Annotated in this window: 451 protein-coding genes, 5 tRNA genes, 11 pseudogenes, 4 riboswitches and 1 other annotated feature (2 of these 472 cut by a window edge); of the genes and pseudogenes, 261 read left to right on the top strand and 206 right to left on the bottom strand. The window is 50.4% G+C overall.

Going from position 1 to position 461373, the window contains the following annotated elements:
* Positions 1–1274, top strand: partial view of a multidrug resistance outer membrane protein MdtQ gene (mdtQ, locus tag E6P06_RS18865; RefSeq protein ID WP_139935568.1) — the 3' portion only. The gene continues 166 nt to the left of window position 1, outside the view; the window shows 1274 of its 1440 coding nt (coding positions 167–1440); the start codon falls outside the window, past its left edge; the stop codon is at positions 1272–1274.
* A 37-nt stretch (positions 1275–1311) separates the two neighbouring features.
* On the opposite strand, the gene E6P06_RS18860 is transcribed toward mdtQ, so the two are convergent.
* Positions 1312–1881, bottom strand: a complete 570-nt coding sequence (locus E6P06_RS18860) for a DedA family protein (RefSeq protein ID WP_003027365.1) — start codon at positions 1879–1881, stop codon at positions 1312–1314.
* Between the two features lie 242 nt (positions 1882–2123).
* Between E6P06_RS18860 and E6P06_RS18855 the strand changes: the two genes are divergently transcribed.
* Positions 2124–2711: a Yip1 family protein gene (locus tag E6P06_RS18855; protein WP_003840142.1), complete on the top strand. Its 588-nt coding sequence runs from the start codon at positions 2124–2126 to the stop codon at positions 2709–2711.
* Between the two features lie 180 nt (positions 2712–2891).
* Positions 2892–3839, top strand: coding sequence for a D-alanyl-D-alanine endopeptidase (pbpG, locus tag E6P06_RS18850; RefSeq protein WP_003027363.1), 948 nt, complete (start codon positions 2892–2894; stop codon positions 3837–3839).
* A gap of 64 nt (positions 3840–3903) precedes the next feature.
* Here pbpG and dld read toward each other — a convergent pair whose 3' ends face one another.
* Positions 3904–5613, bottom strand: coding sequence for a D-lactate dehydrogenase (gene dld / locus E6P06_RS18845; protein ID WP_139935567.1), 1710 nt, complete (start codon positions 5611–5613; stop codon positions 3904–3906).
* A gap of 232 nt (positions 5614–5845) precedes the next feature.
* Here dld and bglX point away from each other — a divergent pair, with 232 nt between their 5' ends.
* The 5 genes from bglX (at position 5846) to E6P06_RS18820 (ending at position 12093) form a co-directional block, all read left to right on the top strand.
* Positions 5846–8143 (top strand): beta-glucosidase BglX, encoded by a 2298-nt coding sequence (gene bglX, locus E6P06_RS18840; protein WP_003844389.1) that lies wholly within the window; start codon positions 5846–5848, stop codon positions 8141–8143.
* Between the two features lie 195 nt (positions 8144–8338).
* Positions 8339–9256: an ABC transporter substrate-binding protein gene (locus E6P06_RS18835; protein WP_087878900.1), complete on the top strand. Its 918-nt coding sequence runs from the start codon at positions 8339–8341 to the stop codon at positions 9254–9256.
* A gap of 15 nt (positions 9257–9271) precedes the next feature.
* A complete protein-coding gene (locus E6P06_RS18830; RefSeq protein ID WP_275944391.1) occupies positions 9272–10438 on the top strand; it encodes an ABC transporter permease in 1167 nt (388 codons plus the stop codon).
* Positions 10431–11378, top strand: a complete 948-nt coding sequence (locus E6P06_RS18825; protein WP_032949638.1) for an ABC transporter ATP-binding protein — start codon at positions 10431–10433, stop codon at positions 11376–11378. Before E6P06_RS18830 ends, E6P06_RS18825 begins: the two co-directional genes overlap by 8 nt.
* Positions 11362–12093, top strand: a complete 732-nt coding sequence (locus E6P06_RS18820) for an ABC transporter permease (RefSeq protein WP_086539162.1) — start codon at positions 11362–11364, stop codon at positions 12091–12093. The genes E6P06_RS18825 and E6P06_RS18820 overlap by 17 nt, the downstream gene beginning before the upstream one ends.
* Here E6P06_RS18820 and E6P06_RS18815 read toward each other — a convergent pair.
* Both E6P06_RS18815 and mlrA read right to left on the bottom strand, forming a co-directional pair.
* Positions 12074–12181, bottom strand: a complete 108-nt coding sequence (locus E6P06_RS18815) for a protein YohO (protein WP_003027354.1) — start codon at positions 12179–12181, stop codon at positions 12074–12076. The genes E6P06_RS18820 and E6P06_RS18815 overlap by 20 nt on opposite strands.
* A 51-nt stretch (positions 12182–12232) precedes the next feature.
* The gene (mlrA, locus tag E6P06_RS18810) at positions 12233–12964 is read right to left on the bottom strand and encodes an HTH-type transcriptional regulator MlrA (protein ID WP_049002964.1); all 732 of its coding nucleotides are present in this window, start codon (positions 12962–12964) and stop codon (positions 12233–12235) included.
* Between the two features lie 225 nt (positions 12965–13189).
* Between mlrA and E6P06_RS18805 the strand changes: the two genes are divergently transcribed.
* The 3 genes from E6P06_RS18805 to E6P06_RS18795 are packed head-to-tail and all read left to right on the top strand — an operon-like array spanning position 13190 to position 16108.
* Positions 13190–14875 (top strand): sensor histidine kinase, encoded by a 1686-nt coding sequence (locus tag E6P06_RS18805; protein ID WP_003027348.1) that lies wholly within the window; start codon positions 13190–13192, stop codon positions 14873–14875.
* Positions 14872–15591: a two-component system response regulator BtsR gene (gene btsR, locus E6P06_RS18800; RefSeq protein WP_003840155.1), complete on the top strand. Its 720-nt coding sequence runs from the start codon at positions 14872–14874 to the stop codon at positions 15589–15591. The genes E6P06_RS18805 and btsR overlap by 4 nt, the downstream gene beginning before the upstream one ends.
* A gap of 46 nt (positions 15592–15637) precedes the next feature.
* Positions 15638–16108: a DUF1456 family protein gene (locus E6P06_RS18795; RefSeq protein WP_003027346.1), complete on the top strand. Its 471-nt coding sequence runs from the start codon at positions 15638–15640 to the stop codon at positions 16106–16108.
* A gap of 42 nt (positions 16109–16150) precedes the next feature.
* Here E6P06_RS18795 and E6P06_RS18790 read toward each other — a convergent pair whose 3' ends face one another.
* Together E6P06_RS18790 and metG are read right to left on the bottom strand one after the other, a co-directional pair.
* A complete protein-coding gene (locus E6P06_RS18790; RefSeq protein ID WP_003840158.1) occupies positions 16151–16609 on the bottom strand; it encodes a YehR family lipoprotein in 459 nt (152 codons plus the stop codon).
* A gap of 205 nt (positions 16610–16814) precedes the next feature.
* The gene (gene metG / locus E6P06_RS18785) at positions 16815–18848 is read right to left on the bottom strand and encodes a methionine--tRNA ligase (RefSeq protein ID WP_003027344.1); all 2034 of its coding nucleotides are present in this window, start codon (positions 18846–18848) and stop codon (positions 16815–16817) included.
* A 164-nt stretch (positions 18849–19012) separates the two neighbouring features.
* Between metG and apbC the strand changes: the two genes are divergently transcribed.
* The 6 genes from apbC to E6P06_RS18755 all read left to right on the top strand — a co-directional run bounded on the left by apbC (position 19013) and on the right by E6P06_RS18755 (position 25756).
* Entirely contained in the window at positions 19013–20122 is a 1110-nt protein-coding gene (gene apbC / locus E6P06_RS18780; protein WP_003027343.1) for an iron-sulfur cluster carrier protein ApbC, read from the top strand.
* 264 nt (positions 20123–20386) lie between these two features.
* On the top strand, positions 20387–20668 hold the full coding sequence (locus E6P06_RS18775) for a DUF2574 family protein (protein ID WP_071698166.1): 282 nt from the start codon (positions 20387–20389) through the stop codon (positions 20666–20668).
* Positions 20669–20946: 278 nt separating this feature from the next.
* Complete coding sequence (gene yehD, locus E6P06_RS18770) at positions 20947–21477, top strand: fimbrial protein YehD (protein WP_003844375.1); 531 nt, start codon at positions 20947–20949, stop codon at positions 21475–21477.
* A 63-nt stretch (positions 21478–21540) separates the two neighbouring features.
* Positions 21541–22221: a fimbrial assembly chaperone gene (locus E6P06_RS18765; protein WP_016150640.1), complete on the top strand. Its 681-nt coding sequence runs from the start codon at positions 21541–21543 to the stop codon at positions 22219–22221.
* A gap of 14 nt (positions 22222–22235) precedes the next feature.
* Positions 22236–24722: a fimbrial biogenesis outer membrane usher protein gene (locus E6P06_RS18760; RefSeq protein WP_121540237.1), complete on the top strand. Its 2487-nt coding sequence runs from the start codon at positions 22236–22238 to the stop codon at positions 24720–24722.
* A gap of 11 nt (positions 24723–24733) precedes the next feature.
* Positions 24734–25756: a fimbrial protein gene (locus E6P06_RS18755; RefSeq protein ID WP_044711382.1), complete on the top strand. Its 1023-nt coding sequence runs from the start codon at positions 24734–24736 to the stop codon at positions 25754–25756.
* A 55-nt stretch (positions 25757–25811) separates the two neighbouring features.
* Here the strand turns inward: E6P06_RS18755 and E6P06_RS18750 are convergent, their stop codons facing one another.
* Positions 25812–26144, bottom strand: coding sequence for an RcnB family protein (locus E6P06_RS18750; RefSeq protein ID WP_016150637.1), 333 nt, complete (start codon positions 26142–26144; stop codon positions 25812–25814).
* 234 nt (positions 26145–26378) lie between these two features.
* A riboswitch (TPP riboswitch) is annotated at positions 26379–26474 on the top strand.
* Positions 26475–26541: 67 nt separating this feature from the next.
* Between E6P06_RS18750 and E6P06_RS18745 the strand changes: the two genes are divergently transcribed.
* From E6P06_RS18745 to E6P06_RS18735, 3 genes are all read left to right on the top strand, one after another.
* The gene (locus E6P06_RS18745) at positions 26542–27843 is read left to right on the top strand and encodes a tyrosine-type recombinase/integrase (RefSeq protein ID WP_139935565.1); all 1302 of its coding nucleotides are present in this window, start codon (positions 26542–26544) and stop codon (positions 27841–27843) included.
* Between the two features lie 87 nt (positions 27844–27930).
* Complete coding sequence (locus tag E6P06_RS18740) at positions 27931–28755, top strand: DUF4238 domain-containing protein (RefSeq protein ID WP_114680519.1); 825 nt, start codon at positions 27931–27933, stop codon at positions 28753–28755.
* A gap of 203 nt (positions 28756–28958) precedes the next feature.
* The gene (locus E6P06_RS18735) at positions 28959–29504 is read left to right on the top strand and encodes a hypothetical protein (RefSeq protein ID WP_114680518.1); all 546 of its coding nucleotides are present in this window, start codon (positions 28959–28961) and stop codon (positions 29502–29504) included.
* Between the two features lie 513 nt (positions 29505–30017).
* Here E6P06_RS18735 and E6P06_RS18730 read toward each other — a convergent pair.
* The 7 genes and pseudogenes from E6P06_RS18730 to E6P06_RS18700 all read right to left on the bottom strand — a co-directional run bounded on the left by E6P06_RS18730 (position 30018) and on the right by E6P06_RS18700 (position 37018).
* A pseudogene (locus E6P06_RS18730) lies at positions 30018–30592 on the bottom strand (recombinase family protein).
* Positions 30593–31062: 470 nt separating this feature from the next.
* Positions 31063–31854, bottom strand: a complete 792-nt coding sequence (locus E6P06_RS18725) for a hypothetical protein (protein ID WP_053069295.1) — start codon at positions 31852–31854, stop codon at positions 31063–31065.
* Between the two features lie 2 nt (positions 31855–31856).
* Positions 31857–32582, bottom strand: a complete 726-nt coding sequence (locus E6P06_RS18720) for an HNH endonuclease (RefSeq protein WP_032181891.1) — start codon at positions 32580–32582, stop codon at positions 31857–31859.
* Between the two features lie 134 nt (positions 32583–32716).
* Entirely contained in the window at positions 32717–33073 is a 357-nt protein-coding gene (locus tag E6P06_RS18715; RefSeq protein ID WP_114680515.1) for a hypothetical protein, read from the bottom strand.
* 43 nt (positions 33074–33116) lie between these two features.
* The gene (locus E6P06_RS18710) at positions 33117–34157 is read right to left on the bottom strand and encodes a hypothetical protein (protein ID WP_139935564.1); all 1041 of its coding nucleotides are present in this window, start codon (positions 34155–34157) and stop codon (positions 33117–33119) included.
* 981 nt (positions 34158–35138) lie between these two features.
* Complete coding sequence (locus E6P06_RS18705) at positions 35139–36575, bottom strand: DEAD/DEAH box helicase family protein (protein WP_139935914.1); 1437 nt, start codon at positions 36573–36575, stop codon at positions 35139–35141.
* Positions 36576–36793: 218 nt separating this feature from the next.
* Complete coding sequence (locus tag E6P06_RS18700) at positions 36794–37018, bottom strand: hypothetical protein (protein WP_114680514.1); 225 nt, start codon at positions 37016–37018, stop codon at positions 36794–36796.
* A 421-nt stretch (positions 37019–37439) separates the two neighbouring features.
* Positions 37440–37536: riboswitch (TPP riboswitch) on the top strand.
* A 31-nt stretch (positions 37537–37567) separates the two neighbouring features.
* Here E6P06_RS18700 and thiM point away from each other — a divergent pair.
* The 3 genes from thiM to E6P06_RS18685 are packed head-to-tail and all read left to right on the top strand — an operon-like array spanning position 37568 to position 39942.
* Positions 37568–38350, top strand: coding sequence for a hydroxyethylthiazole kinase (gene thiM / locus E6P06_RS18695; protein WP_046670053.1), 783 nt, complete (start codon positions 37568–37570; stop codon positions 38348–38350).
* Between the two features lie 2 nt (positions 38351–38352).
* Positions 38353–39153, top strand: a complete 801-nt coding sequence (gene thiD / locus E6P06_RS18690) for a bifunctional hydroxymethylpyrimidine kinase/phosphomethylpyrimidine kinase (protein WP_003027328.1) — start codon at positions 38353–38355, stop codon at positions 39151–39153.
* A 42-nt stretch (positions 39154–39195) separates the two neighbouring features.
* Entirely contained in the window at positions 39196–39942 is a 747-nt protein-coding gene (locus tag E6P06_RS18685; protein ID WP_003027325.1) for a GntR family transcriptional regulator, read from the top strand.
* Here the strand turns inward: E6P06_RS18685 and E6P06_RS18680 are convergent.
* The 3 genes from E6P06_RS18680 to E6P06_RS18670 are packed head-to-tail and all read right to left on the bottom strand — an operon-like array spanning position 39916 to position 43156.
* Entirely contained in the window at positions 39916–40881 is a 966-nt protein-coding gene (locus E6P06_RS18680; protein ID WP_139935563.1) for a PfkB family carbohydrate kinase, read from the bottom strand. The genes E6P06_RS18685 and E6P06_RS18680 overlap by 27 nt on opposite strands.
* On the bottom strand, positions 40878–41882 hold the full coding sequence (locus E6P06_RS18675; protein WP_139935562.1) for an ADP-ribosylglycohydrolase family protein: 1005 nt from the start codon (positions 41880–41882) through the stop codon (positions 40878–40880). Before E6P06_RS18675 ends, E6P06_RS18680 begins: the two co-directional genes overlap by 4 nt.
* A complete protein-coding gene (locus E6P06_RS18670) occupies positions 41879–43156 on the bottom strand; it encodes a nucleoside permease (protein WP_003027315.1) in 1278 nt (425 codons plus the stop codon). The genes E6P06_RS18675 and E6P06_RS18670 overlap by 4 nt, the downstream gene beginning before the upstream one ends.
* Positions 43157–43408: 252 nt before the next feature.
* On the opposite strand from E6P06_RS18670, the gene fbaB reads away from it, so the two are divergent.
* On the top strand, positions 43409–44461 hold the full coding sequence (gene fbaB, locus E6P06_RS18660) for a class I fructose-bisphosphate aldolase (protein WP_003027312.1): 1053 nt from the start codon (positions 43409–43411) through the stop codon (positions 44459–44461).
* Positions 44462–44483: 22 nt separating this feature from the next.
* Here the strand turns inward: fbaB and yegS are convergent, their stop codons facing one another.
* From yegS to E6P06_RS18625, 7 genes are all read right to left on the bottom strand, one after another.
* Entirely contained in the window at positions 44484–45383 is a 900-nt protein-coding gene (gene yegS / locus E6P06_RS18655) for a lipid kinase YegS (RefSeq protein WP_032949625.1), read from the bottom strand.
* Between the two features lie 131 nt (positions 45384–45514).
* Positions 45515–46246 (bottom strand): arginine ABC transporter substrate-binding protein ArtJ, encoded by a 732-nt coding sequence (gene artJ, locus E6P06_RS18650; protein ID WP_054528575.1) that lies wholly within the window; start codon positions 46244–46246, stop codon positions 45515–45517.
* A 262-nt stretch (positions 46247–46508) separates the two neighbouring features.
* Positions 46509–47177, bottom strand: a complete 669-nt coding sequence (gene artM, locus E6P06_RS18645) for an arginine ABC transporter permease ArtM (protein WP_003840185.1) — start codon at positions 47175–47177, stop codon at positions 46509–46511.
* The gene (gene artQ, locus E6P06_RS18640) at positions 47177–47893 is read right to left on the bottom strand and encodes an arginine ABC transporter permease ArtQ (RefSeq protein ID WP_003027301.1); all 717 of its coding nucleotides are present in this window, start codon (positions 47891–47893) and stop codon (positions 47177–47179) included. Before artQ ends, artM begins: the two co-directional genes overlap by 1 nt.
* A 6-nt stretch (positions 47894–47899) precedes the next feature.
* A complete protein-coding gene (gene artI, locus E6P06_RS18635) occupies positions 47900–48631 on the bottom strand; it encodes an arginine ABC transporter substrate-binding protein ArtI (protein ID WP_003027298.1) in 732 nt (243 codons plus the stop codon).
* 16 nt (positions 48632–48647) lie between these two features.
* A complete protein-coding gene (artP, locus tag E6P06_RS18630) occupies positions 48648–49376 on the bottom strand; it encodes an arginine ABC transporter ATP-binding protein ArtP (RefSeq protein ID WP_003027295.1) in 729 nt (242 codons plus the stop codon).
* Positions 49377–49601: 225 nt separating this feature from the next.
* The gene (locus E6P06_RS18625) at positions 49602–50117 is read right to left on the bottom strand and encodes a lipoprotein (RefSeq protein ID WP_016150628.1); all 516 of its coding nucleotides are present in this window, start codon (positions 50115–50117) and stop codon (positions 49602–49604) included.
* 126 nt (positions 50118–50243) lie between these two features.
* On the opposite strand from E6P06_RS18625, the gene E6P06_RS18620 reads away from it, so the two are divergent.
* Positions 50244–50567 (top strand): heavy metal-binding domain-containing protein, encoded by a 324-nt coding sequence (locus E6P06_RS18620; protein ID WP_001160725.1) that lies wholly within the window; start codon positions 50244–50246, stop codon positions 50565–50567.
* Positions 50564–51394, top strand: coding sequence for an N-acetylmuramoyl-L-alanine amidase (locus E6P06_RS18615; RefSeq protein WP_054528573.1), 831 nt, complete (start codon positions 50564–50566; stop codon positions 51392–51394). Before E6P06_RS18620 ends, E6P06_RS18615 begins: the two co-directional genes overlap by 4 nt.
* A 106-nt stretch (positions 51395–51500) precedes the next feature.
* On the opposite strand, the gene E6P06_RS18610 is transcribed toward E6P06_RS18615, so the two are convergent.
* The 4 genes from E6P06_RS18610 to poxB form a co-directional block, all read right to left on the bottom strand.
* Positions 51501–52514: an NAD(P)-dependent oxidoreductase gene (locus E6P06_RS18610; RefSeq protein WP_071667351.1), complete on the bottom strand. Its 1014-nt coding sequence runs from the start codon at positions 52512–52514 to the stop codon at positions 51501–51503.
* A gap of 97 nt (positions 52515–52611) precedes the next feature.
* Positions 52612–54042, bottom strand: coding sequence for an SDR family oxidoreductase (locus E6P06_RS18605; RefSeq protein WP_119174723.1), 1431 nt, complete (start codon positions 54040–54042; stop codon positions 52612–52614).
* Between the two features lie 10 nt (positions 54043–54052).
* Positions 54053–55054: a low-specificity L-threonine aldolase gene (gene ltaE, locus E6P06_RS18600; protein WP_139935560.1), complete on the bottom strand. Its 1002-nt coding sequence runs from the start codon at positions 55052–55054 to the stop codon at positions 54053–54055.
* Between the two features lie 155 nt (positions 55055–55209).
* A complete protein-coding gene (poxB, locus tag E6P06_RS18595) occupies positions 55210–56928 on the bottom strand; it encodes a ubiquinone-dependent pyruvate dehydrogenase (RefSeq protein WP_003027264.1) in 1719 nt (572 codons plus the stop codon).
* Positions 56929–57081: 153 nt separating this feature from the next.
* Between poxB and E6P06_RS18590 the strand changes: the two genes are divergently transcribed.
* Entirely contained in the window at positions 57082–57516 is a 435-nt protein-coding gene (locus E6P06_RS18590; RefSeq protein WP_003840198.1) for a DoxX family protein, read from the top strand.
* 76 nt (positions 57517–57592) lie between these two features.
* Here the strand turns inward: E6P06_RS18590 and E6P06_RS18585 are convergent, their stop codons facing one another.
* From E6P06_RS18585 to aqpZ, 5 genes are all read right to left on the bottom strand, one after another.
* A complete protein-coding gene (locus E6P06_RS18585; protein WP_139935559.1) occupies positions 57593–59206 on the bottom strand; it encodes an FAD-NAD(P)-binding protein in 1614 nt (537 codons plus the stop codon).
* A gap of 199 nt (positions 59207–59405) precedes the next feature.
* Positions 59406–60374: an NADH oxidoreductase gene (gene hcr, locus E6P06_RS18580; RefSeq protein WP_003027256.1), complete on the bottom strand. Its 969-nt coding sequence runs from the start codon at positions 60372–60374 to the stop codon at positions 59406–59408.
* Between the two features lie 10 nt (positions 60375–60384).
* Positions 60385–62037: a hydroxylamine reductase gene (hcp, locus tag E6P06_RS18575; RefSeq protein WP_044701892.1), complete on the bottom strand. Its 1653-nt coding sequence runs from the start codon at positions 62035–62037 to the stop codon at positions 60385–60387.
* 155 nt (positions 62038–62192) lie between these two features.
* A complete protein-coding gene (locus tag E6P06_RS18570; protein ID WP_058842341.1) occupies positions 62193–63092 on the bottom strand; it encodes a lysine exporter LysO family protein in 900 nt (299 codons plus the stop codon).
* 143 nt (positions 63093–63235) lie between these two features.
* A complete protein-coding gene (gene aqpZ, locus E6P06_RS18565) occupies positions 63236–63931 on the bottom strand; it encodes an aquaporin Z (protein WP_003840208.1) in 696 nt (231 codons plus the stop codon).
* Between the two features lie 371 nt (positions 63932–64302).
* On the opposite strand from aqpZ, the gene E6P06_RS18560 reads away from it, so the two are divergent.
* Positions 64303–65961 carry an ATP-dependent endonuclease gene (locus E6P06_RS18560; protein ID WP_003036822.1) on the top strand — a complete coding sequence of 553 codons (1659 nt, stop codon included), beginning with the start codon at positions 64303–64305 and terminating at the stop codon, positions 65959–65961.
* On the opposite strand, the gene E6P06_RS18555 is transcribed toward E6P06_RS18560, so the two are convergent.
* Positions 65958–66905 carry a VirK/YbjX family protein gene (locus E6P06_RS18555; protein WP_058842342.1) on the bottom strand — a complete coding sequence of 316 codons (948 nt, stop codon included), beginning with the start codon at positions 66903–66905 and terminating at the stop codon, positions 65958–65960. The two genes, E6P06_RS18560 and E6P06_RS18555, sit on opposite strands and share 4 nt — an antisense overlap.
* Before the next feature lie 159 nt (positions 66906–67064).
* On the opposite strand from E6P06_RS18555, the gene macA reads away from it, so the two are divergent.
* The gene (gene macA / locus E6P06_RS18550) at positions 67065–68180 is read left to right on the top strand and encodes a macrolide transporter subunit MacA (protein ID WP_139935558.1); all 1116 of its coding nucleotides are present in this window, start codon (positions 67065–67067) and stop codon (positions 68178–68180) included.
* Positions 68177–70123: a macrolide ABC transporter ATP-binding protein/permease MacB gene (gene macB / locus E6P06_RS18545; protein ID WP_003840216.1), complete on the top strand. Its 1947-nt coding sequence runs from the start codon at positions 68177–68179 to the stop codon at positions 70121–70123. Before macA ends, macB begins: the two co-directional genes overlap by 4 nt.
* A 74-nt stretch (positions 70124–70197) precedes the next feature.
* Here the strand turns inward: macB and cspD are convergent, their stop codons facing one another.
* Positions 70198–70422 (bottom strand): cold shock-like protein CspD, encoded by a 225-nt coding sequence (gene cspD / locus E6P06_RS18540; protein ID WP_003036813.1) that lies wholly within the window; start codon positions 70420–70422, stop codon positions 70198–70200.
* A 323-nt stretch (positions 70423–70745) separates the two neighbouring features.
* Between cspD and clpS the strand changes: the two genes are divergently transcribed.
* Both clpS and clpA read left to right on the top strand, forming a co-directional pair.
* Complete coding sequence (gene clpS / locus E6P06_RS18535) at positions 70746–71066, top strand: ATP-dependent Clp protease adapter ClpS (RefSeq protein ID WP_003036810.1); 321 nt, start codon at positions 70746–70748, stop codon at positions 71064–71066.
* Between the two features lie 30 nt (positions 71067–71096).
* The gene (gene clpA / locus E6P06_RS18530; protein WP_003036804.1) at positions 71097–73373 is read left to right on the top strand and encodes an ATP-dependent Clp protease ATP-binding subunit ClpA; all 2277 of its coding nucleotides are present in this window, start codon (positions 71097–71099) and stop codon (positions 73371–73373) included.
* 269 nt (positions 73374–73642) lie between these two features.
* On the opposite strand, the gene yegQ is transcribed toward clpA, so the two are convergent.
* From yegQ to E6P06_RS18490, 8 genes are all read right to left on the bottom strand, one after another.
* On the bottom strand, positions 73643–75004 hold the full coding sequence (gene yegQ, locus E6P06_RS18525) for a tRNA 5-hydroxyuridine modification protein YegQ (RefSeq protein ID WP_003844346.1): 1362 nt from the start codon (positions 75002–75004) through the stop codon (positions 73643–73645).
* Between the two features lie 159 nt (positions 75005–75163).
* Positions 75164–75496, bottom strand: coding sequence for a YegP family protein (locus tag E6P06_RS18520; RefSeq protein ID WP_003841759.1), 333 nt, complete (start codon positions 75494–75496; stop codon positions 75164–75166).
* Positions 75497–75631: 135 nt separating this feature from the next.
* The gene (baeR, locus tag E6P06_RS18515) at positions 75632–76354 is read right to left on the bottom strand and encodes a two-component system response regulator BaeR (protein WP_003036797.1); all 723 of its coding nucleotides are present in this window, start codon (positions 76352–76354) and stop codon (positions 75632–75634) included.
* Positions 76351–77754: a two-component system sensor histidine kinase BaeS gene (gene baeS, locus E6P06_RS18510; protein WP_003844344.1), complete on the bottom strand. Its 1404-nt coding sequence runs from the start codon at positions 77752–77754 to the stop codon at positions 76351–76353. Before baeS ends, baeR begins: the two co-directional genes overlap by 4 nt.
* The gene (locus tag E6P06_RS18505) at positions 77754–79166 is read right to left on the bottom strand and encodes an MFS transporter (protein WP_044711356.1); all 1413 of its coding nucleotides are present in this window, start codon (positions 79164–79166) and stop codon (positions 77754–77756) included. The genes baeS and E6P06_RS18505 overlap by 1 nt, the downstream gene beginning before the upstream one ends.
* The gene (gene mdtC, locus E6P06_RS18500) at positions 79163–82243 is read right to left on the bottom strand and encodes a multidrug efflux RND transporter permease subunit MdtC (protein ID WP_139935557.1); all 3081 of its coding nucleotides are present in this window, start codon (positions 82241–82243) and stop codon (positions 79163–79165) included. Before mdtC ends, E6P06_RS18505 begins: the two co-directional genes overlap by 4 nt.
* The gene (locus E6P06_RS18495) at positions 82244–85366 is read right to left on the bottom strand and encodes an MdtB/MuxB family multidrug efflux RND transporter permease subunit (protein ID WP_139935556.1); all 3123 of its coding nucleotides are present in this window, start codon (positions 85364–85366) and stop codon (positions 82244–82246) included.
* Positions 85366–86613: an MdtA/MuxA family multidrug efflux RND transporter periplasmic adaptor subunit gene (locus E6P06_RS18490; protein ID WP_139935555.1), complete on the bottom strand. Its 1248-nt coding sequence runs from the start codon at positions 86611–86613 to the stop codon at positions 85366–85368. Before E6P06_RS18490 ends, E6P06_RS18495 begins: the two co-directional genes overlap by 1 nt.
* A gap of 278 nt (positions 86614–86891) precedes the next feature.
* On the opposite strand from E6P06_RS18490, the gene E6P06_RS18485 reads away from it, so the two are divergent.
* Complete coding sequence (locus tag E6P06_RS18485) at positions 86892–86951, top strand: type I toxin-antitoxin system Ibs family toxin (RefSeq protein ID WP_106672390.1); 60 nt, start codon at positions 86892–86894, stop codon at positions 86949–86951.
* 99 nt (positions 86952–87050) lie between these two features.
* Here E6P06_RS18485 and yegD read toward each other — a convergent pair whose 3' ends face one another.
* Positions 87051–88403 carry a molecular chaperone gene (yegD, locus tag E6P06_RS18480; protein ID WP_003841770.1) on the bottom strand — a complete coding sequence of 451 codons (1353 nt, stop codon included), beginning with the start codon at positions 88401–88403 and terminating at the stop codon, positions 87051–87053.
* Positions 88404–88539: 136 nt separating this feature from the next.
* Between yegD and alkA the strand changes: the two genes are divergently transcribed.
* Complete coding sequence (alkA, locus tag E6P06_RS18475) at positions 88540–89409, top strand: DNA-3-methyladenine glycosylase 2 (RefSeq protein ID WP_139935554.1); 870 nt, start codon at positions 88540–88542, stop codon at positions 89407–89409.
* On the opposite strand, the gene E6P06_RS18470 is transcribed toward alkA, so the two are convergent.
* Entirely contained in the window at positions 89377–92706 is a 3330-nt protein-coding gene (locus tag E6P06_RS18470; RefSeq protein ID WP_139935553.1) for a diguanylate cyclase, read from the bottom strand. The two genes, alkA and E6P06_RS18470, sit on opposite strands and share 33 nt — an antisense overlap.
* Positions 92707–93021: 315 nt before the next feature.
* Here E6P06_RS18470 and udk point away from each other — a divergent pair, with 315 nt between their 5' ends.
* From udk to asmA, 3 genes are all read left to right on the top strand, one after another.
* On the top strand, positions 93022–93663 hold the full coding sequence (udk, locus tag E6P06_RS18465) for a uridine kinase (RefSeq protein ID WP_003841777.1): 642 nt from the start codon (positions 93022–93024) through the stop codon (positions 93661–93663).
* Positions 93664–93754: 91 nt separating this feature from the next.
* Positions 93755–94336 carry a dCTP deaminase gene (gene dcd / locus E6P06_RS18460; RefSeq protein ID WP_003036774.1) on the top strand — a complete coding sequence of 194 codons (582 nt, stop codon included), beginning with the start codon at positions 93755–93757 and terminating at the stop codon, positions 94334–94336.
* Positions 94337–94362: 26 nt separating this feature from the next.
* Positions 94363–96216, top strand: a complete 1854-nt coding sequence (gene asmA / locus E6P06_RS18455) for an outer membrane assembly protein AsmA (RefSeq protein WP_139935552.1) — start codon at positions 94363–94365, stop codon at positions 96214–96216.
* A gap of 44 nt (positions 96217–96260) precedes the next feature.
* Here asmA and E6P06_RS18450 read toward each other — a convergent pair whose 3' ends face one another.
* The gene (locus E6P06_RS18450; RefSeq protein WP_003841782.1) at positions 96261–97844 is read right to left on the bottom strand and encodes a TerC family protein; all 1584 of its coding nucleotides are present in this window, start codon (positions 97842–97844) and stop codon (positions 96261–96263) included.
* Positions 97845–98500: 656 nt separating this feature from the next.
* Between E6P06_RS18450 and E6P06_RS18445 the strand changes: the two genes are divergently transcribed.
* The 35 genes from E6P06_RS18445 (at position 98501) to ugd (ending at position 136850) form a co-directional block, all read left to right on the top strand.
* Positions 98501–99640 (top strand): polysaccharide export protein, encoded by a 1140-nt coding sequence (locus E6P06_RS18445; RefSeq protein WP_003036765.1) that lies wholly within the window; start codon positions 98501–98503, stop codon positions 99638–99640.
* A 5-nt stretch (positions 99641–99645) separates the two neighbouring features.
* Complete coding sequence (gene wzb, locus E6P06_RS18440; protein WP_139935551.1) at positions 99646–100095, top strand: low molecular weight protein-tyrosine-phosphatase Wzb; 450 nt, start codon at positions 99646–99648, stop codon at positions 100093–100095.
* Positions 100092–102254 carry a tyrosine-protein kinase Wzc gene (wzc, locus tag E6P06_RS18435; RefSeq protein ID WP_139935550.1) on the top strand — a complete coding sequence of 721 codons (2163 nt, stop codon included), beginning with the start codon at positions 100092–100094 and terminating at the stop codon, positions 102252–102254. The genes wzb and wzc overlap by 4 nt, the downstream gene beginning before the upstream one ends.
* A 72-nt stretch (positions 102255–102326) precedes the next feature.
* Entirely contained in the window at positions 102327–103169 is an 843-nt protein-coding gene (gene wcaA / locus E6P06_RS18430) for a colanic acid biosynthesis glycosyltransferase WcaA (protein WP_049014348.1), read from the top strand.
* A 2-nt stretch (positions 103170–103171) separates the two neighbouring features.
* A complete protein-coding gene (wcaB, locus tag E6P06_RS18425) occupies positions 103172–103660 on the top strand; it encodes a colanic acid biosynthesis acetyltransferase WcaB (RefSeq protein WP_003841792.1) in 489 nt (162 codons plus the stop codon).
* Positions 103657–104874: a colanic acid biosynthesis glycosyltransferase WcaC gene (wcaC, locus tag E6P06_RS18420; protein ID WP_003036756.1), complete on the top strand. Its 1218-nt coding sequence runs from the start codon at positions 103657–103659 to the stop codon at positions 104872–104874. Before wcaB ends, wcaC begins: the two co-directional genes overlap by 4 nt.
* A complete protein-coding gene (wcaD, locus tag E6P06_RS18415) occupies positions 104849–106066 on the top strand; it encodes a colanic acid polymerase WcaD (protein WP_139935549.1) in 1218 nt (405 codons plus the stop codon). Before wcaC ends, wcaD begins: the two co-directional genes overlap by 26 nt.
* A gap of 5 nt (positions 106067–106071) precedes the next feature.
* Entirely contained in the window at positions 106072–106818 is a 747-nt protein-coding gene (gene wcaE / locus E6P06_RS18410) for a colanic acid biosynthesis glycosyltransferase WcaE (protein ID WP_139935548.1), read from the top strand.
* 9 nt (positions 106819–106827) lie between these two features.
* Positions 106828–107382, top strand: coding sequence for a colanic acid biosynthesis acetyltransferase WcaF (wcaF, locus tag E6P06_RS18405; RefSeq protein ID WP_003841800.1), 555 nt, complete (start codon positions 106828–106830; stop codon positions 107380–107382).
* A 24-nt stretch (positions 107383–107406) separates the two neighbouring features.
* On the top strand, positions 107407–108528 hold the full coding sequence (gmd, locus tag E6P06_RS18400; RefSeq protein ID WP_003036748.1) for a GDP-mannose 4,6-dehydratase: 1122 nt from the start codon (positions 107407–107409) through the stop codon (positions 108526–108528).
* 2 nt (positions 108529–108530) lie between these two features.
* Positions 108531–109496: a GDP-L-fucose synthase gene (locus E6P06_RS18395; protein WP_003841801.1), complete on the top strand. Its 966-nt coding sequence runs from the start codon at positions 108531–108533 to the stop codon at positions 109494–109496.
* A 2-nt stretch (positions 109497–109498) separates the two neighbouring features.
* Positions 109499–109978, top strand: coding sequence for a GDP-mannose mannosyl hydrolase (locus E6P06_RS18390; protein WP_139935547.1), 480 nt, complete (start codon positions 109499–109501; stop codon positions 109976–109978).
* Positions 109975–111198 (top strand): colanic acid biosynthesis fucosyltransferase WcaI, encoded by a 1224-nt coding sequence (wcaI, locus tag E6P06_RS18385; RefSeq protein WP_139935546.1) that lies wholly within the window; start codon positions 109975–109977, stop codon positions 111196–111198. Before E6P06_RS18390 ends, wcaI begins: the two co-directional genes overlap by 4 nt.
* 2 nt (positions 111199–111200) lie before the next feature.
* On the top strand, positions 111201–112637 hold the full coding sequence (gene cpsB, locus E6P06_RS18380) for a mannose-1-phosphate guanyltransferase (RefSeq protein ID WP_139935913.1): 1437 nt from the start codon (positions 111201–111203) through the stop codon (positions 112635–112637).
* A 135-nt stretch (positions 112638–112772) separates the two neighbouring features.
* The gene (gene cpsG, locus E6P06_RS18375) at positions 112773–114143 is read left to right on the top strand and encodes a colanic acid biosynthesis phosphomannomutase CpsG (RefSeq protein ID WP_139935545.1); all 1371 of its coding nucleotides are present in this window, start codon (positions 112773–112775) and stop codon (positions 114141–114143) included.
* Positions 114144–114197: 54 nt separating this feature from the next.
* Positions 114198–115592, top strand: coding sequence for an undecaprenyl-phosphate glucose phosphotransferase (gene wcaJ, locus E6P06_RS18370; RefSeq protein ID WP_061549040.1), 1395 nt, complete (start codon positions 114198–114200; stop codon positions 115590–115592).
* A 1-nt stretch (position 115593) separates the two neighbouring features.
* Complete coding sequence (wzxC, locus tag E6P06_RS18365; protein WP_139935544.1) at positions 115594–117072, top strand: colanic acid undecaprenyl disphosphate flippase WzxC; 1479 nt, start codon at positions 115594–115596, stop codon at positions 117070–117072.
* A 23-nt stretch (positions 117073–117095) separates the two neighbouring features.
* The gene (gene wcaK, locus E6P06_RS18360) at positions 117096–118376 is read left to right on the top strand and encodes a colanic acid biosynthesis pyruvyl transferase WcaK (RefSeq protein WP_003841813.1); all 1281 of its coding nucleotides are present in this window, start codon (positions 117096–117098) and stop codon (positions 118374–118376) included.
* Complete coding sequence (gene wcaL, locus E6P06_RS18355; protein ID WP_139935543.1) at positions 118373–119593, top strand: colanic acid biosynthesis glycosyltransferase WcaL; 1221 nt, start codon at positions 118373–118375, stop codon at positions 119591–119593. The genes wcaK and wcaL overlap by 4 nt, the downstream gene beginning before the upstream one ends.
* A gap of 11 nt (positions 119594–119604) precedes the next feature.
* A complete protein-coding gene (wcaM, locus tag E6P06_RS18350) occupies positions 119605–120999 on the top strand; it encodes a colanic acid biosynthesis protein WcaM (RefSeq protein WP_139935542.1) in 1395 nt (464 codons plus the stop codon).
* A gap of 147 nt (positions 121000–121146) precedes the next feature.
* On the top strand, positions 121147–122142 hold the full coding sequence (locus tag E6P06_RS18345) for an SDR family oxidoreductase (protein ID WP_139935541.1): 996 nt from the start codon (positions 121147–121149) through the stop codon (positions 122140–122142).
* A 237-nt stretch (positions 122143–122379) separates the two neighbouring features.
* Positions 122380–123273, top strand: coding sequence for a GalU regulator GalF (gene galF / locus E6P06_RS18340; RefSeq protein ID WP_139935540.1), 894 nt, complete (start codon positions 122380–122382; stop codon positions 123271–123273).
* Between the two features lie 361 nt (positions 123274–123634).
* On the top strand, positions 123635–124654 hold the full coding sequence (locus E6P06_RS18335) for a glycosyltransferase (protein ID WP_139935539.1): 1020 nt from the start codon (positions 123635–123637) through the stop codon (positions 124652–124654).
* A gap of 22 nt (positions 124655–124676) precedes the next feature.
* Positions 124677–125750 carry a dTDP-glucose 4,6-dehydratase gene (gene rfbB / locus E6P06_RS18330; RefSeq protein ID WP_139935538.1) on the top strand — a complete coding sequence of 358 codons (1074 nt, stop codon included), beginning with the start codon at positions 124677–124679 and terminating at the stop codon, positions 125748–125750.
* 1 nt (position 125751) lies between these two features.
* Complete coding sequence (rfbA, locus tag E6P06_RS18325; protein WP_139935537.1) at positions 125752–126624, top strand: glucose-1-phosphate thymidylyltransferase RfbA; 873 nt, start codon at positions 125752–125754, stop codon at positions 126622–126624.
* Entirely contained in the window at positions 126617–127024 is a 408-nt protein-coding gene (locus E6P06_RS18320; RefSeq protein WP_139935536.1) for an FdtA/QdtA family cupin domain-containing protein, read from the top strand. The genes rfbA and E6P06_RS18320 overlap by 8 nt, the downstream gene beginning before the upstream one ends.
* A complete protein-coding gene (locus E6P06_RS18315; protein ID WP_139935535.1) occupies positions 127017–127550 on the top strand; it encodes a GNAT family N-acetyltransferase in 534 nt (177 codons plus the stop codon). Before E6P06_RS18320 ends, E6P06_RS18315 begins: the two co-directional genes overlap by 8 nt.
* Before the next feature lie 11 nt (positions 127551–127561).
* The gene (locus E6P06_RS18310) at positions 127562–128665 is read left to right on the top strand and encodes a DegT/DnrJ/EryC1/StrS aminotransferase family protein (protein ID WP_139935534.1); all 1104 of its coding nucleotides are present in this window, start codon (positions 127562–127564) and stop codon (positions 128663–128665) included.
* A gap of 49 nt (positions 128666–128714) precedes the next feature.
* A complete protein-coding gene (locus tag E6P06_RS18305; protein ID WP_246862911.1) occupies positions 128715–129941 on the top strand; it encodes an O-antigen translocase in 1227 nt (408 codons plus the stop codon).
* Positions 129919–131040: a glycosyltransferase gene (locus E6P06_RS18300; RefSeq protein ID WP_139935533.1), complete on the top strand. Its 1122-nt coding sequence runs from the start codon at positions 129919–129921 to the stop codon at positions 131038–131040. Before E6P06_RS18305 ends, E6P06_RS18300 begins: the two co-directional genes overlap by 23 nt.
* Positions 131025–131987, top strand: a complete 963-nt coding sequence (locus E6P06_RS18295; protein WP_139935532.1) for an EpsG family protein — start codon at positions 131025–131027, stop codon at positions 131985–131987. Before E6P06_RS18300 ends, E6P06_RS18295 begins: the two co-directional genes overlap by 16 nt.
* Position 131988: 1 nt before the next feature.
* A complete protein-coding gene (locus tag E6P06_RS18290) occupies positions 131989–132756 on the top strand; it encodes a glycosyltransferase family 25 protein (RefSeq protein WP_139935531.1) in 768 nt (255 codons plus the stop codon).
* Positions 132757–132815: 59 nt separating this feature from the next.
* Entirely contained in the window at positions 132816–133832 is a 1017-nt protein-coding gene (locus E6P06_RS18285) for a glycosyltransferase (protein WP_371419191.1), read from the top strand.
* Between the two features lie 246 nt (positions 133833–134078).
* Positions 134079–135485 carry an NADP-dependent phosphogluconate dehydrogenase gene (gene gndA / locus E6P06_RS18280; protein ID WP_049014392.1) on the top strand — a complete coding sequence of 469 codons (1407 nt, stop codon included), beginning with the start codon at positions 134079–134081 and terminating at the stop codon, positions 135483–135485.
* A gap of 198 nt (positions 135486–135683) precedes the next feature.
* On the top strand, positions 135684–136850 hold the full coding sequence (gene ugd / locus E6P06_RS18275; RefSeq protein WP_139935529.1) for a UDP-glucose 6-dehydrogenase: 1167 nt from the start codon (positions 135684–135686) through the stop codon (positions 136848–136850).
* 57 nt (positions 136851–136907) lie between these two features.
* Here the strand turns inward: ugd and E6P06_RS18270 are convergent, their stop codons facing one another.
* Entirely contained in the window at positions 136908–137912 is a 1005-nt protein-coding gene (locus E6P06_RS18270) for an NAD-dependent epimerase (RefSeq protein ID WP_048217350.1), read from the bottom strand.
* Positions 137913–138311: 399 nt separating this feature from the next.
* Between E6P06_RS18270 and wzzB the strand changes: the two genes are divergently transcribed.
* Complete coding sequence (gene wzzB / locus E6P06_RS18260) at positions 138312–139295, top strand: LPS O-antigen chain length determinant protein WzzB (RefSeq protein ID WP_139935528.1); 984 nt, start codon at positions 138312–138314, stop codon at positions 139293–139295.
* A 60-nt stretch (positions 139296–139355) separates the two neighbouring features.
* On the opposite strand, the gene hisIE is transcribed toward wzzB, so the two are convergent.
* From hisIE to hisL, 9 genes are all read right to left on the bottom strand, one after another.
* Positions 139356–139967, bottom strand: coding sequence for a bifunctional phosphoribosyl-AMP cyclohydrolase/phosphoribosyl-ATP diphosphatase HisIE (hisIE, locus tag E6P06_RS18255; protein WP_044701940.1), 612 nt, complete (start codon positions 139965–139967; stop codon positions 139356–139358).
* Positions 139961–140737, bottom strand: coding sequence for an imidazole glycerol phosphate synthase subunit HisF (gene hisF, locus E6P06_RS18250; RefSeq protein ID WP_114680409.1), 777 nt, complete (start codon positions 140735–140737; stop codon positions 139961–139963). The genes hisIE and hisF overlap by 7 nt, the downstream gene beginning before the upstream one ends.
* Positions 140719–141456 carry a 1-(5-phosphoribosyl)-5-[(5-phosphoribosylamino)methylideneamino]imidazole-4-carboxamide isomerase gene (gene hisA, locus E6P06_RS18245; protein WP_139935527.1) on the bottom strand — a complete coding sequence of 246 codons (738 nt, stop codon included), beginning with the start codon at positions 141454–141456 and terminating at the stop codon, positions 140719–140721. The genes hisF and hisA overlap by 19 nt, the downstream gene beginning before the upstream one ends.
* The gene (hisH, locus tag E6P06_RS18240; RefSeq protein ID WP_003844282.1) at positions 141456–142046 is read right to left on the bottom strand and encodes an imidazole glycerol phosphate synthase subunit HisH; all 591 of its coding nucleotides are present in this window, start codon (positions 142044–142046) and stop codon (positions 141456–141458) included. Before hisH ends, hisA begins: the two co-directional genes overlap by 1 nt.
* Positions 142046–143113: a bifunctional histidinol-phosphatase/imidazoleglycerol-phosphate dehydratase HisB gene (hisB, locus tag E6P06_RS18235; RefSeq protein ID WP_139935526.1), complete on the bottom strand. Its 1068-nt coding sequence runs from the start codon at positions 143111–143113 to the stop codon at positions 142046–142048. Before hisB ends, hisH begins: the two co-directional genes overlap by 1 nt.
* Positions 143110–144189, bottom strand: a complete 1080-nt coding sequence (gene hisC / locus E6P06_RS18230) for a histidinol-phosphate transaminase (protein ID WP_016150588.1) — start codon at positions 144187–144189, stop codon at positions 143110–143112. Before hisC ends, hisB begins: the two co-directional genes overlap by 4 nt.
* Positions 144186–145490 (bottom strand): histidinol dehydrogenase, encoded by a 1305-nt coding sequence (gene hisD / locus E6P06_RS18225; RefSeq protein ID WP_139935525.1) that lies wholly within the window; start codon positions 145488–145490, stop codon positions 144186–144188. The genes hisC and hisD overlap by 4 nt, the downstream gene beginning before the upstream one ends.
* Positions 145491–145495: 5 nt before the next feature.
* Positions 145496–146395, bottom strand: a complete 900-nt coding sequence (gene hisG, locus E6P06_RS18220; RefSeq protein WP_139935524.1) for an ATP phosphoribosyltransferase — start codon at positions 146393–146395, stop codon at positions 145496–145498.
* A 45-nt stretch (positions 146396–146440) separates the two neighbouring features.
* Positions 146441–146563 (bottom strand) — a sequence feature (His leader region).
* Positions 146539–146586 carry a his operon leader peptide gene (gene hisL / locus E6P06_RS18215; RefSeq protein ID WP_100250077.1) on the bottom strand — a complete coding sequence of 16 codons (48 nt, stop codon included), beginning with the start codon at positions 146584–146586 and terminating at the stop codon, positions 146539–146541. It overlaps the preceding feature by 25 nt.
* Before the next feature lie 174 nt (positions 146587–146760).
* On the opposite strand from hisL, the gene E6P06_RS18210 reads away from it, so the two are divergent.
* The 4 genes and pseudogenes from E6P06_RS18210 (at position 146761) to plaP (ending at position 150187) form a co-directional block, all read left to right on the top strand.
* Entirely contained in the window at positions 146761–147585 is an 825-nt protein-coding gene (locus E6P06_RS18210; RefSeq protein WP_003030163.1) for an SDR family oxidoreductase, read from the top strand.
* 41 nt (positions 147586–147626) lie between these two features.
* A pseudogene (locus E6P06_RS18205) lies at positions 147627–148611 on the top strand (LysR family transcriptional regulator).
* A gap of 162 nt (positions 148612–148773) precedes the next feature.
* Positions 148774–148836, top strand: coding sequence for a membrane protein YoeI (gene yoeI / locus E6P06_RS28265; RefSeq protein ID WP_099045591.1), 63 nt, complete (start codon positions 148774–148776; stop codon positions 148834–148836).
* Positions 148826–150187 (top strand): putrescine/proton symporter PlaP, encoded by a 1362-nt coding sequence (gene plaP / locus E6P06_RS18195; protein ID WP_003030167.1) that lies wholly within the window; start codon positions 148826–148828, stop codon positions 150185–150187. The genes yoeI and plaP overlap by 11 nt, the downstream gene beginning before the upstream one ends.
* A 58-nt stretch (positions 150188–150245) precedes the next feature.
* On the opposite strand, the gene sbcB is transcribed toward plaP, so the two are convergent.
* Entirely contained in the window at positions 150246–151670 is a 1425-nt protein-coding gene (gene sbcB, locus E6P06_RS18190; protein ID WP_139935523.1) for an exodeoxyribonuclease I, read from the bottom strand.
* Between the two features lie 400 nt (positions 151671–152070).
* On the opposite strand from sbcB, the pseudogene phsA reads away from it, so the two are divergent.
* From phsA to E6P06_RS18155, 7 genes and pseudogenes are all read left to right on the top strand, one after another.
* Positions 152071–154342: pseudogene (phsA, locus tag E6P06_RS18185) on the top strand (thiosulfate reductase PhsA).
* Between the two features lie 14 nt (positions 154343–154356).
* On the top strand, positions 154357–154935 hold the full coding sequence (gene phsB / locus E6P06_RS18180) for a thiosulfate reductase electron transport protein PhsB (RefSeq protein WP_003838976.1): 579 nt from the start codon (positions 154357–154359) through the stop codon (positions 154933–154935).
* Complete coding sequence (gene phsC, locus E6P06_RS18175; RefSeq protein WP_139935522.1) at positions 154932–155699, top strand: thiosulfate reductase cytochrome B subunit; 768 nt, start codon at positions 154932–154934, stop codon at positions 155697–155699. Before phsB ends, phsC begins: the two co-directional genes overlap by 4 nt.
* A 139-nt stretch (positions 155700–155838) precedes the next feature.
* Positions 155839–157011 (top strand): serine-type D-Ala-D-Ala carboxypeptidase DacD, encoded by a 1173-nt coding sequence (gene dacD / locus E6P06_RS18170; protein ID WP_139935521.1) that lies wholly within the window; start codon positions 155839–155841, stop codon positions 157009–157011.
* Between the two features lie 123 nt (positions 157012–157134).
* On the top strand, positions 157135–157602 hold the full coding sequence (gene sbmC, locus E6P06_RS18165) for a DNA gyrase inhibitor SbmC (protein ID WP_003838984.1): 468 nt from the start codon (positions 157135–157137) through the stop codon (positions 157600–157602).
* Between the two features lie 107 nt (positions 157603–157709).
* Positions 157710–158768, top strand: coding sequence for an FUSC family protein (locus E6P06_RS18160; RefSeq protein WP_003844262.1), 1059 nt, complete (start codon positions 157710–157712; stop codon positions 158766–158768).
* Between the two features lie 238 nt (positions 158769–159006).
* Entirely contained in the window at positions 159007–159342 is a 336-nt protein-coding gene (locus tag E6P06_RS18155) for a DUF496 family protein (protein WP_003030187.1), read from the top strand.
* 40 nt (positions 159343–159382) lie between these two features.
* On the opposite strand, the gene E6P06_RS18150 is transcribed toward E6P06_RS18155, so the two are convergent.
* The 21 genes from E6P06_RS18150 to pduA all read right to left on the bottom strand — a co-directional run bounded on the left by E6P06_RS18150 (position 159383) and on the right by pduA (position 176143).
* A complete protein-coding gene (locus tag E6P06_RS18150; RefSeq protein ID WP_049002263.1) occupies positions 159383–160249 on the bottom strand; it encodes an L-threonine kinase in 867 nt (288 codons plus the stop codon).
* A 92-nt stretch (positions 160250–160341) separates the two neighbouring features.
* A complete protein-coding gene (locus tag E6P06_RS18145; protein ID WP_139935520.1) occupies positions 160342–161556 on the bottom strand; it encodes an acetate/propionate family kinase in 1215 nt (404 codons plus the stop codon).
* Positions 161541–161993: a propanediol utilization protein PduV gene (gene pduV, locus E6P06_RS18140; RefSeq protein ID WP_003030195.1), complete on the bottom strand. Its 453-nt coding sequence runs from the start codon at positions 161991–161993 to the stop codon at positions 161541–161543. Before pduV ends, E6P06_RS18145 begins: the two co-directional genes overlap by 16 nt.
* A gap of 4 nt (positions 161994–161997) precedes the next feature.
* The gene (gene pduU / locus E6P06_RS18135; RefSeq protein ID WP_003030198.1) at positions 161998–162348 is read right to left on the bottom strand and encodes a propanediol utilization microcompartment protein PduU; all 351 of its coding nucleotides are present in this window, start codon (positions 162346–162348) and stop codon (positions 161998–162000) included.
* Positions 162348–162902, bottom strand: coding sequence for a propanediol utilization microcompartment protein PduT (gene pduT, locus E6P06_RS18130; protein WP_003030201.1), 555 nt, complete (start codon positions 162900–162902; stop codon positions 162348–162350). The genes pduU and pduT overlap by 1 nt, the downstream gene beginning before the upstream one ends.
* Before the next feature lie 2 nt (positions 162903–162904).
* Positions 162905–164260, bottom strand: a complete 1356-nt coding sequence (pduS, locus tag E6P06_RS18125) for a cobalamin reductase PduS (RefSeq protein WP_139935519.1) — start codon at positions 164258–164260, stop codon at positions 162905–162907.
* Positions 164257–165369: a 1-propanol dehydrogenase PduQ gene (locus E6P06_RS18120; RefSeq protein ID WP_119174363.1), complete on the bottom strand. Its 1113-nt coding sequence runs from the start codon at positions 165367–165369 to the stop codon at positions 164257–164259. Before E6P06_RS18120 ends, pduS begins: the two co-directional genes overlap by 4 nt.
* A 10-nt stretch (positions 165370–165379) precedes the next feature.
* Positions 165380–166765, bottom strand: a complete 1386-nt coding sequence (gene pduP / locus E6P06_RS18115) for a CoA-acylating propionaldehyde dehydrogenase PduP (protein WP_139935518.1) — start codon at positions 166763–166765, stop codon at positions 165380–165382.
* On the bottom strand, positions 166762–167769 hold the full coding sequence (pduO, locus tag E6P06_RS18110; protein WP_103848414.1) for a two-domain cob(I)yrinic acid a,c-diamide adenosyltransferase PduO: 1008 nt from the start codon (positions 167767–167769) through the stop codon (positions 166762–166764). The genes pduP and pduO overlap by 4 nt, the downstream gene beginning before the upstream one ends.
* Positions 167770–167777: 8 nt before the next feature.
* The gene (locus E6P06_RS18105) at positions 167778–168053 is read right to left on the bottom strand and encodes a EutN/CcmL family microcompartment protein (RefSeq protein WP_003030211.1); all 276 of its coding nucleotides are present in this window, start codon (positions 168051–168053) and stop codon (positions 167778–167780) included.
* A 3-nt stretch (positions 168054–168056) separates the two neighbouring features.
* Positions 168057–168548: a microcompartment protein PduM gene (gene pduM / locus E6P06_RS18100; protein WP_139935517.1), complete on the bottom strand. Its 492-nt coding sequence runs from the start codon at positions 168546–168548 to the stop codon at positions 168057–168059.
* Positions 168545–169177 carry a phosphate propanoyltransferase gene (locus E6P06_RS18095; RefSeq protein ID WP_003839005.1) on the bottom strand — a complete coding sequence of 211 codons (633 nt, stop codon included), beginning with the start codon at positions 169175–169177 and terminating at the stop codon, positions 168545–168547. The genes pduM and E6P06_RS18095 overlap by 4 nt, the downstream gene beginning before the upstream one ends.
* Entirely contained in the window at positions 169177–169641 is a 465-nt protein-coding gene (locus tag E6P06_RS18090) for a BMC domain-containing protein (RefSeq protein ID WP_016150574.1), read from the bottom strand. The genes E6P06_RS18095 and E6P06_RS18090 overlap by 1 nt, the downstream gene beginning before the upstream one ends.
* Before the next feature lie 24 nt (positions 169642–169665).
* Positions 169666–169941, bottom strand: coding sequence for a propanediol utilization microcompartment protein PduJ (gene pduJ / locus E6P06_RS18085; protein ID WP_001057752.1), 276 nt, complete (start codon positions 169939–169941; stop codon positions 169666–169668).
* Between the two features lie 19 nt (positions 169942–169960).
* The gene (locus E6P06_RS18080; RefSeq protein WP_003844243.1) at positions 169961–170311 is read right to left on the bottom strand and encodes a glycerol dehydratase reactivase beta/small subunit family protein; all 351 of its coding nucleotides are present in this window, start codon (positions 170309–170311) and stop codon (positions 169961–169963) included.
* Positions 170301–172133, bottom strand: coding sequence for a diol dehydratase reactivase subunit alpha (locus E6P06_RS18075; RefSeq protein WP_139935516.1), 1833 nt, complete (start codon positions 172131–172133; stop codon positions 170301–170303). The genes E6P06_RS18080 and E6P06_RS18075 overlap by 11 nt, the downstream gene beginning before the upstream one ends.
* A 15-nt stretch (positions 172134–172148) precedes the next feature.
* A complete protein-coding gene (gene pduE / locus E6P06_RS18070; protein WP_003030243.1) occupies positions 172149–172667 on the bottom strand; it encodes a propanediol dehydratase small subunit PduE in 519 nt (172 codons plus the stop codon).
* Between the two features lie 14 nt (positions 172668–172681).
* The gene (gene pduD, locus E6P06_RS18065; RefSeq protein WP_032936764.1) at positions 172682–173356 is read right to left on the bottom strand and encodes a propanediol dehydratase medium subunit PduD; all 675 of its coding nucleotides are present in this window, start codon (positions 173354–173356) and stop codon (positions 172682–172684) included.
* Between the two features lie 10 nt (positions 173357–173366).
* Positions 173367–175031: a propanediol dehydratase large subunit PduC gene (gene pduC, locus E6P06_RS18060; protein WP_003030249.1), complete on the bottom strand. Its 1665-nt coding sequence runs from the start codon at positions 175029–175031 to the stop codon at positions 173367–173369.
* Between the two features lie 18 nt (positions 175032–175049).
* Positions 175050–175862 carry a propanediol utilization microcompartment protein PduB gene (gene pduB, locus E6P06_RS18055; protein ID WP_003030252.1) on the bottom strand — a complete coding sequence of 271 codons (813 nt, stop codon included), beginning with the start codon at positions 175860–175862 and terminating at the stop codon, positions 175050–175052.
* The gene (pduA, locus tag E6P06_RS18050) at positions 175862–176143 is read right to left on the bottom strand and encodes a propanediol utilization microcompartment protein PduA (protein WP_003030255.1); all 282 of its coding nucleotides are present in this window, start codon (positions 176141–176143) and stop codon (positions 175862–175864) included. The genes pduB and pduA overlap by 1 nt, the downstream gene beginning before the upstream one ends.
* A gap of 525 nt (positions 176144–176668) precedes the next feature.
* Between pduA and pduF the strand changes: the two genes are divergently transcribed.
* From pduF to ldtA, 23 genes are all read left to right on the top strand, one after another.
* Entirely contained in the window at positions 176669–177478 is an 810-nt protein-coding gene (pduF, locus tag E6P06_RS18045; protein ID WP_003839018.1) for a propanediol diffusion facilitator PduF, read from the top strand.
* A 203-nt stretch (positions 177479–177681) separates the two neighbouring features.
* Positions 177682–178593 (top strand): regulatory protein PocR, encoded by a 912-nt coding sequence (pocR, locus tag E6P06_RS18040; protein ID WP_003030260.1) that lies wholly within the window; start codon positions 177682–177684, stop codon positions 178591–178593.
* Between the two features lie 332 nt (positions 178594–178925).
* A riboswitch (cobalamin riboswitch) is annotated at positions 178926–179101 on the top strand.
* 87 nt (positions 179102–179188) lie between these two features.
* Positions 179189–180568, top strand: coding sequence for a cobyrinate a,c-diamide synthase (locus E6P06_RS18035; RefSeq protein ID WP_003844238.1), 1380 nt, complete (start codon positions 179189–179191; stop codon positions 180566–180568).
* The gene (gene cbiB, locus E6P06_RS18030; protein WP_003839024.1) at positions 180565–181524 is read left to right on the top strand and encodes an adenosylcobinamide-phosphate synthase CbiB; all 960 of its coding nucleotides are present in this window, start codon (positions 180565–180567) and stop codon (positions 181522–181524) included. The genes E6P06_RS18035 and cbiB overlap by 4 nt, the downstream gene beginning before the upstream one ends.
* Positions 181525–181534: 10 nt before the next feature.
* The gene (locus E6P06_RS18025; protein WP_003030267.1) at positions 181535–182167 is read left to right on the top strand and encodes a cobalt-precorrin-8 methylmutase; all 633 of its coding nucleotides are present in this window, start codon (positions 181535–181537) and stop codon (positions 182165–182167) included.
* Positions 182164–183300 (top strand): cobalt-precorrin-5B (C(1))-methyltransferase CbiD, encoded by a 1137-nt coding sequence (cbiD, locus tag E6P06_RS18020; RefSeq protein ID WP_003030269.1) that lies wholly within the window; start codon positions 182164–182166, stop codon positions 183298–183300. Before E6P06_RS18025 ends, cbiD begins: the two co-directional genes overlap by 4 nt.
* Entirely contained in the window at positions 183294–183899 is a 606-nt protein-coding gene (locus tag E6P06_RS18015; RefSeq protein ID WP_003844235.1) for a cobalt-precorrin-7 (C(5))-methyltransferase, read from the top strand. Before cbiD ends, E6P06_RS18015 begins: the two co-directional genes overlap by 7 nt.
* On the top strand, positions 183889–184458 hold the full coding sequence (locus E6P06_RS18010; RefSeq protein ID WP_003030273.1) for a decarboxylating cobalt-precorrin-6B (C(15))-methyltransferase: 570 nt from the start codon (positions 183889–183891) through the stop codon (positions 184456–184458). Before E6P06_RS18015 ends, E6P06_RS18010 begins: the two co-directional genes overlap by 11 nt.
* On the top strand, positions 184451–185224 hold the full coding sequence (locus tag E6P06_RS18005) for a cobalt-precorrin-4 methyltransferase (protein ID WP_003030275.1): 774 nt from the start codon (positions 184451–184453) through the stop codon (positions 185222–185224). Before E6P06_RS18010 ends, E6P06_RS18005 begins: the two co-directional genes overlap by 8 nt.
* A complete protein-coding gene (cbiG, locus tag E6P06_RS18000) occupies positions 185205–186260 on the top strand; it encodes a cobalt-precorrin 5A hydrolase (RefSeq protein WP_003030276.1) in 1056 nt (351 codons plus the stop codon). Before E6P06_RS18005 ends, cbiG begins: the two co-directional genes overlap by 20 nt.
* On the top strand, positions 186260–186985 hold the full coding sequence (locus E6P06_RS17995) for a precorrin-3B C(17)-methyltransferase (RefSeq protein ID WP_003030278.1): 726 nt from the start codon (positions 186260–186262) through the stop codon (positions 186983–186985). The genes cbiG and E6P06_RS17995 overlap by 1 nt, the downstream gene beginning before the upstream one ends.
* On the top strand, positions 186982–187767 hold the full coding sequence (locus E6P06_RS17990) for a cobalt-precorrin-6A reductase (RefSeq protein ID WP_046670006.1): 786 nt from the start codon (positions 186982–186984) through the stop codon (positions 187765–187767). The genes E6P06_RS17995 and E6P06_RS17990 overlap by 4 nt, the downstream gene beginning before the upstream one ends.
* Positions 187768–187777: 10 nt before the next feature.
* Complete coding sequence (locus E6P06_RS17985) at positions 187778–188572, top strand: sirohydrochlorin cobaltochelatase (RefSeq protein ID WP_139935515.1); 795 nt, start codon at positions 187778–187780, stop codon at positions 188570–188572.
* Complete coding sequence (locus E6P06_RS17980; RefSeq protein WP_044711250.1) at positions 188569–189282, top strand: cobalt-factor II C(20)-methyltransferase; 714 nt, start codon at positions 188569–188571, stop codon at positions 189280–189282. Before E6P06_RS17985 ends, E6P06_RS17980 begins: the two co-directional genes overlap by 4 nt.
* Positions 189279–190016 (top strand): cobalt ECF transporter S component CbiM, encoded by a 738-nt coding sequence (cbiM, locus tag E6P06_RS17975; protein WP_003834098.1) that lies wholly within the window; start codon positions 189279–189281, stop codon positions 190014–190016. The genes E6P06_RS17980 and cbiM overlap by 4 nt, the downstream gene beginning before the upstream one ends.
* A 2-nt stretch (positions 190017–190018) precedes the next feature.
* A complete protein-coding gene (locus E6P06_RS17970) occupies positions 190019–190300 on the top strand; it encodes an energy-coupling factor ABC transporter substrate-binding protein (RefSeq protein WP_003030289.1) in 282 nt (93 codons plus the stop codon).
* On the top strand, positions 190287–190964 hold the full coding sequence (locus E6P06_RS17965) for an energy-coupling factor ABC transporter transmembrane protein (protein ID WP_003030290.1): 678 nt from the start codon (positions 190287–190289) through the stop codon (positions 190962–190964). The genes E6P06_RS17970 and E6P06_RS17965 overlap by 14 nt, the downstream gene beginning before the upstream one ends.
* An 8-nt stretch (positions 190965–190972) precedes the next feature.
* Entirely contained in the window at positions 190973–191788 is an 816-nt protein-coding gene (locus E6P06_RS17960; RefSeq protein ID WP_003839037.1) for an energy-coupling factor ABC transporter ATP-binding protein, read from the top strand.
* Positions 191785–193305, top strand: a complete 1521-nt coding sequence (locus E6P06_RS17955; protein WP_121571843.1) for a cobyric acid synthase — start codon at positions 191785–191787, stop codon at positions 193303–193305. Before E6P06_RS17960 ends, E6P06_RS17955 begins: the two co-directional genes overlap by 4 nt.
* The gene (gene cobU / locus E6P06_RS17950; RefSeq protein WP_139935514.1) at positions 193302–193847 is read left to right on the top strand and encodes a bifunctional adenosylcobinamide kinase/adenosylcobinamide-phosphate guanylyltransferase; all 546 of its coding nucleotides are present in this window, start codon (positions 193302–193304) and stop codon (positions 193845–193847) included. Before E6P06_RS17955 ends, cobU begins: the two co-directional genes overlap by 4 nt.
* Complete coding sequence (cobS, locus tag E6P06_RS17945) at positions 193844–194587, top strand: adenosylcobinamide-GDP ribazoletransferase (protein WP_139935513.1); 744 nt, start codon at positions 193844–193846, stop codon at positions 194585–194587. The genes cobU and cobS overlap by 4 nt, the downstream gene beginning before the upstream one ends.
* A gap of 24 nt (positions 194588–194611) precedes the next feature.
* The gene (gene cobT, locus E6P06_RS17940) at positions 194612–195676 is read left to right on the top strand and encodes a nicotinate-nucleotide--dimethylbenzimidazole phosphoribosyltransferase (RefSeq protein WP_139935512.1); all 1065 of its coding nucleotides are present in this window, start codon (positions 194612–194614) and stop codon (positions 195674–195676) included.
* 127 nt (positions 195677–195803) lie between these two features.
* Positions 195804–196733 (top strand): L,D-transpeptidase, encoded by a 930-nt coding sequence (gene ldtA, locus E6P06_RS17935; RefSeq protein ID WP_003839047.1) that lies wholly within the window; start codon positions 195804–195806, stop codon positions 196731–196733.
* 24 nt (positions 196734–196757) lie between these two features.
* Here ldtA and E6P06_RS17930 read toward each other — a convergent pair whose 3' ends face one another.
* From E6P06_RS17930 to mtfA, 5 genes are all read right to left on the bottom strand, one after another.
* Positions 196758–197441, bottom strand: a complete 684-nt coding sequence (locus E6P06_RS17930) for an ABC transporter ATP-binding protein (RefSeq protein WP_139935511.1) — start codon at positions 197439–197441, stop codon at positions 196758–196760.
* Between the two features lie 10 nt (positions 197442–197451).
* A complete protein-coding gene (locus E6P06_RS17925; RefSeq protein ID WP_003844223.1) occupies positions 197452–199140 on the bottom strand; it encodes an iron ABC transporter permease in 1689 nt (562 codons plus the stop codon).
* Positions 199124–200161, bottom strand: a complete 1038-nt coding sequence (locus tag E6P06_RS17920) for an extracellular solute-binding protein (protein ID WP_139935510.1) — start codon at positions 200159–200161, stop codon at positions 199124–199126. Before E6P06_RS17920 ends, E6P06_RS17925 begins: the two co-directional genes overlap by 17 nt.
* Before the next feature lie 259 nt (positions 200162–200420).
* Positions 200421–200496 (bottom strand) — tRNA-Asn (locus E6P06_RS17915).
* 132 nt (positions 200497–200628) lie between these two features.
* Positions 200629–201393 (bottom strand): DgsA anti-repressor MtfA, encoded by a 765-nt coding sequence (gene mtfA, locus E6P06_RS17910; RefSeq protein WP_061548023.1) that lies wholly within the window; start codon positions 201391–201393, stop codon positions 200629–200631.
* Positions 201394–201486: 93 nt separating this feature from the next.
* On the opposite strand from mtfA, the gene E6P06_RS17905 reads away from it, so the two are divergent.
* Positions 201487–201576, top strand: a tRNA-Ser gene (locus tag E6P06_RS17905).
* Positions 201577–201603: 27 nt separating this feature from the next.
* Here the strand turns inward: E6P06_RS17905 and E6P06_RS28020 are convergent.
* Positions 201604–201783: pseudogene (locus E6P06_RS28020) on the bottom strand (hypothetical protein); the annotation flags it as partial.
* A gap of 296 nt (positions 201784–202079) precedes the next feature.
* On the opposite strand from E6P06_RS28020, the gene E6P06_RS17895 reads away from it, so the two are divergent.
* The gene (locus E6P06_RS17895; RefSeq protein WP_003839058.1) at positions 202080–202412 is read left to right on the top strand and encodes an EmrE family multidrug efflux SMR transporter; all 333 of its coding nucleotides are present in this window, start codon (positions 202080–202082) and stop codon (positions 202410–202412) included.
* A 102-nt stretch (positions 202413–202514) separates the two neighbouring features.
* Here the strand turns inward: E6P06_RS17895 and E6P06_RS17890 are convergent, their stop codons facing one another.
* Positions 202515–203681 carry a porin gene (locus E6P06_RS17890; protein ID WP_032936822.1) on the bottom strand — a complete coding sequence of 389 codons (1167 nt, stop codon included), beginning with the start codon at positions 203679–203681 and terminating at the stop codon, positions 202515–202517.
* A 441-nt stretch (positions 203682–204122) separates the two neighbouring features.
* On the opposite strand from E6P06_RS17890, the gene E6P06_RS17885 reads away from it, so the two are divergent.
* The 3 genes from E6P06_RS17885 to E6P06_RS17875 all read left to right on the top strand — a co-directional run bounded on the left by E6P06_RS17885 (position 204123) and on the right by E6P06_RS17875 (position 206770).
* Entirely contained in the window at positions 204123–204815 is a 693-nt protein-coding gene (locus E6P06_RS17885; RefSeq protein WP_048217367.1) for a phosphohydrolase, read from the top strand.
* Positions 204816–204891: 76 nt separating this feature from the next.
* Positions 204892–206322, top strand: a complete 1431-nt coding sequence (locus tag E6P06_RS17880; RefSeq protein ID WP_139935509.1) for a DNA cytosine methyltransferase — start codon at positions 204892–204894, stop codon at positions 206320–206322.
* A complete protein-coding gene (locus E6P06_RS17875; protein WP_003030411.1) occupies positions 206303–206770 on the top strand; it encodes a very short patch repair endonuclease in 468 nt (155 codons plus the stop codon). Before E6P06_RS17880 ends, E6P06_RS17875 begins: the two co-directional genes overlap by 20 nt.
* On the opposite strand, the gene yedA is transcribed toward E6P06_RS17875, so the two are convergent.
* Positions 206762–207682, bottom strand: a complete 921-nt coding sequence (gene yedA, locus E6P06_RS17870) for a drug/metabolite exporter YedA (protein WP_121540189.1) — start codon at positions 207680–207682, stop codon at positions 206762–206764. The genes E6P06_RS17875 and yedA overlap by 9 nt on opposite strands.
* A 175-nt stretch (positions 207683–207857) precedes the next feature.
* Between yedA and E6P06_RS17865 the strand changes: the two genes are divergently transcribed.
* Both E6P06_RS17865 and E6P06_RS17860 read left to right on the top strand, forming a co-directional pair.
* A complete protein-coding gene (locus tag E6P06_RS17865; protein ID WP_182317048.1) occupies positions 207858–208772 on the top strand; it encodes a DUF808 domain-containing protein in 915 nt (304 codons plus the stop codon).
* A gap of 77 nt (positions 208773–208849) precedes the next feature.
* Positions 208850–209035, top strand: a complete 186-nt coding sequence (locus tag E6P06_RS17860; RefSeq protein WP_003030415.1) for a YodC family protein — start codon at positions 208850–208852, stop codon at positions 209033–209035.
* 206 nt (positions 209036–209241) lie between these two features.
* Here E6P06_RS17860 and yodD read toward each other — a convergent pair whose 3' ends face one another.
* Entirely contained in the window at positions 209242–209469 is a 228-nt protein-coding gene (gene yodD / locus E6P06_RS17855; RefSeq protein ID WP_003030417.1) for a YodD family peroxide/acid resistance protein, read from the bottom strand.
* A gap of 163 nt (positions 209470–209632) precedes the next feature.
* Between yodD and dsrB the strand changes: the two genes are divergently transcribed.
* Positions 209633–209821, top strand: a complete 189-nt coding sequence (gene dsrB / locus E6P06_RS17850; RefSeq protein WP_003030419.1) for a protein DsrB — start codon at positions 209633–209635, stop codon at positions 209819–209821.
* 54 nt (positions 209822–209875) lie between these two features.
* Here the strand turns inward: dsrB and rcsA are convergent, their stop codons facing one another.
* The 14 genes and pseudogenes from rcsA to fliF form a co-directional block, all read right to left on the bottom strand.
* Positions 209876–210499 carry a transcriptional regulator RcsA gene (rcsA, locus tag E6P06_RS17845; RefSeq protein ID WP_003030421.1) on the bottom strand — a complete coding sequence of 208 codons (624 nt, stop codon included), beginning with the start codon at positions 210497–210499 and terminating at the stop codon, positions 209876–209878.
* Positions 210500–210777: 278 nt separating this feature from the next.
* Positions 210778–211573: pseudogene (gene fliR, locus E6P06_RS17840) on the bottom strand (flagellar biosynthetic protein FliR).
* Between the two features lie 8 nt (positions 211574–211581).
* Positions 211582–211851: a flagellar biosynthesis protein FliQ gene (gene fliQ, locus E6P06_RS17835; protein WP_003030425.1), complete on the bottom strand. Its 270-nt coding sequence runs from the start codon at positions 211849–211851 to the stop codon at positions 211582–211584.
* A 9-nt stretch (positions 211852–211860) separates the two neighbouring features.
* Positions 211861–212598, bottom strand: coding sequence for a flagellar type III secretion system pore protein FliP (gene fliP / locus E6P06_RS17830; protein ID WP_139935507.1), 738 nt, complete (start codon positions 212596–212598; stop codon positions 211861–211863).
* Complete coding sequence (gene fliO, locus E6P06_RS17825) at positions 212598–212975, bottom strand: flagellar biosynthetic protein FliO (protein WP_085951576.1); 378 nt, start codon at positions 212973–212975, stop codon at positions 212598–212600. Before fliO ends, fliP begins: the two co-directional genes overlap by 1 nt.
* Entirely contained in the window at positions 212975–213388 is a 414-nt protein-coding gene (gene fliN, locus E6P06_RS17820; protein ID WP_003030433.1) for a flagellar motor switch protein FliN, read from the bottom strand. Before fliN ends, fliO begins: the two co-directional genes overlap by 1 nt.
* The gene (gene fliM, locus E6P06_RS17815; RefSeq protein ID WP_003030434.1) at positions 213385–214389 is read right to left on the bottom strand and encodes a flagellar motor switch protein FliM; all 1005 of its coding nucleotides are present in this window, start codon (positions 214387–214389) and stop codon (positions 213385–213387) included. The genes fliN and fliM overlap by 4 nt, the downstream gene beginning before the upstream one ends.
* Before the next feature lie 4 nt (positions 214390–214393).
* A complete protein-coding gene (fliL, locus tag E6P06_RS17810; protein ID WP_003030435.1) occupies positions 214394–214861 on the bottom strand; it encodes a flagellar basal body-associated protein FliL in 468 nt (155 codons plus the stop codon).
* 104 nt (positions 214862–214965) lie between these two features.
* Positions 214966–216180 (bottom strand): flagellar hook length control protein FliK, encoded by a 1215-nt coding sequence (fliK, locus tag E6P06_RS17805; RefSeq protein WP_102190417.1) that lies wholly within the window; start codon positions 216178–216180, stop codon positions 214966–214968.
* On the bottom strand, positions 216177–216620 hold the full coding sequence (gene fliJ / locus E6P06_RS17800) for a flagellar export protein FliJ (protein WP_003030438.1): 444 nt from the start codon (positions 216618–216620) through the stop codon (positions 216177–216179). The genes fliK and fliJ overlap by 4 nt, the downstream gene beginning before the upstream one ends.
* Positions 216621–216641: 21 nt before the next feature.
* A complete protein-coding gene (gene fliI, locus E6P06_RS17795; RefSeq protein WP_003030440.1) occupies positions 216642–218012 on the bottom strand; it encodes a flagellar protein export ATPase FliI in 1371 nt (456 codons plus the stop codon).
* The gene (gene fliH, locus E6P06_RS17790; protein WP_003030441.1) at positions 218012–218719 is read right to left on the bottom strand and encodes a flagellar assembly protein FliH; all 708 of its coding nucleotides are present in this window, start codon (positions 218717–218719) and stop codon (positions 218012–218014) included. Before fliH ends, fliI begins: the two co-directional genes overlap by 1 nt.
* A complete protein-coding gene (gene fliG, locus E6P06_RS17785) occupies positions 218712–219710 on the bottom strand; it encodes a flagellar motor switch protein FliG (RefSeq protein WP_003030443.1) in 999 nt (332 codons plus the stop codon). Before fliG ends, fliH begins: the two co-directional genes overlap by 8 nt.
* On the bottom strand, positions 219703–221376 hold the full coding sequence (fliF, locus tag E6P06_RS17780; RefSeq protein WP_003839087.1) for a flagellar basal-body MS-ring/collar protein FliF: 1674 nt from the start codon (positions 221374–221376) through the stop codon (positions 219703–219705). Before fliF ends, fliG begins: the two co-directional genes overlap by 8 nt.
* A 216-nt stretch (positions 221377–221592) precedes the next feature.
* On the opposite strand from fliF, the gene fliE reads away from it, so the two are divergent.
* Positions 221593–221907 (top strand): flagellar hook-basal body complex protein FliE, encoded by a 315-nt coding sequence (gene fliE / locus E6P06_RS17775; protein ID WP_003030448.1) that lies wholly within the window; start codon positions 221593–221595, stop codon positions 221905–221907.
* Between the two features lie 55 nt (positions 221908–221962).
* Here fliE and yedF read toward each other — a convergent pair whose 3' ends face one another.
* Together yedF and yedE are read right to left on the bottom strand one after the other, a co-directional pair.
* A complete protein-coding gene (gene yedF, locus E6P06_RS17770; protein WP_000790504.1) occupies positions 221963–222196 on the bottom strand; it encodes a sulfurtransferase-like selenium metabolism protein YedF in 234 nt (77 codons plus the stop codon).
* Positions 222193–223398: a selenium metabolism membrane protein YedE/FdhT gene (gene yedE / locus E6P06_RS17765; protein WP_003839093.1), complete on the bottom strand. Its 1206-nt coding sequence runs from the start codon at positions 223396–223398 to the stop codon at positions 222193–222195. The genes yedF and yedE overlap by 4 nt, the downstream gene beginning before the upstream one ends.
* Positions 223399–223583: 185 nt before the next feature.
* Here yedE and yedD point away from each other — a divergent pair, with 185 nt between their 5' ends.
* A complete protein-coding gene (gene yedD / locus E6P06_RS17760; RefSeq protein WP_139935912.1) occupies positions 223584–223997 on the top strand; it encodes a lipoprotein YedD in 414 nt (137 codons plus the stop codon).
* Positions 223998–224037: 40 nt separating this feature from the next.
* On the opposite strand, the gene amyA is transcribed toward yedD, so the two are convergent.
* The 4 genes from amyA to fliD all read right to left on the bottom strand — a co-directional run bounded on the left by amyA (position 224038) and on the right by fliD (position 227791).
* Positions 224038–225525, bottom strand: a complete 1488-nt coding sequence (gene amyA / locus E6P06_RS17755; protein WP_138828668.1) for an alpha-amylase — start codon at positions 225523–225525, stop codon at positions 224038–224040.
* Positions 225526–225593: 68 nt separating this feature from the next.
* Positions 225594–225965 (bottom strand): flagella biosynthesis regulatory protein FliT, encoded by a 372-nt coding sequence (gene fliT, locus E6P06_RS17750; RefSeq protein WP_003030458.1) that lies wholly within the window; start codon positions 225963–225965, stop codon positions 225594–225596.
* A complete protein-coding gene (fliS, locus tag E6P06_RS17745) occupies positions 225965–226372 on the bottom strand; it encodes a flagellar export chaperone FliS (protein ID WP_003834041.1) in 408 nt (135 codons plus the stop codon). The genes fliT and fliS overlap by 1 nt, the downstream gene beginning before the upstream one ends.
* Before the next feature lie 15 nt (positions 226373–226387).
* Positions 226388–227791 (bottom strand): flagellar filament capping protein FliD, encoded by a 1404-nt coding sequence (fliD, locus tag E6P06_RS17740; protein WP_139935506.1) that lies wholly within the window; start codon positions 227789–227791, stop codon positions 226388–226390.
* A gap of 254 nt (positions 227792–228045) precedes the next feature.
* On the opposite strand from fliD, the gene E6P06_RS17735 reads away from it, so the two are divergent.
* The 8 genes from E6P06_RS17735 to sdiA all read left to right on the top strand — a co-directional run bounded on the left by E6P06_RS17735 (position 228046) and on the right by sdiA (position 235427).
* On the top strand, positions 228046–229548 hold the full coding sequence (locus tag E6P06_RS17735) for a FliC/FljB family flagellin (RefSeq protein ID WP_139935505.1): 1503 nt from the start codon (positions 228046–228048) through the stop codon (positions 229546–229548).
* Positions 229549–229710: 162 nt separating this feature from the next.
* Positions 229711–230430: an RNA polymerase sigma factor FliA gene (locus E6P06_RS17730; RefSeq protein ID WP_003030465.1), complete on the top strand. Its 720-nt coding sequence runs from the start codon at positions 229711–229713 to the stop codon at positions 230428–230430.
* 57 nt (positions 230431–230487) lie between these two features.
* A complete protein-coding gene (fliZ, locus tag E6P06_RS17725) occupies positions 230488–231039 on the top strand; it encodes a flagella biosynthesis regulatory protein FliZ (protein WP_016150547.1) in 552 nt (183 codons plus the stop codon).
* Positions 231040–231139: 100 nt separating this feature from the next.
* Positions 231140–231940 (top strand): cystine ABC transporter substrate-binding protein, encoded by an 801-nt coding sequence (gene tcyJ / locus E6P06_RS17720; protein ID WP_003030469.1) that lies wholly within the window; start codon positions 231140–231142, stop codon positions 231938–231940.
* 108 nt (positions 231941–232048) lie between these two features.
* Positions 232049–233035: a D-cysteine desulfhydrase gene (dcyD, locus tag E6P06_RS17715; protein WP_139935504.1), complete on the top strand. Its 987-nt coding sequence runs from the start codon at positions 232049–232051 to the stop codon at positions 233033–233035.
* Positions 233036–233056: 21 nt separating this feature from the next.
* Positions 233057–233725, top strand: coding sequence for a cystine ABC transporter permease (tcyL, locus tag E6P06_RS17710; protein ID WP_003030474.1), 669 nt, complete (start codon positions 233057–233059; stop codon positions 233723–233725).
* Positions 233722–234474 (top strand): L-cystine ABC transporter ATP-binding protein TcyN, encoded by a 753-nt coding sequence (gene tcyN / locus E6P06_RS17705; protein ID WP_003030477.1) that lies wholly within the window; start codon positions 233722–233724, stop codon positions 234472–234474. Before tcyL ends, tcyN begins: the two co-directional genes overlap by 4 nt.
* Positions 234475–234704: 230 nt before the next feature.
* Complete coding sequence (gene sdiA / locus E6P06_RS17700) at positions 234705–235427, top strand: transcriptional regulator SdiA (protein WP_003030480.1); 723 nt, start codon at positions 234705–234707, stop codon at positions 235425–235427.
* A gap of 66 nt (positions 235428–235493) precedes the next feature.
* On the opposite strand, the gene E6P06_RS17695 is transcribed toward sdiA, so the two are convergent.
* Complete coding sequence (locus E6P06_RS17695; RefSeq protein ID WP_003030482.1) at positions 235494–235718, bottom strand: DUF2594 family protein; 225 nt, start codon at positions 235716–235718, stop codon at positions 235494–235496.
* A gap of 459 nt (positions 235719–236177) precedes the next feature.
* Between E6P06_RS17695 and uvrY the strand changes: the two genes are divergently transcribed.
* The 6 genes from uvrY to E6P06_RS17665 all read left to right on the top strand — a co-directional run bounded on the left by uvrY (position 236178) and on the right by E6P06_RS17665 (position 239718).
* Complete coding sequence (gene uvrY, locus E6P06_RS17690) at positions 236178–236834, top strand: UvrY/SirA/GacA family response regulator transcription factor (protein ID WP_003030486.1); 657 nt, start codon at positions 236178–236180, stop codon at positions 236832–236834.
* Positions 236831–238663: an excinuclease ABC subunit UvrC gene (gene uvrC / locus E6P06_RS17685; protein WP_003030488.1), complete on the top strand. Its 1833-nt coding sequence runs from the start codon at positions 236831–236833 to the stop codon at positions 238661–238663. Before uvrY ends, uvrC begins: the two co-directional genes overlap by 4 nt.
* Positions 238664–238718: 55 nt before the next feature.
* Positions 238719–239267, top strand: coding sequence for a CDP-diacylglycerol--glycerol-3-phosphate 3-phosphatidyltransferase (gene pgsA, locus E6P06_RS17680; protein ID WP_003030490.1), 549 nt, complete (start codon positions 238719–238721; stop codon positions 239265–239267).
* A gap of 151 nt (positions 239268–239418) precedes the next feature.
* Positions 239419–239494 (top strand) — tRNA-Gly (locus E6P06_RS17675).
* Positions 239495–239545: 51 nt separating this feature from the next.
* A tRNA-Cys gene (locus E6P06_RS17670) sits at positions 239546–239619 on the top strand.
* A gap of 12 nt (positions 239620–239631) precedes the next feature.
* A tRNA-Leu gene (locus tag E6P06_RS17665) sits at positions 239632–239718 on the top strand.
* A 109-nt stretch (positions 239719–239827) separates the two neighbouring features.
* Here E6P06_RS17665 and E6P06_RS17660 read toward each other — a convergent pair.
* Positions 239828–240172, bottom strand: a complete 345-nt coding sequence (locus E6P06_RS17660; RefSeq protein ID WP_139935503.1) for a hypothetical protein — start codon at positions 240170–240172, stop codon at positions 239828–239830.
* A 204-nt stretch (positions 240173–240376) separates the two neighbouring features.
* Between E6P06_RS17660 and E6P06_RS17655 the strand changes: the two genes are divergently transcribed.
* Positions 240377–241066, top strand: coding sequence for a hypothetical protein (locus E6P06_RS17655; RefSeq protein WP_061548592.1), 690 nt, complete (start codon positions 240377–240379; stop codon positions 241064–241066).
* A 13-nt stretch (positions 241067–241079) separates the two neighbouring features.
* Positions 241080–241550 (top strand): SRPBCC family protein, encoded by a 471-nt coding sequence (locus E6P06_RS17650; RefSeq protein ID WP_139935502.1) that lies wholly within the window; start codon positions 241080–241082, stop codon positions 241548–241550.
* Positions 241551–241569: 19 nt separating this feature from the next.
* Here the strand turns inward: E6P06_RS17650 and E6P06_RS17645 are convergent, their stop codons facing one another.
* Positions 241570–242595: a patatin-like phospholipase family protein gene (locus tag E6P06_RS17645; protein ID WP_139935501.1), complete on the bottom strand. Its 1026-nt coding sequence runs from the start codon at positions 242593–242595 to the stop codon at positions 241570–241572.
* 331 nt (positions 242596–242926) lie between these two features.
* Here E6P06_RS17645 and E6P06_RS17640 point away from each other — a divergent pair, with 331 nt between their 5' ends.
* The 4 genes from E6P06_RS17640 to E6P06_RS17625 all read left to right on the top strand — a co-directional run bounded on the left by E6P06_RS17640 (position 242927) and on the right by E6P06_RS17625 (position 245556).
* Positions 242927–244069: a transglutaminase-like domain-containing protein gene (locus E6P06_RS17640; protein ID WP_139935500.1), complete on the top strand. Its 1143-nt coding sequence runs from the start codon at positions 242927–242929 to the stop codon at positions 244067–244069.
* The gene (locus tag E6P06_RS17635; protein ID WP_048217381.1) at positions 244047–244403 is read left to right on the top strand and encodes a mercuric transporter MerT family protein; all 357 of its coding nucleotides are present in this window, start codon (positions 244047–244049) and stop codon (positions 244401–244403) included. Before E6P06_RS17640 ends, E6P06_RS17635 begins: the two co-directional genes overlap by 23 nt.
* Positions 244400–244681: a heavy-metal-associated domain-containing protein gene (locus E6P06_RS17630; RefSeq protein ID WP_032936843.1), complete on the top strand. Its 282-nt coding sequence runs from the start codon at positions 244400–244402 to the stop codon at positions 244679–244681. Before E6P06_RS17635 ends, E6P06_RS17630 begins: the two co-directional genes overlap by 4 nt.
* 209 nt (positions 244682–244890) lie before the next feature.
* Positions 244891–245556: a YecA family protein gene (locus tag E6P06_RS17625; protein ID WP_003034581.1), complete on the top strand. Its 666-nt coding sequence runs from the start codon at positions 244891–244893 to the stop codon at positions 245554–245556.
* A gap of 26 nt (positions 245557–245582) precedes the next feature.
* Here the strand turns inward: E6P06_RS17625 and tyrP are convergent, their stop codons facing one another.
* A complete protein-coding gene (gene tyrP, locus E6P06_RS17620) occupies positions 245583–246794 on the bottom strand; it encodes a tyrosine transporter TyrP (RefSeq protein ID WP_139935499.1) in 1212 nt (403 codons plus the stop codon).
* Between the two features lie 226 nt (positions 246795–247020).
* Between tyrP and E6P06_RS17615 the strand changes: the two genes are divergently transcribed.
* A complete protein-coding gene (locus E6P06_RS17615) occupies positions 247021–247260 on the top strand; it encodes a YecH family metal-binding protein (RefSeq protein WP_044711100.1) in 240 nt (79 codons plus the stop codon).
* A gap of 45 nt (positions 247261–247305) precedes the next feature.
* Here E6P06_RS17615 and ftnA read toward each other — a convergent pair whose 3' ends face one another.
* Together ftnA and yecR are read right to left on the bottom strand one after the other, a co-directional pair.
* The gene (gene ftnA / locus E6P06_RS17610; RefSeq protein WP_003034588.1) at positions 247306–247803 is read right to left on the bottom strand and encodes a non-heme ferritin; all 498 of its coding nucleotides are present in this window, start codon (positions 247801–247803) and stop codon (positions 247306–247308) included.
* 194 nt (positions 247804–247997) lie between these two features.
* Complete coding sequence (gene yecR, locus E6P06_RS17605) at positions 247998–248333, bottom strand: YecR family lipoprotein (protein ID WP_003034590.1); 336 nt, start codon at positions 248331–248333, stop codon at positions 247998–248000.
* A 267-nt stretch (positions 248334–248600) separates the two neighbouring features.
* On the opposite strand from yecR, the gene E6P06_RS17600 reads away from it, so the two are divergent.
* Positions 248601–249239, top strand: a complete 639-nt coding sequence (locus E6P06_RS17600; RefSeq protein WP_003034591.1) for an RpiB/LacA/LacB family sugar-phosphate isomerase — start codon at positions 248601–248603, stop codon at positions 249237–249239.
* A 33-nt stretch (positions 249240–249272) separates the two neighbouring features.
* Here the strand turns inward: E6P06_RS17600 and E6P06_RS17595 are convergent, their stop codons facing one another.
* Complete coding sequence (locus E6P06_RS17595; protein WP_139935498.1) at positions 249273–250694, bottom strand: MFS transporter; 1422 nt, start codon at positions 250692–250694, stop codon at positions 249273–249275.
* Positions 250695–250824: 130 nt separating this feature from the next.
* Between E6P06_RS17595 and E6P06_RS17590 the strand changes: the two genes are divergently transcribed.
* Entirely contained in the window at positions 250825–251076 is a 252-nt protein-coding gene (locus E6P06_RS17590) for a DUF2766 family protein (protein ID WP_003034595.1), read from the top strand.
* Between the two features lie 139 nt (positions 251077–251215).
* Here E6P06_RS17590 and E6P06_RS17585 read toward each other — a convergent pair whose 3' ends face one another.
* A complete protein-coding gene (locus E6P06_RS17585) occupies positions 251216–251719 on the bottom strand; it encodes a non-heme ferritin-like protein (protein WP_003839130.1) in 504 nt (167 codons plus the stop codon).
* 552 nt (positions 251720–252271) lie between these two features.
* Between E6P06_RS17585 and E6P06_RS17580 the strand changes: the two genes are divergently transcribed.
* From E6P06_RS17580 to otsA, 6 genes are all read left to right on the top strand, one after another.
* Positions 252272–252829, top strand: coding sequence for a DJ-1/PfpI family protein (locus E6P06_RS17580; RefSeq protein ID WP_003844182.1), 558 nt, complete (start codon positions 252272–252274; stop codon positions 252827–252829).
* A gap of 315 nt (positions 252830–253144) precedes the next feature.
* A complete protein-coding gene (locus E6P06_RS17575) occupies positions 253145–254134 on the top strand; it encodes an arabinose ABC transporter substrate-binding protein (RefSeq protein ID WP_003034602.1) in 990 nt (329 codons plus the stop codon).
* Between the two features lie 115 nt (positions 254135–254249).
* Complete coding sequence (gene araG, locus E6P06_RS17570; RefSeq protein WP_003839135.1) at positions 254250–255764, top strand: arabinose ABC transporter ATP-binding protein AraG; 1515 nt, start codon at positions 254250–254252, stop codon at positions 255762–255764.
* A gap of 14 nt (positions 255765–255778) precedes the next feature.
* Positions 255779–256765, top strand: a complete 987-nt coding sequence (gene araH / locus E6P06_RS17565) for an L-arabinose ABC transporter permease AraH (RefSeq protein WP_003034609.1) — start codon at positions 255779–255781, stop codon at positions 256763–256765.
* 175 nt (positions 256766–256940) lie between these two features.
* A complete protein-coding gene (gene otsB / locus E6P06_RS17560; RefSeq protein WP_139935497.1) occupies positions 256941–257744 on the top strand; it encodes a trehalose-phosphatase in 804 nt (267 codons plus the stop codon).
* Positions 257719–259140, top strand: coding sequence for an alpha,alpha-trehalose-phosphate synthase (otsA, locus tag E6P06_RS17555; RefSeq protein ID WP_115454691.1), 1422 nt, complete (start codon positions 257719–257721; stop codon positions 259138–259140). Before otsB ends, otsA begins: the two co-directional genes overlap by 26 nt.
* 17 nt (positions 259141–259157) lie before the next feature.
* Here the strand turns inward: otsA and uspC are convergent, their stop codons facing one another.
* The gene (gene uspC / locus E6P06_RS17550) at positions 259158–259586 is read right to left on the bottom strand and encodes a universal stress protein UspC (RefSeq protein WP_003034619.1); all 429 of its coding nucleotides are present in this window, start codon (positions 259584–259586) and stop codon (positions 259158–259160) included.
* Between the two features lie 793 nt (positions 259587–260379).
* On the opposite strand from uspC, the gene flhD reads away from it, so the two are divergent.
* The 7 genes from flhD to E6P06_RS17510 all read left to right on the top strand — a co-directional run bounded on the left by flhD (position 260380) and on the right by E6P06_RS17510 (position 269718).
* On the top strand, positions 260380–260721 hold the full coding sequence (gene flhD, locus E6P06_RS17540; protein WP_003034622.1) for a flagellar transcriptional regulator FlhD: 342 nt from the start codon (positions 260380–260382) through the stop codon (positions 260719–260721).
* Complete coding sequence (gene flhC, locus E6P06_RS17535; RefSeq protein WP_008785071.1) at positions 260718–261302, top strand: flagellar transcriptional regulator FlhC; 585 nt, start codon at positions 260718–260720, stop codon at positions 261300–261302. The genes flhD and flhC overlap by 4 nt, the downstream gene beginning before the upstream one ends.
* A 124-nt stretch (positions 261303–261426) precedes the next feature.
* Positions 261427–262314, top strand: a complete 888-nt coding sequence (motA, locus tag E6P06_RS17530; protein ID WP_003034628.1) for a flagellar motor stator protein MotA — start codon at positions 261427–261429, stop codon at positions 262312–262314.
* A complete protein-coding gene (gene motB, locus E6P06_RS17525) occupies positions 262311–263240 on the top strand; it encodes a flagellar motor protein MotB (RefSeq protein WP_003034631.1) in 930 nt (309 codons plus the stop codon). Before motA ends, motB begins: the two co-directional genes overlap by 4 nt.
* A gap of 4 nt (positions 263241–263244) precedes the next feature.
* A complete protein-coding gene (cheA, locus tag E6P06_RS17520) occupies positions 263245–265281 on the top strand; it encodes a chemotaxis protein CheA (protein WP_003034635.1) in 2037 nt (678 codons plus the stop codon).
* Positions 265282–265301: 20 nt separating this feature from the next.
* The gene (gene cheW, locus E6P06_RS17515; RefSeq protein WP_003839146.1) at positions 265302–265805 is read left to right on the top strand and encodes a chemotaxis protein CheW; all 504 of its coding nucleotides are present in this window, start codon (positions 265302–265304) and stop codon (positions 265803–265805) included.
* A 352-nt stretch (positions 265806–266157) separates the two neighbouring features.
* Positions 266158–269718 (top strand): autotransporter outer membrane beta-barrel domain-containing protein, encoded by a 3561-nt coding sequence (locus E6P06_RS17510; protein WP_139935496.1) that lies wholly within the window; start codon positions 266158–266160, stop codon positions 269716–269718.
* Positions 269719–269828: 110 nt separating this feature from the next.
* Here E6P06_RS17510 and E6P06_RS17505 read toward each other — a convergent pair whose 3' ends face one another.
* Positions 269829–271100: a dicarboxylate/amino acid:cation symporter gene (locus tag E6P06_RS17505; protein ID WP_003839151.1), complete on the bottom strand. Its 1272-nt coding sequence runs from the start codon at positions 271098–271100 to the stop codon at positions 269829–269831.
* Positions 271101–271506: 406 nt separating this feature from the next.
* Here E6P06_RS17505 and tar point away from each other — a divergent pair, with 406 nt between their 5' ends.
* From tar to E6P06_RS17455, 10 genes are all read left to right on the top strand, one after another.
* Entirely contained in the window at positions 271507–273162 is a 1656-nt protein-coding gene (gene tar / locus E6P06_RS17500; RefSeq protein WP_032936849.1) for a methyl-accepting chemotaxis protein II, read from the top strand.
* A gap of 43 nt (positions 273163–273205) precedes the next feature.
* Complete coding sequence (gene tap, locus E6P06_RS17495) at positions 273206–274807, top strand: methyl-accepting chemotaxis protein IV (RefSeq protein WP_139935495.1); 1602 nt, start codon at positions 273206–273208, stop codon at positions 274805–274807.
* Between the two features lie 19 nt (positions 274808–274826).
* A complete protein-coding gene (gene cheR / locus E6P06_RS17490) occupies positions 274827–275699 on the top strand; it encodes a protein-glutamate O-methyltransferase CheR (protein WP_003034649.1) in 873 nt (290 codons plus the stop codon).
* A complete protein-coding gene (locus E6P06_RS17485; RefSeq protein ID WP_003034651.1) occupies positions 275696–276745 on the top strand; it encodes a chemotaxis response regulator protein-glutamate methylesterase in 1050 nt (349 codons plus the stop codon). Before cheR ends, E6P06_RS17485 begins: the two co-directional genes overlap by 4 nt.
* 17 nt (positions 276746–276762) lie before the next feature.
* Positions 276763–277152, top strand: coding sequence for a chemotaxis response regulator CheY (cheY, locus tag E6P06_RS17480; RefSeq protein ID WP_003034656.1), 390 nt, complete (start codon positions 276763–276765; stop codon positions 277150–277152).
* 10 nt (positions 277153–277162) lie between these two features.
* Positions 277163–277807 carry a protein phosphatase CheZ gene (gene cheZ, locus E6P06_RS17475; protein ID WP_003034659.1) on the top strand — a complete coding sequence of 215 codons (645 nt, stop codon included), beginning with the start codon at positions 277163–277165 and terminating at the stop codon, positions 277805–277807.
* 158 nt (positions 277808–277965) lie between these two features.
* Complete coding sequence (flhB, locus tag E6P06_RS17470; protein WP_003034664.1) at positions 277966–279117, top strand: flagellar biosynthesis protein FlhB; 1152 nt, start codon at positions 277966–277968, stop codon at positions 279115–279117.
* On the top strand, positions 279110–281188 hold the full coding sequence (gene flhA / locus E6P06_RS17465) for a flagellar biosynthesis protein FlhA (protein ID WP_003034666.1): 2079 nt from the start codon (positions 279110–279112) through the stop codon (positions 281186–281188). Before flhB ends, flhA begins: the two co-directional genes overlap by 8 nt.
* On the top strand, positions 281188–281580 hold the full coding sequence (flhe, locus tag E6P06_RS17460; protein WP_003034667.1) for a flagellar protein FlhE: 393 nt from the start codon (positions 281188–281190) through the stop codon (positions 281578–281580). Before flhA ends, flhe begins: the two co-directional genes overlap by 1 nt.
* Before the next feature lie 308 nt (positions 281581–281888).
* Positions 281889–283028 (top strand): glycoside hydrolase family 105 protein, encoded by a 1140-nt coding sequence (locus tag E6P06_RS17455; protein ID WP_003034669.1) that lies wholly within the window; start codon positions 281889–281891, stop codon positions 283026–283028.
* Here the strand turns inward: E6P06_RS17455 and mrdA are convergent.
* The gene (gene mrdA, locus E6P06_RS17450; RefSeq protein WP_139935494.1) at positions 283000–284937 is read right to left on the bottom strand and encodes a penicillin-binding protein 2; all 1938 of its coding nucleotides are present in this window, start codon (positions 284935–284937) and stop codon (positions 283000–283002) included. The two genes, E6P06_RS17455 and mrdA, sit on opposite strands and share 29 nt — an antisense overlap.
* A gap of 227 nt (positions 284938–285164) precedes the next feature.
* Complete coding sequence (gene argS, locus E6P06_RS17445) at positions 285165–286898, bottom strand: arginine--tRNA ligase (RefSeq protein ID WP_003034673.1); 1734 nt, start codon at positions 286896–286898, stop codon at positions 285165–285167.
* A 238-nt stretch (positions 286899–287136) separates the two neighbouring features.
* Here argS and E6P06_RS17440 point away from each other — a divergent pair, with 238 nt between their 5' ends.
* Complete coding sequence (locus E6P06_RS17440; protein WP_071684724.1) at positions 287137–287703, top strand: VOC family protein; 567 nt, start codon at positions 287137–287139, stop codon at positions 287701–287703.
* Between the two features lie 2 nt (positions 287704–287705).
* The gene (gene cutC / locus E6P06_RS17435; RefSeq protein ID WP_016150525.1) at positions 287706–288452 is read left to right on the top strand and encodes a copper homeostasis protein CutC; all 747 of its coding nucleotides are present in this window, start codon (positions 287706–287708) and stop codon (positions 288450–288452) included.
* 243 nt (positions 288453–288695) lie between these two features.
* Here cutC and cmoB read toward each other — a convergent pair whose 3' ends face one another.
* The 14 genes and pseudogenes from cmoB to rdgC all read right to left on the bottom strand — a co-directional run bounded on the left by cmoB (position 288696) and on the right by rdgC (position 297464).
* On the bottom strand, positions 288696–289664 hold the full coding sequence (gene cmoB, locus E6P06_RS17430; protein ID WP_003839177.1) for a tRNA 5-methoxyuridine(34)/uridine 5-oxyacetic acid(34) synthase CmoB: 969 nt from the start codon (positions 289662–289664) through the stop codon (positions 288696–288698).
* Positions 289661–290404 (bottom strand): carboxy-S-adenosyl-L-methionine synthase CmoA, encoded by a 744-nt coding sequence (gene cmoA / locus E6P06_RS17425; RefSeq protein ID WP_003034686.1) that lies wholly within the window; start codon positions 290402–290404, stop codon positions 289661–289663. The genes cmoB and cmoA overlap by 4 nt, the downstream gene beginning before the upstream one ends.
* 40 nt (positions 290405–290444) lie before the next feature.
* Positions 290445–290840, bottom strand: a complete 396-nt coding sequence (locus E6P06_RS17420) for an MAPEG family protein (protein WP_003034689.1) — start codon at positions 290838–290840, stop codon at positions 290445–290447.
* 52 nt (positions 290841–290892) lie between these two features.
* On the bottom strand, positions 290893–291666 hold the full coding sequence (locus E6P06_RS17415) for a DUF72 domain-containing protein (protein ID WP_168199061.1): 774 nt from the start codon (positions 291664–291666) through the stop codon (positions 290893–290895).
* Positions 291645–292958, bottom strand: a complete 1314-nt coding sequence (locus tag E6P06_RS17410; RefSeq protein WP_139935493.1) for a site-specific integrase — start codon at positions 292956–292958, stop codon at positions 291645–291647. The genes E6P06_RS17415 and E6P06_RS17410 overlap by 22 nt, the downstream gene beginning before the upstream one ends.
* Before the next feature lie 58 nt (positions 292959–293016).
* Positions 293017–293253: an excisionase family protein gene (locus tag E6P06_RS17405; protein WP_003839185.1), complete on the bottom strand. Its 237-nt coding sequence runs from the start codon at positions 293251–293253 to the stop codon at positions 293017–293019.
* A gap of 40 nt (positions 293254–293293) precedes the next feature.
* Positions 293294–293863, bottom strand: coding sequence for a 3'-5' exonuclease (locus E6P06_RS17400; RefSeq protein ID WP_139935492.1), 570 nt, complete (start codon positions 293861–293863; stop codon positions 293294–293296).
* 1 nt (position 293864) lies between these two features.
* The gene (locus tag E6P06_RS17395; RefSeq protein WP_139935491.1) at positions 293865–294473 is read right to left on the bottom strand and encodes a hypothetical protein; all 609 of its coding nucleotides are present in this window, start codon (positions 294471–294473) and stop codon (positions 293865–293867) included.
* Positions 294470–294763 carry a hypothetical protein gene (locus tag E6P06_RS17390; RefSeq protein WP_139935490.1) on the bottom strand — a complete coding sequence of 98 codons (294 nt, stop codon included), beginning with the start codon at positions 294761–294763 and terminating at the stop codon, positions 294470–294472. The genes E6P06_RS17395 and E6P06_RS17390 overlap by 4 nt, the downstream gene beginning before the upstream one ends.
* Before the next feature lie 227 nt (positions 294764–294990).
* Positions 294991–295204: pseudogene (locus E6P06_RS17385) on the bottom strand (ead/Ea22-like family protein); the annotation flags it as partial.
* A 2-nt stretch (positions 295205–295206) separates the two neighbouring features.
* Positions 295207–295461 carry a hypothetical protein gene (locus E6P06_RS17380; RefSeq protein WP_139935489.1) on the bottom strand — a complete coding sequence of 85 codons (255 nt, stop codon included), beginning with the start codon at positions 295459–295461 and terminating at the stop codon, positions 295207–295209.
* Complete coding sequence (locus E6P06_RS27665; protein WP_001253787.1) at positions 295458–295634, bottom strand: hypothetical protein; 177 nt, start codon at positions 295632–295634, stop codon at positions 295458–295460. Before E6P06_RS27665 ends, E6P06_RS17380 begins: the two co-directional genes overlap by 4 nt.
* On the bottom strand, positions 295622–296161 hold the full coding sequence (locus tag E6P06_RS17375; protein ID WP_046669975.1) for a hypothetical protein: 540 nt from the start codon (positions 296159–296161) through the stop codon (positions 295622–295624). The genes E6P06_RS27665 and E6P06_RS17375 overlap by 13 nt, the downstream gene beginning before the upstream one ends.
* Positions 296162–296546: 385 nt before the next feature.
* Positions 296547–297464: a recombination-associated protein RdgC gene (rdgC, locus tag E6P06_RS17365; RefSeq protein ID WP_085049599.1), complete on the bottom strand. Its 918-nt coding sequence runs from the start codon at positions 297462–297464 to the stop codon at positions 296547–296549.
* A 312-nt stretch (positions 297465–297776) separates the two neighbouring features.
* Between rdgC and E6P06_RS17360 the strand changes: the two genes are divergently transcribed.
* Positions 297777–297968 carry a hypothetical protein gene (locus E6P06_RS17360; RefSeq protein ID WP_096757391.1) on the top strand — a complete coding sequence of 64 codons (192 nt, stop codon included), beginning with the start codon at positions 297777–297779 and terminating at the stop codon, positions 297966–297968.
* Positions 297969–298302: 334 nt separating this feature from the next.
* Here the strand turns inward: E6P06_RS17360 and E6P06_RS17355 are convergent, their stop codons facing one another.
* Positions 298303–298959, bottom strand: coding sequence for a LexA family transcriptional regulator (locus tag E6P06_RS17355; protein WP_115602402.1), 657 nt, complete (start codon positions 298957–298959; stop codon positions 298303–298305).
* Between the two features lie 99 nt (positions 298960–299058).
* Between E6P06_RS17355 and E6P06_RS17350 the strand changes: the two genes are divergently transcribed.
* The 17 genes and pseudogenes from E6P06_RS17350 to E6P06_RS17265 all read left to right on the top strand — a co-directional run.
* Positions 299059–299256, top strand: coding sequence for a Cro/CI family transcriptional regulator (locus tag E6P06_RS17350; RefSeq protein ID WP_115601843.1), 198 nt, complete (start codon positions 299059–299061; stop codon positions 299254–299256).
* Positions 299257–299284: 28 nt separating this feature from the next.
* Entirely contained in the window at positions 299285–299836 is a 552-nt protein-coding gene (locus E6P06_RS17345; RefSeq protein ID WP_053390030.1) for a YmfL family putative regulatory protein, read from the top strand.
* Positions 299837–300008: 172 nt separating this feature from the next.
* A complete protein-coding gene (locus tag E6P06_RS17340) occupies positions 300009–300188 on the top strand; it encodes a DUF4222 domain-containing protein (RefSeq protein WP_003034732.1) in 180 nt (59 codons plus the stop codon).
* Positions 300178–301044 (top strand): conserved phage C-terminal domain-containing protein, encoded by an 867-nt coding sequence (locus E6P06_RS17335; RefSeq protein ID WP_048221270.1) that lies wholly within the window; start codon positions 300178–300180, stop codon positions 301042–301044. Before E6P06_RS17340 ends, E6P06_RS17335 begins: the two co-directional genes overlap by 11 nt.
* A pseudogene (locus E6P06_RS17330) lies at positions 301041–301866 on the top strand (DNA N-6-adenine-methyltransferase). The gene E6P06_RS17335 and the pseudogene E6P06_RS17330 overlap by 4 nt, the downstream one beginning before the upstream one ends.
* Entirely contained in the window at positions 301863–303272 is a 1410-nt protein-coding gene (locus E6P06_RS17325; RefSeq protein ID WP_168199050.1) for a phage portal protein, read from the top strand. The pseudogene E6P06_RS17330 and the gene E6P06_RS17325 overlap by 4 nt, the downstream one beginning before the upstream one ends.
* Positions 303265–303864, top strand: coding sequence for an HK97 family phage prohead protease (locus tag E6P06_RS17320; protein ID WP_045888755.1), 600 nt, complete (start codon positions 303265–303267; stop codon positions 303862–303864). The genes E6P06_RS17325 and E6P06_RS17320 overlap by 8 nt, the downstream gene beginning before the upstream one ends.
* Before the next feature lie 9 nt (positions 303865–303873).
* Positions 303874–305091, top strand: a complete 1218-nt coding sequence (locus E6P06_RS17315) for a phage major capsid protein (protein WP_139935488.1) — start codon at positions 303874–303876, stop codon at positions 305089–305091.
* Positions 305092–305164: 73 nt separating this feature from the next.
* On the top strand, positions 305165–305488 hold the full coding sequence (locus E6P06_RS17310; protein WP_139935487.1) for a head-tail connector protein: 324 nt from the start codon (positions 305165–305167) through the stop codon (positions 305486–305488).
* Positions 305485–305898, top strand: a complete 414-nt coding sequence (locus E6P06_RS17305; protein ID WP_139935486.1) for a phage head closure protein — start codon at positions 305485–305487, stop codon at positions 305896–305898. The genes E6P06_RS17310 and E6P06_RS17305 overlap by 4 nt, the downstream gene beginning before the upstream one ends.
* On the top strand, positions 305873–306376 hold the full coding sequence (locus E6P06_RS17300; RefSeq protein WP_109862846.1) for a hypothetical protein: 504 nt from the start codon (positions 305873–305875) through the stop codon (positions 306374–306376). Before E6P06_RS17305 ends, E6P06_RS17300 begins: the two co-directional genes overlap by 26 nt.
* Positions 306376–306936 carry a hypothetical protein gene (locus E6P06_RS17295; RefSeq protein ID WP_139935485.1) on the top strand — a complete coding sequence of 187 codons (561 nt, stop codon included), beginning with the start codon at positions 306376–306378 and terminating at the stop codon, positions 306934–306936. Before E6P06_RS17300 ends, E6P06_RS17295 begins: the two co-directional genes overlap by 1 nt.
* A gap of 7 nt (positions 306937–306943) precedes the next feature.
* Positions 306944–307126, top strand: coding sequence for a DUF2635 domain-containing protein (locus E6P06_RS17290; protein WP_046671236.1), 183 nt, complete (start codon positions 306944–306946; stop codon positions 307124–307126).
* Complete coding sequence (locus E6P06_RS17285; RefSeq protein WP_139935484.1) at positions 307123–308616, top strand: phage tail sheath subtilisin-like domain-containing protein; 1494 nt, start codon at positions 307123–307125, stop codon at positions 308614–308616. Before E6P06_RS17290 ends, E6P06_RS17285 begins: the two co-directional genes overlap by 4 nt.
* Positions 308616–308972, top strand: a complete 357-nt coding sequence (locus E6P06_RS17280) for a phage tail tube protein (protein ID WP_049015471.1) — start codon at positions 308616–308618, stop codon at positions 308970–308972. The genes E6P06_RS17285 and E6P06_RS17280 overlap by 1 nt, the downstream gene beginning before the upstream one ends.
* Positions 308972–309241 (top strand): phage tail assembly protein, encoded by a 270-nt coding sequence (locus E6P06_RS17275; RefSeq protein ID WP_000661045.1) that lies wholly within the window; start codon positions 308972–308974, stop codon positions 309239–309241. The genes E6P06_RS17280 and E6P06_RS17275 overlap by 1 nt, the downstream gene beginning before the upstream one ends.
* 141 nt (positions 309242–309382) lie before the next feature.
* A pseudogene (locus E6P06_RS17265) lies at positions 309383–310660 on the top strand (phage tail tape measure protein); the annotation flags it as partial.
* On the opposite strand, the pseudogene E6P06_RS17260 reads toward E6P06_RS17265, so the two are convergent.
* Positions 310660–310752: pseudogene (locus tag E6P06_RS17260) on the bottom strand (DinI family protein); the annotation flags it as partial. The pseudogenes E6P06_RS17265 and E6P06_RS17260 sit on opposite strands and share 1 nt — an antisense overlap.
* A gap of 78 nt (positions 310753–310830) precedes the next feature.
* Between E6P06_RS17260 and E6P06_RS17255 the strand changes: the two are divergent.
* Positions 310831–311163 carry a hypothetical protein gene (locus E6P06_RS17255; protein WP_000506745.1) on the top strand — a complete coding sequence of 111 codons (333 nt, stop codon included), beginning with the start codon at positions 310831–310833 and terminating at the stop codon, positions 311161–311163.
* Positions 311164–311354: 191 nt separating this feature from the next.
* The gene (locus E6P06_RS17250) at positions 311355–311765 is read left to right on the top strand and encodes a hemerythrin domain-containing protein (protein WP_139935483.1); all 411 of its coding nucleotides are present in this window, start codon (positions 311355–311357) and stop codon (positions 311763–311765) included.
* A gap of 85 nt (positions 311766–311850) precedes the next feature.
* Here the strand turns inward: E6P06_RS17250 and E6P06_RS17245 are convergent, their stop codons facing one another.
* The 3 genes and pseudogenes from E6P06_RS17245 to E6P06_RS17235 all read right to left on the bottom strand — a co-directional run bounded on the left by E6P06_RS17245 (position 311851) and on the right by E6P06_RS17235 (position 313010).
* Positions 311851–312090, bottom strand: a complete 240-nt coding sequence (locus E6P06_RS17245; RefSeq protein WP_139935482.1) for a DinI family protein — start codon at positions 312088–312090, stop codon at positions 311851–311853.
* 261 nt (positions 312091–312351) lie between these two features.
* Positions 312352–312447: pseudogene (locus E6P06_RS28015) on the bottom strand (hypothetical protein); the annotation flags it as partial.
* Positions 312444–313010, bottom strand: coding sequence for a hydrolase (locus tag E6P06_RS17235; RefSeq protein WP_003841685.1), 567 nt, complete (start codon positions 313008–313010; stop codon positions 312444–312446). The gene E6P06_RS17235 and the pseudogene E6P06_RS28015, both read right to left, overlap by 4 nt.
* A 266-nt stretch (positions 313011–313276) precedes the next feature.
* Between E6P06_RS17235 and aspS the strand changes: the two genes are divergently transcribed.
* The 6 genes from aspS to ruvB all read left to right on the top strand — a co-directional run bounded on the left by aspS (position 313277) and on the right by ruvB (position 318533).
* Positions 313277–315049 (top strand): aspartate--tRNA ligase, encoded by a 1773-nt coding sequence (gene aspS / locus E6P06_RS17225; RefSeq protein ID WP_049002340.1) that lies wholly within the window; start codon positions 313277–313279, stop codon positions 315047–315049.
* A gap of 1 nt (position 315050) precedes the next feature.
* On the top strand, positions 315051–315494 hold the full coding sequence (nudB, locus tag E6P06_RS17220; RefSeq protein ID WP_003844155.1) for a dihydroneopterin triphosphate diphosphatase: 444 nt from the start codon (positions 315051–315053) through the stop codon (positions 315492–315494).
* A gap of 28 nt (positions 315495–315522) precedes the next feature.
* Positions 315523–316266: a YebC/PmpR family DNA-binding transcriptional regulator gene (locus tag E6P06_RS17215; RefSeq protein WP_003034865.1), complete on the top strand. Its 744-nt coding sequence runs from the start codon at positions 315523–315525 to the stop codon at positions 316264–316266.
* A gap of 34 nt (positions 316267–316300) precedes the next feature.
* On the top strand, positions 316301–316822 hold the full coding sequence (ruvC, locus tag E6P06_RS17210) for a crossover junction endodeoxyribonuclease RuvC (protein WP_003034867.1): 522 nt from the start codon (positions 316301–316303) through the stop codon (positions 316820–316822).
* An 80-nt stretch (positions 316823–316902) separates the two neighbouring features.
* The gene (gene ruvA, locus E6P06_RS17205; RefSeq protein ID WP_003034869.1) at positions 316903–317514 is read left to right on the top strand and encodes a Holliday junction branch migration protein RuvA; all 612 of its coding nucleotides are present in this window, start codon (positions 316903–316905) and stop codon (positions 317512–317514) included.
* A gap of 8 nt (positions 317515–317522) precedes the next feature.
* Entirely contained in the window at positions 317523–318533 is a 1011-nt protein-coding gene (ruvB, locus tag E6P06_RS17200) for a Holliday junction branch migration DNA helicase RuvB (protein ID WP_003034872.1), read from the top strand.
* Between the two features lie 78 nt (positions 318534–318611).
* Here ruvB and znuB read toward each other — a convergent pair whose 3' ends face one another.
* Both znuB and znuC read right to left on the bottom strand, forming a co-directional pair.
* Positions 318612–319397, bottom strand: coding sequence for a zinc ABC transporter permease subunit ZnuB (gene znuB / locus E6P06_RS17195; protein WP_003034874.1), 786 nt, complete (start codon positions 319395–319397; stop codon positions 318612–318614).
* Complete coding sequence (gene znuC, locus E6P06_RS17190; RefSeq protein WP_003034877.1) at positions 319394–320149, bottom strand: zinc ABC transporter ATP-binding protein ZnuC; 756 nt, start codon at positions 320147–320149, stop codon at positions 319394–319396. Before znuC ends, znuB begins: the two co-directional genes overlap by 4 nt.
* A 78-nt stretch (positions 320150–320227) precedes the next feature.
* Here znuC and znuA point away from each other — a divergent pair, with 78 nt between their 5' ends.
* The 3 genes from znuA to lpxM all read left to right on the top strand — a co-directional run bounded on the left by znuA (position 320228) and on the right by lpxM (position 323598).
* On the top strand, positions 320228–321172 hold the full coding sequence (gene znuA / locus E6P06_RS17185; RefSeq protein ID WP_049002353.1) for a zinc ABC transporter substrate-binding protein ZnuA: 945 nt from the start codon (positions 320228–320230) through the stop codon (positions 321170–321172).
* A gap of 15 nt (positions 321173–321187) precedes the next feature.
* Positions 321188–322507 carry a murein DD-endopeptidase MepM gene (gene mepM / locus E6P06_RS17180; RefSeq protein ID WP_003034883.1) on the top strand — a complete coding sequence of 440 codons (1320 nt, stop codon included), beginning with the start codon at positions 321188–321190 and terminating at the stop codon, positions 322505–322507.
* 119 nt (positions 322508–322626) lie between these two features.
* Complete coding sequence (gene lpxM, locus E6P06_RS17175; protein ID WP_003841672.1) at positions 322627–323598, top strand: lauroyl-Kdo(2)-lipid IV(A) myristoyltransferase; 972 nt, start codon at positions 322627–322629, stop codon at positions 323596–323598.
* A 44-nt stretch (positions 323599–323642) separates the two neighbouring features.
* On the opposite strand, the gene pyk is transcribed toward lpxM, so the two are convergent.
* Entirely contained in the window at positions 323643–325085 is a 1443-nt protein-coding gene (gene pyk, locus E6P06_RS17170; protein WP_003034890.1) for a pyruvate kinase, read from the bottom strand.
* A gap of 118 nt (positions 325086–325203) precedes the next feature.
* Positions 325204–326073 (bottom strand): MurR/RpiR family transcriptional regulator, encoded by an 870-nt coding sequence (locus E6P06_RS17165; protein WP_003034893.1) that lies wholly within the window; start codon positions 326071–326073, stop codon positions 325204–325206.
* Between the two features lie 367 nt (positions 326074–326440).
* Here E6P06_RS17165 and zwf point away from each other — a divergent pair, with 367 nt between their 5' ends.
* From zwf to kdgA, 3 genes are all read left to right on the top strand, one after another.
* The gene (gene zwf, locus E6P06_RS17160; protein ID WP_003034896.1) at positions 326441–327916 is read left to right on the top strand and encodes a glucose-6-phosphate dehydrogenase; all 1476 of its coding nucleotides are present in this window, start codon (positions 326441–326443) and stop codon (positions 327914–327916) included.
* 233 nt (positions 327917–328149) lie between these two features.
* A complete protein-coding gene (gene edd, locus E6P06_RS17155; RefSeq protein ID WP_003841668.1) occupies positions 328150–329961 on the top strand; it encodes a phosphogluconate dehydratase in 1812 nt (603 codons plus the stop codon).
* A gap of 34 nt (positions 329962–329995) precedes the next feature.
* Positions 329996–330637 carry a bifunctional 4-hydroxy-2-oxoglutarate aldolase/2-dehydro-3-deoxy-phosphogluconate aldolase gene (gene kdgA, locus E6P06_RS17150; RefSeq protein ID WP_003034901.1) on the top strand — a complete coding sequence of 214 codons (642 nt, stop codon included), beginning with the start codon at positions 329996–329998 and terminating at the stop codon, positions 330635–330637.
* 67 nt (positions 330638–330704) lie between these two features.
* Here kdgA and purT read toward each other — a convergent pair whose 3' ends face one another.
* Positions 330705–331883, bottom strand: a complete 1179-nt coding sequence (gene purT / locus E6P06_RS17145; RefSeq protein ID WP_003844149.1) for a formate-dependent phosphoribosylglycinamide formyltransferase — start codon at positions 331881–331883, stop codon at positions 330705–330707.
* Between the two features lie 131 nt (positions 331884–332014).
* Here purT and yebG point away from each other — a divergent pair, with 131 nt between their 5' ends.
* The 4 genes from yebG (at position 332015) to ptrB (ending at position 335675) form a co-directional block, all read left to right on the top strand.
* The gene (yebG, locus tag E6P06_RS17140; protein WP_003034906.1) at positions 332015–332305 is read left to right on the top strand and encodes a DNA damage-inducible protein YebG; all 291 of its coding nucleotides are present in this window, start codon (positions 332015–332017) and stop codon (positions 332303–332305) included.
* 121 nt (positions 332306–332426) lie between these two features.
* A complete protein-coding gene (gene yebF / locus E6P06_RS17135; RefSeq protein WP_003034909.1) occupies positions 332427–332780 on the top strand; it encodes a protein YebF in 354 nt (117 codons plus the stop codon).
* Between the two features lie 94 nt (positions 332781–332874).
* Complete coding sequence (locus tag E6P06_RS17130; protein WP_003844146.1) at positions 332875–333534, top strand: tellurite resistance TerB family protein; 660 nt, start codon at positions 332875–332877, stop codon at positions 333532–333534.
* Between the two features lie 86 nt (positions 333535–333620).
* Positions 333621–335675, top strand: coding sequence for an oligopeptidase B (ptrB, locus tag E6P06_RS17125; protein WP_003844145.1), 2055 nt, complete (start codon positions 333621–333623; stop codon positions 335673–335675).
* A 2-nt stretch (positions 335676–335677) separates the two neighbouring features.
* Here ptrB and exoX read toward each other — a convergent pair whose 3' ends face one another.
* The 3 genes from exoX to E6P06_RS17110 all read right to left on the bottom strand — a co-directional run bounded on the left by exoX (position 335678) and on the right by E6P06_RS17110 (position 337357).
* The gene (gene exoX / locus E6P06_RS17120; RefSeq protein WP_003844144.1) at positions 335678–336340 is read right to left on the bottom strand and encodes an exodeoxyribonuclease X; all 663 of its coding nucleotides are present in this window, start codon (positions 336338–336340) and stop codon (positions 335678–335680) included.
* 23 nt (positions 336341–336363) lie between these two features.
* Entirely contained in the window at positions 336364–337020 is a 657-nt protein-coding gene (locus E6P06_RS17115; protein ID WP_003841657.1) for a carbon-nitrogen hydrolase family protein, read from the bottom strand.
* Between the two features lie 106 nt (positions 337021–337126).
* Entirely contained in the window at positions 337127–337357 is a 231-nt protein-coding gene (locus E6P06_RS17110; protein ID WP_003034925.1) for a DNA polymerase III subunit theta, read from the bottom strand.
* 148 nt (positions 337358–337505) lie between these two features.
* On the opposite strand from E6P06_RS17110, the gene E6P06_RS17105 reads away from it, so the two are divergent.
* Positions 337506–339257, top strand: a complete 1752-nt coding sequence (locus E6P06_RS17105; RefSeq protein WP_019076528.1) for a recombinase family protein — start codon at positions 337506–337508, stop codon at positions 339255–339257.
* Between the two features lie 444 nt (positions 339258–339701).
* Positions 339702–340394, top strand: a complete 693-nt coding sequence (locus E6P06_RS17100; RefSeq protein ID WP_071684717.1) for an inovirus-type Gp2 protein — start codon at positions 339702–339704, stop codon at positions 340392–340394.
* A gap of 313 nt (positions 340395–340707) precedes the next feature.
* Here the strand turns inward: E6P06_RS17100 and E6P06_RS17095 are convergent, their stop codons facing one another.
* The 4 genes from E6P06_RS17095 to E6P06_RS17075 all read right to left on the bottom strand — a co-directional run bounded on the left by E6P06_RS17095 (position 340708) and on the right by E6P06_RS17075 (position 344136).
* Positions 340708–341286, bottom strand: coding sequence for a recombinase family protein (locus E6P06_RS17095; RefSeq protein ID WP_071684716.1), 579 nt, complete (start codon positions 341284–341286; stop codon positions 340708–340710).
* 353 nt (positions 341287–341639) lie between these two features.
* On the bottom strand, positions 341640–342542 hold the full coding sequence (locus tag E6P06_RS17090) for a diguanylate cyclase (RefSeq protein ID WP_003844140.1): 903 nt from the start codon (positions 342540–342542) through the stop codon (positions 341640–341642).
* Between the two features lie 319 nt (positions 342543–342861).
* A complete protein-coding gene (locus tag E6P06_RS17080; protein ID WP_008322661.1) occupies positions 342862–343053 on the bottom strand; it encodes a hypothetical protein in 192 nt (63 codons plus the stop codon).
* Positions 343054–343545: 492 nt separating this feature from the next.
* On the bottom strand, positions 343546–344136 hold the full coding sequence (locus E6P06_RS17075; RefSeq protein WP_019076532.1) for a hypothetical protein: 591 nt from the start codon (positions 344134–344136) through the stop codon (positions 343546–343548).
* A gap of 154 nt (positions 344137–344290) precedes the next feature.
* On the opposite strand from E6P06_RS17075, the gene E6P06_RS28010 reads away from it, so the two are divergent.
* From E6P06_RS28010 to pphA, 5 genes are all read left to right on the top strand, one after another.
* Entirely contained in the window at positions 344291–344500 is a 210-nt protein-coding gene (locus E6P06_RS28010; protein ID WP_003844137.1) for a hypothetical protein, read from the top strand.
* A 258-nt stretch (positions 344501–344758) separates the two neighbouring features.
* Positions 344759–345133 carry a CopC domain-containing protein YobA gene (gene yobA / locus E6P06_RS17065; RefSeq protein WP_003844136.1) on the top strand — a complete coding sequence of 125 codons (375 nt, stop codon included), beginning with the start codon at positions 344759–344761 and terminating at the stop codon, positions 345131–345133.
* Positions 345134–345136: 3 nt separating this feature from the next.
* Positions 345137–346009, top strand: a complete 873-nt coding sequence (gene copD / locus E6P06_RS17060) for a copper homeostasis membrane protein CopD (protein ID WP_003844135.1) — start codon at positions 345137–345139, stop codon at positions 346007–346009.
* 20 nt (positions 346010–346029) lie between these two features.
* Positions 346030–346368, top strand: a complete 339-nt coding sequence (locus E6P06_RS17055) for a YebY family protein (RefSeq protein WP_003034934.1) — start codon at positions 346030–346032, stop codon at positions 346366–346368.
* Between the two features lie 412 nt (positions 346369–346780).
* Positions 346781–347422 carry a protein-serine/threonine phosphatase gene (pphA, locus tag E6P06_RS17050; protein WP_003034937.1) on the top strand — a complete coding sequence of 214 codons (642 nt, stop codon included), beginning with the start codon at positions 346781–346783 and terminating at the stop codon, positions 347420–347422.
* Here pphA and E6P06_RS17045 read toward each other — a convergent pair whose 3' ends face one another.
* From E6P06_RS17045 to yebS, 5 genes are all read right to left on the bottom strand, one after another.
* On the bottom strand, positions 347423–347614 hold the full coding sequence (locus E6P06_RS17045) for a YebW family protein (protein WP_003034941.1): 192 nt from the start codon (positions 347612–347614) through the stop codon (positions 347423–347425).
* Between the two features lie 102 nt (positions 347615–347716).
* Positions 347717–347953, bottom strand: a complete 237-nt coding sequence (locus tag E6P06_RS17040; protein ID WP_029139506.1) for a YebV family protein — start codon at positions 347951–347953, stop codon at positions 347717–347719.
* 100 nt (positions 347954–348053) lie between these two features.
* A complete protein-coding gene (gene rsmF / locus E6P06_RS17035; protein ID WP_199996021.1) occupies positions 348054–349442 on the bottom strand; it encodes a 16S rRNA (cytosine(1407)-C(5))-methyltransferase RsmF in 1389 nt (462 codons plus the stop codon).
* A 112-nt stretch (positions 349443–349554) separates the two neighbouring features.
* Positions 349555–352188 carry a PqiB family protein gene (locus tag E6P06_RS17030; RefSeq protein WP_016150396.1) on the bottom strand — a complete coding sequence of 878 codons (2634 nt, stop codon included), beginning with the start codon at positions 352186–352188 and terminating at the stop codon, positions 349555–349557.
* Positions 352157–353440, bottom strand: coding sequence for a membrane integrity lipid transport subunit YebS (gene yebS / locus E6P06_RS17025; RefSeq protein ID WP_139935480.1), 1284 nt, complete (start codon positions 353438–353440; stop codon positions 352157–352159). Before yebS ends, E6P06_RS17030 begins: the two co-directional genes overlap by 32 nt.
* Positions 353441–353568: 128 nt before the next feature.
* Between yebS and E6P06_RS17020 the strand changes: the two genes are divergently transcribed.
* From E6P06_RS17020 to htpX, 4 genes are all read left to right on the top strand, one after another.
* Positions 353569–354066, top strand: a complete 498-nt coding sequence (locus tag E6P06_RS17020) for a GAF domain-containing protein (protein WP_003034953.1) — start codon at positions 353569–353571, stop codon at positions 354064–354066.
* Between the two features lie 96 nt (positions 354067–354162).
* Positions 354163–354849, top strand: a complete 687-nt coding sequence (gene proQ / locus E6P06_RS17015) for an RNA chaperone ProQ (RefSeq protein WP_003034957.1) — start codon at positions 354163–354165, stop codon at positions 354847–354849.
* 19 nt (positions 354850–354868) lie between these two features.
* Complete coding sequence (gene prc, locus E6P06_RS17010; RefSeq protein WP_049002329.1) at positions 354869–356917, top strand: carboxy terminal-processing peptidase; 2049 nt, start codon at positions 354869–354871, stop codon at positions 356915–356917.
* 192 nt (positions 356918–357109) lie between these two features.
* On the top strand, positions 357110–357991 hold the full coding sequence (gene htpX / locus E6P06_RS17005; RefSeq protein WP_003034964.1) for a protease HtpX: 882 nt from the start codon (positions 357110–357112) through the stop codon (positions 357989–357991).
* A gap of 57 nt (positions 357992–358048) precedes the next feature.
* Here htpX and tnpA read toward each other — a convergent pair whose 3' ends face one another.
* The 3 genes from tnpA to E6P06_RS16990 form a co-directional block, all read right to left on the bottom strand.
* Positions 358049–358483 carry an IS200/IS605 family transposase gene (tnpA, locus tag E6P06_RS17000; RefSeq protein WP_041162689.1) on the bottom strand — a complete coding sequence of 145 codons (435 nt, stop codon included), beginning with the start codon at positions 358481–358483 and terminating at the stop codon, positions 358049–358051.
* 205 nt (positions 358484–358688) lie between these two features.
* A complete protein-coding gene (locus E6P06_RS16995) occupies positions 358689–359726 on the bottom strand; it encodes a hypothetical protein (RefSeq protein WP_003844127.1) in 1038 nt (345 codons plus the stop codon).
* A gap of 70 nt (positions 359727–359796) precedes the next feature.
* Positions 359797–361004 (bottom strand): IS3 family transposase gene (locus E6P06_RS16990; RefSeq protein WP_089617520.1). Its coding sequence is split into 2 segments (ribosomal slippage): positions 359797–360683 and positions 360683–361004, totalling 1209 coding nucleotides; the frame shifts between segments, so codons are not numbered across the junction.
* A gap of 116 nt (positions 361005–361120) precedes the next feature.
* Here E6P06_RS16990 and E6P06_RS16985 point away from each other — a divergent pair.
* The 14 genes from E6P06_RS16985 to E6P06_RS16920 all read left to right on the top strand — a co-directional run bounded on the left by E6P06_RS16985 (position 361121) and on the right by E6P06_RS16920 (position 373339).
* A complete protein-coding gene (locus E6P06_RS16985) occupies positions 361121–362560 on the top strand; it encodes an FHIPEP family type III secretion protein (protein ID WP_168199049.1) in 1440 nt (479 codons plus the stop codon).
* A 4-nt stretch (positions 362561–362564) separates the two neighbouring features.
* On the top strand, positions 362565–362969 hold the full coding sequence (locus tag E6P06_RS16980; RefSeq protein WP_003844095.1) for a type III secretion system chaperone SpaK: 405 nt from the start codon (positions 362565–362567) through the stop codon (positions 362967–362969).
* Complete coding sequence (sctN, locus tag E6P06_RS16975) at positions 362969–364270, top strand: type III secretion system ATPase SctN (RefSeq protein WP_032939141.1); 1302 nt, start codon at positions 362969–362971, stop codon at positions 364268–364270. Before E6P06_RS16980 ends, sctN begins: the two co-directional genes overlap by 1 nt.
* Complete coding sequence (locus tag E6P06_RS16970) at positions 364260–364709, top strand: hypothetical protein (RefSeq protein WP_139935479.1); 450 nt, start codon at positions 364260–364262, stop codon at positions 364707–364709. The genes sctN and E6P06_RS16970 overlap by 11 nt, the downstream gene beginning before the upstream one ends.
* Entirely contained in the window at positions 364697–365620 is a 924-nt protein-coding gene (locus E6P06_RS16965) for a hypothetical protein (protein ID WP_003844090.1), read from the top strand. Before E6P06_RS16970 ends, E6P06_RS16965 begins: the two co-directional genes overlap by 13 nt.
* Positions 365617–366537, top strand: coding sequence for a FliM/FliN family flagellar motor switch protein (locus E6P06_RS16960; protein WP_139935478.1), 921 nt, complete (start codon positions 365617–365619; stop codon positions 366535–366537). The genes E6P06_RS16965 and E6P06_RS16960 overlap by 4 nt, the downstream gene beginning before the upstream one ends.
* A 9-nt stretch (positions 366538–366546) precedes the next feature.
* Positions 366547–367236, top strand: a complete 690-nt coding sequence (locus E6P06_RS16955; protein ID WP_003844087.1) for an EscR/YscR/HrcR family type III secretion system export apparatus protein — start codon at positions 366547–366549, stop codon at positions 367234–367236.
* Positions 367237–367239: 3 nt separating this feature from the next.
* Entirely contained in the window at positions 367240–367500 is a 261-nt protein-coding gene (gene sctS, locus E6P06_RS16950; protein WP_139935477.1) for a type III secretion system export apparatus subunit SctS, read from the top strand.
* Positions 367501–367510: 10 nt separating this feature from the next.
* On the top strand, positions 367511–368272 hold the full coding sequence (gene sctT, locus E6P06_RS16945; protein ID WP_139935476.1) for a type III secretion system export apparatus subunit SctT: 762 nt from the start codon (positions 367511–367513) through the stop codon (positions 368270–368272).
* Positions 368273–368277: 5 nt separating this feature from the next.
* A complete protein-coding gene (locus E6P06_RS16940) occupies positions 368278–369414 on the top strand; it encodes an EscU/YscU/HrcU family type III secretion system export apparatus switch protein (RefSeq protein ID WP_139935475.1) in 1137 nt (378 codons plus the stop codon).
* On the top strand, positions 369404–370054 hold the full coding sequence (locus tag E6P06_RS16935) for a lytic transglycosylase domain-containing protein (protein ID WP_003844081.1): 651 nt from the start codon (positions 369404–369406) through the stop codon (positions 370052–370054). Before E6P06_RS16940 ends, E6P06_RS16935 begins: the two co-directional genes overlap by 11 nt.
* 138 nt (positions 370055–370192) lie before the next feature.
* The gene (locus E6P06_RS16930) at positions 370193–370873 is read left to right on the top strand and encodes a response regulator transcription factor (RefSeq protein WP_003844080.1); all 681 of its coding nucleotides are present in this window, start codon (positions 370193–370195) and stop codon (positions 370871–370873) included.
* A gap of 30 nt (positions 370874–370903) precedes the next feature.
* Positions 370904–373123: an IpaD/SipD/SspD family type III secretion system needle tip protein gene (locus E6P06_RS16925; protein WP_233622616.1), complete on the top strand. Its 2220-nt coding sequence runs from the start codon at positions 370904–370906 to the stop codon at positions 373121–373123.
* Positions 373124–373132: 9 nt separating this feature from the next.
* A complete protein-coding gene (locus tag E6P06_RS16920; protein ID WP_003844076.1) occupies positions 373133–373339 on the top strand; it encodes a hypothetical protein in 207 nt (68 codons plus the stop codon).
* A gap of 65 nt (positions 373340–373404) precedes the next feature.
* Here the strand turns inward: E6P06_RS16920 and E6P06_RS16915 are convergent, their stop codons facing one another.
* On the bottom strand, positions 373405–374772 hold the full coding sequence (locus E6P06_RS16915; protein ID WP_139935474.1) for an MFS transporter: 1368 nt from the start codon (positions 374770–374772) through the stop codon (positions 373405–373407).
* 174 nt (positions 374773–374946) lie between these two features.
* Here E6P06_RS16915 and kdgR point away from each other — a divergent pair, with 174 nt between their 5' ends.
* The gene (kdgR, locus tag E6P06_RS16910) at positions 374947–375738 is read left to right on the top strand and encodes a DNA-binding transcriptional regulator KdgR (RefSeq protein WP_003833778.1); all 792 of its coding nucleotides are present in this window, start codon (positions 374947–374949) and stop codon (positions 375736–375738) included.
* Positions 375739–375852: 114 nt separating this feature from the next.
* Here kdgR and E6P06_RS16905 read toward each other — a convergent pair whose 3' ends face one another.
* The gene (locus E6P06_RS16905) at positions 375853–376092 is read right to left on the bottom strand and encodes a YobH family protein (protein WP_003034975.1); all 240 of its coding nucleotides are present in this window, start codon (positions 376090–376092) and stop codon (positions 375853–375855) included.
* Positions 376093–376256: 164 nt separating this feature from the next.
* Between E6P06_RS16905 and mgrB the strand changes: the two genes are divergently transcribed.
* The 6 genes from mgrB to rlmA all read left to right on the top strand — a co-directional run bounded on the left by mgrB (position 376257) and on the right by rlmA (position 380599).
* A complete protein-coding gene (mgrB, locus tag E6P06_RS16900) occupies positions 376257–376400 on the top strand; it encodes a PhoP/PhoQ regulator MgrB (protein ID WP_003034977.1) in 144 nt (47 codons plus the stop codon).
* A 74-nt stretch (positions 376401–376474) separates the two neighbouring features.
* Complete coding sequence (locus tag E6P06_RS16895) at positions 376475–376759, top strand: YebO family protein (RefSeq protein ID WP_003841991.1); 285 nt, start codon at positions 376475–376477, stop codon at positions 376757–376759.
* 636 nt (positions 376760–377395) lie between these two features.
* Entirely contained in the window at positions 377396–377539 is a 144-nt protein-coding gene (locus E6P06_RS16890; protein ID WP_003034983.1) for a DUF2627 domain-containing protein, read from the top strand.
* 12 nt (positions 377540–377551) lie between these two features.
* Positions 377552–377761 carry a transcription antiterminator/RNA stability regulator CspE gene (gene cspE / locus E6P06_RS16885; protein WP_001062678.1) on the top strand — a complete coding sequence of 70 codons (210 nt, stop codon included), beginning with the start codon at positions 377552–377554 and terminating at the stop codon, positions 377759–377761.
* 219 nt (positions 377762–377980) lie between these two features.
* Positions 377981–379726, top strand: a complete 1746-nt coding sequence (ftsI, locus tag E6P06_RS16880; RefSeq protein WP_003841630.1) for a peptidoglycan glycosyltransferase FtsI — start codon at positions 377981–377983, stop codon at positions 379724–379726.
* Positions 379727–379789: 63 nt separating this feature from the next.
* Entirely contained in the window at positions 379790–380599 is an 810-nt protein-coding gene (gene rlmA, locus E6P06_RS16875; RefSeq protein WP_003841628.1) for a 23S rRNA (guanine(745)-N(1))-methyltransferase, read from the top strand.
* Here rlmA and mntP read toward each other — a convergent pair.
* The 5 genes from mntP to manX form a co-directional block, all read right to left on the bottom strand.
* Positions 380596–381162 (bottom strand): manganese efflux pump MntP, encoded by a 567-nt coding sequence (gene mntP / locus E6P06_RS16870; protein WP_003021013.1) that lies wholly within the window; start codon positions 381160–381162, stop codon positions 380596–380598. The genes rlmA and mntP overlap by 4 nt on opposite strands.
* 130 nt (positions 381163–381292) lie before the next feature.
* Positions 381293–381397, bottom strand: a riboswitch (yybP-ykoY riboswitch).
* 197 nt (positions 381398–381594) lie between these two features.
* A complete protein-coding gene (locus E6P06_RS16865) occupies positions 381595–382053 on the bottom strand; it encodes a DUF986 family protein (RefSeq protein WP_003021010.1) in 459 nt (152 codons plus the stop codon).
* A gap of 60 nt (positions 382054–382113) precedes the next feature.
* Positions 382114–382965, bottom strand: a complete 852-nt coding sequence (locus E6P06_RS16860) for a PTS mannose transporter subunit IID (RefSeq protein WP_008322630.1) — start codon at positions 382963–382965, stop codon at positions 382114–382116.
* A gap of 12 nt (positions 382966–382977) precedes the next feature.
* Complete coding sequence (locus E6P06_RS16855; protein WP_003021004.1) at positions 382978–383778, bottom strand: PTS mannose/fructose/sorbose transporter subunit IIC; 801 nt, start codon at positions 383776–383778, stop codon at positions 382978–382980.
* A gap of 58 nt (positions 383779–383836) precedes the next feature.
* Positions 383837–384799, bottom strand: coding sequence for a PTS mannose transporter subunit IIAB (manX, locus tag E6P06_RS16850; protein ID WP_003841624.1), 963 nt, complete (start codon positions 384797–384799; stop codon positions 383837–383839).
* A gap of 262 nt (positions 384800–385061) precedes the next feature.
* Between manX and E6P06_RS28260 the strand changes: the two genes are divergently transcribed.
* Complete coding sequence (locus E6P06_RS28260) at positions 385062–385271, top strand: hypothetical protein (RefSeq protein WP_008785027.1); 210 nt, start codon at positions 385062–385064, stop codon at positions 385269–385271.
* On the top strand, positions 385259–386818 hold the full coding sequence (gene yoaE / locus E6P06_RS16845) for a CNNM family cation transport protein YoaE (RefSeq protein WP_003844070.1): 1560 nt from the start codon (positions 385259–385261) through the stop codon (positions 386816–386818). Before E6P06_RS28260 ends, yoaE begins: the two co-directional genes overlap by 13 nt.
* A gap of 6 nt (positions 386819–386824) precedes the next feature.
* Here the strand turns inward: yoaE and E6P06_RS16840 are convergent, their stop codons facing one another.
* From E6P06_RS16840 to pabB, 4 genes are all read right to left on the bottom strand, one after another.
* Positions 386825–388426, bottom strand: coding sequence for an EAL domain-containing protein (locus E6P06_RS16840; RefSeq protein WP_003841621.1), 1602 nt, complete (start codon positions 388424–388426; stop codon positions 386825–386827).
* A 130-nt stretch (positions 388427–388556) separates the two neighbouring features.
* Complete coding sequence (gene sdaA / locus E6P06_RS16835; protein WP_003020994.1) at positions 388557–389921, bottom strand: L-serine ammonia-lyase; 1365 nt, start codon at positions 389919–389921, stop codon at positions 388557–388559.
* A gap of 183 nt (positions 389922–390104) precedes the next feature.
* On the bottom strand, positions 390105–390683 hold the full coding sequence (locus E6P06_RS16830; RefSeq protein WP_003020991.1) for a CoA pyrophosphatase: 579 nt from the start codon (positions 390681–390683) through the stop codon (positions 390105–390107).
* Between the two features lie 3 nt (positions 390684–390686).
* Entirely contained in the window at positions 390687–392048 is a 1362-nt protein-coding gene (gene pabB, locus E6P06_RS16825) for an aminodeoxychorismate synthase component 1 (RefSeq protein ID WP_168199048.1), read from the bottom strand.
* A gap of 83 nt (positions 392049–392131) precedes the next feature.
* On the opposite strand from pabB, the gene E6P06_RS16820 reads away from it, so the two are divergent.
* The gene (locus tag E6P06_RS16820) at positions 392132–392311 is read left to right on the top strand and encodes a YoaH family protein (RefSeq protein WP_003020986.1); all 180 of its coding nucleotides are present in this window, start codon (positions 392132–392134) and stop codon (positions 392309–392311) included.
* Positions 392312–392317: 6 nt separating this feature from the next.
* On the opposite strand, the gene E6P06_RS16815 is transcribed toward E6P06_RS16820, so the two are convergent.
* Positions 392318–392662, bottom strand: coding sequence for a RidA family protein (locus E6P06_RS16815; RefSeq protein ID WP_003020984.1), 345 nt, complete (start codon positions 392660–392662; stop codon positions 392318–392320).
* A 140-nt stretch (positions 392663–392802) separates the two neighbouring features.
* On the opposite strand from E6P06_RS16815, the gene E6P06_RS16810 reads away from it, so the two are divergent.
* From E6P06_RS16810 to rnd, 5 genes are all read left to right on the top strand, one after another.
* The gene (locus tag E6P06_RS16810) at positions 392803–394713 is read left to right on the top strand and encodes an ATP-dependent DNA helicase (RefSeq protein WP_003020980.1); all 1911 of its coding nucleotides are present in this window, start codon (positions 392803–392805) and stop codon (positions 394711–394713) included.
* Between the two features lie 58 nt (positions 394714–394771).
* Positions 394772–395467, top strand: coding sequence for a tRNA (adenosine(37)-N6)-threonylcarbamoyltransferase complex dimerization subunit type 1 TsaB (gene tsaB / locus E6P06_RS16805; protein ID WP_139935472.1), 696 nt, complete (start codon positions 394772–394774; stop codon positions 395465–395467).
* A 94-nt stretch (positions 395468–395561) separates the two neighbouring features.
* Positions 395562–396146: a Slp family lipoprotein gene (locus E6P06_RS16800; protein WP_003020975.1), complete on the top strand. Its 585-nt coding sequence runs from the start codon at positions 395562–395564 to the stop codon at positions 396144–396146.
* Positions 396147–396350: 204 nt separating this feature from the next.
* A complete protein-coding gene (gene fadD / locus E6P06_RS16795) occupies positions 396351–398036 on the top strand; it encodes a long-chain-fatty-acid--CoA ligase FadD (RefSeq protein ID WP_139935471.1) in 1686 nt (561 codons plus the stop codon).
* Between the two features lie 84 nt (positions 398037–398120).
* Positions 398121–399236 carry a ribonuclease D gene (gene rnd, locus E6P06_RS16790; protein WP_139935908.1) on the top strand — a complete coding sequence of 372 codons (1116 nt, stop codon included), beginning with the start codon at positions 398121–398123 and terminating at the stop codon, positions 399234–399236.
* Positions 399237–399286: 50 nt separating this feature from the next.
* Here rnd and E6P06_RS16785 read toward each other — a convergent pair whose 3' ends face one another.
* A complete protein-coding gene (locus E6P06_RS16785; RefSeq protein WP_044711053.1) occupies positions 399287–400372 on the bottom strand; it encodes a tartrate dehydrogenase in 1086 nt (361 codons plus the stop codon).
* Positions 400373–400475: 103 nt separating this feature from the next.
* On the opposite strand from E6P06_RS16785, the gene E6P06_RS16780 reads away from it, so the two are divergent.
* Positions 400476–401393 carry a LysR family transcriptional regulator gene (locus E6P06_RS16780; protein WP_043016057.1) on the top strand — a complete coding sequence of 306 codons (918 nt, stop codon included), beginning with the start codon at positions 400476–400478 and terminating at the stop codon, positions 401391–401393.
* Positions 401394–401479: 86 nt separating this feature from the next.
* On the opposite strand, the gene minE is transcribed toward E6P06_RS16780, so the two are convergent.
* The 3 genes from minE to minC are packed head-to-tail and all read right to left on the bottom strand — an operon-like array spanning position 401480 to position 403293.
* The gene (minE, locus tag E6P06_RS16775; RefSeq protein ID WP_001185666.1) at positions 401480–401746 is read right to left on the bottom strand and encodes a cell division topological specificity factor MinE; all 267 of its coding nucleotides are present in this window, start codon (positions 401744–401746) and stop codon (positions 401480–401482) included.
* Positions 401747–401749: 3 nt separating this feature from the next.
* Entirely contained in the window at positions 401750–402562 is an 813-nt protein-coding gene (minD, locus tag E6P06_RS16770) for a septum site-determining protein MinD (protein WP_003020956.1), read from the bottom strand.
* Between the two features lie 23 nt (positions 402563–402585).
* Positions 402586–403293, bottom strand: a complete 708-nt coding sequence (minC, locus tag E6P06_RS16765; RefSeq protein WP_003844062.1) for a septum site-determining protein MinC — start codon at positions 403291–403293, stop codon at positions 402586–402588.
* Positions 403294–403419: 126 nt separating this feature from the next.
* Here minC and E6P06_RS16760 point away from each other — a divergent pair, with 126 nt between their 5' ends.
* From E6P06_RS16760 to E6P06_RS16750, 3 genes are all read left to right on the top strand, one after another.
* On the top strand, positions 403420–403713 hold the full coding sequence (locus tag E6P06_RS16760) for a YcgL domain-containing protein (RefSeq protein WP_003020949.1): 294 nt from the start codon (positions 403420–403422) through the stop codon (positions 403711–403713).
* A 69-nt stretch (positions 403714–403782) separates the two neighbouring features.
* Positions 403783–404442, top strand: a complete 660-nt coding sequence (locus E6P06_RS16755) for a fumarylacetoacetate hydrolase family protein (protein WP_003020947.1) — start codon at positions 403783–403785, stop codon at positions 404440–404442.
* A 92-nt stretch (positions 404443–404534) separates the two neighbouring features.
* A complete protein-coding gene (locus E6P06_RS16750) occupies positions 404535–404981 on the top strand; it encodes a YcgN family cysteine cluster protein (RefSeq protein ID WP_003020944.1) in 447 nt (148 codons plus the stop codon).
* A 29-nt stretch (positions 404982–405010) separates the two neighbouring features.
* On the opposite strand, the gene E6P06_RS16745 is transcribed toward E6P06_RS16750, so the two are convergent.
* From E6P06_RS16745 to nhaB, 3 genes are all read right to left on the bottom strand, one after another.
* The gene (locus tag E6P06_RS16745) at positions 405011–405352 is read right to left on the bottom strand and encodes a DUF1971 domain-containing protein (protein ID WP_003020940.1); all 342 of its coding nucleotides are present in this window, start codon (positions 405350–405352) and stop codon (positions 405011–405013) included.
* A 110-nt stretch (positions 405353–405462) separates the two neighbouring features.
* A complete protein-coding gene (gene dsbB / locus E6P06_RS16740) occupies positions 405463–405993 on the bottom strand; it encodes a disulfide bond formation protein DsbB (protein ID WP_044711050.1) in 531 nt (176 codons plus the stop codon).
* Positions 405994–406134: 141 nt separating this feature from the next.
* Positions 406135–407679, bottom strand: coding sequence for a Na(+)/H(+) antiporter NhaB (gene nhaB / locus E6P06_RS16735; RefSeq protein WP_003020934.1), 1545 nt, complete (start codon positions 407677–407679; stop codon positions 406135–406137).
* Positions 407680–407915: 236 nt separating this feature from the next.
* On the opposite strand from nhaB, the gene fadR reads away from it, so the two are divergent.
* Entirely contained in the window at positions 407916–408635 is a 720-nt protein-coding gene (gene fadR, locus E6P06_RS16730) for a fatty acid metabolism transcriptional regulator FadR (protein WP_003020931.1), read from the top strand.
* Between the two features lie 102 nt (positions 408636–408737).
* Here the strand turns inward: fadR and E6P06_RS16725 are convergent, their stop codons facing one another.
* The gene (locus E6P06_RS16725; RefSeq protein ID WP_044711046.1) at positions 408738–410270 is read right to left on the bottom strand and encodes a SpoVR family protein; all 1533 of its coding nucleotides are present in this window, start codon (positions 410268–410270) and stop codon (positions 408738–408740) included.
* A gap of 322 nt (positions 410271–410592) precedes the next feature.
* Here E6P06_RS16725 and E6P06_RS16720 point away from each other — a divergent pair, with 322 nt between their 5' ends.
* Both E6P06_RS16720 and dadX read left to right on the top strand, forming a co-directional pair.
* Positions 410593–411891: a D-amino acid dehydrogenase gene (locus tag E6P06_RS16720; RefSeq protein WP_003841565.1), complete on the top strand. Its 1299-nt coding sequence runs from the start codon at positions 410593–410595 to the stop codon at positions 411889–411891.
* Positions 411892–411903: 12 nt separating this feature from the next.
* A complete protein-coding gene (dadX, locus tag E6P06_RS16715; RefSeq protein ID WP_003020922.1) occupies positions 411904–412974 on the top strand; it encodes a catabolic alanine racemase DadX in 1071 nt (356 codons plus the stop codon).
* A 51-nt stretch (positions 412975–413025) separates the two neighbouring features.
* Here dadX and E6P06_RS16710 read toward each other — a convergent pair whose 3' ends face one another.
* Together E6P06_RS16710 and ldcA are read right to left on the bottom strand one after the other, a co-directional pair.
* Positions 413026–414759, bottom strand: coding sequence for a potassium/proton antiporter (locus E6P06_RS16710; RefSeq protein WP_003844057.1), 1734 nt, complete (start codon positions 414757–414759; stop codon positions 413026–413028).
* 97 nt (positions 414760–414856) lie between these two features.
* On the bottom strand, positions 414857–415771 hold the full coding sequence (gene ldcA, locus E6P06_RS16705; RefSeq protein WP_003020916.1) for a muramoyltetrapeptide carboxypeptidase: 915 nt from the start codon (positions 415769–415771) through the stop codon (positions 414857–414859).
* Positions 415772–415869: 98 nt separating this feature from the next.
* On the opposite strand from ldcA, the gene emtA reads away from it, so the two are divergent.
* The gene (emtA, locus tag E6P06_RS16700) at positions 415870–416481 is read left to right on the top strand and encodes a membrane-bound lytic murein transglycosylase EmtA (RefSeq protein WP_003020914.1); all 612 of its coding nucleotides are present in this window, start codon (positions 415870–415872) and stop codon (positions 416479–416481) included.
* 11 nt (positions 416482–416492) lie between these two features.
* Here the strand turns inward: emtA and E6P06_RS16695 are convergent, their stop codons facing one another.
* A complete protein-coding gene (locus E6P06_RS16695) occupies positions 416493–417227 on the bottom strand; it encodes a flagellar brake protein (protein ID WP_003020911.1) in 735 nt (244 codons plus the stop codon).
* A gap of 201 nt (positions 417228–417428) precedes the next feature.
* Here E6P06_RS16695 and E6P06_RS16690 point away from each other — a divergent pair.
* Positions 417429–417681, top strand: a pseudogene (locus E6P06_RS16690) (GlsB/YeaQ/YmgE family stress response membrane protein).
* Positions 417682–417722: 41 nt separating this feature from the next.
* Here E6P06_RS16690 and E6P06_RS16685 read toward each other — a convergent pair.
* From E6P06_RS16685 to E6P06_RS16605, 17 genes are all read right to left on the bottom strand, one after another.
* On the bottom strand, positions 417723–419693 hold the full coding sequence (locus tag E6P06_RS16685) for a TonB-dependent siderophore receptor (protein ID WP_139935470.1): 1971 nt from the start codon (positions 419691–419693) through the stop codon (positions 417723–417725).
* A gap of 23 nt (positions 419694–419716) precedes the next feature.
* Entirely contained in the window at positions 419717–420574 is an 858-nt protein-coding gene (gene modD, locus E6P06_RS16680) for a ModD protein (protein WP_058842367.1), read from the bottom strand.
* On the bottom strand, positions 420571–421383 hold the full coding sequence (locus E6P06_RS16675) for a class I SAM-dependent methyltransferase (protein ID WP_139935469.1): 813 nt from the start codon (positions 421381–421383) through the stop codon (positions 420571–420573). Before E6P06_RS16675 ends, modD begins: the two co-directional genes overlap by 4 nt.
* A 9-nt stretch (positions 421384–421392) precedes the next feature.
* Positions 421393–422154, bottom strand: a complete 762-nt coding sequence (locus tag E6P06_RS16670) for an ABC transporter ATP-binding protein (RefSeq protein ID WP_139935468.1) — start codon at positions 422152–422154, stop codon at positions 421393–421395.
* Positions 422151–423110, bottom strand: a complete 960-nt coding sequence (locus tag E6P06_RS16665) for a FecCD family ABC transporter permease (protein WP_369726993.1) — start codon at positions 423108–423110, stop codon at positions 422151–422153. Before E6P06_RS16665 ends, E6P06_RS16670 begins: the two co-directional genes overlap by 4 nt.
* 26 nt (positions 423111–423136) lie before the next feature.
* Positions 423137–424159 carry an ABC transporter substrate-binding protein gene (locus tag E6P06_RS16660; protein WP_139935467.1) on the bottom strand — a complete coding sequence of 341 codons (1023 nt, stop codon included), beginning with the start codon at positions 424157–424159 and terminating at the stop codon, positions 423137–423139.
* Between the two features lie 207 nt (positions 424160–424366).
* Entirely contained in the window at positions 424367–426079 is a 1713-nt protein-coding gene (locus E6P06_RS16655) for an alpha,alpha-trehalase (protein ID WP_088902195.1), read from the bottom strand.
* A 170-nt stretch (positions 426080–426249) separates the two neighbouring features.
* Positions 426250–427680, bottom strand: coding sequence for a dihydroxyacetone kinase phosphoryl donor subunit DhaM (gene dhaM, locus E6P06_RS16650; protein ID WP_048217891.1), 1431 nt, complete (start codon positions 427678–427680; stop codon positions 426250–426252).
* Positions 427681–427690: 10 nt separating this feature from the next.
* On the bottom strand, positions 427691–428323 hold the full coding sequence (gene dhaL / locus E6P06_RS16645; protein WP_003020881.1) for a dihydroxyacetone kinase subunit DhaL: 633 nt from the start codon (positions 428321–428323) through the stop codon (positions 427691–427693).
* A gap of 11 nt (positions 428324–428334) precedes the next feature.
* A complete protein-coding gene (gene dhaK, locus E6P06_RS16640) occupies positions 428335–429405 on the bottom strand; it encodes a dihydroxyacetone kinase subunit DhaK (protein ID WP_139935466.1) in 1071 nt (356 codons plus the stop codon).
* A gap of 325 nt (positions 429406–429730) precedes the next feature.
* Positions 429731–431005, bottom strand: coding sequence for a Glu/Leu/Phe/Val dehydrogenase (locus tag E6P06_RS16635; RefSeq protein ID WP_003841543.1), 1275 nt, complete (start codon positions 431003–431005; stop codon positions 429731–429733).
* A gap of 320 nt (positions 431006–431325) precedes the next feature.
* The gene (locus tag E6P06_RS16630) at positions 431326–432294 is read right to left on the bottom strand and encodes a spore coat protein U domain-containing protein (RefSeq protein WP_008322599.1); all 969 of its coding nucleotides are present in this window, start codon (positions 432292–432294) and stop codon (positions 431326–431328) included.
* A gap of 13 nt (positions 432295–432307) precedes the next feature.
* Positions 432308–434593, bottom strand: a complete 2286-nt coding sequence (locus E6P06_RS16625) for a fimbria/pilus outer membrane usher protein (RefSeq protein WP_139935465.1) — start codon at positions 434591–434593, stop codon at positions 432308–432310.
* A 55-nt stretch (positions 434594–434648) separates the two neighbouring features.
* A complete protein-coding gene (locus tag E6P06_RS16620) occupies positions 434649–435371 on the bottom strand; it encodes a molecular chaperone (protein ID WP_046671107.1) in 723 nt (240 codons plus the stop codon).
* 14 nt (positions 435372–435385) lie between these two features.
* Complete coding sequence (locus tag E6P06_RS16615; RefSeq protein ID WP_003020867.1) at positions 435386–435916, bottom strand: spore coat protein U domain-containing protein; 531 nt, start codon at positions 435914–435916, stop codon at positions 435386–435388.
* Positions 435917–436225: 309 nt separating this feature from the next.
* Positions 436226–436957, bottom strand: coding sequence for a MerR family transcriptional regulator (locus E6P06_RS16610; RefSeq protein ID WP_048232160.1), 732 nt, complete (start codon positions 436955–436957; stop codon positions 436226–436228).
* Positions 436958–437160: 203 nt separating this feature from the next.
* On the bottom strand, positions 437161–438390 hold the full coding sequence (locus E6P06_RS16605; protein ID WP_139935464.1) for a diguanylate phosphodiesterase: 1230 nt from the start codon (positions 438388–438390) through the stop codon (positions 437161–437163).
* A 317-nt stretch (positions 438391–438707) separates the two neighbouring features.
* Between E6P06_RS16605 and ycgZ the strand changes: the two genes are divergently transcribed.
* The 4 genes from ycgZ to E6P06_RS16585 all read left to right on the top strand — a co-directional run bounded on the left by ycgZ (position 438708) and on the right by E6P06_RS16585 (position 440243).
* The gene (gene ycgZ / locus E6P06_RS16600; protein ID WP_003020856.1) at positions 438708–438944 is read left to right on the top strand and encodes a regulatory protein YcgZ; all 237 of its coding nucleotides are present in this window, start codon (positions 438708–438710) and stop codon (positions 438942–438944) included.
* A 41-nt stretch (positions 438945–438985) separates the two neighbouring features.
* Positions 438986–439258: a hypothetical protein gene (locus E6P06_RS16595; RefSeq protein ID WP_016150365.1), complete on the top strand. Its 273-nt coding sequence runs from the start codon at positions 438986–438988 to the stop codon at positions 439256–439258.
* Between the two features lie 34 nt (positions 439259–439292).
* Positions 439293–439559 carry a biofilm development regulator YmgB/AriR family protein gene (locus tag E6P06_RS16590; RefSeq protein WP_003020849.1) on the top strand — a complete coding sequence of 89 codons (267 nt, stop codon included), beginning with the start codon at positions 439293–439295 and terminating at the stop codon, positions 439557–439559.
* Between the two features lie 132 nt (positions 439560–439691).
* Entirely contained in the window at positions 439692–440243 is a 552-nt protein-coding gene (locus E6P06_RS16585; protein WP_003841344.1) for a LuxR C-terminal-related transcriptional regulator, read from the top strand.
* A gap of 77 nt (positions 440244–440320) precedes the next feature.
* Here the strand turns inward: E6P06_RS16585 and E6P06_RS16580 are convergent, their stop codons facing one another.
* The 3 genes from E6P06_RS16580 to E6P06_RS16570 form a co-directional block, all read right to left on the bottom strand.
* Positions 440321–441580, bottom strand: coding sequence for an MFS transporter (locus tag E6P06_RS16580; RefSeq protein WP_139935463.1), 1260 nt, complete (start codon positions 441578–441580; stop codon positions 440321–440323).
* Between the two features lie 65 nt (positions 441581–441645).
* Positions 441646–442593 carry an aminoimidazole riboside kinase gene (locus E6P06_RS16575; protein ID WP_139935462.1) on the bottom strand — a complete coding sequence of 316 codons (948 nt, stop codon included), beginning with the start codon at positions 442591–442593 and terminating at the stop codon, positions 441646–441648.
* 30 nt (positions 442594–442623) lie between these two features.
* On the bottom strand, positions 442624–444060 hold the full coding sequence (locus tag E6P06_RS16570; protein ID WP_139935461.1) for a glycoside hydrolase family 32 protein: 1437 nt from the start codon (positions 444058–444060) through the stop codon (positions 442624–442626).
* A gap of 173 nt (positions 444061–444233) precedes the next feature.
* Here E6P06_RS16570 and E6P06_RS16565 point away from each other — a divergent pair, with 173 nt between their 5' ends.
* The 4 genes from E6P06_RS16565 to rdrD all read left to right on the top strand — a co-directional run bounded on the left by E6P06_RS16565 (position 444234) and on the right by rdrD (position 451969).
* On the top strand, positions 444234–445229 hold the full coding sequence (locus E6P06_RS16565) for a LacI family DNA-binding transcriptional regulator (protein WP_003020837.1): 996 nt from the start codon (positions 444234–444236) through the stop codon (positions 445227–445229).
* Between the two features lie 574 nt (positions 445230–445803).
* Positions 445804–448518 (top strand): antiviral RADAR system adenosine triphosphatase RdrA, encoded by a 2715-nt coding sequence (gene rdrA, locus E6P06_RS16560; RefSeq protein WP_139935460.1) that lies wholly within the window; start codon positions 445804–445806, stop codon positions 448516–448518.
* The gene (gene rdrB, locus E6P06_RS16555; protein ID WP_139935459.1) at positions 448518–451220 is read left to right on the top strand and encodes an antiviral RADAR system adenosine deaminase RdrB; all 2703 of its coding nucleotides are present in this window, start codon (positions 448518–448520) and stop codon (positions 451218–451220) included. The genes rdrA and rdrB overlap by 1 nt, the downstream gene beginning before the upstream one ends.
* A gap of 11 nt (positions 451221–451231) precedes the next feature.
* Complete coding sequence (gene rdrD, locus E6P06_RS16550) at positions 451232–451969, top strand: antiviral RADAR system accessory protein RdrD (protein ID WP_102190351.1); 738 nt, start codon at positions 451232–451234, stop codon at positions 451967–451969.
* A gap of 109 nt (positions 451970–452078) precedes the next feature.
* On the opposite strand, the gene ychF is transcribed toward rdrD, so the two are convergent.
* Positions 452079–453173, bottom strand: coding sequence for a redox-regulated ATPase YchF (gene ychF, locus E6P06_RS16545; RefSeq protein WP_003020818.1), 1095 nt, complete (start codon positions 453171–453173; stop codon positions 452079–452081).
* A gap of 115 nt (positions 453174–453288) precedes the next feature.
* Positions 453289–453873 (bottom strand): aminoacyl-tRNA hydrolase, encoded by a 585-nt coding sequence (gene pth / locus E6P06_RS16540; RefSeq protein ID WP_003020814.1) that lies wholly within the window; start codon positions 453871–453873, stop codon positions 453289–453291.
* Positions 453874–454147: 274 nt separating this feature from the next.
* On the opposite strand from pth, the gene ychH reads away from it, so the two are divergent.
* Entirely contained in the window at positions 454148–454429 is a 282-nt protein-coding gene (gene ychH, locus E6P06_RS16535) for a stress-induced protein YchH (protein ID WP_003020810.1), read from the top strand.
* Positions 454430–454543: 114 nt separating this feature from the next.
* On the opposite strand, the gene lysC is transcribed toward ychH, so the two are convergent.
* The gene (gene lysC, locus E6P06_RS16530) at positions 454544–455905 is read right to left on the bottom strand and encodes a lysine-sensitive aspartokinase 3 (protein ID WP_139935458.1); all 1362 of its coding nucleotides are present in this window, start codon (positions 455903–455905) and stop codon (positions 454544–454546) included.
* A gap of 609 nt (positions 455906–456514) precedes the next feature.
* Between lysC and E6P06_RS16525 the strand changes: the two genes are divergently transcribed.
* Together E6P06_RS16525 and E6P06_RS16520 are read left to right on the top strand one after the other, a co-directional pair.
* Entirely contained in the window at positions 456515–457900 is a 1386-nt protein-coding gene (locus E6P06_RS16525; protein WP_032935444.1) for a diaminobutyrate--2-oxoglutarate transaminase, read from the top strand.
* Positions 457901–457915: 15 nt separating this feature from the next.
* Positions 457916–459379: an aspartate aminotransferase family protein gene (locus tag E6P06_RS16520; RefSeq protein WP_048240933.1), complete on the top strand. Its 1464-nt coding sequence runs from the start codon at positions 457916–457918 to the stop codon at positions 459377–459379.
* 120 nt (positions 459380–459499) lie between these two features.
* On the opposite strand, the gene dauA is transcribed toward E6P06_RS16520, so the two are convergent.
* Together dauA and prs are read right to left on the bottom strand one after the other, a co-directional pair.
* Complete coding sequence (dauA, locus tag E6P06_RS16515) at positions 459500–461155, bottom strand: C4-dicarboxylic acid transporter DauA (RefSeq protein ID WP_008322586.1); 1656 nt, start codon at positions 461153–461155, stop codon at positions 459500–459502.
* Between the two features lie 151 nt (positions 461156–461306).
* On the bottom strand, positions 461307–461373 hold the final stretch of the coding sequence (gene prs, locus E6P06_RS16510; protein WP_001518537.1) for a ribose-phosphate diphosphokinase. The gene runs 881 nt beyond the window's last position; 67 of the gene's 948 nt are visible here — the last part of the coding sequence; the start codon falls outside the window, past its right edge; its stop codon occupies positions 461307–461309.

The raw sequence follows: 461373 nt of genomic DNA, 5'->3' as shown, positions 1-461373 counted from the left end.
GCCAGTGGTGGAAGGCATATCACGACCCACAACTTAATGCGTTGATTGACAGCACGTTGCGAAATTCTCCTGATATGCAGGTAGCGGAACAGCGCATTCAACTGGCGGAGGCGCAGGCTAAGGCTGTGGAAGCACAGGATGGCCCGGAGATCGACTTCTCCGCAGACGTTGAGCGTCAGAGAATGTCAGCTGAGGGGCTGATGGGACCGTTTGCCATTACCGATCCGGCCGCCGGAACAACAGGACCGTGGTACACCAATGGAACCTTTGGTTTAACCGCTGGCTGGAATCTGGATCTGTGGGGTAAAAATCGGGCTGAAGTGACGGCGCGTATTGGGGCCGTTAAGGCACGTGAGGCTGAGCGCGAGCAAACCCGGCAGCTGCTGGCGAGCGGTGTCTCCCGCCTTTACTGGGAATGGCAGACGCAGGCGGCGCTGAAAACCGTACTGACGCAAATCGAAAGCGAGCAGCAAAATGTGATAAGCGTCGATCGTCAACTGTATCAAAACGGTCTAACTTCTTCAGTGGAAGGCGTTGAAACTGATATTGACTCCAGCAAAACAGAGCAGCAGTTGAATGATGTCAGCGGCAAAATGAAGGTGATTGAAGCACGGCTGAGCGCGCTGACCAATGCCCAGTCCACTGCCCTGAAGCTCCATTCGACCCCACTGCCCGCGGTCGAAAGCCAGCTCCCGTCACAATTGGGTTACTCGCTACTGGCCCGCCGCCCGGATTTACAGGCGGCGCACTGGTACATTGAGTCATCGCTGAGCAGCATTGATGCGGCGAAAGCGGCGTTTTATCCCGATGTGAATCTGATGGCATTTTTACAACAGGATGCGTTACATCTGAGTGACCTGTTCCGCCATTCCGCGCAGCAAATGGGCGTAACCGCCGGGCTGACACTGCCTATCTTTGACAGCGGCAGGCTGAACGCGAATCTCGATATTACGAAAGCGCAAAGCAATCTGACGGTGGCGAATTACAACAAAGCGGTGGTGGATGCGGTGAATGACGTGGCACGTGCTGCATCGCAGGTAGAAACATTAGCGCAGAAAAATCAGCATCAGCAGCAGATTGAACATGACGCTCAGCGCGTAGTGGGGCTGGCTCAGGCACGCTTTAATGCGGGTATTATTGCGGGCTCCAGGGTCAGCGAGGCAAAGATCCCGGCATTACGTGAGCAGTGCAACGGTCTGCTTTTGCAAGGCCAATGGCTGGATGCCTCAATTCAGTTGACCAGTGCGCTGGGCGGCGGTTATCACGCGTCCTGATTAATCGGCCCGACGGTGTTCCGCTGTCGGGCCATCTTCATTGCGCTTTACGCGTGCTTCGCCGTTTCATCCACCAGCGGACGCCCGCGACAATCCCGATAACCAGCACCAGCCAGATGCCATGCTTGATATGCTGGTCAAGGCTGTGCAGCCACGGCGCTATCACTTCACCACCGATGTAGCCCAGAGTCGTAAATAACGATGCCCAGACAAACGCGCCAAGAATATTTAGCGGTAAAAAGATCTTCGGCGGCAGGTGACTGGCGCCAATCAGTAAGGGACCAATAACGCGAAAGCCGTACATAAAGCGCGTACCGACCACAAACAGGTAAGGACGTCGCTGGATTATCTTCTGTGCGTAATCAATTTTCGCCTGGTGGCGCGAGAAACGCTGCAAAATTTTGCCGCCAAAACGACGTCCGAGTAAATAAAGCAACTGATCGCCAATCATCCCGCCCAGCGCGACCGAGAGTACCACCAGGGGAAATTTCAGGACGCCCTGATGCGCCGCAACGCCGCCTAACAGGGTAATGGTTTCGCCTTCCGCCAGACTGCCGATGATTAACGCAGCATAGCCGTATTGCGCAACATAATGATTTATATCCATACGATTGTATGACCTCCACTGCTAATAGCATACACCCTATGATTGTTTGATGCCGGAAAAGCCGCGTAGTAGCGCTTAAGGTCGCTCAGCTCTCCAATGCCTGATGGCGCTTCGCTTATCATGCCTACGCCTGAACAAACTTTTTACCCGGCGCTTCGGTATTTTTTCTGTGTACATAAAATAATCAAAAGCTGAATTATACTTGAAGTGTTGAGGTCCGGAGCTGACAACAAGGGGGCGGTATGAACCATGTCTGGGGGCTGTTTTCCCATCCCGATCGTGAAATGCACGTGATCAACAGCGAAAACGAAAGCGTTTCGCATCACTATACCCACCATGTACTGCTGATGGCGGCAATCCCGGTGGTTTGCGCATTTATCGGCACCACGCAAATCGGCTGGAATTTTGGCGATGGCAATATCCTGAAGCTGTCTCTGTTGACCGGATTTGCGATGGCAATTCTGTTTTACGGGGTGATGCTGGCGGGCGTCGCCGTCATGGGACGGGTTATCTGGTGGATGGCGCGTAATTACCCGCAGCGCCCATCGCTGGCGCATTGTATGGTTTTTGCAGGATATGTCGCGACGCCGCTGTTTTTAAGCGGACTGGTCGCACTTTATCCGCTGGTCTGGCTGTGCGCATTGGTGGGGACCATCGCGTTGTTTTACACCGGCTATTTACTTTATCTCGGTATACCTACGTTCCTGAATATCACACGCGAGGAAGGGTTAAGTTTTTCCAGTTCGACGCTGGCGATCGGTGTGCTGGTACTGGAAGTTCTGCTGGCTATTACGGTAATCCTGTGGGGTTACGGCTACCGATTATTCTGACGGATAAACCTGTCTGCGCTGCGTTGTTGACGTAAAAGTCAGCAACGCAGCATTTCGAGACGATTCTCCTGTGGCGGCAAACCTGCCGGATCGCTATGATGCCTGAGCTAGCTTGAGATAATACTTAGTCTCTGGCGGTGTGCGTTGTGACGTGCGTGAACCATTATCAGAAATCTCATCATGCTGAAATTCCGAGTTTCATTATTAAGCCTTGCCCTGGTGCTGGCCGTTCCTTTTGCACCCCAAGCCGTGGCGAAAACGGCAACTACCGCAGCGGCTTCTCAACCTGAGATAGCGTCCGGTAGCGCGATGATTGTTGATCTGAATACCAACAAAGTTATCTATTCGAACCACCCGGACCTTGTGCGTCCGATTGCGTCGATTACCAAGTTAATGACCGCGATGGTGGTGCTTGATGCACGACTGCCGTTGGATGAGAAACTGAAAGTTGATATCAGTCAGACACCGGAAATGAAAGGCATCTACTCTCGTGTGCGACTGAACAGTGAAATTAGCCGTAAAGACATGCTGCTGCTGGCGCTGATGTCGTCAGAAAACCGTGCGGCAGCCAGTCTGGCGCATCATTACCCTGGAGGTTATAACGCGTTTATTAAAGCCATGAATGCCAAAGCGAAAGCGCTCGGCATGACTCAGACACGCTTTGTGGAACCAACCGGCTTATCGATTCATAACGTCTCGACAGCTCGTGATTTAACCAAGCTGCTGATCGCCAGCAAGCAGTATCCGCTGATTGGCCAGTTAAGCACTACGCGTGAAGATATGGCGACCTTTGCCAACCCGGCTTATACGCTGCCATTCCGTAACACCAACCATCTGGTATACCGCGATAACTGGAATATTCAGTTAACCAAAACCGGATTTACCAATGCGGCAGGCCACTGTCTGGTGATGCGCACCGTGATCAATAACAAACCGGTGGCGCTGGTGGTGATGGATGCGTTCGGTAAATATACCCACTTTGCCGATGCCAGCCGTTTACGCACCTGGATTGAAACCGGCAAGGTGATGCCGGTTCCGGCGGCAGCGCTGAGCTACAAAAAGCAAAAAGCGGCGCAGATGGCGGCGGCAGGTTCAGCTACGGGTGAGCAAACCGCGCAAAACGATTAAACCGTAGGCTGGCCAAGCGAAGCGCCCCCGGCAACGTGCCCGATGGCGCTTACGCTTATCGGGCCTACGATTCTTTCCAGAACTTTTGCTTACTCGTTTTACCAATACCCGGATTCATACTGTTGGTGGGGTCATTCTCGCGGTAAAAACGGGTTAATGTTTCCGGTGCTTTATACAGATGTCCGACGTTATGCTCTGCCGGATACTGTGCTCCGCGCTCGTGCAGAAGCTCCAGCATCTGCTCTTTTAGCGCATGTGCATCCACGCCTTTTTTCACGATGTAATCCTGATGGAATACATAGCACATAAAGTGACCGTAATAGAGCTTATGCACCAGTTGACTGTCGATTTCTGGCGGCAGATGCTCATACCATTCGGTGTCGTTACGACGCAGCGCGATATCCAGCGCCAGAATATCTTCTACTTCATCAGCATGTACGGCCTGATAACGAATCGCCGCGCCAGCCGCCGCAAAGCGATGCAAAAACGCCTTGTTGCCTTCTTCTGGGGTACAGGCAAAGAAGTCGCCTTCAGCGGTTTTGAAATATTCGCTGAGCCAGTTTTGTGCTTCAGCCACGCCGCCACCGGCCATTTTTAACAGCAGGTGATGCTCGTACTTATCGCGCCAGCTTTTCATGCGTGCCGGTAAGTGGCTGGGGAACAAATGACCAAATTTCTGCATTGCCCGGTCGGTGAAATGCGGACGGAAAATTTTCACTTTTTCCAGCATCGCATCGGTGCGACCTTTCAGGGTGAAAAAGAACGGCATTTTGTCGGTGCCGAGCTTGTCGATCATCAGAAACGTATCTTTGCCATATTGCTCGGCGATGTCGTAAATATCGCGGTGCATATATTCACCGGCGACCGGCAGGTGCTCAAATTTTGCCAGAATATGACGGCGGATTTCCGTCAGCACTTCAGGCTGATTGGTACCGATGTAAAAGACCTGCTGATTTTTTTCGGCTTCGAAGGTGTCCAGACGCACGGCGAAAACCGCGAGCTTACCTGCACAACCGGATGATTCAAACAAGCGATCCGGATCGGCGTTATAGCGGGCGGGCGTGTCCGCCTCAATATCTCTGACGCGGGTGACATAGTCGTGATCGTGCGCGTGTCGCCCGTCGTGGCGGACATCGTCATCTTTAATCCGCTCGTCATCAAGTTTGCTCAGGATCTGTTCCGGGGTCTGGCCCAGCTCGATACCCAGATGGTTGACCAGCTGCAATTTACCTTGTTCGTCAATACGCGCAAACAGCGACATCTCGGTATATGCCGGGCCGCGCTGTACCAGCGAGCCGCCGGAGTTGTTGCAAATGCCGCCAATTACCGAAGCGCCAATACAGGATGACCCGATCACAGAATGTGGCTCACGGCCAAACGGTTTGAGCGCCTTTTCCAGCGAATACAATGTTGTACCGGGATAAGCCAGCACTTGTTCGCCTTTGCCGATGACGTGCAGTTTATCCAGGCGCAGGGTGCTGATAATGACAATTTCGCGGTCGTAATCATTTCCGCTCGGCGTAGAGCCTTCGGTCAGGCCGGTATTGGCGGCCTGCATCAGGATAATTTTATCAGCGGCGACGCAAGCATTGAGAACGCGCCACAGCTCTAAAAGCGAGCCGGGGAACACAACGGCGAGCGCTTCGCCCTGGCCGGAGCGGAATCCCTTGCGATAGCGGGCCGTTTTAGCAGGTTCAGTGAGCAGGTGAGAATGACCAACCAGACGGGTCAGTTCATTCAGGAAAGCTTTATTATCTGTTGTAATGGAAGACATTCTCCACTCCTTGTGGTGGGACTCAATATCAGGAACAAGCATAGCGCTTTGTATGACAATACGCTTTCTCATTCATATTGTCTCTGGTTCGTCTTCTAATGATTTGCGCTGGTTTTGAAAATTAGGAGAATAACCTTAGCTTTCTTTATCGCTCCCGTTTAGTCTTACGGCAAACTGCGGTTTTTGTTATATTTTCGCTGCCTCGTCGGGAAAAAATAAAGAGAGAATCAACATGAAATGGCTATGTTCTGTAGGTGTCGCGGTGAGTCTGGCGTTGCAACCAGCGCAGGCGGACACGCTGTTTGGTAACCATCCTCTGACGCCAGAAGCGCGGGATGCATTCGTTACCGATTTACTTAAACAGATGACCGTGGATGAGAAAATTGGGCAACTACGCTTGATAAGCGTCGGGCCTGATAACCCGAAAGAAGCCATCCGCGAGATGATCAAAGACGGGCAGGTTGGGGCAATTTTTAACACCGTCACGCGCCAGGATATCCGCAAAATGCAGGATCAAGTGATGGAACTCAGCCGCCTGAAAATTCCTCTCTTTTTTGCCTACGACGTATTGCACGGCCAACGTACCGTGTTCCCGATAAGTCTCGGCCTGGCGTCCTCTTTTAATCTCGATGCGGTCAGAACCGTTGGCCGTATTTCCGCGTATGAAGCCGCCGATGATGGTCTGAATATGACCTGGGCGCCAATGGTCGATGTCTCTCGCGATCCGCGTTGGGGCCGTGCTTCAGAAGGTTTTGGTGAAGACACGTATTTAACGGCTACGATGGGTAAAACCATGGTTGAAGCGATGCAGGGTAAAAGCCCGGCGGATCGCTATTCGGTGATGACCAGCGTCAAGCACTTCGCTGCTTATGGCGCGGTTGAAGGTGGCAAGGAATATAACACCGTCGATATGAGCCCACAGCGTCTGTTCAACGACTATATGCCGCCGTATAAAGCCGGGCTGGACGCTGGTAGCGGTGCGGTAATGGTAGGACTTAATTCGCTAAACGGTACGCCTGCAACCTCAGATGCATGGCTGCTCAAAGACGTGCTGCGTGATGAATGGGGCTTTAAGGGTATTACCGTTTCCGATCACGGCGCGATTAAGGAACTGATTAAGCACGGTACTGCCTCCGATCCTGAAGATGCGGTGCGTGTGGCGATCAAGTCCGGCATCAATATGAGTATGAGCGATGAGTATTACAGCAAATATCTTCCGGGCTTGATTAAATCCGGCAAAGTGACGATGGCGGAGCTGGATGACGCCGCGCGCCACGTGCTGAACGTGAAATATGATATGGGGCTGTTTAACGACCCGTACAGTCATCTGGGGGCCAAAGAATCTGACCCACAGGACACCAACGCGGAAAGCCGTTTGCACCGCAAAGAGGCGCGTGAAGTAGCGCGAGAAAGCCTGGTGCTGCTGAAAAACCGTCTGGAAACGTTGCCGCTGAAAAAATCCGCCACCGTGGCAGTCGTCGGTCCGCTGGCTGACAGCAAGCGTGATGTGATGGGCAGTTGGTCCGCCGCCGGTGTTGCCGATCAGTCGGTAACGGTACTGACGGGAATTAAAAATGCCGTCGGCGATCAGGGCAAAGTGCTGTACGCCAAAGGGGCGAATATCACCAACGACAAAGGCATTGTCGATTTCCTCAATCTATATGAAGAGGCGGTGAAGGTTGACCCGCGCTCGCCTCAGGCGATGATCGATGAAGCCGTGAACGCAGCGAAGCAGTCTGACGTGGTGGTTGCGGTAGTCGGCGAAGCGCAGGGTATGGCGCATGAAGCTTCCAGCCGCACCGATATCACTATTCCACAGAGTCAGCGTGACCTGATTGCCGCGCTGAAAGCCACCGGTAAACCTCTGGTTCTGGTACTGATGAACGGACGTCCGCTGGCGTTGGTTAAAGAAGATCAACAGGCCGATGCGATCCTCGAAACCTGGTTTGCCGGGACGGAAGGTGGTAACGCCATCGCCGATGTGCTGTTTGGTGATTACAACCCTTCAGGCAAGCTGCCGATGTCTTTCCCGCGCTCTGTCGGACAGATCCCGGTCTATTACAGCCATCTCAATACCGGTCGCCCGTATAACGCAGATAAGCCGAACAAGTACACGTCGCGCTACTTTGATGAAGCGAATGGTCCGTTGTATCCCTTTGGTTATGGCCTGAGCTACACCACGTTCACGGTTTCTGATGTGAAGCTCTCTTCTCCAACGATGAAGCGTGACGGGACCGTGACGGCCAGCGTGCAGGTGACCAACACCGGCAAGCGCGAAGGTGCGACGGTGATTCAGATGTATTTGCAGGACGTGACCGCTTCCATGAGTCGTCCGGTAAAACAGCTGAAAGGTTTTGAGAAAGTGAATCTTAAGCCGGGTGAAACCCAGACCGTCAGCTTCCCGATTGACATTGAGGCGCTGAAGTTCTGGAATCAGCGTATGCAATACGATGCAGAACCGGGCAAGTTTAACGTTTTCATCGGCGTGGATTCCGCCAGAGTGAAGCAGGGCGAATTTGAGCTGCTGTGATTGATTAGCGAGTAAAGGCCGGGTTTCCGGCCTTTATCTTTAGACGTACGCGCCGCGTCTGCTTCTTATTTCTCATCACGTTATTGCTAACGAATCCCTCTCTTACTCCCCAATTGCCAGGTTAAGCCCTGATTTTTCGACTATGCTTTTTCCTCAAGTCTCTGAAAAGGGCCGCAAAAGGATGAGGAGTACAGCATGATAATCTCAAAAGTATCGGTGGGTTCGCTGGCGCTGTTAGCTGCGATAAGCCTACCCTTACAGGCCGCGTCACCCGTCACGGTCGGTTCAAAAATAGATACCGAAGGGGCGCTGCTCGGCAACATTATTTTGCAGGTGCTCGAAAGCCATGGCGTGAAAACCGTCAATAAAATACAGCTTGGTACCACCCCAGTGGTGCGTGGGGCAATCACCTCCGGTGAGCTGGATATTTATCCGGAATATACCGGTAATGGCGCATTCTTTTTTAAAGATGAAAATGATCCCGCGTGGAAAAATGCGCAGGCTGGATTCGACAAAGTGAAAAAGCTGGATGCGGAGCAAAATAAGCTGGTCTGGCTAACCCCTGCACCCGCCAACAACACCTGGACTATTGCAATACGCCAGGATGTCGCGCAAAAGAACAAACTTGAGTCCCTTGCTGATTTAGGCCGTTACCTGAAGGACGGAGGAACGTTCAAACTTGCCGCCTCTGCGGAATTCATCGAACGGGCTGACGCGCTGCCAGCGTTTGAAAAAGCCTATGATTTCAAACTGAATCAAAATCAGCTGTTGTCGCTGGCTGGGGGGGATACCGCGGTAACGATTAAAGCGGCGGCGCAGCAGACTTCTGGAGTCAATGCGGCGATGGCTTATGGCACCGATGGCCCGGTTGCGGCGCTCGGTCTGCAAACTTTAAGCGACCCAAAAGGTGTCCAGCCCATTTATGCGCCAGCACCCGTCGTACGTGAATCGGTGCTGAAAGACTATCCGCAAATGGGAGAGTGGCTACAGCCGGTTTTTGCCAGTCTGGATGAAAAAACGTTGCAGCAGCTGAATGCCAGTATTGCCGTGGAGGGGCTGGATGCAAAAAAAGTCGCAGCAGATTACCTGAAGCAAAAAGGATGGGTGAAGTAACGGCGTTTGCAGCGGGTGGGTGTTTTGTCGAATATTTCAGTCAATCGGGTGCTGTTGTTGCTGGTGCTTCTTACTTTCGCGGCGGCAGCGCTGCCTTTCATTAGCTATGCCCCTAATCGTCTGGTGTCCGGCGAAGGTCGTCAACTCTGGGATATCAGCTCCGACACGGCATGGGGATTGGCGGTGGCCTGTTTGCTGCTGTGTCTTCTGAGCGTTGTACCGGGAAGGTCCGGTAATATATTGGCGCTTATCGTTTGCCAACTGTTGGTGATCGCCGCGCTGGTAACCGCAGGTACAACGGCAACGTATCTGGCGAAGACAGGGAGTCCGCTGGCCAGAACTAGTCTGGGCAGTGGATTCTGGTTGGGCGTGGGGCTGATGCTGTTGGCCGCCAGTGACGCTATTCGTCGCATCACCGCTCAGGCACTGTGGCGTTGGGCGCTGCATGCTCAAATATTCATTGTGCCGCTGGTGCTTTTGTTCTCCGGCACGTTTAACGATCTTTCTCTGCTTAAAGAATATGCCAACCGCCAGGATGTCTTCAACGACGCGCTGGCGCAACATTTGACGATTCTGTTTGCTACCGTGGTGCCCGCGCTGCTTATTGGTGTGCCACTGGGCATCTGGTGTGCTTTCTCTGTCGCCCGTCAGGGGCCGGTTTTTGCACTACTGAATATCATCCAAACCATTCCTTCAGTCGCGCTGTTTGGCCTGTTAATTGCGCCGCTTGCCGGGTTGGTGAAGCACTTTCCTTTATTGGGCAAGTTCGGCGTCGCGGGAACCGGTATGACGCCTGCGCTTATTGCGTTGGTGCTGTATGCGTTGTTACCGCTTGTACGTGGCGTTGTGGCTGGGTTGAATCAGGTACCGCGGGATGTACTGGAAAGCGCTCGAGCGATGGGAATGAACACTTTCCAGCGATTTGTCTCGGTGCAGTTCCCGCTGGCATTGCCGGTCTTCTTACGCAGTTTACGGGTAGTGATGGTGCAAACCATGGGAATGGCGGTGATTGCCGCTCTGATTGGCGCAGGGGGATTTGGCGCGCTGGTCTTTCAGGGATTGCTCAGTAGCGCCGTCGATTTAGTGCTGTTGGGCGTGATCCCAGTCGTTGTGCTGGCAGTGTTGATTGATGCGCTGTTTGATTTAGGTCTCGCGCTGCTAAAGGTATCGAATAATGATTGAATTTCGCCACGTCAGTAAAACCTATGGTCAGCAAAAAGCCGTTGATGACCTTAACCTGCATTTAGGGGAGGGCAGCTTTTCGGTGTTAATCGGCACGTCAGGTTCGGGGAAGTCCACCACGCTAAAGATGATCAATCGGCTGGTTGAACACGACAGCGGGCAGATCCGCTTTGCCGGAGAAGAAATTCGTAGCCTGCCGGTGCTGGAGCTACGACGGCGCATGGGGTACGCGATTCAGTCTATTGGCTTGTTTCCCCACTGGACCGTCGCGCAGAACATCGCCACCGTACCGCAACTGCAAAAGTGGTCGCGCTCACGTATTGATGACCGAACAGATGAACTGATGGCTCTGCTGGGTCTTGAGGCGAGTTTGCGCCACCGTTATCCGCATCAGCTTTCCGGCGGACAGCAGCAGCGGGTCGGGGTTGCGCGTGCGTTGGCGGCGGATCCGCAGGTGCTATTGATGGATGAGCCTTTTGGCGCGCTGGACCCGGTCACCCGCGGTGCGCTGCAGCAGGAGATGACGCGTATTCACCGTCTGCTCGGGCGTACCATTGTGCTGGTGACGCATGATATCGACGAGGCGCTAAGACTGGCGGAGCATCTGGTGCTGATGGATGCAGGAAAGGTCGTGCAGCAAGGCACGCCGCTGTCGATGCTCACCGCGCCAGCGAATGATTTCGTACAAACCTTTTTTGGCCGCAGTGAACTGGGCGTTCGGCTGTTGTCGCTGCGTACGGTAGGCGATTTTATTCGTCGCGGAGAACACTCAGACGGCGAGCCGCTGGTGGATGAGATGACGCTTCGTGATGCGTTATCGGTGTTCGTGGCGCGCGGTTGCGACGTATTACCTGTCGTGACGCTGCAGGGGGTACCCTGCGGAACGCTCCATTTTCGCGATTTGCTTTCGGAGATGCCGACCCGTGAAACGTCTTGCTGATCCACTGCTGTGGCTTGTTACGTTGTTTCTGATCCTGTTGGTTGGATTGCCTCACAGTCAGACCCTGTTTAGTTCGCTGTTTCCTGAGCTGCCACGTCCCGTGTATCAGCAGGAAAGTTTTACAGCGTTGGCGCTGGCCCATTTTACACTGGTGGGGATCTCAAGCCTTATCGCCGTATTGATTGGCGTTGGGGCGGGAATTGCGGTAACCCGACCCTGGGGCGCAGAATTCAGGCCGATAGTGGAAACGATTGCCGCCGTGGGGCAGACATTTCCGCCAGTTGCGGTGTTGGCGATAGCTGTACCGGTGATGGGATTTGGTCCTGAACCGGCAATTATTGCGCTGATCCTGTATGGGGTATTACCGATCTTGCAGGCAACCCTGGCGGGACTTGGCGGCATTTCTTCCAGCGTGATGGATATCGCCAGTGGAATGGGCATGAGTCAGGGGCAGCGGCTGCGTAAAGTAGAGTTACCGCTGGCGGCCCCGGTTATTCTGGCCGGGATTCGCACGTCGGTGATTATTAATATAGGCACTGCAACCATCGCCTCAACCGTTGGAGCGAACACGCTGGGTACGCCGATTATTATCGGGCTGAGTGGGTTCAATACCGCCTATGTGATTCAGGGGGCGCTGTTGGTCGCGCTGGCAGCGGTAATTGTTGACCGCGGTTTTGAGAAATTAGCGAGACATCTTACCCGGCACGTAAAATAAAGGTATAACCTGCCAGCATGACACCGCCGATACCGCCGATGGCCATCAGCAGGAAGAGGGTAATGACACCGATTTTAGCTGCGCTCATTATGCACTCCTTATGTGAATCCAAGGATTGTACACGTTTGTTAATAGAATATTAAATACCGAGTGGATAAATATCGTGACCCAACGCGCGCCATTCATTCAGCTGTTGTTGCTGAGCGGGCGTTTGGTTATCGCCGCACCAGACAAGCAAGGTACGACCTTCAAACAGCTCCGGTCGCAGTTGGTTCAGCGAATGAGCAAGGACGTCAATGCGCCACCCCTGCTGGCTGGCGACCCAACCTTCCAGCCATAAGCGGGTCGTATCCTGAATGTTCCAGCCAACCACCAGAGCATCTTTGCCCTGTTTCTTGCGTGCTGAGGCAAGACAAATCGCGATGTAGTTGATTAGTACGCCGTCGAGGATCCCCAGTAACGCCTGGAGGATCGGCTGCTGACATTGCAGACGTCGGCGTAACGGAATGAATAAATGGGTGTTGAGCGTTTGTGCGGGATAATCCTGACCACGCTCTTTTATCCACAGTCTGAGACTATGCAGATTATTACTTTGCAAATAGTTCAACAGCGTCTCTTGTTGTTCACGCCAACCGTTATGCACATCAATGCTCTCATTGCTGAGCAACATTTTAACCTTGCTGACCTGGACACCGTTGTTGATCCAGCGTTTTATCTCACGGATCCGATCGATATCCGCGTCGTTAAACAGGCGATGTCCGCCGTCTGTCCGTTGCGGTTTCAGTAATCCGTAACGCCTCTGCCACGCGCGTAAAGTGACAGGGTTGATATCACAAAGCAAAGCCACTTCACCAATTGTGTAAAGCGCCATCGTCGTCTCACTTATGCTTGCGAGGTCCCAGTTTTACTTTAGACGCTCTTTTGCGAACCAGGTAGTTTTGCCTGTTTTTTGATCAATAAATGGGTGGGTTTGTAGTCATGATCGCGCTTTCGAGTGATCGTTCTCACAAATTCCTTTTTTTTTGCAACACTTCAAAGAAAGTTACGCGCAGCCCATGTATGTTACGCGCTTTTAAGAGATGTGTGGTTGGCGGGTATGTACGAGTTTAATCTGGTGTTGCTGCTGCTTCAGCAGATGTGCGTGTTTCTCGTTATCGCGTGGCTCATGAGCAAAACGCGTTTGTTTATTCCGCTGATGCAGGTGACTATCCGGCTGCCGCACAAACTGCTTTGCTACGTTACCTTTTCCATTTTCTGCATTTTGGGCACCTATTTCGGGCTGCACATTGATGACTCCATTGCGAATACTCGCGCTATTGGTGCGGTAATGGGCGGGCTGCTTGGCGGCCCTGTGGTTGGCGGCTTAGTCGGTCTGACCGGTGGTTTACATCGTTATTCAATGGGCGGAATGACGGCGCTTAGCTGCATGATCTCGACCATTGTGGAAGGGTTGCTCGGCGGACTGGTGCACAGCGTGCTCACCCGTCGTGGTCGTACCGATAAAGTATTCAGCCCGCTGACGGCGGGCGCCATTACCTTTGTTGCTGAACTGGTGCAGATGTTGATCATCTTATTGATCGCCAGGCCGTTTGATGATGCCTACCGACTGGTCAGCAATATTGCCGCGCCTATGATGGTGACCAATACCGTCGGCGCCGCCTTATTTATGCGTATTTTGCTCGATAAACGGGCGATGTTTGAAAAATATACCTCCGCTTTTTCCGCCACCGCGCTCAAAGTTGCCGCTTCAACGGAAGGGATTTTGCGCCAGGGGTTCAACGAGGTTAACAGCATGAAGGTTGCTCAGGTGCTGTATGAAGAGCTGGATATCGGTGCGGTGGCGATTACCGATCGTGAGAAACTGCTGGCATTTACCGGTATTGGTGATGACCATCATCTGCCGGGCAAACCTATCTCTTCCTCGTACACTCAGCGGGCGATTGAAACCGGAGAGGTGGTTTATGCCGACGGTAATGAAGTCCCTTATCGCTGCTCTTTGCATCCGCAATGTAAATTAGGTTCGACGCTGGTGATCCCTCTGCGGGGTGAAAACCAGCGGGTGATGGGGACCATCAAACTGTATGAAGCCAAAAACCGTCTCTTTAGCTCAATCAACCGCACGCTGGGGGAAGGGATCGCCCAACTGCTTTCGGCTCAGATTTTGGCCGGGCAGTATGAGCGGCAAAAAGCGATGCTCACGCAGTCGGAAATAAAACTCCTGCACGCCCAGGTCAATCCCCATTTTCTGTTTAATGCGCTCAACACCATCAAAGCTGTGATCCGACGTGATAGCGAGCAGGCCAGCCAACTGGTGCAGTATCTGTCGACGTTCTTTCGTAAAAATTTAAAACGCCCGTCGGAAATTGTGACGCTGGCCGATGAAATTGAACACGTTAATGCTTATCTGCAAATTGAAAAGGCACGGTTCCAATCGCGTCTTCAGGTGACCTTGACGGTGCCAGAAGAACTTTCGCATCAGCAATTACCCGCTTTTACTCTGCAACCCATCGTGGAGAATGCTATCAAACACGGTACTTCTCAGTTGCTGGATACCGGTGAAGTATCGATTACCGCCCGTCGAGAAGGGCAATATCTGATGCTGGATATCGAAGATAATGCCGGGCTGTATCAGCCAACATCAGAAGCCAGTGGACTGGGTATGAATCTGGTCGATAAACGACTGCGCGAGCGGTTTGGCGATGATTTTGGCATTAGCGTAGCGTGTGAACCTGACCGCTTTACCCGAATCACTTTACGACTTCCCCTGGAGGAACTGGCATGATCAAAGTGCTAATTGTCGATGACGAACCGTTAGCCCGGGAGAATCTGCGGATCCTGTTGCAGGAGCAAAGCGACATCGAGATTGTCGGCGAATGTTCGAATGCGGTGGAAGCCATTGGCGCGGTACATAAATTGCGTCCGGATGTTCTGTTCCTTGATATTCAGATGCCGCGAATCAGCGGCCTGGAAATGGTTGGCATGCTTGATCCCGAGCATCGTCCGTACATTGTTTTTCTGACCGCCTTTGATGAGTATGCGGTGAAAGCCTTTGAAGAACATGCGTTTGATTATCTGCTCAAGCCGATCGAAGAAGCTCGGCTGGAAAAAACGCTGATCCGTTTGCGTCAGGAGCGCACGAAGCAGGATGTATCACTCCTGCCAGAAAATCAGCAGGCGCTGAAGTTTATTCCGTGCAGCGGTCACAGCCGAATTTATTTGTTGCAAATGGATGATGTGGCGTTTATCAGCAGCCGTATGAGTGGCGTATATGTGACCAGCAGTGATGGTAAAGAAGGCTTCACTGAGCTGACGCTCAGGACGCTGGAGAGCCGTACTCCTCTGCTGCGTTGTCATAGACAATATCTGGTAAATATGGCGCAATTGCAGGAGATCCGTCTGGAAGACAACGGCCAGGCGGAACTGATTTTGCGTAACGGGCTGACTGTTCCGGTGAGTCGTCGTTATCTTAAAAGTCTAAAAGAGGCGATTGGACTGTAAAACTGATACACTGCGCGCCATTGCATCACCGACAGTTGAAGGCTCTATGCTAAGTAACGATATTCTTCGTAGCCTGCGCTACACCCTGAAAGCGAACAATAACGACATGGTGCGTATTCTTGCGCTTGCTGACATGGAATCCATCTCCGCAAATTTCGATACCTGGACGACAAAAGAAGATGAAGACGGGTTTGTTCGCTGCCCGGATATCATTCTCTCCGGTTTTTTAAACGGTCTGATTTATCATCTGCGTGGTAAAGATGATTCTGCACCGGAACTGGCACTTGAGCGTCGTGTTAACAATAATACGGTGCTGAAAAAACTGCGTATCGCTTTTTCACTGAAAACCGATGATATTCTGGCAATTATGACCGAGCAGAAATTCCGTGTGTCGATGCCGGAAATTACCGCCATGATGCGCGCGCCGGACCATAAGAATTATCGCGAATGCGGCGATCAGTTCCTGCGTTATTTTCTGCGTGGTTTAACGTCGCGAGAGCATAAAAAGAAAGCGTAAAGCAGCGCTGGCGACCACGATCAAAATCGGGTCGCCGTTGCTTTACTTCACTTCTTTAAAACCCGCCGATTCCATTACCGTTTGCATTTGCTTCATGCTGATGTTTTTATCGGCGTTTTCAGATAGTTTCATCCCTGAAATGGCCTGCAACGCTTTTATATCAACTTTTTCCATATCGATAGTGACATTTTCTTGCGCGTAGGTATCTGAATAGGTGAGTTTTTCTTCTATACCAGTAATGTTTTGATATTTGGCGCTTAATGCGTCGAATACTTTTGCTGCTTCTTCTTTATTGCTGGCACCGACTGACGCATAGCTGATTTTACTTTCAGAGATTTGCTTCAGGACCTTATCACCTTTATAGGTGTAAGAGACAGTGATATCCGAACCGTTGAGGTTGGCATTAAATGTTTTTGTCTCTACTTTATCACCGCATCCTGCCAGGGAAAAAAACACAACCGATACCACGGCGAGAGTGAAAAATTTATGTAACGCTTTCATGTAAAACTCCATTTCATGAATATCGGATGTTAAACAATAACCTCCACGAATCTGGTAAGCCCGGACTATCTTGATCCCAGTGCAGTATAGAATAAATCTAATATTAACAACTGAGCAGTCCGAAAATGGATTAAGGGTTAAGATTAGAGGAAGCACTCACGTAGCAAAAAAAAGCGCTGCGGTTGCAGCGCTTGAGATACTTGACTTACTTCACCTGTTGGCCTGGTTTTGCACCTTCATCCGGGCTTAACAGGAAGATATCTTTCCCGCCAGGACCTGCGGCCATTACCATCCCTTCAGAAATGCCGAAGCGCATCTTACGAGGAGCCAGGTTAGCAACCATAATGGTCTGGCGGCCAATCAGGGTTTGTGGATCCGGATACGCAGAACGAATACCAGAGAAGACGTTTCGTTTCTCACCACCGAGATCCAGCGTCAGACGCAGCAGTTTGTCGGAACCTTCCACGAATTCGGCGTTTTCAATCAACGCTACGCGCAGGTCAACTTTGGCGAAATCGTCAAAGGTGATGGTTTCCTGAATCGGGTCATCCGCCAGCGGACCGGTTACTGGTGCGGCAGCGGCTTTCACTTCTTCTTTCGACGCTTCCACCAGCGCTTCAACTTGTTTCATGTCGATGCGATTGTACAGCGCTTTAAAGGTGTTGACCTTGTGACCGAGCAGTGGCTGCTCAATGGCATCCCAGCTCAGTTCGCAGTTAAGGAACGCTTCCACACGTTCAGCAAGCGTTGGCAGAACCGGCTTCAGGTAGGTCATCAGCACACGGAACAGGTTAATGCCCATGGAGCAAATTGCCTGCAGGTCGGCATCGCGGCCTTCCTGTTTAGCCACAACCCACGGTGCTTGTTCGTCAACGTAGCGGTTTGCCACGTCGGCCAGCGCCATGATTTCACGAATAGCTTTACCAAATTCACGGCTTTCCCATGCTTCGCCGATCGCTGCTGCGGCGTCGGTGAAGGTTTTATACAGCGCCGGGTCGGCCAGCTCAGTCGCCAGAATGCCGTCAAAACGCTTAGCAATAAAGCCTGCATTACGGGATGCCAGGTTGACTACTTTGTTGACGATATCGGCATTAACGCGCTGGACAAAGTCCTCCAGGTTCAGGTCGATGTCATCAATACGTGAAGATAGTTTCGCCGTGTAGTAATAGCGCAGACTGTCGGCATCGAAGTGCTTCAGCCAGGTGCTTGCCTTAATGAAGGTGCCACGAGATTTAGACATCTTCGCGCCGTTCACCGTCACATAACCGTGGACGAACAGGTTGGTCGGCTTACGGAAGTTACTGCCTTCCAGCATGGCAGGCCAGAACAGGCTGTGGAAGTAAACGATATCCTTACCGATGAAGTGATACAGCTCGGCGTCGGAATCTTTCTTCCAGTATTCATCAAAGCTGGTGGTGTCACCGCGCTTATCGCACAGGTTTTTGAATGAACCCATATAGCCAATTGGCGCGTCCAGCCAGACGTAGAAGTATTTGCCAGGCGCATTCGGGATTTCAAAACCGAAGTACGGGGAATCGCGGGAAATATCCCACTGTTGCAGGCCGGATTCGAACCATTCCTGCATTTTGTTGGCGACCTGCTCCTGTAACGCGCCGCTGCGCGTCCACGCCTGCAGCATTTCGCTGAATGACGGCAGATCAAAGAAGAAGTGTTCGGAGTCACGCATCACCGGCGTCGCGCCAGACACAACGGATTTCGGCTCGATAAGTTCGGTCGGGCTGTAGGTTGCGCCGCAGACTTCACAGTTATCGCCGTACTGATCCGGAGACTTACATTTCGGGCAGGTGCCTTTAACAAAACGATCCGGCAGGAACATGCCTTTTTCCGGATCGTAAAGCTGGGAGATTGTACGGTTCTTAATAAAACCGTTTTCCTTCAGGCGCGTGTAAATCAGCTCAGACAGCTCACGGTTCTCTTCGCTGTGCGTCGAGTGGTAGTTGTCATAGCTGATGTCAAAACCTGCAAAATCAGTCTGATGCTCCTGACTCATTTCACCGATCATCTGCTCTGGCGTGATCCCAAGCTGCTGTGCTTTCAGCATGATTGGCGTACCGTGTGCGTCGTCCGCGCAGATGAAGTTAACCTGGTGGCCGCGCATTCGCTGGTAACGGACCCAGACATCAGCCTGGATGTGCTCCAGCATATGGCCGAGGTGGATTGAGCCGTTGGCGTACGGCAGCGCGCACGTTACCAGAATTTTCTTCGCGACTTGAGTCATAGTGGGCAATTACTTCTTTTGTAGTGAAAAGGGCTTTGATAGTACCAAAATGGTAATTACTGCGCCAAGCGATAAGGGCATTTATCCGTAAATGAATAATTGTTGCGGTTGGAGTAAACTACCTGGTGACTATTGTATATTCAGAACAACAAAAAGGAGTCGGGATGAACGCACAATCCCAGGCCAAATCACCAGAGACCCTGCGCGCCATGGTTGCCGGGACGCTGGCGAATTTTCAGCATTCAACCCTGAAGCATAATCTGACGACGCTTAAAGCGTTGCACCACGTCGCCTGGATGGATGACACGTTGCACGTTGAGCTGGTCATGCCGTTCGTTTGGCATAGCGCGTTTGAGGACTTAAAAGAGCAATGTAGCGCCGATCTGCTGCGTATTACCGGCGCGAAAGCGATCGACTGGAAACTGTCGCATAACATCGCGACGCTGAAACGCGTGAAAAATCAGCCAGGTATTAATGGTGTGAAAAACATCATCGCCGTCAGTTCAGGTAAAGGTGGCGTGGGTAAATCTTCTACCGCCGTGAACCTGGCGCTGGCACTGGCTGCAGAAGGGGCGAAAGTGGGGATTCTGGACGCCGATATTTATGGTCCGTCTATCCCGACAATGCTTGGCGCGGAAAACCAGCGTCCAACCTCGCCAGATGGTACCCACATGGCGCCGATCATGTCTCATGGTCTGGCAACGAACTCCATTGGTTATCTGGTCACTGACGATAACGCGATGGTGTGGCGCGGCCCGATGGCCAGTAAAGCGCTGTTGCAGATGTTGCAGGAAACCTTATGGCCGGATCTTGATTATCTGGTACTGGATATGCCGCCGGGCACTGGTGACATCCAGCTGACGCTGGCGCAGAACATTCCGGTAACGGGCGCGGTTGTTGTCACTACGCCGCAGGACATCGCGCTGATCGATGCGAAAAAAGGCATTGTGATGTTCGAAAAAGTCGAAGTGCCGGTATTGGGTATTGTTGAGAATATGAGTATGCATATTTGCAGCAACTGTGGTCACCATGAGCCAATCTTTGGCACCGGTGGCGCGCAGAAACTGGCCGAGCAGTACCACACCCAACTGCTGGGACAAATGCCGCTGCATATTTCTCTGCGTGAAGACCTCGATCGCGGTACGCCGACGGTTATCAGCCGTCCAGACAGCGAATTTACCGCCATTTACCGCGACCTTGCAGGGCGTGTGGCGGCACAGCTGTATTGGCAGGGAGAAGTTATTCCGGGCGAGATTGCTTTCCGCGCGGTGTAATTTATAGCGTTACAGATATTCACCGCATTAATGTATTATTGATGCGGTGAATATATTAAATTTAAAAATATTACGATATTGTTCATTCTGCGTTTATAATTCATACCTTTTTCCGAATAAATCATCTCAATGCATCATTGTAATTGATCAAATCTATCGCATTAATCTACAATTTCAATTGGATTGAACAGCGCGTTTTGCCCGTATTACGCTGACAGGCCATCTGCATGTTATTTGATGTTAACCACAGAGGTGACGATAAAAATGAAAATTAGCTCGCTGATGGGAACTATCATTCTGACTTATGGAATAAGTGCATCTGCGTTTGCTTCCGATACCGCGACCTTAACAATCAGTGGACGAGTAACCAAACCAACCTGTAGTACCGATGTTGTGAATAATGACGTGCAACAGCGGTGTGGCAAGACACTTCATTTTTCAACTGTTAACGATGTTGCTTCTTCACCTGCGCGCGGAGTGGTGACGGAAGTGGTTACAGTCCCTGGCGATACCACGCGACAGATCGTACTCAATCGCTACGATTAAAAAGAACGCCTTTATTAACCACATATCATTTTAATGAATGATGTGTGGTTTTTTTATGCATAGAATAAATCCTTCCTGGCAGTTAATTGCATAGATTTATTAATTCTGAAAATAATACAAATCCTGATTTATTTGTTGCATGTATATTGCGATTTGTAACTTGTTTTAAATCAATAAAACAACGTGTTTACATTGCGGCAACGTTTCAGCTGTGAGAATTTCTTTTCAAGAGATAACTGCTCTTAACAAATCGAAATTAATTCATTAGGGAAGATATTATGAAACGTTCAATTATTTCTGCTGCTGTTCTGTCTGTTGTATTTATGAGCGCTGGGGCTTTTGCTGCTGATACCGATCAGGGTGAATTAATTATTACGGGTAAGGTGGTTGGAACTACCTGTAAATTTACTGGTGATTCCACCGCGACTATTGGTATGAACCAAATTGGTGCTGACAGATTAAATGCTTTGAGTGCTGGTGGTGTTTATGATGGTTACACAAATAAAACTACTGTACCACTGACAGTAGAGTGTACGGGGACTGAAGCACCGAAAATTACTTTTTCCAGTTCTCAATTCGATAGCACGAATAAATACATTACACGAAATACTGCCTCGAATAACGGTGCTGGTTTTGCAGTCTATTATGGTAATGAACAGGTTAATCCTGAGTCTGGTATTCAGTTAACCAAAACAGCCGACAATAAATATGTTCTGGACTTTAGTGCGCGTTATGCGAAAGTTGGAACTGGTATTGTCGAGAGTGGTGATGTTGCCTCTTCGCTTACGATGACCGTAGTTACTGATTAAGATTACTATCCTGTTTGTCGGCGGCTGCGGCCGCCGATTATTTCTGTAGTAAGGATAATTATAATGAAAAAGATATTAGCATTATTTTTGGCTGGCACAGTATTGCCTGCGTGGGGTGGGATTTATATTTACGGTACGCGTATCATTTATCCGGCGCAGAAAAAAGAGATTACCGTGCAGTTAATGAATGAAGGCAATCGCAGTGCACTCGTCCAGTCGTGGATTGATGATGGTGACACCGACCTGCCGCCGGAGAAAATTCAGGTACCGTTTGTGATGACACCGCCGGTGGCAAAGGTGAGCGGTGGTTCTGGCCAACAGCTGAAAATTAAGCTGTTGCCAAATACGTTGCCGAAAGATCGCGAAAGTTTATTCTTCCTTAACGTGCTGGATATCCCACCGAACTCTGCGGATTCCGAAGGTAAGAACATCATTAAATTTGCGATGCAAAACCGTATTAAATTTATTTATCGCCCACAGGGAATTGCCGGCGTTGATAAAAATAGCTTTACCCAACTGAACATCAGGAATAGTGGTAGCGGTATTACAATCAAGAATAATTCGGCTAACTGGATAACTATCCCTGAGCTTAGCGGTAAAGCGAAACTTAATAAAGAAACTATGCTGTTGGCACCGTGGTCAGAAAAAATGCTGAGCACTGCTGCTATTGTGAGTCATTACAATGTTACGCTTATTGATGATCACGGCAATTATTTGAGTGAAAAAATCAAAACTGAAAAATAGCTCAAGGACTGGCTATGTCAAAGATTAATTCGATTACACTGGCCATTTTGTCGGTGCTGGCGACTTCATCATCTGTATGGGCTGAAGAAGAAACGTTTGACACCCACTTTATGATTGGTGGTTTAAATGGTGAAAAAATATCACGCTATCTAATTGATGGTGATAAGCCCATGCCAGGCATGTACGAGATGGACGTTTATCTGAATAATCAGTGGCGTGGTCAGTATGATATTAATATTAAAACCGATCCCGATGAAACATGTTTATCCTGGGCACAATTGCAGCAGATAGGCATTCGTACCGACGGTATTAAAGCGGATAAAAGCGTGGATTGTGTTTCGCTACGTTCAGCAGTCCAGGGCGGCAGCATAGGGTATGATATTGGGCAGTTTGCATTAAATCTGAGCGTACCTCAGGCATTTGTGAACGAATATGAACCGGGTTATATGCCTCCAGAAACTTGGGATCGTGGAATAAATGCGTTTTATACGGCTTATTATGTCAGCCAGTATTACAGTGATTATAAACACGGCGGTAATGATAAAAGTAGCTATGTTAATCTGAACAGCGGATTGAATTTGCTTGGCTGGCAGTTGCATTCGAATGCCAACTATACCAAAGGCAACGAAGGTAGCGGTGAGTGGAAAAGTAATACGTTATATGTGGAACGTGGTATTCCGTCAATTCTCGGTACATTGCGCGCCGGGGACATGTATACCGGGGCAGATATTTTTGACGCGGTACGCTTTCGCGGGGTGCGTATCTGGCGTGATATGCAAATGTTACCGAACTCAAAACAGAATTTTACCCCTGTAGTACGTGGTATTGCCCAGAGCAACGCGCTGGTAACCATCGAACAAAACGGTTTTGTGATTTATCAAAAAGAGGTCTCTCCAGGCCCATTTGCTATTGATGATTTGCAGCTTGCCGGCGGTGGTGCAGATCTGGATGTGAGTGTTAAAGAGGCAGATGGTTCGATAAGACATTACCTGGTACCTTATTCATCGGTACCGAATATGTTGCAGACGGGTGTGGCGAAATATGATTTAGCTGCCGGACGTAGCGATATTGCAGGTGCGAGTAATCAGTCTGATTTTATGCAGGGTAGTTATTTTTATGGCTTGAACAATCTGCTTACAGTTTATGGCGGCTCAATGTTATCGGATAACTATTATTCATTTGCGCTTGGCACAGGATGGAATACGCCAATTGGTGCGGTTTCGGTAGACGCCACACGATCGCACAGTGAGCAGGATAACGGCGTTTTTGACGGACAGAGTTATCAGGTAGCATGGAATAAATATGTCGCACAGACCGGAACTCAGTTTGCGCTGGCGGCCTTTCGCTACTCTTCGCGGGATTATCGTACCTTTAACGATCACGTTTGGGCGAATAACAAAAATAGCTACAACCGCGATGAAAATGATGTTTATGACATTGCTGATTATTATCAGAATGACTTTGGCCGTAAGAACAGTTTTTCCCTGAACATCAATCAGGCATTGCCTGGCGACTTGGGATTTCTGGCCGTAAGCGGTTTGTGGCGTGATTACTGGCAACGCAGCGGAACGGGTAAAGATTATCAAATAAGTTATTCGAACTCCTGGCAACGTATCAGCTATACCTTTGCCGTTAGCCAAACGTACGATGAGGATAATCACGAGGATAAGCGTTTTAACCTGTATATCTCCATCCCATTCTCGTGGGGGGACGGGATATCTACCCCTCGCCGCGATCTGTTTGTCTCTAACTCAACGACATTCGATGATGACGGTTATCAGTCGAATAACACCAGCTTAAGCGGGGTGGCGGGTAATCGCGATCAGTTTAGCTACGGCGCCAACCTCAGCCATCAGCGGCAGGGGAATGAAACAACTGCGGGCGGTAATATGGCTTGGCGCGCGCAAATAGCGACCATAGGCGGCAGCTACAGCCAGTCGAATAAGTATCAACAGGCCAGCGGTAATATTCAGGGCGGTGTTGTGGTGTGGTCTGACGGCGTGGCGCTGACGTCCCGGCTTTCCGATACTTTCGCCATTGTTAAAGCGCCGGGTTTACAGGGGGCGGCGGTGCAGGGACACCGTTACTTAACAACGGACAGCAAAGGTTACGCTGTGTATGACAGCCTGACGCCGTATCGTGAAAATATGCTGATGCTGGATTTGTCCGACAGTAAAAGCGATGTGGCGCTGCTGGGTAATCGTAAAGCTAATGTCCCTTATCGCGGCGCGGTCGTGATGACGGAGTTTGAAACCGATCGGCGTAAACTATGGTATTTCCTCGCCCAACGACCAGACGGCTCTCCGTTATCATTCGGCTATGAGGTTGAAGATAGCGCAGGTAATAACGTCGGTCTGATCGGCCAGGGCAGTCGGTTATTTATTCGCACCAACGACATTCCCGCATCGGTACGCGTCGTGGTTAATAAAAAGCAGGGACAATTCTGCACGATTACCTTCGATAAGATGATTGATGAGAATAAAGTCTATATTTGCCGATAAGGGATTCGTTTATGAAAAAATATTGGGTTTTAATTTTATGGTTGCTTCCTTTCTTGGGGCAGGCTAAATGTACCTTAGGTTCGAATACATCAGCACAACAAACGATAGAGCTGGACATGACGACAGTAAAGGTGGGTTCTCCTGTTCGTCTTTTAATAAACACAAACCTAAACGATACTTTTTCATGTAATGAAAATACAGATTTTATGGATTATACGACGCCATTTCAAAACTATGTCATAGAATTGAAGGAGCCCGGTGCGAATAAATCTATTTTTCTAAAATTTAACATGCTCGAAAATACTGAATTTCCTGTTGCGACGGGTAATGGGGGAGGGGTAATTGCCTCAAAATCATATACAACACAAGAGGCGTTTAACTCAAAACCATTTATTCTTGAAGTTTCATATATAACACCTGGCAGTGCTGATTTAACGATATCTAGTGGTAATACGATAAATTTGGGGCGTCCGGCAATCAATATTTTAGCTGATAATTCATGTCGGAAGAGTCTTGGGGCGTGGCTATGGTGTTGGTTGACAGGTAAACTGAGTGGTAAAAATACTTACGCACAAAATATTACATTTACCGTCAAGCACAAACCAACAACCTGTCGTTTCTCCCAGTCGACATACGAAATTAAGATGCCGAATACGACGCTAAAAGAAATGTTAAGCGCAAACAATACTAAATCTGGTTCCACAGAACTGGAACTGAAATGCGAAAGCATCAATAACGTCACTACCAATCCAGTGAGTTTTAAAGTGGTACGCGGCGACTGGGATAGTAGTGGAACGATACTGAAAAATACCGTAATGAATGGCGCAAAGGGAGTGGGTTTCCAGATTTTTAACGGCAGTGCGACATCGCCGTTGAAATTGGGGGATACGCTGATGAACAAAATAGCTAAACTGACTGAAATCAAAAGTAGTTACACTTTTCCCATCACTGCGAAATATGTTCGCGTAACAGGAGAATCACTACAGCCTGGTGACGTACAAAGTAAAGTGACCTTTGCGGTATCTTACGACTAATTGATTGGTGGTTATCTCACGTACTTTCTTGCTGAAAGTACGTGTTTTTATTCGATTAGCGGTGATAAAAAATCTCGCCATCGTAGGCTTTAATGATCTTAGCATCGGCATCATTGACCAGCACATACGCGCCGCCCATGTAGGTCCAGTGGGTGCCTGCCGTCGGCGCGGGCAGATTGCGTAGATTCCACTGTTTAATGGTGTATTCTTCGGTGAGATACAGTGGTGGGACCTTGTCACCGGGTTTGAAATGGGTGAAGTCAGCAATAAAGCTGCTCAGTTCATATTTATCGATACCGGTGGGGGCAGCTGTTGCGGTTGGCGCGGCCCAGACGACGCTGCTTGCAAGCAGAAGTGCACCCAGCAACATTTTATTCTTCATACCCATCCTCTCTACCTCTTCGGGTCATCAAAATCAGTCATGTATCATTCCTGGCATACCGGATGTCTGACAAGCACTATTTTGTGATCACTCCAGTCATTTCGTAAAAAGTGTAAATGAAAGTACAGAATTGCAGCAATCTTGACCAGTAGTTTCACTTTGGGGGCGGGTAGTACGCCAATTTACATCGCTAAGCACAGGCAGTATCCTGTTACTGAAACCAGCATATTACGTTTGTGTTTCAACGACTCGGGGTGCCCTTCCTGGTGAAGGCTGAGAAATACCCGTACCACCTGATCTGGATAATGCCAGCGTAGGTTGCCAAAATTCTGTTTAGTATTCATATGGTTACATTTCTTTTTGTCCGTGTGTAATGCACCTAAGGTACAAAAAGAGCATAATTATGAGGTACAAAACCCTACCATACACGTTTCAACGAAACGGTAACTACTATCTACAGATCCGGCTTTCAAATGGCAGGATGTTTAAAAAATCTCTTCTTACCGATAGTTATCGCGAAGCCTCTGCTTTGATGGTTCGCATCACTCCACATGTTCCTTTTATTAAATCATTAGCAACTCCGATCTCGATGCTTGATGAGTTTGTGTCAAACCTGATTTTGTCAGAACGTAGGGTTGTGAAAGTTCCATTGTTACCCAGCCTACCGATTGTTCTTCCCGTTGAAATCGAGGGACCATCGGCACAAGCCGAGCCGGAAAACGTGTTAACTCTCTCTGATGCTTGGGTTATGTACAAAGCCGAAAAGGGGCGTAATTGGACTAAATCGATCTCAATGGCAAATGAACGTTACATTGAAGTATTGTTTGTAGTGTTGGGGCAAAATACGGATGTAACAGCGATCACTAAACAGGACATTAGACAGGTGATGGAAGTTGTTGAGAATTTACCTAAGCGTGTTGTCCAACCATATCGCTCGATGAATGTTCAGCAGTTGATAGATTGTGATGACGTGCCACCTGATGAGCTTGTTGGTGTTGAGGCTATCCATAAGCATCTTAAAGTCTACAAATCGCTGTTCAAGACCTTTCTCACAGAAAACAAAGAAATTTTGATGAAGTCACCAACTGATGGTGTAGTGGCTGCACCATCTAAAGCAAGATTTGGTGCATACAATTCGGCGGAGATGAAGAAGTTTGTAGAATGGGCACACAAGCAGCCAGATGGCTGGCTGAAGTGGATTACATTGTTGTTGGCATACACCGGAGCCAGAAGAGGCGAAATCGCAAAACTGGAAAAATCACAGATTAAATTTGATGAGGATAGCCAGCGATATTACTTCCTTCTTGCAGAAGGAGGGCAGGGGAAAACAGAAAATGCCACCCGGCAAGTAGTAATCCACACCAAGCTGATCGAATGGGGTTTCATGGAATACGTTGATCGCCAGTGGAAAGAACGGATTTTTTCAGAAGTGGCAGGTACTAATATGACTAAGATCGGTAAAGAATTTGCTGATGTGCGTGATCAGCTTGGCATTTCGTACTTAGACGATTTTGGACAGCGGAGGCTTTTGCATAGTATTCGCCATTCTGTTTGTTCTGCTGCGATGTCTGGATGGGTAACTAACATCTTGCATTTGCAACAAACGGTAGGTCATGAAAAAAGCGGAGGGATCACAAAACGCTATTTGCATACCTTCCCTCTATCGTCAATTTGTTATGTAATTGATGGGATTAGATGGATTTAAGCTATGTAGCATGAATAAGCTGCATTTTATCGTGTTTTAAAATAAATCTAACTTTCGGTAAAAATATTATACAAGGAGTTCAGTTGTATGAGTCAATCTAAGAAACACCATTATGTACCAGCGTGTTATTTGAAAGGATTTACCAATGAGGGGAAAAGAACATCTTTATTTTGGGCGTTTCCAAAAAATAAGCCTGGGTTCAAACATGGTACAAATCCTAATGATGCCTGTGTAAGCAATAATTATTATAAATTAGAAGAGAATACGCGACCATTATTTATTGAAGAATGGTATGGTAATACGGTCGAACCACGTATTGGTGAGTTTTTAGAGACTATAGATATGGTCAAAGAAATTAACTCCAAAGATGAAGGTTTAATCTGGTTGTTATCATCTTTATTTTTGAGAACCCCACAGCATAGAAATAATATCGAAACACCTTTAAAACAAGAACAAAAAATAATAGAGTCAATGAAAAAAGACCTTACGCAAAGAGGAGTTAAATTAGATGTCTCTGTAGCGAACTACAATATAGATGACATCATAGAGTACGAACTTAAACAAACTGAAATTGCCGCAGGCTATTTCCCTATGTTTAATTATTCTCTTATTAAGTCACCAGATGGAATTAATACTATCACCAGTGATGCCCCACTTTTTTTAACGCATAATACACGTGAAGTATTTGGGTTAGCTACTAAAGGAACAATGATATTGGCACCTTTGAATAAGAATACATTTTTATTTGGAAGTAAAGAAATGAAATTAATGCCAGTCCATAATGCTACGCAAAAAGAAATTGCCGATTTAAATACAATGATTATGAATTCTTCAAATGAGAGATGTTTTTCTAATAACGAACACTTTTTTCTTCTTGATGAGAATGAAAATGTTGTAAAGTATCCATTTTAGTAATTGGATTAATCTTTTTCAGGCATGATGCGTTCAAAGTGAATAGGTTATGTGAATTCCATAAAAATAACTAAGTAGGCATGACTTCAATTAATTATAATATTAAGTGTGCGTTCTAAAATGATAATTCAAATGATTTTTGTTGAATGTTAATAAAGTTAAAATTATAATGACATTATATTATAGTTAAAGAGAGAGTTGTAATGGCAAAGAAAAATAAGAGATTACTTTATTCCTCTGTGATATGGACTAATACAATAACACTTGTAATTTTTATTTCTGGTATTTTTTATCAGAACTATCATGAATATAAAACGCAAATAGAACAGAATAATAGGTTGCTATATTTAATAGGTGCAGAAGCCCAAAGGAATATGATTTCAATGCTTCCTATGAGCGATGAGTACATCAAGTTTAGAGATTATCAGAGATGTTTTAAACTTGATGAAATCAATGAGGATGAAGCCGAATTTATAATTACATCTGCATATTCTATTAAGACTGATGTTTATACGACATTATTGGATAAATTTATGTTTCTTTCATCTGAAGATCTTAAGTTTGTAATGATGTACTATAGTAATGTATTGAATTTCAAAGACTTCTCTCATTCAATTGATGAAGCTATCAAAGCTAAAGGCTTTGATGTGGTCAGTTTAGACAATAGAAGGAGATTGCTACGTCAATATTGTGTTCAGTCGCAGACCATACAGGAAACTATGAGTAGGTTTCTTTCACGTTCACAGTAATTAAATTGGAATATATCCATTTTTTTTTGAACGATAAAGGTCATATATCTAAAATTGCTAAAGTAAATTTATAAGTTATTTCCTCTATGGAAATACCAAAAAGTAGTTACTGGAAACAAAAGACATTATCATAAATGGGGTGGGTTTATAATCAACTATATCTATCTTTGGAATTTCGACTCTTCATAATAGAGTTAATTATATATTCTCTCCCGCAACAATGCATAGCGAGTAAATTAGCTAATACAGAGATCTTTTTTGAGGGAAATTCACCGAGAAAATCAGTGCGAAAAATTATTTATATAGCGATAGGTATGCTAAAAAATGGAGTATGACGATCCAGTAAGGGCGGATGGTGATGTCTCATTTTATATCAAGTCCGATGCTCGGCTGAGCAATCACCTTTAAGAAAGTGCCAGTTATGTCACATTATTAACAGCCTCACCAAGGATATCGGGAGGATTCGAACATTACAAAATGGTAAGCTTTTATTCTTTACCTCCATCCACTATATCAGCGTTCAATGACGCTAATACCAGCGAGCATTTCTTTTTTTACGCGAAATACTGTAGCCCTGCCGCAATCGCATAGTTTCGCGATTTCATCAGGTGTATCTTCCCTGCCTGCAACATATCAATAATTTTCTTATGTAGTTCTTGGTTCTTTTGCTTGCCCTTGTACTTCCGGGCTTCTTTGGCAAGGGCGATCCCCTCGTTGCGGCGTGAAGCGATCATTCCTCGCTCAAACTCTGCAACGGCTCCCATCATGGTTAGGATAAGGCGTGATTGTGGCGAGTTATCAAAGCTCATTGAGTTAGCAAGGAACTGAACAGTGATCCCACGAGCAACCAGGTTATCAATCATTTCCAGCAAATCGCGAGTATTGCGTGCCAGGCGGTCAATGCTGTGGGCGACGAGAGTGTCACCTTCGCGGAGGTGTGAAAGCAGATTCAACAATTCAGGTCTATCGCTGGTGGACTTGCCAGATTCTTTCTCTGTCACTATTTTATTGCAAACAGGTTCCAGTACTGCCAATTGGCGATCAAGATTCTGGCTCCGGTCGGAAACACGAGCATAACCAAAAATCATTTCCTTGCCCTCGCTCTCTGAAAGTATCATTTGAATTAACTGAAGGATACAGTATCATTTAAGTGCAATAAACATCTAAATGATACTTGGCGATGCAGGAAAACGGAGTATCGTTGGGGAGTACCCAAAAGAGATTTTCGATCGTTCGTTTTTTAGTCAATGTAGGGTTAGTGAAAAGTTCAGTACTGAGTACTGAGTTCTGAGTACACAGCATTTGGTCGGCGGGGTTGAACCTGATCAGACGAGCGAGATTTTAAATCGTGCAGAAAAATTCTAACTGTACTTTTATCTGAGTAAACGATCCCTTTAGATTTTTTGCCAAAAATCGGGAGGTCTGGCTTTTAATTATTTTGCGACCTAAAGGCCAGTACTTTTAGCGAGGACGAAAAAGCGATTGACGTGCGGCACGAATCCGTCATGGAAATCCAGTTTTATTCACTTGTTATGTCAAAATATAAGTCAAACTTTGTTCATTTACTCCAAAGTGTACTCAGTTTACTCTTAATCTCATCAGTAATTGCTGAGTGATTTGACTCATAGATGATTTTAAGTGCTTCAATGTTACTATCATTTTTAAATACTCGTCGCATTGAAGATGCCTTTGTTCTTGCAGTACTTTCCTTCCATTCTGGATGTTCAGTCACCATTTTCTTAACAAGATTGGTTGCATCCATTCCACTTTCAACACATTGATAGTATTCAATAAAAGTCTGCATTCCTATTGTTTGTACATCACGGATAATGTTTGAATCTGGTTTTACCGTGTTCTCTTTACTTGAACGTGCTGTGTCTGGTTCAAAAAACTCAATGAGGTCTGTTACGCGTGGGTCTTTTAGTAATAAATTGCTTATTCTTAAAGTATAGCCATTTTGATGTTTATTATAAAATCCATATTCCTTCACTAATTCATGTGGTATGGAAATAGCGTAACGAATTGAGAAATCATGATTGTATATTACGGCGATGAGTTCATTGAACTGATTAAGTTCATAATTCCTGATAATTCCAAGTACTAATGATTTATTCCTGAGGTTATTTTTCCTGGATTTAATCTGTATTTTTCGACCTTCTGAAGTTGTTGCATCGTACCCTTTAGTGCTCGGAGGAGCTAACTCCATCTGCATTTTCTCAGCAACCAGCCATTCGGTGTACTCACAGACAGGATTGTTACGAGTTCTGATCACATCTCTTCGTTCCAGCTCGTCAAGTGTCAGTTGATTTAGTTGCATCAACTCAACGCAACTCAATTGCGATAAATCCATTACTAACTCCAGAATCTCATTTTCTTTTTCAGTTCTTCAACTTTCAGTGTTTCACTACCACGATGAACCATTGCGTGGCAGTTTGGGCAAAGGGGAATCATGTCAGTCACTGGATCGACAACGTAATTTTCACCAATCGTATGCAAGGGCTTTATGTGGTGCACATGAATGAATCCTCGACCATGTTCACCATAGACCTTCTCAAAGTCAAACCCGCAACATTTACAGGTTGTGCCGTGATGCTGGATGCAAGCATGGCGAGCTTTGGGATCACGCTCGTAGTAGTTGACTGTTACCTGCGTTTTCGCACCTTCAACAAAACACTCTCCTGAAGGGATTTCATCAGGGAATGGATTAGGCATAAAATCTGCGTACCATATTTCCCCTTCTTTTCGTAGATAACGCTTGTTCAATTTTCGCTCAAAATCTTTGATTACTGCGACTTCAGGGTTATCTGGATGTTCAGAGAAAACCATGTTGAAGGTGAACAATTCATAGCCTTCATGAGCTAAGCGGATGTGCTCCAATGCCTGTGTATAGCCCGGTTGCCTTTTGTTATTTGAGTTGTACTCCCAACGCTCCCGGAGAATAACAGACCTCTCTTGATCACTCTCAACATCCCATGACCCAAAAATGACCATTTTCTTTTCATGATTAACAAACGACCAACTCCAAGTCCAGTTATTGCAAGTAGCCCCGAGTGACTGGATGAATTGCTTCCGGTTCATATCTAATCCTTCGTGCATATCGCGATATAAAAATATCTTATGTTATTGGAGAAGTATGAGTCTTTTTCTGTAATACTGCGAGCATTTCTTGTGCTGAAAGGCCGCTTTCACGGCCTTGTTTAACACCGTATTCACTAAGAACGATCAAGTACCATATACGCTGGCTGGCACATACTTCCCCGCTCCTGTAGCCAGTAGTAATCAAGATCGGCGACCCTGTCATTCAACCCCGAATCCACACGGTTGATCTGTAACCGTAGCCCTACAGTATCCTTGTACGATAAACCAGATTTAACATTGAATTTGTACTTAACACCGTTTTCCTGTTCAAACTGTTTAAGGAAAGGCGTCATTTGTTTCTGAATTTCTTTCAAACAAATAACCTCATTATCAATAGCAAAGGGGGTTACTGTTTTTCCATCAGGTACAGCAGCCTGTAAATGAAAGGAAGTACTCAACAATAACAGCATTGCAACAGAAGTCTTTTTCACTTTAATTCCTTATTAAAGAACAGTACATTATATTTAAATGGGCTTAATAACACGATTTTATATTTCCTTCGGGTTTTCTCATGCATTTAATACCTTCAGGAATATAATCAGTTACGGGAGCTGGTCTGGCATCAGGTCTTGAAAGACGATTGGGTATAGAAGACAACAGACTGAAAACACACTCATTAAATGATTTTTGATATTTAATTTTTTCATAAAAGTACTGCATGGTGATTTTATCTCTTTCGTATTGCAATTCTTTGCCAAGCTGAATCTTATCCATATCAACTCCATTTCTCATAGCATTAAATCTTTCGTTCAATAAATTAAATTGAGATTTGTTCCATTCATTTAAAGGAAATAAAGAATTGTTAAGCCTTTGCCTACAATTAGATTGCTCGATAGCTGACATGTATTCTTTCATACTAACGCCAATATCTAAGTATGTGCGTTGTCCTACTGTTCTATCAACTGAGTTATTGGGGTAGGATTTAATTTCAGTAAGTATTGACTCTGTTAATACTGAATTTTCTTCTAAATCTCTGCTAATCGTTTTTTTAGCTTGTTCTCTTTTATCCTCATCAAATATTGAAATGTATTTCTTTACTATATCCTGATTAGCTTTCTCAGCTGCTACTAACGCATCTTGAACCTTCTTTTCCGCCGCTTTAACTCGTTGTTCTTCTACAAATTTCGCGTAGTCATCAGTATTTGTAATGTGATTTTCACGAGCGATAGAAAACTCTTTACTATCTTTAAAACCAAGTTTTTGTGCTCTGGCTTCATCGCTTGAGGATCGGGCAGAACTTGCCACGAATGCAAGCACAATGATCACTACAGGAACCGTATAATTATTAACGAGTTTATAGGGTAAGAACTTCGCTTTAAGCGTACCATAACCCAAAACAGCCCAGCCTATCGCGGCAGTACTTGCCAGTAGCTGGCACAATCCAGCGACGGAAAGCATGATTACCGACCAGAAGCCTGTACCGACTGCGAAAAGATCACCAAATTTCTCCATTGACGCAAGGAATAAAAACACTCCCCAAATGCCATAAATTCCTATTTTTAAATATTTACTCACCGCAATTATCCTTTAATAATTTTCCAAATCGATGGTTCGTTCTATTTGTATTATCGACAATAATTCGTTTGCCTTTAGGTAGATCCCTTAAAAAGGAATCCCCCAAAATTTATAGATTAGCAGTTGTACCACTCTCACTGTTTTGTCACTCCCATTATCTTCTCTCAGGTCAAAAGTACGGACTTAAAGCCGTCCGTGTTCAGGTGCTCAAGAGTAGCACGCATATCAATAATTGATCGATAAAAACGATCGATTAATAACTTATTGATCGCTATAATCTATCAATAGCTATTAATTCAATACAAATCAATAGGTAAAATCGATCAAGAGGATTCGTCATCCATGAAAGGGGTTATGTATCTGATTTCAATACAGGGAGTATTAGCGATACCATCACGCAAACGCTCTTAAAGCGTAGCTACGGCGTTTTGTAGGGTTTTGGTCATTCATGTGTGTCAGTAATGAACATCGCATTCAGGGGCTTCCTGTGCGTTTTGTCCGAAACACCATCATGAAGGGGGACAGATCGGATCGGGGTCGCTTCGCTCTGGTCAGTACTGATAGTGCTTTTCCAGTAACTGAAACCGCAGATCCCCCACTAAGTACACAAAGGAATCAGTAGTATAATAAGTAATTAAATAGCAATCAGTTATGTACTGAATGACAGAACAGAAAAACGCGATTGGTTCGCTCTGCCAGTGACTGAAAGGAACGAAGCAGTAGAACCTAATCCAGCGAACAGTACACGCAAAGCGGGTACTGTTTAATTGTTTTATCTATGTAAACAATGGGATAGCTATCAAGTACTCACTGCGTGAGCACTCTCACTAACTACCCGAAACAGTTCGCTTGCTTCGCCGCTCCTACTTTCAGGTAGTTAATTCGCTTTCGCTCGTTGTTATGTCCGAAATTTATTACCTATAATATTTTAAGGTATTATTTTTCGGACATTTATGTATTTTTATGATGGTGTTATGGACATCATCTTTTGCTTTTTTGTACTTCCTTTTCGTATTTGTTCCACATAGCTTTTTGCTCTTCGGGAGTGAGAGGTGTATCACCACTGTCAAGAAACACCTTGAACGCTTCTAACTCAAGCCCTGGGTTGTGGCCTTTCCAGCGGCGAAAACGCTTAGCGTGCTTATCATTAAGGGTGAAACGCTTTTGCTTATTCTTTGAACCTTGTGGCCTGCCTCTCTGCCTCTGCTCATCATCATCAATACCGATATCTATATACTCAATATTATCTGTAAGAGATCTGGCTTGCCATTCATCAAAAACATAAACACTCTGTGTTTCAGTACTGTCAAAATCCCTTGAAATTCCTCGTAGTACGAACTGGTGTAAACTTTCGTACTCCCTCGCAACATGTATCGCCTCGCCGTCAATCTCAAAGAACAATTCGCACTGTTTAGCCTCTGTTTCAGAGGGACGCATACAAGCGAGCCAGACGCACGTGAGCAAGTGTTGGTACTGGTTAAATCCTCTGGCATCCGGGCTTATCTCTGTGCCGTTCTTAAGGCTCTGAGAATCGCTTTTGTTCTTCGTCCAGTAGAAATCCTGCCCCTCAAGTTTCTCATCAATAAATGAGTATATTTTTTGTACTTTATCAGGGTTATTAGTCTTCCATGTCTTCGATAGTTTTTGATTTTTTGAGAAGTAATAAACCTTTAATCTGTCTTTGAGAGCTGTTTTTCGTGTCAGTAATCCTCCAAGTTCAGTACTTTCAAAGAGTTCTTTATTGCCTTTATAGATCAATGAATTTTCGAAATTAGCTCCGAGAAAGGTGATTGATACGTCTTTGTACTTACTGAGATCTTTCCATGCGGTAATATTAAGCTGTTCCTTTTTCGCATCGGTAAAGTACTCATTATTCATGATGAACATATCATTTTCGTTAATTGCTGGTAGCTGGTTCAAAATATTCTTCAGTACTTCCCCTTGTATTTCTGGTTTTCTTTCTGCCGCAATATACATATTTTTATCATCTAATGTCAGTACATTGTGTATTAATGAATTAAGAATTGCATTTTTTATATTAGTATCACCCTCATTAATATTCTGAAAAGAGTGAAAATTAGTAACGTCGTCAATATAAATATTACAGTCAGATAACAATTCAGGAGGAATTTTGAAAAACGTTTTATCTGTTATGAGTAATGTTTTATTACTACCAGATGAAAAAAAGTTAATAACTGAACTAATAACACTTTCATCTTTTGGTACTGTATCTGTAATTATATACTCGCAATTATTGATTTGCTTTGCTGTCTGCTTAATAAGTTCTTGAGTGTTCTGTACTAAAATATATTTTTCAGTACTGTTATTGATTATATTGCATATAGCAGTAGTTTTACCTGAACCACAAGGGGCGGAGACATACTTAAATTTATTATAAATAGGTGTGGGATTAATCATTTGTACACGCTCCATATTGATTAATGTAGAAAGGTCAGCCATTCCAGTGTCTGGCCTTTCGTTGTTTTAGTTATTAGTATTTTTGAGTTGCGACAACTGCAAGAGAATGTGTATAAACAAGTGAAATAAGCCGTTTTACCGCCTCAAAAGCTACAGTCAGTTTCGTAATTATTTTCGAAAGCATCGTAAATTTCACTTCGCTATCTTCTATGCAAAAATTAGCAGGCTGAGGTATTTAATGATTGAGATGTGGCCTGTTGATAAGAGGGTTTGTATTGCTTGTTCTGCTCTTTGTTAATTTGTGACTTATTCCTTTCACAATGATCGGCTATGTTTGATAACTCTGTTAGGAAATCACCTATGGCTACCATATAATCATGTTCATCTTCTAATTCTTTAAATTTTAATAGAGAAATCTCTTCATAATATTCTTTCATTTTCATATAAACCACCTTTTATTTTTTTGTTGTTAACACAGGTTTTTTTCTGCACTACACATTGTAGCACATAGAATTAATTCGTTTCATTTTCTGTCAATGAAATAGAGTAAAGATAAATGCTTTTATAAAACACTTATCACATCCGTTGCCTTGCTATATATAAAAAGTTCTCCAAACTATACTGGTGTATATTTTCCCCATCAGATACAGTTGTTTTTAAACATTACAATGTTGGATTCTTGGTTCCAAATAAATCGAGCAACTATTGGTGTTTCAAAATGAAGTTGGGAGCTATTCCTTAATTAGTATGAGGTACAAAATGGGGTACTCGGTGGGGTACAGCGTGTATAAGTGACGTCACCACGGGTAAACTTGCATCGGCGAGCAACTTAACCTAAGCTGACAAAAATTAAGAGAAATGTAACCAAACGACTCGGGGTGCCCTTCCTGGTGAAGGCTGAGAAATACCCGTACCACCTGATCTGGATAATGCCAGCGTAGGGAAGTCTGACACTGCCCGTGTCCCTTCTTCGCGCGGGCAGGAGCTGAACCATGCAGCCTGACCTGCACAGCCGCGCGCTCGCGGCTCACACTTTGCACCAATTTAGAACCCTATCCCCGCTCACACACTGTATGACCAATGAGGTCGTGCAAAGCTTTACTGCCAATACATTACTGGCACTGGGCGCATCGCCAGCGATGGTGATCGAACCTGAAGAAGCCAGCCAATTCGCCGCTATTGCCAGTGCATTGCTGGTTAATGTCGGCACCTTAACTCAGGAGCGGGCCACGGCGATGCGCGCCGCCGTTGAGCGGGCTTATCATGCTAAAACCCCGTGGACGCTCGATCCCGTTGCCGTAGGCGCGCTTGAGTTTCGCCGCCGCTTTTGTCTGGATTTACTGTCGCTACAGCCTGCTGCTATTCGTGGCAACGCTTCGGAAATACTTGCTCTCGCCGGCATGAACGGTGGGGGACGCGGCGTGGATACAACCGATACAGCTGTCGCTGCGCTTCCGGCAGCGCAGGCGCTGGCTCGTCAGATTGGGACCATTGTCGTGGTTACCGGCGAAGTGGATTACGTCACCGATGGTCAGCGTACCGTTGGCGTGGACGGCGGCGACCCGTTAATGACTTGCGTGGTGGGCACCGGATGCGCGCTATCAGCGGTTGTTGCAGCCAGTTGTGCCTTGCGTGGTGACCGACTTGATAACGTCGCCTCCGCCTGTAGCTGGATGAAACAGGCCGGGCAAATCGCCACCGAGCAATCAAACGGACCGGGCAGCTTTGTCCCGGCATTTCTCGACGCCCTCTATAACCTGAACGCCCAGGAGTAAGCATGAAACGGATTAACGCATTAACGATCGCCGGAACCGATCCAAGCGGTGGCGCGGGTATTCAGGCCGATTTAAAAACCTTCTCGGCGCTGGGCGCATACGGCTGTTCCGTTATTACGGCGTTGGTGGCGCAAAATACGCGCGGGGTGCAGTCGGTGTATCGTATTGAACCTGACTTTGTCGCTGCGCAGCTGGACTCTGTGTTGAGTGATGTGCGTATCGACACCACAAAAATTGGTATGTTGGCGGAGACGGATATTGTTGAAGCGGTCGCCGAACGTTTGCGTCGCCATCGGGTACAAAATGTGGTGCTGGACACGGTGATGTTGGCAAAAAGCGGCGATCCGTTGCTGTCACCCTCGGCGGTAGAAACGCTGCGTACCCGTTTGCTGCCACAGGTTTCGATTATCACCCCTAATTTACCCGAAGCTGCTGCACTGCTCGGGGCATCGCATGCGCAGACTGAGCAGGAGATGTTAGAGCAGGGAAGAGCGCTACGGGCGCTGGGTTGCGAGGCGGTGTTGATGAAGGGCGGTCATCTGGATGACGCGCAAAGCCCCGACTGGCTCTTTACTCGCGAAGGCGAGCAGCGTTTTACCGCGCCGAGGGTGATGACCAAAAATACCCATGGCACCGGCTGTACGCTATCGGCGGCGTTGGCAGCCCTGCGTCCGCGCCATAACAACTGGGCCGATACCGTACAGGAAGCCAAACTGTGGCTTTCAGCGGCGCTGGCACAGGCAGACACGCTGGAAGTTGGCGAGGGAATTGGTCCGGTGCATCATTTTCACGCGTGGTGGTAATGGGTATACTGGCTGCAGAAACGGCGGCCAGGGAAAAGATAAATGGAACAAGCGCATACCCAGCTTATCGCACAACTGAATGAACGTATTTCAGCGGCGGATAACACGCCGCTGTATATGAAATTTGCGCAGACGGTGAAGAATGCTGTGCGCAGTGGGATCCTGGAGCACGGCAATATCCTACCCGGCGAGCGCGACCTCAGCCAGTTGACCGGCGTTTCTCGGATTACGGTACGCAAGGCGATGCAGGCCCTGGAAGAAGAGGGTGTAGTAACACGTGCCCGCGGTTACGGAACGCAAATCAACAATATCTTCGAGTATTCGCTCAAAGAAGCGCGCGGTTTTTCTCAGCAGGTGGTGTTGCGCGGTAAAAAACCGGATACGTTGTGGGTTAACAAAAGAATTGTACCTTGCCCGGAAGAGGTGGCACAGCAGTTGGCAGTTGTCACAGGAAGTGATGTCTTTCTGCTCAAACGCATTCGTTACGTTGACGAAGACGCAGTATCTATTGAAGAGTCTTGGGTACCCGCACATCTAATTCATGATGTGGATGCCATTGGTGTTTCTCTGTATGACTATTTTCGTAGCCAGCATATTTTCCCACAGCGTACGCGCTCACGCGTTAGCGCCAGAATGCCGGATGCAGAGTTCCAGGCGCACATTCAAATGGATAGTAAAGTGCCGGTACTGGTGATCAAGCAGGTAGCGCTTGACCAGCAGCAACGGCCTATTGAATACAGCATCAGTTACTGTCGTAGCGATCTATACGTTTTTGTGTGCGAGGAGTAGCGCCTCGCGTGATGGGGCGCAATCGCCGCCACGATGCCCAACTACCCAGGACGCCACCGCGTTACCTAACAGCACTGAGTCGGCCAGGGTCCAGCCAGACGCTAGTCCGGCCAGCATGCCGCCGGCATGGCTGTCTCCTGCGCCGATAGTATCAATGACCGCCGTTGCAAATGCCGGTACGCAGCCGTATGTCTGTGCGCTGAAATACCATGCGCCGTCTTTATCGTGACGCACGACCACCGGTGCGGTGAAACGCTGCACCCATTCTGCGCCAAAACCTTCCACATCCTGACTCAATGCAAATCGCTCGGCAGCAATTTCCGCCTCCTGACGATTAAGTGACACCAGCGGACGGCAGGCCATAATTCGTACCAGTAAGGGCTCGGGAATGTCGCCGATGCGCGGACCAAAATCGATAAACGGTGTCACCTCTTCCAGACCTTCCAGCCACTGCACCAGCAATTCACCGCACGGGGACGCTAGCTGATAACCCGAGAGATACACCAGGCTATGACGCGGGATATCCAGCTGTGCCAGCCAGGCGGCATTCCACTGATTCTCAACGCCGCTAAAGGACATAAAGGTACGTTCGCCATCCGGTTCCACCAGCGCCAGGCACCAGCCGTTATCGCCTTCAGCGTTGTCGATCAGGCTGTACAGCCCCTCTTTTGCCATCCGATTGCGGATAATGTCGGCCCACACCCCCTGACCCAGCGGTAACGCATTACTGGCGTCGATACCTAAACGCTTGAGCGCTACGGCAATATTGAGCGCGCAGCCGCCAACGTTCACGCCTTGCTGTTTGAGTTCGATGTCACAGCCTCGCCAGGGAAGGGCATACGCATCGGCAATGACATCAATCACCGCTGCACCCACCACCGTTACTGGCCGCTGTGTACGTAACTGCGAGAGAAGTTGTTGCAGATGCGTATTGCTCATAGCGCCTCCCGCTGCTCACGCAGTCGTATTAACCCGTTGGCGTAGCGGGTAAAGTCCAGCTGATTAACCGCATCCAACTCCTGCTTCAATGCCGGGTCAATCGCGCCGACGCCGTGCAGCGCGCCACAAATGGCGGTAGCCATCGCTCCGATGGTATCGGTATCGCCGCCGAGGTTCGCGCACAGAATGGCGCAGCGGTTGGGATCGGTCTGCGCCAGTTCGACCATCGCGATGGCGCAAGGCACGGACTCAATCGTACTGGTTCCGGCTCCCACCACCTGATACAGCTGTTCGCTGGCAGACTCAATGCCGTCGGCATTACGGACGATTTTCAGCGCCATCTCAAGGCGTGCAGAGAGAGAGGCGCTAAAGGTGGTGATTCGTTTTTGCTGCGCATGCAGGGCAATGGCAGGCAGCGCATCAACAATCTCTGACCATGTTCCTCCGTCGATGGCGCGCGATACCGCCCACGCGACGACAACGGCTCCCGCGATAGCCAGATCCGATTTATGCGTCGGGCTGGAGGCCAGTGCCACATCATCGATAAAGGCATCAAGATTGCGAGCGGGTAGCAGGCATCCCAGTGGCGAAACGCGCATTGCCGCACCGTTGGTCACGCCATTATTCTCCAGTTCGGCGACAGGTTTGCCGTCGCGAATGGCTTTGAGCGCAATTTTTGAGGTCGGGCCGAGCACGTTTTTATTAAAGGCATCAAAACGCTCTGCCCAGGCCAGAATATTGCGACCAATAACGTCGGGTACAATCTCTCCGTCGCACTCAAGCAGGGCATCTGCCAGACACAGCGCCATAGACGTGTCATCAGTAAACTCTGCCTGGTTAAAGTAGCAGGCAGCATTATTTTCCGCCGGACCAGGCAAAAAACTGTCGATCCAACCGAAATGGGCTTTAACCCGGGTTCTTGGCCACAGTTCCGACGGCATGCCCATCGCATCCCCTAACGCCTGCCCATAAAAAGCACCGAGAATACGTTCTGCTTTCATTTTACTTCCCCTTGTTTCAACGCTACATCGCGATCGTCCACCTTAATGGCGGTGATTTCTTTGTCAGATTCGCGAAAGAAAATCATAAACATCACGGCAATGACGGCAATCATGACCGCGCCAAATCCCCACATGCCAGCCCAGTTAAAGGTGAGACCATTAACCGGTTCCTGGTAAGCAAACATTTTTTCCATCATCACGCCGCCCAGACGGTAACCGAGCAGGCTGCCGAATCCCTGACAGCAGAGGGTGATAAGCCCTTGCGCTGCGGTGCGCATGTGAACCGGCGCTTTTTTATCGACATAGATGTAGGCCGTGACGTAATAGAAGTCGTAACTGACACCGTGCAGCAGAATGCCGAGAAACAGCAGGGCGTAAGTGAAATATTCTTCCGCACCACCGTAAACGAAAAATCCGTAGCGGATCGCCGCAGTAATAAGACCAAGCAATAATACCTTTTTAATGCCAAAGCGTTTGGTGAAAAACGGTAGTGCCAGCATAAAGAAGATTTCAGAGAACTGGCCCAGCGTCATCCAACCGGTGGCGTTTTTCATTCCGACTTCTGTCAGGTAGCCGTTGGCGAAGATGTAATAGAACGCCAGTGGCATCGCAAACAGGAAAGAACAAAAGAAAAAGACGAGGAAATTTTTATCGCGCAGCAGGATCAGCGCATCCAGACCCAGCATGACTTTGAAATCCATTTTACCGGTACTTTTTGGTGGCGTATCCGGTAAGAAGAACGCAAAGACGCCCAACAGTGCAGAGCTTCCGGCAGTGATCAGCAGGGGAATATTGGTGGGTGAAATGTCGCTATAGCCAAGCATTTGCGGTAAGAAACCACAGGCCAAACCAGAGGCAATCCAGCCGATGGTTCCCATCACTCGGATGCGCGGGAAATCACGCTCAACGTCCGGTACGTTGGCAAAAGCAATACTGTTAGTCAGCGCAATCGTCGGCATATAGGTCAACGAATAGGCCAGTAACAGCGGGAAGAATCCGCTGAAGGTTGTTTGCTGGGCGGCGAAGTACATCAGAATAGCGCCGACGAACATCAACACCGCCAGCACTTTTTGCGCGGAGAAAAAGCGGTCAGTGATTGAACCGACCAGAATGGGCGACAGGATCGCGGCAATCGCGGTACAAGCGTAGGACCAGCCGATCTCCCCGGCGCTAAAGCCGCTTTTACTCAGCCACAGCCACAGCGGTACAAACCAGGCGCCCCAGATAAACCACTCTACAAACATCATGAACGACAGCTTAACTGTAGTTTTCATCTTTAAATCCTTCATGACAGGTAAGGTACGCATTGATAGTACTATTAGGTAATACCTTTAAAATACCTTTGTGGTCTAAATTTGACCGCCTTAACATTATTTCTTCCTGAATCGAGCCAGCAGAAGTTGCTGAAAAGTGCGCTAAAGATGGAAAAAATACGCAGTCGGTACCAGGCTTAATGCTGCCCGCAAAAAGGCGGGTCAGGACAATCCACATTCCGGTTTCAAATCGGAAATTACGGGAGCATAGCTATGACTGATATTGCGCAGTTGCTTGGCAAAGACGCCGACAACCTTTTACAGCATCGTTGTATGACCATTCCTTCTGATCAACTTTACCTGCCTGGACATGATTACGTCGACCGTGTGATGGTGGATAACAATCGGCCGCCTGCCGTGCTGCGTAACATGCAGACGCTGTATAACACGGGTCGACTGGCCGGGACAGGGTATCTGTCGATTCTACCGGTGGACCAGGGGGTAGAGCACTCCGCTGGCGCATCGTTTGCGGCTAACCCGCTGTACTTTGATCCGAAGAATATTGTGGAGCTGGCTATCGAAGCAGGGTGTAACTGCGTGGCATCGACCTATGGCGTGCTGGCTTCTGTCTCCCGTCGCTATGCGCACCGCATTCCGTTCCTCGTTAAAATTAACCACAACGAAACGCTGAGCTATCCGAATACGTTCGACCAGACGCTGTATGCCAGCGTAGAGCAGGCGTTCAATATGGGCGCGGTTGCGGTAGGGGCAACCATCTATTTCGGTTCAGAAGAGTCCCGTCGCCAGATTGAGGAGATTTCGGCCGCGTTTGAGCGCGCCCATGAGCTGGGTATGGTTACCGTGTTGTGGGCGTATCTGCGTAACTCCGCGTTTAAAAAAGATGGCGTGGATTACCATGTTTCTGCCGATCTTACCGGACAGGCTAACCATTTGGCGGCTACTATCGGGGCGGATATCGTTAAGCAGAAAATGGCGGAAAATAACGGTGGGTATAAAGCGGTTAATTTTGGCTACACCGACGATCGCGTCTACACCAAGTTGACCAGCGAGAATCCAATTGACCTGGTGCGTTATCAACTGGCGAACTGTTATATGGGGCGCGCCGGGTTAATTAACTCCGGCGGCGCGGCTGGCGGCGAAACCGATCTCAGTGATGCGGTCCGTACGGCGGTGATTAACAAACGAGCAGGCGGCATGGGGCTGATTCTTGGACGCAAAGCATTCAAGAAAACCATGGCCGACGGCGTTAAGCTGATTAACGCCGTGCAGGATGTTTATCTGGACAGCAAAGTTACCATCGCCTGATTACAGCCGGGGTGTCGTTGTGTTAGCGCAACAGTGGACAACCCGGCGGCAGTCTGCAACGTAACGCCTCAGGCAGGATTTCAATATGAAACTCCTGTCCGCTGAGCGGTTCGCCGTCAAGATTAAAGGTAATTTCGTGTGGGGCGCGGATATCAAACCACGATGATGCGCCCTCGATGATGTTAGGGTTGTTTTCGGATTGCGTTAACGCCGAAAGCAGCCCTGGCAACAGTTCTTCGCCGGTAAAAATGCGCAGTTGCAACAGACCATCGTTGATCAGCGCCGTTGGGCAAAGCTGTTGCCCGCCACCAGCCTGACGACCATTACCGATACCAATCACCAGCGCCTTACCCTGCCAGTGAAAATCTTCCCCACGAATATCGCAGACGTCGGGTTTGAGCGTATCCATGCGCATTAATCCGTGGATAAAGTATGATACGCCACCCAACGCAGCTTTGAGTTTTTCCGGCGTTTCGGTAGTGATACGTGTGCCGAAGCCGCCGGTCGCCATGTTGATAAAACAGGTTTTATCATTGACCTGCACCATATCGATCGCTGTCGCATTTGCGGCGATAGCCAGCTTTAACGCCTTATCAAGGTCGTCGGGTATCCCCACGCTGGTGGCAAAATCATTTGCCGTTCCCAACGGTAAAATACCCAGCGCCGGAATATTGTCGCCCTGCGACTGGATCAGCGCCGTCGAAACTTCGTTGATGGTGCCGTCGCCGCCGCCGGCAATCACCGTTTCAACGCCTAGCTGACGAGCTTCATCAACGTAGCGTTGGGCATCGCCTTTTTCCCAGGTCACGCGAACATGGATTTCCACGCCTTCATCGCGAAGCTTCGCAATGGCATCACGCAGGGGGAGATTATCAGCACTTTTTCCATTGAGGATCAGTAAACTGGCAGGGAACGCTATCATCCGTTTGCCTCACTTTTTTTCGTTTTAACAAGTGTATGCCAGGAAAGTGTTTATGGCGTAAGAACTGACTGAAAGCGCAGGCGAAGAGATAAAAAAAGCCGCAGAGCGCGGCTTTTCAGATTGGGCAGACGTTACTGCGGGAACCACTGATCGCTGATTTTCTGGTACGTGCCGTCAGCTTTGATTGCCGCCAGCGCGCTGTTCAGTTTTTCCAGCAGGGCTTTGTTATCCGGGCGAACCGCGATGCCAAGGCCAGTACCGAAGTATTGCGGGTCGGTTACTTTGTCAGTGGCTACGCCTAACTGCGGGTTGGTTTTCAGCCACTCGTTAACCACAGCAGTATCGCCAAATACGCCATCAATACGGCCATTTTTCAGGTCGATAATCGCATTCTGATAGCTATCGTAGGCCACGGTTTTCACCTCAGGATGTTTATCCTGCAGGTATTTCTGATGGGTGGTGCCGTTTTCCATACCGATGCGCTTACCTTTCAGGTCGGCAAAGGTTTTATAGGTGTCTTTTTTCGCAATCACCAGCGCGGAGTTGGCATAGTAAGGCTGAGTAAATGCAACCTGCTTGCTACGCTCAGGTGTGATATCCATTCCGGAAATAACCGCATCATATTTCTTGAATTTCAGCGCGGGGATCAGGCTATCGAAAGCGTGATTGGTGAAAGTACATTCTGCCTGCATTTGTTTGCACAGCGCCGTTGCCAGGTCGATGTCAAAACCGACAATTTTATTGCTAGCGTCCAGTGATTCAAATGGCGGATACGTGGCTGATACACCGAAACTAATTTTATCAGCAGCTGAGGCGCCAGCGGCGAAAGTAGCAAGTAATGCGACCAGTACTAACTTTTTCATGGTGGAACTCCCGTCTGTCAATCTTATGATTATTTACCGTGTCTGCGGCGTGGATTAACAATGCCATTTAATGAATTTATATGCAATAAAAATGATTAAATATTTTTAATGGCATAAAAAAAGACGGACAATTTAGGTTGTTGTCCGTCTTTATTATTTTAATTTATGCATATTTGCCGGATGGTGGTGCTAGCACCTTATCCGGCCTACAAAAGGTGCATGAACCGTAGGCCTGATAAGCGTAGCGCCATCAGGCATATGCTTAATTCCGGTGTTCAAACGCCAGCGCTTTACGTTCGATTAAGCGCATCATCAGTGTCAGCAAGCCGTTGACGATCAGGTAAATCACACCCGCAGCACCGAATACCATAACGTCATAAGTACGACCGTACAGCAGCTGGCTATAACCCATGACTTCCATCAGGGTGATGGTGTAAGCCAGTGAGGTACTTTTAAATACCAGCACCACTTCGTTGGAATATGAGGAGAGGGCGCGTTTAAAGGCGTACGGCAACAGAATCGCCAGCGTATCCTTTTTGCTCATCCCCAATGCACCGCAGGACTGCCACTGGCCTTCCGGAATTGCACGGATAGCGCCGTAGAACAGTTGCGTAGTGTAGGCCGCACTGTTTAACGACAGCGCAATTAAGGCGCATAACCAGGGTTCAGAGAGCAGATGCCACAGTACCGGATATTCTTGCAATGCCGGAAACTGTCCTGGTCCGTAGTAGATCAGGAAGATTTGCACCAGCAGCGGTGTACCGGTAAACAGCGTGATATAAGCGCGAACCAGCCACACCAGTACCGGCGTTTTCAGCGTCAGGATGACGGTGAAGATCAGCGCCAGTACCAGAGCAACCACGATGGAGGCGACCGTCAGCGTCAGGCTTGTATGCAGCCCTTTCAACAATTCAGGTAAATACTCAAGCATCAGCCTGGTCTCCGCTCAAAACGTGTCGCGCGCAGGTCAATGCGTTTGAGAATGTACTGACTCACCAGCGTAATCACCAGGTAAATAGCGGCTGCCACAATGTACCAGGTAAACGGCTCCTGGGTACGGGTGGCAATACTCTTCGTTTGCAGCATCAGATCGTTCACGCTGATAAGGCTGACCAGCGCGGTATCTTTCAGCAATACCAGCCACTGGTTACCCAGTCCCGGTAAGGCATGACGCCACATCTGCGGCATCACCAGACGAAAGAAGATCGCTGCTTTAGACAAACCTAACGCCTGACCTGACTCCCATTGCCCGAGTGGCACGGCCTTCAGCGCGCCACGCAGCGTTTGCGACGCGTAAGCGGCATACAGCAATGACAGTGCAATGACACCGCACAGGAACGGGCTGACGTCGAAGTTTTCGATCTGCATCTGAACCGGGATTTGTACAAACCCGAGATTGATCGTAAAGCCATCGGCCAGCGTCAGCAGCAGTTGTGAGGAGCCGAAATAGATAAACAGAACCACCAGAATTTCTGGCAGACCGCGCAGGATGGTGACCAGGGCCGAGCCAGCCCATGCCACCGGGCGCCATTTTACTGACTCCCAGACGGCAAAAAACATGGCGAGTGCAAGGCCAATAATCAGCGCACAAACGGCAAGGCCGACGGTCATCCCGGCGGCGCTTGCTAAAGGAAAAAATTCATTCATCAAATATTACTTCTGGAACCATTTGTTGTAGATGGTCTCGTAAGTCCCATCTTTCTTCACTTTTTCCAGCGCAGCGTTAAATTTCTGCTGCAGCTCGGTATTGCCCTGGCGCACAGCGATGCCCAGACCAGTACCGAAGTAATCTTTATCCGTGACTTTGTCGCCAACCGCGGCCAGTTTTGGATTGTCTTTCAGCCACTCTGTTACTACTGCGGTATCACCAAAGACGCCGTCAATACGACCGTTTTGCAGATCGAGTTTGGCATTCTGATAGCTGTCATACGGCACGGTAGTCACTTCCGGATGTTTATCCATGATGAATTTCTGGTGCGTCGTCCCGTTTTGAACGCCGACTTTTTTGCCTTTCAACTGATCAATGCTGGTGTATTTACCCTGTTGGCCAACAAACAGCGCAGAGTTGTCGTAGTAAGGGGTGGTGAACAGAACCTGTTTTTCACGCTCAGGCGTGATGTCCATACCGGCCATCACCGCGTCAAAACGACGGAATTTCAGGCTCGGGATCAGGCTGTCGAAGGCCTGATTGGTGAAGGTACATGTAGCGTCAATCTCTTTACACAGCGCATTCGCCAGATCAACGTCAAACCCTACGATCTTGTTGTTAGCATCGATCGATTCAAACGGAGGATAAGACGCTTCGGTGGCGAAACGAATGGTTTGGGCTGCGGTAGCGGAAAGGCTAAAACCTGCGATTAGCGCGGCAATCAGAACTTTTTTCATTGTATTGTCCCGAATCTTAGTGAGAAAGATAGTTTTTAAACGCTTCGGTTTGCGGGTTGGCAAAGCAGCTCGCATCCCCAAACTCGACGATATGACCGTTTTCCATGTACACCACGCGACTGGCCGTTTTACGAGCAACTTCCACTTCGTGGGTGACGATCACCTGAGTAATATTGGTTTCCGCCAGCTCACGAATGATGCTGACGATTTGGGCGGTGATTTCCGGGTCAAGCGCTGCGGTAGGCTCATCAAACAGCAGCACCTGTGGTTCCATCATCAACGCGCGGGCAATGGCCACACGCTGCTGCTGGCCGCCGGACAGATGCAGTGGATAGCGATCGCTGTACGGCTTCAGACGCAGTCGTTCCAGCAGTTTCTCGGCACGCGCCATCGCTTGCTCTTTTGTCAGACCCAGTACGCGGCAGGGCGCTTCAATCAGGTTCTGCACCACCGTGAGATGCGGCCAAAGATTATATTGCTGGAAGACCATGCCGACGTTTTGACGCAGATCCCGAATGGCTTTATCTGACGGAGTTTTCGTGAAGTCGAAACGGTTACCCGCAATAGAGAGCGTGCCCGAGCGCGGCATCTCAAGCAGGTTGAGTACGCGCAGTAGCGAGCTTTTCCCGGCTCCACTTGGGCCAAGTAACACCAGTGTTTCACCCTGAGGGCAATCCAGCGTGATATCGAACAGCGCCTGATGTGCGCCGTAGAAGCAGTTAATGCCGTTTAATTGAATACTCATTGACACTCGATACTGGCAGTCTGATAGCTATTGAAGCCGCAGATACTACCTTTGACAGAATAGTTATGCAATATTTATGCGTTAAAAGTTAAATGCAAACCGCATTCTTCTCTAAACATAGCACAAAATAGCGGGGCCACCAGTGGGCAAGAATAATTGTCGGCATTCTATGCAGAATGCCAGACAATTAATGGGGGTTATGATTTGGGCGAGTAAATGGCGCGATTAACGGTTTTCGACAGACTGGCGCAACGTCCCGGCTGGCGCGTGTACGCTGCCGCCCAGATAGCGGACATCATCAACGACCCAGCACTGGCCTTCGCGGATCATCAGCACTTCATCACGCCAGCTCTGGTCACCCTGTTTCAGCTCTACGCGTAGCGGAATGTTGCGTGCATCACTATTCGGAATAGTCGATGCGCTGGCGACGCTGGCACTGTCCGGTAACGTAGCCCGACTGGAGAACGGATCGCTGTTAAACAGGTCGCGGTGTGCATTATCGCGGCTGGCGTCGGTCAGCAGTTTAGCCAGGTTGTCGCTAAGGTATGGACGAAGTGGGGTAAGATCATTGTTTCGATGCTGAATACGGTAATCATAGAATTGTTGAGCCACGCTGTCTGGCCCGCCTTCTACGCATGAACCGCTACGCGTGCCGTTATCTTTATAGACCGGCGTCACGGTCGTACAGGCGCTGAGAAGGAGTGCACAGGGAACCAGCAGAGAGAGTTTCGAGTAGCGCATAATGATTTCCTTATTAGCTTTCTACTATTAGTGTTCTACGTTGATAGAATATATCCTTTCAATGATAGTGGATCGGTTCGATAATGCTTTTGAGATCGTGCTCTTAGCGCAAAAAGGAGATTAACCATGCAGTTTTCGACTACCCCTACGCTGGAAGGGCAGAGCATCGTGGAATACTGCGGTGTTGTGACTGGCGAAGCCATTTTAGGCGCGAATATTTTCCGCGATTTTTTCGCCGGCATTCGCGATATTGTCGGCGGTCGCTCCGGCGCGTATGAAAAAGAGCTGCGTAAAGCGCGTGAAATTGCTTTCCAGGAGCTGGGCGAACAGGCCAAAGCGCTGGGTGCTGATGCGGTGGTCGGTATTGATATTGATTACGAAACCGTGGGCAAAGACGGCAGTATGCTGATGGTGAGCGTCAGCGGTACCGCGGTGAAAACTCGCCGATGAAGCGTCTGTTGTGTCTGCTGGCATTTACGCTGTTGCTGGTGGGATGTGCTGGCGAAAAAGGGATTGTCGACAAAGACGGGTATCAGTTAGATACCCGCCGTCAGGCACAGGCTGCTTATCCACGCATTAAAGTGCTGGTTATCCATTACACGGCCGATGATTTTGACTCTTCTCTGGCTACGCTGACCGATAAAAACGTCAGCTCGCATTATTTGATCCCGGCTGTGCCGCCGCTCTACCACGGCAAACCGCGTATCTGGCAACTGGTGCCGGAAAAAGATCTGGCCTGGCATGCGGGGATTAGCTTCTGGCGTGGCGCTACGCGTATTAACGATACCTCAATTGGCATTGAGCTGGAAAACCGCGGCTGGCAAAAATCGGCAGGGATAAAATATTTTGCGCCGTTTGAACCCGCGCAGATTCAGGCGCTGATCCCATTGGCGAAAGATATTATCGCCCGCTACGACATAAAACCGCAGAACGTGGTAGCCCATGCGGACATCGCGCCGCAACGTAAGGACGATCCTGGACCGCTTTTCCCATGGAAAGTGCTGGCCGAACAGGGAATTGGCGCGTGGCCGGACACTCAGCGCGTAGCATTTTATCTTGCCGGGCGAGCGCCTCATACGCCGGTAGCAACCGAATCTTTACTCGATCTGCTGTCGCGTTACGGCTATGAGATAAAATCTGATATGACGCCGCGCGAACAGCAGCGGGTGATTATGGCCTTCCAAATGCACTTCCGCCCGACGCTGTGGAACGGCGCGGCGGATGCAGAAACTCAGGCGATTGCCGAAGCGTTACTGGAAAAATACGGGCAGGGTTAACGCAGAACACCAATGCCTGATGGCGCTTCGCTTATCAGGCCTACGACTAATTTGGGCTGGTTTTTTGTAGGCCGGATAAAGCGCTTGCGCCGCCATCCGGCAATGGTTAACGCGGCAGCTTACCATGGTCGCGCAGCCAGGCCGCGGTACGTTCAATCCCAGCATCCAGCGTCACAATGGGCTTATAACCCAACTCTTCCTGAGCGCGGGTAGTATCCAGCGTAAAATCAAAATTTAGCTTCGAGACGCCGTAATGCGTCAGCTTTGGCTCTTTTGCCGATTTATTGCCTAAACGCTCCATGCTGCGGGCAATCATGTCCAGCATCGGGTAGGGAACGGAGCGGATCCGACAATCAATATTCAGCTCGTCGATGAGCTTCTGCACAATGCTGCGCAGAGTGCGATGCTCGCCGTTGGTAATGTTGTACGCGCGACCTGACGGCAGCTTATCGCAGGCTTGCTGACTTGCCAGCCACATCGCGTGCACTGCATTTTCGTAGTAGGTCATATCTACCAGCGCACTTCCGCCGTGCGGCAACAGGATGCTGCCATAGTGGTACATCATATGGGCCAGGCGCGGGATAAAGACCTTATCGTGTGGTCCGAACAGGCTTTGCGGACGCAATACCGTAAAACGCGTCTGCGGGTTGGCCTGCGCCAGCAACGCGATCACGTCTTCGCCAGCTGCTTTGCTGCGGGCAAATTCATTGGCGAAGCGGTGCGGACGAAAGTCCTCTTTGATATCGCGATGGTGGTGATAATCAAAATAGAGCGACGGCGAGGAGATATGAATGAAGTTGCGAACGCCCCAGGCCACGGCCCACTCGCCCAGACGGCGAGTTGCGCGAACGTTGGCCAGATCGAAGGCTTCCTGAGTTCCCCACGGTGAGGTAAAACTGGAGCAGTGCCACAGCGTGTCGATGCCGGCAAGCATCACTTTTGCTTGCGAAGAAACCAGCTCGGTCAAATCCGCATGCACAAATTCTGCGCCCATTTTCTCCAGCAGCTTGCCCATCGCTTCGTTGCGACCGGTGGCTCTGACGCTGACGCCTTTGCTGCATAAAAACTCAACCGCGTTTCGGCCCAAGCCGCTGGTGGCTCCGGTAACCAGTACCTTCATATCAATCCACTGTGTTTAAAAAACGTCGTGCGCATTCTTCCGTGAAATACGCCTGTATGCAATGGGAAACATGAAAGAATACAGGCTCTTTTTATCATTAGTCTGTGATTTGTTCTGCAAGTTTGGCTATACGCTTCGCCATCCCCCTGAAAATGAACAGGTGCGCGGGGATCATCAACAGCCAGTAGAAGAGGCCAGGCATACCGTGCGGATGCCACCAGGCGCGTACATCAATGCGCCGATGATCGCCTTTATCTTCCAGTGTGAAGCTCAGGCGACCCAATCCCGGCGCTTTCATCCCAAACAGCAGCGTCAGCTGTTTCTCCGGCTCAACGATGATGACTTTCCAGCTATCAACGGTGTCGCCAACTTGCAATAGTGGGTGTTCGGGACGACCTTTTGCCAGCTTATGGCCGACCAGCAGGTCCAAGGCCGCGCGCGTCTTCCATAGAATATTGCCAAAGAAATAGCCTTCTTTGCCGCCGAGTCGATTCACTACCTGCCACAGTGCTTTTTTGCTGGCGGCGGTTTCAACGCTAAAGCCAGCTTGTTTGGCGAAATAGCCATATTCTGGACGCCAGCGGGCAAACGCCTGCGCGTCGTAACCCCAGTCGCTGGAGTTGACCAGCTTTTCTTCTTCCTTCAACGTACTGCGCACCGCGTCATCAAAGGCAATCAGCTTTTGCGGGATCAGCGCACGTAGTTCGGTGTCATCGGCCAGCAGGTCGTGTTTTAAGCCCTGGATCAGCGCCTTGGCCGTGGTTGGCGGCACTGACGTAATGACGTTTAAAAACCAGACCGAAATCCAGCGGGTAGGGAAGGGGATGGGGATGAGCAGGCGATGTTTACCGCTGACCGCCATAAAATGCTCGAACTGTTCCTGATAGCTCAACACCTGCGGGCCGGCTGCTTCGAGTACGCGGTGATGTTGCGTGGGATGATCCAACAACGCCACCAGGTAGTACATCAAATTCACCAGCGCGATAGGTGTGGTGCGCGAACGTACCCAGCGCGGAGGGGTGAGTACCGGCAGGTTGTAGACCATGTCGCGCATCACTTCAAAGGCAGCGGAACCTGCCCCCACGATAATGCCCGCACGCAATTCCGTCATTGGCACGCCTGATTCACGCAGAGTATCTGCGGTTATCTGTCGCGCACGCAGATGATCGGATTGTTCATGCCGGGGAGCCTGTAATGAGCTCAGGAAAATAAGCTGTTTGATTGGTGTATTACGCAGTGCATCGCGGACGTTCATCGCCACCTGACGTTCGTGGGCGATAAAATCACCGCCTTCACCCATACCATGGACCAGGTAATAAACCGTATCAACACCCGCCAGCAGCGGGGGGAGGTTATCTGGCCAATTCAAATCGACCTTATGGCAACTGACGTTGGCCAGTTGCTGCTTTTCCAGTCGTTCAATGCGACGTGCCGCAGCCAACACCTGATGCCCTTGCTGACTGAGCGCCTGTACCAAATGTTGACCAATGTAGCCACTGGCGCCAAGAACCAAAATCCGTTGCGGCACGCCCATCTCCTTATTGGGTTAAAAAAGCGCGCCAGTGGGCGACGACTTCAGCAAGTTGTTCACGTGATACGTCCAGATGCATCACCAGGCGCACAATCGGGGAGGCGTTAATCAGCACACCCTGCGCTTTCATATATTCACCCAGCGCGGCCGCGTGCTGTTCGCCAACGCGAACAAACAGCATGTTGGTGTCGTGGCGCATGACGTCCGCCCCTGCTTCGCGCAGTTGCTCCGCCATCCAGGCGGCGTTGTCATGGTCTTCCTGCAAACGCGCCACGTTATTTTTCAGCGCATACAGTCCGGCCGCCGCCAAAATACCCGCCTGGCGCATGCCGCCGCCGGTCATTTTGCGCCAGCGAATGGCACGCTTGATGTACTCGTGGCTGCCGACCAGCAGCGAGCCTACCGGCGTTCCCAGACCTTTGGAAAGACAAATGGTGAACGAGTCGCAGTATTGCGTGACATCTTTAAGCTCACAGCCATAGGCGACGATGGCGTTAAAAATACGCGCGCCGTCGACGTGCAGGGCAAGATTGCGCTCCCGGGCGAATTCCCAGGCCTCTTTCAGATACTCGCGCGGCAGCACTTTGCCGTTATGCGTGTTTTCCAGACTGAGCAGACGGGTGCGGGCAAAATGGATATCGTCTGCTTTGATTTTTGCTGCCACTTTGTCCAGCGGCAGGGAGCCATCCGGCGCGGCATCGATGGGTTGCGGTTGAATGCTGCCGAGCACCGCTGCGCCACCCGCTTCGTAGAGATAGTTATGCGCGCCCTGACCGGCGATATACTCTTCGCCGCGCTGACAATGGCTGAGCAGTGCAACCAGGTTCGCCTGAGTGCCGGTAGGTAAGAAAATGGCGGCTTCTTTGCCAGAAAGCTCGGCCGCGTATTGCTGGAGGGCATTAACGGTAGGATCATCACCGTAAACGTCGTCCCCGACCGGGGCGGCCATCATCTCTTCGAGCATGGCGCGACTGGGTCGGGTGACGGTATCACTGCGTAAATCAATCATGGTATCTCCTTATTACACTTCATCCTTCAAGCTGCCTCGGCGTTGGCCGCACCCTCAAACCCCAGTCACATAGTATTCCTATGCTCCTGGGGATTTTCGGGCTTGCCGCCTTGATGCATCATGAATGATTTTGTGTGTGGTTTAATAAGGATGTTTTACCTGAGCCAGTTCGTTTTCGCTAGTTCGATCACTTCATCACCGCGTCCGCTGATGATTGCGCGCAGCATATACAGGCTAAAACCTTTGGCTTGTTCGAGCTTGATCTGCGGCGGGATCGCCAGCTCTTCTTTCGCCACCACCACATCGACCAGCACCGGACCGTCAATTGACATCGCCCTTTGCAGCGCCTCATCAACCTCTGAAGATTTCTCCACGCGAATGCCCGTGATGCCACAGGCCTCGGCAATCCGCGCGAAATTCGTGTCGTGCAGTTCGGTGCCGTCAGTCAGATAACCACCAGCTTTCATCTCCATCGCCACAAATCCCAGCACGCTGTTGTTGAAGACAATAATCTTCACCGGTAACTTCATTTGTACCACCGACAGAAAATCGCCCATCAGCATGCTAAAGCCACCGTCACCGCACATTGCCACAACCTGACGTCCTGGTTCGGTCGCTTGTGCGCCGAGTGCCTGCGGCATGGCATTAGCCATCGACCCGTGGTTAAACGATCCGAGCAGGCGACGTTTGCCGTTCATTTTCAGATAGCGTGCTGCCCACACCGTTGGCGTGCCAACGTCGCAGGTAAAGATGGCATCGTCAGCGGCAAAGTGGCTGATCTGTTGCGCCAGATATTGCGGGTGAATAGCTTTATCGCTGGGCTTGGCTAAATCATCCAGCCCTTTGCGCGCCTCGCGGTAGTGCTCCAGTGCTTTGTCCAGGAACTGCCGCTCGGTTTTCTCTTCCACCAGAGGTAGTAGGGCACGTAACGTGGATTTAATATCGCCTACCAGCGCCATATCAACTTTACTGTGCGCGCCAATACTCGCCGGATTGATATCAATCTGAATAATTTTGGCGTCGGTGGGGTAGAACGGGCGATAGGGGAACTGGGTACCGAGCAGGATCAGCGTGTCGGCATTCATCATGGTATGGAAGCCGGATGAAAAGCCAATCAGCCCGGTCATACCCACGTCATAGGGGTTATCGTACTCAACATGCTCTTTCCCGCGCAGAGCGTGCACGATCGGGGCTTTGATTTTAGCCGCAAACTCAACCAGCTCTTTATGCGCACCGGCGCAGCCGCTGCCGCACATCAGGGCGATGTTGCTGGAGTAGCGCAGCAGTTGCGCCAGTTTTCTCAGCTCTTCCTCTTCCGGGGTGACTACCGGGAGTGGCGCATGATACCAGTGCGTGGTGGCGCTTTCAGGGGCGGGCTTCAGCGCCACGTCGCCGGGTAATACCACCACGGAGACGCCACGGTTGAGCACCGCTTTACGCATAGCTATAGCCAGCACCTGGGGGATCTGCTCAGGGCTGGAGACCAGCTCGCAATAATGGCTACATTCACGGAACAACTCTTGCGGGTGGGTCTCCTGAAAATAACCGCTGCCTATTTCACTGGATGGAATATGCGCGGCGATTGCCAGTACCGGAACGTGGTTGCGGTGGCAATCAAACAGGCCGTTAATCAGGTGCAGGTTGCCTGGCCCACACGAACCTGCGCAGACGGCCAGTTCGCCCGTCAACTGCGCTTCAGCGCCCGCGGCGAAGGCCGCAACCTCTTCATGACGGGTTGGCATCCAGTCAATTGTTCCCATACGATTCAGACTATCACTCAGACCATTTAGCGAGTCACCCGTTACACCCCAAATGCGTTTTACGCCAGCCTGTTCGAGTGTTTTAGCAATAAAAGCGGCAACCGTTTGTTTCATGGTTTTCCTTCTCCTCTAATGTGATACCGGTTACAAGTTTAGATGAAGATAATCGTTATGCTTCTCATTTCCCCCTTATTTCCGGCAGGTTTCATTTAACCTGTATTAAGCGTAGTTTGTTATTGGATATGGTGAAACAAGGAATAAATTCAAATGGTTATAAAACTATTAAATTCAGTTAACCGGGTACTGACTCACGAAGATTTTGGCAAGTTTTTGTTACGCCTTGCCGTCGGTGGGCTGATGCTGTTTCATGGGCTGCATAAACTGTTTGCTGGTATTGATGGCATCAGCGGCATGTTGATAGCGAAAGGTTTCCCGGGCTTTATTGCGTACGGCGTTCTGCTGGGAGAGGTTGTAGCGCCGTGTCTGATTATTCTAGGCATCCTGACGCGTCCTGCGGCGTTGGGGCTGGCGTTTACGATGGTTGTGGCATGGCTGATGGTCGGGATGGGCGAAACCTGGACACTGGATAAAACCGGTGCATGGGCGATTGAAAGTCTGGTGTATTTCTTCATCGGCGCGCTGGCCGTGGCGTTTTTGGGGGCGGGGCGTTACTCCGTTGCAGGAAATTCTGCCTGGCGATAGTTACCATTTGAGAGTCAATACCGAGGCGGGGGTGCGCTGACGGTTTGCCCGCCTCGTCGTTCAATCTGTCGCTAATCTATATGTCATCACTGTTCCATAGTTTGTGCCGACGTCTCAGCGCTCGCTGCGTCAATGCCCTTGCCATCGCGGCGCCTATTTCAGCGCTGACAACCAGTCCCTGAATAAACGGACGATCGTGCATCAACCACGGCAGCCCGCCAAAAGCGATGCGATTGCGGGCGTTTTCCGGCGCTTGCAGCGTGTAATCTTCGCCGATATCCGGGATCTCATCGCCACAGGCCAGCAGTTGATCGCGTAGCGTTGGGAAAGGGATATCTTTGCTCTGCAATGCCCGTTGCCCTCGGGCGTCAATAAACACATCGAATTCGCTGCGTCGACCGTGGTGGTAAATTACCGTCATTTCCTGCTCATTCGTACGCTCATAATCCGCACCAAGTGTGAGGATCTCAATCAGCCCGGCGTCGTGCAGCGCCAGCAGTCGGCGGACTGATTCAGACGGGATTGCCGCATAATTGTCGATAAACACGCGCGCCAGTCCTCGCTTAAAGCGCTTTTCATCAGACGGATCAAGATGTGGGACGATCTCTTCGATTACCTCGTGTAGCCGCAGCAGTGTATAGCGCCACGCGACGGTACGCTGTTCCTGTTTGTTGCGTTCAACTTCAATCAGGTTGCGCTTCGCCCATTCAAAAGGATCGTGCTCAAGCCTGTCGGCAAAGTAGGCCTCGGGGAATGTATCGGCGTTGAGCGTCTCAAGTGCTATCTCTTGGCTCCATTGCGGGGCTGCATCTTGCAGTTGTTGTACAATAATCCGGAAAATGCGGTCCAGTAATCCTTTTTGCCCATGGACAATGACGTCTTCAATTGCTTCAGGCGTTGCGATGTTCAACGATTCATAGGGCAGAGGGCAGTAAAAATCCGCTTCAGGCAGCACACCGCTGCGCGACATTAGGGTCAGCTTCAGGCTTTGGCTGTCGGATTTACAGATAAACTGGAGTGCGTTATCAGCCCCGGTGGTGAAGGCACCGTGTTGGCAGGCCACGGCCATCGCTGCGTCAATCGCGCTGAGCGAGGTGCCGAGAATTCCTACCCGGCAAGCGCTAATCTGGACGTCCATCAGACCGGTCCACGGGCTGGGGAAAAACTTCCGTGTCTGTACATCCGTTTCAGGCCACAGATGGCCGGTGGCGATAGCGGCGAAGTCCACCTCGACAGGCTGTGAAGCATGATTGATCCACAGAGAGACCCCATTCGGGTTTGCGCGCAGGTCGGTGACTTCGCTTGATTCGTTTATGCTAATCGCCAAGCCTGAGCCTCGCGCTTTCTCGACGATAGCGAATAAACGATCGCGATAATAGTCACCGAGGATCACGCGGGGCAAAAATTGCCGTTCATGCAAAGAATTACGTTCAATCCGAAACTGCGCCAGATAGTCATCACTTTGATTCTGTAGCCACGTCAGATAACTGATATAAATCGGTGGGATCTCTATGCTGGCTATATTTGCCAGCATGAAGTCTGCGTTGTTGTCGCTGTTATAAGGCATGCCAACGCCCGCCTGTTCAGCTTGCTCATAAAGCTCTATTTCCAGCGGTTCACCGCGCTCAACCAGGGCATGAAACGTATAAATGCCGGTGGGACCGACGCCGACAATGGCCACTTTTTTCATGGGGATCCTTGTAGAAAGTTCGACGTGGTAGTCCTGGATTATGCTTAATCTGCGAAGTGTAAGTGTGGTCGATAATTTACGGGGGAAGGAGGTATTTTGCCGGGGAGAGTGAAAATATCAGAATTTTGCAGCGTCTGAGAGCATAAAAAAGGCCACCCGGTACAGCCAGGCAGCCTTTTGCACATCAGATACCGGCCAATTACGCCAGCACTAAATCACCCTGCGGATGGCAGGAACAGGCCAGCACATAACCTTCAGCGATTTCTGCGTCGGTCAGCGTCATGGTGCTGCTGACCGTGTAGTTACCGTCAACCACTTTGGTTTTGCAGCAGCCGCAAACGCCTGCACGGCATGCGGCGACAACCGGAACCTTGTTGCTTTCCAGCGCTTCCAGCAGCGTACTGCCCACCGGCGCATAGAACTCTTTCGCCGGCTGTAGCTTAGTAAACTTCAGACCACTGGTGGCGGCTTCGGCAACAGGTGTGAAGAACTGCTCTTTAAAGAAGCGCGTCACACCCAGTGCTTTGACTTCTTTCTCGACCAGATCCATATACGGTGCCGGGCCACAGGTCATCACGGTACGCGAGGTCAGATCCGGTACGCTTTTCAGCAGTTCGGTAGTCAGTCGGCCGGAAACAAAACCTTCGGTGGCATTGTTTTCAGCAACTAATGTCACCGGATATTCACGCCACTCGTCGGCAAAAATGACATCTTGCGGCGAGCGAACGTTAAAGATTACCTGTACATCCGCTTGCGGGCGGTACTTTGCCAACCAGCGACGCATTGACATGATTGGCGTAACACCACAGCCTGCGGCCAGCATCAGGAACTTGTCTTCCGCTTTATCTTCACAGGTGAACTCACCCATGGCATCGGACAGCCAGATATAGTCGCCGCGCTTCACGTCGCGGGTTAGCCACTGTGAACCTGCACCATCGTCAATCCGGCGGATGGTCAACGTAATGTACTCGCTAACGCCCGGCGTTGAGGAAATGGTGTAAGCACGCAGCGTATCCGCTGAATTACGTACGCTGACCAGTGCATACTGCCCGGCGCGGTAAGGATAATAATCGTGGCACAGCAACGAAATTGTCCATACATCCGGCGTTTCCTGATGGATGTGGTGAACCTGCATCCGCCATGGGCACTGATGAGTTGGCATTGTCATTCTTTACTCCTTACGCGCTCAGCAGTTGCTTCATGTCTTCTTCAACGGTGGTCACGGAACGCAGACCAAATTTCTCGTTGAGAACTGCCAGCAGATCCGGTGTGAAGAAACCAGGCGCAGTCGGGCCAGTTACGATGTTTTTCACGCCCAGAGACAGCAGGGTCAGCAGAATAACAATCGCTTTCTGTTCGAACCAGGAGAGTACCAGAGACAGCGGCAGATCGTTCACGCCACAGCCCAGTTTCTCAGCCAGGGTTACCGCCAGGATAATGGCAGAGTAGGCATCGTTACACTGACCGGCATCGACCAGACGCGGCAGACCTTCGATATCGCCGAATTCCAGTTTGTTGAAACGGTATTTACCGCAAGCAAGGGTCAGAATCAGGCAGTCGTCTGGTACGCTGGTGGCGAAGTCGGTGAAGTAGTTACGTTCACCACGTGCGCCGTCACAACCGCCAACCAGGAAGATGTGACGCAGTTTTTCGCGGCTCACCAGGTCGATCAGGGTATCAGCAGCGCCCAGCAGGGTCTGACGACCGAAACCTACGGTGATCAGGTGCGGAATTTCACTGTACGGGAAGCCAGCCATCTGCTGCGCCTGTGCGATAACCGGACCGAAATCGTCACCTTCAAGGTGGCTCACGCCCGGCCAGCCGACGATGCTACGGGTCCAGATACGGTCGTCGTAGGCGCCAACGGTTGGGTCGATGATGCAGTTAGAAGTCATCACGATTGGGCCAGGGAAGCGGGCGAATTCAACCTGCTGGTTCTGCCAGCCGCTGCCGTAGTTACCGATTAGGTGTTTGAACTTACGCAGTTCCGGATAGCCGTGTGCTGGCAGCATTTCGCCGTGGGTATAAACGTTAACACCGGTGCCTTCAGTCTGCTCAAGCAGGTTGTAGAGATCTTTCAGGTCGTGACCGGAGATCAGGATGCACTTACCTTCGGTTGCTTTTACGTTGACCTGAGTCGGGGTCGGGTGACCGTATTTAGTGGTTTCACCGGCGTCCAGAATGCTCATCACTTTGAAGTTCATCTGGCCGATTTCCATTGAACACTCCAGCAGAGCGTTCATATCGGAAGGCCAGGTACCCAGCCACGCCATGATTTTGTGGTACTGAGCATAGATATCGTTGTCGTACTGACCAAGAACGTGGGCGTGCTCCATGTAAGCTGCCGCACCTTTCAGGCCGTACAGACACAGCAGACGCAGGCCGAGGATATTATCGCCGATGGTCGCTTTGTCTTTATTCGGGGTGAATTCAGCGGCCTGACGTTGCAGGTCGCCCAGATCGTCGCTGACCAGTTGCAGATCGGCCATCGGGTTATCGACGGTGGCGTTAGCGTCTTTAGCCAGGCATTGTGCTTTCAGGGCGTCGCGCATGGCGATAGCTTCACGGGCATAGCCAACAATACGCGGGGAATCGAAGTTTACGTTAGTCAGCGTGGAGAAGAACGCACGCGGCGCAAAGTTATCAACCTCATGGTCGATGATGCCGTATTCACGTGCTTTAACAGCCCATGCAGACAGACCTTGTAGGGAAGCAATCAGCAGATCCTGCAAATCGGAGGTTTCAGCCGTTTTACCGCACATACCCTGCGCGTAAGAGCAGCCGTTTCCTGCCGGAGTACGGATGGTTTGTTCACATTGCACACAAAACATGGTCACACCTTTTAAAGTTATATTTAATATACATGTTTAAGATTATGCCTGTGCGCGTAGGGATAAAAGGGATTTCTGCTACTACTTGCAGGGAGATTGATTTAGCGCAATTTTGGCGGTAGCTGACTACCGCCAGAGAGGTATTTGCCCTGGCGTCAGGCGGAGAAAAACGCCATCAGCAGAGGCACTAACAGACTCAAAATAAAGCCGTGGACGATGGCTGCCGGGACCATTTCCAGGCCGCCGCTGCGTTGTAAAACGGGCAGGGTGAAATCCATTGATGTCGCGCCGCATAATCCCAGCGCGGTAGAGCGGCTGCGGCCCACCATTCCTGGAATCAACATAATGGCGATCAGTTCACGGGCCAGGTCGTTAAAGAAGGCGGAACTACCAATTACGGGTCCGAACGATTCGGTCAACAGAATACCGGACAGGGAATACCAGCCAAAACCTGATGCCATCGCCAGCGCGGTTTTCAGCGGCAGACCGAGGATCAATGCATTGATAACCCCCGCCAGCATCGAACTGGCGACGACGACGACGGCTACGATCATCCCCCGACGGTTCAGCACAATTTGCTTTAAGGTCATACCGCTGTTGCGCAGTTGGATCCCCACCAGGAACAGTAAAAAGATTAACGTATATTCGCTGGCTTCGGTGGCATGCTGCAGAATGGGAAGCCCAGTGAGGCCGAGCAGGAAACCGATGACAACGACGCCGCAAAGCTGGAGCGACTCAAGCGCCATTGCAATTCGCGAGGGGAGTTTTTCTTGCTTGTGGTTGTGTCTCCAGGGCAGCGAACGCTCCAGCCAGAACAGCGCCGCAATATTACACAGTATAATGACCGTCACGCTGACCGCAGAATAATGAAGAATAGCTAACAGGTTGCTGGCGAGATTATCCAGAAACGCCAGGCTAATACCCATAAAAAAGAGAATAAGGTAGACGATCCAGCTCAACAGGCGATTGATAAGTTGTAATGCAGTCCTGTGCCGGAGCGGAATAAGGTAGCCCACAATAAGGGGAACCAGAATGATTAACAGCCCTGAAAACATGAAAACCAGATCCTTGCTGAGAAGTAAGACGAAATGCGCTAGCACACACTACTCAAAGCAAAGAGGGGAGTAAAGTTGCAAATAAAAGGAAATATAGAGAGGATAAAAAGACCTGACTTGCGCCAGGCCTTTTTTGTTAGCGATTAATCGCGTTTTTCCAGCAGAGTGCGGTAAATAAGGCCGCCGAGTACCCCACCGATAATCGGCATAACCCAGAAGAACCACAATTGTTGCAATGCCCAGCCGCCCTGGAAAATGGCTACTGCGGTACTACGTGCCGGGTTTACGGAGGTGTTGGTGACTGGAATACTGATCAAGTGGATCAGAGTTAACGCCAGACCAATTGCGATAGGTGCAAAACCTGCCGGAGCATGTTTATCGGTCGCGCCGTGGATCACTAATAAGAAGCCTGCGGTCAGAATAATTTCAATGACGACGGCAGAAAGCATGGAATAACCGCCTGGTGAATGTTCACCAAAGCCGTTTGAAGCAAAACCACTGGCCGTTGCATCAAAACCTGCTTTACCGCTGGCAATAAGATACAGCGCCGCTGCTGCAACAATACCGCCTACAACCTGAGCAATAACGTAACCAATAACATCTTTTGCCGGGAAACGACCGCCAGCCCATAAACCGAAGGTTACCGCCGGGTTAAAATGCCCACCTGAAATATGACCCACGGCGAATGCCATGGTTAATACGGTCAGGCCGAATGCCAGCGCGACACCGGCAAATCCAATTCCCAATTCCGGGAATGCGGCTGCCAGCACTGCACTACCGCACCCACCAAAAACGAGCCAAAACGTACCGAAGAATTCAGCTGCTAATTTCCTGAACATAACCACCTCAATTAAAAGTTCCGGGTTCGTATTCCTTGCCCGGTAATTCATCGCTAAAAGGGACGATGATGAAAGAGCGGGTATTTTAGAAAAAAATATCATCCCTTCGCCAGTTAAATTGATGAAAAAATTTGATTTAAGGCAATATGTTGCGATTCCTTTTTGAATCTTGGGTGAATGAAGCATAGTCCAATTAGCGAAAGGACGATGATTAAGTTCTGAAATTATATTCAGGAGAAAACATAAGAAGAATATTCTTATTTTTTTTGCTTTTGCGATTCACGCCAGATTGATATCGGGTGTCCTGAGCCCCCGCTTGCCGTTATACTCCTGATAACTTGAAGGAAAAAGTTAGCATTTCCGGAGGCTATATGATTCTCGAACGCGTTGAGATTGTTGGATTTCGTGGTATTAACCGTCTGTCGTTGATGCTGGAGCAGAGCAACGTGCTGATTGGGGAGAACGCGTGGGGTAAATCCAGTCTGCTGGATGCCTTAACCCTGCTGCTGTCGCCGGAGCCAGACTTGTATCATTTTGTCCGCGAGGATTTCTGGTTCCCGCCGGGCGACATACAGGGCCGGGAACACCACCTGCACATTATCCTGACGTTTCGTGAATCCCAGCCGGGGCGTCACCGGGTACGTCGCTATCGCCCTCTGGAAGCCAGCTGGACGCCGTGCCAGGATGGCTATCACCGCATTTTTTATCGTCTGGAAGGCGAGTGTGCGGATGACGGTAGCGTTCTGACCTTGCGCAGTTTTCTTGACGGCGACGGCCATCCATTACCTCTCGATGACATTAACGATCAGGCGCGGCATCTTGTGCGCCTGATGCCGGTACTGCGTCTGCGCGACGCGCGATTTATGCGCCGGATCCGCAACGGTACCGTGCCGGATTCGGCGGACGTCGAAGTCACCGCCCGCCAACTGGATTTTCTGGCGCGTGAGCTGGCTACCCGACCGCAAAACCTGACCGACGGACAGATCCGCCAGGGGTTATCGGCCATGGTGCAGTTGTTGGAGCACTATTTTTCCGAGCAGGGGGCTGGCCAGTCCCGTTACCGTCTGATGCGCCGTCGCTCGAATAACGAACAACGGAGCTGGCGCTATCTGGACATTATTAATCGCATGATTGATAAACCCGGCGGACGTACGCATCGGGTTATTCTGTTGGGCCTGTTTTCGACCCTGTTGCAGGCCAAAGGCACGCTGAGGCTGGATAAAGACGCCCGACCTTTATTGCTGGTGGAAGATCCGGAAACGCGTTTACATCCCATCATGCTGTCGGTGGCCTGGCACTTGTTGAATTTACTGCCTCTGCAGCGAGTGGCGACAACCAACTCCGGTGAACTGTTGTCCCTTACGCCCGTGGAACATGTTGTTCGTCTGGTACGTGAATCATCCCGCGTTGCCGCCTGGCGGCTGGGGCCGGGTGGGATCAGTGCAGAAGATGGTCGGCGAATCGCATTTCATATTCGTTTTAATCGTGCGTCATCGTTGTTTGCCCGCTGCTGGTTGCTGGTAGAAGGCGAAACGGAAACCTGGGTTATTAACGAACTGGCCCGTCAGTGCGGACATCACTTTGATGCAGAAGGGATTAAAGTTATTGAATTCGCCCAGTCCGGCCTTAAGCCGCTGGTTAAATTCGCCCGCCGGATGGGTATCGAGTGGCATGTGCTGGTCGATGGTGATGAAGCCGGGAAAAAGTATGCGGCCACGGTACGTAGCTTATTGAATGACGACAGAGAGGAAGAGCGTGAGCATTTGACCATGCTCCCCGCGCTGGATATGGAACACTTTATGTATCGCCAGGGGTTTGCTGACGTCTTTCACCGGGTGGCGCAAATCCCGGAGAACGTGCCCATGAATATGCGCAAAATTATCTCCAAGGCGATACATCGTTCGTCAAAACCGGATTTAGCCATTGAGGTAGCGATGGAAGCCGGGCGGCGCGGCGTTGACGCAGTGCCAACGCTGCTGCGAAAAATGTTTTCCCGCGTGCTGTGGCTGGCACGCGGTAGAGCGGATTAGTGGTGAAACATCGACGACAGCTGCGAATGGATGCTGTCCAGTAGCTGATAGCGGCGGCGGTATTCTGCGCGTTTTTTGCTGGCAATATCCGCCTCGTTTTTTCGCGCCAGCGTGCGCGGAATATGATAGTACCCGTGTCTGTCGCACTCGCCGCCAACCGATTCCCAAAATGCGTTGTAGTCGGAATGAATTACCTTATTTTTATCGTGGTAGCGTTGGCTGCGAAAGATATGCTGTTCATTGCTGACTGCCATAACATTATCGATATTCAATCGCTCTGCTAACCGGCAAATGGCTTCCATTACAATACGTTTTGGGAATATCCCGTGACAGGACTTGGTCGCTTTTTGGATTGCTTCGTGAGGAAGTTGTGCATTGCCCTGCACACCGCCAATAAATAATGTACTTTTGCCATTATATTCGCAGAACGTAAACGTCATTTTAGTCAGCACGTCGCCGTCGCCATTTTGCACCTGAATAGTGCTCTCTCCCTCTTTATCCAGCACCGGGAACATCATCATGGTTACGGTAAATATATCGCCATCTTTGCCTTCAATTTGCGCCAGCTGTAAGCCGTCATTGCTTAATAAGGCGTTAAATTCTGCGGGTAAAAATGCATGGCGGATAACATTATAATGAAAACGCACCGCGTCTAAACGCATTTTACGGGTGAAGTTTGCGGCAAGGTAAGGACGATGCAAACGCACCGGCAGTCGGGGTTGGTGGGATAGCAGGTTTTCAAGATCCGGCCATTGGGACAGTTCTGTCATCCATTCCTGGGTGAGGCGAGGTATCAAGAGTGAGCGCCAGATAAACTTACGACGAAAGCTCCGCTTATCCCAGCAATGTGCGGGACGTAAATGGCCGCTGCTCAGGCTGTAAAAAAGACCAAAGCTGGTGACGGGTTTGGTGGAAAGAAAAGTGCTTTCAGTTAGTTGACTCATAATATAAATCCGATTGATACCCTGGTACTAATTTCAGCACAGCGGATCTTAACCATTCATCAATAACTCTGTTATTCTTGCGCTTTTCAACGGCGATTTATTTAACGTTGATGTTTAGCACTCCACTCTGGTGGACGTATTGGGGGAATTGGGGCATTTATGAAGCTCAAGGGAAAAATCAAAAAACGCTATTTTCTGTTCGCCATCATCCTTATTGTGGCGGTAATTGCACTTTGGCGAACGCTTAATGCGCCTTTACCTCAGTATCAAACATTAATTGTTCGTCCGGGCGATCTGCAGCAAAGCGTGCTGGCTACCGGTAAACTGGATGCGCTGCGTAAAGTTGACGTCGGGGCGCAGGTCAGCGGGCAGTTAAAAACGCTGTCGGTCGCGATTGGCGATAAAGTCAAAAAAGATCAGTTGCTCGGCGTAATCGATCCTGAACAGGCGCAAAACCAAATCAAAGAGGTTGAAGCGACGCTAATGGAATTGCGCGCCCAGCGTTTACAGGCAGAAGCTGAGTGGAAACTGGCGCGGGTGACGCTTTCCCGTCAGCAACAGCTGGCAAAAACCCAGGCCGTTTCACAGCAGGATCTCGACACGGCGGCCACCGAAATGGCGGTCAAACAGGCGCAAATTGGCGCAATTGACGCGCAAATTAAACGTAATCAGGCTTCTCTCGATACGGCAAAAACCAACCTTGATTACACCCGCATTGTCGCGCCAATGGCAGGCGAAGTAACGCAAATTACTACCCTACAAGGGCAAACCGTTATTGCCGCTCAGCAGGCACCTAATATTCTGACGCTGGCGGATATGAGCACCATGCTGGTAAAAGCGCAGGTTTCTGAGGCTGATGTAATTCACCTGCAACCTGGGCAAAAAGCCTGGTTTACCGTACTGGGCGATCCGCAGACGCGCTACGAAGGCACGCTGAAAGATGTTCTTCCGACGCCAGAGAAAGTGAATGATGCGATTTTCTACTATGCCCGCTTCGAAGTTCCCAATCCGAAAGGGATCCTGCGTCTGGATATGACCGCGCAGGTCCATATCCAGCTCACTGATGTCAAAAATGTTCTGACGATCCCGCTGTCGGCACTGGGCGATCCTATTGGTAACAACCGCTATAGCGTCAAGCTACTGCGTAACGGCGAAACCCGCGAACGTGAAGTGGTTATCGGCGCGCGGAATGACACCGATGTGGAGATCGTGAAAGGGCTGGAAGAGGGTGATGAAGTCATTACCGGCGAGGGCAACGCTGGAGCTGCAAAATGACAGCATTGCTTGAACTGAGCCATATCCGCCGCAGCTATCCCTCAGGTGAAGGCCAGGTTGAGGTGTTGAAGGACGTATCCTTGAGCATTCAGGCCGGGGAAATGGTGGCGATTGTCGGGGCGTCGGGTTCGGGTAAATCGACGCTGATGAACATTCTCGGCTGTCTGGACAAACCTACCAGCGGTACGTATCGGGTTGCCGGACGGGATGTCTCCACGCTGGATAGCGATGCGCTGGCACAGCTGCGCCGTGAGCATTTCGGCTTTATCTTCCAGCGCTATCATTTGCTGTCACATTTAACCGCGGCGCAAAATGTCGAGGTGCCTGCGGTCTACGCTGGCACCGAGCGTAAGCAGCGCCTGGCGCGTGCGCAGGAATTACTCCAACGGCTGGGTCTGGGCGACAGGGTTGATTATCAACCTTCTCAACTTTCCGGTGGTCAGCAGCAGCGGGTCAGTATCGCACGTGCACTGATGAACGGGGGGCAGGTGATCCTTGCCGACGAACCCACCGGTGCACTGGATAGCCATTCCGGCGAAGAGGTGATGGCGATTTTGCATCAGCTGCGCGATCGCGGGCACACGGTAATTATCGTCACGCATGACCCGCAGGTTGCTGCACAGGCCGAGCGGGTCATTGAAATTCGTGACGGCGAGATTGTGCGCAATCCGCCGCCACAGAAACCCTCTGGCGGACGCGATATCGCGGAGCCAACGGTGAAAACGGCATCCGGCTGGAGCCAGTTTGTCAGCGGTTTTCGTGAAGCGCTTACCATGGCCTGGCTGGCAATGGCCGCGAATAAGATGCGAACGCTACTCACCATGCTTGGGATCATCATCGGTATTGCTTCTGTGGTGTCGATCGTGGTGGTAGGCGATGCGGCTAAACAACTGGTACTGGCAGATATTCGCGCTATTGGTACTAACACCATTGATATCTATCCTGGCAAAGATTTCGGCGACGACGATCCGCAATATCAACAGGCATTGAAGTATGACGATTTGACGGCGCTACAGAAGCAACCCTGGGTCAGTTCGGTAACACCTGCAGTGTCGAAGAACCTGCGGTTACGCTATGGCAATATCGACGTTGCTGCCAGTGCTAACGGCGTTAGCGGCGACTATTTCAACGTCTATGGCATGACATTTAGCGAAGGGACCACCTTTAACGCCGAGCAACTGGCGGGGCGCGCTCAGGTGGTGGTGCTCGACAGTAATACCCGGCGCCAGTTGTTCCCCAATAAGGCGAAAGTTGTCGGCGAAGTCGTGCTGGTGGGAAATATGCCGGCCACGGTAATTGGCGTTGCAGAAGAGAAACAGTCGATGTTCGGCAGTAGCAAGATCCTGCGGGTCTGGCTGCCCTACAGCACCATGTCCGGACGAATTATGGGGCAGTCGTGGCTGAACTCGATCACCGTGCGAGTAAAGGATGGTTTTGACAGTGCCCAGGCCGAACAGCAACTGACCCGACTGTTGACGTTGCGCCACGGTAAGAAGGATTTCTTCACCTGGAATATGGACGGTGTCTTGAAAACCGCTGAAAAGACCACACGTACATTACAACTCTTCCTGACGCTGGTGGCGGTGATTTCGCTGGTGGTTGGTGGGATTGGCGTGATGAATATTATGCTGGTTTCGGTAACCGAACGAACGCGTGAGATTGGCATTCGTATGGCGGTAGGCGCGCGTGCCAGTGATGTGCTGCAACAGTTCTTAATTGAAGCGGTGTTAGTGTGTCTGGTTGGCGGCGCGTTGGGCATTAGCCTGTCGATGCTGATCGCCTTTACACTTCAGCTATTCCTGCCGGGCTGGGAAATTGGATTCTCACCCGTCGCGCTGTTGACGGCGTTCCTGTGTTCGACTGCAACCGGGGTGTTGTTTGGCTGGCTACCGGCGCGGAATGCGGCACGTCTGGATCCAGTAGATGCTCTGGCGCGGGAATAATGCCACAGAGATAAAAATGCCAGCCGCAAAGGCTGGCATTTTGACTGCAGGATGTACACAATGAGACAGAAGAGCTATGCGACAGCTTCTGCTTCAATGACAGGCACGATGACACTGGCATGATTGCCTTTTGGCCCTTGGTGGACATCAAACTGGACAGACTGTCCGGCTTTTAGCGTTCTGTAACCATCCATCTGAATGGTGGAATAATGGGCGAAAATATCTTCGCCGCCGCCTTCGGGGCAAATGAAACCAAACCCTTTGGCGTTGTTGAACCACTTAACAGTACCCGTTTCCATACTTCGACATCCTTCGTAAATCTTATATAAGTAAGATGGAATGAACCGGTGGCGGAGTGGGGGCTGTTCAAAACCTCGCCAACTCTCGAAACTACAATTTAGAGAAATCAGGCGGGGCGTCAAGCGCCAGGCAGACAGAATAGGGTAAAAATGCATCAAAATTTGAAGCAGTTAACGCTATTGTCGGTTATGTGACAGATGTCGCGGATGGCACTAATAGATGATAGTTATCTAATACTTGAGGTAGATTGATTGTGCGCATAGGCTGCTTGTCAGCGGCAAGATTTTCTGCCGGAAACCGTAACTGAAGATGACGACTGACAATGGGTAAGACGAACGACTGGCTGGATTTCGATCTGCTGGCGGAAGACAAATTGCGCGACGCGCTAAAACCGCCATCTATGTATAAAGTGATATTAGTCAATGATGATTACACTCCGATGGAGTTTGTTATTGACGTGTTACAAAAATTCTTTTCTTATGATGTAGAACGTGCAACGCAACTGATGCTTGCAGTTCACTATCAAGGCAAAGCGATTTGCGGCGTGTTTACTGCCGAAGTGGCTGAAACCAAAGTAGCGATGGTGAACAAATATGCGAGGGAGAACGAGCATCCGTTGCTGTGTACGCTGGAAAAAGCCTGAATGCAGGCATAAACATTGGGGGAGGTGCCTATGCTCAATCAAGAACTGGAACTCAGTTTAAACATGGCTTTCGCCAGAGCGCGCGAGCACCGACATGAGTTTATGACCGTCGAGCACTTGTTACTGGCGTTGCTCAGTAACCCGTCGGCCCGCGAAGCGCTGGAAGCGTGTTCTGTGGATCTGGTGGCGCTCCGTCAGGAACTCGAAGCCTTCATTGAACAGACCACACCTGTATTGCCTGCCAGTGAGGAAGAGCGCGACACGCAGCCGACGTTGAGTTTTCAGCGTGTACTGCAACGTGCGGTCTTTCATGTTCAGTCCTCCGGACGCAATGAAGTTACCGGCGCAAATGTGCTGGTTGCTATCTTCAGCGAGCAGGAATCTCAGGCGGCTTATCTGCTGCGTAAGCATGAAGTAAGTCGTCTTGATGTGGTGAATTTTATCTCTCATGGCACGCGTAAAGATGAACCCAGCCAGTCTTCTGACTCTGGGAATCAGCCAAATAACGAAGAGCAAGCTGGCGGGGAGGACCGTATGGAGAACTTCACGACTAACCTTAACCAGCTTGCCCGAGTGGGCGGAATTGATCCGCTCATTGGCCGGGACAAAGAGCTGGAGCGCGCCATTCAGGTACTGTGCCGTCGCAGAAAAAACAACCCGCTGCTGGTGGGAGAGTCTGGTGTCGGTAAAACCGCCATTGCCGAAGGCCTCGCCTGGCGTATCGTCCAGGGTGATGTGCCTGAAATCATGGCTGATTGCACCCTTTACTCCCTGGATATCGGCTCGCTGCTGGCAGGCACTAAATATCGCGGTGATTTTGAGAAACGCTTTAAGGCGCTGCTGAAACAGCTGGAACAGGATACTAACAGCATTCTGTTTATCGATGAGATCCACACCATTATCGGTGCGGGTGCGGCATCGGGCGGCCAGGTGGATGCGGCTAACCTGATCAAGCCGCTGCTCTCCAGCGGTAAGATCCGTGTTATAGGCTCCACAACCTATCAGGAATTCAGCAATATCTTTGAAAAGGACCGTGCGTTAGCGCGCCGTTTCCAGAAAATCGATGTCACTGAACCATCGGTAGAAGAGACCGTGCAGATAATCAATGGTCTGAAGCCGAAATACGAAGCGCACCATGACGTCCGCTATACCGCCAAAGCGGTGCGTGCAGCGGTCGAACTGGCGGTGAAATACATTAACGATCGTCATCTGCCGGATAAAGCGATTGACGTGATTGATGAGGCGGGCGCGCGTGCGCGTCTGATGCCGGTCAGTAAGCGCAAGAAAACCGTCAACGTGGCGGATATTGAGTCCGTGGTGGCCCGCATTGCGAGGATCCCGGAGAAGAGCGTATCGCAGAGCGATCGCGACACGCTGAAAAACTTGGGCAACCGTCTGAAAATGCTGGTATTCGGACAGGATAAAGCCATTGAGGCGCTGACTGAAGCGATCAAAATGAGCCGTGCCGGGCTGGGACACGAGCATAAGCCGGTCGGTTCGTTCCTGTTTGCCGGACCAACTGGCGTCGGTAAGACCGAAGTCACGGTGCAGCTCTCCAAAGCCCTCGGCATTGAACTGCTGCGTTTTGATATGTCCGAGTATATGGAACGCCACACGGTCAGCCGTCTGATTGGTGCGCCTCCAGGATATGTCGGTTTTGACCAGGGCGGTTTGCTGACTGATGCTGTTATTAAGCATCCGCATGCGGTACTGCTGCTGGATGAAATCGAAAAAGCGCACCCGGATGTCTTTAACCTGTTGCTGCAGGTGATGGATAACGGCACGCTGACCGACAATAACGGGCGTAAAGCGGATTTCCGCAACGTGGTGCTGGTCATGACCACCAACGCTGGTGTACGTGAAACTGAGCGTAAATCGATTGGGTTGATTCATCAGGACAACAGTACTGATGCGATGGGCGAAATCAAAAAAGTGTTTACGCCGGAATTCCGTAACCGTCTCGACAACATTATCTGGTTCGATCATCTCTCTACCGAGGTGATTCATCAGGTTGTTGATAAGTTTATCGTCGAGCTTCAGGTTCAGCTGGATCAGAAAGGTGTCTCTCTTGAAGTGAGTCAGGAAGCACGTGACTGGCTGGCAGAGAAAGGCTATGACCGCGCAATGGGCGCACGTCCAATGACGCGTGTTGTCCAGGATAACCTGAAAAAACCATTGGCTAACGAACTGCTGTTCGGTTCGCTGGTAGATGGCGGTCAGGTGACCGTTGCGCTGGATAAAGAGAAAAATGAGCTGACCTATGGTTTCCAGAGTGCACAAAAGCACAAGCCAGAAGCAGCACATTAATCTTTAATCACCTAATGAGCCGGGCGTAATGCCCGGTTTTTTTTCGCCTGAAAGTAAAGATTTGAATTGGGGAGATTCGGAGAGTTTAAATGGCAGGCAAAAAATAAGCCTGCGTAAGGGAGATTACGCAGGCTAAGGAGGTGGTTCCTGGTACAGCTAGCATTTATGGGTTATGTTTTTCAGCGGAGGGGATAATACCCTTAATGAACGAAACGGTATGTGATCGATTTCTAAGAATCTTCCGAACGCTGAAAAATAACCGTAATTAACTACTTAGCATGCGGGTTTCGTGTGGACTCGCTGGCAAAATTACGCATCAACAATGCATAATTCAGATCGATATCCTCTGGTACAGGCATCCACACGGTGTAACCATCGCCCGGCGCAACTGGCATGGCTTCGCCTTTCGCGTTTTCCATCTGCTCGAGAGTAAAGTTGATGTTGCCCTGTGGGGTCATCAGCTCCAGGCTGTCGCCGACGGTGAATTTGTTTTTTACCAGCACGGCCGCCAGTTCACCTTTACGTTCGCCGGTGAATTCGCCGACAAACTGCTGACGCTCGGAAACAGAGAAGCCGTATTCGTAGTTTTGATAGTCGTCATGTGTATGGCGGCGCAGGAACCCTTCGGTGTAACCACGATGCGCCAGGCCTTCCAGCGTTTCCAGCAGTTGCGGGTCGAACGGTTTACCGGCTGCGGCATCATCAATGGCTTTACGATAGACCTGCGCGGTACGTGCACAGTAATAGTACGACTTGGTGCGGCCTTCGATCTTCAGGGAATGCACGCCCATCTGCGTCAGGCGCTCAACGTGGGCAATGGCACGCAAATCCTTCGAGTTCATGATGTAAGTGCCGTGTTCGTCTTCGAATGCGGTCATGTACTCACCCGGGCGCTGGGCTTCCTCAATCATAAAGACTTTGTCTGTTGGTGCGCCAATACCCAGCGTGGGTTCGACGTTTTGTACCGGGATAGGCTCGTACTTATGCACGATATTGCCCACTACATCTTCTTTCCCTTCCTGCACGTTGTATTCCCAGCGGCAGGCATTGGTACAGGTACCCTGGTTTGGGTCACGCTTGTTGATGTAGCCAGAGAGCAGGCAACGGCCGGAGTAGGCCATGCACAGCGCGCCGTGAACGAAGATCTCAAGCTCCATATCCGGCACCTGGGTGCGGATCTCTTCAATCTCTTCCAGCGACAGCTCACGGGAGAGGATCACGCGGGTCAGCCCCATCTGCTTCCAGAACTTCACCGTCGCCCAGTTTACGGCGTTAGCCTGTACCGAAAGGTGAATGTCCATGTCAGGGAAGTTTTCGCGCACCAGCATAATCAGACCAGGGTCTGACATGATCAGTGCATCCGGCCCCATTTCCACCACCGGTTTCAGATCACGAATGAAGGTCTTCAGCTTGGCATTATGTGGGGCAATGTTAACCACCACATAGAATTTTTTACCCAATTCATGGGCTTCATTAATACCGAGCTGCAGGTTTTCGTGGTTGAATTCGTTGTTGCGTACGCGCAGTGAGTAACGCGGTTGGCCCGCATACACAGCGTCTGCGCCATAGGCGAAAGCGTAACGCATGTTTTTCAGCGTTCCCGCCGGGGAAAGGAGTTCCGGTTTAAACATAATTTTCTCGTTCTGATGACAGGTCAGACTCGCCTCACTCAATGAGGCGGTTAGGGGAGTGCCCCCATATTAAGGGCGGGCATTGTAGCGCTGCAGGGAAGGCAGGTAAAGAAAAACGCCGGGCGACAGCGTTGCGTTACCCGGCTGAGCGAGTAATTATCAGGTCTTATCTTTTATCGTCTGACTGACACCATTGGTCTTAACCGAAGTAATACCGGTCTCGCGTGACTGTTCATTCGCATACAGTTGACTGCTACCAATAATCTGGTGGTTTGCAGCTTTCAGGTTGAAATGTAATTTTCCATTAGCCGCTGTTTTTTTCTCATAACGCTCATCCAGAGGGCTGTTAGCCTGGACAGATGCGATCCCTTTTTCCGCAGCGCCTTTGGTAGTGTAAAGCTCGCTGGTAAGGATTATTTCCCCGTTCCCAGCTTTAAGAACAAAGCGGTACTGATCATCGCTACTTTTACTTAATTCAAACCAACCAGCCATATGAACTCCTTGATTAAAAGTTTTAGATCAAACAGTTATTGACGACAGTGTTGTCAGAAAGAGTATGAGCGATATTTGGAGAGTTGCTAGTCACCAGGGCCCCATGGAGCAGCGGGCCCTGAAGGGCAGGAGTGTTTAAGCAATTCGGCAGGCGTCGGCTTCCCAGCGATACCCCACGCCATAGACCGCGCGGATAAACGACTGCTCAGCATCCAGTGACTCCAGCTTGCGTCGCAGGTTCTTAATATGGCTGTCGATGGTGCGGTCGGTAACGACGCGATAATCGTCATAGAGATGGTTAAGTAATTGTTCTCGGGAGAATACTTTTCCCGGCTCATGTGACAACGTTTTAAGTAAGCGGAATTCGGCGGGCGTTAAATCGAGCATCTTCCCACGCCAGGAGGCCTGAAAACGGCCTTCATCGACGATAAGCGGGCTTTCTGCATCCATTTGTTGTAGTTCGCGCTGCGGTTTGCATCGGCGCAGGATCGTTTTAACGCGCGCGACGACTTCGCGCGGGCTGTACGGTTTACAAATATAATCATCTGCACCGATCTCCAGCCCCAGCAGGCGATCAATCTCTTCGATTTTAGCGGTTACCATCATGATGGGGACTTCTGAGAAGCGGCGGATTTCCCGACACAGGGTCAGACCATCGGTACCGGGCAGCATCAGATCCAACAAGATCAGATCGGGCGGTGTTTGGCGCACGTAAGGCAGAACCAGGTCGCCGTGGCTGATGAGCGTAGGAGCGTAGCTCGCTGCCCGCAGGTAGTCGATGAGCAGTTGCCCCAGCTTGGGTTCGTCTTCCACGATCAGAATACGCGGCGTGTTTTCATCAATGGGTAACTCAGTCATACATCTCTCTGTAAATCGCGTTCCAGCGGTAACTCTACTGTAATGCTAACCCCACCAAAAGGCGAATGGGCGGCGCGGATCAGACCATTATGCGCTTGTACGATATTGACGCAAATCGCCAGCCCCAGTCCGGAACCTCCGCTGGCGCGGTTACGCGAGCCTTCGGTGCGATAAAATCGTTCAAACAGCTTCTGTAACTGCTCGTCACTTACGCCGGGAGCGGAATCTGCGAAGGTTAATAACACCATGCGTTCGCGTTGTTCGGCGCTGATGTGCAGCCCGCCACCGCTGTCGGTATAACGCAGACTGTTTTCCAGCAGATTGTTGAACAACTGCATCAGACGATCCCTGTCGCCAAATACCGTCATGCTGTCCGGGAGCGAGAGTTGAATCGTCAGTCCACGGCTGGCAAAGCGTTCACGAAATGCGCCGCTTGCCACCTCAAGCAGCGGGATAAGATCCAGCGATGATTTCTGATAGGCCAGCGCACCTTCATCTGACATGGAGAGCTGATGAAGGTCGTCAACCAGTTTGGTGAGCGTACCCACTTCAGCCTGCAAAGAGGCAACGGAGTCGGGCGTGAACTGGCGGACACCATCCTGAATGGCCTCCAGTTCACCGCGCAACACCGCCAACGGCGTGCGCAGTTCGTGAGAAATGTCGGCCATAAAGTCACGACGCATCTGCTGGTTTTTTTCCAACGTACTGGCGAGCTGGTTGAAGTCCTGCGCCAGCTTGCCTAGCTCATCCGTACTGGTTGGCGTAACGCGAGTGGTGAAATCGCCCGCCGCCAGTTTGTGCGTGCCTTCCACCAACCGTTTAACCGGGGCCAGCAGGCTGCGCGCCAGCGTAAACGTTGCCAGCGCAGCCAGAATCGTGGAGAGCGCGACGATAAGCCAGCTGGAACGTCTTTGCTGCATGTCGAAATTGATATCGGTATTACGCGTTAAACGCTCCACCGGAGAGGCAATCACAGCACCCACTTCGCTACCGTTGACGCGGATGGGATGGCGCATACCGTCGCGGGGGACAGGAGCCCGCGGGCCGACCAGTACGTGGGCATTTTGATCGACAACCCAAAACTGTGTACGCCAGCCGTGTGGCGGCATGCCTGGACCCGGTTTATCATCGTCGTTGTCGTGTTCAAAAGAGCGCAGGATCTGGAAAACGAAACGATCGTTATTGCGTAAGAATCGCCAGTTGCCGTGCTGCGCGTACTGCTCGCTTAACGCGTCGCTGAGCATTTGCAGCCGCTGTTCGTTACCGTGCTTAATATAGTCGATAAAACCGCGTTCGAAGCTTATGCGTACGGCCCAGTGCATGCTGATCAGCAACACAATGCAGGTGGCGAAAATCGCCAGAAACAGTTTGCCGGTGATACCGGGCCGCCAGAACTTCATCAGGTGCTCCTTTTGCGTCGTGAAATCACCGCATTGGTTTGCGTGTCGTTCGGCACGCGGGCAAAAATAATGGCGGGCAGCGCAATAATGAATGCAATGCACAACCAGGTATACATAAAGACGCTATGCGTACTACCGCTGTCGATGGCGATATGTTGCTGGCCAAACATGCCTAACAGCAGACCCGCGATGGTCACCCCGATACTCATCGACAACTGCATGATCATCGACAGCAAGCTGTTGCCGCTGCTGGCGAGATCGTCAGGCAGATCTTTTAACGTCAGGGTATTCATGGATGAAAAGCGCGTTGAGTTGACCATTCCCTGTAAAAACAGCACGAAGGGCAGGGCGTAATACCAGCCCAGCAGTGCCGTGGTCATTAGCAACAGACTGACCAGCGACAGGCCAAGCGTGGTGGTAATCAGTACGCGACGGTAACCAAAGCGGTTAACGACCTGCACCACAATGCGCTTCATGCCCATACTGCCCAGCACCATCGGGATCATCATCAGTCCGGCATGAAACGGTGAAAAACCGAGGCCAATCTGTAAAAACACCGGCGTCATAAACGGCAGCATACCGCTGCCGATGCGGCCGGCAAAACTGCCGAACAGACCTAGCGAGAAGGTCGATGTGCGAAACAGATTCAGGCTAAACAGCGCGCGGGGATTTCGATGGGCGTGTTTCAGATACAGCGCAATAGCCAGCACCCCGCAGATAACCAACGCCGCCAGCGTGATACTGGAGAGACCTGTTCCTTTGCTGCCATCGAGCGCCAGCGTCAGAACCGCCATACCGACCGCCAGCATCGCGAATCCGGAGAGGTCGAAGCGTCGGGTTTGCATGGTGTAGTTGGGCATCAGCATTAACGTCGCTATCGCGCCGACAATGCCTACCGGAATGTTAATCAAAAAGATCCAGTGCCAGGAGGCGTATTCAACCAGAATTCCGCCTAACGCTGGGCCCAGCAGCGGGCCGATTTGACCGGGTAAAGTGACAAACGTCATCGCCGCCATATATTGCTCACGCGGGACGATTTTCATCACCGTCAGCCTACCGACTGGCACCATCATCGCACCGCCAACGCCTTGTAAGACGCGCGCCATCACCAGCTCGTTGAGCGTGCTGGACCAGGCGCAAAACAGCGAACCAAGCGTAAACAGGATGATGGCGGTGAAGAAGATATTACGCACGCCAACTTTGTCCGCCAGCCATCCGCTGGCGGGCAGCATCACGGCAACGGTTAAAACATATGACACAATGACCATATGCATGTGTAACGGGCTTTCCCCGAGGCTTGCCGCCATCGAGGGAAGCGCGGTATTAACGATGGTGGTATCCAGCGACTGCATAAAAAAACCAAATGCCACAATCCAAAGTTGCCAGCGGGTGCTGTCGGGAAGTTCTGTCATAACTCTGCTACCGGTTTGCTGTTTTTACGCGAAAAACGCAGACGCAGACGGTCGAAAAAGAGATAGACCACAGGCGTGGTGTACAGCGTCAGGAGCTGGCTCACGACCAGCCCACCGACAATGGTTATCCCCAACGGCTGGCGCAGCTCAGAGCCATCCCCTGCGGATAACACTAACGGCAGTGCGCCAAATAACGCCGCCAGCGTGGTCATCATGATTGGGCGAAAGCGCAACAGGCAGGCCTGGAAAATAGCTTCTTCCGGCTGCAGCTTACCGTTTCTCTGCGCTTCCAGCGCAAAATCGACCATCATGATGGCGTTTTTCTTCACAATTCCAATTAATAGCATGATCCCTATCAGGGCGATTAGGCTGAATGGGGCATTGAACAGCTCCAGCGCCAGCAAAGCCCCGACCCCTGCCGAAGGTAGCGTGGAGAGAATGGTCAGCGGATGTACATAGCTTTCATACAGCATACCCAGCACGATATAGACGGTGGCGATGGCGGCGATAATCAGGATCACCTGCGAGTTCATCGTGTCCTGAAATACCTGGGCGGTACCGGCAAAGCTGCCACGAACCGTGGAGGGGACGCCTAGCTGGGTCATGGTTCTGTTGATGGCCTCTGTCGCTTCTGACAGTGAAGAACCTGTCGGCAGGTTAAACGACACGGTTGAGGCGGCAGATAATCCCTGATGGTTTACAGACAGTGGGGCATTCGCTGGCTGCCATTTGGCAAAGTACGATAACGGGATCGCCTTACCTTCATTGTTGATGACGAACATTTTGTCCAGCGCGCTGATGTCCTGGGTGTAACGTCGATCGACCTCCATCACCACTTTGTACTGGTTCATCGGCTGATAGATGGTTGAAATTTGTCTCTGACCAAAGGCGTTATTCAGCAGGCTGTTGGCGGCCGCCACGTCGATCCCAAGACGAGACATGGTGTCGCGATCGTAAATCAGATTCATCTCCGCGCCATTGTCCTGCTGATCGGAGTTGACGTCCGCCAGTTGGGGCAGGGCGGCAAGCGCCTTACGGATCTTCGGTTCCCACTCACGCAGCGCCGCCAGATCGTCGGACAGTAATGTGTATTGATAGCTGGCGTTGGCCTGCCGTCCGCCAACGCGGATGTCCTGCACCGCCATCAGAAACAGATTCGCACCTGGTTCTTTTGAAAGCGCAACGCGTAGGCGGTCGATCACCTGCTGAGCGGTTTCACGGCGCTCATCGCGTGGCTTGAGGGTAATAAACATCATCCCGCTGTTAACCCGTGACCCACCGGTAAAGCCGGTGACATTGTTCACCGCGGGATCGTCGCGGATGATCTTCATAAAATCCTGCAGTTTACCGCGCATCGCCTGGAAAGAGATGCTCTGGTCAGCCTGGATCCCTCCCATCAATACGCCCGTATCCTGCTCCGGGAAGAAGGTTTTGGGGATGGAAATATAAAGCCAGATATTCAGCGCAATGGTGCCGAGTAATACCACGCCCACCAGTCGCGTGTGGCGCAGTACCCATTTAAGTGAAGTGCCGTAGCTTTGCTGCAGCGCTACCAGCATGCGACCAAATCCCCGTTTACGCGACTGTTCACGCGGGGCGCTGGATTTAAGCATCCAGCCGCACATCATTGGCGTTAATGTCAGCGACACCAGCAGCGAGATACCGATGGCAACCGACAGCGTGACGGCAAATTCGCGCAGCAGGCGTCCAGGCAATCCGCCCATTAACAGCAGCGGCAGGAATACCGCCACCAGCGACAGGCTCATGGAAAGCACAGTGAATCCCACTTCGCGCGTACCCTGTAACGCCGCCTGGAGTGGCTTCATTCCCGCTTCCAGGTGGCGGGCAATATTTTCCAGCACCACGATGGCGTCATCTACGACAAATCCCGTGGCAATGGTTAACGCCATCAACGACAGGTTGTTCAGGCTGAATCCGCACAGATACATGGCGGCAAAGGTACCGATCAGCGAGACCGGAACCGCTACCGCGGGGATCAGAGTCGCACGCCCGGATCGCAGGAAAACAAAGACCACCAGGATAACCAGCGCCACGGAGATAATCAGCGTCTGTTCGACTTCCTCTAGTGAAGCGCGAATGGTCGGTGAACGGTCCTGGGCGATTTGCAGATCGATGGCGGCCGGGACCAGCGTTTGTAACTCCGGTAATTTGGCGCGAATGCTATCTACCGTCTGAATAATATTGGCTTCCGGTAGCTTGCGGATCATCAGCAGAATGGCCGGTTTGGCGTTGGTCATCCCCGCGTTACGAACGTCCTGTACAGAGTCGGTTATAGACGCAACATCACCCAGTCGCACCGCTGCGCCGTTGTTATAGTGGATGATAATAGGTTGATATTCGGCGGCGGTTTTCAGCTCATCGTTAGTTTGTACCTGCCAGCGATGGGTATCATTCTCGATAGCCCCCTGCGGCTTACGCACGTTGGCATTGTCGATCGCGCTACGCACGTCGTCCAGCGACACGCCCTGGTTAAACAGCGCCTGCGGGTTGAGTCCTACCCGCACGGCAGGCAGAGAACTGCCTCCAACGTCCACGTCGCCCACACCGTCGATTTGCGCGATGGTCTGCGCCAGTTGTGTTGATGCGAAATCGTACAGTTCACCCTGCGAGTAAGTGTCCGACGTCAGCGTCAGGATCATGATTGGCGCATCGGAAGGGTTAGCTTTGCGATACGTTGGTCGGCTCGGCATCCCGCTGGGCAGCAGGCTTTGCGCGGCGTTAATCGCGGCCTGAACGTCCCGCGCCGCGCCATTGATGTCACGGTCGAATTTGAATTCGAGAATAATACGCGTACTGCCAAGCGAACTACTCGAAGTCATTTCGTTTACGCCCGCGATGCGGCCCAGCGAGCGCTCCAGCGGAGTTGCGACCGAAGACGCCATCGTTTCAGGGGAGGCACCGGGTAATGATGCGCTGACCATAATCACCGGAAAATCCACCTGCGGCAGCGGAGCGACCGGCAGCAGACGAAAGCCCAGAATACCGCATAGGGTGATAGCCACAGAAATGAGAATGGTCGCCACCGGCCGATGAATGAAAAGCGCGAAAAATTTCATTTACGCTTCCTCTTCCTGACGCGGGAAACGGCTTTTCACATACAGCGACAGACGGTCAAACAGCAGATAAATTACCGGAGTGGTAAACAGGGTTAATACCTGACTCACAAGCAGTCCACCGACCATGCCAATGCCTAACGGACGGCGTAACTCTGCGCCCACACCGGTACTTAACATCAGCGGCAACGCGCCGAGCAGTGCCGCCAGCGTAGTCATCAGAATTGGGCGGAAACGCAGCAGACAGGCCTGGAAAATAGCATCGCGCGGCGCCATGCCTTGTTCGCGCTCCGCGGCAAGGGCAAAGTCGATCATCATGATGGCGTTTTTCTTGACGATACCGATGAGCAAAATAATGCCAATAATCGCGATGACGTCCAGTTCGCTGCCGGCAATCATTAACGCCAGCAGTGCCCCGACGCCCGCCGTCGGCAGCGTGGAGAGAATAGTAATTGGGTGAATAAAGCTCTCATACAGCACGCCGAGGACGATATACATCGCGACAACCGCAGCCACAATCAACCAGATGGTATTTCCCAGCGCGGCCTGGAAGGCGAGCGTGCTACCCTGGAACTGGGTAGTAATATTTGCGGGCAGGTTAAGCGTTTTTTCGGCATCCAGAATCGCCTGTACCGCATCACCCAGCGAATGTTCGTCTGGCACGTTGAACGAGATGGTGGTGACCGGGAACTGATCGAGGTGGTTAATCGACAGCGGGGCAAAACGCTGTTCAATACTGGCGATCGCGCTGAGCGATACTATGCCACCGTCGCTACTGGTCAGACGTATTGTATCCAGTGCCGCAAGCCCCGGCGTATTGTTGGTGTTATGTTCTAACACCACGCGATATTGATTTGCCTGGGTGTAAATAGTCGAAATCAAACGCTGGCCGAAGGCGTTGTACAGGGCGTTGTCGACATCTGACATGCTGATGCCCAAACGGCTTGCGCTGTCGCGATTGACGTTCACATACGCTACCAGCCCTTTGTCCTGCCAGTCGCTGCTGACGTCGGACAGTTGCCGTAGCTGATTTAGTTTTGCTATCAGCTGTGGAACCCAGGTGCTGAGGGCATCAAGGGATGTCGCTTGCAGCGTGAATTGATATTGCGTCCGGCTCACCTGAGTATCAATCGTCAGATCCTGAGTTGGCTGAAGATAAAGGTCAACTCCGGGAACCCTGTCAACCGCGTCCTGTAAGCGCGCAATCACTTTCTGCACCCGATCGTCACGTTCATCCAGTGGTTTAAGGTTGATTTGCAAACGCGCACTGTTCAATGCCGGATTAGTACCATCCACACCGACAAAAGCGGTCAGGCTCTCTACCGCCGGATCTTTAAGGATGACATCTGAAACCTGACGCTGGCGCTCGGCCATGCTGGCGAATGAGCTGGACTGCGGCGCCTGTAGCGTACCCTGGATAATGCCGTTGTCCTGGATTGGGAAGAAACCTTTGGGGATGAAAACCCATAGCATGACGCTCAATGCCAGCGTGCCGAGCGCTACGCTCAGCGTCAGCCACGGGTGGTTAAGTACTTTTGCCAGCCAATGACCGTACCCGGCTATGACGCGATCAAACACTCGCTCTGAGGCGCGGGAGAAGCGATTCTGCTTACGCAATGAGGCCTGATTCAGCATACGCGCGCACATCATCGGCGTAAGAGTGAGCGAGACAACGGCGGAAATCAGAATCGCCACCGCCAGCGTAACGGCGAATTCACGGAACAAACGCCCGACGATATCGCCCATGAATAGCAGTGGGATCAATACCGCAATCAATGAAAACGTCAGAGAGATGATGGTAAAACCAATCTCGCCTGCGCCCTTCAAGGCAGCAGTCAGAGGTTTTTCGCCTTTTTCGATATAGCGTGAAATATTCTCGATAACCACGATAGCGTCATCCACAACAAAGCCTGTCGCGATGGTTAGCGCCATTAAGGTCAGGTTGTTGATGGAGAAATCAAGAAATACCATCACCGCGAAGGTGCCGATTAACGACAACGGTACGGCGACTGCAGGAATAATCGTCGCCGGAACATTGCGCAGAAACAGGTAGATAATCATCACCACCAGCGCTATCGCCAGCATCAACTCGAACTGGGTGTCTGCAACAGAGGCACGAATATTGGTGGTGCGATCGGAAAGTACGCTGACCTTAACCGATTTGGGCAGGCTTTCGGTGAGCTGTGGCAGCATCTGGCGGATACTGTCTGCCGTGGCGATGATGTTCGCCCCAGGTTGGCGCTGCACATTCATCACTATAGCTTGTTGCTTATTTGCCCATGCACCCAGCCAGCTGTTTTCTGCTCCTTGTTCGACGGTAGCGACATCGCCCAAGCGAACCGGTGCACCGTTTTTATAGGCAATAATGAGCTGACGATATTCATCTGCGGACTGCATCTGGTCGTTAGCTGAAAGGGTAACGGCGCGCGTTGGGCCATCAAGACTCCCTTTTGCTGAATTGACGTTGGCACTGGTAATGGCCGTACGGATGGTTTCGCTGGTCAGACCGAGTGCGGCAATGGCCTGAGCGTTAAGTTTCACGCGGACCGCCGGACGTTGCCCACCGGAAAGTGTTACCAGACCCACGCCGGATACCTGAGAGATTTTCTGCGCGACGCGGGTTTCGACCATATCTTCCACCTGCGTCATCGGCATGGCGCTGGAAGTGACCGCCAGCGTCATGATCGGCGGATCTGCCGGGTTTACCTTGCTGTAGACCGGAGGGTTAGGTAGATCGCTAGGTAATAAATTGGTGGCGGCGTTAATCGCGGCCTGAACTTCTTGCTCGGCAACATCCAGCGGGAGCGTCAGTTGAAACTGTAACGTAACGACCGATGCGCCACCGGAGCTTTGTGATGACATCTGTTTTAAGCCAGACATCTGGCCAAACTGACGTTCAAGCGGCGCGGTTACCGCCGAGGTCATAACGTCCGGGTTGGCGCCAGGGTAGAGCGTCACGACCTGAATCGTGGGGTAATCCACTTCAGGTAAGGCGGCGATTGGCAGAAAGCGATAACCGATAATACCGGCAAGCAAAATCGCGACCATCAGCAGCGTAGTGGCGACGGGGCGCAGAATGAACAGGCGCGATGGTCCGCCTGTGTTGTCCGGAGGTAACACCTGCATCAGGAGTTGGCTCCTTTTTTGCCGTATCCGCGTGGCGCTGTTTTCTCATCGGAAACAGAGGCGTCGTGCGCCTCAACGACTTCGACTTTTGCGCCTTCCGTCAGACGGTCAATACCGTCAGTCACGACCCGATCGCCTGCGGACAACCCAGCGGCGATCACCACTTTTTGGCTGTCCTGAATACCCGGTTTAACCAGATGCTTACTCACTTTGTTGTCGCTATTCAGTACCCAGACAAAGTGCCCTTCGTTGCCCATCTGCAGGGCTGCTGTTGGGATCACAACGGCATTTTGCTGTGTGTCGACCAGCATGCGGGCGTTGACGAACTGGTTAGGGAATAACGCATCATCCTGATTGTTAAAACGGGCTTTAACTTTGATGGTTCCTGTAGTGGCATCAATCTGATTGTCGAGACTGAGCAGGACGCCTTCACTCAGTTTTTGTGAATTGGTTCGGTCCCAGGCTTCGACCTTCAGCTGGATCCCCGATTTTTGTGCCTGCAACACGGTAGCAATGTCGTTTTCAGGCAAAGTAAATATCAGGTCGATGGGATGAGTTTGCGTAATGACGACGATCCCGGTGGTATCGCCGCTGGAAATTTGGTTACCGACATCGACCTGCTTCAGGCCGACACGACCATCGACAGGTGCGGTTATCCGACTCCAGTCGAGCTGCAACTGAGCGCTGGCGACACTGGCTTCATCCGCTTTGATTGTGCCTAACGTCTCATTGACCAGCGCCTGCTGGGCATCCAGCTCCTGGCGGGAGACCAGATTGGTTTTAACCAACTGTTGATAGCGGGCAAGATCGCGACGGGCATTCGCCAGCGTGGCTTTATCTTTTGCCAGTTGTCCCTGCGCCTGAGCCAGAGCGACTTTGAACTGGCTGGGATCTATCTCTGCCAGCAGGTCGCCGGCTTTTACCTGTTGTCCTTCCTCAAAGTGTAAGGCAATGAGCTGACCGTCCACCCGGCTACGTACCGTGGCGGTATTGGCGGCAGTAATGGTACCCAGCCCTGTCAGATAACGTGGAACGGCTTCCTCGATGGCGGTGGCAGCCTGCACGGGAGCCAACGGTCCGGAGCGCATTCCACGGCGTGCCGACCCAGGCGTGTGCTGCGCTGGTTTGGTAGCGCCCGGTGTGGTTTCCTGGGAAGCGCTGCGGCTTTGCCAGAACCAGATGGCGGCGACGGCGGCCACGACGATCACGATTGCTATCACCCAGCGGGATTTATTACTGCCTTTCATTGTTATGAGTTTCTCATCCTGAAACGATTCGCGGAATGATACTAGTTTAGCCAGCGAACAAGGGAGAAAAATGGAGGAATTATGAAACACTGTCGGGATTCGTCTGAATGCTGACGCGGCTTTGCGAGGCGTTACGCAACAATTTGCGGCGAAAATAGCGAATGCGTCATTGTGCGTTAGAGTGCGGTCAAGGCAAAAGGAGGTAAGCCAGAGATTTCAGCGGGACGCTGGAACGGGAAAGCCCCTCCCGAGGAAGGGGCCAAAATAAGGAAAGGGTTATGATGAAGTACGTCATCATACTGGTGATACTCTTAGTCATTAGCTTACCGGCTTACTAAGACACCAGGGGGAGGGGAAACCTTCCCTAACCCTCACTCCTGAAAATAAGCCACAGCAACGGTGATGTCAATACGCACACCTTTCAGCTTGCGAGCGGCTTAGCGGAAAACAACGTCAGCCCAGCGGGCCAGACCGGCGGTGACAGAACCGAAGTCATCGCCACCCGCGATAGGGATCCCAGGAAGCTGCTGGGCGAGGGCTTTTTTAATCAGCGGTGAACGTGCGCTGCCGCCGGTCAGATAAATCACGTCCGGTTTTTCCTGCGCGTTGTCCAGCGCCAGTTGGACCTGCTCCAGAATGCGCGCCAGGGGCTGATTGAGCGCGGCCTCCAATCCATGTTGACTAATATCGGTTGCCAGCGTGTCGCTGATAAACGGTATCGCCGCCGTTACAATGGTCTGGTCGGAAAGCGCGATCTTGCTCTCTTCTGCGCTGCGCACCAGGCGATAGCTCAGACGCTCGCGCCAGACTTTAAGCAGCAAGGCTACTTTATCGGCTTCTTTCGCGTCGCGGACAAGATCGTTCAGTAAACGACCGTTGGCGCTGCTGTAGAAATCACTTTGCGCGGGAACATCGTTGATCGCAACCGCGTTCCACCAGGGGAGAATCGGTAAGGCGATCCCTTTTTCAGTCTCACCGCCCATACCTAGCAGCGGCATCAGGTGTTTAAACGCCAGCGCGATATCCAGATCGTTCCCGCCTACACGGCAGCCACTGTGTCCCAGCAGGCTGTTTTCGCGATCGGCGCGCTGATGCCATTGCGGCCCCATCAGCAGCAGTGAACAGTCGGTCGTACCCCCGCCAATATCTACCACCAGCACGCGTTTCTCATCCTGCAGTGTGGCTTCGTAATCCAGCCCCGCTGCTACCGGCTCGTACTGGAAGACGACATCCTGAAAACCGGCACGTTTGGCCGCACGTTCAAGAATCCCCTGCGCCTGGATGTTGGCGTCATCGCCACCTAATCCCTGGAAGTTGATGGGGCGACCAATTACGGCCTGAGTGATAGCTTCCGGCAATTGGCTTTGCGCCTGGTTGCGAATGTGCAGCATCATTGCACAGACCAGATCTTCAAAAAGCGCAACTTGCTGCGGCTTCAGGCCGCTGGCACCCAAAAATGATTTTGGCGATTTAACGAAGTACACCTCTTCCGGGTCTTCAATATACTGACCCAGCGATGTCAGACCGAACTGCACGCTGTTGGCGTTAACGTCGATGTCCTCTTCGCGATTGTAGCGCATCGCACGGCGAAGCAGCGCCTGTGTTTCATCGTCCGTGGTTGGAACGTCGTGATGGCGATACAGCCACTCGCTAACCGCTTCGCGCGTTGGTGCGCACAGCATTGAGGGTAGCAGCGTGCTGTTATTTTCCATTTTGAGCAGGTGGGGCTGCCCATCACGCATAACGGCCACTGAACAGTTTGCCGTACCGTAGTCAAAACCAATAAACACCGTAAAAATCCCCATGCCAGTGAAGAAGGGGCGTGACTTTAACGAATAGTTGACGCCCCGACAACTGGAATATGAAAGCAAGGCGTACTGATTGAATACCGTTTATGCTGTAAGTTTGCTTTAAAAGGAAAACCGAATGTTCACGCTGAGCTGGCAACCGCCTTATGACTGGCCCTGGATGCTGGGATTTCTTGCCGCCCGTGCGGTTGAAGGTGTCGAAACCGTAGAAGAACTGAGTTATGTCCGAAGTCTGTCCGTAGGGGAGCATCGTGGTCTGGTAAGCGTTGTCCCGGATCTGCACGCCAACGTGCTACACGTGACGTTGAGCTCAGGGTTACAGCCTGTAGCCTCTGAGTGCCTGGCAAAAATAACGCGCTTGTTCGATCTTTCCTGTTGCCCGCAGCAAATTGTCGGCGCGCCGGGTAACCTCGGCGCGGCGCGTCCGGGATTGCGCCTGCCGGGATGTGTCGATGCTTTTGAGCAAGGGGTACGGGCGATTTTAGGGCAGTTAGTCAGCGTGGCGATGGCCGCAAAACTGACAGCGAAAGTAGCGCACGCTTATGGCAATACGCTGGAGGATGCGCCCGAGTATGTGTGTTTTCCCTCTCCAGAAGAGCTTGCCAACGCCGATCCGCTGCACCTGAAAACGTTAGGAATGCCGCTCAAACGCGCTGAAGCGTTGATTCACCTTGCTCATGCAACCCTTGAAGGAACGCTCGCGACAACAGCCCCTGCCGATATCGAACAAGGCGTTAAGCAGCTACAAACATTTCCCGGGATAGGGCGCTGGACCGCCAACTACTTTGCGCTGCGCGGCTGGCAGGCGAAGGACGTTTTTCTGCCGGATGATTATCTGATTAAGCAGCGTTTTCCCGGCATGACACCAGCCCAGATCCGGCGGTATGCAGAGCGCTGGAAACCCTGGCGCTCCTATGCGCTGTTGCATATCTGGTATACGGATGGTTGGCAACCGTCAGTTGATGGCGAAATTGCTGGTATTCAGTAGCAGATCCAGCGGTTGGGCGTCGGCAATAATATCGCCATAAATCATATCAATACCGATGCCTGAAAGCGTATCCATGATGAGCGGCAGTTGCACCGGACCGGCGATGGTTTTTATGTCCAGGCGCTGAGCATGACCCTGGATAATGGACACCCACATTTCGTCGATCAGGTTGCCGGGAGCGCTGGCACTTAGCTCGCTGTCGAGCAACAGGTAATCGACAATGTGATATTTCAGGTTGTCAAAAAGCTCTAAGTCGCGACCAACCTGACTTAACACAATTCGACAACCGTACTGGCGCAGTCGATGCAGTGCGGATACCGCCTGCGTTGGGTTTGTTTTGATGACGCTTGATGGAACGGTCAGATGCAGCAATCGTGGCGGTAGCGGGCTGCGTTGCAAGTGCTCCAGCAGCTCATCTACCAGCTCTGTGTTGAGCAGGCCGGCGGCGGAAAGGGGCAGGGCAATACTGAGGCCCTTGTTGGCGACAGCCGGGGCAGCACTCTGGAAGAACTCGCCGAATACCCGACGATCGAGCGCTTGACTCAACGTGGGATCGACCAACCCGGCATGGAAGGCTTGATCTTCAATGACTTCACCCTCAGCGGTGCCTAAGCGAAGCGAGATAATCCAGAAGCTAAAAGTCTCCGGTATACGCGGAGAAGCAACGCCTCTGGCGATCATCAGCATAGGGTTGTGTGTAATAGTGTGTCTTTGTTCATCCAATGACAGTTGGCTACGCGCGGCATGGGCCTGGCTTTGCTGAGGTTCATAGACACAGACTCGCCCACGGCCGCTGTTTTTCGCCGCGTAGCAGGCGATATCGGCCTGAGACATAACGTCAGTCGCGACATGGTTTTTCTCATCAATCAGCGTAATTCCCGCACTGGCGCCAATACGGTGCAAACGGCCTTCCCACATAAATTGGTAATTGTTAATAGCACTGATGATGCGTCCTGAGATAAAGCGGGCGCTTTCGATATTACAATCCGGCAGCAACAGACCAAACTCGTCGCCGCCAAGGCGCGCCAGCATATCGCTGGATCGCAACATGCTGAGCATAAGCGCAGAGAGTTCACGCAGCAGGGCATCGCCGGCGGCATGACCCGCGCTGTCGTTCACCGCTTTAAAACGATCCAAATCGATAAAAACCAGTACATGGCACTGGCGAGTGTCGTGTACTGAATGCAGCAATTGTTTTAGATGGTTTTCGAAGCTGACCCGGTTTGCCAACTGCGTCAGGTCATCATGTGAGGCACTGTAGCTAAGCTGGCGGAGCATCTTCCGTGACTCTGTGACGTCCTGAATGACTAACACCGAACCAATGCTGCCGCCGTCAAGGGTGCTGAGGGGCGTGATGCTGTACTGAATGTCATAACTGTTGCCGTTACGACAATGCAGGACCACTTCCTGCTCGATTGCCGTACGCGACATGTCAGCACTGTAGATATTTTCCATCAGCGGACCGTTCTCGCCAAAAGTAATATGTAGTACCGTCAATAGCGGAATGCCGATGGCACTGTCCTGCTGCCAGCCGCTCATTTTCTCAGCGACCGGATTCATAAAGGTCACGTTCATATAGACATCAATACAAATTACCGCTTCGCCGATTGAGTCCAGCGTAATGTGCAGGCGCTCTTTTTCCTGATACAGCGCTTCGTTAAGCTGCTTCACTTCGGTCATATCCATATTGATACCAAGTAAGCGTTCAACTTCACCGTCTTTATTCAGCACCCGGTTGGCCAACGAGCGGATATGGCGTATGCCATCTTTTACTGCGATACGAAACTCAAGCTTAAACGGAACCCGCGCGGCCAGCGAATCACGAATCACATTTTCGGCGTACTCGCGATCTTCGGGTACAACGCACTCATACCAGACTTGCCAGCTGGGCTTTATATGCGCAGGAACTTCATACAGATCGAACATCCGTTTATCCCAACTGATCACGTCAGGCTGCAGTTCCCATTCCCAAATCCCAATGCCCCCGGCTTCATTGGCGAGGGTAATGCGTTCCATCAACCGTTTGTTAATCCACTCGGTATGCTTCAGGTCGTTAATGTCCTCAACCTGCGCGATAAAGTAGAGTGGAGTGTTGTCGCTATGACGCACCAGCGAAACGGCCAGCAACGCCCAGACGACGTCGCCCGCGCGGGTGTAATAGCGTTTTTCCATGGAATAGCTATTAATCTCTCCGCGTGCCAGCATGTTGAGTTGTTCAAGGTCGTTGTTCAGATCTTCCGGCCAGGTTAACTGCTGGAAGGTCAGCGAACGTAGCTCCTCCTGGCTATAGCCCAGAAACTGGCACAAGGCTTTATTGGCCTGTAGCCATTGCCCCTCGGTGCCAACCAGTGCCATGCCAATCGCGGAATATTCCATGGCGTTGCGAAAGCGTGACTCGCTTTCTGAAATGTTCTTGCGTTCGGCTCGAAACGCGTACATCACCATGGTCATCATGTTGGCGGGCAACAGGATCATCAAAAACGGCAACCAGGGGATGTCCGTCATCATGTTCTGTTTCGGGGTGTAAAGCAGTGAAGGGTCGGCGGCCAGCATCAGCGAAACCATCATCACGGTGCTGAGGAATATTAAAAACGCCTCCATACGCGGCAGACGGACAGCGCTCCACATCAGCAGGACAATAACGCAGGTAAATGGCCATGGAATGTACATCATGGATAGCCAACTGAACGTTAAGGTCACCAGAAGCGTAATCAGGGTCTCAAGCAATAATCGCGGGTCGCGATGGCGCAGCAGGTAATGTGGTTTAAACAGCAAACCTAACGGCACCAACGCCAGTGCGCCAATGGATTCTGACAGTACCCAAATGAGAAAGGTATTTAACGTAGTTTCCTTCGGCAACAACATCCACATCAATACGCCGCCCAGCAGTGGCGGAACAACCGCGCTGCCAAATGCCAGACGCGCCCAGTCGTTAAGATTTTGTAAGGGATTGTACCAGGGCAGCAGTTTACGCAATAACATTGCGCCAACAACAGCCTCAATAATGTTAATGACCGTATAGGAGAAATTAAGCGACTGTCCGGGGAAGAAGAGTAAAGAGGCGCCGATGCTACCGAATGAGCAAGCCAGCGCGATCCCAGGCCACATCTTTCCAGCGTGACGGTAAAAAGCCACCATCATGATAGAGGTTGGAAACCACAGCGGTGCAAGCTGTGCGCCGTAACGTGACAGTTCCAGCGAAAACAACGTAAAGATGAAAGCCACCAGACCTAAACTGGCCAGGCGCAGTAGAGGATGGGGTAAGGTAACTAAAACATGTTGGGATTGTTTACTCATTACCACTCTACCCAAATAGCCGTTGTCGCCCAGCAGAGATGCCGGACGCATCACATTTAATCTGGGATTATGCTAGTACAAACAATTTACAATTTATACGCCAGCTGCTCATAAATTAACACTCCCAAGCTATTAATTCCTAAGGCAGGTGAATAAATATAGCGGCTGTTCTAAATCTGACCATTTTAATTTGCGACAGGGACAGCATTGGTGCAGCCTGGGGTGGCATCGCGCCGCTGAAATCCCTATAATTGCCGCGTTTGGCGTTTCGGCGCCGCCCTTCCTTACATCCAGGTTAATCAGGTCGCTAAATTTATGACTGATCAGTCCCATCAGTGCGTCATTATCGGCATTGCCGGCGCATCGGCTTCCGGCAAGAGCCTTATTGCCAGTACTCTTTATCGCGAATTGCGTGAACAAGTCGGTGACGAACATATTGGCGTTATTCCCGAAGACAGCTATTACAAAGATCAAAGCCATCTGTCGATGGAAGAACGTGTAAAAACCAACTACGACCATCCGAACGCGATGGACCACAGCCTGCTGTTTCAACATCTGCAAGCGCTGAAACGCGGCTCCGCCATTGAGCTGCCGGTATATAGCTATGTTGAGCACACGCGTACGCAAGACACTATTCATATCGAACCCAAGAAAGTCATCATACTGGAAGGCATTTTGCTGCTGACGGATGCGCGTTTGCGTGACGAGATGAACTTCTCTATTTTTGTTGATACGCCGTTAGATATTTGCCTGATGCGCCGTATCAAGCGGGATGTGAACGAACGTGGTCGTTCAATGGATTCGGTGATGGCGCAATACCAGAAAACCGTCCGCCCAATGTTCCTGCAATTTATTGAGCCTTCAAAACAATACGCCGACATCATTGTGCCGCGCGGGGGTAAAAACCGCATCGCCATCGATATTCTGAAGGCTAAAATCAGTCAGTTCTTTGAATAAGTTCAGCGAATTGTGTACCGTTCAGTGATAACCTGGTTCACCCTTAACGCACCTGGCATTAAGGGTTTGAAGCACGAAAGGAGAAAGTGCCATGCGTTTATGTGACCGAGATATTGAAGCCTGGTTGGATGAAGGTCGCCTGTCGATCAATCCACGCCCTCCTGTCGAGCGAATCAATGGCGCCACGGTAGATGTGCGCCTTGGCAATAAATTCCGTACGTTCCGCGGTCATACGGCGGCGTATATCGATTTAAGCGGACCGAAAGATGAAGTCAGCGCCGCGCTGGATCGCGTGATGAGTGATGAAATCGTCCTTAAGGACGGCGAAGCCTTTTTCCTGCATCCGGGGGAACTTGCACTGGCGGTAACATTCGAATCCGTGACGCTGCCTTCCGATCTCGTCGGTTGGTTAGATGGTCGTTCTTCGCTGGCTCGTCTGGGACTGATGGTACACGTCACCGCACACCGTATCGATCCGGGCTGGTCTGGCTGTATCGTACTGGAGTTTTACAACTCCGGAAAATTACCGCTGGCTCTGCGTCCGGGGATGCCGATTGGCGCGTTAAGTTTCGAACCGCTTTCCGGTCCGGCAGCGCGACCCTACAACCGTCGTCAGGATGCGAAATATCGCGACCAGCAGGGCGCCGTTGCCAGCCGGATCGATAAAGACTGAGTGTTTATCAGTCCATTGGGGATAGCATGAGACGATTTCTGACGACGCTGATGATTCTTCTGGTCGTGCTGGTGGCCGGCTTTTCTGCGTTAGTACTGTTGGTGAATCCGAATGATTTCCGAGCGTATATGGTCAAGCAGGTTGCCGTACGTAGCGGGTATCAGCTGCAGTTGGATGGCCCCCTGCGTTGGCACGTATGGCCGCAACTGAGTATCCTCTCAGGGCGAGTGATGTTAACGGCTGAAGGCGCCAGCGAACCCCTGGTTCGTGCTGATAATATGCGTCTCGACGTTGCATTGTGGCCGCTGTTGAGTCACCAGCTCAGCGTGAAGCAAGTGATGCTCAAAGGCGCAGTGATTCAATTGACCCCGCAAACTGAGGCGGTACGCGGCAAAGATGCACCCGTTGCCCCAAAAGACAATATGTTGCCCGATCTGGCGGAAGACAAAGGATGGTCGTTTGATATCGCCCGTCTGCGCGTTGCCGACAGTGTTCTGGTGTTCCAACATGAAGACGATGAACAGGTTACCGTTCGCGATATTCGTCTGGAGATGGAACAAGATAGCCAGCACCGCGGTACGTTTGATTTCTCCGGGCGTGTGAACCGCGATCAGCGCGATCTCGCGTTATCCTTTAACGGTACGGTCGATGCCTCCGATTATCCGCACAACTTATCTGCGAATATTGAACAGTTAAGCTGGCAACTGCAGGGGGCCGATCTGCCGCCGCAGGGGATCAACGGTCAGGGACATCTTCAGGCGCAATGGCTGGAAGAGAAAAAACAGCTTTCATTTAGCCAGATAAATTTGACCGCTAATGACTCTTCTTTCTCCGGGCAAGCGCATGTGGCCTTGTTGGAAAAACCGGAATGGGCCGTTGACCTAAAATTTGGTCAGCTCAATCTGGATAACCTGCTCGTACAACATGACGCAGCGGTGACAGCAAAAGGTGAAGTTCAGCAAGGTCAGAGTCAGTCAACGCTGGCGCGCCCCGTCATTGCTTCCCAGGTTGATGCCGTTTCGTATCAGGGACTCAAGGGTTTTTCGGCAGACATCGCTTTGCAGGCTGACAAAGTGCTGTGGCGGAAAATGGCGTTTGAGAATGTCTCGGCAAAAATAGACAACCGGTTAGGCTTACTGAACATTGCACAGTTGCAAGGAAAAAGTGATGGCGGGCTGATCTCATTGCCCGGCACGCTGGATGCCAGAAAGGGAGAACCGCGAGCGGTCTTTCATCCGCGCCTGGAAGGTGTGGAAATTGGCACTATTCTGAAGGCCTTTGATTACCCCATCGCACTCACCGGCAAGCTGTCGTTGGCAGGAGATTTTTCCGGCTCGGATATTGACGCCCAGGCGTTTCGTCACAGCTGGCAAGGGCAGGCCCATGTCGAAATGAACGATACGCGAATGGAAGGGATGAACTTCCAGCAGATGATACAGCAGGCCGTCGAGCGTAGCGGTGGAGATGCTAAAGCCCAGCAAAATATGGAGAACGTGACCCGTCTGGATCATTTTGTAACCGATATGACGCTGGATAACGGTGAGGTGACGCTGGATAACATGGTAGGGGAGTCCGCTATGTTGGCACTGACCGGCAAAGGAACGTTAGATCTGGTGAAGCAGAATTGCGACACGCTGTTTAACATTCGCGTTCTGGGCGGTTGGGATGGCGAAAGTAAGTTGATTAATTTCCTGAAGGCCACCCCGGTTCCTCTCAGAGTCTATGGTCAATGGCAATCACTGAACTACAGTCTGCAAGTTGATCAGCTTTTGCGTAAACATCTGCAGGATGAAGCAAAACGTCGCCTGAATGACTGGGCCGATCGCAATAAAGATTCCCGCAACGGCAAAGATGTTAAAAAGTTGCTGGATAAGCTCTGATTCATATTGCCGGATGGTGGCTAATGCCCCATCCGGCTCGTGACTTACACCTCGTAATCCATCTCTTCTTCACTGTGTAGCGGTATCAGCTGGACTTTTTGCACGCGATGATTTTCCACCTGCAGGGTTTTTAGCCGATAGTCGCCAACCTGGACTTCCTCCCCGGTTTTTGGGATGCGCTGCAAATATTCCATTAAAAGCCCGGCAATGGTGTGATACTCACGTTTTTCATCTAATGGGATAGGGACGTACTGCACAAGGTCTTCCAGCGGCATATGCCCGTTAGCGGTCCATGAACCATCGGCGTTTTTCTGAATATCATGGCGGGCGTCGATTTCCTCTACCTCGTTTGGCAGATTGCCGGCGATGGTTTCCATCACATCACTCAGCGTCACAATCCCTTCGACGGAACCAAATTCATCGGCTACAAACGCGAAGTGCGTCCGGGCGTTTCGGAACTGCTCAAGCGCCGGAAGTAGCGGCAGAGTTTCCGGGAACACCAGCGGCTGGCGAATCAGGACGCGCAGGTCGAGCGGCTCGCCGCGCAGAGACTGTTGCAGCAAATCGATGACATGCACCACGCCAAGCAGTTCTTCCTGCCCGTCTTCGCCAGTGACCACCAGACGCGTATGCTGGTTTTTTTCCAGTAAGGCGCGGATTTCTGCTTCGGGAGCATTGAGGTCGATGTGTTCAATATCGTGACGCGAGGTCATGATACTGCTGACGGTACGCTGATTAAGGTTCAGCACACGTTCAATCATCCTCCGCTCCTGAGGCGCGAAAATCTGACCTTCATGATGGTCCGCCAGCATTGCCGCGGTTTCGGCATCCAGTTCGGCATCTTCTTTTTGCCCGCTCAGCAGCCGCATTACCGCTTCGGCGGTGCGCTGGCGCAGAGTATGGTTGGCTGAGAGGAAGCGACGACGGTTAAAAATAGCCAACTGGTTCAATGCTTCGATCATCACCGAGAAGCCGATGGCCGCGTACAGGTAACCTTTCGGGATATGGAAACCAAACCCTTCGGCCACCAGGCTAAAACCAATCATCAGCAAGAAGCTCAGGCACAGAATAACGATAGTTGGATGACTGTTGACAAAGCGCGTCAGCGACTTGCTCGCCAGCACCATCAGGCTGATGGCAATAATCACCGCAGCCATCATCACGGCCAGGTGATCGACCATCCCAACAGCGGTAATGACGGAATCGAGAGAGAATATGGCGTCCAGCACCACGATCTGCGCGACCACACCCCAGAACTTAGCGCCTTTACGCTGGGTGGGATTGTCGCTGTCTTTTCCTTCCAGCCGTTCGTTGAGCTCCATAGTGGCTTTAAACAGCAGGAAGAAACCGCCGAACAGCATGATCAGATCGCGGGCGCTGAAGCTGAGATCGCGAATGCTGAACAGCGGCGTGGTCAGTGTTACCAGCCAGGATATTGATGCCAGCAGCAGCAGGCGCATAACCATCGCCAGCAGTAGCCCGGTAATACGCGCCTTATCCCGCTGGGCTGGAGGTAGTTTCTCCGCGAGGATGGCAATAAAAACAAGATTATCAATGCCAAGAACAAGTTCGATCACGATTAACGTGACCAGTCCGGCCCAGATTGACGGATCGGCAATCCATTCCATAGTAAATGCTATACCCATAGTTGTATGACAATTGTCACAATTCGATCATGGGTAAAACTGGCGAAAAATGCAATGGCGAGAGGGGATTTCTCTGTCGGTTATATCAGAACAGATGCAGGATAATAGCCTTAATGTCACTACAGGAAATTATTTTACTAATCTAAATATATTTAGGAAATATCGCAGGTGGGATGTTTTTATATCAATATTGTCAACATCAATAAAATCCTAAAAATATACAAACCCAACGCTTAATATTAATCTTAAAAGCTTGGTATCGGTGGCTTGTTATCTTGCCTGATATTCGCTTAGCTGCAACAATTCTTGCGGTAATAATCAAAAGATAAATATTTCCTCATTAACCAGTGGCGCGCATTCCCGATGCGTTGCCGCTGTAAATGTGATGAAAATAAAGGAGAAGATAAAAATTTAAATTAATCAGTGCATTGGTAGCTAGTGAAGCCAGGGGCGGTAGCGTGTCTGGTCGCCTGAAACAAGCCTAAATTATTCTGTCAAGAGACCGCAGATGAATTCATTTTTTTTAGGACTGATGCCAGTTAAATTCCATTTCAATTAACGGCAAGGTAAATACGTACAGGCGAAGTCGCTATTTAGATTGCATGTGATAATTACTCTGCCAAAGTGATAAATAATCAATGATGAAATCCAAACTTAAATTGATACCAGTATTGGTATCGGTAATCTTGATAAACGGTTGTACCGTGCTTCCGGGCAGCAATATGTCTACGATGGGCAAAGATGTGATTAAACAGCAGGACGCTGATTTTGATATCGATCGCATGGTGAATGTTTATCCACTCACCCCACGACTGGTAGAACAATTACGTCCTCGACCAAATGTTGCACAACCTAATATGTCGCTGGACCAGGAGATTGCCGGGTATCAGTACCGAGTCGGTCCGGGGGATGTCCTGAATGTGACCGTCTGGGACCATCCTGAACTCACCACGCCAGCCGGGCAGTACCGTAGCTCAAGCGATACCGGCAACTGGGTACAACCTGATGGCACGATGTTTTACCCCTACATCGGCAAAGTCAGCGTGGTAGGGAAAACGTTGGCAGAGATTCGTAGTGATATTACCGGGCGCTTAGCGAAGTACATTGCTGACCCGCAGGTGGACGTTAATATCGCCGCTTTCCGCTCGCAGAAGGCCTATGTCTCCGGACAGGTGAACAAATCTGGTCAGCAGGCCATCACCAACGTGCCACTTACCGTTCTCGATGCCATTAACGCCGCAGGCGGTCTCACCGAAGCGGCAGACTGGCGCAACGTTGTGCTGACTCATAAAGGGCAGGAGCAACGCATTTCACTGCAAGCACTGATGCAAAATGGCGACCTGAGCCAGAACCGACTGCTCTATCCTGGCGACATTCTGTTTGTCCCGCGTAATGACGATCTGAAAGTCTTTGTAATGGGGGAAGTGAAAAAACAGAGCACCCTCAAAATGGACTTCAGTGGCATGACGCTTACCGAAGCGCTGGGCAATGCCGAAGGTATTGACCTGACCACCTCCAATGCCAGCGGTATTTTCGTTATTCGACCATTGAAAGGCGAGGGCGGGAACAACGGCAAGATCGCCAATATCTATCAGCTTGATATGTCCGATGCGACGTCGCTGGTGATGGCAACATCATTCCGACTCCAGCCATACGATGTGGTGTACGTCACTACTGCGCCGGTTGCTCGCTGGAACCGTTTGATCAATCAGTTGCTGCCGACTATTAGCGGTGTTCGCTATATGACGGACACGGCCAGCGACCTTCACAACTGGTAATCGTCATGTTTAACAAAATCTTAGTTGTCTGTGTGGGGAACATTTGCCGTTCTCCGACGGCAGAGCGCTTGTTAAGGCAATTTCACCCGGCGTTGACGGTCTCTTCTGCCGGTCTTGGGGCGCTGGTGGGGAAAGGCGCGGATCCGTGCGCCATTAGCGTGGCGCAGGAGCACAACCTGTCACTGGATAATCATTGTGCCCGGCAGATTTCGGGACGAATGTGCCGGGAGTATGACCTGATCCTGGCCATGGAAAAGCGCCATATCTCTGCCCTGTGTGAAATGGTGCCGGAGATGCGCGGCAAAGTGATGCTTTTTGGTCACTGGGACAGCGAGCGCGAAATTCCCGATCCATATCGTAAAAGCCGTGATGCGTTTGACGCGGTGTACACATTACTTGAACGGTCTGCCCGCCAATGGGCTCAGGCACTGAACGCAGAGCAGGGAAAAAGATGACAGAAAAAGTAAAACAGTCTGCTGCGCCGGTAACGGGCAATGATGAAATCGATATTGGTCGTCTGGTCGCAACGGTGGTGGAAGCCCGCTGGTGGGTACTTGGCATTACCGCGGCTTTTGCATTGTGTGCCGCGGTCTACACACTGTTCGCCACCCCCATCTATAGTGCGGACGCGCTGGTGCAAATTGAGCAAAATACTGGAAATTCATTGGTGCAGGATATTGGCTCGGCGTTGTCGAACAAACCCCCGGCCTCGGAAGCGGAAATTCAGCTCATTCAGTCACGACTGGTATTAGGGAAAACGGTAGACGATCTCAACCTCGATATCGGCGTTACCAAAGATACGTTCCCTATTTTTGGCGCGGGCTGGGACCGGCTGAGGGGCCGTCAGAACGAAACGGTTAATGTGACTACCTTCACGCTGCCAAAGGCAATGAATGAACAGACCTTCACGCTCAATGTGCTGAATGACAAAAGTTATCAACTGGTGAGTGACGGGGGTTTTAGCGTTCGGGGGCAAGTCGGCAAGGTGTTGGAACACGATGGCGTGACGATGCTGGTTGAGGCGATTCATGCCAGCCCGGAGAGCCAATTTACCGTCCGTAAATTCTCCACGCTGGGCATGATAAACACCCTGCAAAATAATCTGATGGTGGCGGAAACAGGCAAAGATACCGGTGTATTGAGCCTGACTTTTACCGGTGAAGACCGCGAGCAAATCCGCCAGATCCTCGACAGTATTACCCGTAACTATCTGCAACAAAACGTGGAACGTAAATCCGAAGAGGCCGCCAAAAGTCTGGCGTTTCTGGCCAGACAGTTGCCTGAAGTGCGTAACCACCTGGATGTTGCTGAAAACAAGCTGAACGCCTTTCGTCAGGATAAAGACTCCGTGGATTTGCCGCTGGAAGCCAAAGCGGTGCTGGATTCGATGGTGAATATCGATGCGCAACTGAATGAACTGACCTTCAAAGAAGCGGAGATTTCCAAGCTGTTCACCAAAGCGCATCCGGCGTACCGCACGCTGCTGGAAAAACGCCAGGCGCTGGAAGATGAGAAAAGTAAGCTGAACGGGCGCGTAACGGCGATGCCGAAAACGCAGCAGGAAATTGTTCGCCTGACGCGTGATGTGGAGTCCGGTCAGCAGGTCTATATGCAGTTGCTGAACAAGCAACAGGAACTGAAGATTACCGAGGCCAGTACGGTCGGCGATGTGCGCATTGTCGATCCCGCGATTGCCCAGCCTGGCGTGCTGAAGCCGAAAACGGCGCTGATTATTCTCGGCAGTATCATTCTCGGTTTAATGCTTTCCGTGGTGGGCGTACTGCTGCGTTCTCTGTTTAATCGCGGTATTGAAAGCCCGCAGGCGCTGGAAGAGCATGGTATCAGCGTGTATGCCAGTATTCCGCTGTCTGAATGGCAAAAAGCGCGTGATAACGTTCAGACCATTAAAGGTGTGAAACGCTACAAGCAAAGCCAACTGCTGGCCGTGGGGAATCCGACGGATCTCGCCATCGAAGCGGTCCGCAGCCTGCGCACCAGCCTGCACTTTGCCATGATGCAGGCGCGTAACAACGTATTGATGCTGACCGGCGTCAGCCCGTCGATTGGGAAAACGTTTGTCTGCGCTAACCTGGCGGCAGTTATTAGTCAGACTAACAAACGTGTGCTATTGATCGACTGCGACATGCGCAAAGGCTATACCCACGAACTGCTGGGGACCAATAATGTCAACGGCCTGTCTGAGATCCTCATTGGCAAAGGGGATATCTCATCCAGCGCTAAACCGACATCGATTCCGCATTTTGATCTGATCCCTCGCGGTCAAATTCCTCCCAATCCTTCCGAACTGTTGATGAGCGAGCGCTTCGGTGAACTGATTGCCTGGGCCAGCTCGCACTATGACCTGGTGTTGATTGACACCCCACCAATTCTGGCGGTGACCGATGCGGCTATCGTAGGGCGCCACGTCGGCACCACGCTGATGGTAGCGCGTTATGCGGTCAACACGCTGAAAGAGGTGGAAACCAGCCTGGGCCGCTTCGAGCAAAATGGCATTCAGGTGAAAGGGGTGATCCTCAACTCGATCTTCCGCCGCGCCAGCGGGTATCAGGATTACGGCTACTACGAATACGAATACACGTCGGATTCGAAATAACTAACAGCAACGCATATCGAATGTAGGCCTGATAAGCGTAGTGCCATCAGGCAACTTTTTTTGGAAACGAAAATGACCACAGAAAACCCGCTAATTTCAATTTACATGCCAACCTGGAACCGCCAGCAGCTGGCCATTCGGGCGATTAAATCGGTGTTGCGCCAGGACTATCCTTACTGGGAGATGATCATTGTGGATGATTGCTCTTCCTCATATGAGCAGTTGCAGCAGTTTGTTGAGGAACTCAACGATCCGCGCGTGTCGTATACGCATAATTCCACCAACTCCGGGGCCTGCGCGGTGCGTAATCAGGCCATTATGCAGGCCAACGGGCAATACATTACGGGGATTGATGATGATGATGAATGGACGCCGAACCGACTGAGTGTATTTCTCAACTATCGCCATCATTTGGTCACGCGGGCGTTTCTGTATGCCAATGACTATGTCTGTGAGGGCGAAGTGTATTCGCAGCCGACCAGTCTGCCGCTCTATCCGAAGTCCGTTTATTCACGCCGCAGGTTTTATAAGCGCAACATCATTGGTAATCAGGTATTTACCTGGGCATGGCGGTTTAAAGCATGTCTGTTCGATACCACGCTGAAAGCGGCGCAGGATTACGACATCTTCCTGCGCATGGTGGTGGCGTATGGCAAACCGTGGAAGGTCAAGGAGGCAACGCAGATCCTGCATGTGAATCACGGTGAGATGCGCATTACCTCATCGCCAAATAAATTCTCCGGCTACTTTCAGTTTTACCGCAAGCACAAAGGCAAATTTGACCGGGCCAGCAAGAAATATCAGCTGTTTACCCTCTATCAGATCCGCAACAAACGGATGAACTGGCGCACGCTGCTGACGCTGCTTTCTGTTCGCAACAGTAAGCGTCTGGCCGACGGACTGCGAGGACGCTAATTATGCTGGAAGATTTACGCGTGAACGGCTGGAGTCTGCGCCCCTGCTGCATGGTGGTGGCCTATCGGATTGCCCATTTTTGCTCCGTCTGGCGTAAAAAAAATATCATAAACAACCTGTGGGCCGCCCCGGTACTGGTGATGTACCGCCTTATCACCGAATGCCTGTTTGGCTATGAGATTCAGGCTGCTGCATCAATCGGTCGTCGTTTCACCATCCATCATGGCTATGGGGTGGTTATCAATAAACACGTGGTTGTGGGGGATGATTTTACCCTACGCCACGGCGTCACCATCGGCAATCTTGGCACCAACGATTTGTCCTGCCCGGTAATCGGTAACAGCGTTGAGCTGGGGGCCAATGTCACTCTGCTTGGCGACGTTGCTATTGGCGATAACGTGACGATTGGTGCCGGGAGCGTCGTGGTGGATAGCGTTCCGGACAATGCGCTGGTCGTGGGCGAGAAGGCACGGGTGAAGGTAATAAAATGAAGATATTACAATTTAATGTGCGACTCGCAGAAGGTGGGGCGGCAGGCGTGGCGTTAGATTTGCATCTGAGGTCGCTGGAAAAAGGGCTGTCGTCGCGTTTTGTCTATGGCTATGGCAAAGGCGGTAAAAAAAGCGCCAGCCATGCGAAATACCCGCAGGTTATCAAATATACGCCGCGCCTGACGTCGGCGGCGAACATTGCGCTGTTTCGTTTCGCGAACCGCGACATGTTCGGCAATCTCGACAAGCTATATCGTACGGTTACCCGCACTAACGGCCCGCTGGTACTGCATTTTCATGTGTTGCACAGCTACTGGTTGAACCTGGAAGAGGTAGTCTCCTTTTGCCAAAAAGTGAAAGCGCATAAACCGGATATCACCTTCGTCTGGACGCTGCACGATCACTGGAGTGTGACCGGGCGCTGTGCCTTTACCGATGGCTGCGAAGGCTGGAAAACGGGCTGTCTGCAATGCCCAACGCTGAGCAACTATCCGCCGGTAAAAATCGATAAAGCCCATCAACAGTTGCCCGTTAAGCGGCAGATGTTTCGTGCGATGCTGGCGCTGGGTTGCCAGTTTATCTCGCCCAGTCAGCATGTGGCCGACGCCTTCAACAGCCTGTATGGCGCGGGACGCTGCCGCATTATCAATAATGGCATTGATGTGGCAACTGAAACCATTCTTGCCGAACTACCCGCGATGCCTGAGGAGAGCGGTCGGCCGAAAATTGCCGTGGTGGCTCATGACCTGCGCTATGACGGCAAAACCAGTCAGCAACTGGTGCGAGCTATTACCGCGCTCGGAGACAAAATTGAGTTGCATACCTTCGGCAAATTTTCGCCATTTGCGGGAGATAACGTCATCAATCACGGTTTTGAGAGCGATAAGCGCACGTTGATGAGTGCGCTTAATCAGATGGATGGACTGGTGTTCAGCTCCCGTGTCGATAACTACCCGCTGATTCTGTGCGAAGCGCTGTCCATCGGCGTACCGGTAATAGCCACGCACAGCGATGCCGCGCAGGAAGTGCTGGCTAAATCAGGTGGAAAAACGTTCAGCGAAGCTGAAGTGTTGCAACTGGTGCAGCTGAAAAAATCAGACATTGCGCAGGCGGTATTTGACACGTCGCTTGCCGCATTTAGCCAGCGCAGCCAGTTGGCATACAGTGGACAACAGATGCTGGAGGAATATGTCTCGTTCTATCAGAATCTGTAGCTATCTGGTGCTACCGCTGCTTTATCTGCTAGTAAACGTCAAACTCGCCCAGCTTGGCGAGAGCTTCCCGATAACTATCGTCACCTTTTTACCCGTTCTGCTGTTGCTGTTTATCGAGCGCATCAATATCAAAAAATTAATGATCGCGCTGGGCGTAGGGGGCGGACTGACGGCATTTAACTATCTGTTCGGTCAGTCACTGGATGCCAGCAAGTACGTGACGTCCGCCATGTTGTTTATCTATACCGTGGTGATTATTGGCATGGTATGGAGTATTCGCTTCAAAACCATTTCACCGCATAACTACATTAAAATCTTGCGCTTTTTCTGGCTGGTTGTGGGACTGGTGGTGGGGTTAGCTGCAGCTGAAATGGCACAGATAATTCTCAGCGGCGGCAGCAGTTTAATGGAAGTTATTTCGAAATATCTTATTTACAGTAACAGCTATGTTCTGAACTTTATTAAGTTTGGTGGGAAACGAACCACCGCGCTCTATTTCGAACCGGCATTCTTCGCTCTGGCGTTAATCTCAATTTGGCTCAGTATCAAACAGTTTGGTATCAAAACACCTAAGTCCGATGCTATGATTCTGGTAGGGGTAATATTATCGGGATCGTTTTCAGGAGTAATGACGTTTATTTTGTTTTACCTCCTGGAATGGGCGTTTCAGTACCTAAATAAGGATGCGATAAAAAAGAAGCTACCTCTGGCGATAATCTCATTGAGCGTGTTTTTAGTTGGTGTGATATTTGCTTTTCCGTACATCGCAATGCGGCTTGGTGATTTAGGAACTGAAGGTTCGTCATCGTATTATCGTATCGTAGGACCATTAGTGATGGTCGGTTATTCGTTACTGAACGTTGATGGCGTAGTGAGATTTGGCTCACTTTATGAATACGTCGCGTCATTCGGAATTTTTAACGGTGCAGATGTCGGTAAAACAATAGACAATGGCTTGTATCTGCTGATTATTTATTTTTCATGGTTCGCGGTGATATTAGCCCTATGGTACATGGGGAAAGTCATGAAAATGATGATCAATGCGTTTGGCGATAATCAGAATTATCGGGTGCAGCTTTATCTTTTTACACCATTGTCACTGTTTTTTACAGGTTCAGTATTTAGTCCGGAATACGCATTTTTAATTGTGTGTCCGTTTATTTTGCGCAAGGCGCTGAATATCGCGAGGTAACTCACATGCTGCTCAGTATCATTACCGTCGCCTTTCGCAATCTGGAAGGGATCGTCAAAACTCACGCGTCGCTGGCACATCTGGCGCAAGCGGGTGATATCAGTTTTGAGTGGATTGTTGTTGATGGCGGCTCCTCGGATGGTACGTCGGCGTTTCTTGAAGGACTCAGTGGAGAACACCGGTTACGGTTTGTCAGCGAGCCGGATAACGGCATCTATGATGCGATGAACAAAGGCATCGCCATGGCGCGCGGGCGGTTTGCATTGTTCCTCAACTCCGGGGATATTCTGCATGTGAATGCGGCTTGTTTTATCCGCCAGCTAAAAATGCAGAGTGACCAAACTATGGTCATTGGCGATGCGTTGCTGGATTTCGGCAATGGCAACAAAATTAAGCGTCGGGCAAAACCGGGTTGGTATATTTATCACAGCCTGCCCGCCAGCCATCAGGCAATATTCTTTCCTCTCTCAGGACTGAATGTCTGGCATTATGATTTGCAATATAAAATATCGTCAGATTACGCGTTGGCAGCCAAATTATACAAATCCGGTTACGCTTTTAAAAAGCTGCGCGGGTTGGTGTCGGAATTTTCTATGGGCGGAGTTTCAACGACGAATAATCTGGAATTGTGCCGGGATGCCAAAAAAGTACAGCGCCAGATATTACATATGCCTGGTTTTTGGACCGGTTTGTCAGAATATTTACGTCTGCGCACAACCGATAAAGCAAAAACCTTATATGGAAAAACGTAAGAGCACAATATGCAAGACTTAAGCGGATTTAAAGTGCCTGGAGGTTTTCGCGGCGGCGGCGCTATTAAAGTGCAATTATGGTGGGCGGTGCAATCAACATTATTTCGCTGGTCTCCACAGGTCATGTATCGCTGGCGTGCATTTTTATTACGGATGTTTGGCGCAAAAATAGGAAAAAACGTAGTCATTCGGCCTTCAGTAAAAATTACTTATCCGTGGAAACTAACTCTGGGAGATTATGCCTGGGTGGGTGATGACGCGGTTTTATATACGTTAGGTGATATTACGATTGGGGCCCACGCAGTTATTTCGCAAAAAAGTTATTTATGCACCGGGAGTCATGATTATGCCAGCCAACATTTTGATATTAACGCCACACCGATAGTGGTTGGCGATAAATGCTGGCTGGCGACAGATGTCTTTGTCGCGCCTGGCGTAACGATTGGCGATGGCACCGTCGTCGGAGCACGAAGCAGCGTATTTAAATCGCTGCCAGCAAATGTCATTTGTCGGGGAAATCCCGCAGTAGTCACGCGCGAACGCGTCGAGAAAGTTACTCCCTGAGGGGATCACTGAAGAGGTTATAACATGTCAAAAGTCGCTCTCATTACTGGCGTAACCGGGCAGGATGGTTCTTACCTGGCAGAACTCCTGCTGGAAAAAGGGTACGAAGTACACGGTATTAAGCGTCGCGCTTCATCATTCAACACCGAACGTGTGGACCACATCTACCAGGATCCGCATTCAGGCAATCCCAAATTTCATCTGCACTATGGCGATTTGACGGACTCCTCCAATCTGACCCGTATTTTACAGGAAGTCCAACCGGATGAAGTCTATAACCTGGGTGCCATGAGCCACGTTGCGGTGTCGTTTGATTCACCGGAATACACCGCAGACGTTGATGCGATCGGCACCTTGCGCTTGCTGGAGGCGATCCGCTTCCTGGGTCTGGAAAAAAAGACCCGTTTTTATCAGGCGTCCACCTCTGAGCTGTATGGTCTGGTTCAGGAAATCCCGCAGAAAGAGAGCACGCCGTTCTATCCGCGTTCACCGTATGCCGTTGCTAAGCTGTATGCCTACTGGATAACCGTCAACTACCGTGAGTCTTACGGGATGTATGCCTGTAACGGCATTCTGTTTAACCACGAGTCTCCGCGCCGCGGCGAAACCTTTGTCACTCGCAAAATTACCCGGGCGATCGCCAACATCGCTCAGGGGCTGGAGTCTTGCCTGTACCTGGGCAACATGGATTCACTGCGCGACTGGGGGCATGCCAAAGATTACGTCAGGATGCAGTGGATGATGCTGCAGCAGGATAAGCCGGAAGATTTCGTGATTGCCACCGGCGTGCAGTATTCCGTGCGCCAGTTTGTAGAAATGGCGGCAGCACAACTGGGGATTAAATTGCGCTTTGAAGGTGAGGGCGTGAATGAAAAAGGCATCGTGGTTTCCGTGACCGGACATGATGCGCCGGGCGTGAAGCCAGGCGATGTCATGATTGCCGTTGACCCGCGCTACTTCCGTCCGGCTGAGGTGGAAACGCTGCTGGGCGATCCGGCCAAAGCACATGAAAAACTGGGCTGGAAACCGGAAATCACGCTGCGCCAGATGATCTCGGAAATGGTTGCTAACGATCTTGATGCGGCGAAGAAACATTCCCTGCTCAAGTCGCACGGTTACGAGGTTGCCATCGCGCTGGAGTACTGAGGATGAAGACACAACGTATTTTTGTGGCGGGCCATCGCGGGATGGTGGGGTCCGCCATCGTCAGACAATTGTCGCAGCGAAATAATGTGGAGCTGGTGCTGCGTACCCGCGACCAGCTTAATCTGCTGGACGCCAGTGCGGTGCAGGCGTTTTTTGCCGCTGAACGTATTGACCAGGTTTATCTGGCGGCGGCAAAAGTAGGAGGGATTGTGGCAAACAATACTTATCCTGCTGATTTTATTTATGAAAACATGATGATTGAGAGCAACATTATTCATGCTGCACATCTGCATAACGTGAATAAACTGTTGTTTCTCGGGTCATCCTGTATTTATCCCAAGCAAGCTACCCAGCCAATCGCCGAGAGTGAACTGTTGCAGGGGACACTTGAACCGACCAATGAGCCGTATGCGATTGCCAAAATTGCCGGTATCAAGCTGTGTGAATCGTATAACCGACAGTATGGCCGTGATTATCGCTCGGTGATGCCGACCAATCTGTATGGGCCGCATGACAACTTTCATCCGAGTAATTCGCATGTGATCCCGGCGCTGCTGCGCCGCTTTCATGAAGCTCGCGGGCAAAATGCGCCGGATGTGGTGGTATGGGGCAGCGGGACGCCAATGCGTGAATTTCTGCATGTCGACGATATGGCGGCGGCCAGTATCCACGTGATGGAGTTGGCTCAGGAAGTGTTGCAGGAATATACCCAGCCTATGCTGTCGCATATCAACGTGGGTACCGGCGTGGACTGCACCATCCGTGAACTGGCGCAGACTATTGCGGAGGTCGTGGGTTACAAGGGGCGCGTGGTGTTTGACGCCAGCAAACCGGACGGCACGCCGCGCAAATTGCTTGACGTTACGCGTCTGCATCAGTTGGGCTGGTATCACGAGATATCTCTGCAAGCGGGACTTGCCAGTACATATCAGTGGTTTCTTGAAAACCAGCAGCGTTACCGGGGGTAAGCATGTTTTTACGTCATGAGGATTTTTCCACCGTTGTACGTTCAACTCCGCTGATTTCCATCGATTTGATCGTGGAAAACGCCCACGGTGAATTTCTGCTTGGCAAGCGCCTCAATCGTCCTGCGCAGGGGTACTGGTTTGTGCCCGGCGGTCGGGTGCAAAAAGATGAACCGTTGCACGCGGCCTTTGAGCGGCTTACTGAAGCTGAGCTGGGGTTACGTTTACCGCTGTCCGCTGCGCAGTTTTACGGTGTCTGGCAGCACTTCTATGACGACAACTTTTCCGGGGAAGATTTCTCAACGCATTACATCGTGCTGGGATTTCGTCTGCGGGTGTCGGAAAACGACCTGCAACTGCCTGACGTTCAACATGACGCGTACCGCTGGCTGGCAATTGAAGAGATTCTGGCCAGTGACCACGTGCACGACAACAGCCGGGCTTACTTCTGTGAGAAGAGTCAGGCCGGAGCACCCGGGCTATGAAGATCCTTGTGTATGGCATCAACTATTCGCCGGAGTTGACCGGTATCGGTAAATACACCGGTGAAATGGTGGAATGGATGGCGCAACAGGGGCATGACGTACGGGTGATCACTGCGCCGCCTTATTATCCGCAGTGGAAAGTCAACGGTCGCTATTCATCCTGGCGCTACCATCGTGAAGAGGGCGATGCCATCGTCTGGCGTTGCCCGCTGTATGTGCCTGAGCAGCCCTCCACGCTCAAGCGTCTACTGCATTTAGGCAGTTTCGCCCTGAGCAGTTTCTTCCCGCTGCTGGCGCAGCGCCGCTGGAAGCCGGATCGCATCATTGGGGTAGTACCGACGCTGTTTTGTACGCCGGGAATGCGCCTGCTGGCGAAGCTGTCCGGGGCGCGCACGCTGCTGCATATTCAGGACTACGAGGTTGATGCCATGTTGGGACTTGGCATGGCGGGCAAAGGCAAGCGCGGTCTGGTGGCAAAACTGGCCAGCGCCTTTGAGCGCAGTGGGCTGTTGAATATGGATCATATTTCGACCATTTCTCGCTCAATGATGAATAAAGCACAGGAAAAGGGCGTTGATGCACAGAAGGTTATTTTCTTTCCGAACTGGTCAGAAGTAGCGCGTTTTCGCGATGTGGACGCCGCCGATGCTCTGGCGTTGCGCCAGCAGCTGGGCTTACCTGATGGAAAAAAAATCATTCTCTACTCTGGCAATATTGGTGAAAAGCAAGGACTGGAGAGTGTGATCGACGCAGCGGCCCTGTTGAGCGAACGGCCCTGGCTGTTTGTGATTGTCGGGCAGGGCGGGGGTAAAGCGCGGCTGGAGAGTATGGCCAGCGAACGCGGCCTGAACAATGTGATGTTCTTTCCGCTGCAATCTTATGACGCGCTGCCTGCACTGCTCAAAATGGCGGACTGTCATCTGGTGGTACAAAAGCGCGGTGCGGCGGATGCCGTACTGCCCTCCAAACTGACCAATATCCTCGCCGTTGGTGGTAACGCTGTGATTACCGCCGAGCCGGAAACCGAGCTGGGGCAGCTCTGTAACATTGTTCCAGGCATCGCTGTATGCGTGGAGCCGGAATCGGTAAATGCGCTGGTTTGCGGTATCCAACAAGCGTTGAGGATGCCAAAAGTCAATACGGTGGCACGTGACTATGCCGAACGCACGCTGGATAAAGATAACGTGCTTAGCCAATTTATTGCTGATATTCGGGGTTAATGATGAGTCAAAGCAAACTCTTTCCGGTAGTGATGGCCGGTGGCTCGGGTAGCCGTTTATGGCCTCTGTCCCGCGTATTGTATCCAAAGCAGTTCCTGTGCCTGAAAGGTGATCTCACTATGCTGCAGACAACGATCTGTCGTCTGAATGGCGTGGAGTGTGAAAGCCCGGTGGTTATCTGTAATGAACAACACCGTTTCATCGTCGCGGAACAGCTACGGCAACTGCACAAGCTGACTGAGAACATTATTCTCGAACCCGCCGGACGTAACACGGCACCGGCGATAGCGCTGGCCGCACTGGCGGCAAAACGTCAAAGCCCGGAGGAAGATCCGCTGCTGCTGGTATTGGCGGCCGATCACATGATTGCCGACGAAGAGGCATTTCGCGAGGCGGTTCGCAATGCTATGCCCTATGCCAGTGCGGGTAAGCTGGTGACGTTTGGTATCGTGCCGGACCAGCCGGAAACGGGCTATGGCTATATCCGCCGTGGCGTGGTTTCGCCAACGAATACCGACGCCGTGGCGTTCGAAGTGGCGCAGTTTGTTGAAAAACCCAATCTGGAAACCGCGCAGGCTTATGTGGCGAACGGCGATTACTACTGGAACAGCGGCATGTTCTTGTTCCGCGCCGGACGTTACCTGGAAGAACTGGAAAAGTACCGCCCCGACATTCTTGAGGCTTGTGCGAATGCCATGAGTACGGTCGACCCCGATCTCGATTTTATCCGCGTTGATGAACAGGCGTTTCTCGCCTGTCCGGAAGAGTCTGTGGACTATGCGGTAATGGAACGTACGGCCGATGCGGTGGTGATGCCCATGAACGCAGGCTGGAGCGATGTTGGCTCCTGGTCATCGCTGTGGGAAATCAGCGCCCATACTGCCGAAGGCAATGTGCATCATGGCGACGTCATTAGCCACAAAACGGAAAACAGCTACGTGTATGCCGAATCTGGCCTGGTGACGACCGTCGGGGTGAAGGATCTGGTGGTGGTGCAGACCAAAGATGCGGTGCTGATCGCCGATCGCAACGCGGTGCAGGACGTCAAAAAAGTGGTGGAGCAAATTAAAGCTGACGGACGACATGAACACCATATTCACCGTGAAGTTTACCGTCCGTGGGGCAAGTATGACTCCATTGATGCCGGAGACCGTTACCAGGTGAAGCGAATTACCGTTAAACCCGGTGAAGGATTGTCCGTGCAGATGCATCATCACCGGGCTGAACACTGGGTAGTGGTGGCCGGTACCGCGAAAGTGACGATCAATGATGACATCAAACTGCTCGCTGAAAACGAGTCTGTCTATATTCCGCTTGGGGCGACCCATTGTCTGGAGAATCCCGGGAAAATCCCGCTCGATCTGATTGAAGTGCGCTCCGGATCTTACCTCGATGAGGATGATGTGGTGCGGTTTGCGGACAGATACGGGCGTACCTGATGCCGGATGTGCTTCGCTTATCCAGCCTACAACACCGTAGGCCCGGTAAGCGAAGCGCGCCGGGAAATGCATTTAACACTCATTAAAAGGCTCATTAAGAGTCAGGGCCTCCTGTTGCCTGAAGAAGGGTAAATCATGACGAAATTAACCTGTTTCAAAGCCTACGATATTCGCGGCAGGCTGGGCGAAGAGCTGAATGAAGATATCGCGTGGCGTATTGGCCGCGCTTACGGTGAGTTCCTGAAGCCAAAAACGATTGTCCTCGGCGGCGATGTGCGCCTGACCAGTGAGACGCTGAAGCTGGCGCTGGCGAAAGGACTACAGGATGCGGGGGTGGATGTGCTGGATATTGGCATGTCGGGTACCGAAGAGATTTATTTTGCCACATTCCACCTGGGTATTGACGGCGGTATTGAAGTGACCGCCAGCCATAATCCGATGGATTACAACGGCATGAAGCTGGTGCGGGAAGGGGCACGGCCCATCAGCGGTGATACCGGTCTGCGCGACGTACAGCGCCTGGCGGAAGCCAACGACTTCCCGGCGGTTGATGAGACAAAACGTGGCCGCTACCAGCGTATTACTACCCGTGATGCCTACATTGACCACCTGCTGGGTTACATCAATCCCGCCAATCTGAAACCGATGAAGCTGGTGCTCAATTCCGGCAACGGCGCGGCAGGCCCTGTAGTGGACGCCATTGAAGCCCGTTTTAAAACATTGGGCGTGCCGGTCGAGTTTATCAAAATCCACAATACGCCGGATGGCAACTTCCCCAACGGTATTCCCAATCCTCTGCTGCCGGAATGTCGGGCTGACACGCGCAACGCGGTTATTGAACACGGCGCGGATATGGGGATTGCCTTCGACGGTGATTTTGACCGCTGCTTCCTGTTCGATGAAAAAGGTCAGTTCATTGAGGGCTACTACATTGTCGGCCTGCTGGCGGAAGCGTTTCTGGAGAAGAATCCGGGGGCGAAAATTATCCACGACCCACGTCTGTCCTGGAACACCGTGGATGTGGTGACGGCGGCAGGCGGTAAACCGGTGATGTCAAAAACCGGACACGCGTTTATCAAAGAGCGGATGCGCCACGAAGATGCCGTCTACGGCGGTGAGATGAGTGCGCATCACTATTTCCGTGACTTTGCCTACTGTGACAGCGGCATGATCCCGTGGCTGCTGGTGGCGGAATTGTTGTCTCTGAAAGGACAGTCGCTGGGCGAACTGGTCCGCGACCGGATGGTGGCCTACCCGGCGAGTGGTGAAATAAACAGCACGCTGGCAGAGCCGGCGGCAGCGATTGCGCGCGTGGAGCAGCATTTTTCCCGTGAGGCGCTGACGGTTGACAGAACGGACGGTATCAGCATGTCGTTTGTCGACTGGCGCTTCAATTTACGCTCTTCCAATACCGAACCGGTGGTGCGCCTGAACGTGGAATCGCGCGGAGATATTCCGTTGATGGAAGCGCGAACGCGCACTCTTCTGGCGTTACTGAATCAGTAATGCTGGTGCTTCCTTTGCCCGATTCTGGGCAAAGGGTGACTAACAGGAACCACGATGACACATCTAAAGAAGCGCGAGCGCGCCAAAACCAATGCGTCGTTAATTTCGATGGTGCAACGCTTTTCAGATATCACCATCATGTTTGGCGGGTTGTGGGTAATCTGCGAATTAAGCGGTTTGCCTTTCCTGTACATGCACCTGCTGGTGGCGCTGATCACGCTGGTCGTTTTTCAGATGCTCGGTGGCATAACGGATTTTTATCGCTCCTGGCGTGGTGTCAAAATGACCACTGAGCTGGTGCTGTTGCTGCAAAACTGGACGCTGAGCCTGATTTTTTGCGCAGGTCTGATCGCCTTTAATAACGATTTTGATAACCGTCTCGCCGTCTGGCTGGCGTGGTATCTGCTGTCCAGTGTTGGCCTGGTGTTGAGTCGTTCGTTTATTCGCTACGGTGCGGGATGGCTGCGTAATCGCGGGTACAACACTCGTCGGGTGGCGGTGGCAGGGGACCTGCCAGCTGGACAAATGCTGCTGGACAGTTTTCGCCATGAACCGTGGCTGGGGTTTGAAGTAGCGGGGGTCTATCACGACCCTATCCCTGGAAAAAACTCCCGCGACTGGGCCGGTAATCTGCAACAACTGGTGGATGACGCCAAAGCCTCACGCATTCATAACGTTTATATCGCCATGTCGATGAGCGATGGTGCCAGCGTCAAAAAATTGGTGCGCGAGCTGGCCGATACCACCTGTTCAGTGATCCTTATTCCTGATGTCTTTACCTTCAACATTCTGCATTCCCGGATTGAAGAGATGAACGGCATTCCGGTGGTGCCACTGTATGACACGCCACTCTCGGGGATTAATCGTCTGTTAAAACGCGCGGAAGATATCGTGCTGGCTTCACTGATCCTGCTACTTATTTCCCCGGTGCTGTGTGGCATAGCACTACTGGTAAAACTGACCTCCAAAGGACCGGTGATTTTCCGCCAGACTCGCTATGGCATGGATGGGAAGCCGATCAAAGTCTGGAAGTTTCGCTCAATGAAAGTGATGGAAAACGATGCGGTGGTGACGCAGGCCACGCAAAACGATCCGCGCGTTACCCCTGTGGGAAATTTCCTGCGTCGGACGTCGCTTGATGAACTGCCGCAGTTTATTAACGTGCTCACCGGGGGGATGTCTATCGTCGGACCACGTCCGCATGCGGTGGCGCATAACGAACAGTACCGCCAACTGATTGAGGGATACATGTTACGCCATAAGGTGAAACCGGGTATTACCGGCTGGGCGCAAATCAACGGCTGGCGCGGTGAAACCGATACGCTGGAAAAAATGGAGAAACGTGTGGAGTTTGACCTCGAATACATTCGCGAGTGGAGCGTGTGGTTCGATATCAAAATTGTTTTTCTGACGATATTCAAAGGCTTTGTTAACAAAGCGGCGTATTAACATGAGCTTACGAGAAAAAACGCTTAATGGCGCAAAGTGGTCGGCGATTGCCACGGTGATCATTATTGGGCTCGGACTTATTCAGATGACCGTCCTGGCGCGAATTATTGATAACCACCAGTTCGGGTTGTTAACCGTGTCGCTGGTGATCATAGCGCTGGCCGATACGCTGTCGGATTTCGGTATCGCCAACTCAATTATTCAACGCAAAGAGATTGGTTATCTGGAGCTGACGACGCTGTACTGGCTAAATGTTGGGCTGGGTATCATGGTATGCGTGGCGATGTTTTTGCTGAGCGAGACGATTGCCCATGTGCTCAATAACCCAGAACTGGCACCGCTCATCAAAACCTTATCACTGGCGTTTGTGGTGATACCGCACGGGCAGCAGTTTCGCGCGCTGATGCAAAAAGAGCTGGCCTTCAACAAAATTGGCATGATTGAAACCAGTTCGGTGCTGGCTGGATTTACCTTTACCGTGGTCAGCGCCCATTTCTGGCCGCTCGCGCTGACGGCCATTCTTGGGTATCTGGTGAATAGTACGCTACGTACGCTGCTGTTCGGCTATTTTGGCCGCCGGATTTACCGACCCGGGCTGCATTTTTCGCTGGCATCCGTTTCGTCGAACCTGCGTTTTGGCGCATGGCTGACGGCAGACAGCATCATCAATTACATCAATACCAACCTTTCCACGCTGGTTTTAGCTCGCACGTTGGGAGCTGGCGTGGCGGGCGGATTCAATCTCGCCTGGAACGTGGCGGTTGTCCCGCCGATCAAACTGAACCCGATTATCACCCGCGTGCTGTTTCCGGCGTTTGCCAAAATCCAGGACGACAGCGAAAAACTACGAGTGAATTTTTACAAGTTGCTGTCAGTGGTTGGGATTATCAACTTCCCAGCGCTACTGGGACTGATGGTGGTGTCGAATAACGTGGTGCCGCTGGTATTCGGCGATAAGTGGAACGGCATTATTCCGGTCCTGCAACTATTGTGCATTGTGGGTTTGCTGCGATCCGTGGGGAATCCAATAGGATCGCTTTTGATGGCGAAAGCCCGGGTCGATATCAGCTTCAAATTCAATGTGTTCAAAACCTTTTTGTTTATTCCTGCCATTTTCATTGGCGGTCATCTGGCGGGGGCGATTGGCGTGACGCTGGGCTTTCTGTTGGTCCAGGTGATTAACACGATCCTCAGCTACTTCGTGATGATCAAACCTGTTCTTGGCTCCAGCTACCGTCAGTACATGCTCAGCCTGTGGCTGCCGTTGTATCTCTCCTTACCAACCCTTGTGGTGAGCTATGCGTTGGGCTTAACCCTGCGTAACCTGGTGCCATTAAGCGCGCTGCTGGGGATCCAGATAGCGGCAGGAGCACTGGTGTTTGCGCTAATGATTGTGCTGTCGCGCCATCCGCTGGTGGTGGAAATAAAACGCCAACTCTGTCGCAGTGAAAAAATGAAAACCTTGCTCCGTGCGGGATAAGAACAACGTTTTAAGAGGTCATAATGAAATTACTAATTTTAGGCAACCATACCTGCGGGAACCGAGGGGATAGCGCGATCCTGCGCGGTTTGCTGGATGCCATTAACGCGTTGCGTCCCGAGACCGAAGTGGATGTGATGAGCCGTTACCCGGTGAGCTCTTCGTGGTTGTTAAACCGCCCGGTGATGGGCGACCCGCTGTATTTGCAGATGAAGCAACACAACAACGCAGCGGGTGTTATGGGGCGCGTGAAGAAAGTGCTGCGTCGTCGCTATCAGCATCAGGTACTGCTCTCGCGTGTTACCGATTCCGGTAATCTGCGCAATATCGCTATCGCCCAGGGCTTTACCGATTTTGTCCGTCTGCTGTCGCGCTATGACGCCATCATCCAGGTCGGCGGATCGTTCTTTGTCGATCTGTATGGCGTGCCGCAGTTTGAACATGCCCTGTGTTCGTTTATGGCGAAAAAACCGCTGTACATGATTGGTCACAGCGTGGGGCCATTCCAGGATGAGCAGTTTAATCAACTGGCGAACTACGTGTTTGGTCACTGTAATGCGTTGATTTTACGTGAATCCGTCAGTCTGGATCTGATGAAGCGCAGCGCAATTACCACGGATAAAGTCGAAACTGGCGTGGATACGGCCTGGCTGGTTGACAACCATCATGAGGATTTTGAGCCAGGTTATGCGGTACAGCACTGGTTAGACATGGCGGCTAAACAGAAGACCGTTGCCATTACATTGCGTGAGCTGGCTCCTTTTGATAAGCGTCTGGGGACAACTCAGCAGGCCTATGAGCAAGCCTTTTCCGGGGTGGTGAACCGCATCCTCGACGAAGGTTACCAGGTGATAGCGCTGTCAACTTGCACCGGTATTGATAGTTACAACAAAGATGACCGCATGGTGGCGTTAAACCTGCGCCAGTATGTTAACGATCCGGCCCGATATCACGTGGTGATGGATGAACTTAACGATCTGGAGATGGGGAAGATTCTGGGCGCCTGCGATCTGACGGTGGGGACTCGCTTGCATTCTGCCATCATCTCGATGAATTTTATGACGCCTGCCATCGCCATTAACTACGAGCACAAATCGGCCGGGATCATGCAACAACTGGGGTTACCGGAGATGGCTGTTGATATTCGTCATCTTCTCGATGGCGGTCTCGAAGGGAAGGTTGCCGATACTCTCGGACAGTTACCTGAGCTGCGCATACGTCTCGGCGACGCGGTTATGCGCGAACGCGAACGTGGGGTACGCATGGTGCAGTCGGTTTTAACGCGTATTGAGGGGGATAAATGAAGATTGGTTTTTTCCTGCTTAAATTTCCGCTCTCCTCCGAGACATTTGTACTCAATCAGATAACCGCATTTATCGATATGGGCTACGACGTGGAGATTGTCGCTTTGCAGAAGGGCGATCTTGAAAATACTCATGCCTCCTTTAATACCTACCGTCTGGGTGAAAAAACTCGCTGGTTGCTGAATGAACCGGAAAGCAAACTGGCGAAACTGAAATATAGGGCAGCGGCGGCTCTGCACGGTATTACCCGCGCAGCGACTTGGAAAGCGCTCAATGTTGCACGCTATGGCGATGAGGCGCGCAATCTGATTTTGGCAGCTATTTGCGGCGGGAATCCGCAAGCGTTTGAGGCGGATGTCTTTATTGCTCATTTTGGGCCCGCAGGCGTAACGGCCGCCAAGCTGCGTGAGCTTGGGATGATCCGCGGAAAAATCGCCACGGTATTTCATGGGGTTGATGTTTCGCACCGGGGCGTTTTGGCCCGCTATACCCCTGAGTATCAGCAGCTGTTTCAACGCGGTGATTTAATGTTGCCCATCAGCAATCTCTGGGCCGGACGTTTAAAAAACATGGGATGCCCGCCGCAAAAAATTGCCGTCTCGCGTATGGGAATCGATATGACACGCTTTACGCCACGCCAGTTGAAATCGCCAACTACACCGCTGGAGATTATCTCTGTTGCCCGGTTAACCGAGAAAAAAGGACTGCACCTCGCCATCGAAGCTTGTCGTCAGTTAAAAGAGCAGGGCGTTTCATTTCGTTATCGAATTCTGGGTATCGGCCCTTGGGAGCGTCGTTTACGTACGCTGATCGAGCAATATCAACTCGATGACGTTATTGAGATGCCCGGCTTTAAGCCCAGTCATCAGGTAAAGGAGATGCTTGAACAGGCGGATGTATTTTTGCTGCCTTCGATCACCGGAAGAGACGGCGATATGGAAGGGATCCCGGTGGCACTGATGGAGGCAATGGCGGTGGGTATTCCGGTGATTTCCACCGTTCACAGCGGGATCCCGGAGCTGGTCGAGTCGGGTAAATCAGGCTGGCTGGCACCGGAAAACGACGCGCAGGCACTGGCAGAGCGTTTAGCGGCATTTAGCCTGCTCGACAGTGAGCAGGTACAGTCGATTGTTCAGTGTGCGCGTGAAAAAATTGAAAATGAATTTAATCAGTTAGCTATCAATAAACAGTTAGCCAGTCTGCTGCAAACGATGTAAATCGAGGTTGTATGTCAGAGAACAAACTCTCACGCCGAACTTTTCTGACGGCGGGCTCTGCGCTTGTCATGCTGCATTCTCCCGTTGTTCGCGCGCTTGAATCATCGGGCAGCGTCAACATTCAGGATTACAACCCACAGGATTGGGTGGCCTCTTTCAGGCAGGCGTTCAAAGAAGGGCAAATGGTCGTCGTACCAAAAGGCCTGGAATGTAAGGATCTCAATACTGCTATTGTTATTCCGCCAGGCAAAACGCTCTTCATACAAGGGCGAATAAGTGGCAATGGTCGTGGGCGCTTTATTCTGCAGGATGGATGCAAAGTGGTGGGCGAGCAGGGCGGGAGCCTGAAGAACGTTACCCTGGATGTGCGTGGTTCGGACTGTGTAATAAAAAGGATTGCCATGAGCGGTTTCGGTCCGGTGACGCAAATCTATATCGGCGGTAAAACTTCAAGGCTGATGCGTAATCTGATTATCGATGATATTACTGTCACACGCGCTAACTATGGGATTTTGCGTCAGGGTTTTCATAACCGAATGGATGGCGTAAAGATTACAAACTGCCGATTTAGCGATCTCCAGGGAGATGCCATTGAGTGGAATGTGGCTATCAACGACAGCAACATCCTCATTTCTGACCACGTCATTGAACGTATTAACTGTACCAATGGCAATGTGAACTGGGGCATCGGTATCGGGCTGGCGGGCAGTACCTATGACAATAGCTATCCCGATGAACTGGCGGTAAAAAACTTCGTGGTGGCGAACATCACCGGTACCGACTGTCGGCAGTTAGTTCATGTGGAGAACGGCAAGCATTTTATCATTCGTAATATTACCGCGCGAAATATCACACCGGATTTCAGTAAGAAAGCGGGCATTGATAATGCGACGGTTGCTATTTATGGATGTGATAACTTCGTGATCGATAATATCAATATGGAGAACAGCGCAGGTATGCTCATTGGTTATGGCGTTATCAAAGGTCGATATTTATCCATTCCACAAAACTTTAAGCTAAATAATATCCATCTCGATAACACCAAACGTGAATACAAATTACGCGGAATTCAGATCTCCTCTGGTAATGCAACGTCATTCGTGGCCATCACCAACGTGGAGATGAAGCATGCCACGCTTGAGTTGCACAACCAACCGCAGCACCTTTTTTTACGTAACATCAGGGTGATGCAGCAATCGGCTACGGGTCCCGCACTTAAGATGCACTTCGATCTGCGCCAGGACGTACGCGGTAAGTTTATGGCTAAACAGGACACGCTACTCTCGCTGGCCAGTGTTCATGCAGTAAACGAAGTCGGGCAAAGTTCAGTTGACATCGACCGCATAAACCATCAGGTAGTGAATGTAGAAGCGGTGAATTTTCGACTACCGGGGCAGGGGAGGTAACCCCACTATATTCTTACTGGATATCATTGGCTAAAAGATTATAATCACCCAATTACTGTTAAAGCTGGGGCTGGGCAGCATCGACTACTCAGGGAAGACGCTCATCTTTATCATATTTTTTTGTGTTACGAACAGACAAAGTGATTTATGAACGATAAAGTTTTGCTCATCGGTGCCTCCGGATTCGTGGGGACCAGACTCCTGGAGACGGCTGTTGCGGATTTTGATATCAAGAATCTGGATAAACAGCAGAGTCATTTCTATCCGCAAATCACGCAAATTGGCGATGTTCGCGACCAACAAGTTTTGGATCAGGCGCTTTCAGGCTATGATACGGTTGTTTTGCTAGCGGCTGAACATCGTGATGATGTCAGTCCTACTTCACTCTACTATGATGTGAATGTTCAGGGGACGCGCAATGTATTGGCCGCTATGGAGAAAAATGATGTTAAGAACATCATTTTCACTAGCTCTGTCGCCGTTTATGGTCTGAACAAAACTAATCCTGATGAAAATCATCCTCACGATCCCTTCAACCACTACGGTAAAAGCAAGTGGCAAGCGGAAGAGGTCCTGCGTGAATGGCATGCCAAAGCTCCAGATGAACGCTCACTGACCATTATCCGCCCAACGGTTATCTTTGGCGAACGCAATCGCGGCAACGTTTATAATCTGCTGAAGCAGATCGCTAGCGGTAAGTTTATGATGGTTGGGGCGGGTACGAATTATAAATCAATGGCTTATGTGGGTAATATTGTTGAGTTTATCAAGTATAAACTGAAGAATGTGACTGCTGGTTATGAGGTTTATAATTACGTTGATAAACCTGATCTCAATATGAATCAACTTGTTACCGAAGTTGAACAGAGCTTAAGTAAAAAAATCCCCTCAGCACACTTACCTTACGCTTTAGGCATGTTAGGTGGCTATTGCTTTGATATTTTGGGTAAAGTGACCGGCAAAAAATATGCCGTCAGCTCTGTGCGCGTGAAGAAGTTCTGTGCCACCACACAGTTTGATGCAACGAAAGTCCACTCATCCGGTTTTGTTGCTCCTTACACATTATCTCAGGGACTGGATCGCACTTTAAAATACGAATTTTTGCACGATAAGAAAGATGACATTACGTTTGTCTCTGAGTGATTGTTGTTTGTAGAGTGTCTGGGGCTTAGTTAACTTCGATTTTTCGGGAATGCTATAAAACTGACGAGATGAGTTTGTTTCCGAGGAATCCGAGTTCACCTCGGCGCTGGTGAAGTGTAGAGTTTGCATTCGGTTTACCTCAACCTGGTTATATCGTGTTGAGGATGGAGCCAGCAATACTGGCTAACGTACGGCTAAAGTCTATACTTTATCAGCCGTTTGGAGGTAGGAGAGAGAATGACTAATTTGAAAGCAGTTATCCCGGTAGCGGGCCTGGGGATGCACATGTTGCCAGCCACGAAGGCAATCCCTAAAGAGATGCTGCCGATCGTTGACAAGCCGATGATTCAATACATTGTCGACGAAATTGTAGCTGCAGGTATCAAAGAAATCGTTCTGGTAACTCATGCGTCTAAGAACGCGGTTGAGAACCACTTCGACACCTCTTACGAACTCGAATCGTTGCTTGAGCAACGTGTTAAGCGCCAGTTATTAGCTGAGGTGCAGTCTATCTGTCCTCCGGGCGTGACTATCATGAACGTCCGTCAGGCTCAGTTACTGGGTCTGGGTCACTCTATTCTTTGTGCTCGCCCTATCATTGGTGATAACCCGTTTGTCGTGGTATTACCTGACGTTATTCTGGATACCGCAAGTGCGGATCCGCTGCGCTACAATCTCGCTGCTATGGTTGCTCGTTTTAATGAAACCGGGCGCAGCCAGGTGCTGGCTAAGCGTATGGAGGGCGATCTGTCTGAATACTCTGTTATTCAAACCAAAGAGGCTTTGGACAACGAAGGTAAAGTCAGCCGTATCGTTGAGTTCATCGAAAAACCGGATCAGCCGCAAACGCTGGATTCCGATCTGATGGCCGTAGGACGCTATGTGCTTTCTGCTGATATCTGGGCAGAGCTGGAAAAAACTGTTCCAGGTGCCTGGGGACGTATTCAGCTGACTGATGCCATTGCAGAGTTGGCTAAAAAACAGTCTGTTGATGCCATGCTGATGACGGGTGACAGCTACGACTGCGGTAAAAAGATGGGTTATATGCAGGCGTTTGTTAAGTATGGGCTGCGGAATCTGAAAGAAGGGCCGAAGTTCAGGAAAAGTATTGAGAAGTTGCTGAATAACTAAGATGTAACTTCGGTCAAATGTATATTAACGAAATAAACATGGCAGTGACCGCTTTAAAATGTAGCAGTGGCTATAATTTGAGATGTCATTGCTTTTTTTATATAAAACAAGGCGTTAAGTTGATTAAGAGAATCTTGATACCTTTGTTTTTTTTCTTGTTTCTACCTTCGATTGGTAAGACAATTAGTCGTTAGATTTCAAGCGTCTAAATGGTCCAGTACAGATATGGGGCGAGTGTAGTGCACTGGTAGCTTTTGAGCCAGGGGCGGTAGCGTTCTCTTGGTTGGGAAATAACATAATTTGAGACGTTGCAAATTCGCGCGTTGCTGTAACCCTTCAAAAACTTAAATTTGAATAACTTATGAATAATATTGCTTTTATTGTGACCAAATCTGAGATCGGTGGGGCTCAGACATGGACAAATGAAATGATGAAATTAGTGAGGAACGATAGCTCTGTTCACTTGATAACATCGGAAGAAGGATGGTTAACTGAACAGGGTAATTTCGATAATATCCTGATATTGCCTCAGTTAAAAAAGCATTTTAGTCTTACAGGTTATTTCGCTCTTCTGAAATACATTAAAAATGAAAAGATTAGAGTAATGATAGCCAGTTCTGCAAATGCTGGTATTTATTCCAGAATGGCAAAATTATTTACTAGATTTAGGTGTGTATATGTTTCGCACGGATGGTCATGCATATATAATGGTGGCACGTTAAAGTTATTGTTTATCAAAATTGAAAAATATCTTTCTCATCTTACTGATGTAATTTGGTGTGTTTCAAAAAGCGATGAGGAAAAAGCTCGGAATATTATTGGGATTAGACAAAATAAGATAATAACATTGACTAATTCTATACCAAAAATGAAATGTAAAGAAAATCATGAAAATAATAGAAAGATAGTTTTTGTTGGTAGGTTAACTCATCCTAAAAGACCAGAGCTTTTGGCTGATGTTGTAAGAAAACATCCTGATATCCAATTGGATGTTGTTGGCGGTGGCGATTATTTAGAAAAATTAAGAGATAAATTTAAAGATTGTGCCAATATTAATTTTCTTGGTGAAATTAAGAGCTTTAATAATTATTCAGATTATGATGTTTTTGCTCTAATATCGGATAGCGAAGGATTACCAATGTCCGGATTAGAAGCTCATACTGCGGGTATTCCTCTTTTGATTAGCGATGTTGGTGGATGTAAAGAATTAATCGATAAAAATGGAATAATTGTTTCAAATATTCCGAAAGAAATTGAACAAGGCTTATTAGATATCTTTGATAAATATGATATTTACTTGGCCGCAGCGCAACTAGAGAAGAAAAAATTTGATTTCAATAGTTATTCTAGTGCTTATAAAAGATTAATCTTAGGATTATAATTCATTAACGGAAAACAATAAAATGAGAATATTAGTAACAGGTGGGGCTGGTTTTATTGGGTCTGCTGTTATCCGGCATATTATTAAAAATACTCAGGATGTCGTTATTAATGTAGATAAACTAACTTATGCTGGTAACCTTGAGTCCCTTAATGAAGTTAAGGATAGCGACCGTTATTATTTTGAGCATGTGGATATCTGCAATAAAGTGGTAATGGATCGAATTTTTGCGATCCATAAACCGGATGCAGTGATGCATCTTGCAGCAGAAAGCCATGTGGATCGCTCAATTACTGGACCTGCCGCTTTTATCGAGACCAATATTGTAGGAACCTATGTTCTGCTGGAAGCAGCGCGTGCTTATTGGTCTACTCTAGATGAGAGTACCAAAAAAGAATTTCGCTTTCACCATATTTCGACAGATGAGGTCTATGGTGATTTGCCGCATCCTGATGAAGTTAAAAATGGAGAGGTGCTGCCGCTGTTCACTGAAAAAACGGCATACGCCCCCAGTAGTCCTTATTCTGCCTCTAAAGCGTCCAGCGATCATCTAGTTCGTGCGTGGTTACGTACTTACGGTTTACCGACGGTTGTCACGAACTGCTCCAATAACTATGGCCCGTATCACTACCCGGAAAAGTTGATTCCGTTGGTGATCCTTAATGCGCTGGAAGGTAAACCTTTACCTATCTATGGTAAGGGGGACCAGATTCGCGACTGGCTGTATGTTGAGGATCATGCCCGCGCGCTATATACGGTTGTCACTCGTGGAAAGCCTGGCGAGACATACAATATAGGTGGTCATAACGAGAAGAAAAATATTGATGTAGTACATACTATTTGTGACCTACTTGATGAGATTGTACCTACGGAAGGCTCTTACCGCGATCAAATTATCTACGTGACTGACCGGCCTGGACACGATCGCCGATATGCGATTGATGCGGACAAAATTAGCCGTGAGTTGGGTTGGAAACCGTTGGAAACGTTTGAGAGTGGTATTCGTAAGACTATTAATTGGTATTTAAAGAATGCTGAATGGTGCCGCCGGGTGCAGGATGGTAGCTACCAACGTGAACGATTAGGATTAGAATAACATGAAAGGTATTATTTTAGCCGGTGGTTCAGGAACTCGATTATACCCAATTACAATGGGAATATCCAAACAGTTGCTTCCTGTATACGATAAACCAATGATTTACTATCCTTTATCAGTTTTAATGCTAGCGGGGATACAAGATATATTAATAATAACAACGCCTGAAGATCAGCAAGGTTTTGTCCGACTTTTGGGGGATGGACGCCAGTTTGGCATCAGCCTTTCCTATGCTATACAGCCCAGTCCTGATGGCCTAGCGCAGGCATTTATCATTGGCGAGAAGTTTATTGGACAGGATTCTGTTTGTCTTGTCTTGGGTGATAATATATTTTTTGGGCAGGGGTTTACACCAAAGCTACTCGCTGCAGCTGAAAGAAAATCAGGAGCTACAGTTTTTGGATATCAGGTTATGGATCCTGAAAGATTTGGAGTGGTGGAATTCGATGATAGATTTAAAGCTATAAGTATCGAAGAGAAACCAGTTAATCCGAAATCAAATTGGGCCGTAACTGGTCTCTATTTTTATGATAATAATGTAATAAATATTGCGAAATCAATAACCCCTTCATCAAGGGGTGAGCTTGAGATTACAACAGTTAATGAAGTTTATCTGAAAAATCAATCCCTGACTGTAGAACTCTTGGGGAGAGGTTTTGCCTGGCTTGATACTGGTACGCACGATAGCCTAATTGAAGCAGGCAGCTTCGTTGAAACAGTGCAAAAAAGACAGGGAATGATGGTTGCTTGCCCTGAAGAGATTGCATGGCGAAATAGCTGGTTAACGGATAGTGATTTAGTTTCAAGAGGGGAGTATTTGAAAAAAAATCATTATGGGCAATATTTGCTTAGGTTAGTAAAAGGTCATGACTAATAAAATAAAATTAATCCAATTAAATAAAAAAGGTGATCATAGAGGCGCTCTGGTTGTAGTAGAGCAATTTAATGATGTTCCTATTGAAATTAAAAGAGTGTACTACATGTTTGACACTGAAGAAGGTGTTAGACGTGGTTTTCATGCGCATAAAAATTTAACCCAAATAGCTATCCCTTTAAAAGGTTCATGTAAATTTTTGCTTGATGATGGAAAAACGATTGAACATATTGAACTAGACTCTCCTTCTGTTGGATTGGTTATTGAACCTATGGTTTGGCATGAAATGTATGATTATTCATCAGACTGCGTGTTAATGGTATTAGCTGATGACTACTACGATGAAAATGATTACATTCGTGATTATAATAAATTTCTGCAGGAGGTGAACAATGCTTGATTCTGTATTTGTTTCTAAAAATACAATACTTGAATTAGTTGAGATAAGTGATGCCGAATTCATATATTCTCTAAGAATGAATGAAAACCTAAACAGACATATTTCATCAGTTTTGGCGGGGGTTGACAATCAGATTCAGTGGATAAAAGAATATAAAAAAAGAGAGCGTTTGTCGGAAGAGTATTATTTCATCATAAAAAGAAAAGATACCAATATTCCTATTGGAACCATTAGGCTTTATAATATTACAGAAGATAATCGTTTTTGCTGGGGGAGTTGGGTGTTAAATGAAAGCAAAATGAAAAGCTCAGCAATAGAGAGTGCATACCTGCTTTATAAATTTGGTTTTTTATATAAAGGCTTTATATCTTCATACTTTCAGGTAGAAAAAGAAAATAAAGATGTTTTAGCGTTTCATATTAAATCTGGTGCGAGGGTTGTTCGAGAGGATAATGTTAATTTACATTTTGAATTTAGCTTTGAAGATTTTATTAAACTAGAAAAAAAATACCACAAATATTTTTAAGGAGATTGCAAATGATAGATTTTTTGAATTTAAAAGAAATCAATGGTCGTCATAAAGATGAATTAAAAGAGGCGTGTTCAAGGGTTATTGATTCAGGGTGGTATATTATGGGGAAAGAATTAGCTTCTTTTGAAAAAGAATTTTCCCAATGGTGTGGAGTTAAATATTCTATAGGTGTAGCAAATGGTTTAGATGCTTTGATTTTGGTTTTGAATGCTTGGAAGAAAATGGGGAAAATTAAAGCTGGTGACGAAGTGATAGTCCCGGCAAATACGTATATAGCATCAGTGCTTGCAATTACATTAAATGATTTAATACCTGTATTTGTAGAACCAGACACAAACACGTTCAATATTGATGTATGTAATATTGAAAAAGCAATTACTAAGAAAACAAAGGTTATTTTACCAGTTCACCTATATGGTCAAATTTGTCCGATGGAAAATATTATGACCCTAGCCAAAAAACATGGTTTGCTTGTTTTGGAGGATTGTGCACAAGCACATGGAGCGACATTAAATGGTATAAAGGCTGGTAATTGGGGAGATGCGGCTGCATTTAGCTTCTATCCTGGAAAGAACCTTGGAGCTTTAGGCGATTCAGGTATGATAACAACAAATGATTCTGAATTATTGGATATCCTTACTGCGCTACGAAACTATGGGTCCCATATAAAATACGAAAATTTATATCAAGGTGTTAATAGCCGTCTTGACGAAATTCAAGCAGCTATTTTAAGAGTTAAAATCAAGCATTTGGATTCCGATAATGAGATCCGAAGGGCTATTGCTTCCAAATATGCAAAAGAAATTAAAAATCCTTTAGTTGAATTACCTGATAATCCATTTGACAAAAGTCATGTATGGCATTTATATGTAATCAGGTGCGATTATAGAGAACAGCTACAAAAGTATTTATCTGAAAATGATATACAGACAATGATTCACTATCCAATTCCTCCACACAAGCAAAAAGCTTTAATCGAATATAAGGGATACAATCTCCCTATTACAGAGAATATCCATCAAACAGTCCTCTCACTTCCTATTAGCCCAGTAATGAAATTGTCTGACGTTGAAAAAGTTATTAATTGCATAAATACTTTTAGTATATGAAAAAAATAATATCTGTTACTTTTTTTCTGGGTTACTGACATTGACAAGAATGATGTCAGGTTTCATTATTGCAAAATTTATTGCTTTATATACAGGACCTAGCGGGTTAGCTCTTTTATCACAATTGCAGAATATAAGTAACATACTTAACGGATTTGCCACATCATCTGTGGGACAAGGTATAGTAAAATACACAGCAGAAAAAAAAAATGGTGGGCTAGAAACTTGCTCTAGCTGGTGGAAGGCTGGACTTATGATTAGCTTCATTTCTCTATTAATAAGTTCGCCATTGATACTTTTGTTTTCAAGGCAAATAAGTGAGTTTCTATTAGGGGATGAAGATTACTACTTATTTATATTGTTGATTATAGCATCCACACCACTAGCCATAATAGGGACATTATTACTATCTATACTGAATGGATTAGAGGAATATAAAAAATATATTGTTGCAAGCATTATATCTGTAATTTTTTCATGTTTATTAATGATAATATTAGTATATTCATATGGCGTAATAGGAGCATTGATATCAGCGTCAATTCAGAATGGCTTATTAGGTCTGATAACTATTATTTGTGTTTTTAGACAAAAATGGTTTAGGCTTAATTTTTTTTGGGGATACGTTAATAAAGAGCAACTTAAAGGTATATCTGGTTATGCCTTAATGGCTATTGTTAGTGCAATATCGATACCCATCACACAGCTTGCTATAAGATATATTATGGTTCATAAGGTTGGGTGGGATATAACTGGACAGTGGCAGGCTGTTTGGAAAATATCGGAAGTGTACTTAAGTGTTATTACATTGTCCTTGAGTACATATTTTTTGCCAAAATTATCTTCATTGAAAAACATGAGAGAAATACAAAAAGAAATAAGTAGTGCATTTCTTATTATATTCCCTCTTGTAGTAGTTATGGCTTTCGGTATTTATTTCCTTCGGGATTTTATTATTTTAGTTCTTTTTACTTCAAATTTTAATACTTCAAGGGAATATTTCAGCATCCAGCTTTTGGGAGATGTGATCAAAATAATAAGCTGGCTCTATGCATATCCGATGATATCAAGGGGGATGGTTAAATTGTACATATGTACAGAAATAATTTTCTCACTTGTTTTTGTTTTTTTATCATATGTATTGATCAATAAATATGAAGCTCACGGCGCAAATTATGCGTATCTAATAACATATGTAATGTATTTTATAACTATGTATATATTTATGGCCAGAATAACTAAACGAGAGAGTTATGAGAATTTTGTTAGTCGGTGAATTTTCAGGTGTACATACTCAACTATCCAAAGCGCTAAAAGAATCTGGTCATTTTGTGACAACAATATCTGATGGCGATGCTTATAAAAATTTTCCGCGTGATATAACAATTCCTTCAAAAAATCATAAATCAAAGATATTACTTTTGGTAGATTATTTTTTTGATTTTCTAGGTGTGAAAGGACTTTTCTCTTACTTCAAATATAAACGTTTACTATCTAAATTGTCAGGCTTTGATATAGTTCAATTTATAAATCCAGCACCTCTGTCGGCATTTGGATCATTAGCTAGTATTCTTTTAATAAGAAAAATATCAAAACAAAATAAAAAATTAGTCTTATGTGCATTGGGGGATGATTACAGATGGGTTAATGCTTGTTTGCATGGGAATTATAAATATTCTGCTCTTGATAACCTAAACTTGAAAACTCTTCCTAAGTATCTTTATACTTTAAAGTATAAATATGGAATCTTTTACAAGCAACTTCAATGGTATGTCGAAGCAAAATGTAGTGCTATTATACCCGGTTTAATTGATTACCAAATTGCCTATGAAAAGCATCCTAAATTAACCAAAATAGTAAGATTGCCCTTACATACTTGTGACTATAATATAGATGTAGATAAAATTAAGCGTAAATCTGAAGAAATTATTATTTTTCATGGATGGCAAATTGGAAAAGAATTCAGAAAAGGAAACTATTTATTTGATGATGCAATGAAGGTGATTCTAGATAAATATGGTAAGGATAAGATCAAGTATGTTGTATGTAAATCGGTCCCATACCAACAGTATTTAGAACTTCTTTCAGGAGCTGATATTTTTTTAGATCAGGTATATAGTTATGATTACGGTGTCAATGGATTACTAGGGATGGCATACTGTTCTGTTGTATTTTCGGGTTTTGAAGATAATGCAGACAACATTGGAGTTAACGCTATACCAGACCTTCAAAATTTGATTGGCAAATTATCGTTTTTAATTGAAAATCCATCAGAAATTGAAAAAATTAAATGTAATGCATATAATTATTTTTTAGAGAACCATAATGCAAAAAATATAGCAAATGAATATATTAAGATATGGGAGAATTGCTGATGATAGCAAAAAAAAAACACAGTTCTCTATATTGCATTATTTCTATTGTTGTTACGTCTTTGTTTGTTTTACGGGCTTTTTATTTTACACATTATGAGGTTCAGATTACAAGTGATACACTTGAATATTATTATAATTTTAAACACATAGAAGATTATTTATTTCCATATGGTATAGAGATTGTACTGCCATTAAGCATGATGTTTGTGAAACTATTTGGTGGGGATTTTAATGTTTATTTATTTTTTTGCTTGCTTCTGTGGGGGCCATTAATATTTTATACTGTATACATCAGTTGCCATAAGCCATTGCTATTTATTGTTCTTTTTTTCTTTTTTACTCCTTATTTTTATACTAATGCTATTCTCATAGTTAGGCAATATATGGCAGCGGTATTTTACTTATATTATCTTTACTTCAGTGCAAAGTCATATAATAAACTTGCAACAATTCTTGGGCTGCTTTCCATATTTTCTCATTTCTATGCAATAACTTGGATGGTTTTTTCTTCATCTAAATTTATAAAGTTAGTTCTTAATGATAAACTGTACAAAATTATTTTCCCTTCACTTGCTTTAATATTGTTTCTTATTTCAAATATCCATTTGGACTCTATAGCGGCGGTGCTATTGCAATTTAATCTCCCTGAAGTATTGCAAAGAAAAATCGTATACTACTATTATACTGATAATCTAATTCAGAGAGCTAGTTACATAAGTATGATTTTTTCGTGTTTGGTTTTTTCTTTGTCAGCAATAAATATATATGCGCGAAAAAAAGATATTATCTTGAAAGTATCATCTGTAATGTTGTTTAGTTCTTTTTTCTATATTTTGTTGAGTCAGAATATTGTTTCAGCAAGTAGGTTTGGATTTTGGTCTTATTATTTTTCCATTCCATCAATAATTTTATTGGTTTATTTTGCCTTTTCGCTAAGAGAAAAATAAAATGTCTATCGGTGTTTATGTAATATCTCTAGAAGATGAAATTGAACGAAGGAATAGAATTATCTTACAACTTAAGGAACCATTTTTTTTTATTGATGCCATTGATATGAGGCAAATGGACGAAAATAATATGGTTCAATATATTAACAGAGATGCTTTAAAATATCCCAAGGTTAGAAATACAATTACAAGAGGTGAAGTCGGCTGTTCTCTCAGTCATTTAAAAGCTTTGGATAAATTTGTACAAGACGGATATGAGTATGCACTTATCATTGAGGATGATGCACTATTACCTTCAAATTATTTGGAGTTAATAACTGATATCTGTGAAAAAATCACTATACCGTGGGATATTATCTTACTCGGATATTCTAAGTTAAAATTTTCTGAAGCTACTAATTTTTATAAAATGGAACCAATTCTTGTTGAGCAAAAAATTAATATTTTTGAGCTTGGCAAGCCTTGGAGAAATTGGACGTCTGGTACGGTTTCTTATTTGATAAATAAAAACGCTGCTAAGCGATTCATAAAAAAACATAATGGCAAAGTTTTCACTGTTGCAGATGATTGGGATTTTTTTAAGAATAACTTCGAACTTGATATATTACACTGTAGACCGTTAATAGTGTTTGAGGATTTTGATAATTTAAAAAGCTCAATTGAATCTGAACGTGGCACATATATAGCGAAAGAATCTACAATATTAATTTTTTTCAGGATACTACGCGGATATATTCGTAAACTTATTTTGACTATTAGAGGCTTATGAGAATTTTATTTGTAATCACTGGTCTGGGATTGGGTGGGGCTGAGAAACAGGTTTGTCTTTTGGCTGATAAACTTGCAAAATTAGGTCATGAAGTTTTACTTGTTGCTGCTACTCATGGTGGAAATGTCAGACCAAAAAATGAAATCATTAAAATTATAAATCTTGATATGAGAAAAACAATTTTTGGTTTCATCAAGTCTATTGTTTCTTTATGCGGAATAATAAAAGCATATAAGCCAGAGGTTATACATGGACATATGTTTCATGCTAATGTTATGGTAAGAATTGCCAATATTTTCTTGAAAAGAAAGTGGAAGACGATTTGTACTGCACATAATAAAAACGAAGGTGGCGTCATTCGAAAATTGTTGTATAGGTTTACAGATAAGTATAATGACGTAACAACTAATGTTAGCCAAGAAGCCTTAGAACAATTCATTAAGGATAAAGCTTTTAAAAAAAGTAAATCAGTTGCAGTATACAATGGAATAGATACAGATTATTTTAAATATGATGTAGTTTCCAGAAGGAATATTAGGCAGCAATTTGATATAACTGATGGTGATATTTTATTGCTTGCAATAGGGCGTCTAACAGAAGCAAAAGATTATCCTAATTTAATTAATTCATTTAAATTACTTCCTGTTTGTTATAAGCTATTAGTATTAGGTGAGGGCCATGCTAGGGATGATATACAGAGAATTATAAATCAAAATAACCTGTCAACTAGAGTCAAATTGTTGGGTGCGAAAGATGATGTAAAACAATATTACTCTGCATGTGATATTTTCGTTCTACCATCTGCTTGGGAAGGATTCGGTTTAGTCGTAGCTGAGGCTATGTCATGTGAAAGAATTGCTATAGGAACGGATTCAGGTGGTGTGAAAGAAGTAATCGGCGATTCTAATTTTATTATTCCAATTAAAGATCCAGTAGCTTTGGCAGAAAAAATAATTGAAACATCACGATTAAGTGATAGTGCGAAATCTTCAATTTGTGCAAGAAATAGAAGTTATATTATTAGTAATTTTTCTATTGATAATGCTGTTAATAAATGGCTTAATATTTATAGATGATTCTTTTTATTATTTATAATGAGTTAGTTCTATGATTCATGTAAGGGTAGATTACTTGTTGTGAAGCTATAAATGAAATTATATTGTAAGGCACTCTATATTTATTTAAGATTAAAAATCTTCTAGACATTTATGTATACAAAACTGGGAGTGAGAATATTGCTTAACTTATTCTCAAATTTTGAGTTATGATATACATATAACCTGCGTTATATATCGCAGTACCACACCTGACAGGAGTATGTAATGTCCAAGCAACAGATCGGCGTCGTCGGTATGGCAGTGATGGGGCGCAACCTGGCGCTCAACATCGAAAGCCGTGGTTATACCGTCTCCATCTTCAACCGCTCACGCGAAAAAACTGAAGAAGTTGTTGCCGAGAACCCGGGTAAGAAACTGGTACCTTATTACACGGTGAAAGAGTTCGTCGAGTCTCTTGAAACCCCTCGTCGTATCCTGTTAATGGTGAAAGCGGGTGCTGGCACCGATGCTGCCATCGATTCCCTGAAACCGTATCTGGACAAAGGCGATATCATTATTGATGGTGGTAACACCTTCTTCCAGGACACTATCCGTCGTAACCGCGAACTGTCTGCTGAAGGCTTCAACTTCATCGGTACCGGTGTTTCCGGCGGTGAAGAGGGCGCCCTGAAAGGTCCTTCTATCATGCCTGGCGGGCAGAAAGAGGCCTACGAACTGGTTGCACCTATTTTGACTAAAATTGCAGCGATTGCTGAAGATGGCGAACCGTGCGTAACCTATATCGGTGCCGATGGCGCGGGTCACTATGTGAAGATGGTGCACAACGGTATCGAATACGGCGATATGCAGCTGATTGCTGAAGCCTATTCCCTGCTGAAAGGCGGCCTTAACCTGTCTAACGAAGAGCTGGCAACTACTTTCACCGAGTGGAATGAAGGCGAGTTGAGCAGTTATCTGATCGACATCACCAAAGATATCTTCACCAAGAAAGACGAAGAGGGTAAATACCTTGTTGATGTGATCCTGGACGAAGCGGCGAACAAAGGCACCGGTAAATGGACCAGCCAGAGCTCTCTGGATCTGGGCGAACCGCTGTCGCTGATCACCGAATCCGTATTCGCTCGCTACATCTCTTCTCTGAAAGACCAGCGCGTTGCGGCATCTAAAGTGCTGTCTGGCCCGCAGGCTAAACTGGCTGGTGATAAAGCAGAGTTTGTTGAGAAGGTCCGTCGCGCGCTGTATTTGGGCAAAATCGTCTCTTATGCTCAGGGCTTCTCTCAACTGCGTGCCGCATCTGACGAATACAACTGGGATCTGAACTACGGCGAAATTGCGAAGATCTTCCGCGCGGGCTGCATCATTCGTGCGCAGTTCCTGCAGAAAATCACCGACGCCTATGCTGAAAACAAAGGCATCGCGAACCTGCTGCTGGCTCCGTATTTCAAAAATATCGCTGACGAATATCAGCAAGCGCTACGTGATGTAGTGGCTTATGCTGTGCAGAACGGTATTCCGGTACCGACCTTCTCTGCAGCGATAGCCTACTACGACAGCTACCGCTCTGCGGTACTGCCGGCTAACCTGATCCAGGCCCAGCGCGACTACTTTGGTGCACATACGTATAAACGCACCGATAAAGAAGGCGTGTTCCATACCGAATGGCTGGATTAATCTGATTTAGTCAAATTGTGAATCCAGGCCCGGAGCGCTCCTCCGGGCTTTTTTATTGCCAAAAAATGGGATTCAGTCAGGTCCGATATCCGGTGTTGTAGCAAATCACGATATACTGGCGCGATGCAGAGCCGATGCGCCACGTTGTTGGCAGCGTGTTCACCCTAAAATGTTCAACCGGAAGAAGTTACACAGCGAATGAAGATAACTATCTCAGGAACAGGTTATGTAGGTTTGTCGAACGGTATTCTGATTGCCCAGCACCACGAAGTGGTCGCTCTTGATATCGTTCCGACGAAGGTCGAGATGCTGAATCAGAAAAAATCGCCGATCGTTGATAAGGAGATCGAAGAATATCTGGCGACAAAACAGCTGAATTTCCGTGCAACGACCGATAAGTACGATGCTTACCGTGACGCGGACTACGTTATCATTGCGACACCGACTGATTACGATCCGAAAACTAACTACTTTAACACCTCAAGCGTCGAGTCAGTGATCCGCGATGTGGTCGAAATCAACCCAAATGCGGTGATGGTAATTAAATCAACGATTCCGGTTGGCTTTACGAACTCGATTAAAGAACAGTTAGGTATCGACAATATATTCTTCTCGCCAGAATTCCTGCGTGAAGGTCGTGCGCTATACGACAACCTGCATCCGTCCCGTATCGTTATTGGTGAACGTTCCGAACGAGCCGAGCGTTTTGCCGCGTTGCTGCAGGAAGGTGCGGTTAAAAAAGACATTCCGACGCTGTTTACTGACTCGACTGAAGCCGAAGCCATCAAGTTGTTCGCTAATACTTATCTGGCGTTACGTGTGGCCTACTTTAACGAGCTGGATAGCTATGCAGAAAGTCTTGGCTTGAACTCACGGCAGATTATTGAAGGTGTGTGCCTGGATCCGCGTATCGGTAATCACTACAACAATCCGTCATTCGGCTATGGTGGCTACTGTCTGCCGAAAGATACTAAGCAGTTGCTGGCTAACTACGCGTCTGTACCGAATAACATTATTGGCGCGATTGTTGATGCGAACCGTACGCGTAAGGACTTCATTGCAGATTCTATTCTTGCGCGTAAGCCTAAGGTGGTCGGCGTGTACCGTTTGATCATGAAAAGTGGTTCCGATAATTTTCGGGCATCATCTATTCAGGGCATCATGAAGCGCATTAAAGCCAAGGGTGTGCCCGTTATTATTTATGAACCCGTGATGGAGGAAGATGAGTTTTTCCATTCTCGGGTAGTGCGTGATCTTAATGCGTTCAAAAATGAAGCAGATATCATTATTTCCAACCGCATGACGCCAGAATTAGCTGATGTTGCCGATAAAGTGTATACCCGCGATTTGTTTGGTAGTGATTAATCTCGTCTCCATAAAAAAGGCCTTATAAAAGGCCTTTTATTTTAATCAGGTCAGTAATTAAACTTTGTAGAAATTACGGTACCAGTCAACAAAGTTCTTCACCCCATCTTTTACCGTGGTTTCAGGTTTAAAACCAATTACCTCATACAGTGCTTTAGTGTCTGCGCTGGTTTCCAGTACATCACCTGGCTGTAGTGGTAGCATGTTTTTCTTCGCTTCAATACCCAGAGCATCTTCCAAAGCCTGGATATAGTCCATTAGCTCAACCGGTGAACTATTGCCGATATTGTAGACGCGATAGGGCGCAATGCTGGCTGCTGGCGTGCCTGTTTCAACGGTCCATTGTGTGTCTGCGTGTGGAATGACATCCTGCAGGCGAATGATTGCTTCTGCGATATCATCGATATAGGTAAAGTCACGCTTCATTTTTCCGTAGTTATAGACGTCAATACTTTTCCCTTCCAGCATCGCTTTGGTGAACTTGAACAGCGCCATATCCGGTCGACCCCATGGACCGTACACGGTGAAAAAACGCAACCCAGTGGTGGGCAATCCGTACAGGTGGGAATAAGTATGAGCCATCAGCTCGTTGGCTTTTTTGGTTGCTGCATACAGCGACACGGGATGATCGACGGAATCATCCGTAGAGAAAGGCATTTTGCGATTCAGGCCGTAAACTGAACTGGATGAGGCATAGAGTAAATGCTGAATTTTATTATGGCGACACCCTTCCAGTATGTTCAGAAAGCCTGTGAGATTTGAGTCTGCATAGGCATGCGGGTTTTCGAGTGAATAACGTACGCCAGCCTGTGCGGCAAGATGAATGACACGTTCAAAATGCCCGGATGCGAAGAGTTCAGTCATGCCTTCGCGGTCGGCTAAATCAATTTTATTAAACTGGAAACCAGGCTGCGCAAGTAATTCCAGACGAGCTTGTTTAAGACTGACGTCGTAGTAATCGTTCAGATTATCAATACCGACTACTTGATGGCCAGCCTCAAGGAGGCGTTTGCTAACGTGGAAGCCGATGAAACCAGCGGCACCCGTAACCAGGTATTTCATGTTTATTCCTCTTTTTGGCTAAATAATAGCCAGGCACCAACAGGCGCTACTAAAAAGTGGAATGATACCGTTAGATGGTAAAAAAGCTAATTGTTATATTTTTTACGCTTACCATCTTTACTGGTTAGACGGTAAGTATTCACGACATGAATTCATTAAAATGAATTGTAAAGTGCAACGATTGGCGGGCATGAAATCTGATTATTGCTGTTTTTTTGCTCATGAAAGTGTTCTTTGAGTATTTACACTTTTGTTTAATCGTATTGATTTTCAGTAGTGATTGAAATACCAATCAAAATCCCTCAAACAATTTGATTTTTTTATCATTAATCCTATGGCATTGCCTCAATTTATAGCTAAACTAATCCCAGTTTAAGTCTTTCCTTATCTAGGGTTTCTATGTCTGTAAGTGATAACAACATGTCCGGGAGCAGTCATGATCCGGAACAGATTGATCTGATTGATTTACTGGTACAGTTATGGCGTGGGAAAGTAACAATCGTTATCGCGATTGTTGTTGCCATAGTACTTGCTGTGGGCTATTTGGCAGTTGCTAAGGAGAAATGGACCTCAACAGCCATTATTACTCAACCGGATGTGGGTCAGATAGCCACCTATAACAACGCCCTCAACGTGTTGTATGGTGTCAGCGCCCCTAAGGTTACTGAGTTACAGGCAAACGTGATTGGCCGTTTTAGCACGTCATTTTCTGCATTGGCGGAAACGCTGGATAATCAGGAAAAGCCTGAAAAACTATCGATTGAGCAGTCTGTAAAAGGGCAACCATTACCGTTGGCGGTTTCTTATGTGGGTGGCTCACCTGAAGACGCTCAGCGTCAGCTCGCCGAATACATTCAACAAACAGATGAAAAGGTTGCCCAAGAGCTGGAACTTGACCTGGCTGATAACATCAAACTGCAAACCAGTACTCTTGAAGATTCTCTGAAAACTCAGGAAGTGGTTGCTCAGGAGCAAAAAGATCTGCGAATCAAGCAAATCCAGGAAGCGCTGCGTTATGCAGAACAAGCCGGGGTGATTAAGCCGCAGATTCAGCAAACTCAGGATGTTACGCAGGATAGCATGTTCCTGTTGGGTAGTGATGCCCTGAAGTCCATGATTGAGCACGAATCTACACGTCCTTTGATATTGTCTGATAACTACTTTCAGACTAAGCAAAAGCTGTTGGATATTGTTGGTCTTAAGCTTGAAGGGGCCGAGTTACACGCCTATCGCTATGTGATGAAACCAACGTTACCGATTCGTCGCGACAGTCCGAAAAAAGCGATTACCCTGGTGCTGGCGGTTCTGCTCGGCGGGATGATTGGGGCTGGCGTGGTGCTGGGGCGAAATGCTCTGCGTGGTTACAACGCAAAAGCAGAGTAAACCTGAACCTGACAACAAAAAACCGGGCAGTGCCCGGTTTTTTCATATCTGCTCTGCAACTTACTGATGACGCTTACGTAAATTCTCAATCACCGTCGTCAGGTCGAGTTTCTGATCCTGCAGCAGCACCAGCAGGTGATACATCAGATCAGAGGCTTCATTTGTCAGCTCAAAACGGTCGTTCACCGTCGCAGCCAGCGCGGTTTCTACGCCTTCTTCACCCACTTTCTGTGCGATGCGTTTGGTGCCGCTGGCATACAGTTTCGCGGTGTAAGAACTGGCTGGGTCAGCGGTTTTACGTTCGGCCAGCAGTTGCTCAAGCTGATACAGGAACAGCCACTGGTGGCTGGTGTCGCCAAAGCAGCTTGAGGTGCCTTTATGGCAGGTTGGGCCAATCGGGTTAACCAGCACTAGCAAAGTGTCGTTGTCGCAGTCAGGCGCAATGCTCACCACATTCAGGAAGTGACCTGAGGTCTCTCCTTTGGTCCACAGGCGCTGCTTGGTCCGCGAGAAAAAGGTCACTTTGCCGCTTTCGAGCGTTTTATCCAACGCCTCCGGATTCATATAACCCAGCATCAATACTTCACCGGAAACCGCATGCTGCACGATGACTGGCATCAGCCCGTCGGTTTTTTCCCAGTCCAGCTCACGGCATTGTTGCTTCGTTAACATATCCTGATCTCCACGCCCTGTGTTGCCAGGTACGCTTTTAATTCGCCAATATTGATAATTTGTTTGTGGAAGACGGAGGCGGCAAGCGCGCCGTCAACGTCGGCGTCCCGGAAAGCTTCCAGGAAATGTTCCATAGTGCCCGCGCCGCCGGAGGCAATCAGCGGTACATGGCAGACGTCGCGCACTTTTTTCAACTGTTCCAGGTCATAACCGTTACGTACGCCGTCCTGATTCATCATGTTCAGGACGATTTCGCCCGCGCCGCGTTTTTGGACTTCCTGCACCCAGTCCAGTGTTTCCCACTGCGTGACGCGGGTACGGCTTTCATCCCCGGTATACTGATTAACGTGATATTTGCCGGTTTCGGCGTCATACCAGGTATCAATGCCCACCACGATGCACTGCACGCCAAAGCGATTCGCCAGACGGGTGATAAGTTCCGGTTCGGCCAGCGCCGGGGAGTTGATGGAGATTTTGTCCGCCCCGAAAGAGAGGATACGTGCCGCATCGTCGATGGATTTAATGCCACCGGCAACACAGAACGGAATATCGATCACTTCCGCCACGCGTGATACCCAGCTTTTATCCACTACGCGGCCATCGCTGGAAGCGGTGATATCGTAGAACACCAGTTCATCTGCGCCTTCATCGGCATAGCGTTTTGCCAGTGGGACAATGTCGCCAATAATCTCGTGATTGCGGAACTGAACGCCTTTTACTACCTGCCCATCGCGGACGTCCAGACAAGGAATTATGCGTTTTGCCAGCATTGAATGGCCTCCTCAACGGTGAACTTACCTTCCAGCAGGGCGCGGCCGACGATCACGCCGCGTACGCCGGATCCGCGCAGGGCTGCTACGTCATCAATACCGCCAATACCGCCAGATGACTGAAACGCCACTTGCGGATATTTGGCGCACACTTCTTCATAAAGCGCGACGTTTGAGCCTGCCAGCGTGCCGTCGCGGGAGATATCGGTGCACAGCACGTGCTTCAGGCCGACGGGTAAATAGGTCTCAACCAGTTCTTCCAGTGAAACCCCGGAATCTTCCTGCCAGCCGCTAACCGCTACCTGTTTGTTCCCACGCTCGTCAATACGAACGTCCAGTGCCAGCACCAGCGCGTCGGCACCAAAACGAGCAAACCAGCTCTTGACTTCCTCGGGGGATTTTACCGCCGTCGACCCCACCACCACGCGCGCCACGCCAGCGTCAAGCAGCGCCGCCACGTCTGCTTCCGTACGTACGCCGCCGCCAACCTGTACCGGAACATTGACGCCAGCGACCAGCGTTTTAATCAGCGGGATCTGCCGCTGCGCCGGGTCTTTCGCGCCGGTTAAATCAACCAGGTGCAGTACTTCGGCCCCCTGAGCGGCGTAATCTTGCAAACGGGGGAGCGGATCGTTGCCGTAATCACGTTGCGTTGCGTAATCGCCCTGATGAAGACGCACTACCGTGCCGTCGATTAAATCTAATGCCGGAATAATCATTACATCTCCAGAAAGTTTTTCAGCAACTGCGCCCCAGCCGCGCCCGAACGTTCAGGGTGGAACTGCACGCCAAAGAAATTGTCCTTTTGTACTGCCGCGGTAAACGGTTCGCCGTAATGACACTGGGCGATGGTCCACGGGTTTACCGGCATAGCATAGCTGTGAACAAAGTAGAAATACGCGCCATCTTCAATGCCCTGGAACAGACGATTTCCCGCCTGCGGATAGACGCGATTCCAGCCCATGTGCGGCAGCGGCAGACCGAAATCGGTCATCTTCGGGACATCCTGCTCAATAATGCCCAGCAGGGATACGCCGTTACTCTCTTCGCTGCGACGGCCCAGCAGTTGCATGCCTAAGCAGATCCCCAGCACTGGTTGCGTACAGGCTTTGATCAGCTCAATCAGTTCACGCTCGTGCAACTGGTCCATCGCCGCCTGGGCGGTACCGACGCCCGGCAGAAACAGTTTATCGGCGCGCAGCACTACATCCGGGTCGCGGCTGACAACAGGATCGTATCCATGGCGTGCGACGGCGGATTTTACCGAGTGCAGGTTGGCGCAGCCGGTGTCCAGAATCACCACGTCCATTACAGCACTCCTTTTGAAGAGGGCAGCGTGTTGCCTTCGACGCGAATCGCCTGACGCAGCGTACGGCCAAAGGCTTTAAACAGGCTCTCCACACGGTGGTGGTCATTTTTGCCTTTGGTTTTCAGGTGCAGGGTGACGCCCATGGTGTAAGAGAGTGAGCGGAAGAAGTGTTCGATCATCTCTGTGCTCAGATCGCCAACGCGCTGGTAGGTAAACTCCGCGCGGTATTCCAGGTGCGGGCGGCCGGAGATATCCAGTGCGCAACGCGCCAGGCACTCGTCCATCGGCAGCACAAAACCAAAACGATTGATGCCGCGTTTATCGCCTAATGCCAGCTTTAAAGCTTCACCCAGCGCCAGACCGGTATCTTCAACGGTGTGGTGATCGTCTATATATAGATCGCCCTTGACGGCTATCTCCATGCGAAAACCGCCATGGGTGGCGATTTGATCCAGCATGTGGTCAAAGAATCCCACGCCTGTGTTGATTTTGCTTTGGCCTTCACGGTCCAGCCAGACTTTGACGTCAATCTGCGTTTCTTTAGTATTACGCTCTACGTGTGCGTAGCGGTCACGTTTGGTCAGCTGCTCGCCGATCATCGCCCAGTTCAGGGTGTCGCGATGGTAACGCAATCCGCTAATGCCCATGTTTTCAGCGAGCTGAATATCGGTCGCCCGGTCGCCAATGACGTAGCTATTCGCCATATCCATGGCCTGTTCAACCAGATACTGTTCAACCAGCTTCACTTTTGGCTTACGGCAATCGCACTCGTCCGCTGGCAGGTGCGGGCAAATCAGTACCTCATCAAATGTCACACCCTGAGAGGTGAAAATTTGCATCATCAGGTTATGCGGACCGTCAAAATCAGCCTGTGGGAAACTCTGCGTTCCGAGTCCATCCTGGTTAGTGATCATAACCAGCTTAAAACCTGCTTTTTGCAGTTTCAGCAAAACGGGAACAACTTCCGGCTCGAAGGCGAGTTTGTCAAAGCGATCGACCTGAAAGTCACTCGGCGGTTCGGAAATCAGGGTTCCATCACGGTCAATAAAAAGATACTTCTGGCTCATACTTGCTCCGCACGTAAGGCGTCAATGACGCGCTGGCTCTCTTCACGGGTTCCGACAGTAATTCGCAGGCAGCCGCTTAACGAAGGTTGTTTATTCTGATCTCGTAAGATAATGCCCTGATCCCACAAAGATTTAAATACGCTACTTGATGCGGTGAAGCGCGCCAGAACATAGTTGGTTTCAGAGTCGAAAACCTGTTCTACACAGCGAATCGTTTTCAGGTTATCTACCAGATACTGACGTTCTTCCAGGATCTGCTCTACGCGTTTACGCATGGCGGAAATCCCTTGCGGCGTCAGGGCCTGGGCGGCGATATCTGCTACCGGCGTAGAGAGTGGGTAAGGGGCAATCACCTTTAACAGCAGATTGATAACCTCTGCATTCGCCAGCGTAAACCCGCAGCGTAAACCGGCGAGAGCAAACGCTTTTGACAACGTGCGTAATATCACCAGATGCGGATACTCAGACAGCCAGCCTGCGAGCGTGGCTTGCGGGCAAAACTCAATATAGGCCTCATCAGCGACCACAATAGCTTTACCCTGCGTCATTTCGAGCAGTGAACGCAGATCCTGCGGGTTAATCAACTGGCCGGTTGGGTTATTAGGGCTGCAAACGTAGACCACCTTCACGCCATCAATCTTGTCCGCGATGCCTTGCAAATCCAGCTGCCAGTTATCAAGGGTCGGAACGGTGCGGCATTCGACGCCAATCGTTTCGGCGCTGACGCTGTACATGCCGTAAGTCGGCGGGCAGTAGAGAATGGCATCTTTACCGGGTTCGCAAAACGCGCGCACCAGCAGCTCGATTCCTTCATCTGCGCCGCGGCTGACCAGCACCTGCTCCGGTTTGACGCCAGCATACTGCGCGTAATTCTCAATCACCGCTTTCGGCTGACACTCCGGGTAGCGGTTCAGCGTTTGTTGACTGAGCTGGAACTCCACGGCGGTGGGATATTCATTCGCGTTGAGCCAGACATCGCCGTTACCGCCGAGACGACGGGCAGACTGATAGGGCGTTAATTCGCGAACATTCTTACGGGCTAAATCAGTGACGCTGAGAAAGTTGTCAGTGCTCATGCTTGCTCCTTCAGGGCGTTAACGCGCAGGGTAACGGCATTTTGGTGGGCAGTCAGTCGTTCAGCAGCGGCCAGTATTTCAATGGTTGAGGCCAGGCCAGAGAAACCTTGTGGGGTTAATTCCTGTACAGTCATCCGTTTCTGGAAGTCAGCCAGCCCAAGACTTGAGCAAGTCGCGGTATAGCCGTAGGTCGGAAGAACGTGGTTGGTGCCAGAAGCATAGTCGCCTGCGGATTCCGGCGACCAGTCGCCGAGGAACACCGAACCGGCGCTGGTGATCTCATCAACCAGTTCACGTGCGTTGCGGGTCTGAATAATCAGGTGTTCCGGACCGTAGGCGTTAGAAATGGCCACGCACTGCGCCAGATCTTTGGCGATAATCAGCCGACTGGCACTGAGTGCCTGGCGGGCGGTCTCAGCGCGGGAAAGCTCAGCGAGCTGGCGTTCAACGGCTTTGGCAACGCCTTCGGCAAGCGTAGCGTCTGGCGTCAGTAGGATTACCTGCGAGTCGGGGCCGTGTTCTGCCTGAGAAAGCAGGTCAGAGGCAACAAAGTCCGGCGTCGCGCCGCTGTCGGCGATAACCAGCACTTCGGACGGACCAGCAGGCATGTCGATGGCCGCGCCGTCAAGACGCTGGCTGACCTGACGTTTGGCTTCGGTCACATACGCATTGCCCGGCCCGAAGATTTTATCGACCTTAGGAATAGATTCGGTGCCCAGCGCCAGCGCGGCAATAGCCTGAGCGCCGCCCACATTAAACACCTCTTTTACACCACACAGTTGCGCGGCGTAGAGAATTTCATCGGCAATCGGCGGCGGTGAGCACAGCACCACTTTTTTGCAGCCGGCGATACGCGCCGGGGTCGCCAGCATTAATACGGTAGAGAGCAGCGGCGCTGAACCTCCTGGAATATACAGGCCCACGGAAGCGATAGGGCGGGTAACCTGCTGGCAGCGCACACCCGGCTGAGTTTCGATATCCACCGGTGGCAGGATCTGCGCGGTGTGGAAAGTATCAATATTACGCACCGCCACCTGCATAGCTTGTTTCAGTTCGTCGCTCAGGCGACTACTGGCTTGCTGGATTTCTTCCTCGGTGACGCGCAGCGCGCCGACCTCGGTTTTATCAAACTTCGCGCTGTATTCACGCAGCGCCCGGTCGCCGTTATTTTTGACGTTCTCAAGGATCTCGGCCACCGTACGGCTGATGCTTTCCGAGGCGGAAATAGCCGGGCGCATCAGCAGTTCGCGTTGCTGCTCGGGGCTACAGCTATTCCAGTCAATCAGGGTATTGAAGCTCATGGCTATCACTCCATCATCTTCTCAATTGGCAGCACCAGAATTGAGCTGGCACCGAGCGCTTTCAGTTTTTCCATTGTTTCCCAGAACAGGGTTTCGCTGCTGACCATGTGCATGGCAACACGCTGCTGGTCGCCGGCCAGCGGCAGAATGGTCGGACGCTCAGCGCCAGGCAGCAGGGCGATAACTTCGTCCAGACGCTCGCTCGGCGCGTGCATCATAATGTATTTGGATTCACGAGCCTGAATAACGCCCTGAATACGGGTCAGCAATATGTCGATCAGTTGTTGCTTGGCGTCGGCCATTTCGCCGTCGCGCTGAATCAGGCAGGCTTTAGAGCGGTAAATGACTTCCACTTCACGCAGACCGTTGGCTTCGAGCGTTGCGCCGGTGGACACCAGATCACAAATCGCGTCGGCCAGACCCGCACGGGGAGCGACTTCTACAGAGCCGTTTAACAGACAGGATTTAAACGACACCCCTTTCTGATCGAGATAGCGTTTGAGCAGGTGTGGGTAAGAGGTAGCGATACGCTTACCGTTCAGCGCTGCCGGGCCATCCCAGGCTTCATCAACCGGGGTAGCCAGCGAGAGACGGCAGCCGCCGAAGTCCAGACGGCGCAGGGTAAAATAGCGAGGGTCTTCACCCTGTGCGCGGCGGTTGAGCAGTTCCTCTTCGAGAACGTTTTCCCCGATGATGCCGAGGTCAACAACGCCATCCATCACCAGACCCGGGATATCGTCATCACGTACGCGCAGAATATCGATAGGCATATTCTCTGCCATTGCAATCAGGCGCTGGGTGTGAAGATTAATTTTAATGCCGCAACGGGCCAGCAATTCGCGTGAATCATCGCTTAAACGGCCAGATTTCTGCATAGCTATGCGTAAACGGGTGTTGTCTAACATTCTTTATTCCTCGTTATCCTGTCTGAATCAGTTTGGGTCACGCACAAAAAAAAGCCCCCGGAAGAAATCTTCCGGGGGCTTTCTCATACGCTCATGCACCGCTGGAAGATTTAAATGTCTCCCAGCACACATCGCCTGAAAGACTAGTCAGGATGATGGTGATGATGGTGTTTGAATTGAGCGCGTGTCATAAATTTTCTCGATGAATGTTTATTCATTTGATGTCTTTTAACCTAAACCACTTTAGCTACGGAAAGCAAGGGCTTTTTTTGATCATTAATTCATTTCATATTGATACTATGAATTGTCAGCCACCCTGGGCTGGCGTAGCCTTGCGTTATAGGCCAAAAGTCAGGAGAGAAGGCATGAAAAAGGTCGCAATTGTCGGATTAGGTTGGTTAGGCATGCCGTTAGCCATGTCGCTGGCGGCGAGAGGCTGGCAGGTTACCGGCAGCAAAACCACATTGGATGGGGTGGAAGCGGCCCGCATGAGCGGTATCGAGAGTTACTCGCTGCGCCTGGAACCTGAACTGGTCTGTGAGGCTGACGATCTCGACGCACTGATGGACGCCGATGCGTTGGTTATTACGCTGCCTGCACGCCGTAGCGGTCCTGGGGAAGCATTTTACCTGCAGGCAATGCAGGAACTGGTCGACAGCGCGCTGGCGTATCGGATCCCTCGGATTATTTTTACCAGTTCGACGTCAGTCTATGGTGACGTTCAAGGAACAGTGAAAGAGGGGACGCCGCGTAATCCGGTCACGGCAAGTGGTCGTGTTCTGAAAGAACTTGAAGACTGGTTGCACAATTTACCTGGCACGTCGGTGGATATTTTGCGTCTGGCCGGGTTAGTTGGTCCGGGAAGACATCCTGGTCGCTTCTTTGCCGGCAAGACGGCGCCAGACGGACATCATGGTGTCAATCTGGTGCATCTGGACGATGTGGTTTCTGCCATCACGTTACTGCTGCAAGCGCCTAAAGGGGGACACATCTATAATATATGTGCGCCTATGCATCCGGCGCGTAACGTGTTCTATCCGCAGATGGCCCGCCAGTTGGGGATGGAGCCGCCGGAATTTCGCGACGGTACGGATAACGGTAAAGGTAAAGTCATTGATGGCAACCGTATTTGTAATGAGCTTGGGTTTGAGTACCAGTATCCTGATCCGCTGGTGATGCCGATGGAGTGACAAGCCAGCAGAGTGCCGCTGTATACCGCCAGGGGGCGAGTATGAAACCACTGCTGGACGTTCTTATCATCCTCGATGCCTTAGAAAAAGAGGGCAGTTTCGCGGCGGCGTCGGCAAAATTGTTTAAGACGCCGTCTGCGCTTAGCTACACCGTCCATAAGCTGGAAAGCGATCTTAATATTCAGCTACTCGATCGCAGCGGGCACCGGGCTAAGTTCACCCGCACCGGACAGATGCTGCTGGAAAAGGGGCGGGAGGTGCTGCATACCGTTCGTGAACTCGAAAAGCAGGCTATTAAACTACACGAAGGCTGGGAGAATGAGCTGGTTATTGGCGTAGATGATACGTTTCCCTTTTCACTGCTGGCCCCACTCATCGAGTCTTTCTATCAACACCACAGCGTGACGCGTCTGAAATTTATCAATGGCGTGCTGGGCGGCTCATGGGATGCCCTCACTCAGGGCCGGGCGGATATTATTGTCGGTGCCATGCATGAACCCCCTGCAGCGAGCGAATTTGGCTTTGCACGGCTGGGGGTTCTGGAACAGGTGTTTGTGGTTGCGCCGCATCACCCGCTGGCGCAGGAACAAGAACCGTTAAATCGTCGCACTATTCGCCGTTTTCGCGCCATTGTAGTGGGCGACAATGCGCAGCATGCCAATGTCTCAGGTTCTCAGGTGCTTGACGATCAGGAAGCCATTACCGTTTTTGACTTCAAAACCAAGCTGGAACTACAAATCAGCGGCCTGGGATGTGGCTATATTCCGCGCTATCTGGCGCAGCGATTTCTGGAGAGCGGCGCACTGATTGAGAAAAAAGTGGTCGCGCAAATTGTCCTTGAACCCGTGTGGATAGGCTGGAATGAACAGACTGCCGGGTTGGCCAGTGCCTGGTGGCGGGATGAAATTTTAGCAAATAGTGCTATTGCGGGGGTGTATGTTAAAACGGCTGCTGACAAATCAATCAGTTAAGAAAAAATATTCTTTTGTGGCCACTTCAATCTCTTGTTATTTCTCCCCAATTTAGTGCAAAATACGCCGCTTGCAAAAAATGACATTAACCGACGTTTTAATACGCGTCGGTTATTTTTTTGCATCAAACCAATCATTCATAAAAGAGGCCGGGCTTCGTACCGGATAGATACTTACTTAAAAATCGACAGTTGTTGTCGCTGAGGATTAACAAAAAATGGGGCAATTTTTTGCTTACGCGACGGTTTTCGCCGTAATGGGGGATAACCATGTCGCATAACGCTACTCCAAACACCTCTCGCGTGGAATTACGTAAAACGCTTACGCTGGTTCCGGTTGTCATGATGGGCCTTGCCTATATGCAGCCGATGACGCTGTTCGATACATTCGGTATCGTATCAGGAATGACCGATGGTCACGTCCCGACAGCTTACGCCTTTGCACTGATCGCCATCCTTTTTACCGCACTGAGCTACGGTAAACTGGTACGCCGCTATCCGTCTGCAGGCTCTGCCTACACTTACGCCCAGAAATCCATTAGCCCGACAGTTGGCTTTATGGTGGGTTGGTCATCGCTGCTGGACTACCTGTTCGCCCCGATGATCAACATTCTGTTGGCGAAAATTTATTTTGAAGCGCTGGTGCCCTCGATTCCATCGTGGATGTTCGTGGTGGCGCTGGTGGCCTTTATGACCGCCTTCAACCTTCGCAGCCTCAAATCCGTTGCGAATTTCAACACCGTGATCGTGTTGTTGCAGGTGGTGCTGATTGCGGTGATCCTCGGCATGGTCGTTTATGGCGTGTTCGAAGGGGAAGGTGCCGGTACGCTGGCGAGCAGTCGCCCATTCTGGTCCGGTGATGCGCACGTGATCCCGATGATCACCGGCGCGACCATCCTGTGCTTCTCGTTCACCGGTTTTGACGGTATCAGCAACCTGTCAGAAGAAACCAAAGACGCTGAGCGCGTGATCCCGCGTGCGATTTTCCTGACTGCGCTGATTGGTGGCCTGATCTTTATTGTCTCCACTTATCTGCTGCAGTTGTACTTCCCGGATATTTCGCGCTTTAAGGATCCAGATGCTTCGCAGCCGGAAATCATGCTGTATGTTGCCGGTAAGTTCTTCCAGGTCGGCGCGCTGATTTTCTCTACCATTACCGTACTGGCGTCCGGTATGGCGGCGCATGCAGGCGTTGCGCGTCTGATGTACGTGATGGGGCGTGACGGCGTATTCCCGAAAAGCTTCTTCGGTTATGTACACCCGAAATGGCGTACTCCGTCCATGAACATCATTCTGGTTGGGGCGATTGCTCTGTTGGCAATCAACTTCGACCTGGTGATGGCGACGGCGCTGATTAACTTTGGTGCGTTGGTGGCGTTTACCTTCGTTAACCTGTCGGTAATCTCCCAGTTCTGGATCCGTGAGAAGCGTAACAAGACGCTGAAAGATCACTTCCAGTACCTGTTCTTGCCAATGTGCGGTGCGCTGACCGTTGGCGCGCTGTGGGTGAACCTGGAAGAAAGCTCAATGGTTCTGGGCCTGATCTGGGCGGGTATCGGTCTGATCTACCTGGCTTGCGTGACCAAAAGCTTCCGCAACCCGGTCCCGCAGTACGACGAAGATATCGCGTAATCACTGCGTTTAGCTGAAAAAAACGGAGACATGTTCTCCGTTTTTTTATACGTGGGATTTATACAATCTCTTCGGCATACTGCCAGAGTGATTTCAGCAGCATCAACTTTTCTTTGTTATCCGCATATTGCTGGCTCAATAGCTGCAATTCATTGGCGTAATTTTGCAAAAACTCCGGTGTGAATACCTGGCGACGATGGTCCAGCCAGCGCTGCTGTTCAGCTTCGTCCAGCGTTCCCGGGAAGTTACGTGCACGGTAATTAAACAACAGTTTTTCAATGCGCTTATCGACAAAGGAGATATCCAGCGCCGGTAAATTGCGTGGTTCGGTTTCCAGAACGATTTTCATCGCCGCACGGTCAGCATCGCTGAAAAAGCCGTTGTACAGTTGGGCATCCACGTTATCTGATGGAGTAAAGGGTTCCGCATCGGCAAAGATCGCGACCACTTTGTCGCGTATCTGCGGGTTTTCGCGCAGAACTTTGAGATTATCCAGACAATGCTGGCGGTTAATGCCAAGACGGTCGGCATCTTCCGGACGCAGGGTATTCGCCTGTGCCAGTACCGGGCATTTGTTGATGTGCACCAATTTAACCGGTACGGCCGGGTTATCACCCAGATCCGCTTTAGACGTGTAGAGCCGCTCGCGCAGGGCGTCGCTGTCGAGTTCGAGCAGCGGCGAAATATCACCAGCTAAGTCGACCATAATAACCGCGTTACGATTCTCCGGATGCCACGCCAATGGCGCCACCCAACTGGTGTTACCGCGCCATGCGCCGAACATACCAGTGACATGGACCAGAGGTTTCATTTGCGGGACATCAACCAACGCGGCCAGCTTGTGCTTATTACGATGGCTGTAGAGATAATCAAACAGACGCGGCTGACGTGACTTCACTAATTGCGCCATTGCGATCGTGGCGTATACGTCCGCCATCGCATCGTGAGCATTGGCATGCTCAATACCGTTGGCTTTAGTCAAATGCTCCAGGCGGAAGCTGGGTAAGCCGTCGTCGTTTTCCGGCCAGTTAATGCCTTCAGGGCGCAGGGCATAGCAGGCGCGCATCACATCCAGCAGATCCCAACGCGAATTATCGTTCTGCCAACTCCAGGCATAGGGATCGTAGAAATTGCGATACAGGATGTTGCGCGTCACCTCATCATCGAAGCGCACGTTGTTATAGCCCAGGATACAGGTTTTCGGCACGGTGAATAGGGCGTGGATGCGCGCAGCAAAAGCGGCTTCATTCTCTCCCTTTTCACGTGCTTCCTGCGGTGTGATACCCGTAATCAACACCGCCTCAGGCTGCGGCAAATAATCGTCCGCGGGTTTGCAATAAAAGACTTCTGGTTCACCGATGATGTTGAAATCATTATCTGTGCGGATAGCCGCAAATTGCGCGGGTCTGTCCAGCGCCGGATGGGTACCAAAGGTCTCATAATCGTGGAAGAGAAAACCAGGTTGCTGCTTGCCGTCATTCATTGTTCAGTTATGTCCGGGATCAATTTAGCGCTCCTCCAAGAATACCAAAAAATAGTGAGATAATCAGCTATGGTATTATCGAAGCTGGATTGTGTACGCAATAAAGTTGAGATAAACAGGACTTTTATAGAATTAATAAATAAATTCCGCACTGTTAAAATAAATTACGGAAATAAAATATCTTGGAGTTGCGGATTTGTAAACAATCTAATTGATAACCATTATTGTTATTTTCTTCTTCTTTTATTGTGTTCTGGAAACTTTAAAAGTCTTTTATAAACAAAGAGTTTTTATTTGTGTCAATTCGCTGTCATGCATTGTAATGAAATGTGATTGATGTAAAAAATAAATATTCTAAACGCCATATAATCATTGGATATATCTAATAACAGGAGGTTATATGAGCATTAGTCGGCGTAATTTTTTGCGAGGAGTGGGTATAGGCTGTTCAGCCTGTGCGATAGGCAGTTTTCCGCCAGGCGCACTGGCACGAAATTCTCCTGAGAGTATCAAAGGGAAGACATCCCTGACGCCAAGTTTGTGTGAAATGTGTTCTTATCGTTGCCCGATACAGGCGCAGGTAATTAATAACAAAACGGTTTTTATTCAAGGGAACCCTAATGCTCCTCAACAAGGCACGCGTGTCTGCGCTCGTGGCGGCAGCGGCGTTAGCCTGGTCAACGACCCTCATCGCATTGTTAAACCCATGAAACGCACAGGACCTCGCGGGAGCGGAGAATGGCAGGTTATTAGCTGGGAACAAGCGTATAAAGAAATTGCCGAAAAAATGACGGCAATCAAAACGCAACATGGTCCTCAGGGCGTCGTGTTTTCTTCTAAATCCGGTTCGCTTTCAGGGCATTTATTTCAACTGGCGACGGCTTTCGGATCGCCAAACACCTTTACGCACGCGTCGACATGCCCGGCCGGAAAATCGATTGCCGCCAAAGTGATGATGGGCGGCGATTTGGCCATGGATATCGCCAATACCCGTTATATGGTCTCTTTTGGTCACAACCTTTATGAAGGAATTGAGGTTGCCGAAACGCATGAACTGATGATGGCGCAGGAAAAGGGCGCAAAAATGGTCAGCTTCGACCCTCGTCTGTCCGTCTTCTCCAGCAAGGCGGATGAATGGCATGCGCTCAAACCGGGCGGCGACTTGCCGGTGTTGATGGCCATGTGTCACGTCATGATCAATGAAAAATTGTATGACGCGGACTTCGTTGCGCGCTACACCACAGGGTTTGACCAACTGGCAGAAGCAGTACAAGAGACCACGCCGGAATGGGCGCAAAAGCAAGCTGATGTGCCTGCTGATGTCATTGTTCGGGTCACCCGAGAAATGGCCGCCTGCGCGCCTCATGCTATCGTCAGCCCGGGCCATCGTGCGACGTTCTCGCAAGAAGAAATTGATATGCGGCGCATGATTTTTACCCTCAATGTGCTGCTTGGCAATATTGAGCGTGAAGGCGGTTTATACCAGAAAAAAGCGGCGGCAACTTATAATAAGCTGGCCGGAGAGAAGGTCGCTCCGGTGCTGGCAAAACCCGATGTCAAATTACCCAAGCCAACGGCGCAGCGTATCGATCTGGTAGCCCCGCAGTTTAAGTACATCGCGGCGGGCGGTGGTGTGGTGCAAAGCATCATTGATGCTGTGTTAAACCAGACGCCTTATCCGGTGAAGGGATGGATTATGTCCCGACACAACCCTTTCCAAACCGTTACCTGCCGACCGGATCTGGTCAAAACCGTTGAACAGCTCGACCTTGTGGTCAGTTGTGATGTTTATCTAAGCGAAAGCGCGGCGTATGCCGACTACCTTTTGCCTGAATGTACTTACCTTGAGCGCGATGAAGAAGTTTCAGACATGTCGGGTCTGAATCCAGCCTATGCCCTGCGCCAGCAGGTAGTAGAACCTATTGGTGATGCGCGTCCAAGCTGGCAAATCTGGAAAGAGCTGGCCGTGCAGTTAGGCCTTGGGCAATTCTACCCATGGCAGGATATGCAAACGCGTCAGTTATACCAGCTTAATGGCGATCATGCGCTGTCTGCTGAACTGCGTGAGAAAGGGTATCGGGAGTGGGGTGTTCCGTTACTGCTGCGTGAACCTGAAGCGGTGCGTCAGTTTGTGGAACGCTATCCGGGTGCGGTGGCGGTTGACAGCGACGGTACCTATGGCGAGCAACTGCGCTTTAAATCTCCTTCAGGAAAAATAGAGCTTTATTCTGAAGAACTGGAGACGCTCCTGCCTGGCTACGGTATTCCGCGCGCGCAATTTTGCGCTCAAAGGCGATAGTGAGCTCTATTTTATCCAGGGAAAAGTGGCGGTTCATACCAACGGTGCGACGCAATACGTGCCACTGCTTAGCGAGTTGATGTGGGACAACGCGGTGTGGATCCACCCGCAAACGGCCCGTGAAAAAGGCATCAAAAGCGGCGATGACATCTGGCTGGAAAATGCGACCGGCAAGGAAAAAGGCAAAGCGCTGGTCACCGCCGGAATTCGGCCCGATACGCTGTTTGTTTATATGGGATTTGGCGCCAAGGCGGGAGCCAAAACCGCAGCGACAACGCACGGTATCCATTGCGGTAATTTGCTTCCGCATGTCACCAGTCCGGTTTCCGGTACGGTGGTCCACACCGCTGGCGTTACGCTTCGTCGGGCATGAGAAAGGAGAACATCATGAATCAAGCAACAAACCCTTATGTCATGCTGCATGACGAGAAACGCTGTATCGGCTGTCAGGCATGTACGGTTGCCTGCAAAGTTTTGAATGACGTGCCAGAGGGATTTAGCCGTCTACAGGTGCAGATCCGTTCACCCGAACATGAACCCGAGGTGCTATCCCACTTCCAGTTTGTTCGCGTTTCCTGTCAGCATTGTGAAGATGCGCCGTGTGTCAGCGTTTGTCCGACCGGTGCGTCATTTCGCGACGAAAATGGCATTGTGCAAGTGGATAAGTCTCGCTGTATTGGCTGTGACTATTGCGTTGCCGCTTGTCCGTTCCACGTTCGTTATCTCAATCCGCAAACGGGAATTGCCGACAAATGTAACTTCTGTGCAGATACCCGACTGGAGACTGGACAATCGCCCGCCTGCGTTTCCGTTTGCCCGACGGATGCGCTGAAATTTGGTCGTCGTGACGACCCGGAAATTCAGCACTGGATAAATCAAAAAGAGGTTTATCGCCAGCAGGATACGCGTAGCGGCCCGGTGAGTGTTTATCGGCGTAAAGAGATCCATCAGGAGGGTAAAGCATGAATTCTCTCTGGGGAGCAGAGCTTAACTATGCGCCGGACTACTGGCCGCTGTGGCTCATTTATGCAGGCGTTGTTATTGTGCTGATGATTGCGGGCCTGGTTATACACGCGCTGTTACGTCGGATGTTGTCACCCAAAACAGCTACTGGAGAAGAACATCGGGATTACCTCTATTCGCTGGCAGTTCGCCGCTGGCACTGGGGTAATGCGCTGCTTTTTATCCTGCTTCTGCTGAGTGGCCTGTTTGGGCACTTCTCTGTCGGACCGGTGGCATTGATGGTGCAGGTACATACCTGGTGCGGTTTCGCCCTGTTGGCCTTCTGGGTTTGTTTTGTGCTAATCAACGCAACCAGCGGCAACGGTTGTCATTATCGGGTGAAGTTTAACGGGTTGATATCACGCTGCTTGTTGCAAACGCGCTTTTATCTGTATGGCATCATGAAAGGTGAGCCGCACCCGTTTGCAGCAACGGCAGAGAGTAAATTTAACCCGCTACAACAGTTGGCTTATCTGGCCATCATGTATGCGCTGGTTCCGCTGTTGATCATTACCGGGTTGTTATGTCTCTACCCGCAGGTAATAGGGGCAGGGCCTGTGATGCTGGTGCTGCATATGGTGTTGGCGATTGTCGGCTTACTGTTCATCTGTGCACATATTTACCTGTGCACGCTGGGTGACACACCGGGGCAAATTTTCCGCAGCATGATAGATGGCTATCATCGTCATCGCAGCCATCACGCAGAGACAGCACCGCGTAAAGGGTAATGCCCGCCGCGGTTGATATCTGAAAACCTTTCCTTACAGCAAGAAAATGTGCCTTATGTCACATTTTCTTGCAATTTATCCATGTTTGTTCGCCAGAACTTCCGTAAAAAGAACGGCTATTTCTCCATTTCCTGAGGACATGCTGTTGAAACGCTGTTTGTTTATTGCCGCTTCACTCTTTGCGATGAGTTTTTCGCCCGCGTACGCGACCGAGGTCGTAAGCTTTTCCCCACAGCCACCTGCGATTAATGCCGGGGCGTGGGTATTAATGGATTACACCACGGGCCAAATCCTGACAGCCGGAAATGAACACCAGCAGCGCAACCCTGCCAGCCTGACCAAGCTGATGACTGGTTATGTTGTCGATCGCGCAATCGACAGCAAGCGTATTAGTCCGACAGATATTGTCACCGTTGGGCGCGACGCCTGGGCGAAAGATAATCCGGTATTCGTCGGTTCATCCTTAATGTTCCTGAAAGAAGGGGATCGCGTTTCTGTGCGCGACCTGAGTCGCGGGTTAATTGTTGATTCCGGTAATGATGCCTGTGTGGCGCTGGCGGATTACATCGCCGGAGGGCAGCCACAGTTTGTCGCGATGATGAACAACTATGTGCAAAAGCTGAACCTGCGTGACACGCATTTTGAAACGGTACATGGTCTGGATGCGCCAGGTCAGCATAGCTCAGCTTACGATCTGGCCGTGCTGTCGCGAGCTATCATCCATGGAGAGCCGGATTTCTACCATATGTACAGTGAAAAAAGCCTTACCTGGAACGGAATCACGCAGCAAAACCGTAACGGTTTGTTGTGGGATAAAACCATGAACGTCGACGGTCTGAAGACTGGGCATACCTCCGGCGCTGGATTCAACCTGATTGCTTCTGCTGTTGATGGGCAGCGCCGCCTGATTGCGGTTGTGATGGGGGCGGAGAGTGCGAAAGGACGTGAAGACCAGGCGAGAAAATTGCTGCAATGGGGACAAAAGAACTTCGATACCGTGCAGGTTTTACGTAGCGGTAAGCAGGTCGGTATTGAACGGATCTGGTATGGCGATAAAGAAAAAATTAGCCTTGGCACAGAGCAGGATTTCTGGATGGCCCTGCCTAAAGCCGAAGTCGCGAATATCAAGGCAAAATATGTACTTGATAAGAAAGAACTGGTCGCCCCCATCGCTGCCCATCAACGTGTGGGGGAAATTGAACTCTACGATCGGGATAAACTGGTGGCGCACTGGCCTCTGGTTACGCTGGAGTCTGTCAACGAAGGTGGCGTCTTCTCGCGTCTGAGCGATTACTTCCGCCATAAGGCGTAGTTTTTCCTGATGTGCCTGACTGGCAAGAGTGCGAATCTGCTCACATAATAATCACTGATTCCTTGTGGCCGTCATACCTAAAAATTACACTGTATATAAATACAGTGTAATAACGGAGGTTATATGGAGTACGAGATAAAGCAGGTCGAGAAACGCATAATTGCCGGTTTCCATATGGTTGGACCGTGGGAACAAACGGTAAAGCAAGGTTTCGAACAGTTAATGATGTGGGTCGACGGTAAGCAGATCGTACCGCTGGAATGGATAGCCGTTTATTACGACAATCCTGACGTTGTTCCGGCGGAAAAACTGCGTTGTGATACCGTGGTGTCTGTGCCTGAAGGTTTTGAGATCCCGGAAAACAGTGAAGGGGTGATCCAGACCGAGCTGGCAGGTGGCGACTATGCTATAGCCGTTGCGCGCGTTGAAAATCATGACTTCGCGACGCCGTGGTATCAGTTTTTTGAGCGCCTGATGCAGGATTCGACGTATGCGATAGCCGCTAAACCCTGTTTTGAAGTTTATCTGAACAACGGCATGGAGGACGGTTACTGGGACATTGAAATGTACGTGCCGGTACAGTTGAAGTAACTGTTTTTGGTGTAAATCAGGATGAATGTCCTGGTCATCAGGATGATGTTTTCACCGTAAAAACAGGTACAATTCGCTTCTTTGCTATTCCCTGACGGAGTGCATGAGTGCGTGCAGATAAGTCGCTGAGTCCTTTTGAAATTCGTTTGTATCGTCATTATCGTGTGGTGCATGGCATTCGCATTGCGCTGGCGTTTCTTCTTACTTTTCTGTTGGTACGCCTGTTAAACATTCCCGAAGGTACATGGCCTCTGATCACGCTGGTGGTGATTATGGGGCCAATTTCTTTTTGGGGTAACGTTGTTCCCAGAGCGTTTGAGCGTATAGGCGGAACGATCCTGGGCTCGGTGCTTGGATTGATTGCCCTGCGTCTGGAACTCTTTTCGCTTCCGCTAATGCTGATCTGGTGCGCGGTGGCGATGTTTCTCTGTGGCTGGTTGGCATTGGGTAAAAGGCCGTATCAGGCGCTGCTGATTGGCATTACGCTTGCCGTGGTCGTGGGGGCGCCTGCCGGAGATATGAATACCGCGTTATGGCGCGGTGGCGATGTTATTTTGGGTTCGTTACTGGCGATGTTGTTTACCGGCATCTGGCCGCAGCGGGCATTTATACACTGGCGTATCCAATTGGCACATTGTGTGACGGGATACAATCGGGTGTATCAGGCCGCGCTATCCCCTAATTTGCTTGAGCAACCGCGGCTTGAGAAGCATTTACAGCAGCTCTTAAGCGACGTTGTCAAAATGCGCGGACTCATCGTTCCCGCCAGTAAAGAAACCCGTATTCAAAAATCCATTTTTGAGGCTATTCAAACGGTTAACCGCAATCTGGTCTGCATGCTTGAGCTGCAAATTAATGCGCTTTGGGCCAGCCGCACCAGCCACTTTGTCATGCTGAATGCACAAACTTTGCGTGAAACTCAGCTCAGGACGCAGCAGGCGCTACTGACCATAACCCACGCCTTGTACGAAGGAAATCCGCAGCCGGTGCTTGCCAATACGGAAAAGCTCAATGACACCGTGGCGGAGTTGCGTCAGCTCATTGCTGAGCATAAAGGCGATAATGTCGCAGAAACGCCCATTCACGGCTACGTTTGGTTGAACATGGAAATGGCGCGACAGCTGGAGTTGCTCTCACATTTAATCTGTCGCGCGCTGCGCAAATAAAGAGCAGATGAGGCGATAGGTTCTACTGCTGCTTCGATTCAGCAAAGATTAGAGGTATGATACTGAAAAAGGCTAAAACCATTGGTAACTGCAATGGCTTTACCCTCGATAATTCAGGTTTCAACCATGCATTGTCGATGCAGATGCAACTTGAAGTATGGCGGGCATGAAAGTAATGTTGACCCACTTTAGCCGTTGTTTTAACGAATCCGAATCTCACATTATCAGGGGTGTAAAAATGGAAACTACCAAGCCTTCTTTCCAGGACGTGCTGGAATTTGTTCGTCTGTTCCGTCGTAAAAACAAACTGCAACGTGAAATTCAGGACGTTGAGAAAAAGATCCGTGACAACCAGAAACGCGTTCTGCTGTTGGACAACCTGAGCGACTACATCAAGCCTGGAATGAGCGTGGAAGCGATTCAGGGCATTATCGCCAGCATGAAAAGCGATTATGAAGATCGTGTTGATGATTACATCATCAAAAACGCTGAGATCTCTAAAGAGCGCCGCGACATCTCTAAAAAGCTGAAAGCGATGGGCGAAGTGAAAAACGCCGATGCGAAAGCTGAGTAACGATTTTATGCTCGTTTGGGTCGCTGCTTAGCGGCGGCCCTTATTGCAGTTCGACCCCGCCAGTTACCATCCGCAACAAATGTTGTTCCGGCCAGTGCACTGTCAATTTTTTCTGCGTCAGCATCCATTTAATGTAGTCCACATCATGACGCCTTCTGTCGAGCATCAGACCGACGACGCTGCCGCTGTGCGCGACGTTGACGCCGTATAAATCACATTCTTCTACCAGTGCTAATAGTGAATCAAAATCTGGTTTAGGTAACAGCAACTGGCTGGCGATCGCGCTCAGCGTGGCGGCTTCGCCCATCCGATAAGGGTTTTGACTGATACAGGCTTCCTGTACCTTTTCCCATGCGCGTTTCAGAGCTGGGGCGCCCGCCAGTAGCCCTGACTGACGTGGAGTACGGTGATAATCAGCAGTAAGCAAGGTTTCCGGGCTTTCGAGAACCAGCAGATCGAGTTGAGGCTGGGATTTACAGGCAATTTGCGTGGAGGCGTCGTTATGATCGAACAGTGTAAGCTGGCGGAAAACGGTGCTGTCGGTAGGTTCCAGCGAAACGCAAAGCTGCGCCAGAGTGGATTCGTCTAGCTGATGCCCCAGATACTGTGCCGTGGCGATTGCCGTGGCGGCGATATCCGCTGTGCTGCTGGCCATCCCTTTAGCGACAGGAATGGTTGACTGGACATCTATTCGGATATCCTGACTCATGTGTGCCGGGTATTGCCAGTGCAGCAATAACCTCTCAACCATTGCCCGCGAAAGTGGACGTTCATCTGTCAGCGGTGAACCTGAAGTGACCTCAACGGTGCTATACCATTCAACCGGGCAGGAGACCAATTTCTCACTGCCCAGAATCCAGCCCTGGATAAGTTCTCCGCACGATGCGGGACATTGCGCAACAGCCACGTCTTCACCTATGTGATCAGCAATCCTCGGCGCATAGTGTCATGGCGATCGCGCTATTACCATGATTTGCCGCAATTTGAGGTGCTGCAGTATTATGCAGGAATGCCCAATGTCACAGTTTCAGATATCGCTAAACGCATAACGTCTTGCGCAATCATTAGCTCTTCATTGGTATTAATCACTGCTACTTTGACCATCGCATTTTCCGTTTGAATGAAGGTGGCATTACGCTGATTTTTTTCCTCATCAACGGCCAGACCCAGGAAATTCAGGTTACGACAAATCGCAGCGCGCGCCCGTGCGGAGTTTTCGCCAATACCACCGGTAAACACCAGGGCATCCAGACCACCCATCTGCATAATATAGCTACCAATGGTGGCACGAATGCGCTCAGCAAAAAGCGTCAACGCCAGCGCAGCCTGGTGATTGCCTGTATCTGCGGCATGTTCAACGTCGCGGTAGTCAGGTGAAATGCCAGAAACACCGAGCAATCCGGACTCATTGTTGAGCAATTGATTGAGCTGCTGCGGTGTTTTGCCTTCTCGCAGGGCTATCCAGGGCAAAATGGATGGATCAATATCGCCACTTCGCGTGCCCATCATCACGCCAGATTGTGGTGTAAAGCCCATTGACGTATTCACCGATTGTCCGCCTTTGATGGCGCAGATGCTGCTGCCGTTGCCCAGATGACAACAAACAACGCGCAGGGCGCTGAGTGGCACACCCAGTTTTTCAGCAAGCTGTGAGCTAACGTATTTGTGGCTGGTACCATGAAAACCGTAACGACGAATACCCAACTCGACATAGTAACGCCAGGGCAGGGGATAGATGAAAGAAGGCTCATCAAGCGTTTGATGAAACGCGGTGTCGAACACCGCAACGGCTGGCGTTTTGGGCAATAGCTGGCGGAATACCGCGATCCCCAACGCATTTACCGGGTTATGCAGAGGGGCCAGTTCCGCGAGGCGCTCGATTTCTGCCAGCGTTTCATCAGTTACCAGCGCGGAGTCTTTAAAGGATTCCCCGCCGTGTGCGACGCGGTGGCCCACGCCGTCGATCTCTTCCAGACTGCTGATAATGTGGTGGTTGAGCAGTTTTTCCAGAAGCAACGTTACGGCTTCACGGTGATCGGCTACGTGCAAAGTCTCCTGCCATTTCTGCGCTGGTGTTTTTAGGGTGACCTGTGCATCAGACAAACCGATACGTTCTATCAACCCCTGGCAGATCATTTCACCCTGCGGCATCGCCAGTAGTTGAAACTTAAGCGAGGAACTACCTGCATTAATGGCCATTATTTTGTGAGACATGAAGGTTCCTTTGCATTCAGAAAAATGAACATCTCATCGACTCCGGTATTCTCCAGCGCGCTGGTGACAAATACTTTTTGCGCACCAGCCTGAACTAACCAACTCTCCACAAGAGAAATACGCTGCGGGTTGGCTAAATCGGCTTTGGTAACGAGGCCAATAACGGGTCGGTTCATTGGTCCGGTAAAACCGGGAGAAAATGGTGACCACGGCGCGTCTGCATTGAGTACCAGCGCAATAATGTCCGCTTCACAGGCGCTGGCCAGCAGCGCACTGTACAGGCAGCGGTTCTCAAGATATTCACCCGGTGTGTCTATTGTCGTAGGTGACCAGACTATGGCCTGGGTCTTCTGATAGTGGAGCACCTCTCCGCGCATGCACTGCGTGAGCGACGTTTTACCGCACTGGCTGGGACCAATTAGCATGATACGTTTCATGAGATTACGTCCGGGTGATGGGACACGCGGTAAAACGCATCATTTCGCCCAGCGTTCGGGTTACCTGTTTCAGCGCGTACTCAACGGCTGAAACATCGCCCGTCAGTACCACCGCGCCGGTAAACCGGTCGAGAAAACCAATCTCTACCGCCCCTGATTTCGTGGCGATATCACAGGCGATGATTGAGGCTTCGCTAGGGGTAATGGTCAGAATACCGATCGCAGAAACCGAATCAGGTAATCCCAGTTTCTTGAACAAATCCTTACCGGGATTGGCGATAAGGTGCGCCAACGTGACCTGTTTGCCAGGAACATATTCCTGAATCATACGATCCGTGGTGGGTTGTCTTTCCATTATCCTTCCACCATTTGTCGCCACATGCTTTCGTGTGGACGGGGGATGACCGAGCGGTAAACCAGCAGGCCTTTTTCACCCGCACTTTCACTGGCAACCGTCACCGCGTTATTCACATCGGATACATCGCCAGCTACGACCATGTAACACTTGCCGCCAATACCAAATGCCATATGGACGCGTACCAGCGTGACGTTGGAGGCTTTAACCGCCCGGTCGGCGGCGCAGATGCAGGCAGCAACGCTCCATGTTTCGACAATACCAACTGCCTGACGCTTATCTACGCTGTTTAGTCCGCTGATTGCGGGTAGTACGCTGGCATGAATGTTGGGGAGTACCAGGCTATCAACGAGCATATCGCCAGCAAGAGATGTTCCAGTGGCAATCGCCTGTTGTACGGCACCTACGTCACCACCGAGCATGAGTAGAAATTTTCCCGGGCAGATGGTCTTGCTGACCAGTAAATTCACATTCGCGCTTTTTAACATGGCATCGCCAGCTTCCATTCCTTTGGCAATGCTGGTGAGTTCTAAAATCCCTATAGCCTGAGACATGATTAACCTCTTATTACCGTGATGGATTGCTCAGTGATTTCGCTGACAATACCGTCAATACTGGCGTGAACAGGCGCGCCTAATGCACCGGACGGCACATCGGCAACGCATTGACCGCGAACAACGCATTCGCCTTGTTCTACACATGGGATAGCGCTGGCACCTATATGCTGGCGTAACAACAGCGTCGTTTTATCTGTGGAGTAGTCAGTCTCAGCCAGTGGCGCATCGTGATACCAGTCGCTAAGGCCCAGTTTGGTAATAAGGCGCTTAATCGGGATCAGCCGGTACTTCGCCATTTCATCCTCAGGATTTAGCGGCCCTTCATAACGATGGTTGAGCGCCCGCAGCTCGCGTTTAAGCATGCGGTTGATTCGCATCGGCGAAATCCCAACTGGACAGGCAACGCTTTCACACACATTGCATTCTGAGCAGGTCAAGGCCGTGAGCAGCAATTGCGGCGTGGCTGCCTGCTGATAATTAACCGCACGAACCAGCAGATGAGGGGATAATTCATGACCGATCAAATGCCTTGGGCACAAATCCGTACACAAACGGCACTGCTCGCAAACGGTTTTTGCAACGGAAAGCACGGTACGTTCATCCTGCATCCGCCGCTGAATCAACGCATGAGACTTAGGCAAAACCAGCAGGCCCCCGGTGGTCTTGCTGACTGGGGTATCCAGTGAAGTAATCAGGCCGCCCATCATCGGACCACCGTTAATAAAGCCGGGATCGTCAACGGTTGCACCCCCGGCCAGCGCCAGAACGTCACGTAAAGACATGCCGACAGGGACTGTGAGTGTGATGGGACTGGCGACTGCGCCGTTAACGGTCAAGGTACGACGCGTAACGGGGTACTGCTGCTCAACTGCTCTCGCGATGTTGAGCACGGTCTGGACGTTATTGACCACTACGCCGACGCTGACCGGCAGCGCGGCAGGCGGAACTCTCCGGCCTGTTGCCATCCAGATGGTCAGAACCTCGTCACCTGCCGGGTAGACATCGGGCAAAATATGTAAGCGGATCCCGGCAGGCAGAAGGGGCGTTAATGCATTGATAGCTTCTTGGTATTTCTCTTTGAGCGCAATAATTCCGGAACTGGCTCCGGTAGCCGTCATGGCATATTGAACTCCGTGGATAAGTCGCTCAGCCTGGACGGCCATCAACTGCTGGTCAACTTTCAGCATTGGCTCACATTCAGCCGCATTGACCAGAAAAGTATCGACCTGCGCCTGTAATTTTACGTGAGCAGGAAAGCCTGCGCCTCCGGCTCCGACAACACCCGCTGCGCGAACGCGTTCGCGAATTGTCTGCGCATCATAGAGCGTGGACTCTGCCGTCATGGCTGTCTTCATAATAATTCCTCAAGCAGTTCCTGCATGGCACTGGCGTCGGCAACACGAGGATTGGTTTGCAGCGTGACATCAGCCAGCGCGGCCTGAACCATCGACGGGATACGTTGCGACCAGGCTTGCTTTCCGTCTTTAAGCGCGTCAACTAAAGAAGGCAACGCACACTGTTTTTTGAGTAGCTCGATATGATGAATGAGCGCATTCAATGCCGCTGTATCGTTCGCGTTATCCGGGCATAAATGGCAGGCTTTAGCGAAACGGGCATAGCGCTTCGCAGCCCGCGGATCGCGAGCATTAAAATGAATGACATGGGTCAGCAGCAGCGCATTGGCAAGTCCGTGTGGCAGATGAAACTGACCGCCCAACTGATGGGCAATCGCATGATTGATCCCCAGTCCAGCCTGACTAAATGCCATTCCCGCGAGCGTTGACGCATTGTGCATTTTCCCTCTGGTTGCCAGACATTCGCCTTTGCTGACGGCGACAGGCAGGTACTGGAAGACGATTTGAGCCGCTTTTTCAGCTAGTGCATCGGTGAAGTCGCTGGCCTTCGTGGATACGTATGCCTCCAGTGCATGCGTTAATACGTCCATGCCGGTATTCGCGGTTATGGCTGGCGGTACGCTGACGACCAGCGTTGGATCAAGGATGGCCATGTCTGGATAAAGCGCATTATTAAACAATGGATATTTAATGCCTTTATCCGGATCGCTAATCACGCAGGCGCTGGTTACCTCGGAGCCCGTACCGCTGGTAGTGGGAATTGCGACACAGGTTTCAATTTCAATACCGAACTGGCGGCTGAACCAGACGATGGCTTTTGCGGCGTCCAGTGCTGAGCCGCCACCAAAACCCATCACGATGTCCGGCCGCAGGGACTGCATTTGTGCAATCCCTTGAACTACAGTGCTGATGGTGGGATCGGGGGTGATATCGCTGAAAACGCTGATGCGGTTATCCGCTGGCAGAGCGTTGCGCAGCTTTTCAATCAGGGGAGAACGCGCGAGAAAACCATCGCAAATAATCCAGATATGCTTATTCGTGAAGCGCTTGAGCACATCCAGACTTCCCTGGCCGCTGTACAATCGAGTTTGCAGTGAAAAGCTATTCATAACGGCCCCATTAACGAATAGAAAAACCGTTTGTCAGCACGCAACGACGAGAGCGTGCGAAAGTGCGCGCAGATGTTGTTCCTTCACCGGTTGGCGTCGCAATAGTGAAGGTTGTAAAGCCTTCACCACCAACGCCGATCCCGGCGTAAGAGGGGCCATTTTTCACAAAGATGGAGGTCTGAAGCGTGCGCGCGGCAAGGTTCAAACGTGACACATTTTGCGAATGCATAATGGCCGTGTGATGCAATCCCTCTTCAACCTTCAGGGCCAACGTTAATGCACTATCAAAATCGCTCACCGTTACGACGGGGAGCATTGGCATCAGTTGCTCGCTGGTAACCCACGGGTCGTCCGCCTGGACGATGCCTATCAGTAATCGAGGTGCTTTTGCCGGAACCGGTATTCTTGCTGCTTCCAGTAAGGTTGCCGGGCTTTTACCCACCAGTTTTTTATTGGCTATGCCTTCTGGTAGGCAGATGGCTCGCAGTTTGTCTACCTCTTCTCTATTGAGAAGCATCGCACCAAAAGACTGCATCTGTTGAACCAGTCGTTCGGCAACGGCATCAACAACAATCAGGCTCTTCTCAGCAATGCAGGGGAGGTTGTAATCAAAGGATGCGCCATTGATGATATCTTCCGCTGCCTTAACCAGGTCAGCCGTTTCATCAACAATGCAGGGTGGATTTCCTGCACCTGCGCCGATGACTTTTTTCCCGCTTTTCATGCCCATAGCAACAATGCCTGGGCCACCGGTAATCGCCATAACTGCGATTTTAGGGTGCGCCATCATCTGCTGGGTAGCCTCAAAAGTGGGTTCTGTGACCGTGACGACAAGATTACGAATTCCGCAGCAACGGAAAGCGATATCTTCAATCATGGCAATCAGCTTGAGTGAAACCTTTTTAGCACCCGGATGCGGACTGAAGTAAACGCTATTCCCTGCCGCCAGCATGCTGATGCTGTTGTTAATAATGGTCTCTGTCGGATTAGTACTGGGGGCGACAGAACCAATCACGCCAAACGGTGAATACTCGAATAACGCCATGCCGCCATCGCCGGTTAGCGCCGTGGTGGTGAGATCTTCGATACCCGGAGTGTTGTCCAGCGCGGCTTTATTTTTAAGGAACTTATCCTCTTTGTTGCCCATACCCGTTTCGGCAGCGCTCTCAGTGGCCAGTGACGCAAGATGAGGCGTCAGTTCTTCGCGTAGGGCGTTTATGATGGCGCTGCGGGTTTTCAATGGACATTGCTGGTAACGCAGAAAAGCCTGATGAGCGGCATCGATCGCTTCGCCAACGGACGGAAAAATACCGTTACCCTTAACTTCTGCTTTTGCCGGGGCGAGTTGCTCACTCAAAATGTTACGAATAAGGGTTTCAAGTTCTGAAGTATTCATTGATGTGTTCTCACGTTAATCGCCGCAATGGCCGTTTCTGCAATGTCCATATCCTGTTCAACGCTTCCTCCGCTGATGCCAAGACCCCCGAGGAGTAAACCCTCACGCCATAATGCGTACCCGCCACCGAAGGTGACGACTTTTCCCTGCATATGGCTTTCCAGACCGTAAAGCGCGGCGCCTGGTTGTACTACTGATGTCAGCTCATGAGTGGCGGTTTTCATCGCCACGGCAGTCCAGGCTTTTTTCGGTGCCAGTTCGCTACTCACGAGTAATGCGTCAGGCATGCGCCAGGCCACCGTTTGGGTCCCATTCGCATCAACAATACTAATGACGACCGGAACCTGAAGTTCTTCTGCTCTCGTCACCGCAGCGCGAGTGAGTTGGTGGAGCTCCTGAAAAGACAGAGACATAGTCGGCTCCTTTGTGGCTGGTGGTTGAACGGCAGCGAGATAGCGCTCAGCCACTTTCTCAATGATTTCGTTTTGATGGGCGTCATGATCTTCTGCTCGTGCAAGCGCATATAAGCAGTCGGACAGGCGGTTGATATAACGCATCAGCACGTGTCTGACGGAGATCTCGGTGGACAGCTCGACCAGTCGTCTCTCTGCGCGGCGTGCCAGAGTTCGGGCAAAGTGCAGTCGGCTGGCGGCTTCGCTGCGGCCTGGTAAAATAAAGCTGCGCAGGGGCGGTACTCTTCCCATTGCGATATCGATGGCAGCTTCCAGTGCCGCAATTTCTTCTGAGCTGATGTAGCGCTGCTCTGGCGTCGGTTCTTCGCTTTCGCTTGCCAGTTCGGCGCTGAACCAAAAAAGCTGCAGCTGGATATTTTCAAGTAACTGCCGGTGCTGAGGGTTTTTCGCCACGCAAACGCACAGGCTAAGCGCCGCATTCAGTTCGTCCAGCGTACCGTAGGCTTCCACGCGCGGATGCGTTTTGCTCACGCGCTGTCCGGTAAATAGGGCTGTTGTTCCGGCATCACCTGTGCGGGTATAAATCGCCATAGTTCCTCCTAACGAGAAAGCGTGTCGACAATGCCGACGATAGCCAGATCAATGGCCTCATTAGGGCCGGAAAAAACGTGTCTGGCGCTGGACCCGCTGCTGAGTAATACCAGTTCGCCGGTCCCCGCGCCGACAGAATCAACAGCGACTTCATCTCCACTCACTGGAGACGCAGGAAGCTCTCCGTCAGCACTTACCCGACGTACCAGCAACAGTTTTTTTCCCACCAGTGATGGAGATTTTTGCGTGGAAACCACAACGCCTGTAACCCGTGCCAGATGCATAGCTCACTCCTGCTTAATTAGTTGGACATTTCGCAGACTGACAGCTTCCTGAGCCAGAGCCGTCACGACACATCGACGGCGTAGCACCAGTACGCCATCCCTCAATTGGGCGACGTTGGCATAGCTGAGAAGCTTCTCAGGATGCAAAAAGATGATTCGCCCCAGTTCGTCACTGAATTCCAGCGGCAGACGCGCGAGTTTTTTCACGGGGATTGCGGGTAACAATCGGTGTTGTAGTGAAATCTTCACGCGGACTCCGCATGCCAGCGCGTCGTGAATCGTTACCACCGACATGTTGACTGGGCATCCTTCGGCAATTTGCTCCAGTAATGGCAGGTCCACTTGCTGGAGAAGGAGCGATGAGTACTGGCAGCATACTGTCCGTGAATCGATTTCCCGTAACTGCGCGACGCTAAGAGTGAGCGTGCTTTCCGCGCGTTTTTTTAATCGGGAAACAACCTCCTCGATAATGCGTTGCAGCAGTTCGTTGTTCATCGTGAGGTCACCAGTGTGGCGAATGCCTGGGGATTATCAGCGCCTGCAGCATTGGCTTCGTCTGTATCGATATGCATTTCGAGGCGCATATCCGGCGAAACGCGGACGGCGACGTTATCGAAAATCAGTCGACGTTCATCGCCATTAATGGCGACCGAGACTTTATCACCATGAGAAACTCGCAGAATCAGAGCATCGAGCGGCGACATATGGATATGCCGTTGGGCAACGATCACCCCGGATGCTAAGTCCAGTTCAGCAAATGGGCTGACAAGACGAACACCGGGTGTGCCCTGAATATTGCCCGACATCCGCAGCGGAGCAGCAATTCCCAACGTGCGGGCGTCGGTACGGGAAATTTCGACCTGGCTGGTATTGCGCAGCGGGCCGAGTAAACGCACATTTTTTAACTGACCTTTTGGCCCCACCAGCGTGACAGTCTGCTCTGCTGCATATTGCCCTGGCTGCAGCAGCTCTTTTTTCTCACTAATTGGGTGATTGGGAAACAAGCGACCGTAATCTTCAGCGCACAGATGAATATGCCGATTAGAGATCCCCAACGGAATCGGGCGCTCGCGCATTTCATCCAGAACCTTAGCGACAGTGGTTTCCAGTTGCTGTTTATCCATCACGCTTCACCTCGTTTGCCGGAATGAAGACAAAGTGTGCGCGGCTCACCTTTTTGGCGAGGGCAGGCAGGATCAAGACACAAATTGCAGCTAATCAATTCTGCATCTTGCGGTGCTTCGGGTGCCGCATGGTCTACAAATATCTCTTCATGCGGTATGGCTGGTATGGGTTCGGGCGTTGGTTCAGGCTCCAGGACAACACTATGCGACAGGATCCCGTCCCCGGGTCTGGAAATGACTTTGTGAGCCACCAGTCCATCTCGCTGGTCAGCGAAACTGACACCAGTGGAAATGGCCGCCTGGACGGAGGCCACATCCCCGATTATCTTGATCACCGTCCAGCCTGAGCCGTTGGTTTTTTCTAGGCCCACCAGCGTGATGGAGGCGGCTTTCGCCATGACGTCCGCGCAACTGATGGCTAATGCCAGACCACTAACTTCAAGTAATCCCAGTGATTGCTTCACGCTGTGCTCCTTGGTTGCAACGACTTATGCGGATTTAGGTAAAATGGCTTCAACGTCGCTGTGCGGACGCGGGATAACGTGGCAGGATTTCACCTCGCCAACGGCGCTTGCGGCTGCGCTTCCAGCATCTACGGCTGCTTTCACCGCGCCGACATCACCGCGAACCATAACGGTGATGAGGCCAGAGCCGATTTTTTCGTAACCAACCAACTGCACGTTTGCGGATTTCACCATGGCATCAGCGGCTTCAATAGCGCCGACAAGCCCTTTTGTTTCAACCAGTCCCAGTGCGTTATTCATACTGCTTTTCTCCTGTGGGTTATGAGTGGCATTCCCGGAACGGAATGCCTTTAACCAGCCGCGCAGCGTTGTTACCAATGCTGCGGCGATCGTGGCTATTTTGTTGATACGTCAGCGTAAAAAGCGGTGCTGATGAGGGTAAGTTTTTGTAGTGAACGACCAGTTTTTCACGGCTACAGCCAATACCAACCAGCAATGGTGATTGGCAGGCAGCCAACCATGCGTTGTGGATAACGTCAGTTGAGTCATTCTCCTGAATCACAAAGGGGATCCCTTCTTCTTCAATACCCAGCAGTACGTCATTCCAGACGTCAGCGCAGTCAGCACTGGTGAAGATAACGATGGCTGGCGTGGTGAGATTACTTTCCATGAGCGAATGCCTTATGCCAGGAGAGAATCAGCCCTGTCGCAACCGCATTGCGCGGACCTTCGGTACCACGAATATTGCCGCGCCCGGCAACCAGTCGATAATGCGCCAGAGCATCGGTGACCAGCTGCGGAACTTCAAAATCCAGGGATGAGCCGCCAACCAGTACCACAAAGGGAATATCCCGAATGTTCCCGGTCGGACTCACCTGACGTAGCGCTCTGAGTGCGTTAGTAACTAAAACGCGTTCCTTAGCACTTCGACGAATGGCTCGTACTTTCTCCAGCGCCAGTTCACCCGGCAGTGGCACCAGTTCATCGGGCTTCACTACGCACACGCGCGCAAAAACCGTCGGCGGGAGAGGCGTAGGGAAGAACTGAACGCTGCCGTCTTCGTGGCGAAGATGGAACAAGCTCTCAACTTTCGCCAACGGATACTTTTTAATCTCTTCCGCGAGATAACGGTCATCCAGACCCAGTTCACGGGCAATGATCATCGTGACCATATCGCCTGCACCCGCCAGGTGCGTGGCAATAATTTCGCCCTTAGGATTGATGATAGAAGCGTCGGTTGAACCCGCGCCGAGGTCCAGAATAGCCAGTGGTCGCGTGGTGCCCGGAGTAGTTAAGGCCCCCAGAATGGCAGCTTCGGCTTCGGCCCCGCCAACCTGGACGTCAATGTTGAGCTTTTGCGTGATCTCCTGGGCAATCATCGCCATTTGCAGGCGGTCTGATTTCACCATGGAGGCTATGCCGACAGCTTGTTCCAGCGAGAACTCACCGGCAAGTCCACCCGTCACGCTGACAGGAACCGAGGTATCGACCGCCAGCAGATCCTGAATAAAAATTTCATGACTGGGTTTATTGGTTAATTCAGCCATCGTCTGGCGCACATGCTCCAGCATGCCGCCAATATTGGTGCCAGCTTCTCCGGTAACGTTATCCAGTTTTGGGCATTCACCAACCGCTTTCATAATCGCTTCGGCGCCCGCTGCAACGTCGACCCGTACTGTACGACCCTGAGACTGTAGCTCCAGATTTCCGGCAGGAATCGCTCGCGCTTTCACATCCCCTGACGGCGTTTTCACCACCACGGCTGAACGGTTGCCGATCAGCGCCCGTGCCATCGGAACAATGTTTTTAGTCTCATCGGCATTGAGGCCAAAGACAGTTGCAATGCCGTAGGGGTTAGAAAGCGTTTCAATGACCTTTCCTGGTACGGCGACCTCAATGGCAGCCAGCATCCCCAACGGGATACGGTCAATATGAAGGACTTCATCGACGATGGGCAGGGGATGAGTCAGACGATTACTGACCAACACACCATCGTCCTGCTGCAAAATAACGCCAGTCAACTGGTATCCGGCACGGACGGAGGCATTAATCATCGTAGCAACATCGGCGAAATCAAATGCCGATGACACCACCAGAATATAGGGCGTATCCGCCGGGCGACTGAGAAGGTCTTCCGGCGTAATAGTGACGCCCACGCCTAACCCGACGCCGCCCGGTGTTTTAGGGTTATGGCCGATCATGGTGGATTCAGTGATGATGGTTTCGGTTATTGTTTCCATCGCCACGTCGCCAATGACCGGGGTGGCTTCGTTAATACGGATGAGCGAAATATCGCTGACATTGATACCGGCGTTTTTTGCCGCCAGCGTAAGGGCCTCCTGAATGCCAAACACATTACGTAATGTGCCCTTAATTCCGGTGGTTTCTGCCAGCGCGCTGCCGGTGATGCTCAGCACGCCAGACTCATCCAGAGTAGCCAGAGCGACTTCCGTTGATGAGTTGCCTATGTCAATGCCAGCTATATATCGCATGATCCTATCCCTGAGTTAGTCGTCGCCTTTGAGTTTTTTACGCTCAACGTACAGCGCTGCCGCTTCACGAACGAAAGCTGCACAGATTTTTGCCTGATAACGATTTTCGAGATCGTCGGCGATAGCCATCAGCTCATCTTTTGTTGAGCGGTAGGGGCGCAGCGCGTTGTAGATCTCAAGAATGCGATCGTCAGGAACAGCGGTTAGCTCGGCAGCGCGCTCAAAGTTCATCGCCAGCCTGTCACGTCCGGCATCTTTGGCGATTTCCGCCTGGAGGCGCAGTGTTTCAGGAGTGATGCGCATGTCCTGCGCGGTCACTTTGTTGCTCAGAACATTTTCAAGCGTGAAGTCGTCCAGCGTTTTGTTGGTCGCAGTTTTTACCCACTCAGGGTGTTTATTCGCGAGAGGGTAATCCGTGACTTTCGCGGTATGTGCTGATGAACTTGCCGCGGGCGGAGTCGCGGACTCGCCTTGCAGGCTGTTCATCCGGCTCAACACATCCCGAACCATCGATTCAATTGCGTCGGTATTCATGGAGGTATCCTTTATCAAAGCGCCACGCGCAGTTCCTGCGGGTTTTTGCCTGTCACAACGTATTTGGTCTCTTTAATGTGCAGAATGGCTGATTTCGCCTGGTACTTAGGACGAGCCATCTGGTCATTCAGCGTAGGGACCGGTTGCGGAGATTCACGCTTGGCATAACGCGCGGCGTTTTTACCGATCTGACGATAGGTTTCCAGCGTCAGAAGCGGCGCCTGAGGGAACAGCTCCAGGTTTGAAAGCGGCGGTAACCCCTGCTGGTGAATAACCGTCGTGCCTTTTGACTGGATACCGATAGAGATCCCGGAACCGCTCAGACGGTTACCCTCAACGGCAACAAACGCCACATCGGAGGATTTAAAGCAGCGGATAACGCGCGCTTTAATGCCTTCTTCTTCAATACCGGCAATCACTTCGCGCAAGATATTCTTATGCGGGATCCCAACAATATTGACGGTTTGAGACAGGCCAAACGCCGGCCCTACGGCAATAATCACTTCGTCCTGTTGCTGGCCTTGTTTGGCTTCACCAATCTCGGTCAGAAAGCTGTCGCCCTGTGCCGTAGCAGCCTGAGGTGCGCTTGCCGCTGTAGATGCACGGAAAGAGACGGGTTTGTCGCTGGTCTGCATTTCAGACAACACATCTTCAATTATCTGGCGCAGCAGTTTTTCATTAATTTCCATTTTTCACCCCTTAGCCAAGCTCGTTGGGATCAAGTGCGCCAGGGATGTTTTTGATCTCTTCCCAGCGTTCGCCTTGCAGGCGATAACCTGTTGCCGGACCGGCATAGTCGTTAACATCATTCACAGCGGATAGCACCTGTCCGTCGCCAACGATAATGGCGGAGGTATGCAGGTAATCCCCGGTTAACTTGGCTTTCTGGATGTTGAGCATGTCCTGAGCGACATCGGTAAATCCGCCCTGAGCAAGGGCTTTCACCACTTCCAGACCGTTACGGTTTTTGTTGATGATCTCTTGTGCAAACTTGATATCTTCAACGATGTTACGTTCCGGCATATCTTTCGAACCGTGGGCGTAGGTCGCCGCTTCCACTTCTTCATCAGTGATTGGCGGTAATCCCATCCCGGCAAAGACGGCCTGCAGCGCACGCGCCGCTTTGTTACGAATGGCGATAACGTCTTCTTCACGAACCGGGCGCAGACCACCGTCTACTTTCAGGTCACGCTGGAGAACGTTGTAGTCGTCAAAATCTTCAGCATCCTCGTTCGAACCCGCAAACATGTTGTCGTAGTTCGGCACTGCGGAATAACCAGAGGAAATGAAGTCAGTACCCGGCAGGAACTGCATCAGCAGACGCGCAGTACGACGCATATCCGAATGGGTAAAGGTTTGGTCGTTGCTGGAGGCGCATTCCAGATCCAGAGAGGAGCAGATCAGGTTTTCAGCCAGCACTGCACGAATTCCTGACGGCACGGCGGAAGGGACTCCGATGCAGCTTACGGAACCGTTTTGCAGACCCTGTACGCCAGCAGCTTTGGTGATGTAAATACAGCGGGCTTCCAGATAAAGCATCGATTTGCCTTCGGCGTAACCCATCTGAACTTCTGAGCCAGAGCCGGAGGTAAAGCGCATTTTCAGACCACGGGATGCGTAGGATGAGGCGAGGAAGCCTTTAGACCATGGCGTGTCATCGCCGTCGGTAAATACGGGTTCAGTACCATAGACGGAGATGGTTTCAGCGTAGCAGGTGTGGCCTAGCATCCCGAGTTTGAGTTCGGTTGCTTCTTCCAGAGAACACTGAGTTAACACGCCCGGGCGTCCAACCTGTGAGCCGACTAACAGCGCAATGGCGTTAAATGGCGCATAACGCGCAACGGCAACGGTCGTTTCCTGTTCGTCAAACCCGCGCCATGCGCCTTCAGCGGCATCAGCGGCAATTTGCACGGGGTTATCTTTGACATTAGTGACGTGCGCTTGTTGAGATGGTGTACGACGAGCACGCATTTTCTGCATGGCCATCATCATCTCAACGACGTTCATATGGGACACGACTTCGACAATTTTTGCCGGCGTCATTGCGGTGGTCAGCGGCACAATGTCTTTGCGCTTCACGTTAGGATCGCAAAGCATATTGGCCAGTTTGACCGAATCCATCGCCATGACTTCTTCAGCGCGCGCCAGGTTAATGCCATAGCGGGCAATAAAATGGTCGATTAAGTCAAATTCACTAGCGGATTTACCGTCCAGTTCAGTGACTGTACCGTTGACGATTTTAATCGACGGTTTGGGGTCGTTCGGGCTTTCCATCGCAATGAAGCCTTCTTCGATCCACTCCTTAACGAAGCCATCCTGATTCACAGGGCGCTTCGCCAGTGCTTCAAATCTTTTCGATCTCATGAATCAGCCTCACTGATATCAGATGTAGGACGGACGATCGTTTTTCGGCTCTGAGCCGAGGGTCCCGAGTACGGTTTTACCGATTTCACGGGCAGAGATAACAGCCTGACGAACAGCGCCAGAGTCACCCGAAATAACCAGAATGGCTTCGTTACTGAAGCTGGTGCCATGAGCAGGGGAGCTGTAAGCCACAACTTCCACGTTGGCGGATTTCAGGGCAGTATCAGCCATCAGGACACCAACGGATGCTGGTGCGCCGACGATGACGCCACAGGCACGACCAATCGGTGCGCCAAAGGCTTTTTCAAGTGCGTAGCTGGCGCGTGCGGTGTATTGCATTTCGATGTGACCGGCTTCGTTGGCATAAACGTCGCCAAAGGTGCGATCCAGCTCTTTCAGTGCGACTTCAATGCCGCGTTTCACGTCGGAAACATCGTTGCCGCCAAGAATAATCAGCGAGCCATGACCTGCGCCGCCTTTGGTATCACGTGGTAACTCAATACTGACGACTTCAGTATTGGTGGCTTTCACCGCTTCATCAGCGGCCATGATGTGTGGACCCGCACCAGTACGGGCGCCAAGGATGCCAATGGAGCGATAGCGTTTTTCAAGTTTCATTGCGTCCAGTAGGGCACTGTCTACGTTGGCGATTACCAGACCGACGGTGTCGCCAATCGCGGTACCGACAAACTCCGTTAAACTGCAGCTTTTCTCTGCCATAGCCGTTTCTCGTGTTGGGTGATTATTTTCTGGGATAGCCTGCTGTTCCGGCGTTGCCACGCGAGCAATCACCTGCGCCATGATCTGTTCAACCAGTTCATTGCTGCTCATTAGCTAATTCCCTTCGGTAAGATTTTTTCTACATCGGTATGCGGGCGTGGGATAACGTGTACGGCTTTCACTTCTCCCACATTACGGGCTGCGGCGGCACCGGCATCTGTTGCTGCTTTGACTGCGCCGACATCGCCGCGGACAATAACTGTTACCAGCCCCGAACCAATTTTTTCGTAGCCGACCAGCATTACATTGGCTGACTTCACCATTGCATCTGCGGCCTCTATGGCTGCAGTTAAGCCTTTGGTTTCTACCATTCCTAACGCTTCTTGTTGCATAAAGACCTCGCCTGGGTTGTCCCGATTTTCATGACTATAAAAAGAAGCGAGGAAAAAGAATGGCTGAGTTGAAAGTAAGAGTGAAAAAATAGTGGGGTTACAGTGAGATAAAATTGCTGTGAGTTATTGTAATATCCTGTTTTTGTTAGTTATTTTAATCTTTATCGATATGACTATTTGGTCATGTTAATTCCATATTTACACTTTTCTGAGTGACAGTTTAAATATCATTTGCTATGCGAGAAAAATGAAATTGTGATGATCGTTTGAAAATGGAATTCTGCTTTTCGCAATATTTTATTATTTTGAAAATGTACTTTTAATAGGGTGAATCCTCGTTTTGTCACCTGTTTTAATAAAGGTGATAGCAAAATTTTGCTATCACAACACGATTTTTAAGGGTATGTCGCTTGCAGATTGCCAACAATTTGCCGATACAGATTTTTATAGTAAGTCTTGAAGTAATCTTCCTGCCAGCAAGGAGTCCGCTGGTAAAGACACGAACTCTGCTTAGAAGGTGTCACAATGAACGATTCACTAAGAGCGCAATGTATTGCTGAGTTTTTGGGTACCGGGCTATTTTTGTTTTTTGGTATTGGGTGCCTGAGCGCCCTTAAAGTCGCGGGTGCCAGTTTGGGATTGTGGGAGATCTGCATCATATGGGGCTTGGGGATCTCGCTTGCAGTTTACCTGACAGCCGGGATTTCTGGGGCCCATCTCAATCCCGCTATTACCATCGCACTTTGGTTGTTTGCCTGTTTTCCTGGCCGTAAAGTACTGCCTTATTCTGTCGCTCAGATAGCGGGTGCCTTTGGTGGCGCTATGCTGGCCTATTTGTTGTACGGCAGTTTATTTATTGAGTATGAATCAGCCCACCAAATGGTACGCGGCAGTCTGGAAAGCCTGCAACTTGCCAGTATTTTTAGCACGTATCCTGCTGCCGCACTGAGTGTCTGGCAGGCCGCACTGGTCGAAGTGGTGATTACCTCCATTCTGATGGGGATGATTATGGCGCTAACGGACGACGGTAACGGCGTTCCCAAAGGCCCTCTGGCACCACTGTTGATTGGTATTCTGGTTGCTGTTATCGGCGCATCAACCGGCCCACTTACCGGCTTTGCGATGAACCCGGCACGTGATTTTGGTCCTAAATTGTTTGCCTGGATGGCCGGGTGGGGTGATGTTGCGATGACCGGCGGGCGCGATATCCCTTATTTCTTCGTGCCGATTGTGGCTCCCATCATCGGCGCCTGTGCGGGCGCAGCAATTTATCGTTATTTTATTGGCAAAAATTTACCGTGTAATTCGTGTAAGTTGGAGGAAAACGAGAGCTAGCTTCATGAAAGATGTTTATTATTGAAAGGTAAAAACTGTTTTCGTGATCCGGTTTCCTGAACGGCTTAAAAAGTCTCCCAAGAATGGGAGACTTTTGTTATGTTCAATGCTGACTTTCATCAGAGCGCTGGATCGCGAGATGAAAATGAATGTGTGAATAATATGTTTTATTTATAACAATAAATTAACTGAGAGGTTTTATCATGATTTCTGCGAGTGCCCTGAACTCAGAACTCATTAATAAAATCGCACAGGATTTTGCACAGGCCACCAGTCTGGCTGTTGTGGTTGTCAATATTCACGGTGATGAAATTTCTGAGCTTTTTAATTTCACTCCTTTTTGCCAGTTGATGCGCCAGCATCCTCAGCATAGTACGCGTTGTCGTATGAGCGACCGCTGTGGAGGGTTGGAAGCCTCTAAGTCCGATCAACCCTGCATTTATCGCTGCCATGCCGGGCTTACCGATTTCTCAATTCCGCTGGTCATCGCGGGACACCTGGTAGGGTTTGTGCTTTGTGGACAAGTACGCTTAAGTAACGATGTAGGCCTCGTTGATATTCTCAACGTCGATGACCGCTGGCAAGCCGATCCAGAGCTGGTCAACGAGTTCCGTAATGTTCCTGAGATGGACTATTCTCGAGTCATTGCCTCAGCGGATTTACTCAAGCTCATCGTCGAAAATTGCCTTAAGAAACAACTCAATTTTGTTGTTATCAAAGATAACCCGCAGCAGTCAGAGCCGGTACGCGCTAACCGCAGTACCAACCCCCATGACAGTAAAATGAAAAAAGCCCTGCGCTACATTGATGCACATTTATCAGACGAGTTGCGTCTGGAAGATGTTGCCTCTCATGTTTTCCTTAGCCCGTACTATTTCAGTAAATTGTTCAAAAAATATCAGGGTATCGGTTTTAACGCATGGGTAAACCAACAGAGAATGGCAAGTGCCAAAGAGTTGCTTTGCCACAGTGACTGGAGCATAGCCAGCATTGCGCGTAATTTAGGCTTTTCGCAAACCAGCTATTTTTGCAAAGTGTTCCGTCAAACGTATCAGGTTACGCCGCAGGCATTTCGCCAGCAAATTAATGTCATTTCACGCGGAGAGTCCGCTTAAATAGCAATATTTTGCTATTGCCGATTTTTGATATGTGGTGCTATGCCCGTCATTATAAAATGAAAAATAATGACAGCTGCCAATAAATTGTCATAGCGCAACAAAATAATGGTATTAGAGGGATAAACTGCACCAGTTTTTATTTTTGTGATGAGATACAGTGTCTGTGTGAATGACTTTCTTTATTCTTAGCTGATACTTTCATTCAAAAAGTGAACGTATGAATATGTGGGAAAAGGCCAGGAAATTGGCTGAATGAATTCGGAAAGATATTAAACTGAATTATTGTCATGAGGTCGTGAATTTACCTCATAACAGAGAGCTTAATTAACCAGGCTCTTGAACTGACAGGTTTGCCACATTTGTGGTAGGGAAGGGGGTGAGAATCCCCCGCAGCCCCCGCTGCTGTGATGCTGACGACCCCGTATGGACCACTGATCGCAAGATTGGGAAGGACGGGTGAGGATGACGCTAAGCCAGAAGACCTGCCTGTCAGTGACTACCAACAACTTCGGTGGGAAGTGGGTGGTTCAGATGCATACAGTCGAGAGACTGGGTATCTCTACACCCCTACCACCCTGAACAGGATCAGGGTATGGCGGCCAATTTTCACGCATTTGTTCTTGCAGGTACCGGAAGCGGCTGTGGTAAAACCACGGTGACGCTGGGCTTGTTGAGCTTGTTGAAAAAACGCGGTTTGCGCGTCCAGCCTTGCAAAGTGGGTCCTGATTACCTTGATACCGGCTGGCATACAGCGGTATGCGGTACCGCTTCCCGCAATCTTGATAGCTTTATGCTTCCCGTCCCCACGCTGAACGCTCTATTCAACGAGCAGATGCGACATGCAGATATCGCCGTTATTGAAGGTGTGATGGGGTTGTATGACGGCTATGGTACCGACCCAAACTACTGCAGCACCGCCGCGATGGCTAAACAGTTAGGCTGTCCGGTCATCTTACTGGTTGATGGCAAAGCCGTTTCCACCTCAATCGCCGCAACAGTAATGGGTTTTCAGCATTTTGATCCCACTCTGAACATCGCCGGCGTTATTGTTAATCGAGTTAACAGCGAAACGCATTACCAGTTACTGAAAGTCGCAATCGAACGTTACTGCGATGTACCCGTCTTAGGTTACGTACCCCGTATGGATGGTGTTGCCCTTCCCGAACGACATTTGGGTTTAGTCACCGCACGTGAGTCGGTTATCAATCAGCAACCGTGGCAGGAGTTTGCCGCGACGCTGGAGCAAACCCTTGATATTGACGCACTGCTGACATTAAGCCAGTCAACCAATCTTCCTGCTGCCGAATGGCCCGCGCTGCCTGCCGCAGATGCCGGAGCAGGGCTAACGCTTGCAATTGCCGATGACGAAGCCTTCAACTTCTACTACCCGGACAACATTACGCTGCTGGAACGTACGGGGCTTAATATTGTTCGTTTTAGCCCGTTGCACGACACCTGCTTACCCGACTGTCAGATGATCTGGTTAGGTGGTGGATATCCTGAGCTACATGCTGCGGCGCTGGCTCGCAATGTCTCGATGCTGAAGCAACTGCGAGCGGCACATCAACGTGGCGTCGCGATTTACGCAGAGTGTGGGGGGCTGATGTATCTCGGCAGTTCGCTTGAGGACAGTAACGGCGATACCTGGCTGATGGCGGATATCATTCCCGGCCACAGCAAAATGGGAAAACGTCTGACCCGATTTGGCTACTGCGAAGCGCAGGCCGCGCAGCAAACATTGTTAGCAGCAGAAGGGGAAGTGCTGCGCGGGCATGAATTCCACTATTCCGATTTTACCCCTGAAACGCCAGCGGTGATGAACTGTCGCAAAGTGCGCGATGGTAAAACGCTGCAAGCCTGGTCTGGCGGCTGGCAGGTCGGAAACACCTTCGCCAGCTATCTACACGTTCATTTTGCTCAACGTCCGCAGATGCTTAACCACTGGCTGACAGCCGCGAGGAGCGCGCTATGACGATCCTTGCGTGGTGTGTTGCCTGGCTGCTTGATTTTATCATCGGTGATCCGCAGAACTGGCCGCATCCGGTGCGCTGGATTGGCAATCTGATTTCTGCCGTGCAGCGAATTATTCGGCGTTATTGTCATAGCGACCGTGCGCTGCGCATTGGTGGCGCGGTGATGTGGATTGTGGTGGTTGGTCTGACCTGGGCTGCGTCCTGGGGCGTGCTGGTACTGGCAAAATCTGTTCATCCCTGGTTGGGTTGGGTGGTAGAGGTATGGATGATCTTTACCGTGCTCGCCGGGCGATGCCTGGCGAATGCCGCACAGGATGTCGAACGTCCTCTACGGGCCGGTGACCTTGCTGCGAGTCGGGAAAAACTGTCGTGGATAGTGGGGCGTGATACCTCGCAACTGCAACCGCAACAGATCAATCGTGCGGTGGTGGAAACCGTGGCTGAAAACACCGTCGACGGCATTATCGCGCCGCTGTTTTTTCTCCTTCTCGGCGGTGCGCCCCTGGCGATGGCCTACAAAGCGGTAAACACCCTTGACTCCATGGTGGGCTACAAACATGAAAAATACCGCGCTATCGGTATGGTCAGCGCGCGTCTGGACGATGTCGCGAACTTTATTCCTGCAAGACTGAGCTGGCTGCTGCTGGGCGTGGCGGCATTTTTATGCCGTAAAGACGGCTCGCGAGCTTTACAGATTGGCTGGCGCGATCGCTACAACCACAGCAGCCCAAACTGCGCGTGGTCAGAGGCATCCGTAGCCGGGGCATTAGGCATTCGTCTGGGTGGTCCTAATGACTACTTTGGCGAGCGCGTTGAGAAACCGTGGATCGGTGATGCACAACGCGACATTTCGGTAGACGACATTTCCCATACGATTCGACTGATGTGGGTGGCATCGACGCTGGCACTGGCGCTGTTTATTGCGCTGCGGTGGCTGTGGGCCGGTGTAGCCTGAGGACAACATAATGCAATATATCCAGCAACCCCAGGCGATTGAAGCCAAAAGTTTCGACATTATTGGCGAGATCATCCGTGAAACCCGTCCGGACTATCAGTTTGCCAGCCCGTTACATGAAGCCATTATCAAGCGGGTCATTCACACGACGGCAGATTTCGACTGGCTGGACATTCTGTGGTTTTCCAGTGATGTGCTGGAGCAGTTTTGTGCGGCGCTTAGCCGTTCGAGCGTGATTTATACCGACACCACGATGGCGCTTTCCGGGATCAATAAAACGTTGCTGGCAAAATTCGGCGGTGAATGCCGCTGTTACATCAGTGACCCGCGGGTTGTGCGTACGGCAAAAGAGCAGGGTATTACCCGGTCCATGGCTGCTGTCGACATTGCGGTGAAGGAAGAGGGGGAAAAGCTGTTTGTCTTTGGCAACGCGCCAACAGCGCTGTTTCGCCTGCTTGAGCATGATGTCGCTGTCAGCGGTGTGGTTGGCGTACCGGTCGGGTTCGTTGGTGCAGAAGAGTCGAAAGATGCATTGACCCAAAGCAAGTTGCCCGCCATTGCCGCGTTAGGCCGTAAAGGGGGGAGTAATGTCGCTGCCGCTATCGTCAACGCCATGCTTTATCACATGCAGGGGGCGCGATGAGCGAGGCCTTCGATACGCCGGTGTGGCACAACGGTAAAGCGCTGCGTAAAGGATATACCACGGGATCGTGCGCCACGGCGGCGGCAAAAGTGGCAGCGTTGATGGTATTGCGCCAACACCTCATCCATCAGGTTTCCATCGTCACGCCTTCCGGGGTGACGTTGTGCCTGAACGTTGAGTCGCCACATATCGAAGGGCAGCAGGCGATAGCCGCCATCCGCAAAGACGGTGGTGATGATGTGGATGCCACACATGGGATGCTGATTTTTGCGCGCGTGACGTTAGACGATAGTGGCGTGATTGCCTTACAGGGCGGTGAAGGGGTTGGTACGGTAACCCGCAAAGGGATTGGCCTACCGGTCGGTAGTTCGGCGATTAACCGTACACCTCGCCAGACCATTGAATCTGCCGTCCGCGAAGCGATTGGCCCAAATCGTGGGGCGCAGATTGAAATCTTCGCGCCAGAAGGTGAAGAACGGGCGCAAAAAACCTACAACTCCCGCCTTGGCATTCTGGGCGGCATTTCGATTATCGGCACCACGGGTATTGTCACGCCGATGTCGGAAGAGAGCTGGAAACGTTCGCTGTCGCTGGAGCTGGAAATTAAGCGGGCGGCTGGGCTGGAGCGTGTCGTACTGGTGCCGGGAAACCACGGCGAGCGTTTTGTGCGCGAGCAGATGGGTATCGACACCCAGGTTGTGGTCACCATGAGCAACTTTGTCGGCTACATGATTGAAGAAGCCGTACGTCTTGGATTCCGGCAAATTGTGCTGGTGGGACATCCCGGTAAGCTCGTCAAAATCGCGGCGGGGATCTTCCATACCCATAGCCATATTGCCGATGCCCGCATGGAAACGCTGGTGGCCCACCTCGCATTACTTGGCGCACCTCTGGAACTGCTGACGCTGGTCAGCGAGTGCGATACCACCGAAGCGGCGATGGAACATATCGACGCATACGGTTTCCAGCACATTTATGACCATCTGGCTCAGCGCATTTGTATGCGTGTTCTGCAAACATTGCGCTTTACCAAAAATCCACCGACCTGCGATGCCATCATGTTTTCCTTTGATAATCAGGTTCTTGGCAGTAATCGTCCGGTCGCAGAAATTGCTGAGGAGATGCAATGTTAACCGTTGTAGGGATGGGCCCCGCCGGTTTGCATTTGATGACGCCTGCGGCACGTGAAGCGGTCGCGGTGGCGGATGTTCTGGTCGGTGGAAAGCGGCATTTGCAGCAATTCCCGGATTTTGCCGGTGAACAGTTTGCTCTTGGCGCCAATATCCCGGAACTCCTGAGCTGGATTAGCGCGCACCAGGAGAAGCATGTTGTGGTACTGGCATCTGGCGATCCGCTGTTTTACGGCATCGGGACGCGCATGGTGGTGCATTTTGGTATTGAGAATGTGCGGATTATTCCCGGCATTAGTGCGGTGCAGTACCTGTGCGCGCAGTCCGGTATTGATATGAACGATATGTGGCTGACCAGTAGCCATGGCCGCAGCGTCTGTTTTGATGAGCTGGCGCGACATAACAAGGTAGCGATGGTGACTGATGCGCTGTGTGGCCCGCGTGAAATCGCGCAGCAGCTCATTGCCCGAGGCAAGGGGCATCGCTGGATGGTGATTGGCGAAAACCTGGCAATGGAAAACGAAAAGATCCATTTCCTGCCTGTGCGTGAAGTTAACGCCGACTATGACATGAATGCAGTGGTGATCCTCGATGAAAGATGAGCTGTTTCTGCGTGGAGAGAAAGTGCCGATGACCAAAGAAGCGGTACGCGCACTTGCCCTCTCAAAACTTGAATTACACCGCGCCAGTCACCTGATTGATATAGGCGCCGGAACCGGCAGCGTGTCGATAGAGGCGGCGTTGCAATATCCCGGATTACGTGTAACGGCCATCGAACGTAACCCGGCGGCGCTCAGGTTGTTGGATGAAAACCGCCAGCATTTTGCCTGCGCAAATATCGATATTTTTCCCGGCGTTGCTCCCATGACTATCGCGGAAAAAGCCGATGCCATTTTTATGGGCGGCAGCGGTGGTCATCTGACCGACCTGATTGACTGGTCGATGCGTCAATTGCATCCCGCAGGGCGTTTGGTGATGACATTTATCCTCCAGGAAAACCTCAACACCGCGCTAACACATCTGGACCATCTTGGCGTACAGGGAGTGGATTGCCTGCAGCTACAGGTTTCCTCGCTTACTGCGCTTGGCAGTGGTCACTATTTTAAACCGAATAACCCCGTATTTGTTATCGCCTGTCAGAAGGAAGGAAACCATGTCTGAGATTTTTGATCCCCGTAGCGTGTGGTTTGTTGGCGCAGGTCCTGGCGATCGCGAGCTGATTACCCTCAAAGGTTACCGGTTGCTGCAACAGGCGCAGGTTGTTATCTACGCCGGATCGCTGATTAACACCGAACTGCTGGAGTATTGCCCTGCCGGTGCTGAATGTCACGACAGTGCCGAACTGCATCTGGAGCAGATCCTTGATCTGATGGAAGCCGGAGTGAAAGCGGGTAAGACCGTCGTGCGTCTGCAAACCGGCGATGTCTCGTTGTATGGTTCCGTGCGCGAGCAGGGCGAGGAGCTGACCAAACGCGGGATTGACTGGCAGGTGGTGCCCGGCGTCAGCGCGTTCCTCGGCGCGGCGGCGGAGCTGGGCGTTGAGTATACCGTGCCCGAAGTTTCACAGAGCCTGATCATTACGCGCCTGGAAGGCCGCACCCCGGTACCAGAGCGTGAACAGCTGGAGTCTTTTGCCAGCCACCAGACATCAATGGCGATTTATCTTTCCGTCCAGCGTATTCATCGGGTGGCTGAGCGTCTGATTGAAGGCGGCTATCCGGCGACCACGCCCGTGGCGGTGATCTATAAAGCGACCTGGCCGGAAAGCCAGACCGTACGCGGGACCCTGGCGGATATTGGCGACAAGGTTCGCGATGCTGGCATCCGTAAAACGGCCCTTATTCTGGTCGGTAATTTCCTGGGCTCGGAGTATCACTACTCCAAACTCTATGCGGCGGACTTTAGCCATGAATACCGTAAAGCCTGAGTCAATTGCGCTTTTTTGCCTGACTCCTGGCGGCGTTGTGCTGGCGAAACGTCTGGCAGCTATGCTGCCGGTTACCTGTTTTACCAGTGAAAAGCTGCTGGAGGAGGGGTTTATTCCCTTCGAAAACGGCTTTGCGAATACCGCTCGCGAAGCGTTTACGAATTATTCGGCGCTGATTTTTATCGGGGCGACCGGCATTGCGGTGCGCGTACTGGCCCCGCTGGTCAACGACAAGTTTTGCGATCCGGCGGTGGTGGTCATTGATGAACGTGCCCAGCATGTCATCAGCCTGCTCTCCGGTCATGCGGGCGGTGCTAATGCGTTGGCTCGTTATCTGGCGGGCATGTTGGGTGCCGACCCGGTTATCACCACCGCGACGGATGTGAACGATATGGCGGCACTGGATACGCTGGCATTTCAACTGAATGCCCGAATGAGTGATTTCCGTTCGGCGGTGAAGATCGTCAATCAGATGCTGGTCAGCAATAAGCGGGTTGGGCTGTGGTGGGATGACGAACTGACGCAGGATGTCAGCCATTGCGACCGGCGCGGATTTATTACGGTCACCGATCTCAACCAGCTCCCTGAACTGGATGCGTTGGTGTGCATCACCTTACGCACCAATTTACCTGAGCTGCCTGTTCCGCACTGGAAGCTGGTGCCGCAGCGGGTTGTGGCCGGAATTGGTTGTCGCCGTGATACGCCGTTCCCGCTGCTGGCTGCGCTGCTTGCCCGCCAACTCGAAGCCCAACAGCTCGATCCGCTGGCGCTAAAAGCGATTGGCAGCATCACGCTGAAAAAAGATGAACAGGGACTTATCCAACTGGCTTCATGCTGCCGCGTTCCTTTCGAAACCTTTACTGCTGACGCGCTGCGTGAGCATGAGCACCGTTTTCCGGCCTCATCGTTTGTTCGCAAAACGGTGGGTACAGGAAGCGTTTCTGGTCCTGCAGCCTGGCTGTTGAGCCACGGACAACTGTTAGGCGAGACCCTGCGAGAACAGGGCGTCACTATCACTTTGGGAGTTTCACACTGATGTTAAGCGTAATTGGAATTGGCCCTGGCTCGCAGGCAATGATGACCATGGAAGCCGTTGAAGCACTGCAGGCAGCGGAAATCATCGTGGGCTATAAAACCTACACCCATCTGGTAAAAGCGTTCACTGGCGACAAGCAGGTGATCAAAACCGGGATGTGCAAAGAGATTGAACGCTGTCAGGCGGCGATCGAACTGGCGCAGGCGGGGCACAACGTGGCGCTGATCAGCAGCGGTGATGCGGGGATTTACGGTATGGCCGGGCTGGTGCTCGAGCTGGTCAGTAAGCAAAAGCTGGACGTTGAGGTCAGGCTAATCCCAGGGATGACCGCCAGCATTGCCGCCGCCTCTTTGCTGGGTGCGCCGTTGATGCACGATTTCTGCCACATCAGCTTAAGCGATCTGTTAACGCCGTGGCCGGTTATCGAAAAACGCATCGTTGCCGCCGGTGAGGCCGATTTTGTTATCTGTTTCTACAACCCACGCAGTCGGGGTCGCGAAGGACATCTGGCGCGCGCATTTGAGCTGTTATCTGCCAGCAAGAGCGCACAAACGCCGGTTGGTATTGTGAAGTCAGCCGGACGTAAAAAGCAGGAAAAATGGCTGACCACGCTGGGTGAAATGGACTTTGAGCCGGTTGATATGACCAGTCTTGTGATCGTGGGCAATAAAACAACCTATGTTCAGGACGGCCTGATGATCACGCCACGAGGTTATGTGCTGTGAATTATGGTGATGTGCTGGTCATGGGCGGCACCAGCGACGCGCGCATGCTGTGCCAGCAACTGGATGCGGCAAACGTGGCCTACACCCTGTCCGTTGCGACCCCGACGGGAAAGCAGCTGGCGGGAGACATCAAAGGCCAGGTGCGCTGCGGGCGTCTGGAACGTGAACAAATGATTGCCTGGCTACAGGAAAATCAGACGCGCTGGGTGATCGATGCCTCGCATCCGTACGCCGAGGTGGTGAGTCGCAACATCATGAATGCCTGCGAAGCGGCGGGCGTACTGCTGAGCCGCTACCAGCGCCCTGAGCAGTTGAGCGGATTAACTCACCCGCAGCTTTATACCGTACAAAGTATTCCGCAAGCCTGTGAGGTGGCGCGACGCTTCGGCGATCGCGTGCTGTTGACGACTGGCAGTAAAGATCTGTCCATCTGGCGAGAAGGGTTGCCTGAAAAAACGCTGCTGGCGCGCGTTCTGCCTGTACCTGAGGTCATTCAGCAATGCGCGGATCTGGGATTTGGCGTCGGTGAAATCTTCGCACTGTGTGGGCCGTTTAGCGCCGAGTTCAACGCCGCGTTTTATCGCCAGTGTCAGGCTGATGTGGTGATCACTAAGGCTTCAGGCGCTGAAGGTGGTTATCAGGAAAAAGTTCAACCCTGTCTGGATGCCGGTATCCCCTGCATCGTGATTACACGTCCGGCACCGTTGGTGACGGGAGACGAGTTACTGGAAAGTCAGGCCGCCTTTGCGGCGCGTTTAACGCGCTGGCTGGCCGCGGCTTAAGGAGTTAAAGATGAAAAAGGCGCTTCTGGTGGTCAGCTTTGGCACCAGCTATCACGACACCTGTGAGAAAAATATTGTGGCCTGTGAGCGCGATCTTGCAGCCAGTTGCCCTGACCGCGACCTGTTCCGGGCGTTTACCTCCGGGATGATTATCCGCAAGCTCAAGCAGCGTGACGGCATTGAAATCGACACACCGCTGCAGGCGCTGCAAAAACTGGCGGAGCAGGGGTATCAGGATGTGGCTATTCAGTCGCTGCACATTATCAATGGCGACGAATACGAAAAAATTGTCCGCGAAGTGCAAAGTATGCGTCCGCTGTTTTCACGCCTGACACTGGGTGTACCGCTACTGAGCAGCCATGAAGATTACGCCCAGCTGATGCTGGCGCTGCAACAGCAAATGCCGACGCTTAGAGAAAATGAAAAAGTGGTGTTTATGGGACACGGTGCCAGCCATCATGCCTTTGCCGCCTATGCCTGTCTCGACCATATGATGACGGCGCAGCGCTTTCCGGCGCGGGTTGGGGCGGTGGAAAGCTATCCGGAAGTGGATGTGCTGATTGAAAGTTTATCTCAGGAAAGGGTGACGGCGGTGCATCTGATGCCGCTGATGTTAGTTGCTGGTGACCATGCCATCAATGATATGGCCTCTGACGAAGATGATTCGTGGAAAACATTGTTCAATGCGGCCGGGATAACGGCTACGCCATGGCTCAGTGGACTGGGTGAGAATCCGGCGGTTCGCGCCATGTTCGTGGCACATTTACAGCAGGCGCTTAATGTGGCGCTGGAGGAAGCAGCATGAGCGGGAAACTGTACGCATTAAGCACCGGACCTGGCGCTTCCGATCTGATCACCGTACGCGCTGCGCGTACGCTGGGCATGCTGGATATTCTCTATGCGCCTGCCGGGCGTAAAGGCGGCGATAGCCTGGCGCTGTCGATTGTGCGGGAGTATATCGGCGAGCAGACCGAGGTCCGTTGCTGCCATTTTCCCATGAGTGCCGACAGTGCGGAAAAAGAGGCCGTCTGGGATGAGGTTGCAACCGCGCTGGTTCAGGAAGTCGAAGCTGGAAAAAAAGTAGGCTTTATTACGCTCGGCGACGCCATGCTGTTCAGTACCTGGGTCTTTTTACTGCAGCGCATTGGTTCGCCTGACTGGTTAGAAATCGTCCCGGGCGTGACTTCTTTCGCTGCGATTGCCGCGCGTTCGAAAACCCCGCTCGCCATGGAGCAACAATCGCTGGCAGTGGTCTCCTGTACCGCGCCGGAAGCTGAAATTCAGCAGGCGTTAAAGCAGCATGACAGTCTGGTGTTAATGAAAGTGTACGGTCGTTTTGCGCGTATCAAAGCGCTGCTGCAACAAGAAGGTTTGTTGGGCTGCGCATTAATGATGTCTGAAGCCACGCTGCCAGCTGAACAGTGTTGGCGTCATCTCGATGAGGTGAGCGACGATCAGCCGCTGCCTTATTTCTCGACCATTCTGGTCAACAAACAGTGGGAGTATGCACAATGAAGCTTGAACAACAGCTAAAACAGCTGTCTTTCAGCGGGTTGGCTGCGGCGCTATTACTGATGATTGTTCCTGAGCAAGCGTTCGCCATGCACATTATGGAAGGCTTCTTGCCGCCGATGTGGGCGCTGGCATGGTGGCTGCTGTTTTTACCCTGCCTGTGGTACGGGCTGGTGCGCTTGCGCCAAATCGTGCAGGAAGATAACCACCAGAAAGTTTTACTGGCACTGTGCGGCGCCTTTATTTTTGTGCTGTCGGCGCTGAAAATTCCTTCCGTTACCGGAAGTTGTTCACACCCTACCGGCGTAGGCCTGGCAGTTATCCTGTTTGGACCTGGCGTAGTGGCCATCCTCGGGGCGATTGTTCTGCTGTTCCAGGCACTGCTGCTGGCACACGGTGGTTTAACGACGCTCGGCGCGAACGGCATGTCGATGGCGGTAATTGGCCCGGTAGTGGGTTACATGGTGTGGAAAATGGCCTGCCGTGCGGGGCTGCGTCGTGACGTTTGCGTCTTCTTGTGCGCGATGCTGGCGGATCTCGTCACCTATTTCGTGACGTCGGTACAGCTGGGCGTCGCGTTTCCGGATCCCTCTGCTGGCGCTACCGGTTCAATCATTAAGTTCATGGGGATTTTCTGTCTGACGCAGATCCCAATCGCGATTGCGGAAGGGTTACTCACCGTGCTGATTTACGATCAGCTAACCAAACGCCAGTTAATAACCGCACAAGGACATTAACGATGAAAAAGACGCTGATTATATTGGGCATGGTAGTGGCGCTGGTGATCCTGCCGTTCTTTATCAACCACGGTGGAGAGTACGGCGGTTCAGATGGTGAGGCGGAGAGTCAGATTCAGGCTATTGCCCCGCATTATGAACCCTGGTTCCAGCCGCTGTATGAACCGGCAAGCGGTGAAATTGAAAGTCTGCTGTTTACACTTCAGGGATCGCTGGGCGCAGCCGTGATTTTCTATATCCTGGGTTATACCAAGGGCAGGCAACGCCGTGATGACCGGGCTTGACAGGCTTAGCTATCAAAGCCGTTGGGTTCATGTCTCGCCAGTGCGGAAGTTTCTGCTCTGGCTGGTGATGATGATTCTGGCGTTTACTCTGCCCCCGTTGGGGCAGGGTATTGAGCTGTTATTGATTGCCGCGCTGAGCTGCTGGCTGCTGCGTATTTCCTTCTGGCGCTGGTGCCGTTGGATGGCATTACCGTTTGGTTTTCTGGCGGTTGGCGTAGTGACCATCCTGTTTAGCATCAGCCGCGATCCACAGACGCTGTTGGCCAGCATACCTGTGGGAAGTTACTGGTTGGGGATCAGCGCACCAGGTCTGGTGACAGCGAATGAAACATTCTGGCGCAGCCTTGCTGCGCTGGCGGCAACCTTCTGGCTGGTACTGAATCTGCCGTTTCCGCAATTAATTATCCTACTCAAACGCGCGCACGTTCCTCGCCTGCTAACTGAGCAGATCCTGCTGACCTGGCGGTTTATTTTTATTCTGTTAGACGAGGCGCTGGCTATTCACCGCGCACAAACGCTGCGTTTTGGTTATCGTAGCTTGCCGTTGGGCTACCGCTCTCTGGCAATGCTGGTGGGATTGCTGTTCACTCGCGTGTTGATCCGCTACCAGCAAATGACCACCACACTGGATATCAAACTTTATCAGGGTGATTTTCACCTGTAAGGAAAAGTATGCTTGCCACCTCAGCGCTTTGGTTTCGCTATCAGGATGACCCGATCCTCAAAGGGCTAACGCTGGATTTTTCTACGCATGCCGTCACCGGGTTGGTAGGCGCTAATGGTTGCGGGAAATCCACGCTGTTTATGAACCTGAGTGGCTTATTGCGCCCACAGCAAGGCGCGGTGATGTGGCAGGGCAAACCGCTGGATTACAGTAAACGCGGCCTGCTGGCGCTGCGTCAACAGGTGGCAACGGTATTTCAGGACCCCGATCAGCAAATTTTTTATACCGATATCGACAGCGATATCGCCTTTAGCCTGCGCAATCTCGGGGTGGATGAGGCTGAAATCGCCCGACGCGTGGAAGATGCGCTTACGCTGGTCGACGCCCAGCATTTTCGCCATCAGCCCATTCAGTGTTTAAGCCATGGGCAAAAAAAACGCGTAGCGATAGCCGGGGCGTTGGTGTTGCAGGCGCAGTATCTGCTGCTGGATGAACCTACTGCGGGCCTCGACCCGTCAGGCCGCACGCAGATGATTGAGATTATCAAACGCATCGTAGCGCAAGGAAACCATGTCGTAATTTCAAGCCATGATATCGATCTTATCTATGAAGTCAGCGATGCGGTGTACGTTTTACGCCGGGGCGAAGTACTCACGCACGGCACGCCAGGTGACGTTTTCGCCCGTACGGATCTTATTGAACAAGCGGGATTAACTCAGCCCTGGCTGGTGAAGCTGCATACCGAGTTGGGCTTCCCGCTGTGTAAAACAGAGGCTGAATTTTTTAGCTGTATGCGAGAGAACGCACTGAAGGAGGCGTCATGACGCAGGCAATAATGTTGCAGGGAACGGCATCTGATGTGGGTAAAAGCGTATTGGTCGCCGGGCTGTGTCGTATTTTTTATCAGGATGGACTGCATACCGCACCGTTCAAATCGCAGAACATGGCGCTGAACTCTGGCATTACGCCAGAGGGAAAAGAAATGGGCCGCGCGCAAATTTTTCAGGCTGAAGCCGCAGGTATTACGCCAGATGTGCGTATGAACCCGGTTCTGCTTAAACCGACCAGCGATCGCAAAGCGCAGGTAGTGCTGATGGGCAAAGTAGCGACGGATATGGACGCGGTGAGTTACCACGAGTACAAACCACGTCTGCGGGAACAGATCCTGTCAGTTTATAACAGCCTGGCGCAGGAGTTCGATGTGCTGGTGCTGGAAGGTGCGGGGAGCCCGGCAGAGATTAACCTGCGCGATCGCGATATCGTCAATATGGGCATGGCAGAAATGGCGCAGTGCCCTGTCGTTTTAGTGGCGGATATCGATCGTGGTGGGGTATTCGCCTCCATTTACGGCACGCTGGCGCTGTTGCACGATCACGAACGCGCACGCGTAAAAGGGGTGATCATCAATAAGTTTCGCGGCGATGTGACGCTGCTGCACTCCGGTATTGAGCAAATTGAAGCGCTGACCGGTGTTCCGGTGCTGGGCGTGATGCCATGGCTGGATGTTGATCTGGAAGATGAAGATGGCGTTGCGCTGCAAAAGGGCAAGTATTTGCGCACTGATAAACGCGACATCGACATCGCTGTTGTGCAAATACCGCACATTTCTAACTTTACGGATTTCAATGCGCTTGCTGCGCAGCCGGATGTGCGTGTGCGCTATGTTCGCCAGCCTGAAGAGCTGGCGGGGGCCGATCTGGTGATTTTGCCCGGCAGCAAAAATACCCTTGGCGATCTGGTGTGGCTGCGTGAAAGCGGGATGGCGCATAGCGTCGTGCAATTGCATCGTAATAACGTACCGGTGGTGGGGATTTGCGGCGGTTATCAAATGCTCGGCGATACCATCATTGATGAAGTGGAGTCAGGACTCGGCACGCTGCCGGGGCTGGGCTTGCTCAATACCGTAACCCATTTTGCTCAGCACAAAACCACGACCCTGGTTGAGGGGCAAATGTCCTCATCGCTGCCTGACTGGCTGGCGGGCACGGCGGGGTTATCCGTTCGCGGTTATGAAATTCATATGGGCGAAACAGCATTAACCGATGAATGTCAGTCGGTGATGACGTTGCACAAAGACGGCGGCAACGTGGTTGACGGCGCGGTCACTGCGGATGGTCTGGCGTTCGGCACCTATCTTCACGGTCTTTTCGACAGCGATGATTTCACCCGTGCGTTGGTCAATGGCCTGCGAGAACGTAAAGGGTTAGCTCCGCTGGATTCCACCTTCCATTACGCGCAATATAAATCGCAGCAGTTTGATCTGCTGGCGGATGCGATGCGGCAACACATCGATATTGAGAAAATTTATACCATCATGCAGCAACACCGGGAGCCAGTATGATGATTCTGGTTACTGGCGGCGCGCGAAGCGGTAAGAGTCGGCATGCGGAAGCGCTGATCGCTGATTCCCCAAACGTTTTGTATATTGCGACTTCGCAGATTTTTGATGAGGAGATGGCTGCGCGAATTCAGCATCATCGCGATGGACGTCCTGCGCACTGGCGTACAGCCGAACGTTGGCAACATCTTGATGAACTGATCACGGCAGCGAACGATCCTCAGGAAGCCATTCTGCTTGAATGCATCACTACGATGGTGACCAACCTGCTGTTTGCTCTGGGCGGTGACAGCGATCCGGATAGCTGGGATTACGCGGCGATGGAGCAGTCTATCGAAGGTGAAATCCGTTCGCTGATTACAGCCTGTCAGCGCTGCCCGGCAAAGATCGTGTTGGTCACTAACGAAGTGGGAATGGGGATTGTGCCGGAGAACCGTCTGGCGCGGCATTTTCGTGATATTGCAGGACGCGTGAACCAGCGACTGGCGGCGGCGGCTGATGAGGTCTGGCTGGTGGTATCAGGAATTGGAGTCAAAATTAAATGAGTAAGTTGTTCTGGGCAATGCTCTCTTTTATCAGTCGCTTGCCCGTTCCTGCTCGCTGGTCGCAAGGACTGGATTTCGAGCACTATTCCCGCGGTATTGTGATGTTTCCCCTGATTGGCGTCGTGTTGGGAGGGTTGACGGGGCTGGTCTTCATGGCGCTCCAGACCTGGTGCGGTATACCGTTGGCCGCTCTTTTTGCGGTGCTGACGCTGGCGTTATTGACCGGGGGATTTCATCTGGATGGTCTGGCGGATACCTGTGACGGCATTTTTTCGGCGCGCCGACGCGAGCGGATGCTGGAAATCATGCGCGACAGTCGTCTGGGAACCCACGGTGGACTGGCGTTAATTTTCGTTTTACTGGCGAAGGTGCTGGTGGTGAGCGAACTGGCTTTGCGTGGCACGCCGATGCTGGCTGCGCTGGCGGCGGCATGTGTCGCCGGGCGAGGAACGGCGGTGTTGCTGATGTATCGGCATCGCTATGCCCGCGAAGAAGGGCTGGGCAACGTTTTTATTGGTAAAGTCACCGGGAGTCAAACCTGCGTTACGTTGGGATTGGCGGCGATCCTTGCCGCCGTGCTGCTTCCCGGCATGCGCGGCGTGGCAGCGCTGGTTGTCACAATGGTGGCGATTTTTATTCTTGGGCAGTTATTAAAACGCACGTTGGGTGGGCAAACCGGCGATACGCTGGGCGCTGCCATTGAACTTGGCGAGTTGATTTTCTTGCTGGCTCTGCTCTGAGTCAGCCCACATACTGGAACCCTTATGCAGTCTTTAACCTCTTTACTCCGCGCGATCCCATTACCTGACAGTGCCGCGATGCTGCGCGCGCAGCAGCATATCGACGGCTTGCTTAAGCCGCCGGGAAGCTTGGGGCGACTCGAATCTCTCGCCGTGCAATTGGCCGGGATGCCTGGCCTGAAGGGTGTGCCGCATGTGAATGGCAAAGCGATGCTGGTGATGTGCGCCGATCACGGCGTGTGGGATGAAGGGGTTGCCGTTTCACCTAAAGTTGTCACGGCTATACAGGCTGCCAATATGACGCGTGGAACGACCGGCGTCTGCGTCCTCGCCGCTCAGGCGGGGGCGAAGGTCCATGTGATAGATGTGGGGATTGATGCTGAACCTATTCCCGGCGTGGTGAATATGCGTGTGGCACGCGGCTGCGGCAATATAGCCGAAGGCCCGGCAATGAGCCGTTCGCAGGCCGAGGAGTTGTTGCTGGAAGTTATTCGCTATACCCATGAACTGGCCAAAGACGGTGTGACGCTGTTTGGTGTCGGTGAGCTTGGTATGGCAAATACTACACCTGCGGCGGCCATTGTTAGCGTGCTTACCGGCAGTGATGCTGAGGAAGTCGTGGGTATTGGCGCTAACCTTCCTCTTTCTCGGGTGGGGAATAAGGTAGACGTTGTGCGTCGGGCAATTGCCGTCAATCAGCCGGATTGCCATGACGGTGTCGATGTGCTGGCTAAAGTTGGTGGGTTCGATCTTGTCGGCATGGCAGGGGTTATGTTGGGGGCGGCCTCCTGCGGCCTGCCGGTCGTGCTGGATGGTTTTCTTTCTTATTCCGCTGCGCTGGCGGCCTGCCAGATTGCACCACAAATTAAACCCTACCTAATCCCGTCACATTTCTCCGCTGAGAAGGGCGCCCGTACCGCGCTGGCGCATCTTGAATTGGATCCGTATCTGAATATGGGGATGCGTTTGGGCGAAGGCAGTGGGGCCGCGTTGGCGATGCCAATTGTTGAGGCTGCTTGTGCGATGTACAACAATATGGGGCAGTTAGCCGCCAGTAACATCGTGCTTCCGGATGGTAAGGAAGCGTAGTTACCGCTCAACCTGAACCTCGCCTGTTGGCGAGGTTTTTTTATGCGCAAATATGTCGTAACCCACTAAAACAGATAATAAAAGCTATAATTAACGGATATCTGCTGCGACGAAGGAAAGGAAAAAGATGCGTCGTGTAAAACTGCTTTGTTCACTCATTATGCTGCTTGCGAGTCAGGGCGCGCAGGCGGTGAGTTATCCACTGCCGCCAGAGGGCAGTCGCCTGGTGGGTAGCCCTTTGACTATTACGGTTCCACCAGGTAATACCAAGCCGCTGGAGGCATTTGCCGCTCAGTACGGGCAGGGGTTGAGCAATATGCTTGAAGCCAATCCGGGCGTCGATGTTTTTCTGCCTAAATCGGGTTCAACGCTGGTTGTGCCGCAGCAACTGATATTACCGGATACCGTACGCGAGGGTATTGTCATCAACGTCGCCGAGATGCGGCTTTACTATTATCCTGCTGGCAGCAATACGGTTGAGGTTTTACCCATTGGCATTGGTCAGGCGGGTAGAGAAACGCCGCGCAACTGGGTGACGGCGGTAGAGCGTAAGCAGGAAGCACCAAGCTGGACACCGACGCCAAATACCCGACGCGAATACGCCGCTCGCGGGGAAAGCTTGCCAGCATTTGTTCCTGCCGGGCCAGAAAATCCGATGGGCCTGTATGCAATTTATATCGGCAGGCTTTATGCCATTCACGGGACAAATGCCAATTTCGGTATTGGTCTGCGGGTAAGCCAGGGGTGTATCCGTTTGCGGAATGACGACATCAAGTACCTGTTTGATACGGTGCCTGTAGGGACCCGTGTACAATTAATTGACCGACCGGTGAAATACAGCGAAGAGCCGGACGGTAGTCGTTGGGTGGAAGTGCATGAGCCGCTGTCGCGAAATCGTTCGGAATACGAGTCTGACAGAAAGGTACCTTTGCCAGTCACTCCCGCTCTGCGTACCTTTATCAGCGGGAATGACGTGGATGTGAGCCGTGGGAACCAGGCACTGGAAAGACGTTCCGGTATGCCGGTGAACATCAGCCTGGTACAGAAACATTATTAATTTTCAGGGCGACTCTGGTGACCTTCAGGTCGGATGGGTCGCTTTTTTTATTTGATACTGCCCCATTTTTACCACGCCAATATGGTCTGCCATTAGTTGAGCTTCGTGTTCGCTGTGGGTAACCAACAGCGCCGTTTGCCCGGCGGCGCGCAAAATATCCCGTACCTCGTTGCCAAGACGTTCACGCGTGCGCTTATCAAGGCTGGAGAAGGGTTCATCGAGCAACAGGATTTCCGGATGTGGCGCCAACGCACGCGCAAGGGCGATACGCTGTTGTTGCCCGCCTGAAAGCTCATGCGGATAGCGGTTGGCATGGCTGTGTAACTCCACCATTTTCAACAGCTCGGTCACTCTGGCCTGTTGTTTCTCACGCGGCATGCGACGCAATCCAAAGGCCACATTTTGCTGCGCGGTCAGATGGGGGAATAACGCATATTCCTGGAAGACCATGCCGACATGACGTTTTTCCGGTGGCAGATGAATGCCGGGACCGGCAACACGGCGCTGTGACACATAGATCTCTCCGTTTTGCAGGCGTTCAAATCCGGCAACTGCGCGTAGCACCGTGGTTTTTCCGCAGCCTGAAGCGCCCAGCAGACAGGCGATTTCACCTTTACGTACCGACATTGAAAATCCGCTCAGTACCGATTGCTGGCTGTTGCCATAAGTAACGTGTACATCCTGGAGTCGTAATGCAATTTCTGACATTGTTGCTCTCTTAACCACGGCGAGTCATTTGGTGACGCACCAACAAAATAACCGGTAGCGTGCCAGCTAAAACAATCATTAGCGCGGCGATAGCACCTTCTTCATAGGTTCCACGGGCGGCTTCCGCATACAACAATGTTGCCAGCGTTTCGAAATTGACCGGGCGCAAAAGCAACGTTGTTGGCAGTTCTTTCATGGCATCGGCAAAAACCAGCAGGGCACTGCTGACTAACGCTGGACGCAGCAGGGGAAAATGGACCCGTGCAAACGTCCCCGCACCATTCTCACCCAACAGACGAGACGCCTGTTCCAGCGAGGGGGGGATACGGCCCAGACCAGAATCCAGTGCGCCAATGGCAATCGCCTGGAATCGCATGGCACAACAAATTACCAGCAGGATCCCGGCGGACATCAGCGGCAGACCACGAACATCCAGTAAATCGGCCAGCCAGCGGTCGACCGCCATGGCGGGTGTCAAAAAACCAATTGCCAGAATTGTGCCGGGGACCGCATAGCCTAAAGAAGCCAGACGCATCACGCCGCGACGAAATCCTGGCATGGCGTTGTCGGCGGCGCTATGACGCGCACTCCAGGCCACTAACATACTGACGCAAACCACCACCAGCGTGGTTCCCGCCGCCAGCGATAGCGTATTTTGTAATGCTGACAGTAACGAAGAGGAAAGCGGATTCTCATCACCTATGCGTTTGGCGCTTTCCCACATTAAAAACAGAACCGGAGCCAGAAAACCCAGCAGGACAGGCAGTGAAATAACGCCACCGAGCAGCCAGCCACGCCAGCCCTGCACGCGCGTAGGTTGAATTTCCCGCAGGCTGCGACTGCTGAATCCTTGTTTTCTGCGACCATAAAATTCCAGCGTCAGAATAAGGAATATAAACATCAGCATCATGCAGGCAATTTGTGCCGCGGCAGATAAATCAGAACGCGAGATCCATGTGGTGTACACGGTAACGGTTAACGTCTGTACCCCGAGAAACTCCGATGCGCCGATATCGTTGAGCGTTTCCAGCAGTGCCAGGCTGATCCCAACGGCCAGTGCCGGACGGGCCATGGGCAATGCAACACGAAAGAAGGTTCCGGTTGCGCTGCATCCCAGCGTGCGTGCGGCTTCCAGTAAATGGGCCGGTTGGCTAATAAACATGGCGCGGGTTGTCAGATACACGTATGGGTAAAGCACTAATCCGAGTAGGATGATTGCGCCGGAAAGTGAGCGTAAATCTGGCAGACGGAACTGTCTTGGGCTGTCAAAACCCAGTAAAAAACGGATAAAGGTTTGCAGGGGGCCAATCGGATGCAGCAGATCGAGCCACGCAAAGGCCACAATGTAGGTCGGCATCGCCAGCGGCAACAGTAACGCCCAGCTAAGTATTTTACGTCCAGGGAAATCCCATGCCGTTACCGCCCATGCGCTGCCTACGCCAATCACGCCGACCATCACCGCGACACCGGCTAATAACAGCACGGTATTTTTTAGTGCGGCAGGTAGTACATACGTCAGGAGATTATCCCAGTGAGATAAATCGGCCTGGGTAGCCTGCCAAATCAGCGCAATGATCGGTGTCAAAACGCCAAGCGCTACGCACAGTGCGCCAAGATGTAGCGGCGTTAATAATGACTGCGGCCCGGAAACCAGGCCGCGTAACGTCGGAAACTGCAGAGGTTTATTGATCGAATCCAACTTTATCTACCAGCAGACTAGCTTGTTTACGATATTTAACGATTTCGGTTAATGGTGTTTTATCGACGTCGATTTCGCCAATAGTTGCGTTGATAACCGGGTCAAGCGTCACGCCTTTCAGTACCGGGTATTCGAAGTTCGCTTTCGCATATTGCTGCTGGGCAGGTGCGGAAACCAGATATTCCATCAGCTTAACGGCATCGGCTTTATTTGGCGCATAGCGGGCTACAGCTGCACCACTGATGTTGACGTGTGTACCGCCATTTTCAAAGGTAGGTTTAACGACTTTAATCGCATCGCCCCATTGACGCGCATCGCTGCCTTCTTTGGCATTTTTCATATGGCCGACGTAATAGGAGTTGGCGAGACCAATATCGCAAATACCGCCGAGGATATCGCGAGCAACATCGCGATCGCCACCGGTAGCTTTACGCGCCAGGTTAGCTTTCACACCGCGCAGCCATTCTTCGGTCTTTGCTTCGCCGTGATGAGCAATCATTGCGGCGATCAGCGCCGTGTTATACGGGTGCTGTCCGGAACGAATACAGACTTTACCTTTGTACTCAGGGCTGGCGAGTTGTTCGTAATGCCAGTTATCGATTGGTAGTGACTTCTCGGCATACAGCACGCGGGCACGCATCGACAGCGCAAACCACTGATTATCTGTACCGCGCAGATTAGCTGGAATAGCGGTTTTCAGTGCTTCTGACTCTACTGGCTGAGTTACACCCGCTTCCACTAAATCAATGAGATTACCGGCATCGACGGTCATCAGCAGGTCGGCAGGTGAATTTTTACCTTCAGCTTTAACGCGCTCAAGCATACCGTCCTTGATATAGACCGTACTGACTTTGATGCCGCTGGTTTTGGTCCAGCTATCAAGTAAAGGCTGGATCAGACCCGGTTCGCGGGTTGTATAGAGCGTTAACGTTTCCTGAGCGAAAGCCGGTAGGCTAACTGAGAAGACCAGGGAAGAGGCAAGTGTGATACGGCGCAGTCCGGCGCGAGGCAGAGAATTCATCGTTTATATCCCAGAGTAATTGGAACGTACAGTGAACCGAGCGAGGGCTCGTTCCTTTGGCTCGCGTACAATAAATGATAATCACTAGCACTTACAATAATTGCAAAGTTTAAACGATTTACATTTACATAACTTTAATCAACGTTGTGATGCGGCATGTCACGGGGTGCAGAGCAGGCAGGGTGCTTATCAGAGGGGATTTTATAGCGACCGAAAAAGCAAAAAACCTGCTTAGTTTCCCAAGCAGGCTTCTTAAATATGGCTCCTCTGACTGGACTCGAACCAGTGACATACGGATTAACAGTCCGCCGTTCTACCGACTGAACTACAGAGGAATCGTGTGAACGAGGCGCATATTACTGACCTCACCATGAGGTGTCAACAGTAAAATTAGCGCGTCATTTCAATTGCTTAATTAATCTTCAAATTCAGCGTTAATGCACATTTGGTGAGCGATAATGACCATCTTAGCGGGTATCGCGTAACCGCTCCATGGGGTTCTGGCGGTAAAACTGAATAAAACGCTGCCATAAGGCCGGAAAACGTGGCGCAAATAATTCAGGAGCACTGAAGAAATACTCCGAAAGAACGGCAAAGCATTCGGCCGGGTCGGTTGCTGCGTAAGCATCTATACTGCACGCGGTTTCACCGACCAGATCAATTTCATCCTGAATGTTATTCATTGCGGCATATAGGTCGTGCTCCCAACCGGCAATATCTCGCAGAGGGATCGCCGGAATACCGCTGGCGCGGTCGCCATTACGCATATCAAGCTTATGTGCCACTTCATGGATGATCAGATTAAAGCCGGAGGCATCAAAAGAATCCTGAATGTCGAGCCAGTTAAGGATTATCGGACCTTGCTGCCAGCTCTGCCCGGACTGTACAACCCGTTGATTATGCACCAGCCCAATATCGTCTTCCCATTCATCGTCCACGACAAACGGGGCAGGGTAGATGAGAACTTCATGAAACCCGTCGAGCCACTCGACCCCTAATTCCAGGACAGGCAAACAGAAAAGCAGCGCAATGCGCGCACTTTTCAGCGGGTCAAGTTCAAACCCCTGAAGCGCTACCAATCTTTTTTGCTGTAAAAAGCGCTCGGCCAGGGCGATAAGTCTGGCTTGTTCTTGCTCGGTGAGATTCACCAGAAGAGGAATAGCCTGGGCGTCGTCCCACGGCCAGTCGTCACTCCGGGTTGTTTCTTGCTCTTTCCAGGGCCACTTAATCATCGTTTTGCTCGCAAACTCGTCACTTGAACGAAATTGACGGAACGGGGTCTGTTAAAATGCCAAATTACCTGGCATCATGGCAACCGCCAAAACGGAGAGATGCCAGAGCGGCTGAATGGACCGGTCTCGAAAACCGGAGTAGGGGCAACTCTACCGGGGGTTCAAATCCCCCTCTCTCCGCCACTATTCAAACACTTAGCTCAATTCCTTTCAACGACTCATGTCACACTTGGTATAGTGTCGGTATATTCGCTTAGTATAAAGCTCGCCATCATCATGTTCTGATTTGCCCAATACTGGAAGATCCAGTGTGGGGGAAATTTTCACTTTTCTGTCATAAACCGCAACCTGGCGTTCAGTTTTGTGATCTGAGAATAGTTGTTTGTCCTTTCTCGTTTCTATCAAGTTTTTTTCCTGCGGCTCAAAGTTAAACCAGGGGCAGGGTAGCTAACGTTATTTTGGCTTTTATGCTAGAAGAAGATAGCCCCAGAAACCAGGCCGTTAGAGAAATTAGCAACAAGCCTCGAGAATAAATCTGACAGTTATCTTTGAGCGATGAGCGGGCGCACAAGACGGTGACAAGATTGCAATATTTGTTGGGGTTATGCCCACGACTTGTTTTGGATAAACTCACTTAACCCTTTGTGATACGATAATTATCTTAGATTGTCACATGGGGCCAGATTTTGAATTCATACATTTTCCTTGCCGGGGCCATTGTAGCTGAAGTAATAGGTACAACCCTGATGAAGTTCTCTGACGGGTTTACACGTCTATGGCCATCTGTCGCAACCATTGTGTGCTACTGCACTGCTTTTTATCTTCTCGCTCAGACGCTTTCGACGATTCCAACGGGTATTGCGTACGCAATTTGGTCAGGTGCTGGAATCGTATTAATCAGCCTTTTGGGCTGGTTGGTAAGTGGGCAAAAGCTGGATTTCCCGGCGATCGCAGGCATGTTCCTGATTTGCGCTGGGGTTCTGGTTATCAATATTTTTTCAAAATCTTCCCCGCATTAATTCTAAAAGAGTGTCGGATATCTGGCGCTGTTAGCAGAGCTTATCCCTGTGCGGTGAAAAAGCCCGCTTGGTATGAAGCGGGCTTGCGTATTTTTGTCGTAATTAGAACTGGTAGACTAAACCAACGGCAACGATGTCGTCAGTTGCGATACCATTGCTTTCATAGAAGCTGTCGTCTTCGTCCAGCAGGTTGATTTTATAGTCAACGTAGGTGGACATGTTTTTGTTGAAGTAGTAAGTCATACCCACTTCAACATATTTGACCAGATCTTTGTCGGTGTAGCGTGGGGTGCCATTGCTATGGTGATCCCAGCCACCTAAGTCGACACCTTTAGATTGCAGGAATGCAACGGACGGGCGCAAACCAAAGTCAAACTGGTATTGTGCAACAACTTCGAAGTTCTGCGTTTTGTTGGCGATACCGCCTTTGTCATCACCATAAGCGGTCATATTGCGGGTTTCGGCATACATTGCAGCCAGGTATACGTTGTTAGCGTCATATTTCGCGCCAACAGTCCATGCATCTGCTGTTTCACCACCAGCATATTTACTGGTGTAGCTACGATCATTGCGACCTTCAGCAACTTGATTGTTAGAACGGTCAGAACTGGAGTATGCAGCGCCAAGACTTAAACCGAAGTCGAAGTCATAAGAGGTGGACATACCGAAACCGTCGCCGTTCTCACGTGTCAGGTCCCGACCTTTACCATTACCGGTACCTTCGCCTGAACCACCATCTTCATTATTGCCTTGATACTGCAAAGCAAAGTTCAGGCCATCAACCTGACCAAAGAAACCATTATTACGGTAAGTGGCCACGCCATTGGTACGACCGGTCATATACACGTCGGTCTGGGTGTAGGTGTCACCGCCAAATTCCGGCAGCATATCTGTCCAGGCTTCTACATCGTAGACGACGCCGTAGTTACGACCGTAGTCGAAGGTACCGTTCTGGCCAAAACCTAAACCGGCAAAGGCCAGACGAGTTGCAGCATTTGCGCCTTCACCTTCAGCAGTATTGGCCTTAATGTTGTATTCCCACTGACCATAACCGGTCAGCATGTCGTTGATCTGTGTTTCGCCCTTAAAACCCAGACGGGCATAGGTCTGATCGCCATCGTCGCCAGGGTTATCAGAGAAATAACGCAGACCATCGACTTTTCCATACAGATCCAGTTTATTGCCGTTTTTATTATAGATTTCAGCCGCATTTGCTGCGCCTGCAGCTAATAAAGCAGGGAGAAGCAGTGCCAATACTTTTCTTTTCATTATGTATTCCCTTTGCATGATAATTAAAATGAATATGTAGTACTATCCAAGCAACTACATTTGGATACTATCTATGAAGTTCATTTAATTTAAAATATAACATGTAACAAATGTATTTAAAATATTTCTAAATGTTTCATCGGTGTGTTTTTATAACTATAAATATATGTTAGTTAAACTGTTATTTGTCACATAAATTATTTTTAATCAATATCTTATGTATATCTGGCTATTTATTTGAAATTTGAATTTTATTTGTGTGGAGTATTTATTTTTGTTATTCATATAATATGGTTGTTGATATTGAAATTATGGTTTTTATAAATTCATGTGGATTTTGTTTTCGGTGTGATAATAAAAGTTAATTATGTAATGGGGCAGGCAGTGGTTTGCAATGAAAATTGTTGCTAAGGTGATTTTCTTTCTACAAAGGGAGATAGCATGAAACTGCACGACTGGCAGTCGCAATTTGAAGCTTGGTTAGCTGATAACCATTCCGGACAAGATGCCGCGCATGACATCTTTCACTTTCGTCGTGTGTGGATGACGGCGCAAAAGCTGAGTACAGATGCTACTGTAGACTGGCTAGTGGTGCTGACCGCGTGCTACTTCCATGATCTCGTCAGCCTGCCAAAGAACCATCCTGAGCGTCATCGTTCGTCGGTACTGGCAGCTCTGGAAACGCGTCGCATTTTGATGCGCGATTTTCCGGATTTTCCACAACAAAGAATACCTGCCGTGTGCCATGCCATTGAGGCGCACAGTTTTAGCGCCAAAATTGCACCAGAAACCCTTGAAGCGAAAATCGTGCAGGATGCGGACCGGCTTGAGGCGCTGGGGGCTATCGGTCTAGCGCGCGTATTTGCTGTGTCTGGTGCGTTAGGCGTGGCGCTATTTGATGCGGAAGATCCGTTTGCCCGCCAGCGTGGCCTTGACGACAAACAGTACGCGCTCGATCACTTCCAGACGAAGTTATTGACGTTGCCGTCGACGATGCACACTGAACAAGGACGACATTTAGCGCAGCATAATGCTGACTTCTTACTGACGTATATGGCGAAGCTGAGTGCGGAGTTAAAAGGAGAGTATGAAATGCTGGATCTTGACGCGATTCAACCCTTTAAAGCACGTTAGTCGCCAGTACAGCCGCAACGTCAACCGCACTATTTTATGTTAATCTGTCGGTTATCCATTTCGGCCGGTTAAATGTATGCAGGATAATTTTTCAGTAGCAGGCTCCATGAACCCGATGACAGATGATAACAAGGCCGCCGCGCAGGTGATTTTGGCTAAGTTGCTTGAAATATATGACGTGAAAACCCTGGTTGCTTATCTGAACGGTGTTGGCGAGAACCGCTGGAGTCCGGCCATCTTTAAGCGAGTGGTGGCGAACGAAACATGGCATCGCCTCAGCGACAATGAGTTTACTTATCTGAATTCCTTGCTGCCGACGCCACCTGCGCATCATCCGCATTATGCCTTTCGATTTATCGATCTGTTTGCCGGCATTGGCGGGATTCGTCGCGGCTTTGAGGCAATTGGTGGGCAGTGCGTGTTTACCAGCGAGTGGAACAAGCATGCGGTGCGTACCTACAAAGCGAACAACTATTGCGATCCCTTCCAGCATCACTTTAATGAAGATATTCGTGATGTCACGCTGAGCCATCAGGATGGGGTGAGCGACCAGCAGGCGGCAGAACATATTCGCCAGCACATTCCAGAACACGATGTACTGCTGGCGGGATTTCCTTGTCAGCCCTTCTCCCTGGCCGGGGTGTCAAAGAAAAATGCGTTAGGGCGGGCCCACGGTTTTGCCTGTGATACACAAGGCACACTCTTTTTTGACGTGGTGCGCATTATCGACGCTCGTCGACCAGCAATATTTGTGCTCGAAAACGTCAAAAACCTGAAGAGTCACGATCAGGGCAAAACGTTTCGCATCATTATGCAGACGCTGGACGAGCTGGGGTATGACGTGGCAGATGCAGCAGATAACGGTCCGGATGATCCGAAAATTATCGATGGGCAACATTTTTTGCCTCAACATCGCGAACGTATCGTGCTTGTCGGCTTCCGACGCGATCTGAATTTGAAATCAGACTTCACGCTGCGGGATATTGTCACGCGTTATCCGCAGCGGCGTACTACCCTGGCGGAACTGCTTGAGCCGAACGTCGATGCGAAATATGTGCTGACGCCGGTGCTGTGGAAATACCTCTACCGCTATGCGAAAAAGCATCAGGCGCGGGGAAATGGATTTGGCTATGGCATGGTGTATCCCGGTAACCCTGATAGCGTAACGCGCACATTATCTGCGCGTTATTATAAGGATGGGGCGGAGATTCTGATTGACCGTGGCTGGGATATGGCGCTGGGTGAAAAAGATTTTGACGATCCGCAGAATCAGCGACACCGCCCACGCAGACTTACGCCCAGAGAGTGCGCGCGCCTGATGGGGTTTGAATCTCCGCAAGGCTATCAGTTCAGGATCCCCGTGTCAGATACTCAGGCTTATCGCCAGTTTGGTAATTCGGTGGTCGTTCCGGCATTTGCGGCGGTGGCCAGGCTGCTGGAGCCAAAAATCAGGCAGGCAATTGCTATTCGCGAGAAAGAGAACCTGCATGGCAGACGTTCACGATAAAGCAACACGCAGTAAAAATATGCGGGCGATAGCCACCCGCGATACCGCAATTGAAAAACGCCTTGCCAGCGTGCTGACAGAGCAGGGGGTAACGTTTCGCGTGCAGGATGCGACGTTACCCGGTCGCCCCGATTTTGTGGTGGATGATTATCATTGTGTGATTTTTACTCACGGTTGTTTCTGGCACCACCACAATTGCTATTTGTTTAAAGTCCCCGCGACACGAACGGAATTCTGGCTGGAAAAAATAGGCAAAAATGTCCAACGCGATGCGCGGGATTGTGAAAAATTGCAGGCTCTTGGCTGGCGCGTACTGATTGTCTGGGAGTGCGCCCTGCGTGGTCGCGAAAAGCTGGATGATGAAGCGTTATCTGAACGTGTCATCGAGTGGATCTGCGGCGGTGGCGACACCGCGCAGATCGACACTCTCGGTATTCATTTACTGTAATGTCTTTTCCGACGAACTCGCGACGGCATCCGCTTTAACAGGGAACAGGTATTTCCCCAACGTTACCAGCACCACAGCAAACACGATCACGCCGAGCGCCAGCCATTCGATAGGGGCTAGTCTTTCTCCCCCCAGACCGGTACCTAACAGCACCGCAACAACCGGATTGACGTAGGCATAGCTGGTGGCTAGCGCCGGGCTGACATTGCGGATCAAGAACATATACGCATTAATGGCAATAATGGAGCCAAACAGGGCCAGGTAAGCCACCGCCATAAAGCCTGAAAATGTTGGCATGGTGGTCAGTTTTTCCCCGGAGAGTAACGATGCGCACATCAGCACAATACCGGCTGCTAACATTTCAATGGCTCCGGCCATCATGCCAACGGGTAGCGTAATGCGTGAACCGTACACCGAGCCAAACGCCCAGCTTATCGAACCGATCAGGATTAAAATAGCGCCCCACGGATTGCCATTTAAATTGCCTCCGCTGTTCAGCATGATGATCCCTGCGAGCCCAATCGCTATCCCCAACCATTCCAGTTTGCGCGTTTTGATGCCAAAAAAGTGGCTAAAACACAGCGTAAATAGCGGGACGGTGGCGACCACCACGGCGGCAATACCGGAAGGGACATTTTGATGTTCTGCGACGGTGACCAGTCCATTACCCACAGCCAACAGCAGGATACCAATTAACGCGGCGTTTAGGATTAAGCGTAAGGGGGGGAGCTTATGCCCGCGAATAAGTAAAAAACTTGTTAATAAAATTCCCGCAGAGAGAAAACGTACGGCTGCCATCATTAACGGCGGCCAGCTTTCAACACCAATGCGAATAACGAAGTACGTGGAACCCCAAATGATGTACAGCGCGAATAGCGCACTGAAAAGCGGTAACAATTGCCTGAAACGCATAATCCCTCACGGTAGAAATAAAAAGGTGCAACATAGTAAACGTCAAAACTATCTTACTGGCGAGATTTATAATTACGTGTCGATGTTAAAAACTTGTTGACCAGAAAGGTCAGTTTCAGCATGGCGTGTTTTACTTCATACTTATGACTGCAAAAAAATAATATTGAGGGTCAAAATTTTGGCAGGAAGTAGCTTACTAACCTTACTCGATGATATCGCCACGCTGCTGGATGATATATCAGTGATGGGAAAATTGGCCGCGAAAAAAACCGCGGGCGTGCTGGGAGATGATCTGTCGCTTAATGCGCAGCAGGTATCGGGCGTGCGGGCGAACCGTGAACTCCCGGTGGTCTGGAGCGTGGCGAAGGGGTCGTTTTTAAACAAAGTTATCCTTGTACCGTTGGCGCTATTGATAAGCGCATTTATTCCCTGGGCGATCACCCCATTATTAATGGTAGGTGGGGCGTTTCTCTGTTTTGAAGGGGTAGAAAAGGTTCTGCATACCCTGGAGGCGCGTAAGCACAAAGAAAGCCCGGAAGAGCGTCAGCAGCGTCTGGCTGCTCTGGCCGCACAGGATCCACTCACCTTTGAGAAAGATAAAATCAAAGGGGCAATACGTACTGACTTCATTTTGTCTGCCGAGATTGTTGCGATTACGCTGGGTATTGTAGCGGATGCACCTTTGCTGAATCAGGTGTTGGTGTTATCGGGTATCGCGTTAGTGGTGACCGTGGGCGTGTATGGCCTGGTCGGGATTATCGTTAAGCTTGACGACATCGGGTACTGGCTGGCAGAAAAACGTAGCCAACTTGCCCAGTCGCTGGGGAAAGGGTTGTTGGTGGTTGCTCCCTGGCTGATGAAAACACTTTCTGTGGTCGGTACATTGGCGATGTTTTTGGTGGGGGGCGGTATTGTGGTACACGGAATATCACCGCTGCATCATGCGATTGAACATTTTGCTCAACAGCAAAGTACATTGATTTCGCTAATGCTTCCGACCCTGCTTAACCTGGTGCTCGGCTTTATCATCGGTGGGATTGTCGTTCTGCTGGTGAAAGCTGTCGCCAGACTGCGCGGAGTTTCGCACTAATTGTTACAGGACTGATTATGCAAAACGCCTCTTTGTCATCTAAGGTGTAAAGGTTTCTCTTGATACAGGAGGCAGGTATGGTCTTTTCTGTCAGTGAGGAAGTCACCTCCAAAGAGGGTGGCCCACGTATGATCGTTACCGGGTATGCCAGTGGAATGGTGGAGTGTCGCTGGTACGACGGCTTTGGCGTTAAACGGGAAGCATTCCGTGAAGATGAACTGGTGGTGCCGGGCGAGCGAAGACAGCTCTGTCAGGATGCCTGAACATTTGACTCGACCGTAACCTGGTGATCTCTCACCCATTAGTTATATTTATCATTTTGGTGAGAATTATTTACTTGTCAGGCAAAAAAATTGCAGATAAGGTTTGGTTCACATCAGATTTTCTGGTGTAACGAATTTACAAGTGCTTCTTGCATAAGCAAGCTTGATCCCGACCCTATAAGGGCCGGGATTTTTTTCGCCCTCAGTCAGCGATTGATCTCCGATACGCTAAAGTCATGGATATCAAGCTCGAACGCGTCGGCCAGTTCATGCCATGTATGGTAATCTCGGCCGTCGACGCTAACGCGCTCCGGGTCATCCTGGCTGCGATGAATTTCACTCTCGCAGATTTCGTTGATTGCCTTTAGCAGCGCGTCCACATCGACGCTGACTTCACGTTTGGCCGTATCGCTGTACTCTTTCGCGGTTTTCATCCTCATACCTCTCAACCGTTAAGGATACCGGGGGAGCGTACCCAAACATCAGATACGCACAACTTAAGTATAGACCGTCGATAAAACCCGCAATCGCGCGTGCAGAGCGCTGCCAGAAAAAGGAATTTGTTCTACACTGGCACAAAGCCACAGGAGGAAAACTATGAAGGTGAATGATCGGGTCACAGTCAAAACGGACGGCGGTCCTCGTCGACCGGGCGTGGTACTGGCAATCGAAGAGTTTAGTGAAGGCACCATGTACCTGGTTTCGCTGGAAGACTACCCGCTCGGTATCTGGTTCTTTAATGAATCAGGTCATCAGGATGGTATCTTTGTGGAAAAAGTGGAGTGAGATGAGTTCCGCTGTTTGATTCTGACTGGTGGAGTCGCCACCAGTCAGAACGTCTTAGCGCATATTCACAAAGATACCATTGGTGACGTTATCCGTAAGCCTCACAACGTGATAGATAACTTGCTTATTATGCGTCTTAATCTTTCGTTTTATATTCCCCTTATGGGATGACACCGTCTTGGCTTTGATATTCATTTGATCCGATATCTGTATTGTTCCCTGACCCTCCATCCACATACGCAGCATGCTGGATTCGGTTCGACTTAATGATAATGTCGGCAGATTCACATCAATAGCAATATCTACTTCTTTTTTCAGAATATCGCCAAGTAGTTTATCCAGTGAGTCAGGTTTAATCGATTTAGAACTAATCAATAAGTTTTTTCTGACGAGTAGATATTCATCAAAATGCACGTTGGCAATTGCCATAAACACAATAAATAATGTGCTGGGATGCTGATTAATGATTTGCTTTATTTGCTGGCTATTAGCAGGATCGTGGATAAAGCAGTCCTCATTAATAAACACCACAGCGGGTTGTTGAGAGACACAGGCGAGACTGAGTTCATCAACGTTGGAAATGTTGTTGATTTCCCTTTTTTTCACTCCCCGACTTACCAGATACCCGGTTAACCCTAGTCGGGTGTAACTGCATAAATCCATAATAATCGTTGACATGGCATACCCTCACTCAATGCGTAACGATAATTCCCCTTACCTGATTATTTCATCACAACTAAACGGAATAATAACGACCCAAGATGACGCTTTCGCTGTTTTTCAGGCGAATTTACTATCCCGTAAAGTTGCGTATAATTTGCCAGGAAACATCTTAAAGTAAAGTGAATGTTGCGTTATGTGAGTGAGGCAAAAACAAATAAGCCGCGACAGAGATATCCTGGTGGATGTTGTCACTTTTTAAAATTAGGACAATCCTTAGTAAAACAGGATAAAAATTAAGGGTTATTATTTTCCAGGCATTTCGCTGACGATATCGGCCAGTAAATTAAAAATTTCACTGAATAATCGTTCGCAAAATGGCGCAATTAATGGCATTAGCGCCGCCATCAGTGAAATACCTACGGTCAGAGTGAGAGGAAAGCCGATGACGAAAACCGACAGCTGTGGCGCCATGCGATTTAACAAACCAAGTGCGAGGTTCAGCGTGAGTAGCAGCGTCATTACTGGCAGGGCCAGCATTAGCCCGTTGAGGAAAATCAGGCTACCTGCCCGTGCCAGCGCGAGAAACGCATTGCTGTTCACCGGATTGCCACCGATGGGCAGAGTATGAAAAGTATCTACCAGCAGCGAAATCAGCCATAAATGACCGTTAAAGGTCAGGAACAGCAGCATGGCGAGCATGTCGATCAGTCGTGCCAGAACCGGCATATTCAGACGGCTACCGGGATCGAAGAACGTCGCGAAGGAAAGGCCCATTTGCAGGCCAATTAATTCCCCGGCGGTACGTACTGCGGCAAACGCAAACTGCATGGTGAAGCCTAAAGCGATACCGATCAGGATTTGTTGCATTGCCTGCCATAGTGCGCCGATCGAAAAGATGGGGACGTCAACGGCGGGAATTGACGGGGCGATAACGACGGTTATCATCAACCCCAGCCCCAGCTTTACCCGTTTGGGGATGGCTCGTTCACTGAGGATGGGGGCCGTTGAGATGAGCGCCAGTATGCGCAGCAAAGGCCAGAAGTATAAATTCAGCCAGTGGAGCCACTCAACGCTGGTCACCTGCAACATAACGTTGTCTACCCGATGATGTAGGGGATATTGCTGAACAGCGTACGCACGTAGTCGAGCAGCAGGTTAAGCATCCACGGGCCAGCAACAATGATGGCAATAAACACCGCGACAATTTTGGGAATGAAGGACAGCGTCATTTCGTTAATCTGGGTCGCCGCCTGCAGAATACTGATGATAAGACCTGTGACGAGAGCGACCAACAGCAAAGGCGCAGCAAGGGCCAGGGCGACTTTCATCGCCTCTGTGCCCATCATCATGACCGATTCAGGAGTCATTTCGCGCCTCTAACTGTAAAAGCTTTGTGCTAGCGAGCCGACAAGTAGCTGCCAACCGTCTACCAACACAAACAGCATCAGCTTAAAAGGCAACGCGATTGTGGCTGGCGGTACCATCATCATCCCGAGCGCCATCAGTACGCTGGCGATCACCAGGTCGATAATCAGAAACGGAATAAAAATGGTAAAACCTATCTGGAATGCTGTTTTCAACTCACTGGTGACATAAGCGGGTAGCAAAATTCGCATCGGCACGGCTTCTGGTCCCTGTAATGGACCGCTGTTTGCTAAGCGCGCGAAGAGGGCCAGATCGGCTTCACGGGTCTGGCGCAACATAAACTCACGCAGCGGCTGGGCGCCTTTCTCCATAGCTTCCTGCATGGAGATCTTCTCTTCGCTGAACGGTTGATATGCGTCGACGTAGATTTTATCGATCACCGGCGACATGATGAAAAAGGTCAAAAAGAGCGACAGGCCCAGTAGCACCTGGTTAGGTGGTGCAGAGGGGGTACCCAGCGCATTTCGCAGGAGACCGAAAACAATGATGATGCGGGTGAAGCTGGTCATCATCAGCAAAATTGCAGGCAGGAACGTCAGCGAGGTGATGAACACCAGTGTCTGCACGGGCAAAGACCAGCTTTGTCCGCCGCCCGGCAATGGCTGACTAACCAGACCCGGGAGTTGGGCGAGGGCAACGGGACTGAAAAGCCACAAGCCTGCCAGCGTGAGGGATAAAAAACGGCGCATCAGGATCTCCCAGGACGCTTAAGCAAACTCTTCATCATGGCCTGGAAATCCGCAGGGGAGGCCGTTTTTTCTTCTGCATCGGCAGGTGCCGGGGGCAGGGTGTGCAGGACGTTAATCTGCGAGGCTGTGACACCCAGTACCAGACGGGCATCTTCGACCTCGACAATCACCACGCGCTCACGTGGACCCAATGAGGTGCTGGCTGCGACTTTCAGCCCGCGAGTACCGGCACTTTTGGGGGCAAACCCCAGACGTTTAATGACCCAGGCCACCGCCAGGATCAAGACGATGATCCCGAGCAGCGCGCCGCTTACCTGCACCAGCGGTGAGCCGGGAACGGCGGCGGGTTGAGAAACGGTAGCCTGGGTATTCATGATTAACGGCTCAGACGGCGCATACGTTCAGATGGGGTGATAATGTCAGTGATACGCACACCGTATTTATCCGCGACCACGACGACTTCGCCCTGGGCAATCAGATAACCGTTGATCAGGATATCCAGCGGTTCGCCTGCCAGACCATCCAGTGCGACAACCGACCCCTGCGTCAGGCGCAGCAGCTCTTTGATGGTCATGCGGGTACGGCCCAGTTCGACGGTCAGTTTGACCGGAATGTCCATGATTAGGTCGATGTCCTGCAAAGCACCGCTGACGTCGCCGCCACCTAACTGCTGGAATACCGCATCGGCCGCACTTTTGGTGGGCGTGGTTTTTTGCTCGTTTAACGCGTCAGCCCACAGATCGTCCAATGCGCCAGTGTTCTCATCGGACGGATTATTCATATCACTCATTTGGGCTGTTCCTCATTCAGCGAATTCAAAATCGGGTTTATCAGATGTTCTACGCGTAACGCATACTGACCGTTTACAGTGCCATACTGGCTGGTCAGCACAGGCACGCCGTCCACATGAGCAATAATGCGGTCGGGTTTTTCAATCGGCAGTACATCGCCGGGTTTCAGTTTTAAAATCTGGGATAGCCGCAGCGGAATGTCGGCAAAGTTTGCCACCAGCTCCAGCTCAGAATGCTGAACCTGACGCACCAGATTATTGCGCCAGTTCTGATCTTCATTACGCGAGTTTTCCAGCGGCGGATTCACCAGCAGCTCACGCAACGGCTCAATCATGCTGAATGGCAGACAGATGTTAAATTCACCGGTCAGGTTGCCAATTTCAACGTGGAACGGGGTGTTCACCACAATGTCGTTCGGGGAGGTGGTGATATTGGTAAATTTCACCTGCATCTCGGAACGGACGTATTCCACTTCCAGCGGATTGATGGCCTTCCACGCGTCGCTGTAGCTTTCCAGCGCCAGCTTCAGCATGCGGTTGATAACGCGCTGTTCCGTGTGCGTAAATTCGCGGCCTTCCACTTTCGTCGGGAAACGACCGTCACCACCGAACAGGTTGTCTACGGCGATAAATACCAGACTTGGTGAGAACACCACCAGACCCGTACCGCGCAGCGGCTTCAGGTGGATTAAGTTCAGGTTGGTCGGAACCGGCAAGTTGCGCGCAAATTCGTGGTAAGGCTGGATACGGATCGCCCCCACGGTAATATCTGGGCTACGGCGCAACAGGTTAAATAACCCCATACGGAACTGGCGCGCGAAGCGTTCGTTAATGATCTCCAACGCCTGTAAACGCTCACGTACCACGCGACGCTGAGTGTTGGGATCATAAGGACGAATATCGCTTTCTTTTGCGATACCTGAAATGGGTTCGTCTTTGGTTTCGCTATCGCCGTTCAGCAATGCGTCGATTTCTGCCTGAGAAAGAATACTGTCGCCCATGTCTTTACCGCAGAATAAAAGCTGTATAAAGAACGTCGGTGACAACCTGTTTCGGTTGTCCAACAACAAGCGGAGTCGCCAGCGTCTCTTTGATGGCGGTAATCAGCTGTTGCTTACCTTCCTCGGTGGCGAGTGTGGCCGCGTTCTGACGAGAAAATAGCAGCAGCAAGCGGCTGCGCACTTCCGGCAGATATTCGTTAAGACGTGAACGTGTCGCCTCATCTTTCATGCGCAGTGTGATACCGATATACAGCACACGGTCTGCATCACCCAGATTGACGGTAAAGGTATCCAGCGCAAAGAACACCGGGGCTGGCGGTGGAGCCGGTTCCGCTTTGACGCTGGCGGAAGGCTGCTGCTGCATGCGCCAGTAGCTATAACCTGCAGTTGCGCAGGCGGCGAGGGTAATTAATACCAGCAGAGGGATCCAAATAGCGCGTTTACTTTTTTTGTTAATCGCGGAGTCAGTCATCAGATACGGGCTTCCTGTTTCGGTACAGCTTATGGGCTGATTATCCCGTGTCCTGTCCACGACAAAGCGTGGAAAAGACGCGGATAATCATGCTACCTCTGGCGTTAGGCGAAGATGTCTACTGCGCCATCGCCGCGGGCAGTGGCTTGCAGCGAGGCTGGGGTTGCCAGTATTGCGTCATCTTCAGCGGCAAAAATGTCTTGTCCTTGAGCGCGACCAGACTGCTGTTGCTGTCCGGAAGACTGCTGATGGCCAGCGAAGCTTTCACTGCTGATGTTGCTTTGCCCCAGTTGGATCCCGCTTTCAGCCAACTGTGTACGCAGCATCGGTAATGCGGCTTCCAGTGCGGCGCGCACGTGACTGTGCGGTGAAACCATTTGTAATTGCGCGAGGTTATCGTCCAGCTTGAGCGAAATATGTACCTGACCCAGGTCCTGCGGATGGAGACGCAGCTCTGCGCTTTGCTGGCCCTGGCGCGTGAACAAGGTGACGTGCTGGCTCAGCGATTGCTGCCATTCATGGCTACCTAACGGAGCGCTTAACACCGGCGCGGCCGTCGGTAACGGTTGTGCATGTGTTTGTGGACCACTTAGCGGGGCCGCAGTCATGCCAATGCTGGTCGGTGACGGGGTGCTGTCGATTTCAGCTCTGGCGTTCACTGCTGCCGTCAGCGGGGTTAATGTTGGATTGTTTGCCTGATTAGCACCACCGCCAGCAATCGTGACATCCGCTTTGCCTTTTTTGGCATCGCCCGGCAGTAATTCGTCTGCATTATCAGTCGCCGCGCCGTGTACCGCGCCTCGTGACAATGCGGAAAGCGCCGCATCAACAGGGGCTGGTGCGCTGTCGACGGCAGGCGTAGCCAGTGGTTGTCCTGGCAGCATGGCGAACAACGCGCTCAGGTTGGCGAGATCGTCATCACTCAGCGTAGTGTTTTTTTCGTCCTGCTGAGCGACTTTGCCCAGTGTCGTCAGGGCATTCGCTTTCAGTGAAGGCGTGAGAGCGGACAACAGTTGCTGAGCGTCAGTCATGTCGGCAAGAGAAGTCTCGGTTTGCAGCTCCTGTTGCGCCAGCAGATCGGTTAATTTGACCGACGGTGTGGCATCGCCATTTTTTTGCAGCAACCCTTTTTGCAGCTTGCTGCCAGCCGCTTTTAAATCGGCAAGCGACAGCGGGGCATCTTTACCTTGTGCGTCGCCCGCACCTAATGCGCCAGCCAGCAGCGCTAAAAAATCCTCGGGTGAATCTACCGCTTTGCCTGACTGAAGACCTGCGGCTACATCGGTGTCGGTGGTAATCAGTTGGGGTAAAGTAATCATTCGGGTTTCCTCATAGCTGCGCGCTGAGCAAATTCATCCATTTTTTTCTGATCCAGACGGTTTTCGGCCAGTAACGCCGCCGAGGTTTGTCTGTCCTGCAACGTCTGCCACGCCTGTAATCGTTGTTTTTTGTCGCGCCAACTGTTCAATGCCTGGTCTACTTTCTGTGTCCATTGATTGAGCTGTTGGCGATGTTGCTCAATCGCTTTTTCCAGCGTCTGAATAAATTGTTGGTAATTGATCCAGCGATTGCTGGTAATACCCTGGCCCATGTCGTTGTTCAGATTGTTGCGATACTCATGCTGATAATCGATCAGCATTTTCAACTGCTCTTCCGCCTGCTGACAGCCACGACGCATCTCTCCCAATAAGACAGCAGCGTCATCTACCTCTTTTTCAGCCAGGTCTTTCAATGTTGCTAATGCACCATGTTGTGCCATGACCTATGCTCTCCTGCTTAATCACACACCAGGGAAAATCAGTTCCAAAGCTTGTAGAGAATCTTCCCAGTCAGCCCGTTCAAAAATACCTTGCTGTAAGAATGCTTCCAGCTGCGGCCATAAGGCGATGGCTTTATCCAACATCGGATCGCTGCCTTTGGCATACGCCCCCACGCTGACCAGATCGCGGTTACGCTGGAAGCTGGACAGCAACTGTTTAAAGTTACGCACCCGTGCATAGTGTTTTTCACTAATGAGCGCGGTCATGGCACGGCTGATCGAGGCTTCAATATCGATAGCCGGATAGTGACCCGCCTCGGCCAGATGACGAGACAGCACAATGTGACCGTCCAGAATCGCGCGCGCGGAATCGGCAATCGGGTCCTGTTGGTCGTCACCCTCGGTCAGTACCGTATAAAATGCGGTGACTGAACCGCCTCCGTGGATACCGTTTCCGGCCCGTTCGACCAGCGCCGGTAACTTAGCGAATACTGAGGGTGGATAACCTTTGGTTGCCGGTGGCTCGCCGATCGCCAGGGCTATCTCACGTTGTGCCATCGCGTAGCGGGTGAGGGAGTCCATAATCAGCAATACATGCTGTCCGCGATCGCGAAAATCTTCGGCGATGCGCGTGGCGTAGGCCGCGCCTTGCATACGTAACAGCGGCGAGACGTCCGCCGGAGCGGCAATCACTACCGAGCGTGCGCGACCGTCAGCGCCGAGAATATTTTCAATAAAATCTTTAACTTCGCGACCACGCTCGCCAATCAGACCCACGACGATAACATCGGCCTGGGTATAGCGCGCCATCATGCCGAGCAGGACGCTTTTACCGACGCCGGAACCGGCGAAAAGCCCCATACGCTGGCCGCGTCCAACGGTTAACAACGCGTTGATGGGGCGTACGCCGGTATCCAGGACGTGTTCAATTGCGGTGCGTTGCAGGGGGTTAAACGGCGGTGTAATCAGCGCGCCGGTTTCGGTGGTATCCGGGGCGGGCAGGCCGTCGAGCGGTTTGCCGCTACCGTCCAGCACACGACCCAGCAGAGCAGGGCCAAGCGGTAATTGCTTCCCGCTTTGCAGACCTTCTCCGGCAATGTTCTTCGCGTATACGCGCGCGCCGGGCAGAACGCCTTCGACTTCTTCGAGCGGCATCAGAAACAGACGTTGACCGTTAAAGCCCACGACTTCGCTTTCGACCTCCTGGGTTTCGTTGCCGTCCTGACGTTCAATGACGCAGGTGGCACCGAGCGGCAGCTGTAACCCCGTGGCTTCCAGCACCAGCCCGGTTGCGCGGGTCAGGCGACCATAACGACGCACCGCAGGCAGCAGTGACATTTTCTCTTCGAAGTTGTCCAGCGTATTGAGCCAGCGAGTCAGGCGAGTGGTCATTACACGACTCCCGGCGCTGCCAGACGGCAGAGTTCTTGCCAGCGCGTGGCGACGCTGGCATCCAGATCGCCTTCATCAGCTGAGACTTTACAACCGCCGTGATGCAGCGTGGGATCGCCGCGAAGCCGCCAGCCGTGCAGGCTGAGAGTGGCACCGAGCATCTCCTCCACACGCTGGAGATCGTCCGGATGTACGCGCAGCTGCGGTTTACCGCTAAACAGCGGTTCCTGTTGCAATAACTGTTGGATTTGCTTAATCAGCGCCGCGTTATCCACGATTGGCGTCTGACCAATCACCTGACGCGCAGCTTCCAGCGCCATTTGCATCAGTCGCGAGGCAATGACGCTATCCAGCGCGTCCAGCGTATTCTGAAACTCACTCACCAGCTGCTGCATGCGGGCATGGATCGGCGCATGCTGTGCTCGCGCCTGGTTCTGGCCTTGCTCCAGCCCCTGGCTCAGACCTTCCTGATAGCCTTGTTCGTGACCTTTCTGTCGACCTTCCGCCAGCCCCGCGTTATACCCTTGCTCATGGGCCTGCATTTGCAGCTGTGCGAGCTGCTGTTCAAGCTGTTGCTCTGCGGAAAGCTGTGGCTCTTCAGCTTCTTCTGACAGCGGAGTTTCGCTGTGGTCGGCCAGTACGAACTCCGCCATCGGTGGGGCGAGGTCGTCCGGAGTCCAGACTTTCCACGGCAGTTCGTTAGACATAGGTATCCTCGCCGCTGCCTATCACCATCTCGCCGGTTTCCGCCAGACGACGCACAATAAGCAGAATCGCTTTCTGTTCGTTTTCCACTTGCGACAAACGCACCGGGCCACGGTTGGCAAGGTCGTCGCGCAGAATATCGGCAGCACGTTGCGACATGTTGCGCAGGAACTTCTCGCGTAGCGGCTGTTCGGCACCTTTCAGGGCAATCAGCAGAGATTCGGAATCCACTTCCTGCAACAGGCGCTGGATACTGCGATCGTCGACGTCCACCAGGTTTTCGAACAGGAACATCTCGTCGATAATTTTCTGTGCCAGCTCGCCGTCGAATTCGCGTACGGCGGTAATAACCGCTTCTTCCTGCTGGGTTTTCATCAGGTTGATAATTTCTGCTGCCGTTCTCACGCCGCCCATTTTGCTGCGCTTGAGGTTCTGACCATCGAGCAGACCGTTCAGTACCTCGGTCAGTTCTGCCAGCGCGGCAGGCTGCACGCCGCCGAAGGTGGCGATACGCAGCATCACGTCGTGACGTAAACGCTCGTCGAACAGTGCCAGAATATCGGCGGCCTGGCCCCGTTTGAGGTGTACCAGAATGGTGGCGATAATCTGTGGATGCTCGTCGCGGATAAGGTCGGCGGCGCTTTGTGGCTCCATAAAGTTGAGCGTTTCAATGCCGCTGGTGGTATCGCGGGTTTCCAGAATATCTTCCAGCAGGCTGGAGGCGCGTTCCTCGCCCAGCGCTTTCACCAGCACGGAGCGCAGATATTCGTTGGCGTTGATATTCAGCGCGGCAAATTGTTCTGCTTCTTGCTCAAACTCGGCCAGTACTTCCGTCAACTGTTTGTTGGAGATCTGGCGTACGTTCGCCATCGCTGTACTGAGCGCCTGAACTTCGCGCGTGGAAAGGTGTTTAAACACCTCAGCCGCGCGATCTTCGCCAATGGTCATCAGCAGGATGACGCTTTTATCGGTACCGGTAAGGGCATTACTCATGATCGTTACTCATCCACTGGCGAATGACCAGCGCCACGACGCGCGGATCGTTATCTGACATTTCACGAATACGCTGGCTCATCACTTCTGCACCCAGACGTTGATTCGTACGACGCTGCTGGGTTTGTTCGTCTTTGCTGAGGCGAACTTCTACCGCTTCTTCGGTTTCCTGACGGATACGCGTTTGCTCTTGTACCGCTTTGGCTTCTTCGCTGCGGCGAACCAACTGCGGGCGAACAGCCTTACGCCACAGGATCCAGGCAACAAGCAGCACCAGCAACCAACGGCCAGCGGTCATCAACTGTTCAATAAAGACCTGCTGTTTCCAGAACGGCAGTTCGCCAATGGAATCGTCGGTCGCCGTGAAGGGTGAATTCACCACGTTCAGGGTATCGCCACGCTTGTCGGAGAAGCCCATCGCTTCGCGGGTCAGGTCCTCAATCTGTTTCATCTGATCGGCGGTTAACGGCAGCGGTTTACCGTCCGGCAACGTTTTATAGTTGACCACCACTGCAACCGAGAGACGCTGTACATCGCCGACGTTCATTTTGGTGTGGCGAATGGTACGGTCGACTTCATAGTTGCTGGTTTCATTACGCTGCGTACTGCGTGGACCAGCATTATTGTTGTTATTTGCCGTTTGCGTGGTTTGCGCATTTTGCTGATTAGCCGGAGGGGTGGCGATTGGCGCGGTATTAGCCGGTGCTGGTTGATTAGACAATGCGCCCGGTACGCCGCCTGGCGCTCCGCTCCCGATCTGCTCGCTGACGTTTAACTGGCGTGAACGCAGCACGGCCTGGGAATCATCACCGTTTGGACGGTACTGTTCTTCGGTTTGCTCTTTATTAGCAAAATCCAGTTGCGCGGTGACCTGCGCATGTACGTTACCGTTGCCGACAATCGGCGACAGGATCGATTCGATACGACGTTGAACGCGCCCTTCGACATCGCTGGCGTATTTCAACTGCGCATCGTTAAGATCGCGGCTGCTGGTGTTTGACTGAGTTAACAGATGACCCGCCTGGTCGACCAGCGTAACGTTGCCCGGTGGCAAGCCTGCAACAGCGCTGGAAACCAGATGCGTGACCGCACTGATTTGACCTTCATCCAGTGCGCGGCCAGGTTCAAGGTTAACGGTCACGGAGGCTGAAGGCGCTTTTTGCTCACGCACAAACAGCGACGGTTTTGGCATTGCCAGATGCACGCGGGCGCGTTTTACCGGTCCCAGCGTTTCAATAGTACGGGCTAATTCACCTTCCAGCGCACGCTGGTAGTTGACCTGCTCGCTAAACTGGCTAATACCAAACTTTTCCTGATCCAGCAGCTCAAAGCCAACGGCGCCGCCCTTCGGCAGACCTTGTTGTGCCAGACGTAACCGCAATTCGTGAACTTTATCGGCAGGAACTTCTATAGCACCGCTTCCCTCAGTAAAACGATAGGGAACGTTCATCTGCGTCAGTTGGGTGACAATCGCGCCACCATCCTGATCGGATAGATTGCTGAACAGTGTGCGGTAGTCAGGTGTTTTGGCCCACAGGACCATCGCCACGATGATAGCGACGGCAGCGGCTCCCGCCACAATCAGAGGAATTCTGGGATTCGCGCGCAGGCGGTTTAACCACTCGAGAGGTTTAAGCTGGGTTGCAGTCGATGCTGTCGCACTCATCTCGCACCTCGTGGCTTATCGTGGACGGCGTTTTTTGCAAAGTGGAACAAGACTCACTCCCGGGTCAGCAAACTCGAAAAATTGACGGTCTCATTATTTGCGGTTTCGAATTTTTCTATGCGTTAAAAACCGTGGTTTTTTATCGTTATTTAACGCCTTTATCTTATTGACTAACTGGTAATCTCAGCTAAGTAAAAAATCATCCAGGGGATCAGAATGTCGGCAATACAGGGGATTGAAGGGGTCATCAGCCAGTTACAAGCCACGGCGATGTCAGCAAAAATGCAGGATATGCAGCCACAACCGACCGTGAGTTTTGCCGGTCAACTGCATGCGGCGTTAGACAGGATCAGCGATGTGCAAACCGCGTCCCGTACGCAGGCTGAGAAATTTACCCTCGGTGAACCGGGTATTGCGCTGAATGATGTGATGACCGATATGCAAAAAGCATCGGTCTCGATGCAGATGGGTATTCAGGTACGTAACAAACTGGTGTCGGCCTACCAGGAAGTGATGTCGATGCAGGTGTAGGTTTAACGTGCAGAGGTTGTTTGCCGGATAAGCACAGCGGCCATCCGGCAACCAGTTACTTCTGAATCAAATAGCGGATCGTTGGGCCATCCTGCTGAATATCCAGCACCGTATAGCCGTGATTACGCGCATCCAGTGGAATATTGTTGATTGACTGCGGGCAATCGCTCACCACTTCCAGAATTTCACCTTTCTTCAATTGCGGCATCGCTTCCAGCGTGGCGACAGCCGGGTATGGACACGGTTCGCCGACCATATCGAGGCGATAATCAGGCACGATATTTTTCATACAGACTCCTTGGCAGGCGTCAGTCCTGCGCGACGGAAGAAGCGTTTTTCCCAGCCGATAATGAGCATCAGCGCGGCAAACAACAGCAGATAGGTTACCAGCAGACCACCGAGCGGACCGAAGGTGTTGAGCAAATTCACTTTGTCCCAGTTGGTGGCAAGCGCGGGAGCAAAATCATCCCAGTAGTAGGCCAGAATGGTCGAGCCAATAACGTTGCCCAGACCAACCCACCAGTAATGCACCTGGCCTTCAACGGCGCGGTACATCCAGCCGGTTTCACATCCGCCCGCTAAAACGATGCCAAAGCCGAACAGCAAGCCGCCGATCACCGCATTTGGACCCGCCCACATGATTTTAGGCTCGACGCCCAGTTGCACGTAGCTAAAGATACCGATGGCGCTGACCGCCATCCCGAAGATGATCGCTTTTGCCATATGGGTGCGACCGGAAATCCACAGGTCGCGGAAGGCGGAGGTGAAGCAGATTTGCGCCCGTTCAATCAGCAGACCGAACCCAACGCCAAATAGCATCGCCAGACCGAGCTTGGGTTTATCCATCGCGGTGAGCAGCGCCCAGCCGATCATGCCGATAAACACCAGCATGCCAAGGCGGAAACGGCGACGGGCCTGATCCGGCTTTTGCGTCAACGGCGAAGCGGCGGAGACTTTCTGCATTTTGACCGGAATACGAAACATCGGCAGCAGGGTAAAGCGTGCGCCAAACCATGAGCCGATTGCCGTTGCCAGCGCGAAAAACCAGGCATGTAGCGAGAACTGTGGAATGCCGGTGAAGAATGCGGCCAGGTTGCAGCCCATCGCGAGCCGGGCGCCGAATCCGGCGATCATCCCGCCGACTATCGCCTGCATAATGCGCACCCGACTGCGCGGCATGCGTAACTTGACGTTGTTAGCCCACAGTGCGGCAGCAAAACAGCCACCGAACATACCGAGGATCATCATGCCGTCAATGCGGGTCAGGGGCGAGCCTTCGAGATGAATCAGCTTGTAGTATCCCCACTCTTCGGCGTGCACGCCAAACAGTTGCAGGATTTGCCCACCCCAACGGGTGAATTCACCGGTAACGGCCCAGAAGGTTCCCGTAATGCCGAAATAATAAGTGGAGAGAATACCCGCTGCGATGACCGCAGGGGCGGGGGCCCAAAATTTAATTAACCAGGCCTGTTTGAAGTGTTGCCATGACATGCGTTGCGCCTCTGAACTCAGAAGGTATGTAACAAGAAGTGTGGATACTACACCGTTCATAATTTTTGACTATGAGTAATAAGAGGTAATACCGTATGGATCAATCTTTCTCAATGCCGCTGAAAGGCTGGCGACATCAGGCCTTTAATGCCACAATCCCATTTTCTTCGCATGCAGGATGAATGATGAAAAAATTAGCAATCGTTGGTGTATTTCTGGCGCTAACCGGATGCGCCGAAGTAGAAAATTATAACGACGTGGTGAAAACGCCAGCGCCAGCCGGTCTGGAAGGATACTGGCAGTCAAAAGGTCCGCAACGTAGTCTGGTAAGCCCGGAAGCGATTGCCAGCCTGGTGATAACGAAAGAGGGCGATACGTTGGATTGCCGTCAGTGGCAGCGGGTGATCGCGCTGCCGGGCAAGCTAACGATGCTCTCTGGCGATCTCACCAACGTGACGGTGAAACGCGAGCTGTATGAGATTGAGCGTGACGGCAATACGCTGGAATATGACGGTATGACGCTGCAGCGGGTTGATCGCCCGACGCAGGAGTGCGCCGATGCGTTAAAGAAAACGCCGCTGGCCACACCGCTGCCATAAACCGTACGCCCCGGTAGCCTCTGGCCACCGGGGTTGAACTTTACAACACGTCCTCAATCACCCACACGCTGACGCTCCCGCCGTTACAGTAAAACGTTGCTTCACCGTTTTCATCGGTGACCACGCTTTCCTCGCGATTTCCCAGATAGTCACGCCAGGTTTTATTGCCGTAATTCGCGCCGAGATTGATGGTCTTTTCCCCGTCATCGCCGTTTGACAGTACCACCACACAGCCGGGATCGTCGTCCGTTCCGCTGCGGCTAAAAGCGATACAGTTAGGATGATCGAAAAAGAGTGTCTGTACCCCGTGTGCGAAGCGCTGGCGCGCGAGGATCAGTTCATCAAGCTGTTCAATGATCGGCATGTCGATAGGATAGGTTTCGCCATCGCCGCCGGTGTCTTCGTAATGCGCTCCGTAGAGGTCAGGGTAAAACACCGACGGTACGCCATTTTCACGCAGCAAGATCAGCGCATAGGCCAGCGGCTTAAACCACGGCTCGACGGGGGCTTCGAGTGCCTGTAAAGGTTGGGTGTCGTGATTGGCCACCAGCGTGACGGCATGAAACGGATCTGCTTCTACCAGGGTATCGGTGAAAATCTGGCTCATGTCATAATCGCGGCCCTGACGGGACGCTTCGTGAAACTTCATCTGTAGGGGGGCGTCGAACAGCATGGTTTTCCCCTCTACCTGGTTGATGTAGGTTTGTAGCTTATCGACTTCGTGGGACCAGTATTCCGCGACGATAAACAGCGGTTTTGGCGCGACTTCCTGCACGTGCTCAATCCACTCTTTATAAAACCAGGCCGGAATGTGCTTGACGGCATCCAAGCGAAAGCCGTCGCAATGGGTTTGATCCATCACCCAGCGCGCCCAGTATTTGATTTCCTCGGTGACGGCGTGATTACGAAAATCGATATTTTCTCCCATCAGATAATCAAAATTACCCAACTCATCATCAACCTGATCGTTCCAGCCTTCGCCGGTGTAATCGTTAACGATTTTGAAAATGCCGTCTTCGGTGGGATTCTCTATATGGTCAATGCCGCTGAAGCATTTGAAATCCCAAATGAATTGTGAGTACTGGCCTGCGCGGGCAGGGAAGGTGTAGCGCGTCCAGCCTTCGCATTCGATAATCTCATCGTCTATTTGCGTGCGATCCTCGGCGTTAACCCGTTGGACGCGGATCTTTTCTTTCTCATCCGCGCCCATTTTGTGGTTAACCACCACGTCCAGCAGTACGGCAATATCATTGTGTTTCAGCGCGTCAATCGCCGCCAGCAGCTGGTTTTTATCGCCGTATTTGGTGGCGACGGTTCCCTTTTGGTCGAATTCGCCCAGATCAAACAGATCGTAGGAATCATAGCCAACGGAATAGCCGCCGGACGCGCCTTTATAGGCGGGGGGCAGCCATACCATATTGATGCCGATATCATTGAGTCCGCCTGCGCGTTCGGCAAGTTCGGGCCACAGTTGACCGCCATCGGGGTAATACCAGTGGAAGTACTGCAATAACGTGGGATTTTTCATCTTCCGTGCTCCAGAAGTCGTTTGGCCGACCTCTGGAGTATGGAAGATAATTCAGACGAGACGGGAAATTATTGTGGGGCAGTGGGGGCGTCGGGGACTAACAGCATGCCGGAAAGACGGCCATAGGCGTTATTCAACGTCTTTTGGCGCGTCGACTGACCGATAAGATTGCTGAGTTCATCGAGGCGTTGCTGCAATAATGTTTTGAGCAGTTGCTCGTTATCCAGCGTCTGTTTAATGTACCCGGCGACTAAGTCCTGAATACTTCGCGTAATGCCCGGTGGAGTTTGCTCTTCCATGACCACTTCAATACTTTGCAGATAGGTAACTTCCTGTTCCAGTAAAAGGTCCCATTCACCGCGCTGCGCCAGTTCCAGCAACGAGTGACTGAGTAGCGCGATGCGCTGCCAACGGTTGATAAACTCCACGGCTGAGGTCATTAACGAGACTCCTGGGACGACGCGTTCGGTGAGATCTGTTTCCAGGCATCCGCAATGTTGCCGAGTAACCCTTCGACTTCTTCAATGGCTTGACAATCATTATTCAGATTAGCGTGCAGTAAACGGCGAACCATATAGTCATACAATGAAGAGAGATTGGTGGCGAGTTCTCCCCCTTTTTCGTGGTCCAGGCCGGCTTTCAGGCCATTATCAATAATATTGATGGCTTTACTTAACGCTTCACCTTTGGCGACGATATCACCCTGCTGCATAAACAGGCGAGCGCGCACCAGGGCGCTGTTCGCGCCATCAAACAACATTTCGATCAACTGATGTGGGTTGGCGCTCATTACGGCGCTTTCCACACTGATCTGTGCATAGGCTTTGGTACCGCTCGCGGTGTACATGCTTACCTCGTGTTATCAGGAATTACTCATCGCAGCAAATTGTTGACCCAAATACGTACTGGTGCTGTTCAGCTTACTCATCATGGAATCCAGTTGGGTAAACTGGGCTTTATAACGTGCCACGACTTCATCAATACTGTTGCTTACGGTCAGATACTGCTTAGTCAGCAGTTTCAGGTTGGCGTTAATATTGTCTTGCGCATTATCGATAATGCCGTCATCGGCCAGATAGCTTTTTACTTCGGTGGCAATCTTAGTGGTAATACCGGTCTCTTTGCCGTCGCCAACCAACAGTTCGCGAGTGGCAGCGGTATTATCTTTCAGAGCTTTAGCCAGCTTTTCTTCATCGATTTTTAGCTTGCCGGTACCACCGTCCTGCGTAATGCCGATCTCAGACATGGTTTTAAACGGGGATTCGCTGCCGCTGTTAGCAAATGGCGCGCGAATGCCGTTTTGAATGGTACGGAGAACGCTATCACCCAGTAACGCGCCGTTGTCTGCGCTGGCCGCTTCACCCGGTTCTACTTCTTTATATTTAGTCAGCGTGCCAAAGGTATCGACCAGTGAGTTATAGGCTTCCACCCAGGCTTTAATTGCCGTTGTGGCCTTTTCATCACTTTTTGTTACCGTGATTGAGGCATCTTTGACTTCTTTGGTCAGTTCGAGCGTGATGCCCTGCGGTGCGTCAGTTACGGTATTGCTTTGACGTACAATATCAATGCCGTTAACGGTCAGTTGCGCATTTTGCGCACCGACCAGTTGCTTCATTTTCCCGCTGCCCGCTTTGCTGTCATAGGACAGTAAATCGCTCAGTTTCGAATCATTCGAGACGGAGATGGTCATTTCGCTTTCAGTGCCGCTTTCCGCGGTTAACACCAACTGATAATCGTCATCCTTAACCTTCACCAGACTTGCCGAAATACCGCTGTCCGCATCGTTAATGGCGTCACGAATATCCTCCAGAGAGGTTTCGCCTTTGCCTAACTTGATTTCCAGGGGTTCTTTACGACCCGGTTGTGAAATCGTTATGGTGCGTTCATCAACACTGGTATCGCCCAGCTGTTCTTTGGTAGAGACAATTTTGGTCGTGGTTGATAGCGACTGTGCTTGCGCCAGTTTGGACACGCTGACGGTATATTTACCGGGAGCAGCACCGGCGGTCGTACTGACCTTTAAGTCTTCTGTGCTGCTGGTTGCCGTGGTGCTTTTAAACAGATCGGCATTGTTCAGTGCGGTATTCGCCGTTTGAAATTTTTCTAATGCACTTTTCAGCGTACCGTACGCGGTCAGACGCGAGGTGTTAGCACTTTGCTGCTGGGTAATGGGCGTTAAACGCTTTTTCTCAGCAGTGGTTAAGTTTGTCAGCAATGTGTCCAGTGGTAAGTTCGAGCCAACGCCCAGTGATGTAAATGAAGGCATGCCTAATTCCTTGTGATTGCAAACAGTAGTTAACCGCTATATCGGCAATCTGCGCGCAAAGTTTAATAATAGTTTTGCAAAAATAATGCGCGGAATAGTGGTAATTAAAGCGGGTATTTCCGGGGCTAAAAAAAAATGGGCGGAAAGTAAAAATTTTCTAAAGTTCGAATTTAAGGTGCCGATACATGGGTTACGGTCAGAAACCGTGGGCAACAGCCCAATAACATCAAGTTGTAATTGATAAGGAAAAGATCATGGCACAAGTCATCAATACAAACAGCCTGTCGCTGTTGACCCAGAATAACCTGAACAAATCTCAGTCTTCTCTGAGCTCCGCTATCGAGCGTCTGTCTTCCGGTCTGCGTATCAACAGCGCGAAAGACGATGCTGCAGGTCAGGCGATTGCAAACCGTTTCACCTCTAACATCAAAGGTCTGACTCAGGCGTCCCGTAACGCTAACGATGGTATCTCCATCGCGCAGACCACTGAAGGTTCTCTGTCTGAAATCAACAACAACCTGCAGCGTGTTCGTGAGCTGGCGGTTCAGTCTTCTACCGGTACCAACTCCCAGTCTGACCTCGACTCCATCCAGGCTGAAATCACTCAGCGTCTGAACGAAATCGACCGCGTATCCGGCCAGACCCAGTTCAACGGCGTGAAAGTGCTGGCGAAAGACAACACCCTGACTATCCAGGTCGGTGCGAACGATGGCGAAACCATCGATATCAACCTGAAAGAAATCAACTCCAAAACCCTGGGTCTGGATTCACTGAACGTACAGAAAAAATATGATGCTACTGACGTTGCAGCAGATCTTAACATGGGATACAAAGACTCTGGAACAGTGACTGCATTTGTTACCGCTGGTTTTGATGCTGATGCGAAAGGTAAGCTGGGTGGAGCAGTAACGGCAGCAGCCTTGGGAGATGTTAAATTTGATGCTGCTACAAATAAATACTATGGAGAAGTAACAGCAACTGGCGACACAACCAAGAGTGGTACATATGAAGTTACTGTTGCTGACGATGGCAAAGTAACTTTGACAGATACTAATAAGGACACCGCTCCTGCCGGGGCCAAAACTGTCACGACTCTGCAAGAAAAAGTAACGCCTGACCTTACTGCGGCAAAAGCTGCTCTCGAAAAAGGCGGGGTTTCTTCTACTGAAGCTGCTTCAGCAACTTTGGTTAAGGTGTCCTTCACTGATAAAAATGATAAAGCCATTGATGGCGGTTACGCGCTGAAAACTACAAGCGGTAAATATTATGCTGCATCAGTTGACGAATCTAACAAAGTATCCATTAAAGAAGTAGCATATACCGATGCAAATGGAAAGGCCGCAACTGCTGCAGTTCAACTCGGCGGTGTCAATGGTAAAACCGAAATTGCTAACATCGGTGGTAAAGACTATCTTGCAGAGAAAGTAAAAAATCACAATTTCAAAACTGAACCTAAAGTGAATGAAATTGCGACTGCTACTACCGAAAGCCCGCTGGCTAAAATCGACGCGGCGCTGGCGAAAGTTGCTGACCTGCGTTCAGACCTGGGTGCGGTACAGAACCGTTTCAACTCTACCATCACTAACCTGGGTAACACCGTCAACAACCTGTCTGAAGCCCGTAGCCGTATCGAAGATGCTGACTACGCGACCGAAGTGTCCAACATGTCTCGTGCAAACATTCTGCAACAGGCGGGTACTTCTGTTCTGGCGCAGGCCAACCAGACCACGCAGAACGTCCTGTCTCTGCTGCGTTAATTTACACTTATCGCGCAAACCCCGCTCCGGCGGGGTTTTTTACATTCCGCTTTACCCGTAACCCCCAAATAACCCCCCATTTCACCCACTATTCACCCGATTAAAACCCCTGCAGAAACGGATAATCATGCCGATAACTCATTTAACGCAGGGCTGTTTATCGTGAATTCACTGTATACCGCTGAAGGTGTAATGGATAAACACTCGCTGTGGCAGCGTTATGTACCGTTGGTGCGTCACGAAGCATTGCGCCTTCAGGTGCGTTTGCCGGCGAGCGTAGAACTGGATGACCTGCTACAAGCGGGCGGCATCGGGTTATTGAATGCCGTTGACCGATATGACGCTTTGCAAGGAACGGCATTTACCACTTACGCAGTGCAGCGTATTCGTGGAGCAATGCTGGACGAACTACGTAGCCGGGATTGGGTGCCGCGTAGCGTTCGGCGCAATGCTCGCGAAGTGGCACAGGCGATGGGACAACTGGAGCAGGAATTAGGGCGCAACGCGACGGAAACCGAAGTGGCGGCGCGTCTGGCTATTCCTGTGCAAGAGTATCGTCAGATGTTGCTCGATACCAATAACAGCCAACTCTTCTCTTATGACGAGTGGCGGGAAGAGCATGGCGATAGTATTGAGCTGGTGACGGAAGAACATCAGCAGGAAAACCCGTTACAACAGCTACTTGAGGGTAACCTCCGCCAGCGCGTGATGGACGCGATCGAGGCGTTGCCGGAGCGAGAAAAGCTGGTGTTAACGCTGTACTACCAGGAAGAGCTGAATCTGAAAGAGATTGGCGCGGTACTGGAAGTCGGGGAGTCACGGGTTAGCCAGTTGCACAGTCAGGCCATCAAACGTCTACGCACCAAGCTGGGTAAGCTATAGGGGTACATTATTACCCCTGAACAATGCCGCATTACGAATTGACTACCAGGAGTTCTCATGACGGTGCAGCAATCAAAAAGACGGCCTCTAAGCCGCTACCTCAAAGATTTCAAACACAGCCAGACGCATTGCGCCCATTGCTTTAAGTTGCTCGACAGGATCACGCTGGTTCGTCGCGGGCAAATTGTGAATAAAATCGCCATCGCCCGCCTGGACACTTTGTTGGATGAAGCCGAGTGGGAGCAGGAGAAAAAAGAGTGGGTGGCACTGTGCCGTTTTTGCGGTGATTTGCATTGCAAAGAGCAGAGCGACTTTTTCGATATTATCGGTTTTAAACAGTTTTTATTTGAGCAGACCGAAATGAGTCACGGCACGGTACGTGAATACGTTGTCCGTCTGCGTCGCCTCGGGAATCACCTGACCGAACAAAATATCTCTCACGATCTGCTGCAGGAAGGGTTCCTCGACGAAAACCTTGCCCCGTGGCTGCCGGAAACCAGCACCAACAATTACCGCATCGCCTTACGTAAGTATGAGCAGTTTAAAGCCCATACGCATATAGGGCATATGCAGAAATCCTCCTGGACAGCCAGTTCTGATATATATTAAAAACGAATAAGGTGTAACAGAGTCGTGTTTGTGGATCGCGACAAACGCTCTACACTATGCTCATAAATAGCAGTCACTAATGACAATATTCGGGGTAACTATGAAATTAGCACTTCTGGGACGTCAGGCTCTGATGGGTGTAATGGCTGTTGCACTTGTCGCCGGAATGAGCGTAAAGACTTATGCAGATGAAGGTCTGTTAAATAAAGTTAAAGAGCGCGGCACGCTGCTTGTGGGCCTGGAAGGGACCTATCCCCCGTTTAGTTTTCAGGGCGATGACGGAAAGCTGACCGGTTTCGAAGTGGAATTCGCTGAGGAACTGGCCAAGCACCTTGGGGTGAAAGCTAACCTGAAGCCGACCAAGTGGGACGGTATGCTGGCCTCTCTTGATTCCAAGCGCATTGATGTGGTCATCAACCAGGTGACCATCTCTGACGAACGTAAGAAAAAATACGATTTCTCTACCCCGTATACGGTTTCTGGTATTCAGGCGCTGGTGAAAAAAGGCAATGAAGGCGTTATTAAGACCGCTGCCGATCTGAAAGGTAAAAAAGTCGGCGTTGGTCTGGGCACCAACTATGAAGAGTGGCTGCGCCAGAACGTGCAGGGCGTGGATATTCGTACCTATGATGATGACCCGACCAAATACCAGGATCTGCGTGTAGGCCGTATCGACGCCATTCTGGTTGACCGTCTGGCGGCGCTGGATCTGGTCAAGAAAACCAAGGATACGCTGGCTGTGACCGGTGAAGCGTTCTCCCGTCAGGAGTCCGGCGTGGCGCTGCGCAAAGGCAATGAAGATCTGCTGAAAGCGGTGGATGCGGCCATTGCTGAAATGCAGAAAGACGGTACGCTGAAAGCCCTGTCTGAAAAATGGTTTGGAGCGGATGTGACGAAATAATCGTCATCCGCTGAAAAAAAGGCGCCTTTAACAGCGCCTTTTTTTATTTGATTGCGCCTGAACGTGCATAATAAAAAGAACATCACAACAACGAATACCGGAGGCTGTATGCCGCTGCATAACTTAACGCGCTTTCCACGTCTGGAATTTATTGGCGCGCCAACGCCGCTCGAATATCTTCCACGCTTCTCCGACCACCTTGGGCGCGATATTTTCATCAAACGCGATGACGTCACGCCGATGGCCATGGGTGGCAATAAGCTGCGTAAGCTGGAATTCCTGGCCGCAGACGCACTGCGTGAAGGCGCTGATACGCTGATAACCGCAGGTGCGATTCAGTCTAACCACGTTCGTCAGACTGCGGCGGTAGCGGCTAAGCTTGGCCTGCACTGCGTGGCGCTGTTGGAAAATCCGATTGGCACCACGGCGGAAAACTATCTCACCAATGGCAACCGTCTGCTGTTGGATCTGTTTAATACGGAGATCGAAATGTGTGACGCGCTAACCGATCCGAATGCGCAGTTGCAGGAGCTGGCGACGCGCATTGAAGCGCAAGGGTTCCGCCCGTATGTGATCCCTGTTGGGGGCTCTAATGCTCTGGGGGCGATGGGTTATGTGGAAAGCGCGCTGGAAATTGCCCAGCAGTGTGAAGGGGCCGTTTCGCTCTCTTCCGTGGTGGTCGCGTCGGGCAGTGCGGGAACGCATGCCGGGCTGGCGGTGGGGCTGGAGCAACTGATGCCAGACGTCGAGCTTATCGGCGTGACCGTTTCGCGCAGCGTCGTCGATCAAAAACCAAAAGTTGTCACGTTGCAGCAGGATATTGCCCGTGAACTGGAGCTGACGGCCTCAGCGGATATCCTGTTATGGGATGATTATTATGCGCCGGGCTACGGTACGCCAAACGAAGAGGGCATGGAGGCGGTAAAACTGCTGGCGCGCCTCGAAGGCATTTTGTTGGATCCGGTGTATACCGGTAAGGCGATGGCGGGTTTGATTGACGGCATCAGCCAGAAGCGCTTCAAAGATGAAGGGCCAATCCTCTTTATCCATACCGGTGGGGCGCCTGCACTGTTTGCCTACCATCCTCACGTGTAACAACCAGGTCGAAAAACGCTAATGCATGAAAGTATCCAACTGGTAATTGATTCCCTGCCGTATCTGCTCAAAGGCGCGGTTTTTACGCTGCAACTGAGTATCGGCGGGATGTTTTTTGGCCTCGTGCTGGGGTTTATCTTGGCGTTGATGCGTCTGTCGCCGCTGCTGCCTGTGCGCTGGCTGGCGCGTTTTTATATCTCTATCTTTCGCGGAACGCCGTTGATTGCCCAGCTGTTTATGATTTATTACGGTCTGCCGCAGTTTGGAATTGAGCTTGATCCCATCCCGGCGGCGATGATTGGCTTGTCGCTTAATACAGCCGCCTACGCTGCGGAAACCCTGCGTGCGGCAATCTCTTCCATCGACAAAGGACAGTGGGAGGCGGGTGCCAGTATTGGTATGACGCGCTGGCAGACCATGCGCCGGGCAATCCTGCCACAGGCTGCGCGCGTTGCGCTGCCGCCGCTGAGCAACAGCTTTATCAGTCTGGTGAAAGATACCTCTTTGGCCGCCACTATTCAGGTCCCGGAACTGTTCCGTCAGGCGCAGCTGATTACCTCGCGTACGCTGGAAGTCTTTACGATGTATCTGGCGGCCTCGTTGATTTACTGGGTGATGGCGACGGTGCTTTCTGCGCTGCAAAACTATTTTGAAGAACAACTGAACCGCCAGGAGAGAGAGCCGAAATGAGTGCTATCGAAGTCAGAAACCTGGTCAAAAAATTTCATGGGCAAACGGTGCTGCATGGGATCGATCTTGACGTCAAACCTGGTGAAGTAGTAGCGATTATCGGGCCGAGCGGATCGGGCAAAACCACGCTGCTGCGTAGCATTAATTTGCTGGAGCAACCGGAGGCGGGCACCATTAAAGTGGGTGAGATTACCATTGATACCGCGCGTTCGTTGACCCAGCAGAAAGGGCTGATTCGTCAGTTACGCCAGCACGTCGGTTTTGTGTTCCAGAACTTTAATTTGTTTCCCCATCGGACAGTGCTGGAAAACATTATTGAAGGGCCGGTGATAGTCAAAGGTGAACCAAAAGCCGAAGCGACAGCTCGTGCGCGTGAATTGCTGGCGAAAGTCGGGCTGGCAGGTAAAGAAACCAGCTATCCGCGGCGTTTATCGGGTGGACAGCAGCAGCGCGTAGCGATTGCCCGAGCGCTGGCGATGCGACCTGAGGTTATTCTTTTTGATGAACCGACCTCCGCGCTTGATCCTGAACTGGTTGGCGAGGTACTTAATACCATCCGCCAACTGGCGCAGGAAAAACGCACCATGGTAATTGTGACGCATGAAATGAGCTTTGCTCGCGATGTCGCCGATAGAGCGATATTTATGGATCAAGGACGGATAGTCGAGCAGGGACCAGCAAAATCCTTATTCACGCATCCGCAGCAGCCACGTACCCGTCAGTTTCTTGAAAAGTTTTTGATGCAATAAATAGTGTATATGACACTCGCCGGGATTGTTTCTGGCGAGTGCTCTTCGCATAACTATTTATAATTATTGCTTTATTATTAACATTTGATTCTGTTACTTACTTCCGCTGTTGAGTAATACTCAAGTAATTGTTCATTTGTCCGATAATTTGCATATATAAAATACATTTATGTGTTAGCTTGTTTCATATGTTTGGATGATTATCAATCTCAGGGGCATTACCACTTAGTATGCAGGATCTTGATTTCTTCACCTGGCGACGGAGCATGCTGTTACGCTTTCAGGAAATGGCGACGGCAGAGGATGTCTATACGGAATTACAACAACAGACGCAGCACTTAGAGTTTGATTTTTACGCGCTCTGTGTTCGTCATCCGGTACCTTTTACCCGACCTAAAACGTCACTTCATACGACCTATCCCAAAGCATGGGTGGCGCATTATCAGTCCGAAAATTATTTTGCCATTGATCCGGTGCTGAAACCTGAAAACTTCAGTCAGGGGCATTTACCTTGGAACGATACTCTGTTTCGCGATGCGCAACCTTTGTGGGACGCCGCGCGCAATCACGGTTTACGCAAAGGGATGACGCAATGCTTAATGTTGCCTAACCGGGCGTTGGGTTTTTTATCTGTATCGCGTGCAAGTATCCGTAACAGTCGCCTTGCGAGCGATGAAGTGGAGCTCAGGATGCAGCTTCTGGTACGGGAAAGTCTGTCTGTACTGACGCGACTGGAAGATGACATGGTTATGGCGCCAGAGATGCGCTTTAGCAAGCGGGAAAAGGAAATATTGAAATGGACGGCAGAAGGGAAGACCTCTTCAGAGATAGCCATCATTCTGTCGATTTCTGAAAATACCGTGAACTTCCACCAGAAGAATATGCAAAAGAAATTCAATGCGCCAAACAAAACGCAGATAGCCTGTTATGCCGCGGCAACCGGGCTTATCTGAGTAAATTATCGTTCTGAGTGTCAGACGCAAAACCGGCTGAGAGCATTGCTATCAGCCGGTTTCTTATTACTGGCGGTAAGCTTGTTTAATTTGCTTAACCGTGTTGGAAAATACCGCAGCCTGTGATTGATCTTCAATCAGCGCGAGCTGTTTTTCCATTTTAAGAATCACGCGGCCTGCATCGGCTTGCCCCATTGCCTGCAGCATCAGCGTTAACATGGCTTTCAGGCAGGTGACTTCATTGGCCAGTTCCTGGTTATTCTCAGCAGTGGAAAAGTCAGGCGTACTCATTTATTTTCCTCGTTATGTTTCAATGAAAAAGTGCGATGTCAAATCTTAAGGCGGCGGAGTATACCATAAGCGAGGCTAAAAATATCTGTGGTTGTTTTTTGCGCGGACCAATGTTGTGGACATTAAAATAAACAACATGTTGCAGTGCATATATTTTCTCCACATGTTGTTTATTTCGAGTATTTTCCTCGTTAATTATTGTTACAACTTTGACTGCCTGGTTTGCATTCAGCGAAGGAATATGATCTTTTTGTCACCATTATGAAACAGCTACACAGATATAACCGTGGCAAAAGGTTACCAGTACTGAAAGTTTCCACTCGTCGTACAATCTAATTTCCAAAAACGAGAGCAAAATCGAAAGTCGGGCGTTTTTTACATTTCAAAGTTGAGATAAAACCCGTTAACATAGGACCGATTAACTATCGGTAGCGTTATCCCTATTCTGGAGATATTCCTTTGATCAACGTTTTTCTTGTTGATGACCACGAACTGGTGCGCGCAGGGATACGACGCATTCTGGAAGATATAAAAGGCATAAAAGTTGTCGGCGAAGCGTGCTGCGGTGAAGATGCGGTAAAATGGTGCCGCTCAAATTCCGTTGACGTTGTGCTGATGGATATGAATATGCCCGGTATTGGCGGTCTGGAAGCAACCCGCAAAATTGCGCGTTCCACGGCAGACATTAAAGTGATCATGTTGACGGTACACACCGAAAACCCATTACCTGCAAAAGTTATGCAGGCAGGGGCCGCAGGGTATCTCAGCAAAGGCGCTGCCCCCCAGGAAGTAGTGAGTGCGATTCGTTCGGTTTTTTCCGGGCAACGGTATATTGCCTCCGATATCGCTCAGCAAATGGCGCTCAGCCAGATTGAGCCTGAGAAAACGGAAACCCCGTTTGCCAGTTTGTCTGAACGCGAGTTGCAGATTATGCTGATGATCACCAAAGGTCAGAAGGTTAATGAGATCTCAGAGCAACTGAATCTTAGTCCTAAAACGGTGAACAGCTATCGCTATCGAATGTTCAGTAAATTAAACATTCATGGCGATGTAGAGCTGACTCACCTGGCAATTCGCCATGGCCTGTGTAATGCGGAGACATTAGCAAGCCAGTGACAGATCAGTTTGATGCCAAAGCGTTCCTGAAAACCGTGACCAGCCAGCCCGGCGTCTATCGTATGTATGATACCGCCGGAACGGTTATCTATGTCGGGAAAGCGAAAGACCTGAAAAAAAGGCTTTCCAGCTACTTCCGTAGTAATCTTGCGTCACGCAAGACCGAAGCGCTGGTCGCGCAAATCCAGCAGATTGATGTCACGGTAACGCACACTGAAACCGAAGCGTTATTGCTTGAGCACAACTACATCAAGCTATATCAGCCGCGTTATAACGTATTGCTGCGTGATGATAAATCCTACCCCTTTATATTCCTTAGCGGCGATACCCACCCGCGTCTGGCGATGCATCGTGGGGCAAAGCATGCCAAAGGCGAGTACTTTGGACCGTTCCCTAACGGTTATGCGGTGCGTGAAACGCTGGCGCTGTTGCAGAAAATATTCCCTATCCGCCAATGCGAAAACAGCGTTTATCGCAACCGTTCTCGACCTTGTCTGCAATATCAGATTGGCCGCTGTCTCGGCCCGTGTGTCGCGGGTCTGGTGAGCGAGGAAGAGTATGCTCAGCAGGTCGAGTATGTTCGTCTGTTCCTGTCCGGAAAAGACGATCAGGTGTTAACACAGCTGATTACCCGCATGGAAAAGGCCAGCCAAAATCTCGAATTTGAAGAGGCTGCGCGAATTCGTGACCAAATCCAGGCCGTACGCCGCGTGACCGAAAAACAGTTTGTCTCTAACACCGGAGACGATCTGGACGTCATTGGCGTGGCGTTTGACGCCGGCATGGCCTGCGTGCACGTTCTGTTTATTCGCCAGGGTAAAGTGCTGGGCAGCCGCAGCTATTTCCCTAAAGTACCCGGTGGTACGGAACTCGGCGAGGTCGTCGAAACCTTTGTCGGGCAGTTTTATCTGCAGGGGAGCCAGATGCGTACCTTACCCGGGGAGATCCTGCTCGATTTCAATCTTAGCGATAAAACCCTGCTGGCAGACTCTCTGTCTGAACTGGCCGGACGGAAGATTAACGTGCAGACGAAACCGCGAGGGGATCGCGCGCGTTATCTGAAGCTGGCGCGGACCAACGCGGCAGTGGCGCTCACTACGAAACTTTCTCAGCAGTCGACGATTACGCAACGTCTGACGGCGCTGGCCTCCGTATTGAAGTTACCTGCGGTGAAGCGTATGGAGTGCTTCGACATTAGCCATACGATGGGGGAGCAGACAGTAGCCTCCTGTGTGGTTTTTGATGCCAATGGCCCGCTGCGTGCAGAATATCGGCGTTACAATATTACCGGCATTACGCCGGGTGATGATTATGCAGCGATGAATCAGGTCTTACGTCGGCGTTATGGTAAGGCGATTGAAGAAAGTAAGATTCCGGACGTCATATTGATCGATGGCGGTAAAGGTCAGTTAGGGCAGGCGAAAGCCGTTTTTGCTGAACTGGACGTTCCCTGGGACAAACAGCACCCACTTTTGCTGGGGGTGGCAAAAGGGGCCGATCGTAAAGCTGGTCTGGAAACACTGTTCTTTGAGCCGGAAGGTGAGGGCTTTAGTCTGCCGCCGGATTCGCCTGCATTGCACGTTATCCAGCATATCCGCGATGAATCTCACGATCATGCGATTAGCGGGCATCGTAAAAAGCGGGCGAAAGTGAAAAGTACCAGCACGCTTGAGACCATCGAAGGTGTCGGGCCAAAGCGTCGCCAGATGTTGTTGAAATATATGGGAGGTTTGCAAGGTCTTCGTAATGCAAGTATCGAAGAAATTGCAAAAGTGCCGGGTATTTCGCAAGCTCTGGCAGAAAAGATCTTCTACTCGTTGAAACATTAGGCCCTCTGTAGCAACATAGGGGTAATTTCACTGACAACAGATAGTTATCCGTCATATGCAATTTAATATCCCTACGTTGCTCACGCTGTTTCGCGTCATCCTGATCCCATTCTTTGTATTGGCTTTTTACCTGCCATTCACCTGGGCTCCCTTTGTTTGTGCGCTGATCTTCTGTATCGCAGCGGTCACTGACTGGTTTGACGGTTTTCTGGCACGCCGCTGGAACCAAAGCACGCGTTTTGGCGCCTTCCTCGATCCGGTCGCTGATAAGGTGCTGGTGGCTATCGCGATGGTCCTGGTGACCGAGCATTACCACAGCTGGTGGGTGACGCTTCCTGCCGCAACAATGATTGCGCGTGAAATTATCATCTCTGCACTACGTGAATGGATGGCCGAACTGGGTAAACGCAGCAGCGTAGCCGTATCCTGGATTGGTAAAGTGAAAACCACTTCGCAAATGGCTGCACTGGCCTGGCTGCTGTGGCGTCCAAATATCTGGGTTGAGTATGCTGGGATCGCACTTTTCTTCGTCGCCGCGATACTGACTTTGTGGTCAATGTTCCAGTATTTGAGCGCTGCACGTGGAGATTTGCTTGATCAGTGATCGTTTCGACGCAAATTTCAGCAAACGATCGTTAGTGGTGAAAAATATCGTTGACTCATTGCGTCAGGTAAGTAGAATGCAACGCATCGAACGGCAGCACTGATTGCCAGACGATAACAAAATCAAGTGATTAACAAAGTTACTTGGTGATGCGGGAATAGCTCAGTTGGTAGAGCACGACCTTGCCAAGGTCGGGGTCGCGAGTTCGAGTCTCGTTTCCCGCTCCAAATTAGAGACATCGGCAATAGCGGATGTCGGCTGAAAAGCCAGAAGATTTCGGCGCGTTAGCAAAGCGGTTATGTAGCGGATTGCAAATCCGTCTAGTCCGGTTCGACTCCGGAACGCGCCTCCAATTTCTTCCCGAGCCCGGATGGTGGAATCGGTAGACACAAGGGATTTAAAATCCCTCGGCGTTCGCGCTGTGTGGGTTCAAGTCCCACTCCGGGTACCATGGGAAAGAACAGAATAATCAAAGCAATAAGCAGTGTCGTGAAACCACCTACGGGTGGTTTTTTTGTGCCTGTTTTTTACAAGCATAGAACTCACTATTGCACATCAATCTATCGCCGAATCGGCGCGTTAAACAAAAAGCCCCCTCGGGCAGGGTTGTTGATAAAACCATCGCGGGCGGGATTATAGTTGTGGTCCTGGAAACCATTCATCAGGATGGGATCGCCAAAGCCATCCTGTATCGCCAGGTTTCTGTGGATTCGGTTTCGTGCCCTGAACGTGAAAACGAAATCATCCGTCCCGCCAATGATGATCACGCCATTACCGGCTCGAAGTGCCGCGCTTAAATCTTGCTCTCTGACGGCCTGGTTTTGTAACGCGCTGGATGTGGCAGAAGATGACGACAGCAGCAGTAATATGAGAACGGTGCATGAAAATACCGATGGCAGTTTCATGATTAATACCTATTAAAAGCATGGCTATTAAAGTATAGCTTTATGTTGTCATCTCAACTAAAAAGAAAACCAATAATTTAAACCTGCTGCCCATACTGAGTCTGAGGGGCCGGAAGAGTAGTGCCGCGCAGTTAAGAACTATAATAAAAACAGTCGGCAGGTGATAACTCCTGTTTGCCAATCGCGCTGGTTCAGGGGGCAGCTATGAACATTTCATCTTCTCCGATAGTCATGTTCGCAGCATTGCTCACCTTTAGTTGTGCAGCATATTCGGTGGAAAAAGGTAATATTTTTTCGCAGAATGCCAGGGCTATGGATCCCATCGCATTTTCTCAACAGTCATTTAATAACCTGACCTCTTATCAGGTCATGATGCGCTCTTCGTCGCCATCCGATGAAAGCAAAATTATTCGCTATAGCTTTCAAAAGCCTGGGTATGTGCGGATGGATTTTACCCAACCGCATTCAGGAGCGGTGCTTATCTTTAATCCTGTCAGCGGTAAAGTGACGTTATGGCCATTTGGTGTGGGTTCTTTGCCCATTTTGCACCTGTCGCCTACTAATTCATTGATCCAGGATGAGCGTGGTCATCGGGTGGATCGCTCTGATATCGGCGTGTTGTTGGGCAATATTCGTCATCTGCAACGCGAAGGGACAATGACCACTGTTGGTAAGGAAAACCTTGCAGGACGGGCGACGACGCACGTATCTGTGGTTGGGCCTGGAACAATGGTGGTTGATGGTGTTCACCGCTATGACGTCTGGCTGGATAATTATCACGGACTTCCTGCCAAAGTGATCAGCTATGCGCCAGATGGGCAGCGATTAGAAACCGTGCTTCTGGATGCTATGGTCATTAACATCCGTTTTCCCGCCAATTTCTTCTCACCCTGAAGGAGGCTGTATTATGGCTGACTATCAGTTTTCCACCGTCTGGCGGGTTGAGGTTTCTATTCAGGAGGTATGGGATGTTTTTTCTCATCCCGATCAGTGGCCTGAATGGTGGGAAAGTCTGGAACGCATTGTTGAGATTAAAAAAGGTGATGTACAGGGCATTGGGGCGCTGCATCGTTATACCTGGAAAGGAGCGCTTCCCTATCGCTTAACCTTTGACATCAACGTGTTAAATATTCTGCCTTGCTCGCTGCTTGAGGGACAAGCCAGTGGGGCGGTAGAAGGGCGAGGTATATGGTATTTTTCTGCCAGTGGCGCTGAGACCATCGTCAGATATGACTGGAATGTTCGCACCACGATTCCTTGGATGAATTACCTGGCCCCGCTGGCGGCACCCGTTTTTCGCTGGAATCACGATACGGTCATGCGCGAAGGGGCCAGAGGATTAGCCCGCAAACTGGCAACGAATGTACATATATTTTGAGTTCAGTCAGGGTTGAGGATTAATTAGCGTCCTGATATTTAAAATTGCCTCCATTACTGATTAATAACTTAGCGATCTCAGTCAATTTCTTATCATACACGGCGGCATTTTGTAGGCCTGCCTTGCGCAGAAGTTCTAAGTTTTCACGCGATGCGTTATCCAGTGTTGGATCGGCGCCGTATAGTTCAGGCTGAATTCTGTAGTATTTAGAGTTTTTTACCGTTGAGGCAATTTGTTGCAGATAATACGCGGTCATCTGTGGCCCCCCCTCTAGCGCGATATCAATAGCCGGTTTTGCCCAGCCAAAGGGGCCCCAGTCCTTAACTTCGGAATAAGAATACCCCTGCAATTTCTTGCCGGTGCCCAGTGAGACAATAATCATATCCTTAATGCCAGCGACATTACTGAATTTAATCGCTTCGGAATAGGCGCAGAGTGCCGGGTCGTTTGCCACCACACCGCCATCAACCAGGACAAATTTTTCGGGTACCGGGGGTAATGAATAAATACGCGCTGCCTCGAAATAGGTGGGAGCTGCTGAGGTACCCCGTAAAGCATCCCTGACCAGGAAGTCCCGATTCTTGGCGAGGGCGGAGTGTTGTTTGAAAATGACAGGAAGACGACTGCTCACGTCATAAGAAACAAAGCAGGTTGGTCTTAATAATTCACTGATTTTTGTTTCACCAAATGCTGTTTTTAATACCCTCTCCAGCTCCTTTGCAGAATATTTTTCATCGCTAGCACCACCCAGTGAACTGATTGTTTTCCAGACGCCGACATCAAAAATTTCATCCCCATCCTGAAGGTAGAAATTGACGGCTTCCTGAGCGGAGAACTTGGGCTTTCCTTTCGCATCAGGGCAAACGTAAGCAGAACACAGAATGGCCCCGGTACTGGTACCGGCAACGAGATCGAAGTTATCCGCAATTCTGGCGGCAGGATTTTGTGATATATCCTGCAATTTCTTCTCCAGTGCCACAAGTAGCATACCCGGCAGGATGCCTCTGATCCCGCCACCATCGATAGACAGTATTCTCATTGCCATTTTTATGTCCTCCAAAGATAAGAAACGGGATTTAGGGGTAGGGTTGTTTCCGCTATGGCTGCAGTTAAATATAGACAGGATTTACGCTGAGTTTGTTTCATAAGAAGGGGGCTGGCAGATTGATATCCGCTCACTGCTGTACTTTTTTGCCTGTAAATGGCTTAATAGCGGCCTTGTAGTATCTTATTTCATTCACAGTTAACAGGTCTGTTATTGATGAATAACCTCCATCGGCTCACCTTTTTATGTCAGCGTCTGTCTGCTGTGATGATCGTATACGGTTTTTACCTGCTTAGCCGTAGTTCAACTCTTACAACATGGACAGACAGCAATGCAACGTCGACAATTTCTCAAAAATAGCGTTCTCCTTTCGGCCGCCGGTTTAGTCGGTCCTGCGGTTATTAGTCAGACGGCTCGCGCCGCTGAGCCATCCGTTGCACCAGTCGCGCGTCGGCGCTTTGTGTTATCCCAGACCTATAAACTTAACCCTCCTAAGGGCTCGAGCGGTGTAGTAAAACTGTGGATCCCGCTTCCTGTAGATACCGCGTTTCAACAAATGACGGCGCTTGCCTTTAGCGGAAACTATAAGCAAGCGTATGTCACCACTAATAATACTTATGGCGCGAAAACGCTGTTTGCCACCTGGCCTGACTCGCAGGGCGAACTGTTGATTAACGTTGATATCGACATTGAAACCGCCGACTGGGAACCGCTGAAGCAGGACGCGTTGAAAACCTGGCAAGCGCCGGAGCAGATTATTTACCCGCTGGATGTAAAACCGTACCTTTTGCCGACGGCACATACCCCAGTGGATGGGCTGGTTCTGGAAACCGCACGTAAAATCACCGGTAATGAGCAGGATCCGCTGAAAAAAGCACGCCTGATTTACGAGTGGGTGAGTAGCCATATGGAGCGCGATAACGACGTTATCGGCTGCGGCACGGGGGATGTAGCGGAGATCTTAAAAAGCGGTAAGCTCAAAGGAAAATGCACCGACATGAGCTCCGTTTTTGTGGCTCTGGCGCGTGCCAGCGGCATTCCGGCGCGTGAACTGTTTGGTATCCGTCTGGGCAAGGCCAATAAGCTCGAACGTTACTCGAAAAGTGCATTTGGCAAAGCAGACAGCGCAGGCGTTGCTGATGTGAGCGGTGGGCAACATTGTCGTGCCGAGTTCTATCTGGCCGGTTACGGTTGGTTACCTTGCGATCCTGCTGATGTGACCAAAATGCGTCTGGCAGAGAAAAAATCGCATCAGGACGCCGATGTCCAGGCGGTAAACACTTACCTGTTTGGTAACTGGGAAATGAACTGGGTTGGATTCAACTACGGGCGTGATTTCGAGCTATATCCGGCAACGGAGCAGGGAGCCATGAACAACTTTGGCTATCCTTACGCTGAAGTCGATGGCGATCCGATCAATTTCTACGATCCTAAAGCGTTCTCCTACAGCTATGTTGCCACAGAACAACGCTAAAGGGGCGGGACTCACCCTGTTGACGGCCGCGGTAGCTGCCGTCACCGCTGGCTTATGCTGCGTTGGACCGCTGCTCTACCTGCTGTTTGGTATTTCGGCGGCGAGCTTTGCTGTTTTCACCCAGTTTGAGTTTTTGCGAATTCCCTTGATGCTGGTGTCATTGGGCTTATTACTGCGCGTTTTCTGGCGGCTCTATTTCTCCAGGCGGCTGTGGTGCTCCGGGTGGCTAACTCTGAAGCAAGCGCGCGTTCTCTACTGGTGTGCGCTGGCGTTGATTTTGCCGGTGCTCTTTTATCCAACGCTCGTTGCCTGGTTTTATGAGGTATTTGAATGAAAATCTTCACATTAGTTGCATGCTTGTTGCTGCCGCTGTTGGCTCAGGCGACCAATCAAAAAGTGGTGCTGGATATACAAAATATGACCTGCTCGCTATGCGTTATTTCGGTCAATCAGGCGCTACGTGAAACCGACGGCGTGATTAAAGCAAAGTCCTCCCTAAAAACCCGACAAGCAGAAGCGATTGTGCCAGAAGGTTTCCCAACCGATACTTTACTTAACGCGGTAGCGAAAACGGGCTATACCGCAACGCTCAACCGCATTGAACAACAGTAAATCACCTGCGGGTGGTTTTATTGTGTTTTCCCGGTATGATGCCCGGCGGCTTCGTGTTCTCTTTTGTGTGTTAACTTCCGGAATTCCCCTCGTTTCCTGTTAACCTGAACAGGCGGCAACTGTATGCCGCATATGCCCATTTGTATCTGTTATCCCTCTAGCCATGTAGGATGATCACAGGCAAGATTTTTTGACTAAGGAAAAGCGTTATGAAAACGGGACCATTAAACGAGAGCGAACTGGAATGGCTGGATGATGTACTGACTAAGTACAATACAGACAAGGCTATTCTGGATGTGTCAGAACTGGATGGTTTGCTGACGGCGGTGCTGAGTTCACCGTATGAAATTGAACCAGAGCAGTGGCTGGTCGCGATTTGGGGCGGCGCGCAGTATGTCCCTCGCTGGTCCTCCGAAAAAGAAATGACGCGTTTCATGAACCTGGCGTTTCAACATATGGCGGATACGGCCGATCGTCTGGATGAATATCCTGAGCAGTTTGAGCCGTTGTTTGGTTTGCGTGAAATTGACGAGCATGAACTGACCATCGTTGAAGAGTGGTGCTTTGGTTATATGCGCGGCGTTGCACTGTCAGACTGGTCCGCGTTACCGGACACGTTAAAACCAGCACTTGAGGCTATTGCGCTGCATGGTACGGAAGAGAACTTTGCGGTGGTTGAGAAATTGACACCTGAGGCGTTTGAAGAGAGCGTCGATGCCATCCGCCTGGCTGCGCTGGACCTGCATGCTTACTGGATGGCGCATCCTCAGGAAACGCCGGTCAAAGTACCGGTGAAAGTGGATGCCAAAGTAGGGCGCAATGACCCTTGCCCCTGTGGCAGCGGCAAGAAATATAAGCAGTGCTGTTTGCATTAACAGAAAGGGGCGAAAGCCCCTTTGTTTTAACCCACTTCTGGTAGTAATCCTGCTGCAATAGAAAACTGTACTGCTATCACCACAATGCCGCACAAAAATACCAGTGCCAGCGCCGGAGCACCGCCGGCTACGCGGTAGTTGGCCTGCGGATTATGTTTTCTGCTCTGCCAGGCCAGCATCGAGGGAATGAGCAGCGCCAGCACAGCCAGGGCAACGCCCGCATACCCTAATGCCATGACAAAACCACGCGGATAGAACAGCGCGAATGCCAGCGGCGGCAGGAAGGTCACCACGCCGGTTTGCATTCTTCCCGCTACGGTATTGCGGCGCTGGAAGAGGTCGGCCAGGTAGTCAAATAATCCCAATGCAACGCCGAGGAAAGAGGTTGCCAGCGCGAGGTCGGCAAACAGATGTACCGCCAGTTCGACGTGCGGCGAAGCCACGACTTCACGCAATGCCTGCAATAAGCCGTTTAAGCCTGCGTGGTTGGCTAAAAGCCCCATGAACGTTGTCGAGTTAATGCTGCCAAGCGTCGCCAGTTGCCAGAAGATATAGGCGACCAGTGGAATAGCGCTACCCGTAATAAACACCCAACGCAGTTTACGGATGTTACCGTTCATATAGCTGACGATACTGGGGACACTGCCGTGAAAACCGAACGAGGTGAAGATGACCGGGATTGCGGAGAGCGCCAGCCCCTGTTGCAGCGGCAGCGTAAGCAGGTTCACTTTATGGATATGCGGCATTAACAGAGCCAGCATCGCCACCAGGAAGATTATCTTGGCGCTGAATAGCAGACGGTTGAACAGATCGACCAGCGAGGTCCCAACACAAACCACGCCACCGGCAACAAAGGTGAACAGCAGTACGCCTGTTGTCGGAGATATATTTGTTCCGGTCCAGTCGCTGATGCTGGAGGCCAGCAGTTCACCTTCACCACTGATGTACGCCGCCGTCAGGGCATACATTAAAAACATCATGCTAAAGCCCGTTACCCATTGTCCGTAACGACCAAGATACCGTTTTGCCAGCGTACCCAGCCCGGTGTCTGCCGGGACATGTTGATATACTTCAAGCAGCAACAGCGCGGTGTAGCACATCAACGCCCAAAGACTGACTAACAATACCAACGTGACGCTAAACCCCACGCCTGCCGCAGCCAACGGCATTGCCAACATACCGGCACCAATCGTGGTTCCCGCCACGATAAAAATACTACCCAGGGTTCTGTTTTTCACGCTTTCCTCTGTCCCAGAGATAATCAACGGTTATATCTGCGGCGCAGGTTAAGGCAAAACGCTATGTTCGTCAAATCGCCGTTACAATGGTTGTACATTAATGTTTACGATATTTTTGACCATTAAGATGTATAACAAATGACATTTATCTGCGGATAAACCTGCGTTAGCGCAAAGCAGCGCCATGCGGTTCGCATTAGGCTACGGTCTTTATTGAGGAGGTAGTATGGAATCTATTCACGGTCACGAAGTGCTCAACATGATGATTGAATCTGGCGAGCAGTATTCAAATGCCAGCCTTGAAGCGGCGATAACGGCACGTTTCGGCGAGCAGGCGCGTTTTCACACTTGTTCCGCGTCAGATATGACGGCAGGCGAGCTGGTGGCGTTTTTAGCGGCGAAGGGAAAGTTTATTGCAAAAGAAGACGGCTTCTCTACGCACGAAAGCAAGATCTGCCGTCACTGATTTTAATGGGTAATGATGGCGGGTTGCCTTCATTACCCCAGAATATTAATTCTGCGTATCAAGCGTAGCCAGTTCTTTATCGATGAAATAAAGACCTTCGCCGCTTTTCCCTGCCAGCGACAGCTTATCAATAACAGATTTAAATAATTTCTCTTCTTCATGCTGCTCGGCAACATACCATTGCAGGAAATTAAAGGTTGGATAATCCTGGTGGGTCATTGCCGCGTGTGCCAGCTCATTAATTTTCTGGGTGATCAGCTGCTCGTGTTCGTAAGTGACACGGAACAGTTCATCCAGAGACGCATATTCAGCAAAAGGGGAAGAAACGGTATTAATACGCGGCAAGCTGCCGGTATCGGTCAGGTAATCGAACAGACGCTGCATGTGCGTCATCTCTTCCTGAGCGTGACGGCGCAAAAACGCGGCGGCACCTTCGAAGCTGTGATAGCTGCACCACGCGCTCATCTGTTGGTAGAGCAGAGATGAATATAATTCAAGATTCATTTGCTCATTCAGTTGGTCGATCATTTCTGTTTTCAGCATGGTTCTGCTCCACAAACATTATTATATATTGACGTGGCGTCACTATAATTTGTTATTTAATTATTTGCAAAAGGTAAAATAATAAATTTATTTATTAAAAATGCGAATGGGAATAAAACGCATTAACGATATTAAGCGGGGGATATAAATAATAAAGTGGTAAAAGACCAGCAAAAATGTGCTGGTCGGAAATATTAATAATTGAATGAGGGGGATTGCGATACTGCGACACCATGACACTGCCAGGCGAGTGTAATTTTGGTATTTAAGCACAGAGAGCCTGCATATACGCTGCAGGTTGACACCGGCTGACCAAACGCTTCAGCGCTGGCATAGCCCAGGCGCTGACACTCTTTGGTGGCTGTCCCTTGGGTAACGTAGTCATCGGTACGTGCTGTTTGTAACATGGCCTGATTATAAGTCAGGCGAACCACACCAGTGATGGCGCTGGCTTCGCTGACCTGCGCCTGTTTTGTAATTGTGCATCCTGTCAGCACGAGCGGCAAAAGCGCTAGGATAAAGGTCTTCATGAGATCGCTCTGAAAGTTCGAAGATACACTATCATGGCATACAGAGGCCCTCATCAATGGCTTGAATAGCCCGAAGATCACCTGTGATTAATCACAACGAGGTCATTCGTTTGAGGCAATTCTGAACTGTTCAGACAAGAATGTGAGCGCAACTTTGTTTTTTAAAACTAAATTTCATTAAATTTGAAAGTGTGATTGCAAAATAGTAATGTGGCTGAATGTTATGACTTTCAGCGGGCTACCGCAGTGCATTCAGGAGAGTACAGAATGAAAATTGCATTGATGATGGAAAACAGCCAGGCAAGCAAAAACGCCATCATCCATAACGAGCTTAAAGCCGTTGCGGATGAGAAAGGTTTTCCGGTCTATAACGTTGGGATGAGCGATGAAAATGATCATCATCTGACCTACATCCATTTAGGAATTATGGCCAGCATCCTGCTTAATTCCAAAGCGGTTGATTTCGTGGTCACTGGTTGCGGCACGGGCCAGGGGGCAATGATGTCACTGAATATCCATCCGGGTGTGGTGTGTGGTTATTGCCTCGATCCTGCAGATGCGTTCTTGTTCTCTCAGATCAACAACGGCAACGCACTTTCTCTGGCATTCGCCAAAGGTTTTGGCTGGGGTGCTGAGCTGAATGTGCGCTATATGTTTGAAAAAGCGTTCACCGGGCGTAACGGGGAAGGCTACCCACCGGAGCGTAAAGAGCCGCAGGTACGTAACGCCGGTATTCTGAATCAGGTGAAAGCGGCTGTGGTAAAAGAAAATTATCTGGACACGCTGCGCGCTATCGATCCTGAACTGGTGAAAACCGCTGTATCAGGCCCGCGCTTCCAGCAGTGCTTCTTTGAAAACTGCCAGGACAAAGCAATCGAAGCGTTTGTACGCGAGGTAATTGGCTAAATCCTGTTGGCCCGGCAGCGTTCACCCTCCGGGCTACTTGTTCTTATTCGATACTGCACTTCCTGCATCACGGGTGAGCCGCAGCGAATCCACCATACCTACCAGACAAATAATGGCAATAGCGACAAAGGCCAACCGGAAACTGATCCCTGGAATATTGCCCAATGCCAGCCTTTCACTCACCACATCGCCAATGCGGATCCCAATAGCGGCTAAAGAAATGCCCAATCCTACCGCTAATTGTGTCGCCGTACTGAACAGCGTATTAGCGTAGCTCATTTGTGCCGCGGGGACGTCCGCGAAGGCAAGCGTGCTGACGCCGGTAAACTGAATTGAGCGGAACACACCGCCCAGATACAACACCAGCAAAATAACCCACACGGGGGTCTGCGGCGTAATTAATGCACAGGCCAGCAGCGCCAGAACGTTAAGCGCACCGTTAATCAACAGCAGTTTCTTAAAGCCCAGCCAACGTATCAACGGTGTGGTGGCTGGTTTAATCGTCAGATTGCCCACAAATACCGCCAGCACCAGCGAACCCGCGTGAAAAGCGTTCATGCCAAAACCTACCTGAAACATTAACGGCAGCAGAAACGGCACGGCGCTGATAGAGGCACGAAACAGCGATCCGCCATACATGGTGACGCGAAAAGTAGGGACGTTCATGGCATCAAGGCGAATCATTGGCCATGCGGCGCGACGAAAATGATGCAGGGCAAACAGAAATGTCACTGTTCCTAGCGCCAAAAGTCCGGTGGTCAGCCAGCCCTGAGGCTGTTGGGTTCCCAGTAACTCCATGGCATACACCAGGCTTACCATCGCTACAGAGGTTGCGATAAATCCCGTTATATCAAATGGGCGGCGCTCGTCGTCATGAATATCCGGGATAAAACGTAGCGCCAGCGCAATCGCCAGTATCTCGAGCGGTACATTGATGAAGAAGATCCAACGCCAGTTGGCATAGCTGGTAATGAATCCGCCAAGGGGAGGGCCAATGATGGGGGCGACTAACGCGGGCCAGGTCAGGGTCGCAATAGCGGTGATCAACTGATGTTTAGGCGTGGTACGCAATACCGCAAGTCGGCCAACCGGAACCATTAGGGCGCCACCTACACCCTGTAAGATTCGCATAGCGACAAAGCTCTCAAGGCTTTCGGACAAACCGCATAAAACCGAGGCGAGAGTAAATATCGCCAGCGCCAGGGTAAACACCTTTCGGGCGCCGAAGCGATCCGCAATCCAGCCGCTGGCGGGAATCAGCACCGCGAGGGTGATCAGATAGGCGCTGATACCTATGTTCAGGTCTACCGCTTGCACGGCAAAACTCTTCGCCATGTCGGGCAGTGCGGTGGCAATCACCGTGCCGTCAATAAACTCCATAAAGAAAGCCCCGGCAACAAGTAATGCAGCCGGGGATAGACCGTGTTTGTTCTCAACCGCTAAATGTTCACTCATGTTGTGCTTGCCATCTCAAAAGAAACTGACTGAATCTATTTTTATTTTCCAGCGCATTCGTAATGCATGCGCGGCTATCGTTTCGTTCGTTGAATAGGTACTATGACGACCTTTCTATAAGGAGCTCACTATGTCCCAAACACTGAATGCCGATCAGGAACTGCTCTCGGACGTTGTTGCCTGTCAGCTGGTTATCAAGCAGATTCTGGATGTTCTTGATGTTATTGCCCCAGTAGAAGTGCGGGAGAAAATGTCCAGCCAACTGAAAAGCATCGATTTCTCCAGCCATCCTGCGGGCGCCGATCCGGTTACTATGCGCGCAATACAAAAAGCAGTTGCCTTGATCGAGTTGAAATTCACGCCGCAGAATGAATCTCACTAAAATAAACCGTTGTTTCAGGTTTTAGAAAGGTTTTTTTGCGCCTCGCAGAATGAGAGGCGTGAGCGTAGAGAAAATTAAGCACCAGCCGGATAAGGTGCGTCGCAACGTTATCCGGCATTAACATGATGAAAATTGAAGATTAGTGATGTTGATAGTTCACGACGTTCAGCAGATGCTTATCGGTTTGCGCCATGCACAGTCCCGCACGTTTAGCGCTGCGGACTTCATCAAGAATCGTCTGTAACAGCACGCCATCCTGCTGCTGCTCTTTTTCCAGATCGTGAAGAAAATCAATGGTTGTTGCATCATTCAAGGCTTCTGCTTCATTGGTCAAGCGTGATAGCTTGCTGTAACGCTGTTGGTATTCATCCAGCGTTTTCTGAAACAGTTCTTCAAGAGAAGTTAGTTCATCACCCGGAACATCAATTGCCTTGACGATGGGGTTAGCCCCGGCACTTTTCATAAAATTGAACATACGCATCATTTGAGTCACGTTACATTGTGCCTGAGTGCGTAGAAAGGTTGCGGTGCCAGTCAGGCTGTGTTCGTAACACCATTCACTGAGATGCAGGTAAAGATTCGATGCGTAGAACTCGAGGTTCATTTGTGTGTTGAGTTTATGAACAATTCCAACTGCAGCCATATCAATATCCTTATTTCCAGAAAGGGGGATGTACGTTACTTACGTCAGTGCAACGGGCTGCCGCTACACATCACCTCTACGTACAATTAAAACTGTTAGCAGAATAAATCCGTTCCGCCGGTCCTTTAGTGATCACGAATTATATTCGCTCCCGATCGAGATTCAGGATAACTCCTGTTCCGACTTAAGAAAATCCTTAAATCTGCGTATTTATGATTTTTTACATATTGTCATAGCAATATTAGTGATTTTTCTGCTTGTGTATATAAGTGGTGTGAATATAACAGATTGATATTTATGGTATTAAAGTCAAGCGTTAATATTGAAATGATGTTTCATATCACGAAATGGAATTTCACAATCAGGTATTGTCTGTCACCGGATGATTATCCGGCCTTGGGATGAAGAAATTTCATCATCGCGACGTGTCGGTGAACGAAATCTGCGGCTAATTATTTGCGCCAGATCAGTTTTGTTGAAATTAATAAAGTTAAGCGCCTGAATGATTCGGCATTTATTGTTTGGTGTATTTGGAAAAATCGAGGAGTGTGTATGAAAAAGGTTGCCGTGCTACTGGCACCTGGTTTTGAAGAGGCGGAAGCCATTGTTACCATTGATATTCTGCGCCGCCTGCAGATCGAAGTTGAAACACTGGCCTGCGCCGAGTCCCGTGCGGTGGTGAGCTATCATGACGTGCCGATGGTGACGGACAGCACGCTGGCTGCGCGTCAGACGGATCTTTACGATGCCGTTGTGTTACCGGGCGGGCCGCAGGGCAGCGTTAATCTTGCCGCCAGTAAGGCTGTCATCCAGTTTATCGCTCGCCATGACGAGGCAGGAAAACTCATTTGCCCGGTGTGTTCCGCGGCTGCGCGCGTGCTGGGTGGCAACGGCCTGCTGAAGGGGCGTCGCTACGTGTGTTCGGGGGATCTGTGGCAAAACGTAACGGATGGGGAATATATCGATGCGCCGATTGTGGAAGATGGCAACCTGATTTGCGGTAAAGGGTTAGGGCATATTTTCGATTTTGCATTGACGCTTGCGGCGCGTCTATTGGGAGATGATATTCCGGTTCGCGATCACGCTGACCACATTTATTACCGATGGTAATCATTTTCCCGAATGCTCCGGTATTCGGGAACAAGGATTCGTTGGCTGATGTTATGGACCAATCTGCTATTCCTCTTTTTTCCCGTCGACAAAACCGCGTTTTTTTATGTCATTTCCCGCTGAATTTATGTACGCAATTACTGTAATTCTGTGGTGTGATGCCGCTCTCTTATGGAGAATCAATTTCCCGCTACAAATACTCTCAGCACTGGCATTGATCTTATCAATAAAAGGTAATGCCTTGTTTTACGTCCGAATTACAAAAAATCGTCTGATTTTACCCTACATAAAAGAACGTTAAAGCTGGAGTTAACCATGCACAAATTCACTAAAGCGCTGGCTGCCATCGGTCTGGCGGCCATTATGTCACAATCCGCTATCGCTGAATCCATGAAGCTCGGTTTCCTGGTCAAACAGCCGGAAGAACCGTGGTTCCAGACTGAATGGAAATTTGCCGATAAAGCCGGTAAAGACCTTGGTTTTGAGGTGATTAAAATTGCCGTCCCGGATGGTGAGAAAACCCTTAACGCCATCGACAGCCTGGCTGCAAGTGGAGCAAAAGGGTTTGTTATTTGTACGCCAGACCCAAAACTGGGGCCAGCCATTATGGCTAAGGCGCGTGGCTACGATATGAAAGTCATTGCCGTCGATGACCAGTTTGCCAACGCCAAAGGTAAACCGATGGATACCGTACCGCTGGTGATGATGGCGGCAACCAAAATTGGTGAGCGCCAGGGCCAGGAGCTGTACAAGGAGATGCAAAAACGCGGTTGGGATGTGAAATCCACCGCCGTAATGGCCATTACAGCCAACGAACTGGATACCGCACGTCGTCGTACTTCTGGTTCAATGGAAGCGCTTAAAGCCGCTGGCTTCCCGGAAAAACAGATCTATCAGGTCCCGACTAAATCAAATGATATCCCCGGCGCATTCGATGCCGCTAACTCTATGCTGGTTCAGCATCCTGAAGTCAAACACTGGCTGATTGTCGGTATGAACGACAATACCGTGCTGGGCGGCGTACGTGCGACCGAAGGGCAGGGCTTCAAAGCACCAAACGTAATTGGTATTGGTATCAACGGCGTTGACGCAGTAAGCGAACTGTCTAAAGGCGAAGCGACCGGGTTCTACGGTTCACTGCTGCCAAGCCCGGACGTTCACGGCTACAAGTCCAGTGAAATGCTCTACAACTGGGTAACGAAAGGTGCAGAGCCACCGGCATTCACTGAAGTGACGGATGTGGTGCTGATTACCCGCGATAACTTCAAAGAAGAGCTGGCGAAGAAAGGCTTAGGCGGTAAGTAACACAAATGCCGGATGCGACGTCAACGCGTCTTATCCGGCCTACGAATTGCGTCCTCAGAAGGCCGGATGAGGCAAAGCCTCCCTCCGGCATAAAGATCTGACTCACGGAGACGTTATGCAACAGTCTACCCCGTATCTCTCATTTCGCGGCATTGGCAAAACGTTCCCCGGCGTTAAAGCGCTGACGGATATCAGTTTCGACTGCTATGCCGGACAGGTGCATGCGCTGATGGGCGAAAATGGCGCCGGGAAATCAACACTCTTAAAAATTCTCAGCGGTAACTATGCGCCAACAACGGGATCATTGACGATCCGCGGACAGGAAGTTTCCTTCGCGGATACCACTGCCGCGCTCAACGCCGGCGTAGCCATTATTTATCAGGAACTGCATCTCGTCCCGGAAATGACCGTTGCCGAGAATATTTATTTAGGGCAGTTACCGCACAAAGGCGGGATTGTGAACCGCTCGCTGCTGAACTATGAAGCAGGAATCCAGCTGAAGCATCTGGGAATGGATATCGATCCCGATACTCCATTGAAATACCTCTCCATTGGTCAGTGGCAGATGGTAGAGATTGCAAAAGCGCTGGCGCGAAATGCCAAAATTATCGCCTTTGATGAACCAACCAGCTCCCTGTCGGCTCGCGAGATTGAGAATCTGTTTCGTGTCATCCGTGAGCTGCGCAACGAAGGACGCATCATACTGTACGTTTCGCACCGTATGGAGGAGATTTTTGCCCTCAGCGATGCCATCACTGTGTTTAAAGATGGTCATTACGTCAAAACGTTCACGGATATGCAGCAGGTCGATCACGACGCGCTGGTGCAGGCGATGGTCGGGCGCGACCTCGGGGATATCTATGGCTGGAAATCCAGACCGTATGGCACAGAGCGTCTGCGGTTGCATGAGGTAAAAGCCCCGGGCGTGCGTACGCCAATCAGTTTATCCGTGCGAAGCGGTGAAATTGTCGGGCTGTTTGGCCTGGTGGGGGCCGGACGTAGCGAATTAATGAAAGGACTGTTCGGTGGTACGCGTATCACGGCGGGCCAGGTATTTATTGATGAACAGCCTATCGATATCCGTAAACCAAGCCATGCCATTGAAGCAGGGATGATGCTGTGCCCGGAGGATCGCAAAGCCGAAGGGATCATTCCGGTCCATTCAGTGCGCAACAACATCAACATTAGTGCACGACGTAAGCATGTTCTGGGGGGATGCGTGATCAACAACGGCTGGGAAGAGACCAATGCCGATCACCATATTCGTTCACTCAACATCAAAACACCGGGTGCAGAGCAACTGATCATGAATCTCTCCGGTGGTAATCAACAGAAGGCTATCCTCGGTCGTTGGTTATCGGAAGAGATGAAGGTGATTTTGTTGGATGAGCCTACACGCGGCATTGATGTAGGCGCCAAGCATGAAATTTACAACGTGATTTATGCCCTCGCAGCGCGCGGTGTGGCCGTATTGTTTGCTTCCAGTGACCTGCCAGAAGTGCTCGGTGTCGCCGACCGTATTGTGGTGATGAGAGAAGGCGAAATTGCCGGTGAGTTACTTCATGAACAGGCGGATGAGCGCCAGGCGTTGAGCCTTGCTATGCCTAAAGTCAGCCAGGCTGTAGCCTGAATAAGGAGAGTATGATGTCTTCCGTTTCTACATCGGGTTCTGGCGCAGCGAAGTCGGCGCTAAATCTGGGCCGCATTTGGGATCAATACGGTATGTTGGTGGTGTTCGCCGTGCTGTTCCTCGTTTGTTCCCTGTTTGTGCCAAACTTTGCCACCTTCATCAATATGAAGGGACTGGGGCTGGCAGTATCGATGTCGGGTATGGTCGCGTGTGGGATGCTGTTTTGTCTGGCATCCGGTGATTTCGACCTGTCTGTCGCATCTGTGATTGCTTGTGCTGGTGTTACCACTGCCGTAGTCATTAACATGACTGAAAGTTTGTGGATTGGCGTGGCTGCCGGACTGCTGCTCGGTATTCTGTGTGGCCTGGTGAATGGGTTCGTGATTGCGCGGTTAAAAATTAACGCCCTGATCACTACTCTTGCGACGATGCAGATTGTACGTGGTCTGGCTTATATTATCTCCGACGGTAAGGCAGTCGGGATTGAAGACGAGCGTTTCTTTACACTCGGTTATGCTAACTGGTTTGGTCTGCCTGCGCCTATCTGGATCACTGTCGTTTGTTTCATTGTCTTTGGTTTACTGCTGAACAAAACCACGTTTGGTCGTAATACGCTGGCCATTGGGGGCAATGAAGAGGCGGCGCGCCTGGCAGGGGTTCCGGTTGTTCGTACCAAGATTATTATCTTTATTCTTTCCGGTCTGGTATCCGCCATTGCCGGGATTATCCTCGCATCGCGTATGACCAGCGGCCAGCCAATGACCTCAATCGGTTATGAGTTGATCGTGATTTCAGCCTGCGTGTTAGGGGGCGTTTCGCTTAAAGGTGGCATCGGAAAAATCTCATATGTGGTGGCCGGGGTGTTGATCCTGGGTACGGTTGAGAATGCGATGAACCTGCTGAATATCTCTCCGTTCGCGCAGTATGTGGTACGTGGCCTCATCCTGCTGGCGGCGGTGATCTTCGACCGTTACAAGCAAAAAGCGAAGCGTACCGTTTGATGATTTAAACCCTAACTTTTTAGTCTAGCTTCTGCCCGTCGCCAGCCGCTACCCGGCTGGCGATTGTTTTTCCAAATGGCGAGCATGGTCACACTGTCTATACTTATATCCGTCATACATCATCTATACGCCGCGATCCGCGTGGCGTTCTGACCATGATGAGGAGGATAACCGGGTGACAGCATCACTGATCTTACCCCCTGAACAATCTGTAAACTGTGCTTACTTTTTTGATCTCGATGGGACACTTGCTGAGATTAAACCCTTTCCCGACCAGGTCGTTGTCCCTAAGGCAATCCTGCAATGTTTACATCAGTTAGCGACGCATAATGCGGATGCGCTGGCATTGATTTCAGGGCGCTCAATGGTTGAGCTTGACACACTCACAACTCCGTTTCGTTTTCCGCTTGCCGGAGTGCATGGGGCAGAACGCCGTGACATCAATGGTCAAACGCACATAGTACACCTGCCTGAAGGTATCGAGCGTGAAGCTGGGGCTTTATTACACGCAGCGTTAGTGACGTTACCGGGGACAACGCTGGAAACCAAAGGTATGGCTTTCGCGTTGCACTATCGTCAGGCACCCGAACACGAAGCTGCGCTGATTACCCTGGCTGAACGCATCACGCGCAGATGGCCGCAGCTTGCTCTGCAGCACGGAAAATGTGTCGTGGAAATAAAGCCTAAGGGCAGCAATAAAGGCGACGCGATAGCTGCATTTATGCAGGAAGCGCCTTTTGCTGGCCGGATCCCTGTGTTTTTCGGTGATGATCTGACAGATGAAACAGGATTTGCTGTGGTTAACCGCGCTGGCGGTATTTCCGTGAAGGTGGGGATCGGGCCGACGCAGGCGACATGGCGTCTGGATGGCGTCAGGGATGTCTGGCGCTGGTTGGAGCAAATTAACTCTTCGCAGCAAGAATCGAAAGCAACGAATAACAGAAGAGGTGGCTATGAGTCGTTTAGTCGTAGTATCTAATCGTATCGCCTCACCAGATGACAAAGGGAGCGCGGGTGGGCTCGCGGTCGGTGTACTGGGCGCGTTAAAAGCTGCTGGTGGTCTGTGGTTTGGCTGGAGTGGTGATACAGATAATGAGGATAAACCGTTAAAAAAAGTCACGCGTGGCAATATCACCTGGGCCTCGTTTAATTTGAGTGAGCAAGATTACGAAGAGTATTACTGCCAGTTTTCAAATGCGGTTTTATGGCCCGCATTTCACTATCGACTGGATTTAGTTCAGTTTCAGCGCTCTGCCTGGGAAGGCTACCAACGGGTTAATGCCTTACTGGTAGATAAACTTCTGCCGCTGCTTGGCGATGACGACATCATCTGGATTCATGATTACCATCTATTGCCGTTTGCCTGTGAGTTACGTAAGCGCGGTGTGAATAACCGCATCGGTTTTTTCCTGCATATTCCTTTTCCGACGCCGGAAATTTTTAATGCGCTCCCTCCACATCTGGCGCTACTTGAGCAAATGTGTGATTTTGATTTGCTTGGTTTCCAGACTGAAAACGATCGCCAGGCTTTTCTGGACTGTCTCGCAGCCCAGACTCGGGTGTCCACGCATAAAGATAAGCAGCATCTGGCATGGGGAAAAGCGTTTCGCACTCAGGTCTATCCCATCGGTATCGAACCTGATGAGATTGCACGACAGGCGTCCGGACCGCTGCCGCCAAAACTGGCGCAGCTAAAAGCGGAGCTTAAAAATGTGCAGAATATTTTCTCCGTGGAGCGTCTGGATTATTCCAAAGGCTTGCCGGAGCGCTTTCAGGCCTACGAGGCCTTACTGGAACATTATCCGCAGCACCACGGTAAAATTCGCTATACGCAGATAGCGCCGACCTCGCGTGAAGAGGTGCAGGCCTATCAGGATATTCGCCACCAACTGGAAACAGAAGCAGGGCGAATCAACGGCAAATATGGGCAACTGGGCTGGACGCCGCTTTACTATCTGAACCAGTATTTTGATCGTAAATTGCTGATGAAGATCTTCCGCTACTCTGACGTAGGATTGGTGACCCCGTTGCGCGATGGTATGAACCTGGTGGCGAAAGAGTTTGTGGCCGCACAGGATCCTGCTAACCCTGGCGTGCTGGTTTTATCGCAATTTGCCGGGGCGGCGAATGAGCTAACCTCTGCGCTTATTGTTAATCCTTATGACCGGGATGAAGTGGCAAGCGCATTAAACCAGGCGCTGACGATGCCACTTACCGAACGCATTTCGCGCCACGCTGAAATGCTTGAGACTATCGTTAAAAACGATATCGACAACTGGCAGGCGACGTTCATTAGTGATCTTAAAGCAGTCACGCCGCGTCGGAGTCAATGCCAACTGCCAGACAATATTTCATCCTGTTCTAAACTCGCATGAAGTCCTGGCGCTGTGTATTAATCTCCGGCTAGCGGAACAAGAAGAACGTCCACCTGGCTGGTATGAATCACGCTTTTCGCGGAACAGGAAGCGCGTGAAAAAAAACTGTGGTTATGGTTGCCGTAAATGACCAGATCAATGGCGTATTTGCGGCATACATCCAGGATATGTTCATTCAGAGCCCCATAGGTAATAAAGGTATGCTCAATGGGGTATTCTGCTTCTTTGCTAAGTTTGTCGATAAAATCCTGAGTTTCTTCCTGCATGACTTCACGCAGGTCTTCCAGCATGGGGGCAGCAAACTGGTTATAAAGTTCGGGGTCTGAGACCAGTGTAATCAGGCTAATTCGGGCGTTGACAGGGCGAGCGATAGAAACCGCCTTGTCTAACAACTGCTGACTTTCAGGGGTGGCGGCAACAGCAACAAGAATGTGCGAATAGCTCATAACTCGCTCCTTTTTTTCAAGAATTATGAGAGGGCTTTTCAGCTTTACTCAGCTTACTCCATACTGCAACGTTTCCTTCCTTCATAGTGTGAATGTCATCATGATTATTCATTAATTATTCTTATAAATAGAATAATCGATTCATATTGGTTGCAGATATGTTCAGGTAACTTAAGTAAAACCCACGGCTAATGAAAACAATGTGTTAATAAAAAATAAACATACATTAACATTTGCAAGGTCGTCACATCGCGGTATTAATTAATCGCTCTAAATATTTAAGTCATTGTTTATAAAGTATTTAATTAAAAAAGTTTTTTGAGTTAAATATGTGATCCAGCTCGCTATTTCATGGCGTGATATTAACGGTCGTGAACATAATACTATTCGCTTTTATTGCAAGAATATTCGTACATCAGGAATCGAAATGGATAATGGAAGGTTAAGAAATAAACAAAGTAAAAGCCACGCTGATGGATTTATGTTAAGTGTTTGGCTGGTTTATGTGATCTTGATCACATATTCTTTAAATTCGCAGCATAGCTCCGTTGTATGTGTAACTGACGGCGGGTAGAGTTGCGTCGAATTAGGAAAAATCTTAGACATTTGTAAGAATTGATGTGAGCTTGTAAGGGACGCTGCCTTCTTAAAAGGGAATGTTTAGACGACGCGTAAGTGTCGTTACGTTGCTATGTATTTGACCTTTTGCTTTTTTTTACCGGGCCTTCCCGGCGACATCACGGGGTGCGGTTTTACCGCATGAAAACAATGTTGGTTATTATGGATGCAAATAATGCATACATCCGAGTTGCTGAAACACATTTATGACATCAATTTGTCATATTTATTGCTTGCACAGCGTTTGATCGTTCAGGACAAAGCATCTGCGATGTTTCGCCTTGGTATCAGCGAGGAAATGGCGGACACGTTGGCAACATTAACACTTCCTCAAATGGTCAAACTGGCCGAAACAAACCAACTGGTATGTCATTTCCGTTTCGACGATCACCAGACTGTTACTCGCCTGACGCAAGACTCCCGCGTTGACGATCTTCAGCAAATCCATACTGGTATTATGCTTTCCACACGCCTGTTAAGCGACATCGATGATGCAGCACGTAAGAAAAGGGCTTGATGATGAGCGAAAAAAGCATTGTTCAGGAAGCGCGTGATATCCAGTTGGCAATGGAATTAATCACATTGGGCGCCCGTTTGCAAATGCTGGAAAGCGAAACGCAATTAAGCCGTGGTCGATTAATCAAGCTGTACAAAGAATTACGCGGTAGTCCTCCGCCAAAAGGGATGCTCCCGTTTTCCACCGACTGGTTTATGACGTGGGAACAAAATATTCATGCGTCGATGTTTTGCAATGCATGGCAATTCCTGCTCAAAACGGGTCTCTGTAGCGGCGTGGATGCCGTAATTAAGGCGTATCGGTTATATCTTGAGCAGTGTCCGCAGCCTGAAGAAGGGCCATTGCTGGCGTTAACTCGCGCGTGGACGCTGGTGCGATTTGTCGACAGCGGATTGCTGGAGTTGTCCCAATGCAATTGTTGCGGTGGGAATTTTATCACCCATGCACACCAACCCGCAGGCAGCTTTGCCTGTAGTTTATGCCAGCCGCCATCAAGGGCCGTAAAAAGACGTAAACTTTCCCAGAATGCTGCCGATATTATTCCACAACTGCTGGATGAACAGATCGAACAGGCTGTTTAACTGATACGGTGTGGATGAACACTCCAGCAGCGGTAAGCGATTACCGCTGCTTTTTTTTGTCCTGACCTTACGTTAATTGCCCGACTGCGCATCCTGTCATAGTCAATTGCGAAAGGATGATGTCGTGCTTATCTTATTAGGTTACCTGGTTGTTATTGGTACAGTTTTCGGCGGTTACATGATGACCGGCGGACACCTTGGGGCACTCTATCAACCGGCTGAGCTGGTGATTATCGGTGGCGCGGGTATTGGGGCATTCATCGTCGGCAATAACGGGAAAGCCATCAAAGGGACGATGAAAGCGATCCCGCTGCTTTTCCGTCGTTCGAAATACACCAAAGCGATGTATATGGATCTGCTGGCGCTCCTGTATCGCCTGATGGCCAAGTCACGTCAACAGGGCATGTTCTCGCTTGAGCGCGACATCGAAAACCCAAAAGAAAGTGAAATCTTCGCTAGCTATCCGCGCATTCTTGCCGATGCCGTAATGCTTGATTTTATTGTCGATTATCTGCGCCTGATTATCAGCGGCAATATGAATACGTTTGAAATTGAAGCGCTGATGGACGAAGAAATTGAGACTCATGAGAGTGAGGCCGAAGTTCCGGCGAATAGTCTGGCGATGGTCGGCGACTCACTGCCGGCATTCGGGATCGTCGCGGCCGTTATGGGTGTTGTGCATGCACTGGCTTCTGCCGATCGCCCGGCAGCAGAGCTGGGGGCGTTGATTGCGCATGCGATGGTGGGAACATTCCTCGGTATTTTGCTGGCCTATGGATTTATTTCTCCGCTTGCCAGCGTTCTGCGCCAGAAAAGCGCTGAAACAACCAAAATGATGCAGTGCGTGAAGATAACGCTGCTCTCCAATCTGAATGGCTACGCGCCGCCGATTGCCGTTGAATTCGGTCGTAAGACTCTGTACTCCAGCGAACGTCCTTCGTTTATCGAACTGGAAGAACATGTTCGTGCGGTGAGAAATCCAACTGCGCAACAGACGACCGAGGACGCATGAAAAATCAGGCCCATCCCATTATCGTTGTAAAGCGACGCAAACATAAGAATCACGGTGGTGGGGCGCATGGCTCGTGGAAAATCGCCTACGCCGATTTTATGACCGCGATGATGGCCTTCTTTCTGGTGATGTGGCTCATTTCTATATCCAGCCCTAAAGAATTGATCCAGATTGCCGAATATTTCCGTACACCGCTGGCTACCGCGGTGACCGGGGGAAATCGTATTTCGAATAGCCAAAGCCCGATTCCAGGCGGCGGGGATGATTACACCCAGCAGCAGGGTGAGGTGAACAAGCAGCCGAATATTGATGACCTGAGAAAACGTATGGAACAGAGCCGCTTGAGCAAACTTCGTGGCGATCTCGATCAACTGATTGAATCCGATCCCAAACTGCGAGCGCTGCGTCCGCATTTAAAGATTGATTTAGTTCAGGAAGGGCTGCGGATACAGATTATCGACAGTCAGAATCGCCCAATGTTTAAGACCGGTAGTGCTGAAGTTGAGCCGTACATGCGCGATATCCTGCGCGCGATTGCACCAGTGCTCAACGGGATCCCTAACCGGATCAGCCTTTCCGGTCACACGGATGATTATCCTTACGCGAATGGTGAGAAAGGATACAGCAACTGGGAATTGTCTGCCGATCGCGCAAATGCATCGCGTCGCGAGCTGGTTAGCGGCGGTCTGGATGATGGAAAAGTATTACGTGTGGTAGGTATGGCCGCCACGATGCGTCTGAGCGATCGCGGTCCTGAAGACGCTATCAACCGCCGTATTAGCCTGCTGGTTCTCAATAAGCAGGCAGAAGAGGCCATTTTGCATGAAAACGCTGAAAGCCAGAATGAGCCGGTAAGTGTCTTACAACGGCCAGCGGAACTCCCGCCGGTAAGCGTTCCCACATCGCCACCAGCCAATCCGAGGTGATAGCGTGAGCATGGATATTAGCGATTTTTATCAGACATTTTTTGATGAAGCTGACGAACTGTTGGCTGATATGGAGCAACACCTTCTTGATTTGGTTCCTGAAGCCCCGGACTCCGAACAGCTGAATGCCATTTTTCGTGCAGCGCACTCGATTAAAGGCGGGGCGGGCACCTTCGGCTTTACCATTTTGCAGGAAACGACCCATCTGATGGAAAACCTGCTGGATGAAGCGCGGCGTGGCGAGATGCAGCTCAATGCCGACATTATCAACCTGTTTTTGGAAACGAAAGATATTATGCAGGAACAGCTCGACGCCTATAAAAGCTCAGTGGAGCCTGATGCCGACAGTTTTGAGTACATTTGCCAGGCGTTACGGCAGTTAGCGCTCGAAGCGAAAGGTGAAACCGCACCGTCAGTTGTCAACTCAGCAAAACTGAGCGTTGTTGATAGCACCGCGATGCAGGAAGAGGCGGTTGCAAAGCCTGAACTCGCCAGTGAAGAGAGTAAAAAACGCATTACTCTCTCGCGTCTGAAAGCCAGCGAAGTGGATTTGCTGGAAGAGGAACTGGGGAATCTGGCGACCTTAACCGATGTGGTAAAAGGAAGCGACACGCTGTCAGCTACGCTTGATGGCAACCTCGCAGAAGATGACATCATTGCAGTACTCTGCTTTGTCATTGAAGCTGACCAAATTGAATTCGAAACCGTCAGCGCAGCGCCCGCGACTGTAGAAACTGAAGAGGTAGCCGTTGTCGCGAAGCCGCAGCCAGTTGCCGTTGCGCCAGCGGTGAAAGCCGCCGCCAGTGAAGCGCCACATGGGCGCGCGGAGCGTGAAAAACCAGCCCGCGCCAGCGAGTCGACCAGCATACGCGTAGCGGTTGAGAAGGTCGATCAGCTTATTAACCTGGTCGGTGAGTTGGTCATCACCCAGTCGATGCTGGCTCAGCGATCTAACGAACTGGATCCCGTCAATCATGGCGATCTCATCACCAGCATGGGTCAGTTACAACGTAACGCCCGCGATTTGCAAGAGTCGGTGATGTCGATTCGTATGATGCCAATGGAGTATGTGTTCAGTCGTTTCCCTCGTTTGGTGCGCGATCTGGCCGGTAAGCTGGGTAAACAGGTCGAGCTGACGCAGGTAGGTAGCTCAACCGAACTCGATAAGAGCCTGATTGAACGCATCATCGATCCGTTGACGCACCTGGTGCGTAACAGCCTCGACCATGGTATCGAACTGCCGGAAAAACGCCTTGAATCCGGCAAAAGCCCAATCGGCAATCTGACGCTTTCCGCGGAGCACCAGGGTGGGAATATTTGTATTGAAGTGACCGACGATGGCGCTGGCCTGAACCGCGAACGTATCCTGGCCAAAGCTATCTCCCAGGGCATGCCGATCCACGAAAATATGAGCGATGACGAAGTGGGTATGTTGATCTTCGCTCCAGGTTTTTCGACCGCCGAACAGGTGACGGATGTCTCCGGACGCGGCGTGGGTATGGATGTGGTGAAGCGAAATATCCAGGAGATGGGCGGCCATGTTGAGATCCAGTCCAAACAGGGACAGGGGACCACTATTCGCATTCTGCTGCCGCTGACGCTGGCGATCCTCGACGGGATGTCCGTGCGCGTGGCGGATGAGGTCTTCATTCTGCCACTAAATGCCGTTATGGAATCGCTGCAACCGCGCGAAGAAGATCTCCATCCGTTGGCCGGAGGCGAACGCGTTCTGGAAGTGCGTGGCGAATATTTACCGCTGGTTGAGTTGTGGAAAGTCTTTGAGGTTGAAGGCGCTAAAACTGAAGCGACTCAGGGCATTGTGGTTATTTTACAAAGTGCAGGGCGTCGCTATGCGCTGCTGGTCGATCAGTTAATTGGTCAACACCAGGTAGTGGTCAAAAACCTGGAAAGCAACTACCGCAAAGTGCCAGGTATTTCTGCAGCAACGATCCTCGGCGACGGCAGCGTCGCGCTGATTGTCGATGTCTCTGCATTGCAGGGATTAAACCGCGAACAACGTGTGGCGATCACAGCCGCCTGATTGAGTGAGAAGGGAATAATATGACCGGTATGAGTAATGTAACTAAACTGGCCGGCGAACCGTCAGGTCAGGAATTCCTCGTGTTTACGTTGGGGGATGAAGAGTACGGTATCGATATCCTGAAAGTGCAGGAAATCCGTGGTTATGATCAGGTGACGCGCATCGCTAACACGCCTGCATTTATCAAAGGCGTCACGAACCTGCGTGGTGTGATTGTGCCTATCGTCGACCTGCGCGTGAAATTTAGCCAGAGTGATGTGGATTACAACGAAAACACCGTGGTGATTGTGCTGAACCTGGGTCAGCGGGTGGTTGGGATTGTGGTGGATGGCGTTTCGGATGTGCTGTCTCTGACAACGGATCAAATCCGTCCGGCACCGGAGTTTGCGGTCACGCTGTCGACGGAATATTTGACGGGATTGGGTGCGCTGGGTGACCGGATGCTGATCCTGGTCAACATTGAGAAGCTGCTGAACAGCGAAGAAATGGCGCTACTGGATATTGCCGCATCGCATATGGCATAAAGGTAGTCAATATTATCATTCTCTGTAATATTTAGCTGGCAGTTATTAAACGCCCTCCACAATATGGAGGGCGTTTTGCTTTTAATTTTGTGTGTAGGGAAGCCAAGTAATAATGGTTGTTTTATTTTAATTTTGAATGTTTATTGTTATTTCATTTACTTGGTTTATTTGTATTTTTTTCTTTAATTAAAACTGGCGAGTCCTTATAGTATCTATTGTTTGCTGGCGCATATAATATAATCTACAAGTGCAATATATAAATTATTAATTGGTTGAAATAATCTATATTGCTCATGAATATATAATGAACTTGTGCCTCCTGATTTTTCTATTGGCGTAGAGGGAACTAAATGTGAATGCTATATATAATATAGTCTGGAGTACGGCGCGTAATATGTTTGTGGTTGCTGGTGAGTTTTCCCGCGGTAATAATGGACTGCGTAATAGCATCAAAATAACAGGCCTGGCAACATTAATAAGTACTGCTCCTGTTAATGCTGCAGAGTTAGGCCCACAAAACGGTGCATCAATTATTTTGAGTGATAATGAAGTCGTTACGGCTAGTGGACAAACAAATACCACGGGTGTTGAGAGCATCACGACCGGCGGTGATGGCTTACAGATTAAAGGAAAAGCAACTATCAACGTATCTGGTGAAACTCTGTCTACCGGGGTTTCACTGGATAATGGTACCAAAAATGATTTAGGCACGAATACCGAAGTTCATGTCGCCGATACGGATGGCACACAAAATTCAAGTAAAAATACTACCGGAATTTTGATTTCAGCTAATAACCCGGGTACAGAGGTAACAGCATCTGGTATTAATATCGACGTTTCGGGTAAAAATAATGTTTATGGATTTAAAAATATAGGAAAAGACAGTAACGTCGATCTTGGTAGTGGAAGTTCTATTACAGCCATAACGGAAACTGATTATAGTATTGGTGGGATAGGTGATGCCCGCGGTGTTTATTTATTAGGCGGGAGTGGTACTTTCACCATGGATAATGGTTTTATCCATGCTACGAGTAAAGACAACACCGCGTGGGGGATTCAAAGCACGGGTAATGCTAAAATTGATTTAGGTAAAAATAGCCAGGTGGTTGTAGAGGGCAATAATATTGTAACCGGTATTGAGATAGGTACTGATGGTGTATTAGATGCCGATCAACTCACTGTCACTGCAACAGGACTGGCAACAGATTATGGTTCTGTGACAGGTTTAAAGTTGGGTAAAAATAATCATGTTGATTTGGGAAATAACAGCAGAGTAACTATCAATGGCACCTCCGATCTTGCTGAAGGTATCTCGGTTATGGGTCCTGATGCTACGTTAATCGCCAATAATATGGATATTAATATCAGTACGACTCTGGACTGCCGCACAGGAGGGTGTACCACGCGTGGTATCGCTATTAATGAGGCCGGCTCACGCATTGATTTGGGCAGCGGATCGACCATCTCAATCACCGGCTTCTATGATGGGGCTGGAGTAACGATAAACCCCGCGGCAAAAGGTTCTGAATTTATTGCTGATAATCTAACGATTGATGTAACAGGGTCTCAGGTAAATGCAATATCAATGAACACAGGTTTTATGGATTTAGGCCAAAACAGCATCATAAGCGCAGCCGGAGAGGCGACGACTCTCTGGGTGACGGGGGGCGAATTCCACGCGGATGCACTTATCGTCAATACCGCCCAGTCTGTGGGCATCATTGCGCAGGGGGGCGATGTGATGATTGGTGCAGGCAGCGTTGTTGACGGCAGAAGTTCAGCCAGGTTGGGCTCTGTGACCAGCGGTATCGCTGCGGCCTCCGGGAGTACTCTTGATTTTAAAGGGGATGCCGACAATCGAAATGTTATTTACGCGATCGATGGTTACGGCGTGTCATCCCAGTTCTACGGCGCAACGGTTAATATCGCGAATACCGATATTATCATGAGTGGGCAAAATAACCCTTACGGGCTTTGGGCGATAGGAAGTAATAATTTAAACCGTCCGGGAATAATTAATGGTGAAAACCTGACCATTGATGTGACAGCGAGTGGGGAAAATGGTTATGGCGCGGTGGTTCAGCAGGGCGGGGCAATATCGCTGATCGGTAACACCACCATTAAAACCCAGGATGGTGTCGCTATTTTTGTTCCGGTTGTTACCGACAGTGCGGGAAATCTCTTACCCGGCGGGACCGTGACTGGTTCAGGTGTAATGGATATTACGGGCAATATCATTAGCGCGGGTGAAGGCAGCATTTCACTGGATATGGCGTCTGGTTCGCGGTTTGTGGGGGAGACGTTTGTTAACACCGAGCCAACGGTAGACTCTTCGCTGAATCTCTCACTGGCTGAAAAGACGCAATGGACAATTACCGGTGATTCTTCTTTAACTCAATTAAATAATGCCGGAGATATTGTATTTGATACTCCTTCACATAACGGACAGTTCAAGACGCTGACGATTAATGGAAATTATCATGGTGATAACAGTAATCTTTATCTGAACACGCAGTTAGGGGATGACAATTCACCGACGGATAAAGTGATTATCACAGGTGATACTTCCGGTAGCACGACGCTCTATGTCAATAATATCGGGGGAGAAGGGGCGTTAACAACGAAAGGTATTGAAGTGATTGATGTCGGCGGTCAGTCTGATGGCGTTTTTACTCAGGGTAATCAGGTGCAGACAGGTTTGTATGAATACCGATTGTATGAAGATGGCGGTGACTGGTATTTGCGTTCGCAGGCTGTCCCGCCGATAGACCCGGATGATGGCGACGATGTTACACCGGTAGACCCGGATGATGGCGATGATGTTACGCCGGTAGACCCGGATGATGGCGATGATGTTACGCCAGTAGACCCGGATGATGGCGATGATGTTACGCCGGTATACCCGGACGATGGCGGTGATGTCACGCCGGTATACCCGGACGATGGTGGTGATATTAAACCGGTAGAACCGCAATATCGGGCTGATATTGGCGCTTATCTGGGCAACCAGTGGATGGCGCGTAATCTGCAAATGCAGACCCTTTATGATCGCGAAGGGAGTCAATTACGTACCGGTGACGGCGGTATGTGGCTGCGCTTTAAAGCGGGTGAAGCGTCGTCAACAGCTGCAGACGGTCATGTGGATATTGACAACACTTATTCGCAACTGCAAATCGGTGGTGATGTGCTTAGCTGGGATAATGGCGAGCAGAGCCTGAAGGCGGGGCTGATGGTGAGTTATATTCACGCCGACACGGACAGTACGGGTAACCGTGGTGCAGATGGGAGCCGGTTCTCTGCCAGTGGTAACGTAGCCGGTTATAATCTTGGCGCTTATGCCACCTGGTTTGCGGATGCGAAAAATCACAGCGGCCTGTACGTGGACAGTTGGTACCAGTACGGGCTCTACGATAACAGCGTCGAAAACGGCGATGTCGGGTCAACAGATTATGATTCGGCGGCGAGCGCGGTCTCTCTGGAAACGGGCTATCGGTACGACATCATACTTGCCAACTATAATGTCGTCAGCCTGACGCCGCAGGCTCAGGCGACATGGCAGCAATTTAAAGCGGACGCTGTCGCACAGAATGGAACGCGTATTGATGGACAAAACGGGGACAGCTGGACCACGCGCCTCGGACTGCGGGTAGATGGCAAGCTGCACAAGAATACGACGTCGGTGATCCAGCCGTTTGCAGAGGTGAACTGGTTACACACCAGTGATGATGTTGGCGTAGCATTTGATGGTGCTGAGGTGAAGCAGGATCTTCCGGCAGATCGCGCCGAGGTGAAAGTGGGTATCCAGGCGAATTTGAATAGCCAGTGGAGTATCACTGGACAAGTGGCGGGTCAAAAAGGACGTAATGACTATGGCGATCTCAACGGTAGTTTGCTCGTACGTTACAGCTGGTAATTGATGTAAATTATCATCCAGGTGTTGTTGAAATACCCCAGTCTATGGCTGGGGTAATCTTTGTTGATTTGCTGCTCTTGTTTACTTAGCTTGCTCTTGTCTTAAAAAAGCTAAGCCTTAATTTGTTCTGTGATGTTTTCTGAAGACTCGCTTTCTTCCAGTAAACCTTCATCCTGCGCCAGCATCGCCGTTGCAATCCCATTACCTAATACGTTGATTGCTGAACGTCCCATATCCAGGAAGTGGTCAATTCCCATCAGTAACAGGATCCCGGCAACCGGAATATTAAAGCTCGGGATGGTTGCAGCCAGTACCACCAGCGCTGAACGCGGCACACCGGCAATTCCTTTGGACGCCAGCATCAGCGTCAGCATCAGGACGGTGATTTCTGCGAAAGAGAGGTGAATATTATAGGCCTGCGCGATAAACATGGAGGCAAATGAACAATAGACCATGGAACCGACCAGGTTAAACGAATAACCGATAGGCAGCACGAATGACACGATGTTGGGTGAGCAGCCAAATTTAGTTAATTGCTCCAGCGTTTTCGGATAAGCGGCCTCAGAGCTGCTGGTGGTGAATGCGACCAGAACCGGGTCTTTCAGCATGCTCACCAGGCGAAAGACCTCTTTTTTCAGCATGACATAACCCACCGCCAACAGAACCAGGCAGGTCAGCAAAATCGCCACATAGTAGCCGCCGATAAACGATGCATAGTTAAGCAGGATCCCCAGACCCTGGGTAGAGATTACGGAAGAGATGGCTGCAAAAATTGCCAGCGGCGCGACGTACATCACGTAGCCGGTCACTTTCAGCATAATGTGGGAAACCACATCCAGCGCGGCAACCAGCGGAGCGTTAAATTTCTCTCCGAGCGATGCTCCACCAATACCGAAAAACATTGAGAACACCACGATTTGCAGGATCTCATTGTTAGCCATTGCCTCGGCTATGCTGGTTGGAATGGTATGTGTCAGAAAACCTTTCAGGCTCATGCCGCCTACGGCCAGACCGGTGTCGGTGGCTTCCAGCGGGATCGCAAGGTTTAACCCGCTCCCGGGTTGCTCAAGGGAAACCACAAACAGACCGACCAGAATAGACAATACAGAAGAGCTGATAAACCAGATCATCGCTTTGCCGCCCACGCGACCGATGGTGGACGTTTCCCCCAGGCGCATAATACCAACGGTCAGGGTGCTGAATACTAAAGGCGCAATCACCATCTTAATCAGACGTAAAAAGATGTCGGTGAGAAGCGTAATATTATCGGCCCAGGCGGTCACAACGCCGGGGGAGGCATAAGAGTGGATCACCGCACCCGACAGGATCCCCGCCAGCATGAAGATCACGATAAACAACGTGAGTTTGTTTGCATTTGCCACTAAAAAGCCCTCAGTAAGGATTTAACATTTATTGATCGGTTACTCATTTTTTATACTTATTAAGTGGTAACGAAGTATTCATCATATAAATTGGATTAAAGCGTAAACGGATACAACTTTTTTTAATTTTTTATCCATTTTGTTGTGGTATTTACGATGCGTATGTGTGATCCAGATCACACAAAAAAGTGTATTTCAGCCAATCTGGCCGTGCTCACCGATGAGTATGAATGTTATTTGCATGATAATTATGGTGTTTTTATGTGAGTAATTTGTGGTTGCTGCACACCCGTTTTACCTTCCCCTCGCCAGGCTTCACATCCCTTCAGGATTTCCTTTTTGCAAACGTAAAGTTATCTCAGCCACTGCCGATAACGTTGATAACTCGTTTTCAGGAAGGTGCCTTATGTTTAACCGTATCCGCGTTGTCACAATGCTGATGATGGTGCTGGGGGTTTTCGCACTGCTACAGCTTGTTTCCGGTGGTCTGTTGTTTTCTTCATTGCAGCAGAATCAGCAAAGTTTTGTTATTTCTAACGATCTTCGACAGCAGCAAAGTGAACTCACCTCAACATGGGATCTGATGCTGCAAACACGAATCAATTTAAGCCGTTCTTCTGCGCGCATGATGATGGATGCGTCTAACCAGCAAAGCAGCGCCAAAAACGATCTGCTGAAGAATGCGAAAGCATCGCTGGCGCAGGCTGAAACGCATTACGCAAAATTTAAAAACATCACACCGTTGCCGGAAATGGCAGAAGCCAGCGGCAACATTGAGGAAAAATATCAGCAGTACCATGCGGCCTTGGCAGAACTGGTTCAGTTTCTGGAAAGCGGCAATATGGACGCCTACTTTGCGCAGCCTACGCAGGGAATGCAAAACGCGCTCGGCGAGGCGCTGGGCAAGTACGCCAGCGTTAGCGAAAAGCTTTACGTTCAGGCATTTGATCAAAGCGCGCGGGATTACCATTTCGCCCAATGGCAGCTTGGCGTGCTGGCCGTGGTGCTGGTGCTGATTCTGGTGGTGGTCTGGTACGGCATCCGTCATACCCTGCTTAATCCTCTGTCCCGTGTTATTGCCCATATTCGGGAAATCGCCAGCGGTAACCTGACCGCAACTCTCGCCGTTAGTGGTCGTAACGAAATCGGCGAGCTGGCCAGTACGGTTGATCATATGCAGCGCTCGCTGACGGAAACCGTCACTCTGGTGCGTGAAGGCTCTGATGCGATTTATTCTGGTACCAGCGAAATTGCCAGCGGAAACACGGATCTCTCATCTCGTACGGAACAGCAGGCGTCAGCGCTGGAAGAAACCGCAGCGAGCATGGAACAACTGACCGCAACCGTGAAGCAAAACGCGGACAATGCGCGTCAGGCCTCGCAACTGGCGAAAAGCGCCTCGGACACCGCGCAGCATGGCGGCAAAGTGGTTGATAGCGTGGTGAACACCATGCACGAAATTGCCGATAGCTCGAAGAAAATTGCCGACATCATTAGCGTCATCGATGGCATTGCCTTTCAGACCAACATTCTCGCACTGAACGCGGCGGTTGAAGCTGCACGCGCCGGTGAGCAAGGCCGCGGCTTTGCCGTGGTGGCGGGCGAAGTGCGTAATCTGGCAAGCCGCAGTGCGCAGGCGGCGAAAGAGATTAAAGCATTGATTGAAGATTCCGTTTCTCGGGTTGATACCGGTTCTGTACTGGTAGAAAGCGCTGGGGAAACGATGAACGACATCGTCAATGCCGTGACGCGGGTGACCGATATCATGGGTGAGATTGCCTCGGCCTCCGACGAGCAAAGCCGGGGGATTGATCAGGTTGCGCTCGCGGTCTCTGAAATGGATCGCGTTACGCAGCAGAACGCCTCTTTGGTACAGGAGTCGGCTGCCGCAGCGGCCGCTCTTGAAGAACAGGCCAGTCGCCTGACGCAGTCGGTATCGACTTTCCGTCTTGCGTCACGTCCGGCCTCGACAAAACCACGCGATACACGATTACCTGCAGCGCCGAGCGCCTCCTATCCGCGCCAGAGCATTGAACAAGATACGAATTGGGAAACATTTTGACTGACAGTTAAACCGCGGCCAGTGCCGCCCGATGGGAGCGTTGATGTTTAATCGTATTCGAATTTCGACCACGCTGTTTTTGATTTTAATCCTCTGCGGTGTTTTGCAGATTGGCAGTAATGGCTTGTCCTTCTGGGCATTTCGGGACGGTTTTCAGAACCTGAATCAGGTCGAACGGAGTAATCAGCAACGCGCTGCGCTGGCCCAAACCCGCGCTGTGTTATTACAGGCCAGTACGGCCCTTAATAAGGCAGGGACGCTGACCGCCCTGAGCTATCCGCCAGAGGACATCAAAACCCTGATGACCCTTGCGCGCGACAGCCTGGCGCAGTCTGAATTGATGTTTAAACGCTTTATGGCGACGTCGGATTCGACGAAACAAGGCAAGGCGCTGTTTAGCGCGACGGAGAAAAGTTTCAACCAGTGGCACAGCAATCTCGCGCATCAGGCCACCTGGCTTGAAAACAATCAGCTGTCAGATTTTCTGACCGCGCCGGTGCAGGCGGCTCAAGATGCTTTTGATGCGAATGTGAATGCGTGGCAGAGCAACATCGACCGCGTGTTGCAAACGGCAGGAGAGCAGAGTCAGCGCAATTATCATATGTCGGGGGTGATTTTCGCCACCATGGTGGTCCTGGCGGCACTGCTCACCAGCGGTGCGCTGTTCTGGTCACGCAAGATGATGGTTCAGCCGCTGGCGATTATTGGCAGCCATTTCGACAGTATTGCCGCAGGGAATCTGGCACGGCCAGTAGCGGTTTATGGGCGCAATGAGATCTCGGCCATTTTTGCCAGCCTGCAGAAGATGCAAAAGGCGTTACGCGAAACGGTAAGTGACGTTCGTCAGGGCAGCTCAGCCATGCATAGCGGTATTTCAGAAATCGCGATGGGCAATAACGATTTATCTTCGCGAACCGAACAGCAGGCGGCCGCGCTGGCACAAACGGCGGCCAGCATGGAACAACTTACCGCCACCGTCGGCCAGAACGCTGATAACGCGCGCCAGGCGTCAGGAATCGCCAAAAGTGCGGCAGACACAGCGCATAAAGGTGGCGAGCAGACGTCCCGGGTTGCCAGCACCATGCATGAGATTTCTGCCAGCTCGCAGAAAATCGGCGACATCATCGGCGTAATTGACAGCATTGCCTTCCAGACCAATATCCTGGCGTTGAATGCCGCGGTCGAGGCCGCCAGGGCAGGGGAGCAAGGGCGTGGTTTTGCCGTCGTCGCTGGTGAAGTGCGTAATCTGGCAAGCCGTAGCGCGCAGGCGGCGAAAGAAATTAAGGGGCTCATTGAGGAGTCAGTCACCCGGGTGCATCAGGGCTCGCAACTGGTGGATATGGCGTCGCGCACGATGACGGAAATTGTCAGTTCGGTGACCCGGGTTAACGACATCATGGGCGAGATTGCCTCGGCATCCGATGAACAGCGCAGAGGCATTGAGCAGGTGGCGCAGGCCGTCAGCCAGATGGACTCAGTGACGCAGCAAAACGCCGGGCTGGTGGAAGAAGCCGCATCCGCCACCGGACAACTCGCCACACAGGCCGATAATCTTTCCGCCTGTGTCGCATTTTTCAAGCTTGAAGAGCAAACCGTAGCAAAACAAGAGTTGGCGCAGCCGCAGGTTGTGCCCGTTGTATCCTGAATGTGATTGAGAAGGCGCTATGACATCATCTCTGCCCACCGGGCAAACGTCATTATTGTTACAGATGACACAGCGCCTCGCGCTGTCTGACGCGCATTTTCGTCGGATATGTCAATTAATCTACCAGCGTGCGGGGATCGTACTGGCCGACCACAAGCGGGATATGGTTTATAACCGCCTGGTCCGCCGTTTGCGTACCCTGGGGCTGGATGACTTTGGTCGCTATCTCAGCATGCTGGAAGCTAACCAGAACAGTGCTGAGTGGCAGGCTTTTATTAACTCCCTGACTACCAACCTGACCGCATTTTTTCGCGAAGGGCATCATTTTCCGGTGCTGTCAGATCATGCTCGTCGGCGCAGCGGTGAATACCGCGTCTGGAGCGCGGCGGCATCAACCGGAGAAGAGCCCTACAGCATTGCGATTACGCTTGCCGATACCTTAGGTATGGCACCGGGCCGCTGGCGCGTTTTTGCCAGCGACATTGATACCGAAGTGCTGGAAAAGGCCAGAAACGGCATTTACCGCCTCGATGAGCTAAAGACGCTGTCACCCCAGCAGTTGCAGCGTTATTTCATGCGCGGCACCGGGCCGCATGAAGGGCTGGTACGAGTTCGGCAGGAACTGGCAGGTCATGTTGAATTTTCCAGCGTCAATTTACTGGATAAGCAGTACAACGTGCCTGGCCCTTTTGACGCCATATTTTGCCGTAACGTGATGATCTATTTCGATAAAACGACGCAGCAGGACATTTTGCACCGTTTTGTTCCACTTCTTAAACCTGACGGACTGCTGTTTGCAGGTCATTCAGAAAACTTTAGCAACCTTGTGCGCGAGTTTAGCCTGCGTGGACAGACCGTGTATGCGCATGCGCCAGGTAAGGATAAAGCATGAGTAAAATCAGGGTGTTGTCGGTAGATGATTCTGCATTGATGCGTCAAATCATGACCGAAATTATTAACAGCCACAGTGATATGGAAATGGTGGCGACGGCGCCGGATCCGTTGGTCGCCCGGGATTTAATCAAAAAATACAATCCCGACGTCCTGACGCTGGACGTGGAAATGCCGCGCATGGACGGCCTCGATTTCCTTGAGAAGTTGATGCGCCTGCGTCCGATGCCGGTGGTTATGGTTTCTTCACTGACCGGTAAAGGTTCTGAGGTCACGCTGCGGGCCCTGGAACTGGGGGCGATTGACTTTGTCACCAAGCCTCAGTTGGGGATCCGCGAAGGCATGCTGGCGTATAGCGAGATGATTGCGGAGAAAATCCGCACCGCATCGCGGGCAAAACTGGCCGCCCACAAACCTTTGGCGGCACCGACGACCTTGAAAACGGGGCCATTACTCAGTTCAGAAAAACTGTTGGTCATCGGCGCCTCAACCGGAGGAACAGAGGCAATTCGCCATGTACTCCAGCCATTGCCGCTTTCAAGTCCCGGTATTCTTATTACCCAGCATATGCCGCCAGGATTTACCCGATCGTTCGCCGAACGTCTGAACAAACTGTGTCAGATTACCGTGAAAGAGGCAGAGGACGGAGAGCGCGTTCTCCCTGGGCATGCGTATATCGCGCCTGGCGACAAGCATATGGAGCTGGCGCGCAGCGGCGCGAACTATCAAATCAAAATTCATGACGGTCCGCCGGTTAACCGGCACCGGCCCTCAGTGGATGTGCTGTTTCATTCGGTGGCGAAACATGCGGGGCGTAATGCCGTTGGGGTGATCCTGACCGGTATGGGCAACGATGGCGCAGCCGGAATGCTAGCGATGAACCAGGCGGGTGCCTGGACCATTGCGCAAAACGAAGCAAGTTGTGTGGTGTTCGGCATGCCGCGCGAGGCCATCAATATGGGTGGCGTAAGCGAAGTGGTCGATCTTAGCCAGGTGAGCCAGCAAATGCTGGTGAAAATTAGTGCCGGACAGGCAATACGTATTTGAATCAGGAGTTTATTTTTATGGCGGATAAAGAGCTTAAGTTTTTGGTTGTGGATGACTTTTCCACCATGCGTCGCATCGTGCGTAACCTGCTTAAAGAGCTGGGATTCAACAATGTTGAAGAGGCTGAAGATGGCGTGGATGCGCTGAACAAGCTACAGGCAGGGGGATTCGGTTTTGTTATTTCTGACTGGAACATGCCGAACATGGATGGACTGGAACTGCTGAAAACCATCCGTGCAGATGGTGGGATGGCTTCTCTGCCGGTGCTGATGGTCACGGCAGAAGCGAAAAAAGAGAACATCATTGCGGCGGCACAGGCAGGCGCCAGTGGCTATGTCGTGAAACCGTTCACGGCGGCGACGCTGGAAGAAAAACTGAATAAAATCTTTGAGAAACTGGGCATGTGAGGGTGTGATGATGATGCAACCACAAATTAAACCTGCTGACGAACACTCTGCAGGGGACATCATCGCGCGCATCGGCAGTTTGACCCGAATGCTGCGCGACAGCCTGCGTGAACTGGGGCTGGATCAGGCTATTGCCGAAGCGGCAGAAGCAATTCCCGATGCCCGCGATCGTCTCGATTACGTTGTACAGATGACCGCTCAGGCGGCAGAGCGCGCGCTGAACAGCGTCGAAGCTTCGCAGCCGCACCAGGACGCGATGGAAAAAGGGGCCAAAGACCTGACCAAACGCTGGGATGAATGGTTCGAAAATCCGATCGAACTGTCAGACGCTCGTGAACTGGTCACCGATACCCGTCAGTTTCTTGGTGATGTGCCCGGACATACCAGCTTTACCAATGCCCAGTTGCTGGACATCATGATGGCGCAGGATTTCCAGGATCTCACCGGACAGGTCATCAAGCGCATGATGGATGTTATCCAGGAAATTGAACGTCAGCTGTTGATGGTTCTGTTGGAAAACATACCGGAACAGGGCGCTCGTCCAAAACGTGAAAACGAAAGCTTGCTGAACGGCCCGCAGGTTGACGCCTCGAAAGCTGGCGTAGTGGCAAGCCAGGATCAGGTTGACGACCTGCTGGATAGCCTCGGGTTCTGATGAGTATTTGCCGGATGTGAGGCGTGGGCCTCTCATCCGGCTTACGCGCAATTCTGCTTAAAGCCATAAATCCCGTCTTTTTTACCGCTTACTCTTCCCATTGCTGGATAGCTGTTCTGGCATCATTCTCGCCTATATCTCTATCCAGGGTCTGATGCGTGGCAGAAGAAAGCGACGACGACAAAACAGAAGCCCCCACACCCCACCGACTTGAAAAAGCGCGGGAAGAAGGGCAGATCCCCCGATCCAAAGAGCTAACCTCACTACTTATTTTGCTGGTGGGCGTGTGTATTATCTGGATTGGCGGGGAGTCGCTTGCCCGCAGACTGGCCGGTATGCTGTCGGCCGGATTACGTTTTGACCACAGTATGGTCAACGATCCAAACCTGATCCTCAGCCAAATCATCCTGCTGATTAAAGACGCGATGATTGCGCTGTTGCCGTTGATTACCGGCGTCGTTCTGGTGGCATTAATCTCCCCGGTGATGCTTGGCGGCTTGATTTTCAGCGGTAAATCCCTGCAACCCAAATTCTCTAAGCTGAATCCGTTGCCGGGCATTAAGCGCATGTTTTCCGCGCAAACCGGCGCAGAACTGCTCAAAGCGATACTGAAGTCGACGTTAGTGGGCAGCGTGGCCGGGTTTTATCTCTGGCACAAGTGGCCAGAGATGATGCGGCTGATGGCGGAATCTCCGATTACGGCGATGGGCAACGCCCTGGATTTAGTCGGCATGTGCGCGTTGTTGGTGGTGCTTGGCGTCATTCCGATGGTGGGATTCGACGTTTTTTTCCAGATCTACAGCCATCTGAAAAAGCTGCGCATGTCGCGCCAGGATATCCGTGACGAATTTAAGCAAAGCGAAGGTGACCCGCACGTTAAGGGCAAAATTCGCCAAATGCAGCGCGCGGCCGCTCAGCGTCGCATGATGGCGGATGTACCAAAAGCAGACGTTATTGTCACTAACCCTACGCACTACTCAGTGGCGTTGAAGTATGACGAGAACAAAATGAGTGCGCCGAAAGTTGTCGCTAAGGGGGCCGGGCTGGTTGCGCTGCGCATTCGTGAAATTGGCGCAGAGCACCGTGTCCCTACGTTAGAAGCGCCGCCACTGGCGCGTGCGCTCTATCGCCATGCTGAAATTGGTCAGCAAATACCGGGTCAATTATATGCCGCCGTTGCCGAAGTGCTGGCATGGGTATGGCAGCTAAAACGCTGGCGTCTGGCTGGCGGCAAACGTCCACCACAACCTGAAAACCTTCCGGTGCCTGAAGCACTGGATTTCATGAACGAGAAGAATACTGATGGCTAATCTGGTCGCGATGCTGCGCCTGCCCAGCAACCTGAAATCCACGCAATGGCAAATCCTTGCCGGACCGATCCTCATCCTGCTGATCCTGTCGATGATGGTGCTGCCGCTGCCGGCTTTCGTCCTCGATTTGCTGTTCACATTTAACATTGCGCTGTCGATCATGGTGCTGCTGGTGGCGATGTTCACCCAGCGTACGCTGGAATTTGCCGCATTCCCGACGATTTTGCTGTTTACCACATTATTACGCCTGGCGCTGAACGTCGCGTCGACCCGTATCATTTTGATGGAAGGACACACCGGCGCGGCGGCGGCGGGGAAGGTGGTTGAAGCTTTTGGTCACTTCCTGGTGGGCGGTAACTTTGCGATCGGCATCGTGGTCTTCGTGATTCTCGTCATCATTAACTTTATGGTAATCACTAAAGGTGCAGGGCGTATCGCCGAGGTTGGCGCGCGCTTCGTGCTGGATGGTATGCCCGGCAAGCAGATGGCGATTGATGCGGATTTGAATGCCGGTCTGATTGGCGAAGATGAAGCTAAAAAACGACGCTCGGAAGTGACCCAGGAAGCGGATTTTTACGGCTCAATGGACGGTGCGAGTAAATTCGTCCGTGGAGACGCCATTGCCGGTATTTTGATCATGGTGATCAACGTAGTCGGCGGTCTGTTAGTTGGGGTGTTGCAGCATGGTATGAGCATGGGCAGCGCTGCGGAAAGTTATACCCTGCTGACCATCGGTGACGGGCTGGTGGCACAAATTCCTGCGCTGGTTATCTCTACCGCGGCGGGCGTTATCGTGACCCGCGTGAGTACCGACCAGGACGTAGGTGAACAGATGGTGACCCAACTGTTCAGCAATCCTAGTGTCATGTTGCTCAGTGCGGCGGTACTTGGACTTTTGGGCCTGGTTCCGGGCATGCCGAACCTGGTGTTTCTGATGTTTACTGCCGCATTGCTGGGCCTGGCCTGGTGGATGCGCGGTCGTGAGCAAAAAGCGCCAGATGAACCGCAGCCGGTGAAAATGCCGGAAAACAACTCCGTGGTGGAAGCCACGTGGAACGACGTGCAGTTGGAAGATTCGCTGGGAATGGAGGTTGGTTATCGCCTGATCCCAATGGTGGACTTTCAGCAGGATGGCGAGTTACTGGGACGAATTCGCAGTATTCGTAAGAAATTCGCTCAGGATATGGGCTTCCTGCCGCCGGTGGTACACATCCGTGACAATATGGATCTGCAGCCGGCCCGCTATCGAATTTTGATGAAAGGGGTAGAAATTGGCAGCGGTGATGCCTATCCGGGACGCTGGCTGGCCATTAACCCAGGTACTGCTGCCGGGTCGCTGCCAGGCGAGAAAACGGTCGATCCGGCTTTCGGACTGGACGCTATCTGGATTGAAAGCGCATTGAAGGAACAGGCGCAGATTCAGGGCTTTACGGTGGTTGAAGCCAGTACTGTTGTTGCTACGCATCTAAATCACCTGATTGGCCAGTTTGCCGCTGAGCTGTTTGGCCGTCAGGAAGCGCAGCAGTTACTGGATCGAGTGTCGCAGGAAATGCCAAAGCTGACGGAAGATCTGGTGCCGGGCGTTGTGACGCTCACCACGCTGCATAAAGTGCTGCAGAACTTACTGGACGAGAAAGTACCGATTCGTGATATGCGCACCATTCTTGAAACGCTGGCGGAACATGCGCCGCTGCAAAACGATCCGCATGAGCTTACCGCGGTCGTCCGTGTTGCGTTGGGACGCGCCATCACTCAGCAGTGGTTCCCGGGTAATGAAGAGGTTCAGGTTATCGGTCTTGATACTCCGCTCGAGCGTTTGCTGCTGCAAGCGCTGCAGGGGGGTGGAGGCCTGGAGCCTGGGCTTGCAGACCGCCTGCTGGCCCAAACACAGGAAGCGCTGTCCCGGCAGGAAATGTTGGGCGCGCCGCCTGTCTTGCTGGTTAATCACGCGTTGCGTCCGCTGCTGGCGCGGTTTTTACGTCGCAGCATCCCGCAGTTGGTGGTGTTATCGAACATGGAGCTTTCCGATAACCGCCATATCCGCATGACGGCGACCATTGGAGGTAAATAATGCGCAAGTTACTGTGGTTGTTGTTTTTTCCTCTGGTGGCGCAGGCCGCCGGAGAAGGGGCCTGGCAGGCAAGCGGTATGGGGATCACCTTAAATCACCGTGGCCAGTCAGCCTCGTCTGCGCCTTTGGTTCCTGGCCAGCCGGTCTCTGGCTTAATGACGCTGGTAGCCTGGCGCTATGAGCTGAATGGCCCCACGCCCGCAGGTCTGCGGGTGCGTTTATGTTCTCAGTCCCGTTGTGTCGAGCTGGATGGGCAAAGTGGGACCACCAACGGGTTCAATAATGTTCCGGCCATTGAACCGATGCATTTTGTCTGGGAAGTCCCCGGCGGTGGTCGCCTGATCCCCGCGTTACGCATTCAGAGCAATCAGGTGATTGTGAACTACCGTTAACACCCTCCGTCATTCAGACCAGCAGTTGAAACTGCTGGTTGTTTCAACATTCCAGCCTCTCATTCAATTAAATAGAAACGCAGTTTTATAAAATAGGTGACGTACGTTGCCGGACTCTTTGTATTGTTGCCATTTTACGAATCCTTCTGGCAGAAATAGAAAGGTTTCGCTTCCTGTTTGCTTTTACTGTGCCTCTATAAGGATGCCCATTGTCAAAGCGAGGATTGCGGGGCCTCCCAAATACAGCTGCTGCGCCGCAACAGGGGCAGGTCACAGCATTGAATCCGACATTGACAGAGGTTAAGTAAATGATTGTTTACCCGGTTAAACATAGCCCGTTGTTGCGCCAGCCAGAACATTTTATTGCCAGGGATGAATTAAAAACGCTGATCAAAAAGGTGACGCATAACCTGGTCAATATTCATGACGAAACTGGTGAGTTCTTGCTGCGTCTGGACGATGGACGCGTAATTGATACCAAAGGCTGGGCGGGATGGGAGTGGACGCACGGCGTCGGCTTGTACGGGATGTATCAGTACTATCTGCAAACCGGCGATGAAACGATACGCGATATCATCGATAGCTGGTTTGCCGATCGCTTTGCTGAAGGTGCAACCACCAAAAACGTTAACACCATGGCGCCATTTTTAACGTTGGCGTATCGCTATGAAGAGACGCGTAATCCAGCGTATCTACCGTGGCTCGACAGCTGGGCTGAGTGGGCAATGCATGAGATGCCTCGTACCGAGTTCGGCGGTATGCAACACATTACGCTGGCGGAAGAAAACCACCAGCAGATGTGGGATGACACGCTGATGATGACGGTTCTACCGCTGGCGAAGATTGGCAAGTTACTCAATCGCCCTGACTACATCGAAGAGGCAACGTATCAGTTCCTGCTGCACGTGCAAAACCTGATGGATAAAGACACGGGGCTGTGGTTCCACGGCTGGAGCTATGAAGGAAATCATAACTTTGCCAATGCCCGCTGGGCGCGTGGCAACAGTTGGTTAACTATCGTGATCCCGGACTTTCTCGAATTACTTGATTTACCAGAAAACAATGCCGTTCACCGCTATCTGGTACAGGTCCTGAACGCACAAATCGCGGCGCTGGCGAAATGCCAGGATGAAAGTGGGTTGTGGCATACCTTGCTGGACGACCCGCAGTCGTATCTGGAAGCATCGGCAACTGCCGGATTTGCTTATGGGATCCTCAAAGCTGTACGTAAACGCTATGTTGGGCAAGAGTATACGCTGGTGGCCGAAAAAGCCATTCGTGGCATTGTGCAGCATATTTCACCGGAAGGTGAACTGCTGCACACCTCGTTTGGTACCGGGATGGGACACAATCTCGATTTCTACCGCAACATCCCTCGGACTTCTATGCCTTACGGACAAGCGATGGCGATGCTGTGTCTTACCGAATACTTGCGTAAGTATTTTTGATATCGGTATTCGATGGCGCTACCACTATCGGACCTGATGGTTGATTCGTCACTGTGTGTACCATGTTGTCCTGAGGGGCAAAGAGATGATCCATGATTTGACGCATAACCGGCGCGGCGGTGACACCATCGCTGCCGCCGTTTTCCAGAATTAACGCCACCGCGACCTTCGGGTTCTTATAGGGCGCAAATGCGGTATAGAACACGTGGTCGCGCAAGCGGACAGGGATCATCTTCGCATTGTAGGTCTGATTTTCTTTCAGGCTAAAGACCTGCGAGGTGCCGCTTTTCGCCGCAATGCCGTAAGGTGCTGTGTGAAAGAACTTATAACCTGTACCATTTGGTTCATTCGCCATGCCGAACATCGCCTGACGCACCAGTCCCCAGTAGGGTGACGAGGCTGAGGCGATTTGTGACGGTGCTTCTGGAGCCTGATACGGCGTGAGGGTTTTGCCATTTTCTTCATCGAGTAGCAGGTGAGGGACGATAACCTTGCCGTTGTTAATCAGTGCGACCATGGCTTTGACCATCTGGATAGGAGTGGCAATCCAGTAGCCCTGGCCGATACCAACTGAGATAGTATCCCCCTGATACCAGGATTTTTTATGCACTTTTTGCTTCCATTCACGGCTCGGGAGCAGGCCGTTATACTCCTCATCAAGATCGATGCCGGTCGGTTTACCGTAACCAAACTGGCTGAGCATGCTGTTAATCCGGTCGATCCCCATCATATACGCCACCTGATAGAAGAACGTATCGGCAGACTCTTCTATCGCTTTGGTGACATCCAGCATACCGTGGCCCGTTTTTTTCCAGTCACGGTAATGTCGCTCGGTGCCGGGTAGCGTCCAGGTAGGAGCACCGAAGAAACTGGTCTGCGGCGTGATCACACCGTTTAGTAATGCTGAAATCGCCATATACGGTTTGACCGTTGAAGCGGGGGGGTACAATCCCTGTGTGACGCGGTTGATTAATGGCAGGTCTTTATCCTGGAGTAGCTTGTTATAGTCCTGATAGCTAATGCCTTTGACAAACGGATTAGGGTCATAGCTGGGGTTTGAGACCATCGCCAGTACAGAACCGTCGTGTGGATCTTCAACCAAAACGGCGGCACGCTGGCCAGCCAACAAGCTCTCAATATATTGCTGTAAATGTAAATCCAGCGTCAAATGGATATTTTTTCCGGCAACGGGCGGCACATCTTTGAGCAGGCGTACGATGCGTCCGTGGTTATCTACTTCCACCTCCTGATAACCGGTCTTTCCATGCAGTTCATTTTCGTAATAGCGCTCAATACCTTGCTTACCGATATTGTGATCGGCGGCGTAGTTCTCAGCCTGACCCTTTTGATCCAGAGCTTTCAGGTCGTTGTCATTGATTTTTGAAACATAGCCAAGGACATGTGCCAGCGCCGCGCCATAGGGATACTGGCGGTCTTCGTAGCTATTGATGTTTACGCCGCTAAAATGAAACTGGTTTACCGAGAAACGGGCGATTTCCACATCGGTAAGCGCATTTTTTAGCACGACCGGACGATAACGGCTGCTGGCTTTTAGCTCATGGCGAAACTGATCAATATCATCAGGAGTGAGGTCAACGATGGGCGTGAGCTGCTGGATTAACGCATTCATATCACTGATTTTATAAGGCGTAACGGAAATATCGTACCAGGTGACGTTGCGCACCAGCGGGATGCCGTTGCGATCGTAAATCATGCCACGTGTGGGGGCGACGGGTAGCATTTTGATATCGTTTGCATTCGACCGGGTGGTGTAATACTGGTGCTGACAGATTTGTAAGTTATACAGATTGTAAATCAGGATGCCAAAACAGATGACCACCAGGCCAAAGGCCACCAATACACGCCGCTGAAAGAGTTTTTCTTCCGCCTCAAAATCTCTGAATGTCATTGACCCGTACCCGATTAATTCGCCGCCTAATGATACGGAGGCTAAAACGGGATGACAGGCAAAAAATGTTCCATATCTCTAGGGAAATGTGTCATTCCTTGTGGGCTGTTACAAATTACAGTGAACGTCGCCGTTTCTCGTAGGCCTGATTGCGCTGCCATGAGAACGGGTCAGGGAAAATAAAAAAGCCCGCGACATAGCGCGGGCTTTCACATTACTTGAGGTAATTACATACGTTCTACGGTTTCGATACCCAGTGTATCCAGACCCAGCTTCAGGGTTTTCGCCGTCAGCTGTGCCAGTTTCAGCCGGCTGTTACGAATCTCTTCGTTTTCAGCGCTGAGGATAGGGCAGTGCTCGTAGAAGCCAGAGAACAGACCGGCAACGTCGTACAGGTAAGCACACATCACGTGCGGTGTACCTTCACGCGCAACGACGGTCAGCGTTTCTTCAAACTGCAGCAGACGCGCAGCCAGCTGAGCCTCGCGATCTTCGTTGATAATCACCTGCGCATTTGCCAGCGCGCTTTCGTCGATATCCGCTTTACGGAATACGGACAGTACGCGGGTATAAGCGTACTGCATATATGGCGCGGTGTTACCTTCGAACGCCAGCATGTTGTCCCAGTCGAAGATGTAGTCGGTGGTACGGTTTTTGGACAGATCCGCGTATTTCACCGCGCCGATACCGACTGCATTTGCCAGCTTTTCCAGCTCATCGGCAGGCATATCCGGGTTCTTCTCTGCGACCAGACGACGTGCGCGCTCCAGCGCTTCATCCAGCAGATCGGCCAGTTTAACCGTGCCGCCAGCGCGGGTTTTGAACGGTTTACCGTCTTTGCCCAGCATCATACCGAACATGTGGTGTTCCAGCGGCACCGAATCCGGCACATAACCAGCTTTACGTACGATGGTCCACGCCTGCATTAAGTGCTGATGCTGACGAGAGTCGATGTAATACAGTACGCGATCGGCATGCAGGGTTTCGTAACGATACTTGGCACAGGCGATGTCGGTTGTGGTGTAGAGATAGCCGCCATCTTTCTTCTGAATGATAACGCCCATCGGTTCGCCTTCCTTGTTTTTATACTCATCAAGGAATACGACGGTAGCGCCTTCGCTTTCAACAGCCAGGCCTTTGGCTTTGAGATCGGCCACGATGCCAGGCAGCATCGGGTTGTACAGGCTCTCGCCCATGACGTCGTCACGGGTCAGGGTAACGTTGAGGCGATCGTAGGTTAACTGGTTCTGCGACATGGTAATGTCGACCAGTTTACGCCACATCTCGCGGAAGTATTCGTCGCCGCCTTGCAGCTTCACGACATAACTACGGGCGCGTTCCGCGAAGGCTTCATCTTCGTCGTAATGTTTTTTTGCGTCACGGTAGAAACCTTCCAGGTCAGCCAGCGCCATCTCTCCGGCATTTTCCTGCTGCTGTTTTTCCAGCCATGCGATGAGCATACCGAACTGAGTACCCCAGTCGCCGACGTGGTTGGCGCGGATAACCTTGTGACCAAGGAATTCCAGCGTACGCACCGCCGCGTCACCGATGATGGTGGAACGCAGGTGACCAACGTGCATCTCTTTCGCTACGTTAGGCGCGGAGTAGTCAACCACGACGGTTTGTTTAGTCGGTTGGGTGACGCCCAGACGATCGGAAGCCAGCGCCTGCTGAACGTGCTGCGCCAGAAATGCCGGGTCGAGAAAAATGTTGATAAAGCCCGGGCCTGCAATTTCAACTTTGCTGGCAATCCCGTTGAGATCCAGATGAGTCAGCACCTGCTCAGCCAGTTGTCGCGGCGCCATACCCAGTTTTTTAGCGACAGCCATCATGCCGTTAGCTTGATAGTCGCCGAACTGTACTTTTGCTGACTGACGAACCTGTGGTTCGCAATCTGCAGGCGCGCCTGCAGCAATCATGGCCTGACTGACTTTTTCTGAGAGAAGAGCCTGAATATTCACCGGAATACCTTACATTTATGAAGCGGTCTAAAATTCACCGCACCAGTTTAAGAATTAAGGGCGGGAGTATACTGCAAATGCCCGTTGCCGTCAGCATTGTGTGTACCGCCAGTAGCCTGAAATATAAACCATGCAATGGCGTAAATTTATCCATGATGTGTTCGGAGAAAACAGCGGTTGGATGGCGCAGCGCAACAGAGTAAATTAGCGACTTTGAACATGGATATGAGCTTTTAATATGGCGAACTGGCAAACCGTTGCAGAACTACAGGATATTTCTGCAGATTTACCGCATTTCACGCAGGCATTAACGGAACTTTCTACCCGTCTTGGGCTGGATATCACAGGTCTGGAAGCCGATCACATTTCCTTGCGTTGCCATCAAAATACCACTGCAGAACGCTGGCGTCGTGGGTTTGAACAGTGCGGTGAATTGTTGTCAGAAAACATCATTAACGGCAGACCTATTTGTCTTTTTAAACTGTATGAGCCGGTTTGTGTGCAACATTGGCAATTTTCCATCGTCGAACTGCCGTGGCCGGGCGAAAAACGTTACCCACATGAAGGCTGGGAACATATTGAAATTGTTCTGCCGGGTGAGGCACAAACGCTGAATGCGCGAGCGCTGGCGCTGCTTTCCGATCACGGTCTGAGTCAACCTGGTATATTTGTGAAAACCAGCTCGCCAAAAGGAGAACGTGAACGTTTACCGAATCCGACGCTGGCGGTTAGCGATGGTAGCGTGACGATAAAATTCCACCCGTGGTCGATTGAAACCATTGTGGCAAGCGAACGTCAGGAGTAAGCATGACTATACTGGAAATCTGCTGTTACAGCATGGAGTGCGCGCGCACGGCGCAGCAAAACGGCGCGGATCGTATTGAGCTTTGCTCGGCACCCAAAGAAGGGGGCTTAACGCCTTCACTGGGCGTCTTGCGTTCTGTTCGCCAGCACATTTCGATTCCCGTCAATCCCATTATTCGTCCACGTGGAGGCGACTTTTGTTACACCGAAGGTGAATTCGCTGCAATGCTGGATGATATAGCGATGGTCAGAGAACTAGGGTTCTCAGGGCTGGTGACCGGCATTTTAGATGCGGATGGCGATGTCGATATGCCGCGCATGGAGAAAATAATGATCGCCGCCGGTTCACTGCAAGTCACTTTTCATCGTGCCTTTGATATGTGTGCTAACCCACTCAATACGCTTAAAAAATTAGCTGATTTGGGCATCGCCAGAGTACTCACCTCCGGGCAAAAATCAGATGCGGCGCAAGGTTTAACAAAAATAATGGAACTTATTGCGCAGCCTGGTGCTCCAATCATTATGGCCGGAGCGGGGGTTCGCGCCTCGAATTTGTCCCTGTTCCTTGATGCTGGGGTGCAGGAAGTCCACAGTTCTGCCGGAGTATGGCTGGCTTCACCAATGCGTTATCGCAATTCGGGGTTGTCGATGTCTTCGGATGCGCAGGCGGATGAGTATTCTCGCTATGCGGTAGACGGGGCGGCGGTTGCTGAAATGAAAGCAATCATTGCACACCATCAGGCCAGCTGATTTTACCGTTGCATCATGTCGCCCAATATGATGCTTGCTCGTACCAGGCCCCTGCAATTTCAACAGGGGCCTTTTTTTCTCCTTCTCCTGCATATTTCGGTCTGCAACTGTGTTGGCTTTCCTCGCTCACCCCAGTCACGTAGTTATCTACGCTCCCAGGGATTTGCTGCGTCGCCGCCTTGTTGCAAACCGAACTATTTTGGAGAAATGGTGCTATACGTAATAGTCATTTGACAAAAATGACTACGGTTTACGCGCAATCAATACCGCACGCAGTGGGGCGGGGTAGCCTTCCACCGTCTTACTGTGGTCGTTCGGGTCAAGGAAGTCGGCCAGCGATTCGGTAATCATCCATTCGGTGCGGCGCTGTTCTTCGGTAGTGGTCACACATACGTCGGCAATGCGCACATCAACAAACCCGCATTTTTCCAGCCAGTTTTTTAGCGCCAGTGCAGACGGGATAAAGTAAACGTTACGCATCTGGGCGTAGCGATCGCCCGGCACCAGCACGGTATTTTCATCGCCTTCGACGACCAGCGTTTCCAGTACCAGTTCGCCATCTTTAACCAACTGATCCTTTAACTGCCACAGGTGTTCCAGCGGCGAGCGGCGGTGATAAAGCACGCCCATGGAGAATACGGTATCAAAGGCGTTGAGCGCCGGAAGCTGTTCAATACCCAGCGGCAGCAGATGCGCGCGCTGGTCATTGCCCAGCAGTTTACGCACCGCCTCAAACTGGCACAGGAACAGTTGGGTCGGGTCGATACCGACCGCCAGATGTGCGCCCGCGCCAATCATGCGCCACATGTGATAGCCACTGCCGCAGCCGACATCAAGAATGGTACGTCCGGTGAGATCAGACAAGTGCGGCAGGACGCGATCCCACTTCCAGTCGGAACGCCATTCGGTATCGATGTTGACGCCGTACAGCGAGTACGGTCCTTTACGCCATGGCATCAGGTTACGCATCAGGGTGTCTATGCGTTTAAGCTGACCTTCGCTGAGCGGCTCTTTGCTTTCTGCGGTAACGCTATGCAGTAAGTCCAGACGATGCGGCGTTAGCTCGGGCAGAAACTCGACGGCGTTTGACCATTGTTTAAAAAGACCGTGCTGATCGCGCTGCCAGGCAGCGATTTGCGCCGGAAGTGTTTCCAGCCAATGGGACAGATGATTTTTGGCAATCAACTGATAAAAGTTACCAAAATCGATCATGCGCTAACCTCAGCTTTCAACGCCACCAGAGAGCCAAAGTTGAAGCACTGGAACCACAACTCACTGTGCTCAAAGCCGGCCTGATGCAGTCGCGCTTTGTGCGTTTCGACCGAGTCGGTGAGCATCACGTTCTCCAACATGCTGCGTTTCTGGCTGATTTCCAGTTCACTATAGCCATTGGCTCGTTTGAAGTCGTGGTGCATGTTGAACAGCAACTCGCCTACGTTCGCGTCTTCGAAGCTGAATTTTTCAGATAGCACCAACGCGCCACCGGGATTCAGCCCCTGATAAATCTTATCCAACAACGCCTGGCGCTCGGGTGGCTCAAGGAATTGCAGGGTAAAATTCAGCACCACCATCGAGGCATTTTCGATAGTAATGTTGCGAATATCGCCTTCGACAACCTCAACCGGGGTCGGTGCCTTATAGGCGTCAATATGACGACGGCAGCGCTCAACCATCGCCGGAGAGTTGTCGACAGCAATAATTTTGCAATTCTCGTGATGAATATTGCGACGCACCGAGAGCGTCGCCGCGCCCAGAGAACAGCCCAGATCGTAGACCTGCGTGTTGGGTTGTACGAAACGTTCGGCCAGCATGCCAATCATAGAAATAATATTGGAATAGCCAGGAACGGAACGCTGGATCATATCCGGGAAGACTTCAGCTACCCGTTCATCAAAGGTCCAGTCACCCAGACTGGCGATAGGCGCAGAAAAAAGCGTGTCGCGGTGAGACATAACGTAAAAATCCGGGAAAAATAAAGTGGCGTATTGTGCGCTAATGCAGGGAGAAAACCAACTCCCAGGGCATATACCAAAGATTCGCCAGCACCATTAGCAACAGCGAACACCAGGTTGCGCTCATGCCTGAACGGCGCCAGCGGAAAAGCCGATGGTGGAATCCGTAATAATGCATCAGACGTCCGGCAATCAACATCAGCCCGCAAAGATGCACCATCCACGTCTCTGCGCCGTTCATTTCCATAAATAACAGCAGCACTAACGCGACGGGAATATATTCCACCGCGTTACCGTGAATGCGGATAGCGCTTTGCAGTTCGCTAAAACCTCCATCGCCATAGGCAACGCGATATTGCATGCGCAGGCGAACAACGTCAAAGGAGAACTTTATTAACAATAACGCACCCAATACGGCATAAAGCGCGCTTACCATACAAACTCCCTTTTAAAATGGCTGATGGCCTCGACTATGATAGGTGGCATTTTCAGAAAAGAGAAGATTGCTGTGGAATAGACGGTGCTGATCCGATCTCTGGCAGAGCACTGCGTAAATCTGACCATAGTGTATCAACAAGCTCCGGGGCCTGCGCGATGTCCGGCGTATGCAAAAACAGATACGGCGTCGTGGTGTGTTGCCATAGTGACAGCTTGGTCAGCCAGACGGCAAAAAGCGCGCTGTTTTGTGCCATATCATCGCTGCCGATAAAGCGTACCATCGGATGGTTAGCCGTCACCACCGCATGCACCGGAACCTTCGGTTTCTTGCGCTGGGCGTCACGTATCGCTTCGGTATGTGGGATTGCGGCATGTACCGGGCGGCTGTCCAGAATCACCCGGTTTACTCCACGCTCGTGTAACCCGCGATTAAATAGCTGTTCGGCTTCGCCTTTGGCAAAGAAGTCTGGATGGCGAACTTCCACACCGTAGGTAAAACATTTGGGGAGCGCGTCGATAAACTGCCACAGGGCAGGCAGGTCGCGTGGGCTAAAAGTCGCGGGTAATTGCAGCCAGTATTGTCCAATGCGCGATTCCAGCGGCGACATGCGCATAAAAAATTCCTGTACCAGGTCATCACAATTACGCAGCGCGGCCTTATGCGAAATGGTCGCCGGAAACTTAAAACAAAATCGAAACGTATCGGTGGTCTGTGCCTGCCAGCGGGCAACAATATCGGCTTTAGGCAGCGCATACAGCGTGGTATTGCCCTCCACGCAGTTAACATGACGGGCGTTAGGGGTTAACTTACTGATTTTAATAATCCTCCCGTACTGTTCTCGTGGCTATGGGGCATCAATGGGGCAAAATCTGCCAGCTTCTGATTCAGCATTGCGATCTGCTCTGCGCTGCTGTCAGCCATCCATGCACCGTAAACATTGAACACCATCTGCGCGCTCGCATGCCCCATCTGACTGGCAATAAAACTTGGGTTTGCACCAGCAGATAATGACCAGCACGCATAGGTATGTCGTGACTGGTACGCCTTTCTGTGTCTGATCCCCGCGCGCTTTAGTGCCGCTTCCCATGAGTCGCCTACTGAATCGACGCGGTAGATAAATCCGACCTGCTTACTGCGTCTGACCACATGCGGGTTAAAGACGAATGTACACTCATGGTTCACCGAACGGCCATACTCACGTAACTGAACTTCAATGTGATGTTGCCTGCCCAGCCTTGTCATTTCAGCCTGATTTTTCAGGATACTGATTGCGGGCTGGATAAGATGCACCACCCGATCTGTGCTTGCCTCGGTTTTCGGTAGAGTGAACTCACCAAGTTTCGTATAATTACGCCTGACGGTAATTGTTCCAGCTTTCAGGTCGATATCTTCCCAGGCCAGGGAGACCAGTTCCCCGTGACGCATTCCTGTGTACACTGCTAATGACCACAGGTTTTTCGTCTGCTGATGCCGGCATGCATCTATCAGGCGAATAAATTCATCACGAGACAGAGGATCTGGTTCTGCCCTGGCTTTTTTCAGAGGCTTAATTCCCTCGAATGGGTTCACCTCTAAGTAACCGTGATCCGCAGCAAACTGAAACATTCCGGCCATTGTCGTCATGTAATAGTTCACAGTAACAACGCTTCGCCCTTTTGCCGGGGCTTTGTTTTTCGTCGGACTCTGATAACCAGTTAGCAAATCTTTCCTAAGATACAGCAATTCCTCTTTGGTTACTGCTGACACCAGGCGATTACCTCCGATCCTCGGCACCATATTCCTTGCGACAGATTCATAGCGATTGAATGCGTTCGCGCAGATTTCCATCCGTTTCAGATCCAGCCATTTTTCTTCAAGTTCTTTCACTGTAATGTCTTTTTTACTTACACCAAAAGCCTTGAGGTTAGGGGAGTCAGGAAACTGGGTTGCATAATCAAAGGTTCCTGTGCGGATGGCAAAACATACTGATGTCCGCAGTTCCCCGGCTATCTTTCTGTTCTTAGCGGTGTCAGGGACACCGAGACTTTCCCTGACACGCTTACCTTTAAAATTAAACCAGATGCGTAATGTGCCACCGTGGTTTTCGACGCCTGTTGGATATGTGACTTTATCCATTGGTGTTGCCTCCAGACGCCCAAGAGCGATACGAGCTTACCTTTTTCATGGCATCAAATCACCCTGGCTGCTTGCTTTTCATTGAAGCGACCCAGGCATCTACAGCCTTTCTGTTATACATGCACTCACTGGAAGGTTTAGGATTTCCGTCAGGCGATACGTGGATATACTCCCTCCCAATCATCCAGCATTCTTTTCTGGCACGGAGGATGGTTCCGGGTTTGAGCCCGGTAACCGCGATCAAAACGCTTTCACAAACCCAATCGTTGGGAGCTAACTGGAAAATATTGCTCATAGTTATTTCTCCATTATCCCGGCTGCACCCGGGGAAAACTTTAGCTGTTGCTGGTGGTTGGGATTAGTTTCTGCCAAATCGCTGAAACATATTTCGCCTGGTGGCGGGCATCAGCCAGTGCGTTATGTGCAACCCCATCAAATGGCATATCACGCTTAGGATCGAAACCTACAACTCTGCCTAATGTGACGATGGTTCTGACGTCGTGATCATTCCAGAATTGCCACGGGCAAACCTGGTCGGCACGCTCATATGCGCCGCGCAATATAACGTTGTCGAAAGTAGCTCCATTGCCCCAAACTTTTAAATATTTAGGGTTATCAGAATGCCGATTAATGAAATGGCTCAGTTCAGATAGGGCAGATGATATCGGCATCGCATCATCAACACAGATTGCTGATCGTGCTTCTGAGCTTTGTCTTAACCACCACAAAATAGTGTCACCATCCGGCACCGCTCCCTGCTCCATAGCGCTTTCAAGATTAACGGCGGTGTAAAACTCCTGACCAAGATCACCGCTTTGCGGATCGAAGAATACGGCACCAATGGAGACAATAGGGGCATTCGGTTTTTTGCCCATGGATTCGAGGTCGATCATTAAATTGTTCACGTTATACATGCTCCTGCTGCGGTGCTGCTGCGAAATGTTCGACACCTTTAGCCCAAATAGCTTTGATGGTCGTCCATGTGACAGGAACGGTGATTTCAATTCTTCCGCTTCCGTCGCAGGTTTCGCAATCATCATCACCAAAACACTCTGGGCAGTTTATAAATTTCGTTTCTGAAAACTCACCGGACAGCACTCTTTTTGCGCCGTTCTCAGCGGTTAGTTTCTTCGGGACCAGCACGTAACCATCCTGAGTTACCGGAGAGTTGCCAGCCTGAGCAGTAGGCGTGTTCATGTGGTTATTCCATGAGCCAATTTCGTCAGTCGCTTGGCGGTGAACGTAAAGCGGAATCACAGCATCTCCCATTGGCTGAGACAGGCACTTAAGATGAAGTTCACCCATCTTGGCATAAGCCAGAGTTTCCTCAGCGGCATAAAGCACAGGCTCAGCACCAAACACTGCTATAGCCCCATCAATCACCTTCACAGCATCAGCCATTGCGTAGCCGAGATTACCGCCATCGCTTTGAGCTGCTGCTTTGTTGAGTATTTCGCGTATCTGGTGCAGGCGATCGAGTGATACAGGACCGTGCGCCGGGTGGTTAGTTGTCATGGTGTGCTCCAGTTATCTTCAATCGCCACGCCAAGTCGGTGTAGCCAGTCGGCCAGCTTCAGCATCGCTTCTCGTTCGCTTAATCTTTCTGGAAAGTCGGCAAGCTCGACCATCGGTTTAAACCGACCAAACGCATCGTTCTCAACAACAAGTTTTTGCTCAAGCGTGGTCTGCTTAACTTTGCTGTGATGCCGTAGCAGGTAAACCGACTTTGATTTTTTGGTTTCTGGGTCGTATTCGTAGGAAGTGAGTATCATCTGGCTACCGCCGCGATTCGTTCCTCGCCACATATCTCACTCTCCCTTCACGCCAATGCCAGCGGCCTGCAGTTCATCTTCGAGGCGACACACTTCTTTCGACAGCCTCATTTGGTTGCTTTCAGCGCGGTCCTTGTAGTCACGGAACTCTCGTTCTACTTCGAAGCGATTATCTCGGTGGATGCTTTCCAGTGATTTGGCTTGGTGTAAATCTTCTGCCTGTCGCTCAAGTTTGAATCGCTGAAGCTCTACCAACTCATTTGCAGCTTCCAGTGCTCTAACTAATTCGTCTACTGTTCCTGCAGCCTGTAGAGCGTAATCAGTGATAACCAACTCATGATCAATTTCAGTGCCGTTCTCATTCGTTGAGGTGATAGCAAAATAATCAGAATCGATTTCGTTATCGGCTAAGTGGCGTAGCGTATCAGCAACAAGTTGGCCGTTTTCGATTAGCAGCGCCTGTTTGTTGAGTGCTGTCATTGGGCTGATTCCTGTCTGGCTCTATTTAATAGCTGGTTAAACATCATGGTTAGGCTGTTACTGCACCCAAATGGCATATCATTAACACGGTATGTTGGAATGCCCTTGCGAACACCGGACTTCACGATCCGGCCGGTGCCATAGAGTTGCGATAATGCGCCAGCGACCGCGGGTGTCTTTTTGTTCATACCTTTGGCGATTTCACCGCTGGTGGTATTCGGATGAGACTGGAGATATTCAAATACGGTCATGGCGTTTTACCTTTACGTTCCTGTTCCAATTGCACCAGAGACTCTTTTAATGCTGCGAACGTAGCTTCCAGTCTGGTGGCGACTTCGCGCATAAGCGGTGCATGCTTCGGTGGCAGTTCAGCAACGGAGGCAAAAGCCTCCGCAACGAGTTCTTTTACCTTCATGCGGCGCATTGGCGCAGCTCCACCAGTTCGTTAAAGCGGTTCATGAACAGGCCATAGGCTTGACCAGGACGGAGAGGGATAACCTGAACGAGATCAGAGCAGGGAATACCTTCGAGAATTTCCCACTTCGAACCGTCATCGATTTCCAGATCACGGCGCTCGGTAGCTAACATGGTTAGATCGGCATATTTCACGACAGCAGCTTGTTCAAGAGAGATACCGAATTTAAAGCGGATAAGCCCATCAATATAAGTTTCCATACGCTGGTAGTCAGGCAGCAAGGCTTTGAGCGGGGCTGGAATATCCTGGCAATATGCCTCCGCAGCGTCGTGCATCAGCGCTTCAAAGGCGAACTCTGGCGGCACAATCTGGCTTACAAGCACAGAGTGCTGGGCTACGCTGTAGAACTCTGGCAGATGCCCAGCGAATCGACAGATGTTGGAAAGAGCAGTCGCGATATCCTCAACATCGATATCGTCGATTGTGGCGGTCAGGTAGTTAAATTTTTTACCGGATAATGTCTGAATGTAGCTCATGGTTTTCTCCATATTGGCGCGCTGCACCGCGCAAACTTATTGGCCTGAATATTTAAAACAGACCACCTTGGTTTTTAGGTTGATTGCGTTTACTTTTCGTTATTTCAGTTTTCGAAACCTGTTTATCTGCCCATGCTTTCGCATGCCTCATCACGTCATCAAAAATTGCACCCTTTTTACTGGCTTGTGACATGCGCTTATATAAATCAATCGCTTGCCATGCCCCCCCTGCGCTACTGAAGAAGAAAAGCCTTGTTTTATAAGGATTTCCCTGACGTTCTTCTCAATAAATTCGATATGATTCATCTGCCCTCCGAACCAACCTTCGCCAGATTTGGAGTGCAGCAACCCAACCCATGCTTATGGGGTAATTGCTGCCTGGTGTTTATCGCTTGGCTTCGCCGCCGAGAGAGGTTGTTAATCCGTTAATGAGAGAGATAAGCTCGCCGGTCATTAGAACAAAGTCAGCGTCGAACCGCTGAGCCGCATCCTCACGGTCGATATCGTCGTTTTGTTCAGTAATCTCATTAGAGAACTTAAGGCGTTTGATGCTGCCGTCATCGCAAAGAACGAACTGAATGCGCTGTTGCCAGTCGATAGACAGTTTTGTAACTACTTTGCCAGCTTCCAGATGCACATGAATTTCGTCACTGACCAGAGTCTGTTTTTTAAAGCGTCCAATACCGCCATCTTCAAGAATAGCTTTCAGTTCGGCTTCATCACCCAGGCCAAAGCCAGCAGGCGCACTACCGGAACGAACCCATTCGGTCATAGTTAGTTCGATCGGCGTTTCCATAGTCAGCGGTACCACCGGGAGAGAACCGAGAGTTTTACGAAGCAGGGCCAGTGAGTCTTCGGCACGTTTAGCGCTGGCTGCATCAACCATGATCAGACCGTCGGTGACGTTGATCCACAAACTAACAGTCGAGTTTTTGGAGAACGCCCGAGGAAGCAGGGAGTGCAACACTTCATCACGCAGCGAATCTTTCTCAGTTTTTTTGAGGCGACGCCCCTGATCGGATTCCAGACGCGACACACGCTTGCGCAGTTCTTCAGCAATGACAGGAGATGGCAGTATTTTTTCTTCCCGGCGAATAACCAACAACACTTGATTATTGACAGTGTGATGCAAGCAATCTGACCGCTGACCCAGTGGTGATACCCAACCGGTTTTTGCCATATCCTGGCTACCGCATGGAGTGAAGCGAAATAGTTCAAGCTGCTGTTCCAGCTCTTCCTGGTTGATGGTGAAATCGCGACTAAGGCGATACACCAACATATTTTTGAAAAACGGATTGTTCATTCTCGGTTCCTCAACGCCTCTGCACCGGCGCTAAAAAGTTAGTTTCTCCATACACAACAGAGAAGGGCACCTGCATTGGTCGGCGGCTTGCAGAGACCGCTTTCTTTTTGCCCGGGTGGATTGGGTTATGAGCCCGTCGCCCGGTGATGCCCTTTTCTGTTGTGCCCTGAAAAAGGCTGGCGGTTACCGGACAAACGGGAAAACACCGGGCCGCCAGAACAGGGAGTTACTTGTTATTGCTTTGGCCTGCTTTTAACCACATCAGGCGCGGTGGTATCTTGGTGTTCTCACACAGCCAAGAAGCAAATAAAAATGACCAAAGAAGAAAAAATTTTGTATCTGTTCCAGCTATCAGTTCAGACCCATACCGCATACCAGACCGCGGCCATGACTTCAGATAAAAATTACAGCACGTCCGAAAACCCGATGGACGACATAAGCAAGCTTTACGAGAAGTTCGAAGCGCTACTCGACAAAAAGTTTGCTGAGGCTGGGTTTAAGTGATTTTTGGATAATCGATAAAACCCAACTTAAATTTTCTTGAGTGGGCTCAATGCCACGTGCAGAGAGTTCGCTCTTCAAAACCCCCAGAATTTCAGAGCTAATCAGCAAGATATCTTCCTGTTTTCTAACCGTTCCCACTTGTCGCCCCCTTTGGTCTATCAGATAAACTGCGAATCATCCGGTTATTCATACGCCACCGGCGGCTACTTCGTGGGCGTCCTGCCTGTTCGCTGTTGATGTGAATAATGTAGGATAACTTACTATTTGAGGTCAAGGGGAAATGTTGGATAACTTACATTGAGGGGCGAAAAAAAACCGGGTATTCCCGGTTTTCTTATAAATCCATTATTACTTGTCTTACTAGCCCTACCAATCGGCAGTTGCCATTGACTTCTAAAATCCTGTAATTGGGGTTGAGGGGTACTAGGTATTTCAGCGGCCCATCAATGACGAACTTTTTAATAGTGGCTTCATCACTTCCCAGAAGCTGTGCAATAACAATTTTTCCATTAGCTTGACTGGCATCACCAAAATCAGGCTCTACAACGACAATAGAGCCCTCGGGGATACTTGGTGCACCTGTAGGGTTGGTCATCGAGTCGCCGCGAACAATGAGTGCAAATGCGCTTTCAGAAACGGCAGCCGAAGTATAGACCCAGTCATGAATGTCCCGCTCTGTGATCGTTCCGCTATTGGCCGTCCATTCCCCGGCCTGTACCCATGTGAGAACGGGAACTGACCTAATTCCGAATCTTTGCTCCGGGTCCATGGTTGGTGGTTGCTGACTTCCATCATCCTTTCCTTCCAGTAACCACTGCGGCGTCTTTTCTAGTGCAGCCGCAAGCGCCTGGAGGTTTTCACCACCCGGTTTGTAGTCACCGGATTCCCAACCGGTGATGGTGACGCGATTAACCCCGACAAGCTTTGCCAGGACAGATTGCGTCATCTTTAGCTCTTTTCGTCTGCTTCGGATTCGATCATTCATTTTCATGTAGGCAATCCTACCATTATCTGATGTAGGAGTGCTTGACCATTTAATGTAAGATATCCTACTATCAGTGCACTGCATTACTTAACTCCAGAGGGAAAAATGAAAAAGAATGACGTTATTTCTTACTTCGGTGGCGTAGGGAAAACCGCTAAGGCGTTGAATATCTCTCATGCGTCCGTGTCGGGCTGGGATGAAATTATTCCAAAGGGACGAGCATTTGAGATCCAAGCGCTGACGAAAGGTGATTTGAAAGTTGACCAATCACTTTATGAAAAGCGTAGCCATTCGGCTGCGTGATTAAAACCACAGAATTAAGGGGTTAACCGTGGGTAACGAACCTATTTGGAAAGTTGAACGTCAGCCAATCTGGCTGGTGGTAGCGATTAAAAAGACGATTACCGATCTGCCTGGTGGCTACGCCGAAGCGGCGGAATGGTTGGGGGTAACAGAGAACGCACTGTTTAACCGCCTCCGCGTAGATGGTGATCAGATCTTCCCTATGGGGTGGGCGATGGTTTTACAGAAAGCAGCCGGTGTTAGCTACATAGCTGACGCGTTTTCTCGTCAAACAGATAACGGGATCCATATCCCGGGCGCGGCACCAGAAACAGAGAACGAAGAGATTGGCTTAAAGCTGGCTGAGCTGGTGGGCAGGCTCGGGGATCTGGTCAACGCATACCGTCGATACATCGATGATGGCGTGGTTGATAAAGGTGAGTGGGACAGTCTGAACGAAATCGCCTACCAGTTCCGGGTAACGCTTATGACGTTTCTGAACCTGATTTCACGAGTCTATTGCCTTCCAGAAAAGAGTGACGCCCGCGAGTGTGCAGCTCCGGGCGCCTTGGCGAACAACTCTTCGAGTATGGAGAAATAATCCGCATGAGCAATTTAATCGTAAATCCTCACTTACCGCAACTACGAATGATCCCGGTGCCGGGTCTTCCGCTGTTTCGGTATGAATGCAAAGTATCAAATCGCTGGGTGTCATGTAACCACAGCCAGGCTGCCGTAATTGTGGGGGTCTACTATCGGAGGGCAAAACGCCTGTGCGCGAACTTAACCGAAGGTTCAAAGATCACCGCGGAGTGCCAGTCCGTGTTATCCGCTGGGAGCCAGAAACGCAGCGCGTTATCTACCTGCGAGATGGCTATCCACACGAATGCTTCAGCCCACTTGAGCATTTCAGGCAAAAGTTCAGGGAGATAACGGACGATCATGAGCACTAAATTAACCGGCTACGTATGGGATGGTTGCGCAGCGTCGGGCATGAAGTTGTCTAGTGTTGCGATCATGGCTCGCCTTGCTGACTTCAGCAGCGATGAAGGTGTGTGCTGGCCGTCAATTGAAACTATTGCTCGCCAGCTTGGCGCAGGCCCGAGCACTATCAGAACAGCAATCGCAAAGCTTGAAAAAGATGGCTGGCTCACACGTACACAGCGCCGTAATGGTAACCGTAATGCTTCGAACGTGTATCGGCTGAATGTGGCGAAACTTCAGACTGCCGCATTTTCTCAACTGTCAGATTCTGACACGTCAAAATCTGACGCATCAAAATATGACGCCTCAAAAACTGACCCGTCGAAATCTGGCAAAAACGGAGGTTTTGACCCGTCAGAATCTGGCGGGGATCCGTCAGTAAAATCAAAACAAGATCCACAAGTAACTTCAAAACCCTCTTGTCCGGTTGCGGCGCAACCCGACCCTGAGGTTGTGATTACTGATCAGGCCAGACAGGTTTTGTCTTACCTGAATCAGACTACTGGCTCACGCTACCAGGTATGCAGCACGTCGCTGGAGAATATTCGCGCCCGTCTTCGGGAACAATTCACGGTTGATGATCTGTGCCTTGTGGTGGATTACAAAAACGCTGATTGGCGTGATAGCGAGCAGGCTCAATACCTCCGCCCGGCAACTCTGTTTATTCCAAAAAACTTCCCCGGTTACCTGCAAAGCGCGACCAAATGGTCTGCCGCTGGGCGACCTGAACGCGTTAACGGTAAATGGGCGACTAACTCAGCCAGCCGCGCAAACTTCCAAAATGTTGACTACTCACTGCCAGAAAATTCGGGGTTCCGCTCATGATGCCAAATAAATATTGCCAGGCGCTGGCAGCACTGCGCAGCAAACCAGCCCATGAATTGAAAGAGGTTGGCGATCAGTGGCGAACACCAGATCTGCTTTTTTGGGGCATCAATGCGATGTTCGGCCCCCTGACGCTGGATCTGTTTGCTGACGACGATAACGCGAAGTGCCCGGTCTGGTACACCGCCGAAGATAACGCGCTGACGCAGGACTGGTCTGAACGTCTGGCAGAACTGGGCGGCGCAGGTTATGGCAACCCACCGTAAAGAAGAATACACATTCAGTGAATCGAAGTTTGGGCATACCTGGGCGGCGGATTCTGTCGAAGCACCGGAATTCACTCAGGTATCACCATTAACGATCGATAAAGCGAAGCTGCTTATTCGTGAGAGTATTTTGTTCGGTGTGGATGAGTGGCTGTTGTCGATTGAATTCGATGACGCTGCTGCGCGCCTGGATATGTCGGAACGTATTCGGACTGTTGCCCTTGAAGCATCTGGTGAATATGGCATGAACAGTACTGATTTCATTGCAGCTATGGGAAGCCTGGATGTTTCCAGTTGGTCCAATATTCGCCAGATCCGCATGCACATCCGTGAGAAAGCTAAACCAGTATCGGATCCGCTTCCCGAGTCCCGTATCTGGCCGCTGGAGGTTGGAATTGTATTCGACCAGGTAGACGGCGCTGACATGCTGGATGAATCACAGCAGAACAAGCTGAAAGCCAACATCAATCAACTCTGGCTGGAGCGGACTGCCACCAGCGAAATCATTACTGCTGCTTCTGAACTTGTTCGCAATATGCGGGGAGAGGCTGCGTGAAACTGGTCCTGCCTTTTCCTCCGAGCGTGAACACTTACTGGCGCGCCCCTAACAAGGGGCCGCTGGCCGGTCGTCACCTCATTAGCGCTGATGGCCGTAAATACCAAAGCGCTGCCTGCGTGGCGATCATTGAGCAATTACGACGTCTCCCGAAGCCATCGACTGAACTGGCAGCGGTAGAAATCACTCTGTACCCGCCGGATGCGCGCCGCCGGGATATCGATAATTACAACAAAGCCCTGTTTGACGCGCTGACGCATGCGGGTGTCAGGGCTGATGTATATGTGAGCCCTGAAACGGCTATGAAATTGGCCGCGGTATACGCCTGCATTTATGTACTGTCCTCAAATCTTGCCCAGATGCCGCTGCACGTCATGCGAAAGCACAACGGCAAGGTTGAGCCTGCGCGTGATCATCCGGCGTTTTACCTGGTTCACGATGAGCCAAACACCTGGCAAACCAGCTACAAATGGCGAGAGCTAAAACAGCGCCACATCCTCGGCTGGGGTAATGGATACACCTGGGTTAAACGTAATCGCCGCGGGGAGGTTACCACCCTTGACTGCTGCATGCCCTGGGAAACCACGCTGATTAATACCGGTGGCCGATACACCTACGGTCTGTATAACGAGGATGGCGCGTTTGCCATCAGTCCAGATGACATGATTCACATCCGTGCGCTGGGCAATAACCAGAAGATGGGCCTGAGTCCAGTGATGCAGCATGCCGAAACAATTGGCATGGGCATGAGTGGGCAGAAATACACCGAGAGCTTCTTTAGCGGTAACGCGCGCCCTGCCGGGATTGTTACTGTTAAAGGCGAGATTAAATCTGAAGGATGGGAAAGGCTCAAGAAGGTCTGGCAGAAAGCGGCGCTTGCACTGCGTAGCCAGGAAAATAAAACGATGCTGCTTCCTGCGGACCTGGACTACAAAGCGCTGACAGTATCACCGATCGACGCTCAAATAATCGATATGTCCAAGCTCAATCGCTCGATGATCGCCGGAATATTTAACGTGCCGGCACACATGATCAACGACCTCGAAAAAGCCACCTTCAGCAACATCACACAGCAGGCGATTCAGTTCGTTCGCTACTCAATGATGCCGTGGGTGACGAACTGGGAGCAGGAGCTAAACCGGCGTCTGTTTACTCGGGCGGAGTTAGCCGCAGGCTACTACTCCCGCTTTAACCTGACGGGCCTGCTGCGCGGCACCCCACAGGAGCGTGCACAGTTCTATCACTTCGCCATTACTGATGGATGGATGAGTCGCAACGAAGCCCGCGCTTTCGAAGACATGAATCCGGTCGATGGCCTGGACGAAATGCTTGTAAGCGTCAACGCCGCCAACCCGGCAGACAGTTTCAAAACCACCAAAACCGAAGAGGAAAAAACCGATGAGTGATCGCGAGACTCGCTGTTACAGCGGTGAGGTCCGTGCCGAACAGCAGGGGGAGCAGCCCACGCGCATTATCGGTTACGGATCGGTGTTTAACAGCCGATCAGAACCCCTCTGGGGTTTCCGCGAAATTATTAAGCCCGGCGCTTTCGATGACGTACTGGGTGACGATATCCGCGGGCTGTTTAACCATGATCCGAACTTTATCCTCGGGCGCAGCGCTTCCGGTACGTTGAGCGTCAGCGTCGATGATAAAGGGCTTCGCTACGACATCGCGGCCCCTGACACCCAGACCATTCGTGACCTCGTGCTGGCGCCTATGATGCGCGGTGATATCAACCAGTCATCTTTCGCATTCCGTATCGCCCATGACGGTGAAAACTGGTACCAGGACGATGAGGGGATCGTCATTCGCGAAATTAACCGTTTTTCACGCCTTTTTGATGTCAGCCCGGTGACCTATCCGGCGTATCAGGAGGCTGATTCTGGCATCCGATCCATGAAAGCCTGGCAGGAGGCGCGCGACAGCGGCGCGCTGGCGCAAGCCATTAACCAACGAATGGCGCGCGAGCGCCTGCTGACTCTTCTTAACGCGTAAGGAAAAACTATGAAATTGCACGAAATGAAGCAAAAACGTAACACCATCGCCACTGATATGCGTGCTCTGCACGATAAAATTGGTGATACCACCTGGACCGAAGAGCAGCGCACTCAGTGGAACGCCGCAAAATCCGAACTGGACGCGCTTGATGAGCGTATCGCTCGTGAAGAAGAGTTGCGCCGCCATGATCAGTCTTTTGTTGATGAACAGGAGCCTGAACAGCGCCAGCGTCAGGAAAGTCCTGAAATGCAGGCAGAAGTACGCCGCGCTGCAGCATTCGATCGTCTCCTGCGCCACGGCTTCGGTGAGCTGACTGCTGAAGAACGTCAGGCTGTTAAAGAGCTGCGTGCTCAGGGCACCACCCCTGATGATAAGGGTGGCTATACCGTACCTACACAGATGCGTAACACCATCATCGATGCGATGAAGGCTTACGGCGGGATCGCGAGTGTTGCCCAGATTCTCAATACCTCGAACGGTCAGGATATTACCTGGTCCACTTCTGACGGTACCGCTGAAGAAGGCGAACTGCTCGCTGAAAATTCTGCAGCCACTGAAGGTGATGTGACGTTCGGCACGGCGACCCTGGGTGCCAAAAAGCTGTCATCCAAAATCATCCGCGTTTCTAACGAACTGCTGCAGGACAGTGGCGTTGACATCGAGGCATACCTGGCTGGCCGTATTGCACAACGTATTGGCCGCGGCGAGGCTAAATATCTCGTTCAGGGAACTGGTGTCGGCGCACCAGTTCAGCCTAAGGGCCTGGCTGCTTCAGTAACGGGCACCACTCAGTCTTCAGCTGCGGCGGCGTTCAACTGGAAGGATATGAATTCGCTGATTCACTCCCTCGATCCGGCGTATCGTGGCGGTCCATCTTTCCGCTGGGCATTCAATGACGCGACGCTGCAGAGCATCGAGCAAATGGAAGATGCACAGGGCCGTCCACTGTGGCTGCCAGATATTGCCGGCGGCTCTCCGGCGACGGTTCTGGGTATTCCGTATGTTATCGATCAGGCCATCGACAATGCGGCCGCCAGCAAAAAATTCATCTACCTGGGGGACTTTAACCGCTTCGTGGTGCGCCGCGTTGCCTACATGACGCTGAAGCGTCTGGTTGAACGCTACGCCGAATATGATCAGACCGCGTTCCTTGCCTTCCACCGCTTCGACTGTGTGCTGGAAGATACCGCAGCCATTAAAGCGCTGGTGGGTAAAGCGCCGTAATAAAGACCACCTGGGAAAGATGCCGCGTAAGCGGTTTTTTTATGCCCGTCATCCGGCGGGCATGGAGATTTATATGCTGCTTAAACTGAGTGAAATTAAGCTCCAGCTGCGGCTTGAGGACGATTACACGGAAGAGGATGAGTTGCTGACGGTGATAGGGAATGCGGTTCAGGCCAGAACGGTGAGCTTTCTTAATCGGACTCTGTATGCAGCAGATGCTGGCGTCCCGGATACCGATCCTGACGGGCTTGTTATGACGGACGATATCCGGCTGGGGATGCTGCTGCTGGCCACCCACTTTTACGAAAACCGCTCATCTGTTTCAGAAGTCGAAAAAACAGAGATGCCGCAGTCATTCACCTGGCTTGTCGGCCCCTACCGGTTCATACCGCTATGAAACTTCGCCAGGCGCAAACCAGCGCGACCTACCTGCTTCCCGATCCGGGTGAGCTGGATAAACGGGTGCTGCTCCGGAAAAGGGTCGATGTACCAGCGGCTGATCTCGGTACCCGTCCTGATTACCCCGAGTCTTTTCCGGTCTGGGCAAAGGTTGTCCAGACCAGTGCAACCACTTACCAGGAAACGGCTCAGACCGACAACGCGATCACTCATTACATCACTGTCCGCTGGCGCCGCGGGATCACCACTGACTTCGAGGTTGTGCTTAACGATCTGGTGTACCGGGTCAAGCGGGCGCGGGACCTGAATAGTAAGAGGCGATATCTGCTGCTTGAGTGTACAGAACTGGGCACGGAACCAGCCTCAACAGGAGGGAACGGTAATGGCAACTCCCTTTTTACACGTTGATTTTCAGCAGCCGACCGAAATGCGCTTCAACCGCGCGCGCGTTCGGCGTGCTTTTGTCACCATCGGCCAGCGCCATATGCGCGACGCGCGCCGTCTGGTGATGCGCCGTGGTCGTTCTGAACCTGGTGAAAACCCCGGTTACCAGACAGGCCGCCTGGCTAAATCCATCGGTTACATGGTGCCTAAAGCAAGCGGGCGGAGGCCGGGGTTTATGGCACGTATTGCACCGAACCAGAGGAATGGGCAGGGGAACCGGCTCATCACCGGCGATTTTTACCCGGCATTTCTCTTCTACGGTGTCCGCGGTGGAGCAAAACGTCGGCGTAGTCATCACCGTGGCGCTTCTGGTGGTAGCGGCTGGCGTCTGGCACCGCGTAATAATTTTATGGTTGAGACACTCAACAAAAACAACCCGTGGACGCGTTATTACCTGACGCGTGAACTGCGGCTATCACTCAAACCGGAGAGGCGACGCTGATGAAACTGGCCCCGATTATTGCAGCACTACGGGCGCGTTGCCCGGATTTTCAGAATCGTGTGGCGGGTGCTGCGCAGTTTAAGGATCTGCCCGACGTCGGGAAGATGATTTTGCCCGCCGCGTATGTCGTGCCGGGTGACGATTCACCGGGTGAGCAGAAAAGCATGACGGATTACTGGCAAGCGATACGTGAAGGTTTTTCCGTCATCGTGTTTGTCAGCAACAGCCGTGACGAGCGCGGCCAGTTTGCATCATTCGATGTTGTGCACGATGTTCGTCAGGCGCTCTTTAAAGCGCTGCTGGGCTGGAACCCGGAAGAGGGATGTAATTCGATAGTGTATGACGGCGGCACACTCCTTGATGTGAATCGCCACGAGCTCAGTTATCAGTTTGATTTTGTTGTTGAGACTGAACTTGGTGAAGAGGATACACGCCAGTTCGACGAGCTGAACGCACTTGACGAGTTCAAAACACTGTCCATTGATGTCGACTTTATCGATCCCGGCACCGGGCCAGACGGTAAGATCGATCACCACACCGAAATCACTCTCCCCACCTGAGGAAACCATGTTTGTACAACCCATGAAAGGGCGGGCTGTTCATGACCCGGCCCGCGGCGACCTTTTACCCGAAGAGGGGCGAAATGTCGACGAAAGCCAGTACTGGTACCGTCGGGAGATTGACGGTGATATCAAAATTGTTCAGCCAGACACCGACGCTGAACCGGTAAAAAAGGCGAGCGCTAAATGACTGTCTCCATGAATACTATTCCCTCCGATCTCCGCGTTCCGCTGTTTTACGCTGAGATGGACAACAGTGCGGCGAATACTGCGCAAACCAGCGCGCCATCGCTGCTGATTGGCCACGCTAATACTGGCGCCAGCATCGCAACGAACCAGTTGATCATCATGCCGTCGAAAGACTACGCCATTCAGCAGTGTGGCGCTGGCAGTCAGCTGGCGCGCATGGTCGAGGCATACCGTGCAACCGACCCATTTGGTGAACTCTGGGTGATTGCTGTTCCGGATACAGGTACGGTGGCAACATTTAAAATGGCGGTGACAGGGGCGGCCACTGAATCAGGTGTGGTCAGTCTTTATGTCGGCCCCCGACTGATTAAGACCGTGGTGACTGCTGGCGATACTGTATCTGATGTAGCTACTGCGATTGCAGCGGCAATTACAGCAGATGGGCAGACCCCATTCACTGCGGCCGCAGTTGCCGGGGTGGTGACTCTGACGGCGCGGCATAAGGGGACCTGGGCAAACGACATTCCTGTCAGTATCAACTATCGCGGTTTCAGTGGTGGTGAAAAACTGCCTGCTGGTGTGCAAATCGCCGTTGACCTGGATACGCCGGGGGCAGGAGCACCGACACTGACTGGTGTTATTGCAGCAATGGGGGATGAGCCCTTCGACTATATCGGACACCCGTTCAACGATACGGCTTCAATTAATACCTTCACGCAGGAAATGAACGATACCAGCGGTCGCTGGAGCTGGTTGCGGCAAATCTATGGACACGTCTACACCGCAAAAATTGCGGGACTCAGCGACCTGATCACTGTTGGTGACATGCTTAACGATCAGCATCTCACCCTGGCGGGTTATGAAAAAACTGTACAGTCGAATCCTGATGAACTGGCGGCCAGTCGTACGGCGAGGGCGGCGGTGTTCCTGCGCATCGATCCGGCCCGACCAACGCAGACTGGCGAACTGGTTGGTATGCTGCCACCGCCGACAGGCAAGCGCTTCATCACCTCAGAGCAACAGTCTCTGCTTACGCATGGTATCGCCACGTCGTACACCGAAAGCGGCACTCTACGCATCCAGCGTGATATCACCACTTATAAGAAAAACGCTTATGGTGTGACGGATAACAGCTATCTCGACAGTGAAACGTTGCACACCAGCGCCTATGTTCTGCGCCGCCTGAAGTCGATCATAACCAGTAAGTACGGTCGCCATAAGCTGGCGAACGATGGTACCCGCTTCGGCCCCGGTCAGGCAATTGTTACTCCAGCGGTAATTAAGGGTGAACTGCTGGCGACTTACCGCCAGATGGAGCGTGAAGGCATTGTTGAAAATTACGATCTGTTCAAGAAGTATCTGATCGTAGAGCGAGATGCCAACACCCCGACGCGCATCAATGTGCTGTATCCGCCTGATTATATCAACCAGCTCCGCGTGTTTGCTGTGCTTAACCAGTTCCGCCTTCAGTATCAAGAGGAGTCCGCATAATGCCGCGCATTGCAGGTACTTGTTATTTCAAAATTGATGGTCAGCAATTATCCATGACCGGCGGTATTGAGGTGCCGATGAATACTAAGGTCAATGATGATGTTATTGGCCTTGATGGCTCGGTGGATCGTAAAGAAACGCACCGCGCGCCGTATATCAAAGGCACCTTCAAAGTGCCGAAAGATTTTCCGGTTAGCAAAGTAACGACTTCAGACCAGATGACCATTACCGCCGAACTGGCAAACGGTCAGGTTTATGTCTTGTCGTCTGCCTGGCTACACGGTGAGGCAAACCACAACGCCGAAGAAGGTACGGCAGATCTTGAATTCCACGGTGAAGAAGGGGATTACCAGTAATGAAAGAACTTGAGCTGAAACATCCAGTAACCGCGCATGGCGAAACGATTAGCGTCCTGGAGTTTAACGAACCGACTGGTAAAGACGTCCGTGAGCTTGGTTATCCGTACCAGATGAATCAGGATGAATCCATCAAACTGCAGGCGCACATTATCGCGAAGTACATTGTCCGGCTGGCAAATGTACCGCTGAGTACGGTAGATCAGATGAAACCCGGTGATTTGAATAGCGCAGGCTGGCTGGTTGCTGGTTTTTTCCTCCAGGCCTGACGGCTGATTATCTCACTGATCGTTTTTTTGACTGCGCCAGCTACTGGCGCATTAACCCATTTGAACTGCTGAAAATGCCAATCAGTGAGATTCCGCTGCTGGTCAGTCAGGCAAACAGGATAGAGCAGGAGAAGAAAGGCAATGGCTGAATTTGAGCTTAAGGCTCTGATTACTGGCGTAGATAAGCTATCTCCTGCGCTTTCACGGATGCAGAAAAATATCCGTGGTTTCAAGCGCCAGGCAGAGGAAGCTTCAAAAGGTGGATTAGCGCTGGCTGGTGGTTTGGCTGCTGGATTGACTGTATCGCTTAAAGCCTATGCGGATCAGGAGAATGCGGCTACTGGGCTGAAGGTCGCGATGATGCAGGCGAACGGAGAAGTCGGCAATAGTTTTGAAAAAATAAACAAACTGGCTGTTGGGCTTGGGAATCAGTTACCTGGCACGACTGCTGATTTTCAGAACATGATGCAGATGCTTGTTCGCCAGGGTATTCCGGCAGAAAACATTCTGGGTGGGGTAGGCAAAGCGACTGCATACCTTGCTGTACAGCTTAAAAAAACACCTGAAGCAGCGGCAGAATTCGCCGCAAAAATGCAGGACGCAACAGGGACCGCATCAGATGACATGATGGGGCTGTTTGATACCATCCAGAAAGCGTTTTACCTTGGTGTCGATGACACCAACATGTTGTCGTTTTTCACCAAAACCAGCTCAGTTCTGAAGATGGTTAATAAGGACGGATTGAAAGCCGCTCAGGGACTTGCTCCGATCAGCGTCATGATGGACCAGATGGGTATGCAGGGAGAGTCAGCCGGCAACGCACTTCGCAAAGTTATCCAGTCCGGTTTAGACATCAAGAAAGTCAATGGCGTCAATAAAGTACTGCAACGTCAAAAGCTCGGCGTGAATCTTGATTTCACCGATGGCAAAGGCAGTTTCGGTGGTATTGATAAAATGTTTACGCAGTTATCGAAACTCAGAAAATTAACTGATGTGAAGCGAACAGGAGTGTTAAAAGCCCTGTTTGGTGATGATGCGGAAACACTCCAGGTAGTTAACGCCCTTATAGATAAGGGTAAAGACGGCTATGACCAGGTTCAACAAAAAATGAACAAGCAAGCCAGCCTAAACAAACGTGTTGAGGCGCAGCTTGGAACCTTGGCAAATCTCTGGGAAGCAATGACAGGGACAGCTACAAATGGACTCGCAGCTATAGGTGGTGCTTTTTCATCGGACACTAAACAGATTGTTACTTGGCTTGGTGACCTCGGGGAAAAATTTTCTAACTTTGCCGAGAAAAATCCTGATGTAATCAGGGGAGTAGTCGGCCTTGTTGCTGGTCTTGCTGCTTTAAAGCTTGGGTTTATGGGAGTTAACTTTGCTTTAGGTCTGGTGAGTAAGACTATATCAATGTCCCCGTGAACCCTCCTGGTCAACTCGCCCAGAATGATATCTTTTGCACCGGGCAGACCATCAAAATTCCTTTTGTCATAAACGAGTTCCACGAACATTGCTCATTGCTCCTTTACTGTATGGGTATACAGTATTTATACTGTGTTTTTATCCAGCATTCAAGAGAGGGCGTAAACATGGGCTTTCCTTCACCATCTACCGACTATATAGAGCAGCGGGTTACGCCAGCCAGTGTCTGCATGACTCCCGACAGTCGCATCCTCGAGACGTCGGCGGGTTATGCGATCATCGTCCCGGTCACGCGCCCACAGCAGGGTGATGCGCTGTTGATTCTGTCCGGAGGTCGGACGCAGTTTGCGAAGCTTAGGGGGAAAGCGTTAATCACGGATGACGGCGAAGCGATCGAAGGTGATGCAGCTGAAGAGGCTGAGGTTATGAGGCGGGTGACGCACTTTATCAACAGCACTGATGCTGCGATATCTCTTGAGGCGGCATTGGCGCAGTTTTGAGACATATGTACGATAGAAAAATTCCGAAGATTGGCAATAGATCTCTTTATATTTGCATTCAAATTTTGTTTATTATGTATTTACATAACGTAAATTTATAAAATTTAATAAAAACAACTCAGATTGCTTATTTTTAAAGATGCATTTAATATATATGTTATAAATTGCAAAGCTCATTAAGGGATTCCCCAGTGAATATTGATAAAATGAAGATCCAGCATGCCGAGATTATCCATAAAATTAGCCGCCTCAGGGAGCTTAGCCGGGCGGGTGTGACGGCTCATGCGCAAGAAATCGCTCAAACCGTTATCAGTATGAGTTCTGTGATTAAAGTACACCTTTCTACCGAAGATCAGTTTTTATATCCTTATCTGGAAAAGGTGAACGATCAAAAGCTAAAAACAATGAGCGTAAATTTTCAGCGCGAGATGGCTGATATTGTTGCCGAGTATGAAAAGTTTTCCCGTCGCTGGAATACGGCAAATAAGCTTATCAATTGTGACGAGGCATTTCGCCGCGACGCGAATGTAGTGTTGCGCAAGGTGCATGAACGAATGCAGCGCGAGGATCATAATTTTTATCCGCTGGTAGAGAAGCTTTAAAAAAGGGCGGCAATGGTTCATCCAATACGGGAATTTGGTTTCCCGTATCCAGAAAGGTATGAAAAGGACTTGGTAAAAGCTGGCACTACTCCGAAACTATCCACATATCGGATTCTTCAAACATTTCCTCAAGCATGCGGTTCAGCTTCTCCCGATCGCTTTTGCTGGCATCGCTGTTTAAGCCGTTCGCCTGCATCGGCTTAACCTTCACTTCTGCATCCGGAAAGATCCGGTGCACTCGCTTTGTTAACTCATTCAGAATTATTTCTCTGGCACCTGTTAATCCTTCAACATTCCGTTTGTCGTACACCAACTCAACGAACATACCGCCTCCAAAGCAACAATGATTTTGCACGCAATTTATACTGTCTATTTATACAGCATCAACGGTTGGGCACGTAGCTTTTTAAGGAAGGTTTTTGGGGCATGTATGGGGCATAAATGCCAGTTTTGGGGCATGGTTGGGACATTTTAACTCATATGAACTTAACCGAATTTCATATGGAGGCGTCTTATAATGCACTGATTAACCTAAAGAAAACACATGCTCTTGGGCGTTCTTTAGTGATTTTAAAAATTACCGCGTCACGCAGTTAAAGTGGCGGGCATACTCTTCAAGGCTTGTGATCCCCAAACGCACCCATTTTGGATGCGACCACTGGGGTAAACCGATATAGATCATAGCGCTTGCAAAATCTCTTCCACGCTGCGAACGCGCGCAATGCGGGGGAAAATGTGAGTCATGCTGCCCAGGTGTTGCTCAGCACTGGCGGCACTACAGGCATCCTCTGCAATGATAAGACTGAAACCCAGCTCCCACGCATTTCGCGCCGTCGACTCAACGCCAATGTTCGTAGAGATGCCGCACAGGACGATGGTATCGATACCCCGGCGACGCAGCTGCAATTCCAGATCGGTGCCGTAGAATGCGCCCCACTGGCGTTTGGTTACTTCGAGGTCGCTGGTGCATTTACCCAGAGCAGCCGGGTAATCCCACCAGTTTTCGGGCAATGCTTTTGCTGGAGTCTGAGCATCTACTGGTTGTTTTAGCGCTTCGGCGTAATCGTCAGACCACCCGACGCGCACCATTACCACCGGGGAACCGTGGGTACGGAATTTTTCCGCCAACTGCGCGGCGCGGGCAACCACAGCGTGTGCCGTATGAGGTCCGCCAGCGAAAGGCAGGATCCCTTCCTGTAAGTCAATCACGACAAGGGCGGTTGTTTTTGCGTTCAGTTCCAGCATGGTCACTCCAGTAAAAAAATAGAATTCCGTTACACCTTAAGCGCGAATCAGTGTGAAAGGGGCGACAATTTTTGTTATTTTTTGTGAGATTACGCAATGCCCGTCCAGGAAACAGGCGTACAGTCAGTACCGGACTTATCGTGCGGCAGAATTTCCAGTATAATAGCCGCCTTTTTTCATTCAGTTGTGACATTCAGCTAAAGCTGCGACTTCGTCATCTGCGAGACAGGTGACAATCCGCCTGCGGCAAAGTTAAGGGATATCTCATGCGTACAGAATATTGCGGACAGCTACGTCTGTCCCACGAGGGGCAGCAGGTGACTCTGTGTGGTTGGGTCAACCGTCGTCGTGATCTTGGTAGCCTGATCTTTATCGATATGCGCGACCGCGAAGGTATCGTGCAGGTATTTTTCGATCCGGACCGTGCGGACGCGTTAAAGCTGGCCTCCGAACTGCGTAATGAGTTCTGCATCCAGGTTACGGGCACCGTGCGTGCGCGTGACGCGAAAAACGTCAACGCCGAGATGGCGACGGGCGAAATTGAAGTGCTGGCCTCCGATCTGACCATCATCAACCGTTCAGACTCGCTGCCGTTGGACTCTAACCACGTCAACACCGAAGAAGCGCGACTGAAGTATCGCTATTTAGATCTGCGTCGCCCTGAAATGGCGCAGCGCCTGAAAACGCGTGCCAAAATTACCAGTCTGGTGCGTCGTTTTATGGACGACCATGGCTTCCTCGACATCGAAACACCGATGCTGACCAAAGCGACGCCGGAAGGCGCGCGCGATTACCTGGTACCTTCTCGCGTACATAAAGGTAAATTCTACGCGCTGCCGCAATCACCTCAGTTGTTTAAACAGCTGCTGATGATGTCTGGCTTTGACCGCTACTATCAGATCGTAAAATGCTTCCGTGATGAAGACTTACGTGCTGACCGTCAGCCTGAATTTACCCAGATCGACGTTGAGACTTCCTTCATGACCGCACCGCAGGTGCGTGAAGTGATGGAAGCGCTGGTGCGTAATCTGTGGCTGGAAGTTAAAGGGGTGGATCTGGGTGATTTCCCGATCATGACCTTTGCCGAAGCTGAGCGTCGTTACGGTTCTGATAAACCAGACCTGCGTAACCCGATGGAGCTGGTTGACGTTGCCGATCTGGTGAAAGACGTTGAGTTCGCAGTGTTCTCTGGTCCGGCAAACGATGCGAAAGGCCGCGTAGCTGCTCTGCGTGTACCGGGCGGTGCCGCACTGAGCCGTAAGCAAATTGACGATTACGGTAACTTTATTAAGATTTACGGCGCGAAAGGTCTGGCTTACATCAAAGTCACCGAGCGTGCGAAAGGTCTGGAAGGTATCACCAGCCCGGTTGCTAAGTTCCTGAACGCAGAAATCGTGGAAGCGATTCTGGCGCGTACCGATGCGCAAGACGGCGACATGATTTTCTTCGGTGCCGACAACAAGAAAGTGGTTGCCGACGCGATGGGCGCGCTGCGTCTGAAACTGGGTAAAGACCTGAATATTACCGACGAAGCCAAATGGGCTCCGCTGTGGGTTATCGACTTCCCAATGTTTGAAGACGATGGTGAAGGCGGACTGACCGCAATGCACCACCCGTTCACCGCGCCGAAAGATATGACGGCCGCTGAGCTGAAAGCTGCGCCGGAAGACGCGGTTGCTAACGCATACGATATGGTTATCAACGGCTACGAAGTGGGCGGCGGTTCCGTGCGTATTCACAACGGCGACATGCAGCAGACCGTATTTGGTATTCTGGGCATTAACGAGCAAGAGCAGCGTGAGAAATTCGGCTTCCTGCTGGATGCGCTAAAATATGGTACGCCACCGCATGCGGGCCTGGCGTTTGGTCTGGACCGTCTGACTATGCTGCTGACCGGTACTGACAACATTCGTGACGTTATTGCTTTCCCGAAAACCACTGCTGCAGCGTGTCTGATGACTGAAGCGCCGAGCTTTGCCAACGAAGCTGCGCTGGCGGAACTGAGCATTCAGGTTGTTAAGAAGGCCGAGAATAACTGATATGAGATACAAACAGCCTGTCTCGGTGTTAGTCGTGATTTATGCAAAGGACACCGGGAGAGTGCTGATGTTACAGCGACGCGACGATCCTGATTTCTGGCAGTCGGTCACCGGCAGCCTTGAAGAGGGTGAAACCGCGTCGCAAGCCGCTATGCGCGAAGTAAAGGAAGAGGTCGCCATTGATGTTGCATCTGAGCAACTGACCTTAATTGACTGTCAGCGCACGGTGGAGTTTGAGATTTTTAGCCATTTACGTCATCGCTATGCACCGGGAATTGAACGAAATACTGAATCCTGGTTTTGCCTGGCACTTCCCTCAGAACGAGAGATCGTGTTCACCGAACATCTGACCTATCGTTGGGTTAATGCGGTTGAAGCCGCCCAATTAACCAAGTCGTGGAGTAACCGGCAGGCGATTGAAGAGTTTGTAATTAACGTCGCCTGAAAAGGGGCGCTTTTTGGAGATATTATTTATGGCAGGTCATAGTAAATGGGCCAACACCAGACACCGTAAAGCAGCGCAGGATGCTAAACGCGGTAAAATTTTCACCAAAATAATTCGTGAGCTGGTGACGGCGGCAAAACTCGGCGGCGGCGATCCGGACGCTAACCCGCGTCTGCGTGCAGCGGTTGATAAAGCGCTGGCTAACAACATGACCCGTGACACCCTGAACCGTGCAATCGCGCGCGGTGTGGGTGGTGATGAAGATTCCAACATGGAAACCATCATCTATGAAGGTTATGGTCCTGGCGGTACAGCCGTTATGATTGAATGTCTGTCTGACAACCGTAACCGTACTGTTGCGGAAGTGCGTCACGCGTTCACGAAAACGGGCGGCAACCTCGGTACCGACGGTTCCGTGGCTTACCTGTTCAGCAAAAAAGGCGTGATCTCCTTTGAACAAGGGGACGAAGACGCCATCATGGAAGCGGCGCTGGAAGCAGGTGCTGAAGACGTGGTGACCTTCGACGACGGCGCAATTGACGTTTACACCGCGTGGGAAGAGATGGGTAAAGTGCGTGACGCGCTGGAAGCGGCGGGTTTGAAAGCGGACGCGGCTGAAGTGTCTATGATTCCATCCACCAAAGCAGATATGGATGCAGAAACAGCGCCGAAGTTGTTGCGTCTGATCGATATGCTGGAAGACTGCGACGACGTGCAGGAAGTTTACCATAACGGCGAGATCTCTGATGAGGTTGCAGCTACCTTAGAATGAGGTGGCTGTACCGCAACCTGACAGGAGGTGCGTGATGTCTATCATTCTCGGCATTGACCCGGGGTCGCGCATCACCGGTTATGGCGTTATTCGTCAGGTCGGCAGACAGCTGACCTACCTCGGCAGCGGTTGTATCCGCACCAAAGTCGACGATCTCCCGTCACGTCTGAAGTTAATTTACGCGGGCGTGACGGAAATCATCACCCAGTTCCAGCCGGACTATTTTGCCATTGAGCAGGTCTTTATGGCGAAGAACGCTGACTCGGCGCTAAAGCTTGGACAGGCACGCGGCGTGGCAATCGTTGCGGCGACCAATCAGGATCTACCGGTCTTTGAATACGCGGCCCGCCAGGTAAAACAGACTGTGGTGGGGATCGGTAGTGCGGAAAAAAGCCAGGTCCAGCATATGGTGCGCACGCTGCTAAAACTCCCGGCGAATCCGCAGGCGGATGCCGCGGATGCGCTGGCGATAGCTATTACCCACTGCCATGTCAGTCAGAATGCCATGCAAATGAGCGAGTCGAGGCTGAATTTGGCGCGAGGTCGATTACGTTAGTGACAAATGAGGCTGGATATCTATCCAGCCTTTTTTTATGATAGCGCATTACCTTTTAGCCCTTAACGCAGGAGCGTCACGTGATAGGCAGACTCAGAGGCATCATTATTGAAAAACAACCCCCGCTGGTCCTTCTGGAAACGGGTGGGGTAGGCTATGAAGTGCATATGCCGATGACCTGTTTCTACGAGTTGCCGGAAGCCGGGCAGGAAGCGATTATCTTCACCCATTTTGTGGTGCGTGAAGACGCTCAACTGCTGTATGGCTTTAACAACAAGCAAGAGCGCACGCTGTTTAAAGAGTTAATCAAAACCAATGGCGTGGGGCCGAAGCTGGCGCTGGCGATCCTCTCCGGAATGTCTGCGCAGCAGTTTGTTAATGCCGTTGAGCGCGAAGAGCTTGGCGCGTTAGTGAAATTACCGGGCATTGGTAAGAAAACCGCAGAGCGTTTGATTGTTGAAATGAAAGACCGCTTTAAAGGTCTGCATGGTGACCTCTTTACCCCGGCGGCGGATCTGGTTCTGACCTCTCCGGCCAGTCCGACAACGGACGACGCCGAGCAGGAAGCGGTTGCTGCGCTGGTGGCGTTGGGCTATAAACCACAAGAAGCCAGCCGCATGGTGAGCAAAATTGCCCGCCCTGATGCCAGCAGTGAAACCCTGATTCGTGAAGCGCTTCGCGCGGCATTGTGAGGTAAAGGATGATTGAAGCAGATCGCCTGATTTCGGCTGTCAGCACGACCCCTGAAGACCTGGTGGATCGTGCGATCCGCCCTAAATTGCTGGAAGAGTATATTGGCCAGCCTCAGGTCCGTTCGCAAATGGAGATTTTTATCCAGGCGGCGAAGCTGCGTGGTGACGCTCTCGATCACCTGCTGATTTTCGGTCCTCCAGGGCTTGGTAAAACCACGCTTGCCAATATTGTCGCCAATGAAATGGGCGTTAATCTGCGCACCACGTCCGGTCCGGTACTGGAAAAGGCGGGTGACCTGGCGGCAATGCTTACCAACCTTGAACCCCATGATGTGCTGTTTATCGATGAAATCCATCGTCTTTCACCGGTGGTGGAAGAGGTGCTGTATCCGGCGATGGAAGATTATCAGCTGGATATCATGATTGGTGAAGGACCGGCTGCACGTTCGATCAAGATCGATCTGCCGCCGTTTACGCTAATCGGGGCGACGACGCGCGCCGGGTCGTTAACGTCTCCGTTGCGTGACCGTTTTGGTATTGTACAGCGCCTGGAATTCTATCAGGTGGCTGATCTGCAGCACATTGTAGGACGCAGTGCGCGTTTTATGGGCCTGGAAATGAGCGATGAAGGCGCGCTGGAAGTGGCACGCCGCGCCCGCGGTACGCCGCGTATTGCCAACCGCTTATTACGCCGGGTACGTGATTTCGCCGAAGTGAAGCATGACGGCACGATTTCAGCAGATATCGCCGCTCAGGCGCTGGATATGCTCAATGTGGATGCGGAAGGATTTGATTATATGGACCGTAAGTTGTTGCTGGCGGTTATCGACAAATTCTTTGGCGGACCGGTCGGACTGGATAACCTGGCAGCGGCGATCGGGGAAGAGCGTGAAACCATTGAGGACGTGCTTGAGCCATATCTGATTCAGCAAGGTTTTCTGCAGCGTACGCCGCGTGGACGTATGGCAACCGTGCGCGCCTGGAACCATTTTGGCATTACGCCGCCACAAATGCCTTAATGCATGATGTCGCTACGCTTATAAGGCCTGGGCGATTTTGTAGGCCCGGTAAGCGCAGCGCCACCGGGCAACGCATGCTTAGCTCGCTTGCTTTTTCATCATGCTGAAAATAAACAGCAGCGCGGCACACAGCACCACGGAGGGACCTGCCGGGGTGTCATAGAAGGCCGAGAAGGTCAGCCCGCCTGTAACCGCTATCATTCCCACACCAACGGCAACTCCTGCCATCTGTTCCGGCGTACGGGCAAAGCGACGGGCGGTCGCCGCAGGGATAATAAGCAGCGAGGTGATAATCAACGCCCCGACAAACTTCATCGCCACGCCAATCGTTAACGCCGTAACCAGCATCAGCAGTAGCTTCACGCGTTGCAGCTTCACGCCATCGACAAATGCCAGATCCGGACTGATGGTCATCGACAGCAGGTTACGCCACTGCCAGAACAGAATCGCCAGAACAATAACCACGCCGATGGCGATGGAGATAAGATCTTCAGGCGTCACGGCGAGCAAATCACCAAACAGGTAAGCCATCAGATCCACACGGATGTTGGACATCAGGCTGACGACAACCAGCCCCAGCGACAATGCACTATGCGCCATAATGCCCAGTAAGGTATCGATCGCGAGGTGAGGGCGCTTTTCAAGCCATACCAGACCGCCAGCCAGCAACAAAGTGACGGCGATAACCGCATAGAAAGGGTTTACATCCAGCAGCAGGCCAAAGGCGACTCCCAGCAGTGAAGCGTGGGCCAGCGTATCACCGAAATAAGACATTCGACGCCAGACCACAAACGAGCCGAGTGGGCCAGCAGCACAGGCCAGCATGATCCCGGCTAACCAACCGGGTAATAACAATTCAATCATGAGTGACCATTTCCCCGGCGTAAGACGATACGACCCTGTAAATCGTGGCGGTGATTGTGATTATGACGGTAAATTCCGAGTTGTTCGGCGCCGCGTTGTCCGAACATTGAGATGAATTCCGGGTGCATGGAAACCACTTCCGGCGCACCGGAACAGCAAATATGATGGTTCAGGCACAGTACTTCATCGGTTTTGGCCATCACCAGATGCAGGTCATGGGAAACCATCAGTACGGCGCAATCCAGTTCACGTCGCAACTGGTCGATAAGGTCGTACAGTGCGACCTGCCCATTGACATCCACGCCCTGGGTCGGCTCATCGAGCACCAGTAGCTGAGGTTTATTCAATAAAGCACGGGCTAACAGGACGCGTTGCGTTTCCCCGCCAGAGAGCTTTTGCATCGGCGCATTCATCAGATGTCCGGCCTGAACGCGCTTCAGTGCCGGAAGGATATCCTCTTTTTTGGTGCCGGGACGTAAGCGCATAAACCGACTTACCGTCAGCGGAAGCGTAGTATCGAGGTACAGTTTTTGCGGTACATAGCCAATCCGCAATTGGCCATTACGCTTGATAACTCCCTCATCAGCCGCTACCAGTCCTAATACAACGCGCACCAGCGTAGACTTCCCTGCACCATTCGGGCCGAGAAGCGTTAAAATTTTACCGGGTCGAAGTTCAAGCGATACGTCAGACAGGACGCGGCGTTGACCATAAGAGACCGAGACATTTTCCAGTGAAACCAAAGTCGTCATATCAATTTTAGTCTTGCAGAAGTTATAGAATGTTATAATATCACATTTCTTACATTCATTACGATGATTGGTCGCATTATGTTACATAAAAATACGCTTCTTTTCGCAGCATTATCCGCTGCTCTTTGGGGTAGTGCAACACAGGCAGCAAATGCTGCTGTGGTGGCCTCGCTTAAGCCGCTGGGATTTATTGCTTCGGCCATTGCGGACGGGGTAACAGACACTGAGGTTTTGCTGCCAGACGGGGCTTCCGAACATGACTATTCACTGCGTCCATCAGACGTAAAACGCTTACAGGGCGCGGACTTAGTCGTTTGGATTGGACCTGAGATGGAAGCGTTTATGGAAAAGTCAGTCAAGAATATTCCTAACGCGAAACAGGTAACGATTGCGCAGCTCAATGACGTGAAACCGTTACTCATAAAAGGTGCTGACGACGACGATGACGATCATGGACACAATGATGCTGGCAGTGAAAAAAGTGACGAGCATCACCATCACGGCGATTACAACATGCATCTTTGGCTTTCTCCAGAGATAGCGCGGGCCTCAGCGGTTGCAATCCATGAAAAATTAGTGGAACTTATGCCGCAAAGTCGAGCCAAACTTGACGCCAACCTGAAGGATTTTGAGGCACAATTAGCCGCAACCGATAAGCAGGTAGGTAACGAGCTCGCACCGCTCAAGGGAAAAGGTTATTTCGTTTTTCATGACGCCTATGGCTACTACGAAAAACACTACGGACTAACACCGCTTGGTCACTTTACCGTGAACCCTGAGATTCAACCTGGTGCGCAGCGTTTACATGAAATAAGAACACAGTTGGTTGAGCAAAAAGCAACCTGCGTTTTTGCTGAGCCACAGTTCAGGCCAGCGGTCGTTGAAGCCGTCGCGAGAGGGACATCCGTTCGAATGGGAACGTTGGATCCGCTCGGTACGAATATCAAACTGGGTAAAACAAGCTATTCAGCGTTTTTGAACCAATTAGCCAACCAGTATGCGAGCTGCCTGAAAGGAGATTAATGAGGAAGTGAATACGTGCAACAGATAGCCCGCTCTGTCGCTCTGGCATTTAATAATCTGCCGCGACCCCATCGCGTTATGCTGGGGTCGCTTACCGTACTGACATTGGCCGTTGCCGTCTGGCGGCCTTATGTTTACCATCCCGATTCTGCACCCATCGTTAAAACTATCGAGCTGGAAAAAAGCGAGATTCGTTCACTGTTGCCTGAGGCAAGCGAACCTATTGATCAGGCTGCACAGGAAGACGAAGCCATTCCGCAGGATGAACTGGATGACAAAACGTCTGGTGAAGCTGGTGTGCATGAGTATGTCGTCTCCACTGGCGATACGCTGAGCAGTATTCTGAATCAGTACGGCATCGATATGGGCGATATCAGTCAACTCGCTGCTTCCGATAAAGAGCTGCGTAATCTGAAAATTGGTCAGCAGCTTTCCTGGACCTTAAGCGCGGAAGGTGACCTGCAGCGTCTGACCTGGGAAGTATCCCGCCGTGAAACCCGTACTTACGATCGCACTGCGACGGGGTTCAAAATGAGCAGCGAAATGCAACAGGGCGATTGGGTTAACAGTCGTATCAAAGGCACGGTGGGCGGAAGCTTCGTCGCCAGCGCCAAAGATGCCGGGCTGACCAGCTCTGAAATCAGCGCAGTGATTAAGGCCATGCAGTGGCAGATGGATTTCCGCAAACTGAAAAAAGGTGATGAGTTCTCGGTGCTGATGTCTCGCGAAATGCTGGACGGCAAGCGCGAGCAAAGCCAACTGCTGGGCGTGCGTTTACGTTCTGAAGGCAAAGACTATTATGCCATCCGTGCTGCAGACGGTAAGTTCTATGACCGTAATGGTACCGGGCTGGCGAAAGGCTTCATGCGTTTCCCGACGGCGAAACAGTTCCGTATTTCCTCGAACTTTAACCCGCGTCGCCTGAATCCGGTGACTGGACGCGTAGCGCCGCACAAAGGTGTCGACTTTGCGATGCCGCAGGGGACGCCGGTACTGTCGGTGGGCGATGGTGAAGTGGTTGTAGCGAAGCGTAGCGGCGCTGCCGGATACTATGTTGCGGTTCGTCATGGTCGCACCTACACCACGCGTTATATGCACCTGCGTAAGCTGTTGGTGAAACCAGGTCAAAAAGTTAAACGTGGCGATCGTATCGCGCTGTCAGGTAACACCGGGCGTTCAACGGGGCCGCATCTGCACTATGAAGTATGGGTTAACCAGCAGGCCGTGAACCCTTTGACGGCGAAACTGCCGCGTACAGAGGGTCTGACCGGCTCGGATCGCACCGATTACCTGGCGCAGGTGAAAGAGGTTATGCCTCAGCTACGTTTTGATTAATTAGTACACTGACAAAGCCGGTACGCTATGCGTGCCGGCTTTTTTATTTTGTACGGCGCACGGTGCGCCGCTACACTATCAGCAGATTTACTTTTCGCGGCACCAGACACTGGAAGAGCATGGAAACGAAAAAAAAGAATATTGAGTATATCCCTGAGTTTCACAAATCATTTCGCCATCCGCGCTACTGGGGCGCCTGGCTGGGGGTGGCGGCGATAGCTGGTATTGCGTTAACGCCGGCAGCATTTCGTGATCCTATTCTGGCAAAACTCGGACGGCTTGCCGGAAGACTGGGAAAAAGCTCCCGTCGCAGAGCATTGATCAATTTATCCCTCTGCTTTCCTGAACGTAGCGAAGCTGAGCGTGAAGCCATTGTTGATGATATGTATGCAACTGCGCCTCAGGCGATGGTCATGATGGCTGAATTAGCAATACGTGGCCCGGAGAAAATTCAGAGTCGGGTTGACTGGCAGGGCCTGGAAATCATCGAAGAGATGCGGCGCAACGATGAAAAAGTTATTTTTCTCGTTCCACATGGCTGGGGGGTAGATATCCCGGCGATGCTGATGGCGTCCCAGGGACAGAAAATGGCTGCGATGTTCCACAATCAGGGGAACCCGGTATTCGATTACGTCTGGAACACGGTACGCCGTCGCTTTGGTGGTCGTTTGCATGCGCGTAATGATGGCATCAAACCGTTTATTCAGTCTGTCCGTCAGGGATATTGGGGATACTACCTGCCAGATCAGGACCATGGGCCTGAACACAGCGAGTTTGTCGATTTTTTTGCTACCTATAAAGCAACGTTACCGGCGATTGGACGTCTGATGAAAGTCTGCCACGCGCGCGTGGTACCGCTGTTCCCCGTATACGATGGGAGAACGCACCGCCTGACGATCCATGTTCGTCCACCGATGGATGACATCCTGACGGCGGATGACCACACCATTGCCAGACGGATGAACGAAGAGGTGGAGATTTTTGTCACGCCTCATGTCGAACAATACACCTGGATTCTGAAACTGCTTAAGACGCGTAAACCCGGCGAGATTGAGCCCTATAAGCGCAAAGATCTCTATCCGAAGAAATAAAAAAAAGCCTCTCAAAACGAGAGGCTTTTTTACATTTAAGCGACTTATTCTACGGTCAGAATACGCGTGGTGTTGGTTGAGCCAATGGTGCTCATCACATCGCCCTGGGTCACGATCACCAGGTCACCAGAAACCAGGTAGCCTTTATCGCGCAGCAGGTTCACCGCTTCATTGGCGGCAACGACGCCGTCAGTTTCGCTGTCGAAGTGAACCGGGGTGACACCGCGGTACAGGGAGGTCAGATTCAGCGTACGCTCATGACGGGACATCGCGAAAATCGGCAGGCCGGAACTGATACGAGAAGTCATCAGCGCAGTGCGACCGGACTCCGTCATTGCGATGATAGCGGTGACCCCTTTCAGGTGGTTAGCAGCGTACATCGCTGACATCGCAATCGCTTCTTCAACGTTATCAAACTGCACGTCAAGGCGGTGTTTAGAGACGTTGATGCTCGGGATCTTTTCAGCGCCGAGACAGACGCGCGCCATTGCCGCGACGGTTTCCGCCGGGTACTGACCTGCTGCTGTTTCTGCAGAGAGCATCACGGCATCGGTGCCGTCGAGGACGGCGTTAGCCACATCCATCACTTCCGCACGAGTCGGCATTGGGTTGGTAATCATCGACTCCATCATCTGCGTAGCGGTGATGACCGCACGGTTCAGCTGGCGCGCGCGACGAATCAACGCTTTCTGAATACCTACCAGCTCAGGGTCACCGATTTCAACACCCAGGTCGCCACGGGCTACCATCACTACGTCAGAAGCCAGGATGATGTCATCCATCGCATTCTGGTCGCAGACGGCTTCTGCACGTTCTACTTTGGCGACAATTTTCGCATCGCAACCGGCATCGCGCGCCAGACGGCGGGCATAATTCAGATCTTCGCCGCAGCGCGGGAAGGAGACAGCCAGATAGTCAACGCTGATTTGTGCTGCGGTAATGATGTCGGCTTTGTCTTTTTCGGTCAGGGCTTCAGCAGAGAGACCGCCGCCCAGTTTGTTGATGCCTTTGTTATTGGATAGCGGGCCACCGACGGTGACTTCGGTGAAGACTTTCATGCCCTGAACTTCCAGCACCTTAAGCTGTACGCGACCATCGTCGAGCAGCAGGATATCGCCAGGCACGACGTCAGCAGGCAGCCCTTTATAATCAATACCGACTTTTTCTTTGTCGCCTTCGCCTTTGCCGAGGTTGGCGTCTAACAGGAACTTGTCGCCAACGTTAAGAAATACTTTACCTTCTTTAAAGGTGGATACGCGGATTTTAGGTCCCTGCAGGTCACCCAAAATAGCTACATGACGTCCCAGTTTTGCGGCAATTTCACGGACTTTATCCGCCCGCAGTTTGTGATCTTCTGGAGAGCCGTGGGAAAAGTTCATACGTACGACGTTCGCACCCGCGGCGATAATCTTCTCAAGGTTGTTATCGCGGTCAGTTGCCGGGCCTAACGTGGTAACGATTTTGGTTCTGCGAAGCCTTCTGGACATGTAATACTCCGTTGACTGAAACAACTTGGTGTTGCGTGAACATTGATCCGGCCGTTCTCAAACATTAACGGTAAATGAACAACCCGGATGATAAAAGGGTAGAACATTGTTATTGCTTTTAGCGGTCATCACTCTTGATGAGTAATTCTTTATCAAAACGCGATTCCTTGAGCGCTTCCTTGACACGCTTCAAGTTATCTCTAAATTTTGCCCCTCGGCGCAAAGTAAATCCTGTAGCCAGCACATCTATCACGGTCAGTTGAGCAAGTCGAGAGACCATGGGCATATAAATGTCAGTATCTTCCGGTACATCGAGGGTAATTGCCAGCGTGGCTTCCCGTGCCAGTGGCGTACCGGGAGAGGTGAGGGCGATAACCATGGCATCGTTTTCCCGCGCTAACTGCGCCAGTTCAACCAGACTTTTGGTTCTTCCGGTATGAGAAATAAGCACAATGACGTCGTCGTCGCTACAATTCATACAACTCATGCGTTGCAGAACAATATCGTCGGAATAAATTACCGGCACGTTAAAGCGGAAAAATTTATTCATCGCGTCATGCGCTACCGCGGCGGAAGAACCTAAACCAAAGAAGGCAATTTTCTTCGCCTGGGTTAATAAATCTACCGCCCGGTTTACCGCCGCGTTATCCAGCGACTGGCGAACGTGGTCGAGGCTTGCCATCGCTGACTCGAAGATTTTCCCCGTGTAAGATTCTACGCTGTCATCCTCATCCACATTGCGATTAACATAAGGGGTGCCATTTGCCAGACTTTGCGCCAGATGCAGTTTAAAATCAGGAAAGCCGCGGGTGTCCATGCTGCGACAAAAACGGTTCACCGTTGGCTCGCTGACATTCGCTTCTACAGCAAGTGCGGCGATGCTTGAATGGATTGCCCGCTCGGGAGAGGCAAGAATAATGTCGGCGACTTTACGCTCTGACTTGCTCAAATGTTCCAGTTTTAACTGGATTTTTTCCAGCATATTCATGATGTAGGTAGACTCATGGGTCATGGGCAAAAACGATTTCAGCGATACGGGGAAACCGATACACAATTTAGTGTATAGATATTACCCCTGCTAATGCAGCAACGGGGCAAAATGGACAGAATAGTTGTTGTTTTTTTTCATTACATGATCGGAGTCGGATTTTCATACTTCGTCATGGGTACGAAAAATACGACTTTTTTATCCATTTTGATGGGTTATACGCCAATAAAGCGGCTGTTCGCGGTAACAGCACGGCTGGATAAGCGTTTACGGTTTCCGGATTCACGTAAAAGCAGTACAGTGCACTGTAATAAAATTACAACCAGTGTCTGGCAAAAGCACCAGGCACTTAATTGAGGAGAATGACATGGCGGTAACGCAAACAGCCCAGGCATGTGACCTGGTCATTTTCGGTGCGAAGGGCGACCTGGCGCGACGGAAATTGCTGCCTTCCCTGTATCAACTGGAAAAGGCCGGCCAGATTAACCCGGAAACCCGTATCATTGGGGTTGGGCGTGCCGACTGGGACAAAGCAGCTTATACCAAGGTTGTGCGCGAAGCGCTCGAAACCTTCATGAAAGAAAAAATCGATGAAGGTTTATGGGAGACCCTCAGCGGTCGTCTGGAGTTTTGTAATCTGGACGTCAATGATACCGCCGCATTTAGCCGTCTGGGTGAAATGCTGGATCAGAAATCACGTACCACTATTAACTATTTCGCGATGCCACCAAGCACTTTTGGCGCAATCTGCAAAGGCTTGGGTGAAGCAAAGCTGAATGCTAAGCCTGCCCGCGTGGTGATGGAAAAACCGTTAGGAACGTCACTGGCAACATCGCGCGAAATCAATGATCAGGTAGGCGAGTATTTCGAAGAGTGCCAGGTTTACCGCATCGACCACTATCTCGGCAAAGAGACGGTACTGAACCTGTTGGCACTGCGTTTTGCCAACTCCCTGTTTGTGAACAACTGGGATAACCGCACTATCGATCACGTAGAAATTACCGTGGCGGAAGAAGTGGGCATTGAAGGGCGCTGGGGCTATTTTGACCAGGCCGGTCAGATGCGCGACATGATCCAGAACCACCTGCTGCAAATCCTATGCATGATCGCGATGTCTCCACCGTCCGATCTGAGCGCTGACAGCATCCGTGATGAAAAAGTGAAGGTACTGAAATCACTGCGTCGCATCGATCGTTCGAACGTGCGAGAAAAAACGGTTCGCGGTCAGTACACCGCCGGTTTTGCCCAGGGCAAAAAAGTTCCGGGATACCTGGAAGAAGAAGGTGCCAACAAGAGCAGCAACACGGAAACGTTTGTGGCAATCCGTGTGGATATCGATAACTGGCGCTGGGCGGGTGTTCCATTCTACCTGCGTACCGGTAAACGTTTACCGACCAAGTGCTCTGAAGTCGTGGTTTACTTCAAAACGCCTGAGCTGAACCTGTTCAGAGAATCCTGGCAGGACCTGCCACAGAACAAGCTGACCATCCGTTTGCAGCCTGATGAAGGTGTCGATATCCAGGTACTGAACAAAGTACCGGGTCTGGATCACAAGCATAACCTGCAAATTACCAAACTTGATCTGAGCTACTCCGAAACCTTCAACCAAACACATCTGGCCGACGCTTATGAGCGTCTGCTGCTTGAAACGATGCGCGGCATTCAGGCGCTGTTTGTGCGTCGAGATGAAGTTGAAGAAGCATGGAAGTGGGTCGACTCTATTACCGAAGCCTGGGCAATGGACAACGACGCGCCGAAGCCTTATCAGGCCGGGACTTGGGGACCGGTTGCCTCTGTGGCCATGATTACCCGTGATGGTCGTTCCTGGAACGAATTCGAGTAAAATATCATCTAGCCCATAGGTGTTATTTTACCGGTAACATGATCTAACACAGATTGTAGAATAATTTTTGCACTTTTAAGCCTCGCGTGGATTCACCCGCGGGGCTTTTTTTATTACACTGCCTGAAACGATTTTGCCCCTGAGCTACGGCTAACAAGCGATTCAGCTGTTTTTAACCCAACTGAAACACATTGTTTTTCCAACGCTCTGACAGATAAATTTTAGGAGCCTCTATGAATCCGAATTTGTTACGCGTAACACAACGTATCGTCGAACGTTCTCGCGACACACGTTCCGCCTACCTTGCCCGTATTGAACAAGCGAAATCGACTACCGTTCATCGTTCACAACTGGCGTGCGGTAACCTGGCGCATGGTTTTGCTGCCTGCCAGCCGGATGACAAGGCTTCGCTGAAAAGCATGCTGCGTAACAATATCGCGATCATTACCTCCTATAACGACATGCTTTCCGCACATCAGCCGTACGAGCATTACCCGGACATCATTCGTAAAGCGCTGCATGAAGCCAATGCGGTAGGCCAGGTCGCTGGCGGTGTTCCTGCGATGTGCGACGGTGTGACCCAGGGACAGGATGGGATGGAGCTTTCGCTGTTGAGTCGCGAAGTGATTGCTATGTCGGCTGCTGTGGGCCTCTCACACAATATGTTCGACGGCGCGTTATTCCTTGGCGTGTGCGACAAAATTGTCCCGGGTTTGGTGATGGCGGCACTGTCATTTGGTCATCTGCCTTCGATCTTTATTCCCTCCGGCCCGATGGCGAGTGGTCTGGCGAACAAAGAAAAAGTGCGTATCCGTCAGCTGTATGCTGAAGGTAAAGTCGATCGTATGGCGCTGCTTGAATCCGAAGCTGCGTCTTATCACGCACCGGGTACCTGTACGTTCTATGGCACGGCAAACACCAACCAGATGGTAGTGGAGTTTATGGGGATGCAACTGCCAGGATCCTCATTCGTGCACCCGGATGCGCCGCTGCGCGAAGCGTTGACCGCCGCTGCGGCTCGTCAGGTAACGCGTCTGACCGGCAACGGCAATGAATGGATGCCGATCGGTAAAATGATCGATGAAAAAGTAGTGGTCAACGGTATTGTCGCGCTGCTGGCGACCGGGGGCTCCACTAACCATACAATGCACCTGGTCGCGATGGCGCGCGCAGCCGGTATTCTGATTAACTGGGACGACTTCTCCGATCTGTCCGATATTGTGCCGCTGATGGCGCGTCTGTACCCGAATGGTCCGGCAGACATTAACCACTTCCAGGCGGCGGGTGGCGTGCCGGTGTTAATGCGCGAACTGCTTAACGCGGGTCTGCTGCATGAAGATGTGAACACCGTTGCCGGGTTTGGTTTATCGCGCTACACCATGGAGCCTTGGCTCAACGAGGGTGAGCTGGACTGGCGTGAAGGTGCGGCGAAGTCGCTGGACAGCAACGTGATAGCCACCTTTGACCAGCCTTTCTCCCACCACGGCGGCACCAAAGTGCTGAGTGGAAACCTCGGCCGCGCAGTGATGAAAACGTCGGCGGTACCGGTAGAAAATCAGGTGATTGAAGCGCCCGCGGTTGTTTTCGAAAGTCAGCATGATGTATTGCCTGCCTTCGATGCGGGACTGCTCGATCGTGATTGCGTAGTAGTTGTGCGCCATCAGGGACCAAAAGCAAACGGAATGCCAGAATTACATAAACTCATGCCGCCACTTGGTGTATTATTGGACCGTTGTTTCAAAATTGCGTTAGTTACCGATGGACGACTTTCAGGTGCTTCAGGTAAAGTGCCTTCAGCAATCCATGTAACCCCAGAAGCCTATGATGGCGGGCTGCTGGCAAAAGTACGCGATGGCGACATCATTCGTGTGAATGGACAGACAGGTGAATTGACGCTGCTGGTTGATGAAGAGGAACTTGCTTCTCGTCAGCCTCATATTCCTGACCTCAGCGCATCGCGCGTGGGCACAGGCCGTGAAATGTTCAGCGCGTTGCGTGAAAAGCTGTCCGGTGCGGAACAGGGCGCAACCTGTATCACTTTTTAAGACTTATTTTGTAATCAGGCGAGAGAAAACTCTGATGAAAAACTGGAAGACAAGTGCAGAAGCAATCCTGACCACTGGCCCGGTTGTACCGGTTATCGTGGTTAATAAACTGGAACACGCAGTGCCGATGGCAAAAGCGCTGGTTGCAGGCGGCGTGCGCGTTCTGGAAGTGACCCTACGTACCGCATGTGCGATGGATGCCATTCGCGCGATCGCAAAAGAAGTTCCGGACGCTATCGTTGGTGCAGGTACTGTACTGAATCCACAACAGCTGGCTGAAGTTACCGAAGCCGGTGCACAGTTTGCTATCAGTCCGGGTCTGACCGAGCCGTTGCTGAAAGCCGCAACTGAAGGCACTATTCCGTTGATCCCTGGTATCAGCACCGTATCTGAACTGATGCTGGGTATGGACTACGGTTTGAAAGAGTTCAAATTCTTCCCTGCTGAAGCAAATGGCGGTACTAAAGCGCTGCAGGCGATTGCGGGTCCGTTCTCACAGGTCCGTTTCTGCCCAACCGGTGGGATCTCTCCAGCGAATTACCGCGACTACCTGGCACTGAAAAGCGTGCTGTGCATCGGTGGTTCCTGGCTGGTTCCGGCGGATGCGCTGGAAGCGGGTGATTACGATCGCATTACCAAACTGGCTCGTGAGGCTGTTGAAGGCGCGAAGCAATAATTGCGCAAAATGCCCGGTAATCACTACCGGGCATGGGAATCTGTAACGGGCCATTCGGCCCGTTTTTTTATCCAGTAACTTTCACCTGTGCGGCTGCGTCTTTCGCGCGTATCACCGCATCTTCAATGCTCTGTGCTGTGGCCAGCACAACGCCCAGACGACGGCTCCCGTCGATTTCCGGTTTGCCGAAGAACCTAACTTGCATACCCGCACCTACAGCGGCCTGCACGTTATCAAACGTGATATTCTGACTGGTAAGTTGCGGCAGAATAACAGCGGAAGCAGAAGGCCCATACTGGCGGATTTCGCCAACGGGCAGACCGAGAAATGCACGTACGTGCAGGGCAAACTCAGACAGATCCTGCGAAATTAAGGTCACCATACCCGTGTCGTGAGGGCGAGGGGAGACTTCGCTGAAAATCACCTCATCACCGCAGACAAACAGCTCCACGCCAAACAGTCCGTGACCACCCAGCGCCAGCACCACCTTGCGGGCAATCTCCTGAGCGCGCGCCAGCGCCAGTTCACTCATCTGCTGCGGCTGCCAGGACTCGCGATAATCGCCATCTTCCTGTCGATGTCCAACCGGCGCGCAGAAATGCACGCCATCAACGGCGCTGACGGTTAGCAGGGTGATTTCAAAATCAAAATTCACTACGCCTTCGACGATAACGCGCCCGGCACCTGCCCGGCCTCCCTGTTGAGCATAGTTCCAGGCCTCGGTGAGCTGATCGGCTGAACGGATAAAGCTCTGCCCCTTACCGGAAGAACTCATTACTGGCTTTACGATGCAGGGATAGCCGATTTCGGCGACGGCTTCGCGAAAGCGGACTTCACTGTCAGCAAAGCGGTAAGAAGAGGTCGGTAGAGACAATTCTTCGGCGGCGAGCCGACGGATTCCTTCCCGGTTCATGGTCAGTTGGGTCGCTCGTGCGCAAGGCACAACGTGTTGACCTTCCTGCTCCAGTTTTACCAGCATATCCGTGGCGATCGCCTCGATTTCCGGCACGATATAATGCGGTTTTTCACGCTCGACGAGCTGGCGTAATGCTTCGCCATCCAGCATGTTGATAACGTATGAGCGATGGGCAACGTGCATGGCTGGCGCGTCGGGGTAACGATCCACGGCAATGACTTCCACACCCAGGCGTTGACATTCAATTGCCACTTCTTTACCCAGTTCTCCCGAACCTAATAACATCACTCGCGTTGCTGCTGGACGCAGCGCTGTGCCTAATAACGTCATAAATTAATCCCCTGTTTTATCTGGGCGCAGTATATACGAAAACGTTTGCGTCTGTCTTTATTACCAGGTTGATTTTAGGGCTTAAAAAGAATATACTGTACATAAATACAGGTAATTTAAGAGGCTGCAAAATGGCGGTTGAAGTTAAATACGTAGTCATTCGGGAAGGTGAGGAAAAAATGTCGTTTACCAGCAAAAAGGAAGCCGATGCGTATGACAAAATGCTGGATACAGCAGATCTGCTCGACACATGGCTGGAGCAATCGCCGGTAGCGCTTGAAGACGAGCAGCGCGAAGCGCTTTCCCTGTGGCTGGCTGAGCAAAAAGATGTGCTGAGCGCCATTCTGAAAAATGGCAAGCTTCCTTCGCCGCAGGCTGTCGAAAACGATGCGCACGCTGGGGATGATACTCAGGCTGCCTGAAACGACTTGCGCTCCTGACGTTTTGTACCATGCTTTTCCCTGAATCATTGTGCAATCCCTGACGTTACTTCACGTTGCTAGAGGCAATCTGAATGACGAAGGGGAGATTAAGGAGAAAAGAATGTATAAAAAAAGAACGTTATTGAGCCTGCTGCTGCTGTCTGCCAGCGTATCTGTATTTGCGGCAAATATGGAAAGCAAAAACGTCCAGTTCCCCAAGTGTGAGGGACTGGACGCTAACGGTATTGCGGCGAGCGTGAAACGTGATTATCAACAAAATCGCATTGCGCGCTGGGCTGACGATCAAAAGCGCGTCGGGCAAGCCGATCCTGTCGCCTGGGTAAACACGCCCGATATTACGGGCAAAGACGGGAAATGGTCAGTTCCCCTGACGGTTCGCGGTAAAAGTGCGGATATTCACTATCAGGTAAAAGTCGACTGCAAAGCCGGAACAGCGGAGTATCAGCCGCAGTAACGGAGGTATTTGCACATCTTTTGATGACCTGAACACTTCCTGACATCCCCTCGGGTACGCTTTGATGATTATTCGTCTGTACTTGAGGGGCAAAATGGCTAACTGGCTAAATCAACTACAATCTCTTCTTGGGCAAAAAGGTTCCTCCGCGTCATCTTCGGGCGAGCAAGGGCTGAGTAAACTTCTGGTTCCAGGCGCGTTAGGCGGTCTGGCAGGATTACTGGTTGCCAACAAATCTTCTCGTAAATTACTGAGTAAATACGGCACCAGCGCGCTTCTGGTAGGCGGCGGCGCGGTTGCCGGGACTGTGTTATGGAACAAGTACAAGGATAAAGTTCGCGCAGCGCATCAGGATGAACCGCAGTTTGGTGCAGAAAGCTCACCGCTGGATCAGCGAACCGAACGCCTGATTCTGGCGCTGGTTTTTGCGGCGAAAAGCGATGGCCATATTGATGCCAAAGAACGTAGCGCTATTGAGCAGCAGCTCCGTGAAGCGGGCGTGGAAGAGCAGGGCCGCATTCTGATTGAACGCGCCATCGAACAACCGTTAGACCCTCAACGACTGGCGCATGGGATCCGTAACGAAGAAGAAGCGCTAGAAATTTACTTCCTCAGTTGTGCGGCGATTGATATCGACCACTTTATGGAACGTAGTTATCTCAATGCGCTGGGCGATGCGTTGAAGATCCCGCAGGATGTTCGTGAAGGCATTGAACAGGATCTCAAGGAACAAAAACAGGCGTTACCGGGTTAATTACTTACCACTAAGGCGCATGTTTCGCTTGCATCATTGCTGTCTTTTGCCACCCTTATAGGATGTTTAAGCAAAAGAACAATGACATGCTACCAAAAGCTTCTCGTATTCCCCACGCCATGACGCAGCATGGCGATACTCGTGTTGATAATTATTACTGGTTGCGAGATGACACTCGCTCGCAGCCAGAAGTGCTGGATTATCTGCAACAAGAAAATGCGTATGGCCGTCAGATTATGGCCTCGCAGCAGGCTTTGCAGGATCGCGTCCTGAAAGAGATTATCGACCGCATCCCACCTCAGGATGCTTCTGCCCCCTATGTGAAGAATGGTTATCGCTACCGGCATATTTATGAACCGGGGTGCGAATATGCCATTTATCAGCGTCAGTCTGCCTTCAGTGAAGAGTGGGATGATTGGGATACTCTATTGGATGGGAACCATCGCGCGGCACACAGCGAGTTTTATACGCTGGGAGGACTGGCGATATCACCGGATAACACCATCATGGCACTGGCCGAAGATTATCTCTCTCGCCGGCAATATGGCGTGCGTTTTCGCAACCTGCAAAGCGGCAACTGGTATCCGGAAGTGCTGGAAAACGTCGAAGCGGATTTGGTATGGGCGAATGATTCTCAGACTTTCTATTACGTGCGCAAGCACGAAACGACGTTATTGCCGTATCAGGTCTGGCGACATACAGTCGGCTCGCCATCGTCACTGGATGAGCTGGTGTATGAAGAAGCCGATGACATGTTTTATGTCAGTCTGCATAAAACCACATCATTGCATTATGTGGTTATCCACATTGCCAGTGCGACCACCAGTGAAGTTTTGTTGCTTGATGCAGAACTGGCAGATGCCGAACCGTTGGTCTTTTTAGCGCGACGCAAAGACCACGAATACAGTCTCGATCACTATCAGCACAATTTTTATCTGCGCTCCAACCGTCAGGGGAAAAATTTCGGCCTGTACCGTACCCGTTTTCGTGATGAACAAGCCTGGGAGACGCTGATCCCTCCGCGTGACAACGTGATGCTGGAGGGCTTTACGTTATTCACCGACTGGCTGGTGGTAGAAGAGCGTCAGCGGGGCTTAACCAGCCTGCGGCAGATTAATCGTAAAACGCGCGAAGTGGTCGGGATCGCCTTTGACGATCCGGCATATGTGACCTGGCTTGCCTATAACCCTGAGCCGGAGACCTCGCGCCTGCGTTATGGCTATTCCTCCATGACCACTCCGGATACGCTGTTTGAACTGGATATGGACACCGGAGAGCGTCGCGTGCTCAAGCAGACGGAGGTTCCCGGATTTGATGCGGCGAACTACCGCAGCGAACACGTATGGATCACCGCGCGGGATGGTACCGAGGTTCCGGTTTCGCTGGTTTACCATCAAAAGTACTTCCTGAAAGGAAAAAATCCGTTACTGGTTTACGGCTATGGCTCGTATGGCGCCAGCATGGACGCCGATTTCAGCAGCAGCCGTTTAAGCTTACTGGATCGCGGCTTTGTTTATGCCATTGCCCATGTCCGTGGCGGCGGTGAGTTAGGGCAACAGTGGTACGAAGACGGTAAGTTTCTGCATAAGAAAAATACCTTCAATGATTATCTCGACGTCTGCGATGCACTGCTAAAAATGGGCTATGGCGCGCCTTCGCTATGTTATGGCATGGGAGGAAGCGCCGGAGGAATGTTAATGGGTGTTGCCATCAATGAGCGCCCCGAACTGTTTCATGGCGTCATTGCACAGGTGCCATTTGTCGATGTGCTGACCACAATGCTGGATGAGTCAATTCCACTGACGACCGGTGAGTTTGAAGAGTGGGGTAATCCGCAGGAGGAAGAGTATTACACCTACATGAAAAGCTACAGTCCGTATGACAATGTTACCGCGCAGGCTTATCCGCATCTGCTGGTGACAACGGGCTTGCACGACTCCCAGGTGCAATACTGGGAACCGGCAAAGTGGGTGGCAAAACTGCGTGAGCTGAAAACGGACGACCATCTGCTGTTACTCTGCACGGATATGGATTCCGGGCACGGCGGTAAATCCGGACGTTATAAATCTTACGAAGGTGTGGCCCTGGAATACGCGTTTTTGATTGGGCTGGCGCAGGGCACACTGCCTGGACAAGCGTAAACTCAGGCGTTATCCAGATAGTGTTTCAGCGTTAGGCGCAATTCCGGGCTCATATTGTCAAGGTTGTTAAACAGCCAGCGCAAATAGCCCGGATCGCGTTCAGCGACTTCAGATACCGGTTTCCCGCGGTATTTTCCGAAGGTAAATGTGGTTAGCAACGCAGGACGACCGGTGACATCGGCCATTTGCTCCGGGGTCCAGCCGGACGTCTTCATAATGTCGATCAGCAGTGCCGCTGTGATGTAGCAGTCATAAAGCGCGCGGTGGTGGTGCAGACCAGACGGCGTCTGGACGCTCAGCTTGCGGGATTTATAGAGCGCCATATTGCTGTATTTGATCCCCGGCCACAGACGGCGGGAAAGCTTCATGGTGCAAATCCATTCTCCTGGCATTTCGGGCAGCACACGCCGATCAAAACTGGCATTGTGCGCCACGTACCACTCGCTGCCGTAATACTGCGGGATGATGTCTTCAATCCACGGCTTATCGGCCACCATTGCTTCAGTAATGCGATGGATAGCCATCGCCTGTGGGCTGATGGGGCGGTCAGGGCGTACCAGGTGGCTCATTGGGTTGACTATTTTTCCGTCAACCACATCGACAGAAGCAATTTCAACAATGCCTCCCTGTAGACCACAGGTTTCTGTATCTATTATGCGCAACATGCCATGCTCCTGACCCAAAACGACTAGCGTAATGGAATGATATCACCTTGCCAACCCCGTGGCGTGCGTTGACCGGTTAACAGCAAAGAACCGCTGTCTGCGCGAACAATCAATCGGCCTCGCTCATCCCATAACGCGCTGCTGCCACGCGCGTTGGCCATTAATACAGCTATGGCAAACTTATGCGAGAAACTCTGTAGACGAGATGTGGAGGAGAGCAATTCGGGTTCGCTAATGGACTGACTGCTCGTGAACAGGGAGTAAGCCGGGTCGATATCGATTCCTTCCGGTTGGCTATCCACTACGCTAATGGCATTTTGCTGTCTGGCGATACAGGCTCCGTGACTTTGATGAAACGTTAAGGGCGAGGTCATCCAGGGAGAAAAGAGCGCGATGCCTTTTACGAACCGGTTGTTATGTTCCACCGGTAGTCCCGCAATGATTGTCATACGATAAGTCACGGCGGCATGGGCGAGAGGTTCTAACAGCGCTTCATCGGGTGGGGCAGGAAGCGCGTCATGTTCATCAACACAACCTAACAAGGAGAGGGAAGGAAAGACCAGCAATTCACATTGGCATTGGGCGGCTGCCTGAATGAATTGCAGGTGATGTGCGACATGCTCGGTAACTGAGGTGTGAAGAGGTTCGTACTGCGCTGCTGCGATTTTCCAGTGTGACATAATGATTTCCTTTTCATAGTGTCTACAATCATCCTGAAAGTATAGATTAAGAATATACTTATACTGTAGCAGCCATCATGTAAGGAATCGTAACGTAGTATAAGTTTTATTTAACTTTAGGCTCGTAAGGTAAACGTGAAAGGGAAACGGATGCCAGTCGGTGCGCGATGAGTCTTTCGCGAAACCAGTCGCGTAAATGTTCGGGCTGTTCACGCTCAACAACTTCGGCAACAACCGGCATGTTGTATCGCTCCTTAAACGCTACTCCCGCAGCGGCCAGGTCAACATTGACCTTATCCATTTCCGCTTGCTCAAGTTTGGCCAGATTGATGTTCATGGGCTTCTCCTTTTCTCTGTCTTTCGGCGCGCAAAGTTACTAAGAGTGTGCATTAATGGCAAGCCATAATATAAATAGATGCCAATCAATGCAGTTGATGTAAACTAGTGACATCCACAAGGAAACGGACCTACTGAGACACCACTACATGAAAAAATTATACAGCTATATCCGCTGGTCAAGCCAGAAACAAACGGTGGGGACATCTTTAGCTAGGCAGACAGAAGCTGCACGCAATTATGCTACTGAGAATGGCTTGGAATACGCAGAAATTAGAGACGCTGGGATATCCGCATTCAAAGGTAAAAATATTACACATGGTGCTTTAGGTTCATTTATTCAAGCTGTCAAAGATGGGGTTATAGAAAAGGATTCAACCATTTTTATTGAAAACTTGGACCGACTCACGCGGAGCGGGGTAGGGACTGCACAAAAGCTATTGCTTGATTTGCTCGATCTAGGTTTGACTGTAGTAACAGGTATGGATCAGCGCGTCTATACGATGGAATCAGCAAATGAAAATCCTACAGATATGTTGATTTCATTGCTGATGTTCAGTAGAGCAAACGAAGAATCTAAAACTAAACAGAATCGCACCAACAACACTGCTAGGGCGCTTGTTGCTCGTTTTAAACAAGGTCAACCCACCAACATAAAAAACATGAGTAATGATCCGTGGTGGTTTGACTCGAGTGGTTCGAAATATGAAGCAGTTAAACCACATCCGGTTCACTGGGTTGCAGCACAAAAGGCAGTAGAGCTGTTCCTTATGGGGTGGGGTTGCTTCCGTGTCACTGCATATCTGAATTCACATTTAGACTTATATCCAGCCCCAAAACCGACAAAGAGACAGATTGATCAAGGTGTAAAAAAATGGGCAGTCCCTAACTTGGTGACGATGAGAAAAAACCCTGCATTAATGGGGGTGAAGAAACTGACAATTGAAGGTTATGAGCACAAGCTAGATGGGTATTACCCTGCGTTGGTGACGCCTGAACAGTTTGCACGTATTCAGGACATCAGAACTGGGAACAAGTTTGTACAAGGTGAACAGAAAAAAATGATCAGCCTTTTATCTGGATTAGGTGTTCTGAAGTGTGGGTTATGCGGTGGTCCTATGATTGCATATAGTCGAGAAGGTCGACTTCGCTATGTTTGTTCAAATGGAAAAATTCAGAAATCGTCCTGTAAGGTCTGGTCAGTGAACGGAAGTATTGTTGAGAATTTAACAGCCCGTGCTCTGGTGTACGGATATACGCATAGTATCCTGTTAGGAAACACTAAAACGGAAGATTTGACGCCATTAATTGAATCTAAAGAGACTGAACTGGGGTTAGTAAAGAAACAGTTAACCAATCAGGCGCAGGCGATCAGCACGATTGGACCGATTCAGGAATTAATAGAACAAGTTGCAGTGCTTTCACAGCGTGAGCAATCCCTATTATTAGAACTGGACTCCCTGAAACAGAAATTAGCTCTACAGGGTTCAGAGAATGAGTTGGATGAGTTGATCATAAAGACACTTAGCCTGTTTTCAGATGAACTATTGGGCGATGTCACCCATACTGACCGGATGCAAATCCGCGAGGTTGTAAGAAAGTGCCTACCTGAAATCACTATTTCAAAATTAAAAGACAAAGCCTTGAGAATTGATTTCAGATTTCATGACTATAGCCACATGACTTTTCAAGGGGTTATGCAGGGTAAAGAAAAATCTTATACGCTTACTAGGACGCCGCATGATCAGCTTTATACAAAGATCGCGGCTGTTTTTTCTGATGTTCTAGAAACATCTCTAGACGCTACAGATATTGATGGATACATGGCTGCATCGGACAGGATGGTCGCCGCATTGGGGCTGCCGGAACCATTAGGAAGAGACTTTTTCTCGAAAAGATAATATTGGTCGTGGCGGTATCTGTTGCTGGTTCTGACCGCGCCAGAACGCATCAATTCCTGCCCGTATGTAACCAGAATGTCAGCGCTGCCCACTGATCCAAAGCAAAGCACTTATCAACTGGGAAGTACCTTGTTGGGTTATCGCAAAAACGGCAAAATGGCAGAAGCAAACCCGAAAAATACCACAGATTAAAAATAATCTTTGCACTGCCATGACTTGTGCGCTATTGTTATTTTGGGATTATCTACATCATGTAAACTTTCTTCGAAAAAATTTTATCCATCTTTTTTACCATTAGCCTTTGTCTGATGGGGTTTGTGCTACCCGTAATTGCTTCGTTTTACGGTGGTCAGATGGTAATAACTTATACGTGTGTGTACGCGAGGGTTGTTTACATAAATAACTAACGGGGTTGTTGTGTCAGAAGAAAGATCTATTCAGTCAATGCTCACACAGGCTACGCCTTACACAACCAAAGTTCATACACACGGGCGTTACAGGGTCATCACAGGTGATGTTTTCATTCATCATGGTTACGCCTACCCGATCAACGCCACCGACCAATCTGGTGTTCGCCTTGATATCCTTACCCCTATAGCAGAACAGCTTGATGCAATACTATCCATCTACAGCCGGGTTTACTTCTCTCGCTTCGATTTACGCTTACCTGAGAATACCCCAATAGACACAGGCAACAAGTGGGTAAGCGACCTGTTTAAAAAACTACGTGAACGTCTGAAGTCTAAATTAAACAGACCTGAGGGATTAGCAGAACCGATCCTCAACTTTGCTTATGGCTGGGTACGGGAGAAAGAGGAAGCAAAGCAGGTGCATTATCATTGCTGGATTGCTCTCCCGCATCGACAGGTTAGACGCCTTGGGACACCCACAAGCGGCATTGCCGGAAGTATTGTTGAAATCTGGATGGACCTGACGGGCGGTAAAGCAGCGCTGGTGGAGCTGCCAAAAGCAACGGAAAGATATCCGAATCATTACGTTATCGAAAGAAATAGGCCGGAAACGCTAAAGGGTCCCTTTCTGTGGGTATCATATCTGGCGAAAGAGCGTGGGAAGTATCAGACCGGAAATGGGGATCGGGTACACTCAACATCAAAGTTGAGCAATAAAAAACCATAATTGCTAAATCCTTCGTGTAACGCTCTCTACGGCCTTCAAATCAGGAGGCAGTACCTTCGCATTACCCACGCCAAAAAAAGCGCTCACGATAGCGCTCATTGCGTTTAACAATACCCTCTCTCACATATCACGGCTTAACTTTTAAATATAGCACCACATCTCTATCTTTTCCACGTAGATTTAAGCTGGTGTGCGGCTCCGCTGGATTTACTGTCGCCGGAATATTTCGGATTAATTGACCCGAAAATAGCCATAATTAAGCCTCACGCGCTGGCAGGGCAGCATCTGAATCTGAGTGAAGACAGGTTAAATCTTACGCCTCTTTGATGTTCCAGTTTCGTTTGATAGTCGGGAGACTTAAATTCAATGCTAACGCCGCTTTGGACTGGCTCAGCCCCTTAGCTCTGGCTTCCTGTACACGCTGAAGGGTATCTGACGCAACCGGACGGCCTAACTTCTTCCCTTCCTTCCTGGCTCTTACTAAACCCTCTTTTGTGCGTTCAATGATGCGGGATTTTTCGAACTCTGCAAACGCAGAAAACATTTGCAGCATCAACTTCCCTTCCGCGCTGGAAAGGTTACGCACAGGCAGATCCAGTGAAACAACATCAATCCCGTTATCCACCAGCATCGTAATGGTTTGCTGCACGTCGATGTTGTCCCTTCCCAGGCGGTCCAGTTTCAATACTACAAGCTGATCCCCAGCCTCCAGTTTATGAGTCACCATATCAGCAAAGCCTTTGCGCTGCATTGCCTGTACTCCCCCTGACACGGTTTCTGATATCACCCTGCTATCATTCACTGCATAGCCAGCCTGACGAATCGCCATAATCTGGTTTTCTGTTGACTGTTCGCTGGTGGACACACGGCAATATGCAAATGTACGGCTCATAATCGCTCCCCTGATTGGTATCAAAAACGGTATCATAATTAACTAATGGTATCATAATGTCAATACGCTAATTTAATGAAACCAATTTAAGGTAGGGTTTACTGGTATCATAAAACGTTCGATTGTTGATACTACTCTGTTCGACGCCAGCGGTGACACCCGTATGATATTTGTAAAAGATCGAGAGTTACCTTTACGTGCGGAGAGAACCTGCCTGGCAGATCAGACAATTTGTTGATGATATTTTAAACGGAGAGTCTGAACATAACAGGGCATGTTCAGACCCTCATATCATATTTTCAGGTAACTATTTGTTATATTTTGACAATTTACTTTACTGGCATTAGAGGCTGCTATCTAGATATCCGACTCGGCTCTCCATCAGCCATAACCGTCACACAACAATTACGCCCATTATTTTTACCGTAGTACATAGCATTATCCGCTCGGGCAATTACCGAATGCAGTTCCTCATGTGCTTCCACACGGGTTAGTCCCCCCGTTACAGTAATATGCACTAGCTGCCCAGAAATAATGATCTCATAACTACTCAGGTTGCAACGGATACGTTCCGCAGCAGATTCAGCGGCCATGCGACCTTTTGTCTCCAGCAGTATAATAAACTCTTCACCGCCAAAACGGTAAAGACGCTCTGAACGGCGAGTCGCTGAACTTAACCTGCTCGCAACCAGTCTAAGCACTTCATCGCCCGCGTTATGCCCCCAGGTATCATTGATGCTTTTAAAACGGTCAATATCCAGCATTAGCACATAAAATTCGGACAGGTTTCGTCGGCAACGCTCAAGAAAGGATGGATATTCTTGGTATAACAGATGCCGTAATGGTAACCCTGTTAAGGTGTCATGCTGGTTACGGAATGTAGAGAGACTGGATCTGTAGGTCTCTATACTGTCAATAAATGCAAGTTGGCAGCCATGATACTGGCTAACCAGTTCTTTTGTCGTGGTTCCGGATACTACAGCCTGCATTAACATTCGAGTAATATTGTGCATCGCGTCGTGATTGCGGCTGATACTCAAAACCATATTTCTGTCTAGGGTATCGCCCCGCATACGCAACGTCAGCCATTCACAAAACTGACAATGAAGATGAGAATCATTATCTATTATGTTGTGATCGGTCAAATCACCAAACAAGATCAGGTACAGTAATTTTTCCCCCCGGAGATAATGCTCTTTAAGCGCCGCATTCAATGCGGATAATGAAGCATCAATATCATCAATATTAAATGTCATCGCTTACCCCTTCTGATTTGGAATAATAGAGTTTGGCGACATAGCTGAACTCAGGAAGATAGATGCTTGTCTTGCGGATAACATACAGTTTTGTAACAACCATCAGAATCAACATCTCCAAAGCAGTATGGGGGGGGCGACTCAACGTGTTACGAATCAGACTAACGTCACCGTAAGTATGTTATTACCACTTTCTGACGTTAATTATTTGAGATATATCATTAAATTTTCATTCCAGATGATAAAGATGTAAAAGAAGCAGGGGGCCAGTCTAAAATAATATAATGGTGAAGGGTTCTGGGGGCTGGTTCAGGAATTTTTACTCCTTTTTCTTATGTTGCTTACTACGCAAATCAATTACATTATATTCTGGCGCAAATCCTCTGATGTTTTTAAGAATGTAATCCCTCTGTGAAGAGCTTAAGTCCGGGTGCTCCAATAAGCGCCTTAACGCATCCCTAAAATTTTTCCACAAGCGTCTTTCTTCATCATCCATTTCAAAAACTTCCATCAGATTAGTCTCAATACACACTAGAATAAAATATCTGGTTTGACTACCACTAAAGCATAAATTTTTTATGCTGTGGGAGGGGAGATTGAGATCCTGATCAAATATAATGAAGTACCTTTATAGTACCAATGTGCTTCAGTGGGGAATCAATATAAAATCCAAAGGGCTTCGTTTACCACGACCACATGAAAAGATGCTAGAAATCAATATTTTTTGTAACGAAAGTGAGTTATTTTCTTTTAGCCTAGACTAGGCAAGTAGATTCTTTGTAACGTAGGGCAATTGCCCCTCAGGAGGTTTACGGGTTAACCTCCTGAGAATCTTATTTATCAATAATGTTACGTTTATGAGCAGCGAGAAGCGGCCTGGCCGATCAGACATTGTGCCGGGGATATTATTCTTCTGTGCGCTATTTGGTAATAAGGTACATCTGAAATCTTCGTGGCGGTAGACTGGGTAAGATTTGGGGATTGCTCCCCCTGCGTCGGTCTATTACTCAAGAAAGCCACTCAGCGGGGCTAACGTCACATAAATGTAATCGTCGTTACGCTCTTCAATGGTGATGGGCATATCAATGCCATTACTCAACACAGCTTTCGCGCGATAGTTTTTGTCTGCAACCTTCTTCACATCCTCCACAACAAGGCACTTCACCTCACTCCCCTTGTCTTTGAATATTGAAGTCGTGATCTCACAAGCGCTCGTCTTAAGTGTTTCGCTGTCATCTAAAACAACAGTGATGGCGGAACAACTCAACGCAACTGCAATGTATGCGAAGAACCACGCCCATCGTGTGCTCATCTTCAAGTCAGCAGTTTTAGCCCTCCCGTAAACGTAAAGAGGTGGAAAAATGAGAATCCCCAGAGCCGACCCTACAAACTGAGGTTCGGATTCGTTGCCAGCCTTAACTATTTCCTTCTGGTCGAAAATCACACAGATGATGGCAGCCACATAGAAAACGATGAGAGCAGCCACATCATTCATGGTGAAAAAGTAAATAGCCGGGAACAGGACTGGAATCGCCATGTAGAGATAGAAGTACAGATTATTGTTTTTCATTTGGTTAGTAGTCAAAGCCATCATCCTTTCATGCCGTGAAGTGAAAATCTCATGCATACACTCTAACTAGTTCTATGAATAATTTCTATCAAATCGATAATTATTTTTGATCGATTGATGTATTTTCATGGCGGCACTTACACTGAGTTAGCACTGATGACAACAAGGGGAATGAAAAATGAAAAGATATGCCGCGATACTTATCGGATTGATAATGACCTTCAGCGCTGGCGCTGGGCGTGTGACCATGAACAATCCGGAACAGTCAACCACAGGGAACGGGAAAACCTTATGTGTGTATAGCAATAGTATTTATACGTTTACTTACATCACAAAATCGAAACACTGTCCTTACATCAAGACTTTTGATACAAACGATAGTGAGTAAAATTTCTTTTTTTTTATTGGGTTACATACTGAGTACGGTCTGCGATATATTACAACCATAGGGTTGAGAACGCCTGATGTATGACTAAAGGAATTGCCCTTGTAGTGGTTCTTTTTGAGTTTATAATAAATATAAATCAGGTAGTTAAACGATTCGCATCAAACATAATTATGGCAAGACCGAAATGATGATTCTCGACTCGATCATTGTAGAAGGTTATTCTCTATAGGTTAGACATAACAAAAAGGAATAGTTGAAATGGCTTCATCTGCATCTATGCTTCGCAGCGCTCTCATCGTACTCGCCAGCGTGCTGGCAACGCCCGCCGCCCTGGCGCATGCCCACCTCACAAAACAAAACCCGGCTGCTAATGCCGAGGTTGCGGCATCCCCTCAGGCGTTGACGCTGAATTTTTCTGAAGGCGTAGAGCCGGGATTCAGCGGCGCAACGCTGACAGGTCCAAACAAAGAACAGATCAAAACGGGCAAGGCGTCACGCAGTGAGCAGGACAAAACGCAGCTGATTGTTCCGCTTGATCAAACACTTGAAGCAGGAAAATATACGGTCGACTGGCACGTTGTTTCCGTGGATGGTCACAAGACGAAGGGGCAATATACCTTTAGCGTGAAATAACCGATGCTGGCATTTACCTGGGTTGCATTACGGTTTATCCATTTTACCACGTTGATGCTGGTGTTTGGCTGTGCGCTTTACGGCGCATGGCTGGCTCCCGTTTCGGTTCGTCGTTTAATGATGCGTCGTTTTTTGCGTCTGCAACGGCATGCCGCAGCGTGGAGCTTTATCAGCGCGACGCTGATGCTGGCGATCCAGGGCGGGTTAATGGGCTCAGGCTGGCGGGATGTTATCTCTACAGATGTATGGGGCGCGGTGTTGCAAACGCAGTTTGGCGGCGTCTGGTTATGGCAGATTATCCTCGCGCTGGTCACTCTGGTGGTGGTTATTATCGTACCGCGTAGCATGCCGCGACGGCTGTTAATGCTGACGATTGCGCAGTTTATTTTGCTGGCTGGCGTCGGGCATGCGACGCTGCATAGTGGTATTACTGGGGCAATCCAGCAGGTTAACCATGCCTTGCATCTGATATGCGCCGCCGCCTGGTTCGGTGGCCTGCTACCCGTACTTTACTGTATGCGAATGGCGCATGGCCGCTGGCGAGAACAGGCCATCAGCACCATGATGCGTTTCTCCCGCTACGGGCATCTTTTTGTTATTGGTGTTTTACTTACCGGTATTATGAATGCGCTGTTTATTGTCGGTTTTTCTGTTCCCTGGCACATGGCTTACGGGCGGCTGCTTTTGTTAAAAGGTGCCCTGGTCATGCTAATGGTGGCGATTGCGCTGGTGAATCGGTATGTTCTGGTACCACGCATGCGGCAGGATAACCGCGGCATGACTCTCTATTTTATTTGGATGACCAAGCTGGAATGGGGTATAGGAGCCGTTGTGCTGGCAATTGTCAGCCTGTTCGCAACCCTTGAACCTTTCTGATTGATGGACTGGCGAAACGCATGAAAAAAATCATTATCTCTTTATTACTCCTGGCAAGCTCCGGAGCCGCGCTGGCTGCGCCGCAGGTCATTACCGTCAGCCGTTTTGAGGTTGGCAAAGATAAGTGGGCGTTTAATCGGGAAGAGGTGATGCTGACCTGCCGCCCGGGTAACGCGCTGTATGTCATCAATCCCAGTACGCTGGTGCAATACCCGTTGAATGATGTTGCCAGACAGCAGATGGAGAGCGGTAAAACCACGGCAAAGCCGATCGAGATTATCCAGATTGATGATCCGGCGAAACCGGGCGAAAAAATGAGCCTGGCACCGTTTGTGGAGCGTGCAGAAAAACTCTGCTAATTGTCAGATGTAGCGCTCTGATTTCCAATAAAAAACCGCAAGGATCTCACACGAGAACTTGCGGTTTTTGCGTTTGGATGCGTAACAAACGTCCTTTTTTTCCGGCCACTTTAGTCGCGGACTGGAAAACCTGGCGCTGTCATCTATTCTTAAATGGCAGGGTAACTTAGCCTGCATTAATGCCAACTTTTAGCGCACGGCTCTCTCCCAAGAGCCATTTCCCTGGACCGAATACAGGAATCGTATTCGGTCTCTTTTTATGTGGCGAATGCGATGCCATCCAGGGCAAAACACGGCTTATCGCATGCTGCATTCTCCATAAACCATACCATACTCCTGCCCACGATCGTCCAGGCTTTTTTACCATCATTGCTAAAATTATAATCAGGTACCCTTGTACTCTGGAGGCGACATGGGACGACCTGACAATATCTATCAACGAATCGACGGTACGCAGTGGCGTCACGTCTGGGTGGTTGGGGATATCCACGGCTGCTTCTCGATACTGATGGCTAAACTGCGCCAGTACCGTTTTGATCCTTGGCAGGATCTGCTGGTTTCAGTGGGGGATGTTATTGACCGTGGACCAGACAGTTTGCGTTGCCTGAAATTATTGCGTAAACGCTGGATTGTCGCGGTCAGGGGGAATCATGAACAGATGGCGCTGGACGCGCTGGCGACGGGGGATAAATTCATGTGGTTAATGAATGGTGGCTCGTGGTATGCGCAGGCGGAGCAACCGGCAGCGAAATTCGCTCTTGAAGAGTGTTGGCAATTACCCTGGATTCTGGAGCTGCACTGTCAAAACGGCATACACGTTATTGCTCATGCCGATTACCCGGATGATGATTATCAGTGGCTAAAAAAGATCGATTTACAGCGTGTGCTGTGGGATCGTTCGAGGCTAATGAACAACGGTTGTGGGATTCGCGGTGCGGATCACTTCTGGTTTGGCCACACGCCGTTGCGCCATCGGCTGGATCGCGAGAATCTGCATTATATTGATACCGGTGCTGTATTTGGCGGCGAGTTAACGCTGGTACAACTGCAATAATCAAAAATCGCTGTATTCCTGGGCCGGGTGCCAGAAACTATCGATGTAGTCATCCGCGGGTAAACACCCTCCGTTACGAATACGTTGATCGTCCATCGATATCAGGCACTGCTGCTCAGTTTTGTAGACATCAACCACGATATCTTCACAACCGCCATCCAGGTAGCACACAAAAAGAACCAGCGTGAACATTCCATCCTCAAATGGTAAAGCCATAGCTGTAGTGTAGAAGATGTTGATAGATGAGGGAAATTGACCAAGAAATAACCCGTCTGGCGACGGGTTCTTTTTGAATCAGGCAAGGCGCATGATCCAGGCATCTGACTTACGATCGTAGTGTTCGCGAAATAGTACTGAATGTTCTCCGTTCAACAGGGCCGGGACACTGGTATCGGCATCCCAGGCATCCAGTTGCATACATAAATCCGGGTCGGATTTACACGGAATGGTTAACGTTCGGTCCCCCGGCGATTCGCCATGTAACTCGGCGTCGTCGATTTCAAAAGCGCCAATGCGCACACTGGTTTTCATCATCGTGCTCTCCGTTAATTTGCTAATTGTGGTACGACCAGTTAGGTCGTCCATTTTTCAGCGTAGTCAACGTTAGCAAAAGCGCCAGTAAAAACGTGCGTTATCCCGTAAAGAGTTTGCCATCCCGGACAAGATCGCGTGGGTAGCTATTCTTCAGTCGCGATCCAATACGTTTTGCCAGACCGATAGGCTGATGCTGGAATGTAACCAGTACGTCGTCACTCGTCGGTGCGGTTTGTGGGTAGACATCCCGACCGCGGTACCACTCTTCAGCTTCGGCAAGCGTCAGTTCAAACGCATGGCTGTGATTTGGGTTGGCGAGCGCGATGACGGCTTCATGCTGCCAGCGGTAGCCTTTATTGTGCGTTTCAGCTAATTTGACGCCGAGTCGGGAAAAGCGGACTTTGCCGATCAGTGGCTCAATTTCTGTTGGGAATAGCCAAATCTCTTTATCGCGCTGCCACAGGCGTAAATTATCTTCCCACTGCAGTCCACAAGCGCTCGCGGCTTGCGCGACAAGCGCGGACTCGCGTCCTTTCAGCGGGCTAAACGGGAAGTTACCGACTTTATATGTCGGCGCAGGTAGTGGAGGGATGGCGGCTGTTTTGCGCAAACGCGCAACGAAGAAACCTTCGCAATCGTAAATTTGCGGAAACACATGCAGGAATCCTTCCGGCGTCAGAGCGCGTTCGGCCTGTGGAAATAAATCGCCGAGTGGTAAAAACTCGACGGCGTCCGGGTAGGTTTCAATCAACCACTGCATGACGTTTTCATTTTCTTCACGGTTAAGTGTACAGGTGGAGTAAACCAACGTGCCGCCGGGGCGCAGAGCGTGAAAGGCGCTGTCGAGCAGTTCGCGCTGAGTCGCGGCAATTTCCAGATTACTTTCTGGTGACCAGTTTTTTAGCGCATCGGGGTCTTTACGCACTACGCCTTCCCCGGAACACGGGGCGTCGAGCAATATGGCATCAAATGATTCCGGCAACGCAGCGCCAAAAACCCGGCCGTCAAAATGGGTCAGGGCGACGTTGGCTATCCCGCAACGGCTGATATTGGCATGCAGAACTTTGACGCGACTGGCAGAAAATTCATTCGCCAGAATGGCGCCTCGATCATTCATTTTTGCGGCAATTTGCGTGGTTTTGGAGCCAGGGGCTGCCGCGACATCCATTACGCGTTCCGGGGTATTGCCTTCGGCAAACAGCGCAGCGACTGGCAGCATTGAGCTGGCTTCCTGAATATAAAACAGGCCGCTTAAATGTTCTGCTGTGCTACCGAGCGGCACTGACTCTTCTTCATCGCGTTCGATCCAGAAACCTTCAGCACACCAGGGAACCGGAGTGAGAGACCAGTTGTAAGGTGCTGTCAGTGTGAGGAAATCGGCAACGGAGATTTTCAGCGTATTGACGCGAATGCTGCGGCGCAACGGGCGCTGACAGGCAGCGAGAAAATCATCGAATGAGAGCGTGGAAGGCATTGCTTCACGCATTTTAGTCAGAAAGGCGTCGGGAAAATAAGCCACTTGGTACCACCGGCAAAAAAACAGGTGCGCAGTGTAGCATAAGTGCTCCGGCGCGAGTACGCCGGAGCAAGGGGAGAGATTATCGTGGCAGGGCAGTTCCCCATTCACGCCACTCTTTCGGTTCGCTTTCGAGCAACAGGAAGTGTTTACCTGCCTGCGCTTTAGGAGCCAGCGGTGTGCCTGGTGGAGTCGCGAAGGCGATGCCGCCGCGGATGAACTGATTGAAGGTACCGGTCTTCACGACACCGCCGGTCAGGCCGAAGTCAAGATTGTAGCCGGATGCCAGCCAGAACACGGAGTTGTTGCGCACCAGATGCTGATAGCGCTGGCTAATGCGCATGGCAACCATCACACGATCGGAAAGCGAGCCCAGCGTCAGCCCGGTGACAGTCCCCACTTCAATACCTCTGAACAAAACCGGGGTTCCGATATTCAGCGAACCTGCTTCCGGTGCTTCCACCACAATACTCAGACCATCGAGGTAGCGAGAGTCGGTAATGGTGGCTTCCTGCAACTCAAAATCACGTCGCGGATTACCGCGTCCGGGTTCAACGTTGATGTACGGCTGCAGGATTGTATCCAGATGCTCCACGCCAGCTGCCGAAATTTGCGGGGTGATCACGGAGAAACGGGTACCGCTTCGCGCGAAGGTCTGCACGTATTCCGGGTACAGAACCGCTTTTGCCTGCACTTCGTTACGGGCGGTGATCAGCTCAAGCGTCTGAATCTGGCCGATATCGATTCCCAGGTAGCGAATCGGCATGCCAGCAGCGAGTTTACCTGCATCGAACGCATGCAGCGTTATCTGGCCGCCTACCGCACGCGCGGCGGTTTCCGAAGCATACAGAATGCGCTTGTCGCCTTTGCGTTGGCTGGCGCTGGCACCGCTTAAATTATCGAAGCTAATTGCCCCTTTAAGCGCGCGTGAAAGGGGAGATGCCTGTACGGTTAATCCGCTGCCGTTAAGCTGAACTTTTGCTCCGCCTTCGGCCCAGAACACGCTGTTGCTGGTCAACAGGTTGCGATATTCCGGTTTAATATGCAGATCGATATCAAATGCATCGGCGCGAGGACGAACGCTGATCACTTCACCGACCTCGAATTTGCGGTATAGAACCACCGAGCCGGCTTGCACATCAGGCAGCGTTTCGGCGCTCAGGCTGACCGTGGTGGTTGGCAGATCGCTCAGGCTGTTTTCAATCGCTTTTTCCAGGTTGGCATACAGCGGGTAGCTTTTTTTCATTTCCCCCTTCGTACCGGGCAAAATACGAATGCCGCCGCTGAGCCACTCGCTGGCGCTGGCGCCAAGGAACTCCACGCCATCAAGTCCGACTTTGACGTCCACGCGACTGTTGACCACGAACTTACTGTCACCTTGCACCAGGTCACGATGCTGCGGTTCGATGGCAACGGTAAATGAAACGCCTTTGCTGGAAAGCGTGCGCTCAATCACCTGACCGACCTGTACGCCGTGGAGAATCAGCGGCTGGCCAGCATCAATACCGTAACTTTCCGGTGCGGTGAGCGTAAATGTCATGACCCCTGGATCGTGTAACAACGACTTCTCTGCGGGGATAACCACAAACTGGCTACGCGGCTCGCCTTCGCCGGGGACCAGTTCAAACGTTTTACCCGTCAGCAGTGAGCTGAGATTGGCATCGTTTAACGATAATTTAGGGCTGTGTAATTCAATCCGCGTGTTGTCGCGCAGCAGCGTTACGACGCTGGGATCGACGGTCATTTCGCCGGTGACTTTACCGCCTGGATTTAAATCCAGTTTGGTCAGTTGACCGACTTCCAATCCTTGATACATCAGCGAGGTTGAGCCAGCTTTGAGTCCGTCCCCGCTGGGTAAGTCAAGCTTGACGATCACCCCGCGCTGGCTGTGCGCGAGATCCTGATATAAACCAAACGTGTCGTCGGCTGCGGCGGGTTTTGAGTCTTCAGGCGAATCAAAAGCAATGGCGCCATTGACCAGCGCGGCCAGACTCTCCAGTTTGATCTTCGCGCCGCTGAGGCTGACATCCGCATTCACACCGGAGACGTTCCAGAAGCGGCTGCCTTTTTTCACCAGATTGGTAAACCGACGTTCAATCAGCACGTCGATAGTTACGCCCTGATTGTTGGGGTTGATAGTGTAGTCATACACCCGGCCCACCGGAATCTTACGGAAATAAACCAGCGAACCGCTATTGAGCGAACCGAGGTCAGGCGCCCGCAGATGCAGCATCAAATCGCCATTATCCAGACGGTATTTGGGCTGCGTGTCGAGGGCAACGAAATGATCTTCTTCCTCGCCGGTTCCGGGCATCATGCCGATATAGTTACCACCAACCAACGCATCCAGACCCGAAACTCCGGCCAGCGACGCTTTCGGCGTGACCAGCCAGAACTGGGTATCTTTGCGCAGTGCATCTTTCATGCTCGATTTGATGCTGACGCGGACTTCAATTTTACGCAGATCTTTGCTGAGGTTGATATCCTGCACCGTGCCCACTTCAACGCCCTGATAACGAACGGGCGTGCGTCCTGGTACAATGCCGTCCGCGGACATGAAGTCAATGGTTACGGTATTGCCGCGATCTTCATAGCTTCCCCAGATAAGCCATCCTGCGATCATCAGTGCAATGAACGGCAGCAGCCAGAACGGAGAGATACGGCGTTTTGTTTTAATCTGCGCTTCAGTCTGCGAAGCGGGCGTTTCCTGACTCATGTGCATCCCAAAGTAAGCGGCTGTCCAGCCATTCCACAGCAAGAATAGTCAATATTACCGCCGCGCCGAAATAAAACGCAGCCGGTCCCATAGTAAAAGCAAGTATCTGATCGCGATTAATCAGCGACATGGTTAAAGCGATAACAAAGAGATCCAGCATCGACCAGCGGCCAATCCAGGTCACCATACGCAGCAGTTTTATGCGGGTACGCAATCCTTGCTCGCAGTTAAAATGGATGCTGATGAGCAACGTAAACATCACAATCACTTTGGTGAATGGCACCAGAATACTGGCGATAAAAACGATCGCCGCCACGCCGACGTTGCTGTTTGCCAAAGACATTATGCCTGACAGGATAGTGTCTTCCTGCCTACCACCGTTGACATAAATTACCGAGATGGGCAGCAGATTAGCAGGCAAAAGTAGGACAATCGAGGCCAGTAGCGCCGCCCAACACTTTTGGATGCTTTGATTCCTGCGCCAGCGCAGCGGGATATGGCAACGAGGGCAGCGACCCCGAGCGTCCGGATAACCTGTAAAGTGACAACCGAGGCAGACGCGGAGCTTTTCATCAGGGCGACGGGCTGGTCTTTGCGGGTAAAATCGGTCCCAAAGCTGCTCTACGTTGAGGTGCGACAGCGTCAAAATACTGAGGATCACCAGCGCAATAAAAGCAAACAGTCCCACACCGGGTTGCAAAAAAGCATAGTCCTGAACTTTGATTGACGCGACGCCAATGCCCACAAGATAGATATCGAGCATCACCCACTCTTTGAGCCTTTCCAGCATCAGCAGCACCGGGCGCAGGTTCATCCCAAGAATATTGCCAAACCACAGATAAGCAATTGAGGTCACGAGAATTAGCGGCGCGCCAGCGACGCAAAAAAGCACGAAAGAAGCAGTGAGGGGGTCACCTTGTTGGGTCATTTGCCAGATGCCTTGCATAACATTGGCATCAATGCGCACGCCTAATAAATAGATGTGCAGGAGTGGCTCTCCCCAGGCAAAGGGCATCAGCAGCAACATGGTGAAAGCCATTGCCGCAAGTCGCGTTAATGACCAGTCGCGTCCGTCACGAATTTTTGCCTGGCAGCGTGGGCAAAAGGCACTTTGGTGCGAACGCATTTTAGGCAAGCTAAATATCAGGTCACATTCAGGGCAGCGATGATAATGTGCACGAGGTAGTGCCTCACCGATGGACCTGATGGCTATTTTTTTAGTTGGCGTGATGCGTGGTGTCGTTAAGGCCATGTATCGCGAATCAAATTGTTGAAGTAATGTTATCTTAACTCATGACGGGAATGATCTTGAGCATTAACGCATTTAATGTTTATTTTAGTAGGCTGCAGTTTTAAGTAAGACAACTAAGTGATTACATAATGAACAAAATAGAGCTATACACGGATCTGAACCGTGATTTTCAGGCATTGATGGCAGGTGAAACCAGTTTTCTGGCAACGCTGGCGAATACCAGCGCATTGTTGTACGAGCGTCTTGCAGAAGTGAACTGGGCCGGTTTTTACCTGCTTGAGGACGATACGCTGGTGCTTGGTCCCTTCCAGGGCAAAATTGCCTGCGTGCGGATCCCGGTAGGGCGTGGTGTGTGCGGTACAGCAGTGGCGCAGAACCAGGTTCAGCGTATTGAGGACGTACATGCTTTTGATGGGCACATTGCTTGTGATGCCGCCAGCAACGCTGAAATCGTCCTGCCAATCACCGTCGAAAATCAGATAATCGGCGTGCTGGATATCGATAGCACGGCGTTTGGCCGCTTTACTGAGGAAGATGAACAAGGTCTGCGTACACTGGTGGCACAGCTTGAAACCGTGCTTGCAACGACGGATTACAAAAAATTCTTTGCGCACGTCGCAGGATAATCAACGGATAACGTAGCAATTACTGATGACGTCATTATAATGTCGCCTGTTCATGCCTGCGCTTGTTGGCTACGTCCGTTGTAATCAGGAAATTTCATGGAAAATCAACCTAAGTTGAATAGCAGTAAAGAAGTCATCGCGTTTCTGGCCGAACGCTTCCCGCAGTGTTTTAGTGCGGAAGGCGAAGCGCGCCCACTGAAAATTGGCATTTTTCAGGATCTGGTAGAGCGTGTTGAGGGCGAAATGAACCTCAGCAAGACTCAGCTCCGTTCTGCCTTACGTCTCTATACTTCAAGCTGGCGCTATCTGTACGGCGTTAAATTGGGCGCAACGCGTGTTGATCTCGACGGCAACCCTTGTGGTGAGCTGGATGAACAACATGTTGAACATGCGCGCAAACAGCTGGAAGAAGCTAAAGCCCGTGTTCAGGCGCAACGCGCAGAGCAACAGGCGAAAAAACGCGAAGCGGCTGCTGCTGCCGGTGAAAAAGAAGGCGCACCGCGTCGCGAGCGTAAGCCGCGTCCTGCACCGCGTCGTAAAGAAGGTGCAGAGCGTAAACCTCGCGCTGAAAAACCAGCAGCAAAAGCACCGCGTGCTCCTCGCGAAGAACAGCATACCCCGGTATCTGATATTTCAGTACTGACGGTAGGGCAGTCTCTGAAGGTGAAAGCAGGAAATAATGCGATGGATGCCACCGTATTAGAAATCACCAAAGATGGCGTCCGTGTACAGCTGAATTCGGGTATGTCTTTGATTGTACGCGCAGAACACCTGGTGTTCTGAAACGGAGGCCAGGCCTGGCATGAACACTTTTTTTAGGCTTACTGCGTTAGCTGGTCTGCTTGCATTAGCAGGCCAGGCACTTGCTGTGGAAGACATCACGCGTGCCGATCAAATCCCCGTTTTAAAGGAAGAAACCCAGCATGCGACGGTAAGCGAACGTGTGACGTCGCGTTTTACGCGATCACACTATCGCCAGTTCGATCTGGATCAGGCGTTTTCGGCAAAAATTTTTGACCGCTATTTGAATTTGCTCGACTACAGCCACAATGTGCTGTTGGCGAGCGATATCGAACAGTATGCAAAAAAGAAAACGGTCCTCGGCGATGAACTACGCACCGGCAAGCTGGATGTCTTTTACGATCTCTATAATCTGGCGCAAAAACGCCGATTTGAACGTTATCAGTACGCATTAAGCGTACTGGCACGTCCAATGGATTTTACCGGTAACGACACGTTTAACCTCGACCGAAGCAAAGCGCCGTGGCCGAAGAGCGAAGCAGAGCTTAATGCGCTGTGGGACGGTAAGGTTAAATTTGACGAACTCAGCCTGAAGCTGACGGGTAAAACCGATGCGGAAATTCGCGAAACGCTGACGCGCCGCTATAAATTTGCGATTCGCCGTCTGGCGCAGACCAACAGCGAAGATGTGTTCTCACTGGCGATGACAGCGTTCGCCCGTGAAATCGACCCGCATACTAACTATCTCTCTCCGCGCAATACCGAGCAGTTCAATACGGAAATGAGCTTGTCTTTGGAAGGTATTGGCGCGGTTCTGCAAATGGATGATGACTACACCGTCATTAACTCCATGGTGGCAGGTGGCCCGGCAGCCAAGAGCAAGTCGATCAGCGTTGGCGATCGTATTGTCGGCGTCGGGCAGACGGGCAAGGGCATGGTCGATGTGATTGGCTGGCGTCTGGATGACGTCGTGGCACTGATCAAAGGACCTAAAGGCAGCAAGGTACGCCTTGAAATTCTGCCTGCCGGTAAAGGTACCAAGACGCGCACCGTGACGCTAACGCGTGAACGTATTCGTCTCGAAGACCGCGCCGTGAAAATGTCCGTGAAAACCGTTGGTAAAGAAAAAGTTGGCGTACTGGATATTCCTGGCTTCTATGTAGGTCTGACTGATGATGTCAAAGTCCAACTGCAGAAACTGGAAAAACAAAATGTCAGCAGTATTATCATCGATCTGCGTACCAACGGTGGTGGTGCACTGACTGAAGCGGTTTCGCTTTCCGGTCTGTTCATTCCTTCCGGCCCGGTGGTTCAGGTTCGTGATAATAACGGTAAAGTGCGTGAAGACAGCGATACCGACGGCGTTGTGTACTACAAAGGCCCGCTGGTGGTATTGGTCGATCGCTTCAGTGCCTCAGCATCAGAGATTTTCGCGGCGGCAATGCAGGATTATGGCCGAGCGTTGATCGTTGGTGAACCGACCTTTGGGAAAGGCACCGTCCAGCAGTATCGCTCCCTGAACCGTATTTACGATCAGATGCTACGACCGGAATGGCCTGCGCTGGGCTCTGTTCAGTATACGATACAGAAATTCTACCGCGTAAACGGTGGCAGCACGCAGCGTAAGGGCGTTACGCCGGATATCATCATGCCGACAGGTAATGAAGAAACTGAAACCGGCGAGAAGTTTGAAGATAACGCACTGCCGTGGGACAGCATTGATGCTGCGACCTACACTAAGTCAGATAATCTGACGCCGTTCGGACCTGAATTGCTGAAAGAGCACAATGCACGTATTGCCAAAGATCCTGAATTCCAGTACATCATGAAGGACATTGCGCGTTTCAATGCGATGAAGGATAAGCGCAACATCGCTTCTCTGAATTACGCTCAGCGTGAAAAAGAGAATAACGAAGATGACGCAATGCGTCTGGCGCGTATCAACGATCGGTTTAAACGTGAAGGCAAACCGCCATTGAAGAAACTGGACGATCTGCCGAAGGATTACCAGGAGCCGGATCCGTACCTGGATGAAACGGTAAAAATCGCGCTCGACCTGGCGCATCTTGAGAAAGAGAAGCCAGCGGAACAGCCCGCAACCAGTCAATAACCTCGAACAGGCACAAGAAATTGTGCCTGTTTTTTTAACAAGTGCATGAAGACGTCAGCCTGATACGATAAAATGTAAAGTTGTGTCTTTCTGGTGACTTAGCACCTATGGATGCTTGAAAATAGTCATAAGACCCATACGATATGGGTAATCGCATAGTGCGTTTTGTTAAATTGAGGTTAAAAGAAAATTATGATGCGAATCGCGCTCTTCCTGCTGACGAACCTGGCTGTGATGGTCGTTTTCGGGCTGGTATTGAGCCTGACAGGGATCCAGTCAAGCAGCGTTCAAGGCTTGTTGATCATGGCACTGCTGTTTGGTTTTGGTGGTTCCTTCATTTCGCTGCTGATGTCCAAATGGATGGCGTTAAAGTCCGTTGGCGGGGAAGTGATCGAACAGCCTCGCAATGAAAGAGAACGCTGGCTGATGAATACAGTTGCGAATCAGGCCCGCCAGGCCGGGATCGCTATGCCACAGGTTGCAATCTACCACGCGCCAGATATAAACGCGTTTGCGACCGGTGCCCGCCGGGATGCCTCGCTGGTGGCTGTAAGTACTGGCCTGTTGCAAAACATGAGCCCAGATGAAGCCGAAGCGGTTATCGCGCATGAGATCAGCCACATTGCCAATGGCGATATGGTGACCATGACGCTCATTCAGGGGGTAGTAAACACCTTCGTTATCTTTATCTCACGTATTCTGGCGCAAATTGCCGCTGGCTTTATGGGCGGAAACCGTGATGAGGGTGAGGGTAGCAACGGTAACCCGTTGATCTACTTTGCGGTGGCAACAGTGCTGGAACTGGTGTTTGGTATTCTGGCGAGCATCATTACCATGTGGTTCTCACGTCATCGTGAATTCCATGCGGATGCCGGTTCTGCAAAACTGGTGGGTCGTGAAAAAATGATCGCCGCGCTGCAGCGCCTGAAAACCAGCTATGAGCCGCAGGAAGCGACCAGTATGATGGCGTTCTGCATCAATGGTAAATCCAAATCGTTGAGTGAGCTGTTTATGACTCACCCCCCGTTGGACAAACGTATTGAAGCGCTACGCAGTGGGGAATATTTGAAGTAGGTTGCCTGGCTTTTGAAAATGCCCCCTGTAAGGGGGGCTACTTTCACCTTCCGCTTACTACTCTAGCAATTCCATCTGTTGTTCATGTGTTTGTTCCGTTTTCTCCTGATGCCGCACATATCTTCTGATAATTTCCTCGTTCACTCCTACCGTATCTACAAAGTAACCACGCGACCAAAAATGGTTTCCCCAGAGCTTCTTCCTGATGTGTGGAAAACGATTGTAGAGCCTGATGGCACTGCGACCTTTCAAATGGCCCATTAGCGTTGATATTGAGATTTTAGGTGGGACGATGACGACTAGATGTACATGATCTGGCTGGACATTTAACTCCAGAACTTCACAATCCTTGATTCCGCAGAGAATGTAGATTGTCCTGTAAAGCTCCTTGCCCAGCTTGTCTTTGAGGATCCTGAATCGATATTTTGGTGTCCAGACTATGTGGTATTTGCAACGCCAATATACATGTGATGAACTCCTGTAAAGCCCCATGTTGGTTTGTCTCCTTTTACTTGTGGTGAGTAAGCAGAGATATTCCGGCATGGGCATTCTTCAGGCTATAGCCTTACAGGATCAATCACCACCTCCCTAGGAGGTGGTTTAGGGGTGACAATAAAAGGGCCACATCGTGGCCCTTCATTTGTTAGCCTTAAACCACCGCTGGTAGAGAGCAGCATTGTTATTTTCGAAGAAAATGCTACGCTTCAGGTAAGGTGGTTTTCACATATTCAACAAATTTTTCACATGCGGAATTAAGAGCTTTTCCAACTGAATTATCGCGGCCCTCCCCCTTAAAACTGTCCGTCTCAGTATGACAGGACTTTACAAAATCATTTGTAACTATAATAGCCTGCCCGAAAAAAGTAGAAGTAAAATCCTTGTCAAACAAAATATTCTTATTTAGGTTTGTAGTGAAAGCCTTATATAAGGATAATGTCAACTCGCGGTCATTTACTGGTAACTCCTGAAGCTGTTTATTCATATAGTCATTAAAAGCAGGTTGTTCAAGCCTGGCGATGCTAACATCACTGATATGCACTGATCGAGAGGACGAAAGAAATCTTTTGATAATTTGGCCTGCTGCATTACCTTGCTCACTAATTGCCATATTAATGTCAGATGTTCTATATTCGGTGTTCAATATGTTAGCTAATGAGGTCCTGATAGTATCAACATCAAGATTTGTAGTCTGCCTAACCGGTGACTCCTTCAATTGAGTATATTTATTAAACATTGCATCGAAAATGGGAACTATTGTTTTAGCATCGACCATTTTTGCACAGGTTTCTATACTGTTAATAATCGCTTCACCTTTTTTGAACTGAGCATCAAAATCGTTTTTAAACTCCTGTATTTTGTCTTTTAGAACATTATAAGCCTCTAAATTTTTTCCGCTGAGGGAATCAGTTTTGTATTTATTTTCAAAGGTTGTTATAGCATTACCTATATTTAAAGCTGTGTGTATCTCTAATTTTACACGATTCTCATTTAGAGTCATGACACCTCTATTATTGAACGAGTGTATTGGGATATCTACACGATTAGCATTACTACGCGCCAAATCTGCTGTTGTTTTTTGAAGGGTTTTGCTAATGCTAATATTTTTAGGGACATTAGCGATAGCTGATAAACATGCGGACAGTAAATTATGGTTCTTAACTTCTCTTTGCCTGTGAAAATCACTTTTATAATGGCTATAAACATTGTGTGAGTATGTTTTAACTGCACCAGGCATATACATCTCCATGTAGTTTTGTTAATCATCAAGTGATCTTGACCCTCCATCTCCGAACAGCTTTTGTATCTTAAGTTAACGATGTCCGCTGCCGCCGGTATTCCCTCGGGGAGTGATATCCCAGCGCGCTGTGCGGGTGGTTTTCATTGTAATGCGTGAACGCTACTGCAAGGTTTCGCAGTGCTGTTCTCACATCCGGTTTTGGCATGAACGCGATATAGTCTTCTTTCATCGTTTTCACGAACCGTTCGGCCATGCCATTACTCTGCGGGCTGCTCACCGCTGTTGTGCAGGGCTCCAGATTCAGCTCTCTCGCGAACCTCCGCGTTTCATACGCGGTATACGCTGAACCGTTATCCGTCAGCCACTGCACCGCTGTGTCGGGCAACCTGTCGCCGAAGCGCTTTTCCACCGACCTCAGCATCACATCCTGCACGGTCGAACTGTCATAGCCTCCCGTGCTTGCTGCCCAGTCTATGGCCTCACGGTCGCAGCAGTCCAGCGCGAACGTTACCCGCAGTTTTTCGCCGTTGTCGCAGCCGAACTCGAAGCCATCTGAACACCAGCGCATATCGCTTTCTGCCACCGCTATCTTGCCCTTATGTTCACGCTTCGGTCGCTCTGGTTTGTGATGCAACAACAACAGGTTATGCTCGCTCATTATCCTGTAAAGCCGTTTGGCATTCACAGGTGGCTGTCCCTCTGTGCGACGTTGCTTGCGCAGGATGCCCCACACGCGTCGATAACCATAACTCGGCATATCGCTGATAATGTTGAGGATAGCCGACAGTATTTCTGCGTCTGCTTCTTCATTACGCCGGTTACAGCGCCTGTCCTGCCAGTCGGCAGAACGGTTAATCCGCAGTGACAGTTGCGCACGCGACACGCCCATGGTCCGGCTGACCATGGCTATTCCCCGTCCTTTGGCAACAAGGGCGCGTGCGCTATCCATTTTCGCGACTGACCGTACTCCACGGCTTCTTTCAGGATCTCAACTTCCATCGTTTTCTTGCCCAGAAGGCGCTGAAGCTCCCGGACCTGCTTCAGAGCAGCAGTAAGCTCAGAAGCAGGAACGACTTCCTCTCCAGCCGCAACGGCGGTGAGGCTGCCTTCCTGATATTGCTTCTTCCACTTAAACAGCAGGCTGGGCTGGATACCATGCAGGCGGGCGACATGGGAGACATTCATACCCGGCTCCATCGTCTGCTGGATAATGGCGATCTTCTCCTGAGGAGTTTTACGTTTACGGACTTCTTGCCCTAACAGGATCCCGGTCATCTCAAAATTGGCGTTAGTGTTAGACATATATTCAAGCCTATCTCTTATCTGGAGATACAGCTACTGTCCGGTGTTTCAGGGGGCTACATCACAAAGGTGATGCAATTGCCAGCATTGTGATTATCTTTGTCAATTTCATTGGTGGCGTTTCTATTGGTATGGGTCGTCATGGTATGTCCTTTAGTGGGGCTACCGATGTCTATACGATTTTAACAATTGGCGATGCTTTGGTCGCTCAGATTCCCGCTTTACTTATTTCTATCGGTACCGGCTTTGTGGTAACAAGGGTTAGTGAGGATGGGAAAAATCTGGGTAACAATATCATTGATCAGATTTTCCAACGTGATTTTGTTTTGATTGTAACGGCAATTGTAGCCATTTTAATTGGTTGTCTTCCGGGATTTCCATTGATAGTTTTTATGCTTATAGCCAGCATCATTCTTGCTGTTTTTTTTAACCGTACTGTGAAAGCTAAAAAGAAGGCAACGTCTTTCGGGAGTATAAAAACGGAGCCAGGAGGGAGTTCTGGTAGTGAAGGATATACACTTTTGCCCACAGCAAATATTATACCTGAAACTGTACCGTTGATGGTAATGCTCCCAGAGCAGGATTTTAGCAATCTGGATATTGAACATTTTGGCATGCGCTTTTCACAGGACTTTTATCTTAACTATGGCATTGAACTCCCGAAAGTCAGTGTAATAATGAGCCCAAACGTACAGTTAAACCATGTTGTTGTCCTGATCAATGAAGTTACTGCAGGTGTATTTCCAATTAAATTTGGATATTTCAAACTTTTGAATCTTGATGGCATTATTGATTTTCCAGGCATTGATATAATCATCACTGGATATGGAAATGAAAAAGAATACTGGGTCGCTGAACAGAACCAAGAGTTATGTTCATCTTTGGGATTTACGTTGCGTTCGGCAGAAGATGAAATGATGCTCTCTTTTCAGCTGCTGGTGACCGCACAGATCCCTGAGTTGTTTGGCATTCAGGAAACCAAAAACATCATGGATAAATTTGAACGCCAGTATCCTGAGTTATTAAAGGAAACGTACAGGCACTGTACTGTCCAGCGAGTATCTGAAGTCTTACAACGTTTGTTAAGTGAACGTATTTCAGTAAGAAATATGAAAGCAGTGCTTGAAGCGTTGGCGATGTGGGGCGGGAAAGAGAGAGATACGATCCAGTTGGTAGAGCATGTGCGCAGTGCGCTAGCGCGCTATATTTCGGATAAGTTTTCCACTGAAAATGTATTATCAGTTATGGTGTTATCACCTGAGATTGAAAATAAAATCCGAAAGGGAATTAAAACATCTGCTTCTGGATCATTTATCAATATGGAACCGGCAGATAATGAGTTTGTTATTGATAGGTTCGAGCATCATTTATTGAATCTTTCACGAAAGGATGTTGTATTTTTAACTGCAGTTGATATCAGACGCTATACTAAACGTTTGATAATGTCGCAATTTACTGATCTGGATGTCATTTCATTTGGCGAAATATCAGAAAGTGTTAAAGTTAACGTAATCAAAATGGTGGATTAATTAAATGGATGTTTCAAAAATTTCAGATACTCTAAAACAGGCGCTTGAGATAATGGGGTGTGATCCATCGTTGGTCGCTGATATAGACCATCATTCCACAATAGAACTCAGTTTTGGTGAAAAACCATCAATTATGTTTAGTACTGTTAACGGTGTTGTGGTTCTTTGGAGTGCTGTTGCAAAATATGATCATCATGCGTTATTAAATGCTGCCTCTCAACTTATCGAATCATTAGTAGCAACTTGTGACTGGAGTATGACAGGCCAGTTACAACTGGTTGAAGATGATGGAAGTTTCGTTCTAAGAGTATTTTTAAGTGAAAATACAATTGAACAAGGTGAGTTACTGGCGGATGTTTTGAACCAGTTTTATGATAGTGTAGAAGCATTTAGCCAGGCGCTAAAATAATGCAGGAAATCTTGCTGAGTAATATTTTTGATTGTAATGCCAGGATCACATCGATTCAAGGGACGATCATTACTGCCCCTTTGCGCCATACTTTTATTGGGGAAAGATGTTGTATTTATCGCTCTCTGAACGATTCACGGATTATTGGGCAAGCAGAGACAATCGGTTTTAGTCAGGGCAATGCTGTGCTGTGTCTGCTGGGCGGTTCAGATGGTATTTCATGCTCCAATATTATTGTTCCAGATGGTACTGCTTTTTCACTTTCAGTATCGATGGATACTCTGGGTACAGTTATTAATGCACAAGGCAAGATTTGTGAACGTTTTGCGTCGCCAGTTCCTGACAATGCTCCTTTATCAATGCTTCGACCCATTATGCAATCTCCACCAGATTATAGTGAGCGCCGACCAATCGATAGCTTATTTGCGACAGGTGTCAGAGCTATCGACGGGTTATTGACTTGCGGCATAGGTCAACGTGTAGGGATCTTTGCTGGTGCAGGAGCCGGAAAAACGTCCTTAATGACGATGATCATCAGCCATTCATCTGCAGATGTTTACGTTATTGGGCTTGTTGGTGAACGAGGCAGGGAGGTTACCGAGTTTTTAGCTGAAGGGATCCCGGAGGATAAGCGTGATAAAACCATAGTCGTCTATTCTACTTCTGATAGGCCCGCTGTTGAAAGACGGAATGCAGCGCTTATTGCAACTACTATTGCAGAATATTTTCGCGATGCCGGCAAAAATGTTGTTCTGATGATTGATTCAATGACACGCTATGCCCGTGCGCTTCGTGACGTTGCGCTTTCAGCTGGAGAAATGCCCGCAAGACGAGGTTACCCATCATCTGTTTTTGATAACTTGCCGCGGATCCTGGAAAGAAGTGGTAAAACTCAATTCGGCAGCATTACAGCGTTCTATACGGTATTGCTTGAAGAAGAAGAGGAAGTAGACCCCATCGGGGATGAAGTGCGCTCGATTCTAGATGGGCATATTTATCTTTCCAGAAAACTGGCTGGTACAGGACATTATCCGGCAATTGATGTATTACGTAGCGTCAGTCGTGTAACGCGTGCAGTATCATCTGATGAACAACGTGAAGCTGCATCTTTATTTCGAAATAATTTGTCAAAACTGGACGAATTGAAGCTGATGATTGAATTAGGTGAATACCAACCGGGTGAAAACCCAGCCACAGATTTAATTGTTGGGAAAACTGACATTATAAAGAATTTTCTCCAGCAAAAAATGGAAGATAAAACATCATTTACAGAAATGTTGGAGTTACTGTATGCCTTATAAAAGTATGGAAAATCTGTATTCAATGTACTGCGATAGTCTTATTCTGAAAGTGACACGTATTGAACGCGAAATTGAACGATTAAAAAACTTGCTGATTGTTAATGCTGAGCGTCATAAGGAGACTGATGGATGTATCATCAACTTATGGCATGGAGTTACAGAGAGTGAAATAACTAAAGACAATATATATGCTATTAAAAGAAAAGAATCATTACTGCTATCAGTTTTATATAGCCTGGATGCCGAAAAAAGTGAGTTAGTTGCAAGTCAACATGAACAAGAAGATAAAAAATCACATCTGTTGCAATTACGCGCCAACTATGAACGTAAAAAACGAAAGTGGTCTTTATGCCAACAAAAATTTAAACGTCTGCGTAGTGTCAAAAGAATTTCTCAGGAAGAATATTCTATAGAGGAATGTATTTCATGGAAAATATAAAAGCATCATCAGTGAAAACACATTTATCAGAAAACATGTGCTCTTGTGACGGCGTGCAATCTATTGATGGAATTATTCAGAAATTATTGAATGATACTGGTATCAAGTTGAAAAAGAGTACTAAGATTGAGACCTTTGACGGTAACAAAGATGAGATAAAAGGAGACAAGGACACCGAGCAAACTGTCCAGATTGCGACATCGGTAATATTAGCTGGGGAACCACTATTATCGCCTCTGTTGGCCAAATCCGTACCGCAGATACAAACGGCTCGTACGGGCAATAATTCAGTATCTAATGTGTCAACACGTATTTCCACAGTGATTATTAGCCAGCATGCCAGTGCTGATGTAGGACGATTAAAGGAAGAAACCCTAATCCACAGTGGGCCGGCAACAATTTTTACCGCAGCGGACCCGCAACATCAAGAGAATACTCAGAGATCTGATAAGAAAAAAAATGAATCTTCAGAGGTGACAGTGCTATCTGCTATGCCAGTGCCTGACAAGGTTATCGATGAATCCGGATGGGTAACGGAAAAGCTGTTATCTGGAGAACGTGGAAAAGAGGCAGTTAACCAGCAGCAATTAAAGTCTGCCAAAAATGTAACGCTTGCGGTAAACACGAAATCGAATGTGACCGAAGTTAGTTGGACCTTTCCTACTCAACAAAAAGCCCAGGTACGCATAGAACACGCTCAGAATAAATCTGATACGCAAATACAAATTATGCCATCGGACATTGAAACTGAACAACAACTGGTAAATTTCCAACAGCAACATCCGTTGCACGGATTGCGTGTAGATGGTGCCGTGTCGACGTCAAATGACTATCTTCAGAATCAGCAGAATTCGCAGCAGCAGAATGAGGCAAACCAGAATGTTCTAAATGACGAGGAGGAGGAGACGTGAATACCATTCTTTCGTGTTTACGGCACCTGGATGTCACAGAAAACCTGATCATGCAGTACTGCGTACGCAATGCTATCCCTTTGCTAACAAATCAGAAACGAATGCAGGGAGCGTTCATCCGCTGTAGTGGTCTTCACGCCGGAACGGAGGTATTTTTTTTTGTCTCTGCAGAAAAGCTTTTACAGAAATATGGCATGGAGGATGCTCGATTTTCAGTTCAGCAGATGGGAAAAAAATTTATTTCTTCGCTGTATAGTGAGTTGTTATCGAATCTCTCCTTAGGGACTGAGTGGTTTTCTGCACCTATTGCTGAAGTTGTTATTGAGGACCCAGAATGTCAGATTCCTCTGCATGAAAAATTCTACAGTGCAGGTGACAATGCCGGTTTAGTTTGGTTTCCAAAAACATCCCTAACCTCATTAGATGTGCAGGTTACGGAAATAGTAAACAATTGCCAGCATTTGCTTTGTCCCATCAAAATATCTCTCGGATTCACAGCGTTACCTGTGAGGGATATCGAAAATTTGGCCATTGGTGATGCCTTGTGGATTACAAATGTTCAGATTTACCTTTATGTCGGAAACATAGATTATTGTGCAGTCCAATATGAACAACACCATTTTACTGTAAGTGAGGATATTATGGATATTCAAACAAATAATGCTCTTGTTGATAAATTATGGTCCACAGATGGACTCAAACTAAACATTGAGTTTGTACTCAGTGAAACAACCATGACATTAGCAGAAATTAGTAAAATACAAATCGGCGATGTATTAGATTCCCAGATTGGTCTGGGAGGCAACAAAGTTGATGTTGAACTCCGGGTTCAGGGTAGAACGTTGGCAAAGGGAGAACTTATTTTGCTGAATGATCGTTTGGCGGTGGAAATAGAGGAAGTTTACAACACATTGTGAGATGAGATTATGACGGATTATAATAGCATTGGTTTGGTAGGGATTCTGAGTCTTGCGACACTATTGCCATTTTTCATTGCGGGCGGAACGTGCTTTATTAAATTCTCTATTGTTTTTTCATTGATACGCAACGCCATTGGCTTACAGCAGGCGCCATCCAATATGACCTTGAATGGCATATCACTACTCTTAACTGCTTTTGTCATGTCGCCTGTTGCCCTGCAGAGTTATGATTATTATTGCCAGGAAGGTATCTCTTTCGATAATGTTGAGTCAGTGCAAAGTTTCATCGATAACGGCCTTTCTGGATATAAAAATTATTTATACCGGTTTTCTGATAAAGAACTCCTTACATTTTTTAGCAATATCTATCAGCAGCAATATCCCGTAACGGATGATCATCAAGTTGTTGGGATTAAACCAACAGTTGATAATAGCTCGTTATTTACGCTGTTAGCGGCTTATTCATTGAGTGAAATAAAAAGCGCCTTTGTTTTAGGTTTTTATGTTTATCTTCCTTTCATTGTAGTGGATCTGTTAGTTTCCAACGTATTGTTGGCTCTCGGCATGATGATGATGAGTCCTGTAACAATATCATTACCAATAAAATTGGTACTTTTTGTTGCCATTGATGGCTGGTCTAAGATTGCGACCGGAATGGTCATGCAGTACGCAGCGTTATGGAAAACGGCGGCATAAACAATGGACAATATCTTTTATATAGGCAATAAAGCACTATATATGGTGTTAATATTATCTTCAGTTCCGGTTATTGTTGCAACAGTAGTGGGGATAGTTGTGGCCCTTCTTCAGGCAATTACTCATATCCAGGAACAGACCTTGCCATTTGGTATAAAATTGCTGGCGGTTTCTGCCGCGCTTTTTATGACTGCACCCTGGTTTGTTTCCAGCCTGAAAAGTTTCGCTGCCGAAGTATTGGTTATGGCATTCCAGATACCCTAATGAGTCGCCTATGAATGTTTATGTGCTCTACCATGAATATATCCTGTTGATTGTTATTGGGATGGCCAGACTTCTGCCAATAACATTTTTCTTGCCCTGGTTTAACAGCCAGGTGCTAGGGGGCATGTTAGCCAAAAATGTAATTACGTGTTTTATGCTTCTCGGTTTTTTGCCCTTGCTGAGTGTACAGTTTCCAATGGCGCCAGCGGCGCCACCAATGGTGATTATCGTTCGGGAAGCGATTATTGGTTTACTATGTGGTATTTGCCTGTCAGTGCCATTCTGGATTGCTTTGGTGGTAGGTGAGGTCATTGACAACCAACGCGGAGCAACTATTAGTAGTACTATGAATCCAGGGATAGGGGTAGAAACATCTGTTTTCGCCAGTTTTATGAACTATTTCTACGGCGCGACTTTTATGCTAAGTGGCGGAATGGTTACGCTTTGTGAGGCGATAAAAAAAAGTTATCAAATATTTCCGGTGGCACAATCCTTTCACTTTGACAAAGCATTAGCACTGCAAGTTGTTCATCTTGTTAATGAGTTAATGCTGAAGGCTTTAATTTTGGTAGGGCCTATCGTCGTCGCTTTATTTGTCACAGAATGTGCGCTTGGTTTACTTTCACGTTTCGCATCACAATTGAATGCTTTTTCTGTCGCATTAACATTAAAGAGCGTTATCGCCATTTTCGTACTGCTGATTTATTTAACACCATTACTTATCTCCCAGTTGACAGGATTACGACTAAGTGATTTTTTACCGAAGAGTTAAGCATAATGAGTGAAGAAAAAACTGAACAACCAACGCATAAAAAGAAAGAAGATTCTGCTAAGAAGGGACAGATGTTTCTTAGCCGAGATTTTGTAGGGCTACTTACGTTAATTGCAGTCTCCTCTTTTGTATGGATGAGCATCGATGCGAGGGAGTTAACATTTTATTTCGATTTATTCGTCAGTAGTGGTTTCATGCTATCAACGGGAGAATATGCGCGACTGGTATTTACAACAGCGTTTAAAATTATCTCTGGTATTGCCCTGATTTCTGTCTTTACTTCGGCACTGGTGACATTGATACAAACGCGTTTTAAAATGGCGTCGGAGGCGATTCGATTAGATCTGAATGCCATTAATCCAATAAAAGGATTTAAAGAAATATTCAGTGTCAGAGGTTTGAAAGACAGTATAAAAGCTATTTTGTATCTTGGGATGGCACTCACTGGTTTTAGTGTTTTTATTATAAAGTATCATGGTCGTTTATTTACTGTACCGACTGGGGGCATCCAGCATTTTATTAATGTGTGGCGTGGGTTGATGCCATTGCTTTTTTGTTATACCTTGTTGCCGTTTTTAATTGTTATGGCATTTGATGCTTTGGTTGATTTTTATTTATATATTAAAGACTTGATGATGACCAAGCAGGAAATAAAGCAAGAGTATAAGAATAATGAGGGTGATCAGCACATTAAAAGCGCGCGTAAGCAGTTGCATCGTGAATTGCTTTCTGAACAGACTAAAGCAAATATATTAACTTCAAAAATGGTGTTGGCTAATCCGACACATATCGCATTGGGCATTTATTTTAATCCTACGGTAATTGGCTTGCCTTTTATTTCAGTCGTCGAGAAAAACTCTCGCGCTGTTGCTGTTATTGCTTTCGCGGAAAAAAACAACATCCCTGTTATTCGCAATATCTCTCTGGCACGGCGAATTTTTAAGACGGCAAAAATTTATACTTTTATTGATAGCAGCAGTATTGATGAAATTATGCGCTTACTGACCTGGCTCGAGCAGATGGAACAAGCTTGGAAGGATGATATTCCTCAGAATGACGAGTCAGAAAAGATGGAGGGCGATGTTAACTGCGATAAAGAAAATACGGAAACAAACATGAAAGGGGGGGGAAATGCGTCATAGTATATTTCTTTTACTGTGTTGGTACATGCCTGCTGCGATGGCAGCTCAGTGGTGTTATGAAGATGCTCAGGGAATCATGTATGTCGAACAGCAACGGACGTCAAGCAAGGGGCGTCGCTGCGCTATCGCTAACGATGATGCCGTGCAACGCTGGCAGGCCACGAAATCCAATTCCGCCATTCGCATGTCGCGTTCCTCACCGCGGCGTCAGTTTTCGACTCAGATGGCCAAGGGTCGTTACGATAATGTTATCGGCCACTATGCCAGACAGTATGGTGTCGATCCGTATCTCGTTAAGGCGGTTATGGCCGTTGAGTCCGGATTTAATCCGGACATTATCTCAGCAAAAGGCGCTGTGGGTTTAATGCAGTTGATGCCTGATACTGCGAACCGCCTGTCTTCAGCATTGGGGTATTCTCTTGAAAAGCATCGATTATCTGATCCTGAGATTAATATTCATCTTGGCACTTATTTTCTTTCAGAATTGGTGAAGCGCTATAGAAGTAATCTTGAACTGGTTCTGGCCGCCTATAACGCCGGAGAAGGAAACGTTGCGAAGTATAGCAATCAAATCCCCCCGTTTAATGAGACACATAAATATATTAGAAATGTAATCAATGAATACAATGCCATTCATTGATTAAATGATTTAATGTATTTTTAATTCTAAAGTTAGAATAAATAATTTGAGTTACCTTGTTCTGCATGAAATTATCTTAAATAATTTATTTTTAGCTAATTAAGGATTGATTAGCATTTGCATAAGAAGGAACCGAATATGTCCCATAAATTCCTACATTCCCGACTCTCCGTTGCAGTTGCCAGTGATGAACCGATTGTCATTACAGGATTACGCAGCCTGCTTGCCGGGTATGCGGATATTGCATTTGTAACTCATTCGCGAAATGAATTGATTCATGCGTTATCAGGTAAACGCGATGATAAAAAATTAGTTCTGATTGTTGATGTATCTTTTGACTGTGAAAATAATAATGATGCTACTCACTATATCTCGAGAATTCAAAAGGTAGCACCGGAAATCAAGCTGATTGCGCTTGTAAGTGAAAACTACACATTTACTCCCACGCTCCGACGTCTCCGGGCGTCAGGCGTACACGCGTTAATAAGCAAGAAAGATGATTTAGAACGTTGTCTGCCAAAAGCGTTATCTTATTTGGCGACAAAGCGCTTTTATTCTTCTCCGCGGATCCAACAGAAGGATATAACTACTGATTATGCTCAACAGCAGTCCCAGTTAACCTCGCGAGAACTCGAAATTATTCGTCTGTATGCACGAGGCATGCGGGTAAAAGAGATTGCAAACCTTCTTAAGCGTTCAGTCTGTACGGTTGCGGTACATAAGCACAACGCGATGCAGAAACTTGCAATAACCAGCAACATACAATTGCTTCAATATATGCAATCTCAGGATACGCTTGCCGAGATGCCTGGTAACTAAAACGTTGCACACCTTTCAGGGAAAGATACGATGTCTACAAGTGTCACAACAGCAGGACAAATTTCATTTTCAACACTATGTACAACCACCAATGCAGTTTCTTCATCGCCTAAGGTGCTACAAGCTTCTACAACTGCCGATACTGCAGAAACGGGTACGCGCCGCCAACAGGTGATTGATATGTTGACAGAAAAACTGGCAGTCTATTCTGAACAGTATCATCAGCTTCTCAACAAAGGGATCCTTATCGACACGACTCCTGCACAGGGCGTATTGAAATCGTCTCTCTCTCGGTTCATGAACACCGGTGTTTCAAGTAAAAAAAGCGTGGGAGAACCTTTAGAGGATTCCGCTGTTGGTGGCTCACTCTGGGACATCACTTTCGACAAAAACATGGATAAGGACGGTGATGGCAAGATTGATGATCATATCGATTTCAGCACCTATATCTGGTCAAATGATAACGATCATGGCAATGGGGTGAAATATCCCGAGAGTGACTGGGAAATCTATGCGGATGTTAGTACTGAGCTTGTTGGGCTGCAAACAGATTATATGGATGTATATACGGATCTTGCTAATCAAAGCGTTGAATTTCTCAATGATGTTAACAGCTTTAAATCACAGATGGTGACATTTGTCTCCACTGATGATGATGACATGAAAATTGATGTCGGTGGTGTGATGGACGAACTAGATGCCATCATTTATGGGTGGGGGATATATGATGCTAACGGTAATATCAACCTGACACCCATTAACCCTGAAACGACTTCCGGCCCCTATCCTGAACGCGGACCTGTAGCTATCCGCGGATTAGATGCCCAGGGAGTCTATTATTGGGCTACACAACTGGAGTTATCCGATCAGCTGGCTATCGAAACACATATTGAGGCTGGGGCTGATGGGAAAATGTATACGGGTAATCCTGGAGATGATATAGATAATATTACGGTGGCTGATTCGGTTGCTAATCTTAATGAACCTCCAGAATCGGATTGTCGGCTGTATTTGGTAGCTGAGGCTGATGGCACTTATACTCTCTATGTTTACCCAGATCTTCAGCCCGTACGGGATGCCAAAGACGCAACGTTTAGCTTAATTGGGAATGACTCAGATGCAGGAACAACGCCAGCAGGTCAGACGGCCACAAATGCGGATGTACCCTTGTATGATGCTAATTATTTCGGAAACCAGCCTTTCACACGAGATTATGGCAAAGGTTCAGCTGCTCAGGATGACAAAGGTAACTCGGAAATTGACGCTAACTCCTATTTTGTCATTCCCTCTTCTCGCCAGATGAAGGTTGTGCCAGAGGATAAAATTAAGACGAAAGGATTTGTGTATCCGGATGGGTATACGTTGATAACATCAACGGATACTAATGATTATCACGAATTTGATTGCTTTTTGGTACCATCAACAATGGTGATTGCCGATGGGGGAGGTAAGTGCCATCTCACGGAAGATATTGTTCTTGAGACTGAATCCTATAACATTAGGGATAAAGGCCCAAATGTTAAAGGGCAGGAGGGTGCAAATATCTATGTTAGTGATGTTGCTGATTGGGATTTTGATGCCCACGGCGTTCAGGCATCGCCACCATATACCTATCGAGAAAATGCAGGAAGTGCCTATCCATCAGAGAAGGTTGAGCCACCTTATTTAAATAAGAATTATAAAGATTTAAGATATTCAGGGGATGATTTGAATGAGAAGACATATAGTGTTGTATCAACTAACGCCGAAATGTTTATTGTGCCTATTAATGAGGTGAATAATAGGGACTTTTATATACCGGATGGGTATACGTTGATATCATCAAAGAAGAATGGGGCAGAGCATGAATATTATTGCGTCTTAATCCCAACGACAATGTTAGAACCGGCAGAAACCAATTTTGAAGCTGGTGATAGTAATGCTAGTGTACATGTTACAGAAAGTGTTATTGTTATGGACAAAGCATATGACATGACTGGGACGGGAGGAGATAAAGCGAATATTTATGTTTCTCCCGCATCGACCTGGGATTTTGAGGCACACAACTCGGGTGAATTTGCTACTATCAGCAGCGGTATGTTTAACGAGTGGGAAAACTCGATGAACACGATGTCCAGTACAGTAGAAAGCCAGTCGCAAGTTATGTCTGAAAAATTAAGCCAGGCAAATACCATCTTCAATAACCTGACCAAGGTATTGTCGTCGACGATAGAAGCTCTACTGGAAACCCAAAAAGAGTTCCTGAAATAGGTATTTATCATGAGCGATATGACCATCAGCACAACGCCAGTTTCTGCAGATGATGCTGTTTCAGCAGAAGAACTCGACCCAACAGCGAATTTAACGGATGAGCAGCGTAAATTGATGCAGTTAGCCACTGCAGGATTTAGTCTGGAGTTTTTTTCTGATTGTATAATGGGAGATACCGACGATCCGTCTAATCCTATGTACCAACCGGAGTGGTGACATCGGAACCGTTACGCGAATAATAGATGACGTTAAACCCGGCGAAGTACTGCCGGGTATGGCGTTTATACGCGCGCCTGCGTAATACGCAAGCCGCTCACGATGGCTGCCAGCGAAGCCAGAATGCCAGCGGTTATTAGCGAGATGTGCGTTCCACTCTCACCAAACTGATTTAGCATCAGCGCAACCAGTGCTGCCTCGGTACTTTGACCCAGTAAGCGCGCCGTTCCGAGCATACCGCTCGCGCCCCCGCTACGATCGCGCGGCGCGGAGGTGATGATGGTGTGATTATTCGGTGACTGGAACAAGCCAAAACCCGCACCACACAAAATCATTGGCCAGATGATATTAAAATCGGAAGGTGATGCGGGCAGCAACACCAGCGAAAACAGCCCACACGCCATTACTGCCATGCCCAGCGCGCCAAGCAGACCTGCATGAACACGTTCAATCAAATATCCCGCCAGTGGGGCCATCACCATGGTTGCCAGCGGCCACGGCGTCAGCAGCAGGCCCGTTTCAACTTCGCTGCGTCCGAGAACCGTTTGCATAAAAAAGGGCAGGGAAACCATCGCCAGCATTTGTGCGCTGAATGAACAGATTGAGGTGCAAATAGAGAGTGAAAACAGCGGAATGCGTAGTAGATCAACCGGTAATAACGGTACTGGCAATGCGAGCTGGCGGCGGATAAAGAAAAAACCTACCACGAGAAGCCCCACAAGTTCAGCACCAATCAGTTTTAGTGACTGTCCCTGTGCAAATCCGCTGAGTGCCGTGATCAACAAACCGAATGTTAAGGCGTTCATTATTGCGCTGGGCAGATCAAAGCGCGGTTTATTGCTACGTGATGAATTGGGTGGCAAAAAACGCATAGCCAGCAGCAGGGCGATGATCCCCAATGGAACGTTAATCAGAAATAGCCATTTCCACGAGGCAATAGAAAGAATTGCCGCCGCAATAGTCGGACCCGCTGCCGAGGATACAGCCACGATAAAGGAATTAATACCCATCCCGCGGCCAAGCTGGCGCTGAGGATAAATGAGTCGGATCAATGCCGTATTAACGCTCATCAGTGCCGCGCCGCCAAACCCCTGAGCCACGCGCGCTAACGTCAGCATATGCAGCGAGTCTGACAAGGCACAAAACAGCGATGCCAACAGAAACACGACCAGACCACACTTATAAATGCGTCGGTAGCCAAACATATCACCTAAAAAAGAGAGCGATAACAGCGAAACAACGATCGCAATTTGGTAGGCGTTCACAATCCAGATTGAGCTGGCGGGTGAGGCCTGAAGATCGGTGGCGATAGTGGGGAGGGCAACGTTTGCTATTGCGCCGTCGAGTACTGCCATAGAGATGCCAATAACAATGGTTAAAATTGCGCCATATCGCTGGGGCAATGGCAGACCATCGGTCTGAGTTTTTTCCATAGGAAGTCAATACTGTTGGAATTTATGATGAGAATAATAATTTTAGCATTGATATTCAGGCGTTAGGTCGCAGATTTGTAACTAAGTAAGCAAAGAGCGATTGCGAGGGCTGATACGTGAAATTATAATAAAAACCGGTTCTGATTTTTATAAAACACTCGAAAGGGGTGATAAATGGCAATCGCAGATCTGGATAAACAACCCGATTCTGTATCTTCCGTGCTGAAGGTTTTTGGCATTCTGCAGGCGCTGGGTGAAGAGCGCGAAATTGGTATTACCGAGTTGTCGCAACGCGTCATGATGTCAAAAAGCACCGTTTATCGCTTTTTGCAGACCATGAAAACGCTGGGTTATGTGGCACAAGAAGGGGAGTCGGAGAAATACTCACTGACCCTGAAACTATTCGAGCTGGGTGCTCGCGCGTTACAAAACGTCGATCTTATCCGTAGCGCTGATATTCAGATGCGCGAACTTTCGCGCCTGACCAAAGAGACAGTGCACCTTGGTGCACTGGATGAAGACAGCATTGTCTACATCCATAAAATCGACTCTATGTACAATCTGCGCATGTATTCTCGCGTAGGTCGCCGTAATCCGCTGTACAGCACGGCTATCGGTAAAGTTCTGCTGGCATGGCGTGACCGCGATGAAGTGAAGCAGATTCTGGATGGTATTGAGTACAAGCGCAGCACCGACCGTACTATTACCAATACTGATGAGCTGCTGGTATTGCTGGATAAAGTACGCGAGCAGGGCTACGGTGAAGATAACGAAGAACAGGAAGAAGGTCTGCGCTGCATCGGTGTACCGGTGTTTGACCGTTTCGGTGTAGTGATTGCAGGCTTGAGTATTTCATTCCCGACGCTGCGTTTCTCAGAAGAACGTTTGCACGAGTATGTGGCGATGCTGCATACGGCTGCGCGTAAAATTTCAGAACAAATGGGTTATAACGACTATCCGTTCTAATCTGATGTAATAGCGTCAAGGTAAAAACCCCAGGTATTTTTGTATCTGGGGTTTTTTATGAACTGTCATAACGTTAGTTGGTGCAAATAACGTAGCGGATGTATTGCTGCTATATTAACCGTTATCAATAATGACTGTGCTTTTTCTTAACAAGGGACAATCCGACAGGCCAATGATACCGCTGTTTGTGTGGACGTATTGCGCGGTGCTGGTTCCGCGGGCGGTCAGATACTGGCATTGCAAGCCCAGGCCCGCTGCATTCTCCTTACTTCCAATCAAAATTCCGTAGCCGCTCAGTAATAAACCGATCCAAACCAGAGCTAACAACACAATAGCGCGGATTATCAGACGCATTACAACCTCTTATCTTTTCTCGTTATTATTAGATTAGCCTGTACATGAGATGAAACAAGTGAATCATTCCTAAAAAGATTGAATGCCGATACAGTTAACGCTGGGTTTAGGTAACGCATGATAATTTATAGGCATAAGATGTTGATTCGAAGAGTGGAGCTGGAGTGAAAAAAATTCGCTGGGTAGTGCTGATAGTTGTCGTGCTGGTATGCATACTGATGTGGGCGCAAGTGTTCAACATCATGTGCGATCAGGATGTACAATTTTTCAGCGGTATTTGTGCCATTAATAAATTTATTCCCTGGTAAGCGCATTTTTGCCACAGTTGATTACCTTCTTGTGCGGCAGTGGTAAACTACGCTGTCTACATTGAGGTGGTGAAATGAACGAAGTTTTGAATTCTGGCGCGTTGAGTTTGGCGTCTTTGGCTGTATCGGTGGTGATTCTGGTTGTCGGGCTTGTACTGTGGTTTTTCGTCAATAGGGCAAGTTCGCGTACTAATGAGCAGATTGAGCTGCTTGAAGCATTGTTAGATCAGCAAAAAAGACAGAACGCATTGCTCCGTCGCCTTTGCGAAGCTAACGAACCTGAAAAAGCGGCAGAGCCTGCTGTGGTCACAGCGAAAGACGAAGATGATGACATCATCCGCCTGGTAGCTGAGCGGTAAAAACGGTATGACAGGGTGAGGATCTGTTGCTTACGTTCTCAGATGTTTCATCCTGTCGCCAACATGCCAGATTATTTTCTTCTGCACATGTCGTGTAATTAGCACTCTGATTCTCGTGTTAACTCAGTATTTTCAGATGCTCCAGCCAATTAATATCTTATCCCCGGTCTGATATAAATATAATTTCCCATACGATAAAAATATGATTATGTCATTTTTGTGATAGTGATCGTTTTATTAACAGCGAAACGTTTCTCTTACTTTTTTTGTGCATTGTCATCATTCTTTCATTATTTTGGTGCAAAAGCAGAAGGCAGATCTCATTTTTACGCTTGTGACATTTTATGCATTACTAAGCATAAAAAATGATATTCAGCACACCCTGTAACAGCTAATCTGGAACAACCGAAGCTATTGAGCTATGGTAGAAATGTCCCGGCTATGGTGCAAGCCTGGCGGGGGATGGGGCGAGCGGCGGGAATATAACACTACTCGGTGTGGCGCATAACTGTGCAGTTGCTGTTTGATGAACGACAGGATTTGTGCGACCGATCGAGACACGTTTAAAAATGGCTTGCCATTATTAACGTTGTATGTGATAACACGTTTTGGGTTAAACGAGGTACAGTTCTGTTTATGTGTGGCATTTTCAGTAAAGAAGTCCTGAGTAAACACGTTGACGTTGAATACCGCTTCTCTGCCGAACCTTATATTAGTGCCTCAAGCAGTAATGTCTCAGTTTTATCTATGTTATGCCTGCGGGCGAAGAAAATACTCTAAGGAATTTTGCAAATGGCAAAGATTAAAGGTCAAGTTAAGTGGTTCAACGAGTCTAAAGGTTTTGGTTTCATTACTCCGGCTGATGGCAGCAAAGACGTGTTCGTACACTTCTCCGCTATCCAGGGTAACGGCTTCAAAACTCTGGCTGAAGGCCAGAACGTTGAGTTCGAAATTCAGGACGGCCAGAAAGGTCCGGCTGCTGTTAACGTAACAGCTATCTGATCGACACCACTGATTTGAAGCGCATATGCGCAACCATCTCAGATATAAAGCCTCGCCTATGCGGGGCTTTTTAATTCAAAATACGTCTAAATATTTCTAAATGCCCTCCCATTAGCGCTTTGTTGCAAAGGCGTGATGTTCGTAGCATAGTTTTCCCCGCTTTCTTACGACATTTCTCGTTAAATCAGACACCTGAAAAACTATCTTGCTGGAGTTCAGGTGAAAAAGAAAAACGACGGCGACGCGCGCAATTTTACTCCCGTACGTTTTGCCCTGCTTTGTGTGGCAATATTATTGAGTCTGGGATTGCTGCTGGGTCGGGTTGCATGGCTGCAAATTGTCACGCCGACGAGTCTGGTGAAACAGGAAGACATGCGTTCATTACGTGAGGTAACTATTGCCTCGCCGCGCGGGATGATTACCGACAGAGAAGGGCGACCGCTGGCGGTAAGTGTTCCGGTTAACGCGGTATGGGCCGATCCTAAGACCATCATCAGCAAGGGAGGCGTGGGTTATAACGAACGGTGGCAGGCTCTGGCAAGGGCTCTGCATCTGTCACTGAGTACGCTGGCGGAACGCGTTAACAGTAATCCTGGCGGACGTTTTATTTACCTGGCACGACAAATTTCCCCTCAGCAGGCTGAGTGGGTCGATGATCTTAATCTCCCGGGCATTAACCTGCGCGAGGAATCCCGCCGGTTCTATCCTGCAGGCCACGTAGCGGCGAATCTCATAGGTTTTACCAACATTGATGGACAAGGCATTGAAGGGCTGGAAAAAAGCTTTAATAACCAGTTGATGGGTAAACCTGGCTCCCGTCTGGTACGTAAAGACAAATTTGGCCATGTAATCGAGAATATCACCGAAGTTACGCCTGTTCCTGCACACCAATTACAGCTCAGCATCGATGAGCGCCTGCAGACGGTCACTGAAGATGCGTTGGACAATGCCGTTACGTGGAATAAAGCGGAATCAGGAGCCGCAGTGCTGGTCAACATTGCTACCGGTGAAATACTGTCCATGGCGAGCTTTCCTGACTTCAACCCCAATAACCGTGACGGCGCGGTACTGGATGATTTTCGTAACCGTGCGATAAGCGATACGTTTGAACCCGGTTCAACCGTTAAACCGCTGGTGATCATGACTGCGCTCCAGCAGGGGATAGTACAACCGGACAGCGTGATTGATACCCATCCTTTTTACCTTGATGGACATCGCATTCGCGACGTCGGATTTTACCCGGAGCTGTCGTTGACCGGAATTTTGCAGAAATCGAGCGATACCGGCGTGTCGCACCTTTCACTGGCTATGCCTGTTCAAAAGTTGCTGGATACCTATAAGAGCTTTGGTTTTGGCGATCCAACCGGACTGGGATTAACCGGTGAAAGTAGCGGTTTAATGCCTCAACGCCGCTACTGGAGCGATTTGGATCGCGCGACCTTTGCATTCGGCTATGGATTAATGGTAACGCCGCTGCAGTTGGCGCACGTATATGCAACCATTGGTAGTTTTGGTATCTATCGACCCCTTTCGATTACCCGTATTGACCCGCCGGTAATCGGTACCAGAGTGATGCCGGAGGCGCTGGTTCACCAGGTTGAACATATGATGGAAAGCGTCGCGTTACCCGGTGGTGGGGGAACTAAAGCCGCGGTCAGAGATTATCGCGTGGCGGTTAAAACAGGAACGGCAAAGAAAATTGGTGATGACGGTAAGTATGTCGATAAATACGTGGCCTACACGGCAGGCGTTGCGCCAGCGAGCGACCCGAAATTTGCACTGGTGGTCGTCATCAATAATCCGCAAAACGGTGCTTATTATGGTGGGGCTGTCTCTGCGCCTGTCTTCAGCCAGATAATGGGTGATGTCCTGCGTCTGGAGAACGTTAAACCGGATGGTATGCCTGCCGACTCTGATCATCTGCTGGTGATGCACGGCAGCAACGTATCCTCGCCGTCGCTGTAAGTTATTTTCCCAGGGCGCAATTCGCGTTACACTTGCGCCCTTAAGTCACCTGCCGGAGTTGTCATGTCGTTTTCCTGTCCTCTTTGCCACCAGCCTCTTACTCAAGCGAATAACAGTTTTGTCTGCCCCGGGCGGCACCAGTTTGACGTGGCGAAAGAAGGGTATGTCAACTTACTGCCGGTTCAGCATAAGCGGTCGCGCGATCCGGGTGATAGCGCTGAAATGATGCAAGCCAGACGGGCATTTCTTGATGCTGGGCACTATCAACCGTTGCGTGATGCGATTGTGAATGTGCTTAAAGAAAAGTCGAATTCAGAAGATGCAGCGATCCTGGATATTGGCTGTGGGGAAGGGTATTACACCCATGCGTTTGCCGACGCGCTGGCGGGCTGTACAACCTTTGGTCTTGACGTATCCAAAGTGGCAATTAAAGCCGCAGCCAGACGCTATCCGCAGGTGATCTTTTGCGTTGCCTCCAGCCATCGTCTGCCGTTCGCAGACGAGTCAATGGATGCCATCATCCGGATCTATGCGCCCTGTAAAGCGCAAGAGCTGGCTCGCGTGGTTAAACCGGGTGGATGGGTGATCACCGCCACGCCGGGACCACGCCATTTAATGGAACTGAAAGGGCTGATTTATGATGAGGTGCGTTTGCATGCGCCCCATACTGAGCAACTGGACGGTTTTGTTCTGCAACAGAGCATTGCGCTGGGATATCAGATGCAGCTTCAGGGCAGCGAGGCCGTTGCGTTACTGCAAATGACGCCGTTCGCCTGGCGGGCAAAGCCGGAAGTGTGGGAAACGTTAGCGGGGAAAACGACGTTTGACTGCCAGACCGACTTTAGTATTCATGTCTGGCAGCGTCTGAATTAACCGTGGAAGTGTGCCCAGAGGATCTGGGCACCGATACCAATCAGCACCACCCCACCCAAAATTTCAGCTCGTTTGCCCAGCATTGGGCCAATGAAACGACCAATCATCATGCCGAGCGTGGACATAATCAATGTGGCGCAGCCGATGGCCAGCGCTGTGGCAATAATGTTGACCTGCAGGAAAGCCAGACCCACCCCGACGGCCATTGCGTCGAGACTGGTGGCAATGGCGGTGGTAACCAGCAGCCAGAAACCGTGGCGGCGCTGCGGTTCTTCCTCTTCATCGCCGTTGTCGCGAAAACCTTCGATTATCATTCGTCCGCCTAAAAAAATCAGCAGAATGAAGGCGATCCAATGGTTCCACTCCAACACGAATTTGCTGGCCAGCATCCCCATGCCCCAGCCAATCAGTGGCGTAAGCGTTTCAACTGCGCCGAATATCAGTCCGGTGCGCAATGCTTCAGAAAATTTGGGTTTATGCAGGGTGGCGCCTTTGCCAATTGATGCGGCGAAAGCATCCATCGACATGCCGAAAGCGAGAAGAACGGTAGCGGTGAGATTCATAACAGCGTCCTGACCGGGGTATCCATAAAACACATCACTGCCCCCAGTAACCATGCATACAGGCTGGAATCACTGTAAATACAGCGCCATTCAAATATGCATTGCAGTTGATGTGCCTATGGTCTCGCCTGACTGAACCTGTAAGTTCAGTCCGTACGTGCCACGTTTTTCAACGAGTATGTTGACACGTACATTTCCGGAGTCTGGAAATCGGCTACTCCCCAACGACGGGCGCAACCTTAACATATTTTGAGAATATAAAACAAGAAACGCAGAAATAATATTTGACTTCTAGTTGAAAACGATTTTCATTTAGATTTATTTATAAATAAAACGTTAAAATAAATAACATTGAGGACAGTGAAATATAGCCTTGGCTATGTTTGCTTTTACACTGATATATAAAAACATAGTTCAGGCTATATTTATAAGCTATTGATTTGAAATTAATAGTTTATATATTCTCTCAAGATCGTCTATATTTCGTACGCGAATCAACAATCTTCGATGTTCTAATTGCATCACCAATACACCGTCTTCAGATAAATTCATCTCTTTAATGCGGTTATATTCAATCCAGACGTTGGCGAAGAAAAAACCTTTCTGCTTGAAGATGATTTTTGGCGTACGGATCCAGAACAGATACAAACCCATCAATACCAGTGCACATAATAACCATGTGGTAAATTGCGCGCCGTGGCTGGTGATGTTGTTGTAGATAAGAATAGCTACCAGGCCAAGGAAGATAACACTGTCGACTCTGCTGCGGGGAAGCAGGGCGACAGTAAGCAGAGTAGGGCCATTACGGCGGGGCATGATGAACTGATCGTAAATGGCATACGCCAGCAGCGAAAAGATAAATAGAACCAGCACCAGGTCCGTGATAGTCATGAATCCTCAACCCTCTAAATAGAAAAACCGGGGGCAAACCCCCGGTGATGTACAACAGTTTTACAGGCCGAGCAGTCCGACAGCGTAGCCCGCGATACCGATGACGAAGAAGCCAACGATGATCCACAGCGGGTTCACTTTCTTACGCAACAGCCACATACAGGCGAATGTCAGCAGCAGAGGAACCAGACCCGGCATCAGCTGGTCAAGGATAGTCTGCACAGTGGTAACACGAGTCTGACCATCCTGACCGGTGATAGTAGAAACCACCAGTGGAATGTTTACGTGCGTCCACTTGTTAACCAATGCCCCCATGACAAACAGGCCGAGGATTGACGCCCCCTCAGTCAGTTTCTGCAGGAAGCCGCCGCCCATATCTTTAACGATATCGACACCTTTACGGTAGCCATATGCCACACCGTAATAACGGGTTGCCAGACGAACCAGGTTAAACAGAACGAAGAACAGCAATGGCCCCAGCAGGCTGCCGCTCATCGCGATACCTGCGCCGAGCGCGGCGAATACTGGGCGAACGGTACCCCAGAAGATCGGGTCGCCGACGCCTGCCAGCGGACCCATCAGACCAACTTTGATACCGTTGATGGCACCATCGTCAATCTCTGCGCCGTTTGCACGCTGTTCTTCCATCGCCAGCGTAACGCCCAGTACTGGAGCCGCTACGTACGGATGGGTGTTAAAGAATTCCAGGTGACGCTTAATCGCTTGCTTACGTGCGTCGTTGTTTTCCGGGTACAAGCGGCGGATAGCCGGCACCATGGAGAAACAGAAACCCAGCGCCTGCATACGTTCGAAGTTCCATGAACCCTGAAACAGGTTAGAACGAATGAACACGCCACGAATGTCACTCGGAGTGAGTTTTTTCTCGGTGGTAGTTTTAGTCATATCAACCATTTCGCTCACCTGCTAGTCCAGTTCGTTATCGAGATCGTTATTGCCAGCCGCCGCAGCAGGTGCACCGGCTACGCGGTTATATTTCGGGCTCAGCTGAATGTAGAGGATCGCCATCACTGCGCCAATCACACCCAGAGCAACCAGGTTGAAGTTAGTAAATGCCGCGGTGACGAAGCCGAGGTAGAAGAATGGCATCAGGTAGCCTGCGCGCATCATGTTGATGACCATCGCATAACCAACCACCACGATCATACCGCCTGCGATGTTCAGACCGCCGGTCACGACTTCCGGAATGGCGTTAAGCATGCTCTGAACTTCACTGGTACCAACAGAAATCGCTACGATTACCGCTGGGATAGCGATACGCATAGCCTGCAGGAACAGAGAGGATACATGCAGCCAGGAGAGTGCCGTCAGGTTACCGTTTTCGGCCGCCTTATCCGCTGCGTGCTGGAATGCTACGGTGATAGTACGAACGATAATGGTCAGTACCTGGCCTGCGGCTGCCAGTGGGATAGCCAGCGCGATACCGGCACCAATGCTTTGGTGACCTGCGATAACCAGAACGGTAGAGATAATTGAGGCCAGTGCCGCATCTGGTGCAACCGCAGCACCGATGTTCATCCAGCCCAGGGCGATCATTTCCAGGGTACCACCGATGATAATACCGGTTTTCATGTCCCCGAGAACGGCACCAATCAGCGTACAGGCCACCAACGGACGGTGGAACTGAAATTCATCGAGTACCGATTCCATACCCGCGATACATGCGACGATGAACACCAGCACAATCTGAAGAGTGGTAATCTCCATTGTACTTCTCCTATTGCTATACAGACTTAAGTGTGAAAACTAAGTAAATGCCAGGGAATTATTTCACCTTGGCAATCAAATCCATCATTTTCAGTTTCTGATCGGTAGAAACCTTACGTGCCTCAAGCTCAATACCGCGTTCGTTGAGTTTCTTGAAGGCTTCGATGTCTTTGTCATCGACAGAAATTGCGTTGTTTACCTGCGTTTTACCCTGACGGAAAGCCATACCGCCAATGTTTACGGAGGTAATTTTCACACCACCTTCAACGATACGTTCTACGTCGGTTGGGTTGGTGAACAACAGCATCACACGCTCACCTGCATATTTAGGGTTGTTGTAGACGCGGATCATTTTCGCGACATCAACCACATGCGCCGTCACACCCGGAGGTGCTACCTGAGTCAGCAGCGTTTTACGCACGGTATCGGCGGCAACTTCATCACTGACGACGATAATGCGTGTTACGTTGGTTTCTTTGGTCCAGCGAGTTGCCACCTGACCATGGATTAAACGGTCATCAATACGCGCCAGGCCGATCTGCATATAATCGTTCGGACCCATCGGTTTGGCGGGAGCTGCTGCTTTGGGTGCTGCTACTGGGGCAGGAGCGGCTTTCTCAACCGGTTTGGCTTTCAGCGCTTTCACGCCTTCGCTACCGGTTTCAACGGCCAGTGCCACTAATTCATCAAAGCTCGGGTTGTCATCACGCGCCATGAAGGTTTCAACCAGCATGGGAATGTTCACACCGGCGATAACTTCGTAATGCTCTTTATCGACGACAATGCGGCTTGCAGCGTTAAACGGGCTGCCTCCCCATGTGTCAACGAGAAACAGCACGCCTTTACTGGTATCGAGTTTTGCCAACTGAGCGTTGTACTTTTCGATCAGCGTTTCGGCATTTTCGCCTGGAACGAAATCTATCCAGCCGACATTTTCCTGCTCGCCTAACAGCATTTCTGCCGTCTTAAGTAACTGCTCTGCAGCCCAACCATGTGTGCCTATTACAATAGCAATGGTCACTTGCTACCTCCTTTATTATCGTTAACACATCAACGTGAAGATGTATTTGAATCGTCGTCCGCAATCGAATCGATTCAGATAAGGGTTACAAAGAAAAACCTATGATTTTCGTGAATTATTTTAGATATCGAAAAAAATATTTTATGTGATGAAGATCCGTAATTTAACTTCCGATTAAAAGAAATTTCGAAGGGTAAAATATCTCCGAAACAACTTATTGCAAAGGAAGGTAAATCTTTGCTAAAAACCGCTTCTCTCTGTTATGTTTAGCATCTGTTTAATTACTCAGGAGTATAGGGCAGTAGCCCACCATATGGATCGTCACCGACGTCATTTCACCTTCAGGCCGTATCAAGCCTGTCAGATTGGCACTTTTTGCCACAAATTTTCTCTGCATATCGCTTTAACGCCTGAGATCCTCAGCGCGCAGTTTGGTCATTCCTTAAGCAGGAGCTTGTCATGGAATTATTAATGGACCCGCAGATTTGGGTGGGTTTGCTCACGCTTGTCGTTCTTGAAATTGTTCTGGGTATTGATAACCTGGTCTTCATTGCGATCCTGGCTGATAAGCTGCCGCCGAAACAGCGAGATAAAGCGCGTTTAATCGGTTTGTCACTGGCACTGATTATGCGTCTGGGCCTGTTGTCCGTGATTTCGTGGATGGTGACGCTGACAAAGCCGCTGTTCACGGTAATGGACTATGCGTTCTCGGGGCGCGATCTGATTATGCTGCTGGGGGGTATCTTCCTCTTGTTCAAGGCTACGACAGAGCTGCATGAGCGGCTGGAAAACCGTGAACATGATACCGGGCAGACGAAAGGGTATGCGAGCTTTTGGGTTGTCGTAACGCAGATTGTCATCCTCGATGCAGTGTTCTCGCTGGATGCTGTGATTACGGCGGTCGGTATGGTCAACCATCTGCCAGTTATGATGGCGGCAGTAGTGATTGCCATGGCCGTGATGCTGTTGGCCTCTAAGCCGTTGACCCGATTTGTGAACCAACACCCGACGGTGGTGGTGCTGTGTCTGAGCTTCCTGTTGATGATTGGTCTGAGTCTGGTTGCCGAAGGGTTTGGCTTCCACATTCCGAAAGGCTATCTGTATGCGGCGATTGGTTTCTCAATCATCATTGAGCTGTTTAACCAGATTGCCCGTCGTAACTTTATTCGTCACCAGTCGACGCTGCCATTGCGTGCGCGTACTGCCGATGCGATTCTCCGTCTGATGGGCGGTAAACGTCAGGCCAGCGTGCAGATGGAATCCGACAATCCGGTACCGGTTCCCGTCCCGGAAGGCGCATTTGTAGAAGAAGAACGCTATATGATCAACGGCGTCCTCTCTTTGGCGTCGCGTTCATTACGCGGCATTATGACGCCTCGTGGGGAGATCAGTTGGGTTGATGCAGACCTGAGCGTGGAGGAAATTCGCGAGCAGTTGCTTTCGTCACCTCATAGCCTGTTCCCGGTATGTCGTGGTGAACTGGATGAAATCATCGGTATCGTGCGTGCTAAAGAGCTGCTGGTGGCGCTGGAAGACGGTGTGGATGTGGCGGCGATTGCCTCTGCTTCTCCGGCTATTGTTGTTCCGGAAACGCTGGACCCGATCAATCTGTTAGGCGTTCTGCGTCGTGCCCGCGGTAGCTTCGTTATCGTCACAAACGAGTTTGGCGTAGTACAGGGTCTGGTCACGCCGCTGGATGTATTAGAAGCCATCGCCGGTGAATTCCCTGATGCCGATGAAACGCCTGAAATTATAGCTGATGCAGGCGGTTGGTTGGTCAAAGGCGGTACCGATCTGCATGCGTTGCAACAGGCGCTGGACGTGGATACGTTAGTGAATGAAGACGAAGACATCGCTACGGTGGCAGGTTTAGTCATTGCGGCTAACGGCCATATTCCTCGTGTAGGTGATGTTATCGAGGTCGCACCGCTGAGCATTACGATTGTCGAAGCGAATGACTATCGTGTGGATTTAGTTCGCATTGTTAAAGAACAACCCGCTCACGACGAAGACGAGTAACCGGGTTTAGCGAAACGGCATGACGGGCATACTGTGTCTCCCGTTATGCCGGGTGGGCGGCGGCGTGCTGCCCGCCAGCCATTTTGGAAAATCGCGCAGCGGCATTGGCTTGGCATACAGAAAACCTTGCAATAAATGTACGCCGTGTCGGCGCAAATGCTGAGCTTGCGCCTGTGTTTCAACGCCTTCCGCCACCAGTTCGATATTCAATTTTTTCCCCAAAGCGATAATGATGTCTGTGACGGTTGAGTTCACGGCGTCTGTTCCTATTGCCGAAGTAAATGATTTATCGATCTTCAGCACATCCGGGCGGAGCTTTTCCAGCCAGGAGAGCGAGCTATTGCCGGTACCGAAATCATCAATCGCCAGTTTTACGCCAAGCCGATTTAATTCGCGTACGACCCGATAATCCACATCCAGTAACGCATCGCGTTCGGTCAGTTCGATAACCAATTGCTGGATTGGGTGCTGGCTGAACCAGTACTGATTAAGATCTTTTAGCAACGTACCATTACGAAAATGGCTGGCGGCGACATTAATCCCAATATGAAACTGGCTGCTCATCGGGAAAACGTGTCGTTGCTGAATGGTTTCTGCGATGACATGGCGGGTAAGCGGTACAATCAGGTTGTGCTCCTCAGCGATGGGAATAAACACTTCCGGAGAGATCCAACCCTGGCGAGGGTTATTCCAGCGTAAAAGGATTTCCACGCCCATGCATTGCTGGGTTTGCGCATTAAGCAGCGGCTGGCAAAATAGTTCGAATTCCCGAGCAGCAAGGGCCAGATTAATCTCCCATGAGAAACTCATTCTGCTGGCGGTAGCCAGCCATGCCAGATAACCCACTAATAAACTTAGGATCACCGCCAGCGGCAGCTGTGTTGGCAGGTGTTTTACCGCCAACTCACTGGGACCGGGGCCGGTGACGCTAATGGTAAACGGAAAATGTTGAGATGAAAGCTGGTAGCGTTTTTCATCATTTAGCTTAGGCAGAGTATCGACAACACCTTGATCATACAGTAGATGCCGATTACCAACGGTTAAGCTGGCATCGGTGATCTGCGGCGGCTGGGGTTCAAGCAACATAGACGACAATAAGTCAATATTGACGATTTCCAGCACGCCATCTTCACCATCGGCAGAGGACGGATACCACTGAGTCAGAATCGGACTGCCTTTAATCAATGAATGGTCGGTAGACAGCAGCAGTTGCGGTTCCCTGCTGGGTAATTCGGGCTGCAGTTGACTAATGGGAACATTACGATAACCAAAAATGCTGGAGCAATAGAGGATCCCGCTTTGAATCAGATTAATAGAACGTACCGTTTGCAACCTTGCGGCATGTTTGCTTAAGGGTAAACGCGCCACTGAGCAGGGGAGGCCAATCAACGGCAGCAATACATCCCGTCCGGTCTGCAAGGGTAAAAGCACGTCATCCAGTTCTTCTACAGCATGGTTGGCAAAGGTGACGATATTTCGGTGATTTAAATTACGCTCCGAAATAAATCGGACAGTTAATGTGAGGATGAGCGTCAGTAGTGCACATACTGTGCAGACGATTAAGCGATTCCGGCGATAATTTTTAATGATCCGTTGTGCTGTTTGCATGCGGGCCGCCCGATAAGCCGTTGGTCACAGAAGCCAACAGCAACAGAGCAAGTGTAGTGGGGAAAATTACAGTAGACGAGGGAGAGGGGGCAAATTCGCCCATCCGTCGCAGATGGGCGAAAATTAAGTATTAGTCACATTGAACTTTGATCGCCAGGCCACCGCGTGACGTTTCGCGGTATTTGGCGTTCATGTCTTTACCCGTTTCGTACATAGTCTCAATGACTTTATCCAGCGAGACGCGCGGCGCGCTGGTACGGCGCATTGCCATACGCGCAGCGTTGATCGCCTTCACTGAAGCAATTGCGTTACGCTCAATGCACGGAACCTGTACCTGACCGGCAACCGGATCGCAGGTTAACCCGAGGTTATGTTCCATGCCGATTTCAGCAGCAACACACACCTGCTCCGGGCTTGCGCCTAACAGTTCAGCCAGACCCGCGGCAGCCATGGAGCAGGCTACGCCCACTTCACCCTGACAACCTACTTCTGCACCGGAGATAGAGGCGTTCATTTTGTACAACGCGCCAATCGCACCGGCCGCCAGGAAATAGCGGGTATAGATATCCGGGCTAACGGACTCAATGAAATGATCGTAATAGGCCAGTACCGCAGGCACGATACCGCAGGCACCGTTGGTTGGCGCTGTCACTACGCGACCGCCCGCGGCGTTTTCTTCGTTAACGGCCAACGCAAACATGTTCACCCAGTCGATCACGTTCATTGGATCGTTGGACAGCTTATCGCTGGAAACCAGCATACGACGCAGGGCTGAAGCACGGCGAGGAACGCGCAGCGGACCCGGCAGCACACCTTCGGTGTTCATGCCACGATCGATACATGCCTGCATGGTTTGCCAGACGTGGCCAAAGTACTCTTCAATCTCTTTCTTACTGTGCAGCGCAAGTTCGTTCTGCATTGCCATGCCAGAGAGAGACAGGCCGGTGCTGTTGCAATATTCCAGCATTTCAGTGGCGGATTTGAACGGATAAGGCACACTGACCTCGCCCGAGGCATCCTGACCAAAATGTTCTTCATCAACGATGAATCCACCGCCGATTGAGTAGTAGGTTTTGCTATAAATGACGGTTTCGCCATTGTACGCATGGATCTGCATTCCGTTTTCATGCAGCGGCAGGTTGCCGTTGTGAAAACGCATCCCGTCATTCTGCGGGAAATCCACTTCGTGCTGACCCTGCGCAAGCAGCAGGCGTCCACGCGTTTCTACGTCGCGGATAAATCCGGGGATGCTATCAATATCCACGGTAGCAGGCTCATTGCCCGCCAGACCCATAATAATGGCGATATCGGTGTGGTGACCTTTACCCGTGAGCGACAGTGAACCATACACGTCGACGGCGACACGAGTAACGCTGTCCAGTAATCCTTTTTCGACCAGGTCATCGACGAACTGTTTACCCGCCTTCATAGGCCCTACGGTATGGGAAGATGAGGGACCAATCCCCACCTTAAACATGTCGAATAGACTAATCACGATAATACTCCTACAGGGCGACTGGGCTTTCCAGTAACGATGTTATAACTGCGCATAGTGTAAGAGGGAACGCGGCGATCGGCTTAACTATTCACATGAATTAAACTAATAGATAACCGCGGTTTTACTAATGTTGTGACCTGAGTTTCAAGTTGTCTATTGTGTGCGTAAAGATAAGTATAGTCAGGGCTTGACGCCAATTTGCAGCGCCAGCTCACGAATTATTCCGGCAGTCATTCCCCAGACGAAATATTGCTCATACCAGGAAAGCCATACGCGATGTGAATCGCCACGACGGTAAATATCCAACGGGTGGTAACGACCTAAATGCAGGGCCTGGGCCAGCGGCATTTCGAACACTGCGGAAACTTCATCTTCACTGGCGCGATACGGCAGATTAGGCGGGATAATGCCTACCACTGGGGTGACCTGGAAACCGGTCACGCTGTCGACAGGCGGCAGAACGCCAATCACTTCTACGCATGAAGGAGGGATCGCCACCTCCTCCTGCGCTTCGCGAAGGGCGGCGGCAATTAACGAGGCATCACTGCTATCCACCGCCCCACCGGGGAATGCGACCTGTCCGGCGTGCTTGCGCAGGTGAACGGAACGCTGGGTTAACAGCAACCCCGGCTGTGGGCGACGCACGACGGGGATCAGTACGGCGGCCTGGCGCTGGTTTAACGCGGCATGATTGACCTGCGGGCGCAGGAGTTGAAAGCGCGATAAAAAATCATCAAGCGTCAGGCTGCTGTATTCCACGTGTCAATTCTCCAGTTGGTGCAAAATGCGATTCACTTTATCAAATGTTTCCTGATATTCAGCGTCTTCCTGACTGTCTGCAACAATACCACCGCCTGCGGAGCAATAAATTTGTCCGTTTGTGGCTGTCAGCGTGCGAATGGTAATGCTGGTATCCATATTGCCGCAAAAGCTCAGATAACCAATGCTGCCGCACCAGGCGTTGCGTCTTTGCGGCTCAAGTTCGTCGATAATTTCCATCGCCCGCACTTTCGGCGCGCCGGTAATAGAGCCGCCGGGGAAGGCGGCGCGTAACAGATCGGTGGCGTATAATGACTCTGGCAGACGTGCGGTAATGGTGCTGACCAAATGATGAACGGCAGGGAACGGTTCGACGATAAACAGCTCCGGAACCTGTACCGAACCCGGTACGGCAACGCGGCCAATATCATTACGCATCAAATCGACGATCATTAGGTTTTCCGCACGATCCTTCGGCGAATTCGCCAGTCGCCGGGCCTGCTCACGATCGGCATCGGTATCTTCAAGCCTCGGTAGCGTGCCTTTAATCGGACGCGTCTGGATGTGCTGGTTTTCCAGCAGAATAAATCGTTCCGGCGAAAGGCTGAGGATTACACCTTCCTCAAGACGAATAAATGCACTAAACGGGGCGCGGTTGGCGTGATTGAGAGTGACAAATGCCTGCCACTCATCGCCCTGGTAATGCGCCTGAAAACGCTGGGCAAGATTGACCTGGTAACAGTCTCCGCTGTGCAGATAATCCTGCACCTGGCGGAATTTTTCGCCGTACTGAGCACGGCTCATATTAGACTGCCACGCCGAAGTTAATGTAAACGGCTCACGCGTTGGCGGTTGTTGCGCGTCGAGCCATTTCAGGCGAGCCTCGACATCGGTATGGCTGAGCAGCGATACGGTCTGCAACTGGTGATCGACAATCAGTGCCCAGTCGTAAATGCCAACGGCCATATCCGGCAGCGTAATATCGCGCTCTGCAATAGTGGGCAGAGATTCGAAGCGTCGGCCAAGATCGTAGCCAAACAGACCTAACGCACCGCCCTGAAACGGCAGGTCGGGGTGATATTCGGGGTGAATCTTGTGTGCGGTTAGTGCGGAATGTAATACCGTCATGGGATCATCAAGCGAGCACGTGGTTGCGTGCCCGTCCTGCACTACGGTCTCTGTAGCTCGCGTAACAAGCGTGGTGACGGGATCCGCCACCAGAATATCAAAGCGGTTATGCGGATGGTCGGCTTGACCCGAATGCAGCAGCATCGCCCAGGGCAGATGGCTTAATGTCGAAAAATAGCGTTCAGCGGCGTCCTGACGCCAGGGTAATGTGATTACTGCGGGAGATAACGTCTTCATCAGTCCTGACTCGTTGCTACTCTACTGGCTAACTGCCCGGTAGCATGAAATAATTAGCGCAGACAATTTAGCAGGAGTTAACAATGTTTGCAGGTTTACCTTCACTCAGTCATGAGCAGCAGCAAAAAGCGGTAGAGCGTATTCAGGAGCTGATGTCGCAGGGGATGAGCAGCGGACAAGCCATTGCTCTTGTTGCTGAAGAGTTACGCGCCAGTCATACCGGCGAGCGGATCGTGGCGCGTTTTGAAGATGAGGACGAATAACGCCGCTTAAACTGCAGCGATAATCTTAATCTCAACTTTGTATTTCGGGTTCATCAACCCGGCCTGAACGGTACAACGTACCGGCGCGTGACCCGCAACAACCCACGCGTCCCAGGCTTTGTTCATGGCGGCAAAATCGTTTTTGTCTGCCAAAAACAGGGTGGCATCAAGAATACGTGACTTGTTGCTGCCTTGTTTTTCCAGCACCGCATCAATTTGCGCCAGCGTATTTGCCGTTTGCTCAAAAGCGTCTGCATCCAGATTTTCCGGCACGCCAGTGTAATACAGCGTGTTGTTGTGGATAACCACGTCGGACCAACGCGCTTCGGCATCAATGCGCACAATCGTCATAAATCATTCCTCATTTACGTGTTTTCAAATGGCTTTGGGTTGCGCCAAGACTGCCATAATGTTGTGCCCACGTCACCTCTTCAACTGGCGAAAGAGCTGCTGGCCTGACATAATCCCTGTTCAAATGAACAGGGGGCAGTGTGACGGACGATTTTGCAGCAGACGGTCAGTTGGCTAAAGCAATACCGGGTTTTAAACCGCGAGAACCACAGCGGCAGATGGCCATCGCCGTCAGTCATGCCATCGAAAAATCACAACCGTTGGTGGTAGAAGCCGGAACCGGGACGGGTAAAACCTATGCTTATCTTGCCCCAGCGCTGCGTGCCGGAAAGAAGGTCATTGTCTCCACGGGCTCGAAGGCGTTGCAGGATCAGCTATACAGCCGCGATCTCCCGACCGTCGCTAAGGCACTAAAGTTCACCGGTAAACTGGCGCTGCTGAAAGGGCGTTCAAACTATCTGTGCCTTGAACGTCTCGAACAGCAGGCGCTGGCGGGTGGTGACTTGCCGGTACAAACGTTAAGCGACGTCATCCTGCTGCGCTCCTGGTCAAATCAAACCCTTGATGGGGACATCAGCACCTGCGTCAGCGTGGCGGAGGACTCTCAGGCCTGGCCGTTGGTCACCAGCACTAATGACAACTGTCTGGGCAGCGACTGCCCGCTATATAAAGAGTGTTTTGTCGTGAAAGCGCGTAAAAAAGCGATGGATGCAGATGTCGTCGTGGTTAACCACCATCTGTTTCTCGCTGATATGGTGGTAAAAGAAAGCGGGTTTGGCGAATTGATCCCGGAAGCTGATGTAATGATCTTCGATGAAGCGCATCAGCTACCGGATATCGCCAGCCAGTACTTTGGTCAATCGCTCTCCAGTCGCCAGCTGTTAGACCTGGCGAAAGACATCACCATTGCCTATCGCACCGAGCTGAAAGACACTCAGCAGTTGCAAAAGTGCGCCGATCGCCTTGCACAAAGCGCTCAGGACTTCCGCTTGCAACTTGGTGAGCCGGGCTATCGCGGAAACCTGCGGGAACTGCTGGCCGACCAGCGCGTACAGCGCGCGTTTTTGCTGCTCGATGACACGCTGGAGCTATGTTATGACGTGGCGAAGCTGTCTCTTGGGCGTTCGGCGTTGCTGGATGCCGCGTTTGAACGCGCCACACTTTACCGTGCGCGCCTGAAGCGTCTGAAAGAGATCAACCAGCCAGGCTTCAGCTACTGGTATGAATGCACCTCCCGCCATTTCACTCTCGCGCTGACGCCGCTCACTGTGGCGGATAAATTCAAAGAAGTGATGGAACAAAAGCCGGGCTGCTGGATTTTTACTTCCGCGACGTTGTCGGTAAACGATGACCTTCATCATTTCACCGCGAGGTTGGGGATTGAAGATGCCGAGTCGATGTTATTGCCGAGTCCATTTGATTACACGCGCCAGGCGCTGCTGTGCGTGCCGCGTAATCTCCCGCAAACCAACCAGCCGGGGGCTGCGCGTCAGTTAGCATCCATGCTGCGACCTATTATCGAAGCGAACAACGGTCGCTGCTTTATGCTGTGCACTTCGCACGCGATGATGCGCGATCTGGCGGAACAATTCCGCGCCACCATGACGCTTCCCGTTCTGCTGCAGGGCGAAACCAGTAAAGGGCAACTGTTACAGCAGTTTGTCAGCGCAGGTAATGCGCTTCTGGTTGCCACCAGCAGCTTCTGGGAAGGCGTGGACGTGCGCGGTGATACGCTGTCGCTGGTGATAATCGACAAACTGCCGTTTACCTCGCCGGACGACCCGCTGTTAAAAGCCCGAATGGAGGATTGTCGACTGCGCGGCGGCGATCCGTTTGAAGACGTCCAGTTGCCGGATGCGGTCATCACCCTGAAGCAGGGGGTAGGGCGTCTGATACGTGATGCCGACGATCGCGGCGTGCTGGTGATTTGCGACAATCGTCTGGTTATGCGGCCATACGGCGCCACCTTCCTGGCGAGTCTTCCTCCTGCGCCGCGGACGCGTGACATAGCTCGCGCGGTTCGCTTTCTTGCCATACCAACGACTGAGTAATTTGTTACGGAGTGTGGTAAGATGCGCGCCAAATTTATTGATCTGATCACAAACACCCATGCGAATTCTGGCTATCGATACCGCCACAGAGGCGTGCTCTGTTGCCCTGTGGAATGACGGTACTATCAAGGCTCACTTTGAGCTTTGCCCACGAGAACACACCCAACGAATTTTACCGATGGTTCAGGAAATCCTGGCCGCTGGCGATCTCACGTTAACCGATATCGACGCCCTGGCGTTTGGTCGCGGTCCCGGCAGTTTCACCGGCGTGCGTATCGGTATTGGCATTGCTCAGGGGCTGGCGTTAGGCGCAAACTTACCGATGATCGGCGTCTCCACCCTGGCGACCATGGCGCAGGGCGCCTGGCGTAAGTCGGGCGCGACTCGTGTACTGGCGGCGATTGACGCGCGAATGGGCGAAGTCTACTGGGCCGAATACCAGCGTGATGACAACGGCAACTGGCACGGTGAAGAAACCGAAGCGGTGTTAACCCCCGAGCAGGTACATGAGCGTTTACTGCAGCTTTCTGGCGAGTGGGTAACTGTTGGGACGGGGTGGCCAGCCTGGCCTGAGCTTGGTAAAGACAGCGGTCTGACGCTCAGCGATGGTGACGTGCTGCTTCCTGTGGCTGAAGATATGCTGCCTGTCGCCATGCAAATGCTGGCTGCGGGTAAGACCGTAGCGGTCGAACACGCGGAACCGGTTTATTTACGTAACACCGTGGCGTGGAAGAAACTTCCCGGTAAAGAATGAATCTTAGTAGTACATCCCCGGTTAATTTTCATAGACGTCGGTGCACAGTATTGTGAACAGGCCGGGGCAGAAGCTAAGAAAAGGGAGTCGCAATATGGCGGTGCAAAAGCAGTTATTGAAAGGTGTGTTGGCGGGGGCCTTGGCGTTAATGCTTAGCGGCTGCGTCACCATCCCGGATGCGATTAAAGGTTCGAGCCCGATGCCGCAGCAGGATCTGGTGCGGGTGATGAATGCGCCGCAGCTGTATGTCGGACAGGAAGCGCGTTTTGGTGGCAAAGTGGTGGACATTCAGAACCAGCAGGGAAAATCCCGTCTGGAAATTGCCACCGTTCCGCTCGATAGTGGTGCGCGTCCAGTGCTGGGTGAAGCCTCTCGCGGGCGTATATATGCTGATGTAAATGGCTTCCTCGACCCGGTGGACTTTCGCGGGCAACTGGTCACCGTCGTCGGCCCGATTAGCGGTACGGTGGACGGAAAAATAGGTAATACGCCGTATAAATTCATGCTGATGCAGGTAACCGGTTATAAACGCTGGCATATTACTCAGCAGATTGTCATGCCGCCTCAGCCTATCGACCCCTGGTTCTACGGTGCGCGTGGCTGGCCTTACGGTGGCTATGGTGGATGGGGCTGGTACAATCCCGGCCCGGCACAGGTTCAGACCATAGTAACAGAGTAACTCTTTGTTTTATTGGTAAAAGAAACAGCGGCCCGTCCGCTGTTTCTGCATTAACGTGGATATAAGAAAAATAAATAGTGACGTGCTTCGCAACCTTGTCGTTGTGTAATAAACAAACTGGTACGCTGAGTTAATATTATGTTAACAGTTTGTTTATTGCCTGGGGTTGTGATGACGACGAATACGCATTTTAGAGGTGATGTATTGAAAAAGGTTTGGCTTAACCGTTATCCCGCTGGTGTTCCTGCGGAGATCAATCCTGACCGTTATCAATCCCTGGTGGAACTCTTTGAACACTCAGTAAGACGGTATGCCGATCAGCCCGCGTTTGTAAACATGGGGGAGGTGATGACCTTCCGCAAGCTTGAAGAGCGTAGCCGTGCGTTTGCCGCTTATTTGCAACAGGGGCTCGGGCTGAAAAAGGGCGATCGCGTCGCGCTGATGATGCCGAATCTGCTGCAATATCCGGTCGCACTGTTTGGGATTTTACGTGCCGGCATGATCGTCGTGAACGTAAACCCGCTGTACACGCCTCGCGAGCTGGAACATCAGCTCAACGATAGCGGCGCGTCGGCGATTGTCATCGTATCTAACTTTGCCCACACGCTGGAAAAAGTAGTCGACAAAACGTCTGTGCAACACGTGATCCTGACGCGTATGGGCGATCAGCTGTCCACCGCCAAAGGGACGCTGGTTAACTTCGTCGTCAAGTATATCAAGCGCCTGGTGCCGAAATATCACCTGCCGGATGCCATCTCGTTTCGCAGTGCGCTGCAAAACGGTTATCGCATGCAGTATGTGAAGCCCGAAGTCGTGTCGGAAGATTTGGCGTTCCTGCAATATACTGGCGGGACAACCGGCGTGGCGAAAGGCGCGATGCTTACACACCGCAACATGCTGGCTAACCTGGAGCAGGTTAACGCCACCTATGGCCCGTTGCTGCATCCGGGTAAAGAACTGGTGGTAACGGCCCTACCGCTGTATCACATTTTTGCGCTAACGATGAACTGCCTGCTGTTTATTGAGCTAGGTGGTCAAAACCTGCTGATTACTAACCCGCGTGATATTCCGGGGCTGGTAAAAGAGCTGGCGAAGTATCCATTTACCGCGATGACCGGTGTCAATACGTTGTTTAACGCGCTGCTGAATAACAAAGAGTTCCAGCAACTGGATTTCTCTTCACTCCACCTCTCGGCAGGCGGCGGAATGCCGGTTCAACAGGCGGTAGCTGAACGTTGGGTGAAGCTGACAGGTCAGTATCTGCTGGAAGGCTACGGCCTGACGGAGTGCGCGCCGTTGGTAAGCGTCAACCCTCACGATATCGACTACCACAGCGGCAGTATCGGGTTACCGGTGCCTTCCACCGAGGTCAAGCTGGTGGACGACGACGACAACGAAGTGCCGCCGGGAGAACCGGGGGAGCTCTGCGTGAAAGGCCCGCAGGTGATGCTGGGCTACTGGCAGCGACCAGACGCCACTGACGAAATCGTCAAAGACGGCTGGCTGCACACCGGCGATATTGCAGTGATGGATGATGAAGGTTTCCTGCGTATTGTCGATCGTAAGAAGGACATGATCCTCGTGTCCGGCTTTAACGTCTATCCGAACGAAATTGAAGACGTGGTTATGCAACATCCTGGCGTGCAGGAAGTGGCTGCGGTTGGTGTTCCGTCCGGCAGCAGCGGTGAAGCGGTGAAAATTTTCGTGGTGAAGAAAGACGCCTCGTTAACCGATGAAGCGCTGGTCACTTTCTGTCGTCGTCACCTGACGGGCTATAAAGTACCTAAGCTGGTGGAGTTTCGCGATGAGTTGCCGAAATCTAACGTCGGTAAAATTTTGCGACGAGAATTACGTGACGAAGCGCGCACCAAAGTGGACAATAAAGGCTGAGCGTTAAGTCAGCCAGCAGAAAACGCCGGGTAATCCGGCGTTTTTTTTGGCGCAAACCTAAGAGAGCACGATTTGAATTATCAAATGATCACCACGGACGACGCGTTGGCCACGCTGTGCGAAGCCGTCCGTGAATTTCCGGCGATAGCCCTGGATACAGAATTTGTTCGCACGCGTACCTATTATCCGCAGTTGGGGCTGATCCAGCTGTTTGATGGCAAACACGTTGCTCTGATTGATCCGCAGGGGATCACCGACTGGTCGCCGCTGCGTGATATTCTGCGTGATACTGCCATCACCAAATTCCTACATGCAGGTAGCGAAGATCTGGAAGTATTTCTCAACACTTTTGGCGAACTGCCGCAGCCGTTGATTGATACACAAATTCTGGCTGCTTTTTGCGGTCGTCCGCTGTCGTGGGGTTTTGCCGCGATGGTGGAAGAGTTTACGGGCGTGGCGCTCGACAAAAGCGAGTCGCGTACCGACTGGCTGGCCAGACCGCTGACCGAGCGTCAGTGTGAGTACGCGGCGGCTGATGTCTGGTATCTATTACCGATCACCACAAAACTGATGGTCGAAACTGAAGCCAGCGGCTGGCTGCCAGCCGCACTGGACGAATGTCGCTTAATGCAGCAGCGTCGCCAGGAGGTTCTGGCGCCTGAAGACGCATGGCGCGACATCACCAACGCCTGGCAACTGCGTACCCGTCAGTTGGCCTGCCTGCAGCTGCTTGCCGACTGGCGACTGCGTAAAGCTCGTGAGCGCGATCTGGCGGTGAACTTTGTGGTGCGTGAAGAACACCTGTGGTCGGTCGCTCGTTATATGCCGGGCAGTATGGGTGAGCTGGATAGTCTGGGACTTTCCGGCAGTGAAATTCGCTTCCACGGCAAGACGCTGATCTCCCTGGTAGAAAAGGCACAGGCCTTACCGGAAGAGTCGCTGCCGCAGCCGCTGCTGAATTTGATGGATATGCCAGGCTATCGCAAGGCGTTCAAAGCCATTAAGACGCTGGTTGCTGAAGTGAGTGCGGAACATAATCTTAGCGTCGAGCTGCTTGCTTCGCGTCGTCAGATTAACCAGTTGCTCAACTGGCACTGGAAATTAAAGCCGCAGCAGACTCTGCCGGAGCTGATTTCCGGTTGGCGTGGCGAGTTGATGGCAGAACGACTCAACGCGCTGCTGCAAGAATACCCACAGTAGAAAACCTAAAAAAACGGGAGCTGGCGCTCCCGTTTTTAATCGGATTGGCGTTAGCGACACAGTGCCTGACGAATGGCTTCACCTACCTGTTGGGTGGTGGCGAAGCCTTTCATATCTGGCGTTTTCGGGCCGCTGGCAATGACCTGCTCAATTGCCGCCAGAATACCGTCGTGGGCGGCTTTATAGTTGGCATCACCGTTGCCAAGGAAGTCGAGCATCATGGCTCCAGCCCAGATAGTCGCTATAGGGTTGGCGATATTCTGACCGTAGATATCCGGGGCCGAACCGTGTACCGGCTCGAACAGGGACGGGAAGGTGCGTTCCGGATTTAAGTTGGCAGAAGGCGCAATGCCAATCGTTCCGGTACAGGCTGGACCGAGATCGGAGAGGATGTCACCAAACAGGTTGGAAGCAACCACGACGTCAAATCGCTCAGGCTGCATGACAAAGCGGGCGCACAGAATATCAATATGCTGTTTATCCCAGCGGATCTCAGGATAGTGTGACGCCATCGCTTCGACGCGTTCATCCCAGTAGGGCATGCTGATGGCCAGCCCATTGGATTTGGTCGCCGAAGTCAACGTTTTGCGTGGTCGACTTTGTGCCAGTTCAAAGGCATAACGCAAAATTCGGTCGACGCCACGGCGGGTGAAGACCGACTCCTGGATCACCATCTCGTGTTCAGTACCTTCGCTCACGCGTCCGCCGAGGGCAGAGTATTCTCCCTCGGTGTTTTCGCGTACGACGTAGAAATCAATGTCGCCAGGCTGCTTGCCAACCAGTGGGCAAGGAACTCCCGGAAACAGGCGCACCGGGCGCAGGTTGACGTACTGGTCGAATTCGCGGCGAAACTTAAGCAGCGAACCCCATAATGAGATGTGGTCAGGCACGGTGTCCGGCCAGCCAACCGCGCCAAAATAGATAGCATCGAAGGATTGCAACTGCTCATGCCAGTCATCGGGCATCATTTTGCCGTGATGGGCGTAGTATTCGCAGCTGGCCCATTCCATTTGCTCAAAGCTGAGCGACAACCCCCAACGCTCGGCGGCTGCCTGCAAAACATGAATGCCCTCAGGCAGGACTTCTTTACCAATGCCATCTCCGGGGATAGCGGCGATACGCCAGGTTTTCTTCATAGCAGCTCTCACTTGTGCGCCATCAAAATTGACTTTCCCCTTATCCTATAATTGACTGATTAATAGTTAATCCCCCTAACTGGTGAAACATAAAACACAGATCATGAATAATCTGCCGCTGCTAAATGATTTACGCGTCTTTATGCTGGTTGCCCGTCGTGCAGGATTTGCCGCCGTTGCCGAAGAGCTGGGCGTATCACCGGCTTTTATCAGTAAGCGCGTTGCCCTGCTGGAGCAAACGCTGAATGTAGTGCTGCTGCACCGGACAACGCGTCGCGTAACCATCACGGAAGAGGGGGAGCGGATCTACGAATGGGCGCAGCGGATCCTGCAGGATGTCGATCAGATGATGGACGAGCTATCAGATGCCAGGCAGATCCCGCAGGGGATGCTACGTATTATTAGTAGCTTTGGTTTTGGCCGCCGGGTGGTGGCTCCGGCGCTGTCTGCGCTGGCAAAAGAGTATCCGCAATTAGAACTGCGGTTCGATGTTGAAGACCGCCTGGTGGATATGGTGAATGAGGGCGTCGATCTTGATATTCGTATCGGGGATGATATCGCGCCGAACCTGATTGCCCGCAAGCTGGCGACTAACTACCGTATTCTGTGCGCCTCGCCGGAATTTGTGAGGCAGCATGGGACGCCGAAGCAACTCAACGATCTCTCCACTTTTCCTTGTCTGGTCATCAAAGAGCGCGACCATCCGTTTGGTATCTGGCAAATGCGCAATAAAGAGGGCGCGCATTCGATTAAAGTTACGGGGCCTTTGTCGTCTAATCATGGCGAAGTGGTACATCAGTGGTGCCTTGATGGGCAGGGAATAGCTCTGCGGTCATGGTGGGACGTTTGCGACAACATTGCCAGCGGCAACCTGATACACATATTGCCCGAGTATTATCAACCAGCAAATATTTGGGCGGTTTATGTTTCCCGGCTGGCGACGTCGGCAAAAATCCGTATTACGGTTGAGTATTTGCGCCGCTATTTTACCGAAAACTATCCAAAGTTTACTTTGGAATAAAGGTGCAGCAGCCTGGCAAGAAACAGAAAATAAAAAAGGCAGAATAATCTGCCTTTTTTGTAACGATGACTCTCTGAGCAAAGCCGTTATTTAGATTCTTCGGCTTCAGGTAATGTCACGTTAAGTTCGAGGATAGAAATATCGCCGTCTTTTTGCTCAAGCTGTACGGTGACCATTTCAGGATCAATTTGTACATACTTGCAGATAACCTCGAGAATATCTTTCCTCAACTGCGGTAAATAATGTGGCTCGGCGTCACTACGACGGCGTTCCGCAACAATAATCTGCAGTCGCTCTTTAGCGATGTTCGCTGTGCTCTTTTTCCGCGAGAGAAAAAAATCCAGTAATGCCATAACTTATCCTCCGAACAGGCGTTTGAGGAAACCTTTCTTCTCTTCTTCAATGAAGCGGAAAGGACGTTCTTCTCCCAACAGACGGTCTACGGTATCAGCATAGGCTTTACCGGCATCGGCATTGATGTCGAGAATAACCGGCTCACCCTGGTTAGACGCGCGCAGGACTGACTGATCTTCAGGAATCACGCCAACCAGCTTGATTCGCAGAATTTCCAGTACGTCTTCCATGCTCAGCATGTCACCTTTATTTACGCGGCCAGGGTTGTAGCGCGTCAGCAACAAATGCTCTTTAATCGGATCTTCACCGTTTTCCGCACGACGAGATTTCGACGCCAGAATACCCAGAATACGGTCAGAGTCACGTACAGAGGAAACTTCCGGGTTAGTGGTGATTATCGCTTCATCGGCAAAATACAGGGCCATCAGCGCACCGGTTTCAATACCCGCCGGAGAGTCGCAGACAATGAAGTCGAATTCCATCGTTTTCAGATCGTCCAGAACTTTCGCGACGCCTTCGCGCGTCAGCGCGTCTTTATCGCGAGTCTGTGAGGCCGGAAGAATAAAGAGATTTTCGGTACGCTTATCTTTGATTAACGCCTGATTTAACGACGCATCGCCCTGAATAACGTTGACGAAGTCATAAACGACGCGGCGTTCACAACCCATAATCAGATCGAGGTTACGCAGGCCGATATCAAAATCAATAACGACAGTTTTCTTTCCCTTCTGGGCCAAACCTGTAGCGATGGCCGCGCTGGAGGTGGTTTTGCCAACGCCCCCTTTACCCGAAGTAACAACAATAATGCGTGCCATAGAAATTCCTTGTTAAAAAGGGATCAATTCAACGGTTGAACTGTCAAAGCGTTCTCTGCTAATTGCAGACGTGCCGCTTTGCCATAAAATTCTGCTGGGATTTTATCACTCAGCCAATAAACACCTGCGATAGACACCAGTTCTGCCGTCAGATGGGTACAAAAAATTTGCGCTTCCCGATCACCGCTAGCGCCTGCCAACGCACGGCCTCTCATCATTCCATAAACATGAATATTGCCATCAGCGATAAGCTCTGCGCCTGCACTGACGTGGCTTGTAACAATCAGATCACATTGTGGTGCATAAATGCGCTGACCGGAACGAACCGGCACATTTATTAATCGTGTTTTTGTGATGGGAGTAACGTTTTGCGGCGGAGCGACGTGAGCCGGGGCCTCAACGGGCGCAGGACGAATAGCTTTTTCTTTACCTTCAGTCAGTAAAGGAAGACCCATTTCGTCGATTTCAGCCTTGAGTCTGGCGTCTTTGCATCCGCTAACGCCGATAATGCGCAATCCAGTAGACGCGACAACTTTCTGCAACGCTGACCAGTTTACCGGGCTTTCAAGACCACTCACGTTAACCACGACGGGAGCATGTTTTAAAAAAGCAGGTGCCTGCGCGATTTTGTCTTCCAACGCCTGACGAATAACCTCGGGTTCTGCTTCATGTAAGTGAACCACTGATAAGGTGAAGCTACTGCCTTTAAGCTCGATTGGCGTGTTTGACATCCTGGCCTTACTCAATTTGCTATTTATCATCCCCAGCGCGGGGTGATATTCCGAAGACTATAAGGCATGTTATAGTCAGTATTATATTGAGGCAAGCCACCATTCCGTGAATTCAGAGTAAAAGATATGTTTTGTGTGATCTACCGAAGCAGTAAACGTGACCAGACCTATTTATATGTCGAAAAAAAAGACGATTTCTCGCGAGTTCCTGAAGAACTGATGAAAGGATTTGGTCAGCCGACGCTGGCAATGATGTTGCCGCTTGATGGCCGTAAAAAGCTCGTTAATGCCGATCTGGAAAAAGTAAAACAGGCACTCACCGAGCAGGGCTATTATTTACAAATACCACCACCGCCAGAAGATTTACTTAAACAGCATCTGGCTGCGGCGAAACAAAATACACCAGACGCTAAACGTTAAACTGCATCCGGCAGCAGCACGCCCCATCGATGCAGTACCTGAAATCGATAAAAACGTTAGGGGAAAATAATGTATCAACATCATAACTGGCATGGTGCTCTGCTGGATTATCCGGTGAGTAAGGTGGTTTGCGTAGGGAGTAACTATGCCAACCATATTAAAGAGATGGGCGGAACCCCTCCGGAAGAGCCGGTGTTGTTTATCAAACCGGAAACTGCGCTGTGCGATTTGCGCCAGCCGCTGGTGATCCCATCTGATATGGGTTCAGTTCATCATGAAGTTGAGCTGGCGGTACTGATTGGCGCGACCCTACGTCAGGCGACGGAAGAACATGTGCGCAAAGCCATCGCGGGCTATGGCGTCGCGTTGGATCTGACCTTGCGTGATATTCAGGGCAAAATGAAGAAAGCGGGGCAGCCGTGGGAAAAAGCGAAGGGTTTTGATAACTCTTGTCCGCTGTCGGGTTTTATTCCGGTGGCCGAGTTTAACGGCGATCCGCAGGATACGATGCTGGGGTTAACGGTCAACGGTGAAACACGCCAGCACGGCTCCACGGCGGATATGATCCATCAAATCGTTCCTTTGATTGCCTATATGAGTCGTTTCTTTACCCTCAAAGCGGGCGATGTTGTGTTGACGGGGACGCCAGCAGGTGTTGGGCCGTTAAACAGCGGTGATGAGCTGGCCATCAGTTTTCATGGTCAAACGCTGACGACACGCGTGCTGTAATCTCTTCTTGCCGCCTTTTCGGGCGGCAAAACTTGCATCAGCGTGCCAGACTGGTTATAAGGTGCAGCTTTATTGCAATAGCGGATACCCTGATGAGCGACATACCTTTCTGGCAAAGTAAAACCCTGGATGAAATGACCGATGCCGAGTGGGAGTCATTATGTGATGGGTGTGGTCAATGCTGCCTGCATAAGCTGATGGATGAAGACACCGACGAAATTTATTTTACCAACGTCGCGTGTAAGCAGCTCAATATCAAAACCTGTCAATGCCGTAATTACGAACGCCGATTCGAATACGAGCCTGACTGTATCAAACTGACGCGCGATAATCTGCCTACCTTTGAATGGCTTCCGATGACCTGTGCTTATCGTCTGTTAGCGGAAGGTAAAGGGCTGCCGGAGTGGCATCCACTGCTGACGGGGTCCAAAGCGGCAATGCACGGCGAGCGTATTTCAGTACGTCATATTGCGGTGAAAGAATCGGAAGTGCGTGACTGGCAGGATCATATTTTGAACAAACCTTCATGGGCGGACTAAGCCGCCCATCGATTAGCAGGCGTAAGGGCTTAAGACTTTTTCGCCTGATACATCTCATCTCCATGGTTGTCATCTTCAACCCAGAAATTGATGTTGAATTGGGCGTCGTCGCTTAATTCAACGCGATGCCAGTACTGCGGCGGGCTGGTCGCGAACTGACCGGCATTAATTACCACTTTTACTTCAGGCTCTTTTGCGTCTTCATTGGCAAAACCGTAATACGTTACCGTACCTTCCATCACACAAAGCTGGCCAAAAACGCCTGCTGCAGTGTTATGGTGAGAAAGAAGTGCTGCGGGGACATTGTCTTTGGTAAAGAAGGGAGTAGAGCGTTTAACTTTCCAGTTTGCCGGGATGCGTAAATGGGACATAAGACATCTCCTTGGTGTGGCATCTATAAGATGTATTTAATATACATCTTATAGATGCCAGCAGGCAATGAATTTAAGCCAAAAAAAACGCTCCCGAAGGAGCGTCTCTATTAGCGACCGAAGAGGTCACGTTTTTTCGGTTTGAACGGCTGTGCTATCACCACCAGCACGGCGACTACCAGGTAGGCGGCGAAGATCCCCAACAGCCACTGCGGCATTTCCAGGGTTAAAAAAGACCACTGGCGCTCAGCACAGTCACCGGACGCTAAAAACACCTGCGGCAGCCATTTGTCCAGTGGCAGCCAGCTTGGGAAGCGTGCGGCAAAATCACAGGTCATAAACGGAGACGGGTGCAGCTGAATCATGGTGTGCTCATATGCTAACTGAAGTCCACGCCAGGCACTGTAAATCCAGATTATCATCGCCGCATAGCGCAGCGGTGTTTTTGGTGCAATAGCACCCACCAGCCCTGCACCCATCACGCCAAATAATGCGCTACGTTCGTAAATACACAACACGCAAGGTTTTAGCAGCATGACGTGCTGGAACCACAGCGCAACGAGCTCCAGCGCAAAGGCGGTTAACGCCAACAATAACCATGCCCCACGACCTCGGGAGCACTGGTTTAAAAATCGCAACATAATCATTTCCCTGCAACATGCGTAGAGACCGCAGTTTAAACCAATTCACTTTATGCGCCACTAGCGGGAATTGAAAATTTGCGTAATCGGATAATTATCATGCAAAAAGTCAAACCGGGCAGTGATTTGCCCGGTTAATTGTTATGAAAGTGTAGCTAACCAGCCCGTTTGGGTCATCCACTCGGTCACCGGGACAAGCGTGAACTCGACGCAAAGCAGACCGACGAGCGTCAGGACGAGAGTATAAGGCAGAGCCATCCACACCATGCGACCATACGAGAGGCGAATTAACGGCGCCAGTGCAGAGGTCAGCAGGAACAGGAATGCAGCCTGGCCGTTCGGAGTTGCCACCGAAGGCAGGTTGGTCCCGGTATTGATCGCCACCGCTAACAGCTCATACTGATTGAGGCTGATGGTCCCCTGTTCCAGCGCGGCTTTGGCCTCGTTAATGTAAATGGTGCCGACAAATACGTTATCAGAAATAGAAGACAGCAGGCCATTGAAGAGGTAGAACAGCGTCAGTTGGGCATGTTCGGAGGATTGCAATACAAACTGAATGATCGGCGAAAAGAGCTGTTGATCGATAATCACCGCAACAACAGAGAAGAACACGGTCAGCAGGGCGGTGAAGGGCAGCGACTCGGTAAAGGCTTTACCTATCGCATGTTCGTCGGTGACTCCCGTCAAGGAGGTTGCCAGAATGATGACCGACAAACCGATCAATCCTACTTCAGCCAGATGCAGGGCCAACGCAACTACCAGCCAGACGCCAATAATCGCCTGGACAATCAGTTTGATTTTGTCCTGGCGGGTACGTTGCTGGCGGCTCTGATCGTCAAACTGTTGCAGGACATCTCGGACGGTCTCCGGCAGCGTTTCGCCATAGCCAAACCAGCGCAATTTCTCGACCAGTACACAGGTTAACAGGCCGCAAATCAGTACCGGAACGGTAACCGGCGACATGCGCAGGAAGAAGTCGCCAAAATGCCAGCCAGCCGCTTTGGCGATAATCAGGTTTTGTGGCTCGCCCACCATGGTCATCACGCCGCCTAACGCCGTACCGACACCCGCGTGCATCATCAGGCTACGCAGAAAACCACGGAACTGCTCAAGAACGACCTTATTGTGCTGATCGATATGGCTGTCATCGAGCATGTTGTTGTCTTCCGCGCGGGAAGAGGCAACGCGATGGTAGATGCCATAAAAACCGACCGCAACGCTGATTACCACGGCCACGACGGTCAGCGCATCAAGGAACGCCGAGAGGAAAGCGGCCGCAACACAAAATGCCAGCGACAGCAGCGTTTTGGAGCGAATAGTGAGTAGCAGACGCGTGAAAATAAACAGCAGCAGCTGCTTCATAAAGTAGATGCCTGCCACCATAAACATCAGCAGCAATAACACCTCAAGGTTTGCGGCAACCTCTTCACGAACATGCGTGGCGCTGGTCATACCAATAATGACAGCTTCGATAGCCAACAGCCCGCCAGGCAGCAGTGGGTAGCATTTTAACGCCATCGCCAGCGTGAAAATGAACTCGGCCACCAGCAACCAGCCGGCGATAAAAGGGTTGATGAAAAAAATAATCGGGTTAACGACTAAGAAGACAAGCAGTGCAAGTTTGTACCAGTCTGGTGATTGACCTAAAAAATTGCGCCACATCGCGCGGCCCCATGATAGCTCCATGGTGATTTCCCTACCTTTAAAAATGAAATCATATTTTTATGTTTGACCGCAAAGCTTAGCGGGAGGAGGGAGTACAGGCAAGCTATTCACAAGACTGGCAAGGTTGGCTGTATTGTAGCGTTATTTGGAAAATGAAGCCTTGATCCACTTTTTCTTCATTGCGTCAGCTATCAGCTAAGATACCCATCTGGTATGATGTGTGTAACTATGTTTTGCTGTGTAATGGAATTTTTACTATGGTCATTAAGGCGCAAAGCCCGGCTGGGTTCGCGGAAGAGTACATCATTGAAAGTATCTGGAATAACCGCTTCCCACCTGGCACTATTTTGCCCGCTGAACGTGAACTCTCCGAACTTATTGGGGTGACACGTACCACGCTACGCGAAGTATTGCAGCGTCTGGCGCGAGATGGCTGGTTGACCATTCAACACGGCAAACCGACGAAGGTGAATAACTTCTGGGAAACCTCCGGGCTGAATATTCTTGAAACGCTGGCGCGCCTCGATCACGAGAGTGTCCCGCAACTGATTGATAATCTGCTGTCTGTGCGTACCAATATTTCGACGATCTTTGTTCGTACTGCGTTTCGCCAGCATCCTGATAAAGCACAGGAGGTTCTGGCGACGGCAAATCAGGTGGCTGACCACGCTGACGCATTTGCCGATCTGGACTATAACATTTTCCGCGGTCTGGCATTTGCCTCCGGCAATCCGATTTACGGTTTAATCCTTAACGGTATGAAAGGATTATATACCCGCATTGGCCGCCATTATTTTGCCAACCCGGAAGCGCGCGCGCTGGCGCTGAGCTTCTACCACAAGCTGTCAGAACTCTGCGAGCAGGGTGCTCATGAGCAGGTGTATGAAACGGTGCGCCGCTACGGTCACGACAGTGGCGAGATTTGGCATCGTATGCAGAAGAATCTGCCGGGCGATTTGGCGATTCAGGGCCGTTAAACGCTCAAAGCCGGATGGCGACGCCAAAGCGTCTTATCCGGCCTGGAATGCATGCACTTCGTAGGCCGGATAAGGTGTTTACACCGCCTCCGGCAATAAGATTTACAGACCGTTCATCCTTGGCGGACAACGCTCCAACAGCTCCACGCTACCATCTTCATTCTGCTGCTCCAGCATCACATCAAAACCCCAAAGCCGGTGTACATGCTTGAGCACTTCTTTGCGTCCTTTATCCAACGGTGCGCGGTTATGCGGAATATAGCGCAAGGTGAGCGAACGGTCGCCACGCAGATCGACATTCCAGATTTGAATATTCGGCTCCAGGTTGCTCAGGTTGTATTGCGACGACAACCTGTTGCGGATCTCACGATATCCTTCCTCGTTATGAATCGCAGAAATCTCCAGATAGTTGTGACGATCGTCGTCCAGCACGGTGAACAGGCGGAAATCGCGCATTACCTTCGGTGACAGGAACTGGCTGATAAAACTCTCATCTTTGAAATCGCGCATCGCGAAATGCAGGGTTTCCAGCCAGTCGGAACCCGCTATATCCGGGAACCAGTATTTGTCCTCCTCGGTCGGCGACTGACAAATACGTTTGATATCCTGGAACATGGCAAACCCCAGGGCATAAGGGTTTATCCCGCTATACCACGGGCTGTTGTAGGGTGGCTGAAATACCACATTGGTATGGCTATGCAGAAACTCCAGCATAAACCGTTCGGTGACTTTACCTTCATCATAAAGGTGGTTCAGGATGGTGTAATGCCAGAAAGTGGCCCAGCCCTCGTTCATCACCTGCGTCTGTTTCTGCGGATAAAAATACTGGCTGACCTTGCGTACAATGCGTAACACCTCACGCTGCCAGGACTCCAGTAGCGGCGCGTTTTTTTCCATAAAATACAGCAGGTTTTCTTGCGGCTCGGAAGGATATCGCCGCGCTTCGGAAATGGTTTTCTCTTCCTCTTTCTTCGGCAGCGTGCGCCACAACATATTGACCTGACTTTGCAGATACTCTTCACGACTTTTCTGCCGGGCTTTCTCTTCCTGTAGGGAGATTTTTTGCGGGCGTTTGTAACGGTCAACGCCGTAGTTCATCAGCGCATGGCAGGAGTCGAGGAGCTTTTCGACTTCATCCACCCCGTAGCGTTCTTCACACTGGGTTATATAGTTTCGTGCGAAGATTAGGTAATCGACGATGGAACTGGCATCCGTCCAGCTACGAAACAGGTAGTTGTTTTTGAAGAAGGAGTTGTGTCCGTAGCAGGCATGCGCCATCACCAGCGCCTGCATGGTGATGGTGTTCTCCTCCATCAGATACGCGATACACGGATTGGAGTTGATAACAATCTCATAGGCCAGTCCCTGCTGACCATGCTTATACAAGCGCTCGGTTTCAATAAACTTTTTACCAAACGACCAGTGAGGATAGTTGATCGGCATCCCGACGCTGGAGTAAGCGTCCATCATCTGTTCGGAGGTGATCACCTCGATTTGGTGCGGGTAGGTATCCAGTCTGTAGAGTTTCGCCACGCGGTCTATCTCTGCCAGATAGACATCCAGCAGATCAAACGTCCAGTCGGGTCCATCGCTTAACCGTGTGCTGTCCTTGTTCATGGAATCAATCGTAGCCATTCGCGCACCCTCATTGTAGGCGGCACTCTCTGTCTGGAGTACCTCATTTCAAGCATAGATCATGGTGTTAAAAAACGTGCTGCGGCAGAAATTTTTTCTTTGCGATTTCTCGTTAGCGAGGCGTTGAAAAACGGCATTGCCGCAAAATTTTATGCTGGATAAAAATAACGCACAGCAGGAGATGCCAAAGCAGAGAGTTCCCCGCCATCACCGCTATATGTGAGATAAGTCACCATAAAAAAGCCATATGTTGAATAATATTTTCAACTGAGTTATCAAGATGTAATTAGATGATTGTTCTTTTACTGTTAACGGAGTGGCTATGCGAGTTGTCATACTGGGAAGTGGTGTCGTTGGCGTGACCAGCGCCTGGTACTTAAGTCAGGCTGGACACGATGTCACCGTCATTGATCGTGAGCCCGGTCCGGCACTGGAAACCAGTGCGGCGAACGCGGGGCAAATATCTCCAGGTTATGCGGCACCATGGGCGGCACCAGGCGTACCGCTTAAAGCAATCAAATGGATGTTTCAGCGCCACGCTCCGCTGGCCGTTCGTCTTGACGGAACCCAGTTCCAGTTGAAATGGATGTGGCAGATGCTGCGCAACTGCGACACCAGCCACTACATGGAAAATAAAGGACGCATGGTGCGACTGGCGGAATACAGCCGTGATTGTCTGAAAGCGCTGCGCGCCTCTACCGGTATTGAGTATGAAGGACGTCAGGGCGGAACCCTGCAACTGTTCCGTACCGCTCAACAGTATGAGAACGCCACTCGCGACATCGCCGTGCTCGAAGACGCTGGCGTGCCATATCAGCTCCTGGAAGCAAATCGTCTGGCGGAAGTCGAACCGGCACTGGCAGAAGTAGCGCACAAACTGACCGGCGGTCTGCGTTTACCGAATGATGAAACCGGCGACTGCCAGTTGTTTACCCAGCGTCTGGCGCAGATGGCGGAGCAGGCGGGCGTTAAGTTTCGCTTTAACACCCCGGTCGATAAGCTGCTGAGCGATGGTGAGCAGATTTATGGCGTCCAGTGCGGCGAAGAGATTATCAAAGCCGATGCCTATGTGATGGCGTTTGGTTCGTATTCCACGGCGATGCTGAAAGGGATCGTTGATATCCCGGTCTATCCGCTCAAAGGCTATTCGTTGACTATTCCGGTAGCGCAAGACGACGGTGCGCCGGTTTCTACTATCCTTGATGAAACTTACAAAATCGCTATTACCCGCTTTGACAATCGTATTCGAGTTGGCGGCATGGCGGAGATTGTCGGTTTTAATACAGAGCTGCTACAACCTCGTCGTGAAACGCTGGAAATGGTCGTACGCGATCTCTTCCCGCGCGGTGGTCATGTGGAGCAGGCAACCTTCTGGACCGGACTGCGTCCGATGACGCCGGACGGTACGCCGGTGGTGGGGCGCACCCGCTTTAAGAATCTGCTGCTCAATACCGGCCACGGCACGCTGGGCTGGACCATGGCCTGCGGTTCCGGTCAGTTGCTGAGCGATATCCTTTCTGGCCGTACGCCAGCCATACCTTATGACGATCTGAGCGTGGCGCGTTACAGTCCGGGGTTTACCCCCTCTCGTCCACGACATTTACATGGCGCACATAACTGATAAGGACGTGAGATGACCCGCCCGATACTGGCCAGCATTGACCTGCAGGCGTTGAAACAAAATCTGACCATTACCCGCCAGGCAGCGCCGGACGCTCGCGTCTGGTCGGTGGTGAAAGCCAATGCATATGGACACGGCATTGAACGCGTCTGGAATGCGCTGGGCACAACCGATGGTTTTGCCATGCTCAATCTTGAAGAGGCGATAACCCTGCGCGAGCGCGGATGGAAAGGCCCGATACTCATGCTGGAGGGTTTTTTCCACGCTGAAGACCTGACGGTATATGACAATTATCGACTGACCACCTGTGTACACAGTAACTGGCAGCTAAAAGCATTGCAGAATGCCCGCCTCAAAGCACCGCTCGATGTTTACCTGAAGGTGAACAGCGGTATGAACCGGCTTGGGTTTTTACCGGAAAGAGTTCCAACGGTCTGGCAACAGCTGCGGGCGATGCCCAACGTCGGCGAAATGACGCTGATGTCGCATTTTGCAGATGCAGAGCACCCGGAAGGTATCCAGGAAGCAATGGCGCGTATTGCGCTGGCAACAGAAGGACTGGAGTGCAGACGGTCACTGTCGAATTCGGCCGCCACGCTGTGGCACCCTGAAGCGCATTATGACTGGGTTCGTCCGGGCATTATTTTGTATGGCGCGTCGCCTTCGGGACAATGGCGGGACATCGCCAACACCGGCCTGAAGCCAGTGATGACTCTGAGCAGCGAGATAATCGGCATACAAACGCTGAAAGCTGGCGATCGGGTGGGTTACGGTGGCCGTTACACCGCCAGCGGCGAGCAGCGCATTGGAATAGTGGCGACCGGCTATGCAGACGGTTATCCGCGCCATGCGCCAAGCGGAACGCCTGTGCTGGTGGACGGTGTACGTACCGGGACGGTGGGGACAGTCTCAATGGATATGCTGGCGGTAGATCTGACACCGTGCCCGCAGGCAGGGATCGGGACACCGGTAGAGCTGTGGGGCAAAGAGATTAAAATTGACGATGTAGCTACCTCAGCAGGAACGGTGGGCTACGAGTTGATGTGTTCTTTGGCGCTGCGCGTACCGGTTGTGACGGTGTAACTTTTGTTTGCCGGGTAGGGCGCTGCCGCCACCCGGCAAACAACATCCTCTTTACTCATCCTCGTCTTCAGCAACGCGAACACCGACCTTCAGCACTGCATTATCTTCCTTCTCGGCCACCGTCCAGATCATGCCAGCGAATTCCACCTGGTCACCGACGACCGGCGCGGCACCAAGCAGATGCTGGACAATTTCACCCAGCGTTTGCTGCTTATCACGATACTCTGTGCCATCATCCAGGCCATAAATCAGCGCCACATCGGCATATTTCGCGCTGGCTTCCAGAATAAAATCACCGAAGAAGCGCTGGTCTAACGACACCGGTGGCGACTGGCTGAATAGCTTGCCGAGAGCTGGGAGATCGCGCTCGCGACCAATAACACACAATACGTCGCCTTCGCGCAGACGCGTGCTGCCGGAGGGGTGAAACAGCACGTTGTCACGAAACAGGGCGGCTATTCGCGTTTCTTCCGGCATATGCAGGTCGCGCAGCGCGGCACCCACACACCACTTATCTGCGCTGAGCTGATAAACAAACTGCTCCCACGGGTTATCTGGGTGAATATCGAGACCAATGCGCGAAACGGGCCAGCCGACGGGAGGGACCACCACCTTGGCTTTTTTCGCGGCCCATGAAAGTGACGTTCCCTGAAACAGCAACGAGATCAGTACCACGAAGAAGGCGACGTTAAAGAACAGGCGCGCGTTCTCCAGGCCCGCCATCATTGGGAAGACGGCGAGGATGATCGGCACCGCGCCGCGCAAACCCACCCAACTGATGAAAATACGCTCGCGCAGATTAAAGCCACGAAACGGCAGCAGTCCGGCGAAGACCGAAAGCGGGCGGGCAATGAATATCATCCACGCAGACAAAATCAGCGCAGGGATTGCGATAGGCAGCAGGTCGGACGGCGTAACCAGCAGTCCAAGCACCAGGAACATGGCGATTTGCGCCAGCCAGGCCAGACCGTCGAAGTTTTGCAGGATACCAAATCGGTTGCGGATGGGGCGATTCCCCAGCAGGAAACCACACAGATAAACCGCCAGAATACCGCTGCCTTCCAGCGCAGTGGTCAGGGCAAAAATCAGGATCCCACCGCTTAACGCCAAGAGTGGATACAGTCCGGCAGGCAGAGAAATGCGGTTAATCATCTGCTGGAGCATATATCCACCGCCAAGACCGATAGCGATTCCTAAGCCAAACTGCTGGATAATGTGCACCGCGAACATCCAGCTTAAGCCGGTCTCGTGATTTTGGATCATGGCGATGAGTGTGATGGTCAAAAACACGGCCATCGGGTCATTACTACCGGATTCAATTTCCAGCGTAGAGCCAACGCGTTCGTTAAGTCCCTTACCGCCAAGCAGGGAAAAGACCGCCGCGGCGTCAGTTGAACCAACAATCGCGCCAATCAGCAGCCCTTCGATAAGATCCAGATGAAACAGCCACGCGGCCATCATGCCAGTGAGTCCGGAAGTAATCAGCACACCGACCGTCGCCAACGATAGCGCCGGGCCTAACGCAACGCGAAAAGAGCTGGCCTGAGTGCGCATGCCACCGTCGAGTAGGATAACCGCCAGTGCCAGGTTGCTCACCATGTAGGCGAAAGGATAGTTATCGAAAGGTATGCCGCCAATACCATCCACACCCGCTAACATACCGATAGCGAGAAATATCACCAGAATTGGGATACCGAGACGTGATGAGAATGAACTGAGTAAGATACTGCAGGTGACGAGAACGGAACCCAAAATAAAAAGGCTAATAATTGCTGCGGCATCCAACGTTCGGTTACTCCTGAATTACGATGTTTCGTATTAATAAACCCTACCATAATAACGACAGAAACAGCGTTTTACTTAGCCCCATTAGCCGCTTTTTTTACGATTTTAGTACCGGATGCCCACTTAAGGTGAGCTGAGTGCTGTTTTTATCGTTTTTCAGCACCGCTTTGGCTCCCAGCGGCAGGGTGACGGTGCGTTGTTCATGGCCAAAATCGAGGCCGCCGATCAACGGAACGGACAGCCTGGTGCGCAGAAAATCACAAACTGAATCAAGATTGTAACCAGCGTCGTAATCATTCGGCGCGCTGCCGCTAAAACTGCCGAGGATAATGGCGTTTTGCTGGGCCAGTATTCCCGCGTGGTACAGTTGCAGCAGCATGCGCTCGACACGGAATGGATGCTCGTTAATGTCTTCCAGCACCAAAATGCCGTTTTTGATGGCCGGCATCCACGGTGTACCCATCAGCGAAATGATCATCGCCAGATTTCCGCCCCACAGTGTACCTTCAGTCGCGCACTGCGGACCGTCACCCTGCCATTCGAGGGTAAATTGGGCATTACGCAATGCTTGCCAGAAATGGTGCTCGGTGAATGTGTTCATCTCCTCGGCACCGAAGTTGGCCGCCAGCATCGGGCCGCTGAAGCTAATCACATTCCCTTGAGCCAGTAGACCACACTGGATCGCCGTAAAATCGCTGTGCCCGCACAGCAGCAGCGGATCTTGTTGCTGGCGGGCTGCCAGCCCTTGCCAGTCAATATCTTCCAGTAAACGGCTCGCGCCATAGCCGCCACGTACCGCCATCACAATGGTATTGGGGGTTTTCAGATTAACGAGCGAGTTCACATCAGCAAGCCTTTCTGCCTCTGTACCCGCAAAACGCTGGCAGCGGCGCGCAATGACCGCTGAATTATCGACCTGATGACCGGCCTCAGTAAGACGTGCAAGCCCACGTAACGCAGCCTGCTGATTGATACAGTAGCCCGACGGGGCAATTAAGTGAAACCGGGACATGGCATTTCCTTGCTACAACTAAAACCAAATGTATATCATGCCGCGTAGGTATGTCGTTGTCACCTCAGCGACAGGTTCCGGCTATAAGGATAGATGACGTGAAATTGAGATGGTTTGCTTTTTTGGTTGTATTACTTGCGGGCTGTAGTTCAAAACATGATTACAAAAACCCGCCGTGGAATGCTGAAGTTCCGGTTAAACGCGCAATGCAATGGATGCCGATCAGTGAAAAAGCCGGTGCGGCCTGGGGTGTCAGTCCACAATTGATTACTGCTATTATTGCCATTGAATCAGGCGGTAATCCGAATGCGGTCAGTAAGTCTAATGCGATTGGTCTGATGCAGTTAAAAGCCTCGACTTCAGGCCGCGATGTTTATCGTCGCATGGGATGGAGCGGAGAGCCGTCGACCAGCGAGTTGAAAAACCCCGAACGCAATATCTCCATGGGGGCCGCATACCTGAGTATTCTGGAGACCGGGCCGCTGGCAGGGATCGAGGATCCGCAGGTGATGCAGTATGCGCTGGTAGTATCGTACGCTAACGGAGCGGGAGCATTGCTGCGAACGTTCTCTTCCGACAGGAAGAAAGCCATCAATAAGATCAACGATCTCAGCCCGGATGAATTTATTGAACATGTTGCGGACAATCATCCGGCGCCGCAAGCTCCGCGCTATATCTGGAAGCTTCAGCAAGCGCTGGATGTAATGTAATTCAGGTGATGTTAATCGCGCACTTTGTTCGACTTTTCCCGGGCCTCGCGCTCAAGGGAAAAAATAATCCGCTGTAAGTTCCGCTCCACCGCCGGGCCGACGTTGAGAAAACGAAAGCTCAGGCGGGGAGTGGTAATGGTTTCGTTTTTACTGTCGATAACTTTGCGTTCGCTAATGGAAATAAGCTGGGCGTCAACGTGATACACCCCCCATTGTTCCATGTTCAGTTCAACCTGCGCGAAGCGTATACCTTCTACCAGTCCTTCTGGTTTTGCCGTTTCTAACAGCCCGCCCATACCGCCAAGCGACAAATCGAATAAGCGAAAGCACAGCGTGCTGTTGTCCGGCATTTTTGCCGTGCAGCGATAGGGAGGATGCAGCGGAGCGCCGATGCGGAAATATTCCCGACGCTGAACAAACCACAGGGAAGGCGGCAAGGATGAAATAAACGCTGGCAGTTGCTGATACTCACCTTTTTTTAACTGTGGCAGGGTGAATTCTACTTTGGCTCCCTGCGTTTCGGCGATAATCGAGATCTGACTGGCCCGCTGTACGGCCTGGTTTTCATATTCCTGGCTACCAAAATCCATGACCAGCTCGTCCGGGCTGACGGCCAGAACTTTACTGATGAACTGGCCGCCCGACCAGGAGATACGCAGTGGAACCTGCTGCGATTTTAAGTCCCGAAGTACACCTAACACCGCTAACGGATTTTGCTTCAGGAACTGCTCATTGTAGTTACTCACACCTAATGACTCCCGGATGCCTGGTTTGTCGTTGGATTATCGGCATCAATCAACGGAACTTAATACAAATGGATGAAATTTTTTACCAACGCCAATGAATTAAGTCTGCGTGAAAACAGCATATAGCGATGGTTTGCCTATACTTTAAAGGCTGGCGCAAGAATGTCTTGCGCGTGCGTTCACTGGAAAGAGGGCCTGAAAATGGGAATTATTGCCTGGATTATTTTTGGTCTGATTGCGGGGGTTATCGCCAAACTGATTATGCCGGGGCGCGATGGCGGTGGATTTATCCTGACCTGTATTCTCGGTGTTGTCGGTGCTGTGGTCGGTGGATGGCTGGCAACGACTTGGTATCGGTGGCGATGTCAGCGGGTTTAATCTCCACAGCTTCCTGGTGGCCGTGGTCGGCGCGATTGTTGTGCTGGGTGTCTTCCGACTGGTGCGGCGAGATTAATCGAACGGCCCCCGCGGGGGCCGTTTCTCTGTATTGCTAAGTCAGAACTGATACTCAATCCCCGCCCAGTAATTACGGCCTTCTTCAATAAATCCTTCACTATAAACGTACTGCGTATCGAACAGGTTATTGACCGACGCGTTAACGCTGAATCCGTGACCGATGGCGTAGTCAGCGCGTAAATGGGTAATGGCGAAACCAGCGGCTTTCTGTGAGCCGTCGCTATTGCTATAGCTCGGCGAACGGGCCTCTTCTGACAGCGTAATGCTGAGCGGATCCCATGGCTTCAGCGTCATCCAGGCAGTCAGGGTTTGCGTTGGCAGGTCGGTAATCTTGCCGATGTCGCTGCGTTTGACGTCTGCATGAATAAGGCCGTAGCTCAGACCGACATCCAGTATATCAAAGACTTTACCTTTAACGCCTGCATCCAGACCGGTGTAATCCACCCGGCCGCTGTTCTGATTCTGAATGGTGTCGGCATCAATATTGTGTGAAAGGATGGCGTCGCTGATGCGGTTGTAATACACGCTGGCTTCGAATCCCCAGTTCTGACTAAGTGACCCATTCCAGGTCAGATCCACGCTGCGGGCGCGTTCAGGTTTAAGCTGCGGATTGACCAGCGCCACCTGGTTATAGGCCGGTTTTGAGGTCGTGTAGCGTTCTTTCAACGTAGGGAAACGCGTTCTGTCAGAATAGGACAGCGCTAATGTGTCTGCATTTTCGAAGTGATATTTGGTCATCATCTGCCAGTTGAAGGCCGACTGATTGTTGTCATCATAGTGGGTGACGCTACCATTTTTTTCGTGCTTCATGCCTTCCAGACTGTCGCGCCAGTCATAGCTTATTCCCGCCACTACATCGACATTATCCGCCGCCGCCCACTGATATTCACTGGCAACAGACCAGGTGCGGTCTTCGTAACGGTCGTAAGCCGCATTCGGTGCGCCTTTCTCGCGGTGAACATCATCCTTCCAGTTTACGGCGAAAGAGAGCAGGTCGTTTTCACGCATATCCGCAGCGAGCTGCAGGCCAGCTCCATCGCTATAGTCTGAATAATGACTGTAGTTGCCTTTTTTGTTTTTCAGATCGGCAAGCGAGTTGTACATCATCAACGTATTTTCAAAGGTATCGCGATACAGACGGCTTTTCAGAGTGAAACGATCGCCCAGATGGGTGGTGCCCTGATAGTAATAGCTCTCTTTATCGTACTGTGGCCATTGCCAGTAGCGTGATTTCTGACTGCTGGTTCCGGCATATGGTGGGTTATCTTTTTCACCGTCCTGATTAATATAGGTCAGGACATATTCATCATCGCCGCGAGGGGTAAAGCCCAGCTTCACGATGCCGCGTTTATCATCGGCGGACGAGTTGGCAATCTTGCCGTGACTACCCGCAACCGGATTGTCCACGCCGTGCGGTAAGCCAAGGAAATCCTGCTTCAACTGGCTGCCGCTGAGCTGAATGTAACCCAGATCGTTACTGGCGCCAAATGAAGCGTGCATATCGTGAGCGTTGTCTTTGCTACGACTCCAGCCCTGGCGATAACCGATGCTGCCTTCAATTGGTTTGGTGGGCTTTTTGGTGGTGATATTAATGGCACCGCCCATCTGGTTAGGCCCTTGTAGCAGAGATGAGTAGCCTTTGGATACTTCAACTGAAGCGATATCGGATGTCAGAAAACGGCCTAAATCGAGGTTGCCGTCATAGGGGATGTACACCGGCACACCGTCAAAAAAGACGGGAACCTGACGGCTGTCAAAACCGCGCACTTTCACCTGCTGCTCATTGCGGTTGCCCGACTTTTGCAGCACCACGCCGGGGACGACGCTTAGCGCCTGCGCCACGTTTTGTTTATCCAACTGTTGGATCGTTTCCAGGCCGAGAACCGTAGTGGTTGCCGCAGAGGCCGGACTTGACCAGACGGTGATGGTTTCGCTTTCTTGCCCAGCAAAAGCACTGTGCGCGAAAGCAAACGACAGGGCTGTGTAAAGACAACTTTTGTTGAAATTCATTATTGTTAGTCCATTTTTTAATGTTATATGCCACGTGCGTCCGGGTTCAGGCTAACTTTGATATCCGCAGGTGGAGCGTAATAAGGTGCGGAAGTGATAAACAGCCTGATGCCACAGTCGAGATAACTCGCCAGCGAGGCGAGGGTAATGCCGCCAGTCAGCGCCAGCGTGCAGTGAGGGGCCAGTGAAGGTGCCAGACGGGCAATGTCTGTCGCCTGCTCAGGGGTGAATTTGTCGAGTTGCAGAACATCGGGCGTGGCGCGTAGCGCGGCTAATGCTTCATCTGGCGTATCCGCTTCGACGACGATCTTTTTTTCTGGCGCATGGCTGCGTAAGCGCGCAACCGCGTTTGTCCAGTCGTTTGGGTTGGTAAGAAAACGGCGGTGATTAGCGAACAGCAGCACCGTTTCGGCGCATCCTCCGCGATGAATAATGCCCCCGGCAGCGAGTATTGCCTGAGTCGCCAACGAACGCGTGCCGGGAATGGCTTTGCGGGTGCAGGCAATCTGTCCATCAGGATAGCCTTGGCGCAGTTGACTCAACATGCTCTCAAGATAGCCCGAAACTCCGCAGCTCCACTCCAGAACGTTTTGTACCGCTTTCCAGCCCTGGTGTAGTGCCGCCGCATTTCCGTGCGCACAAATTATTCTCTGTCCCGCGCTCGCTCGTTCGCCGTCGGCCATAATATCGCTGACGGTTATGCCCAATGACGTCAGCATTTGTCTGGCAACAGCGGTGCCGCTCACGCACCCGCCCTGGCGATGGTAAAACTCCATAACGCCGGGCTGTGCGCCAATTCCCAACGCGCGGGTAGTCAGATCGCCGCCCTGAATATCTTCCTGCAGCAGCGCGTCGGTTTGCGCCTGCGAAAAGTAGATCATCGCAGCACCTCCCGCGGCACACTGTCCCACCAGATAAGCGCCCAGTCACGGCTGGCGGGGGCAATCGCGCGTGGATCCTGCTGCTGATACCAGGTTTCCAGACGTTCGACCTCGTCGGCGCTTAGTTCGCCCATACACCAGCGCACGTTTTCCAGAAAGCGCGTCCAGGTACTGTTGTCCTGCTGACAGTTGGGGCCGCGGATAAAATCAACGTGCGCGTGGATCCCCATCTGATACAGGACATTAAGCGCATAGATATAGTTGGGAAGCTCAATCACCTCGCGGCCCAGCGCACGTTGAATGGTGGGGGAAACGAAAGATGAACTGACGAGATGGGTGGTGTAAACCCGCAGCCGGGCCTGATTATTCAGTTTGGTCATCGCCTGGCGCATATCGGCAACCAGCGTAGAGCGCGAGGCGACGGCGATATCGCACTGGGGTAAATCATCCCAGTGTTCTTCCCAGGCCCGCTGCACCCACTGTACGTGACGGGCGTTCATTTGCACAGCACGGCGGGCAGCAACGCTCAGCATTCCCTGGCTGTAATCTACGCCGTAAATTATTGGTATCTTTTTAGCCAGCGCCAGCGAGACCGTACCGGGACCGCAGCCCATATCAAACAGCGACTCCGCTCCTTGCAGGTCGATTTTCCCCAACAGCTGTAGCAAATAGCTGTCGGTTAATGAGGCGCAATTCTCCGCCATTTTTTCCGCACGTTTATCCCAGTGCTCCGGCTTTTTCTCGGTTCTGTTCGCCAGTTGTAACTGTTTACGGTAAAGATCGGCAAAATCAATGTCGTCAATGAGCATTCTTATTCCTTAATTGTGAGAGCCAAAGAGGTGGCGGGCAATTTGTGACGGTGTAACGTGATACAGTGCAGCCAGGCGATCGGTGGCGAGTTGGTGTTCAGGAAGCCCCTGCGAAACCTCACCGTTCGGTTCAACGCGTACCACGCTGTCGGCGATTGCCCGGGCGTGCAACGGATGATGCGTCGACATCAGCAGGGCCATACCCGAATTTTTCAGCGTCACCAGCGTGTCGAGCAGACGGATCTGATGCCCAAAATCCAGGCTGGAAGCGGGTTCATCCAGCAACAAAAGGCGCGGACGTTGCGCCAGAGCGCGGGCAATCAATACCAGTTGCCGCTCTCCGCCGCTCAGAGTGTTCCAGCGCCGGGGCGCCAGGTGAGAGATCCCCAGCATCGCCAGTTGTTGATGAGCAATGTCGTGTTCTTTAGCCCCGGGAACCGCAAATGCCGCCAGTTGCGGGGCCAGCCCCATCATCACCATGTCCAGCGCAGTGAAGGCAAACGCGCCGTCATGCGCCTGAGGAACCCAGGCGATAGCGGCGGCGCGTTGCCGATCGTTGAGATGATTTATGGCGATGCCATCAAGAAGAATGTCACCGTGAAGCGGCGAAAGAACGCCGAGAATGGTGCGCATCAGGGTGGTTTTTCCGCTACCGTTGGCACCAAGCAGACAACAGACGGAGCCGGGCGGAACCTGAAAGGAGACATCGCGTAGCACGGGCTGTTGACTGTGGTATCCCAGCGACGCCCGGCGCACGATTAATAGCGTCATGGTCGATTTCCCCGCAGCAAAAGCAGCAAAAAGAACGGTGCGCCAATAAATGCAGTCAGGATCCCTAGCGGAATTTCCGTGCTGCTCAGCGTACGGGCGAGGGTATCGGTGAGCAGCAGCAAAATGGCGCCGACCCCCATGGAAACCGGCAGTAGCTGCTGGTGGTTATTGCCACTGAGGAGTCGGCCGATATGTGGCACAACCAGCCCAATCCAGCCGATGATGCCCGCGATGGCGACGGTGCAGGCGGTGATTAACGTTGCGCAGACGATCAGCCCCAGCCGTAGTCGGGCGACGTTGATGCCAAGCGATCGTGCTTCATCATCCGAAAGGGTAAGCAGGTTCATGCGCCAGCGCAGCAGCAATAGCGGGACCAGTCCTGCCAAGATCAGCGGTGCCGAGAACCACAGATCGTGCAGCGTAATCGTTGATAAACCGCCGAGCAGCCAGAAAGTGATGGAGGGAAGTTGGGTATACGGGTCGGCCAGCGTTTTGATGAGTGAAATTCCCGCGCCGCATACCGTGCCCAGCGCAATCCCGACCAGCACCAGCGTTAACACCGGGTCGTGACGCTTAACTCGCCGGGTAATCAACCAGACACCGGCGACCACGAATAAACCGCCGGTGAACGCATACAGCTGAATGAACAGGATCGGTAATCCGAAAAGTATTGCCGTACAGGCACCTAAACCGGCACCCGCCGCCACGCCGAGGATATCCGGCGAGACTAGCGGGTTGCGGAACATACCCTGATAGGTGGTTCCTGCGCTTGCCAGCGCCGCGCCAAGTAGCAATGCGGCCAGAATGCGCGGCAGGCGGATTTGCCAGAAGACGATTTTGTCCTGCATCGGGACGTCATCAGTACCTGTAATAAGATTCACAACCTGTTGTGCATCCAGGCGGTATGCGCCCGATACCGCGGCGACGCTCGCGCAAAGCACCACCGCAGCAATCATCAGAAAACCGAGGGTAGATGTTTTCATCAGACTGCCACCAGACGTTGATACTGTGCATCGCTTAGCGTGGTATGCCAGAACAGTTCGCTGTAGCGCTGCATATCGGCTTTAAAGCTCGCGTTAACCTGCGGATCAAGCCAGGCGTGCAGGCGGCGTAATCCCAGTAAGCGGTTGATGCCAGGAGGTGCATCCAACCAGCCAAACGGCAGACCGCTGAGAAACAGAATACGCCGGTCAGCAACCGCTTTGACTCCTTGCCAGACCGGATCTTCTCGTAGGTGCTGCGCTGTCATCGCATCCTGCACCAAAATAATATCGGGCTGCCAACTGAGCAGATTTTCCATTGAAACCTGTGTGAGCCCCTGTCGTCCGGGGATGTGCGCCACATTGTGTAGCCCCAGCAGTTCTGCCGCTTCGGTATGCAGAGAACCTTGTAAACCTGTCTCCAGTCCTCTGGCACCGCGCGCGGCATAAAAACGCAGATTCGCCGCAGCTGTATGCGAGAAAGCTATTGCATTATCGATAAATCGACGGGCCAGCGCGGCCTGCATTGCGGTACGCGAGACGACGCCCAATGCTTCACCGGCTGCGTGCAACTGCTCTGGGGTATGGCGCAGTTCGCCGTTAATCAGCAGCCAGGGAATGTGAGTTTGTGCGCTCACTTGTCTGGCCTGAGAAAGCCAGGTTTCATCGGCATTACCGCAGTCAATAACCAGGTCAGGTTTAAGCGCCAGGAGTGCTTCAAGCGAGAGCGTGCTGGCGCGGCCCGCCAGCCTGCCCAGTTTCGGTAAACTCCGAATATCATCGTGAAACGGGATGGCGGTCTGGCGAGAGAAATCAAAGGAGGAAAAACCCACCACTTTTTCTGGCGCAACAGCCAGTAGTAACATGTCAGCGGGCGCGCCAGCACTGACCACGCGTTGGGTTATATTCGGCCCTGGCGAGCCTCCAACGGCAACGGTTAGCGGCGTTTGCGCCAATGCGGGAAGATGGCGTAGCAGCAGTGCAGATGCCACGAGTTGGGCAAACATCCGTCTTGTCATTGCCATTATCAGTATCCTGAAGGTTACAAATTCGCTATATATTTACATATACAGCGAATAAAAACATGTTCAGAATCAAATTCTCACGGATGAAAACACCGGATACCCCATAAGGGCTAGAGGGGATAGAGGCAGCTTAAATAGCGAAAAATATGACAGAAAAATCCGCGACGAAGCGCGGATTCGGGGAGTAAAACGGCTCAGGTAATGACGTTATGGCGTCGGTTGAGTCTGTTTTTTAGGCTCGGCTGGTGGTGTACTTGTCGGTGTTGGTCGCGATGCGGGTACGCTGTCACAGGGCTTCTCTTTGGCGCAGATCAGGTCAAGCATTTTTAGCGTGACGCCGTTGGTCCAGCCAAAACCATCCTGCAATGGATATTCCCCGCCACCACCGCCGGTGCCGGTGGTGCTCACGTCATATTTTTCAACCAGCTTTTTCTCTCGATCGTAGGTGTGCTGCACATTGGTAAGGAATCGCCAGGTCACATCCATCGCAACGTTATCCTGACCGTAATTCTGTAACCCGGATGCTGCGACCCACTGGAGCGGGGCCCAGCCGTTGGGGGCATCCCACTGCTGGCCGCTTTTAACCGACGTGGTAGCAAGGCCGCCCGGTTGCAGCAGATGTGCCTGGGTGGCTATGGCGACTTTACCGGCGCGATCTTTTGCCGCCGCATTGACATACAGCGGGAACAGGGCGGCAGCCGTGAGCTGGTTGCGTACTTTATGGCTTTTCAGATCGTAGTCGGCATACCAGCCTTCTTTGTCGTTCCACAGGTACTTTTCGATCCCTTTTTGTCGGGCATTAGCGAAGCCATCGTACTGCGCCGCTTTGGCATCATCACCGGCAGCCTTGCTGGCGAGGGCGATCATTTTTTCCATTTTGTACATCAACGCATTGAGATCGACCGGAACGATGCTGGTGGTGCGCAGAGTGCCCAGCTGATTAGGATTGTCCATCCAGCGGGAGCTAAAATCCCAGCCGGACGCAGCCGCTGAACGCAGGTCGCGGTAGATTTCTGTGGCAGGGCGATTTGGGTTGCTTTTAGCGGTGGCGATATCCTCTACCCAGGACTCTGGCCTCGGCGTATCGCGGTCATCCCAGTAGCGGTTCAAAATGGTACCGTCATCCAGTTTAACCACACGCTTATTTTGCTGACCGGGCTGGAGTGTTTCGACACCTTCCATCCAGTAACTGTACTCTTTGAGCATCTGCGGGAGGTATTTTTTCAGCGCGTCATTCCCGTCGTGCTGCGCCAGCAGTTCAACCATAAAGGCAAAGAACGGCGGTTGCGAACGGCTCAGGTAGTAGGTGCGGTTGCCGTTAGGAATGTGTCCCCAGGAGTCAATCTCGTAAGCGAAGTTTGCCACCATGTCCGAGACCTTATCCCAGTGATTGCTTTCGGCAAGCCCCAGCATGGTGAAATAGCTGTCCCAATAATATATTTCGCGAAAACGCCCGCCAGGCACCACATACGGCTCTGGAAGTGGCAGTAGCGAGTCCCATTTTTCAGCGTCAGTTGTCGAGCGGGTGAGGACCGGCCACAGTCCGTCAATATGTTCGCGTAATGATTGCCCTGCCGGGGGAACGTATTTCTCGCCTTCTTTCGGCAAGGTGAAATTCACCTCCACAAAATGGCGTAAGTCGAATCCGGACTGATTTTTCTGCATCCGGTAATCGGCAAGGATCATGAGAGGATCGCTGTTAGGAACTGCGTCAGCAAAGGTTTTCTGGTCTGGAAACAGTTTAGCCGTTTGTACATCGTTAAACAGAGGTCCAAGCAGGATATCTGGCGGCTGCGGTGTAGCGGCTGGCGCGTCTTCTGCATTGACGGCAAAAGAGGAAAGGGCAAAAAAGGTACTGGCGAGAGTCAGTTTTATTGCAACAGAAAGCAGGCCTGGATGGCGAGTTGCAGGCGTTATCATCGGTTAATCTCCTTAGCGGTGTGCCGAAGTAGCGGCATTTACCATGAGAAAACCTTAGTTCAGGATCGACCGTTGCGCGTGATCGACACCCCATTTTGCGAACAAACAGACATTTCCCGACGCGAATAGAGAAGAAGCACACCCTTTGTCGGAAAGGGTGTACTTCGGTATCAGTTTGCGCGGGTTATCCGCTGTGTGACACAGTCAATGGTCAGAGTATCGCCCATCTTTATGCTATCGAGAGCAGCGCCTTGCTGACACATCCAGCACAGACCCATTTCACGAGCGATAATCGCCGGATGAGAGGCTTCGCTGCCGTCCCGCAGGCAGATACCTTTGATGGTCTTCGGATCGAGTTGCAGTACCGTAGACGGATAAATGACATCAGCGACCAGGATAGTGGGGCGCAAGAACGCGGGAATTTGTGCGCTCTCTCCCGTCAAATGTTGCAGTGAACGAGACAGTAAATCTTCAATATCAATGTATCGCGCCTGCAGATAAGGATCATCGAGCTGTAAATACTGCTGGCTGAGATCGCTCAGCACCTGATGCCAGGCCCAGGCGGCGCTGCATTGTTTTTCACGCATTACATCGCAGGCCATTTCAAACAGTTCAGGATCGTCCAACAGCGTGTGGTGACCGGAGAAGATGGCGGCGATATCTGCGGAATATCGTTCTTCAGCAAGAGCGGTGAGTTCGCTCAGATCGTTCAGCGTACTTTGGATGGCGGTCTGTAATCGCTGCTGCTCAGCCTGCAGTGATGCGGCGGACTGCGGGTTTACCTTTGGCGAGAATGGCGTGTGACAAAATGCCGTCCCCGTGACTTTTGAGGGAGCCAGAGTTGCCTTGTTATCAGTATGCGCGGGCTCGAGCGATTCACCAAAATTCTCTGCCGCCAACTGTTTAAATGCGGCCAGCGCATCCTCTGCCTGTTCGCCCTTAGCAATCAGGCGTAGCGTGTCATTACAGCGTACCTGCAGCAGGGCTATTTGATTCAGGCTATCAGGGACCACACACTTGCCGTTTTTCTCCAGCCACATGTCGGCGTTAAAACCAGACAACGCAGAAACCAGCCGCGAAGCCGGGCGGACGTGGATGCCGTTAGGGTTTTTCACCACAATGGCAACAGAACGGGCATCAGCGTCGGGAGACAGTTCTGCGGATGCGGGTTTCGCTGCGGATGGCGAAGGTAAACCCAGTTGTTCACATTTGGCGTCGAGGGCGTTCATGGCATCACGGATGACCCGATCGATATCAGCACCTGCGGCGGCGCTAACCGTCGCGGCCAGTGTGCCTTCAACCAGTGGTGCTGCGCACAAACGCACTTTGGCGGCAATGTTAGGGTCGAGCAGTTCCAGCGCGGTTTCCGCACTCAGTAATGCACTACCGATATCCATCATCACCAGCACGTGGTCCGTATCGGCCACGGACTCGATGGCTTCCATCACCTTAATCGGATCGGTGCCAATCGGATTCTCAGGATCGTCAATGCCTGCGGCAATGGCGATTTTGCAACCATCACCCATTAACATCTGCCGGGCCAGCACGCCGACGCCTTCGCCCAGTTGGGCGCTGTGAGAAACAATAACCAGGTTTACCATCGCTTTATCCTTACTCTCTGGACGCCTGAGCCAGCATTTGCATCATAAACATGACCGACGTTGCGCCGGGATCCTGATGCCCAATGCTGCGCTCACCTAGATAGCTGGCGCGGCCTTTGCGAGCCTGCATGGTGATGGTGCTTTGCGCTGCGACTTCCGCTTGTTGGCTTGCCGCTTCCAGAGCTGCCTGGACGCTCAGCTTCTGTTCGCATGACTGGCGTAAAGACTCCACTACCGGCAGCCAGACATCGCACATGGTTTTATCGCCAGGTTCAGCCTTACCGCGGCTAATCACACCTTCTGCGCCATCACGAATCATTTGATACAGCTCTTCAAGCGTCAGGCTTTGATGAGCCTGAGTCACCTGGGCGGCGCGGATAAAAAACGTGCCAAACAGCGGTCCACTGGCCCCGCCGACGCTTGAGAGCAGCACCATACCGGTGTTTTTCAAAATAAAGCCGATGTCTTTGTCCGCGATGGACGGCAGCTTTTCAACGACTTTGCTGAAACCACGATGCATGTTCAGACCGTGGTCGGCATCGCCGATCTCCCGGTCAAGTCCGGTGAGAAAATCACTTTCAGTGGTGAATATTTCACCGCAGCGATAGAGCCAGTTAACAATCTGTGTTCTGTTGAGGGACATCATGAATCTCCTTATTTACCCCAGTTGAGAGCAGGGGTGTGAACCGGTGCATCCCATAAGTTCAGCGTTTCGTCATCCACCTGTAACAGGGTGATGGAGAAGCCGGTCATATCCAGAGAGGTACAGTAAGAACCGATCAGGTTGCGCTCAATGACGATGCCTGCATCCTGGCAACGGCTTTCGAGGCGGTTATACACGCCGAAGAGTTCAGACAACGGCGTCGCACCGAGATTATTGACCAGCGCAATAACCCGATCGCCACTTTGTAACGCACGCTTGCTTTCTTTACCTTCATGCCACGCGCCCTGGACGTTGTCCCAGTGGCGGAGCGTACGGTTGTAGTTACCGTTTTCCAGCAGGGTATCGAACATTTCATCAACGGTCTGATCGAGAGAGGTGAAGGTGCGGCGGTCAATGCCCGGTTCCCCGTGGATACCTACGCCAAACTCCATCTCGTTATCCTGTAACGTGAACGACGGTTGTCCGGCTGCCGGAACGGTACAGGCGCCAATGGCTATGCCAATGGAGTGGCCCTGGTTATTCAGCTTACGACCCAGCGCCGCACAGGCTTCCAGCGAGTCACCGCGTTCGGCGGCCGCGCCGACCAGTTTTTCGATCAATACGGTATTAGCCACACCACGACGTCCGGCGGTATACAAACTGTCTTTCACCGCCACATCGTCATCCACCACCATGGTGGTGACTTTGACGCCGCTTTCGTGCAGCAGCTCGGTAGCGGTTTCGAAATTAAGAATGTCGCCGGTGTAATTTTTGATTATCAGCAGCACGCCTTCCCCGCCATCAATTTGCATGGCGCATTCGAACATTTTATCCGGCGTGGGGGAGGTAAAAATCTCACCCGGGCAGGCGCCGGAGAGCATGCCCTGACCAATGTAGCCGCAATGCATAGGCTCGTGCCCGCTGCCGCCGCCGGAAAGCAGCGCCACTTTGCCCATCACCGGTGCATCTGCGCGGGTGACATACACTGGGTCCTGATGCAGTGCCAGGGAAGGATACGCTTTCGCCAGTCCGGCGAGTTGTTCATTCAGTACGTCTTCAACACGGTTGATCAATTTTTTCATTATTTATGCTCCGCAGACAGTCCTGGATGGCTGCCAAATTTGGGCAGGCATCTGATGTAGGGTATCGGTTTGTACAACGCCACGGCGACCGCTCGCTGCCGATAAGGTAATTTTGCACACGGGTTTGCAAAAGAAAATTGCTGTGAAGAGCGTTTCAATACGAAACATAGCAGCATAATAATGTTCCGTATTGGAACGTCATGGTGCATAAAACAGCGAAAGTGAGAGGTCGGGCGGTATTTGTGCGGAAAGTTTTTGAACGATTTTTTATGGAAAACAAACCACCTGCAGAACAGGTGGTTTGTAGGCATGGTCGATTTCGGCGTTAGCCCGGATAAATTCCGCGATCTTTTCGTGCCAGCAGAATGCGTTCGCAGGCAACGATGTAGGCTGCGGTACGCAGGGAGCAGGATTTCTCAGCTGCTTTTTCCCAAACATGCACCATCGCATCAGTCATAATTTTGTCCATGCGATTGTTGATCTCTTCTTCACTCCAGAAGAAGCTTGCCATATCCTGAACCCATTCGAAGTAGCTGACGGTTACGCCGCCGGCGTTACAGACCACGTCAGGCACAACCACGATACCACGGCTTGCCAGCACATCATCGGCATCCGGATAGGTTGGGCCGTTAGCGCCTTCAAGTACCAGTTTACAGGTCAAGGTTTCCGCACGGTGACGGGTGATCTGACCCTCGAGCGCGGCCGGAATAAGAATATCCATATCCAGGCTCCAGAAGGCCTCGCTGGCGATGGTTTCAGCGCCCGGGAAACCGGCAATCTGTTTGTGCTCTAACTGCCAGGCAGACAACGCGGTCATGTCGATACCTGTGGAGTTAAACAGCGTAGCGGTGTGATCCTGAATCGCGACTACGCGTGCACCAGCTGCCGCGAACAGTCGGGCTGCTTCGCTGCCGACATTACCAAAACCTTGCACTGCAACGCGAGCACCTTCAACTTCGATGTTGGCACGGCGCGCGACTTCCAGACCGCTGACGAAAACGCCGCGACCGGTGGCTTTATCACGACCTAATGAACCGCCAAGGTGAATAGGTTTACCGGTGACCACGCTGGTCACGGTGGTGCCGTGGTTCATGGAGTAGGTATCCATCATCCAGGCCATGACTTTTCCGTTAGTACCTACATCCGGCGCAGGAATGTCTTTCTGCGGCCCAATGATAATGCCGATTTCGCTGGTATAACGACGCGTTAAACGCTCCAGTTCGCCTTCAGACAGCGAGAACGGATCGACGCGCACTCCACCTTTGGCACCGCCGTACGGCAGGTTCAACGCTGCGCATTTGATGGTCATCCATGCGGACAGGGCCATCACTTCATTAAGATCAACATCAGGATGATAACGCACACCGCCTTTGCCCGGCCCGCGGGAGAGGTTATGTTGCACGCGATACCCTTCAAAATGACGGATAGTGCCGTCATCCATCTGCACCGGGATGTCGACAATCAGCGCGCGTTTTGGGTGGCGCAGGGTATCCACCCAATGGGAAAGTTCGCCCAGGTAAGGGGCCACACGCTCGATTTGTTGCAGGTAGGTATTCCAGGCAGATGTGCTGCTATCTGAAGCGTAAGATAACTTATCCATGATAAACCTTAGTTATAAAAGTAATATGTTCTTAATTTGGCCGTGGTATACAGTGAATCTCACCATATAAACCTAAATTTAACATTTTTTTCATAGAAGGGCCTGCCCGGCCAGCACGAATTATCGCCATGATTAGTATGGGCTTTAACTTGCGATTGAATAGTTATTCTTTTTTTTGCTTGTATCTGGGTTGTTTTGCAGGGTGCGTAATTTAATATGCAGAATATATAAAAATCGTAATTTGTTAGATTTATGACGCACCTCTAAAAGTAAATAATTTGATAACAAAATGTATTTGCTTTATTGCGGTTAAGATGAGGTCAGTAGGTTACGGCGATGGTAACGGTATCGGCATAGTTGTCTGGCGTGTAGTTCGCGCTGGGGACGGTGGCGTAAACCGGGTAGGTAGTTGTTGTTCCCGTACCGTTGCCCGCGACGGTATTGAGTGATGTATTGCCCCAGACCGTACCGGAAGGACCTGGCGTCGAACTAAGCTGGTAGGGGACTTTATCCGTATTTGACCCCGTGCCCGCCATCACGCCGCTGCCTGCCGTATTACCGTTGGAGGGCTGAAGCCCGATGGTGTAAGGCGTGTTATTGGAACATGCTACGCCCACGGTATTTGAAGCCGTAAGGTTCCGCCCGGTTGCCCTGGCTGGCGCAAAGCTAATATCGGTTGCAGAGGTGATATTGCACTGTTTGCTTACGGTCGCCGATACGGTGAAAGGCAGCCTGGCGGCAACCGTATCGCCACAGGTTGTTGGCGGGAAAAGCAATCCGGGATTGAGAGTGACAAGGGCTGTGGCCGTCGTATAGCTATCCTGATAATTTCCGGGGACGGCTGCGGTTTGTGGCGTGACGATCTGCGCCGATACCGTGAGTGAACCCGTCACTGGCGTCAGATTCAGCAGGTTAAGCTGTACCATGGGAAAAGTGGTTCCCGACTGATACTGGCTGCCCCAGACTTTGGTGCGCCCGCTATCCTGGTAAAGCTGGTATGCCAGCGTTCTGGCAGGCGTTCCGCTTAATGACATATTTCGCGGTGTCACCTGGCCACTGACGGCCGAGGCGCCAATATTAAAACAGAGATTGATCCCTGCCAGCGCGTCACCAAGCTCTTTGGTGCAGGTGTAACTGAACGTCATTGATGACGTTGCGCCTGTCGCAGACAGTGGATTGACCGAACCTAAATTTATGGGTTGCACATTGCTCACCGAACAGGTTACCGCATGGCTAATTGCCGGACAAAAAAGTACGGCAGCGATGAGTAGCAGATGTCTTAACCTCATGAGCGCACTCCTGTTAGTGTGGGCGACAAACCAGCGGGCCTATTTGTACAATCCCCTTTGCTGACACAGGATAGTCAAATTGCACGCGACAACTACCGGTGTCCGTCTCAACGCGCAGCGTGTTGTGCTGTTCCAGGGTGTCGAACCAGGTCATCCCATCAAAACCAACGACAGACGACTGTCCTTTTCCGTTGATGGCGTAAGCCATGCTGCCTTCAGGAATTGGCTTACCCTGATTGTCGACGAGAAGGATCTGCGCGGCGCGTACGGGGGTGATGCCAAAACTAACCAAAGTGCCGGAACGATCGGCAGGCGTGGCATTCGTCTCAACGCGTGCGATCCGCATATTGGTGGGGAGATCCATCGGGTCAATACTGATCAGGTTTTTTTGATAACTGTTGAGCGGCGTGACCAGCAGTAGTCCCTGGTCATCGCTGCGACCAATCAGGTTATTTTGCAATTTGACTGGAACATCTGGCACGCCGTCAGTTGAGACGACGGCAAAACCATTGTTGATTTCCCTTGCTGCAAACAAGCCCCCTCCCATGGTCACCAGCGATCCGGTTGCGCCTGCGTAGCCGTAATGGTTATCTGGTAAACGGCTGAATCCCGCGTACGCTTTACCATAACGCCCCAGATATCCTACTTCTCCCTGGCCACTTTGTCGGGAAGCCTGCTGACTGGCGGCCAGATTCCAGCCCCAACCGCCGTCGGCAGGCGGCGTCTTGCTGGCGTTGAGCTGATAGCCGGTTTCATCGTTGGTGCGTTGTAGCGTGCTGCTGGCGCTAAGATTGTTATCAGTGGTAATCGTTACCATCAGATAGAGACTGCGATCGCGGTTATCGTCAATGTTCTGGTTGAGTCCGGCATTCAGTGAGATGTTGTCTGTAACGGATTTGAACCAGCTGGCGTTGGCGTAGCGCACCGCATTTTCGTGTGGATAACGAAACTGCAGGTAACTCAGGCTGACATTTCCGGCAGATTCCAGCGAATAGCCAATGACCGTGTTGCTGTTAAGCGTTGGGGGCGGCTCACCATAATGGGTGGCGACATCGCGGTAATCGCCAGAAGTTGCCGTGGTACTGGTGCTGAAATTAAACCGTTCGCCGGACCAACGATAACCAAAGCTATACAGAAATCCGTTCTGCCCTGAATCGCTACTTGCGGCAAGTGATGTCGAAAATGTGCCGCTGCGGGTTCCCGGGATCCAGTCGTTACTGAAGCCTGCGTTAATTAGTCCATCGCTGGTTTCTGCGTGAGCCCCGGCGGTCAACGTATTGCTAAACCCGCGACGCCACGTAGCGCTCAATACCGGTGCGCTGGCATAGTCAAAAGAGGAATAACCATAATTTTCGCGTACCGTGCCCAATTCTGCCGACCAGGCGGTTAATCCTTCCCGCAGGAGTTGTTGATCGTTGTAGAACGAGAAATTTTGTACGCTCGTTCTGCCCAGCGCGTCTGTCATCATCACCTGACCCGTTCCCGCGCCGCTGATGTTAGGCATGGTGTTGATCTGAAAACTACCTGCGGGGACTTCTCCGTTGTAGTACCTGACACCGTCCACGTACAGCTCAACGTTTGATGGCAACGTCGCGGATCCCAGATATGCAGGGAGCGGGGTGGTTGGCATATAGGGCTGTAAACCAAAATCGGTGCCTATCTGAATGCCACCGATACGCGTTGGTCGGGACCAGATGAGTGAGCTTGTCAGGGTATCGCCAACGGTTAACGCCAACATCGTATCAGGAAATGAGGTACGCCAGCTGGTATCAAGGCGCTCAAAGCTGTTATCGGCGTATCCCTCGGTGGAGTACTGCGTCAACTGGGTGGTGCTGAGCACGCCGGCAGCATTGAAGGCGCGAAGTTCACTGAAGGTATTTATTGCGCTCTCATCCCCCTGCTGGGTATAGATATCATAATTGAGCAGCGCTCCGCGTGATGTTGTTGCCGTTGGCGCGGTTTCGGTAGGCGAGTTAAGCTGCATGGTTGCAAGATCGAGTGAACTAAGTGGCGCAGTAAGCGAGAGCGTTTGCAACTGAACGTTGTAGTCAATGGTTAGCTGGGGGATATCGTTCAGGCAGACGGCGTTAGTGGCGTCTGGAGCAAAGCGAAAGCCCATTTTACTCAGGGTATTAGCTCCCGCATAAAGCTTTCCATTATCGTAGGCAAAATGTACCAGCCCAACGGGATTCCCATTCAAGGTGACATCGAGATACAAATCGACTCCCGTAATTTGTGAGGTGCTATTAATAACACCATTCTCACTCTGGTTATTATTCAGCGTTTGTGCGCAAACCATTCCCGATATTAATACTCCATTGAGAAAGCAATATTTCACCAGAAGCCAGAGTCTGTTACAGATCTTGTACTGTTTTTTGGCCATTGATTGTGACTTCAATTTTCCCGCCATAATGGTTATTACTGGCCGACGGGGAGACTATCCAGCGCATTGTTGAGCCTGGTAAAACGTAGCCTAATAGTCCGGGTGTAATGACTTTTTTAGTACCGTCAGGGCTTATAAATGTTGCAGCAGATAACTGTGCATGCCCATTTCCCTGATTACTGACTTCAATAAATTTTTTGCCATCCAGTTGTTGTAATTTCCATTGCAGTTTTGCCTGCGTTTGTGCCGCTGATGTTGGTTGAATGAAAACGGGAACGGAATAATGCAGCACAAACTGAAGCTTATTTTTTTCAACTTTTGCAGGCGGTAACTCATCTATCGACAAACGATAAGCGTCTTCGGCATGTGCCGAGGGAGGGCTTGTGCGAATAACTCGAATCAACTGACGTTCTCCAGGGGCTAATGCCAACATCGGCGGGCTTATCACCAGCCCCTGAGAGGGGGAAAGTTTGTTGTCATAAGCACTTTGACTCCAGCGAAAAACCCGAACCTGGGCATTGAGCACATTTTCACCTGCGTTACTCAGCCAGATACCATCGGCATTTTGCGTCGCTTGCAACGTTAACGTGACCGGGGCTATTTGCAGCCCACTGGCGGTGGCAAGGTTGGCGCTCGCAACCATCCCTAGCAGGCATGCGCAGGCACACTGCTTAACAGGCAGTTTTACTTTCATTTAGCTTCCTGAAGTTAGTAGTTAACGTTAACCGTTACCGTGTCGGCATAGTCGTCAGGAGTGAAGTTGGCGCTCGGTGCGGTGGCATAAACAGTAAAAGTTTGCACCAGACCGGTCCCTGTCGCTGCTACGCCATTCCCAGGTGCGGTGTCGGTGGCGGTATTTCCCCATACCGGACCTGTTGCTGACGTGCGATTTAGCTGATAGGGCACTTTATCGGTATTGGTGGCAGCGTTAGCCACAGAGGACATAGCGCCCGAGCCCGTCGTCGTCCCTCCATTGGCAGCCGACGGCGCCAGGCCGATAAAATAGGGCGTGGTTTTTGAGCAATTAATTGAAATAGTGTTGCTTGCACTGGTATTTGTCGCCGTGGTATTCACCGGACCAAGTGTGATATTTGAAGCCGAACCCGCAGTCACGGTACAGGCCTTTTGAATTGTCATCAGCACCTGAAATGTTCCGTTAACGGTTGCTGCATTTGCCACAGAGATAATGGAAAAGGCGCAGCAACAAAGAATTAAGCGTTTGTCTAAGACTAGAGCCATATCCTTTACCTTTTTCAAATAACCACATTTATTACTTTAGAAAAACAATAATGTGGCACAAGAAGACATAATTTAACCCTAGAATAAGTATTAGGTGTACGCCAGTTGATCTAATGAATTTTACTTAGGAAAAAGGTGATGTCGTCGACAAAAAAATAATACCAACGGGTGAGTATGTTGTTTTGTTTTTATGCTATGGCGGGTGTTAAGTCAGGAGAATAGGGGGCAACATATTCCTTGGATGGTACTCAAAATAACCACCCAAAAAATGAGAGTCGTATGATTTATCTTACACGTATTACGTATTGGCTACGGGCTGTGGAAAATGACCTTATAACCTTGCTCATTCCAGTGTTGTAGCAGTTCATTTTGTCTGCGGGTTGGCGCGATACCGGTCCAGACAAAAAGCGTTTGCCCAGGGAAAAGTTCAGGTCTTGGCGATTCAATGGGTTCAGCCAGAACGGCAATATGCCAACCAGATTGCGATAAACGCCAGGCTTCGAGCCACAGACGGGTTCTGTCTTCAACATCCCAGGCCATCAGGAGAGCATCCTTTCCTGACTTGCGCCGCGTTTCAGACAGCAGTGTTGCAACATATTCAATCAATGCGCCATCAAACATGCTGTTCATTATGCGGGATGTATTATGGTCAAGTATCAGCCGTTGACGTACGGGAAGATAAACGTGATCAATCAGCGCATCTACGGGGTGAACCCGACCGAGTGCGGTAATTTTGGCTCGCAGCTTCGGTGGATGCGCCATGCGAAGAATGCTCATCATCTCTTCTTGTAATTGATTCCAGTCGTCGTCAGCTTGACGGGTACTGGTTTCCAGCAACGCCTTAACTTTGCCAACAGGTATGCCATTGCTAATCCAACGTTTTATTTCTTCAATACGCTGAATATCTTCTTCATCAAAGAGTCGGTGGCCACCTTCACTGCGTTGAGGTTTGAGTAAACCGTAACGTCGTTGCCATGCCCGAAGGGTGACAGGATTTATCCCGCAACGTTCTGCGACATCCCCAATGCTGTAATAAGCCATAGTTCCCCCGGACACTCCTGATTCTCCGTCACCGATATGCGGCTCCTGCTACTTTGTACAACATTCATCAAATTGTACAAAACATATATAAGATTCTAGCAAAATTAAGATTTACTTTACTATCATGCAAGGAGTAAATGCTGTTTTTTTATGTTCAGCATGAGGGCGGTTGTGGTGATTGTTGATTTATAACAATGCGTTAGTTATTTTGACGCTGAGAAATCATTTTTCTCTGGCCATGCAACAGATGGAATACCATTCAGGCAGGCTTGTGCAAAAAGGTTACCCTGGAAGATTTCAATGCCCGCGGATTCAAGCCACATCCACTCTTCGGGTTTTTCAACGCCGACTGCGGAAATCATAATTTCCAGTGACGCGCAGCATTTGATAATTGCCTGAATGATAGCCTGCTGCGGTCCACTTTTATGCACATCCGTGATCAGCTCGCGGCTTATCTTAATTCGGTCGGGTTGAAAACGAGACAGAAGCTGAAGCCCGGCAAAACCAGCCCCAAAATGATCTATCGCCACACAGATCCCCGTTGCCTTGAGTGACTTCACGGCCTGCGCGAACGTATCAAAGCGAGAAATAACTTCACTTTCGGTAAACTCTACAATGATTTGTTCAGGCACCAGCCTGTGCGCAGCGATTTCGTTTATAAGAAAGCTGACTGCATTGGGTTTGTTTACCAGGGTCATGGGGAGCAGATTGACTGACAGCATTTTGTCGTTAAGTCCCAGCGCGCTTGCCATTGCAAAAGCAGTCTTTTTGCTCTGCAGATCCGCGGTATACAGTTCCTCAGGATTTAAGTTGTCAAAATAAGTTGCGGGCGTTTCACCGTCTCTACCACGAATAAGTGCTTCCAGAGCAATGACGCGTTGCGACATAGGATCGATAATTGGTTGAAAAGCAAAGCTGAAATCTATATCGGATGGGAGTGTGTTTTCATCCAGGAGAGTACAAGAGTTGTCGGCAATAAAACTCCAGCAATCCGGCGCTGGTATTTCAAAATAGCTCGATTTTTCCGTCGCAAGGACAAATGTGCGGAAAAACTGTAACGCCCTGTCATCATAGGTGAGCTGAAATTTTGATGTTCCCTTATTCAGTACAGCTTGCAGAACGTCATTGCGTTCATGTTTTTGTAGATCAAATAACTCCATTCCCACTTTTCCGAATCTTCTCGCAGGAGCGTAATCACACATCAGCTCAACGATATTGTGGTGCCGTGGATCGTTACAAATACAACAATAAATCTCTTTTACCTGCTCCTCAGGGCCTTCAAGCAGTTGGAAAAAGTGGTGACCGTTAAAGAGTAAGATTCCCGTAACATCAGATCGCCTGTTTTTGATATTTGCGGCTGTCACCATATCCTCAAGCGCTTTGATGGGGGCGTCATCACGTAGATGGCTGCGGTAAATAATGGTCGTGAGCATGGACAGTCCGGGAATAAGGGAGAGGAAGGTATATGACAGTATCAGACAACCCAGGTTATGTCCTGATTTTAATACATTATTCTAACTTTAACTTCACAATTGAACGGTCTGATTAAGATGAAATTTAGCCATGTTACGGCGTGGTTTGTACAGTGATCCTAATGTTTATATCAATTGAGACAACTGTAAGTAATTGATTTATATTATTTAGCACATTTTGGTAAAAACAAATTAATCTTGTTGTACACATTTTTGGTACAACTTTGCTACTGTTATAAAACTTAATATTCACCAGCATTTTGATACAGGAGCATGACATGCAGCAGCATAACGTTCGCACTGATACTGCAAGCGCGATTTCTCGTTACTTTGCAAAGGCGCATCTGCCAACTCAACAGGAAACATTGGGAGAAATTGTCACTGAGATACTCAAAGATGGACGTAATCTGAACCGCAAATCACTTTGCACTAAGCTTCTGTGTCGTCTTGAAAAAGCATCAGGGGAGAAAGAACAAAAACATTACAATGCGTTAATTGGCCTGCTCTTTGAATAAAATAAACCCCTTATATGATAGGGGTAAGTAGTGAAGGCGTTATGAAGAAAACTGATAGTGAACGCTTGAAACATGAAATTACAGGTTTGGCTGTGCTGGAAATTCTGCGAATGCATAGAGACGTTTCGTTAGCTGCAGTGATTAAGCAATTGCGACTTATGCAGGCCAGTGAAATGGATGGCACACGCAAGCAATTAATTGACAGCGTTATCAATGATTTTACAAACATTAATCCGGAGAAAATAAGCAGAAAACCGGATAAAACCAGAGATGAGAGTGCATTCAGTGCCAGCAAAAACCCTAAATTACATTAAAGATAATCTTCCAGACTATACAAGCGAGGTTACCATGCTCCATGAAATTAATGTCCACAACGTAATGACGGATAAAGCTTTATCAAGTTACTTCCATAATGCAGGTGAGCTATTAGCAGATGAGTCTGTGGTATTGGGGCAGGCGGTAACAAATGTAATTCTTGCAGGTGATAATGTTAATAATAAAAACATCATTTTAAGCCTGATTGGTTCTCTGGAGTCAACGGTTGACGTTGTCCAGGCAGATGTTATCAGAAAAACCCTGGAAATAGTATTGCGCTACACAGCTGACGATGTTTAATAAGTCTTCATATTAACAAAATATGTACAGTACCCTTGTTATATGCTGAAAGCCCTTATGCTAAGCATTTTTTGGATTAAGACTATACATAGCACCCCTCTAAATCAATTATGATTTTTCATTGAGGCCATAATGATGAACATCGTTCAGGAACATACTCTAAACGCAGAGTTATGGATTGATGATATTTTTATCAGGCAAGGGTTAAAGAATATTCTTGCAGATATCGTTTTTGAAGATGACAAGGCGCGACTTGTATTCTTTACCGCGAATCACTTTGAGGCGGTAAAAAAGCAAAATTACAATCTGAAAACGCATCGTCTGGTATTGCTGATTGATGGTCATTTGTATCAGTATCTTAATGATGTTTCGCTTTACAGACTACCAGTAGATATCGGAGTTGCCTCAATCAAACAATTTATTATTGATATTACTCGTGCTGGTGGTAATCACGAGAATCAATCTGATTCAAATATCTCATTAACCGCGAGAGATAAATATATTTTAACGCAGTTAGGAGAAGGTCGAACTATTTTTGAGATATCCGCATTGTTAAATCTACACTTAAAAACGATTTACCAGGCCCGGCAGAATCTGATCAAGAAGCTTGGTTGTTCTGGGCTGATTGATTTTCAGGGAATACTGCGAGCGCAAATATTCCGCAACTGGCTGGAACATGCCTGAGTAAATCGACAGTTCGTACTTACTGTTGAAGGGTACGACAGGGCTAATGGCCCTGTCGCGATATTAATAAAACTTCGCTATTCTGTCACCAGTTCATTGATACCCTTCTGCTGATGATGCTTTTTACTCAGCGAGAAGTAGCCAAATATTAGTGTTATTACCACGATGCTCGCCATAATCAGGAAGATTTCCTGATAGCCCACTTTATCAAACAACTTACCGACAGGCAGTGACAGCACGATGATGCCAATGGAACTGGCGATATTGAAGCCAATAAGATATATCGTTGACGACAGGCGCTTATCAAAATTCGCTACGCTGAATTTAAACACTGAAATAACAAACAGTGGGACCTCCAGCGCATGGAGCATTTTAATCAAGGAGATAATATATATATCGGTGAACAGTGCTGAACCCAGGATTCGACAGGTCATGATTGTTCCACCCAGCAGCAATGCGGATTTAGGCCCGATGCGGTTAATCAGGAACGGAACCAGCGCCATACCGACGGCCTCCATAAAGACTTGTACCGAGTTGAGGTAGCCGTATACGCGTGGTGCCAGTTCGGGATCGTCAAATAAGCTGGCGTAAAACACCGGGAACATCTGCTGATCGTAGATGCTATAGAACGACCAGGTGCCGACGACAAAGATAACGAAAAACCAGAACTGCGAATCTTTAAAGATGGTGAGAAAATCCTTTCGGGTCAGCGCGTCTGGCTCGGGCGAACGTGTATCCGTGGATGCCGGGGCCGGTGCGTCGGTTTTGAACAACACGTTAATCACCAGGAATAACACCCCCATGACCGACACGCACCAGAAGTTAATGTGTGGGTTGATGCTGAAGAAGATACCGCCAACAAAAGTCCCTGCGGCGTAGCCAAGCGATCCCCAGAAACGAGCAGTGCCGAATTCAAAGTTGAATTTACGGCTCACTTTCTCGACGAAGCTTTCCACCAGACCGCAACCGGCGAGATAGCCAAGGCCAAAGAAAATGGCGCCTAGCACCATGCCAAGCTTGAAGTTGGAGACCAGCAGCGGTTCATAAACATAAATCAGGAACGGACCGCTGAGCGTGATGACAGTCCCCATCATCCAGATAAGGGGTTTGCGGGTACCGAGCTTATCCTGCAGAAAACCGTAGCCCAGCATAAACAGCATGCTGAAAAACTGGTTTACGGCATACAGCATTCCCAGCTCCGTTCCGGACAGGCCAAGTTTATTTTTTAGCCATATTGCATAAAAAGACCACCACAACGACCAGGCGGCAAAGAAAAAGAGCAGATACCCGGATGAGTATCGATATTTATCATTACTGAACGGCATATTTATCTTCATGATTTTTCCAATCCAGATCAGGTCATTGTAAGGTCTTTCTGATACGACGTAACGAGTGCGCTTTATTACGAGGTAATCGTTCTCCGTAGCGACGGTTGCGACTGAATAAAGCTGCTCAGGTGTTGGCTGTCGGGAAACGCGCTTAGCGCGCCACGCCGGGTAGTCGCCAGAGCACCACAAGCGCTGGCCTGCTCGATAAGCGGAAGTAGCGTTGACGTCGATGTGGGCCAGCCTTCTCCGGCGAGTGCCGCCAGCAGCCCGGCCATAAAGGCATCACCGGCGCCGGTGGTATCGATGCTGTCGACGTGATAGCCGCTTAAAGTCAGCCTGTTGTTCTGCCAGAAAACGATAGCGCCGTCGGCACCGCGGGTGATGATTTTCAGGCGTGCGGGAAAATCAGCCAGGCGTTCGCAGGCGCTGCTTAAATCCTCGGTCTGTGTTAGCCAAAGCAGTTCTTCCTCTGACATCTTCAGAATGTCGCTCTGCCGGGCAAACTCGCTGACAAGGTCAAACATCTGCATCTCGTTGCTCCACATCTGCGGACGCAGATTGATGTCAAAGCTCAGCGTACCGCCGGCCTGTCGCAATGTGGCCATTGCCTGGGTGAGGGTGGCGCGGCACTCAGGGGCGACCAGCGCCAGCGAGCAGAAGTGCAGATTATCGGCACCAAAGTCGGGCAGGCTCGCCGGGCTGAGAAATTGATCGGCAGACGGATTAACCAAAAACTCAAACTGCCGCTCACCGTTGGGAGCCAGTGAAACCAGTACGGTACTGGTGTGCTGTTGTGCATCAAACTCCAGACTTCCTGTATCCACCTGCGCTGTTACCAGCGTCTGATGCAGAAAGCGGCCAAAAGTGTCATTGCCCACACGGCCGATAAAGCCGCTGTCATGGCCGAGGCGGGCGACGCCGATGGCCACATTGAAGGGCGCGCCTCCCGCACAGGCTTCAAACTGCATATTGTCGCGCGGTAGCAAATCCACCACGGCATCTCCGAGCGTCCAGATTGTCATTATTTTTCCCCAAAGCAATGAGACGGGTGGTTAATTGGCGGCGAGCGGCCAGGCATGCCCGTTATTAAAAATGGCATGTCCGTTCTGGCTAAATAAGGTCAGTTGGCGATCGTCCGGTTCAGGATAAATACGACTGCTAAGGGTGTACTCGCCGTGATTAACAAAGACTTCTACCGACGAACTATCGATAAATAGACGTAGGTCCAGCACATCATTGGCGGGCAGCGGTACGCTACGGCAGCCCGACAGGCCGTGTTGCGGATAGCGGCGTTCCAGCACCAGACGCTGTGCCTGGGTATCGACGAAGACGCGTAGCCCGTCACCCAGCGCGATGCCATACTGTTCAGCATGGCTGCGGGCGATATCGAGGCTCAGTTCGACTTCGAGAGCATGCGCCTGTTCTTCTATCATCAGGGTGCGATTGTTCAGGTCACTGACCGGCCAGACATGAAGCTGACCGCGTAATGTCTCCAGCTCTTTGACCGGGTTCATGCGCAGCCGCAGATCTGCATCGAGCGTCACTTCCCGGGGAAGAGTAAGCATGCCCGCCCAGCCGTCGGCCTGTTCTGGCATCGGCGACTCCCACATGGATAGCCAACCGATCACCACGCGGCGACCGTCCGGAGTGATAAATGACTGAGGGGCGTAAAAATCATGCCCGTGGTCCATCTCCTGGAAGGGTTGGGTAACGTGGAACTGATGGTTATCCTGCCATTCGCCGACCATATAGCCGCTCTGGAACAGGTTACGGTAATCGTATCCGTCCGCGGCGATGCCCTGCGGCGAGAACATGAAGACGAGTTTATTGTCCAGCGGGAAGAGGTCCGGGCACTCCCACATGTAGCCCATGCCGTCATCGGCCCTGCCGAGCGTGCTGGCAAACTGCCAGTGCTGTAGATCCTGCGAGCAATAGAGCTGTACTTCGCCCACGTCATCGACCCGGGCACCCACCACCATGTACCAGCTGTCTCCCTCTTGCCAGACTTTCGGATCGCGAAAATGGTGTACGCCTCGCGGGGTATCCAGAATCATGCCCTGGCGTTCAAAGTGAATCCCGTCGGTGCTGGTGGCCAGGCACTGTACCTGATACAGGTTTTCCTCTTTCGCCTCGCCGTCAAACTTGTGTCCGGTGTAGATAAGGGCCAGCTTATTGCCTTCAACCACCGCTGAACCGGAAAAACAGCCGTCTTTATCTTCCGGCCCTTCTGGTGCCAGTGCGATGGGTAAGTGTTCCCAGTTCACCATATCGCGGCTGCGCGCATGACCCCAGTGCATTGGTCCCCAGACCGGCTGCCACGGATAGTGCTGATAGAACGCATGGTAGTAACCATCAAACCAGGACAGGCCGTTAGGGTCATTCATCCAACCCGCCGGAGGGGCGAGGTGATAGCGCGGATACCAGCGCGGGTTTACAAGGTCTTTCTGCTGGTTTAAGGCTTCGTTGGCTTTGGAAAGTAGTGACGTCATTTGCTGGTCCCTGTAAGTGAATTGAGCAAAAGATAACGTTAACATTCTCGGTTTTCTCGCGAATTTGATGGTAACATCGATGTTAATCACAAAGGTTAACGTTAACATTTTGCGAGTGTTATCAAGATCGCATTTTCAGACCCGGCAGGATGAACGCCGTCAAAGGAGAGGGTATGGCATCTTTAAAGGATGTGGCGCAACGGGCTAACGTCTCGTTAATGACCGTATCGCGAGCGATTAACGAGCCCGAACGACTGCGGCCAGAAACCTATAAAAAGGTGATGGAAGCGGTAGATGCGCTGGGGTATGTCTCCGATCTCTCCGCGAAAAAAATTCGTGGCGCGAAAACCACGGCTAACACTATTGGGGTGTTAGCGCTGGACACCATGACCACGCCGTTTTCCGTGGAGATAACGCTCTCTATCGAAGAGACCGCGCGGGCGCACGGTTGGAATAGCTTTGTGGTGAATATGTTCAGCAATGACCAGCCAGAGAAAATGGTTGATCTGCTGTTGGCGCATCGCCCTGACGGCATTATCTACACCGCGATGGGGCTGCGTCAGGTTCCCGTGCCGGAAAAGCTGCATAAGTATCGCTGCGTGCTGGCGAACTGCGAAAGCATCAGTGGCCCTTTTCCCACCTATATTCCTGATGATGAGCAAGGGCAATACCTTGGCGTGAAAGCGCTGTTGGCCGCAGGCTACCGTCGGCTGCTGTGCATCCACCTGCCAAAAGGGATTGTGGCCACCGATCGCCGCCGGGCGGGAATGGAGCGCGCCTGTCGTGAAGCGGGTGTCGACCCTGATGCCATGTTCCACCACTATCTTCCGGCTGGCGAGAGTCACCATATTGATGCGGCGGAGATTGCCGGGCATTACCTGAGTGGCACGCGTCCGATGTTTGATGCGGTGGTATGCGGTAACGACCGCGTGGCTTTTGTTATCTACCAGGTCTTGCTGGGGCGAGGGCTGCGCATTCCGCAGGATGTTGCCGTACTAGGCTATGACAACATGGTAGGCACCGGCGAGCTGTTTTTGCCGCCGCTATCCACAGTACAGCTGCCGCATTATGAAATTGGCCGTCTCAGTGCACTGCATCTTATCCAGGGGCTCGATCACCGCGATACCGTGCGGGTAGACAGCCCCTGGCTTCCGCGCGCCTCAATATGAGTACGTTCACGTGGCAACTGCTGCTTTGCCAAAGTAGCTCAGCCTTTTTGGTCATCGTGTTTGGTGCCAACTTTCAGATGCACAACAGCGGGAACCACTGAGATGCTATGAAATAAAAAATCCACGCAATGGCGTGGATTTTATAGGTTTTTGTGATTCTTATGAGATGTGTTGAGATCTCATGAGACAACAAATTTTATTTAGACGTTGAGCTGTGATTAACAAGCTAATTATATGTTATTTAATGCTTTAATTCTTATTTGATGTTTTTATACTCATAAAAGTACTCATTTATATTGATGTTGATATCTGGGGCTAGTTACATCAACTCCGAACAATTTTTATTCATTAGGAGTGGTGCACTATTTTTTGTTTGTCAATGGTGATATGTCAATTGCAGGAGAGCAGGCCAAATTCACTCTTCTTTAGCAGAATATTGTTACGAACTAAGATAATTAGAATTTGAATTGTTTTGAGATTATTCTAATTGCCATCTTGATTTTATTTGTTTTTGCATCAAAATTCACAGTTTCACCTTCTGTTCCCCATCAAAAACGACCGTAAAGGGATTACTGTGAACACGATATACATACCATTAGACAGCGGAGAGTCTGCGGTCCTCAAGGATCCAGATACCTTACTTCCTCGTAAAATTTATGAGCAACTCGCCCAGTTCATTGGAAAGGCTGTTAAGGATGTTGATGAAGTACCGAAAAATTCAGAATCGTTTAACGAAACGCGCAGTCATAAGGCAATATCGATTGACGGTGAAAGAGGAACGGGTAAAACATCGGTACTAGTGAATTTAAGAGATTACCTGGAAAGTAATCATAAAGAGTTTGCGGGAGATATTCATATTCTCGATCCCATCGACCCGACTCTGCTTGAAGATGGTGAATCGCTGTTTTTACATATCATTGTTGCTGCAGTACTTCAGGATAAAAAAATTAAAGAGGCGCAAAGTAAAGACCTTGATAAATCGAGACTCTTTATCCAGAAACTTGAAAATTTAGCCAATGGCCTTGAATCCATTGACCTGCAACACAGTCAGCGAGGGATGGATAAAATCCGTTCCCTTTATGGCAGCAAGCATCTGGCAAATTGCGTTGAAGCATTTTTAAAATCCACCCTAGATTTAATTGGGAGAAAATTATTAATACTGCCGATTGATGATGTGGACACTTCGCTTAACCGGGCGTTTGAAAATCTGGAAATATTGCGTCGTTATCTTACATCTCCGTACGTATTGCCGATTGTGAGTGGCGATCGTCGCCTGTATGACGAAGTATGCTGGCGAGATTTTCATGGACGGTTGAATAAAGACTCATCTTATGAACGTAAAAAGTCTTATGATATCGCCAAGGAATTGGCTATTGAGTATCAGCGTAAAATTTTACCACTACCGCGTAGGCTGTGTATGCCCGCTGTGAGTGATTACTGGCAGCAAGACGGTATTGATGTCACTCTGGACAAAGACGGTATCCCTCTGCGTAACTTTATGGCGTGGTTGAAGATATTTATCACCGGCCCGGTGAACGGCCTTGAGGGCAGCGATTTACCGTTACCGATCCCGTCGATACGTGCCCTAACACAGTTTATTAATCACTGTGGTGATTTAATAATAGAACTTCCACCAGAACTTAAAAGTATGGATACTCCTCTTACTGTTCGCCGTTGGTGGCAGATGCCTGATGTTCCACGCCCAGTACTTGAAGCTTTTGCGTTGAAACACCGGGAGCTCAGTAAAGAAGCTAAGCGGGAGTATGCTGATGCCTATAAAGTCTTCAATGAAAAATATCTAGCATGGAATTATCAACATTCTCCAGTAGGAATGAAAAATAACGAAAACGGTAAATTAGTTGATGATATGTGTTGGATCAACAAGTTGCTGAGTTATTTTCAGTTCGAACCAAAAGCTGGAGCAGTCTATTTAACCCTTAAGGCTCAGCTAAATTGGGCTGAATGGAAAAATAGTAAGAATCGTAACAATTCGATATTTGATACCGTACTTTTCCAGCCCTTGCTTCAGGATCGCCCTGAATACGTCATTTTTAATGCAGGAGAAAGCTTGACCGATTGGGAGTCGCAATTATCTAAAAGCTTACCAGAAGGCTGGCTTTCGGTAATCAAGGGAAAAATGACAATTTTGCCTTATCCTATTGCAGAAACAGGTATTAACTCGGGGTTGAGATGGAAGTATTGGGAGGACGTTGAGAGCAATAACGCTAGTGAAGAATTGAATGATAAGGCAATTTTTCTTATTAGTGCTTTAACACAAAGGAATTTTTATACAAATGCAAAGCAGTCGATTGTTCTTAATATTGGTCGAATTTTTGAAATTATCATTGCCAGCTTGATCTCAGATCTGGATTTATCAGATCTGCAACGAATCTTACAACGCTCACCATTTTATTCTGCCAGCGCTCTTGCGCCAACTAAAAAATTAAAAATCAATGAGGCTGAGGGTGAAGATTCTGGAGGGAATGTGGATGATCTCGAGAAAGAAGAATCCTATGATCGTGAAGATAGATTAGAAAGTTCATTGGAGTATTTGTATGAAGATATTAAACTATGGCGAAAAGAAAATAATGTTGATAGATTAAAAATATCGCCTTGGATGGTATATAAGGTTTTTAACAAAGTATACAGTCAGGTCGCAAGTAATGCTATTGACCAAAAGGGTATGCAGGATATTACTAAGGCAATAAATATTGTAGGTCGAGTATTTTATTCAACTTGGTCGGCATTTGGTAGTTTTGAAAAAGGCGAGTTGTTCGGGTTACCAGACGTGGTAGTGACGACTAATATTAACTCCTCAAAAAATTTCTATCAACATGCTAATTTCCGTACCAACCTCGGACCATTTACCCCTGAACAGAATCTACAGCAAGGACCGTCAAGTCGGAGTGCTATGAATCGACAAGCTTTTGGTCAGATGAGTAGAACAGTCAGTTATGTTCTGAGTTCACATCCTCTCAAAAGATGGATCGATGAAGTATTATTAGCAGATTTAAAACAGCCATCAAAAAATCAGGATGATACGAGAAAAATAATAAACCAGAGAAAACTAACGAAAGCTCGGCGATTCATTATTGACAGATTAGGCATCGATGAGAATGAAAAGTTAACAAAAAAAATCATTAAAGAGCGGCTAACGGCATTGTACAAACCTCTAAAAGAAGCCGATCAATTTATCAATTCTGTAATCAGTGAGTTCTCTCATAGAGATCCAGCAGTGAGAATTCTGTTAGAGGCATACAGTGAAATTAACCTAAGTGGTGACAAATAATGTTAACCCGGTCGTTGAGTGAACATGCAACAGGGTGTTTCTTCACCGACGAGCGCCTGTCAAAGCGCTTTTGGGCGATCCTGTTATCGCCGCCGGATGATTTTACGACGTGGTCGTCATTGCAGGAGGAGTGCTACCAACTGCTCGTTGAGAGTATTGATAACCGTTATCCGCGCACTTATCGGTTGACCGACGTGCGCCAGCTAATGGGGAATATCTGTGATAATGGCTTGTTGACCAGCCCGGCACTGCCTTGGCTGGATGTCATTGCAGAACAGCTGCTGCTACGTAATGGTGATTTGCTCTACTACCGCGAGAATAAGGTACAAGACTATGTGCGGATAGCGGCAGAACTGGACCCGGCTCTGCTTGCGGGCTGGCGTCTTGGCGACTGGCTACAGCAAAGTCCTCCTCCGCGATTGTCAGACATCACCCGGGTGGTGATGGCGCAGAATCCGTTCTTCGCACCGCCTGCCAGCGCGGGCAAACCTTTTGCGGAGGGGCACGTCCATCTGGGCGGGGTGACGGCGGGAGATACCATCCTGGATGGTTATCTTTTTGAAGATCTTGAACTGCCAAAAAGCAAGAAAGCATCGCTGTGGGCACTTGAAGAGCGCGATGATTTAACGCCTCTGTTGGTTCGGGCAAAGTCACTGCTTTCCTTATTACTCTCCGATCGGTTTGAAACGGTTTTCAAGAAGTATGCAACCTTGAGTAACCCGATGACGAAAAGCCTGAGTCTCCCGGACTGGCTAATCCTCGCTAAAAAGAACCGAGGAACAGAAAACGTCAGTCCCGGCTGGCTGTTAGGCCAGCTGGCGCATGCCTCTGACCGAAAGCATCCTTCACGCTGGCTGTGGCTTCAGCTTTATCTTTGCCACACTTACCAGCTGAAAGACACCCATCCGCTTGAGCGCACGGCCATACTCTGCTTTTGGCTTACGGTTAATGCGCTTCGACGTCGCATTATTATGGACGGGCAGGGGCTTACGCGTTTTACCGAACGCTATTTCGGCGGTGCGCTGCGCTCGGGCAAGAAAACTGACAGCAGCAATATGCGTTATCTGTTTGCCGGCAAAGACGATATGGCCGAAGTAAAGGCATCCCCGACTGCTTTTGGCCATGAAATGGTGGCAGGTTTTTCCTCGTCGCTGCTCAAGACCCTTGGTGTACCGCTCGTTTCTCCACCGTATGTTTTTGGTGAACATGAAATTAAGCCAGACGAACGCGCGCTGCGCTACATTGAAGTGCTTGAGCACTGGCAATTTTGTGGGCATTTTTCACGCTCTAAAACGGCAGGCCGCGGTAAGCGACCAAAGGCTGATTTGCAGGCCAACTGGAAGGAGGCAGAGCGATTGCTGCAGAAGCTCTACAGCCACAATGGCTGGAATCATCCGATATTTTTAGGAGGGAAACGCAACCCGCACTTTCATTTTCAGCCGTCGAACTGGTTTCGGGGTTTGGATATTGCAGGGGATGAAAATGCCCTGAAAATTGCGGGTTTTGCACCGATGCTACGATGGCTGCGCAGCGGGCTTTATCCGGTGCCCGATGGGCTTCGCGCCAGTACGGGCTTTCATTTCAGCATCCATGCCGGGGAGGATTATGCGCATCCAGCGTCGGGGTTGCGTCATATCGATGAAACGGTGCGCTTTTGTGAGATGCGAGAGGGGGACCGATTGGGCCATGCGCTCGCGTTGGGAATTGAACCTGCGCTCTGGGCGAAGCGGCATGGAGAGATGATACTTCCGCTGGATGAGCATTTAGATAATCTTGTCTGGCAGTGGCACTATGCCACGGTTTTGTCGAGTTCATTGCCACTTGCACAGGCGGTATTACCGCTGCTTGAGCGGCGCATTGCACGTTTTGTCGCGCGTTGTGATTGGTGCAAGGAGAGACTACCTCAAATAGATTGTAGCGTGGCGGATAAACGAGCTAACGGTGATGAACCATCTCTAAAAAATATCACGACTGATACACTCTACCGGGCTTGGCTTCTGCGGCGTAATTGCTCGTATCGTCTCCGACAACTCCACGGTGGAGCGCCGTTAACCTCGCAGGAGAAATGCGCACTACCAGACTGGTCAACATTAAGTGATAAAGACAGTGTGGCGGCGAAGCTTTATCAGCAACGACACTCCAGACTGCTTGACGATCTCCCTCCACAACTGGTGGTTGTGCGGGTCGCGGATGAATGGAGTACACAGGAGTTGATTGGCCTGGGAACTCCCGGCAAACTGCGTCAGCGGATGAGTAGCGTTAAAGACATTATCCAGGATATTGATACACCAGTAGAACTACAGTTTATGCATGCATTGCAGGACTATTTGCTTGATCGCTATGATCGCAAAGGGTTAATTATCGAAACTAACCCAACATCAAACGTATATATCGCGCGATTTAAAAAGCACGTAGAGCATCCTATTTTTCGTTGGAATCCTCCGGATGAAGAACTTTTGAAACCTGGTGCTGAATTTAATCGCTATGGATTGCGACGTGGACCTGTCAGGGTTCTGATCAATACCGACGATCCAGGGATAATGCCTACGACATTACGGACGGAATTTTTACTACTGCGAGAGGCTGCTATTGAGCGTGGTGTCAGCCGTACGATGGCAGAATATTGGCTGGAGAGACTTCGCCTGTACGGGCTGGAGCAGTTTCAGCGTAATCATTTAAATGTATTTGAAGTTATTGACTAGAGGATTTTATCGTGAGTGGTACGTCGCCTGACTTAAAATATACGGATACCAAGGGGTTACAACCTAAGCTCCAAGACGAGTTGAAAATTTTACGGCAAAAAGAGCATATGTCGTATTGGCCTCGCTTTATGATACGTAGAATTTCGCTTTATGCTATTCCGTTTCTTATGTTCTTCACTTTTTTCTTTTGCTTAAGTTTGACGAAGAAAGTGGGGTTGGACAGAGTTAATGCTATGCTCGGAGCTCAACACGTACCAGCTAAAGGTTATCTACTCCTGATTGTTGGCTTTTTTACTGCGGTGTTGTTTGCACAATGGTGGTATTTTAACAGAGAATACAGTTTACAGTCTGCTAATAATGTGATTGAGATTCCTAAAAACAATTACAAGTTCGTTGCTCAGATTGTACTAGTTATTCCTTTTGTTTTTTTGTTTTTGTATATTTATAATACTGAATATAAGGTTTTTTATGGATTTCTTACATTTCTCGTTCTAACACTTTGCCCTTTGCTTATTGACCGCACTTTAGGATTAACTCGACAAAATGAGCGTTTTAAACTTTATATTAGAAGGTTAGAACGTTTCGATGAATTGAATCTTTTTCGGGAACAAATAAATATAGAATTCGATGAGTCCCACTTTCTTGACTATATGAAGCTTGTTGATGAAGCCGATCACAGTAAGAACCAAGATACGGTTAGCGATACATCTTATTTTATGACGTTGTTTGAAAACAAGCTAAAAGCGTAATCGGTTTTAATATCATTCTATGTGAAAAATCCACGCAATTGCGTGGATTTTATAAATTTTTTCGATTCTTATGAGATTCAGTGAAACCTCATGAGACAACAAATTCTATTTAGACGTTGAACAGGAAGTTCATGATATCGCCATCTTTGACGATATAGTCCTTACCTTCGGCACGCATTTTCCCAGCTTCTTTCGCACCTTGCTCACCTTTATAGGTGATGAAATCTTCAAACGCGATGGTTTGTGCGCGGATAAAGCCTTTCTCGAAGTCGGTATGGATTTTACCGGCTGCCTGCGGAGCCGTGGCACCGACAGGAATGGTCCATGCACGGACTTCTTTCACGCCAGCGGTGAAGTAGGTCTGCAGGTTCAGCAATTCGTAACCAGCACGGATAACGCGGTTCAGGCCCGGCTCTTCCAGACCCATTTCAGCCATGAATTCTTCACGGTCAGCATCATCGAGTTCTGCAATATCAGCTTCAACGGCAGCACAAACGGCAACCACAACAGAACCTTCGGCAGCCGCGATTTCGCGCACTTTGTCGAGGTACGGGTTGTTCTCAAAACCGTCTTCGTTGACGTTAGCGATATACATGGTTGGCTTCAGGGTCAGGAAGCTCAGGTATTTGATGGCCGCTTTGTCTTCGTCAGTCAGCGTTTTCAGCGCGCGCAGCATGCCGGCGTTTTCCAGCTGTGGCAGGCATTTTTCCAGCGCAGCCAGTTCTGCTTTAGCGTCTTTGTCGCCACCTTTTGCCTTCTTCTGCACACGATGGATAGCGCGCTCACAGGTGTCGAGGTCGGACAACGCCAGCTCGGTATTGATAACTTCAATGTCGTCAGCCGGATCCACTTTGTTATTAACGTGGATGATGTTGTCGTTTTCAAAGCAACGCACCACGTGGCCGATAGCTTCGGTTTCACGGATGTTCGTCAGAAACTGGTTACCCAGACCTTCACCTTTGGACGCGCCTTTTACCAGACCGGCAATGTCGACGAATTCCATCGTTGTAGGCAGGATACGCTGTGGTTTGACGATTTCGGCCAACTGATCCAGACGCGGATCGGGCATCGGGACAACACCCGTGTTCGGCTCGATAGTACAGAACGGGAAGTTTGCCGCTTCAATACCCGCTTTTGTGAGCGCGTTGAACAGGGTGGATTTGCCTACGTTTGGCAAACCGACGATACCGCATTTGAATCCCATGTTTAAATCACCTTAATCTTTTGATATTCAACCTGTTATGGAAAACAGATTGTAGAAATGTAAATAACTTTGCCTATTATACACAGCACGCGAGAAAAATGCCGCACATCACTGCTTATTGCGCTTTAAAGGTGTGTAACCGGCTCGTAGCTTTGGTCAGGCCATCTTTGAACAAAATCTCGGTACAACGTGCCGCTTCGTCAATCGCTTCATCAATTAACTTCTGTTCTGAAACAGGCGGTTTGCCTAAAACAAATCCGACAACTTTGTTTTTATCGCCCGGATGGCCAATTCCAACGCGTAAACGATGAAAGTTGGGGTTATTACCTAACTTGCTAATGATGTCTTTCAGGCCATTATGTCCGCCATGACCTCCGCCAAGCTTAAATTTGGCCACGCCAGGAGGCAGGTCTAATTCATCGTGCGCGACCAAAATTTCATCGGGGTTGATACGATAAAAACTGGCCATCGCACCGACGGCCTTGCCGCTAAGATTCATAAATGTGGTCGGTACCAGCAGACGGACATCTTCACCTTCAAGCGTTACTCGGGAGGTGTAACCGAAGAATTTCGGCTCATCGCGCAGGGGGGCGCGTAATCTCTCTGCCAGTAGATCGACATACCATGCGCCTGCGTTGTGTCGCGTTGCCGCATACTCTGCGCCGGGGTTCGCCAGGCCGACAATCAATTTAATCGCCACTTGTTTTGTCCTGAGTGTTTCGATAAACGACGTGTAGTTTACTGTCTGACGGTGCGCTTGACAAAAAACTGCGTGCTTATCGCCAAAAGCTGAATAATTGCACAAATGGACTATTAGAAAATGAGTATGTTCAGTGGCTTATTTGTAAAGTTTTGTTGCGTGAGTGTTTGTAATTGTGATCGCTCCCGCACTTGCGAACGGCAGTGTTGTCTATACTTTACACATAAGGATTAGGGGTATTCCCTGTAACAACCCAAAGTTCCGGAGGTGACACATGAAACGCAAAAACGCTTCGTTACTCGGTAACGTGCTCATGGCTTTAGGGTTGGTGGTAATGGTTGTGGGTGTGGGTTATTCAATTTTAAACCAGTTGCCGCAATTTAATCTGCCGCAGTTTTTCGCACATGGTGCGGTGCTCAGTATTTTTGTTGGCGGTATTCTCTGGTTAGCAGGTGCCAGAGTGGGTGGACACGAACAAATCAGTGACCGTTACTGGTGGGTACGTCATTATGACAAACGCTGTCGTCGTGGTGACACCAATCACCGTCATAACTAAATCCTCCCTCTGTTGAAAGGGCGGGGGTCAGAATGAAGAGCCTTGGTTATAAAACCAGGGCTCTGCTTGTTCATGATCATTGCTTAAACTGGATGCGACAGAATAAGAGAAGAATTATTCGAATAACCGGTAATGTAATGCTCTAACCGCGCTATCTGCATCGTCAGCCGGTAACAGGATGCACAGGTTGTCGTTCGATGCTCCATGGCAAATCATTCGTACCGTATGCTCTTCAAGCCAGGCAAAAACGTCTTTGCAAACTCCCGCAGCCTGTGTGAGTTGATTCCCCACCAAAGTGACCAACGCCAGCCCGGTTTCCACTTCTACACGACAGTGGGAGGATAATGCGGTAAACAATGCGGTGGTCAGCACATGGTCTTCACCTGAGGTTGCATGAGTGGCGTCCAGCACCAGCGCAATACTATTCTCTGAGGTTGTAACCAAATCCACCGTAACCGCGTGGCGAGCTAAAATGGCGAAGGACTGCGCCAGGAAAGAGCAGGAAGGTTGCTTCTCCAGACTGTGTAACCGCAACAGCGTCTGTTTACGACGCACGGCGATCGCACGATAGCGAGGTGGATTATCGGTGGTGTTGTGCACCAACGTACCTCCGGCGGCAGTATCCTTACTTGAGCCAACAAAGACCGGAATGCTTTTACGCATTGCCGGGAGTAGCGTAGCCGGGTGGAGGACCTTCGCACCGTAGGCGGCCATATCGCTGGCCTCGGAAAATGAGATATGGTCGATTCGTTTGGCCCGCGGTGCAATGCGTGGGTCGGTGGTGTAGATCCCTGCGACGTCGGTCCAGATGTCAACGCGTGTGGCGTGAAGTGCCTCACCGAGAAGCGTAGCCGTGTAATCACTACCGCCGCGTCCAAGCGTTGTGGTGTGTCCTGCGGCATCTCGCCCGATAAATCCCTGAGTCACCATAATCGCTTGCTCAAGACGAGGGCGCAGGTGAGTCTCCACCTGGTGGTGCAGTGTGCCAAGCTCGGGTTCGGCGCAGCCGAAGTTCGCGTTAGTACGCATCACGCTGCGGGCGTCAAACCACCCGGCCTCGGCCTGCCGTTCACGTAAGACTTCAGTAAACAGTAGTGAGGACATCAGCTCGCCATGGCTGACTAATTCATCGCTTAACGCATCAGACGGTGAAACCATCGCCATTTGTGCAAGACGATGTATGTTGTTGAGAAGATTATCGATTTCCGTGCTGATAACGGAAGGCTGCTTCAGGCGGGAAATAATGTTGTATTGGATGGCGCGTAAAGTCTCAAGCTTATCTAATTGTTGATGCGTTTCCAGACCTTCAGAAAGCTCGACCAGTAAGTTTGTCACGCCTGCTGAAGCAGACAAAACGACTAAACGGACATCTTGATCAGCAAGGACAATGCTGGCGCTTCGGTTCATCGCATCAAAATCAGCGACGCTGGTGCCGCCAAATTTGGCAACGACGGATGGTGGATAAATGCGAGTCATAACAATCTCATATCAGGGCGCCATAAAAGTATGGCTAGAAAATTTTCATTCTCGGCATAAGGGAACAAAGTTCGCCTTACGAAATGTCCGCCCGCGAACATTTCTGCTGACAACCCAGGGTATACCTGTTGTCGATAACGAGTGTCGCCTGTACGCGTTACCGGGTGCTGCGCATTAATTTTATTTACAAAGCCTGCAAATAAGCGCGCCATACTAAGTGATTTATATTAAGGGATCGACTTTTTTATTCGATTTATAGGCAAATAAGTGAAAAATCATGTCGTAACAAGAAAGTGCCTACATTATTAATGGTAAAAACGTGTAAAAAAAATAATAAAAACATGAAAATCTCATGGTTTTTATTACATTGTCTGCGTTGCAATTAGCGACAACATTGTTAATTAAATAGCTATATTTCTTTAGGGTTTAGTAATGGCGGATGGTCTTTGTGCTTTGATTTTTAAGGGGAAAGTTGTTATTTCCGATGCAGAAAAATAAATGATTGAGTCCTAAGCTAAAACAACATATATTAGCCGCGCTTTTTTACAGGTAATCCTTATAACCATTTATTCAATCAGGCGTTAATCTACACCTGGTTGTAGGAGTGATATGATGACGGATAAAGTCCGTATTGATACTTTAAGTGCTAATTCATTACCACAGAGCAATGATACCTTTTTAGCAAGACAGGCTGAGTTTGAATCTAATGTCCGCAGCTATCCACGTAAACTGCCATTAGCGATCGCTAAAGCGCAGGGCGTCTGGATTACTGATGTAGAAAATAATCAATATCTTGATTGCCTGGCAGGTGCCGGAACCCTGGCGCTTGGTCATAACCATCCTGAAGTGCTGCAGAGCATTCAAAGTGTCATCACAAGCGGCTTACCGTTACATACGCTTGACCTTACCACGCCGTTAAAAGATGAATTCTCATCATATTTACTTTCTTTATTACCGGGCCAGGGCAAAGAATATTGCCTGCAGTTCACCGGTCCGTCTGGTGCAGATGCTGTTGAAGCGGCGCTGAAGCTGGCGAAGAAAGTGACCGGCCGTTCCAGCATCATCAGTTTCTCCGGCGGCTACCACGGGATGACCCACGGCGCACTGTCCGTGACCGGCAACCTGTCGCCGAAAGAAGCGGTCAGCAATATGATGGCGGAAGTGCAGTTTATGCCGTATCCACATCAGTACCGTTGCCCGCTGGGTATCGGCGGCGACGCTGGCGTCAAAGCATTAACTTACTACTTCGAAAACCTGATCAACGACGTTGAAAGCGGCGTGCGTAAACCGGCTGCCGTAATCCTCGAAGCGGTGCAGGGCGAAGGTGGCGTGAATCCGGCTCCGGTCGAATGGCTGCAACGCATTCGTAAAGTGACTCAGGAACACGGCATTCTGCTGATCATCGATGAAGTTCAGGCTGGATTTGCACGTACCGGTAAACTGTTCGCCTTCGAACACGCCGGTATTGAACCTGATATCATCGTGATGTCCAAAGCGGTTGGCGGCGGTCTGCCACTGGCGGTACTGGGCATTAAAAAGCAATTCGATGCGTGGGCTCCGGGCCACCACACTGGCACCTTCCGCGGCAACCAACTGGCGATGGCGACCGGTCTGACAACGCTGAAGATCCTCAAAGACGACAAGATTGCCGATAAAGTTGCCGCCCAGGGCGAATGGCTGAAAGGCAAACTGACTGACCTGCAGAAACGCTACCCGGTTATCGGTCAGGTGCGTGGTCTGGGCCTGATGATCGGCCTGGAAATCGTGAAGCCGAACGAAGCGCAGGATCATATGGGTTGCTACCCGGCTGATGGCGAGCTGTCTGCGTTGCTGCAGAAGAAATGCTTCGAAAACGGGCTGATTCTGGAGCGTGGTGGCCGCAACGGCTGCGTGCTGCGTCTGCTGCCGTCTCTGCTGATCACCAACGCTGAGCTGGAAATTTTCCTCGATAAATTCGAAAACGCCCTGCTGGGCGCTGGCGTGAAGCCGGTTTAAACGGAGTTGGATCGAATGTCAGACGTAAACCCGATTCTGTCCGGCTCGGCGCAAAGCATCGCCGCCTATCAGGACGCTATCGAGCAGAGTACGCAAGCGGTCGTTGAATGGTTGAAGCAGCCTGAGATGTATCAGGGCAAAACCGTTGAGCAACTGCGTGAACGTATCAACCTGAATTTTACGTCTCAGGGCCTGGGCAACCAGGCCGCTATTGAGCGTGCGGTTGAATACTTTCTCAAAGACAGCCTGTTGGTTCACCATGCTCAGTGCGTGGCGCACCTGCACTGCCCAAGTCTGGTGATTAGCCAGGCGGCGGAAGTGCTGATCAACGCCACTAACCAGAGTATGGACTCCTGGGACCAAAGCCCGTCGGCCACGATCATTGAGATCAAACTGATCGAATGGCTTCGTGAGCAGGTGGGGTATGCGGCAGGCGATGCGGGCGTATTCACCAGCGGCGGCACCCAGAGTAACCTGATGGGCCTGATGCTGGCGCGCGACGCCTTCTTTGCTCGCCAGGGACATTCCATTCAGCAAGATGGTCTGACCGGTGATCTGAGCAAAATTAAAGTGTTCTGCTCTGAAAGCGCGCACTTTTCCGTGCAGAAGAACATGGCGTTAATGGGGCTGGGTTACCGCTCCGTCACCCAGGTGAAGACCGATGCGTTTTCACGCATGGATCTGGCTGACCTGAAAGACAAGCTGGTCCAGGCGAAAGCCAACGGCGAGCAGGTGATGGCCATTGTCGCGACGGCTGGCACGACAGATGCGGGCGCCATCGATCCGTTAGCGGATATTGCGACGCTGGCGGCAGAACATCAGATCTGGATGCACGTGGATGCGGCATGGGGCGGGGCGTTACTGCTTTCTGAGCAGTATCGTCACTTCCTCAACGGCCTTGAGCTGGCAGATTCCGTGACGCTGGATTTCCACAAGCAGTTCTTCCAGACCATCAGCTGCGGTGCGTTCCTGTTAAAAGATGCGCGCCACTACGAGCTGATGCGTTACCAGGCGGCGTACCTGAACTCTGATTTCGATGAAGAGGCTGGCGTACCAAACCTGGTATCGAAGTCGCTGCAGACCACGCGTCGTTTCGATGCGCTGAAGCTGTGGATGGGCCTCGAAGCGCTGGGCAAAAAGCAGTATGCCGAAATCATTGATAATGGCGTAACGCTGGCGCGTGATGTTGCTGAGTTTGTCAAAACCCAGTCGCATCTTGAACTGGTGATGGAACCACAGCTGGCAAGCGTGCTGTTCCGCTTCCGTCCTGAAAGCGATGATATGGCGTTCGTTGCGCTGCTGAACCAGCGTATTGGCGACGTGCTGCTGGCTTCCGGTAGCGCCAACGTCGGCGTGACCGAAGCGGATGGCATCACCTGCCTGAAGCTGACGCTGCTGAACCCGACGGTGTGCCTGGAGGATGTGAAAGTCCTGCTGGCCAGCGTTAAGGCAACGGCATTGAGCATTTTAAACGCGTAATTGCCTGGTGGCACTGCGTTTACCGGGCCTACGGGTTCGGTGCAATGTTTGGGTTTTGTGGGCCGGATAAGCGAACCTCATCCGGCAATAAAAAGGCTCCCGTTCACGGGAGCCTTTTTGCTATTTAATATCCGCTAAAGCGGCGTCTTTATTCGGGAAGAATGCCAGACGACCGGGGATCGGCTGAATACCCGCGCGCGCCATGGTGCGCAGCGGCTGAAATTCCAGGTTAGATACCCGCAGCTCGCAGCCTTCAGGCAGTTTTTTCACAAAACGCTGGAAAGCGTCCAGACCACCGGCATCCAGTACCGGGACCGCGTCCCACTTCAAGACTACGATGCGTTTACCTTCAATACGCGACTCGAGATCGGTAAATAATCCTTCCGCCGCGGCAAAGAATAGCGGGCCAATGACGCGCAACACCAGCACATCGTCCGGTACGTCTACGTTGACCGGCGCCAGACGCGTCATGCGCGCAATACGACGCATAAACAGTAGAGATGCAAGAACGATACCGACGCTGATGGCGATAACCATATCGAACAGCACCGTCAGCGACATACACATCAGCATGACGATGATGTCGTCTTTCGGCGCATGACGCAGCAAATCCACCACTTTATGCGCTTCACTCATGTTCCATGCCACCATTAGCAGCAGGGCGGCCATGGCGGAAAGCGGTAACCAGGAAAGCAGCGGTGCAAGCACCAACAGGGCTAGGATCACCAGAATCGCATGGATAACCGCTGAGATTGGCGATGTTGCACCCGCGCGGACGTTTGCCGCAGAACGGGCAATTGCCGCCGTGGCGGTGATACCGCCAAAGAACGGTGCGACGATGTTGCCCAGTCCCTGACCAATCAGCTCACTGTTAGCTTTGTGTTTGGTGCCGGTCATCCCATCGAGTACGACGGCGCACAGCAGAGATTCGATCGCCCCGAGCATTGCCATCGAGAATGCTGCCGGTAACAGCGCCTGTAACGAGCTCCAGCTCAGCGTAAAGTTTGACTCTGGCATATTCCACGGTAATACCAGTTGCGGCAGCAACTGTGGGATACCATTGCCCTGCGAGCCGTCAGCCAGAATATAGTGGAACTGAGATCCGATGGTGGCGACATGGCCGCCGGTCAGGTTCACGATACCCATTACCGCACAGCCTGCCAGGAGTGCGGGAAGGTGGCCCGGTAATCGGATACCCAAACGCGGCCAGAAAATCAGGATCCCCAGTGTCACCACGCCAATCGCGGCATCACCCACGTTGATGGTCGGCAAAGCCATAAATAGCGCGCCCACCTTCTGCAAATAGTGCTCTGGCACGTGGGTCATTTGCAGGCCGAGAAAATCTTTAATCTGCATAGTACCGATGGTGATACCGATACCTGAGGTAAAACCTAACGTCACGGAGACCGGAATATATTCGATCAAACGACCAAAGCGGGCGAGGCCGAAAAGGATCAGGAATATCCCGGACATGAGTGTGGCAACCAGCAGGCCTGCCAGCCCAAACTGTTGCGACACCGGATACAGAATCACCACGAAGGCGGCGGTTGGGCCAGATACGCTAAAGCGCGAGCCCCCGGTAAGGGCGATAACAATCCCAGCAACGGCTGAGGTATACAGACCGTACTGCGGAGCAACGCCACTGCCTATTGCCAGCGCCATCGCCAGTGGAATGGCAATGATCCCAACCGTTATCCCGGCGATCAGGTCGCGGGTGAAGCGGGAAGCAGTATATTTTTCTTTCCAACAAGCGTCGATGAGGGCGCGGAAAGGCATCACATGTGAGGAAAATAATCTGTTCACAATAATGTTTCATCCATGGGCGCATCATCTGTCAACTGAATGGCAGGTGAAGGAGGCAAAAGTCATACAAATAAATATTACAGATAAAAAAACCCGCCGCAGCGGGTTTTTGAGCCGGGCTCGATTAATGCTCGAACATAGCAGAGATGGATTCTTCGTTGCTGATACGACGAATCGCTTCGGCCAGCATA

This window comes from Citrobacter sp. CF971 (assembly GCF_006385635.1).
In the GTDB taxonomy this organism is placed as follows: domain Bacteria; phylum Pseudomonadota; class Gammaproteobacteria; order Enterobacterales; family Enterobacteriaceae; genus Citrobacter; species Citrobacter freundii.
Note: the sequence above shows the minus strand (reverse complement) of the source record. Positions and strands in the feature narration are given on the sequence as shown.

Excerpts from the sequence above, each read along its gene's own strand:
- bglX (WP_003844389.1), top strand. The coding sequence starts at position 5,846 with ATGAAATGGCTATGTTCTGTAGGTGTCGCGGTGAGTCTGGCGTTGCAA.
- minC (WP_003844062.1), bottom strand. The coding sequence starts at position 403,293 with ATGTCAAACACGCCAATCGAGCTTAAAGGCAGTAGCTTCACCTTATCA.
- E6P06_RS17100 (WP_071684717.1), top strand. The coding sequence starts at position 339,702 with ATGCTCACACAGGCTACGCCTTACACAACCAAAGTTCATACACACGGG.
- E6P06_RS17965 (WP_003030290.1), top strand. The coding sequence starts at position 190,287 with ATGACCGGGCTTGACAGGCTTAGCTATCAAAGCCGTTGGGTTCATGTC.
- dsbB (WP_044711050.1), bottom strand. The coding sequence starts at position 405,993 with ATGTTGCGATTTTTAAACCAGTGCTCCCGAGGTCGTGGGGCATGGTTA.
- E6P06_RS16800 (WP_003020975.1), top strand. The coding sequence starts at position 395,562 with ATGGCGGTGCAAAAGCAGTTATTGAAAGGTGTGTTGGCGGGGGCCTTG.
- E6P06_RS17315 (WP_139935488.1), top strand. The coding sequence starts at position 303,874 with ATGAAATTGCACGAAATGAAGCAAAAACGTAACACCATCGCCACTGAT.
- exoX (WP_003844144.1), bottom strand. The coding sequence starts at position 336,340 with ATGTTGCGCATAATAGATACAGAAACCTGTGGTCTACAGGGAGGCATT.
- E6P06_RS17630 (WP_032936843.1), top strand. The coding sequence starts at position 244,400 with ATGAAAATCTTCACATTAGTTGCATGCTTGTTGCTGCCGCTGTTGGCT.
- dsrB (WP_003030419.1), top strand. The coding sequence starts at position 209,633 with ATGAAGGTGAATGATCGGGTCACAGTCAAAACGGACGGCGGTCCTCGT.
- E6P06_RS18670 (WP_003027315.1), bottom strand. The coding sequence starts at position 43,156 with ATGAAAACTACAGTTAAGCTGTCGTTCATGATGTTTGTAGAGTGGTTT.
- cheW (WP_003839146.1), top strand. The coding sequence starts at position 265,302 with ATGACCGGTATGAGTAATGTAACTAAACTGGCCGGCGAACCGTCAGGT.
- E6P06_RS16785 (WP_044711053.1), bottom strand. The coding sequence starts at position 400,372 with ATGAAGAAAACCTGGCGTATCGCCGCTATCCCCGGAGATGGCATTGGT.
- E6P06_RS18745 (WP_139935565.1), top strand. The coding sequence starts at position 26,542 with ATGAGGTACAAAACCCTACCATACACGTTTCAACGAAACGGTAACTAC.
- E6P06_RS16940 (WP_139935475.1), top strand. The coding sequence starts at position 368,278 with ATGAGTGAAGAAAAAACTGAACAACCAACGCATAAAAAGAAAGAAGAT.
- E6P06_RS17660 (WP_139935503.1), bottom strand. The coding sequence starts at position 240,172 with ATGAAACTGCCATCGGTATTTTCATGCACCGTTCTCATATTACTGCTG.
- aqpZ (WP_003840208.1), bottom strand. The coding sequence starts at position 63,931 with ATGTTCAGGAAATTAGCAGCTGAATTCTTCGGTACGTTTTGGCTCGTT.
- yegQ (WP_003844346.1), bottom strand. The coding sequence starts at position 75,004 with ATGTTTAAACCGGAACTCCTTTCCCCGGCGGGAACGCTGAAAAACATG.
- E6P06_RS17600 (WP_003034591.1), top strand. The coding sequence starts at position 248,601 with ATGAAAATTGCATTGATGATGGAAAACAGCCAGGCAAGCAAAAACGCC.
- E6P06_RS16750 (WP_003020944.1), top strand. The coding sequence starts at position 404,535 with ATGAGCGACATACCTTTCTGGCAAAGTAAAACCCTGGATGAAATGACC.
- E6P06_RS17390 (WP_139935490.1), bottom strand. The coding sequence starts at position 294,763 with ATGTGGCGAGGAACGAATCGCGGCGGTAGCCAGATGATACTCACTTCC.
- E6P06_RS17640 (WP_139935500.1), top strand. The coding sequence starts at position 242,927 with ATGCAACGTCGACAATTTCTCAAAAATAGCGTTCTCCTTTCGGCCGCC.
- fliI (WP_003030440.1), bottom strand. The coding sequence starts at position 218,012 with ATGACCACTCGCCTGACTCGCTGGCTCAATACGCTGGACAACTTCGAA.
- E6P06_RS16995 (WP_003844127.1), bottom strand. The coding sequence starts at position 359,726 with ATGCCTGGTGCAGTTAAAACATACTCACACAATGTTTATAGCCATTAT.
- uspC (WP_003034619.1), bottom strand. The coding sequence starts at position 259,586 with ATGAGCTATTCGCACATTCTTGTTGCTGTTGCCGCCACCCCTGAAAGT.
- purT (WP_003844149.1), bottom strand. The coding sequence starts at position 331,883 with ATGACGTTATTAGGCACAGCGCTGCGTCCAGCAGCAACGCGAGTGATG.
- E6P06_RS18310 (WP_139935534.1), top strand. The coding sequence starts at position 127,562 with ATGATAGATTTTTTGAATTTAAAAGAAATCAATGGTCGTCATAAAGAT.
- lysC (WP_139935458.1), bottom strand. The coding sequence starts at position 455,905 with ATGACTCGCATTTATCCACCATCCGTCGTTGCCAAATTTGGCGGCACC.
- sctN (WP_032939141.1), top strand. The coding sequence starts at position 362,969 with ATGCAGGAAATCTTGCTGAGTAATATTTTTGATTGTAATGCCAGGATC.
- E6P06_RS16595 (WP_016150365.1), top strand. The coding sequence starts at position 438,986 with ATGAAGAAAACTGATAGTGAACGCTTGAAACATGAAATTACAGGTTTG.
- E6P06_RS17290 (WP_046671236.1), top strand. The coding sequence starts at position 306,944 with ATGTTTGTACAACCCATGAAAGGGCGGGCTGTTCATGACCCGGCCCGC.
- udk (WP_003841777.1), top strand. The coding sequence starts at position 93,022 with ATGACTGATCAGTCCCATCAGTGCGTCATTATCGGCATTGCCGGCGCA.
- cheZ (WP_003034659.1), top strand. The coding sequence starts at position 277,163 with ATGATGCAACCACAAATTAAACCTGCTGACGAACACTCTGCAGGGGAC.
- E6P06_RS17030 (WP_016150396.1), bottom strand. The coding sequence starts at position 352,188 with ATGAGTCAGGAAACGCCCGCTTCGCAGACTGAAGCGCAGATTAAAACA.
- E6P06_RS18725 (WP_053069295.1), bottom strand. The coding sequence starts at position 31,854 with ATGGATTTATCGCAATTGAGTTGCGTTGAGTTGATGCAACTAAATCAA.
- E6P06_RS18700 (WP_114680514.1), bottom strand. The coding sequence starts at position 37,018 with ATGAAAATGAAAGAATATTATGAAGAGATTTCTCTATTAAAATTTAAA.
- tsaB (WP_139935472.1), top strand. The coding sequence starts at position 394,772 with ATGCGAATTCTGGCTATCGATACCGCCACAGAGGCGTGCTCTGTTGCC.
- E6P06_RS16865 (WP_003021010.1), bottom strand. The coding sequence starts at position 382,053 with ATGACTATCACGGACCTGGTGCTGGTTCTATTTATCTTTTCGCTGCTG.
- ptrB (WP_003844145.1), top strand. The coding sequence starts at position 333,621 with ATGCTACCAAAAGCTTCTCGTATTCCCCACGCCATGACGCAGCATGGC.
- E6P06_RS18075 (WP_139935516.1), bottom strand. The coding sequence starts at position 172,133 with ATGCGATATATAGCTGGCATTGACATAGGCAACTCATCAACGGAAGTC.
- rfbA (WP_139935537.1), top strand. The coding sequence starts at position 125,752 with ATGAAAGGTATTATTTTAGCCGGTGGTTCAGGAACTCGATTATACCCA.
- minE (WP_001185666.1), bottom strand. The coding sequence starts at position 401,746 with ATGGCATTACTGGATTTTTTTCTCTCGCGGAAAAAGAGCACAGCGAAC.
- E6P06_RS18470 (WP_139935553.1), bottom strand. The coding sequence starts at position 92,706 with ATGAGTAAACAATCCCAACATGTTTTAGTTACCTTACCCCATCCTCTA.
- E6P06_RS18805 (WP_003027348.1), top strand. The coding sequence starts at position 13,190 with ATGTACGAGTTTAATCTGGTGTTGCTGCTGCTTCAGCAGATGTGCGTG.
- fliZ (WP_016150547.1), top strand. The coding sequence starts at position 230,488 with ATGACGGTGCAGCAATCAAAAAGACGGCCTCTAAGCCGCTACCTCAAA.
- E6P06_RS16840 (WP_003841621.1), bottom strand. The coding sequence starts at position 388,426 with ATGCAAACAGCACAACGGATCATTAAAAATTATCGCCGGAATCGCTTA.
- E6P06_RS18620 (WP_001160725.1), top strand. The coding sequence starts at position 50,244 with ATGCAGTTTTCGACTACCCCTACGCTGGAAGGGCAGAGCATCGTGGAA.
- artI (WP_003027298.1), bottom strand. The coding sequence starts at position 48,631 with ATGAAAAAAGTTCTGATTGCCGCGCTAATCGCAGGTTTTAGCCTTTCC.
- E6P06_RS17165 (WP_003034893.1), bottom strand. The coding sequence starts at position 326,073 with ATGAATATGCTGGAAAAAATCCAGTTAAAACTGGAACATTTGAGCAAG.
- E6P06_RS16915 (WP_139935474.1), bottom strand. The coding sequence starts at position 374,772 with ATGGAAAAAACTCAGACCGATGGTCTGCCATTGCCCCAGCGATATGGC.
- znuC (WP_003034877.1), bottom strand. The coding sequence starts at position 320,149 with ATGACGACTTTGGTTTCACTGGAAAATGTCTCGGTCTCTTATGGTCAA.
- tnpA (WP_041162689.1), bottom strand. The coding sequence starts at position 358,483 with ATGGGGCTTTACAGGAGTTCATCACATGTATATTGGCGTTGCAAATAC.
- pduB (WP_003030252.1), bottom strand. The coding sequence starts at position 175,862 with ATGAGCAGCAATGAACTGGTTGAACAGATCATGGCGCAGGTGATTGCT.
- wcaF (WP_003841800.1), top strand. The coding sequence starts at position 106,828 with ATGCAAGACTTAAGCGGATTTAAAGTGCCTGGAGGTTTTCGCGGCGGC.
- ftnA (WP_003034588.1), bottom strand. The coding sequence starts at position 247,803 with ATGCTGAAAACAGAAATGATCGACCAACTGAATGAGCAAATGAATCTT.
- fliJ (WP_003030438.1), bottom strand. The coding sequence starts at position 216,620 with ATGGCACAACATGGTGCATTAGCAACATTGAAAGACCTGGCTGAAAAA.
- wzb (WP_139935551.1), top strand. The coding sequence starts at position 99,646 with ATGTTTAACAAAATCTTAGTTGTCTGTGTGGGGAACATTTGCCGTTCT.
- gndA (WP_049014392.1), top strand. The coding sequence starts at position 134,079 with ATGTCCAAGCAACAGATCGGCGTCGTCGGTATGGCAGTGATGGGGCGC.
- E6P06_RS16905 (WP_003034975.1), bottom strand. The coding sequence starts at position 376,092 with ATGCGTCTGATAATCCGCGCTATTGTGTTGTTAGCTCTGGTTTGGATC.
- E6P06_RS17255 (WP_000506745.1), top strand. The coding sequence starts at position 310,831 with ATGGGCTTTCCTTCACCATCTACCGACTATATAGAGCAGCGGGTTACG.
- E6P06_RS17105 (WP_019076528.1), top strand. The coding sequence starts at position 337,506 with ATGAAAAAATTATACAGCTATATCCGCTGGTCAAGCCAGAAACAAACG.
- E6P06_RS18705 (WP_139935914.1), bottom strand. The coding sequence starts at position 36,575 with ATGATTAATCCCACACCTATTTATAATAAATTTAAGTATGTCTCCGCC.
- E6P06_RS18505 (WP_044711356.1), bottom strand. The coding sequence starts at position 79,166 with ATGACAGAACTTCCCGACAGCACCCGCTGGCAACTTTGGATTGTGGCA.
- E6P06_RS27665 (WP_001253787.1), bottom strand. The coding sequence starts at position 295,634 with ATGCGCCGCATGAAGGTAAAAGAACTCGTTGCGGAGGCTTTTGCCTCC.
- fliE (WP_003030448.1), top strand. The coding sequence starts at position 221,593 with ATGTCGGCAATACAGGGGATTGAAGGGGTCATCAGCCAGTTACAAGCC.
- E6P06_RS17985 (WP_139935515.1), top strand. The coding sequence starts at position 187,778 with ATGAAAAAGGCGCTTCTGGTGGTCAGCTTTGGCACCAGCTATCACGAC.
- E6P06_RS17110 (WP_003034925.1), bottom strand. The coding sequence starts at position 337,357 with ATGAACATCAATCTGGCCAAACTTGAGCAAGCGGAAATGGATAAGGTC.
- btsR (WP_003840155.1), top strand. The coding sequence starts at position 14,872 with ATGATCAAAGTGCTAATTGTCGATGACGAACCGTTAGCCCGGGAGAAT.
- E6P06_RS18790 (WP_003840158.1), bottom strand. The coding sequence starts at position 16,609 with ATGAAAGCGTTACATAAATTTTTCACTCTCGCCGTGGTATCGGTTGTG.
- cpsG (WP_139935545.1), top strand. The coding sequence starts at position 112,773 with ATGACGAAATTAACCTGTTTCAAAGCCTACGATATTCGCGGCAGGCTG.
- E6P06_RS16895 (WP_003841991.1), top strand. The coding sequence starts at position 376,475 with ATGAACGAAGTTTTGAATTCTGGCGCGTTGAGTTTGGCGTCTTTGGCT.
- cpsB (WP_139935913.1), top strand. The coding sequence starts at position 111,201 with ATGAGTCAAAGCAAACTCTTTCCGGTAGTGATGGCCGGTGGCTCGGGT.
- E6P06_RS18335 (WP_139935539.1), top strand. The coding sequence starts at position 123,635 with ATGAATAATATTGCTTTTATTGTGACCAAATCTGAGATCGGTGGGGCT.
- E6P06_RS17410 (WP_139935493.1), bottom strand. The coding sequence starts at position 292,958 with ATGGATAAAGTCACATATCCAACAGGCGTCGAAAACCACGGTGGCACA.
- cbiG (WP_003030276.1), top strand. The coding sequence starts at position 185,205 with ATGAATACCGTAAAGCCTGAGTCAATTGCGCTTTTTTGCCTGACTCCT.
- E6P06_RS17440 (WP_071684724.1), top strand. The coding sequence starts at position 287,137 with ATGGCGAACTGGCAAACCGTTGCAGAACTACAGGATATTTCTGCAGAT.
- E6P06_RS16755 (WP_003020947.1), top strand. The coding sequence starts at position 403,783 with ATGTATCAACATCATAACTGGCATGGTGCTCTGCTGGATTATCCGGTG.
- E6P06_RS16620 (WP_046671107.1), bottom strand. The coding sequence starts at position 435,371 with ATGAAAGTAAAACTGCCTGTTAAGCAGTGTGCCTGCGCATGCCTGCTA.
- yedE (WP_003839093.1), bottom strand. The coding sequence starts at position 223,398 with ATGTCATGGCAACACTTCAAACAGGCCTGGTTAATTAAATTTTGGGCC.
- E6P06_RS17580 (WP_003844182.1), top strand. The coding sequence starts at position 252,272 with ATGAAAAAGGTTGCCGTGCTACTGGCACCTGGTTTTGAAGAGGCGGAA.
- E6P06_RS18395 (WP_003841801.1), top strand. The coding sequence starts at position 108,531 with ATGAAGACACAACGTATTTTTGTGGCGGGCCATCGCGGGATGGTGGGG.
- amyA (WP_138828668.1), bottom strand. The coding sequence starts at position 225,525 with ATGAAAAATCCCACGTTATTGCAGTACTTCCACTGGTATTACCCCGAT.
- E6P06_RS18105 (WP_003030211.1), bottom strand. The coding sequence starts at position 168,053 with ATGCATCTGGCACGGGTTACAGGCGTTGTGGTTTCCACGCAAAAATCT.
- yedF (WP_000790504.1), bottom strand. The coding sequence starts at position 222,196 with ATGAAAAATATCGTGCCTGATTATCGCCTCGATATGGTCGGCGAACCG.
- htpX (WP_003034964.1), top strand. The coding sequence starts at position 357,110 with ATGATGCGAATCGCGCTCTTCCTGCTGACGAACCTGGCTGTGATGGTC.
- E6P06_RS18615 (WP_054528573.1), top strand. The coding sequence starts at position 50,564 with ATGAAGCGTCTGTTGTGTCTGCTGGCATTTACGCTGTTGCTGGTGGGA.
- E6P06_RS28260 (WP_008785027.1), top strand. The coding sequence starts at position 385,062 with ATGTTTAGCATCTGTTTAATTACTCAGGAGTATAGGGCAGTAGCCCAC.
- copD (WP_003844135.1), top strand. The coding sequence starts at position 345,137 with ATGCTGGCATTTACCTGGGTTGCATTACGGTTTATCCATTTTACCACG.
- E6P06_RS18210 (WP_003030163.1), top strand. The coding sequence starts at position 146,761 with ATGAAAAAGGTCGCAATTGTCGGATTAGGTTGGTTAGGCATGCCGTTA.
- artQ (WP_003027301.1), bottom strand. The coding sequence starts at position 47,893 with ATGAATGAATTTTTTCCTTTAGCAAGCGCCGCCGGGATGACCGTCGGC.
- araG (WP_003839135.1), top strand. The coding sequence starts at position 254,250 with ATGCAACAGTCTACCCCGTATCTCTCATTTCGCGGCATTGGCAAAACG.
- mrdA (WP_139935494.1), bottom strand. The coding sequence starts at position 284,937 with ATGACATTCAGAGATTTTGAGGCGGAAGAAAAACTCTTTCAGCGGCGT.
- E6P06_RS17970 (WP_003030289.1), top strand. The coding sequence starts at position 190,019 with ATGAAAAAGACGCTGATTATATTGGGCATGGTAGTGGCGCTGGTGATC.
- yebF (WP_003034909.1), top strand. The coding sequence starts at position 332,427 with ATGTATAAAAAAAGAACGTTATTGAGCCTGCTGCTGCTGTCTGCCAGC.
- E6P06_RS18570 (WP_058842341.1), bottom strand. The coding sequence starts at position 63,092 with ATGTTTTCAGGGCTGTTAATCATTCTGGTTCCCCTTATTGTGGGCTAC.
- E6P06_RS16590 (WP_003020849.1), top strand. The coding sequence starts at position 439,293 with ATGCTCCATGAAATTAATGTCCACAACGTAATGACGGATAAAGCTTTA.
- E6P06_RS16725 (WP_044711046.1), bottom strand. The coding sequence starts at position 410,270 with ATGGCTACGATTGATTCCATGAACAAGGACAGCACACGGTTAAGCGAT.
- E6P06_RS18760 (WP_121540237.1), top strand. The coding sequence starts at position 22,236 with ATGTCAAAGATTAATTCGATTACACTGGCCATTTTGTCGGTGCTGGCG.
- E6P06_RS18625 (WP_016150628.1), bottom strand. The coding sequence starts at position 50,117 with ATGCGCTACTCGAAACTCTCTCTGCTGGTTCCCTGTGCACTCCTTCTC.
- fliN (WP_003030433.1), bottom strand. The coding sequence starts at position 213,388 with ATGAGTGATATGAATAATCCGTCCGATGAGAACACTGGCGCATTGGAC.
- E6P06_RS18520 (WP_003841759.1), bottom strand. The coding sequence starts at position 75,496 with ATGGCTGGTTGGTTTGAATTAAGTAAAAGTAGCGATGATCAGTACCGC.
- cbiM (WP_003834098.1), top strand. The coding sequence starts at position 189,279 with ATGAAGCTTGAACAACAGCTAAAACAGCTGTCTTTCAGCGGGTTGGCT.
- mntP (WP_003021013.1), bottom strand. The coding sequence starts at position 381,162 with ATGAATCTCACCGCTACCGTTCTTCTCGCTTTCGGCATGTCGATGGAT.
- sbcB (WP_139935523.1), bottom strand. The coding sequence starts at position 151,670 with ATGAATGACGGCAAGCAGCAACCTGGTTTTCTCTTCCACGATTATGAG.
- fliL (WP_003030435.1), bottom strand. The coding sequence starts at position 214,861 with ATGACTGACTCCGCGATTAACAAAAAAAGTAAACGCGCTATTTGGATC.
- E6P06_RS16920 (WP_003844076.1), top strand. The coding sequence starts at position 373,133 with ATGAGCGATATGACCATCAGCACAACGCCAGTTTCTGCAGATGATGCT.
- phsB (WP_003838976.1), top strand. The coding sequence starts at position 154,357 with ATGAATCAAGCAACAAACCCTTATGTCATGCTGCATGACGAGAAACGC.
- lpxM (WP_003841672.1), top strand. The coding sequence starts at position 322,627 with ATGGAAACGAAAAAAAAGAATATTGAGTATATCCCTGAGTTTCACAAA.
- E6P06_RS18290 (WP_139935531.1), top strand. The coding sequence starts at position 131,989 with ATGTCTATCGGTGTTTATGTAATATCTCTAGAAGATGAAATTGAACGA.
- asmA (WP_139935552.1), top strand. The coding sequence starts at position 94,363 with ATGAGACGATTTCTGACGACGCTGATGATTCTTCTGGTCGTGCTGGTG.
- ruvB (WP_003034872.1), top strand. The coding sequence starts at position 317,523 with ATGATTGAAGCAGATCGCCTGATTTCGGCTGTCAGCACGACCCCTGAA.
- minD (WP_003020956.1), bottom strand. The coding sequence starts at position 402,562 with ATGGCACGCATTATTGTTGTTACTTCGGGTAAAGGGGGCGTTGGCAAA.
- yecR (WP_003034590.1), bottom strand. The coding sequence starts at position 248,333 with ATGAAGACCTTTATCCTAGCGCTTTTGCCGCTCGTGCTGACAGGATGC.
- fliH (WP_003030441.1), bottom strand. The coding sequence starts at position 218,719 with ATGTCTAACGAACTGCCGTGGAAAGTCTGGACTCCGGACGACCTCGCC.
- cmoB (WP_003839177.1), bottom strand. The coding sequence starts at position 289,664 with ATGATCGATTTTGGTAACTTTTATCAGTTGATTGCCAAAAATCATCTG.
- E6P06_RS18720 (WP_032181891.1), bottom strand. The coding sequence starts at position 32,582 with ATGAACCGGAAGCAATTCATCCAGTCACTCGGGGCTACTTGCAATAAC.
- E6P06_RS17955 (WP_121571843.1), top strand. The coding sequence starts at position 191,785 with ATGACGCAGGCAATAATGTTGCAGGGAACGGCATCTGATGTGGGTAAA.
- ruvC (WP_003034867.1), top strand. The coding sequence starts at position 316,301 with ATGTCTATCATTCTCGGCATTGACCCGGGGTCGCGCATCACCGGTTAT.
- sctS (WP_139935477.1), top strand. The coding sequence starts at position 367,240 with ATGGACAATATCTTTTATATAGGCAATAAAGCACTATATATGGTGTTA.
- E6P06_RS18270 (WP_048217350.1), bottom strand. The coding sequence starts at position 137,912 with ATGAAATACCTGGTTACGGGTGCCGCTGGTTTCATCGGCTTCCACGTT.
- E6P06_RS17455 (WP_003034669.1), top strand. The coding sequence starts at position 281,889 with ATGATTGTTTACCCGGTTAAACATAGCCCGTTGTTGCGCCAGCCAGAA.
- fliS (WP_003834041.1), bottom strand. The coding sequence starts at position 226,372 with ATGTACACCGCGAGCGGTACCAAAGCCTATGCACAGATCAGTGTGGAA.
- yobA (WP_003844136.1), top strand. The coding sequence starts at position 344,759 with ATGGCTTCATCTGCATCTATGCTTCGCAGCGCTCTCATCGTACTCGCC.
- E6P06_RS18120 (WP_119174363.1), bottom strand. The coding sequence starts at position 165,369 with ATGAATAGCTTTTCACTGCAAACTCGATTGTACAGCGGCCAGGGAAGT.
- E6P06_RS17615 (WP_044711100.1), top strand. The coding sequence starts at position 247,021 with ATGGAATCTATTCACGGTCACGAAGTGCTCAACATGATGATTGAATCT.
- E6P06_RS17090 (WP_003844140.1), bottom strand. The coding sequence starts at position 342,542 with ATGACATTTAATATTGATGATATTGATGCTTCATTATCCGCATTGAAT.
- E6P06_RS17395 (WP_139935491.1), bottom strand. The coding sequence starts at position 294,473 with ATGACAACTAACCACCCGGCGCACGGTCCTGTATCACTCGATCGCCTG.
- plaP (WP_003030167.1), top strand. The coding sequence starts at position 148,826 with ATGTCGCATAACGCTACTCCAAACACCTCTCGCGTGGAATTACGTAAA.
- E6P06_RS16635 (WP_003841543.1), bottom strand. The coding sequence starts at position 431,005 with ATGGATAAGTTATCTTACGCTTCAGATAGCAGCACATCTGCCTGGAAT.
- E6P06_RS17655 (WP_061548592.1), top strand. The coding sequence starts at position 240,377 with ATGAACATTTCATCTTCTCCGATAGTCATGTTCGCAGCATTGCTCACC.
- E6P06_RS16955 (WP_003844087.1), top strand. The coding sequence starts at position 366,547 with ATGACGGATTATAATAGCATTGGTTTGGTAGGGATTCTGAGTCTTGCG.
- E6P06_RS18035 (WP_003844238.1), top strand. The coding sequence starts at position 179,189 with ATGGCGGCCAATTTTCACGCATTTGTTCTTGCAGGTACCGGAAGCGGC.
- fliM (WP_003030434.1), bottom strand. The coding sequence starts at position 214,389 with ATGGGCGACAGTATTCTTTCTCAGGCAGAAATCGACGCATTGCTGAAC.
- flhe (WP_003034667.1), top strand. The coding sequence starts at position 281,188 with ATGCGCAAGTTACTGTGGTTGTTGTTTTTTCCTCTGGTGGCGCAGGCC.
- E6P06_RS16570 (WP_139935461.1), bottom strand. The coding sequence starts at position 444,060 with ATGACGTCACTACTTTCCAAAGCCAACGAAGCCTTAAACCAGCAGAAA.
- E6P06_RS16935 (WP_003844081.1), top strand. The coding sequence starts at position 369,404 with ATGCGTCATAGTATATTTCTTTTACTGTGTTGGTACATGCCTGCTGCG.
- E6P06_RS16780 (WP_043016057.1), top strand. The coding sequence starts at position 400,476 with ATGAATAATCTGCCGCTGCTAAATGATTTACGCGTCTTTATGCTGGTT.
- E6P06_RS18855 (WP_003840142.1), top strand. The coding sequence starts at position 2,124 with ATGAACCATGTCTGGGGGCTGTTTTCCCATCCCGATCGTGAAATGCAC.
- pbpG (WP_003027363.1), top strand. The coding sequence starts at position 2,892 with ATGCTGAAATTCCGAGTTTCATTATTAAGCCTTGCCCTGGTGCTGGCC.
- macA (WP_139935558.1), top strand. The coding sequence starts at position 67,065 with ATGAAGCTCAAGGGAAAAATCAAAAAACGCTATTTTCTGTTCGCCATC.
- aspS (WP_049002340.1), top strand. The coding sequence starts at position 313,277 with ATGCGTACAGAATATTGCGGACAGCTACGTCTGTCCCACGAGGGGCAG.
- E6P06_RS17320 (WP_045888755.1), top strand. The coding sequence starts at position 303,265 with ATGAGTGATCGCGAGACTCGCTGTTACAGCGGTGAGGTCCGTGCCGAA.
- E6P06_RS16565 (WP_003020837.1), top strand. The coding sequence starts at position 444,234 with ATGGCATCTTTAAAGGATGTGGCGCAACGGGCTAACGTCTCGTTAATG.
- E6P06_RS17020 (WP_003034953.1), top strand. The coding sequence starts at position 353,569 with ATGAACAAAATAGAGCTATACACGGATCTGAACCGTGATTTTCAGGCA.
- E6P06_RS18835 (WP_087878900.1), top strand. The coding sequence starts at position 8,339 with ATGATAATCTCAAAAGTATCGGTGGGTTCGCTGGCGCTGTTAGCTGCG.
- motB (WP_003034631.1), top strand. The coding sequence starts at position 262,311 with ATGAAAAATCAGGCCCATCCCATTATCGTTGTAAAGCGACGCAAACAT.
- ugd (WP_139935529.1), top strand. The coding sequence starts at position 135,684 with ATGAAGATAACTATCTCAGGAACAGGTTATGTAGGTTTGTCGAACGGT.
- tap (WP_139935495.1), top strand. The coding sequence starts at position 273,206 with ATGTTTAATCGTATTCGAATTTCGACCACGCTGTTTTTGATTTTAATC.
- prc (WP_049002329.1), top strand. The coding sequence starts at position 354,869 with ATGAACACTTTTTTTAGGCTTACTGCGTTAGCTGGTCTGCTTGCATTA.
- E6P06_RS16820 (WP_003020986.1), top strand. The coding sequence starts at position 392,132 with ATGTTTGCAGGTTTACCTTCACTCAGTCATGAGCAGCAGCAAAAAGCG.
- E6P06_RS18610 (WP_071667351.1), bottom strand. The coding sequence starts at position 52,514 with ATGAAGGTACTGGTTACCGGAGCCACCAGCGGCTTGGGCCGAAACGCG.
- E6P06_RS18295 (WP_139935532.1), top strand. The coding sequence starts at position 131,025 with ATGGGAGAATTGCTGATGATAGCAAAAAAAAAACACAGTTCTCTATAT.
- E6P06_RS17995 (WP_003030278.1), top strand. The coding sequence starts at position 186,260 with ATGTTAAGCGTAATTGGAATTGGCCCTGGCTCGCAGGCAATGATGACC.
- E6P06_RS17355 (WP_115602402.1), bottom strand. The coding sequence starts at position 298,959 with ATGAAAATGAATGATCGAATCCGAAGCAGACGAAAAGAGCTAAAGATG.
- dcyD (WP_139935504.1), top strand. The coding sequence starts at position 232,049 with ATGCCGCTGCATAACTTAACGCGCTTTCCACGTCTGGAATTTATTGGC.
- hisH (WP_003844282.1), bottom strand. The coding sequence starts at position 142,046 with ATGGACGTGGTGATTCTGGACACCGGCTGCGCCAACCTGCACTCGGTA.
- E6P06_RS17625 (WP_003034581.1), top strand. The coding sequence starts at position 244,891 with ATGAAAACGGGACCATTAAACGAGAGCGAACTGGAATGGCTGGATGAT.
- E6P06_RS16745 (WP_003020940.1), bottom strand. The coding sequence starts at position 405,352 with ATGTCCCATTTACGCATCCCGGCAAACTGGAAAGTTAAACGCTCTACT.
- E6P06_RS17930 (WP_139935511.1), bottom strand. The coding sequence starts at position 197,441 with ATGTCAGAAATTGCATTACGACTCCAGGATGTACACGTTACTTATGGC.
- kdgA (WP_003034901.1), top strand. The coding sequence starts at position 329,996 with ATGAAAAACTGGAAGACAAGTGCAGAAGCAATCCTGACCACTGGCCCG.
- pduA (WP_003030255.1), bottom strand. The coding sequence starts at position 176,143 with ATGCAACAAGAAGCGTTAGGAATGGTAGAAACCAAAGGCTTAACTGCA.
- fliG (WP_003030443.1), bottom strand. The coding sequence starts at position 219,710 with ATGAGTAATGCCCTTACCGGTACCGATAAAAGCGTCATCCTGCTGATG.
- ldtA (WP_003839047.1), top strand. The coding sequence starts at position 195,804 with ATGCGTCGTGTAAAACTGCTTTGTTCACTCATTATGCTGCTTGCGAGT.
- E6P06_RS16655 (WP_088902195.1), bottom strand. The coding sequence starts at position 426,079 with ATGATAACGCCTGCAACTCGCCATCCAGGCCTGCTTTCTGTTGCAATA.
- E6P06_RS16605 (WP_139935464.1), bottom strand. The coding sequence starts at position 438,390 with ATGCTCACGACCATTATTTACCGCAGCCATCTACGTGATGACGCCCCC.
- artM (WP_003840185.1), bottom strand. The coding sequence starts at position 47,177 with ATGCTTGAGTATTTACCTGAATTGTTGAAAGGGCTGCATACAAGCCTG.
- E6P06_RS17235 (WP_003841685.1), bottom strand. The coding sequence starts at position 313,010 with ATGCTGGAACTGAACGCAAAAACAACCGCCCTTGTCGTGATTGACTTA.
- fadR (WP_003020931.1), top strand. The coding sequence starts at position 407,916 with ATGGTCATTAAGGCGCAAAGCCCGGCTGGGTTCGCGGAAGAGTACATC.
- pduF (WP_003839018.1), top strand. The coding sequence starts at position 176,669 with ATGAACGATTCACTAAGAGCGCAATGTATTGCTGAGTTTTTGGGTACC.
- E6P06_RS17650 (WP_139935502.1), top strand. The coding sequence starts at position 241,080 with ATGGCTGACTATCAGTTTTCCACCGTCTGGCGGGTTGAGGTTTCTATT.
- dadX (WP_003020922.1), top strand. The coding sequence starts at position 411,904 with ATGACCCGCCCGATACTGGCCAGCATTGACCTGCAGGCGTTGAAACAA.
- thiM (WP_046670053.1), top strand. The coding sequence starts at position 37,568 with ATGCAGCCTGACCTGCACAGCCGCGCGCTCGCGGCTCACACTTTGCAC.
- ycgZ (WP_003020856.1), top strand. The coding sequence starts at position 438,708 with ATGCAGCAGCATAACGTTCGCACTGATACTGCAAGCGCGATTTCTCGT.
- yegS (WP_032949625.1), bottom strand. The coding sequence starts at position 45,383 with ATGATAGCGTTCCCTGCCAGTTTACTGATCCTCAATGGAAAAAGTGCT.
- mdtC (WP_139935557.1), bottom strand. The coding sequence starts at position 82,243 with ATGAAATTTTTCGCGCTTTTCATTCATCGGCCGGTGGCGACCATTCTC.
- E6P06_RS17485 (WP_003034651.1), top strand. The coding sequence starts at position 275,696 with ATGAGTAAAATCAGGGTGTTGTCGGTAGATGATTCTGCATTGATGCGT.
- E6P06_RS18680 (WP_139935563.1), bottom strand. The coding sequence starts at position 40,881 with ATGAGCAATACGCATCTGCAACAACTTCTCTCGCAGTTACGTACACAG.
- E6P06_RS17405 (WP_003839185.1), bottom strand. The coding sequence starts at position 293,253 with ATGAGCAATATTTTCCAGTTAGCTCCCAACGATTGGGTTTGTGAAAGC.
- E6P06_RS17595 (WP_139935498.1), bottom strand. The coding sequence starts at position 250,694 with ATGAGTGAACATTTAGCGGTTGAGAACAAACACGGTCTATCCCCGGCT.
- E6P06_RS18590 (WP_003840198.1), top strand. The coding sequence starts at position 57,082 with ATGGTTATAAAACTATTAAATTCAGTTAACCGGGTACTGACTCACGAA.
- poxB (WP_003027264.1), bottom strand. The coding sequence starts at position 56,928 with ATGAAACAAACGGTTGCCGCTTTTATTGCTAAAACACTCGAACAGGCT.
- clpS (WP_003036810.1), top strand. The coding sequence starts at position 70,746 with ATGGGTAAGACGAACGACTGGCTGGATTTCGATCTGCTGGCGGAAGAC.
- modD (WP_058842367.1), bottom strand. The coding sequence starts at position 420,574 with ATGATCTACTTTTCGCAGGCGCAAACCGACGCGCTGCTGCAGGAAGAT.
- E6P06_RS18740 (WP_114680519.1), top strand. The coding sequence starts at position 27,931 with ATGAGTCAATCTAAGAAACACCATTATGTACCAGCGTGTTATTTGAAA.
- otsA (WP_115454691.1), top strand. The coding sequence starts at position 257,719 with ATGAGTCGTTTAGTCGTAGTATCTAATCGTATCGCCTCACCAGATGAC.
- ychF (WP_003020818.1), bottom strand. The coding sequence starts at position 453,173 with ATGGGATTCAAATGCGGTATCGTCGGTTTGCCAAACGTAGGCAAATCC.
- E6P06_RS16625 (WP_139935465.1), bottom strand. The coding sequence starts at position 434,593 with ATGGTTTGCGCACAAACGCTGAATAATAACCAGAGTGAGAATGGTGTT.
- E6P06_RS16720 (WP_003841565.1), top strand. The coding sequence starts at position 410,593 with ATGCGAGTTGTCATACTGGGAAGTGGTGTCGTTGGCGTGACCAGCGCC.
- E6P06_RS17635 (WP_048217381.1), top strand. The coding sequence starts at position 244,047 with ATGTTGCCACAGAACAACGCTAAAGGGGCGGGACTCACCCTGTTGACG.
- E6P06_RS17735 (WP_139935505.1), top strand. The coding sequence starts at position 228,046 with ATGGCACAAGTCATCAATACAAACAGCCTGTCGCTGTTGACCCAGAAT.
- E6P06_RS16665 (WP_369726993.1), bottom strand. The coding sequence starts at position 423,110 with ATGATTGCTGCGGTGGTGCTTTGCGCGAGCGTCGCCGCGGTATCGGGC.
- E6P06_RS18795 (WP_003027346.1), top strand. The coding sequence starts at position 15,638 with ATGCTAAGTAACGATATTCTTCGTAGCCTGCGCTACACCCTGAAAGCG.
- cobS (WP_139935513.1), top strand. The coding sequence starts at position 193,844 with ATGAGTAAGTTGTTCTGGGCAATGCTCTCTTTTATCAGTCGCTTGCCC.
- E6P06_RS17080 (WP_008322661.1), bottom strand. The coding sequence starts at position 343,053 with ATGGAAGTTTTTGAAATGGATGATGAAGAAAGACGCTTGTGGAAAAAT.
- E6P06_RS18145 (WP_139935520.1), bottom strand. The coding sequence starts at position 161,556 with ATGTCTCACAAAATAATGGCCATTAATGCAGGTAGTTCCTCGCTTAAG.
- cobT (WP_139935512.1), top strand. The coding sequence starts at position 194,612 with ATGCAGTCTTTAACCTCTTTACTCCGCGCGATCCCATTACCTGACAGT.
- cheR (WP_003034649.1), top strand. The coding sequence starts at position 274,827 with ATGACATCATCTCTGCCCACCGGGCAAACGTCATTATTGTTACAGATG.
- macB (WP_003840216.1), top strand. The coding sequence starts at position 68,177 with ATGACAGCATTGCTTGAACTGAGCCATATCCGCCGCAGCTATCCCTCA.
- ldcA (WP_003020916.1), bottom strand. The coding sequence starts at position 415,771 with ATGTCCCGGTTTCACTTAATTGCCCCGTCGGGCTACTGTATCAATCAG.
- E6P06_RS16815 (WP_003020984.1), bottom strand. The coding sequence starts at position 392,662 with ATGACGATTGTGCGCATTGATGCCGAAGCGCGTTGGTCCGACGTGGTT.
- E6P06_RS17305 (WP_139935486.1), top strand. The coding sequence starts at position 305,485 with ATGAAACTTCGCCAGGCGCAAACCAGCGCGACCTACCTGCTTCCCGAT.
- cbiB (WP_003839024.1), top strand. The coding sequence starts at position 180,565 with ATGACGATCCTTGCGTGGTGTGTTGCCTGGCTGCTTGATTTTATCATC.
- E6P06_RS16675 (WP_139935469.1), bottom strand. The coding sequence starts at position 421,383 with ATGCTCATTGACGACATTGATTTTGCCGATCTTTACCGTAAACAGTTA.
- fliP (WP_139935507.1), bottom strand. The coding sequence starts at position 212,598 with ATGCGCCGTTTTTTATCCCTCACGCTGGCAGGCTTGTGGCTTTTCAGT.
- hcr (WP_003027256.1), bottom strand. The coding sequence starts at position 60,374 with ATGACAATGCCAACTCATCAGTGCCCATGGCGGATGCAGGTTCACCAC.
- E6P06_RS17215 (WP_003034865.1), top strand. The coding sequence starts at position 315,523 with ATGGCAGGTCATAGTAAATGGGCCAACACCAGACACCGTAAAGCAGCG.
- yebS (WP_139935480.1), bottom strand. The coding sequence starts at position 353,440 with ATGGCCTTAACGACACCACGCATCACGCCAACTAAAAAAATAGCCATC.
- pphA (WP_003034937.1), top strand. The coding sequence starts at position 346,781 with ATGGGACGACCTGACAATATCTATCAACGAATCGACGGTACGCAGTGG.
- hcp (WP_044701892.1), bottom strand. The coding sequence starts at position 62,037 with ATGTTTTGTGTGCAATGTGAACAAACCATCCGTACTCCGGCAGGAAAC.
- E6P06_RS17695 (WP_003030482.1), bottom strand. The coding sequence starts at position 235,718 with ATGAGTACGCCTGACTTTTCCACTGCTGAGAATAACCAGGAACTGGCC.
- hisA (WP_139935527.1), bottom strand. The coding sequence starts at position 141,456 with ATGATTATTCCGGCATTAGATTTAATCGACGGCACGGTAGTGCGTCTT.
- znuB (WP_003034874.1), bottom strand. The coding sequence starts at position 319,397 with ATGATTGAATTGTTATTACCCGGTTGGTTAGCCGGGATCATGCTGGCC.
- cspD (WP_003036813.1), bottom strand. The coding sequence starts at position 70,422 with ATGGAAACGGGTACTGTTAAGTGGTTCAACAACGCCAAAGGGTTTGGT.
- E6P06_RS16925 (WP_233622616.1), top strand. The coding sequence starts at position 370,904 with ATGTCTACAAGTGTCACAACAGCAGGACAAATTTCATTTTCAACACTA.
- alkA (WP_139935554.1), top strand. The coding sequence starts at position 88,540 with ATGTTCACGCTGAGCTGGCAACCGCCTTATGACTGGCCCTGGATGCTG.
- wcaE (WP_139935548.1), top strand. The coding sequence starts at position 106,072 with ATGCTGCTCAGTATCATTACCGTCGCCTTTCGCAATCTGGAAGGGATC.
- E6P06_RS18755 (WP_044711382.1), top strand. The coding sequence starts at position 24,734 with ATGAAAAAATATTGGGTTTTAATTTTATGGTTGCTTCCTTTCTTGGGG.
- rsmF (WP_199996021.1), bottom strand. The coding sequence starts at position 349,442 with ATGCGTGAAGCAATGCCTTCCACGCTCTCATTCGATGATTTTCTCGCT.
- E6P06_RS16660 (WP_139935467.1), bottom strand. The coding sequence starts at position 424,159 with ATGGCAATGACAAGACGGATGTTTGCCCAACTCGTGGCATCTGCACTG.
- sctT (WP_139935476.1), top strand. The coding sequence starts at position 367,511 with ATGAATGTTTATGTGCTCTACCATGAATATATCCTGTTGATTGTTATT.
- wzxC (WP_139935544.1), top strand. The coding sequence starts at position 115,594 with ATGAGCTTACGAGAAAAAACGCTTAATGGCGCAAAGTGGTCGGCGATT.
- E6P06_RS18685 (WP_003027325.1), top strand. The coding sequence starts at position 39,196 with ATGGAACAAGCGCATACCCAGCTTATCGCACAACTGAATGAACGTATT.
- artJ (WP_054528575.1), bottom strand. The coding sequence starts at position 46,246 with ATGAAAAAGTTAGTACTGGTCGCATTACTTGCTACTTTCGCCGCTGGC.
- E6P06_RS17960 (WP_003839037.1), top strand. The coding sequence starts at position 190,973 with ATGCTTGCCACCTCAGCGCTTTGGTTTCGCTATCAGGATGACCCGATC.
- ltaE (WP_139935560.1), bottom strand. The coding sequence starts at position 55,054 with ATGATTGATTTACGCAGTGATACCGTCACCCGACCCAGTCGCGCCATG.
- cmoA (WP_003034686.1), bottom strand. The coding sequence starts at position 290,404 with ATGTCTCACCGCGACACGCTTTTTTCTGCGCCTATCGCCAGTCTGGGT.
- pocR (WP_003030260.1), top strand. The coding sequence starts at position 177,682 with ATGATTTCTGCGAGTGCCCTGAACTCAGAACTCATTAATAAAATCGCA.
- E6P06_RS18825 (WP_032949638.1), top strand. The coding sequence starts at position 10,431 with ATGATTGAATTTCGCCACGTCAGTAAAACCTATGGTCAGCAAAAAGCC.
- fliK (WP_102190417.1), bottom strand. The coding sequence starts at position 216,180 with ATGATTACTTTACCCCAACTGATTACCACCGACACCGATGTAGCCGCA.
- E6P06_RS16980 (WP_003844095.1), top strand. The coding sequence starts at position 362,565 with ATGGATGTTTCAAAAATTTCAGATACTCTAAAACAGGCGCTTGAGATA.
- cspE (WP_001062678.1), top strand. The coding sequence starts at position 377,552 with ATGGCAAAGATTAAAGGTCAAGTTAAGTGGTTCAACGAGTCTAAAGGT.
- E6P06_RS17875 (WP_003030411.1), top strand. The coding sequence starts at position 206,303 with ATGGCAGACGTTCACGATAAAGCAACACGCAGTAAAAATATGCGGGCG.
- yodD (WP_003030417.1), bottom strand. The coding sequence starts at position 209,469 with ATGAAAACCGCGAAAGAGTACAGCGATACGGCCAAACGTGAAGTCAGC.
- wcaC (WP_003036756.1), top strand. The coding sequence starts at position 103,657 with ATGAAGATATTACAATTTAATGTGCGACTCGCAGAAGGTGGGGCGGCA.
- E6P06_RS17055 (WP_003034934.1), top strand. The coding sequence starts at position 346,030 with ATGAAAAAAATCATTATCTCTTTATTACTCCTGGCAAGCTCCGGAGCC.
- fliD (WP_139935506.1), bottom strand. The coding sequence starts at position 227,791 with ATGCCTTCATTTACATCACTGGGCGTTGGCTCGAACTTACCACTGGAC.
- E6P06_RS17295 (WP_139935485.1), top strand. The coding sequence starts at position 306,376 with ATGAAACTGGCCCCGATTATTGCAGCACTACGGGCGCGTTGCCCGGAT.
- thiD (WP_003027328.1), top strand. The coding sequence starts at position 38,353 with ATGAAACGGATTAACGCATTAACGATCGCCGGAACCGATCCAAGCGGT.
- E6P06_RS16760 (WP_003020949.1), top strand. The coding sequence starts at position 403,420 with ATGTTTTGTGTGATCTACCGAAGCAGTAAACGTGACCAGACCTATTTA.
- E6P06_RS17350 (WP_115601843.1), top strand. The coding sequence starts at position 299,059 with ATGAAAAAGAATGACGTTATTTCTTACTTCGGTGGCGTAGGGAAAACC.
- yoaE (WP_003844070.1), top strand. The coding sequence starts at position 385,259 with ATGGAATTATTAATGGACCCGCAGATTTGGGTGGGTTTGCTCACGCTT.
- E6P06_RS18735 (WP_114680518.1), top strand. The coding sequence starts at position 28,959 with ATGGCAAAGAAAAATAAGAGATTACTTTATTCCTCTGTGATATGGACT.
- metG (WP_003027344.1), bottom strand. The coding sequence starts at position 18,848 with ATGACTCAAGTCGCGAAGAAAATTCTGGTAACGTGCGCGCTGCCGTAC.
- E6P06_RS18815 (WP_003027354.1), bottom strand. The coding sequence starts at position 12,181 with ATGAGCGCAGCTAAAATCGGTGTCATTACCCTCTTCCTGCTGATGGCC.
- E6P06_RS17880 (WP_139935509.1), top strand. The coding sequence starts at position 204,892 with ATGCAGGATAATTTTTCAGTAGCAGGCTCCATGAACCCGATGACAGAT.
- yedD (WP_139935912.1), top strand. The coding sequence starts at position 223,584 with ATGAAAAAATTAGCAATCGTTGGTGTATTTCTGGCGCTAACCGGATGC.
- rdgC (WP_085049599.1), bottom strand. The coding sequence starts at position 297,464 with ATGAACAATCCGTTTTTCAAAAATATGTTGGTGTATCGCCTTAGTCGC.
- pduU (WP_003030198.1), bottom strand. The coding sequence starts at position 162,348 with ATGGAAAGACAACCCACCACGGATCGTATGATTCAGGAATATGTTCCT.
- E6P06_RS18495 (WP_139935556.1), bottom strand. The coding sequence starts at position 85,366 with ATGCAGGTGTTACCTCCGGACAACACAGGCGGACCATCGCGCCTGTTC.
- E6P06_RS16930 (WP_003844080.1), top strand. The coding sequence starts at position 370,193 with ATGTCCCATAAATTCCTACATTCCCGACTCTCCGTTGCAGTTGCCAGT.
- hisC (WP_016150588.1), bottom strand. The coding sequence starts at position 144,189 with ATGAGCACTGACAACTTTCTCAGCGTCACTGATTTAGCCCGTAAGAAT.
- rcsA (WP_003030421.1), bottom strand. The coding sequence starts at position 210,499 with ATGTCAACGATTATTATGGATTTATGCAGTTACACCCGACTAGGGTTA.
- cheY (WP_003034656.1), top strand. The coding sequence starts at position 276,763 with ATGGCGGATAAAGAGCTTAAGTTTTTGGTTGTGGATGACTTTTCCACC.
- E6P06_RS17115 (WP_003841657.1), bottom strand. The coding sequence starts at position 337,020 with ATGTCACACTGGAAAATCGCAGCAGCGCAGTACGAACCTCTTCACACC.
- E6P06_RS18155 (WP_003030187.1), top strand. The coding sequence starts at position 159,007 with ATGGAAACTACCAAGCCTTCTTTCCAGGACGTGCTGGAATTTGTTCGT.
- E6P06_RS17280 (WP_049015471.1), top strand. The coding sequence starts at position 308,616 with ATGCCGCGCATTGCAGGTACTTGTTATTTCAAAATTGATGGTCAGCAA.
- E6P06_RS17885 (WP_048217367.1), top strand. The coding sequence starts at position 204,123 with ATGAAACTGCACGACTGGCAGTCGCAATTTGAAGCTTGGTTAGCTGAT.
- flhD (WP_003034622.1), top strand. The coding sequence starts at position 260,380 with ATGCATACATCCGAGTTGCTGAAACACATTTATGACATCAATTTGTCA.
- E6P06_RS17040 (WP_029139506.1), bottom strand. The coding sequence starts at position 347,953 with ATGAAAACCAGTGTGCGCATTGGCGCTTTTGAAATCGACGACGCCGAG.
- pabB (WP_168199048.1), bottom strand. The coding sequence starts at position 392,048 with ATGAAGACGTTATCTCCCGCAGTAATCACATTACCCTGGCGTCAGGAC.
- yebG (WP_003034906.1), top strand. The coding sequence starts at position 332,015 with ATGGCGGTTGAAGTTAAATACGTAGTCATTCGGGAAGGTGAGGAAAAA.
- mtfA (WP_061548023.1), bottom strand. The coding sequence starts at position 201,393 with ATGATTAAGTGGCCCTGGAAAGAGCAAGAAACAACCCGGAGTGACGAC.
- wcaM (WP_139935542.1), top strand. The coding sequence starts at position 119,605 with ATGTCAGAGAACAAACTCTCACGCCGAACTTTTCTGACGGCGGGCTCT.
- cbiD (WP_003030269.1), top strand. The coding sequence starts at position 182,164 with ATGAGCGAGGCCTTCGATACGCCGGTGTGGCACAACGGTAAAGCGCTG.
- E6P06_RS16965 (WP_003844090.1), top strand. The coding sequence starts at position 364,697 with ATGGAAAATATAAAAGCATCATCAGTGAAAACACATTTATCAGAAAAC.
- E6P06_RS18025 (WP_003030267.1), top strand. The coding sequence starts at position 181,535 with ATGCAATATATCCAGCAACCCCAGGCGATTGAAGCCAAAAGTTTCGAC.
- E6P06_RS16575 (WP_139935462.1), bottom strand. The coding sequence starts at position 442,593 with ATGACAATCTGGACGCTCGGAGATGCCGTGGTGGATTTGCTACCGCGC.
- wcaI (WP_139935546.1), top strand. The coding sequence starts at position 109,975 with ATGAAGATCCTTGTGTATGGCATCAACTATTCGCCGGAGTTGACCGGT.
- E6P06_RS17045 (WP_003034941.1), bottom strand. The coding sequence starts at position 347,614 with ATGTTCACGCTGGTTCTTTTTGTGTGCTACCTGGATGGCGGTTGTGAA.
- pduS (WP_139935519.1), bottom strand. The coding sequence starts at position 164,260 with ATGAAGACAGCCATGACGGCAGAGTCCACGCTCTATGATGCGCAGACA.
- fliF (WP_003839087.1), bottom strand. The coding sequence starts at position 221,376 with ATGAGTGCGACAGCATCGACTGCAACCCAGCTTAAACCTCTCGAGTGG.
- pduV (WP_003030195.1), bottom strand. The coding sequence starts at position 161,993 with ATGAAACGTATCATGCTAATTGGTCCCAGCCAGTGCGGTAAAACGTCG.
- dld (WP_139935567.1), bottom strand. The coding sequence starts at position 5,613 with ATGTCTTCCATTACAACAGATAATAAAGCTTTCCTGAATGAACTGACC.
- yedA (WP_121540189.1), bottom strand. The coding sequence starts at position 207,682 with ATGCGTTTCAGGCAATTGTTACCGCTTTTCAGTGCGCTATTCGCGCTG.
- E6P06_RS17095 (WP_071684716.1), bottom strand. The coding sequence starts at position 341,286 with ATGAGCCGTACATTTGCATATTGCCGTGTGTCCACCAGCGAACAGTCA.
- rnd (WP_139935908.1), top strand. The coding sequence starts at position 398,121 with ATGATCACCACGGACGACGCGTTGGCCACGCTGTGCGAAGCCGTCCGT.
- cobU (WP_139935514.1), top strand. The coding sequence starts at position 193,302 with ATGATGATTCTGGTTACTGGCGGCGCGCGAAGCGGTAAGAGTCGGCAT.
- E6P06_RS16685 (WP_139935470.1), bottom strand. The coding sequence starts at position 419,693 with ATGAATTTCAACAAAAGTTGTCTTTACACAGCCCTGTCGTTTGCTTTC.
- E6P06_RS18390 (WP_139935547.1), top strand. The coding sequence starts at position 109,499 with ATGTTTTTACGTCATGAGGATTTTTCCACCGTTGTACGTTCAACTCCG.
- pduD (WP_032936764.1), bottom strand. The coding sequence starts at position 173,356 with ATGGAAATTAATGAAAAACTGCTGCGCCAGATAATTGAAGATGTGTTG.
- tcyJ (WP_003030469.1), top strand. The coding sequence starts at position 231,140 with ATGAAATTAGCACTTCTGGGACGTCAGGCTCTGATGGGTGTAATGGCT.
- E6P06_RS18860 (WP_003027365.1), bottom strand. The coding sequence starts at position 1,881 with ATGGATATAAATCATTATGTTGCGCAATACGGCTATGCTGCGTTAATC.
- E6P06_RS17590 (WP_003034595.1), top strand. The coding sequence starts at position 250,825 with ATGTCCCAAACACTGAATGCCGATCAGGAACTGCTCTCGGACGTTGTT.
- E6P06_RS18750 (WP_016150637.1), bottom strand. The coding sequence starts at position 26,144 with ATGGGTATGAAGAATAAAATGTTGCTGGGTGCACTTCTGCTTGCAAGC.
- E6P06_RS17275 (WP_000661045.1), top strand. The coding sequence starts at position 308,972 with ATGAAAGAACTTGAGCTGAAACATCCAGTAACCGCGCATGGCGAAACG.
- hisD (WP_139935525.1), bottom strand. The coding sequence starts at position 145,490 with ATGAGCTTCAATACCCTGATTGACTGGAATAGCTGTAGCCCCGAGCAG.
- E6P06_RS18300 (WP_139935533.1), top strand. The coding sequence starts at position 129,919 with ATGAGAATTTTGTTAGTCGGTGAATTTTCAGGTGTACATACTCAACTA.
- rfbB (WP_139935538.1), top strand. The coding sequence starts at position 124,677 with ATGAGAATATTAGTAACAGGTGGGGCTGGTTTTATTGGGTCTGCTGTT.
- wcaK (WP_003841813.1), top strand. The coding sequence starts at position 117,096 with ATGAAATTACTAATTTTAGGCAACCATACCTGCGGGAACCGAGGGGAT.
- E6P06_RS18585 (WP_139935559.1), bottom strand. The coding sequence starts at position 59,206 with ATGAAAAAAGTGGCCATTGTCGGCGTCGGTCCCACCGGCATTTATACG.
- araH (WP_003034609.1), top strand. The coding sequence starts at position 255,779 with ATGTCTTCCGTTTCTACATCGGGTTCTGGCGCAGCGAAGTCGGCGCTA.
- pduC (WP_003030249.1), bottom strand. The coding sequence starts at position 175,031 with ATGAGATCGAAAAGATTTGAAGCACTGGCGAAGCGCCCTGTGAATCAG.
- E6P06_RS16630 (WP_008322599.1), bottom strand. The coding sequence starts at position 432,294 with ATGAGGTTAAGACATCTGCTACTCATCGCTGCCGTACTTTTTTGTCCG.
- E6P06_RS18015 (WP_003844235.1), top strand. The coding sequence starts at position 183,294 with ATGTTAACCGTTGTAGGGATGGGCCCCGCCGGTTTGCATTTGATGACG.
- E6P06_RS18765 (WP_016150640.1), top strand. The coding sequence starts at position 21,541 with ATGAAAAAGATATTAGCATTATTTTTGGCTGGCACAGTATTGCCTGCG.
- phsC (WP_139935522.1), top strand. The coding sequence starts at position 154,932 with ATGAATTCTCTCTGGGGAGCAGAGCTTAACTATGCGCCGGACTACTGG.
- gmd (WP_003036748.1), top strand. The coding sequence starts at position 107,407 with ATGTCAAAAGTCGCTCTCATTACTGGCGTAACCGGGCAGGATGGTTCT.
- sbmC (WP_003838984.1), top strand. The coding sequence starts at position 157,135 with ATGGAGTACGAGATAAAGCAGGTCGAGAAACGCATAATTGCCGGTTTC.
- pduT (WP_003030201.1), bottom strand. The coding sequence starts at position 162,902 with ATGTCTCAGGCTATAGGGATTTTAGAACTCACCAGCATTGCCAAAGGA.
- E6P06_RS18775 (WP_071698166.1), top strand. The coding sequence starts at position 20,387 with ATGAAAATTAGCTCGCTGATGGGAACTATCATTCTGACTTATGGAATA.
- proQ (WP_003034957.1), top strand. The coding sequence starts at position 354,163 with ATGGAAAATCAACCTAAGTTGAATAGCAGTAAAGAAGTCATCGCGTTT.
- hisIE (WP_044701940.1), bottom strand. The coding sequence starts at position 139,967 with ATGTTAACGAAGCAACAATGCCGTGAGCTGGACTGGGAAAAAACCGAC.
- E6P06_RS17920 (WP_139935510.1), bottom strand. The coding sequence starts at position 200,161 with ATGAATTCTCTGCCTCGCGCCGGACTGCGCCGTATCACACTTGCCTCT.
- dhaK (WP_139935466.1), bottom strand. The coding sequence starts at position 429,405 with ATGAAAAAATTGATCAACCGTGTTGAAGACGTACTGAATGAACAACTC.
- E6P06_RS17860 (WP_003030415.1), top strand. The coding sequence starts at position 208,850 with ATGGTCTTTTCTGTCAGTGAGGAAGTCACCTCCAAAGAGGGTGGCCCA.
- pyk (WP_003034890.1), bottom strand. The coding sequence starts at position 325,085 with ATGTCCAGAAGGCTTCGCAGAACCAAAATCGTTACCACGTTAGGCCCG.
- fliQ (WP_003030425.1), bottom strand. The coding sequence starts at position 211,851 with ATGACTCCTGAATCGGTCATGATGATGGGCACAGAGGCGATGAAAGTC.
- E6P06_RS17285 (WP_139935484.1), top strand. The coding sequence starts at position 307,123 with ATGACTGTCTCCATGAATACTATTCCCTCCGATCTCCGCGTTCCGCTG.
- E6P06_RS18320 (WP_139935536.1), top strand. The coding sequence starts at position 126,617 with ATGACTAATAAAATAAAATTAATCCAATTAAATAAAAAAGGTGATCAT.
- E6P06_RS18490 (WP_139935555.1), bottom strand. The coding sequence starts at position 86,613 with ATGAAAGGCAGTAATAAATCCCGCTGGGTGATAGCAATCGTGATCGTC.
- E6P06_RS17245 (WP_139935482.1), bottom strand. The coding sequence starts at position 312,090 with ATGTTCGTTGAGTTGGTGTACGACAAACGGAATGTTGAAGGATTAACA.
- E6P06_RS17420 (WP_003034689.1), bottom strand. The coding sequence starts at position 290,840 with ATGGTAAGCGCGCTTTATGCCGTATTGGGTGCGTTATTGTTAATAAAG.
- galF (WP_139935540.1), top strand. The coding sequence starts at position 122,380 with ATGACTAATTTGAAAGCAGTTATCCCGGTAGCGGGCCTGGGGATGCAC.
- E6P06_RS18560 (WP_003036822.1), top strand. The coding sequence starts at position 64,303 with ATGATTCTCGAACGCGTTGAGATTGTTGGATTTCGTGGTATTAACCGT.
- wcaD (WP_139935549.1), top strand. The coding sequence starts at position 104,849 with ATGTCTCGTTCTATCAGAATCTGTAGCTATCTGGTGCTACCGCTGCTT.
- baeR (WP_003036797.1), bottom strand. The coding sequence starts at position 76,354 with ATGACTGAGTTACCCATTGATGAAAACACGCCGCGTATTCTGATCGTG.
- pduO (WP_103848414.1), bottom strand. The coding sequence starts at position 167,769 with ATGGCGATTTATACCCGCACAGGTGATGCCGGAACAACAGCCCTATTT.
- pduM (WP_139935517.1), bottom strand. The coding sequence starts at position 168,548 with ATGAACAACGAACTGCTGCAACGCATTATCGAGGAGGTTGTTTCCCGA.
- E6P06_RS16520 (WP_048240933.1), top strand. The coding sequence starts at position 457,916 with ATGTCAGACGTAAACCCGATTCTGTCCGGCTCGGCGCAAAGCATCGCC.
- E6P06_RS16860 (WP_008322630.1), bottom strand. The coding sequence starts at position 382,965 with ATGGTTGATATGACTAAAACTACCACCGAGAAAAAACTCACTCCGAGT.
- E6P06_RS17310 (WP_139935487.1), top strand. The coding sequence starts at position 305,165 with ATGCTGCTTAAACTGAGTGAAATTAAGCTCCAGCTGCGGCTTGAGGAC.
- E6P06_RS18080 (WP_003844243.1), bottom strand. The coding sequence starts at position 170,311 with ATGGAAAGTAATCTCACCACGCCAGCCATCGTTATCTTCACCAGTGCT.
- nhaB (WP_003020934.1), bottom strand. The coding sequence starts at position 407,679 with ATGGAGCTATCATGGGGCCGCGCGATGTGGCGCAATTTTTTAGGTCAA.
- E6P06_RS17890 (WP_032936822.1), bottom strand. The coding sequence starts at position 203,681 with ATGAAAAGAAAAGTATTGGCACTGCTTCTCCCTGCTTTATTAGCTGCA.
- E6P06_RS16580 (WP_139935463.1), bottom strand. The coding sequence starts at position 441,580 with ATGAAGATAAATATGCCGTTCAGTAATGATAAATATCGATACTCATCC.
- dcd (WP_003036774.1), top strand. The coding sequence starts at position 93,755 with ATGCGTTTATGTGACCGAGATATTGAAGCCTGGTTGGATGAAGGTCGC.
- nudB (WP_003844155.1), top strand. The coding sequence starts at position 315,051 with ATGAGATACAAACAGCCTGTCTCGGTGTTAGTCGTGATTTATGCAAAG.
- E6P06_RS28010 (WP_003844137.1), top strand. The coding sequence starts at position 344,291 with ATGAAAAGATATGCCGCGATACTTATCGGATTGATAATGACCTTCAGC.
- hisG (WP_139935524.1), bottom strand. The coding sequence starts at position 146,395 with ATGTTAGACAACACCCGTTTACGCATAGCTATGCAGAAATCTGGCCGT.
- tar (WP_032936849.1), top strand. The coding sequence starts at position 271,507 with ATGTTTAACCGTATCCGCGTTGTCACAATGCTGATGATGGTGCTGGGG.
- clpA (WP_003036804.1), top strand. The coding sequence starts at position 71,097 with ATGCTCAATCAAGAACTGGAACTCAGTTTAAACATGGCTTTCGCCAGA.
- E6P06_RS18305 (WP_246862911.1), top strand. The coding sequence starts at position 128,715 with ATGATGTCAGGTTTCATTATTGCAAAATTTATTGCTTTATATACAGGA.
- pduJ (WP_001057752.1), bottom strand. The coding sequence starts at position 169,941 with ATGAATAACGCACTGGGACTGGTTGAAACAAAAGGGCTTGTCGGCGCT.
- E6P06_RS17300 (WP_109862846.1), top strand. The coding sequence starts at position 305,873 with ATGGCAACTCCCTTTTTACACGTTGATTTTCAGCAGCCGACCGAAATG.
- E6P06_RS16615 (WP_003020867.1), bottom strand. The coding sequence starts at position 435,916 with ATGGCTCTAGTCTTAGACAAACGCTTAATTCTTTGTTGCTGCGCCTTT.
- fbaB (WP_003027312.1), top strand. The coding sequence starts at position 43,409 with ATGACTGATATTGCGCAGTTGCTTGGCAAAGACGCCGACAACCTTTTA.
- rlmA (WP_003841628.1), top strand. The coding sequence starts at position 379,790 with ATGTCGTTTTCCTGTCCTCTTTGCCACCAGCCTCTTACTCAAGCGAAT.
- E6P06_RS18450 (WP_003841782.1), bottom strand. The coding sequence starts at position 97,844 with ATGGAATGGATTGCCGATCCGTCAATCTGGGCCGGACTGGTCACGTTA.
- E6P06_RS18010 (WP_003030273.1), top strand. The coding sequence starts at position 183,889 with ATGAAAGATGAGCTGTTTCTGCGTGGAGAGAAAGTGCCGATGACCAAA.
- E6P06_RS16890 (WP_003034983.1), top strand. The coding sequence starts at position 377,396 with ATGTGTGGCATTTTCAGTAAAGAAGTCCTGAGTAAACACGTTGACGTT.
- apbC (WP_003027343.1), top strand. The coding sequence starts at position 19,013 with ATGAACGCACAATCCCAGGCCAAATCACCAGAGACCCTGCGCGCCATG.
- E6P06_RS18445 (WP_003036765.1), top strand. The coding sequence starts at position 98,501 with ATGATGAAATCCAAACTTAAATTGATACCAGTATTGGTATCGGTAATC.
- tcyN (WP_003030477.1), top strand. The coding sequence starts at position 233,722 with ATGAGTGCTATCGAAGTCAGAAACCTGGTCAAAAAATTTCATGGGCAA.
- wcaB (WP_003841792.1), top strand. The coding sequence starts at position 103,172 with ATGCTGGAAGATTTACGCGTGAACGGCTGGAGTCTGCGCCCCTGCTGC.
- E6P06_RS16525 (WP_032935444.1), top strand. The coding sequence starts at position 456,515 with ATGATGACGGATAAAGTCCGTATTGATACTTTAAGTGCTAATTCATTA.
- znuA (WP_049002353.1), top strand. The coding sequence starts at position 320,228 with ATGTTACATAAAAATACGCTTCTTTTCGCAGCATTATCCGCTGCTCTT.
- E6P06_RS18315 (WP_139935535.1), top strand. The coding sequence starts at position 127,017 with ATGCTTGATTCTGTATTTGTTTCTAAAAATACAATACTTGAATTAGTT.
- sdiA (WP_003030480.1), top strand. The coding sequence starts at position 234,705 with ATGCAGGATCTTGATTTCTTCACCTGGCGACGGAGCATGCTGTTACGC.
- E6P06_RS17375 (WP_046669975.1), bottom strand. The coding sequence starts at position 296,161 with ATGAGCTACATTCAGACATTATCCGGTAAAAAATTTAACTACCTGACC.
- E6P06_RS17380 (WP_139935489.1), bottom strand. The coding sequence starts at position 295,461 with ATGACCGTATTTGAATATCTCCAGTCTCATCCGAATACCACCAGCGGT.
- wcaJ (WP_061549040.1), top strand. The coding sequence starts at position 114,198 with ATGACACATCTAAAGAAGCGCGAGCGCGCCAAAACCAATGCGTCGTTA.
- E6P06_RS17980 (WP_044711250.1), top strand. The coding sequence starts at position 188,569 with ATGAGCGGGAAACTGTACGCATTAAGCACCGGACCTGGCGCTTCCGAT.
- E6P06_RS17075 (WP_019076532.1), bottom strand. The coding sequence starts at position 344,136 with ATGATGGCTTTGACTACTAACCAAATGAAAAACAATAATCTGTACTTC.
- artP (WP_003027295.1), bottom strand. The coding sequence starts at position 49,376 with ATGAGTATTCAATTAAACGGCATTAACTGCTTCTACGGCGCACATCAG.
- tcyL (WP_003030474.1), top strand. The coding sequence starts at position 233,057 with ATGCATGAAAGTATCCAACTGGTAATTGATTCCCTGCCGTATCTGCTC.
- wzzB (WP_139935528.1), top strand. The coding sequence starts at position 138,312 with ATGTCTGTAAGTGATAACAACATGTCCGGGAGCAGTCATGATCCGGAA.
- wcaL (WP_139935543.1), top strand. The coding sequence starts at position 118,373 with ATGAAGATTGGTTTTTTCCTGCTTAAATTTCCGCTCTCCTCCGAGACA.
- dacD (WP_139935521.1), top strand. The coding sequence starts at position 155,839 with ATGCTGTTGAAACGCTGTTTGTTTATTGCCGCTTCACTCTTTGCGATG.
- mlrA (WP_049002964.1), bottom strand. The coding sequence starts at position 12,964 with ATGGCGCTTTACACAATTGGTGAAGTGGCTTTGCTTTGTGATATCAAC.
- kdgR (WP_003833778.1), top strand. The coding sequence starts at position 374,947 with ATGGCAATCGCAGATCTGGATAAACAACCCGATTCTGTATCTTCCGTG.
- E6P06_RS16970 (WP_139935479.1), top strand. The coding sequence starts at position 364,260 with ATGCCTTATAAAAGTATGGAAAATCTGTATTCAATGTACTGCGATAGT.
- E6P06_RS18675 (WP_139935562.1), bottom strand. The coding sequence starts at position 41,882 with ATGAAAGCAGAACGTATTCTCGGTGCTTTTTATGGGCAGGCGTTAGGG.
- E6P06_RS18095 (WP_003839005.1), bottom strand. The coding sequence starts at position 169,177 with ATGGATAAACAGCAACTGGAAACCACTGTCGCTAAGGTTCTGGATGAA.
- E6P06_RS17360 (WP_096757391.1), top strand. The coding sequence starts at position 297,777 with ATGACCAAAGAAGAAAAAATTTTGTATCTGTTCCAGCTATCAGTTCAG.
- E6P06_RS16585 (WP_003841344.1), top strand. The coding sequence starts at position 439,692 with ATGATGAACATCGTTCAGGAACATACTCTAAACGCAGAGTTATGGATT.
- E6P06_RS17575 (WP_003034602.1), top strand. The coding sequence starts at position 253,145 with ATGCACAAATTCACTAAAGCGCTGGCTGCCATCGGTCTGGCGGCCATT.
- ychH (WP_003020810.1), top strand. The coding sequence starts at position 454,148 with ATGAAACGCAAAAACGCTTCGTTACTCGGTAACGTGCTCATGGCTTTA.
- pgsA (WP_003030490.1), top strand. The coding sequence starts at position 238,719 with ATGCAATTTAATATCCCTACGTTGCTCACGCTGTTTCGCGTCATCCTG.
- wcaA (WP_049014348.1), top strand. The coding sequence starts at position 102,327 with ATGACCACAGAAAACCCGCTAATTTCAATTTACATGCCAACCTGGAAC.
- rdrB (WP_139935459.1), top strand. The coding sequence starts at position 448,518 with ATGTTAACCCGGTCGTTGAGTGAACATGCAACAGGGTGTTTCTTCACC.
- flhA (WP_003034666.1), top strand. The coding sequence starts at position 279,110 with ATGGCTAATCTGGTCGCGATGCTGCGCCTGCCCAGCAACCTGAAATCC.
- dhaL (WP_003020881.1), bottom strand. The coding sequence starts at position 428,323 with ATGTCCCTCAACAGAACACAGATTGTTAACTGGCTCTATCGCTGCGGT.
- dhaM (WP_048217891.1), bottom strand. The coding sequence starts at position 427,680 with ATGGTAAACCTGGTTATTGTTTCTCACAGCGCCCAACTGGGCGAAGGC.
- E6P06_RS18345 (WP_139935541.1), top strand. The coding sequence starts at position 121,147 with ATGAACGATAAAGTTTTGCTCATCGGTGCCTCCGGATTCGTGGGGACC.
- wzc (WP_139935550.1), top strand. The coding sequence starts at position 100,092 with ATGACAGAAAAAGTAAAACAGTCTGCTGCGCCGGTAACGGGCAATGAT.
- cutC (WP_016150525.1), top strand. The coding sequence starts at position 287,706 with ATGACTATACTGGAAATCTGCTGTTACAGCATGGAGTGCGCGCGCACG.
- edd (WP_003841668.1), top strand. The coding sequence starts at position 328,150 with ATGAATCCGAATTTGTTACGCGTAACACAACGTATCGTCGAACGTTCT.
- pduP (WP_139935518.1), bottom strand. The coding sequence starts at position 166,765 with ATGAATACTTCAGAACTTGAAACCCTTATTCGTAACATTTTGAGTGAG.
- hisF (WP_114680409.1), bottom strand. The coding sequence starts at position 140,737 with ATGCTGGCAAAACGCATAATTCCTTGTCTGGACGTCCGCGATGGGCAG.
- E6P06_RS17645 (WP_139935501.1), bottom strand. The coding sequence starts at position 242,595 with ATGGCAATGAGAATACTGTCTATCGATGGTGGCGGGATCAGAGGCATC.
- zwf (WP_003034896.1), top strand. The coding sequence starts at position 326,441 with ATGGCGGTAACGCAAACAGCCCAGGCATGTGACCTGGTCATTTTCGGT.
- pduE (WP_003030243.1), bottom strand. The coding sequence starts at position 172,667 with ATGAATACCGACGCAATTGAATCGATGGTTCGGGATGTGTTGAGCCGG.
- E6P06_RS17335 (WP_048221270.1), top strand. The coding sequence starts at position 300,178 with ATGAGCACTAAATTAACCGGCTACGTATGGGATGGTTGCGCAGCGTCG.
- E6P06_RS16855 (WP_003021004.1), bottom strand. The coding sequence starts at position 383,778 with ATGGAGATTACCACTCTTCAGATTGTGCTGGTGTTCATCGTCGCATGT.
- E6P06_RS18555 (WP_058842342.1), bottom strand. The coding sequence starts at position 66,905 with ATGAGTCAACTAACTGAAAGCACTTTTCTTTCCACCAAACCCGTCACC.
- fliT (WP_003030458.1), bottom strand. The coding sequence starts at position 225,965 with ATGACCTCAGCCGTGGAGTTTATCAACCGTTGGCAGCGCATCGCGCTA.
- E6P06_RS16670 (WP_139935468.1), bottom strand. The coding sequence starts at position 422,154 with ATGACGCTATTAATCGTGCGCCGGGCGTCGCTGGGATACCACAGTCAA.
- E6P06_RS18005 (WP_003030275.1), top strand. The coding sequence starts at position 184,451 with ATGTCTGAGATTTTTGATCCCCGTAGCGTGTGGTTTGTTGGCGCAGGT.
- E6P06_RS16610 (WP_048232160.1), bottom strand. The coding sequence starts at position 436,957 with ATGGCTTATTACAGCATTGGGGATGTCGCAGAACGTTGCGGGATAAAT.
- E6P06_RS17130 (WP_003844146.1), top strand. The coding sequence starts at position 332,875 with ATGGCTAACTGGCTAAATCAACTACAATCTCTTCTTGGGCAAAAAGGT.
- dauA (WP_008322586.1), bottom strand. The coding sequence starts at position 461,155 with ATGCCTTTCCGCGCCCTCATCGACGCTTGTTGGAAAGAAAAATATACT.
- yehD (WP_003844375.1), top strand. The coding sequence starts at position 20,947 with ATGAAACGTTCAATTATTTCTGCTGCTGTTCTGTCTGTTGTATTTATG.
- baeS (WP_003844344.1), bottom strand. The coding sequence starts at position 77,754 with ATGAAGTTCTGGCGGCCCGGTATCACCGGCAAACTGTTTCTGGCGATT.
- E6P06_RS17585 (WP_003839130.1), bottom strand. The coding sequence starts at position 251,719 with ATGGCTGCAGTTGGAATTGTTCATAAACTCAACACACAAATGAACCTC.
- hisB (WP_139935526.1), bottom strand. The coding sequence starts at position 143,113 with ATGAGCCAGAAGTATCTTTTTATTGACCGTGATGGAACCCTGATTTCC.